Origin of the sequence: Agromyces ramosus (assembly GCF_030817175.1) — a bacterium.
Lineage (GTDB): Bacteria > Actinomycetota > Actinomycetes > Actinomycetales > Microbacteriaceae > Agromyces > Agromyces ramosus_A.
On record NZ_JAUSYY010000001.1, the window covers coordinates 901,177 to 1,356,408 of the forward strand.

At 70.1% G+C, this 455,232-nt stretch carries 389 protein-coding genes, 4 tRNA genes and 11 pseudogenes (1 of these 404 only partly in view); 179 read left to right on the top strand and 225 right to left on the bottom strand.

The genetic code is table 11. The features are described 5' to 3' along the window. Both QFZ26_RS04315 and QFZ26_RS04320 read left to right on the top strand, forming a co-directional pair. Positions 1–153: the final stretch of a serine hydrolase domain-containing protein gene (locus QFZ26_RS04315; RefSeq protein ID WP_307039589.1), read on the top strand. Its footprint begins 933 nt before the window's first position; 153 of the gene's 1,086 nt are visible here — the last part of the coding sequence; its start codon lies beyond the left edge, outside the window; its stop codon occupies positions 151–153. Next, positions 150–1,028, top strand: a complete 879-nt coding sequence (locus QFZ26_RS04320; RefSeq protein WP_307039591.1) for a MurR/RpiR family transcriptional regulator — start codon at positions 150–152, stop codon at positions 1,026–1,028. Before QFZ26_RS04315 ends, QFZ26_RS04320 begins: the two co-directional genes overlap by 4 nt. A 6-nt stretch (positions 1,029–1,034) precedes the next feature. On the opposite strand, the gene QFZ26_RS04325 is transcribed toward QFZ26_RS04320, so the two are convergent. Further along, a complete protein-coding gene (locus QFZ26_RS04325; protein WP_307039594.1) occupies positions 1,035–2,294 on the bottom strand; it encodes a hypothetical protein in 1,260 nt (419 codons plus the stop codon). A 100-nt stretch (positions 2,295–2,394) separates the two neighbouring features. Here QFZ26_RS04325 and QFZ26_RS04330 point away from each other — a divergent pair, with 100 nt between their 5' ends. The 5 genes and pseudogenes from QFZ26_RS04330 to QFZ26_RS04350 all read left to right on the top strand — a co-directional run bounded on the left by QFZ26_RS04330 (position 2,395) and on the right by QFZ26_RS04350 (position 7,475). After that, the gene (locus QFZ26_RS04330) at positions 2,395–2,925 is read left to right on the top strand and encodes a hypothetical protein (protein WP_307039596.1); all 531 of its coding nucleotides are present in this window, start codon (positions 2,395–2,397) and stop codon (positions 2,923–2,925) included. Further along, the gene (locus tag QFZ26_RS04335) at positions 2,922–3,551 is read left to right on the top strand and encodes a DUF1684 domain-containing protein (RefSeq protein ID WP_307039598.1); all 630 of its coding nucleotides are present in this window, start codon (positions 2,922–2,924) and stop codon (positions 3,549–3,551) included. The genes QFZ26_RS04330 and QFZ26_RS04335 overlap by 4 nt, the downstream gene beginning before the upstream one ends. A 252-nt stretch (positions 3,552–3,803) precedes the next feature. After that, positions 3,804–5,373: pseudogene (locus tag QFZ26_RS04340) on the top strand (DEAD/DEAH box helicase). 126 nt (positions 5,374–5,499) lie between these two features. Continuing rightward, the gene (locus tag QFZ26_RS04345; RefSeq protein ID WP_307039602.1) at positions 5,500–6,003 is read left to right on the top strand and encodes a GNAT family N-acetyltransferase; all 504 of its coding nucleotides are present in this window, start codon (positions 5,500–5,502) and stop codon (positions 6,001–6,003) included. Between the two features lie 107 nt (positions 6,004–6,110). Next, positions 6,111–7,475, top strand: coding sequence for an FAD-binding oxidoreductase (locus tag QFZ26_RS04350; protein WP_307039604.1), 1,365 nt, complete (start codon positions 6,111–6,113; stop codon positions 7,473–7,475). Between the two features lie 16 nt (positions 7,476–7,491). On the opposite strand, the gene QFZ26_RS04355 is transcribed toward QFZ26_RS04350, so the two are convergent. Beyond that, positions 7,492–8,073, bottom strand: a complete 582-nt coding sequence (locus tag QFZ26_RS04355; protein ID WP_307039606.1) for an NUDIX hydrolase family protein — start codon at positions 8,071–8,073, stop codon at positions 7,492–7,494. Between the two features lie 125 nt (positions 8,074–8,198). Between QFZ26_RS04355 and QFZ26_RS04360 the strand changes: the two genes are divergently transcribed. Next, complete coding sequence (locus QFZ26_RS04360; RefSeq protein ID WP_307039609.1) at positions 8,199–8,840, top strand: alpha/beta hydrolase; 642 nt, start codon at positions 8,199–8,201, stop codon at positions 8,838–8,840. 25 nt (positions 8,841–8,865) lie between these two features. Here the strand turns inward: QFZ26_RS04360 and QFZ26_RS04365 are convergent, their stop codons facing one another. Beyond that, positions 8,866–9,267, bottom strand: coding sequence for a DUF5997 family protein (locus QFZ26_RS04365; protein ID WP_307044923.1), 402 nt, complete (start codon positions 9,265–9,267; stop codon positions 8,866–8,868). Positions 9,268–9,362: 95 nt separating this feature from the next. Here QFZ26_RS04365 and QFZ26_RS04370 point away from each other — a divergent pair, with 95 nt between their 5' ends. Then, positions 9,363–10,100, top strand: coding sequence for a LysR family substrate-binding domain-containing protein (locus QFZ26_RS04370; RefSeq protein WP_307039611.1), 738 nt, complete (start codon positions 9,363–9,365; stop codon positions 10,098–10,100). Then, positions 10,097–10,837: a glutamine amidotransferase gene (locus tag QFZ26_RS04375; RefSeq protein WP_307039612.1), complete on the top strand. Its 741-nt coding sequence runs from the start codon at positions 10,097–10,099 to the stop codon at positions 10,835–10,837. The genes QFZ26_RS04370 and QFZ26_RS04375 overlap by 4 nt, the downstream gene beginning before the upstream one ends. 58 nt (positions 10,838–10,895) lie before the next feature. On the opposite strand, the gene QFZ26_RS04380 is transcribed toward QFZ26_RS04375, so the two are convergent. From QFZ26_RS04380 to QFZ26_RS04395, 4 genes are all read right to left on the bottom strand, one after another. Further along, positions 10,896–11,168 (bottom strand): GlsB/YeaQ/YmgE family stress response membrane protein, encoded by a 273-nt coding sequence (locus tag QFZ26_RS04380; RefSeq protein WP_307039614.1) that lies wholly within the window; start codon positions 11,166–11,168, stop codon positions 10,896–10,898. Positions 11,169–11,322: 154 nt separating this feature from the next. Then, positions 11,323–12,108: a YidC/Oxa1 family membrane protein insertase gene (locus QFZ26_RS04385; protein WP_307039615.1), complete on the bottom strand. Its 786-nt coding sequence runs from the start codon at positions 12,106–12,108 to the stop codon at positions 11,323–11,325. Positions 12,109–12,204: 96 nt separating this feature from the next. Next, the gene (locus tag QFZ26_RS04390) at positions 12,205–12,498 is read right to left on the bottom strand and encodes a DUF6412 domain-containing protein (RefSeq protein WP_307039617.1); all 294 of its coding nucleotides are present in this window, start codon (positions 12,496–12,498) and stop codon (positions 12,205–12,207) included. Between the two features lie 85 nt (positions 12,499–12,583). Continuing rightward, positions 12,584–40,816, bottom strand: a complete 28,233-nt coding sequence (locus tag QFZ26_RS04395; protein ID WP_307039619.1) for a hypothetical protein — start codon at positions 40,814–40,816, stop codon at positions 12,584–12,586. Between the two features lie 50 nt (positions 40,817–40,866). Between QFZ26_RS04395 and QFZ26_RS04400 the strand changes: the two genes are divergently transcribed. Both QFZ26_RS04400 and QFZ26_RS18825 read left to right on the top strand, forming a co-directional pair. Further along, positions 40,867–41,310, top strand: a complete 444-nt coding sequence (locus tag QFZ26_RS04400) for a hypothetical protein (RefSeq protein ID WP_307039620.1) — start codon at positions 40,867–40,869, stop codon at positions 41,308–41,310. A 667-nt stretch (positions 41,311–41,977) separates the two neighbouring features. After that, positions 41,978–42,100, top strand: coding sequence for a hypothetical protein (locus QFZ26_RS18825; RefSeq protein WP_373460679.1), 123 nt, complete (start codon positions 41,978–41,980; stop codon positions 42,098–42,100). Between the two features lie 6 nt (positions 42,101–42,106). Here QFZ26_RS18825 and QFZ26_RS04410 read toward each other — a convergent pair whose 3' ends face one another. Next, positions 42,107–43,045 (bottom strand): HAD family hydrolase, encoded by a 939-nt coding sequence (locus QFZ26_RS04410; protein ID WP_307039622.1) that lies wholly within the window; start codon positions 43,043–43,045, stop codon positions 42,107–42,109. Between the two features lie 101 nt (positions 43,046–43,146). Continuing rightward, positions 43,147–43,236 (bottom strand) — tRNA-Ser (locus tag QFZ26_RS04415). Between the two features lie 109 nt (positions 43,237–43,345). Here QFZ26_RS04415 and QFZ26_RS04420 point away from each other — a divergent pair. Then, positions 43,346–44,185, top strand: coding sequence for an SGNH/GDSL hydrolase family protein (locus tag QFZ26_RS04420; protein WP_307039625.1), 840 nt, complete (start codon positions 43,346–43,348; stop codon positions 44,183–44,185). A gap of 9 nt (positions 44,186–44,194) precedes the next feature. Further along, positions 44,195–45,562: a DNA repair protein RadA gene (gene radA, locus QFZ26_RS04425; protein ID WP_307039627.1), complete on the top strand. Its 1,368-nt coding sequence runs from the start codon at positions 44,195–44,197 to the stop codon at positions 45,560–45,562. Between the two features lie 15 nt (positions 45,563–45,577). On the opposite strand, the gene QFZ26_RS04430 is transcribed toward radA, so the two are convergent. Further along, on the bottom strand, positions 45,578–45,988 hold the full coding sequence (locus QFZ26_RS04430; protein WP_307039629.1) for a dehydrogenase: 411 nt from the start codon (positions 45,986–45,988) through the stop codon (positions 45,578–45,580). Positions 45,989–46,273: 285 nt separating this feature from the next. Between QFZ26_RS04430 and QFZ26_RS04435 the strand changes: the two genes are divergently transcribed. Beyond that, entirely contained in the window at positions 46,274–46,564 is a 291-nt protein-coding gene (locus QFZ26_RS04435) for a hypothetical protein (RefSeq protein ID WP_307039631.1), read from the top strand. A gap of 115 nt (positions 46,565–46,679) precedes the next feature. On the opposite strand, the gene QFZ26_RS04440 is transcribed toward QFZ26_RS04435, so the two are convergent. The 4 genes from QFZ26_RS04440 to QFZ26_RS04455 all read right to left on the bottom strand — a co-directional run bounded on the left by QFZ26_RS04440 (position 46,680) and on the right by QFZ26_RS04455 (position 50,977). Next, positions 46,680–47,021 carry a hypothetical protein gene (locus QFZ26_RS04440; protein ID WP_307039633.1) on the bottom strand — a complete coding sequence of 114 codons (342 nt, stop codon included), beginning with the start codon at positions 47,019–47,021 and terminating at the stop codon, positions 46,680–46,682. A 140-nt stretch (positions 47,022–47,161) separates the two neighbouring features. After that, positions 47,162–47,800 carry a hypothetical protein gene (locus tag QFZ26_RS04445; RefSeq protein WP_307039635.1) on the bottom strand — a complete coding sequence of 213 codons (639 nt, stop codon included), beginning with the start codon at positions 47,798–47,800 and terminating at the stop codon, positions 47,162–47,164. A 63-nt stretch (positions 47,801–47,863) separates the two neighbouring features. After that, positions 47,864–48,367 (bottom strand): amino-acid N-acetyltransferase, encoded by a 504-nt coding sequence (locus tag QFZ26_RS04450; RefSeq protein ID WP_307039637.1) that lies wholly within the window; start codon positions 48,365–48,367, stop codon positions 47,864–47,866. 81 nt (positions 48,368–48,448) lie between these two features. Continuing rightward, positions 48,449–50,977: an ATP-dependent Clp protease ATP-binding subunit gene (locus tag QFZ26_RS04455; protein ID WP_307039640.1), complete on the bottom strand. Its 2,529-nt coding sequence runs from the start codon at positions 50,975–50,977 to the stop codon at positions 48,449–48,451. A 223-nt stretch (positions 50,978–51,200) separates the two neighbouring features. Between QFZ26_RS04455 and QFZ26_RS04460 the strand changes: the two genes are divergently transcribed. Further along, positions 51,201–51,821 carry a hypothetical protein gene (locus QFZ26_RS04460; RefSeq protein WP_307039642.1) on the top strand — a complete coding sequence of 207 codons (621 nt, stop codon included), beginning with the start codon at positions 51,201–51,203 and terminating at the stop codon, positions 51,819–51,821. After that, positions 51,821–52,063, top strand: coding sequence for a helix-turn-helix domain-containing protein (locus QFZ26_RS04465; protein ID WP_307039643.1), 243 nt, complete (start codon positions 51,821–51,823; stop codon positions 52,061–52,063). The genes QFZ26_RS04460 and QFZ26_RS04465 overlap by 1 nt, the downstream gene beginning before the upstream one ends. Here the strand turns inward: QFZ26_RS04465 and QFZ26_RS04470 are convergent. Continuing rightward, a complete protein-coding gene (locus QFZ26_RS04470) occupies positions 52,056–52,514 on the bottom strand; it encodes a hypothetical protein (RefSeq protein WP_307039645.1) in 459 nt (152 codons plus the stop codon). The genes QFZ26_RS04465 and QFZ26_RS04470 overlap by 8 nt on opposite strands. 117 nt (positions 52,515–52,631) lie before the next feature. Between QFZ26_RS04470 and QFZ26_RS04475 the strand changes: the two genes are divergently transcribed. Continuing rightward, positions 52,632–53,642, top strand: a complete 1,011-nt coding sequence (locus QFZ26_RS04475; RefSeq protein ID WP_307039647.1) for a pirin family protein — start codon at positions 52,632–52,634, stop codon at positions 53,640–53,642. Positions 53,643–53,720: 78 nt separating this feature from the next. Here QFZ26_RS04475 and QFZ26_RS04480 read toward each other — a convergent pair whose 3' ends face one another. The 9 genes and pseudogenes from QFZ26_RS04480 to QFZ26_RS04520 form a co-directional block, all read right to left on the bottom strand. Further along, positions 53,721–56,303 (bottom strand): M14 family zinc carboxypeptidase, encoded by a 2,583-nt coding sequence (locus tag QFZ26_RS04480; protein ID WP_307039649.1) that lies wholly within the window; start codon positions 56,301–56,303, stop codon positions 53,721–53,723. 321 nt (positions 56,304–56,624) lie between these two features. Then, on the bottom strand, positions 56,625–58,094 hold the full coding sequence (gene cls / locus QFZ26_RS04485; protein WP_307039652.1) for a cardiolipin synthase: 1,470 nt from the start codon (positions 58,092–58,094) through the stop codon (positions 56,625–56,627). A 5-nt stretch (positions 58,095–58,099) separates the two neighbouring features. Then, positions 58,100–58,276 (bottom strand): hypothetical protein, encoded by a 177-nt coding sequence (locus QFZ26_RS04490; RefSeq protein ID WP_307039653.1) that lies wholly within the window; start codon positions 58,274–58,276, stop codon positions 58,100–58,102. Between the two features lie 124 nt (positions 58,277–58,400). Continuing rightward, positions 58,401–59,258, bottom strand: a complete 858-nt coding sequence (locus QFZ26_RS04495) for a hypothetical protein (protein ID WP_307039655.1) — start codon at positions 59,256–59,258, stop codon at positions 58,401–58,403. A gap of 252 nt (positions 59,259–59,510) precedes the next feature. Further along, on the bottom strand, positions 59,511–59,660 hold the full coding sequence (locus QFZ26_RS04500) for a hypothetical protein (protein WP_307039657.1): 150 nt from the start codon (positions 59,658–59,660) through the stop codon (positions 59,511–59,513). Positions 59,661–59,690: 30 nt separating this feature from the next. Beyond that, positions 59,691–61,218: pseudogene (lysS, locus tag QFZ26_RS04505) on the bottom strand (lysine--tRNA ligase). Between the two features lie 38 nt (positions 61,219–61,256). Continuing rightward, positions 61,257–62,159 (bottom strand): pantoate--beta-alanine ligase, encoded by a 903-nt coding sequence (panC, locus tag QFZ26_RS04510; RefSeq protein WP_307039659.1) that lies wholly within the window; start codon positions 62,157–62,159, stop codon positions 61,257–61,259. Next, positions 62,156–62,914, bottom strand: coding sequence for a Rossmann-like and DUF2520 domain-containing protein (locus tag QFZ26_RS04515; RefSeq protein WP_307039661.1), 759 nt, complete (start codon positions 62,912–62,914; stop codon positions 62,156–62,158). The genes panC and QFZ26_RS04515 overlap by 4 nt, the downstream gene beginning before the upstream one ends. Then, positions 62,904–63,779: a PH domain-containing protein gene (locus QFZ26_RS04520; RefSeq protein ID WP_307039663.1), complete on the bottom strand. Its 876-nt coding sequence runs from the start codon at positions 63,777–63,779 to the stop codon at positions 62,904–62,906. Before QFZ26_RS04520 ends, QFZ26_RS04515 begins: the two co-directional genes overlap by 11 nt. Here QFZ26_RS04520 and QFZ26_RS04525 point away from each other — a divergent pair. Beyond that, entirely contained in the window at positions 63,772–64,077 is a 306-nt protein-coding gene (locus QFZ26_RS04525; RefSeq protein WP_307039666.1) for a hypothetical protein, read from the top strand. The two genes, QFZ26_RS04520 and QFZ26_RS04525, sit on opposite strands and share 8 nt — an antisense overlap. Positions 64,078–64,155: 78 nt before the next feature. Here the strand turns inward: QFZ26_RS04525 and QFZ26_RS04530 are convergent. From QFZ26_RS04530 to tilS, 10 genes and pseudogenes are all read right to left on the bottom strand, one after another. Then, positions 64,156–64,320 (bottom strand): annotated as a pseudogene (locus QFZ26_RS04530) (PH domain-containing protein); the annotation flags it as partial. A gap of 335 nt (positions 64,321–64,655) precedes the next feature. After that, positions 64,656–65,267: a PH domain-containing protein gene (locus QFZ26_RS04535; protein WP_307039668.1), complete on the bottom strand. Its 612-nt coding sequence runs from the start codon at positions 65,265–65,267 to the stop codon at positions 64,656–64,658. Beyond that, positions 65,260–65,733 (bottom strand): DUF3180 domain-containing protein, encoded by a 474-nt coding sequence (locus QFZ26_RS04540; RefSeq protein ID WP_307039670.1) that lies wholly within the window; start codon positions 65,731–65,733, stop codon positions 65,260–65,262. Before QFZ26_RS04540 ends, QFZ26_RS04535 begins: the two co-directional genes overlap by 8 nt. Further along, entirely contained in the window at positions 65,730–66,215 is a 486-nt protein-coding gene (gene folK / locus QFZ26_RS04545; protein WP_307039672.1) for a 2-amino-4-hydroxy-6-hydroxymethyldihydropteridine diphosphokinase, read from the bottom strand. The genes QFZ26_RS04540 and folK overlap by 4 nt, the downstream gene beginning before the upstream one ends. Then, positions 66,212–66,583, bottom strand: a complete 372-nt coding sequence (gene folB, locus QFZ26_RS04550; protein ID WP_307039674.1) for a dihydroneopterin aldolase — start codon at positions 66,581–66,583, stop codon at positions 66,212–66,214. The genes folK and folB overlap by 4 nt, the downstream gene beginning before the upstream one ends. Continuing rightward, entirely contained in the window at positions 66,576–67,406 is an 831-nt protein-coding gene (gene folP, locus QFZ26_RS04555) for a dihydropteroate synthase (protein ID WP_307039676.1), read from the bottom strand. The genes folB and folP overlap by 8 nt, the downstream gene beginning before the upstream one ends. Then, a complete protein-coding gene (gene folE / locus QFZ26_RS04560) occupies positions 67,399–67,995 on the bottom strand; it encodes a GTP cyclohydrolase I (RefSeq protein WP_307039678.1) in 597 nt (198 codons plus the stop codon). The genes folP and folE overlap by 8 nt, the downstream gene beginning before the upstream one ends. A gap of 28 nt (positions 67,996–68,023) precedes the next feature. Then, positions 68,024–70,039, bottom strand: coding sequence for an ATP-dependent zinc metalloprotease FtsH (gene ftsH, locus QFZ26_RS04565; RefSeq protein WP_307039681.1), 2,016 nt, complete (start codon positions 70,037–70,039; stop codon positions 68,024–68,026). Positions 70,040–70,129: 90 nt separating this feature from the next. Continuing rightward, positions 70,130–70,681 (bottom strand): hypoxanthine phosphoribosyltransferase, encoded by a 552-nt coding sequence (hpt, locus tag QFZ26_RS04570; protein ID WP_307039683.1) that lies wholly within the window; start codon positions 70,679–70,681, stop codon positions 70,130–70,132. Positions 70,682–70,757: 76 nt separating this feature from the next. Then, positions 70,758–71,813, bottom strand: a complete 1,056-nt coding sequence (tilS, locus tag QFZ26_RS04575; RefSeq protein WP_307039685.1) for a tRNA lysidine(34) synthetase TilS — start codon at positions 71,811–71,813, stop codon at positions 70,758–70,760. 96 nt (positions 71,814–71,909) lie between these two features. Here tilS and ppa point away from each other — a divergent pair, with 96 nt between their 5' ends. Next, positions 71,910–72,395 (top strand): inorganic diphosphatase, encoded by a 486-nt coding sequence (ppa, locus tag QFZ26_RS04580; protein WP_307039687.1) that lies wholly within the window; start codon positions 71,910–71,912, stop codon positions 72,393–72,395. A 104-nt stretch (positions 72,396–72,499) separates the two neighbouring features. Here the strand turns inward: ppa and QFZ26_RS04585 are convergent, their stop codons facing one another. Together QFZ26_RS04585 and QFZ26_RS04590 are read right to left on the bottom strand one after the other, a co-directional pair. After that, a complete protein-coding gene (locus QFZ26_RS04585) occupies positions 72,500–73,795 on the bottom strand; it encodes a C40 family peptidase (RefSeq protein ID WP_307039689.1) in 1,296 nt (431 codons plus the stop codon). Further along, a complete protein-coding gene (locus tag QFZ26_RS04590) occupies positions 73,788–75,122 on the bottom strand; it encodes a M23 family metallopeptidase (protein ID WP_307039691.1) in 1,335 nt (444 codons plus the stop codon). Before QFZ26_RS04590 ends, QFZ26_RS04585 begins: the two co-directional genes overlap by 8 nt. A 223-nt stretch (positions 75,123–75,345) precedes the next feature. On the opposite strand from QFZ26_RS04590, the gene QFZ26_RS04595 reads away from it, so the two are divergent. The 3 genes from QFZ26_RS04595 to QFZ26_RS04605 all read left to right on the top strand — a co-directional run bounded on the left by QFZ26_RS04595 (position 75,346) and on the right by QFZ26_RS04605 (position 75,704). Continuing rightward, a tRNA-Glu gene (locus QFZ26_RS04595) sits at positions 75,346–75,418 on the top strand. A gap of 50 nt (positions 75,419–75,468) precedes the next feature. Further along, a tRNA-Asp gene (locus QFZ26_RS04600) sits at positions 75,469–75,542 on the top strand. An 89-nt stretch (positions 75,543–75,631) separates the two neighbouring features. Next, positions 75,632–75,704 (top strand) — tRNA-Phe (locus tag QFZ26_RS04605). 37 nt (positions 75,705–75,741) lie between these two features. On the opposite strand, the gene QFZ26_RS04610 is transcribed toward QFZ26_RS04605, so the two are convergent. After that, positions 75,742–75,996 carry a hypothetical protein gene (locus tag QFZ26_RS04610; RefSeq protein ID WP_307039693.1) on the bottom strand — a complete coding sequence of 85 codons (255 nt, stop codon included), beginning with the start codon at positions 75,994–75,996 and terminating at the stop codon, positions 75,742–75,744. A gap of 97 nt (positions 75,997–76,093) precedes the next feature. On the opposite strand from QFZ26_RS04610, the gene QFZ26_RS04615 reads away from it, so the two are divergent. Continuing rightward, positions 76,094–76,549 (top strand): DUF4279 domain-containing protein, encoded by a 456-nt coding sequence (locus tag QFZ26_RS04615; RefSeq protein WP_307039695.1) that lies wholly within the window; start codon positions 76,094–76,096, stop codon positions 76,547–76,549. A gap of 212 nt (positions 76,550–76,761) precedes the next feature. Here the strand turns inward: QFZ26_RS04615 and QFZ26_RS04620 are convergent, their stop codons facing one another. Beyond that, positions 76,762–77,091 (bottom strand): hypothetical protein, encoded by a 330-nt coding sequence (locus QFZ26_RS04620; RefSeq protein WP_307039697.1) that lies wholly within the window; start codon positions 77,089–77,091, stop codon positions 76,762–76,764. A 387-nt stretch (positions 77,092–77,478) separates the two neighbouring features. On the opposite strand from QFZ26_RS04620, the gene QFZ26_RS04625 reads away from it, so the two are divergent. Next, positions 77,479–78,471 (top strand): GIY-YIG nuclease family protein, encoded by a 993-nt coding sequence (locus tag QFZ26_RS04625; RefSeq protein WP_307039699.1) that lies wholly within the window; start codon positions 77,479–77,481, stop codon positions 78,469–78,471. A 16-nt stretch (positions 78,472–78,487) separates the two neighbouring features. Further along, positions 78,488–79,006 (top strand): DUF1643 domain-containing protein, encoded by a 519-nt coding sequence (locus tag QFZ26_RS04630; RefSeq protein WP_307039701.1) that lies wholly within the window; start codon positions 78,488–78,490, stop codon positions 79,004–79,006. 176 nt (positions 79,007–79,182) lie between these two features. Here the strand turns inward: QFZ26_RS04630 and QFZ26_RS04635 are convergent, their stop codons facing one another. Further along, positions 79,183–79,935 carry a DUF4839 domain-containing protein gene (locus QFZ26_RS04635; protein ID WP_307039703.1) on the bottom strand — a complete coding sequence of 251 codons (753 nt, stop codon included), beginning with the start codon at positions 79,933–79,935 and terminating at the stop codon, positions 79,183–79,185. 373 nt (positions 79,936–80,308) lie between these two features. Here QFZ26_RS04635 and QFZ26_RS04640 point away from each other — a divergent pair, with 373 nt between their 5' ends. The 4 genes from QFZ26_RS04640 to QFZ26_RS04655 all read left to right on the top strand — a co-directional run bounded on the left by QFZ26_RS04640 (position 80,309) and on the right by QFZ26_RS04655 (position 83,041). Further along, positions 80,309–80,782: a GNAT family N-acetyltransferase gene (locus QFZ26_RS04640; RefSeq protein WP_307039705.1), complete on the top strand. Its 474-nt coding sequence runs from the start codon at positions 80,309–80,311 to the stop codon at positions 80,780–80,782. A 21-nt stretch (positions 80,783–80,803) separates the two neighbouring features. Beyond that, a complete protein-coding gene (locus tag QFZ26_RS04645) occupies positions 80,804–81,205 on the top strand; it encodes an MmcQ/YjbR family DNA-binding protein (protein WP_307039706.1) in 402 nt (133 codons plus the stop codon). Between the two features lie 79 nt (positions 81,206–81,284). Continuing rightward, positions 81,285–82,718 (top strand): MFS transporter, encoded by a 1,434-nt coding sequence (locus QFZ26_RS04650; protein WP_307039708.1) that lies wholly within the window; start codon positions 81,285–81,287, stop codon positions 82,716–82,718. Positions 82,719–82,828: 110 nt separating this feature from the next. After that, positions 82,829–83,041 carry a hypothetical protein gene (locus tag QFZ26_RS04655; protein WP_307039709.1) on the top strand — a complete coding sequence of 71 codons (213 nt, stop codon included), beginning with the start codon at positions 82,829–82,831 and terminating at the stop codon, positions 83,039–83,041. 35 nt (positions 83,042–83,076) lie between these two features. Here QFZ26_RS04655 and QFZ26_RS04660 read toward each other — a convergent pair whose 3' ends face one another. The 3 genes from QFZ26_RS04660 to QFZ26_RS04670 form a co-directional block, all read right to left on the bottom strand. After that, a complete protein-coding gene (locus QFZ26_RS04660) occupies positions 83,077–83,382 on the bottom strand; it encodes a DUF7882 family protein (protein WP_307039711.1) in 306 nt (101 codons plus the stop codon). A gap of 92 nt (positions 83,383–83,474) precedes the next feature. After that, the gene (locus QFZ26_RS04665; protein ID WP_307039713.1) at positions 83,475–84,491 is read right to left on the bottom strand and encodes a PHP domain-containing protein; all 1,017 of its coding nucleotides are present in this window, start codon (positions 84,489–84,491) and stop codon (positions 83,475–83,477) included. A 49-nt stretch (positions 84,492–84,540) separates the two neighbouring features. Then, entirely contained in the window at positions 84,541–85,182 is a 642-nt protein-coding gene (locus tag QFZ26_RS04670) for a DUF2510 domain-containing protein (protein ID WP_307039715.1), read from the bottom strand. 94 nt (positions 85,183–85,276) lie between these two features. On the opposite strand from QFZ26_RS04670, the gene QFZ26_RS04675 reads away from it, so the two are divergent. Then, complete coding sequence (locus QFZ26_RS04675) at positions 85,277–86,242, top strand: LacI family DNA-binding transcriptional regulator (RefSeq protein ID WP_307039717.1); 966 nt, start codon at positions 85,277–85,279, stop codon at positions 86,240–86,242. 45 nt (positions 86,243–86,287) lie between these two features. Here the strand turns inward: QFZ26_RS04675 and QFZ26_RS04680 are convergent, their stop codons facing one another. The 4 genes from QFZ26_RS04680 to QFZ26_RS04695 all read right to left on the bottom strand — a co-directional run bounded on the left by QFZ26_RS04680 (position 86,288) and on the right by QFZ26_RS04695 (position 95,737). Further along, complete coding sequence (locus tag QFZ26_RS04680) at positions 86,288–88,183, bottom strand: adenylyl cyclase (protein ID WP_307039719.1); 1,896 nt, start codon at positions 88,181–88,183, stop codon at positions 86,288–86,290. Positions 88,184–88,351: 168 nt separating this feature from the next. Beyond that, positions 88,352–90,697 (bottom strand): DUF7507 domain-containing protein, encoded by a 2,346-nt coding sequence (locus QFZ26_RS04685; protein WP_307039721.1) that lies wholly within the window; start codon positions 90,695–90,697, stop codon positions 88,352–88,354. 112 nt (positions 90,698–90,809) lie between these two features. Beyond that, complete coding sequence (locus QFZ26_RS04690) at positions 90,810–94,481, bottom strand: DUF7507 domain-containing protein (RefSeq protein WP_307039723.1); 3,672 nt, start codon at positions 94,479–94,481, stop codon at positions 90,810–90,812. 212 nt (positions 94,482–94,693) lie between these two features. Next, complete coding sequence (locus QFZ26_RS04695) at positions 94,694–95,737, bottom strand: zinc-dependent alcohol dehydrogenase family protein (RefSeq protein WP_307039725.1); 1,044 nt, start codon at positions 95,735–95,737, stop codon at positions 94,694–94,696. A gap of 168 nt (positions 95,738–95,905) precedes the next feature. On the opposite strand from QFZ26_RS04695, the gene QFZ26_RS04700 reads away from it, so the two are divergent. Both QFZ26_RS04700 and QFZ26_RS04705 read left to right on the top strand, forming a co-directional pair. After that, positions 95,906–96,871: an EamA family transporter gene (locus QFZ26_RS04700; protein WP_307039727.1), complete on the top strand. Its 966-nt coding sequence runs from the start codon at positions 95,906–95,908 to the stop codon at positions 96,869–96,871. Positions 96,872–96,938: 67 nt separating this feature from the next. Then, positions 96,939–97,634, top strand: a complete 696-nt coding sequence (locus tag QFZ26_RS04705; RefSeq protein ID WP_307039728.1) for an alpha/beta fold hydrolase — start codon at positions 96,939–96,941, stop codon at positions 97,632–97,634. 326 nt (positions 97,635–97,960) lie between these two features. On the opposite strand, the gene ypfJ is transcribed toward QFZ26_RS04705, so the two are convergent. Then, the gene (gene ypfJ / locus QFZ26_RS04710; protein WP_307039730.1) at positions 97,961–98,836 is read right to left on the bottom strand and encodes a KPN_02809 family neutral zinc metallopeptidase; all 876 of its coding nucleotides are present in this window, start codon (positions 98,834–98,836) and stop codon (positions 97,961–97,963) included. 180 nt (positions 98,837–99,016) lie between these two features. Further along, positions 99,017–99,967 (bottom strand): annotated as a pseudogene (gene pip, locus QFZ26_RS04715) (prolyl aminopeptidase); the annotation flags it as partial. A 117-nt stretch (positions 99,968–100,084) separates the two neighbouring features. Between pip and QFZ26_RS04720 the strand changes: the two are divergent. Both QFZ26_RS04720 and QFZ26_RS04725 read left to right on the top strand, forming a co-directional pair. After that, the gene (locus QFZ26_RS04720; RefSeq protein WP_307039732.1) at positions 100,085–101,098 is read left to right on the top strand and encodes a malate dehydrogenase; all 1,014 of its coding nucleotides are present in this window, start codon (positions 100,085–100,087) and stop codon (positions 101,096–101,098) included. A gap of 44 nt (positions 101,099–101,142) precedes the next feature. Then, the gene (locus tag QFZ26_RS04725) at positions 101,143–101,313 is read left to right on the top strand and encodes an HPP family protein (protein ID WP_307039734.1); all 171 of its coding nucleotides are present in this window, start codon (positions 101,143–101,145) and stop codon (positions 101,311–101,313) included. 13 nt (positions 101,314–101,326) lie between these two features. Here QFZ26_RS04725 and QFZ26_RS04730 read toward each other — a convergent pair whose 3' ends face one another. Further along, complete coding sequence (locus QFZ26_RS04730; protein ID WP_307039735.1) at positions 101,327–102,109, bottom strand: TetR/AcrR family transcriptional regulator; 783 nt, start codon at positions 102,107–102,109, stop codon at positions 101,327–101,329. A gap of 221 nt (positions 102,110–102,330) precedes the next feature. On the opposite strand from QFZ26_RS04730, the gene QFZ26_RS04735 reads away from it, so the two are divergent. After that, a complete protein-coding gene (locus QFZ26_RS04735) occupies positions 102,331–103,272 on the top strand; it encodes an ATP-binding cassette domain-containing protein (protein WP_307039738.1) in 942 nt (313 codons plus the stop codon). Then, complete coding sequence (locus tag QFZ26_RS04740; protein ID WP_307039740.1) at positions 103,269–104,096, top strand: ABC transporter permease; 828 nt, start codon at positions 103,269–103,271, stop codon at positions 104,094–104,096. Before QFZ26_RS04735 ends, QFZ26_RS04740 begins: the two co-directional genes overlap by 4 nt. Positions 104,097–104,187: 91 nt before the next feature. Here QFZ26_RS04740 and QFZ26_RS04745 read toward each other — a convergent pair whose 3' ends face one another. From QFZ26_RS04745 to QFZ26_RS04765, 5 genes are all read right to left on the bottom strand, one after another. Then, positions 104,188–106,335, bottom strand: a complete 2,148-nt coding sequence (locus QFZ26_RS04745) for an acyl-CoA dehydrogenase family protein (RefSeq protein ID WP_307039741.1) — start codon at positions 106,333–106,335, stop codon at positions 104,188–104,190. Positions 106,336–106,626: 291 nt separating this feature from the next. After that, the gene (locus QFZ26_RS04750) at positions 106,627–107,046 is read right to left on the bottom strand and encodes a DUF7144 family membrane protein (protein WP_307039743.1); all 420 of its coding nucleotides are present in this window, start codon (positions 107,044–107,046) and stop codon (positions 106,627–106,629) included. After that, on the bottom strand, positions 107,046–107,447 hold the full coding sequence (locus QFZ26_RS04755) for a DUF7144 family membrane protein (RefSeq protein WP_307039745.1): 402 nt from the start codon (positions 107,445–107,447) through the stop codon (positions 107,046–107,048). The genes QFZ26_RS04750 and QFZ26_RS04755 overlap by 1 nt, the downstream gene beginning before the upstream one ends. Before the next feature lie 125 nt (positions 107,448–107,572). Next, positions 107,573–109,576, bottom strand: coding sequence for a DNA helicase RecQ (gene recQ / locus QFZ26_RS04760; RefSeq protein ID WP_307039747.1), 2,004 nt, complete (start codon positions 109,574–109,576; stop codon positions 107,573–107,575). Between the two features lie 172 nt (positions 109,577–109,748). Beyond that, positions 109,749–113,423 carry an ExeM/NucH family extracellular endonuclease gene (locus QFZ26_RS04765; RefSeq protein ID WP_307039749.1) on the bottom strand — a complete coding sequence of 1,225 codons (3,675 nt, stop codon included), beginning with the start codon at positions 113,421–113,423 and terminating at the stop codon, positions 109,749–109,751. Positions 113,424–113,654: 231 nt separating this feature from the next. Here QFZ26_RS04765 and QFZ26_RS04770 point away from each other — a divergent pair, with 231 nt between their 5' ends. Then, positions 113,655–114,638, top strand: coding sequence for an EamA family transporter (locus QFZ26_RS04770; RefSeq protein WP_307039751.1), 984 nt, complete (start codon positions 113,655–113,657; stop codon positions 114,636–114,638). 18 nt (positions 114,639–114,656) lie between these two features. On the opposite strand, the gene QFZ26_RS04775 is transcribed toward QFZ26_RS04770, so the two are convergent. The 3 genes from QFZ26_RS04775 to QFZ26_RS04785 form a co-directional block, all read right to left on the bottom strand. Continuing rightward, positions 114,657–117,194, bottom strand: a complete 2,538-nt coding sequence (locus QFZ26_RS04775) for a DEAD/DEAH box helicase (protein WP_307039753.1) — start codon at positions 117,192–117,194, stop codon at positions 114,657–114,659. Between the two features lie 68 nt (positions 117,195–117,262). After that, entirely contained in the window at positions 117,263–117,991 is a 729-nt protein-coding gene (locus tag QFZ26_RS04780) for an LGFP repeat-containing protein (RefSeq protein ID WP_307039755.1), read from the bottom strand. A gap of 192 nt (positions 117,992–118,183) precedes the next feature. Then, a complete protein-coding gene (locus QFZ26_RS04785) occupies positions 118,184–118,819 on the bottom strand; it encodes a TetR/AcrR family transcriptional regulator (RefSeq protein WP_307039756.1) in 636 nt (211 codons plus the stop codon). Between the two features lie 95 nt (positions 118,820–118,914). Between QFZ26_RS04785 and QFZ26_RS04790 the strand changes: the two genes are divergently transcribed. Both QFZ26_RS04790 and QFZ26_RS04795 read left to right on the top strand, forming a co-directional pair. Then, positions 118,915–119,235, top strand: a complete 321-nt coding sequence (locus QFZ26_RS04790; RefSeq protein ID WP_307039758.1) for a hypothetical protein — start codon at positions 118,915–118,917, stop codon at positions 119,233–119,235. A 1,242-nt stretch (positions 119,236–120,477) separates the two neighbouring features. Beyond that, the gene (locus QFZ26_RS04795; protein WP_307039760.1) at positions 120,478–121,377 is read left to right on the top strand and encodes a hypothetical protein; all 900 of its coding nucleotides are present in this window, start codon (positions 120,478–120,480) and stop codon (positions 121,375–121,377) included. A 3-nt stretch (positions 121,378–121,380) separates the two neighbouring features. Here the strand turns inward: QFZ26_RS04795 and QFZ26_RS04800 are convergent, their stop codons facing one another. Further along, positions 121,381–122,169 carry a DUF1353 domain-containing protein gene (locus QFZ26_RS04800; RefSeq protein WP_307039762.1) on the bottom strand — a complete coding sequence of 263 codons (789 nt, stop codon included), beginning with the start codon at positions 122,167–122,169 and terminating at the stop codon, positions 121,381–121,383. A gap of 221 nt (positions 122,170–122,390) precedes the next feature. On the opposite strand from QFZ26_RS04800, the pseudogene QFZ26_RS04805 reads away from it, so the two are divergent. Continuing rightward, a pseudogene (locus QFZ26_RS04805) lies at positions 122,391–124,839 on the top strand (phosphoketolase family protein). Positions 124,840–124,889: 50 nt separating this feature from the next. On the opposite strand, the gene QFZ26_RS04810 reads toward QFZ26_RS04805, so the two are convergent. The 7 genes from QFZ26_RS04810 to QFZ26_RS04840 all read right to left on the bottom strand — a co-directional run bounded on the left by QFZ26_RS04810 (position 124,890) and on the right by QFZ26_RS04840 (position 130,107). Beyond that, positions 124,890–125,690 (bottom strand): hypothetical protein, encoded by an 801-nt coding sequence (locus tag QFZ26_RS04810; protein ID WP_307039763.1) that lies wholly within the window; start codon positions 125,688–125,690, stop codon positions 124,890–124,892. Positions 125,691–125,936: 246 nt separating this feature from the next. After that, complete coding sequence (locus QFZ26_RS04815; RefSeq protein WP_307039765.1) at positions 125,937–126,926, bottom strand: aldo/keto reductase; 990 nt, start codon at positions 126,924–126,926, stop codon at positions 125,937–125,939. A gap of 101 nt (positions 126,927–127,027) precedes the next feature. Beyond that, positions 127,028–127,927, bottom strand: a complete 900-nt coding sequence (locus tag QFZ26_RS04820; protein WP_307039767.1) for a PhzF family phenazine biosynthesis protein — start codon at positions 127,925–127,927, stop codon at positions 127,028–127,030. Between the two features lie 77 nt (positions 127,928–128,004). Then, positions 128,005–128,607: a hypothetical protein gene (locus tag QFZ26_RS04825; protein ID WP_307039769.1), complete on the bottom strand. Its 603-nt coding sequence runs from the start codon at positions 128,605–128,607 to the stop codon at positions 128,005–128,007. Between the two features lie 118 nt (positions 128,608–128,725). Continuing rightward, positions 128,726–129,166 carry a VOC family protein gene (locus tag QFZ26_RS04830; protein WP_307039771.1) on the bottom strand — a complete coding sequence of 147 codons (441 nt, stop codon included), beginning with the start codon at positions 129,164–129,166 and terminating at the stop codon, positions 128,726–128,728. Positions 129,167–129,223: 57 nt separating this feature from the next. Beyond that, positions 129,224–129,697: an SRPBCC family protein gene (locus QFZ26_RS04835; RefSeq protein WP_307039773.1), complete on the bottom strand. Its 474-nt coding sequence runs from the start codon at positions 129,695–129,697 to the stop codon at positions 129,224–129,226. Beyond that, positions 129,694–130,107, bottom strand: a complete 414-nt coding sequence (locus QFZ26_RS04840) for an ArsR/SmtB family transcription factor (protein ID WP_307039775.1) — start codon at positions 130,105–130,107, stop codon at positions 129,694–129,696. Before QFZ26_RS04840 ends, QFZ26_RS04835 begins: the two co-directional genes overlap by 4 nt. A gap of 155 nt (positions 130,108–130,262) precedes the next feature. Between QFZ26_RS04840 and QFZ26_RS04845 the strand changes: the two genes are divergently transcribed. After that, a complete protein-coding gene (locus QFZ26_RS04845; protein WP_307044925.1) occupies positions 130,263–130,688 on the top strand; it encodes a VOC family protein in 426 nt (141 codons plus the stop codon). Positions 130,689–130,730: 42 nt separating this feature from the next. Here QFZ26_RS04845 and QFZ26_RS04850 read toward each other — a convergent pair whose 3' ends face one another. Then, positions 130,731–131,189 carry a MarR family winged helix-turn-helix transcriptional regulator gene (locus QFZ26_RS04850; RefSeq protein WP_307039777.1) on the bottom strand — a complete coding sequence of 153 codons (459 nt, stop codon included), beginning with the start codon at positions 131,187–131,189 and terminating at the stop codon, positions 130,731–130,733. A gap of 129 nt (positions 131,190–131,318) precedes the next feature. On the opposite strand from QFZ26_RS04850, the gene QFZ26_RS04855 reads away from it, so the two are divergent. From QFZ26_RS04855 to QFZ26_RS04870, 4 genes are all read left to right on the top strand, one after another. After that, positions 131,319–132,539 (top strand): MFS transporter, encoded by a 1,221-nt coding sequence (locus tag QFZ26_RS04855; protein WP_307039779.1) that lies wholly within the window; start codon positions 131,319–131,321, stop codon positions 132,537–132,539. Between the two features lie 36 nt (positions 132,540–132,575). Then, positions 132,576–133,274 (top strand): type 1 glutamine amidotransferase domain-containing protein, encoded by a 699-nt coding sequence (locus tag QFZ26_RS04860; RefSeq protein WP_307039782.1) that lies wholly within the window; start codon positions 132,576–132,578, stop codon positions 133,272–133,274. 202 nt (positions 133,275–133,476) lie between these two features. Further along, the gene (locus QFZ26_RS04865) at positions 133,477–135,621 is read left to right on the top strand and encodes an amylo-alpha-1,6-glucosidase (RefSeq protein ID WP_307039785.1); all 2,145 of its coding nucleotides are present in this window, start codon (positions 133,477–133,479) and stop codon (positions 135,619–135,621) included. Continuing rightward, positions 135,618–136,751, top strand: coding sequence for a glycosyltransferase family 4 protein (locus tag QFZ26_RS04870; protein WP_307039787.1), 1,134 nt, complete (start codon positions 135,618–135,620; stop codon positions 136,749–136,751). Before QFZ26_RS04865 ends, QFZ26_RS04870 begins: the two co-directional genes overlap by 4 nt. A gap of 16 nt (positions 136,752–136,767) precedes the next feature. Here QFZ26_RS04870 and QFZ26_RS04875 read toward each other — a convergent pair whose 3' ends face one another. From QFZ26_RS04875 to QFZ26_RS18835, 5 genes and pseudogenes are all read right to left on the bottom strand, one after another. After that, on the bottom strand, positions 136,768–137,100 hold the full coding sequence (locus QFZ26_RS04875; protein ID WP_307039789.1) for a TFIIB-type zinc ribbon-containing protein: 333 nt from the start codon (positions 137,098–137,100) through the stop codon (positions 136,768–136,770). 177 nt (positions 137,101–137,277) lie between these two features. Next, positions 137,278–137,484 (bottom strand): cold-shock protein, encoded by a 207-nt coding sequence (locus QFZ26_RS04880; protein WP_307039791.1) that lies wholly within the window; start codon positions 137,482–137,484, stop codon positions 137,278–137,280. Between the two features lie 142 nt (positions 137,485–137,626). Further along, positions 137,627–138,697 carry a fatty acid desaturase family protein gene (locus QFZ26_RS04885; RefSeq protein WP_307044927.1) on the bottom strand — a complete coding sequence of 357 codons (1,071 nt, stop codon included), beginning with the start codon at positions 138,695–138,697 and terminating at the stop codon, positions 137,627–137,629. A 223-nt stretch (positions 138,698–138,920) separates the two neighbouring features. Then, entirely contained in the window at positions 138,921–139,322 is a 402-nt protein-coding gene (locus QFZ26_RS18830; RefSeq protein ID WP_373460749.1) for a uracil-DNA glycosylase family protein, read from the bottom strand. Between the two features lie 61 nt (positions 139,323–139,383). Further along, positions 139,384–139,584, bottom strand: a pseudogene (locus tag QFZ26_RS18835) (UdgX family uracil-DNA binding protein); the annotation flags it as partial. Between the two features lie 86 nt (positions 139,585–139,670). Here QFZ26_RS18835 and QFZ26_RS04895 point away from each other — a divergent pair. Continuing rightward, positions 139,671–140,543 carry an NAD-dependent epimerase/dehydratase family protein gene (locus QFZ26_RS04895; protein ID WP_307039793.1) on the top strand — a complete coding sequence of 291 codons (873 nt, stop codon included), beginning with the start codon at positions 139,671–139,673 and terminating at the stop codon, positions 140,541–140,543. A gap of 75 nt (positions 140,544–140,618) precedes the next feature. On the opposite strand, the gene QFZ26_RS04900 is transcribed toward QFZ26_RS04895, so the two are convergent. Further along, positions 140,619–140,822, bottom strand: a complete 204-nt coding sequence (locus tag QFZ26_RS04900) for a cold-shock protein (protein WP_022893782.1) — start codon at positions 140,820–140,822, stop codon at positions 140,619–140,621. A gap of 375 nt (positions 140,823–141,197) precedes the next feature. On the opposite strand from QFZ26_RS04900, the gene QFZ26_RS04905 reads away from it, so the two are divergent. Beyond that, positions 141,198–141,725, top strand: coding sequence for a VanZ family protein (locus QFZ26_RS04905; protein WP_307039800.1), 528 nt, complete (start codon positions 141,198–141,200; stop codon positions 141,723–141,725). Between the two features lie 25 nt (positions 141,726–141,750). On the opposite strand, the gene QFZ26_RS04910 is transcribed toward QFZ26_RS04905, so the two are convergent. Together QFZ26_RS04910 and QFZ26_RS04915 are read right to left on the bottom strand one after the other, a co-directional pair. Further along, entirely contained in the window at positions 141,751–142,419 is a 669-nt protein-coding gene (locus QFZ26_RS04910; protein WP_307039802.1) for a GAP family protein, read from the bottom strand. A 63-nt stretch (positions 142,420–142,482) separates the two neighbouring features. Next, the gene (locus QFZ26_RS04915) at positions 142,483–142,716 is read right to left on the bottom strand and encodes a hypothetical protein (protein WP_307039804.1); all 234 of its coding nucleotides are present in this window, start codon (positions 142,714–142,716) and stop codon (positions 142,483–142,485) included. Positions 142,717–142,916: 200 nt separating this feature from the next. On the opposite strand from QFZ26_RS04915, the gene QFZ26_RS04920 reads away from it, so the two are divergent. Together QFZ26_RS04920 and QFZ26_RS04925 are read left to right on the top strand one after the other, a co-directional pair. Further along, complete coding sequence (locus QFZ26_RS04920; RefSeq protein ID WP_307039806.1) at positions 142,917–143,045, top strand: hypothetical protein; 129 nt, start codon at positions 142,917–142,919, stop codon at positions 143,043–143,045. 9 nt (positions 143,046–143,054) lie between these two features. Then, positions 143,055–143,870: an NINE protein gene (locus QFZ26_RS04925; protein WP_307039808.1), complete on the top strand. Its 816-nt coding sequence runs from the start codon at positions 143,055–143,057 to the stop codon at positions 143,868–143,870. A gap of 7 nt (positions 143,871–143,877) precedes the next feature. Here the strand turns inward: QFZ26_RS04925 and QFZ26_RS04930 are convergent, their stop codons facing one another. Genes QFZ26_RS04930 through QFZ26_RS04940 form a run of 3 tightly spaced genes read right to left on the bottom strand, consistent with a single transcriptional unit; the run spans position 143,878 to position 147,167 of the window. Continuing rightward, a complete protein-coding gene (locus QFZ26_RS04930) occupies positions 143,878–145,242 on the bottom strand; it encodes a hypothetical protein (RefSeq protein WP_307039810.1) in 1,365 nt (454 codons plus the stop codon). Between the two features lie 43 nt (positions 145,243–145,285). Continuing rightward, positions 145,286–146,116 carry a TIGR03943 family putative permease subunit gene (locus QFZ26_RS04935; protein ID WP_307039812.1) on the bottom strand — a complete coding sequence of 277 codons (831 nt, stop codon included), beginning with the start codon at positions 146,114–146,116 and terminating at the stop codon, positions 145,286–145,288. Beyond that, positions 146,109–147,167: a permease gene (locus tag QFZ26_RS04940; RefSeq protein ID WP_307039814.1), complete on the bottom strand. Its 1,059-nt coding sequence runs from the start codon at positions 147,165–147,167 to the stop codon at positions 146,109–146,111. The genes QFZ26_RS04935 and QFZ26_RS04940 overlap by 8 nt, the downstream gene beginning before the upstream one ends. Positions 147,168–147,233: 66 nt before the next feature. Here QFZ26_RS04940 and QFZ26_RS04945 point away from each other — a divergent pair, with 66 nt between their 5' ends. Next, positions 147,234–147,527 carry a DUF1905 domain-containing protein gene (locus QFZ26_RS04945; RefSeq protein WP_307039816.1) on the top strand — a complete coding sequence of 98 codons (294 nt, stop codon included), beginning with the start codon at positions 147,234–147,236 and terminating at the stop codon, positions 147,525–147,527. Between the two features lie 38 nt (positions 147,528–147,565). Here the strand turns inward: QFZ26_RS04945 and QFZ26_RS04950 are convergent, their stop codons facing one another. Next, positions 147,566–148,822, bottom strand: a complete 1,257-nt coding sequence (locus QFZ26_RS04950; RefSeq protein WP_307039818.1) for an RNA polymerase sigma factor — start codon at positions 148,820–148,822, stop codon at positions 147,566–147,568. 5 nt (positions 148,823–148,827) lie between these two features. Beyond that, positions 148,828–149,202 carry a YciI family protein gene (locus QFZ26_RS04955; protein WP_307039820.1) on the bottom strand — a complete coding sequence of 125 codons (375 nt, stop codon included), beginning with the start codon at positions 149,200–149,202 and terminating at the stop codon, positions 148,828–148,830. A gap of 182 nt (positions 149,203–149,384) precedes the next feature. On the opposite strand from QFZ26_RS04955, the gene QFZ26_RS04960 reads away from it, so the two are divergent. Beyond that, the gene (locus QFZ26_RS04960) at positions 149,385–150,497 is read left to right on the top strand and encodes a carboxylate-amine ligase (RefSeq protein WP_307039822.1); all 1,113 of its coding nucleotides are present in this window, start codon (positions 149,385–149,387) and stop codon (positions 150,495–150,497) included. Between the two features lie 82 nt (positions 150,498–150,579). Here QFZ26_RS04960 and QFZ26_RS04965 read toward each other — a convergent pair whose 3' ends face one another. From QFZ26_RS04965 to QFZ26_RS05015, 11 genes are all read right to left on the bottom strand, one after another. Continuing rightward, positions 150,580–150,882, bottom strand: a complete 303-nt coding sequence (locus QFZ26_RS04965; RefSeq protein ID WP_307039824.1) for a putative quinol monooxygenase — start codon at positions 150,880–150,882, stop codon at positions 150,580–150,582. A 39-nt stretch (positions 150,883–150,921) separates the two neighbouring features. Then, positions 150,922–151,395 carry a hypothetical protein gene (locus QFZ26_RS04970; protein ID WP_307039826.1) on the bottom strand — a complete coding sequence of 158 codons (474 nt, stop codon included), beginning with the start codon at positions 151,393–151,395 and terminating at the stop codon, positions 150,922–150,924. Between the two features lie 323 nt (positions 151,396–151,718). Continuing rightward, on the bottom strand, positions 151,719–152,309 hold the full coding sequence (locus QFZ26_RS04975) for a hypothetical protein (RefSeq protein WP_307039828.1): 591 nt from the start codon (positions 152,307–152,309) through the stop codon (positions 151,719–151,721). 74 nt (positions 152,310–152,383) lie between these two features. Further along, complete coding sequence (locus tag QFZ26_RS04980) at positions 152,384–152,584, bottom strand: hypothetical protein (protein WP_307039830.1); 201 nt, start codon at positions 152,582–152,584, stop codon at positions 152,384–152,386. 189 nt (positions 152,585–152,773) lie between these two features. After that, on the bottom strand, positions 152,774–153,685 hold the full coding sequence (locus tag QFZ26_RS04985) for a MurR/RpiR family transcriptional regulator (protein WP_307039832.1): 912 nt from the start codon (positions 153,683–153,685) through the stop codon (positions 152,774–152,776). Beyond that, positions 153,686–154,699, bottom strand: a complete 1,014-nt coding sequence (murQ, locus tag QFZ26_RS04990; protein WP_307039834.1) for an N-acetylmuramic acid 6-phosphate etherase — start codon at positions 154,697–154,699, stop codon at positions 153,686–153,688. Continuing rightward, the gene (locus QFZ26_RS04995; RefSeq protein ID WP_307039836.1) at positions 154,696–156,045 is read right to left on the bottom strand and encodes an anhydro-N-acetylmuramic acid kinase; all 1,350 of its coding nucleotides are present in this window, start codon (positions 156,043–156,045) and stop codon (positions 154,696–154,698) included. The genes murQ and QFZ26_RS04995 overlap by 4 nt, the downstream gene beginning before the upstream one ends. After that, on the bottom strand, positions 156,042–157,505 hold the full coding sequence (locus QFZ26_RS05000) for a glycoside hydrolase family 3 protein (protein WP_307039838.1): 1,464 nt from the start codon (positions 157,503–157,505) through the stop codon (positions 156,042–156,044). The genes QFZ26_RS04995 and QFZ26_RS05000 overlap by 4 nt, the downstream gene beginning before the upstream one ends. 23 nt (positions 157,506–157,528) lie before the next feature. Further along, on the bottom strand, positions 157,529–158,320 hold the full coding sequence (locus tag QFZ26_RS05005) for a carbohydrate ABC transporter permease (RefSeq protein WP_373460750.1): 792 nt from the start codon (positions 158,318–158,320) through the stop codon (positions 157,529–157,531). Positions 158,321–158,433: 113 nt separating this feature from the next. Continuing rightward, the gene (locus QFZ26_RS05010; protein WP_373460680.1) at positions 158,434–159,405 is read right to left on the bottom strand and encodes a carbohydrate ABC transporter permease; all 972 of its coding nucleotides are present in this window, start codon (positions 159,403–159,405) and stop codon (positions 158,434–158,436) included. A 4-nt stretch (positions 159,406–159,409) separates the two neighbouring features. Continuing rightward, a complete protein-coding gene (locus QFZ26_RS05015) occupies positions 159,410–160,705 on the bottom strand; it encodes a sugar ABC transporter substrate-binding protein (protein WP_307039840.1) in 1,296 nt (431 codons plus the stop codon). A gap of 92 nt (positions 160,706–160,797) precedes the next feature. On the opposite strand from QFZ26_RS05015, the gene QFZ26_RS05020 reads away from it, so the two are divergent. Continuing rightward, positions 160,798–161,778 carry a BadF/BadG/BcrA/BcrD ATPase family protein gene (locus QFZ26_RS05020; protein ID WP_307039842.1) on the top strand — a complete coding sequence of 327 codons (981 nt, stop codon included), beginning with the start codon at positions 160,798–160,800 and terminating at the stop codon, positions 161,776–161,778. 37 nt (positions 161,779–161,815) lie between these two features. On the opposite strand, the gene QFZ26_RS05025 is transcribed toward QFZ26_RS05020, so the two are convergent. The 5 genes from QFZ26_RS05025 to QFZ26_RS05045 all read right to left on the bottom strand — a co-directional run bounded on the left by QFZ26_RS05025 (position 161,816) and on the right by QFZ26_RS05045 (position 167,921). Beyond that, a complete protein-coding gene (locus QFZ26_RS05025; RefSeq protein WP_307039844.1) occupies positions 161,816–163,519 on the bottom strand; it encodes an acyl-CoA dehydrogenase family protein in 1,704 nt (567 codons plus the stop codon). A gap of 129 nt (positions 163,520–163,648) precedes the next feature. Beyond that, positions 163,649–164,665, bottom strand: coding sequence for a glycoside hydrolase family 43 protein (locus QFZ26_RS05030; RefSeq protein ID WP_307039845.1), 1,017 nt, complete (start codon positions 164,663–164,665; stop codon positions 163,649–163,651). 17 nt (positions 164,666–164,682) lie between these two features. Beyond that, entirely contained in the window at positions 164,683–165,591 is a 909-nt protein-coding gene (locus QFZ26_RS05035) for a carbohydrate ABC transporter permease (RefSeq protein WP_307039848.1), read from the bottom strand. Beyond that, on the bottom strand, positions 165,588–166,607 hold the full coding sequence (locus QFZ26_RS05040; RefSeq protein ID WP_307039850.1) for a carbohydrate ABC transporter permease: 1,020 nt from the start codon (positions 166,605–166,607) through the stop codon (positions 165,588–165,590). The genes QFZ26_RS05035 and QFZ26_RS05040 overlap by 4 nt, the downstream gene beginning before the upstream one ends. Positions 166,608–166,610: 3 nt before the next feature. Continuing rightward, positions 166,611–167,921 carry an ABC transporter substrate-binding protein gene (locus tag QFZ26_RS05045; RefSeq protein ID WP_307039852.1) on the bottom strand — a complete coding sequence of 437 codons (1,311 nt, stop codon included), beginning with the start codon at positions 167,919–167,921 and terminating at the stop codon, positions 166,611–166,613. A gap of 189 nt (positions 167,922–168,110) precedes the next feature. On the opposite strand from QFZ26_RS05045, the gene QFZ26_RS05050 reads away from it, so the two are divergent. The 5 genes from QFZ26_RS05050 (at position 168,111) to QFZ26_RS05070 (ending at position 176,574) form a co-directional block, all read left to right on the top strand. After that, complete coding sequence (locus QFZ26_RS05050) at positions 168,111–169,121, top strand: LacI family DNA-binding transcriptional regulator (RefSeq protein ID WP_307039856.1); 1,011 nt, start codon at positions 168,111–168,113, stop codon at positions 169,119–169,121. 81 nt (positions 169,122–169,202) lie between these two features. Then, positions 169,203–171,029 carry a glycoside hydrolase family 2 protein gene (locus QFZ26_RS05055; RefSeq protein WP_307039857.1) on the top strand — a complete coding sequence of 609 codons (1,827 nt, stop codon included), beginning with the start codon at positions 169,203–169,205 and terminating at the stop codon, positions 171,027–171,029. A gap of 224 nt (positions 171,030–171,253) precedes the next feature. Continuing rightward, the gene (locus tag QFZ26_RS05060; RefSeq protein WP_307039859.1) at positions 171,254–172,987 is read left to right on the top strand and encodes an ABC transporter ATP-binding protein; all 1,734 of its coding nucleotides are present in this window, start codon (positions 171,254–171,256) and stop codon (positions 172,985–172,987) included. After that, the gene (locus tag QFZ26_RS05065) at positions 172,984–175,104 is read left to right on the top strand and encodes an ABC transporter ATP-binding protein (RefSeq protein WP_373460681.1); all 2,121 of its coding nucleotides are present in this window, start codon (positions 172,984–172,986) and stop codon (positions 175,102–175,104) included. Before QFZ26_RS05060 ends, QFZ26_RS05065 begins: the two co-directional genes overlap by 4 nt. 138 nt (positions 175,105–175,242) lie before the next feature. Then, entirely contained in the window at positions 175,243–176,574 is a 1,332-nt protein-coding gene (locus tag QFZ26_RS05070; protein WP_307039861.1) for an MFS transporter, read from the top strand. A gap of 140 nt (positions 176,575–176,714) precedes the next feature. Here the strand turns inward: QFZ26_RS05070 and QFZ26_RS05075 are convergent, their stop codons facing one another. Together QFZ26_RS05075 and QFZ26_RS05080 are read right to left on the bottom strand one after the other, a co-directional pair. Next, positions 176,715–178,766, bottom strand: coding sequence for a hypothetical protein (locus QFZ26_RS05075; RefSeq protein ID WP_307039862.1), 2,052 nt, complete (start codon positions 178,764–178,766; stop codon positions 176,715–176,717). Positions 178,767–179,004: 238 nt separating this feature from the next. Next, entirely contained in the window at positions 179,005–182,871 is a 3,867-nt protein-coding gene (locus QFZ26_RS05080; RefSeq protein WP_307039863.1) for a S8 family peptidase, read from the bottom strand. Positions 182,872–183,004: 133 nt separating this feature from the next. Between QFZ26_RS05080 and QFZ26_RS05085 the strand changes: the two genes are divergently transcribed. Next, entirely contained in the window at positions 183,005–183,967 is a 963-nt protein-coding gene (locus QFZ26_RS05085) for a transcriptional regulator TrmB (RefSeq protein WP_307039864.1), read from the top strand. Positions 183,968–183,980: 13 nt separating this feature from the next. On the opposite strand, the gene QFZ26_RS05090 is transcribed toward QFZ26_RS05085, so the two are convergent. Both QFZ26_RS05090 and QFZ26_RS05095 read right to left on the bottom strand, forming a co-directional pair. Next, positions 183,981–184,724 (bottom strand): nucleoside/nucleotide kinase family protein, encoded by a 744-nt coding sequence (locus QFZ26_RS05090; protein ID WP_307039866.1) that lies wholly within the window; start codon positions 184,722–184,724, stop codon positions 183,981–183,983. A gap of 11 nt (positions 184,725–184,735) precedes the next feature. Then, entirely contained in the window at positions 184,736–185,110 is a 375-nt protein-coding gene (locus tag QFZ26_RS05095; protein ID WP_307039867.1) for a VOC family protein, read from the bottom strand. A gap of 149 nt (positions 185,111–185,259) precedes the next feature. On the opposite strand from QFZ26_RS05095, the gene QFZ26_RS05100 reads away from it, so the two are divergent. Next, complete coding sequence (locus tag QFZ26_RS05100; protein ID WP_307039869.1) at positions 185,260–185,844, top strand: dihydrofolate reductase family protein; 585 nt, start codon at positions 185,260–185,262, stop codon at positions 185,842–185,844. On the opposite strand, the gene QFZ26_RS05105 is transcribed toward QFZ26_RS05100, so the two are convergent. Together QFZ26_RS05105 and QFZ26_RS05110 are read right to left on the bottom strand one after the other, a co-directional pair. Next, positions 185,841–186,353: a methylated-DNA--[protein]-cysteine S-methyltransferase gene (locus QFZ26_RS05105; protein ID WP_307039870.1), complete on the bottom strand. Its 513-nt coding sequence runs from the start codon at positions 186,351–186,353 to the stop codon at positions 185,841–185,843. The genes QFZ26_RS05100 and QFZ26_RS05105 overlap by 4 nt on opposite strands. Before the next feature lie 98 nt (positions 186,354–186,451). After that, positions 186,452–187,162 carry a hemerythrin domain-containing protein gene (locus QFZ26_RS05110; RefSeq protein ID WP_307039872.1) on the bottom strand — a complete coding sequence of 237 codons (711 nt, stop codon included), beginning with the start codon at positions 187,160–187,162 and terminating at the stop codon, positions 186,452–186,454. A 117-nt stretch (positions 187,163–187,279) separates the two neighbouring features. Between QFZ26_RS05110 and QFZ26_RS05115 the strand changes: the two genes are divergently transcribed. From QFZ26_RS05115 to QFZ26_RS05145, 7 genes are read left to right on the top strand one after another with little or no spacing between them, the layout of a single operon-like run. Continuing rightward, positions 187,280–187,666 (top strand): hypothetical protein, encoded by a 387-nt coding sequence (locus tag QFZ26_RS05115; RefSeq protein ID WP_307039874.1) that lies wholly within the window; start codon positions 187,280–187,282, stop codon positions 187,664–187,666. 34 nt (positions 187,667–187,700) lie between these two features. Continuing rightward, a complete protein-coding gene (locus QFZ26_RS05120; RefSeq protein WP_307039876.1) occupies positions 187,701–188,774 on the top strand; it encodes a LacI family DNA-binding transcriptional regulator in 1,074 nt (357 codons plus the stop codon). A gap of 49 nt (positions 188,775–188,823) precedes the next feature. Further along, complete coding sequence (locus tag QFZ26_RS05125) at positions 188,824–190,104, top strand: extracellular solute-binding protein (RefSeq protein ID WP_307039878.1); 1,281 nt, start codon at positions 188,824–188,826, stop codon at positions 190,102–190,104. Positions 190,105–190,118: 14 nt separating this feature from the next. Then, positions 190,119–191,066: a carbohydrate ABC transporter permease gene (locus tag QFZ26_RS05130; RefSeq protein ID WP_307039880.1), complete on the top strand. Its 948-nt coding sequence runs from the start codon at positions 190,119–190,121 to the stop codon at positions 191,064–191,066. Further along, positions 191,063–191,896 carry a carbohydrate ABC transporter permease gene (locus tag QFZ26_RS05135; RefSeq protein WP_307039882.1) on the top strand — a complete coding sequence of 278 codons (834 nt, stop codon included), beginning with the start codon at positions 191,063–191,065 and terminating at the stop codon, positions 191,894–191,896. Before QFZ26_RS05130 ends, QFZ26_RS05135 begins: the two co-directional genes overlap by 4 nt. A 1-nt stretch (position 191,897) precedes the next feature. Further along, entirely contained in the window at positions 191,898–192,965 is a 1,068-nt protein-coding gene (locus tag QFZ26_RS05140) for a glycoside hydrolase family 130 protein (RefSeq protein ID WP_307039884.1), read from the top strand. Positions 192,966–193,001: 36 nt separating this feature from the next. Beyond that, entirely contained in the window at positions 193,002–195,041 is a 2,040-nt protein-coding gene (locus tag QFZ26_RS05145; protein WP_307039885.1) for a hypothetical protein, read from the top strand. 24 nt (positions 195,042–195,065) lie between these two features. Here QFZ26_RS05145 and QFZ26_RS05150 read toward each other — a convergent pair whose 3' ends face one another. Next, positions 195,066–195,458 carry a DUF1801 domain-containing protein gene (locus tag QFZ26_RS05150; RefSeq protein ID WP_307039887.1) on the bottom strand — a complete coding sequence of 131 codons (393 nt, stop codon included), beginning with the start codon at positions 195,456–195,458 and terminating at the stop codon, positions 195,066–195,068. 38 nt (positions 195,459–195,496) lie between these two features. Here QFZ26_RS05150 and QFZ26_RS05155 point away from each other — a divergent pair, with 38 nt between their 5' ends. Further along, entirely contained in the window at positions 195,497–195,784 is a 288-nt protein-coding gene (locus tag QFZ26_RS05155; protein ID WP_307039889.1) for a hypothetical protein, read from the top strand. A gap of 17 nt (positions 195,785–195,801) precedes the next feature. Here the strand turns inward: QFZ26_RS05155 and QFZ26_RS05160 are convergent, their stop codons facing one another. Further along, the gene (locus QFZ26_RS05160; RefSeq protein WP_307039890.1) at positions 195,802–197,073 is read right to left on the bottom strand and encodes a hypothetical protein; all 1,272 of its coding nucleotides are present in this window, start codon (positions 197,071–197,073) and stop codon (positions 195,802–195,804) included. Between the two features lie 353 nt (positions 197,074–197,426). Here QFZ26_RS05160 and QFZ26_RS05165 point away from each other — a divergent pair, with 353 nt between their 5' ends. Continuing rightward, positions 197,427–197,630 (top strand): hypothetical protein, encoded by a 204-nt coding sequence (locus QFZ26_RS05165; RefSeq protein WP_307039892.1) that lies wholly within the window; start codon positions 197,427–197,429, stop codon positions 197,628–197,630. A gap of 66 nt (positions 197,631–197,696) precedes the next feature. On the opposite strand, the gene QFZ26_RS05170 is transcribed toward QFZ26_RS05165, so the two are convergent. After that, entirely contained in the window at positions 197,697–201,488 is a 3,792-nt protein-coding gene (locus tag QFZ26_RS05170; RefSeq protein WP_307039894.1) for a rhamnogalacturonan lyase family protein, read from the bottom strand. 274 nt (positions 201,489–201,762) lie between these two features. On the opposite strand from QFZ26_RS05170, the gene QFZ26_RS05175 reads away from it, so the two are divergent. Next, positions 201,763–203,085, top strand: coding sequence for an NAD(P)/FAD-dependent oxidoreductase (locus QFZ26_RS05175; RefSeq protein WP_307039896.1), 1,323 nt, complete (start codon positions 201,763–201,765; stop codon positions 203,083–203,085). Between the two features lie 17 nt (positions 203,086–203,102). Here QFZ26_RS05175 and QFZ26_RS05180 read toward each other — a convergent pair whose 3' ends face one another. Continuing rightward, the gene (locus tag QFZ26_RS05180) at positions 203,103–203,321 is read right to left on the bottom strand and encodes a hypothetical protein (protein ID WP_307039898.1); all 219 of its coding nucleotides are present in this window, start codon (positions 203,319–203,321) and stop codon (positions 203,103–203,105) included. Positions 203,322–203,493: 172 nt separating this feature from the next. Further along, positions 203,494–204,294, bottom strand: a pseudogene (locus QFZ26_RS05185) (DUF222 domain-containing protein); the annotation flags it as partial. A 28-nt stretch (positions 204,295–204,322) separates the two neighbouring features. On the opposite strand from QFZ26_RS05185, the gene QFZ26_RS05190 reads away from it, so the two are divergent. Then, positions 204,323–204,526 (top strand): hypothetical protein, encoded by a 204-nt coding sequence (locus QFZ26_RS05190; protein WP_307045160.1) that lies wholly within the window; start codon positions 204,323–204,325, stop codon positions 204,524–204,526. A 587-nt stretch (positions 204,527–205,113) separates the two neighbouring features. Beyond that, complete coding sequence (locus tag QFZ26_RS05195; protein ID WP_307039900.1) at positions 205,114–205,491, top strand: YciI family protein; 378 nt, start codon at positions 205,114–205,116, stop codon at positions 205,489–205,491. A 110-nt stretch (positions 205,492–205,601) separates the two neighbouring features. Here QFZ26_RS05195 and QFZ26_RS05200 read toward each other — a convergent pair whose 3' ends face one another. Next, positions 205,602–206,381, bottom strand: a complete 780-nt coding sequence (locus QFZ26_RS05200; protein WP_307039902.1) for an alpha/beta fold hydrolase — start codon at positions 206,379–206,381, stop codon at positions 205,602–205,604. Between the two features lie 22 nt (positions 206,382–206,403). Further along, the gene (locus tag QFZ26_RS05205) at positions 206,404–206,904 is read right to left on the bottom strand and encodes a MarR family winged helix-turn-helix transcriptional regulator (RefSeq protein ID WP_307039904.1); all 501 of its coding nucleotides are present in this window, start codon (positions 206,902–206,904) and stop codon (positions 206,404–206,406) included. Positions 206,905–207,008: 104 nt separating this feature from the next. Here QFZ26_RS05205 and QFZ26_RS05210 point away from each other — a divergent pair, with 104 nt between their 5' ends. After that, complete coding sequence (locus QFZ26_RS05210) at positions 207,009–208,022, top strand: NADP-dependent oxidoreductase (RefSeq protein ID WP_307039906.1); 1,014 nt, start codon at positions 207,009–207,011, stop codon at positions 208,020–208,022. 93 nt (positions 208,023–208,115) lie between these two features. Next, positions 208,116–208,901, top strand: coding sequence for a FadR/GntR family transcriptional regulator (locus QFZ26_RS05215; RefSeq protein WP_307039908.1), 786 nt, complete (start codon positions 208,116–208,118; stop codon positions 208,899–208,901). Here the strand turns inward: QFZ26_RS05215 and QFZ26_RS05220 are convergent. The 5 genes and pseudogenes from QFZ26_RS05220 to QFZ26_RS05240 form a co-directional block, all read right to left on the bottom strand. Beyond that, on the bottom strand, positions 208,886–209,149 hold the full coding sequence (locus QFZ26_RS05220; RefSeq protein ID WP_307039910.1) for an amidohydrolase family protein: 264 nt from the start codon (positions 209,147–209,149) through the stop codon (positions 208,886–208,888). The two genes, QFZ26_RS05215 and QFZ26_RS05220, sit on opposite strands and share 16 nt — an antisense overlap. 98 nt (positions 209,150–209,247) lie before the next feature. Continuing rightward, positions 209,248–211,362, bottom strand: a complete 2,115-nt coding sequence (locus QFZ26_RS05225) for a beta-galactosidase (RefSeq protein ID WP_307039912.1) — start codon at positions 211,360–211,362, stop codon at positions 209,248–209,250. Positions 211,363–211,487: 125 nt separating this feature from the next. Next, complete coding sequence (locus QFZ26_RS05230; protein ID WP_307039914.1) at positions 211,488–213,362, bottom strand: right-handed parallel beta-helix repeat-containing protein; 1,875 nt, start codon at positions 213,360–213,362, stop codon at positions 211,488–211,490. A 639-nt stretch (positions 213,363–214,001) separates the two neighbouring features. After that, positions 214,002–214,865, bottom strand: a complete 864-nt coding sequence (locus tag QFZ26_RS05235) for a mandelate racemase/muconate lactonizing enzyme family protein (RefSeq protein WP_307039915.1) — start codon at positions 214,863–214,865, stop codon at positions 214,002–214,004. A 20-nt stretch (positions 214,866–214,885) separates the two neighbouring features. Next, positions 214,886–215,212 (bottom strand): annotated as a pseudogene (locus tag QFZ26_RS05240) (hypothetical protein); the annotation flags it as partial. A gap of 78 nt (positions 215,213–215,290) precedes the next feature. Here QFZ26_RS05240 and QFZ26_RS05245 point away from each other — a divergent pair. Further along, a complete protein-coding gene (locus QFZ26_RS05245; RefSeq protein ID WP_307039917.1) occupies positions 215,291–216,259 on the top strand; it encodes an aldo/keto reductase in 969 nt (322 codons plus the stop codon). Then, positions 216,256–217,134 (top strand): amidohydrolase family protein, encoded by an 879-nt coding sequence (locus QFZ26_RS05250; protein WP_307039919.1) that lies wholly within the window; start codon positions 216,256–216,258, stop codon positions 217,132–217,134. The genes QFZ26_RS05245 and QFZ26_RS05250 overlap by 4 nt, the downstream gene beginning before the upstream one ends. A gap of 20 nt (positions 217,135–217,154) precedes the next feature. Here the strand turns inward: QFZ26_RS05250 and QFZ26_RS05255 are convergent, their stop codons facing one another. From QFZ26_RS05255 to QFZ26_RS05270, 4 genes are read right to left on the bottom strand one after another with little or no spacing between them, the layout of a single operon-like run. Beyond that, positions 217,155–217,478 carry an L-rhamnose mutarotase gene (locus tag QFZ26_RS05255; RefSeq protein WP_307039921.1) on the bottom strand — a complete coding sequence of 108 codons (324 nt, stop codon included), beginning with the start codon at positions 217,476–217,478 and terminating at the stop codon, positions 217,155–217,157. Next, the gene (locus QFZ26_RS05260; RefSeq protein ID WP_307039923.1) at positions 217,478–218,404 is read right to left on the bottom strand and encodes a carbohydrate ABC transporter permease; all 927 of its coding nucleotides are present in this window, start codon (positions 218,402–218,404) and stop codon (positions 217,478–217,480) included. Before QFZ26_RS05260 ends, QFZ26_RS05255 begins: the two co-directional genes overlap by 1 nt. Then, entirely contained in the window at positions 218,379–219,341 is a 963-nt protein-coding gene (locus QFZ26_RS05265) for a carbohydrate ABC transporter permease (protein WP_307039925.1), read from the bottom strand. The genes QFZ26_RS05260 and QFZ26_RS05265 overlap by 26 nt, the downstream gene beginning before the upstream one ends. A gap of 11 nt (positions 219,342–219,352) precedes the next feature. Next, positions 219,353–220,726, bottom strand: coding sequence for an ABC transporter substrate-binding protein (locus QFZ26_RS05270; RefSeq protein WP_307039926.1), 1,374 nt, complete (start codon positions 220,724–220,726; stop codon positions 219,353–219,355). Between the two features lie 159 nt (positions 220,727–220,885). Between QFZ26_RS05270 and QFZ26_RS05275 the strand changes: the two genes are divergently transcribed. Next, positions 220,886–221,917, top strand: coding sequence for a zinc-dependent alcohol dehydrogenase (locus QFZ26_RS05275; protein WP_307039928.1), 1,032 nt, complete (start codon positions 220,886–220,888; stop codon positions 221,915–221,917). Further along, complete coding sequence (locus tag QFZ26_RS05280) at positions 221,914–222,669, top strand: SDR family oxidoreductase (protein WP_307039930.1); 756 nt, start codon at positions 221,914–221,916, stop codon at positions 222,667–222,669. Before QFZ26_RS05275 ends, QFZ26_RS05280 begins: the two co-directional genes overlap by 4 nt. Before the next feature lie 254 nt (positions 222,670–222,923). On the opposite strand, the gene QFZ26_RS05285 is transcribed toward QFZ26_RS05280, so the two are convergent. After that, positions 222,924–223,169: a hypothetical protein gene (locus tag QFZ26_RS05285; RefSeq protein WP_307039932.1), complete on the bottom strand. Its 246-nt coding sequence runs from the start codon at positions 223,167–223,169 to the stop codon at positions 222,924–222,926. A gap of 166 nt (positions 223,170–223,335) precedes the next feature. On the opposite strand from QFZ26_RS05285, the gene QFZ26_RS05290 reads away from it, so the two are divergent. Continuing rightward, entirely contained in the window at positions 223,336–226,227 is a 2,892-nt protein-coding gene (locus tag QFZ26_RS05290; protein WP_307039934.1) for an ATP-binding protein, read from the top strand. Between the two features lie 116 nt (positions 226,228–226,343). Next, positions 226,344–227,759: an FAD-binding oxidoreductase gene (locus QFZ26_RS05295; RefSeq protein WP_307039935.1), complete on the top strand. Its 1,416-nt coding sequence runs from the start codon at positions 226,344–226,346 to the stop codon at positions 227,757–227,759. A gap of 16 nt (positions 227,760–227,775) precedes the next feature. Here QFZ26_RS05295 and QFZ26_RS05300 read toward each other — a convergent pair whose 3' ends face one another. Then, complete coding sequence (locus tag QFZ26_RS05300) at positions 227,776–228,048, bottom strand: DUF4242 domain-containing protein (protein ID WP_307039937.1); 273 nt, start codon at positions 228,046–228,048, stop codon at positions 227,776–227,778. 73 nt (positions 228,049–228,121) lie between these two features. Next, positions 228,122–229,183: an NAD-dependent epimerase/dehydratase family protein gene (locus QFZ26_RS05305; protein ID WP_307039939.1), complete on the bottom strand. Its 1,062-nt coding sequence runs from the start codon at positions 229,181–229,183 to the stop codon at positions 228,122–228,124. A 132-nt stretch (positions 229,184–229,315) separates the two neighbouring features. On the opposite strand from QFZ26_RS05305, the gene QFZ26_RS05310 reads away from it, so the two are divergent. Both QFZ26_RS05310 and QFZ26_RS05315 read left to right on the top strand, forming a co-directional pair. After that, on the top strand, positions 229,316–230,704 hold the full coding sequence (locus QFZ26_RS05310; RefSeq protein ID WP_307039941.1) for an FAD-binding oxidoreductase: 1,389 nt from the start codon (positions 229,316–229,318) through the stop codon (positions 230,702–230,704). A 111-nt stretch (positions 230,705–230,815) separates the two neighbouring features. Further along, positions 230,816–231,085 carry a DUF1876 domain-containing protein gene (locus QFZ26_RS05315; protein ID WP_307039943.1) on the top strand — a complete coding sequence of 90 codons (270 nt, stop codon included), beginning with the start codon at positions 230,816–230,818 and terminating at the stop codon, positions 231,083–231,085. A 55-nt stretch (positions 231,086–231,140) separates the two neighbouring features. On the opposite strand, the gene QFZ26_RS05320 is transcribed toward QFZ26_RS05315, so the two are convergent. Both QFZ26_RS05320 and QFZ26_RS05325 read right to left on the bottom strand, forming a co-directional pair. Next, complete coding sequence (locus QFZ26_RS05320) at positions 231,141–232,679, bottom strand: DUF3482 domain-containing protein (protein WP_307039944.1); 1,539 nt, start codon at positions 232,677–232,679, stop codon at positions 231,141–231,143. Further along, positions 232,676–234,190 (bottom strand): DUF2868 domain-containing protein, encoded by a 1,515-nt coding sequence (locus QFZ26_RS05325; RefSeq protein ID WP_307039946.1) that lies wholly within the window; start codon positions 234,188–234,190, stop codon positions 232,676–232,678. The genes QFZ26_RS05320 and QFZ26_RS05325 overlap by 4 nt, the downstream gene beginning before the upstream one ends. Positions 234,191–234,275: 85 nt before the next feature. Here QFZ26_RS05325 and QFZ26_RS05330 point away from each other — a divergent pair, with 85 nt between their 5' ends. Continuing rightward, positions 234,276–234,851 (top strand): HNH endonuclease signature motif containing protein, encoded by a 576-nt coding sequence (locus tag QFZ26_RS05330; RefSeq protein ID WP_307039948.1) that lies wholly within the window; start codon positions 234,276–234,278, stop codon positions 234,849–234,851. A 39-nt stretch (positions 234,852–234,890) separates the two neighbouring features. Here the strand turns inward: QFZ26_RS05330 and QFZ26_RS05335 are convergent, their stop codons facing one another. Further along, positions 234,891–235,529, bottom strand: coding sequence for a G5 domain-containing protein (locus tag QFZ26_RS05335; RefSeq protein ID WP_307039949.1), 639 nt, complete (start codon positions 235,527–235,529; stop codon positions 234,891–234,893). 344 nt (positions 235,530–235,873) lie between these two features. Here QFZ26_RS05335 and QFZ26_RS05340 point away from each other — a divergent pair, with 344 nt between their 5' ends. After that, the gene (locus QFZ26_RS05340; protein WP_307039951.1) at positions 235,874–236,239 is read left to right on the top strand and encodes a nucleotidyltransferase family protein; all 366 of its coding nucleotides are present in this window, start codon (positions 235,874–235,876) and stop codon (positions 236,237–236,239) included. A gap of 51 nt (positions 236,240–236,290) precedes the next feature. Here the strand turns inward: QFZ26_RS05340 and QFZ26_RS05345 are convergent, their stop codons facing one another. Further along, the gene (locus QFZ26_RS05345; RefSeq protein ID WP_307044935.1) at positions 236,291–236,890 is read right to left on the bottom strand and encodes a response regulator transcription factor; all 600 of its coding nucleotides are present in this window, start codon (positions 236,888–236,890) and stop codon (positions 236,291–236,293) included. 74 nt (positions 236,891–236,964) lie between these two features. Then, a complete protein-coding gene (locus QFZ26_RS05350) occupies positions 236,965–238,167 on the bottom strand; it encodes a sensor histidine kinase (protein ID WP_307039953.1) in 1,203 nt (400 codons plus the stop codon). A 136-nt stretch (positions 238,168–238,303) separates the two neighbouring features. On the opposite strand from QFZ26_RS05350, the gene QFZ26_RS05355 reads away from it, so the two are divergent. After that, a complete protein-coding gene (locus QFZ26_RS05355) occupies positions 238,304–238,798 on the top strand; it encodes a hypothetical protein (RefSeq protein WP_307039956.1) in 495 nt (164 codons plus the stop codon). 106 nt (positions 238,799–238,904) lie between these two features. Here the strand turns inward: QFZ26_RS05355 and QFZ26_RS05360 are convergent, their stop codons facing one another. From QFZ26_RS05360 to QFZ26_RS05370, 3 genes are all read right to left on the bottom strand, one after another. After that, positions 238,905–239,063, bottom strand: a complete 159-nt coding sequence (locus QFZ26_RS05360; RefSeq protein WP_307039958.1) for a hypothetical protein — start codon at positions 239,061–239,063, stop codon at positions 238,905–238,907. Positions 239,064–239,450: 387 nt separating this feature from the next. Continuing rightward, on the bottom strand, positions 239,451–242,003 hold the full coding sequence (locus tag QFZ26_RS05365) for a DEAD/DEAH box helicase (protein ID WP_307039960.1): 2,553 nt from the start codon (positions 242,001–242,003) through the stop codon (positions 239,451–239,453). Positions 242,004–242,009: 6 nt separating this feature from the next. Next, positions 242,010–244,028, bottom strand: a complete 2,019-nt coding sequence (locus QFZ26_RS05370; protein ID WP_307039962.1) for a site-specific DNA-methyltransferase — start codon at positions 244,026–244,028, stop codon at positions 242,010–242,012. Positions 244,029–244,483: 455 nt separating this feature from the next. Between QFZ26_RS05370 and QFZ26_RS05375 the strand changes: the two genes are divergently transcribed. Both QFZ26_RS05375 and QFZ26_RS05380 read left to right on the top strand, forming a co-directional pair. Next, positions 244,484–245,758 (top strand): hypothetical protein, encoded by a 1,275-nt coding sequence (locus QFZ26_RS05375; protein ID WP_307039964.1) that lies wholly within the window; start codon positions 244,484–244,486, stop codon positions 245,756–245,758. Beyond that, positions 245,755–247,038, top strand: a complete 1,284-nt coding sequence (locus tag QFZ26_RS05380; RefSeq protein ID WP_307039966.1) for a hypothetical protein — start codon at positions 245,755–245,757, stop codon at positions 247,036–247,038. Before QFZ26_RS05375 ends, QFZ26_RS05380 begins: the two co-directional genes overlap by 4 nt. Before the next feature lie 277 nt (positions 247,039–247,315). Here QFZ26_RS05380 and QFZ26_RS05385 read toward each other — a convergent pair whose 3' ends face one another. After that, positions 247,316–248,059 carry an SDR family oxidoreductase gene (locus QFZ26_RS05385; protein ID WP_307039968.1) on the bottom strand — a complete coding sequence of 248 codons (744 nt, stop codon included), beginning with the start codon at positions 248,057–248,059 and terminating at the stop codon, positions 247,316–247,318. Between the two features lie 137 nt (positions 248,060–248,196). Between QFZ26_RS05385 and QFZ26_RS05390 the strand changes: the two genes are divergently transcribed. From QFZ26_RS05390 to QFZ26_RS05400, 3 genes are all read left to right on the top strand, one after another. Beyond that, positions 248,197–249,036, top strand: coding sequence for a helix-turn-helix transcriptional regulator (locus QFZ26_RS05390; protein ID WP_307039970.1), 840 nt, complete (start codon positions 248,197–248,199; stop codon positions 249,034–249,036). A gap of 131 nt (positions 249,037–249,167) precedes the next feature. Beyond that, positions 249,168–251,066, top strand: coding sequence for a hypothetical protein (locus tag QFZ26_RS05395; protein WP_307039972.1), 1,899 nt, complete (start codon positions 249,168–249,170; stop codon positions 251,064–251,066). Positions 251,067–251,206: 140 nt separating this feature from the next. After that, complete coding sequence (locus QFZ26_RS05400) at positions 251,207–252,007, top strand: nuclease-related domain-containing protein (protein WP_307039974.1); 801 nt, start codon at positions 251,207–251,209, stop codon at positions 252,005–252,007. Positions 252,008–252,154: 147 nt separating this feature from the next. On the opposite strand, the gene QFZ26_RS05405 is transcribed toward QFZ26_RS05400, so the two are convergent. The 8 genes from QFZ26_RS05405 to QFZ26_RS05440 form a co-directional block, all read right to left on the bottom strand. After that, positions 252,155–252,763, bottom strand: a complete 609-nt coding sequence (locus tag QFZ26_RS05405; RefSeq protein WP_307039976.1) for an ankyrin repeat domain-containing protein — start codon at positions 252,761–252,763, stop codon at positions 252,155–252,157. Next, the gene (locus QFZ26_RS05410) at positions 252,760–254,286 is read right to left on the bottom strand and encodes a chlorohydrolase family protein (RefSeq protein ID WP_307039978.1); all 1,527 of its coding nucleotides are present in this window, start codon (positions 254,284–254,286) and stop codon (positions 252,760–252,762) included. The genes QFZ26_RS05405 and QFZ26_RS05410 overlap by 4 nt, the downstream gene beginning before the upstream one ends. Positions 254,287–254,292: 6 nt before the next feature. Continuing rightward, positions 254,293–255,159: an ATP-binding cassette domain-containing protein gene (locus QFZ26_RS05415; protein ID WP_307039980.1), complete on the bottom strand. Its 867-nt coding sequence runs from the start codon at positions 255,157–255,159 to the stop codon at positions 254,293–254,295. Next, positions 255,156–256,007 (bottom strand): ABC transporter ATP-binding protein, encoded by an 852-nt coding sequence (locus QFZ26_RS05420; RefSeq protein WP_307039982.1) that lies wholly within the window; start codon positions 256,005–256,007, stop codon positions 255,156–255,158. The genes QFZ26_RS05415 and QFZ26_RS05420 overlap by 4 nt, the downstream gene beginning before the upstream one ends. Further along, on the bottom strand, positions 256,004–256,894 hold the full coding sequence (locus QFZ26_RS05425) for an ABC transporter permease (protein WP_307039984.1): 891 nt from the start codon (positions 256,892–256,894) through the stop codon (positions 256,004–256,006). The genes QFZ26_RS05420 and QFZ26_RS05425 overlap by 4 nt, the downstream gene beginning before the upstream one ends. Further along, complete coding sequence (locus tag QFZ26_RS05430) at positions 256,891–257,841, bottom strand: ABC transporter permease (RefSeq protein WP_307039986.1); 951 nt, start codon at positions 257,839–257,841, stop codon at positions 256,891–256,893. Before QFZ26_RS05430 ends, QFZ26_RS05425 begins: the two co-directional genes overlap by 4 nt. Before the next feature lie 4 nt (positions 257,842–257,845). Next, positions 257,846–259,480: an ABC transporter substrate-binding protein gene (locus QFZ26_RS05435; protein WP_307039988.1), complete on the bottom strand. Its 1,635-nt coding sequence runs from the start codon at positions 259,478–259,480 to the stop codon at positions 257,846–257,848. Positions 259,481–259,566: 86 nt separating this feature from the next. Beyond that, the gene (locus QFZ26_RS05440; protein ID WP_307039990.1) at positions 259,567–260,637 is read right to left on the bottom strand and encodes an amidohydrolase family protein; all 1,071 of its coding nucleotides are present in this window, start codon (positions 260,635–260,637) and stop codon (positions 259,567–259,569) included. 85 nt (positions 260,638–260,722) lie between these two features. Here QFZ26_RS05440 and QFZ26_RS05445 point away from each other — a divergent pair, with 85 nt between their 5' ends. Together QFZ26_RS05445 and QFZ26_RS05450 are read left to right on the top strand one after the other, a co-directional pair. Then, positions 260,723–261,406 carry a FadR/GntR family transcriptional regulator gene (locus QFZ26_RS05445; RefSeq protein ID WP_307039992.1) on the top strand — a complete coding sequence of 228 codons (684 nt, stop codon included), beginning with the start codon at positions 260,723–260,725 and terminating at the stop codon, positions 261,404–261,406. Further along, positions 261,390–262,625 carry an MFS transporter gene (locus tag QFZ26_RS05450; RefSeq protein WP_307039994.1) on the top strand — a complete coding sequence of 412 codons (1,236 nt, stop codon included), beginning with the start codon at positions 261,390–261,392 and terminating at the stop codon, positions 262,623–262,625. Before QFZ26_RS05445 ends, QFZ26_RS05450 begins: the two co-directional genes overlap by 17 nt. A gap of 13 nt (positions 262,626–262,638) precedes the next feature. On the opposite strand, the gene QFZ26_RS05455 is transcribed toward QFZ26_RS05450, so the two are convergent. Then, positions 262,639–263,982, bottom strand: a complete 1,344-nt coding sequence (locus tag QFZ26_RS05455) for an MFS transporter (RefSeq protein ID WP_307039995.1) — start codon at positions 263,980–263,982, stop codon at positions 262,639–262,641. Positions 263,983–264,050: 68 nt separating this feature from the next. Here QFZ26_RS05455 and QFZ26_RS05460 point away from each other — a divergent pair, with 68 nt between their 5' ends. The 3 genes from QFZ26_RS05460 to QFZ26_RS05470 all read left to right on the top strand — a co-directional run bounded on the left by QFZ26_RS05460 (position 264,051) and on the right by QFZ26_RS05470 (position 267,550). Next, entirely contained in the window at positions 264,051–264,440 is a 390-nt protein-coding gene (locus QFZ26_RS05460) for a MerR family transcriptional regulator (protein WP_307039997.1), read from the top strand. Between the two features lie 53 nt (positions 264,441–264,493). Then, entirely contained in the window at positions 264,494–265,609 is a 1,116-nt protein-coding gene (locus QFZ26_RS05465) for a DUF2510 domain-containing protein (protein WP_307039999.1), read from the top strand. Between the two features lie 144 nt (positions 265,610–265,753). After that, positions 265,754–267,550 (top strand): acyl-CoA dehydrogenase, encoded by a 1,797-nt coding sequence (locus QFZ26_RS05470; protein ID WP_307040001.1) that lies wholly within the window; start codon positions 265,754–265,756, stop codon positions 267,548–267,550. Positions 267,551–267,566: 16 nt separating this feature from the next. Here QFZ26_RS05470 and QFZ26_RS05475 read toward each other — a convergent pair whose 3' ends face one another. Continuing rightward, positions 267,567–268,847 (bottom strand): hypothetical protein, encoded by a 1,281-nt coding sequence (locus tag QFZ26_RS05475; RefSeq protein WP_307040002.1) that lies wholly within the window; start codon positions 268,845–268,847, stop codon positions 267,567–267,569. A 100-nt stretch (positions 268,848–268,947) separates the two neighbouring features. On the opposite strand from QFZ26_RS05475, the gene QFZ26_RS05480 reads away from it, so the two are divergent. Next, positions 268,948–269,436, top strand: a complete 489-nt coding sequence (locus QFZ26_RS05480) for a nuclear transport factor 2 family protein (RefSeq protein WP_307040004.1) — start codon at positions 268,948–268,950, stop codon at positions 269,434–269,436. Between the two features lie 38 nt (positions 269,437–269,474). Here QFZ26_RS05480 and QFZ26_RS05485 read toward each other — a convergent pair whose 3' ends face one another. Further along, entirely contained in the window at positions 269,475–271,211 is a 1,737-nt protein-coding gene (locus QFZ26_RS05485; protein WP_307040006.1) for a hypothetical protein, read from the bottom strand. A 553-nt stretch (positions 271,212–271,764) separates the two neighbouring features. On the opposite strand from QFZ26_RS05485, the gene QFZ26_RS05490 reads away from it, so the two are divergent. Further along, on the top strand, positions 271,765–273,210 hold the full coding sequence (locus tag QFZ26_RS05490) for a hypothetical protein (protein WP_307040008.1): 1,446 nt from the start codon (positions 271,765–271,767) through the stop codon (positions 273,208–273,210). Between the two features lie 26 nt (positions 273,211–273,236). Here QFZ26_RS05490 and QFZ26_RS05495 read toward each other — a convergent pair whose 3' ends face one another. The 13 genes and pseudogenes from QFZ26_RS05495 to QFZ26_RS05555 form a co-directional block, all read right to left on the bottom strand. Next, a complete protein-coding gene (locus QFZ26_RS05495; RefSeq protein WP_307040010.1) occupies positions 273,237–274,589 on the bottom strand; it encodes a hypothetical protein in 1,353 nt (450 codons plus the stop codon). Between the two features lie 75 nt (positions 274,590–274,664). Beyond that, positions 274,665–275,639: a carbohydrate kinase family protein gene (locus QFZ26_RS05500; RefSeq protein WP_307040012.1), complete on the bottom strand. Its 975-nt coding sequence runs from the start codon at positions 275,637–275,639 to the stop codon at positions 274,665–274,667. Then, complete coding sequence (locus QFZ26_RS05505; RefSeq protein ID WP_307040013.1) at positions 275,632–276,630, bottom strand: glycosyl hydrolase family 32; 999 nt, start codon at positions 276,628–276,630, stop codon at positions 275,632–275,634. The genes QFZ26_RS05500 and QFZ26_RS05505 overlap by 8 nt, the downstream gene beginning before the upstream one ends. A 51-nt stretch (positions 276,631–276,681) precedes the next feature. Then, the gene (locus tag QFZ26_RS05510) at positions 276,682–277,734 is read right to left on the bottom strand and encodes a LacI family DNA-binding transcriptional regulator (RefSeq protein WP_307040015.1); all 1,053 of its coding nucleotides are present in this window, start codon (positions 277,732–277,734) and stop codon (positions 276,682–276,684) included. A gap of 79 nt (positions 277,735–277,813) precedes the next feature. After that, positions 277,814–279,157, bottom strand: a complete 1,344-nt coding sequence (locus tag QFZ26_RS05515) for a NosD domain-containing protein (RefSeq protein ID WP_307040017.1) — start codon at positions 279,155–279,157, stop codon at positions 277,814–277,816. An 82-nt stretch (positions 279,158–279,239) separates the two neighbouring features. Further along, positions 279,240–280,079: a carbohydrate ABC transporter permease gene (locus tag QFZ26_RS05520; RefSeq protein WP_307040019.1), complete on the bottom strand. Its 840-nt coding sequence runs from the start codon at positions 280,077–280,079 to the stop codon at positions 279,240–279,242. Then, positions 280,076–280,960 (bottom strand): carbohydrate ABC transporter permease, encoded by an 885-nt coding sequence (locus QFZ26_RS05525; protein ID WP_307044937.1) that lies wholly within the window; start codon positions 280,958–280,960, stop codon positions 280,076–280,078. Before QFZ26_RS05525 ends, QFZ26_RS05520 begins: the two co-directional genes overlap by 4 nt. Before the next feature lie 124 nt (positions 280,961–281,084). After that, positions 281,085–282,404 carry an ABC transporter substrate-binding protein gene (locus QFZ26_RS05530; RefSeq protein ID WP_307040021.1) on the bottom strand — a complete coding sequence of 440 codons (1,320 nt, stop codon included), beginning with the start codon at positions 282,402–282,404 and terminating at the stop codon, positions 281,085–281,087. 254 nt (positions 282,405–282,658) lie between these two features. Then, complete coding sequence (locus QFZ26_RS05535; RefSeq protein WP_307040022.1) at positions 282,659–283,855, bottom strand: glycoside hydrolase family 2 TIM barrel-domain containing protein; 1,197 nt, start codon at positions 283,853–283,855, stop codon at positions 282,659–282,661. Positions 283,856–283,922: 67 nt separating this feature from the next. Then, positions 283,923–284,780 (bottom strand): annotated as a pseudogene (locus tag QFZ26_RS05540) (sugar-binding domain-containing protein); the annotation flags it as partial. Positions 284,781–284,827: 47 nt separating this feature from the next. Further along, a complete protein-coding gene (locus tag QFZ26_RS05545) occupies positions 284,828–285,796 on the bottom strand; it encodes a carbohydrate ABC transporter permease (protein ID WP_307040023.1) in 969 nt (322 codons plus the stop codon). Between the two features lie 3 nt (positions 285,797–285,799). Next, positions 285,800–286,732, bottom strand: a complete 933-nt coding sequence (locus QFZ26_RS05550) for a carbohydrate ABC transporter permease (RefSeq protein WP_307040024.1) — start codon at positions 286,730–286,732, stop codon at positions 285,800–285,802. Positions 286,733–286,799: 67 nt separating this feature from the next. Continuing rightward, entirely contained in the window at positions 286,800–288,176 is a 1,377-nt protein-coding gene (locus QFZ26_RS05555; protein ID WP_307040025.1) for an ABC transporter substrate-binding protein, read from the bottom strand. A 203-nt stretch (positions 288,177–288,379) separates the two neighbouring features. On the opposite strand from QFZ26_RS05555, the gene QFZ26_RS05560 reads away from it, so the two are divergent. After that, positions 288,380–289,402: a LacI family DNA-binding transcriptional regulator gene (locus QFZ26_RS05560; protein WP_307040027.1), complete on the top strand. Its 1,023-nt coding sequence runs from the start codon at positions 288,380–288,382 to the stop codon at positions 289,400–289,402. Between the two features lie 58 nt (positions 289,403–289,460). Here QFZ26_RS05560 and QFZ26_RS05565 read toward each other — a convergent pair whose 3' ends face one another. The 3 genes from QFZ26_RS05565 to QFZ26_RS05575 all read right to left on the bottom strand — a co-directional run bounded on the left by QFZ26_RS05565 (position 289,461) and on the right by QFZ26_RS05575 (position 298,452). Beyond that, entirely contained in the window at positions 289,461–290,798 is a 1,338-nt protein-coding gene (locus QFZ26_RS05565; protein ID WP_307040029.1) for an MFS transporter, read from the bottom strand. Positions 290,799–290,951: 153 nt separating this feature from the next. Next, on the bottom strand, positions 290,952–292,229 hold the full coding sequence (locus QFZ26_RS05570) for a DUF7927 domain-containing protein (RefSeq protein WP_307044940.1): 1,278 nt from the start codon (positions 292,227–292,229) through the stop codon (positions 290,952–290,954). A 370-nt stretch (positions 292,230–292,599) separates the two neighbouring features. Then, positions 292,600–298,452, bottom strand: a complete 5,853-nt coding sequence (locus QFZ26_RS05575; protein WP_307040031.1) for a beta strand repeat-containing protein — start codon at positions 298,450–298,452, stop codon at positions 292,600–292,602. A 267-nt stretch (positions 298,453–298,719) separates the two neighbouring features. On the opposite strand from QFZ26_RS05575, the gene QFZ26_RS05580 reads away from it, so the two are divergent. Then, positions 298,720–301,305, top strand: a complete 2,586-nt coding sequence (locus tag QFZ26_RS05580; protein ID WP_373460684.1) for a LuxR C-terminal-related transcriptional regulator — start codon at positions 298,720–298,722, stop codon at positions 301,303–301,305. A gap of 206 nt (positions 301,306–301,511) precedes the next feature. Here QFZ26_RS05580 and QFZ26_RS05585 read toward each other — a convergent pair whose 3' ends face one another. Continuing rightward, positions 301,512–302,255: a class I SAM-dependent DNA methyltransferase gene (locus QFZ26_RS05585; protein ID WP_307040035.1), complete on the bottom strand. Its 744-nt coding sequence runs from the start codon at positions 302,253–302,255 to the stop codon at positions 301,512–301,514. A 163-nt stretch (positions 302,256–302,418) separates the two neighbouring features. Here QFZ26_RS05585 and QFZ26_RS05590 point away from each other — a divergent pair, with 163 nt between their 5' ends. From QFZ26_RS05590 to QFZ26_RS05600, 3 genes are all read left to right on the top strand, one after another. Continuing rightward, positions 302,419–303,129, top strand: coding sequence for an alpha/beta fold hydrolase (locus tag QFZ26_RS05590; RefSeq protein ID WP_307040037.1), 711 nt, complete (start codon positions 302,419–302,421; stop codon positions 303,127–303,129). A 256-nt stretch (positions 303,130–303,385) separates the two neighbouring features. Then, entirely contained in the window at positions 303,386–303,946 is a 561-nt protein-coding gene (locus QFZ26_RS05595; RefSeq protein ID WP_307040039.1) for an RNA polymerase sigma factor, read from the top strand. Then, a complete protein-coding gene (locus QFZ26_RS05600; RefSeq protein ID WP_307040043.1) occupies positions 303,936–305,189 on the top strand; it encodes a hypothetical protein in 1,254 nt (417 codons plus the stop codon). Before QFZ26_RS05595 ends, QFZ26_RS05600 begins: the two co-directional genes overlap by 11 nt. A gap of 39 nt (positions 305,190–305,228) precedes the next feature. On the opposite strand, the gene QFZ26_RS05605 is transcribed toward QFZ26_RS05600, so the two are convergent. Continuing rightward, complete coding sequence (locus QFZ26_RS05605; RefSeq protein ID WP_307040045.1) at positions 305,229–305,804, bottom strand: alpha-ketoglutarate-dependent dioxygenase AlkB; 576 nt, start codon at positions 305,802–305,804, stop codon at positions 305,229–305,231. 148 nt (positions 305,805–305,952) lie between these two features. Here QFZ26_RS05605 and QFZ26_RS05610 point away from each other — a divergent pair, with 148 nt between their 5' ends. Next, positions 305,953–307,149 (top strand): serine hydrolase domain-containing protein, encoded by a 1,197-nt coding sequence (locus tag QFZ26_RS05610; RefSeq protein ID WP_307040047.1) that lies wholly within the window; start codon positions 305,953–305,955, stop codon positions 307,147–307,149. A gap of 10 nt (positions 307,150–307,159) precedes the next feature. Here the strand turns inward: QFZ26_RS05610 and QFZ26_RS05615 are convergent, their stop codons facing one another. The 3 genes from QFZ26_RS05615 to QFZ26_RS05625 form a co-directional block, all read right to left on the bottom strand. Next, positions 307,160–307,621 (bottom strand): pyridoxamine 5'-phosphate oxidase family protein, encoded by a 462-nt coding sequence (locus QFZ26_RS05615; protein WP_307040049.1) that lies wholly within the window; start codon positions 307,619–307,621, stop codon positions 307,160–307,162. 91 nt (positions 307,622–307,712) lie between these two features. After that, positions 307,713–309,050 (bottom strand): hypothetical protein, encoded by a 1,338-nt coding sequence (locus tag QFZ26_RS05620; RefSeq protein WP_307040051.1) that lies wholly within the window; start codon positions 309,048–309,050, stop codon positions 307,713–307,715. A 129-nt stretch (positions 309,051–309,179) separates the two neighbouring features. After that, on the bottom strand, positions 309,180–309,326 hold the full coding sequence (locus tag QFZ26_RS05625; RefSeq protein WP_307040053.1) for a hypothetical protein: 147 nt from the start codon (positions 309,324–309,326) through the stop codon (positions 309,180–309,182). Between the two features lie 204 nt (positions 309,327–309,530). Here QFZ26_RS05625 and QFZ26_RS05630 point away from each other — a divergent pair, with 204 nt between their 5' ends. Beyond that, positions 309,531–309,989 carry a hypothetical protein gene (locus QFZ26_RS05630; RefSeq protein WP_307040055.1) on the top strand — a complete coding sequence of 153 codons (459 nt, stop codon included), beginning with the start codon at positions 309,531–309,533 and terminating at the stop codon, positions 309,987–309,989. 28 nt (positions 309,990–310,017) lie between these two features. Here the strand turns inward: QFZ26_RS05630 and QFZ26_RS05635 are convergent, their stop codons facing one another. Then, positions 310,018–310,383, bottom strand: a complete 366-nt coding sequence (locus tag QFZ26_RS05635; protein ID WP_307040057.1) for a winged helix-turn-helix transcriptional regulator — start codon at positions 310,381–310,383, stop codon at positions 310,018–310,020. Between the two features lie 93 nt (positions 310,384–310,476). Between QFZ26_RS05635 and QFZ26_RS05640 the strand changes: the two genes are divergently transcribed. After that, positions 310,477–311,349: an NAD(P)H-binding protein gene (locus QFZ26_RS05640; protein ID WP_307040059.1), complete on the top strand. Its 873-nt coding sequence runs from the start codon at positions 310,477–310,479 to the stop codon at positions 311,347–311,349. A gap of 82 nt (positions 311,350–311,431) precedes the next feature. Beyond that, positions 311,432–311,893: a DUF4442 domain-containing protein gene (locus tag QFZ26_RS05645; RefSeq protein ID WP_307040061.1), complete on the top strand. Its 462-nt coding sequence runs from the start codon at positions 311,432–311,434 to the stop codon at positions 311,891–311,893. A 208-nt stretch (positions 311,894–312,101) separates the two neighbouring features. On the opposite strand, the gene QFZ26_RS05650 is transcribed toward QFZ26_RS05645, so the two are convergent. The 3 genes from QFZ26_RS05650 to QFZ26_RS05660 all read right to left on the bottom strand — a co-directional run bounded on the left by QFZ26_RS05650 (position 312,102) and on the right by QFZ26_RS05660 (position 315,248). Next, positions 312,102–313,199 (bottom strand): LacI family DNA-binding transcriptional regulator, encoded by a 1,098-nt coding sequence (locus tag QFZ26_RS05650; protein WP_307040063.1) that lies wholly within the window; start codon positions 313,197–313,199, stop codon positions 312,102–312,104. A 34-nt stretch (positions 313,200–313,233) separates the two neighbouring features. Then, on the bottom strand, positions 313,234–314,124 hold the full coding sequence (locus QFZ26_RS05655) for a PfkB family carbohydrate kinase (RefSeq protein ID WP_307040065.1): 891 nt from the start codon (positions 314,122–314,124) through the stop codon (positions 313,234–313,236). 107 nt (positions 314,125–314,231) lie between these two features. Continuing rightward, positions 314,232–315,248: an SIS domain-containing protein gene (locus QFZ26_RS05660; RefSeq protein WP_307040067.1), complete on the bottom strand. Its 1,017-nt coding sequence runs from the start codon at positions 315,246–315,248 to the stop codon at positions 314,232–314,234. A 228-nt stretch (positions 315,249–315,476) separates the two neighbouring features. Between QFZ26_RS05660 and QFZ26_RS05665 the strand changes: the two genes are divergently transcribed. Genes QFZ26_RS05665 through QFZ26_RS05690 form a run of 6 tightly spaced genes read left to right on the top strand, consistent with a single transcriptional unit; the run spans position 315,477 to position 321,342 of the window. Continuing rightward, positions 315,477–316,796: an ABC transporter substrate-binding protein gene (locus tag QFZ26_RS05665; RefSeq protein WP_307040075.1), complete on the top strand. Its 1,320-nt coding sequence runs from the start codon at positions 315,477–315,479 to the stop codon at positions 316,794–316,796. Beyond that, positions 316,774–317,742 carry a carbohydrate ABC transporter permease gene (locus tag QFZ26_RS05670; protein WP_307040076.1) on the top strand — a complete coding sequence of 323 codons (969 nt, stop codon included), beginning with the start codon at positions 316,774–316,776 and terminating at the stop codon, positions 317,740–317,742. The genes QFZ26_RS05665 and QFZ26_RS05670 overlap by 23 nt, the downstream gene beginning before the upstream one ends. Then, on the top strand, positions 317,736–318,572 hold the full coding sequence (locus tag QFZ26_RS05675) for a carbohydrate ABC transporter permease (RefSeq protein ID WP_307040078.1): 837 nt from the start codon (positions 317,736–317,738) through the stop codon (positions 318,570–318,572). Before QFZ26_RS05670 ends, QFZ26_RS05675 begins: the two co-directional genes overlap by 7 nt. Next, entirely contained in the window at positions 318,569–319,408 is an 840-nt protein-coding gene (locus QFZ26_RS05680) for a sugar phosphate isomerase/epimerase family protein (RefSeq protein ID WP_307040081.1), read from the top strand. The genes QFZ26_RS05675 and QFZ26_RS05680 overlap by 4 nt, the downstream gene beginning before the upstream one ends. 52 nt (positions 319,409–319,460) lie before the next feature. Further along, on the top strand, positions 319,461–320,474 hold the full coding sequence (locus QFZ26_RS05685; RefSeq protein ID WP_307040083.1) for an SIS domain-containing protein: 1,014 nt from the start codon (positions 319,461–319,463) through the stop codon (positions 320,472–320,474). Positions 320,475–320,481: 7 nt separating this feature from the next. Then, entirely contained in the window at positions 320,482–321,342 is an 861-nt protein-coding gene (locus QFZ26_RS05690) for a PfkB family carbohydrate kinase (protein ID WP_307040086.1), read from the top strand. Between the two features lie 136 nt (positions 321,343–321,478). Here QFZ26_RS05690 and QFZ26_RS05695 read toward each other — a convergent pair whose 3' ends face one another. From QFZ26_RS05695 to QFZ26_RS05715, 5 genes are all read right to left on the bottom strand, one after another. Next, a complete protein-coding gene (locus tag QFZ26_RS05695; protein WP_307040088.1) occupies positions 321,479–322,654 on the bottom strand; it encodes an NAD(P)/FAD-dependent oxidoreductase in 1,176 nt (391 codons plus the stop codon). 49 nt (positions 322,655–322,703) lie between these two features. Next, positions 322,704–323,756 (bottom strand): Gfo/Idh/MocA family protein, encoded by a 1,053-nt coding sequence (locus tag QFZ26_RS05700; RefSeq protein WP_307040089.1) that lies wholly within the window; start codon positions 323,754–323,756, stop codon positions 322,704–322,706. Further along, positions 323,756–324,526, bottom strand: a complete 771-nt coding sequence (locus tag QFZ26_RS05705; RefSeq protein ID WP_307040091.1) for an amino acid ABC transporter ATP-binding protein — start codon at positions 324,524–324,526, stop codon at positions 323,756–323,758. Before QFZ26_RS05705 ends, QFZ26_RS05700 begins: the two co-directional genes overlap by 1 nt. Beyond that, a complete protein-coding gene (locus tag QFZ26_RS05710; protein WP_307040093.1) occupies positions 324,523–325,311 on the bottom strand; it encodes an amino acid ABC transporter permease in 789 nt (262 codons plus the stop codon). Before QFZ26_RS05710 ends, QFZ26_RS05705 begins: the two co-directional genes overlap by 4 nt. A gap of 72 nt (positions 325,312–325,383) precedes the next feature. Next, entirely contained in the window at positions 325,384–326,262 is an 879-nt protein-coding gene (locus QFZ26_RS05715; protein ID WP_307044943.1) for an ABC transporter substrate-binding protein, read from the bottom strand. 213 nt (positions 326,263–326,475) lie between these two features. Here QFZ26_RS05715 and QFZ26_RS05720 point away from each other — a divergent pair, with 213 nt between their 5' ends. Then, complete coding sequence (locus QFZ26_RS05720) at positions 326,476–327,564, top strand: LacI family DNA-binding transcriptional regulator (protein ID WP_307040095.1); 1,089 nt, start codon at positions 326,476–326,478, stop codon at positions 327,562–327,564. A gap of 56 nt (positions 327,565–327,620) precedes the next feature. Here the strand turns inward: QFZ26_RS05720 and QFZ26_RS05725 are convergent, their stop codons facing one another. Beyond that, entirely contained in the window at positions 327,621–328,175 is a 555-nt protein-coding gene (locus QFZ26_RS05725) for a dihydrofolate reductase family protein (protein ID WP_307040096.1), read from the bottom strand. A gap of 125 nt (positions 328,176–328,300) precedes the next feature. On the opposite strand from QFZ26_RS05725, the gene QFZ26_RS05730 reads away from it, so the two are divergent. The 6 genes from QFZ26_RS05730 to QFZ26_RS05755 all read left to right on the top strand — a co-directional run bounded on the left by QFZ26_RS05730 (position 328,301) and on the right by QFZ26_RS05755 (position 335,485). Next, a complete protein-coding gene (locus QFZ26_RS05730) occupies positions 328,301–329,413 on the top strand; it encodes an epoxide hydrolase family protein (protein WP_307040099.1) in 1,113 nt (370 codons plus the stop codon). Between the two features lie 100 nt (positions 329,414–329,513). Next, positions 329,514–329,801, top strand: a complete 288-nt coding sequence (locus QFZ26_RS05735; RefSeq protein ID WP_307040100.1) for a hypothetical protein — start codon at positions 329,514–329,516, stop codon at positions 329,799–329,801. Between the two features lie 234 nt (positions 329,802–330,035). Continuing rightward, complete coding sequence (locus QFZ26_RS05740; protein WP_307040102.1) at positions 330,036–331,421, top strand: dicarboxylate/amino acid:cation symporter; 1,386 nt, start codon at positions 330,036–330,038, stop codon at positions 331,419–331,421. Positions 331,422–331,462: 41 nt separating this feature from the next. After that, positions 331,463–332,365: a fibronectin type III domain-containing protein gene (locus QFZ26_RS05745; RefSeq protein WP_307040104.1), complete on the top strand. Its 903-nt coding sequence runs from the start codon at positions 331,463–331,465 to the stop codon at positions 332,363–332,365. A 29-nt stretch (positions 332,366–332,394) separates the two neighbouring features. Further along, positions 332,395–334,320 carry a hypothetical protein gene (locus QFZ26_RS05750; RefSeq protein ID WP_307040106.1) on the top strand — a complete coding sequence of 642 codons (1,926 nt, stop codon included), beginning with the start codon at positions 332,395–332,397 and terminating at the stop codon, positions 334,318–334,320. Positions 334,321–334,417: 97 nt separating this feature from the next. Continuing rightward, positions 334,418–335,485, top strand: a complete 1,068-nt coding sequence (locus QFZ26_RS05755) for an NAD(P)H-dependent flavin oxidoreductase (RefSeq protein WP_307040108.1) — start codon at positions 334,418–334,420, stop codon at positions 335,483–335,485. Positions 335,486–335,511: 26 nt separating this feature from the next. Here QFZ26_RS05755 and QFZ26_RS05760 read toward each other — a convergent pair whose 3' ends face one another. Then, the gene (locus QFZ26_RS05760) at positions 335,512–336,441 is read right to left on the bottom strand and encodes a DMT family transporter (RefSeq protein ID WP_307040110.1); all 930 of its coding nucleotides are present in this window, start codon (positions 336,439–336,441) and stop codon (positions 335,512–335,514) included. A 123-nt stretch (positions 336,442–336,564) separates the two neighbouring features. Between QFZ26_RS05760 and QFZ26_RS05765 the strand changes: the two genes are divergently transcribed. Both QFZ26_RS05765 and QFZ26_RS05770 read left to right on the top strand, forming a co-directional pair. After that, entirely contained in the window at positions 336,565–338,181 is a 1,617-nt protein-coding gene (locus QFZ26_RS05765) for a helix-turn-helix transcriptional regulator (protein ID WP_307040112.1), read from the top strand. A gap of 82 nt (positions 338,182–338,263) precedes the next feature. After that, positions 338,264–339,361, top strand: coding sequence for a flavin-containing monooxygenase (locus tag QFZ26_RS05770; protein ID WP_307040115.1), 1,098 nt, complete (start codon positions 338,264–338,266; stop codon positions 339,359–339,361). A gap of 62 nt (positions 339,362–339,423) precedes the next feature. On the opposite strand, the gene gap is transcribed toward QFZ26_RS05770, so the two are convergent. The 3 genes from gap to QFZ26_RS05785 form a co-directional block, all read right to left on the bottom strand. Further along, the gene (gene gap / locus QFZ26_RS05775; RefSeq protein WP_307040118.1) at positions 339,424–340,422 is read right to left on the bottom strand and encodes a type I glyceraldehyde-3-phosphate dehydrogenase; all 999 of its coding nucleotides are present in this window, start codon (positions 340,420–340,422) and stop codon (positions 339,424–339,426) included. A gap of 288 nt (positions 340,423–340,710) precedes the next feature. Beyond that, positions 340,711–341,667, bottom strand: a complete 957-nt coding sequence (locus QFZ26_RS05780; protein ID WP_307040121.1) for a GlxA family transcriptional regulator — start codon at positions 341,665–341,667, stop codon at positions 340,711–340,713. A gap of 108 nt (positions 341,668–341,775) precedes the next feature. Then, a complete protein-coding gene (locus tag QFZ26_RS05785; protein ID WP_307040123.1) occupies positions 341,776–342,159 on the bottom strand; it encodes a ChaB family protein in 384 nt (127 codons plus the stop codon). Between the two features lie 257 nt (positions 342,160–342,416). Here QFZ26_RS05785 and QFZ26_RS05790 point away from each other — a divergent pair, with 257 nt between their 5' ends. The 5 genes from QFZ26_RS05790 to QFZ26_RS05810 all read left to right on the top strand — a co-directional run bounded on the left by QFZ26_RS05790 (position 342,417) and on the right by QFZ26_RS05810 (position 347,593). Further along, on the top strand, positions 342,417–344,708 hold the full coding sequence (locus QFZ26_RS05790) for an immune inhibitor A domain-containing protein (RefSeq protein WP_307040125.1): 2,292 nt from the start codon (positions 342,417–342,419) through the stop codon (positions 344,706–344,708). 118 nt (positions 344,709–344,826) lie between these two features. Beyond that, positions 344,827–345,873 (top strand): SDR family oxidoreductase, encoded by a 1,047-nt coding sequence (locus tag QFZ26_RS05795; RefSeq protein WP_307040127.1) that lies wholly within the window; start codon positions 344,827–344,829, stop codon positions 345,871–345,873. Next, the gene (locus QFZ26_RS05800; protein ID WP_307040129.1) at positions 345,870–346,265 is read left to right on the top strand and encodes a hypothetical protein; all 396 of its coding nucleotides are present in this window, start codon (positions 345,870–345,872) and stop codon (positions 346,263–346,265) included. The genes QFZ26_RS05795 and QFZ26_RS05800 overlap by 4 nt, the downstream gene beginning before the upstream one ends. Positions 346,266–346,335: 70 nt before the next feature. Then, positions 346,336–347,142, top strand: coding sequence for a class I SAM-dependent methyltransferase (locus tag QFZ26_RS05805; protein ID WP_307040131.1), 807 nt, complete (start codon positions 346,336–346,338; stop codon positions 347,140–347,142). A gap of 103 nt (positions 347,143–347,245) precedes the next feature. Then, on the top strand, positions 347,246–347,593 hold the full coding sequence (locus QFZ26_RS05810) for a hypothetical protein (protein WP_307040133.1): 348 nt from the start codon (positions 347,246–347,248) through the stop codon (positions 347,591–347,593). Between the two features lie 6 nt (positions 347,594–347,599). Here the strand turns inward: QFZ26_RS05810 and QFZ26_RS05815 are convergent, their stop codons facing one another. The 3 genes from QFZ26_RS05815 to QFZ26_RS05825 all read right to left on the bottom strand — a co-directional run bounded on the left by QFZ26_RS05815 (position 347,600) and on the right by QFZ26_RS05825 (position 350,836). Continuing rightward, positions 347,600–348,529, bottom strand: coding sequence for a 5'-3' exonuclease (locus tag QFZ26_RS05815; RefSeq protein WP_307040135.1), 930 nt, complete (start codon positions 348,527–348,529; stop codon positions 347,600–347,602). 69 nt (positions 348,530–348,598) lie between these two features. Continuing rightward, positions 348,599–350,260 carry a DUF885 family protein gene (locus tag QFZ26_RS05820; protein ID WP_307040136.1) on the bottom strand — a complete coding sequence of 554 codons (1,662 nt, stop codon included), beginning with the start codon at positions 350,258–350,260 and terminating at the stop codon, positions 348,599–348,601. Positions 350,261–350,389: 129 nt separating this feature from the next. Then, positions 350,390–350,836, bottom strand: a complete 447-nt coding sequence (locus QFZ26_RS05825; RefSeq protein WP_307040138.1) for an Hsp20/alpha crystallin family protein — start codon at positions 350,834–350,836, stop codon at positions 350,390–350,392. Between the two features lie 142 nt (positions 350,837–350,978). Between QFZ26_RS05825 and QFZ26_RS05830 the strand changes: the two genes are divergently transcribed. From QFZ26_RS05830 to QFZ26_RS05845, 4 genes are all read left to right on the top strand, one after another. Further along, on the top strand, positions 350,979–351,803 hold the full coding sequence (locus QFZ26_RS05830) for an LLM class flavin-dependent oxidoreductase (RefSeq protein WP_307040140.1): 825 nt from the start codon (positions 350,979–350,981) through the stop codon (positions 351,801–351,803). A gap of 39 nt (positions 351,804–351,842) precedes the next feature. Continuing rightward, positions 351,843–352,871: an FUSC family protein gene (locus QFZ26_RS05835; protein ID WP_307040142.1), complete on the top strand. Its 1,029-nt coding sequence runs from the start codon at positions 351,843–351,845 to the stop codon at positions 352,869–352,871. A gap of 136 nt (positions 352,872–353,007) precedes the next feature. Next, the gene (locus QFZ26_RS05840) at positions 353,008–354,108 is read left to right on the top strand and encodes a DUF2207 family protein (RefSeq protein WP_307040144.1); all 1,101 of its coding nucleotides are present in this window, start codon (positions 353,008–353,010) and stop codon (positions 354,106–354,108) included. A gap of 18 nt (positions 354,109–354,126) precedes the next feature. Continuing rightward, entirely contained in the window at positions 354,127–354,819 is a 693-nt protein-coding gene (locus tag QFZ26_RS05845) for an alpha/beta hydrolase family protein (RefSeq protein WP_307040146.1), read from the top strand. A gap of 29 nt (positions 354,820–354,848) precedes the next feature. Here QFZ26_RS05845 and QFZ26_RS05850 read toward each other — a convergent pair whose 3' ends face one another. Both QFZ26_RS05850 and QFZ26_RS05855 read right to left on the bottom strand, forming a co-directional pair. After that, the gene (locus tag QFZ26_RS05850) at positions 354,849–355,154 is read right to left on the bottom strand and encodes an HNH endonuclease (protein ID WP_307040148.1); all 306 of its coding nucleotides are present in this window, start codon (positions 355,152–355,154) and stop codon (positions 354,849–354,851) included. 89 nt (positions 355,155–355,243) lie between these two features. After that, positions 355,244–357,556 (bottom strand): excinuclease ABC subunit UvrA, encoded by a 2,313-nt coding sequence (locus tag QFZ26_RS05855; RefSeq protein ID WP_307040150.1) that lies wholly within the window; start codon positions 357,554–357,556, stop codon positions 355,244–355,246. A 154-nt stretch (positions 357,557–357,710) separates the two neighbouring features. Here QFZ26_RS05855 and QFZ26_RS05860 point away from each other — a divergent pair, with 154 nt between their 5' ends. Next, positions 357,711–359,288, top strand: coding sequence for a molybdopterin-dependent oxidoreductase (locus QFZ26_RS05860; RefSeq protein WP_307040152.1), 1,578 nt, complete (start codon positions 357,711–357,713; stop codon positions 359,286–359,288). A gap of 69 nt (positions 359,289–359,357) precedes the next feature. On the opposite strand, the gene QFZ26_RS05865 is transcribed toward QFZ26_RS05860, so the two are convergent. Next, the gene (locus QFZ26_RS05865; protein WP_307040154.1) at positions 359,358–362,480 is read right to left on the bottom strand and encodes a discoidin domain-containing protein; all 3,123 of its coding nucleotides are present in this window, start codon (positions 362,478–362,480) and stop codon (positions 359,358–359,360) included. 151 nt (positions 362,481–362,631) lie between these two features. On the opposite strand from QFZ26_RS05865, the gene QFZ26_RS05870 reads away from it, so the two are divergent. Next, entirely contained in the window at positions 362,632–363,915 is a 1,284-nt protein-coding gene (locus QFZ26_RS05870; protein ID WP_307040156.1) for an ROK family transcriptional regulator, read from the top strand. On the opposite strand, the gene QFZ26_RS05875 is transcribed toward QFZ26_RS05870, so the two are convergent. From QFZ26_RS05875 to QFZ26_RS05890, 4 genes are all read right to left on the bottom strand, one after another. Next, positions 363,900–364,655 carry an SDR family NAD(P)-dependent oxidoreductase gene (locus QFZ26_RS05875; protein ID WP_307040158.1) on the bottom strand — a complete coding sequence of 252 codons (756 nt, stop codon included), beginning with the start codon at positions 364,653–364,655 and terminating at the stop codon, positions 363,900–363,902. The genes QFZ26_RS05870 and QFZ26_RS05875 overlap by 16 nt on opposite strands. Positions 364,656–364,752: 97 nt before the next feature. Further along, positions 364,753–366,501, bottom strand: coding sequence for an amidase (locus QFZ26_RS05880; RefSeq protein WP_307040160.1), 1,749 nt, complete (start codon positions 366,499–366,501; stop codon positions 364,753–364,755). Continuing rightward, entirely contained in the window at positions 366,498–367,547 is a 1,050-nt protein-coding gene (locus tag QFZ26_RS05885; RefSeq protein ID WP_307040162.1) for an agmatine deiminase family protein, read from the bottom strand. Before QFZ26_RS05885 ends, QFZ26_RS05880 begins: the two co-directional genes overlap by 4 nt. Continuing rightward, complete coding sequence (locus QFZ26_RS05890; protein ID WP_307040164.1) at positions 367,544–369,124, bottom strand: purine-cytosine permease family protein; 1,581 nt, start codon at positions 369,122–369,124, stop codon at positions 367,544–367,546. Before QFZ26_RS05890 ends, QFZ26_RS05885 begins: the two co-directional genes overlap by 4 nt. Positions 369,125–369,215: 91 nt before the next feature. Here QFZ26_RS05890 and QFZ26_RS05895 point away from each other — a divergent pair, with 91 nt between their 5' ends. Next, entirely contained in the window at positions 369,216–369,947 is a 732-nt protein-coding gene (locus QFZ26_RS05895; RefSeq protein WP_307040166.1) for a TetR/AcrR family transcriptional regulator, read from the top strand. Between the two features lie 107 nt (positions 369,948–370,054). After that, a complete protein-coding gene (locus tag QFZ26_RS05900; protein ID WP_444876237.1) occupies positions 370,055–373,792 on the top strand; it encodes a TM0106 family RecB-like putative nuclease in 3,738 nt (1,245 codons plus the stop codon). Here QFZ26_RS05900 and QFZ26_RS05910 read toward each other — a convergent pair. Next, positions 373,685–374,122, bottom strand: coding sequence for a YdeI/OmpD-associated family protein (locus tag QFZ26_RS05910; RefSeq protein WP_307040167.1), 438 nt, complete (start codon positions 374,120–374,122; stop codon positions 373,685–373,687). The genes QFZ26_RS05900 and QFZ26_RS05910 overlap by 108 nt on opposite strands. A gap of 67 nt (positions 374,123–374,189) precedes the next feature. Here QFZ26_RS05910 and QFZ26_RS05915 point away from each other — a divergent pair, with 67 nt between their 5' ends. Both QFZ26_RS05915 and QFZ26_RS05920 read left to right on the top strand, forming a co-directional pair. Beyond that, a complete protein-coding gene (locus QFZ26_RS05915) occupies positions 374,190–374,468 on the top strand; it encodes a glutaredoxin family protein (protein WP_307040168.1) in 279 nt (92 codons plus the stop codon). Positions 374,469–374,683: 215 nt separating this feature from the next. Further along, the gene (locus QFZ26_RS05920; protein ID WP_307040169.1) at positions 374,684–375,193 is read left to right on the top strand and encodes a hypothetical protein; all 510 of its coding nucleotides are present in this window, start codon (positions 374,684–374,686) and stop codon (positions 375,191–375,193) included. Positions 375,194–375,412: 219 nt separating this feature from the next. Here the strand turns inward: QFZ26_RS05920 and QFZ26_RS05925 are convergent, their stop codons facing one another. Beyond that, positions 375,413–376,912, bottom strand: a complete 1,500-nt coding sequence (locus tag QFZ26_RS05925; RefSeq protein ID WP_307040171.1) for a DHA2 family efflux MFS transporter permease subunit — start codon at positions 376,910–376,912, stop codon at positions 375,413–375,415. A 117-nt stretch (positions 376,913–377,029) separates the two neighbouring features. Between QFZ26_RS05925 and QFZ26_RS05930 the strand changes: the two genes are divergently transcribed. Then, on the top strand, positions 377,030–377,623 hold the full coding sequence (locus tag QFZ26_RS05930; RefSeq protein ID WP_307040173.1) for a TetR/AcrR family transcriptional regulator: 594 nt from the start codon (positions 377,030–377,032) through the stop codon (positions 377,621–377,623). A gap of 66 nt (positions 377,624–377,689) precedes the next feature. Here QFZ26_RS05930 and QFZ26_RS05935 read toward each other — a convergent pair whose 3' ends face one another. Beyond that, the gene (locus QFZ26_RS05935; protein WP_307040174.1) at positions 377,690–378,688 is read right to left on the bottom strand and encodes an LLM class F420-dependent oxidoreductase; all 999 of its coding nucleotides are present in this window, start codon (positions 378,686–378,688) and stop codon (positions 377,690–377,692) included. A gap of 133 nt (positions 378,689–378,821) precedes the next feature. Here QFZ26_RS05935 and QFZ26_RS05940 point away from each other — a divergent pair, with 133 nt between their 5' ends. Next, positions 378,822–379,187, top strand: a complete 366-nt coding sequence (locus QFZ26_RS05940; RefSeq protein ID WP_307040176.1) for a hypothetical protein — start codon at positions 378,822–378,824, stop codon at positions 379,185–379,187. Between the two features lie 62 nt (positions 379,188–379,249). On the opposite strand, the gene QFZ26_RS05945 is transcribed toward QFZ26_RS05940, so the two are convergent. Both QFZ26_RS05945 and QFZ26_RS05950 read right to left on the bottom strand, forming a co-directional pair. After that, a complete protein-coding gene (locus tag QFZ26_RS05945) occupies positions 379,250–380,434 on the bottom strand; it encodes a baeRF3 domain-containing protein (protein WP_307040178.1) in 1,185 nt (394 codons plus the stop codon). A gap of 78 nt (positions 380,435–380,512) precedes the next feature. Next, positions 380,513–382,042: an FAD-binding oxidoreductase gene (locus QFZ26_RS05950; RefSeq protein WP_307040180.1), complete on the bottom strand. Its 1,530-nt coding sequence runs from the start codon at positions 382,040–382,042 to the stop codon at positions 380,513–380,515. 231 nt (positions 382,043–382,273) lie between these two features. On the opposite strand from QFZ26_RS05950, the gene QFZ26_RS05955 reads away from it, so the two are divergent. Then, positions 382,274–383,326 carry an LLM class flavin-dependent oxidoreductase gene (locus tag QFZ26_RS05955; RefSeq protein ID WP_307040182.1) on the top strand — a complete coding sequence of 351 codons (1,053 nt, stop codon included), beginning with the start codon at positions 382,274–382,276 and terminating at the stop codon, positions 383,324–383,326. Between the two features lies 1 nt (position 383,327). On the opposite strand, the gene QFZ26_RS05960 is transcribed toward QFZ26_RS05955, so the two are convergent. Then, the gene (locus QFZ26_RS05960; RefSeq protein WP_307040185.1) at positions 383,328–385,082 is read right to left on the bottom strand and encodes an alpha-glucosidase; all 1,755 of its coding nucleotides are present in this window, start codon (positions 385,080–385,082) and stop codon (positions 383,328–383,330) included. A gap of 62 nt (positions 385,083–385,144) precedes the next feature. On the opposite strand from QFZ26_RS05960, the gene QFZ26_RS05965 reads away from it, so the two are divergent. From QFZ26_RS05965 to QFZ26_RS06000, 8 genes are all read left to right on the top strand, one after another. Continuing rightward, the gene (locus tag QFZ26_RS05965) at positions 385,145–386,548 is read left to right on the top strand and encodes a hypothetical protein (RefSeq protein WP_307040187.1); all 1,404 of its coding nucleotides are present in this window, start codon (positions 385,145–385,147) and stop codon (positions 386,546–386,548) included. 83 nt (positions 386,549–386,631) lie between these two features. After that, positions 386,632–387,687: a hypothetical protein gene (locus tag QFZ26_RS05970; protein ID WP_307040190.1), complete on the top strand. Its 1,056-nt coding sequence runs from the start codon at positions 386,632–386,634 to the stop codon at positions 387,685–387,687. Beyond that, positions 387,684–388,091, top strand: coding sequence for a GntR family transcriptional regulator (locus tag QFZ26_RS05975; protein ID WP_307040192.1), 408 nt, complete (start codon positions 387,684–387,686; stop codon positions 388,089–388,091). Before QFZ26_RS05970 ends, QFZ26_RS05975 begins: the two co-directional genes overlap by 4 nt. A 41-nt stretch (positions 388,092–388,132) precedes the next feature. Beyond that, positions 388,133–388,801, top strand: coding sequence for a hypothetical protein (locus QFZ26_RS05980; RefSeq protein WP_307040194.1), 669 nt, complete (start codon positions 388,133–388,135; stop codon positions 388,799–388,801). Further along, entirely contained in the window at positions 388,798–389,322 is a 525-nt protein-coding gene (locus QFZ26_RS05985; RefSeq protein WP_307040196.1) for an RNA polymerase sigma factor, read from the top strand. Before QFZ26_RS05980 ends, QFZ26_RS05985 begins: the two co-directional genes overlap by 4 nt. A gap of 349 nt (positions 389,323–389,671) precedes the next feature. Next, complete coding sequence (locus tag QFZ26_RS05990) at positions 389,672–390,208, top strand: DUF2231 domain-containing protein (protein WP_307040198.1); 537 nt, start codon at positions 389,672–389,674, stop codon at positions 390,206–390,208. Then, positions 390,205–391,242 carry an SDR family oxidoreductase gene (locus QFZ26_RS05995; protein WP_307040200.1) on the top strand — a complete coding sequence of 346 codons (1,038 nt, stop codon included), beginning with the start codon at positions 390,205–390,207 and terminating at the stop codon, positions 391,240–391,242. Before QFZ26_RS05990 ends, QFZ26_RS05995 begins: the two co-directional genes overlap by 4 nt. 92 nt (positions 391,243–391,334) lie before the next feature. Then, a complete protein-coding gene (locus tag QFZ26_RS06000; protein ID WP_307040202.1) occupies positions 391,335–391,676 on the top strand; it encodes a YciI family protein in 342 nt (113 codons plus the stop codon). A gap of 86 nt (positions 391,677–391,762) precedes the next feature. On the opposite strand, the gene QFZ26_RS06005 is transcribed toward QFZ26_RS06000, so the two are convergent. Continuing rightward, on the bottom strand, positions 391,763–392,179 hold the full coding sequence (locus tag QFZ26_RS06005; protein ID WP_307040204.1) for a transferase: 417 nt from the start codon (positions 392,177–392,179) through the stop codon (positions 391,763–391,765). Between the two features lie 285 nt (positions 392,180–392,464). On the opposite strand from QFZ26_RS06005, the gene QFZ26_RS06010 reads away from it, so the two are divergent. The 3 genes from QFZ26_RS06010 to QFZ26_RS06020 all read left to right on the top strand — a co-directional run bounded on the left by QFZ26_RS06010 (position 392,465) and on the right by QFZ26_RS06020 (position 396,429). Then, positions 392,465–393,778 carry a glycosyltransferase gene (locus tag QFZ26_RS06010; RefSeq protein WP_307040205.1) on the top strand — a complete coding sequence of 438 codons (1,314 nt, stop codon included), beginning with the start codon at positions 392,465–392,467 and terminating at the stop codon, positions 393,776–393,778. Between the two features lie 99 nt (positions 393,779–393,877). Further along, complete coding sequence (locus QFZ26_RS06015) at positions 393,878–395,608, top strand: ABC transporter ATP-binding protein (RefSeq protein ID WP_307040207.1); 1,731 nt, start codon at positions 393,878–393,880, stop codon at positions 395,606–395,608. Next, positions 395,605–396,429 carry an energy-coupling factor transporter transmembrane component T gene (locus tag QFZ26_RS06020; protein WP_307040209.1) on the top strand — a complete coding sequence of 275 codons (825 nt, stop codon included), beginning with the start codon at positions 395,605–395,607 and terminating at the stop codon, positions 396,427–396,429. The genes QFZ26_RS06015 and QFZ26_RS06020 overlap by 4 nt, the downstream gene beginning before the upstream one ends. 87 nt (positions 396,430–396,516) lie before the next feature. Here QFZ26_RS06020 and QFZ26_RS06025 read toward each other — a convergent pair whose 3' ends face one another. Next, positions 396,517–397,476 carry an FKBP-type peptidyl-prolyl cis-trans isomerase gene (locus QFZ26_RS06025; RefSeq protein ID WP_307040211.1) on the bottom strand — a complete coding sequence of 320 codons (960 nt, stop codon included), beginning with the start codon at positions 397,474–397,476 and terminating at the stop codon, positions 396,517–396,519. A 110-nt stretch (positions 397,477–397,586) separates the two neighbouring features. Here QFZ26_RS06025 and QFZ26_RS06030 point away from each other — a divergent pair, with 110 nt between their 5' ends. Then, positions 397,587–398,399: a class I SAM-dependent methyltransferase gene (locus tag QFZ26_RS06030; protein ID WP_307040213.1), complete on the top strand. Its 813-nt coding sequence runs from the start codon at positions 397,587–397,589 to the stop codon at positions 398,397–398,399. A 64-nt stretch (positions 398,400–398,463) separates the two neighbouring features. On the opposite strand, the gene QFZ26_RS06035 is transcribed toward QFZ26_RS06030, so the two are convergent. After that, positions 398,464–399,315 carry a sulfurtransferase gene (locus tag QFZ26_RS06035; RefSeq protein ID WP_307040215.1) on the bottom strand — a complete coding sequence of 284 codons (852 nt, stop codon included), beginning with the start codon at positions 399,313–399,315 and terminating at the stop codon, positions 398,464–398,466. Between the two features lie 88 nt (positions 399,316–399,403). On the opposite strand from QFZ26_RS06035, the gene QFZ26_RS06040 reads away from it, so the two are divergent. Genes QFZ26_RS06040 through mnhG form a run of 6 tightly spaced genes read left to right on the top strand, consistent with a single transcriptional unit; the run spans position 399,404 to position 405,764 of the window. Next, entirely contained in the window at positions 399,404–402,424 is a 3,021-nt protein-coding gene (locus QFZ26_RS06040) for a Na+/H+ antiporter subunit A (RefSeq protein WP_307040217.1), read from the top strand. Further along, the gene (locus tag QFZ26_RS06045) at positions 402,421–402,951 is read left to right on the top strand and encodes a sodium:proton antiporter (RefSeq protein ID WP_307040219.1); all 531 of its coding nucleotides are present in this window, start codon (positions 402,421–402,423) and stop codon (positions 402,949–402,951) included. The genes QFZ26_RS06040 and QFZ26_RS06045 overlap by 4 nt, the downstream gene beginning before the upstream one ends. Further along, positions 402,948–404,534: a Na+/H+ antiporter subunit D gene (locus QFZ26_RS06050; RefSeq protein WP_307040221.1), complete on the top strand. Its 1,587-nt coding sequence runs from the start codon at positions 402,948–402,950 to the stop codon at positions 404,532–404,534. The genes QFZ26_RS06045 and QFZ26_RS06050 overlap by 4 nt, the downstream gene beginning before the upstream one ends. Next, on the top strand, positions 404,531–405,151 hold the full coding sequence (locus tag QFZ26_RS06055; RefSeq protein ID WP_307040223.1) for a Na+/H+ antiporter subunit E: 621 nt from the start codon (positions 404,531–404,533) through the stop codon (positions 405,149–405,151). The genes QFZ26_RS06050 and QFZ26_RS06055 overlap by 4 nt, the downstream gene beginning before the upstream one ends. Then, a complete protein-coding gene (locus tag QFZ26_RS06060; RefSeq protein ID WP_307040225.1) occupies positions 405,148–405,420 on the top strand; it encodes a monovalent cation/H+ antiporter complex subunit F in 273 nt (90 codons plus the stop codon). The genes QFZ26_RS06055 and QFZ26_RS06060 overlap by 4 nt, the downstream gene beginning before the upstream one ends. Further along, entirely contained in the window at positions 405,417–405,764 is a 348-nt protein-coding gene (gene mnhG, locus QFZ26_RS06065) for a monovalent cation/H(+) antiporter subunit G (RefSeq protein ID WP_307040227.1), read from the top strand. The genes QFZ26_RS06060 and mnhG overlap by 4 nt, the downstream gene beginning before the upstream one ends. Positions 405,765–405,800: 36 nt before the next feature. Here mnhG and QFZ26_RS06070 read toward each other — a convergent pair whose 3' ends face one another. From QFZ26_RS06070 to paaA, 6 genes are read right to left on the bottom strand one after another with little or no spacing between them, the layout of a single operon-like run. Continuing rightward, positions 405,801–406,574, bottom strand: coding sequence for an enoyl-CoA hydratase/isomerase family protein (locus QFZ26_RS06070; RefSeq protein ID WP_307040229.1), 774 nt, complete (start codon positions 406,572–406,574; stop codon positions 405,801–405,803). Between the two features lie 49 nt (positions 406,575–406,623). Next, positions 406,624–407,850 carry a 1,2-phenylacetyl-CoA epoxidase subunit PaaE gene (gene paaE / locus QFZ26_RS06075; RefSeq protein WP_307040231.1) on the bottom strand — a complete coding sequence of 409 codons (1,227 nt, stop codon included), beginning with the start codon at positions 407,848–407,850 and terminating at the stop codon, positions 406,624–406,626. Further along, entirely contained in the window at positions 407,850–408,413 is a 564-nt protein-coding gene (gene paaD, locus QFZ26_RS06080; protein ID WP_373460686.1) for a 1,2-phenylacetyl-CoA epoxidase subunit PaaD, read from the bottom strand. The genes paaE and paaD overlap by 1 nt, the downstream gene beginning before the upstream one ends. Continuing rightward, on the bottom strand, positions 408,407–409,270 hold the full coding sequence (paaC, locus tag QFZ26_RS06085) for a 1,2-phenylacetyl-CoA epoxidase subunit PaaC (RefSeq protein WP_307040233.1): 864 nt from the start codon (positions 409,268–409,270) through the stop codon (positions 408,407–408,409). Before paaC ends, paaD begins: the two co-directional genes overlap by 7 nt. After that, a complete protein-coding gene (paaB, locus tag QFZ26_RS06090; protein WP_307040235.1) occupies positions 409,267–409,572 on the bottom strand; it encodes a 1,2-phenylacetyl-CoA epoxidase subunit PaaB in 306 nt (101 codons plus the stop codon). Before paaB ends, paaC begins: the two co-directional genes overlap by 4 nt. Next, complete coding sequence (gene paaA, locus QFZ26_RS06095; RefSeq protein ID WP_307040236.1) at positions 409,572–410,561, bottom strand: 1,2-phenylacetyl-CoA epoxidase subunit PaaA; 990 nt, start codon at positions 410,559–410,561, stop codon at positions 409,572–409,574. The genes paaB and paaA overlap by 1 nt, the downstream gene beginning before the upstream one ends. A gap of 126 nt (positions 410,562–410,687) precedes the next feature. On the opposite strand from paaA, the gene paaI reads away from it, so the two are divergent. The 4 genes and pseudogenes from paaI to QFZ26_RS18840 form a co-directional block, all read left to right on the top strand. After that, the gene (paaI, locus tag QFZ26_RS06100; RefSeq protein WP_307040239.1) at positions 410,688–411,107 is read left to right on the top strand and encodes a hydroxyphenylacetyl-CoA thioesterase PaaI; all 420 of its coding nucleotides are present in this window, start codon (positions 410,688–410,690) and stop codon (positions 411,105–411,107) included. Positions 411,108–411,201: 94 nt separating this feature from the next. Next, positions 411,202–412,461, top strand: coding sequence for a phenylacetate--CoA ligase PaaK (gene paaK, locus QFZ26_RS06105; RefSeq protein ID WP_307044949.1), 1,260 nt, complete (start codon positions 411,202–411,204; stop codon positions 412,459–412,461). A 117-nt stretch (positions 412,462–412,578) separates the two neighbouring features. After that, positions 412,579–413,208 (top strand): TetR/AcrR family transcriptional regulator, encoded by a 630-nt coding sequence (locus QFZ26_RS06110; protein WP_307040242.1) that lies wholly within the window; start codon positions 412,579–412,581, stop codon positions 413,206–413,208. 11 nt (positions 413,209–413,219) lie between these two features. Further along, positions 413,220–413,525, top strand: a pseudogene (locus tag QFZ26_RS18840) (STAS/SEC14 domain-containing protein); the annotation flags it as partial. An 87-nt stretch (positions 413,526–413,612) separates the two neighbouring features. Here QFZ26_RS18840 and QFZ26_RS06115 read toward each other — a convergent pair. Then, positions 413,613–414,416, bottom strand: coding sequence for an SAM-dependent methyltransferase (locus QFZ26_RS06115; protein ID WP_307040244.1), 804 nt, complete (start codon positions 414,414–414,416; stop codon positions 413,613–413,615). Beyond that, positions 414,413–414,652 carry a hypothetical protein gene (locus QFZ26_RS06120; RefSeq protein WP_307040246.1) on the bottom strand — a complete coding sequence of 80 codons (240 nt, stop codon included), beginning with the start codon at positions 414,650–414,652 and terminating at the stop codon, positions 414,413–414,415. The genes QFZ26_RS06115 and QFZ26_RS06120 overlap by 4 nt, the downstream gene beginning before the upstream one ends. 118 nt (positions 414,653–414,770) lie before the next feature. On the opposite strand from QFZ26_RS06120, the gene QFZ26_RS06125 reads away from it, so the two are divergent. From QFZ26_RS06125 to QFZ26_RS06135, 3 genes are read left to right on the top strand one after another with little or no spacing between them, the layout of a single operon-like run. Further along, complete coding sequence (locus tag QFZ26_RS06125; protein WP_307040247.1) at positions 414,771–415,841, top strand: LLM class flavin-dependent oxidoreductase; 1,071 nt, start codon at positions 414,771–414,773, stop codon at positions 415,839–415,841. Between the two features lie 58 nt (positions 415,842–415,899). Next, positions 415,900–418,011: a RecQ family ATP-dependent DNA helicase gene (locus tag QFZ26_RS06130; RefSeq protein ID WP_307040249.1), complete on the top strand. Its 2,112-nt coding sequence runs from the start codon at positions 415,900–415,902 to the stop codon at positions 418,009–418,011. 19 nt (positions 418,012–418,030) lie between these two features. After that, the gene (locus QFZ26_RS06135) at positions 418,031–418,180 is read left to right on the top strand and encodes a hypothetical protein (RefSeq protein ID WP_307040251.1); all 150 of its coding nucleotides are present in this window, start codon (positions 418,031–418,033) and stop codon (positions 418,178–418,180) included. Positions 418,181–418,285: 105 nt separating this feature from the next. On the opposite strand, the gene QFZ26_RS06140 is transcribed toward QFZ26_RS06135, so the two are convergent. The 7 genes and pseudogenes from QFZ26_RS06140 to QFZ26_RS06170 form a co-directional block, all read right to left on the bottom strand. After that, positions 418,286–418,714 (bottom strand): cupin domain-containing protein, encoded by a 429-nt coding sequence (locus tag QFZ26_RS06140; RefSeq protein ID WP_307040253.1) that lies wholly within the window; start codon positions 418,712–418,714, stop codon positions 418,286–418,288. Continuing rightward, positions 418,711–420,802 (bottom strand): annotated as a pseudogene (gene paaZ, locus QFZ26_RS06145) (phenylacetic acid degradation bifunctional protein PaaZ). Before paaZ ends, QFZ26_RS06140 begins: the two are co-directional and overlap by 4 nt. A gap of 157 nt (positions 420,803–420,959) precedes the next feature. Beyond that, a complete protein-coding gene (locus tag QFZ26_RS06150; protein ID WP_307040255.1) occupies positions 420,960–421,829 on the bottom strand; it encodes a 3-hydroxyacyl-CoA dehydrogenase family protein in 870 nt (289 codons plus the stop codon). Beyond that, entirely contained in the window at positions 421,826–422,593 is a 768-nt protein-coding gene (locus QFZ26_RS06155) for an enoyl-CoA hydratase/isomerase family protein (protein WP_307040257.1), read from the bottom strand. The genes QFZ26_RS06150 and QFZ26_RS06155 overlap by 4 nt, the downstream gene beginning before the upstream one ends. Then, positions 422,593–423,789 (bottom strand): acetyl-CoA C-acyltransferase, encoded by a 1,197-nt coding sequence (locus QFZ26_RS06160; protein WP_307040258.1) that lies wholly within the window; start codon positions 423,787–423,789, stop codon positions 422,593–422,595. Before QFZ26_RS06160 ends, QFZ26_RS06155 begins: the two co-directional genes overlap by 1 nt. 146 nt (positions 423,790–423,935) lie before the next feature. Beyond that, on the bottom strand, positions 423,936–425,003 hold the full coding sequence (locus QFZ26_RS06165; RefSeq protein ID WP_307040260.1) for a hypothetical protein: 1,068 nt from the start codon (positions 425,001–425,003) through the stop codon (positions 423,936–423,938). Positions 425,004–425,118: 115 nt separating this feature from the next. Further along, a complete protein-coding gene (locus QFZ26_RS06170; protein WP_307040262.1) occupies positions 425,119–427,479 on the bottom strand; it encodes a DEAD/DEAH box helicase in 2,361 nt (786 codons plus the stop codon). 504 nt (positions 427,480–427,983) lie between these two features. Here QFZ26_RS06170 and QFZ26_RS06175 point away from each other — a divergent pair. From QFZ26_RS06175 to QFZ26_RS06205, 7 genes are all read left to right on the top strand, one after another. Next, positions 427,984–428,541 carry a GNAT family N-acetyltransferase gene (locus QFZ26_RS06175; RefSeq protein ID WP_307040263.1) on the top strand — a complete coding sequence of 186 codons (558 nt, stop codon included), beginning with the start codon at positions 427,984–427,986 and terminating at the stop codon, positions 428,539–428,541. 32 nt (positions 428,542–428,573) lie between these two features. After that, positions 428,574–429,587: an alpha/beta hydrolase gene (locus tag QFZ26_RS06180; RefSeq protein WP_307040266.1), complete on the top strand. Its 1,014-nt coding sequence runs from the start codon at positions 428,574–428,576 to the stop codon at positions 429,585–429,587. A gap of 111 nt (positions 429,588–429,698) precedes the next feature. Then, positions 429,699–430,733 carry a YihY/virulence factor BrkB family protein gene (locus QFZ26_RS06185; protein WP_307040268.1) on the top strand — a complete coding sequence of 345 codons (1,035 nt, stop codon included), beginning with the start codon at positions 429,699–429,701 and terminating at the stop codon, positions 430,731–430,733. Positions 430,734–430,837: 104 nt separating this feature from the next. Further along, positions 430,838–432,097, top strand: a complete 1,260-nt coding sequence (locus tag QFZ26_RS06190; protein WP_307040270.1) for a sensor histidine kinase — start codon at positions 430,838–430,840, stop codon at positions 432,095–432,097. Further along, complete coding sequence (locus QFZ26_RS06195; RefSeq protein WP_307040272.1) at positions 432,094–432,765, top strand: response regulator; 672 nt, start codon at positions 432,094–432,096, stop codon at positions 432,763–432,765. The genes QFZ26_RS06190 and QFZ26_RS06195 overlap by 4 nt, the downstream gene beginning before the upstream one ends. A 10-nt stretch (positions 432,766–432,775) precedes the next feature. After that, on the top strand, positions 432,776–433,186 hold the full coding sequence (locus tag QFZ26_RS06200) for a PGPGW domain-containing protein (RefSeq protein ID WP_307040274.1): 411 nt from the start codon (positions 432,776–432,778) through the stop codon (positions 433,184–433,186). Positions 433,187–433,303: 117 nt separating this feature from the next. After that, positions 433,304–434,686 carry an acyltransferase family protein gene (locus QFZ26_RS06205; RefSeq protein WP_307040275.1) on the top strand — a complete coding sequence of 461 codons (1,383 nt, stop codon included), beginning with the start codon at positions 433,304–433,306 and terminating at the stop codon, positions 434,684–434,686. Positions 434,687–434,795: 109 nt separating this feature from the next. Here the strand turns inward: QFZ26_RS06205 and QFZ26_RS06210 are convergent, their stop codons facing one another. Beyond that, a complete protein-coding gene (locus QFZ26_RS06210) occupies positions 434,796–435,593 on the bottom strand; it encodes an ABC transporter permease (RefSeq protein WP_307040278.1) in 798 nt (265 codons plus the stop codon). After that, positions 435,590–436,330 carry an ABC transporter ATP-binding protein gene (locus tag QFZ26_RS06215; RefSeq protein ID WP_307040280.1) on the bottom strand — a complete coding sequence of 247 codons (741 nt, stop codon included), beginning with the start codon at positions 436,328–436,330 and terminating at the stop codon, positions 435,590–435,592. Before QFZ26_RS06215 ends, QFZ26_RS06210 begins: the two co-directional genes overlap by 4 nt. A gap of 79 nt (positions 436,331–436,409) precedes the next feature. Here QFZ26_RS06215 and QFZ26_RS06220 point away from each other — a divergent pair, with 79 nt between their 5' ends. Beyond that, complete coding sequence (locus QFZ26_RS06220; RefSeq protein WP_307040282.1) at positions 436,410–436,952, top strand: helix-turn-helix domain-containing protein; 543 nt, start codon at positions 436,410–436,412, stop codon at positions 436,950–436,952. 16 nt (positions 436,953–436,968) lie between these two features. On the opposite strand, the gene QFZ26_RS06225 is transcribed toward QFZ26_RS06220, so the two are convergent. Next, entirely contained in the window at positions 436,969–437,559 is a 591-nt protein-coding gene (locus QFZ26_RS06225; protein WP_307040285.1) for a hypothetical protein, read from the bottom strand. 9 nt (positions 437,560–437,568) lie between these two features. Next, positions 437,569–437,976, bottom strand: a complete 408-nt coding sequence (locus tag QFZ26_RS06230; protein WP_307040287.1) for a DUF4383 domain-containing protein — start codon at positions 437,974–437,976, stop codon at positions 437,569–437,571. Positions 437,977–438,211: 235 nt separating this feature from the next. Between QFZ26_RS06230 and QFZ26_RS06235 the strand changes: the two genes are divergently transcribed. After that, complete coding sequence (locus QFZ26_RS06235; RefSeq protein WP_307040288.1) at positions 438,212–438,385, top strand: CsbD family protein; 174 nt, start codon at positions 438,212–438,214, stop codon at positions 438,383–438,385. A gap of 70 nt (positions 438,386–438,455) precedes the next feature. Here QFZ26_RS06235 and QFZ26_RS06240 read toward each other — a convergent pair whose 3' ends face one another. Then, on the bottom strand, positions 438,456–438,719 hold the full coding sequence (locus QFZ26_RS06240) for a hypothetical protein (protein WP_307040290.1): 264 nt from the start codon (positions 438,717–438,719) through the stop codon (positions 438,456–438,458). Between the two features lie 130 nt (positions 438,720–438,849). On the opposite strand from QFZ26_RS06240, the gene QFZ26_RS06245 reads away from it, so the two are divergent. After that, on the top strand, positions 438,850–439,437 hold the full coding sequence (locus tag QFZ26_RS06245; RefSeq protein WP_307040291.1) for an antibiotic biosynthesis monooxygenase: 588 nt from the start codon (positions 438,850–438,852) through the stop codon (positions 439,435–439,437). 33 nt (positions 439,438–439,470) lie between these two features. On the opposite strand, the gene QFZ26_RS06250 is transcribed toward QFZ26_RS06245, so the two are convergent. Continuing rightward, the gene (locus QFZ26_RS06250) at positions 439,471–440,235 is read right to left on the bottom strand and encodes an IclR family transcriptional regulator (RefSeq protein WP_307044951.1); all 765 of its coding nucleotides are present in this window, start codon (positions 440,233–440,235) and stop codon (positions 439,471–439,473) included. Positions 440,236–440,494: 259 nt separating this feature from the next. On the opposite strand from QFZ26_RS06250, the gene hutH reads away from it, so the two are divergent. The 4 genes from hutH (at position 440,495) to hutI (ending at position 446,818) form a co-directional block, all read left to right on the top strand. Then, on the top strand, positions 440,495–442,069 hold the full coding sequence (gene hutH, locus QFZ26_RS06255) for a histidine ammonia-lyase (protein WP_307040293.1): 1,575 nt from the start codon (positions 440,495–440,497) through the stop codon (positions 442,067–442,069). 121 nt (positions 442,070–442,190) lie between these two features. Next, a complete protein-coding gene (locus QFZ26_RS06260) occupies positions 442,191–443,759 on the top strand; it encodes a M23 family metallopeptidase (protein ID WP_307040295.1) in 1,569 nt (522 codons plus the stop codon). 126 nt (positions 443,760–443,885) lie between these two features. Then, positions 443,886–445,553 carry a urocanate hydratase gene (gene hutU, locus QFZ26_RS06265; protein ID WP_307040297.1) on the top strand — a complete coding sequence of 556 codons (1,668 nt, stop codon included), beginning with the start codon at positions 443,886–443,888 and terminating at the stop codon, positions 445,551–445,553. Next, complete coding sequence (gene hutI / locus QFZ26_RS06270; protein WP_373460687.1) at positions 445,550–446,818, top strand: imidazolonepropionase; 1,269 nt, start codon at positions 445,550–445,552, stop codon at positions 446,816–446,818. The genes hutU and hutI overlap by 4 nt, the downstream gene beginning before the upstream one ends. 15 nt (positions 446,819–446,833) lie before the next feature. Here hutI and QFZ26_RS06275 read toward each other — a convergent pair whose 3' ends face one another. From QFZ26_RS06275 to QFZ26_RS06315, 9 genes are all read right to left on the bottom strand, one after another. Further along, positions 446,834–447,130 carry a DUF503 domain-containing protein gene (locus tag QFZ26_RS06275; RefSeq protein WP_307040299.1) on the bottom strand — a complete coding sequence of 99 codons (297 nt, stop codon included), beginning with the start codon at positions 447,128–447,130 and terminating at the stop codon, positions 446,834–446,836. Between the two features lie 28 nt (positions 447,131–447,158). Then, complete coding sequence (locus QFZ26_RS06280; protein ID WP_307040301.1) at positions 447,159–447,416, bottom strand: DUF6510 family protein; 258 nt, start codon at positions 447,414–447,416, stop codon at positions 447,159–447,161. Next, entirely contained in the window at positions 447,416–448,240 is an 825-nt protein-coding gene (locus tag QFZ26_RS06285) for an FAD-binding oxidoreductase (protein WP_307040303.1), read from the bottom strand. The genes QFZ26_RS06280 and QFZ26_RS06285 overlap by 1 nt, the downstream gene beginning before the upstream one ends. After that, positions 448,237–448,827 (bottom strand): sulfite oxidase-like oxidoreductase, encoded by a 591-nt coding sequence (locus tag QFZ26_RS06290; protein ID WP_307040305.1) that lies wholly within the window; start codon positions 448,825–448,827, stop codon positions 448,237–448,239. Before QFZ26_RS06290 ends, QFZ26_RS06285 begins: the two co-directional genes overlap by 4 nt. Positions 448,828–448,890: 63 nt before the next feature. Next, positions 448,891–449,376, bottom strand: a complete 486-nt coding sequence (locus QFZ26_RS06295; protein ID WP_307040307.1) for a SixA phosphatase family protein — start codon at positions 449,374–449,376, stop codon at positions 448,891–448,893. A 47-nt stretch (positions 449,377–449,423) separates the two neighbouring features. Continuing rightward, on the bottom strand, positions 449,424–450,353 hold the full coding sequence (locus QFZ26_RS06300; protein ID WP_307040309.1) for an arginase family protein: 930 nt from the start codon (positions 450,351–450,353) through the stop codon (positions 449,424–449,426). Between the two features lie 73 nt (positions 450,354–450,426). Then, positions 450,427–450,990, bottom strand: coding sequence for a GNAT family N-acetyltransferase (locus QFZ26_RS06305; protein WP_307040311.1), 564 nt, complete (start codon positions 450,988–450,990; stop codon positions 450,427–450,429). Positions 450,991–451,059: 69 nt separating this feature from the next. After that, positions 451,060–452,046, bottom strand: coding sequence for an NAD-dependent epimerase/dehydratase family protein (locus tag QFZ26_RS06310; protein WP_307040313.1), 987 nt, complete (start codon positions 452,044–452,046; stop codon positions 451,060–451,062). Positions 452,047–452,053: 7 nt separating this feature from the next. Next, complete coding sequence (locus tag QFZ26_RS06315; RefSeq protein WP_307045162.1) at positions 452,054–452,413, bottom strand: hypothetical protein; 360 nt, start codon at positions 452,411–452,413, stop codon at positions 452,054–452,056. A gap of 12 nt (positions 452,414–452,425) precedes the next feature. On the opposite strand from QFZ26_RS06315, the gene QFZ26_RS06320 reads away from it, so the two are divergent. Continuing rightward, positions 452,426–454,519, top strand: coding sequence for a copper-translocating P-type ATPase (locus QFZ26_RS06320; RefSeq protein ID WP_373460688.1), 2,094 nt, complete (start codon positions 452,426–452,428; stop codon positions 454,517–454,519). Between the two features lie 246 nt (positions 454,520–454,765). Here the strand turns inward: QFZ26_RS06320 and QFZ26_RS06325 are convergent, their stop codons facing one another. Beyond that, entirely contained in the window at positions 454,766–455,197 is a 432-nt protein-coding gene (locus QFZ26_RS06325; RefSeq protein ID WP_307040314.1) for a DUF1801 domain-containing protein, read from the bottom strand. Between the last annotated feature and the right edge of the window lie 35 nt (positions 455,198–455,232).

Sequence of the window (455,232 nt, forward strand, 5' to 3'; positions counted from 1 at the left end):
TTCACGGGCACGAGCATGGCGACCCAGCCGGGCGGCCGCCGGTCGCTAGTATTCCTAGCCAACCGGGTCCACCCGTCGAGGACCTCGACCGAGATCTTCGCGATGCGCCGATCCGTCGCCGACGCCGTCTCCATCGAAAGGGGGCCAGCATGACGAGCGACGTGTTCGTGGCACTCCGACAACGCATGCCCGCGCTCAGCAAGTCCGAACGGCACATCGCCGAGATGGTCATCGACGACCCCTCGATCGTCGTCGAGTCGACGATCACCCAGCTCGCCGAGCTGTGCGGGACGTCGCAGGCGAGCGTCGCCCGGTTCTGCCGCGCCACGGGCTTCGGCGGCTACAAGGAGTTCCGAATGGCCATCGCCGCGGCGCAGAGCCGCGAGGAAGCCGCGCAGGAGTTGTTCCGCGTCTCCGATGCCGAGATCGACCCCAACGACAGCGCCCTCGAACTCGTGACGAAGGTGGCGTACCAGGAGGTGCGCGCGATCGAGGAGACCGCCAGGAGCCTCGACCTCGTCGCGCTCGACGCGGTCGTCGCGGCGATCCGCACGGCTCCCCGCATCGAGATCTTCGGCGCGGGCTCGAGCGGCCTCACCGGCGAGGACCTGCACCAGAAGCTGCACCGCGTGGGATTCACGAGCTATTGCTGGGCCGATGCCCATCTCGCCCTCACCTCGCTCGCCCTTGCGCGCCCGGGCTGGGTCGCGGTCGGAATCTCGCACTCGGGCCTCACCGTCGAGACGAACCAGATGCTCGAGCTCGCCCGCTCGGGCGGCGCCACGACGGTCGCGATCACGAACTTCCCCGATTCGCCGCTCGGTGCGAACGCCGACCTCGTGCTCGCCACGTCGGCCCGCGAGTCGCGGTACCGCACGGGCGCGATGTCGAGCCGCCTCGCCCAGATGGCGCTCGTCGACTTCCTCGTCGTGCGGTTGCTGCAGGGCGACTTCGATCGCGCGAGCGACTCGCTGCGGCGCACCTACGACGCGGTGCAGGCGCACCGGCTCTCGGGCCGCGGCACCTGAGCCGGCTCAGTGCCCGAGTGCGTCGTACATCGCGAGTGCCTCGGCGTCGCTCGCGCGTGCCGCCGCGCGCCGCGCCGCGTCGAGGGCGGCGACCGGGTCGGGCTCCTGTCGCGCCATCACGAGCTGCCGCTGCGCCTCGGCGAGCCGAGTGCGCGCATCGGCCCCGACGACACCGCGCCCGCGCTCGATCGCGGCCTCGGCCACCCTGAGCTGACTCTCCGCGATCGCGATGGCGCCGCCCAAAGCCCCCCGGGCACCGTCGAGACGCTGCTGGGCGTTGCGCGCAGCCGCCCGAGCGACCTCGAGGCGATCACGACCGGCACGCAGTCGATCACGATCGGCGAATGGGTCGCCCGCGACATCCGACCGCGATGCCATGACCGCGGAGGCATCGCCGATCGCGACGCCCAGCGCGCTCGCGGCGTCGGGGTCGTCCTGCCGATCGCGTTCACCGCGCGCCGCCACCAGTTCAGCATCGAGTGCGGCGGCTTCGGCGGCGGCCTCCGACTGGGCGCCGGCGAGCGCCAGCTCGAACCTCTCGACCTCGGCGAGATCGCGGTCGGCCCGTTCGAGACGATCGGCCGCGATGCCGAGCAGGTCGGCAACGGGCTCCGAACGCGCGAGCTGGGCCCCGGCCTCGGCGAGCGCGGCGGTGCCATCGGCGAGCGCGGCATCGACACGGGTGACCGCCCCGCGGGCGGACTCGAGCGCCGAGGGCGCGAAGCGGCTTGCGAGGCGGGCGAGCATCGTCTCGGCCTCGACACGACGACGGCCGAGTCGCTCGGACTGCGCGCGGAGCGCGGGCAGGTCGGAGTGCGCGCCGCGTTCGGCGTGCCTGCGGGTCGCGAGCGCCGCCTCCGCTTCGCCGATCGACGCGAGCGCGGATCCGCACAGGTCCTCGATGCGCCCGCTCCACGTCCGTCGTTCGGCGGCGGTGTCGTGCTCGGCGTCGTCGAGGCGCTGCTGCAGGATGAACGCCTCTCGAAGGCTGCCCCGGGCGGCGACGACGGCAGTGCGCAACGCCTCTGCGGCTTCGGGGCCGAACTGCGCGTCGGCGAACGCGACCTCCCGCTCGGCCTCGCGCACGGCGTTGTCGGCCTGCACGATGAGGCCCTTCGCGCGCACCTCCCCGGCGCGTCCCTGCTCGAGGGCGCTCCGCTCACGTCGAGCACCGAGGCGGCGGAGGCCGACGAGCCCGCCGACGAGGGCGACCGCAGCGGCGGCGAACACGACGAGCGAGGGCAACCACCACAGTCCGTCGGGCATGTGCGGGAGTCTAGGCCGTGCCGACCACCCGCACCCGGACCGCACCTGTGAATCCGGGTGAGGGCTTGGCAGGGGCATCCGGCCGCCATACTCTCGGCTCATGCGAGTGCTCCTGAAACTCACGCTTGATTGCACGCCGGATGCCGCGTGGCGGGCGCTGCGCAGCCCCGCCGTGCTGCGCGAGGTCGTGGCGCCGTGGCTCGACTTCTCGTCGCTCGAAGACGGCGGACTGCCGACGGTCTGGCCCGAGGGGCAGCACCGCGTGCGCGCGCTCGCGTTCCGCCGATTCCCGGCAGGCGACGAGCTCGTCGACGTGAGCTACCCCGGCGGCCTGCCGACCGGGGTGCGGATGCTCCGCGACGGGGGCGGAGCGCTCACCGGCCCGCTCGCACTGTTCGAACGGTGGGACCATCGCATGGCCGTCTCCGCGCTGCCCGACGGCCGCACGCTGTATCGCGACCAGCTGCTCGCCCGCGCCGGCGCGCTCGACCTCGTCGCCTGGTACCCGACGTGGGCGTTCTGGCAGTGGCGGGGGATGCGGCTCAAGCAGCTTGCGCCGGGCTGGTCCTACGACCCGCCCGGCACCGCCGACGCCGCGGCGGCAACCGCCGGCAGCGGAGCTGCCGCGTGAGCAACACGATCGGCGCCCTCCAGCTGGCCGACTGGCGCCGACGAGTGTTCGGACTGTACGCGGGCGTCAGGCAGCTCAGCGTGCACGACCCTGCCGCGGGGCACGAGCTCTGGAAGTCGGCGCGCGACGAGCTCTTCGCGGGTCATCCGCAGTCGCCGCTCCTGCCCGACGACCGCGCGAACTTCACGGGCCTCACCGTGCCGCGCTACGATCCCGATTGGCGGTTCGAGCTCGAGGTGCGCCGGCCCGACGAGCCGGCCCGACTGACCGTCGACAGCGCGACCGACGGGCTCATCCCCTTCGCGCTCGTGGGCACGGTGCGGATCCCCTACCTCGGGACGCTCGACGTGTGGCGTCTCACGGGTTACGGCGGCGGTCTCTTCGTGCCCGTGAAGGACAAGCTCGCCGGTGCGCCCGGCGGAACTTACGGCGGCGGGCGGTACCTTCTCGACACCGTGAAGGGCGCCGACCTCGGGCAGGGCGCCGACGGCGACTCCCTCGTCGTCGACTTCAACTTCGCGTACAACCCCTCGTGCGCCTACGACCCGTCGTGGTCGTGCCCGCTCGCGCAGCCGGGCAACACGGTGCGTGAAGAGGTGCCGGTGGGCGAGCGGATGCCGCGCTGACGCACCCGGTGATGCGTCAGGCGCACACGGTGCGTACAAGCCCGGAGGGCGCGGATCAGCCCACTCAGGGTGCGCGCAGGCTGCGTCCGCTACACTGGAGTCTGGCGAGCGCGATGATTGCGCCGCCTGCGTCGTAGAAACGCTTCCGGGCAGGGCCTCATCCGAGGGCGCCCGATGACTCTCATACGGCGAACGGATGCGCCGACCGGCGCCTTCGCCAAACACCCACTGCCGGGTCGACAACTCTCCGCCATGCGGAGCTCGAACCCAGCGGTGTGCTCTGCCCTGAAAGGCACCAGTGACCGACATCACCTTCAGCACGCTCGGCGTGCCCGCTCCCCTCGTCGCGGCCCTCGCCGCCGACGGGATCACCTCCCCGTTCCCGATCCAGGTCGACACCCTGCCCGACACGCTCGCCGGACGCGACGTGCTCGGCCGCGGCAAGACCGGCTCGGGCAAGACCCTCGCCTTCTCCATCCCGATGGCCGCTCGCCTCGGCGGTGCGCTCTCCGGCGGCAGGCGCCGCCCCGGCCGCCCGCTCGGCCTCGTGCTCGCACCGACCCGCGAGCTCGCCACCCAGATCGACGCGGTGCTCGCACCGCTCGCCGCCGCCTACGGCATGACGACCACCACGATCTTCGGCGGCATCAGCCAGAAGCGCCAGGTCGACGCGCTGCGCGCCGGCGTCGACATCGTCGTCGCCTGCCCGGGCCGTCTCGAAGACCTCATGAAGCAGGGCCACGTCACGCTCGACGCGATCGAGATCACCGTGCTCGACGAGGCCGACCACATGGCCGACCTGGGCTTCCTCCCCGTCGTCACCCGCATCATGGACAAGACGCCCTCCGGCGGCCAGCGCCTGCTCTTCTCGGCGACGCTCGACAACGGCGTCGACAAGCTTGTCAAGCGCTTCCTGCAGAACGAGGTGCTGCACTCGGTCGACGAGGCCACCTCGCACGTCGCCGCCATGACCCACCACGTGTTCGAGGTCGAGGACGTCGACCAGAAGAACGAGCTCATCCGCGTGCTCGCTTCCGGCACCGGCCGCCGCATCCTCTTCATGCGCACGAAGCACCACGCCAAGAAGCTCGCCAAGAAGCTGACCGACCAGGGCATCCCCTCGGTCGACCTGCACGGCAACCTGTCGCAGCCGCAGCGCGACCGCAACCTCGCCGCGTTCTCCGACGGCTCGGCTCGCGTGCTCGTGGCGACGGATGTCGCGGCGCGCGGCGTGCACGTCGACAACGTCGAGCTGGTCATCCACGTCGACCCGCCCATGGAGCACAAGGCGTACCTGCACCGCTCGGGCCGCACCGCTCGTGCCGGCAGCGAGGGCGACGTCGTGACGATCAGCCTGCCCGCCCAGAAGCAGGATCTGAAGACGCTCCTGCGCAGGGCCGCCATCGTGGTCACCCCGCAGCGCGTCACCGCCACGTCGACCGCGGTCACCGCGCTCGTCGGCGACGTCGCAGCCTACGTGAAGCCGCTCCCCCGGGCCGCGGTGCAGGAGCAGGGCGGTCGCTCGCAGGGCGGCGGCCGTTCGCAGGGCGCCAACGCGCAGCGCAAGCGCGCCGCTCGCGGCGAAGGCCGCGGATCGTCCGATGTCGGCACGGCGTCGCCTCGCCGCGACCGCTCCGGCCGCACCGCCGAGACGAAGGCGCATGCCCCCAAGCAGGGCGGCGGCCACAGCCGCGGCGCGCAGACGACGGGCGCCCAGCGCGGCACCTCGGCTCGCTCCGGCTCGGCCAAGCAGCCGATCCGGGTCGGCAGTCTCGTGTCGCCGTCGCGCAACGAGCGCGGCAACCGGCGCGCCCAGGGCTGAGCAAGCCTGAACTGACCTGCCGAACGGCCCCGACGAGTTCACTCGCCGGGGCCGTTCGCGTCGGGTGCGCCGCGTCGAGTGCGGTGCCGATTTCGTCGCTGGCGCTCGCTGGCTTAGTCTCTGGGCATGAGCACCGAAGTTGTTGCCGATGTCGTCGTCCGTCCCATTCGGGACTCGGATGTCGAGGCCCTGGGCCGTGTTCACGCCACCTGCTGGCACGAGACCTACGACCACCTGATCAGCGCAGCCGCCTTCGAGCACCTGTCGCCGCGCCGCATGGCCGAGCTGTGGAATCACTACGCCGAGCGAGGCGAGGAGTACTCCCAGTTCGCTGCGCTCGTCGACGGCGAGATCGTCGGCTTCGTCGGCTCGGGTCCCGCCCGCGACGACAACCCGCCCCGCGATCGCGAGCTCTACTTCATCTACCTCCTCGACGCCTATCACGGCACCGGCATCGGCCAGAAGCTCTTCGATGCGGCCGTCGGCACCGAGCCGGTGTACCTCTGGGTGGCATCCGACAACCCGCGTGCGCACCGCTTCTATGCCCGCAACGGCTTCATCGCCGACGGTGCCGACCAGCGGGTGCCGTTCCTCGGCGAGGAGATCCACGAGGTGCGGCTCGTCCGCTGAGCGTGCGCCCGTACGCTGACCGCGTACGTGGATTCCGGGCGTCGGCGGCGCTCGGTAGCGTGAGCCGGGTCGGCATGAGCCGACGGATGCCACGAGAGGATCGCTCGATGTCCGATTCCGCGCCCCGTCCCGCCCTCGACGCCCTCGCCGATCGCCTCGGCGAACGAGTCACCCGGCCCGGCCATCCACTCTGGGACGCCATGCGCTCCCCGTGGAACCTCGCCATCGACCAGCGCCCGGCCGCGGTCGCCGTGCCCGCCGACGTCGACGAGCTCCGCGCGGTGCTCGTCGCGGCGCGTTCCGACGGGCTCGGCATCGCGGTGCAGCCGTCGGGCCACGGGGCATCCGGCTCCCTCGAAGGAGCGGTGCTCGTGCGCACGAGCGCGTTCGACGAGATCGAGATCGACACCGCCGCCCGCATCGCGCGGGTCGGCGCAGGCGTGCGCTGGGGGCTGGTGCTCGAAGCGCTCGCCGGCTCCGGGCTCGTCCCCCTCGCCGGCTCGAGCCCGGTCGTGAACGCCACGGCATTCACCATCGGCGGCGGGCATTCGTGGTTCTCGCGAACGCACGGGCTCGGCTCCGGCGCACTGCGGGCCGTGCAGCTGCTCACCGCCGATGGGCGGCACCGCTGGATCCGCGACGCCGACGACCCCGAGCTCATGTGGGCGTTGCGGGGTGCGGGCGGCGCCTTCGGCGTCGTCACCGCGATCGAGATCGAGCTCTACCCCGCCCCCGAGCTCGTTGGCGGCCGCCTGGTGTTCGCACCCACCGATGCGGCCGCGGTGTTCCGCGCGGTCATCGCGGCAGGCCGGAGCGCCCCCGAGAGCCTCGCGCTCCACGCCGGGGCGATGCGCATCCCCGATGTTCCCGCAGCTCCACCCGAGCTGCGGGGCACCACGATCGTGAGCGTCGAGCTCGTCGAACTGGGCGCCTCCGCCGAGGCTCGCGACGCGATCGACGCCATCCGCGCGGCGGGCACGGTGCACGTCGACACGGTCGGCCGCTTCGAGGTCGAGCTGCTCGGCACCATCGCCGAGGAGCCCACCGACCCGTCGCCGGGATATGGCTGGTCGGTCTTCGCCGATCTCGACGATGACGTCGTCACCCGACTCGTCGAGGCGTGGGAGGAACCCGAAGGGCGGGCCGTCATGGCGATCTCGCTGCGCCTGCTCGGTGGAGCGCTCGCCGGCGCTCCGGCGCGCCCGAGCATCGCCGGAGCGATTCGACAGAACGCGGTGGTGAGCGGGCACGCGATCGGGTGGCCCGAGCTCGCCGACGCGGTGCGTGGCGGCTTCGCGCACCTGCGTGAGGCGCTCGGCCCCGCGGCATCCGATCGCACCCTCTGCACGTTCGCCGCGCCCGGCGTCGGGTACTCGGGTGCGTACGCCCAGGCCGACGTCGCCCGTGCTGCGCGGGTGAAGGCGACGGTCGATCCAGAGGCGCGGTTCGTGGGCAACCGGGAGTTCCGGTAGGCGCGAGCCGTGCGGGCTAGCGCAGCGCGCCCACCGACGCGAGGCCCTGGCGCACGAGCGAGCCGCGGCCGCCCTCCATCTCGGCGGCGACGGATTCGCTCGCGGCCTCGGCGGGCGTCATCCAGGTGACCTCGAGTGCGTCCTGACGAGGTTCGCACGTGCCCGTCACGGGCACGACATAGGCGAGCGACACCGCGTGCTGGCGCTCGTCGGTGAACTGGGAGATGCCCGGCATCGGGAAGTACTCGGCGACGGCGAACGGCACGGCGCTCGTCGGCAGCAGCGGAAACGCCATCGGCCCGAGGTCCTTCTCGAGGTGCCGGAACAGCGCGTCGCGCAGCGTCTCGCCGTACATGACCCGGCCAGAGACGAGCGTGCGCGTCATCTCACCCACCGCGTTCGCGCGCAGCAGCACGCCGACCTCGACGACCTGGCCGAGCCCGTCGACGCGCACGGGAACCGCCTCGACGTACAGGAGCGGCAGGCGCCCCCTCACCTCGGCGAGCTCGAGGTCGGTGAGCCACCCCGGATTGGCGGGCGGGCGAACGCCCGGTTCGTCATCCGGATTCCAGTCCGGGTCGGGGGTGCGCACGCTCATGCCTCGATTCTGCCCCACGCGGCGCCTGCTGCCCATGTCGACGGCCGGATCGGCGGCGGTGCGGCGGTACTGTCGAGGGCGAGACGGATGCGCCGGCGGCATCCGGGCACCCGACGGAGGCACGCATGACCGAGGTTCGCATCGACGACGAGGCGGTGATCTGGTCCGCCTCCGCGGCCGATCGTGAAGGACGGCCGCTCCTCCTGCTGCTGCACGGCTACAACTCCAACGAGGGCGACCTCTTCGGCCTCGCGCCGTACCTCCCCCTCGAGCCGGCGATCGCGTCGCTGCGCGCGCCGATCTTCACGGGGTACGGCAATGCGTGGTTCCACCTGCCGCCCGAGGACGCCGAGCTCTCCCTCGCGGGCGCCGATGCCGCGACCGAGGCGATCATCGACTGGCTCGACCGTGCGGCGCCGGGGTCGACGGCGATCGGCCTCCTCGGGTTCTCGCAGGGCGGCGCGATGGCGATCGAGCTCCTGCGCCGGGCGCCCGAACGGTTCGCGTTCGCCGTGAGCCTCGCCGGATTCGCGCTGCCCGGAGAACGCGACGGCGACCAGCGGATGTCGCGGCTCGCGCCGCCCGTGTTCTGGGGCCGAGGCACCATCGACGACGTGATCCCCGCGGCATCCGTCGCACGCACGCAGGCCTGGCTGCCAGCGCATGCAGACCTCGACGAGCGCATCTACGAGGGACTCGGGCACTCCGTGTCCGAACTCGAGCTCGCCGACGCGGCGGCGTTCCTCAAGGCGCGCTACGCGGCCTGACGCGCGGCGGCGTGTGCGTGGGGCGTCAGACGCCCGAGCCGCCTCCGCCGCCGCCGCTCTCGCGAGGGTTGCGCGCGGCGCGCTCCTTGTCGCGCTCGGCGACGCGGATCTTCTCGGCGCGCACGGCCGCCTGGGTGGCGCGTTCGGTGACGAGCCACTGCGGCGGCGCGACGAGGAGCTCCTTGATCTGGGCGGTCGTCAGCGGCTCGTCGATGCCGCCCCGCGTGAGACCGGAGTTCGAGATGCCGAGCTTCGCGGCGACCACGGGGCGGGGGTGCGGGCCCTCGCGGCGCAGCACCTGCAGCCACTCGGGCGGGTCGGCCAGGAGGGAGTTGAGCTCGTCGCGAGTGACGACCCCGGTGCGGAACTCCTCTGGGGCGGCCTCGAGGAGGATGCCGAGCTTCTTCGCTGCGGTCTCCGCCTTCATGGTCTGCGGGTTCTTCGACTGGGACTGGCTCACCCTCACACCGTAGCCGATACCCTGAACAGAGCGGCCTTCCGGCGGCGGGAACGGGGGCGGAGTTGACGCTGAGGCTGCGCTACGTCGCCGGGGTCACCCCCGCGCGATGGCTGCGTGTGTGGGACGAACTGCGCCCCGACCTCCCGCTCGAGGCGATCCGGGTCGACGAGGCCGACCAGCTCACCGCACTCGCGGCGGGCGAGGCCGACCTCGCGTTCGTGCGCCTGCCCGTCGACGGCACGGGCCTGCACACCGTGCAGCTGTGGGACGAGATCGCCGTCGCGGTGCTTCCCAAGGAGCATCCGCTCGCCGACGCCGAGTCGCTGGCGCTCGCCGACCTCGAGGGCGAGCCGATCGCGCCCCAGCAGCCCGACCCGGCCATGACGATCGAACTCGTCGCCGCCGGTACCGGCCACGCCGTGGTGCCGCACTCGATCGCCCGCCTGCACCGTCGCAAAGACGTCGTCGCGGTTCCCGTGACGGATGCCCCGCCGACGCGCATCGCGCTCGTGTGGCCGGTCGACCGCGACGACGCCGACATCCAGCAGTTCGTGGGCGTGGTGCGCGGTCGCGGCGCGAAGAGCTCCCGCACCGAGGGCGACGCCGAACCCGCGATCAAGCCCGCGAAGGCCGCGAAGCTGGCCGCCGCCGAGCGACGAGCCGCAGACGCCAAGGCAGGCACGGGCAAGGGCGCGAAGGGCGGCAAGGGAAAGGGCGCCGGCAAGAGCGCGAAGTCGGGGCGCACTGCACCGCGCACCGGCCAGGGCGCCAAGCAGCGCAATCGCCGGAGAGGTCGATGAGCGGGGCGAAACCCTTCCTGTTCCTCTCGGCCCGGCCCGAGGTCGAGGCGGTCGGCCCCGAATACGAGTCGGTGCGCCGCGCGACGGGACTCGACGCGGGCCGCCTCGACCATGTGCGCCTCGACGTCGACCCGCTCGGCGAGCTGCGCCTCGACGACTACGCCGGCGTCATCGTCGGCGGCAGCCCCTACAACGTGACGACGCCCGAGACGGGCAAGCACCCCGTGCAACTGCGCGTCGAAGCCGACCTCGCCCGCCTCGCCGAGGCCGCCCTGCTCGCCGACCACCCCGTGCTCTTCACGTGCTACGGCATCGGCGTGCTCACGCGCGTGCTCGGCGGCGCCGTCGGCACGCTGCACGGCGAGGACGCCGCCGCGGTCGAGGTCACCCTCACCGACGAGGGCGCAGCCGACTCGCTCGTGGGCGTGCTCCCCCACCGGTTCGACGCGCTCGTCGGCCACAAGGAGGCGACCGAACGCCTGCCTGCCGAGGCCGTGCTGCTCGCGGCATCCGCCGGGTGTCCCGTACAGATCTACCGCGTGGGCCGCCGCGTCTACGCGACGCAGTTCCATCCCGAGGTCTCGACCGACGACTTCGTCGCCCGCGCGCAGGTGTACCGCCACCACGGGTACTTTCCGGCGAGCGAACTGCGCGAGGTGAGCGAGCGGCTCGCCGCGGCATCCGTCGTCGAACCGCAGCGGATGCTCCGCCGGTTCGTGGAACTGGCCGCCGGTTGAGACACGTCGAGCGGATGCCTCAGTGCTGAGGCATCCGCTCGAATCGTGTGCGGCCGGATTACGCGGCGGTGTTGCGGCTTCCGCGCGTGATGAGGCCCCAGATCAGCAGCACGATGATCGCACCGCCGATGGCGAGAAGCCAGGTGCCGAGGTCCCAGAACTCTTCGAGGCCCACTCCGAAGATCAGGCTCCCGATCCAGCCGCCGAGCAAAGCTCCGACGACGCCGAGCAAGAGGGTGATGAACCATCCTCCGCCCTGCCTGCCTGGCAGGATCAGCTTGGCGATCGCGCCGGCGATGAGGCCGAGAATCAGAAACGCGAGGAAACTCATGTGATGCTCCTTCGGTCGGGGATGACCCAAGGAAACCACTGCGAGCGCTTTCGGGGCAACCCCTTGCGCGCGTGGCGCCGAAAACGCTATTGCTGGGTGCCCGCTGTACGGCGGCTCCGTGCTCGCTCCGCACGACGCCCTGATCACGGTCGGGTCAGGCGGTTCGCACCTCCGGCAGCGGGTAGACCCGCCGCAGCAGCACCCGCTGCGCGAGCGTCCACGCGACGGTCACGAGCAGGTACAGGGCGGCGGCGAGCGGCACGAACATCGCGATCACGGCCGTCGCGAACTGCAGGAACCCGAGCATCCGCAGCGTGTCGGGGTTCGAGAGTGGCGAGACGGGTGCCGAGGCCGCTCCGGCGGCCGCCGGGGGCGGCGTGGGTTGCGGTCGGAACACCCGGCGGGTCAACTCGCCGACGAGCGCGATCGCCAGCACGATCGTGCCGAACACCGCCAACGTCGCGGGCACGGCAATGCCGGTCACGACGGAGCCAGCGAGGCTCGACCCGAGCGGGACGCCGAACAGGGTCTGCGCGAGGAGCGCATTGGGGTGGCCGGCGATCGTGGGCAGGATGAACAGCGCGTAGATGATGCCCACCACGGGAGCCTGCAGCAGCATGGGGAGGCAGCCCGCGAACGGCGTGGTGCCCTCGGCCTCGTAGAGCGCCATGGTCTCGCGCTGAAGCCGCTCGGGGTCCTTGCCGTGCTTGCGCTGCAGTTCGGCGAGCTTCGGCGCGAGCCGGGCGCGGGTGCGCTCGGCCTTCGCCTGCGAGATGCCGACCGGAATGAGGGCGGCGCGCACGAGCAGCGTCAGGAGCACGACGGCGGCGGCGGCGCTCGAGGCGCCGGCGACCGGTTCGAGGAGGTCGGCGAGGCCCATGAGCACGGCGTAGGCGCCGTCGAGGAGGGCCGCGATGGGCGGGAAGGCATACAGGTCCATGATGGTTCCTTGCGGTCGGAGGGATGCGGGATCCGTCTGGCCGCGGTCGCCGAAGGCCTCGCTCAGCGAGGCGATGGGCGGTGCGATCGGATGTCGCTACGCGGCCGCGACCGCGCGTGCAGGTGCCCTGGGACGCGCGCGTCCGGGAGCGTCGGGGTCGCTCTGTGCGAGCAACCGCCACGGGTCGGCGGTCTGCCGGCACCGGGTCGAGGCCCGTGTCGGATCAGCCGCCACGAGGGCCGGTGAGACGGCGCACGCCGTGACGACGATCGCGACCGCCGCGACGCCGACGACCCCGAGGAGGAGCACCGTGACCTGCGCGTTCGACGCGAGGGCGATCTCGAGCGAGGACTGCGCGTACCGGAGGAGTGCGACGAGGAGTTCCATCATGTCGCCTCCGTTCACGATGCACGAGCCCGCGCTCACCCCGCGAGTGCCTCAACGGTAGCACCGGGTCCGGCGCAAGCCGCAGCGCTCAGGACACGGTGAAGACGATGGACTGCATGACCCTCGGGCGATTGATCTGCTTGGGGATCTCGAGCGTCGCCGTGCAGTCGCCGCTCGGCGGGTGGATCACCTGCGTCGTGCCGGTGCCGTCGGCGCCGATGACCAGCACGAGCACGGTGGAGTAGACCTCGGCTCCGCCCGCGGTGCAGACGATCCGCACCTGGTAGTGGTCGCGGTTGTTCGCCCCGGTCGCGGTGAAGCTCCAGCCGCCGTCCACGTTGTTCGCGGTGAACGGAGCTGCGTTCGCCGCCGCCGGCTCCGCCTGCTTCGCCGTGGCCTCCTCCGTGGCGGTGCTCTCGGCGCCCGGGGCATCCGGAGCCGTCGGCGAGGTCGCGGTCGCGCCCGTCGGTTCAGGTGTGGACGACGGCGCTGCAGTCGGTGCGGCAGTCGCCGCCGCGCCCTTCGGCTTCGCGTCGTCATTCGTGATCTTCACGAGGCCGTAGGCGTCTCGGAGGTTCACCTTGCCGTTCGGGAGGATGCGGATCACGAACGACTCGTCGTCCTCGTAGCTCGCGTCACCGTGCACCGTGAAGACGATGATCGCCGACGTGGAGCCCGCCGCGAAGGTCACCGTGCCGGCGTTCGGGCCCGAGAAGTCCTGGCCACGCGTGGCCCCGCTCCCGCCGGAAGCCTCGAGTTGCCAGTTCACCGTCAGCGGCGTCGTGCTCGGCGCGGAGAGACCCACGTTCACGCTCACGGTCTTCGACGAGCCTGCGCCGCCCTCGGTCACCGTGGCATCCCCGACGCTCAGCGTGGCGAGTGCCGGTGCCGCGGTGGCGAATCTCGCGTCGTCGGTGCGGAATCGGAACGAATCCACCGACTGCGCGGCAGTGCGGCCGAACACACCGGTGCGCCCGTCGGCGAGCGGTGAGTTGTACACGAAGGACGTCACCACCTGGCCGTTCAACGTGACGGTGACCACCGTGGCCTTCAGCACCACGTTCAGCGTGGAGTCGGCGCCTGCCGTGAGGACCTGCGCGATGACCCGGTCGACGATCCATCCGCCGCGCGTCGTGAAGTGGCCGATGAGGATCCGCTGGCCGGGAACGTCGAGCGCGACGAACTTGAAGTCGGTCGAGCTGTAGTAGTCGAACACGAAGCCGCTGATGCCGTTCGCCGCGAAGACGCTCTCGAGTTCGACGTAGCTCTGGGGGTCGAGCTTCGTGATGCCGGGCTCGCCCGAGGGGCCGTAGGAGACGAGGGAGGTCGCGACTCCGCCGGCGCCGGGCGTGCCGAGATAACGACCGAGAACCGACGACCACGTGCCGGACTCGGGCGTGAACGCCTCGGCGACGCCATCGTCGAAGTACTCGGTGCGGTCGAGCGTGATCTCGGGCGAGATCACGGTGAGCGCGATGTTGTCGAACAGCCCGCGCGCCTGCTGCGAGCCGAACCCGACCATGCCCTTGTTGAGGGCGACGGACTGTCCGTCGACCATGCGGGGCTCGAACTGGTGGCTGAACGCGTTCTTGCCATCGATCGTGACCGTGACCACGAGTCCGTTCACGATGACGTTCAGTGCGTAGTACTTGCCCGAGCGCACGCCGCCGGGCACCACGCCCTGCGCGTCGTACCACCAGCCGCTCGCGTTGCGGTGGCCGATCACCATCTTGTTGATCGACTCGTCGATGCCGGCGAACTTGAAGTCGGTCGGACCGAAGTAGTCGAAGATGATGAAGGCGTTGGCCTTCCATCCGCCGGTCGGCTTCTCCATCGAGATCTTCGCCGAGAGCTCGTAGTAGACGCTCTGGTAGGCGTCGGAGTACCAGACCGCCACGGCGTCCTGCGAGGCACCCGCCGCCGTGACCTTCAGGATGCCGCCCACGATGCTGAATGCACCCGAATCGGTGGCGAAGCCCTGCATCGTGCCGTCGTTGAAGTCCGCGCCGCGGAGGGTGTCGCGCCGGCCCCCTGGGATGTTGCCCGCCTGCGGGTCGGTCGGCCCGCCCGTCTGGGTCTGCCACTGACCGTGATCCTTCTGGGTGATGAGGCCGAGCTCGCCGTACGGCTCACCGTTGCGCGCCGGGTCTTCGCCGGTGTCGGTCGCCCGCGTCGGATCGGCACCCTGGCTGCGTGAGAGCGCGTAGAGGAACTCGGGCAGCTGGGGGTTCACCTGCCGGCTGACGGTCGCGATGCCGAATGGCGAGAACGGCACGAGGTAGGTGTTGAACTCGCCGACCCAGTCGATCAGCCGGTCGCCGCCCGTGTTGCCGATGAGGATGTCGAGGCCGGCGCCGCCGTACACGCGGTCCTGGTAGCTCGAGTTCACGCCGTCGGGCGCATCGTTCAGGCCGCCGTTGGTGGTGAGCACGTCGTCGGCGTTGGAGAGGTCGTTGCCCCAGCCCGGCCACAGCGTGTCCTTGCCGGTGCCGCCGACCGACCAGTCGTTGCCGAGGTCGCCGAAGATCGCGTCGTCTCCGTCGGAGGGCTGGTTGGTGATCGTGCCGATGCAGTCGCCCTGGTTGTTCACCGCGATGCACGCCGTGACCCAGTTGCCGGAGGTCGCGTCGTTGTTCAGGAAGAACGGCCGGTTCCACGGAGCCGCCCCGCCCTTCCAGACGCTGCCGTCGCCGTTGAAGAGGATGACCCGGCGCGGGTCGTACTCGTCGTAGAGCAGGAACTCGCCGAGGCGGATCTCGTTGTGGTTGTTCGAGTGCCAGGCGTTCGTGTCGGCGCCGAAGTGCAGCACGTCGCCCGGGTTCCACGGGTGGGCGAAGTCGAGGTACTCGAGGCCGATCGGGTCGCCGTCGCCGTCGAAGTGCTGCGCGTAGCCGACGGTGAGCGCCTCGGCACCCGAGATCGCGTCGTCGCCCGCGCCGCCATGGATCCAGTCGCCGCCCCAGCCGCCGAAGATGATGTCGTCGGAGTTGTTCGCGTCGAACGTGGGCTGGTTCGCCACGTGGTGCTGGCTCATGTTCTCGTTCGGGCCGAGGTTGTAGACCGTGAGGTCGGCGGCCTTCACGAGCTGGCCGGCCACGTTGATCGTCGCGGTCTGCACCTGGCCCGGGGTGTAGATGAACTCGTTCAGCACGTCGCCCTGGCTCGTCTTCGTGTCGGGGTCGATCGTGCGGAACCGCAGGATGCCGTACAGCGCCTCGGCGTACTCGTTGCAGACGGCGCTCGAGTTGGTGGAGCATCCGGTGTTCCGGCTCGTGAAGATGCGACCGTCGTCGCCGAGGATGCCGTCGGAGCCCGTGCCGCCTGAGATCCAGTCGTTGCCCCAACCGCCGATGAGGTCGTCGTTCTGCGCGTCGCCGTAGATGACGTCGTGGTCGGCGCCGGCGTACACCGTGTCGTCGCCGGTCTCGCCGTGGACCTCGTCGCGCCCGCCGATCTGCAGGTACTTCCAGGTGCCGGTCGCGGTGTCGAGGATCGAGGAGCAGGTCGGCTGGGTCGCCGAGCCGTTGCAGTCGGCGCCGATCGGGAGGCCGAAGTTCTGCGGCAGGAAGTCGGGGCCGCCGACCGTGTAGTCGAGCAGGTGCACGCCGCGGACCACGAGCTTCTGCGGGCCGTAGGTGTCGTAGTTGAACGTCACGTAGTTCGGCTGGCCCGCCTGCGTCTGGCCGATGCCAGACGGGTTCACGTCGGTGTGGTTGGTGCCGACGATGCGGATGATGCGGCCGTTGTCGGCGACGATCGTGTCGGCGTCGCGAGCGTGCATGTTCGCCGGGGTCGTGCCGTCGGCGAGGATGCCGCCGTCGAGGCCGGGAACGCTCGGTGAGCCGGACGTCTGGTTGTTGATGCCGATCTGCGTGCCCGCGCCGCCGAAGAGCAGGTCGGCGCCGCGGTCGTCGCCCGGCGCGTACCACGGGGCCGGCACCGGCACGCCGTCGGGGCGGAGGTCGGGGGTGATGAGGCTGAAGAAGTCGCTCGAGCCGCCGACGATGTCGTCCTGGCCGAGGTTGCCGAAGATGCGGTCGTTGCCGGCGTTGCCCTCGAGGTAGTCCTCGCCGTCGGTCGCGGCCTCGAACGAGGGCACGACCACGAGCACGCCCGTGGAGTCGCAGACCATGGCACCGGCGGCGCCCACGCAGCCGAGCGGAGTGCGGCTCGCACCGACGTGCCAGGTCTGCGCCGGGTCATCCGTCATTCTCGCGAAGGCGCTGTCGATGCCGCCATCGCCCTGGATGGTGTCGTTCCCGAGCTGGCCGAAGACCACGTCGTGCGCCTGGCCGCCCGCGAGGTAGTCGTTGCCGAAGCTGCCGGCGCCCGAGGTGCCCTCATCGAACGCGAAGGTGTGGAAGAGGTTCGTGACGTCGTACTCGGCCCACCACGGTGCCCCGTCGGGGTCGCGGTACGCGCGCGGCGTGCCATCGACGAGGAGGAGGCCCGAGTTGTCCTCGCCCACGACACCGCCGCAGGCGTTCACGCGGTCGGTGCGGCTGTAGAGGAGGGTGCCGCAGAGGGTCTGGAAGCGCGGGCTCGTCCAGTTGCCGGGGGTGCGGACGAAGATGACGTTGTCGCCGAAGACGATGTCGTCGGCCTCGTCGCCGTCGACCATGTCGTGGCCTGCGCCGCCGACGAGCACGTCGCGTCCGAGGCCGCCGAAGATGGTGTCGTCGGAGCCGCGCTGGAGGTTGCGGCTCTCGATCGAGCTGATCGTCGAGGTCGCGGTGGTCTGGATGCGCTGCAGGCGCAGGTCGGGGAGGTTCGGGTCGGCGGTGTTGTACGCCGCCGGGCCGTTCTGCACGACCTCGCCGTGGTCGCCGAAGGCGATGTCGTCGTAGACCGACTCGGGCCCGCCTGCGACCGTGCCGACGCCCTCGCCGAAGAGCAGGTCGCGACCGGCGACGAGGAGGTCGTCGCGCACCGGCGACGGGTACGGCTGGATCGTGGTGCCGTTGTTCAGGTATCCCGCACCGGTGACCGACGGCTTCGGCGAGCGATCGGTGACCGGGATGTCGAGCGCCCTCGTGAAGAGGTCGACGTTCATGCCCGAGTCGCCGTAGAGGTGGTCGACGCCCCGGAGGCCGCGGATCTCGTCGTCGCCCGAGCCACCCGCGAGGTGGTCGCCGGCCTGGCTGCCGATGATGAGGTCGTCGCCGAGTCCGCCGTAGGCCGAGAAGCCGACGGTCGGCAGGTTGTTCGCCGCGCGGTGGGCGAAGAGTCCGGATGCGTCGATGACGTCGTTGCCCGCGTGGTCGTACGGGTGCGCGAGTCCAAGCATCCACTCGTCATCCTCGTTCTCGGCGTCGGGGATGTGCGTGAACGGGTCGAACGGCTTCGGACCGAACTCCATGCCGAGCACGTCGTAGGGGTGGCCCGAGTACCAGACGCCGTCTTGCGAGGTGTCGCCGTAGACGACGAGGGGCGAGTTCGGGCCGGCGGTCTGCTCGAGGTCGCAGGTCACGCCGTCGATCGGGTTCACGAGGTTGCAGACCGTGATGGTGTCGCCGCCGATGCGGAGCCCGCCGTCGCGCGTCGGGTCGTAGCCGGTGACCGTGAAGAGCGGGGCGCTCCAGACCGCGACCCCGGCCGCATTCAGCGACACCGTCGGCTGGAACGCGACGTTCCAGAAGGTCATGGTCGAGGCGGTGAGGCTCTTGATCGTGTACGCACTCGGCATGCCCGAGATGCGCACCTGCATGCCGACCTTGAAGCCGTCGGCGATGAACGAGCCGCCGTCGGTACGGACGAGGGAGTCGGTGTGCACCCGGACCGGCGCGGTGACCGTGACCTCGACGGGCTTCGCCACGTGCACCGTCGTCGCGACCGTGCCGAGCGGGCCGGCGTAGACCGGGCCGGAGAGGTACATGACCGCGCCCTCGCCACAGTGCGGGAACGGGTCGGCGAAGGGGCACGGCGCATTGCCGAAGCCGAGGATCATGCGCGTGAAGCTCTCGCCCGCGAGCTGGATGTGCTGGGGGCCGTTGCCGTAGGGGTTGCCGACGAGGTAGCCGCTGCCCGCGAGGAACGGGGTGAGACCCCACGGCAGCCCGTCGAGGCGGGTGAGCACGAGCGCCGTGCCGGCCGGAGCGCCGGCACCCGGGAGCGACCGCACCATGTCGAAGGAGTTCTGCACGGGTGAGTTGCCGCCGCCGTGCACGACCGTGATGCCACCGTGCGGGCCGGGGACGAAGACCGTCGGCGAGCCCGCCACGGGGGCCGCGATGATGTCGCCTCGCTGGAGCGTGAGGGTCTTGCCATCGGCCGAGATGGCCATGAGCCGCCACTGACCGGTGAAGCCCTGGATCCTCACGAGCTGTCCGACCACGAATCCGTCGGCGAGCCAGCTGCCCGCAGTGCGGGTGACCGTGCCGCCGTCGTCCTGGATGTTCGGCGTGATGACGACCGGTGTGGTCGTCGTGATCGGGACATCCGTGCCGATGACGGTGCGCAGCGCCGTGCCGGTCGCCGCCGCGCCGCTCAGGAGCTGCAGGTACATCACCGTGTTGTCGGTCGTGTCGCCCGGGTCGTCGTCTCCGAAGCCGACGACCCTCCAGAGGCCCGTCATGCCGCTGATCGTCACGGGCATGCCCACGAGGAAGCCTTGCGCCTTCCAGTCGAACGGCGCCGGCCGGCTGAGGCGGTGGGTGGAGCCGAACTGGCCGCCGGATGCCGCGAGCACGACCGTGCCCGCGAGCTTCACCGCGTCGTCGGGCTGCAGCGTGCCCTGGATGTCGAGGCGGTCGTTGCCGACGCCGAGCAGCAGGTTGAAGATCTCGATCGAGGACTTCGCGCCGTTCGTCACGAACTGGCCGTCGATGAACTGGACGGTGCCGTAGCTGATGCCGCCGGGGAAGACCTGCGGCTCACCGAAGGTCTCGCCCTCGACACCCCCGTAGCCGGCCCCGAAGTCGAGGTTCTTCGCCATGCCGAAGCCGGTGAGCGACGTGCTGTTCATCACGCCGCGGCCGTGCGCCTGGCTGGAGTCGTTGTAGATGTTCAGCATGTCGATCTGCTTGGTCTCGGGCGCCTGCGTCGCGATCGCGAACAGCGGTCCGTCCTGCTCGCCGGGCAGCTTCAGCCCGAGTTCGAGCGAGCGGTCGGCACCGGTGACGCCGCCCTCGACGGCGAGCGGGCCACGGAGCTTGGAGACGAGGTGCGTCGAGGCCGGGAAGATCTTCACGCCCTGGCGCTGGATGGGCTGGTTGAACGCGACATCCGCCTCCAGCTCGATGTACTTCTCGAGCGCGTAGTCGTTGCCGGCGGCGACGAACGTGACGACCGCGGCGATGCGCACGACGCTGAACTGGCCACCCGAGAGGAACGCGGCGAGGGAGTCGCCGGAGAGTCCGAACGCCCGCAGCTCGAGCTTCTCGTCGTGGCCCGCGTTGTTGCCGCGGATCACCGCGATCTTCGCCCGGATGCAGGTTCCGCCCTGGCAGATCTCGACCCACTGGCCCTCGAGGAACCCGTCGGCGAGCCAGCTGCCCGAGAGCGGCCGCACGAGGCGCCAGGCGCCGTCGACGAACTCCGTGGTCGCGGTGCCGTCCCAGATGCCCGAGCGGGTGAGGAGGTTGATGCTCGCCCCGGCGCCGGATCCGCAGCCCGCCACCGAGGCGTTCAGCACGAGGCTCTTGCCGTCGGCGCCGACGCTCACGATCGTGTAGACGGTCACGCCGCACGAGGAGATGCGGATGCGCTGCCCGGCGACGAAGCCCTCGTCGATGAAGTTGCCGAGGTCGCTGCCGTTCGCGCGGGTGACGGTGTTGCCCGCGAAGCTCAGGTTGCCGAGGAAGCGGCGGCTCGGGATGTCGCCGCCGACGACCTGGTAGCCGGCCGGGGTGACCCCGACGCCGCCGACCGAGACCACGTCGACGAGGCCGTCGGTGATGAGGGCGATCGTCACCGTGCCGTTGGGCGCCTTCGTGAGCCGGATCGTGTAGCCGTCGGTGCCGCCCGGGATCGTGCACGCCGCGTCGCCGCACTTGATGATGACGGTGTCGGTGCCGGTCGGGATCGACACGACGTTCGGCGTCTCGTCGTCGTAGACGAGCACGTCGGTGCGCTGCGGCCCGCTGCGGAGGTTCGGGAACGGGTAGGCGGCGGCCGCGGCCGGCGTCGTGAGCAGCGTGTCGAGCTGGTAGTTGATGACCGCGGTGAGCGGGTCGCCCGGGTCGGAGTTGTTGCGGGCGTGCACGATGATGCGGAGCGGGATGTTCCAGTTCATCCAGTTGAAGCTCACCGCGTAGTAGGTGCCGCCGTTGCCGTCGGAGAACTGCTGCCACCGGCCTGCGGGCACGGCCGAGAAGTCGAGCGTGATGAGGCGCTGGCTGTCGGCATCCATCCAGATCCTCACCCAGATGGTGTCGCCGACCGCGGGCTGCTTCGCGAGCGAGAGCAGGATGTCGTCGGTGCGCTCGGTCGCGGGGCTGCCCTCGATGACGATCGTGCGGCCGTCGGGTGTGCTGCCGCCGGGGGCGACCGGCACGGCGTAGACGCCGGGGGTGTCGTTGTCGTAGACGAGCGCGTTCACCTGGCGCACCGCTGCACCGTGGAAGCGGAGGTCTGCACTGATCACCGAGTGCTGGATGACGACGATGCGGTCGCCCTCGGCGCGCGGGTCGTCGACCGCCCACAGGTAGACGCGCTGCGGGGTCTTCCAGTTGTCTCCGACGGTCGTGAAGGTGAGCACCACCGCACGCCCGGCCTCGTCGACGACGACGCCGTTCACGATCTTGTGGCGCTGGAACTCGCTCGCCTCGTCGCAGTCGCTGTCGCTCGTGCCGATGCAGAGCCAGACGGTGTCGCCCATGCCGTCGGCGAGCGGGGCGGGGTTCAGGTCGGCGCCGTCGGCCTCCTGCGACGGTGACCACGCGGCCGAGACCGTGACGTAGACGTTCGCGGTGGGCTTCACGGCGAGCTCGACCGTGTAGTGGTGGTAGCTCTTGATGACGTCGGTGCCGAGCCCGCCCTCGCGCACGACGGTGCCGCCGGTGGCCTCGCGGATGACGACGATGCCGCCCTGGCCGGTGGCGACGTTGTACGGCACGCCGTCGGTCGGCAGTCCGTCATAGCCCGGGTCGTTCGGGGCGGTCACGATGTGGTCGACCGCGCCCGAGAGGCCCTCGAGCTCGCGGGTCACGATGTCGGCCGTGACGTCGCCCGTGACGCTGATCAGGTCGGAGCCGAGCCCGCCGATGATCCGGTAGGCCACCCCGTACGCCGTGGACTGCACGAAGAACTGGTCGTCGCCCTCGAGCCCGTCGACCTCGACGATCTCGATCGTCGTGTACTTCACGTTGAGGCCGCCGCCGTAGATGGCCCTATCGGTGATCGCGAAGTCGTCGGCGAACTCGGTGCCGAGGATCACGAGCTTGTCGAAGCCCGTGCCGCCGTCGACGTTCACGGGGGCGTTGATGTTGTACTGCACCTCGTCTTCGCCGCCGCCGGCGCGGATGTCGAGCGGACGCGAGGTGGAGAAGCCGAGGCCGATCACGGGCACCGCGACGCCGTTGGCGTCGAGCGGAATGACGTCGTCCTGCCACATGGCGTGGTCGAGGTCGACGTTCGAGCCCGGGAGGTGGTTGAAGGTGATGTGCGCGTCGGCGTTGTTGCAGACGTTGTCGTTGTTGTTGTCGAAGCGGATGTAGCCGCCGGCGAGGACGCACTTGCCGTCATCGGCACCGTCGGCGGCATCCGTCGGGAAGACGCCGTTCGCCGGGCGGTAGTCGACGTCGGTGAGCCCGCAGCCGCCGATGTTGTCGGCGTTCGTGTCGCAGACGGCGGCGATCGCGAAGGCCCGCACGATGAACAGGTCGTTGTGGTCGTCGCCGTTCAGCTGGATCTCGGCCTGGTTCGAGTAGACCGTGAACCGGTCGTTGCCGGTGCCGCCGGTGGCCAGGAGCGGCGCGTGGGCGCCCGGGCTCAGCCAGCCGCGGGTCGTCGGCACGAGCGACGGGAACGTGTCGCCGGGCAGGAGCGCTCCGCCATCGGGTGCCAGCTCGCCGTCGCGCTGCGTGCCGAAGATCTGGCCGATCTGGAAGGTGTCGTTGCCGGCCCCGCCGTCGAGCGTGATCGTCGCGGTCGTGTCGTCGACGTAGAACGCGTCGTTGCCGCCCTGCCCGAAGACCGAGATGCGGCCGTTGATCGCGGTGTCGTAGTTGATGCGCTGCACGAGCGAGCTCGGCTCGTTGCCCGCGATGCGGTCGCGGTAGCTGCCGATGCCGCCGTCTGCCGCTCCGGAGCCGGCCAGGAGTGCGATGAACGCCGGGTTGTTCGCGATCTCGGTCGGGGTGAGGCATCCGCTCGGCACGCCCGCGCTCAGCGCGAACGGGCTCTCGTTGTCGATGCACTTCAGCGCCCGCAGCAGGAAGATGTCGTCGGCCGCGGCGTTCGTCGTGGTGCCGGGCAGGTAGCCGTTGTAGGCCGCGGCGAGGTTGTCGTAGCCGTAGATCGCCAGCTCGTCGACGCCTGCGTTCGGCGCGCCGGTGTCGAGCACGTTGATCACGTAGTTGCGGATGTTGCCGTGGCTGCCGTTCGTGTACACGGCGTAGTAGTCGCTCTCGCCCTGGCCGTCGAGGTTCAGGGTGTGGCCCGCGCCCGTGCCCGACTGCAGCCCGGTCGGGCTCGTGATGACATTCATCGTCTGCAGGTACCAGACCGTGATGCGGTCCTCGCCGTCGGTCGTGAGGGAGTTCAGCGTCGCGTTGCCGTGGATGGTGGTCTTCGAGCCGAAGAAGATGTAGCCGGCGTCGCCGAGCTGCTCCTTGTTGAGCGCCGGGTTCGTGGTCTGCGCGAGGTCGAGGCCGCTCGGGTCGCCGAGCTGGATGAGGTCGACGTCGCTGCCGCCCCAGACGTGGGTCTGGCGACCGGCGACGGGGTTCCCGGTCGACGGGGCGCAGATGCCGACCGGGAAGCCGTACGTGCCGCCGAGCGTGACGACGCAATCGGCGATGATGCGGCCGCGGAGGATCATGCTCGAGCCGTGCTCGGGGTCGGGCACGGCGAGCGTGCCGCCCGTGTCGGCATTGCCGAAGTCGCCGCGGATGTCGATCGACAGGTCGGCGAGGATCTGCGAGTTCTGGTGCAGCGTCACGTCGTCGCCGACGCGGAGTTCGACGCTCCCCTGCTCGGCGAACACCGTGCCGTTCGGGACGTCGCGCAGGTGGTCGGGGTTGTTGCCCGGCACGGTCGAGTCGTCTTCGGCGAAGTTCGCGCTGCCGTTGCGGATCAGGTGGAGGTCCTCGTCGAGCTCCGCCGATTCGCGCACCGTGATGCGGATGTTGCCGCCGGTCGCGTGTGCGAGCAGCAGGCGCAGGTAGCCGTCGGTCTCGGTGAGGAAGATGCCGGCGGATGCCTCGAGCGCCACGTCGTCGGCGACGGCGGCGAGACCGGCATCCGACGTGCCGTTCGCGTTGTTCGCGCAATTGGCGTTCGTGCAGGCGAACGGCGAGTCGACGAGCGAGTCGATCTCGAGGTCGTTCGCGGCGAGACCGATGGAGCCGCCGTGGGCGTCGATGTCGATCGTCTGGCCGATGACGTCGGCGGCCGCGTCGTTCTGCGCGTCGAGGATGCTGCCGGCGCGGCTGCGGAGGCTCACGTTGCCCGTCGCGAGCGAGTCATCGCCTGCGGTGTGCACGATGCCGATCTGGAGGTCGCCGGCCACCTGGTCGAGGTAGATGCCCGCGGTCTTGTCGTCGTCGGCTGCGGTGTCGTAGGCGTCGAGGTCGCCGAGCGGCCCGCCGACGGCGTTGACCTGGATCTCGAGGAAGTTGCCCGGCAGCCCGATGCCGCCGACGCCCGACACGCTGCCCGGCTCGCCCAGGAGGTTGTCGCCCGCGAAGAGGTTGATGTTCCGGCCGGTGACGTCGACGCCGTTCGGGGTGCCGGCGGTGCAGTCGAGGTCGTACGCGTCGACGCACGTGCGGTCGTCGTCGGTGTCGATGACGCCGGCGTCGAGCTCGGCGTCGACGATCATGCGCGGCGAGCGGAGCGTGACATCCGCCGCGATCGTACCGGTGGTGCAGGCCTTCGGGTTCGCGCCCGTGCAGAGGCCGGTCGCGTGGATGTGGCCGACCCGGAGGTCGCCCTTCGCGCTCTGCTCCACGACGATGATCGAGCCGTTCGTCAGCACGTCGATCTTGCCCGAGCCGTTCGTGACGCCGTGGCTGGCGCCTGTCTCGTCGTCGGTCCAGGTCGCGTCGACGTCGGTGTAGGCGGTGACGGTGATCTCGGTCGCCGATGAGGGGTGGAAGATCGCGATGTTGTGCCCGGCACGGATGTCGGTGAACGTGTAGTTCGCGCGGATCGGGGTGAGGTCGGTGCCGAACGCGACGACCACGACGGGTCCGCCCACGATCACGGGCGCATCGGCACCGCCGGAGCACGCGATGCCGTCGGGCCGGAAGTAGCAGGTCGTGGGCACGCTCCCGATGGTGCTGCCCGCGCCGTACGGGGCCGGCTTGTCGTTCGGTGCGTAGATGTCGACGTTCACGTCGCCGACGACCGGGCCGTTGATGCCCTCGGCGCTGTCGCGGAGGATGACGACCGCGTCGACCCCGGCGCGGATCGGCCCGATGACCGGGTTGATCGGGGCGACATTCGCGGAGAGCGAGTCGCGGCGGATCACCGTCAGGTCGAGGTAGAGACTCACGCCGGCCTCGGCGTCGAGTGCGACGGGCTTCAGCACCGCCGGGACGCCGACTTCGCCGGTGTGGAAGATCTGGTGGAGCACGAGCACGATCGGGTTCGGAACGGTGCCGATGGAGCCCGCCTCGGAGTCGAGGCTCACGGTGTTGCTGTAGATCGTCTCGGTGCCGGCATCCGTGCCGCGGAGGATGGAGCCGCGGTCGTTCGTGATGCGGGTGCTGCCGATGGTGTTGCGGATGTCACCGTCGAAGGTGATGTCGTGACCGGTGGTCGTCGCGGCACGGAGGCTCTCGATGACGACGTCGGTGGCGGGGAAGATGTGCTGCAGGTGCCAGAACCATTGCGTGGCCGGGGGTGCGTGCGGGCCGTTGTCGACGGAGACGCTGATGATCGCCGACGGGGTGGTGCTCAGGTGCGAGCTCAGGGTGTTGATCGAGACGCTCTGCGGGTCGGCCGTGCCCTTCAGCACGATCGCCTTGTCGGAGCTGTTGCGGATGAGCACCGAGTTCCACGTCTGCTGCATGTAGAAGATGCCGGCAGAGCCGTGGATGAGGCCGCTGCAGTCGAGGTCGCACGAGCCGCCGGCCGAGTTCGCCTCGAAGAGCGCCGCGGGCAGCTCGTCGTAGAGGATCGGGTCGATCCAGATGGTGTCGCCCGAGACCAGGTCGCCGATGCCGAGCGCCGCGCCGAACTGCGAGCTGCGCACGGTGACGTTCGCGGTCTTCGCGATGATGCGGCCGCTGGAGTCGATGATGAGCACGGGGTTCGGCTCGCCGAGCAGGTACACCGTCGACTCCCAGAGGATGTCGCGCTTCGGCTGGTACTGCACGTCGCTCGAGGCGCTGCCGATGTCGAAGAAGCCGCCGGAGCGGTGTGCGTAGGCGTACAGCTTGTCGAAGCTCGTCAGCGCCGACACGACGAGCTCGGAGGTGCGGATGAGGGACTCGTCGACGCCCTTGACGAGCGAGTCGCCGACGAAGGTCACGTGCGAACGGGCATCGGTGTCGCCGCCGCCGCAGCCGCAGTTCGCGTTCGCGATGCTCTGCAGGTTGAGGTTCTTGTGCACGGCGCGGATCCAAACCTCGTCGCCCTCGGTGGACGAGCCGTTCGCGAGTGTGACCGTGACCGTGTCGTCGACGTGGACGTAGGCTCCGGCGTCGGAGTCGGCGCCGAGCGCGTACGCGTCGGCGTCGGACCGGGCGATCGCGCGTGCGTCCTCGTTGATCTCCTGGCGTGCGCCGTTCGCGAAGTCGACGGTCCAGCGCACGCCGACACCCGCGGAGACCTGCACGAGTGCGCCGCGGAGATCCGCGTCGCCCGTGATGGTCGTGTCGACGGATGCCGCGTGCTCGCGTCCCACGCCCACACCCTGCTGGTCGTCGTCGTTGGCGTCGGAGTTGGTGCCGAGGCCGCCGGAGCCGGAGGAGGCCCGGGCATTGCCGTTGAAGGCCGCCGCAGCGTCGATGAGCAGCGTGCGGTTCGCGTAGATGGTGCCCGCGACCTCGGTGTCGACGTTGAAGCCGATCTCGATGTCGACGTCGGTGTCGGCGCCGGCGATGAGTCCGCCGGTGCGGTTGACCGCCTCGCCGTTGGCCCGCGTGTCCGCGAAGGCCGTGACCTGCACGTCGGTGCTCGAGAAGATGTTCGCGGCGCTGCCGACCTTCACGGTGACGGTGTTCGTGACATCCGCGAATGCGTTCGAGGCGCCGAACCCGAGGAAGCCGCCACCCTTTCCGACCGAGCTGACCGCGGCCTGCGCGTAGGAGCGGCCGTCGATGAGGACGCCGCCTCCGCGGAGCGTGCCGCCCTGCACGTCGACTGTGAGCTGCGGCTTCACGGTGACCTCGGAGAAGACGTCGCTGAAACGGAAGAGTCCGCCGCCGACGCCGGTGGAGGTGGCGCTCACGACGCCGTTCACGGTGCCGCCGACCTGTCCGCCGGGGCCGCCGACGCCGATCAGCACGTGCGGCGACTGCGCCGGCATCGTGCCGAGGTCGATGTAGAGCTGCTGCGTGCCCGTGCCGCCGCTGACCACGGCGATGCCCTGGTCGCGGAGGAAGTGCGTGCCGAACTTGTCGGTGAGGCCTCCGACGAGGTTGCCGTTCGCGTCGCGGAGCTGGAGGTGCGTGCCGTCGAGCACGTCGATGTAGTAGACGTTGCCCTCGACGAGGCCGATCGACTCGTATCCGACGCGGCGGAGGTTGTGGCTCGCGAGGATCGACGGGAAGTAGTCGGGGTCGTTGATGTTCAGCTCGGTGAAGATCGAGATGACCTGGATCACGTCGGAGCAGTCGTTGCCGGTGCCGCCGTCGCCCGGCACGGTGTCGTACTCGCCGATGCCGGCGCGGCACGCGTTGACCGCGAGGCGGATCATGTGCGGTCCTGCCGCACCGACGCCGAAGAGTCCGTCGGGGTCGCCGAGGAAGACGTAGTAGATCTGGTTGTGGTTCAGCCCGCCGATGGCAGGGCCGCCCGAGACCGTGTAGCGCACCGCGTCGCCGGTCGACCAGCCGTGGCTCGGCGCGTAGATGGTGTTCCACGAGGTATTGCGGTCGATCTGGCCGTTCTCGTCGTCGTCGAGCAGTTGGCCGCTGCCCGTGACGTCGATGTCGATCAGGGTGTTCTTGAAGGTCACGGTGGCGGGTGCGGTGTACACGACGGCGCGTCCGTCGAGACCCGCGGTGCTGCCGACCTGGATGGTCGTCGGGTTCGTGACGGTCGTGAAGCTGACCACGATGTTGCCGTCGGCGTCGAGCTGGCTCGTCGAGAGCCGGATGCGGTTCTCGTCGACCACGAAGATGTAGTACGAGGCGCCGCAGATGAGGCCGGCGACCGGCAGGGTGCCGAGCGCGCCGCCGCCGTTGCAGTTGTAGATGACGCGGTCACCGGTCTGGAAGTTGTGGCCGGCGGGGAAGACGATGCTGCCGGTGGGCACGTCGACCCGGCCGGGTGAGGCCGCGTCGAACTCGACGCCGAGCCGGAGCGTCGTGTTGTCGACCTTGATGACGCCGTAGGTGCGTCCGTCGCCGAGCCCGCCGATCGCGAAGGGGTTCGGAGTCGAGCCGTTGTCGACCGCGGGGATCCCGGTCGCCGGGGCGGAGTAGCTGACGTTCGCGCCGGTGTTGATGCCGTGCGGAGCCGAGAAGCAGATGGTGTCGGCGCCGTTGCAGTTCACGGCCTGGATCGTGCCGTCGGAGACGGTTCCGGGCGGGTTGCCGTGCATGGCCGTGATCGAGAGCAGTCCGCCGGCCTGCACGAAGCCGCCGGTGACCGTGGCCGAGATCTTCGGTTCGGCGAACGACGCGGCGGTGAAACCGGCCTGGATGTCGATGAGGCCGCCGGAGGTCGCGTCGGCGAAGGAGTCGGCGTCGGTGAAGGCGTGGGCGAACAGCTTCACTGTGCCTGAGGCGGTGATCTCGCCGCCGCCGAACCGCGCGTGCACCTCGTTGTCGGTGCGGGCTTCGGCAGTGGAGGCCGAGACGGCGACGAGCCCGATGCTCAGGCTGTCGACGCTCGCCTTGGTCGCGTCGTCGCCGATGGCCCTGACCTCGATCTCGGCGGCGCCCGGGATGCCCACCGTGCCGACGGCCGGGTCGACGTAGGTGGTGCCGACGTCGCCGTTCAGCTCGGCCTTGGTGATGGCGTGGCTCGAGGCGTTCGGGAACATCACGCCGATGCTCACGGCGCCGATGCCCTTGCCGCTCGCGATGGCGGTGGCCCGGTTGACCGCGTGTGCGTACACGAAGAGCTTGCCGGTGAGGCCGCCGATCTCCGCGGGGTCGCCGATGACGGCCGAGGTGACGGTCGCGGAGGTGATGGTCGCCTTGCCCTCGGCACCGTTCACGCCGAGGACGCCGGTGGAGAGGACCTTCGCGGTCGCGTGTGCGGTGTTCTTCGCATCCGCTTCGACGGTGAGGTCGTGTCCGGCGGTCACGGTGCCACTCCAGTCGGCGCCGGTCGCGGCGCCGATCTCGGCCACTGGGGCGCTCACGGCGATGCCGCCGAGGAATCCGCCGGTGATCACGTTCGAGTACGCGGTCGCCGCGTTGACCGAAGTCGCGGTGATGTCGACGTCGGCGCCGGTGGCGGTGATGCTGCCGGATCCGGTGGCGCGCGTCTCACCGGTCACCTTCGCGTGCGCCACGCCGATCGCGAGGCTGACGAGGGCGACGGCGGCGGTGAGCACGCGCGCCTCCGCCGTGTTCGTCGCGGTCGCGGTGACCTCGACGTCGGATGCCTGGGTGATCACGCCGTTCATCGTGGCGCGCACCTCGTTGTCGACGTACGCCAGGCCGATCATCGCCTTCAGGTCGATGAGGCCGCCCGAGATCGCGTCGACGATGCTCTTGGCGAGGTTGCCGTCGCCGTGGGTCTTCGCGGTCACGCGGATCGCGCCGGTCGAGGAGAGGGTGCCGCTCGAGACGAGCGCGCGGATCCAGGCATCCGAGGTGATCTCGGTGCTGGCCCAGGCGCCGCTGATGCCGATGAGGGCGATCGCGCCCATGAAGGTGTCGGCCGTTGCGCGGTTCTCGGCGTCAGCCTCGACGGTGATGCCCGAGGCGTTCGCCACGCTGCCCGCGATCTCGGCGAGCGTGTGGCCCGAGAGCACCGCGAACACGACCTGGATCTGGACACTGACACCGCCGCCGCCTCCGCCCGGGGCGACCACGGCCGCCTCGTTGTCGGCGGTGGCCCGCACGGTGACGGGGCCGGTCGTCGTGGTGGCGCCGCGGAGCACCGATTCGAGGTGGCGCGAGGAGTTCGACCGGGCGACGGTCACGCCGAGGGCGAATGCGCCGACGGTCACGTTCAGCGTCTTCACCGTGACGGTGCGCGTGCCGTCGGCGGTGACAGAGACGCCACCCGTGCCGATGGTGCCGACCGGGGCCGCCGAGGCCTTCGCGGTGCCCGAGAGGTCGACGAAGGTGATCACGCCGCCGATGCCGATCGCGCCGCCGGCGAGCGAGATGCCGAGGGCGTCGATGGTGACGTTGTCGGTGACCTTCGCGATGTAGCGGCCGACGGTGCCGGTGCCGCCCACGGCCACGGTGCCGGAGGCGGTCTCGGCCCGGTTGTCGCCGGCCACGCTCACGTAGGCGATGGCGAAGCCGACTGCTCCCGCGCCGACCGCGACGCCGATCGAGTAGACGTTCAGGGTACGGTTCGCGCTCGACTCGACGAGGATGCCGAGTCCGGCTCGACGGAGCTCGGAGCCGCCGTCGATGTGGGCCCGCTGGGTGCCGGTGTCCTTGATGACGGCGACCTGGCCGCCGATGCCGACGAACCCGCCGCCGGCGGCGAGGCCGAAGGCCAGCGAGTCCTCGACCATGATCGCGCGAACGCTGATCTCGTCGGACGCCCCGCCGCCGGCCGTGATGACCGCCGTCGATCCGATGCCGGCATCCGTGCGGCTCCTGATGTTGAGCACGAGCACCGAGCCGCCGCCGCCGACGAAGCCGCCGCCGATGGCTCCCGCGATGCCGAGGACCTGGAGGTCGTCGATCGCCCAGACCCGCACCGAGCGCCCCGCCGTCACGAGCCCGTCGATGCTCGCCGTGGTGCCGTCGCTGGGCGGGGTGCCGAGGGCGCTCGCGGTGAGCCCCGTCGTCGGTGCGGCGCCGGCGATGCCGGCGTTGGCACCTGAGATGGCCGACGCGACACGGTCGTTGGTCTTCTCCTCGCCGTCGACCATGACCCACTCGTCGGGTGTCGCCTCGGGGTTCGCGCCGATCGTCGTCGCATGCACCTTTGCGCGGTACTTGTGCCCGTTGAAGGTCACGTACGAGTTCGCGTCGTCCATGTCGTAGGAGGTCGCGGGGTTCCACGCGGCGAACGTGCGGGTGCTCGTGGTGCCGCCGAGGGCGTCCTTGTAGCCGCCGTCGCCCTTGGCGATCTCGTCGGCCTCGTCGGTGTTGTCCTTGGCGGTGGGGGCGGCATCCGTCTCGCCCTGCCATTCGCCGTCGGTGCCGGGCGCGCTGTTCGCGTGATGCACGGTGGCGGCCCAGCGCCTGCCGTTGTAGGTGACGACGTCGCCCTCGCGGTAGTAGAGATTCACGTCGTTCGCGGTGGTCGCCGAGTACTCGCCGCGGAAGGGTCCGCCGTCGGCCTCGTGGTAGGTGCCCGACTGCTGGGTGCCGATCGCCCAGATCGAGAGCGAGATGGCGAGGCCCACCGCGCCGCCGGCGATGCTCACGGCGATGGAGCTGACGTCCTTGATCGAGAGGGCGAACACCTCGACGTCGTCGTTGGCCTTGACGGTCGCGCCCGCTGCGATGGCGGCCTGCACGCTCGTGTCGGCGACGCCGATGTCGATGCCGCCCGCGACGCCGACGAAGCCGCCGGCCGCGCCGCCCGCGATCGTGAGCGACTTGAACCGGTCGACCGCCGAGACGTTGACGCTCTGGGAAGCGGATGCCCCGGCCGCGAGGTTGACCTGCGAGCCGCCGCCGATGAACGCCTTCACGACCACGTGGAGCAGTGTCACTGCGATGCCGCCGGCGACGCCGACGAAGCCGCCGCCGATGGCGGGCACGAGCCCGAAGATGTCTTCAGACGAGTACGCCTGCACCGCCACGCCGTGGAACGGGGCGCCGGCGCCGTAGCGGCCGAAGCCGTTGCCGACGATGGTGCCGCTGTAGACGTCGGGGAGCCCGGTGCCGGTGGCGAGCGCATCGACGACCGACCCCGCGCCGAGGAAGGCCTGCGTGTTCTTGTCGAGGAGGGCGATGCCGACGGCCGCGCCCACGCCGACCATGCCGCCGGCGATCGCCGCGGTGATGAGGATCGCCTTGCTGTCGTCGCCCGCCAGCACGAGCACGTTGTTGCCGGCCTTCAGGGTCGCGCCGCCGGTGGTGCACGCGGCGCCGTCGCCGGCCGGGTCGCCGGTGCAGGCGAAGGTGCGGGTGTTCAGGATGCTCACGGCGAGGGTCGCGGCGACGCCCACGGTGCCGCCGCCCGCGCCGACCACGACGGAGACGACCGCGTCGGTCGCGGTGGCGATGATGGCGATGTCATTGCGTGCCCGCACGATCGCGGCGTTGCCGACGTGGGCCCGGGTGTTCAGGTTCACGACCCGCACCCCGATCGGGATGGCCACGCCCGCGGTGCCGGCGACCGAGAGGGCACCGGCGATGCCGAGGTGGTAGAACTGGCTGGCCGCGGCGACCCGCACCGACTGACCCGCGTTCGACCCGGCGGCCACGTCGGTGCAGCCGGCGTTGCAGTTGATCTTCGCGTTCGCGCCGATCCAGGCGTAGGTGTGGATGTTGTCGACGTTGACCGCGCCGGCGAGGTTCACGGCGGCGGTGCCGGCGACGCCGGCCGAGATGCCGACCATGGCGATGTCGTCGCTGCTGTTCGCGGTGACCGCGACGCCGCGGAAGGTGTCGGTGCCGGCGGTGATGACGCGGGGGCCGTACGCCGCCGCGTCGCCGCCGGGGGTGACGCCGCTCTTCACGATGCTGTGACTGCGACCCGTCGTCGAGGTGACGTTCAGCCCGGTGATGATCACGCCGCCCTTGTCCTCGGGCTTGTTGCGCAGCTTCAGCTGGTTCGGGCCGAGGCCGCTGGTCTCGGCGTAATAGGTGGCGCCGTCGATGAGTCCGCCGATCGGCACGCCGCCGCCGGAGCTGTAGACGATCGTGTCGCCGTCGGCGAAGCCGTGGTTGTACGGCAGGGTGATCAGGTCGCCGCCCGTGACGGCGCCGCCCTTCAGCGGGTTGAACCGGAGCGACTCGTCCTGACGCACGCCGGCCTGGTCGGTGGGGATGAGCCGGTGGCTCTCGCCGGTGCCGCCCGAGACGTTGATCGCGGCATCCGAGAGGTTCTGCACCTTGTGCAGCTTCACCCGGAACGCATCGACGACCTCGACGTAGTAGACCTGCTGCGGGGTGACCTCGTCGCCGGGGGTGTCGCTCAGGCCGGCGATGTTCGCGCCGTAGCCCGAGTCGTAGATGACCTCGTCGCCGTTCTGGAAGCCGTGGGCGAAGCCGAGGTTGATGACGCCGCCACCCTCGAGGGCGATCGATGCGTCGAAGCGGGTGTCCTGCGTCGTGACCGTGTAGCCGCCGGTCGCCACGGCGAGCGCCGTGCCGTTGCCGAGGCCGACCACCACGGAGAATGCGCCGATGTACGACCGCGTGTGCTTGTTCACGACCGGTACCGCCACGGCGGCGCCGACCGCGGCGGTGCCGCCGCCCGAGATGTTTCCAGCGATGACGTTGAGGCGCAGGCGGTCATCGGCCGACACCCGCACGCTGCCCGAGACCTGCAGATCGGCGCGATCCGCGGCTGACGTGCCGTCCTGGATGTACGCCGTGGTGTTCACCGTGATGACCGAGACGCCGGCGTTGACGTTGACCGCGGCGGTGCCGCCGAAGCCGCCGCCGACGGAGATCGAGTCGATGCCCTCGGTGGAGCGCGCGTCGACCGTGAGGTTGCCGCTCGCGCGGACGACGGATCCCTTGCCGATCCACGCCTCGGTGGTCTTGTGGAGGACCTCGACGTCGACACCCGCTCCGACGCCGGCGGTACCGCCGTAGGTCAGCTGCCCGGCGAGGGAGAGCACCGTCGTGTCGTCCGACGCGAGCACGGCGACGTTCGTCGTCGGCTGGCTGACGTTGCCGAGGATGCTCGCCCGCGTGACATCCGTCGTCGTGTTCACGACGACCGAGCCCGCCACACCGGCGGTGCCGCCGCCCGAGCCGCCGACGGCGAGGAGGAGGACGTCGCCCGACTGCACCGCCGAGACGGTGAGGCCCGCGCCGCCCGCCTGGATGCCCGCGCCGGCGGCGACCTGCGCCTCGACCGTGCTCCCGCGAACGACGACGACCGCGGATGCCCCCACACCCGCTGAGCCGCCGCCGATCGCAAGGTTTCCCGCAGCCACGTCCGCGTCCATCTCGCGGCTCGCGGTGACGCTGACCGCGCCGAGTGCATGGACGTCGGTGCCGGCGCCGATGTGGGCGCGCACCTTGGGGCTCGATCCGCCCTGGTTGAAGACGAAGACGATCACGGCGCCGGTGACCGCGACCGAGTTGAGGCTCACGCCGCCCGCGATCGCGAGGAGGAACCAGTCCTCGGTGGCGCCCGCGCCGACCGTGACCGAGCCGCCGGCCCGCACGTCGGCGGAGTCGCCGATGAACGCGCGCACGTTGGAGTTGGCGACGACGACGATCACCGTGATGCCGACACTGGCCGAGCTCTGGCTGAGGGAGAGCGTGCCGCCGACGTCGTCGACGGTGATGCTGTCCTGCGCGCGCACGGTGACCGACTGGCCGCCGCCGCCGATCGCGCCCTCCTGGTTGACCTGCGCGCCGTTGCCGATCCACGCCTGCGTGTCGAAGTTGAAGATCTCGATGATGAACGCGCCCGAGACCGCAGCGCCGCCCGAGCTCGCTCCGCCGGCGATCGCCACGGAGGTGAGCGTGAGCCAGTCGATCTTGCCCTTCAGCGGCGCGGGAACGTCGGGCACGAGGGGCACCAGGGTCGACTTCGCCGTGACCGAGATCGCGCCCGAGGCATCCGCCTTCGTGACGCTGCCGGCGCCGGTCGCCGAGTCGATGGCCGCCTTCGTGACGACCTCGAGGTAGTTGACCGAGAAGGCCGCACCGATCGCGGCGTCGTTGCCGGTCGAGAGCGCCCCGGCGATGGCCAGGTTCTGGAGGCCCATGAGCTGCTCGGCACGAACGGTGATGCCGCCCGCCGCCGCGTCGAGCTCGGCGCCCTGGCCGACGAGCGCCTCGGTTGAGAGGAGGAGGATCTGCACGGCGGCACTGCCGGCGACGGAGGTGGACTTGCCGCCGCCGGCCGCGAAGCCCCAGACGATGAACTCATTGCGCTGCGGCACGCCGGCGACCGACGGCGTCGTCGCCTCCACGATGATGCCGGCCTGGCCCTTCACGACGGCGTCGGTGCCGATCGTCGCCCGGTTCGTGAGGACCTGCACGTTGAGGCCGATCGCCGCGCCGACGCGGGTCCCGCTCGACTCGAGGTCGATGGCCGAGCCCATCGCGAGGGCCTTGGCGTGCGCCCAGAGCGTCGAGCGCACGGTGACCGCGCCGGTCGTGGCCGTCACGTGGGCGTTCGCCGCGATGCGGGCGGTGCTGACGGCGACGGTCCAGTTCACCGCGACGGCTGCGGCGATCGCGGTCGTGCCGCTGCTCGTTCCCGACTGGCTGCCCGACTGGCTGCTCGCGCCGCCCGCGCCGTTCGAACCGTTGGTGCCGCCGTTCGACGAGGGCATCGACCCCGTGTTCGACGAGGTCCCCTGCGTGTTCGGGTTGCTGCCGTTGACCTGCTCGTTCGCCTTCTGGTCGCCGCTCGAGTCCGACTCCTCGGCGCCCTTGGCGCTCGCGATCGCCTTCGCCTCGGTGCGAAGGTCGGACACGGCCAGCACACTGACGGAGGTGCCCGTGGTGTTGCGCGCGATCTCGGCGAGCGTGTCCCAGCCGACCACGACATTGATCGAGAGGTCGGCACCGACGGCGGTGCTCTTGCCGGCCGCCTCGGCGTTGCCCTCGGTGATGACGCGAGTGAGGTGGGTCGCGGTCACCGACACGGGGCCGCTTCCGACGTAGGCGGTGCCCGAGGTGCCGAGCCGGGCCGTGACGTCGTCGTCGACGCTCACGACGAGCGCGACCACCGGGGTGACCGCCGTGCCGCCCGCGGTGCCGCCCTCTGCGGTGGTGAGGAGCTCGCGGAACCCGAACGCGTCGATCGTGAGCGACGATCCGCCAGTGAGTGCCGCGCCGTTCTCGACCTCGGCCCGCACGTCGCTGCCGTCGATGACCTGCAGGGCGACGGATGCCCCGACGCCGGTCGCCGATCCGACCTCGGCCTTGCTCGTGGCCTTCGCGAGGTCGCGCTCGTTGCTCTGCGCCGAGATCGTGATCGCGCCGCTCGTGAGCGTGGCCGATGCCCCGGGCTGGAGGAGCGCCTCGGTCGTGTTGTCGAGGATGTTGATGGCGAGTGCGCCGGCGATGCCGACGTCGTCCGACTTGCTCGCGCCCGCGCGTGCGGTCGCGGTCACCTCGTGCTCCCAGAGGCGGAACAGCTGGTCGGCCGCCGGGCTCGCCGGGAAGCGATCGCCGTCGGTGACGGTGGCGCCGGCCTGGAGGATCCACTCGTGCGATCCGTTGCGCTTGTAGAAGCCGGGGGCCTTCGAGCCGTCCTGCGCCGTGAGCCGGAACCAGTCGCCCTCGGAGGTCTTGTCCTTCGGCAGCTCCGACTTCTCGTTGTAGACGTCGGCGGTGATCCACTGCCAGGCGCTGCCGTCGTACTTCCAGACGCTCTTCGCGGGCTTGCCGTCACGGGCGCTCGTGAGGAGGAAGTAGTCGCCGTTCGCCGGCGAGCCGGGCAGTGCCGCGCCGCTCGCGATCGTGGTGTCGGTGTCGAGCACCCAGTCGGACCCGTTGAACTTGTAGATGCCGTCGTTGCCGCCGGTGCCGCCGTTGGTCTTGACGTAGGCGAGGTCGTCCTTCGACGGTCCGGGCAGTTCCTTGCCCTCTTCGACGATCTTCCACTCGGTTCCGGTCCAGCGGCGGATGACGTCGTTGGTGTCGCCACCCGCCAGCCCTGCGGTGAGCACGAGTCCGGTACCGGTGATGGTCGCCGTTCCCGTGACCGCCCGGTTGATGATGCGCACGTCGTTCACGGCGACGCCGGCGCCGATGCCCACCGACCCGTCGGTGGCCGAGTCGCCCTTGGCGCTGGCCGAGACATCCGTGTTCGCGAGCGACTTCAGCGTCACCACGCCGCCCGACGAGATGACGACGCCGTTGCCGAACCAGGTCCGCGAGGTCGAGACGACGACGTTGATGGCGATGGCGCCGGCGATCGAGACCGAGGTGCCGCCGTTCTCGTTGGAGGCGGCCTTCGGGGTGGAGCTCGTCGACGTCTGGCCGCCGTTCGTGTTGCGCGTCTGGTTCGCCTGGCCGAGGTTGGCGTCGGCCTTCTGGTTGACGTCCTTGCCGCCCCCGCCCGAGCCCTCGGAGGGAGATGCACCCTTCGTGGATGCCTCGGCGAGCGTGGTGGCCTCGACGGCCTGCGTCGCGTTGAAGGCGACGGCGCCGGTGGCGGTGATGCTGCGAGCACTGCCCGAGTCGACGACGACGTTGTCGAGGACGGCGAGTGCGAGCGAGACGCCGATGCCGGCGGTGGACCCTGCCTTGGTGTCGCCCTTGGCGGTGGTGCCGGCCTTCACGGTCTGGGTGGCCTGGGCGATGACGCTCGAGGCGGTGAGGGTCGTGCCGCTCGCGCCGACCGAAGCGCTGGTGCGGATGGTGGCCAGGGTGATCGCGATGGCCGGGACGATGGTGACGGTGCCGCTCTTTCCTCCGGCTTCCGCTTCCGTGGTGAACGTGATGTTCTCGGTGGCGGTGATGGTGAGTGCGCCGGCACCGGTGAGCGGGGGTCCGCGGGTCGGGTCGGCCACCTGGTCGATGCCCGCGTAGACGGTGGAGGTCACGAGGTTCAAGCCGAAGGCGGCGCCGATTCCGGCGGTGCCGGTGCCCGACTGGCTCGCCTTGGCCGAGGCCTTGTTGCTGCTCTGCGACGCCGCCGTGAGGGCCACTGCTCCGCCGCCGGTGATGGCGATGCCGGGGTCGGCCGACGGGTCGGCGCCGGGCGTCTGGTCGCCGTGGATCACGCCGAGCGTGGTCGCCTCGACGAGGTTGAGCGCGAACGCGCCGGCGATGCCGAGCGTGCCGCTGCCGTCGGTGGCGCCGGCCTTGGCGATCGCCTCGAAGGTGTGCGTGGAGTCGGCTGCCACGGGTCGCATCGTCGCGCTGAGGGTGAGTCCGTTGGCGGTGACCGCCGAGGCGACGCCGATGCTCGCCTCGTTCAGGAGCTTCACGCGGTTCACGGCCAGCCCCGCGCCGATGCCCACCGAGGTGGCGCCGGTGGACGTGCCGTCGGCGGTGGCCGAGGCATCCGTGTTGTTCCGGGTCGTGAACGACACCGGACCGGTCGCCGTGAGGGAGACCGCCGGGCCGAGCTTCGAGGTCGTCGTCGAGTCGACGAGGTTGAAGGCGATCGCGGCGGCGACGGTCACCGAGGTGCCGTCCTCGTTCTTCGCGTCGGGCGTGGTCGAGTCGCCGCCGCCGGACGAGCGGCTCGAGGCGTTGCCGAGCTTGTCGTTCGACTTCTGATTGGCGTTCTTGCCGGTGGAGTCGGAGTTCTGGTCGGGGGCGGCCGCAGCGCTGGCGGTCGCGCTCGTCGACGTGACCGAGGTGCCGTCGGCGGCCATGCTCACGCCGCCGCCGGCGTTGACGTTGCGGAAGATCGAGGAGTCGACGACGTGGTCGGCCGAGGTCAGTGCGAACGAGATCGTGGCCGCGAGGCTCGCGCCGCTGCCCGCGGTGGTCGCGCCCTTCGCGCTCGTGGTCGCCTTCGCGGTCTGGTCTGCCTTCGCGCTGATCGAGCTGCTCGTCGCGAGCGCGGCGCCGGCGAGGATGGATGCCGCGGTGCGGACGTTGTGCACGGCGATGCTCGCGACGCCCGTGAGCGAGGCGCTCGACCCGCCGCCGGCGCCGCCCTCGGTCTCGGTCTTCGTGTCGTCGAGGGTGGTGGCGTCGATCGTCAGGCCCTTGACCCCGGTGATGGCGGATGCCGCGGCGAGCCCGGCCCTCACGACGACGTTGACGAGGCTGATGGCGACCGAGGCGCCGACGCCGACCGAGCCGCCGTCCTGCTTCGAGGTGGCCTTGGCCGCGTTCTTGTGGTTGCCGGTCGCCGTGAGGTTGAGGTTCGCGTTGTTCAGGGAGTTGCCTGCGCCGCGCACCTCGGCGGCGGTCGCGGCGGTCACCGAGTTGACCGCGAGCGAGCCGGCGATCGACACGCTGCCGCCCGACTTCTTGCCCGAGACCGAGGTCGCCGTGAAACTCGAGTCGCCGGTCGCCGGGCCGGAGGCCTCGACGAAGACGCTCGTCGCCTGGAGCACCGCGCCGGCGCCGATGAACGCCTCGGTGACGAGATCGATGATGTTGATCGCGACGCCGATCGCGAGGCCGAAGCCGCTTCCGCCGCCGTTGCCGTCAGTGGTGCCGGCGTCGCCGGTCGTGACCACGGTGTTCTTCGCCGTCGCCTTCACGCTCTGCGCACCGGTCGTGGTGACGCGTGCGCCGATGATGTGCGCCGTCGTGAACGCGTCGAGCACCGACACGGCGAGTGCGCCCGCCACGTCGATCGCGCCGTCGGAGGTCGAGGACTGGCCGTTGCCGCGGCTCGGGGCGTTGGCGCTCTGGTTGTTCTGGGTGGCGCCGCCCTTGCCGGCGTTCGCGGAGGCGATGAGCGAGGCGACCTGCTCGGCGAGCATCGTGAGCGAGGCGGCCGTCGTCGCCGTCGCGTTCGTCGTGTCGATCGCGGCCTCGGTGGTCTGGTCCAGGTGCACGACCGCGATGCCGGCGCCGGCCGTGGCATCCTTCGCGTCGGCGACGCCGTTGAGGGTCGCGTGGTTCGTCGCGAGCACCTCGAGGGCTCCGGTCACGGCCAGGCGAGCCGTGTTGGTGACCTTGCTGATCGCGCTGGCGGTGACGGTGATGACGGCGACCGCCGCATCGAAGCTCGCGTTGCCGTCGGATCCTGCGGTGCCCTCGTCCTTCGCGGCGTCCGATCCGGGGGTCGCGCCGACGTCGACCGTGGAGGTCGAGGCGAGGGTGACCTTGCCGGTCGCCGTGACCACGGCCGAGCCGCCGACGGTGACGGATGCGTCGGAGAAGACGATCGCGGCATCGCCGTACTTCTTCGTGAGGGTGACGGGCCCGACCGTCGAGCTCGCGGTGAGCACGGCGTCGCCCGCGGTCGCATTCACGACGGATGCCCCGGTGACGTTCACGACGGCGCTGGAGTCCACGATGACCGCATAGGCGGTCGCGTGGCTCGCGTCGGGCACGACGCTCGCCGCGGCGTTCAGCGTGATCTTCTCGGCGGTCAGCGTCGCGCCGTCGACCGTGACCGAGACGTCGGCGCAGTGCGTCGCCGGCGTGAGCAGGCAATCGGGGTCGAGCGCCGGACCGCCGGTCGTCGCCTGCTCGGCGTTCAGCACGATCTCCTTGGCGGTGATCGCGGCGCCAGACGAGACGAGGATCTCCTCGACGTTGATCACGAGCTTCGCGCCGATGAGCTCGAGCGAGCCGATGATCGTGATCTTGTCGCGACCGTCGCCGCCGTTGATCGTGAGCGAGACCGTCGGCGACGAGAAGATCGTCGTCTCGAAGGTCGAGCCGCTCAGCTGCAGGTTGCCCCCGACGACGGTGAGCGTCGCGTCGTCGTCGCTCCCGCTCAGCGTGAAGACGATGTCGCTCGCGGTACCCGTGTTCGTGATCGGCTCGATGTTCGCGTAGACGACCGTCGTCGCGCCGAGGTGCAGCACGCCCGAGTGCGCGTCGGCCGGGAGCGAGAGCACGTTGCCGTTGCCGACGGTGACGAGCGTGTCGAAGCCGGCGGCGCCGTCGAACGCGACGGTGATGGCCGCGTCGAGCGCTGAGCGGTCGAGCGTGAAGACGTCGTCGCCGCTGGTGCCGATGACCCGGATCTCGGTGAGTCCCGCGAGGCTTCGCGTCTCGGTCCCGAAGGTCACGGTGCCATCGGCGTTGAAGACGAGGGTGGCTGAGGTACCCGACATCGCGAGCTGCCACACGGCGGGGTCGGCGACCGGCGGGCCGGACACGGGGCGCGGATGCCGCGGCCTCAGCGGCGTTCTCGGAGGCATCCGCCGTCGTGGTCGCAGCGGTCGTGGTGGTGGTCGTCGTGGCTACGGGGTCGCCCGCTGCGGCAGGCGTGGTCGCGGGGTCCGTCGGCGTAGCGGCAGCATCGGGTGCCGGTGCGGCAGGGCCAGGGGCCGGAGCGAGGGGCTCGGGCGCCGGGGCCGGTGCGGGCTCGGGCGCCGGTGCGGGCTCGGGCGCCGGTGCGGGCTCCGGCGGGTACATCCGGTCGTCGCTGTTCCAGCGCTGCTCGCCCGGGCCGAGCACGCGGCTCATCAGGTCCGAGCCGCCTTCGATGTCGCCGAAGCCGGCGACATGGCCGAACTCGTGGGCGAGCACCGTGACGAGGTCCATCGCGCCGCCGTACGCCGACCAGCCCCAGCCGGCGGCATCCGGGTCGACGGCGACGCTGTTGCCCGAGGTGACCGCGAGGGTCGCGCCCGGAAGGTCTTCGAGGTAGAGCGCTGCCGAGCCGACGTCCCAGCCGGGCCATTGAGCCGCGGCAGTGCCGGCGGCCGCCCAGAGGTCGCCATCGGTGATGACGCCGGTGCCGGGTGCGGACCCGATGTCGGGAGCGTCCTGGTGCTCACCGTTCTCGAGCAGTTCGATGAGCTGCTCGGTCGTGAGCGTGATGGGTACGGCGACCTCGCTCGCGGCCGGATCGGCCATCGCGACCGCCGCGGCGGGGCCCGTGGCCGGAAGACCCACGGCGAGCGCGGTGAACAGCGCGACGGCGGCGGTTCCAGCCCGCTTCGTCATGCTCCCCAGCGCGTGCGATCGCATTGCATCTTCCTGTGAGTCCGATGGTGCCCAGTGTGCGCGAGCGCTTCCCATGGGGGATACCGACGGATCAGGGTGCGATCAGCGGGTCAGGTGAGAAGTCCCAGCCGCGACAGTACGCCGGGCCGAGCGCGAGCGTCAATGGCGATTCGGAACCAGAACGGCATACGTCTCGCCCCAGTTCGGGGGCCATCCCGCAATCGGCACGCGTGATGCACGACGCGGCATCCCCACATGTCGGAAACGCCATATGGATCGCGTTGGGGCGATCGAGACGTGCCGGCCACTTGCCGAATCGACGTCTTCCGCGACGATTCCCTCAGCGGGGTCGCCAAAGCCCTCTGGGGGTGTTCCTCGTGTTCGTTCCGTTCCTCTCCGCCGTCGTGTACCTCATCGCTCGCCACGGGAGCATGGCGGAGCGCCGTGCACGCGGCGACGAGTACGTCAGCGAGTCGAACAGCCTGATCTGACCGGAGTCAGCCGGCGGCCGGGTCGGGGAAGACCGCGCTCCAGTCGCTCTTCACGCTCACGACGGTGAAGTCGTGATCGGATGCCGCGGCGAGCGCCTGCTCGACGCCCGTGTCGTACGGGGCGTCGCCCCGGCCCGTGTCGTCGTCATGGTGGATCAGCAGGCTCAGGCTCCGCGGATGCCCCTGCACGAAGCGCAGCATCGGCACGTCGCCGTTGCTGTTGCCCGCGGCGAGGATCGGACGCCGGCCGATCCGGCTCCAGATGCGCACCGGCTTCTCTGGACCGTCGTCGAGGAGCGCGAACGCCGTGCCGTACCGCACGTGCCCGGTCTCGTCGTCGTAGCTGAGGCCGAGCGCCGATCCGATGACCCGCTCGGGCGGGATGCCGTAGGCCTCCATCGTCATCGCTCGCATGAAGTCGCGGTCGCCGCCCGAGACGATGTAGTTCGTGAAGCCGTGCGCCTCGAGGTAGCGCAGCAACTCGACCATCGGGAGGTACACCGTCTCGGCATACGGGCGGCCGAGGGTCGGGTGCGATGCCCCCTGGAAGAACGCGGCGACGGATGCCGCATAGTCCTCGACGTTCGCCTGGCCGGTCACCTCGGCGATGGCGCCGAAGAGGATCGGAACGTCGGAGTCGTCCCCGGCGTAGTGCTTGTCGACCGCCTCGCCGAGCCACGAGTAGTCGCCCGTCACGGCAGCCGTGTACGGCTGCCGTTCGGCGAGCGACGGCTCGGCAGCGGCGGCGCGCGCCCACTCGCCGAGCACGAAGTGCAGCTGCGTGGGCATCGGCTTCTCGGTCCAGAGCGTGCCGTCGTTGTCGAACACCGCGACCCGCTCTTCGACGGGAACGGCTCGGGGTCCTGTCGCGACGGACTCGACGAATCCGATGACGGCGTCGCGACTCGGACCGTCGACCCACGAGGGCAGCACTCGATCAGCCATGTCGACAGTCTGCTCGACCCGACCGTCTGAGGCTAGGGAGGGATCCCCTCGACGATGCAACGAAGAAGCCCCCGCATCCGAAGATGCGGGGGCTGTTCACGTGGCGGTACCGGTGGGATTTGAACCCACGGTGGGCTTTCACCCACACAACTTTTCGAGAGTTGCACCTTCGGCCGCTCGGACACGGTACCGAGGACGATCTTAGACGACGTCGACGCCCTCGCCAAAACGAGCGGATGCCCCAGCCGACGCACAGCCGGTGTGCAGCGTCCTCGAAGTCAGGAGGTCTAGCTTCGCCTCGTGACCACGTCGACCGCACCCGCCCGCACCGCTCCCGCGGTGCCGTTGGACGCGCCGGCACCCGGAATCGCGGCGGGCGCCCGGCTCGCGGCATCCACCGTGCTCGGAAGCCTCGGGCTGCGCCCGTTCCGGGAGCGCGTGCTGGAGCGCCGGTCGACGCTCAACGAGACCCTGCCCGTGCACTCGAAGTGGTGGCGCGACCACGCGGCTGCCCAGGGCGAGCTGCTGTACGTCGCGATCGGCGACAGCGCCGCGCAGGGCATCGGCGCGTCGGCACCCGATCGCAGCTACGTGGGCGTACTGGCAGACGGCCTGCGCGCCTCGACCGGGCGAAGCGTGCGGGTCGTGAACCTCAGCGTCTCGGGCGCGACGACCGCCCTCGCGGTGCGCGACCAGCTCCCCCGCTTCCGGCGCCTCGAACCCGACATCGTCACGGTCTCCATCGGAGCCAACGACATCGCCGACTGGGACCCGGCCGGGTTCGACCGCAACATCCGCGCGATCTTCAGCGAGCTGCCGGCGCACGCCGTCGTCGCCGACCTGCCATGCTTCCACCTGCCGCACAACGAACGCAAGGTGGCCGAGGCGAATCGGATGCTCCGTGCCGCCGCCCGGGAGCACGGACTGACGGTGGCGCCGCTGCACGCGACGACCCGCCGGCAGGGACTGCGCGGCATCCTGACCCAGTTCGCACACGACATGTTCCACCCGAACGACCGTGGCTACGCGGTGTGGGCAGAGGCGTTCCGGCCGGCCGTGACGGAGCGGGCCGCGGAGCTGTCGGCCGCCGAATCCGCGGTCCTCGGCGCGGACGTCGTCGCTGTCGGAGGCCGCCGCTAGTCTCGGGGCATGGCCCGACCCGTCTCCACCTTCCGCTGCACCGAGTGCGGGTGGAGCACCGTCAAGTGGGTCGGCCGGTGCAGCGAGTGCCAGCAATGGGGCACGGTCGTCGACGTGGCTGCGGCCACCGGCATCGTGCGCGCGGTCCAGGCCGTGCAGCTCGGCGAGGCTCGCACGGCGAAGCCGATCACCCAGGTCGTCGAGAACAGCGACGCGGCGCACCGCCCGACCGGCATCGGCGAGTTCGACCGCGTGCTCGGCGGCGGCATCGTCGCGGGCGCGGCCATCCTCCTCTCCGGCGAGCCGGGCGTCGGCAAGTCGACGCTGCTGCTCGAGGTCGCGGCGCGCGTCGCGGCCACCGGCCGTCGGGTGCTCTACGTCACCGCCGAAGAGTCCGTCGCCCAGGTGCGGCTGCGAGCCGGCCGCACGGGCGCGCTCCACGGCGAGCTCTACCTCGCCGCCGAGACCGACCTCGCCACCATCCTCGGGCAGGTCGACGCGATCTCCCCCGAGCTCCTGATCGTCGACTCCGTGCAGACCGTGTCGTCGTCGCTGTCCGACGGGCTGCCCGGCCAGCCGAGCCAGGTGCGCGAGGTCGCGTCGACGCTCATCCGGGTCGCGAAAGAGCGTGAGCTGCCGGTGCTCCTCGTCGGGCACGTCACGAAAGACGGCTCGATCGCCGGTCCCCGGCTGCTCGAACACCTCGTCGACGTCGTCTGCCAGTTCGAGGGCGACCGGCAGACCGCACTCCGCTTCGTGCGCGCACTCAAGAATCGCTTCGGCCCCACCGACGAGGTCGGATGCTTCGAGATGACCGGCGACGGCATCGCCGAGGTGCCCGACCCTTCGGGCCTCTTCCTCTCGAGCGGCCGCAGCGAGGTGAGCGGCACGTGCGTCACCGTCGCCCTCGAGGGCCGTCGCGCTCTCCCCGTCGAGGTGCAGGCGCTCGTCGTCGCCACGAAGGCACCCCAGCCGCGCCGCGTCGTCAACGGCGTCGACCCCTCGCGGGTCGCCATGATCATCGCCGTGCTCGAGCGGCGCGCGGGTCTCCGCCAGCTCGGCGAGCACGACGTCTACGTGTCGACCGTCGGCGGCGTGCGTCTCGCCGAACCCGGGGCCGACCTCGCCATCGCCGTGGCCATCGCCTCGGCCATGCGCGACCGGGCGGTGCCGCACGAGCTGGCCGCGTTCGGCGAGATCAGCCTCGCGGGCGAAGTGCGCCCCGTCACCTCGGCGAAGCAGCGCGGGGCCGAAGCGCGGCGGCTCGGCTACACGACGATCCTCGACGTCGCCGCCGGCAGCGTCCGCTCGGCGGTCGAGCAGGCGATGCTCATGTCATCCGGCGCTCGCGAGCGCGAACTCGACGCCGCATTCTGAGGTGGGGGGCCCGCGCTACGCCTCGAGTGCGCGGAGCAACTCGCCGGGCGGCGCCTGCATCGGGTGCGGCCCGGCGATGTCGAGGAACACCGTCGTGATCGTCGACTCGTATCGCTTGAGGAACGACCGCAGCCATGCCGGACTCTGCAGGCCCACCGCGGGCGGCAGGTTGGCGGGTTTGTTCGCGGCATCGCTGAAGAGCAGCAGCGCGACCTCACCGGTCTTGGGATCGCGGTACGTCCACACCTCGCCTCCATCGAGTGGCGCGTCGCGCGGGCCGGGCTTCACGAGCGGCACGACGGTGTTGCCGTGCCGCAGCGCGAGCGCGACGGCCGCGATGTCCTGACGCTCGAGCGCCTCCGCGAGCGCCTGCGAGCGGAACTCCACGGGTTCGGGAGCCTGCTTCCGTCGTGCCTTGCCTGCCATGCCTCAAGGGTACCGAGCGGATGCCCCGTGGCCGGCGGCATCCGCTCCCGGCGAACCCGCCCGTCGGTGGTGCGGAACCCTGCCGAAAGGGACCTAAGCTGTCCTGAGCCGGACCGTGAGGGTCCGAGGTGTCGACGAAGACGACGGCGTTCTCGTTGACCCCACGGCGCCGGCTCACTCCTCGTCATCTCTTCCCGATCGGCACGCAGGGTCGTGTCGGCGGGGTCCTCGTAGAATCGATGCATACCCGCGCGGGCCGGCGCGCTCCCTTCGAAGGAGCACCCGTTGACCAGCAGTCATCTTCCGAAGCCGATCAGGTACGACGGCGACACGTGGCTGTGCATGCGCAATGACCCGGCCGTGCCGAAGGCCATCATCCGACGGTTTCGCGACGTCAAGCGCGGCGCCGTCTTCCTCGTCATCCGCTGGGCGCTCGACCCCGCCGAGCAACAGCTCATGGCGTCGGCGCCGTCACTCGAGCGCGCCAACGAGCTCGTGCGCTTCGACCCGCCGAAGGGCACCGCCCCCGCATTCGCCGGCTACCCGCACTCGAGCACCGCGCCGAGGGCAGGCTGACCCGTGTCATCCAGGGCGTCGCTCGCCTCGACAACGGGACAACGCTTCGCCCACCGCCAGAGGCGATGGGCGAAGCGCGGCGCAGTACAGCCTCATCGAGGCCCAGTGTCGAACATCAGTTCTGGATGAGGTCCACCGTCTGTTCGCCGGTCTCGCAGACCGTCGTGGTCTCACCCGAACGGTCGACCGTTCGTGCGAGCACAGCGATCGGGCCGACCTTCAGCCCACAGACGTTCGCCGCGATCTGGGCAGCAACGCCGATGTTGACGTCTTCCAGAATCGTGACATCTCCGATTGCGACATTCACAAGGCCGTCCTGCACCTGAGGTTGGGCGTTTGCCGGAGCGGCCAGCCCGACACTGAGGAGCAGCGCTCCTGCGAGTGCGGTTGCCGCGGCTGCGTTCGTCCGGGTACTCATGATCATTACCTCCTTGTGTGGGGCGACCGGGTTGATCACCCCTGTCGGCGACCGGATGTATCGCCAGGTGCCACGAAACGCCGGCCCACTCGGAGCGACAAGGGGGTGGCGACATCGAGAACCGGCCGTTACCATGCGTGGCCCGCGCGCGACGTCGTACCCGAACTCGCACCGGCTCGCTAGTAGAGCTGGAACTGCTTCGAAGTCGCGGATTCGAAGCCGTCGACCGACACGTCGAGGTGATACGACGCGCCGCCCGCCGGAACCGTCTCGCGCGGCCCGCTGCACGTCTCCGGGCTCGAACGGGTGCGGTCCCAGACGATCGGCACGCTCGAGCTGATCGGCGTGCCTGGAGTGAGCGACACCTCCGCGTCGATCGGGTCGAGCTGGCAGTCGGTCGACGTCCAGTAGAGTTCCTCGCCGCTCGTGATCGTGAAGACCTGCTGTGCGGTTCCGGCATTCAGCACGCAGACGTTCTTGCCGGTGTTGGTGATCGTCACCGAGAGCTGCGGCTGCTCGGCGGCCTCGTACGCGGACTTGTCGGTGACAGCCTCGACGAGGATCTTCTCGGGCGAACACGGGTCGCCGTCGACGGCCGTGGTTTCGGTCGGAATCGTCGTCGGGTCGGGGGTGGCCGTCGCGGGGTTCGGCGAGGGCGAGGTGCTCGCACCGCTCTCGTCGCCCTGGCTCGCACCGGGGCGCACGATGATGAGGACGACGGCCACGATGACGGCGACGAGTCCGATCAACACCACCAGCCGACGACGCCGGTACACCTGCGGCGACTGCCGCCCGGCCGGTGTGGGGTTCGTCGACATGCTCACAGGGTACGACCGGGATGCCGCCGCCCCGGGCATCGGCGCGGCGCGCCGAGCGAGCGTTCAGAGAAGCTTCAGCATGCGGGTGTTGCCGAGCGTGTTCTGCTTGACCCTCGCGAGGTCGAGGAACTCGGCGACGCCCTCGTCGTGCGATCGCACGAGCTCCGCGTACACCGCGGGATCGACCGTCTCGTGGCCCATGTCCTCGAAGCCGTGCCGGTCGAAGAAGGCGACCTCGAACGTGAGGCAGAACAGCCGCGAGAGGCCGAGCTCACGCGCCTCGTGCTCGAGCGCCTCGAGCAGCGCGTGACCGACGCCGTGTCCGAGCCACGCCTCGTCGACGGCGAGCGTGCGCACTTCGCCGAGATCCTCCCACATCACGTGCAACGCGCCCGCGCCGATGAGGCGGCCGTCGGGGGTCTCCGCGACGCGGAACTCCTGCACCGAGCCGTAGAGGTCGACGCGCTCCTTGCCGAGCAGGATGCGTCGCTGCACGAGCGGCTCCACGAGCTCGACGATCCTCGGCACATCGCTCGTGCGGGCCCGTCGCACGGAGAACTCGGTCATCCGTTCATCGTATGGGAACGACCGAGGGGCGGATGCCGCAGCATCCGCCCCTCGGTTCGTGAGGTACTCGTGGTCGTCAGGTCACTCGCCCGAGGCCGCAGCGAGGTCGGGGCTCACCGGACCGGTGCCGATCGCCGCGTTCGTGTTCACGCCGACGCCGACGGGCAGCGCCCGCTGAGTCGTGGTGAAGAAGAACTCGCCGTCGCGGAAGTCGACGTGCACGTGGTCGCCCGAGTTGAGCTCGCCGTGCAGGATCTTCTCCGAGAGGCGGTCTTCGACCTCGTGCTGCACCGCACGGCGCAGCGGCCGGGCGCCGAGCGCCGGGTCGAAGCCGACCTCGATGAGGCGCTCCTTCGCCGACTGCGTGAGCTCGACCGTCATGTCGCGGTCGAGCATGCGCTCGCTCAGTCGCTTGATGAAGAGGTCGACGATCTGCAGCAGCTCGGGCTTCGAGAGCTGCGGGAACACGATGATCTCGTCGACACGGTTCAGGAACTCGGGCTTGAAGTGCTTCTTCAGCTCCTCGTTCACCTTGCCCCGCATGAGGTCGTAGCCCGTGCGGGGGTCACCCTCGAGCTGGAAGCCGACGGGGCCGCCCGAGATGTCTTTGGTGCCGAGGTTGGTCGTCATGATGATGACCGTGTTCTTGAAGTCGACCACGCGACCCTGGCCATCGGTCAACCGGCCCTCTTCCAGGATCTGGAGGAGCGAGTTGAAGATGTCGGGGTGCGCCTTCTCGATCTCGTCGAAGAGCACGACGCTGAACGGCTTGCGACGAACCTTCTCGGTGAGCTGGCCGCCCTCTTCGAAGCCGACGAACCCGGGAGGGGCGCCGAAGAGTCGCGAGACCGTGTGCTTCTCGCCGTACTCCGACATGTCGAGCGAGATCATCGCGGCCTCGTCGTCGAAGAGGAACTCCGCGAGGGCCTTGGCGAGCTCGGTCTTGCCGACGCCGGTGGGGCCGGCGAAGATGAACGAGCCCGAGGGGCGCTTCGGGTCCTTCAGGCCGGCGCGCGTGCGGCGGATCGTCTTGGCGAGGGCCGAGATGGCCTCCTCCTGGCCGATGACGCGCTCGTGCAGGGCCTTCTCCATGAAGACGAGTCGCGACGACTCCTCTTCGGTGAGCTTGAAGACGGGAATGCCGGTGGCCTGTGCGAGCACCTCGGCGATCAGGCCCTCGTCGACGACCGCGGTCGTCTTCACGTCGCCCGACTTCCACTGCTTCTCGAGGCGCAGGCGCTCGCCGAGCAGCTGCTTCTCCTCGTCGCGGAGCGAAGCGGCCTTCTCGAAGTCCTGCTCTTCGATCGCGGTTTCCTTCGCGGCGCGCACGACGGCGATCTTCTCGTCGAACTCGCGCAGCTCGGGCGGGCTCGAGAGGATCGAGAGGCGCAGGCGTGCGCCGGCCTCGTCGATCAGGTCGATCGCCTTGTCGGGCAGGAACCGGTCGGAGACGTAGCGATCGGCGAGGTTCGCCGCGGCCACGAGCGCACCGTCGGTGATGGACACCTTGTGGTGCGCCTCGTAGCGGTCGCGCAGCCCCTTCAGGATGTTGATCGTGTGGGGCAGGCTCGGCTCGGCGACCTGGATCGGCTGGAAGCGGCGCTCGAGCGCGGCATCCTTCTCGAAGTGCTTGCGGTACTCGTCGAGCGTGGTCGCACCGATCGTCTGCAGCTCACCACGGGCGAGGAGCGGCTTCAGGATCGAGGCCGCGTCGATGGCACCCTCTGCGGCTCCGGCACCGACGAGGGTGTGGATCTCGTCGATGAAGACGATGATGTCTCCGCGGGTGCGGATCTCCTTCGTGACCTTCTTCAGGCGCTCCTCGAAGTCACCGCGGTAGCGCGAGCCGGCGATGAGCGAGCCGAGGTCGAGCGAGTAGAGCTGCTTGTCTTTGAGCGTCTCGGGAACCTCGCCCTTGACGATCGCCTGCGCGAGGCCCTCGACGACGGCCGTCTTGCCGACGCCCGGCTCGCCGATCAGCACGGGGTTGTTCTTGGAACGGCGCGAGAGGATCTGCATGACCCGCTCGATCTCCTTCTCGCGCCCGATCACCGGGTCGAGCTTCGACTCGCGAGCGGCCTGCGTGAGGTTGCGGCCGAACTGGTCGAGGATCTGCGAGCCGCCCTGGGGCTGGGCCTGGTCGTTCGCGCCGACCTGCACCTGCTCCTTGCCCTGGTACCCGGAGAGGAGCTGGATGACCTGCTGGCGCACGCGGTTGAGGTCGGCGCCGAGCTTCACGAGCACCTGCGCGGCCACGCCCTCACCCTCGCGGATGAGCCCGAGCAAGATGTGCTCGGTGCCGATGTAGTTGTGGCCGAGCTGCAGCGCCTCGCGGAGCGAGAGCTCGAGCACCTTCTTGGCGCGCGGCGTGAACGGGATGTGTCCCGTCGGCTGCTGCTGGCCCTGGCCGATGATGTCCTGCACCTGCTCGCGCACGGCATCGAGCGAGATACCCAGCGACTCGAGCGCCTTGGCGGCGACGCCCTCACCCTCGTGGATGAGACCGAGCAGGATGTGCTCGGTGCCGATGTAGTTGTGGTTGAGCATCTTGGCCTCTTCTTGGGCCAGGACGACGACACGACGGGCTCGGTCGGTGAATCTCTCGAACATGCTCTACTCCTCACGCTCCACTGGGTTGGGGGCGTCGATACATCGAGCGTAAACAACGCAGATGCGAGATGGGCCCCTGTTCGCCGTGGGCGCAGCGCGAGGAGTGGGGATTGACGGATGCCTCCGGGCGGGAGTTCTTGCGCCGGGCCCCGCTTGACCAGGCCACGCGATCGACCTACCATATCGATATTCGTTGTTATCGATATTCGTTATGGAGTACGCAATGACCACCACCACACCGCTGTACCGACCGAGCCGGAGCGACCTCGCCGCCATGTGGACCTTCCTCGCCGCCGGAGCGGTCATCGCCGTCGCGGCGGTCGTGTCCGCCGTGCTGCGCATCGTCGAGGTCCTGCCGAACCGTGACGTGCAGGTACTCGCGGAGTTCTCCGGCACCGCCGCCGAGGCGCCCATCGGACCCGGCGGAGCCCCGCTGCCGGTGATCCTCGACCGCGCCTCGATCACCGCCGAGACGCTCCCGACCTTCTCCCTCGTCTCGCTCGTCGCAGAGCAGGTCGTCGCCGCCACCACCGTCATCGTGGTCATCACCTGCCTCGTGAGGCTCGGCTGGTCGGTCATGCGCGGCGAGGTCTTCAGCCGCCGCAGCACCCGGCTCGTGACGACCGCGGGCTTCACCGGCCTCTTCGGCTACGCCGCGGTGCCGTTCCTCGCCAACATGGCCGCCAACGGCGCGTTCGCCGAGATCAGCGACAACACGTTCGACAACGTGGTGATGGCCGTCGAGCTCGCACCGTTCCTCCTCCTCGCGTTCATCGCGGCGCTCGCCACCGTCGTGTTCACGATCGGCGAGCGGATGCGACGCGACACCGAGGGGCTCGTCTGATGGCACCGGCCGAGCCCGACGAGGCATCCGACCTGCACTGCCGCCTCGACGAGCTCCTCGAGGCGCGGGGCATGACCCTCACGCGGCTCGCCGAGCTCGTCGGCGTGAGCGTCGTGAACCTCAGCGTGCTGAAGAACGACCGCGCGCGGGCCATCCGCTTCTCGACCCTGCAGGCCATCTGCGATGCGCTCGAGTGCGAGGTCGGCGACCTGCTCGTCGTTCGCCGCTCTCGGTCTACTTGATCGGGACCTCGACGGTGGTGCCGGCGACCTCGACCATCAGCGGCTTCGTGGTCGTGACGTCTTGCGGGGTCCAGAACACGGTGGTGTGGGGCACGAGATCCATGGTGCAGACCTCGTCTTCAGGACGCTCGACGAGGTCGATGGCGACCGCATTGCCCTCGTGGGCGGGCTCGAGCACGCGGATGTCGCGGCCGACCTGCGGGCACGTCGAGCTGCCCCAGATGGTCACCGCGAGCTTGCCGCCGTCTTCGAGCCAGGCCGCGACCGGCTCGCCCTCCTCGTTCTCGTGCTCCTCTTCGGCTGCGGTGCCGTCGGGCTCGTGCTCGGGCGCCGGCATGCCCGGGTAGTTGTCGACGGGACTCGTGCCGGGCGCGCACCCGGCCAGGAGGAAGACGGAGGCCAGGGCCGCAGCCACGAGGCCGGCACGGCGGAAGCGCACGGAGGAAACCATGCCGCAATGCTAGCGGCTCGGCCCCGATCGGCACGCTGCTCCGCACCGCCCGGGTCGCGCGGATCAGCCGTGCGTTCGAGACGCTCCAGCGACGGAATCCGCGACTAGGCTGCCGACATGAGCAACCTGGAACGCGACCCGGTCGAGCTGCTCTGCCCGCCCGAGATTCCCTCCGGCCCGGTCGTGCACGTGCTCGCCCCGCGCGACGTCCCCCTCGGCGGCCCGCGCGCGATGAACGTGCGCCGCACCCTCCCCCAGCGCGGCCGAACCACGATCGGCGCCTGGTGCTTCGCCGACCACTACGGTCCCGACGATGTCGCGGAGTCGGGCGGCATGGTCGTGCCCCCGCACCCCCATACCGGCCTCCAGACGGTGAGCTGGCTCTTCGAAGGCGAGATCGAGCACCGCGACAGCGCCGGCAGCCATGCGCTCGTGCGTCCCGGCGCGGTCAACCTCATGACCGCGGGGCGCGGCATCTCGCACTCCGAGGTGTCGACTCCGGGAACCACGCGGCTGCACGGCGTCCAGCTCTGGGTGGCACTGCCCGAGGCCTCGAGGCACGTCGGTCCGTTCTTCGAGCACGCCGACACGACGCCGGTCGGCATCGGCGGCGCGACCGTGCGCGTGTTCGTCGGCGCGCTCGCGGGCGGCGTGGCGCCCGAGTCATCCGTCACCGTGTTCTCACCACTCCTCGGCGCGCAACTCGACCTGCCCGCGGGCGCATCGGTCGACCTCGAGCTCGATCCCGCGTTCGAGCACGGCGTGCTCGTCGACACCGGGGCCCTCACGGTCGCGGCAGACTCCGACGGCACGGATGCCGCGACGGCCGTCGGCTGGTCGGAACTCGCGTACCTCGAGGCCGGCCGGCACCGGCTCACGCTTCGCGCGGGAGACGCGCCGACCCGCGTCGTGCTCCTCGGCGGCGTGCCGTTCGGCGAGGAGCTCGTGATGTGGTGGAACTTCATCGGCCGCAGCCACGACGAGATCGTGGAGTTCCGCCGGCAGTGGCAGGCCGACGTCATCGGACGTGACAACCCCGACGGCCGCTTCGGCACGGTCGAGGGGTACGACGGCGCGCCGCTCCCGGCGCCCGAGCTGCCGACGGTGCGACTGAAGCCGCGCGCGTAGCCGCGGAGCAACCCCGCACGCGACGACGGCGCCGAACCCGGATGCTCCGGGGCCGGCGCCGTCGAGGCATCCGCTCGCTTACGGCACGGGCACCTCTGCGCCCTCGGTGCCCGCCCAGAACAGGCCGCGCGCGACCTGGCTGAACGTGCCGACCGGGTGGGTGCGGAAGTTCACCGAGGTGCCGAACATGAGCACCCGGTTGCCCGCCGTGGTCTCGGCCGAGACGACCGAGGCCTTGCCCGCGGCATCCGCGATCGTGCGTCCGGCCTGCGTCGAGGCCCAGTGGCCCGAGATGAACGGATCCCCCGCGGCGTACTGCTGCTCGACGACCGCGTTCGCGCCGAGGCCGGTGTACCAGACCGCCGGGTAGACGAACGCCGTGTCCTGCGCGTAGGTCGAGAGCAGACCGCCGTCGGCGTCGGTCACCGACACGATGCCGTTCGACCCGCTCGTGCCCTGTGTCGCCGTCGAGGTGACGAGCCCGAACGCGTTCGCGAACGCCGCGATCGCGGTGCCCTTGCCCGCCACGCCCCTGCCGGCGGCGAGGTACGCGGCGACCGCATCGCGACCCGCGGCCTGTGCGGCGTTGAACGAGAGGTTCGCACCGACCCACAGCACGTCGACGTCGGCGAGGCTCACCGTGCCGCTCGTCAGGTTCGCGGACGTGACCTGCACGAGGTCGTCGAACCCGAGCTTGCCGAGCGTGACCCGCTCGTCCTGGCTGCCCGAGTAGGCGACGCGGAGCTCGTCGAGCCCCGTGCTCTCCTCAGCGGCGAGCCGCGACCCGTCGGACGCCGTGAACGTCACGCCGAACTCCTCGGCTGCTGCCGCCGCCGCCGCGTAGCTCGCGGCATCCGGACCGAGGATGACCGAGCCGTCGTCGAACGCCGAGACGGCGACGCCCGCGTCGAGCAGGGCGTTCACCGCCTGGTACTCGGCCACGCCCGCCGTCGCGAGCTCGAGGTACGAGCCCTCGGCCGGCACGCCGCCCGTGGGCAACGCCTCGTCGATCGGCTCGAGCTCCACGGCGAGCGCGGGGTCGGTGGTCGACCCGACCGCCTCGACGTCGGCACCCCAGAGGAGCGCGAGACTCCACGCCGAGATGTCGTACATGTCGGGCACCCGAGCGGAGATGTCCGAGCCGTCGGCGAGCAGCACGTTCGCCATGCCCCGGAGCGGCTGGTGCATGTCCACGACATACGACCCCTCGGCGTACTCGACGCCGTCAGCCGTGAACGGCGCTTCGGCCCGGTCGACCTCGACGCCGTTCGCGATGAGATGGTCGACGAGGGTCGCGGCATCCGTCACCGAACGCTGCGTCTCGTCGACCGGGATCACGTACGCACGCGGGAACTCGGCCGTGTAGATGTCGGTCTCGTCCCAGATCTCGGCCCACTCGTTCGGCTCCGGCACGCTCGCCGGGTCGACGTCGGCCGGAACGGTCACGAGCGGCTCGCCCGCCGTGCCGCGACGGAAGATCTCGATCTGGTTCTTCAGCAGCGCCTCGGCGTTGCCGGCCACGTACTCGACCGCGGTCTCGATCACGACGTCGGCGACCTCGATGTTGACCTTCGAGTTGGCCTGGTTCGTGGCGGGGTTGTTCGTGCGCCCCAGGGGCAGCTCGACCGTGTTGGTGATCGCACCCTGGTAGGCGACGTACTGCGGCGTGAAGATCGGGGGCCAGTCGTCCCAGCCGGAGCGGATGTCGCGGTACGGGATCTTGATGCTGCCGGTGTTCTCCAGCGTCGCACTGCCGTCAGGGGCCAGGTACGTGTTGCCGGGGATGTTCGCCTCGACGACGGCCTGCTCGATCTCGAGGGCGGCGGCGTAGGCGTGCGGGAGGAAGAGGTCGTACTCGTAGTTCTCGCCGTGGGGCGGACCGCACGGCTCGATCTGCAGCACGCTCGTGTAGCCGTGCAGGTCGATGAAGAACGTGGGCTGGATCACGCTCGAGAGATCGCGGATGATGCGCGACTCGGGCGTCGCGCCCGTGATCATGTCGCGGTTGATGTCGAAGCCGTCGGCGTTGGCGCGCTGTCCGAGCGCACGGCCATCGGGGTTGTTCGTCACCGTGAAGTAGAAGCGGTAGTCCTGCAGCAGGTCGCGCACCTCGGGCCACGGGGCGGTCGCGAGGTACTCGATGTAGTTGAGGATGCCGTCGGTCCCCTCCCACTCGTTGCCGTGGATGTTGCCGTTGAACCAGATCGGCACCTTGTACTGGTTCATGAGCGGCCGGTTCTCGGCCGCGGCATCCGGGTCGGCCTTGATCTGCTCGCGCCAGGCGGCCTGCTTCGCCGTCTGGCCGGGCGACTCCTTCGCCGTCAGCGTGACGAGGTGGATGTCACGGCCGAGCGTCGACTGCCCCACCACCTGGGCGGAGATGCGGTCGCTCTGCGCCATCAGGCTGTTCAGGATCGGCGCGATCTCGTCGTACGGCGTGACGCCGCGGGCGATCGATGCGTCGGTGGGGTCATCGGGCACGGTCGGCAGCAGCGGCTGCGACGGGTAGCTCGTGGGCGGGTCGACGAGCGAGGTGATCGGCGCGGCGACCGGCGAGGCCCTGAGGCGTTCGACGGCGGTCGCGGGCGCCGCGCCGGCCACGAGGGTCGCGGCTGCGAGGGCCGTGATGCCCGCACCGGCGATGAGGCGATGGAACGACATGGTGCTCCGTTTCTGCGGTTTCGGATGGACGAACCGGTCGAGCGCACTCGCGGGTCTGCGCGGCGGACGAGGTCGGGTGGAGTGACGTTGGGGGAGTCCTGCGTCATGAGGCGGTACCGACCACTCTGGCAGGCATGTAAAGCGCATTCCAGCGCGAATGATTGCGTCCGCATCAAGATTGTTGCGAGTTTCGTGCTCGGCCGGCGCGCGGCCGCAGCACGACATGGCGCTCGAGGGGATCGGGTCCGCACCGTCGGCGCCGTTGCCAGCAGGGTACGCGTCGCGCGTTACGGCCGCATGTCGGCAGAACCGCCGACCGGGCTACTGCAGCGCGGAGGTGAGCCGCGCGAGGTTGTCGAGCACCGTCGACCCGAGTGGCTGGCGCATCCACTCGTCGAGGGTCAGCTCGCGGCTGTCGCGGCGGTAGCCGGCTTCGACGGCGCGCATCTCGCGAACGAACGAGGCCCCGCGCACGAGGAGGGAGATCTCCATGTTCAGCTCGAACGAGCGGATGTCCATGTTGCTCGAGCCGATGACGGCGACGTCGTCGTCGATCGTGAAGTGCTTGGCGTGCAGGATGTACGGCGCCTTGTACATGTAGATCTTCACGCCGGCGCGGAGCAGCGCCTCGTAGTACGACCGCTGCGCGTGGTACACGAGCGCCTGGTCGCCGATCTCGGAGACGAAGAGCTCGACGTGGATGCCGCGCTGCGTTGCGCTGCTGATCGCGTAGAGCATCGCCTCGTCGGGCACGAAGTACGGGCTCGTGATGATGATCTGCTCCTGCGCCGCGTAGAGCAGCGCGAGGAAGAGCTTCAGGTTGTTCTCGTTGCGGTACCCGGGCCCGCTCGGCACGACCTGGCAGTCGAGGTCCTGTGCCTCACCCGGCTGGTCGAGCGCCTCGACGAGGTCTCGCCTCGGGGTCTCGCCGGTCTCGAGATACCAGTCGCTCGCGAAGATCGCGTCGAGACCCGTGACGATGGGCCCTTCGACGCGCGTCACGAGCTCCTTCCACTTCAATCCGCGACGGATGTTGCTGCGCTTGTTGTAGCTGCGGTCGATGATGTTCTGGGAGCCCATGAACCCGACCTCGCCGTCGACGACGAGGAGCTTGCGGTGGTTGCGCAGGTCGGGGCGCTGGTACTTGCCCTTGAACGGCTGCACGGGCAGCATCAGCTGCCACTCGGCGCCCATCGTCCTCAGCTGCTTGAGCGTCGCACGGTACCCCTTCACCCGGTACGACGCGACGTGGTCGAGGAGCACCCGCACCTCGATGCCCCGTGCCACCGCGTCGGCGAGCGCATCGAAGAACGGGGCGGTGGTGCGGTCGTACGCGAAGATGTAGAACTCGACGTGGACGTGGCGCTTCGCATCGCGGATCGCGGCGGTCATCGCATCGAGCGAGCCCTGGTAATCGCCGATGAGGCTCGCACTGTTCGAGCCGATCAGCGGCATCGACCCCAGGTTGCGGTTCAGCCGCACGATGCCCTCGAACCACGCGGGCCACTGCGTGCTGTCGCTCACGCGCTCGACACCGTGGGTCGACTCCCGGATGTAGCGATCGACCTCGGCCTGCTTCTCGCGACGGTGCTTGGGCAGCTTCGGATTGCCGATGAGGAGGAAGAAGAACACGCCGAGGAAGGGCAGGAAGAAGATCGCGAGGAGCCACGCCATGCCTGCGGTGGGCCGACGGTTGCGCGGCACGACGATGACCGCGACGATGCGCACGACGAGATCGATGGCGAGCGCGACCCCCGCGACGATCAGCGCCGTGCGTTCCGCGTCGCTCATGCCGGCTAGTTCGCCGGTCGTTCGCGTCCGAGTTTCGCGCGCTCCTCGGCCTCGATGCGGGCGTAGGCCTTCCGCTCATTGCGGTCGGCGCGGATGATCGCGCGCATCACGAACCAGAAGATGAGGCCGATGAGCACCGTCGGTGCCAGCGACCAGATCGCGTTCGCCCAGAAGTCGTCCATAGGCCTTCCAGAATACGGGGGTTTCCTCGGATCCCCTCATCGTGCGGTCTCGCGAACAGGCCGATCTTGGCGCAGCATGCGCCAGACAGGCCTATTCGCTGGCCGGAGCGCGCGATCGGCCTGTTCAGGCAAAGCGCGCGCGGGGCGGCCCCCCGTCGATCAGGGCGCGGATGACCTCGACGCATCCGGCGAGGTCGTACATGACCTGCTCGTAGCCGAAGCGGTGCCACCGGTACCCGCGCAGGACCAGCGCGCCATTCCGCGCTCGATCCCGCCGGGTCGCCTCACCGCTGTCGTGCCAACGCGATCCGTCGGCCTCGATGACGAGCCATCCGTCGATGAGGAGGTCGACCCGCCCGACTCCATCGACCGCGACCTGGATCTCGACGTGCCAGCCTTCGCGTTCGCAGGCGAGGCGAAGCAGCGACTCCAGCCCGGACTCCGCACGTCCGTCGATGGCACGGCGGAGCCGGCGACAGCGCCGGGGCAACCGCGCGAACAGCCGGTCGAGATCGCTTCGTGCGAGTAACCGTCGATTGAATGCGCTGTCGATCGTCGCGACGACGTGATCGGGATCGACGAGCGTGGGGATGTATTGCGCAAGCGCGTCCTCGACGGTGGCGCGCCACGCGATGGCGCCACGCGGCGAGAGGGTTCTGCACCACACTCGATGCTCGCCCGGCCCGAGCGCAGGCAGCCGGCTCGCGGAATGCGGCGTCGCGATGCACAGACCGGTCGACCTCGTCACCCATACGCCAGAGGTCTCGAGGGCGCTCGCGCCACCCAGCACACCTCGGCGGGACACTGCGCGCACCGCGGCCGGAGGCGCATCGTCGACGGCGATCCAGTCGCGGCCGACCGCGGCGACATGACCGCCCGCGATCGCCGCACGGATCGAGTACGACGTGTGGCCCAGGCCACGGACTTGGGCCCGGGTCGCGAGACCGCCGAAACGCCCGAGATCGGAAGGGAGATCACGCATCGCTCGAGTGTGCCGTCGTTCGAGGTCGAGTGGCCGCCCGCTCCGGCGACTGTGGATGGTCACGGGAACGGCCGATCTGGGGAGGACCGCGCCGACGACAGGCCGATGCGCAGCGCCGGCCGACAGATCGGCCTGTCTGGACGCAGATGCATACCGATCGCCCTGCCTCGCCTCGCGCCGCAGGCGGGCGGTGCAGCGAGACGGTCAGTTGCGCGGGACGGATGTCGCGGCATCCGCTGCGGCGAGGTCGGCTCAGCCGGCGGTGACGATGCCCCAGATGCCCGAGCCGAGCAGGTAGAGGCCGATCGCGCCCACGATGATCCAGATCGCGAGGCGCGCGTTCGACGGACGCTTCGGGTCGCGGTCGGGCTCGAGCTCGTTCTTGGGAAGGTAGTCGTTCATCGGGGGGCTCGATTCATCAGGGAGATCCGCTCACTTGACCAGGGGGAAGAGGATCGTCTCGCGAATGCCGAGACCCGTGAGGGCCATCAGCAGCCGGTCGATGCCCATGCCCATGCCGCCCGACGGGGGCATGCCGAACTCGAGTGCCCGGAGGAACTCCCTCGTCGAGACGCATCGCCTCGGGGTCGCCGCCCGCCGCGAGCTTCGCCTGCTCGACGAACCGCTCGCGCTGCACGACCGGGTCGACGAGCTCGGAGTAGCCGGTGGCGAGCTCGAAGCCGCGCACGTAGAGGTCCCACTTCTCGACGACGCCCGGGATAGAACGGTGCGCACGCACGAGCGGCGAGGTGTCGAGCGGGAAGTCCATGACGAAGGTCGGGCGCACGAGGCCCGGCTTCACGTGGTGCTCCCAGAGCTCTTCGACGTACTTGCCGGGCAGCGGGTGGTCGACCTCGATGCCGACCGCGTCGGCGAGCTGTCGCAGGCGCTCGATGGGGGTCGAAGCAGTGATCTCGGCACCCACCGCCTCCGACAGCGAGTCGTACATCGAGATGCGTGCCCAGTCGCCACCGAGGTCGAACTCGGTGCCGTCGGCCCACGTCACGACGTGCGCGCCCGAGACGGCGAGCGCGGCGTCTTGGATGAGCTGCTGGGTGAGGTCGGCGATCGTGGTGTAGTCGCCGTAGGCCTCGTAGGCCTCGAGCATCGCGAACTCGGGGCTGTGCGTCGAGTCGGCGCCCTCGTTGCGGAAGTTGCGGTTGATCTCGTAGACCCGCTCGATGCCGCCGACGACGGCACGCTTCAGGTAGAGCTCGGGCGCGATGCGCAGGTAGAGCTCGGTGTCGAACGCGTTCGAGGTGGTGACGAACGGGCGAGCGGATGCCCCGCCGTGCATCACCTGCAGCATGGGGGTCTCGACCTCGATGAAGCCGAGCCCGTCGAACGTGCGACGGAGGCTCGCGTTGACCTTCGCGCGATCGATCACGTTCTTGCGCGCCTGGTCGCGCGCGATGAGGTCGAGGTAGCGGCTGCGCACGCGCGTCTCTTCGGAGAGCTCGTGGTGCAGGTTCGGCAGCGGCAGGATCGCCTTCGAGGCGATGCGCCACTCGTCGACCATGATCGACAGCTCGCCGCGGCGACTCGTGATGACCTGACCGGCAACGAAGACGTGGTCGCCGAGGTCGACGAGCTCCTTCCACTCGGCGAGCGACGCCTCACCCACCTCGGCGAGCGACACCATCGCCTGGATGCGGCTGCCATCACCCGACTGCAGGGTGGCGAAGCAGAGCTTGCCCGTGTTGCGGGAGTGCACGACCCGGCCGGCGACACCGACCCGCTCACCACTCGCCTCGTCGACGCCGAGACCCACGAAGCGGTCGCGCACCTCGGGGATCGTGGCCGTGATCGGCACGCGCACCGGGTAGGCGCCCAGCCCGAGGTCGTCGGATGCCGCGATCAGCCGCTCGCGCTTCGCGAGCCGGACGGACTTCTGCTCCGAGATCTCCTCGGCGGTCGGCTCGATCGGCTCGGCTGCGGCATCCGTCTGGTTCTGGGCCATCGTTCTCTCTCGTCACGCGAAAAGGTGCGGGCAACAGCCTACTTGGGCTGGCCTCTGCGACCGGTGGGGCCGGTGGGGCCGAGCGTGATGGTGGCGTTGTCGATGAGGCGCGTGGCGCCGACCCGCGCGGCGACGAGTACGACGGCGTCGCCGCGGGCGTCGTCGTTCACCGGGAGGAACGTGCGCGGGTCGACCACGACGAGGTAGTCGAGGGTGACGTCATCGTGGTCGCCGAACGCGGCGGCCCCCTCGGCGAGTACCTCTGCGAGACCGTCGGATGCCGCGGCATCCGCTGCCCGCAGCGACTCGGAGAGCGTGAGCGCGGCCGCCCGCTCGGCGTCGTGGAGGTATCGGTTGCGGCTCGAGAGGGCGAGGCCGTCGGCTTCGCGCACCGTGGGCACGACCTCGATGGCGGCGGGCACATCGAGCTCGCGCACCATGCGGCGCACGAGGAAGACCTGCTGCGCGTCCTTCTGGCCGAAGAGGGCGACATCAGGCGTCGCGATGTTCAGCAGCTTGCTGACGACGGTGAGCATGCCGTCGAAGTGGCCGGGCCGCGAGGCGCCCTCATAGAGCGACCCGACGTGGCCGGCGGTCACCCGGGTGCCGGTCTCGCCGTCGGGGTACATCTCGGCGACCGTCGGCGCGAAGACCACCTCGACCCCGAGTCCCGACAACGACGCGACATCGGCGTCGAGCGTGCGGGGGTAGCGGTCGAGGTCTTCGCCCGGCCCGAACTGCAGCGGGTTCACGAAGATCGACACCACGACGACATCGGCGAGTTCGCGCGCACGGCGCACGAGCGCGAGATGACCGTCGTGCAGGGCTCCCATCGTGGGCACGAGGGCGACGGATGCCCCGGCACGACGCCGCTCGGCGAGCAGCTCACGCAACCCGGCGATGGTCGTGACCGTGCGGGCGCGCACTTCGGCCTGCGTCACTCGGAACCTCCTGGCGGCCCCTCGAAACCGGCCTCGTCGATCGTACCGGCACCCTCGGGGAACGGGCCGCTGTCGTGGCGCGAGAGCGCGTTCTCGACGGCGCTGCGCACGAGCGGGGCGAGCACCGCGCCGGGCCTCGCGATGCCGATGCCGTCGAGCAGCCCGCTCGCCTGGTCGACGATCGCGCTCGAGAAGGAGACGGCGGTGTCGATCGCCTCGCCGTAGGCCGCACGGTCGCGCTCGGCGACGACGAACGGCTCGCCGCCCATCTCGACCACGAGCGCCTGCCCGATGGGCAGCACCGGGGCGGGCGCGGTCACCGCGAACCAGGTGCCGGGGAGCCGCGCGAGGTCGATGCTCGTGCCGGTGAAGGTCATCGCCGGATGCACCGCGAGCGGGATGGCTCCCGCACGGCGCGCCGGCTCGAGCACCTCGGTGCCGAACCGCGCCGCCGTGTGCAGGACGAGCTGGCCGGGTTGCCAGACGCCCGCATCGGCGAGGCCTGCGACGAGCGAGCCCAGCTCGTCGGCGGGCACGGCGAGCAGCACGAGCTCGCTGCGCTCGATGATCTCGGGGATCGCCAGCACCGGCACCGCGGGCAGCATCGCCGCGGCACGTTCACGGCTCGACGCCGAGACCGCCGCGATGCCGGTCAGCGCGTGTCCTGCGCCGGCAAGTGCCGAGGCGAGCACGGCGCCGACCCGACCGGCCCCGATGGTGCCGACGCCGAGCCGGCCGGCGCGTTCAGCGGGCATCGCCGGGCTCCGTCGTCGATGCGGGGTCCGCGGATGCCCCGGATGCCCCGCGTGCGTCGACCGCCGCGGGCACCGCACCCCAGTGGTGCGAGGTGTCGGCGGTAGCGCGCTCGACGGCATCGTGGGCGATTCGCTCGAACAGCGCCTCGGCCTCGGCCTGTTCGATGATCGGCAACCCCGCACTCACCGGTCCGGTGACCGTGTGGATGCGCACGGACGCGAGGCGGAGCATCCGCTCGATCGGTCCGACCGTGCGAGCCACCGACTGCATGCGGGCGAGCGGCACGAGCGTGAGGCTGCGAACGACGGCGCCCCGGCGGAGCAGGGCCACGCCGTCGGCGCTCGCCCAGCCGATGCGGCGCCACGAGAACGGCCTGAGCCACGCGCCGCGCTTCGGGGCGCGCGAGAAGCCGCCCGCCCCGTTGCGGCCGGTGAGACCGGCGTCGATCACGGGCTCGAGGGCGGATGCGGAGTCGGGCAGGAGCAGGGCGATGACCCGGTGGACATCGGCAACCGTGCCGACCGGCAGCACGATCGTGCGTGCCGTCGCCTCGTTCGACGCGGAGACCGACTGCCCGGCGACGTTGATGCGGATCGACCACCAGCCGAACGGCCGCCAGAACACCCACTGCGTCGCCTCGACGGCGTGGACGCGACCGGGCGGGATGGTCTGGTTGCCGGTCGAGAGCAGGCCGTGGCCGATGCGCACGCCGTCGGGGGTGCCGGCGATCGAGTAGCGGAGCGACCTCGTGATGCGCGACCACACGTAGCTGACGAGACCGATCGCCGCCGGCACGAAGGTGAAGAACACCCACGGCTGGCCCGTCGTGATGCCCACGACGACGACCGCGACGAGGATGATCATCCAGACCGTCGATCCGCCGAGGAGCGTCGAGCCGATGACCGCGGCCGAGCGGGAGGTGCACGACCGATTCGGGCGGCGCGAGCGACGGGTCGAGCTCGGGGGCGAGGAACTCCTCGACGCGCTGCCCGACGATCGCGCCGGCTCGGCCGCGGCGTCCCGCAGCGGATGCCGCGGCGGCGCTTGGCGTCACCGAGACGTCGGACCGGCCGCCGGCGACGGCGCCCGCCTCGCCCGCCTCGCCCGCGTCGATGGGCGCTGCGCCCGTCGCGGTGCGCGCCCGCTCGGCGCGGGCGCCTGATGCGAGACGGAGGATGTCGGCGCGCAGCGCGTCGGCGAGCGCCGAGCCGAGGTAGGAGAGCTGCACGTTCGCCGACTGGCCGGCCACCGAGACCTCGAGCTTGGCGGTGCCGAAGAGGCGGGCGAACAGCGGACGGTTCACGTTGATGCCCTGCACCCGGTCGAGCCTGGCACTGCGGTGGGAGCGGAACACGATGCCGCTGCGCACCTCGACCGCCTCGTCGGTGACCCGGAAGGTGTGCATGCGCCACGACAGCCAGAAGCCGGCGATGACGAGCAGGATGACGACCACGACGCCCACGAGCGCCCAGCCGACGAGGCCGCGCGAGACGATGCCGCCGATCGGGTCGTTCGCCCACTCGCCCTGCCACTGGCCGTACTCGGCGTCGAGGCCCTCGCCGACGTCGGGCGCGAAGATCGAGAGGAAGATCTCGACAACGCGCTCGCGGAGGTTCGCGATGATGAACCCGAGCACCGCGAGGAACACCAGGCCGCCGCGCAGGAGGGGGCTCGCGGGGTGCAGCCGATGCCACTCGCCGTCGGCGAGATGCGTGACGGGCTGCGAGGCGACCGGAGCGGTCACAGCCCCGCCCGTCGGGTCTCGGCGAGCGCGACGAGCTCGTCGCGGAGCCGGTCGGCCTCCTCCATCGGCAGGCCGGGCACGGTGACGGCGGTGGATGCCGCCGCGGTCACGAACTTCAGGTCGGCGAGTCCGAGCGCACGCGCGACCGGACCGCGAGTGATGTCGACGAGCTGCATGCGACCGTAGGGCACCGCCACCTGCCGCTGGTACATGATGCCGCGCTTGAAGAGCAGGTCGTCTTCGCGCAGGCGGTAGGCGATGGAGCGCACCCGGCGGGGCTCGAACGCGATGCCCAGGAGCGAGATGACGCCCAGCGCGATCGCACCCCAGAGCGCCCACGGCCACTGCCACAGGAAGTAGGCGAGGAGCAGCCCCCCGACGAAGACGATCATGCCGATGATCGAGCCGATGATCTCGACCACGAGGTACTTGGGCGACACGCGCAGCCAGCCGGTGTCGGCCGGGGCGACGGCGGGCAGGGCGGCGGCCTCGGGTGCACCGGTTGCGGCGGCATGCGTCACGGGCGCAGCGGATGCCGCGGCATCCGTCACATCGCCATCGTCTCGCCCTGGCGCCTGCTCGATGCCGTCGTCGCGGGTGTCAGGCATGTGCGTGCTCTTCCTTCTCGGCTTCGGGGTCGTCGGGGGGAAGTGTGCAGAACGCCTCGGCGATGAGGCCGCCCGCCATCAGGAGCCCGGCGCCGACCGCGGTGGCGAGCGCGAGCCAGACGGTCTCGGCCGAGGGCACGACGCTTCTCGTGAGCAGGAAGAGCGTGATGCCGAGCCCGAAGCCGAACAGGAGCGCGCCGCTCAGGCTGCACGCCTTCGCGAGCACCGCGGTGCGCATCGCACGGAACGGATCGAGGTGCTTGGTGGCCTTGCCCTTCACCGCCCGGCGGATGGGCCAGGCGAGCGCGACGACGATGACCGCGACGCCGACGAGCGTGACGGGCAGCGAGATCGGCGGCACGATGGCCTTCGAACCGCTCGAGACGGTGGCCAGGTCGGCGAGGTAGCCGACGACGAGGCCGCCCAGGGCGAAGGCGATGAGCGCGGACGCGTGCGTGCGCTTCATCGGCGCACCACCTCGTCGGGTGCCGCATCGCGGAGCGCGGTGATCGGGCCGCGGCCGGGCAGCACGGCGAAGGGCTCGACGTCGAGCCACGGTTGCAGCACGAACGCGCGCTCGGCGGCGCGCGGGTGAGGCAGCACGAGTCGGTCGTCGGCGATCTCGGCGCCGTCGACGTCGATGAGGTCGAGGTCGAGCGTGCGGTCGCCCCAGCGCTCGGCACGCACCCGGCCGTGACGCTGTTCGATGCCCTGCAGCACGGTGAGGAGCGCGTGCGGCTCGAGTGTGGTGTCGACGATGAGCACGCCGTTCAGGTAACGGGGCGCCTCGCGGTCGACGCCCGCGACCTTGATGGCAGGGGTCTCGTAGATCGGCGACACGGCCCGCAGCTCGACGCCCTCGGTGTCGGCGAGCTCACGGGTCGCCGTCGCGATCGTCGCCTCGCGATCGCCGAGGTTCGCCCCGAAGGCGATGACGGCGCGCGTCATGCCCGGCCCCGCACGATGGTGACCGAGACATCCGCGAACGGGACGGTGATGGGCGCCTCGGGCTTGTGCACCGTGACCTCGACCTCTTCGACCGCGGCGAATCCGAGGGCGACGGCGGCCACGCGCTCGGCGACCGTCTCGATGAGGTCGACCGGGTCGCGCTCGACGGCGGCGACGACGGCTTCGGCGAGCTCGCCGTAGTGCACCGTGCGGTCGAGGGCGTCGGCGGATGCCGCGGCGGCGAGATCGACCGCGACCGACACGTCGATCACGAAGTCCTGCCCCTCAGCACGCTCGAAGTCGAAGACGCCGTGGTGCGCGCGGACGCGCACGCCCGTGAGCGTGATGCGGTCGCGAGTCTCAGCCACGTCGTCCACTCTGCCACGCCCCGAGCACGTCGAGTGCGCGCCGGGTGGCACGAACGTCGTGCACGCGTACGCCCCAGGCGCCCGCCTGGGCGGAGAGCACGCTCACCACCGCGGTGGGGAGGTCGCGGTGCTCGACCGGCGCATCGTCGGGCAGGAGCGCGCCGAGGAAGCGCTTGCGCGACGCGCCGACGAGGATCGGCAGCCCGAGGCCGGCCAGCACGTCGAGGCGCCCGAGCAGCTGCCAGTTCTGCTCGCCGCGCTTGGAGAACCCCAGCCCGGGGTCGAGGATCAGGCGCTCGGGCGCGACGCCTGCGGCGAGGAGCGCGTCGACGCGGGCCGCGAGCTCGTCGCGCACCTCGACGGCGACGTCGGCGTAGTCGGCGAGCGAGTCCATGCGATCGGAGTGTCCGCGCCAGTGCATCGCGACGTACTGGGCGCCCGTCTCGGCGGCGATGCGTGCCATCGCCTCGTCGGCGAGGCCGGCCGAGACGTCGTTGATGATCTCGGCGCCCACCTCGACGGCGGCGAGGGCGGTCGCGGCCCGCATGGTGTCGACGCTGACCCGGATGCCGCGAGCGGCGAGTTCGCGGATCACGGGGACCACGCGGCGTAGCTCCTCGTCGGGCTCGACCCGCGCGGCACCGGGACGCGTGGACTCGCCGCCGACATCGACGAGGTCAGCTCCCTCGGCGACGAGTTCGAGCCCGTGCGCGATCGCGGCGTCGGCGTCGAACCAGCGCCCGCCGTCGCTGAAAGAGTCGGGCGTGACGTTGACGACGCCCATCACGAGCATGGAACTGCGAGGCGTCTCGCGTTCAGGCATCGGTGCGCGACCCGATCAGGGCGATGATCTCGGCGCGCGCCGCCGGCTCGGCGAGGGTGCCGCGACTCGCGATCGTCACCGTGGAACTGCGTTCCTGGCGGGCGCCGCGCGTGGTCACGCAGCGGTGCTGCGCGTCGAGCACGACGAGCACGCCCTTCGGGTCGAGGCCCGCCTGGAGGGCGTCGGCGATCTCCTCGGCGAGGCGTTCCTGCAGTTGCGGCCGGCGTGCGAGCGTGTCGACGACCGCGGGGATGCGGCCGAGACCGACGACGCGGTCACCCGGAAGGTAGGCGATGTGGGCCGTGCCGACGAAGGGCAGGAGGTGGTGCTCGCAGACCGAACGGAACGAGAGGTCGCGCAGGATCACCGCGTCGCTCGTGGCGGGCACCCCCGCCTCGGTCGCGCCGATCGGCACGGTGTCGGCGAGGTGGATCATCGGGTCGACGTCGAGCCCGCCGAAGAAGTCGGCGTACGCCTCGGCCACTCGCTGCGGCGTACGTTCGAGGCCCGGACGCGACGGGTCTTCGCCGATCGCGAGCAGGATCTCGAGCACCGCGCGCTCGATGCGCTCGGCGTCCACTCCGGCCATGGGTTCCCCTCTTCGGGTCGACGGAAGGTTACGCCGTCGCTGGGCGCGGGTTGCTGCGCGGCGCGCGGGAGGCCGCCGGCTCCTCGGGGAGCTCACCGGAGTCGACGCCGCCGTCGACCGCACCCTGGTCGATGGGCGCCTTCGCGGTCGGGAAGGAGATCGGCGGGATGTCGGAGACCGGCCGGTTGTCGCTCGAGAGCCAGAGCGGGCGCTCGGGCAGCTTCTTCACGTGCGTGAAGATCTCGGCGATCTGCTTGTGGTCGAGTGTCTCGTTCTCGATCAGTTCGGCCGCGAGCTTGTCGAGGATGTCGCGGTTGTCGTTCAGCACCTGCCACGCCTCATCGTGCGCCTGCTCGATCAGGCTGCGCACCTCGGCGTCGACGCGCTCGGCGATGCGCTCGGAGTAGTCGCGCTGGTGGCCCATGTCGCGACCGAGGAAGACCTCGCCCTGCGACTGGCCGAGCTTGACCGCACCGACGTTGGCGCTCATGCCGAACTCGGTGACCATCTTGCGAGCCGTCGACGTGGCCTTCTCGATGTCGTTGGAGGCACCGGTGGAGGGATCGTGGAACACGATCTCTTCGGCGACGCGCCCACCCATCGCGTAGGTCAGCTGGTCGAGCAGCTCGTTGCGGGAGACCGAGTACTTGTCTTCGAGCGGTAGCACCATCGTGTAGCCCAGCGCACGGCCGCGCGGCAGGATGGTGATCTTCGTGACGGGGTCGGTGTAGTTCATCGCCGCCGCCGCGAGTGCGTGTCCGCCCTCGTGGTAGGCCGTGATGAGCTTCTCCTTGTCTTTCATCACGCGCGAGCGGCGCTGCGGACCGGCGATGACGCGGTCGACCGCCTCGTCGAGGGCGCGGTTGTCGATGAGCTGTGCGTTGGATCGCGCGGTGAGGAGCGCGGCCTCGTTGAGCACGTTCGCGAGGTCGGCGCCGGTGAAGCCGGGCGTCTTGCGCGCGAGGACCTCGAGATCGACGCCCTTCGCGAGCGGCTTGCCCTTCGAGTGCACCTCGAGGATCTTCTGACGGCCCTTGAGGTCGGGCGCGTCGACGCCGATCTGGCGGTCGAAGCGACCGGGACGCAGGAGGGCCGGGTCGAGGATGTCGGGACGGTTCGTGGCCGCGATGAGGATGACGTTGGTCTTCGGGTCGAAGCCGTCCATCTCGACGAGCAGCTGGTTGAGCGTCTGCTCGCGCTCGTCGTGCCCGCCGCCGAGGCCTGCACCACGGTGCCGGCCGACGGCGTCGATCTCGTCGACGAAGATGATGGCCGGGGCGTTCTGCTTGGCCTGGTCGAAGAGGTCGCGCACGCGGCTCGCGCCGACGCCGACGAACATCTCGACGAAGTCGGAGCCCGAGATCGAGTAGAAGGGCACGCCCGCCTCGCCGGCGACGGCGCGCGCGAGAAGCGTCTTGCCGGTTCCGGGAGGGCCATAGAGCAGCACGCCCTTGGGGATGCGGGCGCCCACCGCCTGGAACTTCGCCGGCTCCTTCAGGAACTCCTTGATCTCGTGGAGCTCCTCGATCGCCTCGTCGGCGCCGGCGACGTCGTCGAAGGTGACCTTCGGGCTCTCCTTCGAGACCAGCTTCGCCTTCGACTTGCCGAACTGCATGACGCGGTTGCCGCCGCCCTGCATGCCCGAGAGCATGATCCAGAAGAAGAGGCCGATGAGCACGAGCGGCAGGAGGATGCCGAGCATGGAGAGGAACCAGTTCGGCTGCGGTACCTCGTCGTTGTAGCCGTCGGCGGGGTTCGCATCGTCGACGGCGGCGACGATGTCGGCACCACGCGGCGTCACGTAGTAGAACTGCACCTGCTTGCCGAGCTTGTCGTCCTCCTCGGCGAGGGTGAGATCGACGCGGTTCTCGCCGTCGACGATCTTGACCGAGGCCACCTTGCCGTCGTTCAGGAGTTCGAGGCCCTCTTGCGTGGAGACCTCGCGGAACCCCGACGCGGTGATGAGGCTCGATCCGATCCACACGGCGACGATCGCGAGCAGAATATAGATGATCGGCCCGCGCAGGATCTTCTTCATGTTCATGATCTTGCAAGGCTACATTGCAGTCACTGCGCGCCGGCCGAGTGTTCGCTGTGGGCTGTGCCGTCGCCGCGGCCGGGCCGACGGCCCGCCTCAGGAGTAGACGTGCGGTGCGAGGATCGCCACGTCGCGGAGGTTGCGGTAGCGCTCGGCGTAGTCGAGCCCGTAGCCGACGACGAACTGGTTCGGGATGTCGAAGCCGAGGTACTTGACGCCGACGTCGACCTTCGCGGCGTCGGGCTTGCGCAGCAGCGCGCAGATCTCGATCGACTCGGCACCGCGTGACTCGAGGTTGCCGAGCAGCCAGCTGAGCGTGAGGCCCGAGTCGATGATGTCCTCGACGATGAGCACGTGCCGCCCGGTGAGGTCGGAGTCGAGGTCTTTCACGATGCGTACCACGCCGCTCGACTGGGTGCCAGCGCCGTACGACGACACCGCCATCCAGTCCATGTTCACGTGCGGACGCATCTCGCGCGCGAGGTCGGCCATCACCATGACCGCGCCCTTCAGCACGCCCACGAGCAGCAGGTCCTTGCCCTCGTAGTCGGCCTCGATGCGCCGGGCGAGCTCCGCGAGCTTCGCCTGGATCTCGGCTTCGGTGACGAGTACCTCGGTGAGGTCCGCCTCGATCTCGCGCGCATACATCCCGGTCTGCTCCCTCTGTCGCTCGGCGAACGGATGCCACGAGCCTACCGCCGGGGGACGGCCGGGCACGGCGGCGTCAGTGGTCGTGCGGCAGCACCTCGGTCGATCCGGTGGTGCTGAACACGACCCGCGTGCCGGCACGCGTCGCCTGGAGCCCCGGCAGGTCGATCGGGCCCTGGCCGTGCCAGCGGGTCACGAGCCGGGCGACCTCGAGCGTCTGCGTGCGCGTGAGCGAGACGCCGAACTCGGCGGCGACGACATGGCGGATGAGCCGTTGCCGCAGGGCAGCCGGGTTCGCCGCGAGCGCGGCGACGGAGACGGCGATGCCCGCCTCGGCCGGTTCGCAGATCTCCTCGATGAGCTCGTCGATCTGCTGGTCGAAGGCCGCCTCGTCTTCTCGCAGCTGCTCGGCGGTGCGCACGAGCGCCTCGGCGATGCCGGGGCCGAGCTCGGCCTCGAGCACGGGGAGCACCCGCTCGCGCACCCGCACGCGCGCATACCCGTGGTCGGCGTTGTGCGGGTCGTCCCATGGCGTGAGCGCCGCATCGAGGCACGCCTGGCGCGTGGTCGCGCGCCGGATGCCGAGCAGGGGGCGCGCGTAGCGACCCGACCGGGCGGGCATGCCGGCGAGGCTGGCGGCTCCCGATCCGCGGGCGAGCCCGAGCAGCACGGTCTCGGCCTGGTCGTCGAGCGTGTGGCCGAGCAGGATCATCGTGGCGCCGGTCTCGTCGGCCACCGCATCGAGCGCGGAATAGCGGGCCGAGCGAGCGGATGCCTCGGGACCGCCTTCGCCCGAGACCTCGACGCGGCGCACCACCACGGGCTCGAGCCCGAGTTCGCGCGCGGTCGCCGCCGCAGCCGCCGCCACCTCGGCCGACGCGGCCTGCAGCCCGTGGTCGACGATCACCGCGCCGGCGCGCAGCCCCGCTCGTGGTGCCTCGAACGCCGTGGCCGCCGCGAGCGCGAGCGAGTCGGCGCCCCCCGACAACGCGACGAGCACGAACGGTGCGGCGGCCACGGAGCCCGGCGCATCGGGCAGCGCCGCGCGCACCGCGCGACGCACGTCGGCGATCGGCGGGGTCAGCCGTGGGCGACGCCCGCTCGGGGCATCCGTCGGCTGGTCAGAAGGCATCAAGTAACCTTATTCCGCCGATCGCACCCGATTCCGAACGGGACTGCCGCGGCCGAAGCTTCCGACACAGTGCTTCCACCAACAAGGAGAACCAGCATGGGCGAATACGCCGCCATCATCGAGATCCCGAAGGGGAGCCGCAACAAGTACGAGGTCGATCACGAGACCGGCCGGGTGTTCCTCGACCGCGTGCTCTACACGACCTTCGTGTATCCCACCGACTACGGCTTCTTCGAGAACACGCTCGGTGACGACGGCGACCCGCTCGACGTGCTCGTGCTGCTCGACTACCCGCTCTTCCCGGGCGTGGGCGTGAAGGTGCGCCCGGTCGGCGTGTTCCACATGACCGACGACGGCGGCGGCGACGCCAAGGTCATCGCGGTGCCCGCCGGCGACCCGCGCTGGAACCACATCCAAGACGTGAACGACATCCCCGAGTTCACGCGCAAGGAGATCGAGCACTTCTTCGAGCACTACAAGGACCTCGAGCCCGGCAAGTGGGTCAAGACCGAAGGCTGGGCCGACGCCGCCGAGGCCGAGTCGCTCATCGCCAAGGCGATCGAGAAGTTCCCCGGTCACTGACCAGGGCATGAACTGAGCGGATGCCGCGGGCTCGCGACTTCCGGAACCGCAGAAGGGGCGGGCCTCGCGGCCCGCCCCTTCTCGCGTCTGCTCAGGTCTGCCGGTCAGCCGGCGGGGCGGGCCGCCGCCGAGGGGCTGCCCCAGATGAAGTACTCGCGCACCGGCACGCCCTCGCGCGGCGCCTCGAGGATGCGGCCGCCGCCGAGGTAGATGGCGACGTGGTAGTAGTCGCCGCCACCGCCCCAGAACAGGAGGTCGCCACGCTGCGCCTGCGAGACCGGAACGGCGAGCCCGCGTCCGGCGAGCGTGCGGTACTGGTTGGTGGCGGAGTGCGTGCCGATCGAGATGCCGGCGTTCGCGTACGCCACCTTGGTGAGCCCCGAGCAGTCCCAGACATTCGGGCCGGCGCCGCCCAGGCGGTACGGCTCACCCAGCTGCTGGCTCGCGAACCAGATGGCCGTCTCGACGGCACCCGTGTTCGGCGGCGGCGGCGTGGGGGTCGGCGCGGAAGACCCGCCACCGGTCGATCCCCCACCGGGCGCCGGCGCCGGGGCAGCGGGCTGCGCCGCAGCGGCAGCGGCGGCAGCAGCAGCGGCGGCCGCAGCAGCAGCAGCGGCGGCGGCCGCCTCCTCGCGAGCCTGCCCCTCGACGCGGAGTCGCTCGAGCTCGGCCGTCGTGTCCTTCAGGCTCGCGAGCTGCGCGTAGAGGTCGGCCGAGCGCGCCTCCTGCACCGCCACGGCCGCGTTGGCGGCATCCGCGGCATCACGTGCCTCGTCGGCCCTGGTCTCCGCAAGCGATGCCAGCCGCGCACGTTCGGCGGCGGCATCCGCTGCCTGCTCCCGCAGGGCATCCGCGGTGTTGCCGTCGGCGACGGCCTGCGTGTACACGGCATTCGACTGCTCGCCGAGCTTCGACGCCATGCCGAGCTGTTCGAGCAGGCCCCGGGCGTCTTCACCCGAGAAGACGAGCTCGGTCGTGAGGTCGTTGCCGGCGGTCTTCGCGAGGTGCGCCGCGAGCAGTCCCGCGCGCATCTTCGAGATCTCGGCGACCGCGTCGGCCTCATCGGCCTGCCGCCCGAGGGTGCGCTCGCGCTCCGCGGCCTGGTCGCGCTGGTCGACGGCGACCCGCCACCCCTCGTCGGCCATCATCGACGCCTGCACCGCGGCATCCGCTGCCTGCTGGAGCCCCGCGAGCAACTCGGTGACCCTGCCGATCTCAGCCTGCTTCGTGGCCTCGTTCTGCTTCGCCTGCTCGATCTCGCTCCACGAGGGATAGTCGGGCTCGGCTGCCGCGGGCCCGCCCGCGAGCCCCACCGTCGCGGTCACGGCACCGACCGCGACGGTCGAGAAGACCGTCGCGGGCTTCACCCGCGACACCGGCCGGGTGCGGTGCTCAGCCAAAGTAGATGCCTCGGTCGGCCATGAAGGGCACGGGGTCGATGCGGTTGCCGCCCGCATAGACCTCGAAATGCAGGTGGCAACCGGTGGAGGCGCCGGTCGACCCGCTCGAGGCGATGTTCTGGCCCGCGCCGACCCACTCACCGGTGCCGACGAACCTGCCGCCGTCACGGATATGGGCGTAGCCGGTCGAGATGCCGCCGCCGTGGTCGATCTTGATGAAGTTGCCGTACGTTCCCGAGGAACCCGAGAAGGTCACGACGCCGCTGTTCGCGGCGTAGATGGGCGCGGAACATCCGGTGCCCAGATCGACCGCATAGTGGAAGCTGCCCGAGCAGCCGCCGCTGCAGATCGGCGCGCGCGGGCCGTACGTGCCCGTGATGCGCCCGCCCGCGGGCTTCGCCCAGCCCGACGCCGCCGGGGTGCCCACCGCGCCGTTGCGAATCGCCTCCTGCCTGCGGCGTTCCTCCTCCTGCCGGAGGCGCTCCTCCTCCGCCTTGCGGATGCGCTCGCCCTCCTCGTAGGCGGCGGTGGTCTTCGCCTCGGCGTCACGGAGGAAGGCCAGCTGCGCCTCGAGCTCGAGCTTCTTCGCCTGCGACTCGGCGAGCGCCGCCTCGGCGGCGGCCTGCGCCTCCTGCGCGGCCACGAGCGCCGCCTCGGCGGCGATGCGGAGCTTCTCGCGCTCGCCCTGGGCGACGACCGCCTGGGCGCCCAGCGCGCTCGCGGTGTTCTGCTTCTCCTGCGCGCGGTCGTAGATGCTGGAGGTGCGCTCGACCATCTTCTCCATGTTGCCGAGCTTGGAGAGCAGCGCCTCGGTCGCCGCGGAGTTGCCCGCGTCGAGGAAGAGGTTCACGCCGATGTCACCCCCGCCCGAGCGATAGAGCTGCGCCGCGACCTGGCCTGCGTTCTGCTCGGCGGCCTGTGCCTCGGCTGCCGATGCGTCGGCCTGCGCCTGGATCTGCGCGGCGCGGAGCACTGCCTCGTCATACTTCTGCTGCGCCACGAAGAGCTCGTCGGTTCGCCGCTCGGCTTCGGCACGCGTCGCCTCGACGTTCGCCGCGAGCTGCGCGATCAACGCCACGATCTGCGTGACGGCGGCCGCGCCGGCAGCGGTGTTCGCCTTGGCCGCCTGCACCTCGTCCCACGACGGATAGTCGGCGGCGAACGCGGGCTGCGGCGCAGCGGCGACGGGCCCCGCGAGGGCGGCCGCGACGATCGCAAGGGTCGCGACGAGACGGCGACCCCGGAACCCGGCCAGACCGCGCCTCGCTCCGCGAGCAGGGCGCGTCCGGGCTCCGGTGGTCTGCGGTCGGTCTGCGGTGCGGTGCATGGCTCCCCGTCCACGCGGGCCTCGGGACCCCGCGCTCCTCGCTCTCGTTCAGGCACTGGCAGCCTTCACGATAGGTGCGGTTCGCGCGGGATCCGGGCATTTCCGGCGCGTGTGGCGGATCGCGCACCTGGAGGCGCGAGGCATCCGGCCTCGTCGTTTTGCGATCTCGCGATTCGACCCGTATGCTTGGCTGTCGGCGGTCGTGCCCCAGGCAAGACCACCCGGCCCCATCGTTTAGTGGCCTAGGACACCGCCCTTTCACGGCGGCAGCACGGGTTCGAATCCCGTTGGGGTCACTGCACGACAAGCACATACAATTGAATACCGGTGTTGCGAAACACCACGAGGCCCTGTAGCGCAGTTGGTTAGCGTGCCGCCCTGTCACGGCGGAGGTCGCGGGTTCAAGTCCCGTCAGGGTCGCTCAGGCGACAAGCCCTTTCCCTTACGAGAGAAGGGGCTTTCTCCTTATTCGAGGCAATTCCTCTGGTTTCGATCGGCGGATGCCCCGAGGCTCTGTAGCTCAGTTGGTAGAGCGTTCGACTGAAAATCGAAAGGTCACCGGATCGATGCCGGTCGGAGCCACATCGAAAGCCCCCGGGAAACCGGGGGTTTTCTCGTGTCAGCGGGTGATCCCGCCGGTGTCGCGGCGAGGCTGTGCCATTAATGTGCCATTAAGGTCGACGGGGGCCCGCCTCCTGGTTCGATTCGGTGGTTCGCCGGCTGCGCTCTTGAGCGCGTCGTTCAGTGCTGCGCCGGCACGGAGCGCGACGCCCTCGCGGGCGCGCGAGTAGACGCCGTCGGGCACGAGGTCGAGCAGCGTTCGAATCTGGTCGAGGGTGAGCGCACGCGAGACAGGCGAGATGGACTCGCGCATGCTCGGCCGCTTGACCTCGCGCCGGAATCCCGCGCTTGGACTTGACCTCGCAACGAGCACGATCGGTTGTACGCGACGAGAGTTCTACACTCGGCTCATGATTCAGTCCGGCCGAGCCACACTGACCGTCTCGTCGTCGGAGACTGATCCGAGCGTCGTCACGGATCTCCTCGGGCTTGAGCCCACCCGCGTCACCAAGGCGGGCACACTCCGAAAGTCTGGCCGCGTCGCTGATCACCACACTTGGAGCGTGGACACCGGCGAGCTCAGCAACACGATCGACGACCAGACGGGCTCTCATGCCCTTCGAGCGCTTGTCGCCCTGATCCAGCCGGCGCTCGGGCGGCTACCGTATCTTCCGCCCGACTGCGAACCTCGCATTTGGTGGTCGGCGTACTCGGATTCAGTTCAGGGCGGATTCGTGTTGCCTGCCGACCTCGCGGCTTCGATCGGAACGCTCGGCGTGGACGTGTACGGCACGGTGCACCTGGACGACCCAGAAGATCCCATGTCGGATGCCGCTGCGGGGACATCAGGTGGCTCCGACGGCTGAGGTCGACCCGCTCGAGGTGCAGCATGGCAGATGGCCGTCGGCCGAGTCGCGTCGTCGTCCACGGTACAGATGGTCTCGATTCCGGCGGTGAGATCAGATCGTCACTCACCGCCGTGAGCCTAGGGCCTCGAACTTCCGCGCCTGCAGTCATCCTTCTCGCGCATTCAATTTGGCCGTGCCTGATCCTCGTATCGGATGCGTACCGGGAGCGGTCACGGCTGTGGTTCGGCGGGCGATGCTAGAACGCCATCCCAGCAGGCGCCACCGCCGAACTCATAGAGATCCCGAACGGCGCAGTCGCCATCGCCGACGTTGGACTCCAGATACGTCGCAAGGTCGGTGACCGCCGGGTTGTAGCCGACATAGACGCCCGGAGCGAGCGCGACCGCCTGCGGTGTCTTGATCCAGTTCACGAGGCGTTCATCCAGTTGGGCCGTATCGACGACGAGGGGGTAGCCCTCGACGACTGGCGCCCCGGACGCGTAGCGCAGCTGCTTCGACCGGGACGGATCCTGCGGGAAGTCGTCGAGCAGGTCGATCAAACCATCTGCATCGGCGTCAGGCGGTGGAGTGCGCGTCGGCTCAGGCGTCGGCGTCTCGGTCACTGCGGGCGCGGGCGACGGGGACGTGATGGCGGAACCCGATTGGCTGGCCGCACAGCCAGAGGTGATCAGCGCTCCGAGCAGGACAATTGAGGGGACGAGCCGTGCTTCACGCGGTTCATACCAACCGAGCGTACAAACGCGGCCGGGCGCGACAGGCGGCTACGCCGCCCCAGTTCGAGGGGTGCGACTGGGTGGCCAGTGCTCGGGGCTTAAAATCTGCCCGCAGATGGCTTGAACCGATGCTGGATTTGCAGAGCGCCTAACGAGTCCCCGTAAGCCCCGGTAGTTTGGCCGTGTGACCCTCGCCAACCGACGCTCCCATCGATGAAGCCCACGGTGGCACAGTTGCCCGATGTGCATTTCGGTGTACCTCTAAGTCGCCGAACGGAGCAGAAGTTGTCTCGCGCTACTTTTGGGCTACCGCGGCGCAATCCCAAGCAACGGCCCCGCCGTGAGTACTTTCCCGAGTCGATGTGGGAGCGCATGCGCTGGATGTTCCGCGACGAAGAGTACCGAGAGCTCTCCGACGCCTTCCTGCTAACGAACCGCGACCAAGCTCTGCGCAACTATGACCTATCCATGGCCTACTTCGACGCGCTCGATCGCGACGATTTTGAGGCATCGCTTGAGCAGGTGCGCGATCACGGCAATCTGCGGACTGTCGAGCAGCTCTCCGATTGGGCAGGCGCCGAAGGCGTCTACGTCCTGGTGTTCGACGAACTCAAGCAGTTCTACGTCGGGAAAGCTACCGACATCCGCGCTCGCGTTAAGCAGCATTGGGGAGCCCGAAAACCGTTTGATCGCTTGCTCTTCGGAACCGTTTACAGCTCGGTGTTCCCTCTGGATGAGCTGCGAGCTCTCGACAATACGAGGATCTTTGCTGTGCGTAGCCGAGATCCGTTCGGGCTGGAACAGAGCATCGAAGCGCTGGCCGATAGTCGCTTCTCGTTGAACCGAATGGGAGGCGGCGAAGCAGGCCCCATGATGCTCGCCCTCACGGCCATGTCCCCTCGGGCGAGACCTCTTGGCTCAGCCGAGCGAATGGCATCGTGGGACGCCGTTGAGAACGCAGAAGGCGACATCGATCGGCTGTGCGCGGAAGCCAGGGCCGGCACTCGCAACGATGTAGCGGAACAGCTCGCCATCATGGACATGACGGTCTTCGTGAGCGCCCGCAAAGACGGATCGACCGCAGTTTGGTCGCGGCGAGATCTCATCAACGAAGCGGCCAGGGATGGCAAGCTAACCGTCTCGGAGTTCGAGCATTTCCTGACCCTGATAGGCGAGACAGTCGTCTGGCCCAACGATCAGCGATGATGCGATAGGGAGCAGAGTGACTGACATCTACGAGAACAGCGCTGACAACTCAGCGCGCTTCGTTTTGGGCGTCGTTGGTGAGAATCCACTCGTGTGTGTGGGCGTGAATCCCAGTACTGCGATTCCAGGGAAGCCCGACCGCACTGTCAGCGCGGTGATGGGTTTCGCCTCCCGCAATGGCTTCGATAGCTGGGGGATGTTGAACCTCTATCCGCAAAGATCAACCAACCCTCGTGGAATGCACTTGACCAGTGCCTCTGAGCTCAAAGCCGAGAATGAGCGGCACATCGCCGAGTTCATCAACGGCCGCCAGCTGACGCTGCTCGCCGCGTGGGGTGAGCTGATCGAAACGCGGCCCTACTTGTCGGAGATGCTCAAGGGGATCGTCTCGGTGACCGACGCGTCGGCATGTGAATGGGTGTCGATCGGCGACCTACTCAGGAGCGGGCATCCGCGTCACCCGTCCCGGGCAAGACACGATTGGCCGTTGAAGAGCTTTGACATGCGGAAGTACCTGCGCGCAATCGAGGTCTGAACCGCAGAGCTAGCGTGAGCACCGGAACAGAACTCAAGCGCGCACGAGCCGTTGATCCGTCCCGTCTAGGGGTACAACGGTGGTGACACCGGTGACGAGCTAACTGAACAGCTCTCTCACGTGTTCAATGCATTGGTCAGGCAGTCACGTCCACGGATGCGCGACGCGGACGCGGATCAGCGGTACGTCGTCTCGACCGGCTCGATGAGGAACAAGCACGAGCCGGGCTCGTACTCCCCTACCTCAGCGGTTACGTTGAGGTTGTCACCAACGCCGAGGGTGTCTGGCACGTCGCCGACATAGTGCAGGTCATTGACGAGGTTTACATCGCGGAACTGAAAGGCCGGCCCCGGTTGCGAGGTTTCGCTGTAGTCGCCCGCTCCGATCAGGATGTCGTATCGGGTGGTAGCACCGTCATGGTTGTTGACCGCACCGACATTCCCGTCGAAGACGATCGTTTGTCCGCGGTACTTCTCCGCAAAGACGGGTATCGAGTCGTCGCAGTAGTCCCCAAGAGCCAGCAGCGCCGCGAAGTCCGGGTTGTTCGCCGTCGTGATCACGATGTCCTCGGGTTCTGCCGGCTCGGAGGGCTCGACGGACTCAGACGGTTCAGTCTCTGAGGAAGACACTTCGCCGGCACCGGCCGATGGAGTCGCGTCCGCTTCAGCGGCGGGAGCATTCCGATCGCTGATGACTCCGATGGTGATAACCGTGGCGAGCACGATCGCGAGCGCTCCAGCGCCAATCGCGTAGAGGAGCACGCGCGACTTCGGCTTGGGCCGGCGAATCACAATCTCGGTCTGCAGCTTTCCCGTCGTCTGAGAGACAACTTCCCAACCTTGGTTCTCCCACTTCGCGACGGTCCGTGCTTCCATCCCGCGGATAGCTCGCACAGACGTCGTTTCGTACGTGATGCCCTCGTCAACCATGCAACTCCCCGACCATTAAGTAGCCGAGCCTCGCGCCAGCCTGGACGAGCCTATCGATGCCACGCTCGAGTAGTTCGCCTCCTAGAACCCCCCGTTGGGGTGATGACTCCGACTCCCGTCGGACAAAATCTGTGCCATTAAATGCGCGAAAACGAACTGAAACCAACTGAGACCATTCAGAAGAATCCCTGATCAGCGCGATATCATGTTCACAAGAATGGAGCAAAAACCGCCCAGGCTCACTGAAAATCGAAAGGTCACCGGATCGATGCCGGTCGGAGCCACATCGAAACCCCCGGCTCACCGGGGGTTTTCTCGTTCCGCGCCGGTCACGCCTTCGGCAGTCGAGCTCGCCGCGGTTAGTCTTGCGGTCATGTCGGACCATTCCGCAGACCTTGATGCTCGACGTGCCGGGACAGACGATGCCGAAACGCTGGCGCGCATGCTCCACGATTTCAACACCGAATTCGACACCCCCAGCCCCGGGCCGGCCGTTCTGGTGGGACGTCTGCAGTCACTGCTCGCCGGACCCAGCACCATCGCGTACCTGGCCGGCGATCCTGCGGCGGGATTCGCGCTCGTGACGCTGCGAAGCAACGTCTGGTACGACGGGCCGGTGGCCCTCCTCGACGAACTCTATGTCGCGCCGGATCGACGGGGTCATGGCCTTGGCACGGCGATGATCCACCTCTTGATCGCAGACGCCAAGGAGCAGGGCGTCTCGGCGATCGAGATCAACGTCGACGCGGGGGATGTCGACGCGCAGCGCTTCTATGAGCGCCATGGGTTCAACGGCGTGAACCCCGACACCGGCGAGCGCGCGTTCTACTACTCGCTCGAACTGTAGCCACGACCATAGGCTCATACCGTGGCCACTCTCGACGACCTGCGGCGCGCCACCGTCGGGCTGCCCGGCAGCGAAGAACGCGCGACCACGGGCGGTGCCGCCTGGTTCGTTCGCGGCAAGTTGTTCGCGTGGGAGTGCCATCCATGGCCGAGCATCCCCGAAGAAATCCGCGAGATCATCGCGGCCGAACTGGTCGTCGGGGTGAAGGTCGCCGACCCGGTGGACGCGCTGGCCCTTCGCGCAATGGCGCCCGACGTGTTCTTGGGCACGACGACCAGGTGGGGTGAGCCGAAGGTGGCGTTCCGCATGGCCGGCATCGACGAGGACCATCTCGCCGAGCTGGTGACGGAGGCGTGGCGCGTACAGGCTCCGAAGTACCTGCGGCGCGAGCTCGACGACGCCACCGAGACGATCGTCGACTGACGCGCGGTTCGCGGAATACCTCTTGACGGGATGAGTTATACCCCCTAGGGGTATCCGTCCCGGAAAGAGAGAACCGATCATGTCAACAACAACCAGAGCGCCGGCCCGACGCCGGTGGCTCGGGCTCACGCTCATCGCCACGGCCCAGTTCATCGTCATCATGGACACGTCGATCATCGGCGTCGCCCTCCCCCGCATGCAGGCGGAACTCGGCTTCACGCCCGAGTCGTTGTCATGGGTGTTCAACGCCTATGTCGTGGCCTTCGGCGGCCTCCTCCTCCTGGGTGGCCGGCTCTCCGACCTCCTCGGCGCACGCCGGGTGTTCATCAGCGGCTGGCTCATCCTGGCTGCCGGGTCCGTGCTGGCCGGAGCCGCCGGCACTGTCGGGATCGAGATCCTCGGCCGTGCCGTCCAGGGCGCCGGCGCGGCGCTCATCGCCCCAGCAGCGCTCAGCCTGCTGGTGGCGCTGTTCGGCGGCACGAAAGAGCTTCCCCGTGCGTTCGCCGTGTACGGTGCGGCCGCACCGATCGGCGGCACCGCCGGAGTGTTCCTCGGCGGAGTGCTCACGGAGTACGCAAGCTGGCCGTGGGTGTTCTACATCACGGTCCCCATCGCCGCGCTCGTCATCCTGCTCACGCCGGTCGCCCTTCCCGTCGTCGCACGCCAGCGCGGGTCGGTCGACGTCATCGGCGCCATCACCGGAACCGTCGGCCTCGCCGCGCTCGTCTACGGTGTGGTCCGCGCTCCCGAGGTCGGTTGGGCCACAGCCGAGACCCTCATCGCCGTCGGTGTCGGCGCCGTTCTGCTCGCCGTGTTCTTCATCGTCCAGGCGCGCTCGCGACAGCCACTGCTGCGGCTCGGCATCTTCCGCACCCCGCAGCTCGGAGCTGCGAACCTCGCTCAGCTCCTGCTCGGGGCTGCATGGGTGCCGATGTGGTTCTTCCTGAACCTCTACCTGCAGCAGGTCCTCGGCGCCGGCGCATTCGCAGCCGGGGCGGCATTGCTCCCGATGACCGTGCTCATCGTGCTCGGCATGACCCTGGTCGCTCCGCGGCTGCTGGCACGGTTCGGCGCCAAGCCGCTCATCGTGGCCGGCTTCACATTCCTCGCGGCGGGGCTCGTGTGGCTCTCGTTCGCGCGTCCCGACGGAATGTACGCCGTCGACGTGCTGCCGGCTTCGCTCGTCGCGGCATTCGGCATGGCGCTCGCATTCGTTCCGTCGCTCGGCACGGCCATCGGTGCCGCCCGACCCGAGGAGACCGGCGTCGCATCGGGGCTCGTGAACACGAGCTACCAGATCGGTTCGGCCGTCGGCCTGGCGGCCCTGACCGTGCTGAGCTCCGCCGTCACGGCCACCGGCACCAGCGCTACGGATCTCACCGGTGGGTACGCGGCAGCGCTCAAGGGTGCGGCGCTCGTCGCCGCACTCGGTGCGATCCTCGCGATGGCGACACTGGGGCGCCGGCAACGCGCCGGCACCCCAGACGCCGAACGCGAGACGGTCGACGCCTGACGCACGGGGGCCTCGTACGCGTCCCACTTGTCGCCGAACCCGGGGACGCCGTTCGGGGACGCGTGTCAAGGGGCCGCGAACGCGGCACGCCGCATGGCACGCTTGGGCTCATGAATGTGCAGGATGGCCCCATTGAAGACGGATCCGCCGACGCGAGCATCGACGAGAAGATCAGTGGCATCGCCGAGCAGATGCGCGGCGATGCCGACCTCGGACACGTCGATGAGCTCCGTACCATGGCGCGCCAGCGCCTCGAAGACGCCGCCCTCCCGGCCGACGACGACACGGTCGATGCCGTGCTGCGCGCCGTGAGGTCGGTCTAATTCGCAAATCCGGGGAATCTGCCGGCGAGGGCGCGCTACGTTTCGAGGGTCGCGTCAGGCGGTGGCTCAGGGAGCGTATGCAGGCCTCCCGTGGAGTTCGCCGAGTCGGCGAGGAGTTCGAGCCAGGCGCGGTTCAGCGACGGGGGCCGATTGCCGGAGTAGATGAACTGGAGCGCCACGCTCGGATGCACCCAGATGGAGACGAGTCCGCGCGGTTCCTCCCATGAGAACGCGAAGCTCTCGCGGCGTCGGAGCTTGTTGAGCATGACGACCTGCAGGTGGGCGAGCACCCGATCATCGAACTGCGCCCCGCGCGTATCGTCATAGATGAACTGCGCCACGACGCCTCCTTCACCATGCCTCGGCATGCCTCGGCCCAGGCATGCAGCCGTCACCGTCAAGGCTACTCTCGCGGCATGGCCGGAGACGAGGGTCAATGCGCCGCGGCCCACTCGAGCAGGCGATCGGCCGGCCACGTCGTGATGACGCGTTCGGCAGGCACCCCATTGGCCTCGGCTCGCTCCGCCCCGAGGTCGAGGAAGGAGAAGTGCCCCGGCGAGTGCGCGTCGCTGTCGATGCTGAAGAGGCACCCGGCGTCGAGCGCGAGCTGGATGAGCTCGTCGGGCGGGTCCTGTCGCTCGGGTCGCGAGTTGATCTCGACGGCGACGTCGTGCTCGGCGCACGCCGCGAAGACGGCACGCGCGTCGAACGTCGACTGCGGGCGGGTGCCGCGCGAGCCCTCGACGAGGCGGCCCGTGCAGTGGCCGAGCACGTTCATCGACGGATGCTCGATCGCACGGAGCATCCGTGCCGTCATCTCGCGCGACTCCATGCGCAGCTTCGAGTGCACGCTCGCGACGACGATGTCGAGGCGGTCGAACATGTCGGGCGTCTGGTCGAGCGCACCGTCGATGAGGATGTCGACCTCGATGCCGGTGAGCAGACGGATGCCGCCTGGCCGGCCGTTGAGGCCTTCGATGACCTGCAACTGCTCGAGCAATCGCTCGGAGCTGAGCCCGTTCGCGACCCTGAGGCTCGGGGAGTGGTCGCTGACGACGAGATACTCGAGGCCGGCCTGCTTCGCGGCCCTGGCCATCACCTCGATGCGGGTCGTGCCATCCGACCACTCGGTGTGGCTGTGCAGGTCGCCCTTCAGCTGCGAGCGGAGGCCGTCGCTCGGCGCACTCGCGGCCGGTCCGCTGCGCACCCGCAATTCGGCGAGGTAGCCCGGCACGTCCCCGCCGACCGCCTCGGCGATGACCGTGTAGGTGGTGTCACCGATGCCCTTCGTGCGCTTCAGTCGGCCATCGGCCACGCGAGCGGCGAGCTCATCGGCCGAGTACTCGCCGACGACGTCGGCTGCGCGACGGAACGCCTTCGACTTGAACGACGAGGCGCGATCGCGCTCGAGCAGGAACGCGATCTCCTCGAGCGCCTCGACGGGGTCCATCCCCTCATTGTCGCGTCCAGCCCGGAAAAGCGCGACGTCTGGGGTCTCGCTACACGCCGGGATACTGGGTCACGACCGCACCCAGGACGTTCGCGGTCGCGACCCCGACCCATATGAACAGGGCGATCATCATGGCGACGTTGAGCGCGATCGCGACCCACATCGGTGCCGCGCCGCGCCCGGCCTGCTTCTTGACCACGACGGATCGGCCGATCACGTAGACGAGCGACGAGAGGAACGCCCAGGCCCAGTGGAATCGCCTCGCGTAGCCGAGTCGCTCGAGCGCCACGCGATCGAGGTACGCGAACCAGACCGAGACGCCGTACAGGAGCCAGCCGAGCACCACGCTCGTGAGGTACATCGGGTCGAGGTACATGCGCAGCTGCGCCGTGGGGTCGGGGTCGGTCATCGACGTGAGCATGTAGCCCTCGAAGTCCCAGAGGAACAGCGGGATGACGGCCAGGAGCGGCGCGGCCACGATGAGCCAGATCCACACCGTGTCGACGGGCGTGCCCGCGGGTACGCGGCGCTCGGCCCCACCCTCGTAGGGTGCGTACTGCCCGGCTGCGGGCGTCGGCGCGGCGAGCGGCGTCGCGTACTCCGTCCACCGGCTGCCATCCCACCATCGCTGCCCTTCGGCTCCGCTCGGTTCGGGATACCAGCCGGCCGGCGCCGCGTGGGACTCGATCATCCATGCCTCCTGTGGGGTCGGAGCAATGCTAGGGGTCGCCCCGCTGCCTGCACCAGCGAATAGGGTGCACTCGAGGATTGTTTCAGGAGGATGCGTGGCCGGAGTGACGAGTGCGGATGTCGCGCGCGCGAGCGGGGTGTCGCGCACGACCGTCAGCTACGTGCTGAACGGCACCGAGGGCACGTCGATCTCGGATGCCACGAGGCGACGTGTGCTCGAGACCGCCGCGCGGCTCGGCTACGCGCCCTCGGCAGCGGCTCGCACGCTGCGGAGCGGGCGCAGCGACCTCGTGCTGTGCGTGCTGCCCGACTGGCCCGTCGGCCCCGTCATCGAGACCATGCTCGATCATCTGGCCGACGAGCTCGCCGAGCGCGGGCTGTCCGTGCTCGTGCATCACGTGCGCGGTGACCGCCCGCTGTCCGAGCTGTGGCGCGCCGTCACGCCTCGCACGGTGGTCGGCCTGACGGAGTTCGAGCCCGATGAGGTGCTGGCGATGCGGCAGGCCGGCATCCAGGTGGTCGACACGGGCGACGCCGGCCCCGATGCCGAGAACCCTCAGCCGCACATCGGGCGACTGCAGGTGGAGCGGCTCGTCGCCCGAAGCCGCGCGCGCATCGGATACGCCACGACCGACGACCCGCGCGTCGTGGACTTCGCCGACCAGCGCCTGGCGGGGGTGCGCGCGGTGTGCGCCGAGCGCGGACTCCCGGCACCCGTCGTCATCCCCGTCGGCGTCGAGGCCCGCTCCGGCTCCGCGGCGGTCGCCACCTGGCGGCAGGCCGGCGTCACGGGCGTCGCGGCCTACAACGACGAGGTCGCGTTCGCCGTGCTCGCCGGCGCTCGCGCGGCCGGGCTCGACGTGCCCGGCGACCTCGCCGTCATCGGGGTCGACGACGTGCCGCTCGCCGCGCTCGCCTCGCCGCCGCTCACGACCGTGACGCAGCACATCGAGCGCGAGGCGTCGTACCTCGCGGCGTGCGTGCTCGCCGCCCTCGACGGCGACGACCCGCCGCCCCGTCCGCACGAGGCACCGGCGCTCGTCGAGCGCGACTCGGCCTGATCACGGACCGAGCCGCGCCCGGCGCGCGGGTCGCTGGTCAGGCCGTCACGGCAGCGGGTAGTCCGTGAGGTAGATCGGCGCCCCGATCACCGTGGTGTCGGCGGCGGCCCCGATGCCGTTCACGACGTGCAGGATCGTGCCGGCGCTCAGGTTCACCGTCATGATGTGGTGCAGGCGGATGCCGTCACCCTCGGGCGCCTCGAACCCGTTCTCCGTCACGATCGACGGGTTGTTCTGGTTGAAGACGTACACGCCGCCGCCGTAGAGCGTGTGCTCGGCGACGCCGTCGGCGACCTTGTAACCGGCATAGCCGAGCGTGCCGTCGGGGCGGGTCCAGTCGGCCTGGGTCGGCGGATCGTAGGGCAGCTCGTTCTGGTACAGCACGGTGGTGCCGCGCTCTCCGTTCCAGACGGTGTTGAACTGCTGGAAGTGCTCCACGAACAGCCCCGTGGCGGTGACGTCGTCGCCGTTCACCACGACACCGGTTCGACCGGTGTTCGTGTTCCAGCGGTCGGTGTCGCCGTTGATCCCCTCGGTGAAGCCCTCGACGCCGTGGTCGCCTCGCCACACCCAGGTGTGGTCGATGAGCACGTGGTCGCTGTTCACCTCGAGTGCCGTGTCGGCCTTGCCGACGTGCGGACCCCCGACGCGGAAGTACACGTCGGAGAGGGTGATCGGGTTCGCCGGATCGACCTTCTTCGCGTGGCCGTTGCCGGGCTTGCCGACCTGGAGCAGGATCGGCGACTCGATCGTGCCGGCGTCGATCGTGACGCCGGCGACGACGATGCCCGGGGCATCCGCGACCCTGATCGGCACCGCGCCGTCGACCGCGGTCAGCGTGGCGTGACCCATGCCGAGCACGACCGTGTCGGCGCGCTTCACGTGGATGCTGCTGTCGACGCCGTAGACGCCGGGCGTGAGCAGCAGGTGCTTGCCCTTCGCGAGCTTCGAGTTGATGAACCCGATCGAGTCGCCGGGGCGGGCGATCACGAAGTCCGTGATCGGGATCGTGCGTCCGGGGGTCTCGCCGTCGGCCCACGTGATGCCGCGGGTGCCGGTCTGCGCCTCGGGCACCCGAACGGCATAGCGTCCGTCGGCGTCGACGAAGAGGTACGGCTTCTCGCGGCTGACCGGCGTCTCGTCGAGGGTCGTGTACGGCGGGTTCGGGAACGCCGCGTCATCCGGCGCCCCTTCGACACCCGAGAACACCTGGTTCCACACCGCGTTCGACCAGCCGGCCACCACGCTGTTGCGCGTCAGCCATTGCTGCTGGGACCCGTTGACCACGAACGGCAGACGGGAGTCGGCGATGAATCCTCCGCTCGCGTACTGCGGGCCCGCGGTGCAGTAGTCCATGAGCGAAAGGTTGCCGCCCGACACGTCGAGGCGACGCATCGACACCGCTTGCGACACCGCCCAGAAGTTCGCCGAGCCGCGGCATCCGTCCTGGCCTGCGCCGTTCACCTCGAGCGAGAGGTTCGAGATCGTGCGCCAGAAGTTCACGAGGGCGAGGCAATTCGCCGTGCCGCCACCCTCGAGGCAGCGGTTGTAGACCTCGATCTTGCCGGTGATGTCGACGTCCTGCGGCGAAGCGCCGAGGCCGGCGACCTCGGTGTAGTAGCCGACCCGGGCCTGCAGCGGATCGGCCGCCGTGCCGTACGCGCCGGGGAGGAAGAGCACGCTGTGCCGTGCGGTCGACATCTCGGCGTCGACCTGCGCGTCGGCGAGCTCGTCGAGGATCGCCTGCACCTCCTCGAGTGGCGTTGCGGAATCGACGATCGTGACGTTCGGCCCGAAGTCGGGCGCGAACGGGTCGACCTCATGCATCGGGGCGGCCTGCGCGGCGCCCGCCGCGCTCGTGACGGTGATGAGTGCGGCCGCGACGGCGAGAGCCGGCGCCACTCGGCGCCGGCTTCGTGCGGGCAGGGGATGGATGCTCATTCGGTCCTCCTCATTGAGGGCGTGGGCGCTCCCGGGTGCAACCGACCGTGTCGTCACCCCCGATAGTGACTCGTGTCACCAAGGCGTCGCGCTCAGATTAGGGAACACGCCGCGATCCCGCAAGAGGAAGCGTGGTGAGCGGACGCCGGGGCCCGAGTTCCTCGACCGTCAACCTCGAATCGTGCGCCGTCTGACGAGTGAGAACATCGCGCCGGCCGAGATCAGGAGCAGCCCCGTCGCGATCCAGGGCGTGAGGTCGACACCCGTCTTCGAGAGCGCGCCGGCCGGCGGTTGCGAGGCCGGCGGTTGCGTCGGTGTCGGCTCGACGACCACATCGGCCGTGTCCTCGGAGCTGACCGACGGGCCGACGATCTCCTCACCGTCGACGATGCGGAACGGGACGGCGGTCACGCTCGCTTCATTCGTCTTGTCGACGGTCGCCGGTTCGGTGCAGGTGTACGTCCAGGTGTCATCCTGCGCGAGCACCCCGATGTCCACTCCCGGGCCTGTCGGATCACTCAACGTGCCCGTGCAGTCGGTATCGGTGACGACGACGTCGCGAAGGTCCTGGTCGCCGTCGTTGAGCACCAGGATGGTCCAGGTGATGGTCTCACCGACCTCTGCCACCGGGATGTCCACGGTCTTCGTCAGGGTGACGTGCGCCGTCGGCCCGTTGACAGTGACCACCGCGTCGTCCGACGAGGTCACCTGGGAGCCCGTCACTTCCTCGTTCCCGACCGTGGCGAACGAGTCGGCCACGACGGTGGCGGTGTTGGTCGTGTCACTGTTGACCGGCTCCGAGCAGGTGTAGGTCCAGGAGTCCCCTTGGGCCAGGACATCAGGCGCACCCGGGCCCGTCGGAGCACCGAGCGTGCAGTTGGGATCGGTCACCACCAGGTTCCGCAACGGTGTGCCGCCGTCGTTGAGGACCACGACCGTCCAGACGACCGACGTGCCCGGGTCGACGACCGGCTGATCCACGGACTTCGTCAACGTCGCATGGGGGATGAACACTTCGCTCGTGTCCGAGTCGGTGACCGGAGTTCCCTGAGGGTCGGTCGCTGTGACCGAGGCCGTATTGGTGTAGTTCGCGTCGCCTTCGGCCACGACGGGCCCCTCGCAGAGCACCGTCAACTCCGCCCCTGCGGCCACGGTGCCCACGGCGAAGTCGTCGCCGGTCTGCACCAGCGGCGCCCCGTCCAACGTGCACGCCACCGCGTTCGCGTCGGTCACGACGGCGTTCAAGAGCTCCACCGAAGAATCGTTGTTGATCACGATGCGGAACTCCGGTGCCTCGCCCACGGCGGTGACCTGCCCGTCGGCAGTGCCGGTAGCGGGCAGCTTCGTCACCCGCACCTGTGCGACCGGGATCGACATCGACACCGAATGGGCGAAGAAGCCGTCAGTGGCCGGCGGACTGTTGAACCGGAAGTCCACCGAGGTCGATCCGACGGGCAGGTTGGCCGACGTGGTCTTGTACGTGTCGAAATTGCCGTTGTGGAAGGTCGCGTCGGGAATCGCCGGCACGAACGAGTTGGCACCGGGCATGAACGAGTTGAAGGCGTTGTTGAGTGCACCGGTCGGGTTCGGCAGCACGTCGGAGCCGCCGGGCCAGACGGCCGTCGTCGTGTCGCCGGCGGGCGCCTCGCCATCGGACGCCGTGATCAGGAACGTCGCCCCCTGCGCGTTCGTCTCGAACCCGTCGAAGGTGACGGTGCGAGTCGTGCCGACGACCACTGCACTGCCGAAGCTGGTGGAAACCGCTCGCAATGCCGAGTCGGGGTTGCCCGGGACGAACGCCCCGTAGTCGTAGGCCACGTGCAGCGACCAGCCGACCGAACAGCCACCGCCCTGCGAGCCGAGGATGTTGCCCACGGTGATCTGATGCGCACCGCCGCCCAACGCCGAGAGCTCGGCCGTGACATCCGTCGCCGCGTTGATCACCGAGCCGAGAGGCCCGCCGATGGGCACCATCGAGGTGTAGTCGGCCAAGCCCACGTTCTGGTAGGCCGCGCCATTGACCGACAGCACCGGCGTGTTCGCCCGCACCTCAGCCTCGGTCGCCTGGACGACGATGTCAGTGGTGAGGCACGCCCCGGCCATCGCGTCCCACATCAACCAGGCGTGCGCGACGGTCGCGCCCGCCGGTATCGTCAACGTGCCCGTCGTGCTGTTGAACGTCGATGGGTCGGAATCCGTGTCGACGTTCCCCATGACGACGGTGTTGTTCGTACCCGTGCCCTGATGCAGTGCGGTGCAAGCCGGTGTCGTCGTGACGCACGACAGCAGACCGTTTCCGGTCGACGTGAGGTCGCCATTGATGATCAACCCGGACGTGATCGACTGGAAGGTGCCGCTCGGCACCTCTTCCGCCGCGACCGGTGACGCCGGACCGACGACGAGCGCCGCGAGCACCGCGGCGGCGACCGCGAGGAAGGTGCTCGCCCGCGAGCTTCTTCTCCCCCTGGCGGTACCCGAGTCACGGAATTCCGGACGCGGCGTCTTCGTCATCATGGCCCCCCGACCGTCACGACTACTGAGGATGCTTCATCGCAGCATACCGTCACGTACCTCTTCGGATGCAATGAACTTCTGGAACGGACTACTGCGGCCCGAGAGCGGCTGATCACGGCCGCCTCGCCGCGTGTCGTCTGGTGGCGAGGGCACCGATGACGATGAGGAGCGCCCCGAGGATGATCCAAGGGGCCGGTTCGGTGCCGGAAGCCGAGAGGGAGCCGCTGCCGCCGCCGGCCGGGACGGCGGGCACGGGCACGGGTGCCGGGTCGACCTCGACGACGGCCGTGCCCTCGGCGATGAGCGGGTCGCCGACGATCTCGACGCCGTCGACGAAGCGGAACGGGGTCGCACTCACGTCGGCGGTGTTCGTCTTGTCGGCGGTGGCCGGTTCACTGCAGGTGTAGATCCACGTGTCGCCCTGGGCGAGCACGCCGGTGTCCGTTCCCGGGCCGGTCGGCGCGCCGACCGTGCCGGTGCAGTTCGTGTCGGTGACGACGACGTCGCGCACATCCTGGTCGCCGTCGTTCATGACGGTGATCGTCCAGGTGATCTCCTCGCCGGCGACTGCGACGGGGTCGTCCACGGTCTTCGTCACGCTGAGGTGCGCGACCGGTGCGGTGACCTCCACCGTCGCCTCACCCTCAGCGTCGATCGGGGGTGCGGGAACGTCGGTGCCGGTGTTCGAGGTACGGAACGGGATGGCGTCGACGGTTGCGGTGTTGGTCGTGTTCGTGTCGACGGGTTCGGCACACGTGTAGGTCCAGGAGTCGCCGTGACTGAGGACGCCAGTGTCGGCGCCGGGCCCGGCCGGGCCGTTCAGCGTGCCGCTGCAGTTCGTGTCGGTCACGACGACCTCGCGGAGGTCCAGCTCGCCGTCGTTGGCGACGATGATGGTCCACGTCACGGTGTCACCCTCGACAACGACGGGCTGGTCGGCCGTCTTCGTGAGGGTGACGCTCGACACCGGGGTGGTCACGGTGACGGTCGCCTCGCCCTCGGCGCCGACCTCGGGCATGTCGGTGTCGACCCCGTCGATACTGCGGAACGGGGTGACGGTGACGCTCGCGGTGTTGGTCTTGTCGGCGGTGACGGGCTCGGCGCAGGTGTAGGTCCACGAATCGCCCGCGGCGAGCGTGCCGGTCGCAGCGCCGGGACCGGCTGGGGCGCTGAGCGTGCCGGCGCAGTCGGTGTCGGTGACGACCACGTTCCGCACCGAGGTCTCGCCGTCGTTGAGCGCCACGATGGTCCAGTTGACGGTGTCGCCGTCGAGCAGGGTCGGCTCGTCGGCGGTCTTCGTCAGCGTCACGTGCGGCACTGGCACCGGCGCGACGTCGACGAACTCGTCGTCGGTGTCGCTGACCGGGGGGCTTTCGACCTCTTCGCCATCCACGGTGCGGAAGGGCGTTGCGACCACGGTCGCGGCATTCGTCTTGTCGGCCGTCACCACCTCCGAACAGGTGTAGGTCCACGCGTCGCCCTGGGCGAGGACGCCGACGTCGACCCCGGGCCCGACCGGCGTGCTGACCGTTCCGGTGCAGCCCACGTCGGACAGGGTGACATCCCGAAGATCCTGGGCACCGTCGTTGAGGACGACCATCGTCCATGTCACCGTCTCACCGGAAGACACCGCGGGACGATCCACCGACTTCGTCACCGACACGCTCGGCACCGGCGCGGTCACTGCGACCGATGCTTCACCCTCATCGGAGACCTGGTCGTCCTCGACGTCGACCCCGTTCACCACCCGGAACGGCGTCGCCGTCACGGAAGCGGTGTTCGTCTTGGCGACCTGGACCGCCTCCGCACAGGTGTACGTCCACGAGTCGCCGACCGCCAACACCGTCGGCGCACCCGGCCCCGCCGGCGCGCTCAGTGTGCCCGTGCAGTCAGCGTCGGTGACGACCACGTCGCGCAGGTCCTGCTGGCCATCGTTGAGCACCACGATCGTCCAGGTCACCGTCCCACCCTCGACCACGACCGGCGGGTTGGCAGTCTTCGTCAGCGTCGCACTCGCCGGCGGCGCCGGCGTCACCGTCACGACCGCATCGTCCGACGCCGACACCGGCGCGCCCACGACCTCGTCGTCGCCCACCTTGACGAAGGTGTCGGCGGTCACGGTGGCGGTGTTCGTCGTGTCAGCGCGCACCACCGCTGTGCAGGTGTACGTCCAGGAATCCCCCGGAGCCAACAGGTTGGGTGCACCATTTCCGGTCGGCGCCGAGAGCGTGCAGTTGTCATCGGTCGCGACCACGTTCCGCATCGACGTGGTGCCGTCGTTCAGCGCGACGACCGTCCACGTGACGGTCTCGCCCTCCTGCACGGCAGGGGGATTCACCGACTTCGTCACGATCAGTTGCGGGATGAGGACGATGCTGGTGTCGGTGTCGGACACCGGGCCACCCTGGGGGTCGACCGCGTTGATCGTCGCGGTGTTGACGTAGCCCGCATCGCCGTCGACCACGACGGGCCCCGTGCAGAGCACGGTGACGTCCGCCCCGGCTGCCACCGTGCCGAGCGCGAAGTCATCGCCGGTCTGAACGAGTGGCACGCCGTTGAGCGAGCAGGCGACGGCGTTCGCGTCGGTCACCGTGGCACCCGTCAGTTCGACCGAGGAGTCGTTGTGCACCACGATCCGGAACTGCGGCGCCACTCCGGGTGCAGCGATCTGGGTGTCAGTCGTGCCGGTGGCCGGCAGCTTCTCGACCCGCACCTGGGCCGCCGGAATCGACATCGACACCGAGTGCGCGTAGAAGCCGTCGGTCGCCTGGGGACTGTTGAACCGGAAGTCCACCGACGTCGAACCGCTGGGCAGGTTGGAGGCCGTGGTCTTGTATGTGTCCATGCTGCCGTTGCGGAACGTCGCGTCGGGAATCGCGGGCACGAACGAGTCCGCACCCGGCATGAACGAATTGAAGGCGTTGTTGAGGACACCGCTCGGGTTCGGGAGCACCTGGGAGCCGCCCGGCCAGATCGCCGTCGTGGAGTCTCCGGCCGGGGCCTCGCCGTCGGTCGCCGTGATCAGGAATGTCGCACCCTGCGCGTTCGTCTGGAACCCCGAGAAGGTGACCGTGCGGTTGGTGTCGACCACGACCGCACTGCCGAACCCGGTGTACGCCAAGCGGAGTGCCGAGTCGGGGTTGCCCGGGATGAACGCCCCGTAGTCGTAGGCGACATGGAGCGACCAGCCGGCCACGCAGCCGAGGCCCTGCGTGCCGACCAGGTTCGCCATGGTGATGAGATGGCTCCCGCCACTCAACCCGGAAAGCTCAGTCGTGACATCCGTGGCCGCATTGAGCACCGGAGCCACCCTCGACGTGAAGTCCGCCAGTCCGACGTTCTGGTAGGCCCCGCCGTTCACTGAAAGCAACGGGGTGTTGGCGCGGACGGCCTCCTCGGTCGCCTGGATCCAACCCGACCCGGCGCCCAGACAGGTGCCCGACATCGCCTCCCACATCAACCACGCATGCGCGAGCGTCGCACCGGCGGGGATCGTCAGCGTCGCCGAGGAGCTGTTGAAGGTCGACGGGTCGGCATCCACGTCGACGTAGTTCATGCTGACGGTGTTGTTCGTACCGCCGCCCTGATGCAAGGCGGTGCACGCCGTCGACGTCGGGCACGTCAAGAGGCCGTTCCCGGTCGACGTCAAGTCGCCGTTGATCGCCAGTCCGGACGAGATCGTCTGGAACGTGCCACTGGGCACCTCGACCGCGGCAGCGGGCGCGAGCGGGCCGACGACGAGCGTTGCAAGCACTGCGGCGACCGCCGCGACGAACGCGATCAACCGCGATCGCGATCGACCCCCTGCGCCTCCGGAATCGTTCACGCGCGCAGCCAGCATCTTCGCCATCGGCGGCCCCCCACCCGTACGGCATCCTGAGGATGTCTCGGGTTCAGCATACCGCCGGGCCCATACCCCACCGCAAGAGAGCCCGCTCCCCCGCTTCGGGGCTCACACCGGGCGCCGGCATCGCGACGAGTGCGCTGAGACGCCGTCTAGAGCTCGACGACCGTCATGCCGGAGCCCGCACCACCGGCCTTGCCCATCGACGCGAGCGCCTTCGGCACCTGGTCGAGCGTGATGCGACGGCCGACGAGCTCGATGGGCCGGAAGTCGCCGGAGGCGACCGCACTCAGCATGAAGGGATACTCGTGCGCGGCCATGCCATGGCTGCCGAGAATCTCGAGCTCCCCCGCGATCACCGCGTCCATCGGCATCGCGGCGAGCGCCGAGTCGCCGACCATGAGGCCGACCTGCACGTGCCGCCCGCGCTTCTTCAGGCTGCGCACCGAGGAGAACGACGTCTCGGTGCTGCCGAACGCGTCGATCGAGACATCCACACCGCCACCGGATGCCTCGAGGATGCGCTCCGCCGCGCCCTCGCCGCCGCGCACGGGGACGGCGCCGAGCTTCTCGGCCGCTGCGAGCGCCCCGTCGGAGACGTCGACCCCGTAGACCTTCACCCCGGCGGCGACGGCGATCATGATCGCCGAGAGGCCGACGCCGCCGCATCCGTGCACCGCGATCTGCTCACCGGTCGCCAGGCGGCTTCGCGACATGATGGCGCGGTAGGCCGTCGCGAAGCGGCAGCCGAGCGACGCAGCCTCGACGAACCCGAGCGAGTCGGGCAGGCGGATGAGGTTCAGCTCCGCCTCGTCGATGGCCACGTACTCGGCGAACGAGCCCCAGTGCGTGAAGCCCGGCTGCGACTGCTCGTCGCAGACCTGCTCGTTGCCAGAGCGGCACTCGTCGCAGCGACCGCACGCGCAGATGAACGGAGCGGTGACGCGATCGCCGACGCCCCAGCCCGAGTCGGCGCCCACCTCGGAGCCGATCGCCGCGATCTCGCCGGCGAACTCGTGGCCAGGCACGTGCGGCAGCGAGACGGTGTCGTCGTGACCCATCCAGGCGTGCCAGTCGCTGCGGCACACCCCGGTCGCCCGCACCCGGATGACGGCGCCGCGCGGCGGACACTCGGGCTCCGGCACCTCCACGAGTTCGGGTGTCTCACCGAAGGCGTTGAAGAGCACGGCGCGCACAGGAGTCCTTCCGTTTCGGGTCACGGATGTCGCGTGGCGGGCGGCATCGTTGCCGCACCGCGCCCGGGACATCCGCGAGCCTACCGGCCTCGGGCGGGTCGTCGGCGCGAGCGAGGCAGCCCTCAGGTCACCGGACCCGGCAGTCGATGGATTGTGTAACAATATGGCATGCGTTTCGTGGTCGCCGTGCTCCTCGCCGCCGTGTGCTTCGGCACCACCGGCACGGCGCAGGCGCTCGGCCCCGAGGCGAGTGCCGCCTCGGTCGGCTCGGCACGCATCGTCATCGGCGGCGGTGCGCTTGCGCTCGTCGCCGTGCTCCTCCACTTCGCCGGGCGCCGGCGCGATGCGACCGGGACATCCGTCGCACCGGCGTCCGGCGTCGCCACGCGGCATCCGCTGCCGGCCTGGCTCCTCGTCGCCCTCGGCGCTGCCGGCGTGCTCGCGTACCAGCCGACCTTCTTCGCCGGCACCGCCGCGAATGGCGTGGCGGCGGGCACGGTTGTCGCCCTCGGGTCGGCGCCCGTGATCACCGGCGGCCTCGACTGGGCGCTGCAGCGGCGATATCCGGGTCACCGGTGGGCCGTCGCCACCGCGGTCGCAACCGTCGGGGTTGCGATCCTCGCGGCGGCGAGCGGTGCGGGCGCCGTGGACGCAGCGGGCGGCGTGGGTGGCTCGTCTCCCGACCCGCTCGGACTGCTCGCCTCGCTCGGCGCGGGCGCGTCGTACGCCGTCTACACGCTCGCGGCGAAGGCCCTGCTCGACCGCGGGTGGACTTCGACCAGCAGCATGGGCGCGCTCTTCGGCACGGCCGCCGTGGTGAGCGTGCCCGTGCTCGCGATGACGGATGCCTCGTGGCTCACCACTCCCGAGGGCCTCGCGATGGCGCTCTGGCTCGGCCTCGTCACCACGACGCTCGCGTATGTGCTCTTCGGTGCGGGGCTCGCGGGCCTCGCACCGGCCACGGTCTCGACCCTGACCCTGGCGGAGCCGCTCACCGCCGGGATCCTCGGCGTGGCGCTGCTCGGCGAGACACTCTCGGCCGGGTCGATCGCGGGACTCGCGGTGCTCGCGGCCGGCATCGTCGTGCTCGCGACCGCGGGGACGCGCCGCACCCCACGGCCCGTGGCCGCCTGAGGGGATCTGCCCGGCCGACCACCGCCGCGCCGCTCCCGGTGTCGGCGGCCATCGATACCGTCGGAGCATGGACGTCATCCTCATCCCCGGTTTCTGGCTCGACGCGACCTCGTGGCAGCAGGTGACACCCGAGCTCGAGGCGGCCGGGCACACCGTCCACGCACTGACCCTTCCCGGGCTCGAGTCGGTCGACGCCGACCGATCCGGCATCGGCCTGCGCGACCACATCGCCGCGGTGGTCGCCGTGGTCGACTCGCTGCCCGGCCGGCCCGTGCTCGTCGGCCACTCGGGTGGCGGCGCCATCGCCCACGGGGTGGCCGACGCTCGACCCGATCGCATTGCACGCGTCGTCTATGTCGACGCCGGGCCGCTCGCCGAGGGCGACTCCATCAACGACGAGCTTCCCACCGAGGGTGAAGAGATCCCGCTGCCCGCATGGGAGCTGTTCACCGACGAAGATCTCGTCGATCTCGACGAAGCACTGCGCTCGGCGTTCCGCGCCCGGGCGATCCCCGAGCCCGCCGGCGTGGCATACGACCAGATGACGCTCACCGACGAGCGACGCTACGACGTGCCGGTCACGGTCATCGCGTGCGAGTTCCCGAGTGCGCTGCTCACCGAGTGGATCTCAGCCGGCAGCCCGTTCACGCGAGAGCTCGCGAAGGTCAAGAACGTCGAGTACGTCGACCTGCCCACGGGTCACTGGCCGCAGTTCACGAAGCCTGTGCAGCTGGGCCAGGCGATCGTCGCCGCGATCGGCTGAGCGAACTGACGATGGCGGTCGTGCCGGCGGCGATGCCGTCGATGGCGCCGCCGGTGGCGACCTCGGGCGACGCAGGGTCGTTCGAGAGGTGGTCAGATGCGCGCATCGGCTCGCCGTACCAGTGATCGGCCCCACGCCTGCACGTGCAGGCAAGCACGACCGTCTCGTCGATCGTCACCGCGTGAAAGAACTCACGATGGGCAATAAACGTCTCGCGTCGTCGCATCTCGGGTCTCCCGTCGCACCTCCGGGCGCCGGGTTCGAGCGCCTTCATTGAAGAGACGCACGTGAGGCTCGATCATGACGCGCGTTCGCCGACGAACTGCTCAGAGGTTCTCGGCCGGGATGTTCAGGGTGTCGCACGCGTCGGCGCCCTGCTCGTACCCGACCTTGAACCAGGCGGTGCGCTGCTCGCTCGTTCCGTGCGTGAACGAGTGCGGGTCGACCTGGCCCTGGGTGGCCTCCTGGATGCGGTCGTCGCCGACCGATGCCGCTGCACTCAGCGCATCGCGGTACTGCGCCTCGGTGATCGGTTGGAGGAACGGCACCCCGCTCTCGTCGGGCACCTGCGACGCATTCGCCGTCCAGGCGCCGGCGAAGCAGTCGGCCTGCAGTTCGACCCGCACGGCGTTCGACGCCGGTCCCGTCTGGCCGTCCTGCGTCGACTCGAGGATGCCGAGCACGCTCTGCACGTGATGTCCCCACTCGTGCGCGATCACGTACATCTCGGCGAGCGGGCCTCCCGACGAGCCGAACCGTCCGCGCAGCTCATCGTAGAAGCTCACGTCGATGTAGATCGTCTGGTCGGGCGGGCAGTAGAACGGACCCGTGGCCGATGAGGCGTTGCCGCAGCCGGTGGTCGTGGCCTGGTCGAAGAGGATGAGGTCGTTCGGGCCGACGTAGTCGAACCCGAGTTCGGTCGACTCGGCCGCCCAGTATCGTTCGAGCGAGGCTGAGGCGCCCTTCATGCGGCACTCGACATTCTCGTTCGCGTCTGCACCGGTGCGACACTGCTCGAGCGACGAGTCGCTCGCGGCCGGCTGCTGCCCGCCGCCGACGAGGCCGGTCAGGTCGACGCCGAGGAACTGCGACAGCAGGAAGAGCGCGAGCACGCCCACACCGCCGCCGACGGCGATGCCGGTGTTGCGACCGCGCTTGGATGCCTTGCCACCACTGATGTTCGCGTTCGGGTTGAACGTCATGCGACGACGCTACTCCGCCTCGTGAGACGGCGTCTGGGCATCGACGTCGTCGTCGTCGCTGTGGTAATGCTCGTCACCGCCCCGTTCACCGGGGGCATCCGGGTCTTCGGTGTTCTCCGGCTCTTGGCGCGCTTCGGGCTCATTCCGCGGTTCCGGCTCTTCCCGCGGATCAGGCGCGCGCGCGAACCGATCGGTCGCATCGATGAGCGCATCGAGGATCCCCGGCTCGTCGAACGCGTGCCCGGCATCGCCGATGATCCGCAGGTCGGCCTCGGGCCACGCTCGGTGCAGGTCCCACGCGGTCATCACCGGTGTGCACATGTCGTAGCGCCCCTGCACGATGACGGCGGGAATACCGCGGAGGCGGCTGGCGTCGCGGATGAGCTGCCCGTCGTCCCACCAGCCGCCGTGGCGGAAGTAGTGGTTCTCGATGCGCGCGAACGCCGTCGCGTACTCGGGCTCCGTGAAGCGCGCGATGGTGTCCGCCTGCGGCAGCAGCGTGATCGTCGACGACTCCCAGCGCGACCACGCGATGGCTGCGCTCTGGTGCACCTCGGGGTTCGGGTCCGCGAGCAGCCGCCCGTATGCCTCGATGAGGTGGGCCCGGTCGAGCAGTGGGATCGGCGCGATGAAGTCCTCCCAGAGGTCGGGGTAGATCGCCGCGGCACCGCCCTCGTAGAACCAGTCGAGCTCCTGTCGGCGCAGGGTGAAGATTCCGCGCAGCACGAGCTCGGTCACGCGCTCGGGGTGCGTCTCGGCGTAGGCGAGGCCGAGCGCACTCCCCCACGAGCCGCCGAACACGAGCCAGCGGTCGATGCTGAGATGCTCGCGCAGCCGCTCCATGTCGGCGACGAGATGCCACGAGGTGTTCGCCGAGAGGTCAGCACCGGGCTCGCTCGCGTGCGGGATCGAGAGTCCGCAGCCTCGCTGGTCGAACAGCACGATGCGGTAGTGCTCGGGATCGAAGAGACGCCGGTGCACCGACGACGTGGCACCGCCCGGGCCGCCGTGCAGGAACACCGCAGGCTTGCCCTCGAGATTGCCCGAGATCTCCCAGTAGATGTGCTGCCCGTCGCCGACGTCGAGCATGCCGGTCTCGAGCGGCTCGATCTCGGGATACAGGTCTCTCATGGACCCACGGTAGCGAGTCCGCGGATGCCGGGCGCCCGCGCCACGCGCACGGTTGCCCCAGTCACGTGCGCCGAGGCATCCGCCCCACGTGTTCCCGACGGCGATTAGGCTCGAGATATGGCCGCGAAGAAGCCGATCACCGTCACGCTCACGGGCGCCGGCGGCCAGATCGGATACGCCCTCCTGTTCCGCATCGCCTCGGGCGCCATGCTCGGGCCCGACGCGCCGATGCGTCTGAACCTGCTCGAGATCCCACAGGGCGTTCGCGCCGCCGAGGGTGCGGCGCTCGAGCTGCAGGACTCCGCATTCCCGCTGCTCTCGCACGTCGAGGTCTACGACGATCCGAAGGCCGCCTTCGCCGGGGCGAACGTCGCGCTGCTCGTCGGCGCGCGGCCCCGCACGGCGGGCATGGAGCGCGGCGATCTGCTCGCCGCGAACGGCGGCATCTTCGGCCCGCAGGGCGAGGCCATCAACGCGGGCGCCGCCGACGACGTCCGCGTCGTCGTGGTCGGCAACCCGGCGAACACGAACGCGCTCATCGCGGCTGCGCACGCTCCGGATGTCCCGTCCGATCGATTCACCGCGCTCACCCGCCTCGACCACAACCGAGCGCTCGGGCAGCTGGCCATGGCGGTCGACACCCCCGTGGGCGACCTCCGCGGCGTCACGATCTGGGGCAACCACTCGGCGACGCAGTTCCCCGACGTCGCGCACGCCACGGCGGCCGGTGACCCCGTGCCCGCGCTGCTCGCGGCGCGCTTCGGCGGCGTCGACGGCGCGCGCGAATGGCTCGTCGACGACTTCATCCCTCGGGTCGCCAAGCGTGGCGCCGAGATCATCGAGGTCCGCGGGTCGTCCTCGGTCGCCTCGGCGGCGAGCGCGACGATCGACCACGTGCGCGACTGGGTCGCCGGAACACCCGAGGGCTGGACCAGCGCCGCGGTCGTCTCCGACGGCTCGTATGGCGTGCCGGAGGGGCTCGTCTGCTCATTCCCGGTCGAGTCGACCGGTGGCGCCTGGCACATCAGGCAGGGGCTCGAGGTCGATGCGTTCGCCGCGGAACGCATTGCGGCGTCCGTCGCCGAGCTCGAGGAGGAGCGCGAAGCGGTTCGCGCACTCGGCCTGCTGTGAGCCCGTGGCGCGCCGCGCGCAAGGCATCGATCTAGGCTGGTCGCATGGCTGAACCGATGTCCCCCGCACGACGCAAGCAACTGATCGTCGGTCTCGTCATGGGCGTGCTCGTGGGCGTCGGCATCAGCCTGTGGACCGGGTTCTGGTTGTGGCTGGCGGCGGGCGTCGCGGTGGGCCTCGCTGCGGGCGCCCTCATGAAGCCGCCGGCGGAGTAGCCGGCTTCGTCGGTCAGTCGGCGCGATCGGCAGCCGCGGTGGCGACGTACGCCGTGATGCCGTCGATGACGCGTTCGAGCCCGAACTCGAAGGCATCGGCGGGATTGCCCGGCGCCTGATACGCCTCGCCGGCGGCCTGGCCCACGCGGCCCGAGACGGGGTACCGCTGGCCGTCCATGATCTGCTCGAGGAGCGGGGCGTTTCGATCCCACCACTCGACGTCGGACTCCTCGGTGGAGGCTCGCAACCGCTCGGCGTCGACGTAGGCGCGCGCCGGACCCGACACGAAGCCGAGCAGGAGCGTGATGATGCGATCCATGTCGAGGTCGGCGAGCCCGAGGCCGTCGATCGCGCGCAGACACCACTCCCAGTGATCGGAGACGTTCGGCCCGAGGGGCGGCCTGCTCGTGTCGATCGAGAGCAGCCACGGATGCCGCAGGTACTCCTGCCACTGCAGGCGGGCGATGCCCGACAGCCGCTCGCGCAGCGACCCCTCGAGCGGGGGCAGCTCCACCTCGCCCGCCACCTGGTCGACCATGAGGTCGATGAGCTCGGCCTTGCCCGGCACGTAGGTGTAGACCGACATCGGCTTCAGGCCGAGCCGGTCGGCGATGCGCCGCATCGAGAGGGCGTCGACGCCCTCTTCATCGGCGAGCTGGATCGCGGCGTTCACCACTTCGTCGACGCTCGAGCGCTGCTTCGGTCCGCGGGAACCGGTCAGCTCGCCGAGCCGCGCGCGCCACAGGAGCCTGAGCGTGCGATCGGGCTCGCCGCGCCCGGTGGATTCTCCCGCCATGCGCGCTAGCCTACATTCTCCGTATGGTGTACGGTAAGCAGGAATAATTCCGTACAGAGTACGTTGAAGGAGAGCGATGACTCCCGCCACCACCCCATCCCGACCGTCCCGACCATCCCGCACACCCGGCACCGCGGCGCTCCGCGCGGCCGGCCTTCGCAAGCGCTACGGCCGCGCCGACGCGCTCGCCGGATTCGATCTCGAGATCGCACCCCGGCGCCGTGCACGGTCTCCTCGGCCCGAACGGCGCCGGCAAGACCACCGCCGTCCGCTGCCTCACCACCCTCACGGCGATCGACGACGGCAGCGCGATGATCGACGGCATCGATGTGCGCCGCCACCCGGCCGCCGTTCGCGAGCGCATCGGCCTCGTCGGCCAGTTCCACGCCGTCGACGAGGCCCTGACCGCCACGCAGAACCTCGTGCTCTTCGCTCGCCTCAGCGGACTGTCGAAGTCGAGCGCGCGGCGCCGGGCAGGTGAGCTCATCGAGGCATTCGAGCTCACGGATGCCGCCGACCGCGCTGTCTCCGGATTCTCGGGTGGCATGCGGCGGCGCCTCGACATCGCCGCGAGCCTCGTGCTCACGCCGGCCATCCTGTTCCTCGACGAGCCGACCACCGGCCTCGACCCGCGCGGGCGCGCCACCGTCTGGCAGGCCGTGCGCGAGATCGCCGCCGCCGGCACGACCGTGCTGCTCACCACCCAATACCTCGACGAGGCCGACCAGCTCGCCGACCGCATCTCGGTCATGGAGCACGGCCGTGTCATCGCCGAGGGTACCCCCGCCATGCTGAAGCGCCGGCTCGGCGGCGACCGGGTCGACGCGGTCATCGCCGATGCAGCGCAGCTCTCCGAGGCCGCACGGGTCATCGGGCGGGCGGCGCGCGCCGAGGCATCCGCCGATCACGACACCCGCACGATCACCGTCGAGGTGCCCGACGGCGCGAAGGCGCTCGCGCCGATCGTGCGCGAGCTCGATGCCGCCGGCATCAACGTCGACGACTTGGCCCTGCGGCGCCCGTCGCTCGACGAGGTGTTCCTGCACCTCACCGGGCGGGCGACAGCGGAGGCTGCAACCTCCGTCGCAACGACCGAGCCCATCGGCGCACCAACCGGCCAGACCGAACCCACGGCACCCACCGCACCACAGGAGGCACGATGACCACGCCCACGATCACCTCGACGACGAGCCTCCGCGATCGCCGGCCGAACGCCCTCCGCGAGGGATGGCTCATTGCGGGGCGCGACGCGCTGCACTGGGTGCGCGAGCCCTGGGGCATCATCTTCGGACTCGCGTTCAACATCATGCTGATCCTGCTGTTCGGCTTCCTGTTCGGCGGCGCGATCGACGTGCCCGGCGGGGGCGACTACATCGCCTACCTGCTCCCGGGCATGTTCGCGCTCACGATGCTGTTCGGACTCGAGACGACGATGACCGCGATGGCAGAGGACGCGAAGCGGGGCATCACCGACCGATTCCGTTCACTCCCCATCGCGAGCGCGTCCGTGGCCCTCGGCCGGGCGATCGCCGACCTCGCGTCGTCGGCGCTGAGCCTCGCCGTGCTGATGCTCGGCGGCCTGCTCATCGGCTGGCGCCCCACCACGGGCCCCGCCGAGATCGCGCTCGCCATCGTGCTGCTGCTCTGGCTCCGCTTCGCGATGCTCTGGCTCGGCATCTTCCTCGGCCTGCGATTCAGCGGCCCCGGGGCGACCACCGCCGTACAGGTGCTCGTGTGGCCGGTCGGGTTCCTCTCGACGGTCTTCGTCTCGGCCGAGACGATGCCCGGATGGCTCGGGGCCATCGCCGAGTGGAACCCCGTCTCCGCCACCGCGACGGCGGCGCGCGAGCTGTTCGGCAATCCCACGGGCACGACGAGTGGATGGCTCGCCGAGAACGCGGTGCTCGCGGCATCCGTCTGGCCGCTCGTGCTCACCGCGGTGTTCCTGCCGCTCGCGACCGCCGCCTATCGGCGCCTGCGGCGCTGACCGCGGCCCGGGCCACGAGGACGGACGCTGCGACGACGAAGGCCGGGCACCCCAGCAGCTGCCCGGCCTTCGTGCGCTCGGATGCGAGCGCCTACTTTTTCGACTTCTCGGGCACGGGCAGCGTGCCGGCCGCGCGCTGGGCCGCGTAGTACGCACGTGCCTCGTCTTGGCGCTGCTGCTCGGCACCCGACGCGATCTTCGCGCGAAGGTGCTCGGGAGCGTAGCCGAACGCGTCGACGAGATCCTGCGCGTGCGGGCGGAGCCGCTCGACCAGGCGGTCGATGTACGCCGACACCGCCTGTGCGCGCTGGGGCGAGAGTCGTCCGTGGATGAGGTACCAGGCGAGGTGCTTCTCAAGCAGGCCCAGACCGAAGAGGTCACGCATCCAGGTGAGCACCTGCTTCGTGCCCGGGTCGGACGTGTTCGCCAGACCGCGCGTGAACGCCTCCCACTGCAGCAGCTCGGCGTGCGCACGAGCCGCTTCGATGAGCTCGTTCTGGTTGCGGTTGAACACCGCGGCGGCTTCGGCCTTCGGCAACTTGCGAGCCTCGCGGAGGCGGCCGGCGATCTCGGCGATCATCTCCTCGACCCGGTCGGTGAGCAGCTCGCGCTGCGTGTTCTCATCGCGAAGCGAGGTCACCGACCGCGCGGTCGAGCCGAAGTCGGCGATCGTCTGGGCGACCCGACGCAGGCCCGTGCCGTGGTACGCACGGTCGGCCGTCTGCTGCACGACGTAGCGGGCCATGACGCCGGCGCCGGCCTTCGCGAACTGCTTGGAGTAGTCGGTGAGCAGGCGCTTGGCAACGAGCTGCAGCAGCACGTTGTTGTCGCCCTCGAAGGTGACGTAGATGTCGAGGTCTTGGCGGAGGCCGACCATTCGGTTCTCGGCGAGGAAGCCCGCGCCGCCGCTCGCCTCGCGTGCCTCCTGCAGCGTCTCGAGGGCGTGCCACGTCGAGAGCGGCTTCAGCGCGGCTGCCATGGTCTCGAGGTCCTGGCGGTCGTCGTCGGTGTCGCTCTCGCCCGAGAACACGGCGTCGAACTTCACGAGGAACTCGTCGTGGGCGAAGATCTGCGCGTAGGTCGTGGCGAGCTTGGGCAGCAGCCGGCGCTGGTGACGCTGGTAGTCGAGCAGCACCTCTTCGTCGGTGTCGCTGCCTGCGTTGAACTGACGGCGCTGGTTGCCGTAGGTGATCGCGATGGCGAGGGCCATCGCGGCCGCATTCGTCGCAGCGCCATCGAGAGAGACGCGGCCCTGCACGAGTGTGCCGAGCATCGTGAAGAAGCGGCGGCCGGGGCTTGCGATGGGGCTCGAGTACGTGCCGTCTTCGGCGACCGAGCCGTAGCGGTTCAGCAGGTTCGCGCGCGGCACGCGCACATTCGTGAAGTGGAGACGCCCGTTGTCGATGCCGTTCAGGCCGCCCTTCAGCCCGTCGTCTTCGCCGCCGATGCCCTTCAGGAACCCGCCCTTGGTGTTGCGGAGCGGCACGTAGAACGCGTGGACGCCGTGGTTCACGCCCTTGGTGATGAGCTGCGCGAAGACCACGGCGGCCGTGCCGTGCACCGCGGCGTTGCCGAGGTAGTCCTTCCACGCTCCGCGGAACGGGGTGTTGATGACGAACTGCTGCTTGGCCTCGTCGTAGGTCGCGGTCGTGCCGATGGCCGCGACATCCGAGCCGTGACCTGTCTCGGTCATCGCGAACGCGCCCGGCACCTTGAGCGACATGATGTCGGGGAGGAAGGTCGTGTGGTGGTACTCGGTGCCGAGGTGCAGCACCGCCGCACCGAAGAGGCCCCACTGCACGCCCGCCTTGATCTGCAGGCTCGGATCGGCGAGGACGAGCTCCTCGAACCCGGCGATGTTGCCGCCGTGGTCGTCATGACCGCCGAGCGACGACGGGAAGGCCCGGTGCACGGCGCCGTCGCCGACCAGGAGCTTGAGCTGGCCGAGCACGCGCTCGCGGTGCTCCTCCATCGACTGGCCATCGATGCGCTGCAGCTCGGGGTTCGCGGCGCGCTTGCGCGCGGCGATGCGGATGTCGGCCCAGGTGCCGAGCAGCTGGCGCCCGAGCGCAGCGATATCGACCCTCGAGCCGTTCGCTCCGGTGAGGTCGCGATCGCGGTTCGCGACGGGGGCGGGGGCGGATGCCGCGGTGCGGGTCTGCTTCGGAGTCGTCGTCTCTGCCGAACGCTCGCGCGCGTGGCTCTGCTTCGCAGTCGTGCGTGATGCCGTGTCAACCATCGTCGGTGTCTCGTCCTTCGTGTGCGGTGTGCGCGTCATTCCAACGTAAGACGCCCCACCGTCGCCCGGAAATGAGGCGTTCAGGGCCTACAAACCGGCGCGCGGCGGGTCACGAGCGTGTGTCGCTACCCTACAAACCCGGCTCGCACAACGTTGGACTGTCCACAACACGGGCGAGGCGGTCGATGGCGCGCGGACTGCCGTCTCGGGAGGTTCCTCCTCGATGGGCGCGGGCGGCGGGGGCGGGCTCGGCGGCGTCATCCGCGCGCGCCCCCCATGCGTCGCGCCGGCTCAGCGCCGGAAGAACGCGTTCGCCCGCCCGCTCCAGAGCAGCGCGATGATGACGAGGGCGAACGCGATGCCGATGTACTCCCCGATCGCGCCCGCCGGATAGGCGATCGCGAGGAACACGCCGCTGACGATCGAGAGCACCTGGAAGACGGTGACCACCACGCGTGCGGTCGGACTTCCCCGCAGCAGTCCACCCGCGATCGCGAGGACCACGACGCCGACGGCGATCGTGAAGATCGCCGAGGCGATCAGCTGGCTCGCGCCGCCGAACTGCTCGACGGTCGCAGCGACGCTCGTCTGGAAGAGCAGGATCGTGCCGCCGAGCACGTCGAGCAGACCGGAGATCCAGGTGAGCACGGCGACGAGCGTCACGCCGCCTGGGCGGGTCGCACGCATGCGCTGCTCCGGTTGCGAGGTCATCAGCTGTTGAAGAACGCGCTGGCGCGGCGCGTCCAGAGGAGGAGCAGCACGATGAGGGACACCACGATGCCCGCCCATTCGCCGACTGCCGAACCGAGATAGGCGAACGCGAGGAAGAGCGAGCCGATGATCGACAGCACCTCGACGACCGTCACGATCATGCGGGCCGCCGTGTTGCCGCGGAGCAGGCCGAACGCGACCACGACGATGACGATGCCGATGATGATCGATCCGATCGCGGCGGCCCACAACCCACCGGAGCCACCGAACGCCGCGGCGACGGATTCGTCGCCGGCTTGGAAGAGCAGGATGATGCCGCCGAGGATCTCGAGTGCTCCCGAGATCCACGCCACCACGGCCACGACCGTGACTCCGGCCGGCCGAACTGAAACTTCAGACATGAGATGCCCCCCGCATCTTCGCCGCGCCGTGCGGCGACTTCAAGGCTGATGCTAGCGGCCGGAGGGCGGATTGCGCGCGTATCTCGCGCACGAAGCATCCGAACCGGGTTCGACCCGCTCGCGGATCAGGCCGCGGCGACGACCGCGAGCAGCGCCTCACCATAGGCTTCGAGCTTCTTCGCGCCGATGCCGGTAATGCCGTCGAGGTCGGCGAGGCTCGCCGGACGCGCGACTGCGACGGCGCGCAGCGTCGCATCGCCGAACACGATGTAGGCCGGCACGCCCTGTTCGCGCGCCTCGCCGGCGCGCCAGGCGCGCAGCTGCTCGAAGAGCTCGGCCTGGACCGGCTCGAGGTCGGCCGCGACGGACGCCGCCTTCGCTCCGCGCGATCGGCCAACGCGCTCGGGTTCGGTGCGCAGCATGACGCTGCGGGCGCCCGAGAGCACGGCGGATGCCTCGTCGGTGACGGTGAGGGTGCCGTACTCGCCGTGCGTGGCGAGCAGTCCCTGCGCGAGCAGCTGGCGCACGACGCCCCGCCATTGCTGCTCGCTGAGGTCGCCGCCGATCGACCACGTGGCGAGTGCATCATGGTCGTACTGGCGGACGCGGGGCGTCTCTTTGCCGCGGAGGATGTCGATCAGGTGCCCGGCACCGAACTTCTGCCGGCGCTCGCGCTGCAGGCGCACGATCGTCGACATGAGCTTCTGCGCGGGAACGGTGCCGTCCCAGGAGGCCGGTGGCTCGAGGCACGTGTCGCAGTTGCCGCACGGTTCGCTCGGCTGCCCGAAGTAGCCGAGGAGGTTCTGCCGCCGGCACTGCACCGTCTCGCAGAGCGCGAGCATCGCGTCGAGATGCTGCGCGAGGCGACGGCGGTGCGCGAGGTCGCCGGGGCTCTCGTCGATCATGCGACGCTGTTGCACGACATCTTGCAGGCCGTACGCGAGCCACGCTGTCGCCGGCGCGCCGTCACGGCCCGCGCGGCCGGTCTCCTGGTAGTAGCCCTCGACCGACTTCGGAAGGTCGACGTGGGCGACGAACCGCACATCGGGCTTGTCGATGCCCATGCCGAACGCGATCGTCGCGACGATGACGACGCCGTCTTCGCGGAGGAACCGCTCTTGCGTGCGTCGACGGAGTCCCGCATCGAGCCCGGCGTGGTACGGCAGCGCGTTCACGCCGTTGGCAGCGAGGAATGCGGCGAGCTTCTCGGTGCTCGCGCGGGACAGCGCGTAGACGATGCCCGAGACCGGCGTACCCGCAGCGTCGACGCCCTCGCTGCGCACGAAGTCGAGGAGCTGTTTGCGCACCTCGATCTTGGGTGCGATGCGGTACTGGATGTTCGGCCGGTCGAAGCTCGACACGAAGTGCTTCGCGCCTTCGAGCGAGAGTCGCGACGTGATCTCACGGTGGGTGGCATCGGTGGCGGTCGCTGTGAGCGCGATGCGCGGCACGTCGGGCCAGCGGTCGGCGAGGTCGGAGAGCGCGAGGTAGTCGGGGCGGAAGTCATGGCCCCACTGGGCGACGCAGTGCGCCTCGTCGATGGCGAAGAGCGCCACGCGACCACCCTCGAGGAATCGCTTGACCGGCTCGGAGTTGAGGCGCTCGGGGGCGATGTAGAGCAGGTCGAGCTCGCCCGCGAGGTAGGCGCGCTCGACCGCGGCACGCTCGGTCGGCTGCTGGCTCGAGTTGAGGTACGCGGCGCGCACGCCGTTGCGCACGAGCGCATCGACCTGGTCGTGCATGAGCGCGATGAGCGGCGACACGACGACGCCCGTGCCCTCGCGAAGGAGTGAGGGGATCTGGTAGCAGAGGCTCTTGCCGCCGCCGGTGGGCATGAGCACCACGGCGTCGCCACCGCCGACGACCTGGTCGATGATCTCGGCCTGCTCACCACGGAAGCTGTCGTAGCCGAAGACCGTGTGGAGCGCCTCGGCTGCCGTGGCGAAACGCGGCGCGGCGGGGATGCCTCGGACCGGAGCTTGCGACGGCGCTGCGCCCGCCCCGACCGGTGCCGGCGCCGTCCATTCGGCGGGCGCCGGCGGTGCGAACTCGTCGTCAGGCGGCGGTGCGAACTCGTCGGGGTCCCAAGGGACCTCCTCGGTCCATTCGGGTTCGGCGCTCCAGCTCACCCGTCGAGTGTAACGAGCGCATCCGACCGCTTGCCCGGCCGACGGGATGATCGGGCGCGGTCATCCAATGGCGGGGATGTGGAGGACGGGTTGCCACGATCCATCCGGCGAGGCGCCGGCACGGCGACGAGGCCGGGCTGTCCCCTGCCCGGCCTCGTCGCGTGCCTCGGCCTCAGCCGATGTTCAGCACGAACGAACTCGTCGTTCCGGTCGAGGGAACCGTGATGTCGAACCTCGTCGGCCCCGTTGCGCCGGCCGGGACCGTGAACTCCACGGTCGCCTTGCCGATCTCGTCGACCGTCGGCGTGTAGGCCCGATCGACCGGGGAGGTGTCGAGCTGGACTCCACCGAGCGACACCACGACCGTGCCGGCGGCCGGCTCGGTGCGGCTGAAGTCGAGCGACGACAGGTTGACCGTCACGAGCTCGCCCGGCGCGTAGGTGCCGTCGCCGACGACCTGCACGCCGACAGCGCGCTGCGCGGTGTCGGGCGAGATCGTGTTCGACGGCTGCGCGGCGAAGTAGTCGACCATCGACTCGAGGTCGATCTTGCCGCTGTCGGCCTTGTTCGTGCCCGCTCCGAGGGTGAAGAAGTTGTCTCCACCCGACGCGAGGAACGAGTTCGCACCCACAAGGTAGGTTGCGGCCGGATCGATCGGGACCCCGTTGAGCAGGATCTCCGTGATGCGGTTGCCCGCGGCGCCGGCCGGGTTGTAGGTGTACTCGAGCTCCTTGTTCACGCCGAGCTTGAGGAACGGACGCGAGGCACCCGCAGGCTGCCACTGCTCTTCAAGCACCTGCTTGACCTGCGCGCCGGTGAGGTTCAGCGTCACCAGCGTGTTGGCGAACGGCTGCACGTCGGCCGCCTCACGATAGGTGACCTCACCCGACGCCAGGTCGGCTCGCAGGCCTCCGGGATTCATGAACGCGATGGCCACCTGGTTGGCCGCCGGCCGATCCTGGTTCAGCGACCAGAGTTGCACGTCGGCCACGAGGTTGCCCAGGGTCGACTCTCCGCCGCGGTTCTCAGGGAACGACGGGGCGCCGACGGGGTTCGACGCAACGGCCCGACCGAAGTCCGCCGTTGCGGTGCCGAGCACCTGGCTGCCGAGCACGTTGGCGACGGCGACCGCCTCGTCGACGATCGGCTGAACCGCCGGGTCGTTCGGGTAGAGCGGCGTCGTGCCGTCCATCAGGTTGAAGATCTCGTTCTTCATCGTGAAGGTCTTGCTGGACTTGTCGTACTGGATGTCCATGCGGGAGAACCGCTCGCCGTACTGGCCGCTCGAGATCACCGGGCGACCGTCGATCACGTGGTTGTAGGCGAGGTGGGTGTGACCCGAGACGATCGCGTCGACGTTGTCGTTGGCGCCGAGCACGATCTTGCCGAAGCGCGAAGCCGGATCGGTGGCCGACGCGATGTCGGTCGTCGCCGCACCCTCGTGCACGAGCAGCACGACGATGTCGGCCTCACCGTTCGCCTTCTTGCCGTCGCTCAGCTGGTTCGCCACGCGGTTCGCCGCCTCGGTGGGGTCGCCGATCGTCAGGTCGGCGATACCGGCCGGGCTGACCAGCGACGGAAGCTCGTCGGTGACCGCACCGATGAAGCCGATGGTCACGCCGTCGAACGTCTGCGTGAAGTACTCGGGCAGGGCCGGCGTGGTCGTGCCCTTCTCATAGACGTTCGCACCGAGGTACTCCCAGAGCGCGAGCGGCATCACCCGATCGGTGAGGTCGGCGAAGCCCTGGTCGAACTCGTGGTTGCCCACGGCGCTGACGTCGAGTCCGGCCGCGTTCAGCGCTTCGATCGTCGGCACGTCGTTCTGGATGAAGGACGTGAACGTCGACGCGCCGATCATGTCGCCCGCCGCCGCGAACACCGTGTTCGGGTTCTCGGCGCGGATCTGCTTCACCGCGCTCGAGAGCGCCGCGATGCCGCCCGACGGGGCCGACTGCTCGATGCGACCGTGGAAGTCGTTCACGGTCACGAGGTCGATGTCGACGGTGCCAGGCACCCCTTCGGTGCCGACGCCCACGACGATCGGGTCGTGGTCGCTCGAGCGGAAGGGCGTTCCGGCCTCGGCGGCAGGACCCCAGTACTCGCGACCCGACCACTCGGGCGAGTTGATCGGCCACACGGCGGCCTTCGTCACCTTGTCGGTCGCGGCCGGCGACGCGATCACGTGGTCGAGCGAGCCGAGCTCGCCGTCGAACGTGTACGTGTACTGTCCGCGGGCCTTCGTGAAGAGGAGGTCGCTCCAGCCGGCATCGGTGAACACCTTGATGGGGTCCTCCTTGGCGTAGGAGTTGAAGTCGCCGACGAGGTAGACCGAGTTCTTGCGTCCCTCGGAGAGGCCGTTCGCGAAGGTCAGGAGCGACTGCGCCTGGGCGACCCGATCCTGGTTGAACGCGTCTTGGCCGGGCTGCTGGTTCGGGTCGGGCGGCGTCTTCGACTTGAAGTGGTTCGCGACCACGGTCACGAACTGCTTGCCGAACTTGAACGTCTGGGCGATCGGCTCGCGAGCGTTGTCCCACACGGTCTCGTCGATGATGGTCTGCGCCTCGCCGGAGCGCTTCACGACCGCCGGCTTGAAGATGATCGCGTTCGTGATGAAGTCGGTGATGGCGGCGTCGTGCAGCGCGGCGGGCGTGCGCACGTAGTCCCACACCTTGGAACCGGCGGCGGAGTTCAGGCCCGCCACCAGGTCGGCGAGCGCCTCGTCGGGCGCCTCGCCGAGCTTCACCGAGTTCTCGATCTCCTGCAGCGCGACGATGTCGGCGTCGAGGCCGTTGATGGCGGCGACGATCTTCGACTTCTGGATGGCGAACTCTTCAGCGTTCTCGGCGCCGCGGGCCTGCGGGTTGTCGTCGGAGAACGTCGTGAAGTAGTTGAGCACGTTGAAGGCTGCGACGGTGATGTCGCCGCCGACGGCGGGAGCCGTCGTGGCGGGACGCGGGTTGCCGATCGTGAACGTGGGCTTCAGTGCGGCCGGGCTCGCGTCGGTGACGGGAACCGGCGGCTGCAGGCGCCAATTGCCGAAGTCGAAGCTGAGCAGGGATCCGCCGGCCGGGAAGTTCACCGCGTCGCCGTTGCGGACCACGACGTCTTTCGTGAAGTACGGCTGATCGCCGGGGTGGCCGGCGTTGTCGACGCGGATGCTGTAGCCGTCGTCGAGGATCAGCCGGGCGTTGTTGTTGGCGGTCGTGATGGAGTTCGCGGCCGTCGTGCCGGGAGCCTGCGTCTCGAATGCCTCGACGGGCATCGCGGAGCCGGCGCTGGTCCACAGCTCGCCGAAGTTCTGCAGGTTGTGGCTGGAGACGAGGCGGTAGGTACCGGTGGGCCGCACGAGCATGCCCTCGAACGCCTCACGGGCGCTGCCGAGCACGGTCGCGGGCAGTGGAGTCACGGCGGGCACGCCGACGCCGGCTTGCACGAGCTCGACGGCCCCCGCCGCGGACCCGTTGATCTGCGTCACGCCGTTGAACTCGCTCGCACGGCCGGTGACGCGCACCTTGTCGCCGATGGCGACGGCCGGGTTGCTGTTGGCGAGGAAGATGAAGATGCCGTCGGAACGGCCGGGCGTGGCATCCGTCGCACCGCCTGACCCTGCGGTCTGCAGATAGATGCCCCGATAGCCGCCGGTGCGGTGATCGCCGGTGACGATGCCCTCGACGGTGACGACCTGCGCCGACGGGATCGGCGTGGCGGCGCCGGAGCCCTGCACGTCGGCGATCGAGTGGGTGGGCTCGGCCGCGAAGGCCGGTGGAGCGGTCATGAGTCCGACCACGATGGTGCCGGCCGCGGCGACCGCCACGGCTGACAGGCGATGGATGGTGCGACGTCGCATGACTCTCCTCTGAATTCACCTTGGAGGCCACGCACTGGACGAACGTTCGGGTCGGGCTCGCAAGGGGTGCTGCACCGTAGCCTAAGAGCGACCTCCAGCACTGCCAAGAGCGATTTGCCGTTTGACACGCTGATTTCGCGCGTTCTTCACGGTTCCTGCGCAGATGAGCACCAACGGGCGATCTACCTGCGCCGATGAGCACGATCACCACCCCAGTACGCTGGGACGACCATGCTCACCGCCGTCTTCTCGCTCACCGGTGCACTGGTCTTCGGAGCTGCCGACTTCCTCGGCGGGCTCGCCGCGAAACGCGTGAGCTCGATCCTCGCGACCGCCGTCGCCGCCCTCTCGGGCCTGATCGTGCTCCTCGCCGCCTACCCGGTGCTCGGCGGCGCCTGGAGCCCTCACGACATGTGGTGGGGCGTGCTCTCGGGCCTCATCGGCGCCGTCGCGATCTCGCTGCTCTACGCGTGCCTGGCGATCGGGCCGATGAGCATCCTCTCGCCGCTCACCGCCGTGGTGTCGGCGGTGGTGCCGATGCTCTGGGGACTCCTCGTCGCGGGCGAACGCCTCGCCGTGCTGGGATACTGGGCGCTGGGCGTCGCGCTCGTCGCGGTGGTACTCGTCGGCTTCGTGCCCGAGAAGGGCGCCGTGCGGCCGAGCCCGCGCGGCGTCCTCATGGCGGTCGGTTCGGGCGTCGCGATCGGCGGCTTCTTCATCACGATCGACCAGACCTCCGACGAGAGCGGCGTCGTGCCGCTCATCCTGAACCGCGGCGTGACCGCCACGATCATGTTCACCGTGCTCGGCGTGCTCGCGCTGGCGGCCGTCGCGCGTGCCCGGGCGAGATCCCGGCAGCGCACGGGCGAGCCGACCGTCGCGATGGCCCACGGCGAGCGGATGCCGCATCCCGCTCCCGCTCCCGACACGCTCGCGATGCCCCCGGCCCCGGACCCGGACCCGCGCCGAATCTCCGACACCGCCGCCGGCGTGCGCCTCGCGATCGCGTGCGGCGTCGTCGACGTCGTGGCGAACACGCTGCTGCTCCTCGGCATCCGCGCAGGCGACCTCTCGGTGGCCGCGGTGCTCGGCGCGATGTATCCGGCGGGCACGATCCTGCTGGCGGCGCTCGTGCTGAAGGAGCGCATCGCGCCCGTGCAGTACGTGGGCCTCGTGCTCGCGCTCGCCGCGGCGGGAATGCTCGCCGTCGCCTGAGCCGTCTTCGAGCCCGAGCTACAGCTGTACGACCTCGGTGACGCGCACGACCGCGGCGCCCTCCTCGGCCGAGGCGTCGAGGTCGACCTCGGCGCGGATGCGCCAGTCGTGGTCGCCCGCCGGGTCGTCGAGGGTCTGCTCGACGCGCCAGGTGCCCGCCGCGGCATCCGTCTCGTCGATCGTGATGAGCCGCGGTGATCGCGCGGCGCCGCCCGTGCCGATCGTGTCGTGCTCGTCGTAGTAGCGGTCGAGCGCGCCGGGCCAGTCGACGTCGGGGTCGAGCTCGGCCAGCTCGTCGTCGCGCTGAAGTGCCGCGAGCTGCACGCGGCGGAAGAGCTCGTTGCGCACGAGCACCATGAACGCCCGCCGGTTCGTGACGACGCTCGGCGGTGCCGGGGGCACGACCGCGGTCTCGTCTTCGGGCAGGTGGCTCGTGGGGTCGACGAGCTCGTTCCACTCGTCCACGAGGCTCGAGTCGACCTGGCGCACGAGCTCGCCGAGCCACTCGATGATGTCGAGCAGCTCCTCGTTCTTCGCCTCGGTGGGCACCGTCTGGCGAATGGCGCGGAACGCGTCGGAGAGGTAGCGCAGTACGAGTCCCTCGCTCCGGGCGAGCTGGTAGAACCCGACATATTCCCCGAACGACATGGAGCGCTCGAACATGTCGCGCACGACCGACTTCGGCGAGAGCTCGAAATCGCGCACCCACGGCTGGCTCGACGCGAACACCTCGAACGACTGCCCGAGCAGCTCGTCGAGCGGCTTCGGCCACGTCACCTGCTCGACCAGTTCCATGCGCTCGTCGTATTCGATTCCCTCTTGCTTCATGCGGCCGATCGCCTCGCCACGGGCCTTGAACTGCTGCTGCGAGAGGATCGGGCGCGGGTCGTCGAGGGTCGCCTCGATGACGCTCACGACATCGAGCGCGTAGTGGCCGGTGCCGACGCCCGACTCGGCGGTGGCCTCTGGGTCGAGCAGCTCGATGGCCGCGAGGGCGAACGGCGAGAGCGGCTGGTTCAGTGCGAAGTTCGGCTGCAGGTCGACGGTGAGGCGCACGATCGGCACGCCCGTGCCGTCGGCGGCGGGCAGCAGCTCGACGACGCCGGCGTCGCGGAGGGTGCGGAAGATCTCGAGTGCACGCCGGGCGAGCTCGAACTGGCGCGGCCTTGGTTCGTGGTTGTCGAAGACGAGCGATCGGATGTCGCCGATCACGTCTCCGCCGCGACCGATGACGTTGATCAGCATCGCGGCGGTGAGCTTCAGCTGCGGCGTGAGCGGCTCGGGCTCGGCGGCGACGAGGCGCTCGAAGGAGCCTTCGCCCCACATCACGAAGCCCGCGGGCGCCTTCTTGCGCACGACCTTCTTGAGCTTCTTGGGGTCGTCGCCCGCCTTGCGGATCGAGACCTCGTTCTCGATCTCGTGGTCGGGTGCGAGCACCACGACGGTGCCGGCCGTGTCGTAGCCGGCCCGGCCGGCGCGACCGGCGACCTGGTGGAACTCGCGCGCCGAGATCTGCCGCATGCGCTGCCCGTCGAACTTGGCGAGCGCGGTGAGCAGCACGGTGCGGATGGGCACGTTGATGCCGACGCCGAGCGTGTCGGTGCCGCAGATGACGCGGAGGAGCCCGCGCTGGGCGAGCGTCTCGACGAGGCGACGGTAGCGCGGCAGCATGCCGGCGTGGTGCACGCCGATTCCCGAGCGCACGAGCCGTGAGAGCGTCTTGCCGAAGGCCGTGTTGAAGCGGAATCCGCCGATCGCCTCGGCGATCTCGTCGCGCTGCTCGCGCGTGATGACGCGGATCGACGAGAGGGCCTGCGCCCGCTCCATGGCGGCCGCCTGGGAGAAGTGCACGATGTAGACGGGCGCCTGGCGGGTCTCGAGCAGCTCCTCGACGGTCTCCTGCACGGGGGTCTTCGCGTAGGAGAAGTGCAGCGGCACGGGCCGGTCGACCCCCGTGACGCGGGCGGTGTCGCGGCCGGTTCGCCGCGCGAGGTCGTCGGCGATCGCGGTCACGTCGCCGAGCGTCGCCGACATCAGGATGAACTGCGCGCGATGCAGCGTGAGCAGCGGCACCTGCCACGCCCACCCGCGATCGGGATCGCCGTAATAGTGGAACTCGTCCATCACCACCTGGTCGACCTCGGCGTCAGGTCCGTGCCTGAGGGCGAGGTTCGCGAGGATCTCAGCGGTGCAGCAGATGATCGGAGCATCGGGATTCACCGAGCTGTCACCGGTGACCATGCCGACGTTCACGGCTCCGAAGATGTCGACGAGCTGGAAGAACTTCTCGCTCACGAGCGCCTTGATGGGCGCCGTGTAGTAGGAGCGGCCGCCGCGGGCGATGGATGCCGCGTGCGCGGCGACCGCGACGAGCGACTTGCCCGTGCCCGTCGGCGTCGAGAGGATCACGTTCGCGCCCGAGACGATCTCGATGACCGCTTCGTCTTGCGCGGGGTAGAGCGTGAGCGCGCGGTCGTCGGCCCAGTCGACGAACGCGTCGTACATCGCGTCGGCGTCGTACGGGCGCGGGGCGCGGTCGAGGAGCGGCTGGGTCATCCGTCAGAGTCTGTCACGGCTGGCCACGCGACGGCGGGCGCAGCGCTCGGCGCCGCCGAGGGCCCGGTTCAGCCGCGCGGGGCGAAGTCCGTGTGCAGGCGCCCGAGCACTCCGTGCCCGGGCGACGTGTCGAGGTCGACGGATGCCGCCGGCGCGGTGATCGCGATCTCGTGCCCGCCGGCTGGCGACCAGGCGATGGTGCCGTGCTCGAAGCATCCGCTCAGCACGCCCGTCTCGGCGTCGTATCGCACGTCGCCGACCGGCATGCCGAGTGCCGACCGCTCCCAGCCGAGCAGCGCCCAGATGTCGCGCACCATGCCGTGCACGATCGCGGCGCCGTGCCTCGCCGACCAGAAGATCGACCCGCCCTCGAAGTGGGCGAACCCTGCGGTCGCGGCGCCGGCCTCGTCGACCGCGCCGGCGATGCGCTGCTCGTCGGTGGTCGGCAGCCCGAGGAACGACGCCTCGCCGCCGACCGACTGCCAGCGCTCGGCGATCGCGCCGTGCGCCTCGTGGGCACCGGTGCGCTCGGACCAGTACACCGAGCCACGCTCGTACTCGCGGCGGTAGACGTGGGCCTCACCGACCCGAGCGTGCAGCGTCACGGCCTCACCGAGCCACGGGTGCTCGGCGCGCTTGGCGCTGATCGCCGGCACGGCGACGAGCAACCGGTTCGCCGGGTCGTAGCGCACGGCCGCGCGGAAGTCCGACCAGCTCACGGTGCGTTCGAGGCGCTTCGGGGGCACACCGCCCGCCGCTGCCGCGTGCGACTGCGAGAACCGCGTCGATCGCGTCATCCGGTCTTCCATTTGTTGCTCCACTCGTCGGGCCCGGAAGCCCGGGAGAACGGGGGAAGCCGGCCGGCACTCCGTTCGGGGAGGTGCTGACCGGCTACCCGATCGCCGGGTGCGGTGACAGTTCCCCCTGCGGTCCGCACTCCGTCGATCGTGTTCAACGCTATGAGCGGCGCGAGGGTCGACGAATCAGGGCTATCCCTGATTCTCGTGGGCGACGACCTGATTCTCGGATGCCCCGGCCTCGGCGCTCGCGAGCGCGGCCGCCGCGATGGCTGTGGCCACGTCGACGACCGCTCGCCGCCGGGCATCAGCCCTGGCGTTCGAGGTGCCCGCGAGGAACCGGTCGAGCTGGCTGAGCACCGGCCAGGCGTTCACGAGGGTGACGATCGTGAGGAGCAGCTCGCCCGCGGCAGCACGCCCGATGCCGGGGAGGAGCTCTTGGAAGCGCGCGACCTTCTCGTCGTGGTAGCTCGCCCGTGCGGCGTCGGCGACGGTGGCATCGGCACGCTCGAGGCCCTCCCAGAAGACGAGCCTGGGGATCACACCGTCGGCGAGGTGATGGTCGAAGAGGCGGCCGGCGTAGTCGCCGACGGCCTCTGGGCCCGTGCCGCGCATCGGCACGTCGTCCATCGATGCGCGGAGCCGGGCGGCGAGCACGGCGGCGAAGAGGTCGTCTTTCTTGCCGAAGTACTGGTAGATGCGCTCCTTGTTGACGCCGGCGGTCGTGGCGATGCGGTCGACACGGGCGCCGGCGAGGCCGTGCTCGCTGAATTCGGCGGTTGCCGCGTCGAGAAGGAGGCGCTTGGTGCGCTCGGTGTCCCAGGCCATGTTGCCAGTCTAGCAATTTTCCAACTGGATAGTTGTGGAATTGTCCGCGGCGTGGTTCAATAGCAACCAATCAGTTGGAATTACGAAGGAGACACATGAACCCCAACGCCACCCCTGCCGACGTCCGCGATGGCCTTGCCCAGGCCGCTCCCGCGGCGCCCACCGCTCAGGTCGCTCCGGCCGGCCCGCCCTCCGTGCACGTGCGCGCCGTCATCACCTGGCTCGCGATCTTCCCGCTCGTGGCCATCGGCATGCTCGTCATCGCGCCGTTCTCCGAGTCGTGGCATCCGGTGCTCCGCGCGTTCGTGCTCACGCTCGTGGTCGTGCCCGTCGCGGTCTACCTGGTCGTGCCGCGGCTCATGCGCGCGTACGGCGCTCTTCGCCGCCGTGCCCCTCGTTCTGGGGCGAGCGCTTGATGCGCTCGCCCACCGCGGACTAACGTTCGCACAGGCCGACGCATTCTGGCGCGCCACCGACGCAGGAGGACCCCATGCTGATCGCCCAGAAGGCGGGCACCGAATCGGCGACCGAACCCGAGTCCGGCACCTTCGACGTCGCACTCGTGGTGGTGCACGGCATGGGCAACGCGTACCGGAGCCAGATCCTCCTCGAGTGGGCCGAGCCCATCCTCGAGCGCATCGACTGGCTCGCCCGCGACCGGGTGATCGGTGCCGATGAGCACCACGGCGTGACGATCCACGACTCCGACCTCTCCGGCGCCGTGCCGATGGTGACGGCCACGGTGCGGTTCCCGAAGCGTCGCGATGCGGGTGCCCCGGATGCCCCGGTCGAGACCGTCGAGCGCAAGATCGCGATCCTCGAGGCACGCTGGTCGGAGTCGTTCGTGCCGATGACGAGGGCACAGGTCTTCCGCTGGGCGGTGCCGTTCCTCTGGCGAGCCATCACCCGCACGCTCGACCTGTTCCGCAACACCATGGTGCTGCTGCCCTGGCTCACGCTCGTGCATCACCTCGGCCTGCCGCGCGAGCTCCGGCTCCTCCCCCGCTGGGTCATCTTCATCGTCGACCTCGTGCGGGTCGCGATCAGCACCGCCGCGTTCATCGTGACGTGGGTGTTCCTCGTGCTCGTGGGGATCATCCTCACGCCGATCCTCCCGCTGCTCAGTCCGTTGCTCCTGATCCCGTGGTTCAAGGACATCGCGCAGGGCGTGCTCGACGGGCTCGTGGAGTCGATCGGCGACGTCGCGTCGTGGAAGGAACGTCCGGTGCGCGCCTCGGCGATGCGCCTCGTCGTGCGCGATGCGCTCGCACGGGCCAAAGAGCTCGTCGGCGACGGCGACGTGCACCTCTTCGCCCACTCGCAGGGCGCGGCGGTCTCGACGTTCACCCTCTTCGAGGAGCTCGAGCCCAGCGAGTTCCACGTGCGCCGCCTCACGACCGTCGGCGCGGCCGTCGTGCTCCTCGGCCGCGAGAGCTGGCGCGGCCGGAAGGACTCGTATACCCCCGTCGAGACGTGGATCGAGAAGAACCGCAACGCGGCGGCCCGCCGACCGGGTCGCCTGGGACAACCACTGGGCGATCTGGGACCCGTTCTCGGCGGGGCCCATCGCCGACACCGCGAGCGCCGCCCGCAAGCGCTGGCGCGCCGCCTACTTCCCGTCGTCCGAGACGGTCGCCCTCGGCCCCGAAGAGCACGCCGTGCACAACACGAGCCAGCCGTTCCTCGACCACGGCATGTACTTCGCGAACACCGTGCAGGTCGTCGAGCCCACGGCGCGGCACCTGCTCGGACCCGACTTCCCGACGCCGCCCGCCCCGGTCGAGTACATCCGCAACCGCCTCGTCGTCATCGACAAGAAGTCGCTCGGACTCAGCATGATCGCCGCGGTCGTGATCGCCGCGATCCTCCCCGGGCTGCCCGCCGCATCGGCGTTCTTCGCATGGCTCGTGACCGCGGTCGCGAGCGTGATCGGCGCGGTCATCGCGTTCTTCACCGGCGCCGAGGCATCCGTCGCCGTCGATTCGGTCTCGTTCCTCCTCGACGAGAGCAGCGGGGCGCTCTCGACCCTCGGGTGGGTCGTCGCCTCGGCGCTGCTCCTCGCGCTCCTGTTCTGGCTGAACCAGCTCATGCAGAAGCAGACCGAGCGATCGATCGTGTGGGACCGCTGCCCGCTCGACGTACGCACGTGGCTCGTGCTCACCGCCATTCCGCGCGCGCTCTACGTGATCGCTGCGGCCGTCGTCGTCTGGTTCGCGATCCTCGCCTGGAACGATCCGACCCCGTCGACGACGTGGCTCGTGATCGCAGCCGTCGGCCTCGTGATCGTCGCGGCCTTCGTCGTCGCGGAGCCGCGCTTCTCCCCCGCACCGGTCGTCGTGCCGGCACGGTCGACGCTCGACGACGCGCCGACGGTGGTGCCCGCACCGGCACCGATGCGCCTCGGCGTGGCCATGACGAGCGCCGAGTACCGCGACGAACTCACCACCCGCCGCTCGCAGCTGGCCCCCGAGGGCCCCTGGGCGACATGGTGGGCGAAGCGATTCCACGGGTGGCGACCGCCGCAGGCGCCACCGGCGTCCGAGTTGACGTCGCGCTGACGTTCAGTCGTCGTCGGACGTGCGCGCGGTCGACCGCGGCGCGAGGGTCGGTCGCACGACGTCGCGAGGGTCGCCCCCGGCGAACACCTCGACGACCGCCTCCACGAGCCGGAACGGCACGAGCGCCGCGAGGTGCACGAGCAGCAACGGCGCAAGTACCGCGAGCGATCCCGTCAGCATGAGCACGAGCGGCGCGAGCGACCGCCACGGCAGTGCGGCCAGCGTCACGACGGGCAGCGAGAGCAGCCACCAGGGCTGCCAGAACGCCGCGACGGATGCCGCGAGCACGAGGATCGCACCGAGTACCGCCTGCACGACCAGCAGTGCCCCGGCCGGGCCGCCGAACTCGCGCTCCCGGTCGGCGGAGACCCACGCCCACATGAGCCACGACCGGAGCACCGGGACCCGCTGCTCGCGGAGCGCCGTTCGGAAGACGCGGTCGTCCTCGAGCCGCTGTGCGCGCGCCGCCCGCGGATCGCCGAGTCTCGCGGCATCGACCGATCGTTCATCGTGGAGCACGGCAGGTGCCGACTGTCGCCCGTAGCTCGCGATGAAGCTCCACAGCCACATCGGCACCGACGCGAGATCGGTGATGCCGTGGATGCGCGGCTCGCGCTCGTCGGGTGCCGGGTCGGGCGCGCCGGGCGGGCGCGCGCTGATGCGGTAGCGCCGGCCCGTCACGGGGTCCTCGTACGCGAACGGGGCGCGCACGTGGAAGCGGTAGCCGTCGGCGGGCCGCTGGGCGAGCAGGAGCTCGTCGAGGGGGCGTCCGTCGTCGGTGCGGAACGGCATGCGGTCTCCTTCGCTCGGGACCATCCTGCCGCGCGGACCCACGCGAGCAGCAGCGCCACTGCGAGCATGACGGGTACTGATCCGATCGTCGTGAGGAACACCGTGTCGCGCGCGACGACCTCGGCGGGCATCAGGATGACCTTCCTGCCGGCCCGCTGGCCCGCGGCGTCCGCCCGACCTAGGCTCGAGAGTGCACGCCGAGTCGAACGGTTGGGGAGACGATGGCCGGAGCAGTCGAGCAGGGTTCGGAGCAGGGCGCGAATTCGGAGCAGGACGCGGCGGCGGCATCCGTGCCCCTCGAAACGGTCGACGCGTGGTGGCGCGCGGCGAACTTCCTGAGCGTCGCGCAGATCTACCTCCTGCGCAACGCGCTGCTGACGCGACCTCTCGAGATCGACGACGTCAAGCCGCGGCTACTCGGCCACTGGGGCACGTCCCCCGGGCTGAACCTCGTCTACGCGCACCTCAACCGGGCCATCGTCGAGCGCGGCACGCCGATCGTCTACGTGTGCGGCCCCGGGCATGGCGGCCCCGCGATGGTCGCGAACACGTGGCTCGACGGCACGTACTCCGAGCTGTTCCCCGCGGTCACCGCCGACGCGGCGGGCCTCGAGCGCCTCGTGCGGCAGTTCTCGTTCCCGGGCGGCATCCCGTCGCATGCGGCCCCCGAGACGCCGGGATCGATCAACGAGGGCGGCGAGCTCGGCTACTCGCTCATGCACGCCTTCGGCGCGGCGCTCGACAACCCCGGGCTCGTCGTCGCGTGCGTCATCGGCGACGGCGAGGCCGAGACCGGTCCACTCGCGGGGAGCTGGCGCGGGCATTCGTTCCTGAACCCGGTCCACGACGGGGCCGTGCTGCCGATCCTGCACCTCAACGGCTACAAGATCGCGAACCCCACCCTCCTCGCCCGCATCCCCGAGGCTGAACTCGTCGAGTTCTTCCGCGGCAATGGCTACGAGCCGCTGCTCGTCACCGGCGGCTTCGACAGCGAGGAGCCGACGGCGGTGCACGCGCGCATGGCCGACGCGATCGACGTGGCGTTCGATCGCCTCGCCGACATCCGGTCGGATGCCGCAGCCGGCGCCTTCGCAGCCGCGGCACCGCGGTGGCCCGCCATCGTGCTGCGCACCCCGAAGGGGTGGACGGGCCCGCGCGTCGTCGACGGCGTGCAGGTCGAGGGGACGTTCCACGCGCACCAGGTGCCGCTCGCCGGCGTGCGCGAGAACGCCGAGCACCTCGCGCTGCTCGAGACGTGGCTGCGTTCGTACCGGCCCGAGGAGCTCTTCGACGACGACGGGCGCACCGTCGCCGAGCTCGATGCGCTGCGCCCTCGCGGCGAGCTGCGCATGAGCGCCAGCCCGCATGCGAACGGCGGCATCGTGCGCGCCCTCGCGCTGCCGCCGACCGAGTCGTTCTCGCTCGAGGTCGCGCCCACGGCGCGCGGCACGAGCGGCGAGGCCACCCGGGTGCTCGGCACCTGGCTCGCCGAGGTGATTCGCGAGAATCCCGACGACTTCCGCCTCTTCGGACCCGACGAGGTCGAGTCGAACCGGCTCGGCGCGGTGTTCGAGGTCACCGACCGGGCGTGGGCCGAGGCGCTGCATCCGCTCGACGAGCACCTCGCCCGTCACGGCCGCGTCATCGAGGCCGCTCAGCGAGCACCTCATGCAGGGAATGCTCGAGGGATACCTGCTCACCGGCCGGCACGGCCTCATCACGAGCTACGAGGCGTTCATCCACATCGTGGACTCGATGTTCAACCAGCACGCCAAGTGGCTCGAGTCCGCGAACCAGGTGCCGTGGCGCGGCGACGTCGCGAGCCTCACCTACCTGCTCTCGTCGCACGTCTGGCGGCAGGACCACAACGGCTTCTCGCACCAGGACCCGGGCTTCCTGAACGTCGTCGTCAACAAGCAGGCCGAGGTCGTGCGGGTCTACCTGCCGCCCGACGCGAACACGCTCCTCGTCACGATGCGCCATGCCTTCGACACCCAGAACCGCGTCAACGTCGTCGTCGCCGGCAAGCAGCCCCAGCAGCAGTGGCTCTCGCACGAGGAGGCCGAGGCGCATGTCGAGGCGGGGCTCGGCGTGTGGGAGTGGGCGGGCAACGAGCCCGGCTTCGAGGCGACGGATGCCGCGGCATCCGTGCCCGACGTGGTCATCGCGTGTGCGGGCGACGTGCCCACGGTCGAAGCGGTCGCGGCCGCGCAGCTGCTGCGCGGCCGCCTGCCCGAACTGCGGGTGCGGCTCGTCAACGTCGTCGACCTCATGCGCCTGCAGGATCCGTCGCATCACCCGCACGGCCTGCCCGGCACGGCGTTCGATGCGATCTTCACGCGGGAGTCGCCCGTGATCTTCGCCTTCCACGGGTACGCCTCCCTCGTGCACCAGCTCGCGTACCGCCGTACGAACCACGCGAACCTGCACGTCCGCGGCTTTATCGAGCGCGGCACGACCACGACCCCGTTCGACATGCTGCACCTGAACGACCTCGACCGGTATCGCCTCGCGCTCGACGTGCTGCACCGCGTCCCCGGCCTCGCCGGGCGCACGGGCGTCGCCGAGATCGCCGACGAGTGGCATGCGGCGCGCGCGGCCGCTCGCGAGTACGCGTACGAGCACGGCGAGGACCCCGAGTCCATCACCGGCTGGCGGTTCACCCGGTAGACGGCGACGGGCGCCCGGCATGGCCGGGCGCCCGTCGTGCGTTCGACCGACTACGCGCTGCAGCCCCAGGTGTACTTCCCGTTGTAGAGCACGGGATACATGGGCTTGCCGAGGCAGGGGCCGCAGTCCTCGTCGCGAGGAGCCGGCGGGAGCCCCGGGTAGAACTCGGCGGTGTAGGGATTCACGGTCCCGGCCGCTGCGCCCGAGTCGGCGGGGGCTGCGGCGGCGGTGCCGGCGTCGGCGTCGGAGCTCCATTCGGCTTCGTCGGCCGCGACGTCACTCGCCTCAGCTGCGGCGGCCGCAGCTTCCGCGGCGGCGATGCGTGCAGCCTCCGCTTCGGCAGCGAGCCGAGCGGCCTCGGCTGCGCGATGCGCCGCGAGCGCCGTCGACGTCGCCAGCTGTTCGGCCCGGAGCGCGTCGGCGCCCGCGACGAGTGCTGCGGCATCGTCGCCGAAACGGATCATCGTGAGCACGTCGCCGCGGAGCGCCGTCAGGTTCGAGACACCGTCGGCACCGAGCGCCGCGCCGGCCTCATCGATCACCGACTGCGCCTCAGCCACCGCCGATGCGGCGAGACTCGACGCTGCACCACTCCGGAGGGCGGCGATGTCGAGACCTGCGGCGCCGACGCCGACGCGGTTGCCGACCTCCGCGACCGCGAGTTCCTTCGCCTGGGTGAGGTGCGCTGCCGCCTGTGCGCTCTGAGCCTGGTTCACGCCGAGCGCGACCACGATCAGTGCGACCGCGGCGAGTCCGAGCATCCGCGTCGCCTGGCGGCGTGCTGCCGGGCCATGAGGTCGGAGGATCGCCGATCCTCCGTTGTCCAGCGTCGTGTCCCGTCGAGTGGTCATCGGCTTCCTTCCGTCGATACGAACGTGGCGGATCTACCGGGCCGCTGTGCAGCGGCCCGGAGGAGGAAACGTGCCAACCCCTGTGTGTACCGAGTACCCCGTCGCGAACCCGAATCCCGACCGTGCACCCGATGTCGTCCCCCCGGCAACATCACACACGTGCAGCGTATCGACCCACGGCCCCCCTTCGCGCGTCAATTTTCAGGCGCGGTGCCCGATCGCGGGTCGCGAGCGGCCCGAGCAGGGCTACCAGCGCTCGTGCACGGACGCCCGGATGTCGCGATCGTAGAGCTCGCGCACGGCCGCGCCGAAGCCGTCGGGCAGCTCGAGGGCACCGGCCGCGGCGTTCGCGCGCGCCTGTTCGGCGCTGCGCGCGCCGGGGATCACCGAGCTGACGCCCGGCTGCGCCGCGACCCAGGCGAGGGCGACCTGCGCGGCCGTGGCGCCGGGCGCCGCGTCGCGCGCGAGCTCGGTGAACTCCGCTGCCGCACGCACGCCCGTCTCGTAGTCGACGCCCGAGAACGTCTCGCCGACGTCGAAGGACTCGCCGTGCCGGTTGAAGTTGCGGTGGTCGTTCGCCGCGAACACGGTGTCGTTCGTATACCGCCCCGAGAGCAGCCCGCTTGCGAGCGGCACCCTGGCGATGATGCCGACTCCCGCGGCGGCCGCGGCGGGCAGCACCTCGTCGAGGGGCTTCAACCGGAACGCGTTGAGGATGATCTGCACGGATGCCACGTGCGGCCGTGCAATCGCCGCGAGGGCCTCCTCGACCCGCTCGACGCTGACGCCGTAGGCCGCGATCGCGCCCTCGTCGACGAGGGTGTCGAGTGCGTCGTAGACGTGGTCGTCGGAGTACACCGAGGTTGGCGGGCAGTGCAGTTGCACGAGGTCGAGCGTGTCGACGCCGAGGTTGGCGCGGGATCGGTCGGTCCAGGCCCGGAAGTGCTCGAGCGAGTAGTTCTCGTGCTCCTGCGGCATCCGTCGCCCCATCTTCGTGGCGACCGTGACACCTGAACCGGCGTTCGCCCGCAGCCAGGTGCCGATGAGCGTCTCGCTGCGGCCGTCGCCGTAGACGTCGGCGGTGTCGAAGAACGTGACGCCGGCTTCATGCGCGGCGTCGAGCACCGCGAGCGCGTCGGATTCGTCGACCTCGCCCCAGTCGGCGCCGAGCTGCCAGGTGCCGAGGCCGATCACGGAGACGGTGCGGCCGGTACGGCCGAGTGTGCGGGTCTGCATGGTGCTCCTGGGGTTCGGATGTCGTCGGCGGCCGCGCAGACCGCCGAACCGAGCCTAGCCGCGCCTCCGGGCGCCCAGGCGCTGCGGCGGGCGCCCGCGGCTCAGGTGATCGGCACCGCGCGACCGCTCACGACGATGCCGCCATGCTCGGGGATATCGGTCGTGAGCTCACCCGGCCGCCCGACGTGGCGGCCCTGCTCGATCACGACGCGGGCGGGCGGGTTCACGAGGCCGAGTGCTCGGAGGTAGCCGCCCACGGCGGCTGCGGCGGCACCGGTTGCGGGGTCCTCGGTGATGCGGCCCACCGGGAGGAGGTTGCGCGCCTCGAAGCGCGCGGGCTGTGCGGTGTCGCTCCCGCTGCCTCCGTCGCCGTCGCCGTCGCCGAGCGGATGCAGCACGGTGATCGTCGCCTTCCAGTCCTGCGTGTCCATGAACGCACGAACCGCGCCGGGGTCGGCGCTGAAGCCGTCGAACGCCTCGAGTGCGGCCACCACGAGCACCGGATGCCAGTTGCCGGCGAACGCGAGCCGCGGCGGGAACCGCTCGTCGAGCTCGGTTCGGTCGAGGCCGAGCAGCACGAGCAGGCCCTCGAGCACGAACTCGGGGATCGGCTCGACCGCGGGCTCGACGCTCGTGAATGCGGCCCGGAGCTCGTTCGGCCGGTCTGGCGCCGCGGTCGTCTCGATGACGATCTCACCGACCGGGGTCTCGAACCGGAGGGTGCCCGGACCCTCGCGCTCGGCGATGGCGATAGCCGTCGCCACGGTCGCATGGCCGGAGAACGGCACTTCGGCGATCGGCGAGAAGTACCGCACCCGTCGCGCTCCATCGTCGGCCATGCCGGTGATGAACGCGGTCTCGGCGTCGTCGGCCTCGGCGGCGATGCGCTGCATGGTCTCGTCATCGAGCCCGGCGGCGTCGAGCACGACGCCCGCGGGATTGCCGCCGCTCGCGTCGTCGGCGAAGGCGGCGTACCTCAGGATCTCGGGGGCGTCGGTCATCGTTCGATCGTCGCACGGACGAGCGGATGCCGCATCCGCTCGCCCAACCGTCCGGCCGGCAACAGCAGCGGGGCTGCTCAGGCGCCCTTCAGCGGCGAATATCGCGTCGCCGACCACGTGCCGCCGATCGCGCTCACCTTCGTATCGCGGAAGCCGGCCGCGCGCATCACGGCACGAACGGCGTTGTCGCCGGGAGCCGTGCTCGCCCTGCCCTTGCCATGCACGATCCAGACCGGCGCGACGACCCCGCATTCGCGCAGCCAGTCGGGCAGCGAGTCGAGCTCCGCCTCGGTGCGGACGACGGCCACCACGACCGATGCCTCCCAGGGCACGACCCGGGCGGACTCGGCCAGCGCCTCCATGAGCTCCGACACGGGCAGCTCACCGCGCACCGCGACGGTCTCGCCGTGTGCCACGCCGAGCTTCTCGGCGAGCGTCGGCGCGGGCGTCGCGAGCGCTTTCGCCCACGCGGATGCCGCTGCACCGAGCTCGAACCGGAACGAGTCGCCGCCGGCCTCGAACACCATCACGCCATCGACCGCATCGATGCGGCGACACTGCGACCGTGACACCTTCGCCCTGCGACCGCCGCGCACCTCGAGCGCATCGGACTCGAGGTGCAGCGTCACCGCTGTTCGCTGCCCGGCCTCGATCCAGAACGCCTTCGCCTGTCTCCCCATGCATTCTCCCCCCGGCTCATGATGGCGGCCCGTCAATGCGGGCGCAACTGCCGACTGGAGACAGACGGATGCCGCGGCCGGCGCCCTCGATCGGGGGCCGGCCGCGGCATCCGCCGGTTCACGCCTCCTGTTCGGCCCCGAAGCGCTGCCGAGCCTCGACGGGGATGAGCGGCTGCGCAGCCCTGGCCTTGATCTGCTGCACGGCCCAGGTGTTGCCGTCGGGGTCGGCGAAGCCGAAGAAGGTGCCGCCGTCGCGTTCGTCGAAGACGGTGATCTCGCTCGCCTCGATGCCGCGGGACACGAGCTCGTCGCGGGCGGCGGCCGCGTCGGCGACGACGAGCTGGAGCCCGCGCATCGAGCCGGGCGCCATCTCGGTCTGCGACGGCAGGTTGCCGACCACGATCGAGCAGCCCGAGCCGCGCGGCGTCAGCTGTGCGATGTGCATCTGCTCGTTGCGGGTGTCGTGGTCGAGCACGAACCCGACCTGGTCGCGGTAGAACGCGATGGCGCGGTCGATGTCGGTGACCGGGAGGAGGACGACCTCGAGTGTCCAGTCCATGGTGCTGCTCCGTTTCGTTTCGATTCGGTTCTCGATGCGAGCGTGTTGCGGGAGAGGTCAGGCGGCGAGGACGCCGTCGAGACGCTCGTAGCCCTCGCGCACGCCGAGCTCCATGTTCGACTGCACCATGCCGTCGCGAGCCTCGACGGTGGGGTAGGTGGAGTGGATGCGGAGCCGCGTGCGCCCGCCGCCGAGGTCTTCGAATGCGATCGACTCGATGGCCACGACATCGGGGAAGCCCTCGAACTCGAAGGTCTGGATCGCGAACTCGTTCTCGCGCACCGAGTGGAACGTGCCGTTGAACGCGTAGGCCTCGCCGTCGGTGCCGGTGTGCACGTAGCGGTACCCGCCCTGGGGCACGAAGTCCCAGCGCTCGATGTCCATCTCGTAGCCCTGCGGGCCGAGCCACTGCTTGACGAGCTCCGGGTCGCGGTGCGCGTTGAACACGGCGGCGACCGGGGCGTCGAACTCGCGCTCGATGTCGATGAAGGGAAGTCCCTCGGGGGCGGTGATGGTGACAGGGTTCGTCATTGTCCTGCTTCTTCCTGTGTGGTGGTGTTGGTGGTGCCGGCGGTCGGGCCGGCATCGGATGCTGCGGCATTCGTGCCGCGGTCGGTGGCGAGCAGCGCATCGAGCGAACGGAATTGCTGCTCGTGAATCAGCCGGTAGCGGTCGATCCACGCGGTGAGGGCCTCGAGTTGCGCGGCGTCGAGGTGCACGGGCCGGCGTTGCGCGTCACGCGATCTCGTGACGAGGCCCGCCTGCTCGAGTACCTGGATGTGCTTCGAGACCGCCTGCTTGGTGATCTGGAACGGTTCGGCGAGCTCGTTGACCGTGGCAGGCCCGCGGCTCAGTCGGGCGATGATGCGGCGGCGCACCGGGTCGGCCAGCGCCATGAAGGCGCGGTCGAGGCGGTCGTCTGCGCTCGGATCCACGATCATCTCTCCCTCTTTCAACCGTTTCATTGATCAATCATTTGATTGATTACAGAGTACGAAGCTTCGGATGCCGCTGTCAAGTGTTCGGCGAAACTCCCTTGCCGCCGACTCCGCAAGCGACGAGGATCGCCCTGTCAGACGGCGAATCGAAAGGGCACATCATGGTCACGCTGAACCCGTACCTCAACTTCCGCGACAACGCGAAGGAGGCGATGGAGTTCTACCACTCGGTGTTCGGAGGCGAGCTGACGTCGAGCACCTTCGCCGAGTTCGGGGCATCCGAAGACCCCGCCGACGCCGACAAGATCATGCACAGCCAACTCGAGGCCGACGGCGGCCTCGTGCTGATGGGCGCCGACACGCCGAGCTCGATGCCCGACCCGGGCAACGGCGGGCCGATCTCGGTCTCGCTCTCAGGCACCGCCGACGACGACGCCACGCTGCGCGGCTACTGGCAGAAGCTCGTCGACAGCGGGTCGGAGATCGTGCCGCTCGAGGTGGCGCCGTGGGGCGACGCGTTCGGCATGTGCACCGACCGCTACGGCATCACCTGGCTGGTGAACATCAGCGCCGCGGGCGCCTAGGTCCGGCGAAGGCCTCGGTCACCCGCCGCGTCATCGAAGCGCTCAGCCCGTGGCAACGGGCAGCGCGACCCCGTGCAGCGCCGCGACGACCGGCGCCAGCTCGGGTTGACCGGCCGCCTCGGCGAGCACGCGCTCGAGTGTCTCGTCGTGGATGGGCCTGGCCCGTTGGTAGAGCGCGCGCCCGGCGGCGGTGAGCTCGGTGTAGATGCCGCGCCGGTCGTCGGCGCAGAGCACGCGCGTGAGCAGTGCCCGGTCTTCGAGGCGGTTCACGAGTCGCGTCGTCGCGCTCGGGCTGAGCGCGGCGGCGCGCGCGAGCTGCTGCATGCGCATGTGCCAGCCGTCTTGCCGGTTGAGCGCGTCGAGCACGGTGTACTCGACGACCGAGAGATCGGCGGATGCCGCGAGCGAGCGCTCGAGCTCGGCTTCGATGAGTCCGTGCAGGGCGGCGAGCGTGCGCCACCCCTGTGCGCGAACCTCGACGGCGTCGTCGGCGATGCCCATGGCTGCTCCTCGGTCAGGTCTCCCAGAGTTAGTTGCTTGCGCTTTCTATTTGCGCGTGCAAGTATTAACCTCGCTTGCGCAATAGCGCGCGTCTGCAACTATCCCCGACAGTGTAACAGGAGACTGCGCATGCCCCTCGGACTCATCGCCCTCGCCATCGGCGGCTTCGGCATCGGCCTCACGGAGTTCGTCATCATGGGCCTGCTGCCCGAGGTGGCCGCCGACTTCGGCGTCACCGAGGCCGCGGCCGGATGGTTCATCTCGGGCTATGCCCTCGCGGTCGTCGTCGGCGCCCTCGGTCTCACGGCGGCGACGACCCGGCTCCCCCGCAAGCCGGTGCTCATGGGACTGCTCGTGCTCTTCATCGCGGGCAACGCCATCTCGGCCCTGGCCCCCACCTACGAGCTCATGATGACCGGCCGCATCATCGCGGCCCTCTGTCATGGCGCCTTCTTCGGCATCGGCTCGGTCGTCGCCGCCGGCCTCGTCTCCCCCGAGAAAGCCGCCGGCGCCATCGCGATCATGTTCACCGGCCTCACCGTGGCGAACGTGCTCGGCGTGCCGTTCGGGACATTCCTCGGCCAGGAGTTCGGCTGGCGGTCGACGTTCTGGGCCATCTCGGCGATCGGCGTGCTCGCCCTCGTCGGCATCGCCCTGCTCGTGCCCAACCCTCGCACCGATGGCACCGCCCCGAGCCTTCGCCGCGAGCTCACCGCATTCCGCTCGGGACAAGTGTGGCTCTCGCTCACGGTGACGGTGCTCGGCTTCGGCGGCATGTTCGGCGCCTTCACCTACATCGCCTACACGCTCACCGAGGTGAGCGGATTCGCCTCGAGCGCCGTGCCGTGGCTCCTCGTGCTGTTCGGGGCGGGCCTCGTCGTCGGCAATTGGATCGGCGGGCGCCTCGCCGACCGCTCGATCGATGGCACGCTGCTCGGCTTCATCGCCGCGCTCCTCGTCGTGCTCACGCTCTTCGCGTGGCTCGCCCCGAGCCCGGCCGCCACGATCGTGCTGCTCACCCTCATGGGCGGCTTCGGCTTCGGCACGGTGCCCGCACTGCAGAGCCGAGTCATGCGGTACGCCGACCACGCACCGACGCTCGCCTCGGGCGCGAACATCGCCGCGTTCAACCTCGGCAACGCGCTCGGCGCCTGGGCGGGCGGCGCCACGATCGCGGCCGGACTCGGCTACACCTCGCCGATCTGGGTCGGCGCGATCATCACGGCGGCCGCCCTGCTCGTCATGGTCGTCGCGCGGGCTGCCGCACGCCGTACGCGTGTCGCCGACCGAGCGGATGCCCCGGCGCCCGAGCACCTCGATGACGCCCGCGCCGCGGCATCCGTCGCCTGATCTCCCCACCCCACCACCCCTCGAAAGGAACAGGCAATGAGCAACATCCTCATGATCGTCACCGGCGCAACCGCCCTGACGATGAAGGACGGGTCGCAGCACCCGACCGGCTTCTGGGCCGAAGAGCTCGTGACCGCCCATCGCGACCTCGTCGCGGCCGGTCACACCGTGACCATCGCGACGCCCGGCGGAGTCACCCCGATCGTCGATGCGGGCAGCCTCGAGCCCTCGCAGACGGGCGGCGAGGCGCAGGCACGCGAGCTCGCCGAGTACCTCGACTCCATCACCGGCCAACTCGAGGCAGCGGTTCCGATCGCCGACGTCGAGCCAGCCGACTACGCCGCCATCGTGCTGCCCGGTGGCCACGGGCCGATGGCCGACCTCGCGTTCGACGCGAACGTGGGCCGCGTACTCGTCGCGGCGAACGAGGCCGGCACCGTCATCGCCCCGTTCTGCCACGGGCCGGCCGCGCTGCTCTCGGCGAAGCTCGCCGACGGCTCGAACGCGTTCGCCGGTCGCCGCCTCGCCGTCTTCACCGACGAGGAGGAGCGCACCGGGGGCACCGGCGAGAACACGCCCTGGTGGGTCGAGTCGGCGCTTCGCGACGCGGGCGCCGTCATCGACCCGGCCTCCCCTTGGAGCGACCATGTCGTCGTCGACGGCAACCTCATCACCGGCCAGAACCCCCAGTCGAGCGCCTCGGTCGCCCGCCGCGTCATCGAAGCGCTCAGCTGAGCGGCCTTCCGGCGCCGCCGGGCGCCGGAAGCCGGGTGGCGGGAGCCGGGTGGCGGGAGGCGGGTGCCCGGATATCACCAAGGATTCGGGGCGGTCAATCCCCTGCCCGCCGGAGGGCAGCCGTGCCTAACGTGAGCGCAAACCCGAGATGGCGCGCGCTGCGCATCGCGCGCCACTCGCCGAGTGCGGAGGTCAAGGGTTCATGGCCGGTTGGAACGCCGATACGCTCGCGCCACCCGTGGGCGCCGGGGCGGTCACGATTCTCGAGGGTGCCTCGTTCTGCGCCTCGAGCGCGAACGGCGACATCGTGCCCGAGCTGCCGTACGGCCTGTTCTTCCGTGACACGCGCATCGTGTCCCGGTGGACGCTGCTCATCGACGGGGCCCCGGTCGAAGCACTGTCATCGCTCACGCCCGAGCCGTATCACGGGGTGTTCGTCGGCCGCGCCGGGCACCTGCCCGGCCGGGCGGACACGCCGCTGACGGTCGAACGCGATCGGCACGTCGACGGCGGACTGCGCGAGCGCATCACCATCCGCAGCTACTCCCGGGAGCCGATGACCTACCGGGTCGAGGTGCTGCTCGAGGCCGACTTCGCCGACATCTTCGAGGTCAAGGAGGGCCGGGCACGCGGCGTCCCGCGCCCGACGAGGCGCGACAGCTCGGGCCGGTTCCGGGTCGAGTCGGTGGGCACGGTCGACCCTCTCGGACTGGTCGTGACGGCACCCGAGGGGGCCGTCGCGGGCGACCGTGTCGCCTTCCGCGTCGTGCTCCCGCCCCGCGGAACATGGAGCCAGGAGCTCGTCGTCTGCCCGACCGTGAACGGCGAGGAAGTGGCGCTGGGGCCCCCGGCCGAAGGCCCCACCCACGAGTCGGAGCCGGTCCGCCGGCTCCTCGCGTGGCAGTCGCGGGTGCCGGTCGCGTCGATGGAGGACGACTCGCTCGAACGGGTCATCCGCCAGAGCCAACGCGACCTCGGCTCCCTCCGGATCTTCGACCCGAAGCACGCCGATCGCGCGGTCGTCGCCGCCGGCGTGCCCTGGTTCATGGCGCTGTTCGGACGGGACTCGCTGCTCACCGCGTGCATGGCACTCCCCCTCGACCCCACGCTCGCGCTCGGCACGCTCAGGACGCTCGCCGACCTGCAGGGCACGAAGCTCGACCCGGCGTCGGAGGAGCAGCCCGGCCGCATCCTGCACGAGGTGCGGCTCGGTGCGACGACGAACCTCGCCCTGGGCGGCGAGTCGGTCTACTACGGCACGGTCGATGCCACGCCGCTCTTCGTAGTGGTCCTGGGCGAGCTCGCACGGTGGGGCGGGCTTCCGGATGACGCGGACGAACTGCTGGCCGCGGCGGATCGGGCACTCGAGTGGATCGAGCGCGACGGCGACCGCGACGGCGACGGCTTCGTGGAATACGCGCGCCTCAACGACTTCGGGCTCATCAACCAGGGCTGGAAGGACTCGTGGGATGGCATCAACTTCGCCGACGGCGCGCTCGCCGAGCCGCCCATCGCGTTGTGCGAGGTGCAGGGCTACGTGTACGCGGCCTATCTCGCCCGAGCACTGCTCGCCGGGATCCGGGGCGACGCCGCGGGAGCTCAACGGTGGACCGAGAAGGCGGAAGACCTGAAGACGAGGTTCAACGAGCGATTCTGGATCCCCGACCGCAAGTGCTTCGCGATCGCCCTCGACCGGGAGAAGCGCCAGGTCGACGCGTGCGCCTCGAACATGGGCCACTGCCTCTGGAGCGGCATCGTCGACGACGACAAGGCGCCCTTCGTCGCCGAGGCACTCCTGTCGGAGCGCATGTTCACGGGCTGGGGCGTGCGCACGCTCGCCACCGACATGGGCGCCTACAACCCCGCGAGCTACCACAACGGCTCGGTCTGGCCGCACGACAATGCGATCGTCGCCGCAGGACTCATGCGCTACGGCTTCGTCGAGGAGGCGCAGCGCATCGCCGTCGGGCTGTTCGAGGCGGCGAACCGGTACGGCGGCCGGCTGCCCGAGCTGTTCTGCGGGTTCGACCAGGGGGAATACCCCGAGCCGGTCGTCTACCCTGCGTCATGCTCGCCGCAGGCGTGGGCGGCCGCGACCCCGCTCTCGCTCCTGCGCACCGTGCTGCGCTTCGATCCGTCGGTGCCCACCGGTGAGGTCTGGATGGCGCCGGTGCTCCCGCCGGAGTTCGGGGACATCCACCTCAGGAACGTGCCGCTGGCCGGCTCACGCATCTCGGTGGACGTCGCCAAGCGCGGCACCTCGGTCGCCGGACTCCCCGCCCACCTCACCCTGCACCAGAAGCCGCTCGGCGCCGCGATGGTGCACACCCGAAGGGAAGCACCATGAGAATCGGCATCATCGCTCCCCCCTGGATCCCCATCCCGCCGCCCGCGTACGGCGGGATCGAGTGCTTCATCGACGTGCTGGCGCTCGAACTCGCCGCCGCGGGCCACGAGGTCGTGCTGGCGGCATCCGGAGACAGCACCTGCCCGGTTGAACGACTGCCGGGCTTCCCACCGTCGGACCAGGACAAGATCGGCATGACGACGCACGAGTTGCGTCACCTCATCCGCGCATACGCCGGCCTCACCGACGTCGATGTGATCGTCGACAACACCCTCGGAGGACCCGTGCTCGCCCAGAGCGCTGCGAGGCGCCCCGTCGTCACCATCGTGCACAGTCCCTTCGAGGAGGTCGTGCTCGAGCTCTACGGCGCCACCTCGCCAGACATGACGTTCGTCGCGATCTCGCGGCATCAGGCGTCGACTTCGCGGCACGTGCGCGTCGCCGAGGTCATCCACCACGGCATCCGGACCGAGGACGTTCCCGTCGGGCCCGGCGGGCCGGACGCGTGCTTCCTGGGCCGGATGCATCCGGACAAGGGCCTCATGGAGGCCATCGAGGTGGCGGAGCTCGCCGGCATTCACCTGCGAATCGCCGCGAAGATGCGTGAGTCGCTCGAATGCGAGTACTTCGAGGAGGTCGTGCGCCCGGCGCTCGGCTCGAACGCGGAGTACGTGGGCGAGCTCTCGACCGACGAGAAGTACGAGCTCATGGGCTCCTCGTGCGCGTTGCTCAACCCGATCCAATGGGACGAGCCGTTCGGCCTGGTGATGATCGAGGCGCTCGCCACGGCGACGCCGGTCGTCGCCACGCCGCGCGGATCGGTACCCGAGATCGTGCAGGACGGCGGCACCGGGTTCATCGGCGCGGACGTCGAGGACCTCGTCGATGGACTGCGCCGGGCGAGCTCGCTCGATCGTGGCGCATGCCGTGCCAGTGTCGAGGAGCGCTTCACCGCGGCGCAGATGGCACAGCACTACGTGGCACTGTTCGAACGGCTGCTGCAGCAGGAGCGCCAGCGCCGCGGCGAGGGCACGCGCGCGGCGGTGCCGCTCCCGACCGAGCGCGCCCGGGCGGCGGCCACGGTCGCCTCCGCCTCGGCGGTGGGCGACGAGCGGCCGCAGACCGCGTAGCGGGATCGCTGGAGGCTCAGTCGAAGAGCTCGGAGAGCCAGCTCTCCTTCTTCTTCTTGCGATAGCCCTGGTCACCGTACCCGCGATTGTCGTAACCGCGATTGTCGTAGGGCTGCTGGTACGCGGGCTGCCCGTAGGCGGGCTGCTGCGGCGGGGCCGGGGCAGCGGGTGCTGCAGGAGCGGCGGGGGCCGACTGCTCGGGGCCGGCATACTCGCGTGAGCCGCGCTCGATGATCTTGTCGAGCTCACCTCGGTCGAGCCACACCCCCCGACACGTCGGGCAGTAGTCGATCTCGATGCCGCTGCGCTCGCTCATCACGAGCACGGTTCCGTCACTGGGGCACTGCATAGGGCTCCTCCTTCAGGGTCTCTCGTGAGCCTATGGAGGGAAGCTGTGGACAAGCTCTGACGAGCCGGGCCCGGAAACGCGAACGAGCGGATGCCGCGGCGCACACCTCACGAAGAGGCGGCAACCGTGACATCCGCTCGTCGACCGGCGCGAAGCGCCGATCAGTCGGGGCGAGAACTACGCGATGACGCGGATGTTCTCGGCCTGCAGACCCTTGGGTCCACGGGCGGTCTCGAACTCGACCTTCTGGTTCTCCTCGAGCGAACGGTATCCGTCGGACGCGATCGCGCTGAAGTGCGCGAAGACGTCGGCAGAGCCGTCATCCGGGGCGATGAAGCCGAAGCCCTTGTCGGCGTTGAACCACTTGACGGTTCCGGTAGCCATAATCTTTTCCTTCTGTAAAAAGCCGAGCCGCCGAAACGACTGCGACGTGCACGACCCTAGGGCCGTGCGGGGTTCCGGCGGCGACGTCCGCCGCCGGAAGTGTGTGGTGCGATGACTCGCACGATTCGATTCTGCATCGTGATCAGGCCCGTCGGAACTGGTTGACCATGGGGCAGTCGAATGGATCGCGGGCTGCGAGGCCCACGCGGTTCAGGTACGCGACGACGATGCCGTAGGACTGCATGAGGGTCGTCTCGGTGTAGGGCACGTCGAGCGTGCGGCAGTGCTCGCGAACGATCTCGCGCGCCTTCGCGAGGTGCGGTCGCGGCATGTTCGGGAAGAGGTGGTGCTCGACCTGGTAGTTGAGGCCGCCGAGGAGGGCGCTCGCCCAGATTCCGCCGGAGACGTTACGCGAGGTGAGCACCTGCTTCGAGAAGAAGTCGAGCTTCACGTCGGCCGGGATGATCGGCATGCCCTTGTGGTTCGGCGCGAACGACGCCCCCATGTAGACGCCGAAGACCGCGAGCTGCACGCCGATGAAGGCGAAGGCCATGCCGAGGGGGAGCATCGCGAAGATCGCGCCGAAGTAGACCGCGAATCGAAGTGCGATGAGGCTGAGCTCGAGGCCGCGACCCTTGACGGGCTGGCGCTCGAAGAGGGTGCGGATCGAGATGATGTGCAGGTTCAGGCCCTCGAGCGTGAGCAGCGGGAAGAACAGGTAGCCCTGCTTGCGCGTGATGAGGGCCATGAGGAACCCGCGCGGCTTCGCTGCCGACTCCTCGGTGAACGAGATGGTGTCGAACTCGATGTCGGGATCTTTGCCGACCTTGTTCGGGTTGGCGTGGTGCCTCGTGTGCTTCGTCATCCACCAGGCGTAGCTGATGCCGACGACGCCGGCGGCGATCGCGCGACCGGCACGGTCGTTGGCCGGGCCGGATTCGAACACCTGACGGTGGGATGCCTCGTGGGCGAGGAACGCGAACTGCGTGAAGATCAGGCCGAGCGCGCCCGCGATGAGGAGCTGGAACCAGGAATCGCCGAGGAGGATGAACCCGGTGATGGCACCGCCGAGGGCGATGAGGAGGACACCCATGAGCATCAGGTAGAACCAGCGCGTGCGGTTCAGAAGGCCGGACTCGCGGACCACCAGTGAAAGAGCGCTGTAACTCCGCGTGATATCAGCGGAGCCGGTGCGGGGCTTCGTCGCCCGGATCGCACCGAGGGTTTCGGTGTGAGAGATGTGTACGTCCCAGCTGGTAATCGACTTCCCAGCCGTGTCTCGCGAGTAACCACTCGCTTGCAGATGCTCTGACTCTACCGGGTTCGCATGGGAAGGCGCTGAGAAATCTCGGGCGGACTCTGATGACATATCGCGAGCGTAGGCTCAGCGGGTGGCGGGGCGAACCCGTTGCACCGGCAACTCTGCGCGTGTTATGTCAGCCATCGCCGGCTGCGCGGGCCGCCGTGCGCAGATCGTCGACGAGGTGGTCGAACGCCGCGGCCCGATCCGCCGCGTCGTCGATGCGGAGCAGGGCCGACGGATGCGTCGTCACGAGCACCGGTGCCGGCAGCGCGGATGCTCCCGCCGAGGCATCCGGCGGCAGCACCCGCCCGCGCACCTCGCCGATGCGCACCGTGCGCCCGAGCACCGCGCGCGCTGCCGTGGCGCCGAGGGCCACCACGATCTCGGGCTGCACCGCGTCGAACTCCGCCTCGAGCCAGGGGCGGCACGCGACGATGTGGCCGACCGCCGGCTTCTCGTGGATGCGGCGCTTGCCGCGGCGTTCGAAGCGGAAGTGCTTGACCGCGTTCGTCAGGTAGACGCCCTCGCGCGGGATTGCCGGCCGCGTCGACGGCTTCGGCGAGCAGGCGACCGGCCGGTCCCACGAACGGCTCCCCCTCGAGGTCCTCCCGGTCGCCGGGCTGCTCGCCGACGAACATCATCGTGGCGCCCTCGCGGCCCCGCGAGAACACCACCTGCGTGGCCTCGCGCCAGAGCTCGCACCCGCGACACTCCTCGGCGGCGCGGCGCAACTCGTCGACACCGGCATCCGGCGGCACCCACTCGTCGGCGCCCGGACGCTGCGGATCCTCGGCCATGCGCCGAGCGTAGGGCGACGGATGCCCCGGCGGCAGGGGGTTGCGCAGCCGCCGCCGTCCTCTCCCCGCGGTGCCAGACTGGACGCATGCGCATCGTCGTCACCGGAGGGTCGGGCAAGCTCGGCCGCACTGTCGTCCGCACGCTCCGCGAAGAGGGCAACGAGGTGCTGAACCTCGATCGCTTCGGCGAGCGCGGCACCTCCACGCACGTCGACCTCACCGACTACGGGCAGGTCATCGACGCGATCGCCGGCGTCGACGACCGGCACACCGGGGCCGACGCGATCGTGCACCTCGCAGCCATCCCGGCGCCTGGCCTCGCGAGCGACGTCGCGACGTTCCACAACAACATGCTGTCGACGTTCAACGTGTTCCAGGCGGCGCGGCGACTCGGCATCACGCGCATCGTCTACGCCTCGAGCGAGACGGTGCTCGGCTTGCCGTTCGACGTGCCGCCGCCGTACATCCCGGTCGACGAGGAGTACGCCGCCCGCCCCGAGAGCACGTACTCCCTCGTGAAGCACCTCGAGGAGCAACTCGCGATCGAGCTCGTGCGCTGGAACCCCGAGCTCTCGATCACCGCCCTGCGGTTCTCGAACGTCATGGACCCCGCCGACTACGCGGACTTCCCCTCCTTCGACGCCGACGCGACCCTCCGCAAGTGGAACCTCTGGGGCTACATCGACGGACGCGACGGCGCGCACGCCGTCAGCCTCGCGCTCGCGAAGGCCCCGCCGGGGTTCGAGCGCTTCATCATCGCCGCGGCCGACACCGTGATGTCACGTTTGAACGCGGAGCTCGTGGCCGAGGTGTTCCCGGGGGTGCCGGTGCACGGCGAGCTCGGCGAGCACGACACCATGCTGTCGATCGACAAGGCCCGTCGGCTGCTCGGGTTCGAGCCCCGGCACTCCTGGCGCGACGAGGTGACGGATGCCGCGGCATCCGTTCGCCCGAGCTGACCGCCGCCCGCGCCGAACGAAGACGAACGCCCCCGCAGCAGTGCTGCGGGGGCGTTCGCGTGGTGCGTGCGCCGCTTAGAGGCCGCGGATGTTCTCAGCCTGCAGACCCTTGGGGCCCTGCGCGACCTCGAACTCGACCTTCTGGCCCTCTTCGAGCGAACGGTAGCCGTTGCCCGAGATGGCGCTGAAGTGCGCGAAGACGTCGGCACTGCCGTCGTCGGGAGCGATGAAGCCGAAGCCCTTTTCGGCGTTGAACCACTTGACGGTTCCGGTTGCCATACTGCTGTCCTTCTGTCGTGTGGGCACCGCTGATGCGAGCCCGTTGCGATCGACGGTCGATCGCGGCCCCGGTGGCGGGGGTGCCGCCGGGACGAGGGGCGAGGGGCGGGTATGCGCTCAGGCATCCGCCGTCTCGTATCAGGTCATGCCACGCGGATCGGTCCGCCTCCGGGCAATCAGATGGAGGCACGGGCGGCCGCCCGCTTGATGGAGGAATCTTGAGGAGACCCTGACGGGTAACGCTCAGGTTCACACTGTACGCGAACGAAAGCTGGCACGGGAAGACCCGATCGCATCGAGTTCGGAAATGTGACCGAACCGGGACATGCGACGAAATGCAGCCCGCTCAAAGGTTCGGAGGAGGAGAATCGCGGGATGGATCGCCGCGCCCTCCTGCTCATCGCCGCTGCCTACGCAGCGGCCGTGCTGTGGGTGACGATCGGGCCGGCTCCCGGCAGCACGAGCGGCAACCAGCTCGACGGCGGCATCCTGAACCCCGCAGCATGGACCGCGCCCGTCACGTGGACGACCGGTCGCCTGTCCGAGATCGTCTTCAACGTCGCGATGTTCATCCCGGTCGGGGTGCTCGCGGCGCTCCTGATCCCACGGCGACGGTGGCCACTCGCATTCCTCGCCGGGCTCGGCTTCTCCGTGCTCATCGAGCTCGTGCAGGTGCCCGTGCTCGATCGGATCTCCGACCCGCGCGATCTCGTGATGAACACGGCGGGAGCGGTGCTCGGCGTCGTCGTCGTGCTCGCGGCACGATTCGTGCACCGCGCCGGCCGGGTCGCGGTGGTCCCGGTGATCGTGCCGTTCGCCGAGTTGGTCGACCCCGCCGAGCTCGTGGACCCCGCCGACGTCGAGCCCGTGCTCGCCGCGGCATCCGCTCAGCGCGCCGCGTAGCGCTCGGCGACCCAGCGCTCAGGCGTCAGAGCCGCCCGACGCCCGTTCCGATGATGACGGCGCCGATGAGGATGAGGATGAGCGCCGTCACCACGCCGCTATTGCGACCGATCCACTCCTTCGCGGAGAGGAGACGCGGCTCCATGCGCTCGGGGTTCGCGAGCGTGACGATGATCGGAATCGCGACCGTCGAGCAGCCGATCACGGTGTAGATGAGGATCGCCACCGCCGACTCGGTCAGGGAGAGGTCCTCGGCGCGGATGACGAGCCCGGCCGCCACCGCGAGGAGCAACCCCTTGGGTCGCACGTTGAGCGCGAAGGCCACGCCGAACGCCGCCCACGGACCGAACGTGCCGACCGCGTTCAGCCACTTCGGCATCGCATCGGTCGGGTTGCGCCGCGCCCGCCGCCACGCGATGACGGCGATCACCACGAGCGCCACGCCGATCAGGATCTCGATGGTGCCGATCGTGGTCTCCGCCCGTCGCGGCGACCGCGCCGTCGGAACCACCTGGGCGAAGAGCGCGGAGAGCGAGACCACGACGAGGATGCCGAGCACCCATCCGATGAGGAACGGCACGGCCGACTGCCTCCGCCGAGGCGAGAGCAGGATGAGGATGGTCGCCATGATCGGCACCGAGCTGATGGCCACCGCGAGCGCGAGCGGAAGGAGTTGCCCGATCGCCGACAGCATCCGTTGCTCTCCTTCGCAGTTCGACTCGATCGTGGTCAGTCGGCGGGCGTGTTCACCGTCGCATCAGTCGTAGTACTGCCACTCCGGTCGCGGGAACACGCGCTCCTGGCCGCCGATCGACAACGTCCATGTGTCGTGCTCGCGGGAGACGAGCGCTCCGGCCACCTTCTCGGACACCCACCCGTCGGCATTCTGCGACCAGCGCACCAGGTGGATCACCCGCCCCACGGGCAGGATGCCATCGAATGGCACCGGCGCGGGTCGGTGTCGGTCCCCAGTTTCTCTCGCCTGCGTCATCCGTACCCCTTCGCGCGCGGCCCAAGACACTTGCCACCTTGCCACCAGCCCCGGGGCAATCCGGATCGACACGCCCCACGGATCGCGAGATTCGTCGGACGTTCGCCCTGCGACGCGCCGCTACAGTTGGCGAGTGACTTCCGCTCCACCCGACGCCACCGCGCGCGCCTCGTGGATGCGGCTCGCCGCCGGTGAGCGGCATGATCACGAACCTGCGAAGCGGCGTGGTCGACCTGCGCGCCAGGCTCATCGCGGGCATCGCCGCGACGGTCGCCTCGTCGCCATCGCCGTGCAGCCGTCGGTTCGCGCCGTACGATCTCAGCAAGTGAGGAGCGCCCATGTCACCTGAGTCCCCCCGCCCGGCCGGCTGGTACGACGATGAAGCGGATGCCTCGCGCCTCCGGTACTGGGACGGCAGCGACTGGAGCCCGCACACCACCCCGCGGCCATCGGATGCCCCGGCGTCACCCGTCCCGCCCACCGTCGCCCCGGCGGCATCCGCGTCGCCGCCCGCTCCCATCGCACCGGCCGCGCCGGCCGCCTTCCCGGTCCCGCCGTCGGCCTTCCCGGGCGCACCCGCGTTCGACGCGATCGACGAGGCCACCACAGCCCGACCCGCGCGTGCCACGCCCGCGGCGTCCGAACCGCCGACCGCCACGATGCCGGCCCCGCCCGAGCGCGGCATCGACGAGCACACGACGGTCCCCGACCACGGTGCCACGGCCACGCCCCCGACCCCGCCCCCGCATGGCGCGGTCGGCGGGTTCGGCACGCCCGTGCCTCCTCCGCCGCCGTACGGAGACCACGCGGCATCCGCCCCCGCGTTCTCGTACGCGCCGTACCAGGCTGCCGGCCGCACGTTCCTCGCGGCGTGGCTCTTCGCACTGTTCCTCGGGTTCTGGGGCGCCGACCGCTTCTATCTCGGCAAGATCGGCACCGCGATCGCGAAGCTCCTGACCCTCGGCGGGCTCGGCGTGTGGGTGCTCGTCGACCTGGTGCTCGTGCTCACCGGCGCGCAGCGCGACCGCGACGGCCGCGCGCTCGAGGGGTACGAGGAGCACCGCAAGGTCGCGTGGATCGTATCGGGCTCGCTCATCGCGTTCGGCCTGCTCTCGGGCATCATCTCGAACGTCATCGCGTTCTCGCTCCGTTGACGCGGTCTCAGCCGGTGCACCAGTCGGAGAACCCGCCGGCGAGGTTCAGCGCGATTCGGGCCGTGGCGATCTCGACGACGGACGTCAGCGTCTCGGTGTAGCCGGGCTTGTTCGAGTAGCCGTCGGGGTGACCGCCCTCGGCCGACGCCGACACGGCGACGTACTCGCCGTTCGGCGAGACACAGTACTCGCGGATGAGGCTCGTCTCGGCCGCCGGCGCGAACACCTGGGTGAGCTCGCCCTCGGGGCCGACCTCGGCGAGCACCGAGGTGCGCACGTTCCGGCCATCCTCGACCTTCGACGCGACGAGCGAGATGAGGTAGTGCGACTCGTCGAGCATCGTGATGCGGCCGGGGTAGACGTTGCCGCCCAGGTCGGCGGACGCCAGCTCGAGCGTGGTCGTCGTGCCGTCGGTGAGGTCGATGAGCGCACCCCGGTCGGGGTCGGCGACCACGAGGTCGGCCGTGCCCGGAAGGAAGCCGCGGATCTCGGTGTGCACGCCGAGCGGCGCCACCGGCTGTCGCCCGAGCACGTCGACGAGGAAGACCGACTGCTCGAAGTCCTGCACCACGACCGAGGCCGTGCCCGGCACGAACGCCCAGGTCGCCACCCGCAGCGGCGACCCGTCGAGCCCGAGCACCGGCTCGGGCTCGGCCGCTGCGGCACCCGACACGTCAATCGTCATCAGCGCGGACTCGTACTGCTTGACGCCGTCGACGGCGGGGGTGTCGAGCACGAAGCCGATGAGCGGATTGGTCGTCGAGGCCGCGAGCTCGCGGATCGAGGCATCCATCGGCAGCGCGAGCTCGAGCGGCTGCGCCTGACCGCCCTGCGAGAGGAGCAGCTCGTTGTGGTCGTCGTCGTCGATCGTGACCACCGCGAGGATGTCGTCGAAGCGCGCGAACTCCTGGATGCGCGGTGCACTCAAGACCACCTCGCTCTCGGGGTTCGCGATGGACGTGCGCTGCACGACGTCGGCCTCCCCGCGATCACTGCGGCGGTGCAGGCTGTAGACCTCCTCGTCGGGCGTCTCGAATCGGTACTCGAGGGTCGACTCGGTGCCCTGGTAGGTGCCGACGACGCCCGGCACGCGAACCGTGTACTCCGCCGCGGAGTCGAGCGGCGCCTCGAAGGTGACGGTGATGCTGCGGTCGTTCGCCTCGGCGGTGACGGATGCCTCGGGCTCGACCTCAACGTCGGCGGCATCGAACTCGGCCACCGGCTGGTTCACCGTGAGCGTCAGCGTCTGGCCCGCGAGTCGCGTCGCACGCGCGGCGTCGATCTGCCCGGCCTCGAGGCGCGGCCCCTGCACGACGCTCGCGAACGCGAAGCCGCCGGTGACGATCGCGAGCACGACGACGGTGCCAAGCAAACGACGGCGGAACGCGCCGCGATCACGTTCTGCTGGGCGCAACTCAGAAGACATACGGCTGGTCCGGCTGTTCGATGACGGTCAGGTCAGTGGGCTCCATCAGCAGCGGCAACGCGCTCGAGCCCGCGGGGTTCGGCACGATGGCTCCGGATGCCGCGACCCACTCGTCGGGCTCGAACCGTTCGGCCCAGCCCGGAAGGTAGACCGGCACGCCGACCGGCTGTGCGTCGACCGCGCAGCACGTCACGACGAACCGCGCCACGTAGAAGACGTTGTCAGGGTCATCCGGCGACTCGGTCACGAACCCGGTGACCTGGATCGCCTGGTCGGCGAAGTACTCGGCGTCGGGGTTCTGGCGCAGCAGCAGCGCCCAGTCCTTCACGGTGAACTGCGAGGTGTCGCCGCCGACGAGCGCCGGACCCGACTGCTCGAGCGTCGCCCCCGAGCTGTTGATGCTGCGCTGCGAGGCGGTGGCGGAGGTCAGTGTTGCGGGCGGGAGCACGAGGAGGGAGGCGGCCGCACCCACGAGGATCGTCGCGGCGAGCGCGACGCGGAGGGATCCGCGCACCGGCGAGCGGGGTGCCTCGTCGTGGGCGTGGTCGTGGGCATGCTCGTGGTCGTGGTCGTCGGGCTGCCCGCGTTCGGCGGGCGCCGCGGCATCCGTCGCCTCATCGGCCGGCTCCCGGAGCGGCGTCATCGCGAACGCCACGACGACGAACACCGCCGCGATCGCGGCCATGATCACCGTGAACCAGAAGTACCGCGGGTGGATGTACAGGCCGAGCCGGTCGGTGGCCGCGAGCCAGACGGTGGCGACGATGCCGATGAGGGCGAGCAGGATGCCCTGCCACCTGGCGATGAGGCGCTCAAGCAATGGTGTTCACCGCCAATCCGAGGGCGGCGCTCGCCAGGCCCACGATGACGGTCAGCTGCACGAGTGTTCGCGCGGTGAACGTCGTGCGCATGAGCGCGAGCATCTTCACGTCGATCATCGGCCCGAACACGAGGAACGCGACGATCGCCCCCGGCATGAACGTGGACCCGAACGCGAGGATGAAGAACGCGTCGACGTTCGAGCAGATCGAGATGACGAACGCGAGCGCCATGAGCGCGAAGACCGAGAGCACCGGGTTCTGCCCGAGCGTGACCAGCAGGTCGCGCGAGACGCCGACCTGGATGAGGCCGGCGATGGCAGAGCCGACGAAGAGCGCCGGCAGCATCGCCGCGGTCTCAGCCGTGAACATGTCGACGCTGCGCCGCGTCCGTGTGGTGCGCACCTCGTCGTGGGCATGGGCGCAGCTCGCCTGGAACTTCGGGGTGAGCAGGCTCATCGGGCTGGAGTGGCGGCTGTAGATCCAGCCGATGAGGTTCGCGATGACGAAGCCGCCGAGGATGCGCGCGACGAGGATGCCGTCGGACCAGCCGAAGGCCTGGTACGTCGTGATGATCGTGACGGGGTTCAGGATCGGCGCCGCGAGCAGGAACGTCAGGGACTCGCCCACGGTGAGTCCGCGCAGGATCAGCCCGCGAGCGAGCGGCACGTTGCCGCACTCGCACACCGGGAGCAGCACGCCGAGCAGCGAGATGGTGACCCGGCGCGCCACCACGTTCCTCGGCAGGTGGCGGAGCAGGAACCCCTCGGGCAGCCACACCTGCACCACGATCGAGAGCAGGATGCCGAGGAAGACGAACGGCAGGCTCTCGATGACGACGCTGATCGAGAGGGTGAAGAAGTCCTGCACGGAGTTCGAGAGCACGTCGCCGACGGATTCGGGCGCGAACATCCGGATGCCCGCGAAGAGCAGCACGAGCGCGACGCCGAGCGACAGGCCGAGGGCCGGGCGCTGACGGGTCGAGCGTGGGCTTCGTGGTCGGGTCGGCGGTCGGGGCGGCGCGGAGTGCGCCGGGGCGAGGGTCCGGCTCATGCGTTCAAGGGTACGTGCCGCGGATGCCGCGCCACTCGTGTCGGCGGCGGGGCGTAGCATCCGACCATGCGATTCCGGTTCACCGCACCCCTGTGGGAATGGAGCGCCCAGGGTGGCTGGTTCTTCGTCACCGTGCCCGAGCAGTACGGCGACGACATCCGCGAGGTGCCGCGCATGCCGCGTGGTTTCGGCTCGGTCCGTGTGCGCGTGACCATCGGTGGCTCGACGTGGTCGACGTCGGTGTTCCCCGACTCGAAGCGCGGCAGCTACGTGCTTCCCGTGAAGAAGGCCGTGCGCACCGCCGAGGGCATCGGCGAGGGCGACGACGTCGACGTCGCGCTCGAGGTGCTCGACCTCTGAGGCTGTGGCTCCCGCTGCCGCGCTCAGCGGGCGGGCACTCAGCGAGCGGCGCGCAGCGCCTCGGCCTTCGCGGCGAGGAAGCGCTGCTCGGGGCCGTTCAGGGTGCGGCGAGCGGCCTCGACGAACGCGAGCGAGGCGGCATCCGTCGACCCCGCCCGCTCGAGGAGGTGGGCACGCACCGCCCACGTGCGGTGGTGCTCGGCGAGCGTGGTGCCGGCGCTGGACCCCCCGCTGGACCCGGATGCCTCGGCCCCCTCGAGCGCCACGAGCCCGGCCTCGGGCCCCTCGACCATCGCGAGCGCGACGATGCGGCCGAGGGTCACCATGGGCCCGGGCGACATCCGCTCGAGCAGGTCGTAGAGCCCGAGGATCTCGACCCAGTCGGTCTCGTGGGTCGACGGCGCCTCATCGTGCACGGCCGCGATCGCCGCCTGCAACTGGTACGGGCCGATCGCGGCACGGTCGAGCACCTCGGTGACGAGGACGATGCCCTCGTCGATCATGCGGCGGTCCCAGCGGGAGCGGTCCTGCTCGTCGAGCGGCACGAGGGCGCCGGCCGCATCGGTGCGGGCGGCACGGCGGGCATCGGTGAGGAGCATGAGCGCGAGGAGCCCGGTGGTCTCGCCCGAGGCGTCGGGCGACGACGCGCGCAGCTGCCGCGTGAGCCGGATCGCCTCGGCCGAGAGGTCCACCCGCGCGAGCGCATCGCCCGAGCTCGCCGTATGGCCCTCGGTGAACATCAGGTAGAGCACGTGGCGGAGGGCGACGAGTCGGCTTTCGAGCTCGGCCGGCTCCGGCATCCGGAAGCCCTCGCCGCTCGCCCTCATGCGCGCCTTCGCTCGCGAGATGCGCTGCGCGATCGTCGCCTCGGGCAGGAGCAGCGCGCGGCCGATCTCCGCCGTCGTGAGCCCGCCGACGGCGCGCAGCGTGAGCGCGAGCTGTGCCGGCCGGCCGAGCGCCGGGTGACAGCAGAGCAGGAACAGCGTGAGCGTGTCATCGACCGACGGCACCGGCGCGGGCGGCGACGTCGGCTCGAGCTCCACGGCGAGGGACTCGCGGCGACGGCGCGCGACATCCGACCGCACCTCGTCGATGTAGCGGCGCGACGCGACCCGCACGAGCCAGGCACGCGGACTGTCGGGCACGCCCTCGATCGGCCACTGGGCGGATGCCGCGATGAGCGCCTCCTGCATGGCGTCCTCGCACGCCGCGAAGTCGCCGTAGCGACGCACGAGCACCGCGAGCGCCGACGGTGCGGCGTCTCGCAGTGCCCGGACGGCGTCGGCGTCAGGCATCCGAGTCACACGTCGGTGCCCGCTGCCATCTCGAGCACCGGGCGCACCTCGACGAGGCCGTACGCCGCCTCGGGGAAGCGCCCGGCGATCTCGACGGCTCGCGCCTCGGACTCGCAGTCGACGAGGTAGAAGCCCGCGAGCAACTCCTTCGTCTCGGCGAAGGGGCCATCGCTCGCGACCGTGCCACTGTCGCTGTGCGTGACGCGCTTGGCGAGCGAGATGTCGGCGAGCGCCTCGGTCGCGATGAGTTCACCGCTCGCGGCGAGCTCGCTGCTGATGCCCTGGTAGAAGCCGTAGCCCTCGGCCTGCTGTTCGGGCGTGAAGCCCTCCCACACGGCTCGCGAGGCGGGGTTGCTGTAGATCTGGATCAGGTACTTCATCGGAATCGCTCCTTCGATGTGGGGAGGCCGAACCGCGCTCCCATCAGTATGTCGAGGCTGATGGTGAATTCTCGACCGGCAGCCCGTGCGCGCGTCGCTAGGGCTTGACACGACGGGCGCGGTTGAGCAGAGTTCGAGCAGCGGCAGCGATCGGGCGGCGATCTGGCGACGGGGGGCGTTCGATGACGACGTTCGGCATCGAGGAAGAGTTCATCTTCCTCGACCGTGAGGCCTTGCGACCCGTGGATGTCGCGGGCCGGGTGTTCCGCCGGCTGGCTGCGACTCCCGATTGGGGCGCCGTCACCCACCAGGAGTTCCTCGCAGCGCAGGTCGAGCACGCCTCGGCGGTGTTCAGCGACCTCGAGGGCGCGCACGATGCCCTCGTCGGCTTCCGTCGCGAGGTCGCCGCCGACGCGACACGCCTCGGCGTCGTGGCCGCGAGCGTCGGCGTGCCTCCCGACGCGCTGCCGTTCCCGACCATCACCGACGAGGACCGATACCAGCGCATCGTGCGCGACATGGCCGGCGTCATCGCCGACCACCAGATCTGCGGGCTGCACGTGCACGTCGGGATTCCCGACCGCGACACCGGCATCCGGGCGCTCAACGCGTCGCGGAGCTGGTTGCCGCTGCTCTCGGCGATGTCGGGCAACTCCCCCATCTGGCGCGGCTACGACACGGGATATGAGAGTTGGCGCAATGTCGAGCAGCGCCGGTGGACGACCACCGGCTGCCCGCCCGTCTTCGAGGACGCCGCCGACTACGACCGCCGCCTCCAACGCCTCATCGGCATCGGCGGCATGAAGGACCGCGCGATCATCATGTGGATGGCGCGCCTCTCGTCGCACGTGCCGACGATCGAGGTCCGCATCGCCGACGCCCAGCTCGAAGCATGGTCGACCGTCTTCTTCGCCGCATTCTGGCGGGCGCTCGTGGTCGGACTCATGGATGACGACCTCGGCATCAGCGACCGGCTGCAGCCGACCCGCGACGCCGCACCCGGGCCGGAGCTGCTGAACGCCGCCCTGCTGCACTCGGCGCACTCGGGCATGAGTGAAGACGTCGTCGACCCGGTGCTCGGCGAGCTGCGGCCGGCCGCAGACGTGCTGCGCACCTGCATCGACCTGCTCGAGCCGGCGCTCGAGGCGACCGGCGACCTCGCTGCGGTGCGGGAGGGCGCCGACCGCCTGCTGCGCGAGGGGACTGGCGGGGCGCGGCAGCGCGAGGCGTTCGCGCGCGGCGGGATGGCCGCGTTGCGGGAGCTGTACGAGGAGACGTTCACCAAGGGCGCCTAGCGGCTGCCCGTGTGGCGGCGCCTGCGCGGTCGGGCTTCGGGCTTCGGGCTTCGGGCTTCGGGCGTCGGGCGTCGGGCGTCGCCTACACGCGCAGCGGCGAGCCGATGACGTCGAAGCGGTAGCCGTCGAACTCGCCGCTGAACAGCGGTCGCGCCTCTGCGATCGCGGCGCGGACGCTGTCGAGCTGCAGCGACGCGGCATGCGCTTCGGCCGACTCCCAGAGCTCGCTCACGAACACGGCGTCGGGCTGCTCCTCGTTCACGCCGACCTCATAGAGGAGGCACCCGTGCATGCTCATCTCGGTGCTCGGTCGGGTGAGGATCTCGATCAGCTGGTCGCGGGCGCCGGGCTTGACGCCCAGCCGGCCGACGTTCGCGAAGGTCATGACCTCATGTTGGTCGGCCTGCACCCGGGCCGGCAAGGGTCAGCAGCCGGGGCCGGACGGATGGGTGTTGCAATCGCCCTGCGTGAGGACCGTGTCGAACTCGCCGACGAGCACCCGCTGCGGATCGCCCGCCACCTCGAGTGTTCCGGCGATCGAGCGCCACCCGGATCCGGCGAAGCGGTACTCGGCGCGCAGCACGACGTCGAGTGCGACGGTGTACTCCCCCGACTCCGCGTACGCGTGGCTCGTGCCGGTGGGGCTGAACTCGCGCACCCCGAGGGCCTCCCACGTCGCACCCGGATCGCTGCCCTCGACGACCGCGCCGTCACTGTGCGACCACCGATACGCGACCGGGGTGAACCGCACCTCGGCGGGCTGGCCCAGCAGCGTGCCGGCGACGACTTCGACGGATGCCGCAGCGACGAAGTTCGCCGCGAGGTCCTCGATCGCCCAGCCGCCAGGCTCCATCCCATTCCCCGGCTTCGCCGGCCGGAACGACGCGATGTCCCGCATCGTCACCACCACCGCCGGGGCTGCCTCGGGCGCGGGCTCGACCGCGGGATCGCCGGCACACGTCGACCGATCCTCGGGGCGACAGTCGTCGGGTCGCAGCCCCAAAGCAACGTCGATGACATTGGTGGTGTTGTCCCCTGGGGGATCCGCTTCAGCACCGGGCGGAGGCTCGACATCAGTAACCGGCTCCACCCGTCCGGGCCGCTCGACCTCAAGCTCAGTGTGGTTGTCATCGTTCTGCGCGGCCACCCAGTCAACTTCATTTGCGGCGGCGGGTGATGCGCATAGGAGGGCTAGGAAGAGCGCCACTCCTGCCGCGGCGCTCAGCAGAAGTCGTCGCCGGACCATGACTCGGAACCAGAAGGTAGCAATTCTTCCGACCCAACGGCTGCGGACTCGAAGAATGCTTGAAGGGCACGCCGCTCATCGCGACCCTCGGGAGTGGCGTCCGCACCGTTCGCATCGAGGACTCGTACGCCTGTTACGTCGAGACAGACATACACAGTTACTCTGGCGACGCCATCATCTTCGTGTCGCTCCAAGACCTCCATGCTGTCGTACGCCGTGGTTCCGGAGGTGCGATTTCCGCTTTCACGCAGGCTTTTGAGCGAATCGAGAAGCTCTTCGACGTAGCCATCGGCAACGGCATCTCGGATCCGGTCAGGATCCTGCCCGCCGTCCTGCGTGAGTTGGTCGACGGTTGCAAGATACCGCTCGTACGCAGCCTTAGCCGCGGCGAGCGCCTCCTCGTCGGACGCGAAGATCGGCTCGGCCGCACTCGCCGAGGGCTCGGGCGACGGGGTCGGTGCCGGGGTGCCCCCGCAGCCGACGAGCACGAGCGCGAGCACGCCGGCAGCGGCGAGCGCGGCAGCGGCACGACGTGCGCGCGGGCCGGTCGGAAGAGCAGTGGGCATGCCGAATACCCTAGGCGAGCGAGCCCGGCGCTCGGCCGGTTATCCACAGCTCCCGGGCGCGCAGGCGGCGCCCCCTAGCGCATGAGGTCGCGCACCAGCTCGCCCCATTCGAAGCCGCACTCGCGGCAATCGAAGAGCGGCTCGCTCGGGGCATCCGCCGCACTGAACGACGCGAACTCGAAACCCGCGACCACGCGCACGGCTCTGGACGTGCACCGCGGGCACGGCTCGTCGAGCACGTCGTGCTCAAGGATCTGCTGCACCTGCTTCGTCATGCCGCCCACGGTACGCCGGGCATCCGACATCGGCCGGAGCACACGCGGCGACGGCGCAGAGCACGCCGGGATCGGCCGAAGCACCGCTCACGCAGGAGAAGAGGCGATGGACCACTCCCAGGGAGGGTGTGAAGCCGAATCTCCTGCACTAGCGCGCAGGAGCAAGAAGAGCAGCACCCGAACGCGACCTCAGTCGGCTGCAGGCCCGCGGTCGTCGGCTGGAGGCCGCCGCCTCGAGGGGATGCGGTGGCTCGCCGTCACCTCGTAGGTGCGGCGGAGGGGCGCCGCAACGTCGTCGTGGCGCCGCTGCGCGACCCGCACGAAGAGGAAGTCGACGAGCGCGAGCTGCGCGATACGGCTCGACATCGCGCCCATGCGGTACGTCGACTCCCGCGCGCGAGTGGGCAGCACGAACTCGGCGAGCTCGGCGATCGGCGACTCCGGCGAGTTCGTGATCACGATCGTGGTGGCGCCCGCGTCGCGGGCGACCTCGAGGGCGTGGTTCGTCTCGGCGGTGAGGCCCGAGTGGGAGATGGCGATCGCGACATCCGTCGGCTTCCGAAGCGCCGCCGAGACCAGGGCGAGGTGGATGTCGACCGAGCAGAACGCCGAGATGCCGATGCGGCTGAGCTTCTGCTGCAGGTCCTGTGCGGTGAGGCCACTCGCGCCGAAGCCGTAGAGGTCGATGTGCGCGGCGCCGACGATCGCGCCGACGGCGCCGTCGAGCACGGCGGTGTCGAGTCCGTCGACGGTCTGCTCGATCGCGAGCACCTCGTGGAATGCGATCTTCGCCACGACGTCGGCGGCGGCGTCATCCGTGTTGATGTGCGAGTCGGCGAGTCCGAACCGGTCGCGGCCTGCGGCCTCACGGCTGATGGCGGTGGCGACCTCCATGCGGAACTCGCGGTAGCCGCTGTACCCGAGGGTCTGGCAGAAGCGCGCGACCGTCGAGAGCGAGGTGCCGCAGACCCGCGCGAGGTCGGTGATCGTGAGGTCGACCACGAGCGTCGGATCGGCGATGATCGCCTCCGCGACGCGCGCCTCCGACGAGCTGAGGCGCGGCAGCGCCTGTTGCACCTCGGAGAGCACGTTCGTGGTCATCTACAGGGTCCTCGTCTCGTGCTGCCGGCCGTCGGCGTGCGCCTCGGAATCGCGCACGCTGGAAAGAGCATTGCGCAGCACTCCATCCTCGGCGGCGAGGCGCGCGAGCGCGACCTCGGGCGCCACCCCAGTGAGGGTCACGAGGATCGCCGCCTTCACCTGCCCGTCGACCGATTCGAGGGCAGCGGATGCCGCGGCGGCATCCGACCCGGTCGCCTGCATGACGATGCGTTCCGCACGCGCCCGCAGCTTGGCATTGGTGGCTCGCACGTCGACCATGAGGTTGCCGTGCACCTTGCCGAGGCGCACCATCGCGATCGTCGAGATCGAGTTGAGCACGAGCTTCTGCGCCGTGCCGCCCTTGAGCCGGGTGGATCCGGCGACGATCTCGGGTCCCACCACCGTCTCGATGGCGAGGTCGGCGGCGGTGCCGATCGCGGAGTTCTCGTTGCAGGCGAAGCCGACCGTGAGGGCGCCGACGCTGCGCGCGTACTCGATCGCGCCGACGACGTACGGCGTGCGTCCGGACGCCGAGATGCCGACGAGCGCATCGGCCGCGGTGAGCCCGATGGCGGCGAGGTCGGCGGCTCCCAGTGCGGGATCGTCCTCCGCGTCCTCGACGGCGGAGTGCAGCGCCGCCTCACCGCCGGCGATGACGCCGACGACCTGGGCGGGGTCGGTGCCGAAGGTGGGCGGGATCTCGCTCGCGTCGAGCACGCCCATGCGTCCGGCGGTGCCGGCGCCCAGGTACACGAGCCGTCCGCCGCCGCGCAGCCGGGCGACGATCGCGTCGATCGCTGCGGCGATCTGCGGCGCCGCTTCGGTCACGGCTGCGACGGCCGCGGCGCTCTCGTCCTGCATGGCGGCGAGCTGGTCCTCGGTGGCCATCAGGTCGAAGCCGGCGTGCTGCTCGTTGACGCGTTCGGTCGACAGCTCGCCGAGGAGCTCGCGCAGCGCGCGGTGCTCGGCCGACTGTCGGTGCTCGGCGGACTGATGGAGTGCTGGCCCGGTCATCGTGGTTCTCCCCCGGTGGTGCGTGCGATGGTGCGTTCGGCGCGGTGCTCAGCGCGGTCGGTGCGTTCGGTGCGGTCGGTGCGGTCGGTGCGGTCGGTGCGCCCAGAATGATCAATGCGTTCGGCGCTCGGCTCGACGGTGACGGATGCCACGCCGGCGAGCGGCGCGGGAACCTGCAGCGGCACGCGGCCGGGCGTGAGCCGGCCGAGCACGCGCGGCGGGGCCGAGTCGGCGCGGGCAGTCTGCAGCGCGACCGGCACTCCGTGCCAGCTGCAGAAGCCGAGGAGCGCGAACATGAGCGACTCCTTGAAGGCCGGATCGATGCCGCGCGCCGCGCTCGACTCGACGGCGATGCCGCGGGCGCTCGCGAGGGCCTCGAGCCGTTCGAGCAGCACCGGGTTCAGCGCGCCGCCGCCCGAGCAGACGAGGGCGGCAGGGGCATCCGGTGCCGCATCGGCCAGCGCCTCGACGACGGTGCGCGCCGTGAACTCGGTGAGGGTCGCGACGAGGTCGTCGATCGAGAGATCGAAGGCGCCGGATGCCACGACCGCACGATCGACGACGTCGAGGCCGAACGTCTCACGGCCCGTCGATTTCGGGGCCGGCGCGGCGAGGTACGGATGCCGCAGCAGCTCGTCGAGCAGCGCCTTGTGCACCCGGCCCGCCGCGGCCAGCCGCCCGTCTTCGTCGTAGCCGTGCTCGCCGCCCGAGTGACGGTCGACGACGGCGTCGATGAGGCAGTTGCCCGGCCCGCTGTCGAACGCGGAGACCTCGCCGTCTGCGCCCACGAGCTGCACGTTCGCGATGCCGCCGAGGTTCACGGTCGCGACCGCGCGGCGCGAAGCGCGCGCCGCCGCGCCCAGCCAGGCTCGGTCGAAGAACGCCATGAGCGGGGCGCCCTCGCCGCCCGCCGCGATGTCGGCGGCGCGCAGGTCGGAGAGCACGGGCACGCCGGTGCGCTCGGCGATCCACGCGGGCTCGCCGAGTTGCAGCGTGCCGCGCGCGTGCGCCCCCTCGACCCAGTGGAACACGGTCTGGCCGTGCGAGACGATCAGGTCGGGGGTCGTGCCCGATTCGCGGATGCCCCGCGCGGCGGCATCCGCGAACGCCTGGCCGATGCCCGTGGTGAGCCTGGTCCACTCGCCGGCCGCCTGCGGTTCGCCCGCGGCGACGGCGAGGATCTGCGCGCGGAGTTCCGGCGCCCACGCGACCGTCGTGGCGAATCGGGGCGTCATCCGCACGTCGGGCCGCGAGTGCTCGCGCGAACCGGTGGAGCGCACGAGGTCGACGACGGCGACGTCGATGCCGTCGGCCGAGGTGCCCGACTGCAGCGAGAGCACGATCATGCCGGCACCCCCGCATCGAGCAGCGCGGCCGCGGCGTCGGCGGCGAGTCGGCTCGCGGCGCGCGCGTGCAGCGCGGGCAGCGGCAGGCGCGCGCTCGACCCGTTGTCGCTCGGCATGCCCACGTTCACGACGACGGCGTCGGCGCGCACGGCCGCCACGCGCTCGAGCGCGTCACGCTGCCCGCCCGCGCCGGCGCCGATGCGGTCGACGAGCACGACGAGCGGCACATCGGGCGGCAGGGCGGCGACCGCCGCCTCCGAGCTGTCGACGCCAACGACCCGTCCTCCGGCGGCGAGGGCCTCTGCGACGAAGTCGGTGCTGCCGTCGACGGCGAGGGTCGACCGTCCGCGCAGGTCGACGACGGTGCGCGGGCGGGGCAGCGCCGGGAACGAGCCGTCGGCCGTGACCGCCGCACGTGCGATGGCGGCCGCGTCGAGGGGCATCCGCTCACCTGCCGTGCCTTCGGCGAGGGATGCCGCGAGCGCGCGCACCCGCCCGGCGGCGCGTTCGAGCACGGCCACCGGGAGCGTGCCGTCGTCGACCGCGGCGACGATCGCCTGCTGCACCTCGCGGAAGTCGCGCTCGTCCTGATCGGGTGCGGCCGCGGCGCCGAGGTTGCGCGGATTGCCGACGCAGAGCAGGTCGGCCCCCGCGAGGAGCGCCTGCACGGCGCCCGGGCCCGCGCCGACCGACTCGCGCACGGCCGCCATGTCGAGCGCGTCGGTGATGATGACGCCGGCGAAGCCCATGGCCCGCACGCGTCCGAGCGCGACGGGGTTCAGCGTCGCAGGTTGCTCGCCCCACGCCGGCACGATGACGTGCGCCGACATGACCGCGGCGACGCCCGCGTCGATCGCCGCCTGGAACGGCGGGAGGTGCACTCGCTCGAGCTCGTCGAGCCCGATCGTGAGCGACGGCAGCGCGTGGTGCGAGTCGAGGTGGGTGTCGCCGTGGCCCGGGAAGTGCTTCACGCACGCAGCCGCCCCGGCGCCCTGGATGCCGCGGAGCGCGGCCACGGTGTGCCGCGACACGAGCTCGGGCGTCTCGCCGAACGAGCGCACGCCGATGACCGGATTGCGCGGGTCGGTGTTGACGTCGGCCACGGGTGCGAGCACGAGGTTCGCGCCGACCGCGAGCGAGCGCGCGGCGAGTTCCTGCCCGACCGCCTCGGTGGCGGCGAGGTCGTCGACCGCGCCGAGCTGCGCCGCCCCCGGCAGCGTCGAGCCGGCCTCGACCTCGAGCCTCGTGACGTTGCCGCCCTCCTCGTCGATGCCCACGAGGAGCGGTCGGCCGACACCACGGAGCTCGGCGGCGAGAGACATCCGCTCGCCTTCATCGCCCAGGTTGTGCGAGAACAGCACGACGCCCGCGAGACCGCCGCCGGAGAGCTCGCGGCGAAGCCAGTCGGGGACGCCCCGGCCGAGGAACCCCGGCCAGAGCACCCCGCCCACCAACCTCATGACGGTGGGATCGTCGGCGCCGGTCACCCCTTCACCGCGCCGGCCACGAGGCCGCTCGACAAGCGACGCTGGACGATGACGAAGAAGATCATCACCGGGATCGTGATGATGGTCGAGGCGGCCATGATGTAGCCCCACTCGTTCGAGTGCTCGCCGAAGAACTGCTTGAGGCCGATCGCGACCGTGTAGTTCGCGGTCGCGCCCCCCAGCAGGGTCATCGCGAAGATGAACTCGTTCCACGCGGTGATGAACGAGAACACGCTCGTCGCGACGAGCCCCGGCATCACGAGCGGGAGCAGCACCGACCGGAACATGCGCCCCCACGTGGCGCCGTCGATGTATGCGGCCTCCTCGAGCTCGACGGGCACGGCCGCGACGAACCCGCGGAGCATCCAGATGCCGAACGGGAGCGAGAGCGCGACGTAGACGACCATGAGGCCGAGCAGCGTGTTGAGGAGCTGCAGGTCGCGCACCTGCACGAAGAGCGGGATGACGAGCGCCTCGAGCGGCACCATCTGCACGATCAGGATCATGAGCAGCATCGCCGTGCGGAACTTGAAGCGGAACCGTGCGACCGCCACCGAGGCGAGCAGCGCGAGGACCGCGCTCGCGAGCACCGTCACGACGGCGACGATCGCCGAGTTGCGGAGGAAGACGTCGAAGCCGCCCTCGGTCAGCACGTAGGCGAAGTTGTCGAAGGTGAACTCGCGCGGCAGGAGCTGCTGGCCGCCGCTGCCGGCTTGCGCGTCGAACGCGCTCGAGAGCATCCAGAACGCGGGGAAGAGCGTGAAGCCGAGCAGCAGGAGCACGAGCACGGCCTTGCCCGCCGCGGCGCGGGTCTTGCGGGCCGAGCGGCGCGTGCTGCGGATGGGACGGTCGGCGGCGTCGGCACGATCGGTGGCGCGGTCGGTGCCGGTGGTGGGGACGCTCACAGCTCCTCCTCCTTCAGCATGGTGCGCACGTAGACGACGGTGATGCCGAGCAGCACGAGGGTGAGCAGCACGGCGATCGCCGAGCCGAAGCCGTAACGGTTCTGGCCGAACGACTCCACGTACGACCACACCCCGAGGTTCAGCGCCTCGCGGTTCGATCCCGCGCCTCCTGGCATGAGGTAGACCTGCGCGAAGACCTTGAAGTCCCAGATGGTGGAGAGGATGATCACGACCGCGAAGACCTGCTTGAGGTTCGGCACGATGATGCGCCAGAACCGGCCCCACGCGTTCGCGCCGTCCATCTCAGCCGCCTCGAGCATCTCCTTCGGCACGCCGAGCAGGCCCGCGAGGATCGTGATGGCCACGAACGGGAAGCCGTGGTGGATGACGTTCAGCAGCACGATCGCGTAGAAGCTGTAGCGGTTCGTGAACCAGTTGACGGGTTCGTCCTGCAGGCCGAGTGCCTGGAGGGTCTCGTTGAAGATGCCGCGGTCGGCGTCGAAGATCCACACCCAGACGTAGGTGCCCGTGACCGCGGGCATCGCCCAGGCGATCATGATGGCGCTGCCCACGACCGTGCGCCACACGGGGCCGAGCGAGGCCATGAGCACGGCGACCCCGGTGCCCAGGGCGACCGTGCCGGCAACGGCGAGCACCGCGAAGCCGACGGTGTTCGGCAGCACGATGGTCCAGAGGGTCGGGTCGGTGAAGATCTCGCCGTAGTTGGCGAGGCCGATGAAGTTGAAGTCGCCGGTGACGATCTCGCGCAGTCCGTAGTCCTGCAGGGAGAAGAGGAACACGCGCACGAGCGGCCAGAGCAGCAGGATCGCGAGTACCGCGAGCGCCGGCCCGAGCAGCAGCCAGGGGCGGGTGCGGGCCAGGATGCTCCGCTTCCGGCCGGGCCCGCCGGCCGTGCGGGGAGCGGATGCCCCCTGCACGACCGGCGGAGCCTGAAGGGTGTTGCTCACTGAATCAGTTGCCGTTCATGATCTCGTCCATCTCCGCGGCTGCGTCGGTCGTCGCCTGCTCGACCGTCTTCTGCCCGGAGAGGATCGCCTGGATGGCGGTGTTCGTGGTCTTCTTCGCCTGCACGGCGCCGAACTTCGGCGTGACGGGCACGGTGCCGCCGCCGTCGACGAGCTGCGTGGCGAAGGGCGCCACGAGCGGGTCGTCCGACTCCATGGTCTCGGCGAGGAGCGATGCCTGGCCCGGGAAGTAGCCCGACTGCTCGCCCCACTGCTCGGCGAACTCACCGGTCGTCATGAGCTTGATGAACTCCCAGGCGAGGTCCTTGTTCTCTGCCGTCTCGAACATCGAGAGGTGCGAGCCGCCGAGCACCGACGGCGAGATGCCGCCGTCCTTGCCGGGGATCGGGGTGGCGGCGAACTTGCCCTCGAGCTCGGCGTTCTTCTCGACGATGGCCGCGGGGGTCCACGAGCCCATGAGGGCCATGGCCACGTTGCCCTGCGAGAAGTTGTCGAGCACGTCGGTCTCCTTCCAGGTCGTGGCACCGGCCGACGAGAAGCCGTGCTTCAGCGCGAGGTCGGTGTAGAACTGGATGCCCTCCTGCGACTCGGGGCTCGCGAGCTGCGACTCCCATGCGTCGCCATCTTCGACGGCGACCTCGCCGCCGGCACCCCAGACCCACGGGTACACGCCGAACTCGGCGTCGCCGGGCACGGCGAACGCGATCATCTCGGGGTGCGCGGCCTTCACGGCCTCGCCCGCGGCGACGATCTCGTCCCAGCTGGTCGGGGCCTCGAGGCCGAGCTCCTCGAAGATGTCGGCACGGTAGACGAGCGAGCGCACACCGGCGTACCAGGGCATGCCGTACAGCTCGTCGTCGTAGGTGCCCGAGGTGACGAGTCCTTCGACGAGGTCGCCGCCGAGGTCTTCGGACTCGACGTACTCGCCGATCGGGGCGAGCGCGCCGGCGTCGGCGAACTCGGCGGTCCACGTCGTGCCGGTCTCGGCGACGTCGGGCGTCGTGCCACCGGCGATGGAGGTGACGAAGCGGTCGTGGGCGTCGGCCCACTGCACGTACTCGACGTTGAGCTCGGCACCGGTCTCTTCGGTGAAGGCGGCGCCGACCTCGTCGAAGAAGGCCTCGGAGTCGGGATTGGTGCCTTCCATGATCCAGACGTCGAGCGTCTGGCCCTCGGCGTTGACGTCTTCGCCGCCTCCGCCGTCTGCGGGGGCGGAGCAGGCCGACATGCCGAGCGCGGCCGTGAGGCCCAGCGCGGCGATCGGGAGGAAGCGTTTCTTCATAGCGTGGTCTCCTCGTTGAAACTGGAATGTGGGCGCGAGTGCCCGGGGACTGCGAAACTGGACAGTAGTGACTCTGGAAGTATTATTCGTGAATGGCGGCGATTGTGCAAGAAACTTCCGGACCGGCATTCGTGCTCGGCATCGACATCGGCGGCACCGGCAGCCGAGCCGCCCTCGAACCGCTTGCCCGGCCCGTCTCGAGTGACCGCCGCCTGCTCGAGGGCCCGGCGGTGCGGGTGTCGCCCGACGGCAGTGACGCCCTCGATGTTGCCGCCGACCTCGTCGCTCGCGCACGGCACGAATGGCCGGATGCCCCGCTCGCGGGCGTCGGCATCGGCGCCACCGGCCTCGCCTCGCTGGTCGCGACGCCCGCCACGGCACTCATGCCCGTCGTCATCACCGCCGACGGTGCGCCGGTCGCGCTCGCGATCGACGCGGTGACGGCGCACCTCGGAGCACTCGGCGGCGACGCCGGCGCCGTCGTCGCGGTCGGCACGGGCGCCATCGCGATCGGCACCGACCTGCACGAGGTGTGGCGCCGGGTCGGCGGTTGGGGCCACCTCTACGACGATCGCGGCTCGGGCGCCTGGATCGGCATCGAGGGACTGAAGGCCGCCATCCAGACCCACGACCGCGTGACGACGGATGCCGCGGCCCTCCTCTCCGCCGCCGAATCGCGCTTCGGGCCGGCGCCCACGTGGCCGTCGCAGCTCTACACGCGCGACGACCGCGGAGCGATCCTCGCGGGCTTCGCGGCGGATGTCGCGGGCCTCGCCTCGATCGGCGACCCGGTGTCGACCGGCATCATGTCGACGGCCGGCCGCCTCGTCGCGGCGACCCTCGCCGCCGCCCTCGAACCGGCGCTCCCCCGCCGCGCATCGGGTACGGGCGGCGTGTTCGCCGCGGGCGGCGCCTTCACCGAGTCCTTCGCCGCCGAGTTCGGGCGACTCGCGCCCGATGCCTCCCTCGTGCCGGCCGCGGGCGGGCCCCTCGACGGGGCCGTGCACCTCGCGCGGCTCGCGGCTCGCGGCGACGTGCCGTCGGGACATCCGCCGTTCCTCTGGGTCTCCTAGCCGCCCGCACGCGTCGACGACGGCGTCACGACCTGCCTCAGGCGCGCGCGAGGATCACCGCCGTGTCGACGCCGCGGGGAAGCACGCCGTACTGCCGGCCGCCCTCAGCGCCGAGGCGGGTGCGCACGAAGGCATCGGCGACCGGGCCCGGCGCATGCTCGAGCATGAGCGCGCCCTGCAGCACGAGTGCGAGGCGTTCGGTGAGCTCCCGGGCGCGGGCGGCGGCGGTCGGGGCATCCGCCGCCGCGAGCTCACGCACGAGCGCCGTCGACTCGGCGAGCGCGGTGTCGAAGGCGGCACTCTCGCCGGACGCCGCACCGACGCGGTCGAAGAACGTCTCGAACGCCTCGGGCTCGCGGGCGAGCACGCGCAGCACGTCGAGCGCGATCACGTTGCCCGATCCCTCCCAGATCGCGAGCAGCGGCTGCTCGCGATACCGGCGCGCGAGCGGGAACGCCTCGGTGTAGCCGTTGCCGCCGAGGCACTCGAGCGCCTCGTACGCGTGACCGGGGCCGCGCTTGCACACCCAGTACTTCGACACGGCCGTGGCGAGGCGGCGGAACGCCTGCTCTGAGCCGTTCGCATCGTCGTCGTAGGCCCGCGCGAGCCGCATCGCCGTGAGCGTCGCCGCCTCCGACTCGAGCGCGAGGTCGGCGACGACCGCCGTCATCGCCGGCTGGTCGACGAGGAGCGAGCCGAAGGCGCTGCGGTGCCGCACGTGCCACGCCGCCTCGGCCACCGACTGCCGCATGCCCGCAGCCGAGCCGATGACGCAGTCGAGCCGGGTGCGGGTCACCATCTGGACGATCGTGGCGACGCCGCGACCCTCTTCACCGACGAGCCACGCCGTCGTGCCGTCGAGCTCGATCTCGCTCGAGGCGTTGGAGCGGTTGCCGAGCTTGTCCTTCAGGCGCTGGATGCGGAACACGTTGCGCGAGCCGTCGGGAAGCACCCGCGGCACGAAGAAGCAGCTGAGCCCGCCCGGCGCCTGCGCGAGCACGAGGAACGCGTCGCTCATCGGCGCGCTGCAGAACCACTTGTGGCCGGTGAGCGCGAACTCGCGACCGCGCGCGTCATCGACACCGGTCGGAACGGCGCGAGTCGTGTTCGCGCGCACGTCGGAGCCGCCCTGCTTCTCGGTCATCGCCATGCCGACGAGCGCCGAGCGCTTGCCGTCGGCACCGCCGAGCTCGGGGTCGTAGTCGCGGCTCAGCAGCCGCGGCATCCATTCGTCTCGGAGACCGGATGCCGCGAGCGCGAGCGTCGGCACCGCCGCATGCGTCATCGACACCGGGCACGCATGGCCGGGTTCGACCTGCGCGAAGAGGAAGAACGCCGCAGCGCGGTCGACGTTCGCACCCGGTCGGGGGTCGGCCGCCGCCGACGTGTGCGCCCCCGCAGCGACGGCCGCCGCGATGATGCGGTGGTACGCGTCGTCGTACTCGACCTCGTCGACGCGGTTGCCCCACCGGTCGTGCGAGTGCAGCACGGGCTGGTGCGTGTTCGCGCGCTCGGCGTCGCGCTGGAACGCCGCCGACCCCACGAGCGTGCCGACCTCGTGCAGCGGAAGCTGACCGGATGCCCCGTGGCCGCCGCCTGAGGCATCCGCTCGCTCGCCGACCACCGCTCGGCCGGCGCGCCCCCATCGGGCGACCGCCTCGGCGAGCGGCAGGTTGGCGCCGAACTCGTCGATGCCCTCGCGTGGCGGTGCCTGGTTCTCGACCTCGTGCGTGCTGATCATCGTCGACCTCCGCGGCCCATTCTCGCTGCTCGGGGCGGGCGGCGCCGGTTCGGCGCACGTTCGTCGCGGTGGCGGCACGACGTCGGTGCGCCCACGCGATGAACGTGCGCCGAGCCGGCGGTGCAGCGGTCACCGCTCCACGACGACCCGTGGCACCCCGCCCTCCCACACGAGCGGCAACGTGAAGACCTTGCGGGCGAGGAACAGCGGATCCCACGCGTGGAAGACGAACACGTCGTCGCCCGCGGCATCCGTCACGATGTCCTGCCCACCCGGACCGAGCAGCGCCCCGTCGGTCGACGCCGTGGAGAAGAACGGTTCCTCGTCCTTCGTCCATGGTCCGGCGAGTGCCGGCGCGGTCGCGTGGCCGACGGCGTAGGACTCGTCACCGTAGAAGCTCGCGGAGTAGAAGAGGTGGTAGACGCCGTCGCGCTGCACGAGGGTCGGCGCCTCGACGAGGTCGCCCTCCCACTCGAGGGTCTGCATGACCAGCGGCTGCGACGGCCCGGCGAGCGCCACCCCGTCGGAGGTCAGCGGGGCCATCTGCAGCCACGTGTCGAGCCCACAGCAGTTGCCGTCGTTCTTCCAGAGCAGGTGCAGGCCGCCGCTCTCGTCGCGGAAGGTCGATGCGTCGATCGCCCCGCCCTCGTCTTCGGGGCAGATCAGCATCGCCTCCCCCACGATCTCGAACGGCCCGGTCGGTGAGTCGGACGTGGCCACGGCGATGCACTGCAGCGCGGGGTCGAAGTTCGTGGTCGTCGTGTACATGACGAACCGGCCCGGCGACACCTCGGTCACCTCGGGCGCCCACGTCTTGCCCGGGATCACCCAATCAGGCAGCACCGGCAGGGCGTCGTCGTCGAGCACCTCCCACTCGCTGAGATCGTCGGTCACGGCGACCTGGACGTTGCGGCGCGAGTCGTTCGTCGCGTACAGGTAGTACCGGCCACCGGTCTCGAGCACGTCGGGATCGGGGAAGTCGCGATCGATGACGGGAGCCGGCCCGGCCTCCGACCCGCCTGAGGCGGAGGGCGCAGCCGAACCCGAGGCATCCGGACCGCTCGGGCCCGCGGCACAACCCGCCGCCGCGAGCGCGAGCACCCCCGCGACGACGACGCCGACGGCGCGACGTACGCCCTGCGGCATCGGCTGCACCGCCCCGCTCACCCCTTCAACCCGGACCGCGACACGCCCTCGATGATGAACCGCTGCAGGAACACGAACAGCAGCAGCACCGGCACGCTCGCGATCACGGCGCCCGCCATCAGCAGGTCGTACCGCACCGCGTTCGCCGACTGCAGCGTGCCGAGACCCGATGGCAGGGTCTGCACGTCGGCGCTGAACAGCACGTACACCGGCCACAGGAAATCGTTCCAGTTGGTGAGGAACGCCAGCAGCGCGAGCGTCGCCAACGCCGGCTTCGACAGCGGCAGGATGACGCGCAGGAAGATCTGCCAGCGGTTCGCGCCATCGAGCAGCGCCGCCTCCTCGAGCTCGGTCGGCAGGCTGAGGAAGAACTGCCGCATGAAGAACACGCCGAACGCGGATGCCGCGGTCGGGATGATGATCGCGATGAGCGAGTTCAGCCAGCCGAGGTTTCCGACGATGAGGTAGTTCGGGATGATGAGGATCACCGGTGGGATCAGGAGGGTCGCGATCACGACGCTGAACACCACTCCGCGACCGCGGAACGTCATGCGCGCGAGCGGGTAGGCCGCGAGCGACGCGGTCACGACCACGAGCAGCGAGTGCAGCACCGCGGCGATGAGGCTGTTCGAGAACCAGATCAGCACCGGCGTGCCGCTCGCGGTGAGGATCGTCTCGTACGCCTGCGTCGTGAAGGGGTCGGGAATCCAGGTCGGCGGGATGCCCGCGGCATCGGCTCGCGTCTTGAACGACGTCACGATCATGAACAGCACGGGGCTGATGTAGAGGAGCGCGAGCACGCCGAGCAGGATGTACCGGATCACCTGCACCCAGGTGCGGCGGCGGCCGCCGGCGCGCGCGTCGCTCGGCCGGCCGGTGGCCACGGCGGTGTCGGCTTCGGTCGCGAGCCCGGTGAGCGCGGTCATTTCGTTCCTCCCGAAGTGAGGGGCTTCTCTTTCTTCTCCCGGAAGAGCCAGAACACGATCACGCTGATCATCATGAGGAAGAGGGTGAGCACGTAGCTCATCGCCGCCGCGTCGCCCATCTGGAAGTTGCGGAGGCCCGTCTCGGCGATCTGGTAGATCGCCGTCCGGGTCTCGCGACCCGGCGCCCCCTGCGTGATGATGTACGACTGTCCGAACATGTTGGCCGACGCGATGAGCGTGTTGATCGTCACGAACGTCAGGATCGGGCGGAGTCCGGGCAGCGTGACGTGTCGGAACTGCTGCCACGAATTCGCGCCGTCGACCGCAGCCGCCTCGTAGAGCTCTGCCGGGATGTCCTGCAGGGCGGCGAGGTAGATCACGGAGTTGAACCCGAGGGTCCACCACACCGTGACGCCGACGAGCGCCACCCATGCCGCTGGCAGCGAGGTGGTCCACGCGGTTTCGTCGGGCAGGCCGAAGACGCCGAGGTAGAAGTTGACCAGGCCGATGTTGTTGTCGAGCAGGTAGCGCCACATGAGGCCGACGACCGCGACGCCGAGCACGTACGGCGCGAAGTACACGGCGCGGAAGAAGTTGCGCCCCGGGAACCTGCGGTTCATGAGCAGGGCCACGAGCAGCGGAAGCACGAGCAGCAGCGGCACGCTGAACAGGGTGAAGATGCCGGTCGCCCGCATCGAGGTCCAGAAGGACCCAGCGTTCACCGACCCGGGGTCGAAGAGGTCGGTGTAGTTCTCCGCGCCGACGAAGGGCTTGTTCGGCAGCGTGTAGTCCCACTCGTGGAGGCTGATCCAGATGCCGAACACCGAGGGCACGATCACGAACACCGTGAACAGCAGGAGGTACGGCAGGAGGAACAGCCACGGCGTGAACCGCTTCGGCCGGGTCGGCGACTGGCCGGGCCGGTGCGAGGACCGGGCGACGGATGCCGCGGTGGGCGCCTCCACGACGGAGGCGCCCACGCGCGTCTCAGAGCCCACCGGCGTCTGGGAGCTCACGATTTACTCGCCGAACTTCTCGAGGTTCTCTTCCATGAGCTGGGTCGCGCGGTCGGCTTCCCGGGTGAGCGCCTCTTCGGTTGGCGCCTTGCCGAGGACGCCGTCGGCGACCGCGACCTCGAGGGTCTCGGCCTGCACCGCACCGAGGCCGGGGACTGCCGGGAGGAACCGCATCGAGCCGATCTGCTCGGCGATCGGCTGCTGCACGGTGCCGTCGAGCACGCCGCTGTCGCGAACCGACTCGCGGGCGGGGATCATGCCCGCCTTCGCCCACTCGCCCGAGTTCTCGCTCATCCACGCGATGAAGACCTTCGCCGCGTTCGCCTTGTTCGCGTCGGCCGCAGCCTGGCGAGCGAGGAAGAAGTTGTGCGAGTTCGCCCAGACCGCCGAGTCGGAGCCGATCGTCGGCACCGGGGCCGCCGCGAACGGGATGCCCGACTCCGTGAGGTCGTTGATCTGCCAGATGCCGTCCCAGGTGATCGACGTCTCGCCGTTCTTGAAGGCGACGTACTGAGAGTCGGCCGCGACGTCGGCGGGGCTGTAGCCCTCGTCGACCATCGAGCGCATCCAGGTGAGTGCCTCGACGCCCTCGGGCGAGTCGAACGTCGCCTCGGCGCCGTCTTCGGAGTACGGCTCGCCGCCGTTCTGCCAGATGAGCGAGAGGTCCATGAGGTGTGCAGGCCAGAGCGCCGGCATCCAGAACGGGTTCTCGAATCCCGCCGCCTTGAGCTTCGCGAGGGCGTCGGCGAACGACGCGGCGTCGGTCGGCGGCTCGGTGATGCCGGCCGCCGCGAAGTGATCGGTGTTGTAGTACATCGCGAGCGAGTGGACGTCGAGCGGGATGCCGTAGCGGGCGTCGTGGTAGACCCCCGCGTCCCACACCTCTTCGGTGAAGTCGTCGGCGCTGAGCTCGAGCTCGTCGGCCAGGTCGTCGACGGGCACGATGACGTTGCGAGCCGCCATCGTCGCCAGCTGGTCGAGGTGCATGACACCGACATCGGGGCCCTCGCCGGCGGTGACCGCGGCGGGGAGCTTCTGGTAGAAGTCGCTCCACTCCTGCGTCGTCGACTCGATCTTGATGTTCTCGTGCTCGGCCATGAACTCGTCGACCATCTGTTCCATGAACGGACCGTCGCCGCCGGTGAAACCGTTCCAGTACTGCAACGTCACCTCTGGCCCGTCGTACTCACCGGTGAAGTCGCCACCGGCCGTCTCCCCGCCCGGTTGGCCGCTGCAGCCGGCCAGGGCGAGCGCGCCGACGGCAGCGATGGCCGCCCCCTGCATGAACCGTGTGAACCGAAGCCTCTTGCCCACTGGTCGTCCTCCTCGTTGAAAACGGCGTCGCGCCCGGTCGGCGCTGACGTCGCCGCCGAATTGCTCCGACGGCTCTTCGCACAATGTACAGCGCTGTAAAGCCGCTGTCGAGTGGAGGTGGCAAACCGATACGGACTCGCCGTCGCCGAGCGGGCCGCCCCTAGAATCGAGGCGACGCGAGGAGGGGCGATGGCACGAGTGAGGCTCATCGATGTCGCCGAGCGGGCACAGGTGTCGATGAAGACGGTTTCCAACGTCGTCAACGGCTACGCGCACGTGCAACCCGACATGCGCGCGAGGGTGCAGGCCGCGATCGACGAGCTCGGCTACCGGCCGAACCTGACCGCGCGGCGACTGGCGACCGGCAAGACGGGCATGATCGCGCTCGCGATGCCCGAGATCGACCATCCGTACTTCGGCGAGATGGCGAGCCACCTCGCCGACATCGCCATGCAGCGGGGCTATCGCGTCATCATCGAGCAGACGCTGAGCGACCCCGAGGCCGAGAAGGCCGTGCTGCAGGACCGTGAGGCCGGCCTCGTCGATGGCGTCATCTTCCAGCCCACCCGCATGGCCACGCTCGACATCGCCCGCCTGCACGACGACCTCCCGCTCGTGCTGCTCGGCGAGGTCGACGCCCCCGTCACGACCGACCACGTGATGATCGACAACGTCGCGGCGGCGCGCGACGGCGCCGCGCACCTCCTCGCACTCGGTCGTCGCCGGGTCGCCTTCCTCGGTCTCGTCGACGGCGACATCACGATGACGAACCGCCGCCGACTCCTCGGCTACCAGGAAGCGCTCGTGGGCAGCGGCATCCGGCCCGACCCCGCGCTCGTGCTCACCACGCGGGGATTCGAGAGTCACGACGCCGAGACGGCGATCACCCTCGCGCTCGAGGGCGGCGTCGAACTCGACGCGATCCTCTGCCGCGACGACCGGTTCGCCGCCGGCGCGCTCACGGCGATCAGGGCCCGGGGGCTCCGGGTGCCCGACGACATCGCCGTGATCGGTTGGGACGACTCCGCGATCACCGGCTACACGACGCCCACGCTCACGTCGATAGCCCCCGACAAGCGGCAGCTCGCGGCGAACGCGTTCGACCTGCTGCACGAGCGGATGCAGGGTCACCACGGTCCCGGCCGACATGTGATCGTGCCGCATGCCGTCGCGGTGCGGGCGAGCGCCCCGCGCGCCTGAAGCCCCTCCACACCACCGAGGGCAGACGAGGCTCGGGGCACGCGCTTTACAGCGCTGTAGAGATGCGACATGATTTCCTCCATGCGTGAAACCTCGACCATGCGGGCCAGTGAGCAAGACGGCAGCTACCCGCGACCACAGCTCGTGCGCCACCGCTGGGCCGACCTGTGCGGAGAGTGGGAGTTCGCGTACGACGACGAGGTGACCGGGCTGAGCGACGGCTGGCACGAGGGCACGACTCCACTCGGCCGCCGCATCACCGTGCCGTTCCCGCCCGAGTCGCCCGCGTCGGGCATCGGCGACACCTCGTTCCACCCGGTGGTCTGGTATCGGCGTCTCATCACGCCGGGCGAGCTCGACGAGGCCGGGCGCTCGGAAGACGCTCCGACCGTGATGCTGCACTTCGGTGCCGTCGACTTCCGCGCGACGGTGTGGGCGAACGGCCGTCTCCTCGGCTCTCACGAAGGCGGGCAGACGCCGTTCTCGTTCGAGCTCCCTGCCGAGGCGCTCGGCGACGGCCCGCTCACCATCGTGGTGCGTGCCGAAGACGACCCGGCGGATGTCTCGCAGCCGCGCGGCAAGCAGGACTGGCTCGAGCAGCCGCACGTCATCTGGTACCACCGAACCACGGGCATCTGGCAGCCGGTCTGGCTCGAGGCCGTGGGTGACGATCGCGTCACCCGGCTGAACTGGGTGCCCGACGTCACGAACGCCCAGGTGTCGCTGCAGCTCCGCCTGCAGGGCCGCCCCCGGCGGCCGCTGTGGCTCGACGCCGAGATCGAGCACGACGGCGTCGAGCTCGCGTCGCTCCGGGTGAAGCTGACCGAGCCCGAGCATCGGTTCTCGCTGTCGCTGCCGACGCAGGGCAACGGGCAGGGGTACGAGCAGCTGCTCTGGTCGCCCGACCGGCCGACCCTCCTCGACGCGCGGCTCCGCATCACCGACGAGGCCGGCGTCGTCGTCGACGAGGTGTTCTCCTACCTCGGGCTCCGCAGCATCGAGGAGGCGGGCGGGCGCTTCCTGCTGAACGACCGTCCCTGCTACGTGCGTTCGGTGCTCGAGCAGGGCTACTGGCCGGAGTCGCACCTCGCCGCTCCGAGCGCCGACGCCCTGCGCGCCGAGGTGCAGCTCATCAAGGACCTCGGATTCAACGCCGTGCGCCTGCACGAGAAGGTCGAAGACCCCCGCCTGCTGTTCTGGACCGACAAGCTGGGACTCCTCGTCTGGGGTGAGATCGGCAGCGCGTTCGAGTTCTCGCCGCGCGCGATCGAGCGCACGGTGCGCGAGTGGATGGACGTCCTGGCGCGAGATGCGGCGCATCCGTCACTCGTCACCTGGGTGCCCGTCAACGAGAGCTGGGGCGTGCAGCACATCTCGCGCGACCCCGCGCAGCTCCACTACGTCCAAGCGCTGTTCCACCTCACGAAGGCGCTCGACCCGTCGCGGCCCGTCGTGTCGAACGACGGTTGGGAGCACGCGGCATCCGACCTCCTCACCATCCACGACTACGCCACCACCGGCGAGGCGCTCGGCGCGAGCTATGCGGATGCCGCCGCCGTCGACGCGCTCCGCGACGGCATCGGCCCCGCCGGCCGACGTCTCGTGGCGCTGCCCGGCGGAACGAACGGCAAGCCGGTCATGGTCACCGAATTCGGCGGCATCTCATTCGCCCCGGGCGCCCCCGACGACACCTGGGGCTACTCCGTGGCAACGTCGGCCGACGACTTCGAGGGTCGGCTGCGCGCGCTCGTCTCGGCGCTGCGCATGTCTCCGGTGCTCTCCGGATTCTGCTACACCCAACTCACCGACACCCGCCAAGAGGCGAACGGACTGACCGACGAGCACCGCGTGCCGAAGCTCCCGGTCGCGACCATCCGCGACATCATCGCCGGAGGCTCCGGCGCCTGAGGCTCGTGGCGTCACGCTCTGAGCGAAATCCGCGCCCATCAGGGGCATCCGCCCACGGGCTCGCTTGACGCACCCCATCGCTCATGCAAGTGTCGAATGCTGCGTTGTCGCATGGGGGTGCGACACTGTAGGCCCACCGTCGGGTCGCCGCTCTTTCGCACGCATGCACGCGTCGCAGGGGCATCCGTCGAGCTCCCTTTCCACCCCTCCGAACCGGAGACCTCATGCTCGGAAAACTCCTCCTTCGTTATCTGAAGCCCTATCGCTGGCTGTTGCTCGGCGTGCTGGTCTTCCAAATCATCTCGGCCGCCGCGAGCCTCTACCTGCCGAAGCTCAACGCCGCCATCATCGACGACGGCGTCTCCACCGGCGACACCGAGTACATCTGGTCGACCGGGCTGTTCATGCTCGCCATCTCGCTCGGGCAGATCGCCGCGGCGATCATCGCGACCTACTTCGCCGCCAAGGCCGCGATGAAGCTCGGCCGCGACATCCGCAACGACGTCTTCGACAAGGTCAGCGCGTTCTCCGAGCGCGAGGTCTCGAAGTTCGGGCCGGGCTCGCTCATCACCCGCAACACCAACGACGTGCAGCAGGTGCAGATGCTCGCGATGATGGGCGCGACGATGCTCGTCAGCGCGCCGCTCCTCGCGATCGGCGGCATCTGGATGGCGGTGTCCCAGGATGTCGGCCTCAGCTGGCTCATCGGTGCGTCGGTGCTCGTCATCCTCCTCGTCGCGATCATCGTGATCAGCCGCATGGTGCCGCTGTTCCGCAGCCTCCAGGTGAAGCTCGACACCGTGAACCGCATCATGCGCGAGCAGCTCACGGGCATCCGCGTGGTTCGCGCGTTCGTACGCGAGCGCATCGAAGAGGAGCGGTTCCGCGGTGCGAACGACGACATCATGGACGTCGGACGCCGAGTGGGCACGCTGTTCGTGACGCTCTTCCCGTTCTTCATGCTCGTCATCAACGTGACGGTCATCGGCGTCATCTGGTTCGGCGCGTTCGAGGTCAACGACGGCGACGTGCAGATCGGCACGCTCTTCGCGTTCATGCAGTACGTCGCCATCATCCTCAGCGGTGTGCTCATGGCCGCCTTCACGACGATCATGATCCCGCGTGCCGCGGTGTCGGCCGAGCGCATCAGCGAGGTGCTGGCGAGCGAGTCGACCCTCACTCGCGCGGCGAACCCGGTGACCGAGTTCGGCTCGGTGGGCTCCGTCGAGTTCGACGACGCCGCATTCGCCTACCCCGGTGCCGAGCACGCCGTGCTCGAAGGCATCACCTTCCGGGCAGAGCCCGGCGAGACCGTCGCCATCGTGGGCTCCACCGGCGCAGGAAAGACGACGCTCATCTCGCTCATCCCCCGCCTGTTCGACGCGACCGGCGGATCGGTGCGCGTCAACGGCGTCGATGTTCGCGAAGCCGACCTCGACCGGCTGTGGAAGACGATCGGCCTCGTGCCGCAGCGTCCGTTCCTGTTCGCCGGCACCGTGGCATCCAACCTGCGGTTCGGCCGTGAAGAGGCCACCGACGCCGAGCTCTGGCATGCACTCGAGATCGCGCAGGGCCGTGACTTCGTCGCCGACATGGAGGGCGGTCTCGACGCCCGCATCGCGCAGGGCGGCACGAACGTCTCGGGCGGCCAGCGCCAGCGGCTCGCGATCGCCCGGGCGATCGTGCACAACCCCGACATCCTCGTGTTCGACGACTCGTTCTCGGCGCTCGACCTCACCACCGACGCGAGGCTGCGGCAGGCGCTCTGGCGCGAGTTGCCGCACGTCACGAAGATCGTCGTCGCGCAGCGCGTCTCGACCATCACCGACGCCGACCGCATCGTCGTGCTCGACGACGGCGGCATGGTGGGCATCGGCACGCACGAGCAATTGCTCGAGACATCCGAGACCTACCGCCAGATCGTCGAATCCCAGCTCGGAGTGGAGGCCACGGCATGAGCACCGAAACCAACAAGACCAACGGCCGCGGTCGTGGCCGCCAGGCCGAACCGAAGCCGATGACCGAAGAAGAGCGCATCGAGCACGAGCTCGCCGAGGAGGCGCGCATCAACTCGGGCTCCTGGGACAGCGTCGCGCCCGGAAAGGCGCAGGACTTCGGCGCGAGCTTCCGCCGCATGATCGGGCTGCTGGCACCGCACAAGTGGGCGTTCGCGTTCGCGTCGCTGCTCGGTTCGATCGGCGTCGTGCTCGCCGTCATCGCGCCGAAGGTGCTCGCCGAGGCGACGAACATCATCTTCGAGGGCTGGATCTCACTGCAGCTCCCTGCCGGAGTGACGCAGGAGCAGGCCGTCGAGGGACTCCGCGCCGCAGGTCAAGAGGACCTCGCGAACATCATCGAGGCGGCAACGCTCACGCCGGGCGCCGGCATCGACTTCGTCGCACTCAGCCAGGTCGTCATCATCGTGCTGTTCCTCTACATCGGCGCATCCGTGCTGTCGTGGATCCAGGGCTACGTGATCAACGTCATCATGGTGCGGGCGATGTGGCGCATGCGCGAAGACGTCGAGGCGAAGGTGCACCGCCTGCCGCTCAGCTACTTCGACAAGGTGCAGCGCGGTGAGCTGATCTCGCGAGTGACGAACGACATCGACAACATCACGCAGACGATGCAGCAGTCGCTGTCGAGCGCACTCACGAGCGTGCTCACCGTCGTCGGCGTCATGATCATGATGTTCTCGATCTCGTGGCAGCTCACGCTCATCACCCTCATCTCACTCCCGCTCATGGGCGTGATCTTCGGCATCATCGGCCCGAAGTCGCAGGCGGCGTTCGGCATCCAGTGGCGCAAGGTCGGCCGACTGAACGCCCGAGTCGAGGAGTCGTTCTCGGGTCACGCCCTCGTGAAGGTGTTCGGCCGTGAGCGCGACGCGAGCGACAAGTTCCGTGCCGAGAACGAAGAGCTCTACGAGGCCGCGTTCAAGGCGCAGTTCCTGTCGGGCATGATCATGCCCGGCATGATGTTCATCGGAAACCTCACCTACGTCGGCATCGCGGTGCTCGGCGGGCTGATGGTCGCGAGCGGCCAGCTGCGACTCGGTGACGTGCAGGCGTTCATCCAGTACTCGCAGCAGTTCACGCAGCCCCTCTCGCAGCTCGGCGGCATGGCCGCCGTGGTGCAGTCGGGCACCGCCTCGGCCGAGCGCGTGTTCGAACTGCTCGATGCCGACGAGCAGGAGCCCGACACCGCCGACGCACCGGCGCCGGTCGACGGCGACGGCACGATCGAGTTCGAGCACGTGTCGTTCTCGTACACGCCCGAGCGTCCGTTGATCCGCGACCTGTCGTTCCGGGTCGAACCTGGGCAGACGGTCGCGATCGTCGGCCCGACCGGTGCCGGCAAGACGACGCTCGTGAACCTCATCATGCGGTTCTACGAGCTCGACGGCGGGCGCATCCTCCTCGACGGGCAGGACATCGCAGACCTCACCCGTCACGATGTGCGCGCCCGCACGGGAATGGTGCTCCAAGATCCGTGGCTGTTCGCGGGCTCCATCCGCGAGAACATCCGCTACGGCCGCCAGTCGGCGACCGACGACGAGATCCTCGAGGCGGCTCGCGCCACCTACGTCGACCGCTTCGTGCACTCGCTGCCCGACGGCTACGACACGGTGCTCGACGAAGAGGCGTCGAACGTCTCCGCAGGTGAGAAGCAGCTCATCACGATCGCGCGCGCCTTCGTGGCGCAGCCCTCGGTGCTGATCCTCGACGAGGCCACCTCGTCGGTCGACACCCGCACCGAGCTGCTGCTGCAGCACGCGATGGCGGCGCTCCGCGAGGGTCGCACCTCGTTCGTGATCGCGCACCGTCTCTCGACGATCCGCGATGCCGACCTCATCCTCGTGATGGAGCACGGTGACATCGTCGAGAAGGGCACCCACGACGAGCTCATCGCCGCGAAGGGCGCGTACTACCGCCTCTACAACTCGCAGTTCGAGCAGGCGGCGACCGACCTCGACGCCGAGCTTGCGGCCGAGCAGGGCGAGGTCGTGCCCCCGTCGGGCCCGACCCCGCTCGAGGTCATGGCCGAGAACGCGGCCGAGACCGCCGAGCTCTAGCCGAGTCGCGCGACGCGCATCGAACGAGCGGATGTCCCAGCCGGGGCATCCGCTCGTTCGCGTTTCGGGCCTCGGTAGGCTGGAATCTCCGAGGCGGTCGCCGGATGCCGCCGCCGACCGATCCCCCGTGAAGGCCCCGTGACGACTGCACTTCCGCCCGCGCGCCCCTGGCGCCTGTGGCTGGTGTGGAGCGTCGGCGTCGCCGCCTACGTGCTCTCGGTCACGAACCGCACGTCGCTCTCGGCGGTCGGGGTCGACGCCGCAGTCCGGTTCGACGCGGATGCCTCGACGCTGTCGCTCTTCGCGGTCATCCAGCTCTTCGTCTACGGCGCGATGCAGATCCCGGTGGGGTTGTTGCTCGACCGGTTCGGCGCCCGGCCGATGATCACGATCGGCATGTTCCTGATGGCGATCGGCCAGCTCGTGATGGCGTTCGCGCCCGACGTGGGCACGGCCATCCTCGCGCGGATGCTCGTGGGCGCAGGCGATGCGGCGATCTTCCCGAGCGTGCTGCGCGTGGTGGCCGTGTGGTTCCCCGAGCGACAGGCGCCGCTGCTCGTGCAGACGACTGGAATCATCGGCCAGACCGGCCAGCTGCTCGCGATCCTGCCGATGGCCGCGCTGCTGCACGCGACGAGCTGGAGCGTCGCGTTCGGGAGCCTCGCCGGGCTCGGCGTGCTCTTCACCGTGCTCACGTTCGCGGTCATCCGCAACCGCCCACCCGATCGCACTGCGGATGTCTCGGTCGACACCGAGACGGGCGCGATGCACGCCGTGACCTCATCGGCCGACCTGCGGGAGGGCTTCCGCGAGTCGTGGGCGCACCCCGCCACGCGCCTCGCGTTCTGGTCGCACTTCACGACGCCGTTCTCGGGCACCGCGTTCATCCTGCTCTGGGGCTTCCCGTTCCTCACCGTGGGCGAGGGACTCTCCCCCGCGATGGCGTCGCTCATCTTCAGCGTGTACGTCGTCTTCGGCATGGTCGTCGGGCCGGCCATCGGCGCCCTCTCGAGCCGGCATCCGATGCGGCGGTCGCGCCTGCTCGTGCTGCCGATCATCGGCATCCAGGCTGCGGCGTGGCTCGCGGTCATCCTCTGGCCCGGACCCTCGCCGCTCTGGCTCCTCTTCGTGCTCGCCTTCGCGCTCAGCACGGGCGGACCGGCCTCGATGATCGGCTTCGACCACGCGCGCACCTACAACCCGAAGCATCGCCTCAGCACCGCGACCGGCATCGTGAACGTGGGCGGGTTCCTCGCCGCGCTCCTCGCGATCCTGTTCATCGGCATCGCGATGGACGCGCAGGGCGCCGGCACTCCCGAGACCTACACCCTCGATGCGTTCCGCATGGCGTTCCTCACGCAGGTTCCCCTATGGGTGCTCGGCGCCGGGTTCATCGTGTGGGAGCGCAAGCGCACGCGCGTGCACCTCGGCCTCGACGAGCCGCGCTCCCGCCGCCGGGATCGTCGCTAGCGGTCGCGCTCGCGCCGTGCCAGCGCCCGATGCCGACTGGGCGCACCGTGCTCGCGGCGGCGCATCGACGTCGTGGCGCCCGCGCGACGAACGTGCGCCGAACGGGCGCTGCGCGGCCGCGGCGCGCCGCGGGCGCCGCGCTACCGCGGCGGCCGCAGCAGTACGCCGCCGATGTAGCCGAGCACCGCGCCGAGCCAGATCAGCGGCAGTCCGAAGCTGAGTGGGGGCATCCCGAAGCGGAGCGAAAGGTAGACGAGGAACCCGGCGGTGAGCAGCACGAGCAGCAACGCCGACCTCCGGGTGAGCCCGCCGGCCTTGCCGTTCAGTCCGAAGGCCATCGCGAGCGCCGTCAGCACGAGCAGCAGCCGCAGCGGCGGCTCGACCCACTCGATCTCTGCGAACGATGCGGGCGAGCTCACGAGGATCATGATCCAGTCGCCGAGCGGCAGCAGCGGAGAGAACCCGTCGAACCATGGCGAGAGCGCGCCGATGATCGCGAAGAGCGTGCCGAGGATGACGAGCCACCTGCTCGTCGGCCTGCGCCGATTCGGCGCCGATTGCATGAGCTCGGCGTTCGTGGTCACCGTGTGCGCGCCATCCGTCGCCGTGATCTCGAGGCGGTGCACGCTCACCTGGTTCGCGGGCGGATGCGGGCTGTTCACGCTCAGTTGCGAGCGGCCCACGCCGCCGGGGGCCACGATGAGTTCCTGGGGCGAGAACTGCGCGCGCACCTGGCCGTCGTCGGAGCTGGCCGAGAGCCACACGTGCAGCTGCTCGGTCCCGCGACGGTTGTCGACCTGCACGGCGTAGGTTCCGTCGCGGCGCGTGCCGACATTGAGGTTGCGGGGCTCAGCGCGAAGCTCGGCGACGGTGATCGACGCCGGGGTCGATGTCATCTCGAGCAGGGCGGATGCCTCGACATCCGTCGTCCCATCGGAGGCCACCACCGTGAACGGGAAGGTGTCGCTCGACCCTCGGGGCGGCGGCACGCCGCGGACGCGGCCGAGCGCTCGAGTGACCTTGCCCGGGAACGCCGTGAACGTCACCGGCGTGAACGCGAACGCGAGCCGGCTCTCGGGGTCACGGCCGGTGAGGGTGACCGTGACGCCCGAGTGCCCGCCGCGGTTGTCGACGAGCACCTCGAAGTCGGCGTCGCGGGCGTCGACGAGGCTGAACGTGCTCGGCTGGACCAGCACGCTGATCGGCTCGTCGACGGGCAGCGCCGTGGTGTGCTGCACGAGGCTCACGGTCGCGGTGATCGGTCCCTCGTCGTTCACCGCGGTGATCGTCAGCTGACGGTTCAGCTGCTGTCCGGGCGCGGGCGCGGGCGCGTTGAACGCGACCTTCGCCTCGACGACCTGGCCGGGCGGCACCTCCACGACCTGTGGGGTGAACGCCAGCTGCACGGTCCCCTCGGGATCACTCCCCGACAGGCCGACGGTCTGCGGGTAGTTCGCGGCACGGTTGTCGAGCCGCAACCAGAACACGCCGGCGTTGACGTCTTCGAGGCGGATGAGGGTGGGACGCGCCTCGAGGGACACCCTTGGGCCACGGGGCGGGACGGTCACGACGACGCGAACGATCGCCTGGCGCTGCGGATCGTGCTTCGAGCGCACGGCGAACTCGACGGCGTGGCGCTGTGCGAGCACCATGAGGCCCGGCTGCATGCCCAGCGCGAGCGCCACCGTGGCGGTCTCGCCCGGCATGAGGTGCGTGTCGGGGTGGGCGAGCTGGAGCCACTCCGGCAGGCCGATGCCCTCGATGGCGTAACCGTCGACGATGTCGGTCGGGTTCTCGATCGAGAGCTCGACCTGCGCCGGGGCATCCGACGTGATCGTCGCCTCGGGCGTCAGCACCGTCACGTTCGGGGGCTCGTGGGGTTTGGATGAGTCGAGTGGTTCGGGGAGATCCGGTGGTTCGGATGCCGGCCCGGCGTCCGCGCCCGCACCGCCCGGGGACGCGACGTCGGGCTCGGCGGCGTCGCCGGTGGCGCCCGGGCTCGCGGCATCCGTCGGGACGCTCTCGCCCTGCACGGGAACCGACGCCACGACCTTCGGGATCGTGCCCGTCAGGGCGTCGCCGCCGAGGCTCGTGTGCCCGTGGTCCCAGCCGAGGTAGGCGTCGCATTTCGCACAGAATCGCGCGGTGACGTCGTTCCTGGCGCCGCACGTCTCACAGGTGCGTTCGGCCATCTCCGCTCCTCTGGCCGCGGTGACTCGCTTCGGGATGCGATACCGCCGATCGTACGGAAGCCTACGCCGCACGAGCCAGTGTTGTGCCTGAAGAGGCACCGATCCCTGCCTCTGCTGAGGTGTCCCGTGCCCGGAATCGGACCCGACCCGGTGCCGCTCCGGGAACGACAGAGCCCGCCGGATCCCCTGGGGTCCGGCGGGCAGTGCCGTCAGTGGCGAGTACGCCTGGAGTCGGGGACTACCCGGCTACGTGACCGCCGCGGCCCCCGTGCGAGCCACCCTTCTTTGCGGCCGAAACCTCGAAGGCGCGCTCGATCTCCTGAGAGAACGTGTTGCCTGCGGCGTCTTGCCCGGTGACCCGCAGGTCGATCCATGCACCACTGTCTGGCACGCGGAGCTTCGCGGTGTACGCCTCGACGAAGGCACGATCTTCGACGAAGTCGTCGCCGTCGGGCTCCCCGGCGGCACCGTCGTCGGTGTACGTCGCATCGGCGAGTTCGACGACCTTCCAGTCACCGCCTGCGACCCGAATCTCGAGCGTGGCGCCAGTCAGTTCGGCGGAGCCGGCCGCGCCGCCCAGGTGACCGAGCTCGAGCCGGAGCCCGACGGGTTCACCGGCGCGTCGCCCGACACCGGCGAGACCCGAGGGGTCGAACTCAGCGTCGTAGTACGCCTGGATCATCGGCAGGATCTGCTCGGTGTAGTCGTCGGAGGTGCCCGTCGATCGGAACGTCCACTCGGTCACCGTCGAGGTCGACGAAGAGAGGTAGGTGCCGTCATGGGTGGCGGTGTTGCGAACCCGCCAGTCGCTCTCGCCGTCAGGCAGCTCCCAGACGACGGCCGACTGCCACGGCGACGCGGCCTTCTGTTCTCCGTCGACCCACACCTCGGTGAGCTGCGCACGATCGGGCATGCCCGAGAAGATGTCCATCGCGCCCGTGTGGCGAGCGCTGCCACCGTCGGCCCACGACGGCACATTGACCTGTGCGTAGTGGCCGGTGCGGTTCGGCGCCCAGTAGCCGGGTCCGACGAACGGACGAACGATCGGGCCGAAATAACTCGTCTCGAGCTCTTCGCCGGGTTCGTAGGCGCGCTGCATGTCGCGGATCTCCCACCTCGCGTCGATCTCAGTCGCGACCTGGTTCCACTCGACCTCGCCGGTGTTGACCCACTCGGTGCGCTCGATGCCCTGGCTCGTGCGGAGGAGGATGCCCGCGACGTAGTCGACCCCGGGTGCGTAGTCCCATCGGAACTCACCGACGAGCGTGTCGGTTTCGCCGTAGTACCTCGTGTCGATGCGTGCGAGGTCGGTGGGACGGAAGTCGAGCTCTTCGGGGATCGCGCCGTCGTCGTTCCGCGCGATGTCGTACACCTCGGTGGCGGTCGGAATGCCGAGTCCGGTCACGGTGACCTTCTTCGCGGCGAGCGACTCGAGAAGTCGCGCACCCTGCACGCCGCTCACCGAGGCGACGGGGACGCCGACCTCAGTCATGTAGTCGTCACCGCCGACCCACTCGCTGAGCTCGCCCGGCTGGTCGTTCACGACGAGAAGGAGCTTGGCTCCCGCGGCGAGCGCGTTGGCGGCACGCTCGTGTGCCGACAGTTCGTTCGACCGGGTGACGACCGCGACCTTGCCGCGCACGTCGACCGCCGCGAACTCGGCGACGCTACCCGTGCCGGCGTCGACCGCGCTGGCCTTGAGCTTGCCGTCGAACAACGCGGAGCCGGCCTGCGTGATGAGGTCGAGTTGCTCCTTGCCGGCGGTGAGCGCGAGCGTCGGCTGCTGCAGACGCCAGCGTGCGCTGAACGAGAAGGTCTCGGCCTCGGGCGCCTCGAGCGGCTGGGCGTAGAACTCGTCGTTCGTGACGGTGGCCATGTAGCTGCCGGTGAACCCGTCGACCGAGTAGTCCATGCGCCCGAAGACCTGCTCCAGGTCGTCGTCGCCGACGTCGACGGTGACCTCCTCGGTGGCGCGAGCATCGAACGCGACCGTCGACGACTCGTCGAGCACGAGGTCGGGGTCGCCGACCAGCGCCGTGACGCGAGTGTCGGCGTCGCGGTCGAGCTCGAGGAAGGACATCACCGAGTAGTGGCCGGCCGGCAGCCGCATGGTGATCTCACCCGAGACGTTGAACGGGGTGACGATGCTCGTCGCCGGATCCCAGATGACACCGAACGCGTCGATGGGCTCGCCGTCGAAGCCGGTCGCGGTGACCGTGAGGTCGTAGCGCTCATGCTCGGCGACGATGCCGAGCGCCGTGCGGGCGACGGGCTGGCCCGCGACCGACGCCACGAGGGCTCCGGAGTACTGCGTGCCGCCCGGCACCGCGGCGGGGTCGGCCGTCATCGTGACCGTGCGGGACTCGCCCGCGGGGATCGTCAGCTGCTCGGCGTCGATTGCGAGCACGTCGTCGGATGCCCCGTCGAGTGCCGCGCTGAGGTCGAGCACGACCTCTTCGCTTCCGTGGTTCGTGTACTCGATCGGGCGCACGACCGCCTCGACGGCCTCACCCCAGGCGAGCATGCCGAAGTCGCCGGAGCCGCTGGCGACGATCGAGGCGTCGATCGCGGCCTGCACGTCGACGACACCGGCGCCGGCCTGGTACGACGACAGTCCGACATCGGTCGCAGTGCTCGTGAGGGCGGCCCGCAGCTGCTCGCCCGTGTACTCGGGGTGACGCTGCAGCAGGATCGCCGCCGCGCCGGCCACGTGCGGCGTGGCCATCGAGGTGCCGCTCAGGCTTCGGTACGCGCCTTCGCCGCCGCTGTCGGACGAGCGCGCCGCCGTGACGTCGCTGCCGGGACCGGCGATCTCGGGCTTCATGTCGCCCGACAGTGCGAGCGGACCCTGGCTCGAGAAGTAGGAGAGGCTCCCGGTGGGGTCTTCGACCGAGCCGACGGTGAGTGCCCGCTCAGCCGAGCCGGGCGAACCGATGGTCTCGGGCGCGCCGGAGTTGCCGGCCGCGACCACGAAGAGCGCGCCGGTCTCTTCGGCGATGCTGTTTAGCGCCTCCGACATGGGATCGTTGCCGTCGTCTGCCTGTGACGAGCCGAGGCTCATCGAGACGATGTCGGCTCGCTCGCCGGCCCACTGCATGGCCTCGATGATCCACGAGTCCTGGCCGGAGCCCTCGGGGCCCCCGAGCACCTTGCCGACGAGGAGGTCGGCGCCGTCGGCGACGCCGCGGTGCGCTCCGCCGCTCGCGGCACCGGTTCCCGCGATCGTCGAGGCGACGTGCGTGCCGTGGCCGTTGGGGTCGGAGTCGACCTCTTCGCCGGGCACGAAGCTCGTCGAGTCGGGCAGCACGCGACCGGCGAGGTCGGGGTGGGTGTCGTCGTAGCCGGTGTCGAGCACGGCGACGGTGACGCCCTCGCCGGTGTAGCCCTGGGCCCACGCCTCGGGAGCACCGATGTAGGGCACGCTCGAGTCGAGCGTGGCCTGCACCTTGCCGTCGAGGTGGATCGCCTCGATGCCGCCGCCGAGCGAGACCTCGGAGCTGAAGGGACGAGGTCCGGATGCCTCGGTGAGGGCACTCCACGTCGACGCGGCACTCGCGTGGTCGGCGGTCGCGGCGGCGCCGCCGATGCTCTCGAGCGGGGTGCCGATCTCGACGCCGGGAACCGGCGCCGAGCGGGTGGCCGGTCCGTCGGCGAATTCGACGATGAGCGGCGTCGCGGCGACGCTGGCGTCGTCGTAGCCGAACTCGATGAGCTGTGTGACGTTGAAGAGATCTTGGTCGAGCAGTCCTGCAGCGAGGTAGGGCATAGCCGACTGGGGCAGCACGAAGAGGTCGCCGGCGACCTCGGCCGTCTGCACGGCCGATTCGGGGTCGGCGGGCTCGATGTCGACGGCGTGAGTGCCACCGGCGAGCTCGGTGACGTGCACGCGATCGCCCGTGATGAGCGTCACGGTGTGCGAGCCGTCGGCTGAGGCGGTGACGGCGGGGCTACCGCCGGTGCCGCCCGGGCCACCGGCCTCACCCGGTCCGGCAGCAGCGGCGGGGAGCGTGGTGATTCCGACGCCCGTCGCGCCGAGGGCGAGCCCGCCGATCGCCGCGACGATGGCGCGCCGTCGGCGTCGTCGGGAAGTGGAACGGTTGTGCATCACGGCAGACCTCTGACCATCTCGTGGGTGTGGATTGATATGAAACCTCTCACGCGGAGTTCGTTATCGTTGTGGCGGAGACATGCCATGACCGCGATCCGCCATGATCGCGTGTGGTCGTCGGGAGGTGCGCATGCTCGAGGCGATCGGACTCGACGACGAACACACGGCCGTCTATCGGGTGGTGCTCTCGACGCCGTCGGCGAGCGTCGACGAGATCGCGACCGCAGTCGGGTTGACGAAGCTGCGCGTACGACAGATCGCCGATCAGCTCGAGCATCTCGGGTTGCTCGCGCACCAGGCATCCGCCCCCGACCGGGTCGTGGCCTCACCGCCCTCGCTCGCACTGCGCCCGATGCTGCTCGAGCGCGAGCGCAGGCTGACCCTCGCACACGAGGCGCTCGTGCAGCTGAGCGAGCTCTACCGCGAGGGAGCGGCGCAGCGCGAAGCGGCCGACGTGGTCGACATGGTGTTCGGCGCCGATGCCGTGCGCCAGCGCTTCCTGCAACTGCAGGCGGCGGCCGTTCGCAAGATCGACGTGTTCATGCTGAGCGACATCGCCGTGCTCGAGCCCGAGGAGAACCCCGAAGAGGCTCGGGCGATCGCTCGGGGGGTGCGGTTCCGGATCGTCGTCGAGACGCCGCTGCTCGAGCGTCCCGGGTTCGTCGCCGACGTCCGCGCGTCGACTCCGCTCGGCGTCGGCGTGCGAGTGCTCCCGACCCTGCCGACGCGGCTGCTCATCACCGACGACGAGCTCGCGCTGCTGCCCATGCGGTCGCACGGCGAAGAGCGCGCCTCGGGCGCGCTGCTCCTGCATCCGAGCGGCCTGCTCGACCTCGTCATCGCGAGCTTCGAGGAGTTCTGGGCGCGGGCCACCGAGTTCGGCGCCGACGACGAGCTGCCGGGTGACCACGACGCGGTCGACCGCGACCTGCTGAAGCTGTTGCTGCTGGGGCTGACGGATGCCGCGGCCGGCGCGCAACTCGGCATCAGCCTCCGCACGGTGCAGCGCCGCGTGTCGGAGCTCATCGAGACGGCGGGCGTCACGACCCGCATCCAGCTCGGGGCTGAAGCCGTGCGTCGCGGCTGGGTGTGAGCCGGTCCTGCGGCTACGCGCCGTCGGCGATGAGCTGCCAGGTGTCGCCCGAGACGACGAGGTCGGCGCGCTCGCGCGTGGGTTCGATGCGCAGGGCGTTCGCGCCGTCGACGTCGGTCGCCCAGGCGCGGGCAGCATCGGGCGAGCGGCCCGACGCGGTGTGACGGCGCACCAGGCGGAGCATCCGCTCGCTCTCGTCGGTGTCGCAGAACCACGCCTCGGCGAGCAGGTCGTGCACGCGCCGCCACGGCTCGAGGTCGCTCAGCAGGTAGTTGCCCTCGACGACCACGATGCGCGTCGACGGCTCGATCGCGATGGCACCCGCGACCGGCTCGTCGAGCTGTCGCTCGAACTCGGGCGCATAGACGGGGTGCTCGGTCTCGCGGAGCACCCGCTCGAGCAGCGCGACGAAGCCACGGCCGTCGAACGTCTCGATCGCGCCCTTGCGCTGGCGCAGGCCGAGCCGGTCGAGGGTCGCGTTCGCGAGATGGAACCCGTCCATCGGCAGGTGCACTGCCGTGGGCTCTGCAGGACGGACGCCGTTGTTCAGCCCGGCGACGAGCGCCCGCGCGAGCGTGGTCTTGCCTGCGCCGGGGCTCCCGGTGATACCGATGAGGATGCGGGGCCCGGCCACGGCGGACGCCGCCGCACCCGGCGCCGCCGCACCCGACGCCTCGGCACCCAGCCGCCGCACCCGGTCGACGAGCCGTTCGAGCGCCGCGACCGCGACCGGCGGCGTGGGAGGCGGTGTCGACATGCGCGCCGGTGCTACCGCTCGGCCCAGACGCCGAGCTCGTTGCCGCTCGGGTCGAGGAAGTGGAAGCGCCGCCCGCCAGGGAACTCGTAGGGCCCGTTGACGACCTGCCCACCGGCGTCGGTCACCGCGGTGACGGTGGCATCGAGGTCGTCGCTGTAGAGCAGCACGAGCGGCCCGCCGCGCGTGACCGCGTCGGTGAGGGCGAGCCCGCCGGCCTCGTCGTCGCCCGCTTCAGCGGCGGTGCGGATGCCCGCGTAGGCATCGCCGTAGGGGGTGAACTGCCAGCCGAATGCCACGCCGTAGAACGCGGTGGCTGCGGCCATGTCGGTGACGGGAATCTCGATGTAGTCGAGGCTCATCGGAATGCGGTGTCGGTGCGATGACATGGCCACACGTTCCCACCACCCGCCGACACTTGTATCGTGGCGGCATGTCGATCGGCCTGTGCGCAGGGATGCCCGCCGTCGAGAATCGGCACGCAGCTTCGACCTCTCTGTGAATGCGACTCCAGGGCCACCGACGAAGGGCACGAACCATGCGCAACATCTCCGTGACGAACAACCTCACGCTCGACGGCGTGATGCAGGCGCCGATGTCCGCCGAGGAGGACACCCGTGGCGGCTTCACGCACGGCGGCTGGGCGCTCGGGGCGAACAGCGATCCCGAGCTCGGTGCCGAGATGGCCAAGGGCATGGCCGGCACGGGCGCCATGCTCTTCGGTCACCGCACCTACGAACACATGGCCGCGTTCTGGCCGCACCAGACCGATGGCAACCCGTTCACCGAGCACCTCGACAACACCGAGAAGTTCGTGGTGACGCGTGACCCGTCGCTCGAGCTCGACTGGCAGAACTCGACGGTCGTCGCCGGCGAGGCGGTCGAGACGATCGCCGAGCTGAAGGCGACGGATGGCGGTGACCTCGCCATCCTCGGCAGCGGCGAGCTCGTGCGGGCGCTCGCCTCCGCGGGCCTCATCGACGAGTACGTGCTGATCATCCACCCGCTCGTGCTCGGCACGGGCCGGCGCATGTTCGAGGGCGTGCACCAGCGGTTGCGGCTCGTCGGCAGCATGACGACCGCCACGGGGATCACCCTCGCGCGATACGTGCCCGCGCGCTAGAACAGGCGCGCCTGCGCCACCACCGGCGCACCCTCGAGCTCGAGCAGGAACCGCTTGCGCTCGAGGCCGCCGGCGTATCCCGTGAGCGATCCGTCGGCGCCGACGACGCGGTGGCACGGCACGAGGATGCTCAGCGGGTTGCGTCCGACCGCGTTGCCGACCCGCCGGGCCAGGTTGCGATCGCCGAGGCGCACGGCGAGCTCGCCGTAGCTCGTCGTCGAGCCGCACGGGATGTCGCGGAGCATCGCCCACACCGCGTGCTGGAACTCGTCGCCGGTGGGCGCCATCGACAGGTCGAACGCGGTGCGCCGGCCATCGAGGTACTCGGCGAGCTGCTCGCCGAGGCGCGTGAAGAGCTCGTCGCCGCGCGCGTCGACCTCGACGCCGATGGTCTCGGCGGCCGGCGGGTGCCAGTGGCCCGGAAAGTAGATGCCGCTCAGCGCCTCGCCGTCGGCGCCGACGAGGAGATCGCCGAGCGCCGTCGGCAGCATCGCATGTCGGCGGGTCATGACTCCATCTTCGCGCCGTTCGGCGAGCGGACGGCCGAATCCGACAGCGGGATTCGGACCTCATCGCCGACGGTCACGAACGGTCCGTCACCGGCGGGTCACGGCCGCACGTCGCCGACGAGCTCGGACCGATTCGCCTCGTACTTGGGCCTTCCGACCAGGCGCCAGATGAGCCGCACGGGTGCGGGCAGGTGCTTGCGCTGCCATGCCTCGCCGCCGTCGGGTTGGGCGGCGAGGATCGCGCCGAGCTGCTGGAACGTCTTGCCCTTCGGGGTCGCCTTGCGCCCGTGCTCGCCGAGCGCGTCGACCTCCTTCGGCGTGAGCGTCACCTCCATGACGGGCACGATCACGTGCTCCTCGTCGGGCAGGTGCATCGCGAGCGCGGCATTGATGCCGCCGAGGGCAGCGGTGACGCCCGCGGCATCCGTCGACCGACCGCTCGCGCGCCACGCCGGCAGCGCCGCGTCGAGCGCACCGAGGTGCACGAGCATCTGGGCGTGCTGCGCCTTCATGCGCTCGACGTGCCCGGTGCATGAGGGCGCGCGGCTCTCGAGGGTCTCCCAGAGCATCGTGTCTTCGCCCTCGTGGTGCGCGTGCAGGCCGGCCGAGAGCAACGCGAGGTGGTCGCCCACGACATCGGCGTGCGCGGTATCACCTTCGGCCACCCCGTCGACGAGTGCCGGACCCTCGCCGAATCCAGCCCGGAACATCCGGTGGATCTCGGCCATGCCGCTCGCGTCGCAGGTCTTCACCGCTCGGGGTTCGCGCGCGGGCTGGTCACCGCTGGCGGGAAGCGCGGTCGCAGGCATAACGGCTCCGATCGGTCGAGTGCGTGGCTGCTCGTGACGTTACGGGCTCACGGATGTCAGGACAAGACCCTTCCGGAGGCACAGCGGATGCCCCGCCAGAGGGGCTATCGTTCGGGCATGACCGATCTGAACTCCGCTGGCGCCCCGGTGTCGGAGGCGACTCGCGCGCAGCTGCTCAACGCCGAGGTGGCGAAGTACGTCAAGCGAGGCTGGACCGTGGAGACGAACGTGGGCGGCCAGGCCGTGCTGTCGAAGAACAAGCGCATCGGGTGGTTCTGGAACCTGATCCTCGTGCTCCTCACGGGCGGCCTCTGGCTGATCTACGTCGTCTACCGGGCCCTGAACCGCAAGAAGCTCACCGCGATCATCAGGTCGACGAGCACGGACGGGTGCGCGCCGCGGGCTGAGCGCGGCAGCGGCTCAGCGCGGCAGCGGGCCGTCCGCACTCGACCCTTGTGGCGGCACCGACACACCGCTATGGTGTCTCTAAACCGGTTTAGTTGAACCGGTTTAGAGACCACCGGCGCAGGAGGCCCTGATGAGCGACGACGCTTCGCAGGCCGCGGCACGCCCGACGATCACCGATGTCGCGCGTCATGCCGGAGTCAGCAAGGGTCTCGTCTCGTTCGCCTTGAACGACCGCCCCGGCGTCAGTGCCGAGACCCGCGATCGCATCCTCGCCTCCGCCGAGGAGCTCGGCTGGACGCCGAGCCTTCGCGCCCGGTCGCTCAGCGTCGACCGCTCCTACGCGCTCGGCCTCGTCATCGGCCGCAGTGTCGACGTGATCGCGGCCGACCCCTTCTTCCATGCCTTCATCGCGGGCGTCGAGAGCGAGTTCTCGGCGGCAGGCCAGGTGCTGGTGCTCACCCGCGCCACGCCGGGACGCGAGGAGGCGGCGACCTACCGCGGGCTCGCCGCCGACAAGCGCGTCGACGGCGTCTTCCTCACCGACCTTCGCTCGGGCGACGACCGCATCGCGCTCGTGCACGAACTGGGGCTCGCCGCCGTGACACTCGGGCACCCCGACGTGGACTCGCCGTTCCCCGCGGTCTCGGTCGACGACGGTCGAGGCATCCGGACCGCCGTCGAGCACCTCGTCGAGCTCGGGCACCGCCGCATCGCGCACGTCGCCGGCCCCTCGAACATGCTGCACGCCAGCCGCCGCGCCGATGCCTTCATCGCCGCCGCCACCGCCGGCGGTGCCGACCCCATCGTCGTCGAGACCGACTTCAGCGCGGTCGACGGCGCCCGCGCCACGCGCGAACTGCTCGCGAAGGGAACCGACCGGCCGACCGCCATCGTCTACTCGAACGATCACATGGCGCTCGCGGGGCTCAGCGTCGCGCAGCGTGCCGGCCTGCGCGTACCGCTCGACCTCTCCATCACAGGCTTCGACAACACGGAGCTCGCGGAGCACACCTTCCCCTCGATCACGAGCGTGGCGACGGATGCCGCCGACTGGGGCGCGCGATCAGCCCGCCTCCTGCTGGCGGCGATCGCGAGGCAACCGGTCGAGGACGTCGATCTCTCCGAGCCACGGCTCGTCGTCCGCGAGTCGACGGCGGCCGCACCAGACGCACCCCACGCACCCCACGCACCAGCCCGCACCTGAACGCGTATCCGCGCGGCACCGACGCCGCACCCCTTGAAAGGAACTGGCCATGCGCAGACGAATGATGATGACCGCAGTCGCAGCGACGGGGCTCCTCGCCCTCACCGCGTGCACCGGTGGAGGCGGTGACGACGGCGGTGAAGAGGGCCGTGGCGATATCACCATCTGGTACTCCAACAACGCGGCCGAGATCGCCTGGGGCGAGCAGATGGTCGAGGCGTGGAACGCCGAGCACCCCGACGAGCAGATCAAGGCGCAGGAGATTCCCGCAGGAGCCTCGAGCGAAGAGGTGATCGGCGCGGCGATCACGGCGGGCAACGCGCCATGCCTCGTCTACAACACCTCGCCGGCTGCGGTGCCGCAGTTCCAGAAGCAGGGCGGACTCGTGAACCTCTCCGAGTTCGACGACGGCGACGGCTACATCACCGAGCGCAGCGGCGACGTCGCCGACCAGTACCGCTCCGCTGACGGCGACTTCTACCAGATGCCGTGGAAGTCGAACCCCGTGATGATCTTCTACAACAAGGCGATGTTCGCCCAGGCGGGCCTCGACCCCGAGAACCCGCCGCTCGCGACGTACGACGAGTTCCTCGAGACGGCGCGCACGCTCGTCTCCTCGGGTGCCTCGCAGTTCGCCATCAACCCCGCGCCCACGAGCGAGTTCTTCCAGAGCTGGTTCGACTTCTACCCGCTCTACGCGGCGCAGTCCGACGGCACGCTGCTCGTCGAAGACGGCGCTGCGACGTTCGACGATGAGAACGGCACGGCCGTCGCCGAGTTCTGGGCGACGCTCTACTCCGAGGGTCTCGCCGGCAAGGAGCAGTACCAGGGCGACGCCTTCGCCGATGGGGTCTCCGCCATGTCCATCGTCGGCCCGTGGGCCATCTCGGTGTACGGCGACGACGTCGACTGGGGCGCCGTCCCGGTGCCCACCCAAGACGGCACGGCGCCTGAGGAGACCTACACGTTCAGCGATGCCAAGAACATCGGCATGTTCACCGCGTGCGAGAACCAGGCCACGGCCTGGGACGTGCTGAAGTTCTCGACGAGCGAGGAGCAGGACGGAGTCTGGCTCGAGGAGACCGGGCAGATGCCGCTGCGGCAGAACCTGACCGACGCGTACGCCGAGTACTTCGAGGCGAACCCGGCCTACCAGCAGTTCGGCGACCAGGCCGCTCGCACCGTCGAGGTGCCGAACGTGCCGAACTCGATCGAGATCTGGCAGACGTTCCGTGACGGCTACTCGAACTCGGTGATCTTCGGCGAGGAGCCGGTTGCGGACTTCCTCACCGACGCCGCCACCGAGATCGACGAACTCGCCCAGGGCTGATCGGGGATCCGATCATGACCACCGTCGCGGCACCGCCGAGCACGACGACGGAACCTGAGGAGACGCCCCCGAGCCGCCGCCGCAAGCGGTGGCTCGGGGAGCATCCGCTCGGCCTGCTGCTCAGCACGCCGTACCTGCTGTTCATCGGGCTGATCTTCGCGTACCCCATCGTCTTCTCCGTGTGGATGTCGTTCCAGGACTACTTCTTCGCCGCTCCGGGCGCCGTGGTCGAGCGGCCGTTCGTCGGCTTCGACAACTACGTCGCCATCGTGCAGGACCCCGCCGTCTGGCGTTCGTTCGGCAACGTCGGCATCTTCCTGCTCATCAACGTGCCGCTGACCGTCGGGCTCTCGCTCCTGCTCGCGACCGCGCTCGACCGGGTCGTGCACGCGCGCACGTTCTTCCGGGTGAGCTACTACGTGCCGTACGTGACCGCCTCGGTCGCGGTCGTCGCGGTCTGGCTCTTCCTGTTCAGCCAGAACGGGCTCGTGAACCAGCTGCTCGGCCCGCTCGAGCCCGAGCCGTCGTGGCTCGTCAACTCGGCCCTCGCGATGCCCACGATCGCGCTGTTCGTCACGTGGAAGGGGCTCGGGTTCTACATCCTGCTCTACCTCGCGGCCCTGCAGAACGTGGGCAAGGAGCTCTACGAGTCGGCGTCGGTCGACGGTGCGGGGGCGGTGCGCAAGTTCTTCTCGGTGACGGTTCCCGGCGTGCGCCCGGCCACGGTGCTCGTGTTCCTGCTCGCCACGATCACGGGCGCGAACCTCTTCACCGAGCCGTACCTCCTTACGGGAGGTGGGGGACCGAACGGCGCGTCGACCTCGCCCGTGCTGCTCATGTACCAGAAGGGCATCGAGCAGGGGAATCCGGATGTCGCGTCAGCGCTCGGCGTCATCCTGATCATCTTCGTGCTGATCATCTCGTGGGTGCAGTACCGCTTCCTGGGAGGTCGGGAGTCATGACGCGCCTCGGCACCATCACGCGCTACGTGCTGCTCGCGCTCGGCGCAGTGGCATTCCTCTTCCCCTTCTACTACATGATCGTCGGCTCGCTGCAGACGGCTCCCGACACGACGTTGGCGGGCGCGTTCCCCGACCCGGCGAACATCACGGGCGAGAACTACGTCAACATCAACGAGCGGGTGAACCTCTTCCAGGGGCTCGCCAACTCGGGGATCTTCACCGGCGGGGTGCTGCTCGGCACGGTGATCTTCGGCACGATCGCGGGCTATGCCCTGTCCGTGCTGAAGTGGCGCGGTCGCGGCGCGACCCTCGTGCTCGTGCTGCTCGTGCAGGTCGTCCCGTTCCAGCTGCTGATGATCCCGCTCTACGTCATGATCGCCCGTGACTACGGACTCTCCGACAGCTACCTGGGCATGATCCTGCCGTTCCTGATCAACTCCACGGCGGTGCTCATCTTCCGCCAGTACTTCCTGCAGCTGCCGAAGGAGCTGTTCGACGCGGCCCGCATCGACGGTGCCGGGGAGTTCCGGATCCTCTGGTCGGTGGCGCTGCCGCTCGTGCGGCCGGCGCTGCTGACCGCGGTGCTGCTCACCTTCATCGGACCGTGGAACGAGTTCCTCTGGCCGTTCCTCATCACGAAGGAGGCGGCACTCCAACCCCTCGCCGTGTCGCTCGCGAACTTCATCTCGAACGTCGCGGCGTCGACCTCCAACCCGTTCGGGGCGATGATGGCCGGCGCGGTCGTCCTCGCCGGCCCGGCGGTTGCCCTGTTCATCATCTTCCAGCGCTATTTCGTCTCGAACGATCTCGGCTCCGGAGTGAAAGGCTGACATGTCCATCACCACCGTTCCCTACACCCTCACCCGCATCGGGGTCGTCATGCGGCCCGACCCCGGCGAACCGAACGAAGCCGAGGGCGTGCTCAATCCGGCGTCGGGCCGCGCGCCCGACGGCACGCTGTACCTGCTGCCCAGGCTCGTCGCCGACGGCAACGTGTCGCGCGTCGGGCTCGCGCGCGTCGAGATCGAGGACGGCGTGCCGGTCGGCGTCGTGCGCGAGGGCGTCGTGCTCGAGCCCGATCGCGGCTGGGAACGCGGCGCCGCCAACGCCGGCGTCGAGGACCCTCGGGTCACCCGCATCGACGCCCTCGACTGCTGGGTCATGACGTATGTCGCCTTCGGTCCGCTCGGGCCGCGCACGGCCATCGCCGTGTCGACCGACCTGCGCGAGTGGCGCCGCCTCGGACCGGCGCTCTTCGCCTACGACGACGCGCTCGACATGGACCTCAACCTGTTCCACAACAAGGACACGACGTTCTTCCCCGAGCCGGTCACCGCGCCCGACGGCACCCCGAGCCTCGCGGTGCTGCACCGTCCGATGTGGAATCTCGGCGAGACGAAGCCGGGCCAGGGCGTGCGAGTGCCCGCGGGCATCACCGACGACCGCCAGTCGATCTGGATCGCGTTCGTTCCGCTCGAAGCGGCGCTCAGCGACATCCGTGCGATCACCCTCTGGCAGCAGTCGCGCATGCTCGCGGGGCCGGAGTTCGCGTACGAGGCGCTGAAGATCGGCGGGGGCCCGCCGCCGCTGCGGGTGCCGGAGGGCTGGCTGCTCATCCACCACGGCGTCACCGGAACGATCGACAGCGCGTTCTCGCAGCAGCAGAACGTCAACTACGCGGCGGGGGCGATGCTGCTCGACGCCGACGACCCCACGATCGTGCTCGCGCGCACCGCCGAGCCGCTGCTCGCACCCGAGACCGAGGAGGAGCGCAGCGGCATCGTGCCGAACGTCGTCTTCCCGACCGCCATCGAGGAGATCGACGGCGAGCACTACGTGTTCTACGGCATGGCCGACTCGCAGATCGGGGTCGCGCGGCTCGATCGCGTGACCGACTGAGTCGACCTCTCCGCCTGACTGAACGAAAGGCACAGAATGAACATCACGGATGCCCGTCGCCCCCGCTCGTGGGCGACGGTCGCGCTCGGCACCGCCGCCGCGCTCGCGCTCACGGGTGCGCTCACGTCGCCGACGGTGGCGACTCCCGCGTCGGCGGCCGAGCCGAACCAGCTCACCAACACCGCGCACCTCGACTTCCTGCTCGACACCGCGACGCCGCCGGACCAGCAGGGGCACACCACCTACCGTCTCGCCGAGGAGCCGGAGCTCGTGCTCCCGTGGACCTATGCCGATGCTCGCCCCGGCGGCACCTTCGAGCGCGTCGGCGGCGGTCCGTTCGACCCCGCCACCGGTGACTGGGGGCAGGGCGCCTACAACGCCGACGACGTCTCACGCGCCGCCGTGGTCTACCTGCGGCACTGGCAGCAGACCGGCGACGACGCGAGCCGCGCGAGCGCCTACGAGCTGCTGCGCTCGCTCGCCTACTTGCAGACCGCCGAGGGCGAGCACGCCGGCAACGTGGTGCTGTGGATGCAGCCCGATGGCGAGCTCAATCCGAGCGCTGAGCCGGTCGAGCTGCCCGACCCGTCGGACTCCGACGCGAGCTACTGGCTCGCCCGCACGATCTGGGCGTTCGGCGAGGGCTACGCAGCCTTCGCCGAGACCGATGCCGAGTTCGCGGCGTTCCTCGGCGAGCGGCTCGGTCTGGCGCGCGAGGCCGTCGATCGCCAGGCGCTCGACCGCTACGGCGAGTTCGAGGTCTCCGATGGCATGCGGGTACCCGCATGGCTCATCGTCGACGGCGCCGACGCGACGGCTGAGGCCGTGCTCGGCCTGTCGGCCTATGTCGAGGCGGCGCCCGGTGACGATGCCGCCCGCACGACGCTCGCTCGGCTCGCCGAAGGGATCGCCGCGATGGGGGCCGGCGACACCGACTCGTGGCCGTACGGCGCCATCCTGCCGTGGGCGCAGTCGCGCTCGATGTGGCATGCCTGGGGCTCGCAGATGCCGGCGGCGCTCGCCGAGGCATCCGTCGCCCTGGGTGATGCGGCACTGCTCGAGCCGGCGATCACCGACTCGAGCGGGTTCACGACGACGCTGCTCACCGCGGGCGGCCCCGACAACGGCTGGTTCCCCACGCCGTCGGATCGGGTGCAGATCGCCTACGGCGCCGACTCGCGCGTGCAGTCGCTGCTGTCGGTGGCGGATGCTTCGGGCAGCACCGGGTTCGCTGAGCTCGCGGCGCTGCAGGCGGCGTGGTTCTTCGGCGCCAACCGCGCCGGCGAGCCGATGTACGACCCCGCGACGGGCGTCACGTTCGACGGCATCCAGCCCGACGGCTCGATCAACCGCAACAGCGGCGCCGAGAGCACGATCCATGGGCTGCTGTCGATGATCGCGCTCGACGCGCATCCCGCTGTGGCGTCGCGTGCGACGACGGTGACGGATGTCGCTGAGCTCGACGGCCTTCGCGTCGTCGAGGCCGAGTCGGCGACGTCGACGACCGGCTCGGTCGAGACGCCCGCGTCGGCGTGGACCGGGGAGTCGCTGTACCGCGGTGACGTGCTCGTGCTCGACCGCGGCGAGGCGGCGACGTTCGACATCGGCACCGACGACGTGGCGCGTTCGATCGAGCCGGTCGCGTGGTTGCCGGAGGACGCCCGAGCGCGTTCGATCTGGAAGAGCGACGGTGGGCCTGTCGGCTCGCTCGACGGACGCGGCGAACCCCAGGGCATCAGCCCCGTGCCGGGCGTGCTGCTGCCGCGCACGCTGCAGTTGCCGGTCGACGGGTCGGCGAGTTCGTTGACGGCGTCGGTGAAGACCGGCACGGTCACGCTCGACGCCCTGCTGGTGCGTCCGGCGATCTCCAGGCTCGTGTTCGACGGCTCGGGTGGCGCGACGGAGCTCGTGCACTCGACCTCGAAGTCACGGCATACGGCTGGGGTCGGATTCGACGGCGCCGCTTCGACCGTGCGGGTCTACGACGACCGGGGCGAGCTCGTGAGCGAGCGCGCCCTCGACGGGCGCGGCGAGGTGCTGCTCCCGCCGGGCGGTTTCGCGGTGATCACGCGATAGCGCGTTCGCCGGCGATCATCGCCGTCACCGTTCGGCCAGCCAGGCCCGGATGACGGCGATGATCGCGTCGCGCTGCCCGGCGAGCTTCGCCCGCTCCGGCAGGGCGAGACTGGCCCGGATGTCGGAGTGCCAGGTGAGCAGCCCGTCGGGGTCGCCCGCGAACGTCGGCGCGGCGCCCCTGTCTTCGGCGCGCTCGGTGCCGAAGTGCAGGATGAGCCGCACCGGCCCCTTGCCCGCCGCGTTGACCGTGAGCCGGTCGACGCCGTCGAGCGTGTAGTCGGGCGAGTTCCACTTGACGATCTCGGTGAGCGACGGCTCGGCCTCGTGCACGAGCACACGCAGGGTCTCGACGTCGGCGCGCCGCTGCGGCTCCTGGGCGGCAAGGAACTCGTCGACACTCGCGAAGCGTTCAGGCATGAGGCGAGGCTACTGCAGCGACCCCGCCCTTGTGCGGCATGCGACCGCAGAGGCTCGTGTCGGGTGAACTGCTCGACCCGGCCATGCAGGCTGAGCGCATGGAGTTCGTGACGAGCGGCGCCCTGCCCTACGGGCTCGGCATCTCGGACTTCAACGGGCTCGTCGGCCACAACGGCCAGATCAGCGGCTACCAGACGCAGGCGACCGTGCGGGCTGCTGATGGCACCGTCATCGTCGTGCTCACGAACGTGACGCAGGCGCCCGACCTGCAGTACCCGGCGACCACGCTGTCAGAGCTGATCTCGCGGGCGATCCCGGCGGAGTAGGCGGGCAGCGGTCAGCGTCAGCCTCCACCGCCGTCGCCTCCGCCACCACCGTCGAAACCGCCCCCACCGAAGCTGCCGTCGCCCTCGAAGCCGCCGACACCACCGTCACCGTAGGCACCGCCATAGCCGCCGCCGTAGCCGAGGTAGCCGCCGCCCCAGCCCTGGTTGTCGGCGATGAGCGGCACGCCGAACCGCGAGTCATCCTTCAGCCACACCGCCCGGCCGCCCACCCGGATCGGTTGCGACAGCTCGCTCGAGAGCACCGCGATGCACGACACGAGTCGATCGGCCGAGAATCCCGCCGGCGAGCGGTACCACGCCGGCGCCGCGCCCGAGCGCGCGGCGACCTCGGCCACGCGCCGAATGGTGGATGCCTCGTCGAACAACACGGCCCACGGGAGCAGCTGCTCGCCGGCGGCGAGGCTCGCAACCCTCGCGCTTGCCACGTCTTCCCGGAATTCGTTCGCCCGCTCGCGGAGCCGGATGCCGGCGCCGTTCAGGGGGATCCAGCGCGGCAGGAGCACACGGAGGCCCAAGGACACCGCGCCGATGACGATCGCGCTCCAGGCGATGCTGTCGGAGGTGCGGTCCCCGAAGCCGAGCGAGATGAACCCCAGGGCGAGGGCGAGTCCGCCGCCGATGGAGGCGGCCCTGAGGCGGCCGGCCGGGCGCCGCTCCCGGTAGGCACCCGCCGCATCGGTGAACGCGACGCTCGTCACCGCGGCGAGTCGCGGGTTCGACATGACGACGCGGTCGACGTCGACCGTCGAGCCGTGCACCGGTCGCGCCGTCTCCCCCACGAGCCCCGGCGAGAGCACCGCACCGACGATGGCGAGTTCCGTGGCACTCCCCTCCGAGCCCGCATCGATCACGAGCGGGTTCGCCGCGACGAACACGAGACGCACGTCCCTGGGGCGCACCGTCGAAGAGTCCTCGAGGTCGCGCCGATCGTGGATCGCGATGACGCCATCGCACGCGAGCTGCATCACGGTCGCCGGCAGCCACCGCGCGGCCGCGGACCCCGACACGAATCCGACGGCCAGAAGACCCGCTGCTCTCGGCTCGGTCACCCCGAAGGTGCCCTCGACGCCGGGTTTCTGCAGCCAGACCACGATCAGCCACCCGACGGCGATCGCGGCGGTCAATGCACCGGCGAGCGCGATGACGGGCAGCAGGGCGGCGCCGAGGCCGACGCCCCCAGCGGATGCCGCGAGCGCCACGGTGCCGACACCGGCCTCCACCAGATCGGCGCTGGCCTGTTGCAGCGCCGCCACGAACGTTGGTCCCATGACCGGAGGCTACCCGCCCGCTCCCCGGAGGACCAGAGCGGCGGTCGGCGCAGACCGCACGGGTTCTCGGGCGGCATTCGGCCGCTGTCCTCGCCAACGTGATGTCCTGATTCCGGTATGCCAGTTCCGCCTCATCGTTGAGGGGGAACTGGCATGCGCCAAAGGAAAGGTCGCACCTGCGTCTGCGAGGGCAGCCGGGTGGAATACGAGGTCAGCCGGGCGGATGCCTCGGCGGCGCGCCGCCGCTGTCAACCCCTTTCCCGGCGACGAGGGCGGACGGAAAGCTGGCAGCACGTGGCCCGCCGAGGCCACATTCCGACTCGACGAAGGCCGATTCGAAGAAGGAGCATCCGATGACCGACTCCACCACGCCCGAGGGCGCCAACCCGCCCATCGACGAGCCCGACCAGGCCGACGAGACGACCCGGCGCGAGGGCCGCACCGACGACCCCACCCGCGACGGCGAAGAGCTGCCCAATTCGACCACCGAGGCTGCCCCGCTCAGCGACTCCACCGACGGCGGCCTCGACGGCGGCGACCCGGGCGTCGAAGAGTAGTCGACGCTGTGAGACGCCGAGGGGCCGGGCGCACACGCCCGGCCCCTCGTGCAGCGACTGGCGCCGCTACTTCACCGTCACCTTCACGGGCTTCGACGCCGTCTCGCCCTTGGCGTTCCCGAAGACCGCGACGAGCGTGTGCTCACCGGGCGCCACACCCGTCAGCTGCACCGAAGCGACCTGCGCGCCCGGCGTTGCCGCGGCCAGCGAGCCCGAGCCGACGACCACTCCGTCGAGCTCGAACCGGTACGAGGTCGCGTTCGTTCCCCACCACAGGTTCGCCGTGGCGGTGAACGAGCCGGCGCCCTTGCGCTGGTCGGTGCTGACGACCGGCTTGCCCGGCGCGGCATCCGTCACCTTGACTGTCGTCGAGGTCGTCGCTGTCGAGCCCTGCGAGTTGATGAGCTCGCCGGTGTAGACGTACGTGCCGTTCGGCTTGCCCGCGAACGTCACGCCCGTGGTCTGCGACATGCCGGCGGTGTCGCCGAGCACGCGCGTCGACACGAGCATGCCGTTCTCGTAGAGGCGGAAGATGCTGCCCGGCGTGCCGTGCCACAGGTTCATCACCACGTCGTAGTTGCCGTCGTGCAGTCCGTACTCCCAGCCGCTCGTGTTCGAGAGCGTGCCGCGACCCGGCTTCGAGGCAGCAGAATCGGCCGGCACGACGAGCAGCGTGCTCGTCGCCTCCGAGGCGAGTCCGGCGTGGTTGGTCGCCGTCACGACGACCGCCACCTCACCAGCCAGCCCGAGCTCGGTCAGGTCGACGGATGCATCGGCCGCGACCTCCTCGCCGCCGAGCGTGACCGACAGGGAACGGATGCCGCTCTCGGGGTCGTCGGCGGTGATCGCGAGCTGCAGCGGAGCGTCGGCGACCACGGTGCCCGAGGGCAGGCCCGCGATGACGGGCGCCGTGGCATCCGCTTCGGGTGCATTCGCGTACGCGATGGACGGCACCGGCGCCTCAGCCATGCCCGCGCCGAGGAAGTACGACGGGTGCGGCGGCTGGTTGTAGGCGGTGTTCTGCCACGCGACGGCCTGCCGGTACTGCGGGTCGTGCATGAGCGTCGGGATGCGGTGCTCGGTGACATCCGTCGTCGTGTAGATGCGCAGCGCATCACCCGTCGCGTGCCGCACGACGAGCTCTTCGCGCCAGTCGCCGAACAGGTCGGCCTGCACCATCGGGTTTCCCTTGGTGCCGTTGTTCGTCAGCATGCCGTCGGCACGCAGCAACGGCACCGCGGTCCCGGTGGACGGGTCCCACTTCGAGATCGTGGGCACGCCCGTCTGCGTGGCATCCGAGAAGTCGTGGTCGGTGATCTCACGCGTGAGGTCGCCGTCCCACCAGGTGACGAAGTTCGCGGCGGGAATCGTCGTGCCGATCACGGTGCCATCGGCAGCGTTCATGGTGCCGACGCGGGAGTTCCATGCGGCATCCCCGCCGACGTTCCAGGCTTCGGCTCCCGGATGCCCCGGGTCGATGTCGGCCGCGACGCCACGACCCGTGTCGCGGCTGCCGGGATTCGACCACAGCACCTCGCCGGTCTCGGCGTCGCGCATCGACGCGATGACGCCGCCGTTGCCGCTCGGGGTCTCGTGCACCGCGTACACCTCGAGGCCCGGGCGGTCGACGACGTGGTCGCTGACGTGCTCGGCGTCACCGTGGCCGAGCCGCGTGTTGTAGAGCGGCGTGCCATCGTCGTCGATCGTCATCGAGCCGAACACGATCTCGTCGAGGCCGTCGCGGTCGACGTCGGCCGTCGTGAGCTGGTGGTTGCCCTGCCCCTCGTAGGCCGAGCCGTAGGCGGGGTCGGCCGAGTCGAAGGTCCAGCGCGGAGTGAGCTGCCCGTCGCGGAAGTCCCACGCCGCGATCACCGTGCGCGTGTAGTAGCCGCGCGAGAAGATCAGGCTCGGGTGCTCGCCGTCGAGGTAGGCCGTGCCGGCGAGGAACCGGTCGACGCGATTGCCGTAGGTGTCGCCCCACGAGCCCACGTTGCCACGCCCGGGCACGTAGTCGACGGTGTCGAGCGCCGCGCCGGTCTGGCCGTCGAACACCGTGAGGTACTCGGGGCCGGTGAGGATGTAGCCCGTCGCGTTGCGGTGGTCGGCGGTGGCGTTGCCGATCGCGTTGCCGACGCCGTCGATCGTGCCGTCGGCGGTCTTGAACGACACCTCGGCGCGTCCGTCACCGTCGAGGTCGTACACCTGGAACTGCGTGTAGTGGGCGCCGGCACGGATGTTGACGCCGAGGTCCATGCGCCACAGCCGCGTGCCGTCGAGCTCGACCGCGTCGAGGTAGACGTTGCCCGTGTAGCCCGACCGCGAGTTGTCCTGCGCGTTCGAGGGGTACCACTGGAAGACGAGCTCGTAGTCGCCGTCGCCGTCGAGGTCGCCGACGCTCGCGTCGCCCGGGTGGTAGGTGTACGCCTGGCCGCTCGGCGTCACGCCGTCGGCGGGCTTGTCGAGCGGCACGTCGAGGAACTGCTCGCTCCACACGCCGAACTCGTCGGTGACGCTCACGTCGCGGTCGGCGATGCGCGCGGTGACGAGGTAGGTGCTGGCCGAGCTGCCGTCGGGGTCGACGAGGTTCGTCGCGCCCGTGATGGGCTCGTCGGTGATCTTCTCGCCGTCGCGGTACACGTCGAACGCGAGGTCGCGGGCGTCGAGGCCGAGCAGGCGCCAGCCGAGGTACACGCCGTCGGCCGTCTGCACGGCGACCGGTGCGCGGTCGAGGTACTCGGCCTGGCGCACGAGCGTCGTCGCGACCGCGGTGGCGTAGGTTCCGGAGGTCGCCGAGGTGCCGCCCGCGTTCAGCGCGACGAGCTGGTAGAGGTACGGCCGCGTCGTGAGCACGTCGGTGTCGGTGAACGTGGGCTCGGTCGTCGTGCCGATCTGCTCGAACGCGAGGTCGGCACGGGTGCTTCGGAACACCTTCCACTGCACCGCATCGCCCGGGTCGGCCCACCTGAGCGTGAGCTCGTTGCGGTCGATCGCGGCGGTCTCGATGCCGGTCGGCGCGGCGGGCGCCGCGACGTCGGGGTCGATGACGGATGCCTCGACGCGCTCGCTCGGCCGCGAGGTGCGGTCGCCCTTCACGGTGGCCACGGCGTACTCGTAGGTCTCGCCGAGGGCGACCGTGTCATCGGTGAACGTCGTGGTCGCGGCATCCGTGATGCGCGCGATCTCGGTCAGCTCGCCGCCGGGCGCCGAGCGGAACACGGCGTAGCCGGTGGCATCCGTCACCGGCTGCCAACCGAGCGTGATGGTCTCGTTCACGGCATCGATGTCGGATGCCTCGAGCCCGGCCGGTGCGGCCAGCGGTGTCTGCACACGCAGGCCGTTGACGCGGCCGTCGCCGCCCGTGACGCGCACGTTCAGTTGCCCGTCGGCCACCTGGATCGCCGGGAAGTACTGCTCGTGCACGACCCCCGTGCTCGTGCGCGGGCCGGCGAACGCCGTGCCCTCGATGTTGAAGCTCGTGGCGTTGCCCGCGATGAGGTCGCCGGCCCACGTGGTGACCTCGTACGCGCCATTCGGCACGTCGACCGCGAACGCCTGCGTGTTGCTGATGGTGAAGTCGCGCTTGAGCAGGTCATCGCCGCCGCGGTCGCGGAAGCCGTTGGACGCGGGCGCGGTCGTGAACCCGTAGCCGCGCGCGGCGTCGTAGGTGGCGCCGGGATTCACTCCGAGCCAGCCGGGGGCGACCGGGGTGGCGGGCCCACCGAAGTCGAAGCTGTAGTCGATCTCGCCTTCGGCGGCCGCAGCCGGCGATGCGGTCAGGGCGGCGCCCGCGACCAGTGCGGCGCCGGTGAGCGCGGCGATGATCGGCCGGGCGCGGCCGTGTCGGACGTTCGGACCCACGTGGATCTCCTTCGATCGTGTGTCGTGCTCGGTGCAGCAGCGTCCGTGCTCGCCGCATCGATGTTCCGAGGTATTGAGGTTCGGGAAAGCGATTTCCCGATGAATCGTCTCAATCCTCACCCACCCGGCGCGATGCGTCAAGAGAGGCCGTAGGGAGCGACTCTCTCGACATCGTGACAATCTCTCTCGACGTCGTGACATCACAGCTGAGCGTGGGCACAACCGGCCGTTCAGATCGGTTAAAGCCAGTGAAGGATCGATTGGAGAGCAGCACATGCGCAGGATCGTGATCGTGGGCGGCGGATACGCCGGTTTCTACACGGCTTGGAAGCTCGAGAAGCGACTCAAGCCGCGTGAAGCCGAGCTGGTGATCATCGACCCCCGGCCGTATATGACCTATCAGCCGTTTCTGCCGGAGGTCGCCGCGGGATCCATCGAGGCTCGCCATGCGGCGATCTCGCTCCGGTCGCACCTCAAGCGCACCCGCATCATCGCCGGCGGCGCGACGATGATCCGGCACGCCGACAAGACCGTGACGGTGCGCCCGGCCGACGGCCCCGACTTCGTGGTCGACTACGACATCATCGTGGTCACCGCCGGCGCAGTCACCCGCGTGCTCCCCATCCCGGGTGCCGAGGAGGTGGCGATCGGCATGAAGCACGTGGAGGAGGCCGTCGCAATCCGCGACCGGCTGCTGACGGCGTTCGACCGAGCCTCGGTGATGGAGCCCGGACCCGACCGCAGTCGTCTGCTCACCTTCGCGTACGTCGGCGGGGGATTCTCGGGTGTCGAGGGCTTCGGCGAGCTGCTCTCGCTCGCGACCTCCCTGCTGAAGCGGTATCCCGAGATCCGGTTCTCGGAGCTCGCGTTCCACCTCGTCGAGGCGAACAGCCGCATCCTGCCGGAGGTGACGGATGCCCCGGGGCGCTGGGTCGTGGAGTCGCTGCGAACCCGTGGCGGGCACGTGCACCTGGACGCGCGGGTCGTCTCGGCCGTCGACGGGCATGTCGTGCTCTCGAACGGTGAGGAGTTCGACGCCAACCTGATCGTCTGGACCGCGGGCAACGCCGCGCATCCCGTGATCGCCAAGCACACCGACCTGCCGACCGACGAGCGTGGCCGGCTCATCGTTCGCGCCGACCTCCGGGTCGGGACGCCAGACGCACCCGTGCTCGACGCATGGGCCGCCGGCGACAACGCCGCCGTCCCCGATCTGGCGCTGCCGACGCCCGGCGCCCTCACCGTGCCGAACGCGCAGCACGCCGTGCGCCAGGGCAAGCGCCTCGCGGCGAACATCGCGGCGACGCTGCACGGCGAACTGCCGCGTGATTACCGGCACCACTCGCTCGGCGTCGTGGCGACGCTCGGCCTCGGCCGTGGCATCTTCCAGTACAAGCGCCTGGTTATCACCGGTCCGCTCGCCTGGCTGATGCACCGCGGGTACCACGTGCTCGCCATCCCGACGTGGGAGCGCAAGATCCGCGTGCTCGTCGTGTGGCTCACCGCGTTCGTGCTCGGCCGCGACATCGTGTCGCTGCTCTCCGTGCAAGACCCCCGCGGCGCGTTCGTGTCGGGTGGCCTTCCCCATGCCCGTTGACCGACGAGCACCAAGCGTCAGTCGCGCGGCGTTCGGTGCCCGCCCCCGGTGTCGAGGTCATCGCCGGCCTCGAGGTCGGGGCCGTCGCTCTCAGTGATGTTCGCCCCCTCGAAGAAGGGATCGACGCCGAGCTCACGTCCGTGCTCGACGCGCAGCCGCGCCTGCTCGTTCGCGTCGTCGGCGAAGTCGCGGTCGTCGGGCAGGTCGCGGTCGTCGCGGCCCGTGGTGTCGCTCATGGTCGTCCTCCTCGGTCGGTGGCGTCAGATTCGGTCGATGCGATCAGGGTAGCTCGCCGGATGCCGCACCGCACCGGGGACGAAGCCGCTGCCGTCGACTGGGCCCAACCGGGCGCGCCACGGTCGCATGCTCCAGCCGTGCGACATCGCCGGTCGTCACGTGGCACTGCGGTCAGGCCGCGGGGTTCTCCGATCGCTCGCGCCGCTCGTGCCGGTCGGCGAGCCGCGTCGGCGACTTCGTGACTGCTCGCCAACCACCACCCGGGTCGAGCCACGCGGGCGGGCGGATCTGCGGCACCCCGCGCAGCATGCGGATGCCCCAACCCGACGTGTCGATCGTGCGGTGATGGAACCAGCACAGCATCACCCCGTTGCCGGGGTCCGTAGGCCCGCCCTCGGCGGCGGGAGCGACGTGGTGGATCTCGCACCAGGCGGCGGGCACGGAGCATCCGGGGATGAGGCATCCGCCGTCGCGAAGCGTGATCGCCCGGCGCTGGTGCGGCGTGAAGCACCGCTCGGGCGAGCCGAGCGCCATGATGCGACCGTCGTCGTCGAAGGTCACCGTCTGGGTGCCGCCGGTGCAGATCATGTGCCGGGCTGCCCGGAGTGAGATGGGAACGTCGACGCCGTCGGCGTGGGCGACGCCGCGGCCCGCTACGAGATCAGCCGCGCGAACGCTGACGAGCACCGTCGGCGCGGCGCGGCCGATGGTCGGGTGCTCGCCCGAGCGCGCGGCCGTGTCGATGGCGGCGGCGAGCACGTCGTGGCGCTGTTGGTCGGCGCTGCGTGTCTCGCCGGAGTCGGCACTGCTCGCCCGTTCCGCCTCGGTCATGAAGCCGGTGCCCGAACGTGGCGAGAGGTGTGCGTCGAAGAGGCGCGTGAGCTTCGCGGCGACCTCGGGCATGAGCTCGCCGGTGAGCGGCACGAGTCCGTCTCGCGCTCGCCCCAGCCGAAGCCCTCGGCGCCGCATCGCGCGCTCGTCGTCGGGTTCGCGGCCGTTCTTGGTCGAGGAAGGTCGACCAGGCCTGGGCCTGAACCCGCAACTCGTCGGCGGTGCAGCGCACCGGCGCGCCGTCGCCCCGCCCGGTCGCCTCGTCGACGAGGGCCTGCTCGGCGGCCGAAAGCGCGAGCGGGTCGGCGACGGTACGGGTGCGGTCGAGTTCGCGGATGATCGTGCCCGCGACATCCGCCCCCAGGTCGCCTGAGGCAAGCGCCGCCGCAACGACCGGGAACACCGCCTCGATGGGCTCACCGCTGAACCCGGAGCGCGCACGGGTGGCGGACCCGAGCGCGATGCGTCGGCGCGCCTCGAACGCCGACGCCTGGGTGACCCGCTCGACCAGTTCGACCGCGGACCGGCACCCCGTGCGGGTCGACAACCGCTGCTCGCCGAGCTCTGCGCGCGACCGCTCGGCCACCTCGCCGGCATAGGCCGCGCGATGCGCGTCGACCACCCGGCCGAGCGCCTCGAGTGCGCCCATCGTCGGGAGCAACTCATCGTCGGAGCATCGGGATGCCGAATCGAACCGAAGCACGTCGGCAAGCATCGAGCGGAGCTGCTCGAGCACATCGACGGGGTGGGTCATAGGTAGATTCTCGCGGCACCGACCGACATCCGACGACGGCGAAAAGGCCCGGTCAGGCTGTGGAAAACCGCGCTCGGAGCCCACCTGTGGAGGACAAGTGCCGCCGCGGCATCCGAGCGAATTCCGTTTCCGTGTCGATCCGAGCCGCACGTGTTCGACGCATGAGTGAAGGCGACACCAACGGCGCCCTGACGAAAGGTAGACCGATGACGCAGTACTTCCTCACCGTGCCCCACGACTCCGCCACCGAGCCGACGATGGCGTCGATGCAGGAGTTCGACCCCGCCGAGCTCGCCGCCGTGCTGGCCGCAGTCGACGAGTTCAACACCGCGCTCAAGGAGTCGGGAGCGTTCCTGTTCGCCGGCGGCCTGAACCCGCCATCGACCGCGAAGACCGTCGACGTCTCGTCGGGCGAGACCCGAGTGCTCGACGAGCCGTTCGTCGAGGCGCCGGCGTACGTCGGCGGATTCTGGGTGATCGAGGCGGCAGACGAAGCCGCGGCCGTCGACTGGGCGACCAAGGCATCGGCGGCGCTGCAGGGCCGCATCGAGGTGCGCGCCCTGCAGGAGGCGCCCCCGGCGTAGCGGCACGCACAGCATGCAGTAGCACGCAGCAGCACGCGCGATGCAACGACGCACGACGCACGACGTGCCGGGGCCGGGCGGCACGAGAGCCCGGCCCCGAACTGCGCCCGTCACGAAACGCGCGGCGCCCGCCTGATCGGTATCGACGTCTCAGGTGGCTCAGGGCCCTGAAGGAACTCCGTGATGATCGCCGCGACGAGCCGGGGGTGCTCGAGCACCACCGCATGCGAGGCGCCCGGGATGACGCAGAGTCGCCCCGCCGGCAGTGCCTCGTAGAGCGCAACCGTGTGGTCGAGGCGCACGACGTCGTCGTCGCCCACGAGCACCAGGGTCGGATGCCCCAGCCGCGCGACCTCGGCGGTCGTCAGCGTCGGCTCGGTGGCGAAGACCGTCATCAACTTCTCGACCACGACGGGGAAGTGATCGGCACCATCTGGCGATCGGGCGGCGTAGCCCTCGAATATCGGGCCAGCGCTCACCGATTCGTCGCTCATCTCGGGCGCGAGAATGCCCTCGAAGTGGAAGTTGGTGCCGATGAGCACGAGCCGATCGACGAGGTCGGGCCGGTGAAGCCCGACGAGCATGGCCACGATTCCGCCATCGCTCCACCCCACCACGTGCACCTTCGAGGATGCACCGAGGTGCTCGAGCACCTTGATGGCATGCGCCGCCATGTCGTCGTAGTGGAACGGCGCATCGGTATCCGGCGTGTACCCGTGCCCGCGCCGGTCGAAGCCGACGACGCGGAACTCCTGCTCGAAATGCGTGCCGATCGAGTCGAAAAGCTGGTCGCTGTAGCCGAGGCCGCCGTGCAGGAGAACGACGGTGCGCTCACCGCTGCCGCGAGTTTCGATCCAGGTGTCCAAGCCGTCGATCTCGATGCGTGCCACGTGGCCCCCTCCGTTTCATCCCTTAGGCGTTGCGTGCGGCGCGGCTCGCAGAGCGCGGTGGCCGCGACCGCATGTGCTGCACAACGCGGCCGAGCAGGCGCGTGAGCTCGTCGCGCTCGGCGTCATCGAGCGCGTCGACGAGCACGTCGCGCACCACCTCGAGGTGACCCGGAAGCACGCGCTGAAGCACGGTTGAGCCCTTCGGCGAGAGCGTCACGTTCACGCCGCGCTCGTCCTGCGGTGACGGCACGCGCGCGACGAGGCCCCGTGCCTCGAGCCGGTCGACCTGGTAGGTGAGACCGCTCTTGCTGTGCACGAGCCGGTCGGCCAGGTCGGTCATGCTACGCGGGCTTGAGGGATCTTCGCCGCAGATCGCGAGGATCTGGAACTGCACGAAGCTGAGCCCTCCGTCGCGCCGCAACTGACCCTCGACGCCGTGCTGGACGAGCGCGCTCACCTCGAGCAGTGCGAAGTACACGCCGAACTCCGGCGGGAGGGCCGGCGGAACCGCGTGGTCGGACATGTCTCGAAGCCTATCCAACGAGTTGGTTCGAATTGGAAATAGATGCGGGATGGTGCGTGTTGTCGAGGAGTGAAGGTAGTTCGAATTCGAAGGAGTTAGCTGGAATGACCACTTCAGACACCACCGACACCACCACCACCACGACCACGACCACGACCCCCACGAAGGGAACCACCACCATGCGCGCCATCCAGTTCACCCACTACGGCCAGCCGACCGTGCTCGAGACCGTCGAGCTCCCCCGCCCCGAGGCCGGCCCCGGCGAGACGCTCGTCCGCGTCGCCGGCACGACCTTCAACCAGGTCGACGCCACCATCCGTGCCGGTTACCTCGCGGAGGTGTTCCCCGTCGACCTGCCGCACGTGCCGGGCATCGACGTCAGCGGCACCGTGGTCGCCGTCGGCGAGGGCGTGTCTGCCGAGCTCGTGGGGCAGGACGTCGTCGCGTTCCTGCCGATGACCGGGCCCGGGGCATCCGCCGAGTTCGCGATCGTGCCGGCCGAGCTGCTCACCCGAGCGCCGAAGACCATTGCGTCGACGGATGCCGCGGCGCTGGCCTCGAGCGGACTCACCGCCTGGCAGGCGATCGTCGAGCACGCCCAGGTGCGCCCCGGACAGCGGGTGCTCGTGAACGGCGCGGGCGGCGGAGTCGGCGGCTTCGCCGTGCAGCTCGCCGCCGCGGCCGGCGCGACCGTGATCGCCACGGCGAGCACCCGAAGCCGTGACGCGGTTGCCGCGCAGGGCGCCTCGCAGGTCATCGACTACACGACGATGCCCGTGGTCGACGCCCTGACCGAGCCGGTCGATGTCGTGCTGAACCTCGTGCGCACGTCGCCCGAGGAGACCGCCGCGCTCGTGTCGCTCGTGAAGCCCGGCGGCGTCTTCGTCTCGACGACGACGCCCGGCGTGGTGCCGCCCGGCGTCGACGTCCGTACGGTGAGCGTGTTCGTGCGCAGCGATGCCGCCCAGCTCGCGCACCTGGTGCAGCTCGTCGACGCCGGTGAGCTGGCGGTCGACGTGAGCGCGTACTACCCGCTCGATGACCTCGCCACGGTGCACGCCCTCGCGGAGGCCGGCGAGTTGCGCGGCAAGGTCGTGCTCACGCCGACCTCCCGGTAGCGGCGAGCTGCCGCGAGAGGCCGGCCTGCGGCGTGGCGGCGACCCCATCGCGTCAGCTGTACGAAAGGGAGACCCCCCGGTAAGGTCATATGTATGGTGCTTCAACCTTCGCCCGCGTCGCAGCTGATTCCTCCGCGACTCCCGGCGGAGCGCCTCGGGGTCGCCGTGGTCGCCGAATTGGTGGAACTCATCGTCACCGGGCAACTCGAAGAAGGCGCCCTCCTCCCGCCGGAGGGTCCGCTCAGCGAGCGATTCGGGGTGAGCCGCACCGTGCTGCGGGAGTCGGTGAAACGCCTGGAAGAGAAGGGCCTCGTGATCGTCTCGCAAGGGCGAGGCACCCAGGTGCTCGCTCCCGGATACTGGAACATGCTCGACCCGGTAGTGCTCTCGGCCCTCATCGACAACGACCAGAGCCTCGGCGTGCTCGACCAGCTGACGGTGGTGCGGGCCAGCCTGGAATCCGCGATGGCCGGCTCCGTGGCCGCGCGGCGCTCCCCCGAGGAGCTGCGGCGTCTGGAGAACGCGCTCACCGCCATGCGGCAGAGCGAGTCGGAGACCGATTCCTTCCGGCAGGCCGATGTGATGTTCCACTTCGCGCTGATGGAGATCTCGATGAACCGGCTCGCCGAGAACATCGCCAAGCACCTCTACAAGCGCGCGGTCGAGTCCAGCCGCTACCAGGGCATCAACCCCCCGGATGCGGTCTCCCGCACGTTGCAGGAGCACGCCGACATCGTCGACGCAATCACGCGAGGCGACGTCGCCGGCGCCGAGAAGGCGATGCACGACCACATCCACATCTCTTGGGAACGGCGTCGGCTTCCCGACCATGCCCCGCGCGGGCGAGGTGGGTCGGGGGCGGCTCAACCGAGCGAGTAGACCTCGGCCGCCGTGTCGCCGAAGATGCGGCGGCGGTCGTCGTCGGATGCGCCGCGCAGGAGGTCCTCGAGGGCGAGCTTCCAGCGCCCGGCCCCGCCGCCCAGCTCGGCGAGAGGCCAGTCCGACCCGTAGAGCAGCCGGCCGGGGCCGAAGGCGTCGAGCGCCGTCTCGACCACGGGCCGGAAATCGCCGGGCAGCCACATGCTCGGGTTCAGACCCGACGCGAGACCGGACAGCTTCGCCGCCACGTTCGGGCAGCGTAGGCCACCGGACTCACGGGCAGGTCGTGACCGTGCGCCAGCGTCGCCACCCGCAGGAAGTGCGTGATGCCCCTGCGCCCTCGCTTCTACTCCAGAAGCACGCGGACGTCCCACGGCCCCAACTCGACCAGCGCATCGGCCTCCAGAGGCTCGGAGGAGAGGAGATCCGTGACGCCGGTCGGCAACCGCATCGAGCAAGCCTCCCATGACCAGTTGTGCAGGACTCGCAGCCGACGACCTGCGGCCGTCGTCGCTGAGGTCGTCGTGACCGAACCGGTCGTCAGAGAGCTCCAGGCGTCCCTGTCAGCTGGCACCGCCCAGGACACCAACGCAGCCGACAGTTCGGCGTTGGGCACGGTACCGACGACGGTGACGCGCCCCAGCCCCGCCTCAGCGGTGGTGATCGCCGGGTACAGGCCGAACGCGGGGTGCTGATATCGGGCGAGGATCTGGACCGAGCTGTCCGTGACCTGCAAGTAGTCGACCCATGCTGCGCCGGCGGCGGCGTCGGGCAGCTCCAGTGCGCCGTCGGAGCCCGTCACGCGCACCGGTGTCGCCAGATTGCTGAACTCCTGGTAACTGACGCCGGCGGTGGCGGCGAGCCGCGCCGGCTTGACCTCCGCGCGCGCTCGGGCTTCGGTGTCCGCATATCCAGTGCGCGGTCCGAGCACCAGGTGTCCGCCCGCCTCAGCGTAGTCGCGCAACCAGTCGAGCAGCGCGTCGCTGGCAACGTAGAGCGCCGGCGCCAGCAGGACCGGCAGCTCGGCGGCGACCTCGGCCGGTTCGCGGAGCCGCGTGCCTTCGCCCTGTTCGACCAGCTGGACGTCGTGGACGATTCGCACCGGCGCACCGGCGTCGAACGCTCCCCGGTAGAAGGCGTGCAATATCCGCTGGTAGCTGTCTGGGTCCGCGGAGCCGTCGTCGTGGGCGAGCGCCGGCTGACCTTCGAGGCCCCACATCGACTCGTTGGACCACAGCAGCCCCACGGTGGCGTCCGGGACGAGTCCGCTCAGGTGGTCCTCTGCAGACTTGATCTCTGCACCCAGCGCGGCCAGCTGCTCGTAGACCCGCCCGGGCCGCTGGTCGTGAGGGAGAATTCCGATCCAGAACGTCTCGGTACCGAAGTGCAATGTGTGCCAGTGCCAGTACTCGATCATTCGTGCGCCCCGGGCGATCATTGCCCAGGCGGCCTGTCGCCACTGGCCATCGAACGCGGGCGCGTTCATGGCCGGGCCGCCGATGGCCCCGGCATTCGTCTCGGTGACGAGGAACCGCGCCTGCTTCGATGAGTACATCCGGTCTGCGCTGTGGAATATCGCCCAGGTCCCGCTCGTAGTCCAGCCCGGCGTGAGGTGTTCTGTGGCTGGGAGAGCGAGACCGTCCTGCATCGCGTAGTAGGGATTGCCCGCGGTCACATCCAGCGCTGCCGTCAGCTCCGGGTCCTGCACTCCTGGCCTGTCGTAAGCGATGCAGGTGGTCACGAACTTCTCGGCGCCAGCGATCTCCCGGACGATCTCGGCCTGCCAGCCGATGAACTCGGTGACCATCCGGGCCTGGAACTTCCGCCAGGCGAGGTCGTACTGTGGTTGGGCGTTGTTGTCCGGTCGCCAGAGATCCGCCCAGGTAGTGAGCCGATGCGACCAGTAGACGAGTCCCCACTCCCGGTTCAGGGTCTCCACGTCGCCATAGGTGCGGCGCAGGTCGTCGACGAAAGCCTGGAACACACCCTCGTTGTGCAGCAGCTCGAGACCGGGTTCGTTGTCCACCTGGAATCCGACCACTGCGGGATGGTCGTGGTAGCGCCCGACGACGGCACGGATCACGCGCTCGGCGTGGAAGCGGTAGGCGGCGTGCGTCAGGTCCATTTCTTGACGGGCCCCCCAACCGATGCGCTCTCCGGTGCGTCGCTCTCCGGCGATCTCGGGATACTTGCGCGTCAACCACGGGGGTACGGCGTAGGTGGGCGTACCCAGCACGACGGCGATCCCTCGCGAATGCGCGCCGTCCAGGACTGGCTGCAGCCAGTCAAGGTCGAACACTCCGTCCTCTGGCTCCCAGGTGGCCCACGTGGACTCGCCCACCCGGATCACGGTGAACCCAGCTTCCTGCATGAGGTCGAGGTCCTCGTCGAGCCGGGGGGAGGGTTGGTACTCGTGGTAGTACGCGGCGCCGAAGAGCACGCGGTTGTCAATGTCTGTCAAGGCAACGAGGTCCTAATCTTGAGGGGTAGGTGAGACGGGCGACGGCGCCGATCGTGGGCCGGCAGCGAGGCGCCCCGCGCCAGGGATGTCGCGGGGGCGCCTCGCCGGCGGTGCCGGTAGCTGCGTTACCGGGTCTCGGCCGCGGCGACAGTCTCGCACCGCGGGTCGATACCGCCGAGGTTGGCGTTGAGCTCCGTGCGGTACTCGGGGGCGACGCCCGCCGCGCAGATGACCTCCCACGCAGCGCTGGGCCAGTTGCTCCCGCTGACCCGGACGTTGTCGATCAGCCGGTTGTTGCGCGCCTCGGCGTTCGGCATCTGGGCACCGCCGGAGTTGTACCAGTTCTCCTGCAGCGTGTTGTCGTTCGTGCCGTTGCCGGCGCTGTACGCGTTGGTGAACACCCACGGGTTCGCGCCGCTCAGGACGTTGTGCCGGGAGAGGATGTAGCGGCTGCCCTCGTCCAGATAGATGCCGACGCCGGAGACCTTGTACAGGTAGTTCTCCTCGATGACAGTCCCCGGGCTGGCCGAGAGGTTGTAGATGTTGCCGGAGTCGGCGAAGTCGCGCTTGATGTCGTGCACGAGGTTGCCCGCGATCAGGTTGTCCTTCAGTGTCGTCGGCGTCTGGTAGATCGGGTTGTACTTGTAGTACCCGCGGTTGAGGTACTCCTGGGAGCCGCCCGGGTCGTTGATCCCCCAGCCGTAACCGGTGTCGATTGCGTAGGCGAGGTCCCTCACCTCGTTGTGGACGATCTGCGCCCTGGTCACGTAGGTGCTCAGGATGCCGGAGGTGTCCTGGTACTCCATGGCGACGTGGCTGATGGTGTTGTTGTCGATGAGGATGTCCTGGTTCGTCATCCGGGGGTCGCTGGGGTGGTGCGCGTCCGCCCGGATCCCGCCCACGAACAGGGCGTGGCCACCGACCTGGGTGAACACGTTGCCGGTCACGGCGATGTTGCTGGCGCCGAGCCCGATCCCGGTGAGCACCGCGTTGTCGTCGTTGCCGATGCCGAGGCCAGAGGACCCGAGGTTGCGGAAGGTGTTCCGCGCGAAGGTGATGTGGTCGGCGGCGGACACCTGCACGGCGGAAGGCATCTGGAACCAGGTGTTGCGCGTCCGCTCGTACGGCTCGCAGCCGCGGCTGCAGTTGGCCAAGGCGTCGGCGGGGCGGTAGTCGTACACGCCCTTCAGGTAGCCCCCGTTCTGCTGGCTGACGTACCCCTCGGCCGAGGAGGGGCCGAGCCAGGAGGTCCCGGTGAAGGTGAGACCGCTGAACTCCAGGTGGGAGACGGGGGCGTCATAGGTGCCGCCGACGCTGATGAGGGTCTCCACCCGCGGGAGCTCGATGTCGAGGTCCTGTGGGTTCACGCCGTCCGCGGGCTTGTAGTACAGCTTCCCCGCGTCGGGGTCGACGTACCACTCCCCCGCCTGGTCCAGGAAGCTGAGTGAGTTCGCCAGGAACCACGTCGACTCGGCGAGCAGCGAGTTCTGCACCGTGTCCCAGCCCCACGTGTTGTTGTCCCACGCGGGCTGGGCCATCGTGATCGTGCTGCCCACGATGCTCTGCACCGGGGAGTAGCGGTCGGTGAAGTCGCCGAGCGACTCGAACTCGATCCGGTCCTGGTCCGGCAGGTCCGCCAGGTAGGCGAGCGCCGGATTGTTGATTGTCATCCCCGTGGCGGTGAGCGTCAGGTCGGTAAGCGCCAGCTTGGTAGCGGCCCGCGGCGCGGCGACGCCGTCGACGTAGAGCTGCCGGGTCTCGAAACCGGCCGGCGTGTCCGCCACGTAGATGTTCGCGGCCTCGTCATGCTTCTCCCAGCCCGAGAGCTGGGTCGAGCCCGAGATCTCGGGGTGCGCGCCCTCAGCAGCCGTCCAGCGCACGGTGTGCCCGTCCCGGCCGCTGTCCTCCGCACGGAACTCGAGCGGGCTGTCGATGCGGTAGGTGCCGTCGGCGAGTACGACGGTGACATCGCCCTTCCCCTTGGCGGCCTCGTGTCGCACGACGCCCTGCACATGCTCCAGCGAGCACGGGTGCTGCTCCTGGCACTGCCCTTCGTCGCGACCGTCGGGTGACGCGTAGTAGACACTGTCCTTCTCCGGTGGTGCCGCCTGGGCGACCGATGTGCCCAGACCGCTCAGGAGCAGGGCTGCCGCGGCGGCAGATCCGGCAGCCGCTGGCCACCAGCCCTTCCTTCGGACAGAGACTTCCCGCGTATGTGACATCAATGTCATGGCTCTTCGCTTCCGTGATGTTGAGCAGGGCTGCTTTGCCCCGCGTCTACGAAATCATACGTGTGACGTATGCGCAAGGGGCGCCGGGCGGAAGTCAGCGCTGGCGCAGCAGGCCTACGTGGCGTTGTGGGACCTGAAGGCCAACATGGCTGAGGAGCCGCTCTGGGGCGTGACGGGACCGCGTGCCCGGGCTCCCAGGGTCACAAGGGATCACCGAAGATAACGGCAGGGATGTAGCCGAAGAGTCCGGCTCAGGAGGCCGCCGGGTGACGAGCTGTCGCGCTTGGTCGGCAGCCGACGGTGCGGCCAGGAGTCGATGATGTGAGCCTTCATCGCGGACTCTGCGGCCGCGGCGTCTCCGGCCGTCGTGCGCTCAGCCCACCCACGCGTGCGCCGCCGCATCCGGCCTCACAGCGCGCGTTCCGCACGGTCGTCTTCTGCGATGAGTCGCAGTCCCGCCCGATGCGGACGCACGTGAGGCCCCGCGGGCACGAGCCAGCTCGCAGACCGCTGGCTCGCCAGGATCGCCTCTTCGTCGACACTCACCCCGTGACCCGGCGCATCGCCCAGCACGATGCCCCCGTCCACGATTTCCTGGTCGATCGTCACGCCGAACGGCGCGCCCAGATCCTGCACCTCGGTCACCATGTGGTTCGGGACTGCGGTAGCGGCATGCGCGACCGCCTGATTGGAGGTCAGCCCGACGGGACTGATCGGAAGGTCATGAGCATGAGCGAGGTGCGCAACCCGAAGGAAGTGGGTGACACCCCAGACGCAGCCAACCTGCACGATGTCGACGCCGCCGGCATCCAGCAACGGGCGGAACTGCTCGAGTCCTGTCAAGTTTTCGCCCGTGGCGACCGCGGCTCTCACCGCATTGGACAATCTTGCGTGACCCGGAGCATCCCACCTTCGCAGCGGCTCCTCGACCCAGGTCAGATCGGTGTCCCTCTCGAGCGCCGTCACATATCGCACCGCCTGCTTGAGGTTCCAGGACTCGTTCGCGTCGAGCATGAGAGCGGGGTGACGGGTGTTCGAGCGGAGTTCATCTCCGATGATCTGCAGCCGGCGCCGGTCGGAATCGAGATCGCGGCCACCTTTGAGTTTGGCGCTCGTGAACCCCAACTCGGCCATGGTCTTGTAGAAGGCGGCGAGTTCTTCGTCGTCCAGGGCGATGTCGAGCCCCGAGGCGTACCCGCTGACGAATCTGTCTCTGCCACCCAGAACCCGCGCCAGAGCGGCTCGCCGGCGATCTTCGCTTTCAGGTCCCACAGCGCCATGTCCAGCGCGCCGATCCCCCCGAAGGTCGCGCCCGCGTGCCCGGCCTTGAAGACGCGTGCCAGCATCCGGTCGTACAAAGCTGCGACCGCACGCGGATCTTCGCCTTCGAGTGCCGGGAACAGCCGGTCGATGTCCTGGTCCGAGCCGGTACCGATGCCGGTGATGCCGGCGTCCGTCTCCAGAATCACGATAGGTACTTCGGTCAGCCCGTTGTCGATGTACCCGTTCACGTCACCGATCGGGCGCCCCCAGTCACGGAACGTGCGGATGCATCGGTAACCAGTGATCTTCATTTCGCCCTTGACTTTCCGTTGCCCTAAACTAGAAACAGCATACATCACATGTTCAATCTGCCCAGATGACCGGGGCGCCCGGTTGAATAAAGCAGCGGGCCCCCCGCCGCTGGAGGAGCATCCATGAAGTCCCGACAGATCGACCGCGGCCTTTCCCTGACAGAGATCGGCTTCGGTGCCGCGCAACTCGGCAACCTGAATCGCGTTATCTCGGACGACGATGCTCGCGCGGCCGTCGACACCGCATGGGATGCCGGCATCCGGTACTTCGACACCGCGCCGCACTACGGCCTGGGCCTGTCCGAAAGGCGCCTCGGCGCCGCGCTTCGCTCGCGCGACCGCGACGCATATGTGCTCTCCACCAAGGTCGGACGCCTGCTCGAACCCCATCCGGCGGGAGCGAGCAGCCTGGACGACGGCGGCTTCCTCGTCGAGGCGCTGACGAAGCGCGTGTGGGACTTCTCGCGCGACGGCATCCTGCGCTCCGTCGAGGACAGCCTCGACCGCCTGGGGCTTGACCGCATCGACATCGCGTACCTGCACGACCCGGACGATCACTGGCAGGCCGCCTCGACGACGGGGGTCTCGGCTCTCATCGAGCTTCGCGACCAGGGCGTTATCCGCGCGGTCGGAGCGGGTATGAACCAAGCGGCGATGCTGGCGGAATTCATCCGCCGCTGCGACGTCGACGTCATGATGGTCGCCGGCAGATACACACTTCTCGACCAGTCGGCGGCGGACGAGCTGCTGCCACTGGCGGAGGAGCGCCACGTCGCGCTCGTCGCCGCGGCCGTGTACAACTCCGGTCTGCTCAGCACGGACCGACCTGCCCACGGTGGGCGCTTCGATTATCGCGAGGCCGACGAGCAGACGCTCGCCCGCGCACGGCAGATCGCCGATCTGTGCGATCTGCACGGCGTCACGCTGCCCGCCGCCGCGATTGCCTTCCCCCTGCTTCGACCGCAGATCGCGTCGGCCGTCGTCGGCATGCGCAGCGCCGCCCAGGTCTCCTCCACACTCGAGCGCTACCGGGCGCACATCCCGCCGGCGCTGTGGCAGCAGCTGCGTGACCGGGGGATCCTGCACGCATGAACCGCATCGTCGACGCCCATCACCACATCTGGGATCTCGCGGCAGCCCACTATCCGTGGCTCGGCCCGGAAGCAGGCCCGCTCTTTCGCTCTTTCCACGTCGACGAGACCGCTCCGGCGAGGCAGAGCCGGGGAATCGACGCCGTCATTCTCGTACAGGCGGCGGACAACGACGAGGACACGGCGCATCTGCTTTCGGTGGCCCGCGCGCAGCCCGATGTCGCGGGGGTCATCGCGTGGACGCCTCTGGACGATGCCGAAGGCACGCACAGACGCCTGAGCAAGTGGGCGGACCAGGATGCTCCCGTGGTCGGCATCCGAAGTCTGCTCCACGAGCGGCAGGACACCCGATGGATTCTGAGTCCGGCGGTCGAAGACGGGCTCCGAGCGATCGCCGACGCGGGAATGCCGCTCGATTACGTGACCGCCGACCACAAGGCGCTCGCCCACCTGCCGGAACTGACGGCGCGGCATCCCGATCTCGTCGTCGTCGTCGATCACCTGGGCAAGCCGCCCATCGGCGGGGACCGGGACTCGTTCGACGACTGGCGACGCTTGCTGCTCGCCGCGGCGCGCTCCCCTCTTGTGCGCGCCAAGCTCTCGGGCCTCTACCCCGCCGACGGTCCCCTGGATAGGTGGCGGGCAGACGATATCCACCCCTTCGTCGACACGGCGATCGAGATCCTCGGCCCGTCCCGTCTTCTGATGGGAAGCGACTGGCCGATCGCAGAACTCGCGGGAGGGTATCAGCGCACCTGGGATGCGCTCGCCTCGACAGTCGCATCCCTGAGCGACGGCGAGCGGCGCGATGTGATGGGTGGCACTGCCGACCGGGTCTATGCACTCCAGGGCGTTACGCGAGGCGCCCACGACTGACGCCGGCGGGTCGCCGGCAATCAGTCGAGGTGCCACACCTCCTCCAGCGGCTGCCAGTTCGGCACGTCCGCATCCGCCGTGAACGGCACCTGGCACGGCGCAGTGCGCGCCCACCACTCCTGTGTCACGGGATCAGCCGCCATCCGACGCTGGTCGGCGTCGAAGTCGTCGCCGATGTACTCGTAGTAGCCGAAGAGGACGTCCTCGATCACGTAGATCGAGAAGTTCCTGATGCCGCACTGCGTGATCGTCGCCTCCACGCCCTGCCAGGCATCGCGATGCAGAGCAAGATATTCCTCGCGCTTGTCCGGTCGCACGCGGCAGACCATGGCATAGCGCTGCATCAGCCTTTCGTTCCGCCTGCGGTCATGCCGGTGACCAGGAATCGCTGCGAGAACAGGAAGATGATCAACACCGGTGCCACCGAGATGATCGTCGCCAGCGCGAGCGTCGGCACCTCGATGTTCACCGTACCGGCCGACGTGGGATTGAACAGCGGAACGTTCGAGAGCAGCTCGGCTAGTCCCACCTGAATCGGCGCCTTCCTGCCGGGCACCATCACGAAGGGCAGGAAGTAGTTGTTCCAGTTGCCGACGAAGTTGAAGAAGCCGACCAGGGCGATGACGGGGGTTGCCAGGGGCATCGCGACTCGCCAGAAGACCCGGAACTCACTGGCTCCGTCGATGCGGGCGGCATCCAGAAGGTCTCGGGAGACGCTGGTGGAGAAGTAGATATAGGTGAGGTAGACCCCGAACGGGAAGAACGAGAACGGCAGGATGACCGACAACGGGTTGCCGATCAGCCGCACGGCGCTCAGCTCGAGGAAGATCGGCAGCACCAGGGCGGTGTTGGGAATGAGCATCACGACCAATGTCGTGACCAGGAGCGCGCGACGTAGGCGGAAGTCGGTCAGCGCGAGGGCGTAGCCTGCCGGGATGCTGACGACGAGCGTGAGGACGAGCGCCGCTCCGGAGTAGAAGGCGGCGTTTCCCAACCATGTCCAGATGATGCCGTTCTGGAACGCCGACAGGCTCTGCCAGTTCTCGACGAGCGTGCCGAAGCCCCCGAACATGAACGGGTTCTCGGTCAGCAGCTGCAAAGGCGTCTTCGTAGGCGCCAGCAGAAGCCAGATCAATGGCAGCACGAAGAACACCACGAAAACCAGCGCAACGACAATCGCGAGAGCGCGACCGAGCCAGCCGCGTGGCGACCTCGCCGTTCGGCGATCGCGGGTCAGTACTGCGTCAGTCGCGCTCAAAGAGACCTCCACGGAAGACGAAGAACGCGGCCAGTCCGAGTGCGACCACGAGAAGGATGAGGGAGATCGCCGCAGAGCCGTTGAAGTCGTTCTGTCGGAACGCGTACAGGTAGGCGAGCTGGTTCAGTGAATAGTCGCCGGGCACAACGCCCTTGCTGGCTTGAGAGAGGATGCGCGGCTCGACGAAGAGCTGCGTTCCCGCCGCAAGCGTCATGATTCCCATGTACGAGATCCATTTGCGCAGCAGTGGCAGTTGGATGTACCAGGCCGTCTTGACCGCACCGGCGCCATCGACGCGCGCCGCCTCCATGACTTCCTGACTGATGTTGTTGAGCGCTCCGTACATGATGACGATCCACCCACCGGCGCCGGTCCAGAAGGCGATGATCGTGAAGATGACCGGAAGATTCTCGATCGAGACGGTTTCGACGAAGCTGTCCATGCCGAGAGCGCGCAGGATGCCGGAGACCGGGCTGACGGAAGGGTCGAGGAGGAACAGCCACAGCATCACGCTGGACGCGCCGGCCAGTGCGCCAGGGATGTAGTACACGAACCGCGTCGACATCGACATCCACCGAGCGCGGAACGCGTGAACGATCAGGGCAAGGAGGACGACGAAGATCGTCTGGAAGGTCAACCAGATGACCAGGTACACCGCGACGTGCTGCACGGCAGGCCAGAATCGGTAGTCGTTGAACACCCTCACGAAGTTGTCGAGGCCGACGAAGGCGCCTTCGTGGGTGAATGCCAGGAAGATGGCGTACAGGGTAGGGAGCAGGCCGAACAGGACCAGCAGGATGCCGTATCCCGCGCTGAAGGTGTAACCCATTCGCGCCTGTGCGCGGTTCGGGTTCTTGCGTCTGGTGCGCGGCTCCCGCCGCCGGCCATCCAGCTGGCCGACGGCGGGAGCCGTCATGTTAGAGATTGCGATGAGCTTCTTCTTTCCCACATGAGCGATCGTTACTGGGCGACGGTGTAACCCTGGACCTGCGCCTCGTTCTCCATCTCCTGCTGCCACTCGGGCGCGACCGACTCGATCGTGTCACCGGCAGCGAGCGCGGGCAGGACGATCTTCGAATACGCGGTCTCGGCGCTGAAGCTCGGGTAGCCCCAGCCGCTCCACACCTGGCTCGCAGCATCCACCACCGTCTGCTCGAAGTCTCCGACGAAGTATCCGCCATTGGCCTGTTTCGCGATCCACTTCTCAGCGGCGTCGGCGTAGGCGGGGTAGCCGCCTGTCAGTTCCACCTGGTACTCGTCCGAACTCGTTACGAACTCCATCATGGTCTTGACCGCGTCGAGGTTCTTCGTGTGGCTGGATGCGAACCACGTGCCGCCGCCCACGTTGCCGGTTGCGATCTCCTCACCCTCCCAGTGCAGAGGCGCGCCGGCGCCGATCTGACCTGCGGGAACGTTGAGGCTGTCGGGGTTCTGGAAGAGGGCGCCGGTGAACCAGACCGGTCCCGGCATGCCCAGCGCCTTGCCCTGGTACTTCTGCACGAAGTCCGAGCTGAACACGCTGTCCTTGGTCAGCGTGCCGTTCGCGACCATGTGGTCGAGCAGTTCAGTCATCTTCTGTGAGTTCTCAGCCGAGACGTCGCTACTGAACGTGTCGCCGTCGAGTTGGAAAACGGGAGCCTGTGCACCCCAGTAGTAGACGAGCATGCCGAGGAACGCGTCGCCCACCGAGCCGAGGATGTAGCCCGGGTGCTCGGCAGCGAGCTTGTCGCTCAGCTGCTCATATTCCTCCCAGGTCGTTGGGATCTCGTAACCGAACTGGTCGAACAGCGCCTGGTCGTACCAGAACACCGATTGCGCCAGATCGTTGCGCAGACCGTAAACGGTTCCGTCGACCGTGAGCGGGTCGAGCGATCCCGGCGTGAAGCCGTCGAGGAAGTCTTGATCGAACCACCCCTTGTTGACGGGGGCCGCGAAGGCCTGAACGCCGTTGGTCTCCTTGGAAGCCCACGACGCGTCGTTGTTCTGTGTGGAGAAGACGACATCGGGCCACCCCTCGCCTGCCTGGTCGAAGAGCGCGATCTTGGTCTGGAAGCTCCCCGAGCCGCTGGCGTTCCCGTCGTACGTCTCTACATTCACGTCGATGTCGGGATACTTCGCCTGGAAGGCTTCAATCGCCGGTTCGCGGGATGCATCCACCCACACGGTTATGGGGCTGTCCTTGACCTGCTCGGCGGGGGTGAATCCGAGATCAGAGCCGTCTCCGCCGCCGCCGCCGCCGCTGCTGCACGCGGAAAGAGCGATGATCGCAGTGGCTGACGCCGCAACAGCGATGGTCCGGGCGAATCGAGTGAAGCGGCGTTGCTGTGAAGCCATTTCAGGTTCCTTGTCTGGTCGACGACGTTGACGACGAGCCGCAGTCAGCGACCCGCACGCCATTAGATCATACATGTGACCTATGTACAATGACGTGCCTCGTGCGCTGCCGCGAACGGCAGTGTTATTGTCATATGACGTCATACCAATGGAGAATTCATGCGCGCACTGCAGTACCTCTCCGCACAGCAGGTCGCTGTTGCGGACGTACCCGAACATCCGCCCGGCCGAGGCGAGGTGCAGATCTCGGTGGCCTTCGCCGGTCTGTGCGGTACTGATCTGCACATCTATCACGGCCATATGGATGCGCGAGTGGCAGCCCCCCTGACGTTCGGCCACGAGATGAGCGGCGTGATCACTGCCGTGGGCGACGGCGTCGAAAACTGGACCGAGGGGGACCGTGTCACGGTCATGCCGCTCTCCTGGGACGGCACGTGCCCGGCCTGTCTCGCGGGCAACGAGCACATCTGCCAGAACCTCGACTTCATCGGGATCGACTCCCCCGGAGCGCTGCAGGAACGCTGGAACGTTCCTCAGGAGACTCTGGTGCGCCTGCCGACCTCGCTCGCCCTCGATGAGGCAGCGCTCGTCGAACCGGTGGCCGTCGCCGTGCACGACGTCCGGCGGTCTGAGCTCATCCCGGGCGACCGGGTGGTGGTGCTCGGCGGCGGGCCGATCGGAGTGCTCATCGCCACGGTGGCCCGCCACGAGGGTGCCGAGGTCGTCGTCGTTGAACTCGACGAGCGCCGCCGCGCGCAGATCGCCGACCTGGGCATTCGCACGCTCGATCCCGCAGCGCAGGACCTCACTCAGGCTGTCAACGAGTGGACCGCAGATGCCGGCGCCGATGTGGTGTTCGAGGTCTCCGGCGCTGCCGCCGCGGTGGCCAGCGCCACGTCGCTGCCGAAGGTGCGCGGCACGCTGGTGGTCGTCGCCATCCACCCGCAGCCGCGCGCCGTCGACCTGCAGCGGGTGTTCTGGCGGGAACTGCGCATCCTGGGGGCGCGCGTATACACGCGCGCAGACTTCGAGAGGGCAGTCGAATTGGTCGCCGGCGGAGTCATCCCCACCAGCGCGCTGATCAGCCGCGTCGTCGACCTGGCGCAGACCGGCGAGGCTTTCGCTGCACTCGAGTCGGGGGAAGCTATGAAGGTGCTGGTGGATGTCTCCGGCACGGGCGCCGTCCGATGACGACGCTGTTCGATCTGACGGGAACGACTGCCGTCGTCACCGGCGCCAGCCGGGGCATCGGGCGCGCGATGTCGGAGGCGCTCGCCTCAGCGGGCGCCCATATCGTCGGGGTGAGCGCGACGCTCGCCTCGGGCAGCGAGGTCGAACGCGCGATCACCTCGGCGGGCGGCTCGTTCGAGTCGGTCTCGTGCGACTTCGCGGACCCGGATGCCGTTCGCTCGCTCGCGGAGGACCTCTCCCCCCGGCGCGTGGACATCCTCGTCAACAACGCGGGAACCATCGAGCGCGCGCCCGCCGCGGACCACCCGATCTCGTCATGGGACCGCGTGCTGCAGGTGAACCTCACGAGCCAGTTCCAGCTCACACAGCAGGTCGGCCGAGGAATGCTCGAACGCGGACGCGGCAAGATCATCTTCACCGCTTCCCTGCTGAGCTTCCAGGGGGGCATCAACGTGCCCGGCTACACGGCAGCGAAGTCGGGCATCGCGGGTCTGACCAAGGCGCTCGCCAACGAATGGGCGTCCGGCGGCGTGAACGTCAACGCGATCGCGCCCGGCTACATCGCGACCGACAACACCGCGGCATTGCGCTCCGACCCGGACCGCTCGCGCAGCATCCTGGAGCGAATCCCCGCAGGTCGCTGGGGCGAACCGGGGGATCTCGCTGGAGCGACGGTCTTCTTGGCATCCCGCGCATCGGACTACGTCTCGGGCATCGTGCTCCCGGTCGACGGAGGGTGGCTCGGCAGATGAGTGCAGTGATCGGCCCAACCCTCGCATCGTTGCTGCAGAACGCCCAGTTCACCCGCACCGCGCGAGTCCTCAAGTCAGAAGGTTGGCTCGACTGGCACCTGCTCATCGCCATAGTCAATATCGATGAACTCCGATTCCACCTGGCGGCGCTGCAGGGCCGCATCGAGGTGCGCGCCTGCAGGAGGAGTCCGAGGCGTAGCAGCACCCACGACGTGACGGGGCCGAGCGCACCAGCGCCCGGCCCCTCCCGCGGTTCAGCGGTCACCCTGCAGTGGCGAGAGGTCGTCGTCGACCGGCGTCTCGCTGGTGCCAGAGCAGAGGCCGTCGGGCAGCCGATCGCGGATCCACGCGGATGACTGGCACACCTCGCTCGAAGGCAGCCGGACGTGATTGGATCCGGATCCCTTGCCGTTGTCGGATCCCCCGTCGGTCAGGCCGCACCCGGCCAGCACGGCCACGGCCACAGCGGCCGGGAGGACGAGGAACGCGCGTGCGTTCATGATGATGTTCCTTCCTTCGGTGCGAGCTCCGGCTGGAGCATCGCTGACCTCACGGTAGGAAGGCAGCGACGGCGCCACATGACGAGGGCCGACCATCTTCGGCCGCACGCGGGAGTAGTCAATTCGGATCATCGCCGCAGCCACCACAGCGCACTATCGTGAGCAGATGCGGGAATGGTCCGCCCCGGCACTCCCGGCGGGCTGGACGACATCCGGGCAGCCGCCGTTCATCGCTCGACACGAAGAGGTCGCAGCGCTCGAGTCGGCGTGGGCCGACGCAGTCGGCGGTGCCGGCCGCGCGGTCTTCGTGAGCGGCGAGCCCGGCTCGGGAAAGTCGCGGCTCGTGAGCGAGGTCTGCATTCGGCTCCGCGAAAGCGGCGCTGCGGTGCTGGCCGGGTCGTGCATCCAGGAGCTCGGCACACCGTTCGAACCCTTCGACGAGCCGCTCCGAGTGCTGCTTCCGGCGTACCGGGCGCAGGCAGTGAACCCGTCCGACGTGGAATCGGGCGAGCTGCTGGAGCGGGTACTCGAGCGAACCGGGCAGGATGCCGCCGACCGGTCGATGGGTCAGGAGCGCGTGTTCGCCGCGGTGATCGACGTGCTGCGCGCCGCGGCAATGTCGCGCCCTCTGGTGTTGGCTCTCGACGACCTGCACTGGGCGGGGCCGGCGGCGATTCAGCTGCTCAGCCGGGTGGTCGAGGGCGCCGCCGACGCCAAGGTGCTGCTCCTCGGCACCCTTCGGAACGCGCCGCCGGACCGGTCGGACGCACTGGCCGACACGCTCGCGTCGCTCTCCCGGCTGCGCGGTGTGCTGCGCCTCGACCTCGATCCCTTCACCGTCGAGGAGATCACCGACTACGTCGCGATCCGCGCCGGCCTCTCGCGCGCCGGTGCTCGCGAGTCGGCCGAACTGCTCCGCGAGCTCACGGGCGGCAATCCGTTCCTCCTCCGAGCCATGTGGCGTCCGGTCGTCGAGGCGGAGCGTCAGGGCGACCAACGCGTGATCGAACTTCCCGACTCTGTCAGCGACATCGTGCGGTCTCGCATCGCGACGCTCGACCTCGCCCAGCGCTCGGTGCTCGGGCTCGCCGCGGTGCTCGGTGAAGAAGTCGATCTGGGCGAGGTGATCGGCATCAGCGCGACATCCGTCGAAGTCACACTCGAGGCGATGGATGCGGCAGTGCGCACCCGCCTGATCGAGCCACCGCGTGTGCCGGGCGACCGCTACCGGTTCGCGCACGCCATCGCACGACAGGCGGTCATCGATCTCATGCCGGGCACCGATGTGCTACGCACCCACGCGCGCATCGCGCAGGTGCTCGAGGCGGAATTCCCCGCAGCGCCACGGCTCATCCAGCGCCTGGCCCACCACTACTCGGCCGCACGTGCACTCGGGTTCGGAGACCGTGCGGTCACCTACCTCGTTCGAGCCGCACAACTCGCACAGGACCGAGTCGCCTACGAGGATGCGGGCCGGTTGTTCGAGCGCGCGTCGGAGATCACGCCCGACGCCGACGAGCGCGCCGAGTTGCTCCTACGGTCGGCGGCGAGCTGGCACATGGCGGCGGACACTCCGCAGGCACGGAGGCTCTACGAGCGGGTGACTGTGGAGTCGGGCAACCCGCGGCTGCGGGTCCGGGCGGCGATCGGGTACGAGGACGCGTCATGGCGGCCGGGCCTGCCCGGACATCGTGCACTCGAGCTGCTGTCGAGGGCGCTGGCCTCGGTCCCTCCCGACGAGACGGACTCGCTGTACATCGAGGCGCTCGGGTCCGTCGCACGGGCGACGGCGTTCACCGGCGCGATCGACGAGGCCGAGCTGATCGGCGATCGGGCAGTCGAGCTCGCGCGGACCCGCGACGATCCGCACGTGCTGATCGCCGTGCTGCGCTCGACGAGCTCGATGACCCTCCGACCGAGCAGCGTCGCGAAGCGACAGGACCGGGTGAGGGAATTGCTGCCACTGGTGCGGCCGACGGGAACGGAGTGGATCGGGGCGGCCGCGGTACAGTTCGGAGGGAACGCCTACCTCCTCGGCGACCGTGCCGGCATGGACCAAGCAGAGCGCGACTGCGTGGAGCTGGGTCGGCGGTGGAGCCGCCACCACTGGGACTACTGGGTCGGTTGCGTGCGTTTTCTCCGCGCCCTCATCGCCGGCCGCCTTGACGATGCGGCGACCGCCTGCCAGAACGTGCAGCGCCATGAGAGCTCGTTCCGGTCCGACGCCACCGCGAGCGCGACGGCACTGCAGAGCTACATGGTGCGCCGTGAGTCGGGTCGGGTCGAGCGCGTGCGGCCGCTCATCTCCGGCACTGAGTCGGCGGCCGAACACTGGGCCCCGGGGCTGCTGGCGATCTACACGGAACTGGGGCTCAGCGAGCCCGCCAGCCGGACGCTCGACTGGATGCTCGAGCAGGTCGGGCCGGATGCTGGGAACTCGAGCGACTGGCCGGGGCGCCTCGCGTTCATGACCGAGGCCGCGATCTGGCTCGAGGATGTCCGTGCTGCCGAACGCCTCCACCCGTGGCTGTCGGACTACACGGGCCTCAACCTCATGTCGGGACTCTTCGTCGCTCCGTTCGGACCCGCCGACCTCTATCTCGGCAGGCTCGAGTCGCTCCTCGGCATCGGCTCGCCGGGCGTGCGCTTCGAACGCGCCCTCGAACTCGCCGAGCGGAGTGACGCCGCACTCCACTTCGCCCGTACGCTCGGCGCGACCGCTGAGCACCTGCGCCGCACGGACCCGAGCTCAGAGGAGGCGTCGGCTTTCGCGGCCCGCGCCCGAGCGATTGCCGAGCCCGCCGGAATGGTCAAGGTGCTGCGTGAGCTCGACGTGGGCACCGCGGCATCCGCCCCCGAGGCAGCGGGCGGACTCACCGCGCGTGAATGCGAAGTCATCGCGCTCATCGCCCAGGGCAGGAGCAATCGCGACATCGCCGCACAGCTCGTGATCAGCGAGCACACTGCGGCGAATCACGTGCGCAACATCCTGACGAAGATCGGCGCGGTAAACCGCACCCAGGCGGCGATGTTCGCGCGCGAGCGCGGCCTGACCTGAGGCGGCTCGACTCGACCCCTCGCCCGGCCTTGACAGCGCACGTGGGCGGTGGAAACGTCACCCCTAGATGCGCGCTCCGGCACGTTCCGCGGCATCAATGATCAGGAGGCATCCTCATGCAGAACTCAGCCCCGAGGGCAAGTGCGACGCTCGAGATCGGACCGGCCTTCCAAGGCCAGCAGTTCAGCCCGGGAGACGACGGCTACGACGCCGCTCGTGCCGTCTACAACGGGATGGTCGACAAACGCCCTGCGTTGATCGCGCGCTGCACCGGAACGGCCGACGTCGTCGACGCCGTCGCACTCGCTCGCGAGGGGAAGCTGCCGTTGGCCGTGCGCTGCGGCGGTCACAGCGTGGCCGGCAACGGTGTCAGCGACGGGGGCGTCCTGATCGACCTGTCGGGGATGAAAGGCGTTCACGTCGATCCCGACGCGCGCGTCGCGCGTGCGAACGGAGGGGTGCTCTGGGGCGAGTTCGACCGCGAGACCCAGTTGTTCGGCCTCGCGACGCCGGGCGGCCGAGTCACGACCACCGGCGTGGGAGGCTTCACACTCGGCGGTGGCTACGGCTGGCTCTCTACCAAGTGGGGCCTCGCGTGCGACAACCTCATCTCGGCACAGGTCGTGACTGCCGATGGCCGCGTGGTCACGGCGAGCGCCGACGAGAACGCCGACCTGCTGTGGGGCCTGCGTGGCGGTGGGGGCAACTTCGGTGTGGTGACGTCGTACGAGTTCCAGCTGCACGAACTGGACCCGACCGTCATGGCGGGGCTGGTGGTGCATCCGCTCGACGACGCCGTCGAGATCGGCCGCGCCTGGCGCGACTGGGTCGAGGCCGCACCGCCCGAGGTGGGCAGCTCGCTCGTCGTCTTCATCGCGCCGCCCGAGCCGTTCATTCCCGCTGAACTGCAGGGGAAGCCGGCGCTCATGATTCTGGCCATGTTCGCGGGCGACGCCGACGAGGGCGAGGCGGTGCTCCGGCCGCTCAAGGAGCAGATCGGCCCGCCGGCGGTCGACGCGATCGACCGCATGCCGTACACCGCCTTCCAGACGATCGTCGACGGGTTCTCCCCGAAGGGCTGGTTGAACTACCACCGTGGCGAGCATCTCGTGGCGCTGAGCGACGACGCCATTGCCGCCCACGTCGAGCACGGCCGGCGAGTCAAGAGCCCCATGAGTTACTCCGTCGTGTTCCACCATGGCGGCGCGATCAGCGCGGTCGACGAGGAGGCCACGGCCTCCAGTGATCGGGATGCGCCGTACATGTGGCATCCGATCGCCGCGTGGACCGACCCGGCCGACTCCGAGCGTGAGATCAACTGGGTCCGCGAATCCTCGGCGGCGATGGCACCGTTCACGACGGGCGGCGTCTACCTCAACTTCGAGCCCGACGTCGGCGAAGCGCAGGTACGCGCCGGCTTCAGCGCGGAGTCGTACGACCGGCTCGTGGCGCTCAAGGACCGCTGGGATCCCGAGAACCTGTTCCACATCAACCCGAACATCCCCCCGTCCCGCCAGCCTGCAAACACCTGACGGGCGGCCGGACCGACTAGACGACGCCGGCGAGCGTGCCGCTCGGCATCATGCGGCCGTCGACCTCGGTGATGACGTCGGCGGGGATTCCCGCGCGCACTGCCGCCGCCCGGATCGCCTCGATCGACGGCGCCTCGTACAGGCAGTAGCTCCTGCGGCGATCGACGGAGAGAAACGAGTAGAGCCACCGCACGTCTTCCTCGTCGTTGATGAGGTTGAGGCCTGGAGCGGCTTCGAGTGGAACGGGAACGTCTTCGGCGTAGTTCCGTTCGATGATGAAATACGGCATATGCGATCCCCTTTGACGCATCTACCAGACAGGGTACGCCCGATCCAGTGATGCGGCACCGGCGCGGAGACGCTCAGCGCGACAACGGCGGCGACGCCGCCACCCGCGCGCCCTCGCCCATCCCATCGAGCAGCTCCCGCAGCGCCGAGGTCGAGCTGCGGCGCGGCTCCCACCCGAGCACCGAGCGGGCGCGCGCGGTCGACATCACCGGCACGTTCGTCGCGATGTCGATCCAGCCCGGGTCGGATGCCTGCAGGCGGAGCATCCACGTCACTGACACGATCGCCCGCAGCACCGCGCGCCGCAGCGGCACGACCCGTCGCGCCCCGAAGACCTCGCCGAGCGCCACGGGATCGAGCACCGGCTCGCCCGCAACATTGAACGCCCCGCCGGCACGTTGTTCGATGATGCGCGCGAACGCGTCGGCGAGGTCATCGGCGTGCACCGCCTGCGACACCACCTGCACCGGAACGGCCAGCATCGGCAGCCGCACCCGCCCGAGCCAGCGTTTCGGCACGAGCCCGCCGATGAACAGCCGCCCGACCGAGCTCGCCGCGTCGTGTTGGAACACGAGCCCCGGGCGCACGCGAGCGACCAAGATCTGCGGATGCCGTGCCTCGAACTCGTCCATCGCCCGCTCGTTCGCGGCCTTGTGCCGGCTGTAGTGCGAGGTGTGCACGCCGCCGGTCGGCCAGTCCTCGCCGACGCGCGAGCCCTTCGGCCCGCGACTGTACGCACCCACCGATGACGAGACGATCACGTGCGGCACCCCGGCGGATGCCGCGGCGGCCAGCAGGTTGCGTTGCCCGACGACGTTCGTCGCCCACAGCTCCCGCTCCCGGTGGTTCGGCTGCAGCAGCCAGGCCAGGTGCACGACCGCATCGGCGCCGGCGAGGATGGCGGTGAGCCGCTCGACCGCGTCGGGCGCGGCGACATCCGCTCGGTGCCATTCGACGCCGGAGTACGGGGCGACCGTCGCATCGGGCAGGCGGCGGGCGACGCCGACGAGCTCGTGAGTGTCGGCAGCCGCCGCAGGGCCGGCGGTGTCGCGGTCCGGGCGATCGCCGCCTCCGTGCAGTCGGCGCAGTATCGCGGTGCCGATGTTGCCGGTCGCTCCAACGATGACGATGCGCATGGATGCCTCCGCTCGCGTAGTGGGCACGCTACGTCACGATGGCGCCGGCGTCCGCGGGGTTGACGCGTCGGCGCGCAGCGGTCATCGACCGTAACGCTGGTGGGCACGGGACCCGAGGAGTAGCTTGGCGGGATGGCCGTGGCGGTCGATGCAGCCGCGTACAGGGAACTCGAATCCGGGTTCACTGGTGAGCTGGTGCGGCCGACCGACGCCTCCTTCGAGAGGCTCCGGAAGGTCTGGAACGGCTCGATCGATCGCCATCCTGCCCTGATCGCTCGGTGCGCCGGAGCTGACGACATCGCAGCTGCGACGCAGTTCGCACGCCGCACTGGCCTCCCCATCGCCGTTCGCGGCGGCGGTCACAGCTTTCCCGGGCTCTCGGTGTGCGACGACGGAATCGTGATCGACCTCGCGCCGATGAAGGGCACCACCGTCGATCCCGAGGCGCGCACGGTACGCGTGCAGGCCGGGGCGCTGCTCGGCGAGCTCGATCGTGCGACGCAACCCTTCGGGCTCGCGGTGCCGAGCGGCATCGTCACGCACACCGGCGTGGCCGGCCTCACGCTCGGCGGCGGCATCGGGTGGGTCATGCGAAAGCACGGCCTGAGCATCGACCAGCTGTCGTCGGTCGAGCTCATCACCGCCGAAGGCGAGCGCGTCATCGCGAGCGAGGCCGAGAACGACGATCTCTTCTGGGGAGTGCGCGGTGGCGGAGGCAACTTCGGCATCGTCACCGCGTTCGACTTCAACCTCTGCGAGGTCGGCCCGACCGTCGTCGCCGGGCCCATCTTCTGGCCCATCGAGCAGTCGCCGCAGGTTCTCCGCTTCTATCGCGATTGGATCGCCGACGCGCCTGACGAGCTGATGACCATCGTGATGCATCGCAAGGCGCCGCCGCTCCCGTTCGTTCCCCCCGAGCTGCACGGCAAGCTCATCGTCGGTGTGGTCTGCTGCTACACGGGGCCGGTCGAGGAGGGCGAGCGCGTCGTGCGCCCCATCAAGGACTTCGGTTCACCGGTGCTCGACCTCTGCGTGCCGAAGCCCTTCGTCGACCATCAGGCGATGTTCGACCCCTCCTTCCCGCCCGGTCGCTGGTACTACTTCCGCTCTTGCGACGTAGCCGAGCTGACCGACGAGGTCATCGACATCACTGTCGAACACACGAGGCGCATCCAGTCGCCGCTGACGAGCTTCCCCATCTGGCAGCTCGGCGGCGCGGTGGCGAGGGTCGGCGATGGCGAGACCGCGTTCAACGGCCGCGGCGGCGGGCACACCTTCAACATCAACGCGGCAACAGAGACGGCCGAAGGCTTCGATGTCGAACGCGAATGGGTCCGCGATTTCTGGTCGGCCCTGAAGCCCTTCCACACGAGCGTCTACACGAACTTCCTCATGGAGGAGGGCGAGGAACGCATCCGCCAGGCCTACGGGCCGGAGAAGTACGACCGCCTCAAGGCGCTCAAGCGCAAGTACGACCCCGGCAACCTCTTCCGGCTCAACCAGAACATCCCGCCGGACTGAGGTCTGGGGCCGACTGCATGGGCAGTCATGCGGCGCTTCCTCACCCTCGCCGCACCCACGGCAGGTCGGTACCCTGAACGTGGAACCAGACCGGAGAGGGTGGTGAGTTCCATGGATGCGACGAAGCACTGGAGCATCACTGTCGACATCGACGAAGAAGACGACACCACGCTGGCGAACGTCAGCCTGCGCACGCCCGCGGGTCGGGATGTGACCGGCGTCGGCCAAGCGCAGCGCAACCCGCACGATCCGAGCGTGCCCGAGATCGGCGACGAGCTCGCGGTGGCACGCGCGTTGCGCAACCTCGCCGAGCGACTGCTGCACACGACGGAGAAGGACATCAAAGGCGCCACCGGGGAGTCGGCGCACCTGCACCGATAATGCCGAGCGGCCCGGCCGATTGCAACGCCGGATGCCGCAGCAACCGATGACTCACTCACATCGTGGTCGTGTCCGAGCCACGGTCATCGTCGAGCGCGCCCGGGTAGAGCGCATCGAGCAGCTCGAGCGGAAGATCACCGAGCACCTCCTCGAGCTCGAGCCGAAGCGGCTCATCGCCCTCGCCGCGTCGGCCCCAGATCACCGCGAGCCGATCCCGCTCGGCGACGACCGCCTCGACGACCATCGGCCGCCAGTGCGGCGGGTACTCGCCCTCGCGCCACGCGCCGCGCCCGCGCCCGTAGTGCGCGACGGCGAGGTAGCGCAGCAGCGCCGAGGTCACGAGCCCGTCGAGGAACGCCTCCTCCCAGCGCAGGCTCGACTCGCTCCGTCCGCGCACGACGTTGACGCCCTGCGCCACGCCCGCGCCGCCGAGCGCACCGAGGATGGCGCCGGCGACCATGCCTGCACCGAAGGTGAGACCGCCGGCCATCAGGTCGGCGCCGAGGCCGGTGAGCGCGCCCGAGACCACGCCGCCCAGCGCGGCCGTGCGGGTCGCGTCGAGCGGCTCGTCGACGTGGATGTCGCCGGCGACGCGCTCGAGCACCTCGTCGGCGGCCCGCCCCTCGAGGCGGTGGATCGCGATGAGCCGCTCCATGCCCTGCCGCAGGTCGGCCTGCAGGCGGGCGCTCAGCTGCTCCGCGGCATCCGTTCGCGCCTGGGATCGTGCCGGGCTCGGCAGTCCCAGCGACCCGCCGACCCGCTTCGCGAGCGATTCCGACGACGACGGAGGGGTCAGCGTCACGCGATCGGCGGCGGCGCGCGCGATCGGTCCGGCGAGCGCGGACATCGCCGCGTCGAACTCGCCCATGCGCAGGTCGCGCCAGGCGGCTGAGAGCCGTGCGAAGGCCGACCGCGAGGCATCCGGAACCAGCGGTTCGATCGCGTCGAACAGCGTGAACTCCTGCACCCAGCAGCGCGCGAAGGCGTCGAAGGCGAGCACGTCGCGCACGTTGGTCGAGGGGCCGAGCGCGGCACGCCAGCGCGCGGCATCCGCCTCTTCGGCCGCCCGCTCGCGCGGCGGCCCGGTCTGGTTGAGCAGCACAAGCACGGGCTTGCCGATCCACTCGAGCACCTCGAGCTCGGGGGCGAGGTAGCCGGCGTCGGCTGGCGCCTCGGCCGCGTTCACGAGGTAGAGCACGACGTCGGCCTGCTCGGCGACGTTGCGCACCGCGAGCTGGCTGAGCCAGAGCGCGCGGTCTTGGTAGCGGTCCCACACCTGCGACAGGAACCAGCCGATGGGGTTACGGTCCTGCCGCAGCCGGCGCGCGAGCCGCACGCTGTCGCCGAAGCCGGGGGTGTCCCACAGCGTGAGCAGGTCGCCCTCGGTCGTCTGCACGAGCGGGAACGGCGTCGACTCGGCGGTCACGTGCGGGGCGTCGCGCACCTCGCCGACGTCGCGTCCGAGCAGCGTGCGCGCGAGCGTCGTCTTGCCCGCGTTGGTGTGCGAGATGAGGGAGAGCGAGACAGCGCCAGCGTCGAGGCCGGGCACGTCGGGCGCGCGATCGGGCCCAGCGGATGCCGCGTCGTCGCTCATGTCCGCCCCCTCGCGTCGGGCGTGGCGCCGCTGCCGCCGTCGTGACCGGATGCCGCGGCGGCGAGCTCCGCCTCGGCCGCGGCCAGGTCGGGCTCGTCGAGATCGACGAACACCGGAACGCTGCCGTGCGCCTCGAGCAGCTCGCGCCACGCCGCGCGGCGTTCGTCGCGTCGCCGGGCGTCATCGCCCCAGCGCGCGAGGAACGCCGACTCGTCGACGAGCACGACAGTGGTTCCGGATGCCGCAGCACGGCCGGCCCCGCCGCCGGCACCGAGCGCCGTGAGGAACGCCCCGTGCGCATCCTCCTCGGGCGTGGCCGTGAGGCTGAACAGCGGCAGGCGGATCTCGCCAGCCGCCGCGAACTCCGTGCCCGCGGCATCCATCGCCTGGCTCTGCTCGACGTCATCACCCCACGCGAGGGGCGCATCGATCGTCGGGGCAGCGTTTCCGTACGCCCGGGCGAGCACGGCCTCGAGCCCTGCCCGCGCCTCGGGCGTGAGGGTGTAGCTGTACGGGATGACGCGCACCCGCGCCGGCTCGCCCACCCACGCCGCGACGAGGCGGCGGTAGTACGGCTCGTCGAGCGGCAGCGCCACGCGCTTCGCCCGGCGCCGCTCGACGAGCCCCGCGACGAGCGCGAGCACAAGCCGCGGCACGATGACGACGAGCGCGACCGTGGCGGCCATGAGATGCATCCACATCGCGGCGTTCTCGCTCTCGGGCGCGCGGATCGCCTCGATCGCCGCCACATCGGGCACGGGGATGCCGGTGACCCACGACCCCGGCGCGAACGTCACGGCGAGCAGCGCGCGCACCTGCTCGGCGCCGAGGAACGTGCTCTCCCACGACGCGCGGTACTCGAACGCGATGCCGCGCAGGTAGAGGCCGGCGATCACGCCGAGCGCGGTCGCCGCGGCCGCGAGGTGCAGCACGCGGGCGGCGCGCGCTCCGTAAAGCGGTGCGGCGACGCGCGCCCAGTCGCGGGGCAGCGCGGCGAGCACGGTGCGCCGGGCAGCGGTCGGGGCATCCGATCGGCTGGTGTCACCGGATGCCCGCACCGACGCGACCCGGATGACCAGCCCCCGCACCGGGCCGGCCGCCCCGCGCCCGAGTACCACCGGGCGCACGAGCAGCCAGAGGTACACGAGCAGATTCCACGCGACGAGCGCGAACACCGGCGGCGCCAGCAGGTTGATGCTCGACCCGCCCCCGATGCGGTCGATGAGCAGGCCGAACAGGAACGCGGCCACCACCGTCACGACGCCCACCCACGGCCGCCACCGGATGCCGCGTACCGTGCGCGTCACGGCAGGCTGGCGCGTGCCGATGCGCTCGAGCACGAGCTGCGCGCGCCGGCTCAGGAACTCGTCGGCGCTCGCCCGCTCCCCCACGATGGACGCCGCCGCACGGCTCGCCCACTCGCGGTCGGCGTCGGACCACAGCACGCGATCGCGGTCGGCCGTCTCAACGGCGCGCGCCGCGGTCGTCTCGAGGGCGCCCGACTCGTCCATATCGCGGAGTCTATGCCGGGCGCTGGGCATCAGGCCGGGAGGAGTGCGAAGTTCTTCGATCGCCGGTGAACGTATGCTCATCCCTGTGACCGACCCCGCAGTGTTCCGATTCGCCATGCCGAAGCCGGTCCGGATCACCGGCCGCTCATCAAGCATCACGAACTCGTTCGTGAACGGAATCATTCCAGTCGTGATTCCCACCGCTGACCAGATCGACGAGGCGTTGCGGATCCTTGGAATGCAGGATGCGGTGAGGTGCGCGTACTGCGGGGATACGGCGAGCGAATGGGATCATCTTCGCCCCCTTGTCATGGGGAAGCAACCAACCGGCTACATCTCGGAGATACACAACCTCGTGCCTGCTTGCGGCAAGTGCAATCAGAGCAAAGGCAACAAGCCATGGCGCGAGTGGATGTTCAGCTCGGCTCGCCTGTCGCCCGCTACCCGCGGAGTCAGGGGGCTGGCAGAACGCGCGGAGCGCCTTGATGCGTACGAACAGTGGCAAACTCCTACCCGCATCGATTTCGGATCGGTTGTGGGTGACGAGTTGTGGGCTCAGCATTGGCGCAATCACGCTGCCATCCTGCAAGCCATGCGGGACGCCGAGATCACGGTGGAGTTGATCCGCAAGCGAGTCGCGGGCGCAAGCACTGGCCAATAGTCACAACACCCGATGGAGTCGGACCCCTCGGGCTCTCATTCAGTCGCAGGCGATGCCGTCGCCGTCGCGGTCGAGGTCATAGGGGTCGTCACCGATGATCTGCACAGGCCCGCTCACATAGGCGGGACCATCGCCGCTGCCACCTGCGCAATCCACGTCGAACGCCACCGGCACGCACGGGCCGCTGTAATTGGGGTCGCATCCTCCCGCTGGCACGGGCGGCGGGGGCGGGGGTGGCACCCGACTGCCTTCCGCTCGAATCTCCTGCACCGGTGCCACGCTCACCACATCGCTGACAACCGTGCGCCCGACTTCTCGGCCCTCTTCGTAGACGACTTCGTAGGTGATCACCCGTTCGCCGTCCTGGCCAGGCGTCGCGACCACGAGAGTGCCGATGTCGAGGCTCGGCTCTGCGATCGTCGTCGACGTGAACGGAACGGCCTCTCGCGTTTCCTCTTGCTTCACTGTTCTCATTGAGGTGGGCGTGGGCTCAGAAGTCGCGGACTTGGTGCGGCCGCCCGCGTCGTCTTGATCGGCAGCGACGCAACCTGCGAGCAGGGCAACGGACACCACCATCGCGACCAGAGCCGCCCCGACCCGCACCGGACCGCCTTGCTTGCGAACACGCCCCGCTCCCGGCATGCGCTGCTTCGGACGATTCTCATCGAGGATGCCCATGGTCCGCTCGCCCCACTTCACTAGCGGATGCACGGGAGCGTTAGGCTCCGGCGGCGCTCCGTCTATGACGACCAGTGTCCCGCCGAAGTCGGGCGAGCACTTCAGTGCAGTCCCGGATCGTCGACGCACCTTCCCCTTCAAGCGGGGGCTCCGATATGTACATATTTGTGTACATGCCAAGTATCCTTGCTCCCATGAGCAAGATCGCGCCGATCAACGCCTACGTGGTTCCTGTGGCAGAGGCCCGCGCTGCGCTCTCGAGCATGCTTCGCGACTTCCGCGATCGCGGGCCGGATGCCGCTTCGGTGGTCATCGGGTCGCACCGACGCCCAGAGGCGGTGCTCGTGCCCTATGAGCGCTTCGTCGCAAGCCAAGTCGCGGGCGAGCGCGTCCCGCCGGCCGGGCGTCAGCGAACGGCCAGCCACCTGCTCGACGAGCTCCGCCGTCGCCGCGCGCTCATCGAACGCCTCGCGCGCGCCAACCGCATCGCGTCGGTCCAGGTCTTCGGCTCGGTCGCGCGTGGCGACGAGACGCCGTCGAGCGATATCGATTTTCTGGTGGAGCCACAGGATGACGCGTCCCACTTCGATCTCGCCCAGTTCGAACTCGACATGGAGTCGCTGTTCGAACGACCTGTCGACGTGGTCTCGCGCCGCGCACTGCACGCCGATCGCGATCGATCGGTTCTTGACGAGGCGATCGATCTTTGACGCCCACCGATTGCGCCGAGCGAAGCTGCACCAGCTCGTGGAACGCGTCGCCTAGATCCAGCCCTGCTCCCACGCCCGCTCGGCGGCTTCGTGCCGCGACGCCGCGCCGAGCTTCGTCATCGCCGATGAGAGGTAGTTGCGCACGGTGCCCGACGCCAGGTGCAGCCGGTCGGCGATCTGCTGCACGCTCATCGTCGACCGGCTGTAGCGCAGCGCGTCGAGCTCCCGGTCGGTGAGCGGGCAGCGCTCGGCGGTGAGCGCGGTCGCCGCGATCTCGGGGTCGACGTACCTGCGGCCCGCGGCGACGTCACGGATGACGTGCGCGAGGTCTTCGGCAGGCGTCGACTTCGGCACGAACCCCGAGACCTTCGACGCGAGCGCGCGGCGCAGCACCCCAGGCCGCGCGTGCCGGGTCACGATGACGACGCGGGTCGGCACGGCCGCGAGGATGCGCGTCGCGGCCTCGAGCCCGTCGGCCTCGGGCATCTCGAGGTCGAGCAGGCACACGTCAGGCCGGGTCGCGATCGCCTGCTCGACGGCGATGACGCCGTTCTCGGCGGTCGCCACCACCTCGATGTCGGGCTCCAGGCCGAGCAGCGCCACGAGCGCCCCGCGAATCAGGTGCTCGTCGTCGGCGATGAGCAGCCGGATGCGTCGCTCGCCCGCTTCCCCGCCCGACAGGCCGTCCGCGCCACCGGCTCCGGCACGGCCCCTGCCCGGCCCCCTCACGCAGTGACCTCGGCGGCCACGGGCACCGACACCCGAAGCTCGAAGCGGGCGCTCGAGGCATCCGTCGACGTCTCGATCGTTCCGCCGACGGCCGCGAGCCGCTCGCGCAGGCCGGCGAGCCCGGATGCCGCAGCGCCCGACCCCCGCACGGCCTCGGCCGATGCACCGTCGTTCGCGATGACGAGCTCGCAGCGTCCGGCACCCGTCCCGCGCGACAGCACGATCGACACCCGCGTCGCCGCGCTGTGCCGCAGGATGTTCGTCGTCGCCTCGCGCACGACCGACGCGAGGGCACTGCGCGTCGTGGCATCCGTCGGCAACTCGCCGAGCCGCAGCTCGCACTCGGCGCCCGCGGCCGTGAGCACCTCGCGGGCGTTCTCGAGCTCGTCGGCGAGCGACACCTGGCGGTACCCGGCGACGAGCGAGCGCGTCGCTTCGAGGGCCTCCTTCGCGATGAGCCGCACCTCGTGGATGTGCTCGCGAGCCGCGACAGGATCGCGCTCGAGGAGGCGCTCGGCGAGCTCGGACTTCAGCGATATGACCTGCAGGTGGTGCCCCTGGATGTCGTGCAGGTCTGACGCGAACCGCAGCCGCTCCTGCGTCACCGCGAGCTCGGCGGCGCTGCGACGGTGGCGATCGAGCTCGACGACGATCTCCCACCACCACAGGCTCGACAGCAGCATGAACGGCAGGGTCAGCGCGTAGATGCTGATGGCCCACGCGGAGCCGCCGGTCGCATACGGGAAGGGAGCGTCGAGCGCGACGGTTGCGATCACGGGGTGGGCGACGAAGACGATGGCGGATGCCCCGAGCGCGGGCCAGCGCCAGGGCTTCGGCATCAGGCACACGACGAGGCAGCACGCCGCCCACAGCGAGGTCGCTGCGATGAGCTCGTAGCCCGGCGAGAAGAGCCCCAGCACCCAGGCCGTTACAGCGGGAACGAAGAGCGCGATCGTCCATGCGGCGCCGGGGAGTCCGCCGCCACGACCCACCTGCAGGAACCAGCAGAACCGGATCAGCGCCGCACCCGCGACCAGCTGCAGCACGATGAGCGCAGCTCCGAGGGCGCTCGGCGCGTTCGAGTAGGCCTCGAGCATGATGAGGGCCACGAAGCCCACGAAGAAGCCGACGAAGAACACGACCGACGAGAGCGTGTACAGCCACGTGGTGTGCACGCTGCGGGAGTGCTCGGATGGCATGCGTTCGAGCCTAGACCCGTGACATCTGTCACGGTCTGGCGTGCGGATTCGAACGTGATCTGGTGAGACGGCGGCACTGCCGCGCGCCCGGCGGCTCTCGAAGGATGGAGGTACCGCTCAACCGAAAGGACTTGTCATGATCGACGTACTCCAGGACTTCACCGCCTCCATGCCCGACTTCCTCCAGTGGGTCGGGGTGATGATCGCGGCCGCGGTCCCGTTCGTCGATTCGTACTTCGGCGCGGTCATCGGCGTCGTCATCGGACTGCCGACGGCGCTCGCGATCGGCGCGGCCGTGATCGGCAACGTGGTCTCGATGCTCGTGTTCGTGTTCACCGCGCACGGCGTGCGGTCGAAGGTCGTCGCCAGCAAGGCGGGTGCTGCCGGCGAGACGACGCCTGCGTCGCCATCTCCTCGTCAGGAGAAGGTGCGCCGCGCCTTCGACAAGTACGGTGTCGCCGGCGTGAGCCTCGTCGGCCCGGCCATCCTGCCCAGCCAGTTCACGTCAGCCGCGATGGTCTCGTTCGGCGCCAACCGCAACCTTGTGATCCTGTGGCAGATCATCTCGATCACCCTCTGGGGCGTCGTCTTCGGCGTGCTCGCGACGCTCGGGGTGTCGCTGGCGCGGTGACGCGTGCAAGTGAGGGGGTCGGGCGCGCCAACGTCGGGCCCCTTCCGCGGTTTCTACCGTGGCGTAAATTCCATCAGCGCCAACGGCGGGCCGGCCGCCTCGCGCCTCAGCAGGAGCGGGCGCACGAGCAGCCAGAGGTAACGAGCAGGTTCCACACGACGAGCGCGAACACCGGCGGCGCGAGCAGATTGATGCTCGACTCACCGCCGATGCGATCGATGAGCAGCCCGAAGAGGAACGCGGCCGCCACCGTCACGACGCGCACCCACGGACGCCACCGGATGCCGCGCGGATGACGCGTCCCACTTCGATCTCGCCCAGTTCGAACTCGACGTGGACTCGCGCCGCGCACTGCACGCCGATCGCGATCGCGCGGTTCTCGACGAGGCGATCAATCTGTGAAGTCAGCCGATCGCGGCGACTAGTGAATCGAGGACTTGAGCGCGACGCTCGACCGCGGCCGAGCTGGTCGCAGTAGGTCCCGACGAACTCGACCGCGACCCGGCACCACCCTTTGCCTTCGAGAGGCTCCAAGCGGGTGGGCGGGGCGCCTCGCGAAGCGCCTGACCGCTGCTGACCCGCACGTCTCGAAGACACGCTCTGGTCGCAGTCAGCCGCACCCGCGACGTCATCGTGTACCACTGCGAGCGCGCTATAGGGGTACACCCTCGGCCGAGAAAACATGCCCAGATGATTCGCCGGCGTCCAGCCGCTTCAGAACCCGCTCGCGGATCTTCGCAACATGCAATGGCAACGCGAGAACTTCAACGCCGATGCGATCAACGGCAAGAATGCTTCGATAGGCGCCTCCGTGCAACTCTGCGTATTGGATGAGTCCTCGCAGCTTCGGATCCGAGTCGTCAAAATGAGTTCCGTGCGGGTCGATGATCGAGACCGTCATCTGCCCGTCTACCTCTCGAAAAACGAGGAAGTCAGGATGCAACCCAGCGTGCTGCCCGATCGCGAGTTGATATGGGATTGTGAGCGAGCGCCGCCCGGCTGGAGGATTTCGGTACCAGAGGTCGCCATCCGAAATTTCCGCGGCGAGAACGTCTCGTTCGAGCTTGTTCAGAGCCGCGGCGTAATACATTCCGTCGTCGTCGACATACAGGTGCTGAGGGAACCGGTGCCCACTGTCACTCCTCGCGAAAGCAATAGCCGCCGCCTCGTTCTCGGCCTGCTCCGGTGCCACCCTAAGGTTCTCATCGACGACATCCGGTGTGGCGACCGTGCTCAGTTCTGGATCCTTCGCTTCCGATCGGATCGTGTCGTACACGCCGCGGCGCCCCTCTGAGAGTTCGCTTACGGCCTTGCCATGCTTCTTTAGCCAAGTCGATGTGACCAAGTTGGCGTACGTTTGAACGTCATTCACGGCAGTCTGGAGCGTGCCGAGCGCGGCAACGGTGACTTTGTGTGCAACGACATCGGTCGGGTCCTTGTCGACTAGATAGTTCCAGTAGTCCTCGGCGAGACCATCCTTTAGCGCCCGGGATGCGGTTCGAAAGGTGTCGTCAATGTTATTTCGGTCTCGCTTGAGCGGCATCAGAGCCGCGCCGGAGCTGATCAGGTCGCCGGTCGTGGAAACTTCGTTCTCGTGGAGCTTGACGTGCTCGATCTCCGCACGACGATTCATGACATCCGTCTCGAGTCGTGCGGCAATTGCGTCCATCTCGATATTGAGAAGTCGCTTGGCCTCGTCGGGTGCTTCCGGATCAATGTTGTCGTGAGCGAGCTCGGCCGCCAGCCGGTGAAGACGGCGGGTGCCAGGCGCTCTCAACCGACTGGGGATCTGGTACGAAGGAAGCGCGCCAAGCAGCTGGAATGCGGCGTCGGTGCCGTCCGCCTTACCGTAGGTGAGCGTTGCGCGAACAATATCGACGGGGAGACTGTCGTCGCCCTCATTCCTGAACTGCTCAATGACGGCATTGACGCCGGTCACGTCGAAGCGAGGCAAGTAACAATGGACCTTGTTCAGTGTTTCGTCCGCTTCGATTCGGCGTGCGAGGGGCTGGCGGATCGTTCGACCTATGAGCTGCGCGATGTACGTGTGGTCTTTCGCTGTACGTAGGGACACCAACACCTCCGCTCGCGGGCAGTCCCAGCCAGTAGTAATCGCATTCTTCGCCAGAATTACGCGCACATAAGTCTGATCCTGAATGTGATGCGGCTGCATGTACTTGATCACCCGGCCCGCTCCGAGGTCGAGGTGTTGGTGCTCTGCAAACGTGTTAACGATGTTCCGGACGGAGAGGCCGGGCCACTCGTCAAGGACTGCATCTACAACTTCACGCAGCGCGTCGTCAGTGGGCTTGTCCTGCAGTTGAACGACAAGGGCTGGGAGCACGAGGTTTTCACCCTCGGCAGAACAGTACAAAGCCCACGACGATTCCGCCGCGAGACTTTGCTTGACGCCTGCCCGAATAAGGGTTGTATCGGCTGCGAAGGTACCAGCCGCCGATGCCACGGGATTGTGGAGGACGATACGGTCTTTGATAATGCCCGAGGCCTGCACGTCAGAGACGGGAACAGTCACGTTGCGTGGGGTTCTGGGTTCACCCGCGATCGCCGTCGCGATTGACTTGTGAAACTTGTCGGCCGTCGCCGAGATGCCGACGACGACCGGAACCGGTTTGGGGCCGTTGACCAACCTATTGACGATTGTCGACTGATCCTTGTCGGGCTTTTGCTCCACGCCGCGGTGAGCTTCATCTATGAAGACAATGAAATTCGACCCGTACTTCACAACGCTGTTCGCGATGGTGTCCCAGATGCTGAACTGTTGCGAGTCCGTTCGCTTGTCGATCACCGAGCCTCGTCGCGCTGCCTGGGTGTTGAGGAACGTGACGGTACCGGGGTCGAATACTTCCTGATTGATCGATTGCCCGGCAGTAACTGTGCGAAAGCGACCAAGGTTGCCGAGGCGATCGGAGGCGCTTTCCATCTTCTGCAGCGTCTGGGCATTCAAGGTCGGGTCGCTCGTCACCCACAGGAGGGTCGTGTCGGGATGCGGTGCGGCGATGACATCGCCGCCCTCGAGGAGCTGCTCGATAACAGCAGTCGCGATGACCGTCTTGCCAGCACCGGTCACGGCTGACAGCACAACCGCGGAGTACTCCTCATTCTCGTATGCCGCCTGGCTCGAGAGTATGCGTTTTAGGACTTTGTCTACGGCAACAGCCTGGTACTCGGTTAACGTAATGCGCACGAGCGCTCAGTCCTTCCCATTGATCTGGAACGAGCGCAGGTAGTCGTCATAGAGCCTTGTCGAACTAAACGATGACGATTGGGGCGGCAGCTCACGGGCGATTTGTTGGTACGCAGACTCCTGGTTGGTCACGATAAAGGCGTGACGGACCGTGCCCACGTGGTCACGGACGTTTTCGATGAACCCGGCAGAGTAGGCGGCATCGAAAAGGACGGCGTAGGAGCAATCCGAGTTGAGAGCCCAGCCGGCCGGATCAACGTCACTGATCACGGAACCGGTACCCCCAGCTTTGAGCCATAACAGTGGCGCAATAGCGGCAAACCTGCGACCCAATGCAACCATATTCTCGTCCTCAAAAGTGAGCTCAAAGAACTCCACGTTCTCGTTGAAACCGCCTGAGTAGGTCGAGCCATCCCGTCGGAACCCGGTCACGACCGCTTCAATCCGTGGCCTCGTGACCTTCTGGAAGATTCCGGCCGCCTCCCACTCCGCGTCGCCGGCAAGGTGGCCAGCCTTCTTGAGCGCTCTTGCCGTCTGCGATGCGAGCTCGTTGTTGGTGACGACGATCGATTGACGACGACCGCCGTCCTGAGCGTTCATGCGCATGACTGCTTCGGTCGTGGTGCCGGTACCAACGAAGAAGTCGACAACGACGGCCTCTGGGTTGTACCCCGAAACGATATTGATCCAACGTGCGACGACATCAGTGTTCTTTGGAAACGGGAACTCCCTTGAGCCGATGATGTCCTCGAGGTGCTTCCCAGCCGAACGTCGGTCTTCGCGGAACGAAGGGACCACGGTCTGGACCGAGACTTCCCGAAGGTAGACCTTCTTTAGAGGAAGAGTTGTCTCGTCCTTACCGAAGTGAATCCGACCGTCCCGGATCATCTCCTTCATTGACTCGGGTGCGTAGCGCCAGCCGTTCACTGGCGTCTTGAAAGGACGTCCCGTCTGGGGGTGAGCAAGCTCGTAGACAAGGTTCTTCCGAAAGTTCGGGCTCATGAGTGGGCTTCCAAAGTACGGCTCACCTTCGCGCACATCATCAACGTGGGCATAGTGCTTGCTAGCAAGAACGGGGCTGCCCTTCGGCTGCAAGGACCACCACTTCTTCAGCGCACGGCTGGCCTTCGTTGAGTCTCCACCAGACTCCCGCCACGCGCGCGAGGCCGCGTCGAAGACTTTGTCCACGTCAGGCTTCAGCTCTCTCCATGTTGCGCCATGCTCTATGAGGGCCTCGCGGGATCGGGCAAAAACGAGCATGTAATCAATGCCGTCGCCCGAGAACCGGGCGTCATTCTTTACGTTGCCTTGCCAGACAATGTTCGCCAGAAAGTTCTGTTCTCCGAATACGTCATCGCACAGAAGCTTCAACCGTGCCTGTTCAGTGTCGTCGATGGCGAGAATGATGACGCCGGTCGGCTTCAGCAGGCGCTTGGCGTGCTCCAGTCTCCGCTTCATAAACGCGAGCCACTTCGAGTGGCGGTACGCATCCTGGCCGTCGACGTACCGGTCGTTGTAAATCCAATCCGAGGAGCCAGTGTTGTACGGCGGGTCGATGTAGATCACGTCCGCCTTACCTTGGTGCGTGTAGAGCAAGGTCTCGAGGGCGTAGTAGTTCTCACCCTGAATGACAGCGTGGAACGGCTTATCCCCGCCCCGCTGGATCCGGCCGACCGACTTCAGACCTGCGTAGATCGGCTCCCCAAAATTCTTCACGACGGTGAGCTTCGACGTATGGACTTCCGCCAACTCACCAACCACCTCGCCTGTGCCGCTCACCTCAACGACGCCAGCCACACCGTTCCTTAGAAACTTGACGAGGAAGTTCGTCTCTGCGTCGTCCCCGCGCAGCCGAACTATGTCGTCGCGACGCGGTGGGAGTCCTGGGACTTCGATCGCCTCAGGCATATGGTCTTGGAAGACCAGTCCGAACTGTTTGCGCTCAGTGAGAAGCTTCACTTGCTCAACAAGGCGTCCTCGAAGCGGCTCCGGGACTTGTGCGATCAGGTCGTCAATGGCTGCCACTCTTGAGTTGCTCCAATCGGCTCGGTCGACTTGGCCAGACTATCCGGGCACACACAGGGGCCATCGCTCACCTCTCCTGCCTTCTCACTCAAGGCGCTTCCTGGCGCGCCCGCACCTGCCTTCGCGGTCGCATGCTGCATCCCAGCCCGCCCTTCGGATGCGTTGCTGGCCAGACTTGGATCATCGAAGCGTGCATCACGATGTCGTGCATGGTTGCGCAAAGGGCAGCGCTCCAGGGCCACCCGTGCAAACGGGACTGAGAGTGGGTCGATGAAGCCACTGAGGATTCCACACCCCGTGCCGTCAGAAGGCGTGCAACCACTGGGCCACGCAGCACATATACCGAAGCACCTCCCAGTGGCCCAGAACGGGGGCTGCCGCCGACTCGCCCTCCGGGGGTACGTTTCGTGAGCTCGTGGTAGAGACTGAGACGCGCGACAGGAAAGGCGGTTCAGGTGGATTCATTCGACGAGGGTCTTCGTTGCCAGGATGTCAACGCTGGCCTGCGGAATATCGACCAGAGTTCGGCCATCCTCGGGAATCTCGCCGAGACGCAGCGTGTAGGCATGTCGGCTGGCGTGGCAGCGTTGATTCGTGGTCGGGATGTTATTGAGGACGCCCAGAATCTCCAGGCGATCGCAGCCGACCAGCTGGACGTAAACGCGTTCGCGTTCAACAGTGTGATTGAAACGCTGGAAGAGGCCGGTCTCATCGCTGACGTCAGACGCAGTGGGCGCAAGGTTGTGTCCTTTACCGAGAACGTCCCGTACTACTCGGACCTCTATGGGCGGCTGGGGGCGAGCTGGCGGAACGCTGGCCCCACGGAGTTGGAACAGCAAGTTGTAATGCTCGTTGATCGCCTTGCGCGTTCACCAGTCGAGCAAAATCAGGTAGTGAAAGAGCTCGGGCTTGATAGCTCCGAGTTTCCCGAGATACTCGAAGTGTCTGAACGCTCGAACTTGATCAAGTCAATCGACCTCGGTGGGGATAAGGTCCTCTACTCGCCATTCCTTGGCTTCGAGAAGCCACAGTTGATTGCTGACGTGATTCGAGCGCACGGGAGCGATGAACTCGCAAACGCGTTTGAGACCGTCCGCGGAGAGCAGGGCCTCCCTGTTTCTATTGCGGGCCCAGTGATTGAGGATGCCGTCGCGCGAGGCCTATTGATGGCTCCCTCGGTGGAGCTGCCTACGGGCAAGTTCGAGGCGTTCGCGACACTTCCGTACACGATTGACCAGCAGATGCTCCGCAATGAAAAGCCTGTAATGGAAAAAGCACTAGCGGTCATCGCTTGCCTCCGTACCGGCCAACACTTTGGTGGGTTTTCCAGCTTGAGCAGGTCGGCCCTCGTTGCGGCGATCGATAAGCTCCTTGCGGTGGGCAGTCTAAATCCGCATAGTTCGTCCGAGCGCCAGTACCGTCTTCTGAATCGTGTCGGCGTCATCCAGCTCGCGCCTGACGTCGTCTCGTGGGGCACCTGGAGGGTCCCAACGCTCATTGATACAGAGGACAATCGCGCCGCGCTCATTCTCGCGAAGGAGCTGCTTACCTATGGCGAGTCGGTCAGCTCTCGAATGCCCAATCAAAGCGAGATCGGGCAACTTCTTGACAATAGTGACCCCTACGGCGCTCCGATGAAGACCGTCGCACGTTACCGCGACAAACAACGAATGAATGACAAGAAGTGGCAGAAGGCGATCGACACTCTGATGGGTCACGCAAGCGCATGACCGAACTCGACCTGGGCTTGAAAGCGATTTCGCGACGACTCTTGTGGCGGATGGGGTTCTCAACTCGCATCGATGTCGTCCTTCGCGCATTGCGCGTAACGGCTCCCCCGACAAGCCGCACCGCCCGCGCCCAACTCCGCGGCGCTGCACCTGAAGCCTTCACGGATCTCGACGTGCTCGGCATAGCCGTCACGTCAAGCGCTGGCGTGCGAAGCTCCATCGTCGACTGCAAGACGGGTGGAAGTAGCATCATTTCGCGGATGTTCTGGCTCCGCGGCCTGGCGGACTTTTTTGAAGCCGATGACGCGTACATGGTGCGCGACCGCGCGATAAGCAAGGACGCACGGCAGCTCGCCTCTCGGCTGCACCTGAAAGCATTGACAGAATCCGAAGTCACGAGCCTGGAGAAAGTCCACCAGCAAACACTGCCGCTCGAGTCAGCACCGCTATCGCTGCTTTTTGATCCCGACTACATCGCGCGGGTCATTGCTCGTACATCCAAGCTGGATCGCCGGCTGGACCCCCTTCTTGACTACAGACAATTCGACTATTGGGTCTACCCCGAACATCGAAATCTGATTGAGATGGTCGAAGTGCTGAATGGCGCCAAGGGAGCACTCGACGGTAACAGCCCCATTCACACTGGCATCCTTATCGACTGTGCGTGGCTGTATGTCCTGTCCGCGGCCCATTGCCTCTCCTATCTGCGCGCTGTCCACATTTCGGATCTCAGCTATGGGCTTAGCGAGTATCTTGCGGGAGGAACGGCGCAGCTCAATCAGAAGCGCGACTTGGCAAACTTGCTCGAACAGCTCAGGGACACGAAGCAGATTCCCGAGAAGGTGAAGGTGAGCGTCAATCCTCGCTATTTTGCGGAATTGCTCGAGCTGTTGATACGACTCCTGCGGCGCACCGAGGCGCTAACCGATGTCCTTCGTGTCCTCGAGTTTCAGTCGACGATGTCTATCGGGGGCGACAAGGTCCCGGCCGAACGCGCCTTCGGCAACCAGTACAACCGTGTGGCAGCAAAGCTCGCAGTTGATGTGGTCGCGTTTCTCGTTGCGGCGGCTGACCTGGACCCGACGTTCACCAGCACCACTAGGGAACTACTTATCGGCACTGACCCAGAAGCACTGGCCCAGACCGAGGCGTTGACACCTAAAGCGGCTGCCCCTTCGCAAAGCAACGGCGGTTCTACTGTTGCGGACAACCCCGCTATCCGCGCGTCTGGCAATGAGGCCTCCATCGCGTTGGAGTTGGGGATCGATGACGACACGTAGAGCTCCGGCGCGCACGGTGGCTAACGCGGCCGCTGAGCGGCAACGGTCGTCGACGGCTCAGTCCTCCTTCGTGGGGTGTGGAGACTCAATGCTTCCGATCACAGCTGCCGCTATCGTTTGGGCATGCCTGCCGATATCTTGCACATGCCGCCGACCTTCAATGAGCAATGGTGGTCTACTGAGCCCCAGTTGCATAGCTGGGAAGTCAAGGAAGCGCCAGAGCGTCGTGGTTAGTGACGCTGCACGACCCAACTCGCGGCGCGGGGTGTGACATCCCTCAATGCGCGTTCACCATCGCGATCGCCTGCGCGTACGTCCCGTTGACCTCGGAGAAGCGCAGCGGCTTGACTCGCTCGACGAGGATCTCGGTGGCGTCCGGCTGGCTGGCCAGGAGCGACATGGTCTCGTCGATGTAGTCCTCGAGCGGGAGGAACGACTCGATCTGCGACCCGCCGGGCATGAGCTCGGTGCGAACAGCCGGCGGAACGAGCTCGATGACCTGCACAGAGGTGCCGGCGAGTTGCAGCCGGATGCTCTCGCTGAACTGGTGGATGAACGCCTTCGAGGCGTTGTAGCTCGGCGTCATGCGACGCGGGGTGTGGGCGAGGCCCGACGAGACCGTCATGATCGTGGCATCCGGTCGGGTCTGCAGGTGCTCGATGAAGGCGGCGACGAGACGCACGGGTCCGAGCACGTTGGTGTCGATCGTGCGCTCGGCGGTGTCGAGGAAGCCGGCCGTCGTGACATCCTCGGCGACCATGATGCCGGCCATCGCGATGAGCACGTTCAGGTCGGGGTGGGCGGCGAGCACCGCATCGCGGGCGCTCAGCACCGGGGCCGGATCGCTGACGTCGATCGTGACGGTGTCGAAGCCGTGCTCGGCGGCGAGCCGATCGAGCACGTCGGTGCGGCGACCGCCGATGATGACGGTGTTGCGGGCGTCCTGCAGGCGAAGCGCGAGGGCGAGGCCGATGCCCGAGGTGGCACCGGGGATGAAGATGGTGTTGCCGGAGATCTGCATGGTGTTCCTTTCGGTGACCCGCCGGTCGACGGGGCACCAACCACGATGCGCCGCGCCGCGCTGCTGCACGAGAGACCCGGTTGTCGTAGGATTCCCGATCCCTCCCTGCCGGCGCCGAGGCAGCGCATGATGGAGGAATGGACCGCGAACAGCTCGCCGACTTCCTCCGCCACCGGCGCGAGAGCCTGCGCCCCGAAGATGTCGGCCTGCGCACCGGCGCTCGCAGGCGGGTCGCCGGGTTGCGCCGCGGCGAGGTCGCCGAACTCACCGGCATGTCGGCCGACTACTACACCCGCCTCGAACAGGGTCGCGGCCCCCAGCCGTCGGCGCAGATGCTCGCCGCGCTCGCCCGGGCGCTGCGGCTCACGACCGACGAGCGCGACCACCTCTACCGCATCAGCGGTCACCACGCGCCGACGCGCACACGCCTCGACCCGCACGTCGCTCCGGCGCTGCAGCGAGTGCTCGACCGGCTCGACGACACTCCCGCCATGGTGCTCTCGAGTCTCGCCGAGACACTCGTGCAGAACCGGCTGGCGGCGGCGATCTTCGGCGATCACTCCCGCTTCACCGGCATGGCGCGATCGGCGATCTATCGATGGTTCACGGATGCCTCTGAGCGCGACGTGTACCCGGTCGCCGACCAGCCTCGGCAGGGCCGCGCTCACGTGGCGAACCTTCGCGTGGCCTACGGCCTCGGCGGACCCGCATCGCGCGCCGGGCAACTCGTGCGTGCCCTGCAGAAGGAGAGCGCCGAGTTCGCCGAGCTGTGGGAGCGGCACGAGGTCGCCAGCCGCTTCGAGGACCACAAGACCTTGCTCCACCCCGAGGTCGGCGCGATCGAGGTCGACTGCCAGGCGCTGCTCACTGAAGACCAGTCGCAGGCGCTACTGATCCTCACCGCCGCTCCACGCTCCGAAGCCGCCGACAAGCTCGCACTGCTTCGGGTGCTCGGCCAGGAGCAGTTCACCTCGTAGGGCGCGCGGCGCACCCAGCGCTTGGCTGCGCCATCGGGCAGGTCTTGCTGCCCCCAGGCACACTCGAACGGCCCTTGACCGGCACGACCGCCCAGCGAAGATCATGAGGTGGACAGAGGGAGGTTGACCTGATGCAACCTCGGTTCGGCGACCTGACAGGTACGTCGGAACGGCGCACCCTGCCCGCGTCGGATCGGTCGAACAGTCCGACACCGCGGCCGGGTCGCCCGGAAGCGCCCGTCCTGCTCCGGCTGCAGCGCTCGGCCGGAAACCGCGCCACCGCGTCCCTGCTGGCCACCCGCCCCCCACCCGTCATTCAACGTGACGACAAGGTCGGTGGAGTGTGCGCACCCGCCGCCGAGCCCAATTCGACTCCGGCGGCCGCACCCGAGCGGGCGGCCTGCGAGGAGCAACTGCATGTGCTGACCTATCAGGGCACTCAGTACGCCATCCCGGAGAGCAAGTGGCCCACATTCAAGGCCGGTCTGAAGAGAACATTCCGCAGCGAAGTGCTGCGGCCGATCGATTCCCGGATGAACATGGCGCGCGGCCACTACGACTCGATGGAGGCGCTCAACAAGGACCAGAAGGTGGTGGCATGGTTCCTCGAGGCAGTACGAACGGGTATCAACCTCGACGAGGTCGCACCGATGATCACGGCGGGCGAGCAAGCGCTACAGAGTCTCAAAGCCCTCGCCGAGGGTGATGACTTTCCCGCGACGGAGGCTGCGACACGGACAGCGCAAGAGAAGGTCGACACCGCCTACCGGGGCATCCAGGAGTACCGCGAGCGGCAGATCGGCGCCGGCGAAACCACGGTCATCGCCCTCCAGGTGGTCGAGACGGCGGCCTTCACGATATTCGCGATCGCCGGCGGTGCGTTGTTGGCAGCCCCGATCGCGGCCGGTGGCCTTGGGCTCGGAGTCGTCTCCAGCGGCGCGATCATCGGCGGGGGTACGGCGTTGCTGTCGAGTGCCGCGGGCGTCGGCGCGAAGGTGGTCTACGGAGGCGACGTCGGTGCGGCGGATCTCAAGAACGTCACCATCGACACGGTGGTCGGCGCAGTGGGCGGCGCGGCTGGGGGCGCGGTGGCTTCCAAGTTGGCGCCCTACCTTGCGCCCGCGCTGACCAGATCGCTGATCGCAAACGGAATGTTCACCAACGTCACCGAAGAGGCGCTCTCAAAGGCCGTCGCATCGGTCGTCGCGGGGTCGTCGGGTGGCGTCGTGCAGGGCGCCATCAGCGACGGCGTGCGGGTAGTCCGAGGCCAGGGCACGATGGAGCAACTGCTGCGCAACGTCGTGACCAACCTGATCGTGGGCGGCATCGCCGGTCTGGTGGGCCACGCGCTGACCTCGTCCGGCGCCATCTCCCAGCCACCGGTGACCACCACGCCGCAGACCCGGAATGTGCGGGTCGCGAACCCTGAGCTCGTCGCCCGATACGAACAGGCCGCGAACGAGCGCTTGCCCAACATCATCGATGCCACCATCGCCGCGGAGCGCGTCACCCCGGGACGGACTCGGCTCAACCAGCTCGGCACCGAGTTCGATGCCATTCGTACTCAGGTCGGGGACGCCCAAGCCCTCACTCCGCAGCAGCGCGCGCGATCCGTCGAAATCCTCCGCGAGGCCCGGAGTCTGGCCCGTGACGACTTCGGCAACCTGCAAGGCAAGGTGATGAAGCGGCTCCGGGCAGACCCCGCTCTGCAGACGATCGAGACCCAACTGGTCACGGCCGGCGATGCCCAACTGAACCCGACTGGCACACTTCGGATCAAGGTCGTGAAGGCCGACGGCACTGAGGGGTTCGAACCGTTCAACCTCGAGCACCGGATCCGCCTGTCGGACAACCCGTGGATGGCCAAGGGCAGCCGCAACGTCATCCTGACCGACGCCCCCCAGAATCAGCAGTACCTCGAGGCGCTGCGGCAACAGGGGTCGGTCTGGCCGACGGACGCGGTCGAACGGTTCGTCGTGCGCTTCCAACTCAACGACGAAGGCATCGACTTCGCTCCAGGCACGCGCTGATCGAGCCAGACGTTCAGCCGGTCTGGGGCTCCTCAGGGCGCGGGACCGTGCGGCGCGGCGACCCCCCATTGGGGACTCCCGTCGCATCGGCGTTGTTGCGAGGATCAAAGCTCCACTCCCGCCGACCCGGAGGCGAAGCCATGAACGAGAACGTCGTCGCCGAGTCCCTCGGGCTGCGCCGGCCCGCGACATCCGTCATCGCCGAATGCCTGCGCGTGCAGGCGACAGTGCCGCCGAACTCCGCGGTGCAGCGGTTCTTCGGCGTCTCGCCGCTCGGGCGCGAAGCAGAACCCTGGTACACCGGCGCACTCGGTGAGCTGGATGTCGCGCGGCGGCTCGGGGGGCTCGGGCCGGGATGGTTCGTGCTGCACTCGGTACCGATCGGTGCCGGGTCGAGCGATCTCGACCATGTCGTGATCGGGCCCGCCGGGGTCTTCACCATCAACACCAAGCATCACCGCGGCCAGAACGTGTGGATCGGCGGGCGCCGCATCCTCGTCAACGGGCAGCGCACCGACCACCTGCGCAACGCGAAGCACGAGGCGAAACGCACGTCGCAACTGCTCTCAGTCGCAGCCCGCGAGCTGGTCGACGTGACGCCGATCATCGCAATCGTCGGGGCGGGCGGGATGACGGTGCGCGAGCGCCCGCACGACATCGTCGTGCTGTGCGAGTCCGAGCTCGTCAGGTGGCTGCAGCGGCATCCGGTCACCCTCGCGCCGGCGCAGGCGCAGCAGCTCGCGGCGCTCGCGGCACTACCTGTCACCTGGCGACGGATGCCCGAGACCGACATCGTCGATCACTCGGCATTCGAACGGCTGCGCGCCGCGGTCGATCGCGCCCGCCGCAAGCGGCGCGGGTGGGCGTTCGCCGTGATCGCGGCGATCCCGGTGGCGTTCCTGCTTGCGTGGTCGGCGCTGCTCGGGGTGCTGCTGCGCTGAGTCGCGATCGCCTGCGCGGAGAAGTAGCCGGTCGTGCAGCATCCTGTGCGACCGAGTTCTCAGCTCCGACGCCAGCCGCCGACATGCTCGTGCTCCTTCGCGTGCCCGGCCAGGAACAGTTCACCTCGTAGGGCGAGCACCGCTCGGTCACTCGAGCAGGCGGGCGATCTCCGTGTAGCCGCGTGAGCGGGCGTGCTCGAGCGGGGTCACGCCGTCGTGGTCGGCGATCGCCGGGTCGGCGCCGGCCTCGAGCAGCACACGCACCGTGTCTTGGTGGCGTGCCCCACCGTCGCCGAGGATGACGGCCTCGAGCAGCGCCGTCCAGCCGAGGTCGTTCACGTGATTCACGTCGATGTCGGTCTGCAGCACGCGCTGCAGGTACTCGACGTGGCCGCGCTCCGCCGCCGGGATGATCGAGATACCGCCGTAGCGGTTGCGGATTGTGAGATCGGGATGCGCCGGCAGCAGCACCTCGGCCATCGCAACGCTGCCCGTGACGCCGGTGACGAGCCACGGCGTATCGCTGCGGTCATCGAGCGCGTCAGGGTCCGCGCCTGCAGCAACGAGCACCCGCGCCGCGCCGACGTGGTCGCCAGTGGCCGCGAGCAGCAGCGCCGTGCGCCGGTGGTCATCGCGCGCCTCGACGTCGGCGCCCGCACGCACGGCGAGGTCGACCGTCGCGGCGTCGCCGGTCGCCGCAGCGGTGAGCAGGGTTCCGTCGGGGTTGGCCAGTCGGGGCGCGGCGGTCTCGGTCACGTGGTCATCCTCGGCACTCGGGTGCTCGCGACCGGGAACACCGGCGGGAAGAGCTCGCCCGCCGCGCCCGCGCCGGCGGCCGCAGGGGCCGCGCGGTAGTCGCGCTCGCGATACGCCGCCCGCAACTTCTCGAAGATGCGTTGGCCCTCGCGGCGCAACGCGTCGACGTCGACCCCCGGGATGGCACCGTCGCGCATGACGACGCGGCCGCCGACCATGCTGAAGTGCGCGTCCCGCCCAGTGCCGGTGAGCACGAGGGTGCGCAGCGGATCCTCGACCGGGCCGAGGCGCAGGTCGTCGAGGGCGAAGGCGACGAGGTCGGCGGTCGCGCCCGGGGCGATGCGACCGAGGTCTGGTCGGTGCAGCGCACGGGCGCCGCCGAGCGTGGCAGCCTCGACATATTCGGCGAGCAACCCGCGCGAGAGGTCGCCGTGCTGCTGCTTGGCGAGCTGCACGCCCGCGTCGATGCCGCGGATCAGGTCGGGCGGGAACGAGTCGGTGCCGAGGCTCACGTTCACGCCGGCGTCGAGGTAGCGCGAGAGCCGCTCGAGCAGGAACGCGTAGCGGTTGTTGGTGAGCGGGCAATGGATGATCGACACGCCGGCCGCGGCGAGCGCCGCAAGGTCGCCGCGGTCTTCGCCGTCGACCTCCGAGTGCAGGTCGAGGTAGACGGCGTGGGCGATGATCGTGCGGTCGTTCAACAGCCCGACGCGGTCGAGCAATCCCATGGGGGTGGTGCCGCGGTCGGCCATGATCAGCGCTCGCTCGTCGAGGCCCTGCAGCGCATGCACGCGCACGAGCACGCCTCGCGCCGCCGACTCGCGCGCCGTCGCGGCGAGCAGCTCTTCACGCACCGTCTCGACACGGCACGGGGCGAGCACGCCCGTGATGAGCGGGTCGTCGAGCGCGGCGACCGTGTCGAGGAACCGCAGCGCCTCGGCGAAGCCGCGTCGCCCCTCCTCGTCGTCCCACGCCACCGAGACGGCGCCGTCATCGCCGGCGACGTGCACGCCCGAACGATACGAGGGGCCGAGGAAGGCGCGGAGGCCGAGCTCGCTCGCGATGCGCGCGACATCCGCCAGATCGTCATGGGTCTCGGCCCAGGCCGAATGCACCTCCGAGGCGATGGGCATGAGCGAGGTGATGCCGTGCAGGGCGAGTTGCGTGAGCGCGTAGCGCCGCATCGTGCTGCGCTCGGCGGGGTCGAGCACGTCGTGGCGACCGTCGGCGAAGTACGCCGCCGACCATTCGAGCCGCGCCGACTCAGGGGCATCCGACCAGGAATCGAGGATGAGGTGGTCGATGTCGGCGAGCGCGTCGAGGTCGATGAGGCCGGGCATCAGCAGGCTCTCGCCGAGTGCGACGTGCTCGTCGACCTCGCCCGCCCACTCACTCGCGAGCTCGTCCGCGGATCCGACCGCGGCGATGCGCCCGTCGACGACGAGCACCGCGCCGTCGCGCAGTTCGACGTGACCCGAGCCGTCGTGTGCGAGCACGTGGTCGGCGGTGATCAGGGTGCGCATGCCGCCCTACGCCGCCGGCGACTCGGACGACGGCGACGCCACGGCGAGGCGTTCACGGCGCAACGGCTTCCAGCCCGGTCGCGGCACGGCGGCGCGCAGCGAACGAGTGTACGGATGCACCGGATTCGCCAGCAGCTCGGCGGTGGCACCGGCGTCGACCACGACGCCGCGTTCCATCACAATCATGCGCTCGGAGACCTGGTTCACGACGGCGAGGTCGTGCGAGATGAACAGGTAGCTCACCTCGCGCTCGGCGCGGATGTCGGTGAGCAGGTTCAGGATCTGCGCCTGGATCGACACGTCGAGCGCCGCGACGGCCTCGTCGAGCACGATCACCGCCGGGTTCGCGGCGAGCGCACGTGCGATCGCCACGCGCTGGCGCTGCCCGCCCGAGAGCTGGTGCGGGAACTTCTCGGCGAACTGCGAGCCGAGCCCCACGCTGTCGAGGATGTCGCGCGCCGTGTTGCGGGCCTCGCGCTTGCCGGGCGTGCCTCGCGTGTGCAGCGCGACGCTCGACTCGACGATGTCGCCGATGCGCTGGCGCCCGTTGAGCGAGGAGTACGGGTCTTGGAAGACGTACTGCACCTCGCGGGCCCAGCGGCGCCGGTCGGCGAGGTGCTTCACCCCCTTGGCGCGCGACTCGCCGCGCACGGTGAGCTCGCCCGCCGTCACCGTCTCGAGGCCCACGAGCATGCGGGCGACCGTGGTCTTGCCCGAACCCGACTCGCCGACGATCGCGAGGCACTCGTTCGGGTGGAGCTCGAACGAGACGTCGTCGACCGCGACGATCGGTTCGCCCTTCGAGCCGCGTGGGGCCGGGAACACCTTCTGCAGGTTGCGTGCGACGACGATCGCCTCGCTCGGATTGCTCATGCCTGTGCCTTCAACATCTCGTGGGTCTCGCGGTTGTAGCGCAGCACCGGCAGCCGGGCGTGACGCTCGTCGATGCTCGGGCGGGCGCCCATGAGCTCGACCGTGTAGGGGTGGGTCGGCGCGTCGTAGACGTGCGTGCCCTGCTCGACGATCTCGCCCGCATACATGACCGCGAGCCGGTCGCAGCACGCGGCCGCCAGCTCGAGGTCGTGGGTGATGAACAGGAGCGCGAGGCCGCGGGCGCGGCGCTGCTCGTCGAGGATCGCCATGACGTCGGACTGCGCGGTCACGTCGAGCGCGGTGGTCGGCTCGTCGGCGAGGATGAGACGCGGCTCGGCGAGCAGCACGCTCGCGATCATGACGCGCTGCAGGAGGCCGCCCGAGAGCTCGTGCGGGTACTGGCGCAGGCGTTGCTCGGCGTTGCGCACGCCGACCTCGTCGAGCAGCACGACCGCACGTCGCTCGGCCTCGTCGCGGCGCACGCCCCTCGTGTGCACGAGCGCCTCGGTGAGGAAGTCGCCGACGGTGTGCACGGGGTTCACGTGCGCGCGCGGGTCCTGGAAGATCATGCCGACATCGCCGACCCGGTAGCGGCGCAGCTGCGCGGCGTTCATGCCGAGCACGGACGTGCCATCGAACGTGATCTCGCCCGAGACCCGGAACCCCGGATCGAGCATGCGGGTGATCGCCCTCGTGGTGAGCGACTTGCCCGAGCCCGACTCGCCGACGAGGCCGAGCGCCTCGCCCGCTTCGATCGTGAACGAGACGCCGTTCAGCAGCACCTGCTCGGTGCCGCGCAGCTGCAGGGTCGCCCGCACGTCGTCGAGACGCAACAGGGGTTCGGTCATCGGATGCTCCTTGCACTCGAGGTGAGCCGGTCGCCGATGATCGTGACGCAGCAGACGATCACGACGATGAGGCTGCCCGCCGCGATCGCCTCGATCGGCTGGCCGCGCAGCACCGAGTCGAAGCCGCTCTTGACCATGAGGCCGAGGTCGGCCGTCGGCGGCTGCACCCCGAGGCCGAGGAACGACAACGCGGCGAGGTCGATCACGGCGAAGCCCAGCGACGACACGGCCTGGGCGACCACGATCGGCTGCACGTTCGGCAGCACCTGCGTGAAGCTGATGCTGGTGCCGGAATGGCCCTGCAGCCACGCCGCCGAGACGTACGGCATGTTGCGCTCGCGCAGCGCCGCCCCGCGCACGACGCGGGCCACGTACGGCACGTAGGCGATGGCCAGGCCGCCGACCACCGTGGCGAGGCTCGGCCCCCAGATCGCGACCGCGATGAGTCCGAACACGATGCCGGGCACCGAGAAGAGCACGTCGAGGAACCAGGAGATCGCCGTGTCGGTGCGTCCGCCTCGCCAGGCGGCGAGCAGTGCGAGCAGCGTGCCGGCGACGGTCGCGATGAGGATGACGAGACCCGGCCCGGCGAGCGTGATGCGAGAGCCCCAGATCAGTCGCGACAGGATGTCACGGCCGAGCGCGTCGGCGCCGAGCAGGTGCGCGGGCGACGGACCGCTGAGCGACGCGAGCAGGTCGGGGAAGTCGGGGTCGTAGGGGGCGACGATGGGCGCGAAGATCGCCGCGAGCGCGATGAGGAGCAGGATGCCGGCGGCGGTGCAGCCCGAGATGCCGAGGCGACCGGTGGTGACCCGGGCGAGGCCTGGTGCGCGTCGTTCGCGCGCGACGCGGGCGACGGCGAGGCTCGTGGTGGATGGGGTGGTCATTGCCGGCTCCCGAGCGCGATGCGCGGATCGATGAAGGTGTAGAGGAAGTCGACGATCGCGTTGACCACGACGAAGGCGACCACGAGCACGAGGATCACGGCCTGCACGACGGCGAAGTCGCGCTGCAGGATCGCCCGCACGAGCAGCGAGCCGAGACCGTCGAGCGCGAACACGTTCTCGATCACGACGGCACCCGCGATGAGGGTCGCGATCGTCAGGCCGAGCACCGTGACGATGGGGATGAGCGAATTGCGCAGCACGTGGTGGCGCACGATGCGCCCCGGTGCGAGACCTCGAACCGTCGCCGTCTGCACGTGCTCGCGGCCGCTCTCCTCGAGCACCGCGGCCCGCGTGATGCGGGCGAGGTAGGCCGCGCTCGCGACCGAGAGCGCCACCGCGGGCAGGGTCAGGTGCCAGAGGGTGTCGACCCCGCTGGTTCCCGACCCGAAGGTCGGGAACCAGCCAAGGCCGACGGCGAAGACGCTAATGAGCGCCACGCCGATGACGAACGACGGCGTCGACAGGCCGACCGCCGCGAGGGCCGAGGTGAGCTGGTCGCCCCAGCCCCCGCGCAACGCCGCGAAGGTGCCGGCCCCGATGCCGACCACCGTGATGATGATCGCGGCCATCGAGACGAGCGCCAGTGTCGTGCCGACCCGCCCGGAGATGAGCGCCGAGACATCCTGCCGGTAGACGATCGAATAGCCGAGATCACCCCTCAGGATGTCGCCGAGCCATGCCGCGTATCTCACGAAGAACGGATCGTTCAGGTGGTACTGCTCGGTCACCATGGCAATCTGCTCGGGCGTGCCACCGCGCGGCCCGAGGATGAAGGCGAGCGGGCTGCCGGGTGCCAGGTACAGCAACCCGAACACGAGGAACGAGGTCACGAGCAGCACGAGCAACAGCCCGCCCGACCGCCGCAGCGCGTAGGTGCCGAGAGACATCCGCTTACTTCACCCCACCGATCGTCGCCGCCCACGGCGCGTACAGGTAGGCGAACGAGGCCGTCGCACCCGAGATGCGCGTGTTCTGCACGAGCGTCACCGGCTCGTAGGCGAGCGGGATCCACGAGAGCCCCTTGGTGATGTGCTCCTGAGCCTCGATCACGAGCTCAGCGCGCTCGGCCGGGTCGGTCGTGCGGCGGGCTGCCGCGAGCTGCTCATCGGCCCCGTCCCAGCCGGAGTAGTTGTGGCTGTCGGCGGTGTGGAACATCGTGTAGACGTCGAGCGGGTCGGCGAAGTTGCCGTAGTTGGTCGTGAAGAAGCCGTCGAGTCCCTCACGGGCGTTCTCGTCGAAGTAGAGGTTGCCGAACTGCTCGACCGGGATGACCTTCGACTCGATCTTGAGGCCGATCGCCTGACCCGCGGCCTGGATGAGGTTCGCGGTCTGTTCGTGCACGGCCGAGCTGCCCTGCACGGCGAGCACGATCGGCTCGGCAGGAGCGCCGGCCTCGGCGACGAGCTGCTTGGCCTGCTCAAGGTCGGCGTCGGCCGAGAACTCCTCGAATGCCGTCGCGAAGGCATCGGTCTCGTAGCCCCAGTAGCCGGGGCCGGCGAGGGTCGTGGCCGGCACGGCAGCCCCCTGGAAGACGACCTTCGCGAGCCCCTTTCGGTCGATCGCGAGCGAGAGCGCCTGGCGGATGCGCTCGTCGGCGAGGCCGCCGGTGAGGTTGGTCGTGATCATCGTCCAGAACACGAGTGACTCGCCGTACGTGGTCGTGACCTCGTCGCCGTTCTCGAGCTGCGACAGACCCGCAGGCGGAAGGTAGAAGAACTGGCCGTCGACGTCGCCCGTGCGGAGCGCGTTCACCGCGGTCGACTCATCGGCGATGAAGCTGAAGCTGAGTCGCTGCACCTTCGGCGCGAGCGTGGCATCCCAGTAGCCCGGGTTCGCCGCGAGCTGGATGCTCCGCCCCGAGTTCCACGCCTCGAGGGAGAACGGGCCGGTGCACTGCAGCCCGCCGTCGGGGGTGCCGAACGCCTCGCCCGCCGCTTCGGCCGCCGCCTTCTCCACGATCGCTCCAGCGGCCGTGCCCATCGCCTGGGCGAAGAGCACGTCGGGCTGCTTCAGCTTGACCGTCACCTCGCTCGGGCCCGTCACCTCGACCGAGTCGACGTTCACGAAGTAGCTCGCGAAGTAGCTCGTCGCCGTCTCGCCGACCTGGCGCTGCAGGGAGTACGCCACGTCTTCCGCGGTGAGCGGGTTGCCGTTCCAGAAGGTGACCCCGTCGCGGATCGTGTAGACGAGCGTGGTGTCGTCGGGCTGGGCCACGTTCGTGGCGAGCCCCGGTTCGGTCGAAAGGTCGGGTTTCATGCGCACGAGGCTCTCGCACAGGTTGGCAGTGACCGTGTTCTCGGCGTAGTTGAAGCCGAAGATGGGGTCGAGCGACATCGGTTCGTACGGCAGGTTCCATTTCACCTCGTCGACCGGTTCGGTGCCGGGCGTCGTGGTGGTGGCGAGGTTCTCGAGGTCGAGGCTGAGCCCCGACTGCGTGTCGGTCGTGTCATCGGCAGTGCATGCCGTCAAGAGCAGGGCGGCGGTCGCGATGGATGCCGCGGCGAACATCGTCTTCGGGGTGAACACGGGAACTCCTTTGTTGCTGTGTCGTGGTGCTGATGTCGGATTCGGGATGTGCAGTCGCATTCGGTCGCCTTCGTGGGGCGAGCGAGCTACGGCGTTCGGTGATGCACCTCTCGCCCGGCGCGGATGACGCGGCTCGGCTCGGGGCGATCGACGACGAGTTGTGCGATGGACTCGGCAACGAACTCGAGGCGGGTGTCACTGGAGGACCCCGACCAGTCGGCGATGTCAGGTATCCCGAGCATGCGCCCGCCCTCGGTCGAGGCGAGGCGATAGCAATGCTCGAGCTCGGCGTCGGTGATCGCGCCGGTGCGGTACGCGAGCAGGTGGGTGCGGTCGACCATGCTGCCGGTGCCGAACGGCGACCACGAGTCGCGCACGCCGTCGGAGCCGACCGCGAGCTGCACCCCGTGCTCGGCGAGCAGGGCGAGGTCGGGCACCGGGTCGGGCCCGAGCGCGCACGTGGTGATCCAGAGGCGAGCCGCGGCGACCCGGTCGAGGGTGTCGAGCAAGGTGGGGGCGGATGCCTCCGCAAGCGCGAAGGCGTGGCTGACGGTGACGCGCCCCTGCATGCCCGCGGCGACGGTTCGCGCGGCGATCTCGCCAATCTGCGCGAGGCCCGGTTCGCCTCCGTCATGCAGGTGGATATCGAGGTCGCGGCCCGCGCGCTCGGCCAGGCCGAAGACGGCGTCGAGGTGCCCGGCGACGTCGCCCTCGAGCCCGAGCGGGTCGATGCCCCCGACGAGGTCGGCGCCGGCGTCGAGCGATGCTGCCATGGCCTCGATCGTGCCCGGGTTGGTCAGCAACCCGAACTGCGGAAAGGCGACGATCTGCACGGTGAGAGCGGGGGCGAGGCGCTCTGCTGCGGCGCGGACACCCTCGACGTTGGCGGTGCCGAGCTCGCTCGAGACGTCGACATGCGCCCGCATGGCGAGCGTGCCGCTGCGAAGCGCCGCGCTCAGCAGCGCGAAGGCACGTTCCTCGAGGCTGCGCCCGTAGCCCCGCTGCGTGGCAAGGTCGTTGGCGATGAGCGCGGGAAGCGAGTCCGCGGGAAGTCGCGACATCCACGGCCCGCCCCATGAGGTCTTGTCGGGGTGGATGTGCGCATCGACGAGGGGCGCGACGACGAGCGCGGGTGGGGCGGAACGAGAGTTGGACACCGATACCTGCTTCTTCGGAGATGGTGATTGTCCGTGCGACTTGCCAGACGTATGATAACCATACGTTTCGTAGATAAGGAAGTGTATGAAGCAGATCGCACGGGTCTCCCTGGTCGACACGGTCGTCGAGCAGCTGCGAAGCGAGATCGTCACGGGCGCCTGGCCGGTCGGCTCGCGCATCCCCTCCGAGGCCGAACTCGTCGAGGCGCTCGGCGTGAGCCGCCCCTCGGTGCGCGAGGGTGTTCGCGCCCTCGTGCAGGTGGGCCTCCTCGAGACCCGGCAGGGCGACGGCACCTACGTCGTCGCCGACAACGAGACAGCCGTCGCGCTCAAGCACGCGCTCCACATCGCCGATGTGCGCGAGGTACTCACCGTTCGACGAGCACTTGATGTCGTCGCGGCCCGCGAAGCGGCGTCACGGCGAACCGACGACGACCTGCAGCGCCTGCGCGCGGCACTCGAAGGCCGGCGCGCTGCGGTCGCCCATGAAGACGTCGACGCCTTCATCGACCACGACGTCGCCTTCCACATCGGCATCGCCCGCGCCTCGCAGAACGCGCTGCTCTTCGAGCTCTACCGCAGCTTCGAGGACTCTCTCCGCGACTCCGTGAGCCGCACGAACTGCTTCGTCAACGGCACCTCCGATCACGACGACTTCCACTCGGCGATCCTCACCGCGATCGAGTCAGGTGACGGCGCCGCCGCGACCCTCGCGACGCTCAGCGTGCTCGACGATCAAGAGCAGTCGCTGAATGACGTCGCACCCTGATCGTCGCGCGGGCCTGATGGCCGCGGCCCTCATCGTGCTGATCGGGCTGAACCTGCGCGACCCCATCACGAGCGTCTCCGCGGCGCTCGCCCCCATCAGTGACACGTTCGGCCTCTCCCCGATCAGCGCGGCGACGCTCTCGAGCCTCCCGGTGCTCATGCTCGCCCTCGGCGCACCGCTCGCGCCCGTGCTCGAGCGGCACCTCGGCCTGCACGGCGCGACGCTCGCGCTCACCGCCCTGCTCACCGTCTCGCTCGCGCTTCGCCCCCTCGACACCACCACGATGTTCGTCGGCACCGTGCTGGCCGGGCTCGGCATCTGCGGGCTCAGCGTGCTGACGCCGCAACTCATCCGCGCGTACCTCGCGAGCCACGCCGGCCTGTGGTCGGGGCTCTTCTCGACGAGCTTCGGGGTGAGCGCGGCGCTCGGCGCGAGCCTCACCATTCCGCTCATGCTCGCGACCGACTCGGTGCGGGCCACGCTCGCGCTGTGGGCCGTGCCGGCCGCCGTCGCCACGGCGTGCGCCGCCATCGCGTTCGCGCGGGCAAGGTCGACGCGGCTGCGCGTCTCGCTCGTGCCGGCGACGACCACCCGACGGCGCGTCCGGCTCGATGCGACCGCCCTGTCGGTCACCGCGTTCTTCGGCAGCCAGGCCCTCAGCTTCTTCGCGATGACCGCCTGGCTCCCCACGATCTTCGCGAGCCGCGGCATGCATCCGGCCGAGGCGGGCTGGTTGCTCGCGTGGATGAGCGTCGCCGGCCTGCCGGCCTCGCTCATCACCGCGGTCGTCGCCGGACGGCGGCCGTCGCAATCGGTGGTCGTGGTCGTCGTCAGCGTGCTCTCGGCGATCGGCCTGGCCGGAGTGGCGTGGGCGCCCGCTGCACTCGCCGGCCTCTTCGTCGCCGTGCTCGGCTTCGCGCAAGGCGCCGCGTTCGGCCTCGCCGTGATGCTCATCGTGCTCAAAGCGCCGCCGCACGGCTCGATCGCCGGGTTCTCGGCGTTCGCCCAGGGCATCGGCTACGCGTTCGCCGCCCTCGGTCCGCTCACGCTCGGCGTGCTGCATGCGGCGGGCCTCGCTTGGCCGGTCGTCGTCTCGCTGCTGATCCCGGTGATCGGCATCCAGGCGGTCATGGGCTGGATCGCGGGCCGACCGCGCCCTGCGGCATCCGTCACTCCGGTCGCGGCCGAGGCGGCAGCCGGCAACGCGACACACGGCTGACGTACCGCGAAACTCACGCGTGCCCTCGACGAGGTACGCGAGGTCGCCCAGATCGGTCCACCACCTCCGGGCGAGCTCCTGCGCGACCCGGCGCCCGCGTGCCCACGAACAACCCGACGACCGCCACCCCGATCACCGCGGCAGCGAGCGGCGGCAGCGCCGCGAGACCCGCCTGCGCGACGACGAGCGAGGCGAGTGCGGCGCCGACGGCGATGCCGAGGTTGAACAGCACCGGGATGAGCGCGCCGGCGAAGCGTCGGTGCTCGGTTCCGGCGAGCCGCAGTATCAGCGTCTGCGCGAGGGCCGGAAGGGCACCGGAGGCGACCGCCCACGCGACCACCACTGCGATGCCGACCGCGGGGTGCACGTCGACGAGCACCAGCGCGAGCACCGACGCACCCGTGACGATCGCGCTCACGAGCAGGGCACGCACGGTGCGCTCGCCGAAGCGTCCGGCGAGCACGACGCCGAAAGCCGAGGCGAGACCGAAGACGAACAGCATCCCGCCCACTCCGCCCGGCACGACGCCGGCCGGCGACTCCACGAGGCGCGTGATGAACGTGTAGGTGCCGAAATGGCCGACGAGCAGCAGCGCGACGAGCAGCGTCACGATCATCAGGGGCCGGATGCCGCGGCGAGCCCCCGGCCCGGTGGGCGCCGGCGCGGCGGCATCCGTCACCGTCGTTGCTGCCGTCTGGAGATCGCCGCCTGCAGGCGCACGCACGACGAGGCGCACCAGCAGCGCGGCGACGAGGGCGAGCACCGCGAGCCCGCCGAAGGCCGCCCGCCAGCCGATCGCCTCGGCGACGATGCTTCCGGCCGGGGTGCCGAGCACCGTGCCGAGCGTGGCGCCGCCGAGCACCACGGCCACGGCGCGGGCGAGGTTGCGGTCGGAGACGAGGTCGGCGGTGAACGCGTTCGTCGTCGCCCAGAGCAGCCCCACGGCGAGCGCCCCGAGCAGTCGCGCCGCCACGGCAGCTGCATAGCCGGGCGCGATCGCCGTCAGCGTCGCCGACACGGCGAGCAGCACGAGGCTCCAGGCGATGACGGCGCGGCGGTCCACTCGCCTCGTGAGCCGCACGAGCGGAAAGCTGCCGATGACGACGACCGCCGCCCAGACCGAGACGAGCAGCCCGATCTGCGGTTCGCTCACGCCGAGGCCGGCGCTCATCTGCGGCAGCACGGCGGCCGGAAGCATCTCGGTCGTGACGACCACGAACATGGCGGCGCCGAGCACGACGAGGGAGGGCCACGGGAGCCGATCGCTCGGCTCGAGGGCAGGGCCGCGACCGGGGCCGGGGCCGGGGCCGGCGGTCGCGGGTCCGGAGTTCGTCGTTCGAGTCCTTGTGTCGCTCATGACACGACGCTAAACTTTGACATTGATGTCAATGTCAAGCTTTTGGTGGACGGATGTCGCAACAAGCCATGAAGATCGGTGAACTTGCCCACCGGGCGGGCGTCTCGACCCGGCTGGTGCGGTACTACGAGCAGCAGAACCTGCTCGCGCCGAGCCGGCAGGCGAACGGGTACCGCAGCTACGACGAACAGCACGTCGAGCGCGTCCGGCGTATCGCCGGACTCGTGCAGTCGGGCCTGCCGACCCGCCTTGTGAGGGAACTGCTCGACCTCGAAGACGCCGCCGCCGAGCAGCGCCCGAGCTGCCCGCGCACGGTCGCCGACATGCTCGCCCACGAGCTCGACGGCATCGAAGAACGCATCGGCTGCCTCACCCGGAGCCGCGAGACCATTCGCGATTACCTCGCCCGCACCGAGCACGCCGCCGTGCTCTCCGAGCGAGACGCGGCGCGCGCCTGATTCGGAGGTGATCGACCGGTGCAACGGCGCGCCGGCTCTGTCACCATCGAAGTATGAGCGACCCGATGAGGGCGCCCGCCGGGTGGTACGAAGACGGGTCCGGCGGACGGCGGTACTGGGACGGCGACGTCTGGACGAAATACGTGGCGCCGGGGTCCGAGAACGCGCCGCCATCGCAGGCCGGGACGGATCAGGCGGCCACCGCAGTGTTGCCGGCGGCCGACGACGGTCCGACGATTCCGTTCGTCTGGGGATCGCAAGAGTCGCAGGGCTCGCGGGGGTCGGATGCCGCGGCGACGGTGCCGTACGCGGCCGTCAACGTGAACGCCGATTCGGCGACGACGACGGCGAGCTACGGCGCACCCGCCACGACGGTGCTGCCGGGGCATCCGTTCACCGAGCCGTCGAACCCCGGGCCGAACGTGGTGGGCATCATCGCACTCGTGGTCGCGGTCGTGGGGCTCGTGTTCGTGTTCATTCCAGCCGTGAGCGGATTCGCGTGGGTGGTGGTGCCCATCGCGTTCGTGCTCTCGATCATCGGCCTGTCGCTGCGCGGTGCGAAGTGGCCGGCGGTCACGGGGCTCGTCGTGTCGATCATCGCCGCGGTCGTCGGCATCGTGATGTTCGTCACGTTCCTCATCGGGTCGCTCGGCAACGTGTTCGACGAGATCGAGGATTCGATCCCTGAGGTACCGGTGTTTCCGCAGCCGGGGCCGGATGACCCGGGTGCCGACCCCGATCCCCAGCAACCGGAGGCGCCCGTCGCGGGCGACCTCGCATTCGGCGAGACGATGACCTGGGACGACGGCGTCTCGCTCACGGTCTCTGCGCCCGAGCCGTACACGCCGAGCGACTTCGCGGCCGGGGCTACGCACGCGAGCAACGTCGTCTTCACGCTGACGATCACCAACAACTCGACGGCGGACCTGCAGCCTCTGCCGCTCCCCACGCTCTCGTCGGGCGATCAGGACGTGAGCCAGATCTTCGACATCGGCAATGATGTCTTCGGGCCCGGCGACGACGTCGGCTTCCCTCCGGTCGACACCATCGAGCCGGGCGGGTCGGTCAGCTGGAGGGCCGCCTGGTCGCTGGACGACTCGAGTTCGCTCACGCTGCAGGTGGCGCCGAGCTTCCTCTATCCGAGCGCGACCTTCACCAACGTGCCGTAGCGGCAGCAGCATGCTGCAACTCGCGACGCCGATCGAGACGCCGCGTTGTGGGATGCTGCCAAAGCAGCCAGCCGCCCGATGACGTGCATCGTGGAACCCGCAGAGATCACGACCCTCCCGCGAAAGCGGCGTTACGCTGCGGGCATGAGTGCATTCCGACCCCCGACAGCCGATATCGCCTTCATCCTCGAGCACGTGGTGGATTACGACGCGGTCGCGCTGCTCCCCGGGTATGAGCACGCCGATCTCGAGACGGTCTCCGAGATCCTCGACGAGGCCGGCAACTTCATGGGCGAGGTGGTGGCACCCACCAACCGTGCCGGCGACCTCGAGGGATCGCGGCTGAACCCCGACGGCACCGTCACCACGGCGACCGGCTTCAAGGAGGCCTACTCGGCCTACGTCGGCGCCGGCTGGGGCTCGGTGCCCCTGCCCGAGGAGTTCGGCGGCGGCGGATTTCCGCGCACGGTCGGACTCGCCCTCCAGGAGCTCATGGCGACCGCGAACATGGCGTTCGCGCTTGCGCCGCTGCTCACGCAGGGCGCGATCGAGGCGCTCCTGCACTACGGCAGCGACGAGCAGAAGCAGCAGTGGCTGCCGAAGATGGTCACCGGCGAGTGGGCCGGCACCATGAACCTCACCGAACCGCACGCCGGCACCGATGTCGGCGCCCTCACCACGAAGGCGGTGAAGCGCGCCGACGGCAGCTACGGCATCACCGGCCAGAAGATCTTCATCACCTTCGGCGACCACGACCTCAGCGAGCAGATCGTGCACCTCGTGCTCGCTCGAACCCCCGACGCGCCGGCCGGCACGAAGGGCATCTCGATCTTCATCGTGCCGAAGTTCCTCATGAACGACGACGGCTCGCTCGGCGAGCGCAACGGGGTGCACACCGTCGGCGTCGAGCACAAGATGGGCATCCACGGTTCGCCCACGTGCGTGCTCTCGTACGAAGACGCGACCGGCTACCTCGTCGGTGAAGAGAACATCGGCATGCGCATCATGTTCGTCATGATGAACAGCGCCCGCCTCTCGGTCGGCATGCAGGGCCTCGCCGTGTCGGAGCGCGCCTACCAGCAGTCGCTCGACTACGCGCGGGAGCGCATCCAGGGCCGCGCGATCGGCGCGACTCAAGACTCCCCCATCATCGACTTCCCCGACGTGCGCCGCATGCTCATGACGCAGAAGGCCTACATCGCCGCGATGCGCCGCATGATGCTGCTCACCGCGACCTACACCGACGTGTCGACGCACCACCCCGACGCCGCCGTGCGCGCCCGGGCGAACGAGATCGTCGGCCTGCTCACGCCCATCAACAAGTCGTTCGGCACCGACCTCGGCAACGAGCTCACCTCGCTCGCGCTGCAGATCCACGGCGGCATGGGCTTCATCGAGGAGACCGGCGCAGCCCAGCACTACCGTGACGTGCGCATCGCCGCGATCTACGAGGGCACGAACGGCGTGCAGGCCGCCGACCTCGTTGGCCGCAAGCTCCCGGTTCGCGACGGGGCATCCGCGCTCGAATTCATCGCCTCGATGCGCGAGCTCGACGGTGAACTCGCCGCGGCCGGAGACGAGTTCGCCTCGATCCGCTCGCAGCTGAACGCGCAGCTCGACACCCTCGAGCAGACGACGATGTGGATGCTCCGCACCGGCGCCACCGACCCCAACGCCGTGTTGTCGGGGTCGGCCCCGTACCAGCGCATCTGGGGGCTCGTGCTGGGTGGCTGGCTCATGGCGAAGTCGGCGCTCGCCGCCCGCGGACTCGACGCCGACGGCCTCGCGGAGTCGCAGCTGCCGCTGGCCCGGTTCTACGCCGAGCAGCTGCTGCCGCAAGCGGCCGGCCTCGCCGGCGCCGCCACGGCCGGCTCGCGCGACCTGTTCGCCCTCGACGCCGACGCGCTCGGCGACGGCGTGCGCCGTGGGGCGCGCGTCTGAGTTCGTTCGACGACGTTCACGAACGTGCTGTCGCGGCGGCAGCGTGCTCCCAATCACCAGGCCGCCGTTGAACGCCGCCCCGGGACGCATCGAGGTCGCGCCGCGCCTGGAGCAGGGACTCTTTCGCGAGGGACGCGACACGGTCGGCCAGCGCGATCACCCGCTCGCGGTCATCGTGGTCAGTGACTCTGCTCGTCGCCGCGGAGCTGCCGAGGTAGTGGCCGAGGTCGATCCGGATGCGCTCGGATTCGGCCAGGCGCGCCATGGCCTCGGCGCCGATCGAGCCCGGGTGGGCGGCGATGGTGTCGCGGGCGACGTCGAGCTGACGGTCTGCGGCCTCGATCGCCTGATGCACGTGGCGCACGGGCGGGATCGGACGCGTTGCGCGCTCGCGAACCGCCGCGACCGCGACATCCAGCGCCGCGTGCGCCGCGCCTAGTCGACGCAAGTGGGCGAATGGATCGGTGTTGACGCCCGCCGTCGGAAGGGCGGCGAGAGCCGCCTGCAACTCGGCGATCGCGTTCGCGACACCACGAGAGTGCGGCTCCTCGAGCGCGACGGCGAGATCCCGACGCGACTGCGCGACGAGCGCAGCCAGCATGGCCTCGGCTTGCAACGCCTCGACCTCGAAGGCCTCCACCCCATCGAGCAGCCCCTCTGCTCGGCGCACTGATTGAGCGGATGCCTCGACCGCGAGGTCGACCTGACCGCGCTGCCCGGCCGCACGCCGCCGCTCGGCCACGCCCAGGCTGTGCTCGGCGAACCCGAGCAGCTGCTCGACCCCCGCAGCGTCGGCCTCGACGTGGACGAGCGCCTCTCGTGCGTAGCGGGCCGAGAGCCGTTCGATGGTCTCGCGAGCGTGCGGCAGGCGAGCTCGCAGACGCTCGGCGTCGGCTCGCACGCCGGCGATGATCTCCGGTGCACGCCGCGCCAGGGCGATGCGGTCGGCGAGCGCGGAGGCCTGCTCGTCGAGGTCGTGAACGACCGATTCGCACAGTTCTACGATCTGCACGTAGCGAGCCCGCACCTCGTCGGCCGTGCCGGGGGTCGCGTCGTGATTGAGCCGGTTCAACCGGAACGCGTCGCCCAGGCGTCTGCGCGCCGCGACGAGCGCCGCGCTCGCCGTCGCCGTGGATTCCGAACCCAGCTCCGCCTCGGCGAAGCCGAGCTCGTCGGCGGTGTCGCGGATGCGCTCGTCGGCCGCGAGCAGGGCAACTCCAGCCCGCTTCGCCAGGTCGGCGTCGTGGACTTCCAGTTCGTGCGCACCCCGTCGGCGCCTGACCTTGAACCCGGCCATGCTCCGATCATAAGGACGCCGCTCGACCCCCGCTACGGACCGCCGGAAACCGCCACGTCGGAGGGTCGGACGTCACATCGCACCTGCTAGCGTGTGCCGCATGCCAGCACCGGTGCAGCACCTCGTCGAGTCGATGTTCGCGGGGGTCCAGGACCTCGATGTCGATGCCGCGACCGCGTCGATGCACGACGACGTCGTGCTCTACGACCCGCACTACCCGTATCCCGACATGGTCGGCATCGCCGCCGTGCGCGAGGGCCTCACGTGGGCGTTCACCCAGATGAAGAGCATGCGATTCGACATCGACCGGTGGTTCTTCGATGACGCCGGCGCCTCGGTCGTCGTCGAGACATCCACCCATCACGTGCTGCGGATGGGTGGCAAGCGGCTCGACTTCCCCCAGGTGTTCGTCATCGACACCGACGGTGAGCGCATCACCGGGATGCGCGCCTACGAGCCCTACGGTCCGCACGGCTCGACGGGCTTCGGGCTGAAGATCGGACACGCCGTGTACCGGCTCTCGCATCGACGACCGTCGAGCGCCCAACCGTCGCCCGGCCAGGCGTCGCCCGCCCAGCCGTCGCGCTGACGGCACATCCGCTCGGTAGCTCGCCACCGGCCAGTCGCTCAGAACGCGAGGTCGAGGTGGAAGTGGTTCACGAGCGGGCCGTGCCAGTTGATGTTGGTGATGTCGCCTGTGCGGTTGCGGCTCGTGTTGGCGACCTCGATGATGCGGCGCTGCCCGAGCCGTTCGTTCACCGCCCGCGCGACTGAGAAGTCGTCGTAGATCACCCGCCACTCGACGCCGACGGCTGACGCGGCCCGGTCGATTGCGAGCGCGAACGCGATCGCCTGAGCGGCGTCGAAGAACCCGTCGGCGCGGCGCTGCGGGATCGTCAGGTCGAGCGAGCGTCCGCGGCCGGCGAAGCTGCCGCCGCCGTGATCGCCGTAGTTGCTCGCCGTGAAGCGAGTGCCGTACGCGTCGATGAGCAACAGCACGAAGATGGCCGTCGTCGTCATGACCCCGAGGCTGCCGCGATTCCAGACCGGCCCCCAGGCGGGCCGGCTGTTGGCATCGAGCTCGTGCACGTCGACCCAGTCGCGCTCCTCGATGTCGATCGCCGCCGCGCGCACCGCGACATCGACCGCGGTCTGTCCACCGAACTTGCGGGTCTCAGCGGCGACGATCGCCTGCTCCTGCCCGGCCGCGTCGAGCGTCGCCTTCGGGTCGCGAGTGCGCCGCCGCAGCGCCGACTCGGCCGCGGAGATCGCTCGGGCGCGTTCGGCGTCGGTGAGCGATCGATTGCCTGCGGCGAGCCGCCCCCGAACGAGGGCGACGGCATCGACGTTCGGGAGCGCGCCGGGGGCGAAGCCGCGAAGATCGCGCACGCCGCGCTGGGTGGTCGTGACGAAGTCGAGGTGCTCGCGTCGCTCGGTCATCCAGCCCCAGGCGCCCTCGGTGAGGTGCGACACGATGCGGTCGACGAGGAACTGCCGGAACACGACGAGACCGGCCTCGACGTGCGCGTCGCGCTCAGCCGGTGTGAGGGCACGCCGCCTGCCGTTCTCGACGACCCTCTTGCGCCCGACCTCGCGCACGAGCCGCCGGCGCTCGGCGTTCAATTGGGCGAGTGCCCTCCCCTCGACGCCCGACCAGGGCACGCTGAAGCTGCTGCGTGCGAACCAGCCCTGCATCGTCTCATCGAAGTCGGTGACGAAGGAGGCCCGCGTCGCGGCGACGTCGATCGTCTGACCTTGGGCGGCACGTCGCGTGCGCCATCCGTCGACGAGGACGTCGGCGTACTGCGCGACCCCGGCCACCCCCCAGAACTCGACCGTCGTGTCGATGCCGTGCACGGGCGCGGTCTCGTCGGCCGGTGGTGCGGCGCCCGGCACGACGACGGGAGTGCCGCGCGTGACCTGGATGCTGGGCCGCGCGGGCGGATAGGCCACGTCGGTCGTGTCGACATCGAGCGGTGCCGCCGCCTGCGCCGGCTGCGGCACGCCCTGCGCGGGCTGTGGGCCGGTGGCCTGCGCCGGCTGCTGGGCCGGCTGCTGCGCCGGTGTCTGCGCGGGTTGCTGCGCCGGCTGCGCCTGCGCGTCGGCCGGGGCATCCGCGTCGACCCCCGCATCGACCGGCTGGCGCTGCAGGTGCACGATGCCGCCCGAGACGGCATCGGAGGCGACGAGGCCGGCGGCCGCGCGGTTGCCTGCCACCCGCTGCACGTCGGCGAGGGTCATCGGCGCGTGCTCGTGGGCCGGGTCACCAGCGACCGCGGGCACCGCCGCAACTGCCGGCCGGCTGTGCCCGATGCGCTGCCCGGCCTCGTCGGGCTCTTCGTCGCCGACCTTGCGATGCCGCATCCTCACGCCGTCGGGTCGACCATCGGCGACCCGTCAGCCCTCCTCGATACGACGCTAGCCGCGCACCGCGTCCCGAACGCGGCGTGTGCACGATCGGGCACGGAACTCTGCACGCATCCGCAGCCGACGGCGACGTGCCGCCGGCACCGTGCTACGAAGACGCCATCTTCACGAACCTGCGATAACCAGCCAGACGAGCGCGCAACACATCGAAGCCATCCCGCTGTCACCGGCGCGCCGAGACGTCCACACGGGCAGCTGGCATCCAGTATGCAGAGAGAAGGCGCCAGTGCTCGGGGGCACATAGGCCGAGCGCCGAGGGGGAAGGTGACCAAAGCTTGTCCGCTGTGCTCATTCTCGCAAGTCGGCACTTCTTGTCACGATGAAGGGTTTCGACACGAGCCGAAGTGAACCCGGAGCGCTCAGCCGACGGGCGCTGCTCGGCGGATTCGCGGGTATCGCCGGAGTCGGTGCCATCGGAGCAAGTCTTCTCCCGACCGCACCCGCCTTCGCCGGTGACGGCGAGATCTACAACCCATTCGCCCGATGGAAGGTGTCGTTCACCTGGCTTGACCACCTCAGCTACTCGCTGGGCGGGACCGACTATCCACTTGGCTATGGAACCGCATTGCCCGCACCTGCAGCGGGCACTCTTCGGACGAGCGGTGGATCGGGCGAATGGGCGGCGGGGTGGGTCGGGAGTGCCGGCCGTCGAGCCATCCTCACGCTCGACGTGCCCGTTTCACGACAGATCGCTGGCCAAACGGGAGAGGGCGCGGGAGATCTCGTCGCGATCGTCTTCCAACATCTCTCGGCGTTCTCGAGTGATGGGCATTACAGCACCGGTCAGACCATCGGCAAGTCAGGGGCGTCGGCGAACGGGGCCGACTACGGCGGCGACATCCACCTCCACATTCATGGCCTCACGGCGAAGGGTGCCCGAGTCGACTTCACGAAGTTCATCACTCCGGTGCCGATTGCACCTGTGGCGCTGATTCTCAGCAACGGGGTGATCGCGCTCTACCAAGTCCGTGGCGGGGCGCTGTACGGCACCAATCAGGTGTCACTGGGCGGGCCCTTCGCCGCCTGGTCGCAGATCGGTTCCGGCGCCGCCGCGATCGTAGGAACACCTTCAGTGATCCAGATACCGAGTGGGCAGCTCGCCGCCTACGCGCTGCAGGGCGGCACGGTGGTGGGCGCCGGCCAGTCCGTACCCGGCGCCGGATTCGGCGCTTGGGGGCCGATGGGGGTCGGTGGCACCGGCATCGTCGGGAGACCCGCCGTCGTCGTCTCGGCAAGCGGCCGCATCACGATCTTCGCCGCGTTGGACAACGGAAATCTCGGCATCACCACCCAGGTCGCCCCGCTCTCCTCGTTCAACGCATGGTCGCCTGTGGGGACCGGCACCCTCGGAGCAGTGGGAAAGCCGGCGATCCTGAAGCATCCCGACGGCCTGTTGCAGGTCTTCACGCGAACCAGAGACGGCGTGATGAAGACGACCAGGCAGACTGCCGTCGATGGCCCGTTCGGAGCATGGTCGGTCGTTGGTACCGGTGCCGCGTTGGAGGGCGATCCCTCCGTGGTCCTTTCGTCCACCGGCATCGCGACCGTGGTATCCGGAACCTCCGACAACAACGTGGCGTTCGCAACCCAGACGGCAGTCGGGGCCGCATTCGGCGGGTGGGCCACCGTGGGCGAGAAGCGCGGCGATCTCGTCGGATCGCCCGCCGTTCTCATCACTCCCAACGACCTCGTGGTGGTCTACAGCCGCACGCTGGGAGCACTCACCATCGGTACCAACCAGGCGATCCCGGGCGGTGGCTTCGCGTCGTGGCTGACCATCGGAACCGGCGGGGCCGGTGCCCTCTCCGATCCTGCTGCGGTGAGAACCCCCTCGGGACTCATTGCGGTGTACATGGCCAGCGCACGGAATGCGATCTCCGGCGTGGGGCAGTCCACGCCCGGTGGCAACTTCGGCCGGTGGGGCGTCATGGGCTGACCGTCCGGCTCGGGGCGGTGACCGTTTCAGTCGAAGATGCCGTCGAGGACACTGCCGATGACCAGGCCCCCGAGGATTCCGCCCATCATGTCGCCCCCGCCGCCGCGTCGGCCGCCGCCCCAACCCGGGCCCGGACCGCCCCACTGACCAGGATCCTGCGGTCGCGACGCGTCGATATCGCGTTGCGCGAGCTGCAGCGCCTCGGCCGCGAGATACGCGACACGACGGGCCATCACCATCGCCTCTTCCCGGTGTTCCTCATCGATGACGGCAACGGCCGCCGCGGGCGTGCCGAGCGTGCGGTCGAGATCGATCCGGATGCGCTCGGACTCGGCGAGCCGGGTGCGAGCGTCGGCGCCGATCCAGCCGCGGTGGCCGGCGATCACGTCGCGAGCGACCGCGAGCTGCCGGTCGGCGTCGTCGATGGCGTGGTGCACATGCTCCAGCGGTGGAATCGGACGCGCTGCGCGCTCGCGGGCCGCCGCGATCGCGGCATCGAGCCCGGCATTCGCCTCGCGCAGGTGATTCAGCTGGGCGAACGGGTCGGTGTTGACGCCGGCCGGCGGCAGGGCGGCGAGCGCAGCCTGCAGCTTGACGATCGCTTCCGTGACACCGACGGTCTGGGGTTCCTTGCGCGCGACGACGAGGTCACCGCGGGAGTCCTCGACGATGGCCCCCAGAGTGGCCTCGGCGCGCAGCGCCTCCACCTCGAACGTCTCGACCGCGTCGAGGAGCGTCGCCGCCCGACGCACCGATTCCGTCGACGCCTCGAGCGCGAGGTTGGCCTGCTCGCGCTGCCCGGCATCGCGGCGTCGCTCGGCGACGGCGGCACTGTGCTCGGCGAATCCGAGCAGCTGCTCGGCCTGGCCCGGGTTGGACTCCACCTGGGCGAGAGCCTCGGGCGCATAGCGCGCGGCGAGCCGATCGACGGTGTCGCGGGCATGCGGAATGCGGTCACGGAGGCGTGCGGCATCCGCTCGAACGCCGGCGATGATCTCGGGAGCCCGGCGCGCACGCGCGATCTTCTCGGCGAGGGCGGAGGTGTGATCGTCGAGCACGTCTTCGGCCCAATCGCACAGCTGCACGATGCGTGCGTTGCGGGAGCGCAGCTCTTCAGCGGTGTCGGGAACCTCGTCGAAATTCAGCTGGTTCAACCGGAACGCCTCGCCCAAGTGCTGCCGCACCGCGGCGAGCGCCACGCTCAGCTCGGTGGTCGCGTCGTGCCCGAGCTCAGCCTCGGCGAAGGCGAGCTCGTCGGCGGTGACGCGGATGCGCTCGTCGGCGGCGACCAGAGCCGTACCGGCCCGCTTCGCCAGGTCGGCATCCTGGGCTTGGAGCTCGTCGACTTCGCGTTTGCGCTTGCCCCAGAATCCGGCCATGCCTTCGATCCTATGGCCGCCGCTGGGAGGCTGCTGAGGGGCGCGGATGACGCGCGGCCACGGCGATTCGGTCACCTACCAGACGACGGTACCGATCGACCCCGTGGTGCAGCGCTCGATCGCCGCGGTACGGCGCAGCAGCGCGATGTCGGCGTCAGACGGAAGATCGGCGCCGACGCGGCCGACCGTGACGGCAGCAGCCGCGGCAGCGAAGGTGCCGATGCGTTCGAGGTCGGCCTCGTCGACCGCATCGACCGGGGTATCCGAACGCAGGAGCCCGGCGAGCAGCGCCGCCATGAAACTGTCACCCGCACCGACCGTGTCGCGCACGTCGACGGGCAACGACTCGACGACGACTCGGTTCATCGGAGTCGCGATCACTGCACCCTCACGACCCCGGGTCAGTGCGGCCATGCTGACGCCGGCACCCAGGAGGCGGTCGAGCACCGACTCAGGCGCCTCGCCGGGATACAGCCACGCCGCATCCTCGTCGCTGAGCTTCACCACGTCGGCGAGCTCGACGTATCGGTCGAACGCGAGGCGCGCGTCGGCACGATCCCCGATGATCGCCGGACGCACGTTCGGGTCGATCGAGACCAGGACGCCGGCGGGCCGGGTGCTCAGCGCAGCGGTGACGTGCGCGGCGCCGGGTTGCAGGAAGAGGGCGATCGAGCCGGCATGCACCACCCGCGCGGACCCGGTCGCGATCGGCTCGGTCACCCGCCACTCGACGTCGAAGGCGTAGCGGGCGGCGCCGTGGCTGTCGAGTTCGGCGAGCGCCGTCGAGGTGCGCGGCAGGCTGATCGAGGCGGGGTCGACCAGGACTCCGGATGCCTCGAGTCGATCGAGGACCACCCGGCCGTCGTCATCCGCGGCGAGCGCCGTGCGCACCCGGGTACGCACACCGAGCCGCGCCAGGCCGAGCGCGACATTCACCGGCGACCCACCCGGAGAACGCGTGATCTCGCCTCGCGAGCTCACCAGGTCCATCACCGCCTCGCCGATGACGAGCACCTCTTCGCCGGCTGACGGCGGCGCGTGCTCAGCCATGGGCGGTCGCGCCGAGTGCCGAGAGCTCGGGCGTCAACCCTGCGACATCCGCCGGGATCGTCAGACGCCCATCGAGCCACGAGACGGGCACGGGATCGGTGATCTCGCCGATCCACTCGCCCCCGAGCGTCGTGTTGCGGAACGCGAGCAGCTGCCACGCCCCCGCGCGGTCGCGCACGAGCCGCCCGACGTAGAGTGTTTCGTCGGCGACGCGGTAGGCCCGGGCGATGTCGTACGGACCGGCCGGGTCGTCGACGTTCACGGCCCAGATGCCGCCGCGCTCGCCGGCGGCCTTGCGCTCGCTCGAGAGCTCGGACCCCAGGCACGAGAACAGCAGCACCCAACGCCCGTCGACCTGCTCGAGCTGCAGCACCTCCAGCTGCCCGAAGCCCGACCCGACCACCGAGCGCGGCGGCTCGACCCGCCACGTCTCGAGATCGGCCGACCACGCGGTGCCGACGACGCCCCGCGACGACGGGTCGCCGAGATTGGCGCGGGCGGTCAGGAGCATCCGCCACCCCTCTCCCGAAGGGTCGCGGAACACCCACGGGTCGCGCCACGCCTCGTCGGGCCAGGCACCATCGGCGAGCCGTTCGTACCATCGCGAGTCGGGGGCGACGAGCGCACGACCCGTCGTCGACCAGTTCACGAGATCAGCGGATGCCGCGGAGCCGACCCGCTGCACCAGTCCGCCGTGCCCGCGGTCGACGCCCGTGTAGAACATGCGCCACGTGCCGTCGTCGGCGCGCACCACGGAACCCGTCCACGTGGCGAGGTCGTCGAACGCCGGGGCATCCGAGGGAACGATCGCGTCGGCGACCTCGGTCCACTCGATGAGGTCGGTGGAGACGGCGTGGCCGATGGTTGCACGCCAGTGCCGGCGGTCGGGATCGTGCAGCGCACGTGAGGCCTTGAGGAAGAAGAGGTGGAACTGATCGCCGTCGTCGGCGAACCAGAAGTCCCACACCCAGGATGCGGCGAGTCGAAGCATTTGGCCTTCGTTCAGATCGGTGAAGCAGGTGGTCGGATGGTGGCGGCTGAGTCAGCGCGAAGGGTCTGCGACCGACGCCCGTTCCACGATCGGACAGTCGAGCAGGATGGGGTGGGCGCCGAGCAGCCGGTGCTCGTCATGACCGTCGATGAGCGAGGCGAGCGTCTCGACGGCCCACGCGCCCATCTCGTAGTGGGGCAGCGCCACGGTGGTGAGCGGCGGGTACAGGCTCGAGGCGATCGGGTCCTGGTCGTCGAAGCCCACGATCGACACGTCGGCAGGGATCACCAGGCCGAGCTCCGCCACGGCCCGGTAGGCGCCCATCGCCATGCGGTCGTTGTAGCAGAACACCGCGGTGGGGCGCGTCGCCGGGTCGGCTCCGTGGTCGAGCAGGCGCATGGTGGCCTCGTAGCCGCCGATCGCCTCCGACTCGGCCTCCGCGACGAACCGGTCGGGGTCGAGGCCGGCCGCCATCATGCCGTCGCGGTAGCCCTGCAGACGACCGCGGGTCGCGGGCACGTCGACCGAGCTCGCCGCGAACGCGATGCGCCGGTGCCCGCGGCGAACGAGCAGGTCGACGACGGATGCCGCGCCGGCCCGCTCGTCGGGCAGCACCGACGGGATCTCACCGTCGCGGTCGCGCGCGCCGATCAGCACCGCCGGAACCGCGTGCAGTTCGTCGGGCGGCACGACCTCGTCGTGGTAGACGGTGGCATAGATGATGCCGTCGGCCTGCCGGTCGATGAACGCCTGGATCTGCGAGGACTCGACGTCGACGCTCGTGCTGAGCCGGGAGTTGATGATCGCGAGGGTGAGGTTGTTGCGGCTCGCCTCCTCCTGCGCTCCCAGGATGATGCGACCGGCGTGCGGGGTGGTGGCGATCTCCTCGGTGAGCAGTCCCACCATCCCCGACGCCTGCGTGCGAAGGCCGCGCGCGAGCCGGTTGGGCTGGTAGCCGAGCTCGGCCGCGGACTCGCGCACACGCGCCTTCGTCTCGTCGCTCGTGCGGGTGTGCGGGGTGTCGTTGAGCACGTGCGAGACGGTCGTCACCGAGACGCCTGCCGCCGCCGCGACGTCGCGTATGCCGACCTGTTTGTGAGGCATCCGTCTCCCTGTTCTCATCTCACCGTCTCACCTTCGTGCCACTCCGTACCCGACCCTGCGCCCGGCGCGTCGCCATTGCCTAGCCGGAGGCGATCGCAGGCGTGGCCCTGAACGCGTTCGCAGCCCGGTCGACGACGACTTGGGCGTCGGTTCCGGAATCCAGGATCGTGTTCCGCGCTGAATCGGGGTCGACCCGGACGGCCGTGACGGCGAGGCTGTCCGAAGCCTCGGTCGTCAGCAAGGCGTCCACCTGGGCTGAGAAGCAGGAGTCGCTCGACGTGGCATGCACGTCCATCGCGACGACGTGGTTGCTGGAGACGTAGTTGCCGCTTCCCGCCACGAGTCGGATGATGACGGGGCTCGCGCCGGTCGGACGTATGGTCTCCGCGTCGACCACCTCGGAGAAGTGGTTGCCGATCACGGAATTGTTGCTGCCGTCGACGCGGAGGAGTCCGGCGAGGTCGTCCAGTCCATTCCCGACGCCCAGGAACGGGGTCCACGGCTCTTGGTCGCGCAGGAAGTGGTTCGTGGCCACGAGGTTCTCCGAGCTGTTCGCCGCGAGGACCACCATGCCCGGATAGAACGAGTGCAGACGGTTGCCCGTGATACTCGAACGTGTGACGCCGTCGAGATGGACGCTGCTCGCGCCACGGGGGAAGACGTTGTTGGCGGTGATCAGCAGCCCGCCGTGGTTCTCGGCATAGATCGAGTGTCCCCTGAAGCCGGCTCCGATCAGGTTGTCGGTGATCTTCGACGCCTGTCCCCACCCACGCAGCTCGATGCAACTCCCGCATTCGGCGATGAAGTTGTCGTGGACGGAGAGCGCGTCGGCGTTGTAGATCGTCAGAGCGTGCTCGAGGTACACGAACCCCATGCCGGTGATGCGGAACGAGTCGTTGGCGCTGCCGACGTAGATGCCCGTCTTGCCGTTGACGTAGGTGTTCTCCGGGTGGCGCTCCGAGCCGTCTCCGTCGAAGTGCATCCCGTCGATGCAGAAGTTCGCGAATTCGACCGAGCTGATCCGGGGGCTTCCGCTTCGCTCGATTGAGAAGGCGGCGCCCTTGGACTCGTCCACCTCTCCCGCGATGGGAAGGTCCACGACAATACGGCTGCCCCCGGGCCACAGCTCGTGCAGATCGGGCCACTCGTCTTCAGGGACGTTGAACCGGATGCTCGACGAGGTGAAGCCATGTCCCGAGCCCTCGATCCTGAGGAAGCTGACGTCGATCACCACCTGCGTACGAAGGTGGTAGTCGCCTGGCGGTACGTAGATCACCGCGCCGGGCTTGCCACCGTGGTGCTCATCGGTGGCCGTCTGTCGCGCCTTGATGTCGGCGATGATGCTGTTGATGACCTCGCCGATGTCCTCGGCCGCATCGCCGACCGGCCACGTCGTCACGTCGTAGCAGTTGACGCTTGGCATGGCTTGATCGCCCTTCGTGTCGTGATTTCTTCGGTCTTGACCGCGCATGTGCGACCTACTCGCGCCATTCATGTGCCGTCGCTCAGCCCTTGACGGCGCCGAGGGTGAGCCCGGCGACGATGTGCCGCTGGAGGAGGAGGGTGAGGAGGATGACGGGCACGGAGTAGACGGCGGCGAGCGCCGTCATCCCCGCCCAGTCGAGGCCGAACTGGGTCTGGAAGTTCGCGATGACGATCGGCGTCGTCTGCGCCCGCACGCTCGTGAGCAGGAGGGCGAAGAGGAACTCGTTCCACGATGCGAGGAACGCGAAGATCGCCGTGACGGCCAGGCCTCCCGTGACGACGGGCAGCACGACCCGCCACAGGGCCTGCAGCCTGGAGCATCCGTCGACCTTCGCCGCTTCGTCGAGCTCGTCGGGCACCGCTTCGAAGAAGCTCGCCATGAGCCAGATCGAGAGCGGCAGCGAGATCGTCGTATGCGCCAGCGCGAGGCCGAACGAGGTGTCGGTGAGGCCGAGGTTCCGCATCACCTCGATGAGCGGCGCGCCGACCGCGATCGTCGGCACCATTCGTGTCACGAGGGCGGCGACGATGAACACCCGACCGCTCGGGGTTCGGAATCGCGTGATGGCGTACGCCGCCGGCACCGCCAGCACGAGCGACAGCACGGTCGAGATCACGGCGGTGACGACGCTGTTCACGAGCGCCGCCGGCACGCCGGCCCGACTGAGCGCCGACACGTAGTTCTCGAGGGTCCACACCTCGGGGAACACCGACGGCGGCACGGCGATCGCGTCGAGCGGTGTCTTGAACGACGTGAGCAGCAGGTAGAGGAACGGGAATCCGTACAGTACGAGCGCGAACGCGAGCAGCACCCAGAGGATGAGCCGGCTCGTGCGGCCGCGGGTTTCGAGGGGGTTCATCGGGCATTGCCTCCCGGTCGCCAGATCAGTGCGATGGCAGCGATCGAGACGGCGAGCATCGCGAGGAGGTACACGGTGCCCATCGCACTCGCGAGGCCCGGGTCGCCGAACCGCGTCATCGTGCGGTAGATGAGCAGGCTGAGCGTCGTCGTGCTGCCCTGCGGACCGCCGTCGGTCTGGATGAGGATGATGTCGAACGCGCGTGCCGCGTCGATGCCGCGGACGATCAGCGCCACGGCGATGACGGGTCGCAGCAGCGGGATGATGATGCTGAACAACAGTCGCCAGAAGTTCGCGCCGTCGATGCGCGCGGCCTCGACGACGTCACCCGGGACGTTCTGGAGTCCCGCGAAGAGCACGAGCGTGATGAACGAGGTCGTCAGCCAGATGTCGGGGATCGCGACCGACAAGAGCGCGATGCTCGGATCGCTCAGCCACTGGATCTGGTCGGGGCTCGCGATCACGCCCCATTCGAAGAGCAGCTGATTCACGATGCCGAAGTTGTCGATCAGCAGGAATCGCCACAGGAGGCCGGCGACGACCGGCGCGATCATGAGCGGGTACATGAAGAGCGTGCGGAAGCCGTTCGAGCGACGGCCGAGCGCCGTGAAGAGCAGCGCCACGGCCAGACCGAGCACGAACTCCGCGGTGACGACGATGGCGGTGTAGAGGATGGTGCGAACGGAAGCGCCCTGGAACGCCTCCGAGGCGAACGCCGCCGCGTAGTTGTCGAAGCCGACGAACTCGCGGGGGCCGCCCGCGATGGGCGAGATCTCGAAGAAGCTGTCGGCGACGAACTTCACGAGCGGCCAGGCGACGAACACGGCCAGGAAGATCGCGGCCGGGAGCATGAGCATGAGCGCGAAGCGGCGGTCGCTCATGCTGCGGCGGGGCGGGCGCAGCCGATGCGGCGGGCGCAGCCGATGCGGCGGGGTGCCGCCACCGGCCGGGGCGACGGTCGTCGCCGCCCCGGCGGGTGCAGTGCTGGTGGAGGTGGGCATCGGTCTACTCGACGATCGCCTCGATCTGCGCCTTCGCGTCGGCGAGGAGTGCGGCGTTGTCGGCCCCGGGCTCCACCGCCTTCTGCAGCAACGGCACGAGCACGGAGTCGACGATCTCCTGCCACTGCGGCGTCGCCGGCCGGGCGAGCGTCTGCGGGGCGTTGAGCGTTTCGAGCAGCGCCTCGTAGTGCTCATTGCCCTCCCCGACCTTCGACTCGAACGCCGAGACGCGGGCCGCGAGGCCGAGCGACGTGTCGAGCGAGAGCTCGTTGTGCTCGTACGCGAAGCTGATGAATTCCTTCGCCTCGTCCTGCTTGTCGGATGCCGCGGGCACCGACAGGTACCAGGCGCCGGGCACGCCGGCGACGCCACCGGGTCCGGCGATCATGGGCGCGGCGCCGATCGAGTCCTTCACGACCGAGTCCTCGGGCGTGGAGGCGTAGGCGTGGCCCCAGAACCGCATCATCGCGAGCTGCCCCTGGTAGAAGAGGTTCTGCGAGCCGCCCCAGTCGATCTGCGCGGCGCCCGAGGGCGCGTAGGGGAGGAGGCTCGTGTAGAAGTCGAGCGCCGCGAGGTGCTCGGCGTCGTCGATCGTGACCTCGCCGCTCCCGGCGTCGAGCACCATGTGCTCCTCGCCGGCCTGCGAGACCGTCGCGAGCCATTCGGTCTCGACCGCGCCCTTCACATCGGTGCCGTAGAGGTCGGTCTGGCCGTCGCCGTCGGTGTCGCGCGTGAAGAACTCCGCGACATCCGTGTACTCCTCCCAGGTGGCCGGCGGAGCGAGCTCGTAACCGTACTTCGCTTCGAAGTCGGCCTGCTCCTGCGGGTCCTCGAAGAGATCGGTGCGGTAGAAGAGGATCTCGGAGTTCGTCCAGACCGGCATGCCGACGAACGTGCCGTCGACCTGCGCCTCGCTGACCAGCCCCGGGAACAGGTCGCCTTCCACCTCGTCGGTGAAGAGGTCGTCGAGGGGGACGACGCCGTCGGCGAACGCGCTCAGCCAGATCGCGTCGAGTGCGGCGATGTCGAACGACACCTGCCCCGACGAGAGCTCTGAGGAGATGCGGTCGTAGAGGCCCGCGTACGGCAGTTCGACGAGCGTCACGGTGGTGCCGGTCTCCTCCTTGTAGGCGTCGGCGACCGGCTGGAGTTCGGCGAGCCCGCCGCCTTCGACGAGCACGGTCAGTTCGTCGGATCCGGCGCTCGCCTCGCCGCCGCCGACGCCGCAGCCCGACAAGGCCAGCGCGGATGCCCCGAGGGCGGCGATCGTCATGGTGAGGCGGGTGCGCGTGGCGAACGCCGTCTTGCGTGTGCGAAGCTCCATTACTTCGACTCCATTCGTGTGTGGTGTCAGGGTGCGTGAGGGGGTGGCGAAACGTTTTGCCAAAACGATTCGGCATGAGCCTATGTCGCCACTGACAACGTGGTCAATAGCTCTCGAATGCCAAAATGCCGAGTCGCGATTTTGGCAGGCGCGGCGCCTGGCAGCACCACGGCAGCCACTCGACACTGCATGCGTCGCGACCTCCGAAGTGGCGCGCGCCACGTTGGCTGGAGGCGCGCGCCACGTCGGTGACGCTAGGCGCTGCGGGCGCCGCGTCGGTTCGGGGGCTCGATCGGTGCGGCATCGACGAAGGTGCGAGCGAGCACCTCGCCGCCGTCGCCCACGAGCTGGAGGTGGAGCCGTGCGGGTCGGCCACCCGGAGCCGGCGGGATGCGGAGCACCGCGGCATCCGTCACCTCGAAGGGCCGCGCCTCGGGGGCGGGCACCTCAGCGGCGACGGCCACAGCACCAGCCACCGGGGTCCCAGCCGCCGCCCACGTCGCGACCACACGCCCGCGCACCGGCGCCCGCCCGTGGTGCGACACCCGCACGCCGAGGTCGAACGGCGAGGTCGGCACCTCGATGTCAGCGCCCGCGTGCTTCGGCACGAGGTCGACGATGAGCACGGTGTCGGCGTTCGCGGATGCGGGATCGAGGCCGCCCCAGTCCTTCGGCCGGCGGTCGGTCGTGAGGAGCCCCGCCATCTCGTGCTCCACGTCGGCGAGCTCGGTGTAGACGTACCCGGCGAAGCGATCGTGCCGGCGCAGCTCCTGCGTCTGCCAGCGCACGTGCCAGGCACGCTCGAGGCTCGTGAAGCCGGCGCCGTACTCGCTGTTCACGATCGGCCGCCCCTCGACCGAGAACGACGGCGACCCGGCGAGCGCCTTGTCGACCACGAAGTCGGGGCCGAGCTTCACCGGCCAGTCGCCACGCCTGCCCGACGCCAGGTCGGCGACGTTCGCCGCCCATGCGGCCGGATCCTCGTCGTAGTAGTGCCAGTCCACGAGATCGGTGCGCACGTGCGACCAGCCCGAGTTCTCGACGATCGGGCGCGAGTCGTCGAGCGTGCGCAGCGCGTCGTACGCCTGCACTGCGGCATCCGCACGCTCGTCGCTGCCCGGGATGTCCCAGTCGAGACCCCACTCCTCGTTGTACAGGCCCCAGATCACGATCGACGGATGGTTCCCATCACGCTCGACCATCGGCGCGAGCTGCGCTTCGAACCCGGCGGCTGCCTCGGCGCTGAAACGGCTCGGGCACGGCGGCTCCGCCCACACGAGCAGGCCCATGCGGTCGGCCTGATGGAGCCAGCGCGGCTCCTCGAACTTGAGGTGCTTGCGCACGAGCGTGAAGCCGAGATCCCGTGCGAGGTCGAGATCGGCGAGGAGCGCGGCATCCGTCGGCGCGGTGAGTCCGGTTGTCGGGCCAGTAGCCCTGGTCGAGCACGCCACGGAAGTACATGCGCTCGCCGTTCAGCAGCACGTGCTCGCCGCGGGTCTCGATCGAGCGGAGCCCGGTCGTCACGACGACCCGGTCGGCGGCAGCGGATGCCCCGTCGCCGGTCGTGAACTCGACGGCATAGAGGTGCGGGTCGGCGGGCGACCAGAGCCGCGGATGCCGCAGCGGCAGCTCTCCGCGCACCGAGCCGTCCGCCTCGGCGACGAGCTCGATCGACTCCCCCGTGTCGGAGCCCTCGACGACCCGGGCGACCACGCGAGCGCCGGCCGGCGAGTCGCCCACGAGTCGCCCGGTGATGGCGATCGACGAGAGCGAGTCACCGCGCAGCGCGACCGATTCGAGGTAGGTGCGGCCGCGAGCCTCGAGCCACACGCTCTGCCAGATGCCCGAGGACGGGGTGAACGAGACGCCGTCGTAGTCGTCACGCGGGATGGAGCGCTGCTTGCCGTGCGGGATCGCCCGCTTGTCGGCCGGCGCCTCGACCTCGACCCGGAGCTCGACGGTCGAACCCGCGGGTGCGGCATCCGTGACATCGAACTCGAACGAGGTCGTGCCGCCGACGTGCTCGCCGACGACGACGCCGCCGATGCTCACGACGGCACGGTGGTGCACCGCGCCGAAGCACAGCACGACCCGAGCATCGGCCCACTCGACCGGCACGGACACGTCACGCCGGTACGTCGCCTGCTCGAGCCACGTGCGGGCGATGCCCGACGCGGCCGTCTCCCACGCGAACGGCACGGTGATCTCGGCGTCGCCGTCGATCGAGCTGAACCGCCACGGCCCGTTGAGTGTCATCCAGCGGTCGGAGCGATCACGATCGGGCCGCGGGTACTCGGGTTTCGGGACCGCGACGCCGGTCGCTGACGCATCGGGTGCGGCGGGCGCGAGCTCGGCACGGTCGAGGGTGTCGGTCATGGAGGTGGTGCCTTTCAGGAGTGGGAGGAGCGACGATGCGGGGGCGCCTAGCCCTTGACACTGCCGGCGAGGATTCCGTTGATGAAGTGCTTCTGCAGCACGATGAAGATGATGAGGAGCGGCACCAGCGCGACCGAGCTCGCGGCGAGCAGCTCGCCCGTGATGGTCGCGTAGTCGGCGCCGATCGTGTTGCCGCTGATGTTCTGGGCGAGTGTCGACAGCACCACCTGCAGGGTCTGCATGGTGTCGCTCGTCGTCACGACGACCGGCCACACGAAGTCGTTGTAGATGTTCATGACCGTGAGCACTGCGAGTCCTGCGAGCCCCGGCCGGATCACCGGAACGACGATGCGCCAGAAGATGCCGAACTCGCCGCATCCGTCGACGCGTGCCGCGTCGAGCAGCTCGTCGGGCACGGCGGAGATCACCTGCCGCATCCAGAAGATCGCGAAGGCGTCGATCGCCCCGGGCAGGATGAGCGCCTGGTACGTGTTCACCCACCCGAACTCCTTCATCTCCAGCAGCAGCGGGATGATGAGCACGATCGTCGGCAGCATCAGCGTCAGGAGCACCGTGCCGAACAGCACGTTCTTGCCCGGGAAGTCGTACTTCGCGAACGCATAGCCCGCGAGCGGCGCGAAGAACATGGTGATCGCGCCCTTCAGCACGAGCACGACCGCCGTGTTCAGGAAGCCGGATGCCAGGGGCACATCGCCGAACATGGCGACGAAGTTGTCGACGGTGAACTGCGAGGGGTCGAACCCGAGCGGGTCGCGGATGATCTCCACCGCCGGCTTGAACGCCGACACGACCGCCCACGCCACGGGCGCGAGGAACGCGATCGTGAGCAGCATGAGGAACACCTGCGATCCGACCTGCGACGACTCGCGGCGCGAGCGACGACGGCGAGCGGATGCCGCGGGCAGGTAGGTCTGGGAACCGCTCGCGGTGTCCCGCAACGCGGCGCCCGAGGCATCCGTCTCCTCGACCTGCGATCCGTGCATGGCAGTGGTCATCGATCAGTCCTTCGCTCGCAGGAGCCGCACGAACAGCAGCGACAACGCCATCACGAGGATGACGAGCAGGAACGAGTTCGCAGCTCCCGTGCCGAGGTCGGCGCGGGTGATGTGGTTGTAGAGGTAGAGGCCGGCGGTGGTCGTCGACGAGTACGGGCCGCCCTTCGTCACCACGTACGGCTCGGCGAACATCTGGAACACCGCGAGCGTCTGCAGCACGACGAGGAACATGAGCGTGCGCCGCACGAGCGGCACCGTGATGCTCCAGAGTTGGCGGCGTCGGCTCGCGCCGTCGAGCTCGGCCGCCTCGTAGAGCGACGCGTCGATCGACTGGAGTCCGGACAGCAGGATGATGATCGCGAACCCCGTGGTCTTCCAGAGGAAGAGCAGCGCGAGGGTCGGCTTCGCCCATTCGCTCGTGGTGAGCCAGCCGATGCCGGGCAGGCCGAGCGCCCCGAGGAGGTCGTTGACCGGGCCGTAGTTCTGGTCGAACACGACGATCCAGATCTGCGCGATCGCCACCAGCGGCGTCACGAACGGCACGATGAACGCGGTGCGGTAGAAGCCGCGCATCTTCAGCTTCGCGTTGTTCAGCAGCACGGCCGCGAGGAGCCCGATCACGAGTTGCGCGGGCACGATGAGCAGCCACATCACGGCCGAATTGCCGAGCGACGACCAGAACGCCTGGTTCGTGAGGAGGTAGGCGTAGTTGTCGAGGCCGACCCACGTCGCCGCCCCTGTGCCGCGCCAGTCGGTGAAGCTCAGGCGCAGCGTGAAGATCATCGGGTAGACGCTGAACAGGGCGAAGATCGCGATGAACGGCAGGATGAACACGTACGGCGCGAGTCGCCGGCGCAGCGCTGCCCAGGTCAGCCGTCGACGACGTGGCGCGCGCGTGGGCGGCACCCTCGTCTCGAGTACGGTGCTGGCGGTCATCGGTTCACTTTCGGTCGGGTGTCGAGCGGATGCCGCGGCCACGCGAGTCGCGGCATCCGCTCGGGGTTCACTGGCGGTCGACGAGGTTCGACTGGATGTCAGCGGTGGACTGCTCGATCACCTGCTGCGGGGTGAGGTCACCGTCGAGCATCCGCTGCACGTTGTTGCCGAGGTAGTCGACGGCACCGGCCCACCACGTGGGGATCGGTGCGCCGCCGGGGATCTCGGCACCGGCATCGACGGCGGTCTTCCAGAGGTCCTGCCCGCCGAGCGCGTCGACCGGGCCGAACAGCGGCTCGTCGGGGTTCGCGGCCGGCGTGTAGCTCGGGATGGACGTGTTGAGGCCGTTCGGGTACACGTCGTTGGGGCCGTAGACGGCGGAGTAGCCGGCCTCGTCGAAGACCAGGAACTCGTAGAACAACCAGGCGAGCTCGGGGTTCTCGGCATCCTTCGGGATCACGAAGCTCGATCCGCCCATGGCTCCGGAGCGAGCGCCGCCGTCTTCCCACGCGGGGAGCGGCATCGCGCGCCAGTCACCGGAGGTCTCGGGCAGCAGCTGCTGGGGCGCGAAGTCGAACCAGATCGCCCACGGGTAGAACACCTGCTTGGACGCTTCGAGCGTCTCGATGTCGGTCGGAGCCAGGTACTCGGCTCGCGTGCCGAGGCCCTCCTGCTGCACGGTGTCGAGGAACGTCAGGATCTGCTCGTACTCAGGAGAGTCGAGGCGCAGCTCGCCGTCGGCGTCGGCGAGGCTCGTGCCGAGCTGGCTCGCGTACATCTCGAGCTGGAGCTGGCCGAGGAAGGCGCTCTGCTCGAGGTGGATCGGACCGGCGTCGGGCACCGCCTGCTTGTACTGGCGAGCCGCGTCGAGCAGGTCGTCGTAGGTCTCGATCGACTCGGCATCGACGCCCGCCGCCTCGAGCGCGGTCGCGTTGTAGAAGAGCAGGCCCGGGTCGAGGTCCCACGGAACTCCGTAGGTTCCGCCATCGAGCGTGTTCACGTCGAGCTTCTGCTGCGCGATGTCGCCGGCGTACGGCTCGAGCACGCCGGACAGGTCCCACAGCGAGTCCGCGAACCCCGCCACCTTGGCGTCGTCGAGGAACACGCCGTCTGGGACATCCGTGCCCGTGATGAGGGTGTTCTGGAGCTTCGCGTCGATGTCGACGGCCTGGTGGTCGACCGTGATGTCGGGGTACTTCTCGTTGAAGTCCGCGATGACGCCCTCGAAGACCTCGAAGAGATCGCCTGAGCGGTCCCAGATCGTGATCGTGCCCTTCGGCGATTCGGCGGTCGGAGCCTGGAGCACGCTCGAGTCGGCAGTGCCCTCGCCGTCCGAGATCGACGGGCCGCAGGCGGTGAAGCCGATGGTGGCGAGCGCGGCCGCACCGAGGGCGGCGACTCGGCGGACGGCTCGGGGGCCGGTCCGCGGTTGGTGCTGGTGCATGACACTCCTTTGTGGTGTGAGATTCCGGTGCTCGTGGGCAGGTCGGGTTTCGTGCCGAGGAGCGGAGAACCGGATCTCCTCCGTTTGCCAACGTGTGCAAAACACTAACCCAAGTTTGCGCACGTTGCAAACGTTGTGGTGTGATGACTTCACCATGGCTGGCGTGGATGCTCGACGCCTCGACGAACGAAGGAGGTCCGGTGATGCCGGCAACTCTGCGCGACGTCGCCGACCGCGCGAACGTTTCGATGCGCACCGTCTCCAACGTCATGAGCGGGTACGAGCACGTGAGCGAGAAGATGCGCTCGCGCGTACTCGCGGCGATCGCCGACCTCGACTATCGTCCCAACCTCGTTGCGCGCACCCTCCGCACCGGTCGCACCGGGATGCTCGCGCTCATCGTTCCCGAGATCGACGTGCCCTACTTCTCGGAGCTCGCCCGCGACGTCATCAATGCGGCCGCCGAAGTGGGCTACCGCGTGATGATCGACCAGACCGGCCACGACCACGAGCGCGAGCGCCAGCTCCTCACCGGCGACGACCGCACCATGCTGTTCGACGGCATCCTCTTCAGCCCGCTCGTCACGCGCGATGAGCTCCGCGAGATGAACACCGCCACGAGCATGCCGCTCGTGCTCCTCGGCGAGCACGAGTTCGACGGCCACTACGACCACGTCGCCATCGACAACGTCAGGGCTGCGCGGGATGCCACGGCCCACCTGATCTCGCTCGGCCGCACGCGCATCGCGGCGATCGGGGCCCAGCCGGCCGAGAGCTACGCGACCCCGCAACAGCGCACGGCCGGCTACGAGGCAGCCCTCCGCGACGCCGGACTCGAGCTCGACGCCGCGCTCCTGCATCCTGCCGCGCACTATAGCCGTGCCGACGGGTATGCCGCCGCACAAGAACTGCTCGCGGCATCCGACCCGCCAGACGCGATCTTCTGCTACTCCGACCTGCTCGCGATGGGCGCGATGCGCGCCGTCTTCGACGCCGGCCTCCGGGTGCCCGAGGACGTCGCGGTCATCGGCATCGACGACATCGAGGAGGGCCGATACTCGCGGCCCACCCTGAGCACCGTGTCGCTCGACACCCCGTTCATCGCGCGGAGCGCGGTGGCGCGCATCACCGCCCGCATCGAGGATCCCGACGCCCCGGCCGAGGAGGTCGTAGCGCCGCACGCAGTGATCCCGCGTGAGAGCACGGGATCCGGCACACCGGGCTGACGCCGGAACGGCTGCCGCTCACGCCAGATGCGAAGCGGCGACCGGGAAGACATGCGCTTCAGGCTACGGATGCCGCGAGCTCGGGTGCCGACGAGCGGGAGGGCTCCGCGACCTCCGTCGACTCGTCGCTCATGTCGAGCGGGTGCGCGATCTCGTCGCGGGTCATCCGTGCCGCGATGATCGCGACGATGCCGATCACGAGGGGCGCGGCACCCGCGATCAGGAACACGGTCGTCAGCCCGAGCGCCTCGCCCGCCGGGCCAGCGAAGGCCATCGACACGGGCATGAACGCGAGCGAGACGAAGAAGTCGAGGCTCGAGACGCGGCCGAGCATGGCCGGCGGAACCCGCCGTTGCAGCAGCGTGCCCCAGATCACGACGCCTCCGTTGAAGGCCGCGCCCACCAGGAACGCCGCGATCGCCATGATCCAGATCTGGTCGGTCATTCCGAACACCGCGAGCGGGAGGCATCCGAATGCCCACAGCAGGTTCATCACGGTCAGGTAGCGCTTCGGCAGGCGAAGGGATGCCACGGCCATCGAGCCGACCGCGCCGCCGATGCCGAACGCGGCGAGAATCAGGGCGTGGTCTTCGGGGCCGCCGCCGGCGACGTCCTTGATCACGAACGGCACGAGCACCTCGAACGGCCCCATGATCAGCAGGATCAGCAGCGACGCGAACACCAGGGTGCCGAACAGCCACGGCGTGCGCACCATGTAGGTGAAGCCTTCGCGCACGTCGACGAGCAGGGCGACGGCCGCGTGCCGCGTGGGGCCGTCGCCTGCCTCTGTGCGCTCGCCGCGCAGCGGCGTCTCGGGGACCTTCAGGATGCACACCGCCGCCACGACGCCCGTCAGCGCGGCCACGGCCAACGCCGCACCGGGCGACGAGATGGCGATGAGCGCGCTCGCGAGCGCGGGTCCGCCGGCCTGCATGAGGATCGGCCGGGCCATGCCCTCGAAGCCGTTGGCCGCGAGCAGCTGGTCTTCGGGCAGCACGCTCGGCAGCAGCGCCGAGTAGGCGGGATAGTACAGGCCGGCCATGACGCCGCCGACGAACGCGACCGCCGCGAGCTGCCAGGCGGCGAGCCCCCCGGTCAGCGAGAGCAGCGCGACGACGCCGACGCTGGCCGCCCGCACGACCTCGACGACGAGCAGGATGCGCCGCTGCGGAATGCGATCGGCCAGCGCGCCGCCGAGCAGCGTCGTCAGGAGCATCCCGACCGCCGATGCGCCGGCGACGAGCGAGAGCTCGGCCGCGCCGCCGCCGACCGCGACGATCTGCCAGACCAGCGCGACCATCCAGATGCCGGCGCCGATCATCGACGCCACGAGTGCCGCCGCGAGCCACCGATAGGCCGGGTTGCGCAGGGGCCGAAGAGCCCGGGGTGTTGACATGATCTTCTCCTTGATGAGCGAGCGGATGCCTCGAATGCTGCTGAAGCGGATGCTTCTACTCATGCGTCGAACTGGCACAGTCGAAATCGACAGCTCGCACGGAGATTCTCATGGGCCTCGGCGGTGTGGCCTCCTACCGCGGGTTGTTCCGCCCTAGCAGGCGGCCTTGCCCTGTCTGCGCCGCAGGATCATCAGGACCGCACCCCCCGAGAGCAGGAGCAGCGCGAACAGCACAGCCGTCCACACAATGCCGGTACCGGTGTCGGCGAGGAGCTGCACCGTCGACGTGGTCGTGACGACACGGTCGGCCGCACCGCCGTCGAGACCGACGGCCCCGAGTGTCGGGTCGGACACCGCCGCATTCACGAGGGTCGCCCCGGAGACCGCGTCGGCGTTGACGGTCACCGAGTAGGTGATCGTCGCGGACTCGCCGATCGCGAGGCCCCCGGTCCAGGTGAGGACGGTGCCGCTGACTTCTACGGAACCGGTGTCGGATGTCGCGTTGCCGTCGTAGCTCGCATCGTCGAGCACGTCGGAGAGGTCATCCGTCACGGTCACCCCCTCGGTCTCGGGGATGTCGACACCGCCGGTGTTGGTCACGGTCACCGCGTAGTGCACCTTCGAGCCCGGGGCGACGATCGTGGCATCCACGGTCTTCGCCACCTCGAGGGCCGCGAGTGGTGTCTCGGTCGCCGCGCAGAGGGGTGCCACGCAGTCGGCCGGATCCGGCACCGTCGGCTCGGTCACGTCGGGGGCGCCGACGAAGGCGACGTTGACGAGGTTCGCGTTGCCGTCGGCGGTGATGGTCACCGTGTACGAGAGCGTCGTGCTGCCGCCCGAGGCGAGCGCACCGGCCCAGCGGTAGCCGTCATCGCTCGCGGTGACCGCACCGGCGTCGGGTGTGGCGATCGGGGCGGCCTCGACCGACGCATCGTCGAGCACGTCGCCCAAGGCATCCAACACCACTGCCGGGTAGAGCGCGGTGAAGTCACCCTCCCCCACGTTTTCGACCGTGATCTCGTAGTCGACCGTGTCACCGACCCGCAGGAATGGCACCGAGGGCGTAGCCGCCTTGGTGATCTCGAGGGCCGGGATCAGGATGTCCGCAGTCGCCGTCGCCTCGGTGGCGATCACACCGCCGACGCCGGACTCGACCGTCGCCGAGTTGCCCCAGCCGCCGTCGGTGCTGCCCTGGTCCTCGGGCAGCAGCGCACGCACGGTCACGTCGAACACGTGGACCGCGTTCGGCGGGAGCGGCGTGCCGTCGGCGACGAGCTGCAACTCGGATTCCCCGTCCCAATCGGACTCCACCGCAGGCGAGCCGGCGCGGCCCGCAGCCGTCTCGACCGTCACGACCGTGCCCGCCGGGAAGTCGAGCTCATCGACGAGCCCGTAGCTCAGCCTGATGGCCGAGGGGTTGGTCACGGTCATCGTGTAGCTGAGCAGCCACCAGCCGTCGGCCTGCTGCGCCGGCTGACCGGCGAGCTCCTTGGTCACGCCCGGGTCCCAGGCGCGGGCGCAGGCCTCGGCGTCAGCCGTGACGACGCCCGAACCGATGGTAGCGGTGTTGCCGAACCCGGTGGCCGTCTCGCCGTCGTCGAGCGTGCAGTCACCGGCCGGGTCATCCCCGGTCACGGCGCCCGCATCGATCACCGCGCGCACCGTGTAGGTGTGCGAGCCGGCCGCCGGGAGCAGGATGTCCTCCGCGATCGTCGTCGCGCCGTCACCGTCCCAGCTCGGCTCGACCGACACGCCGGCGGGCTGCGCCACGATCGTCGGCGGCGAGTCGAGCGTAATGCCGTCACCGAGGGCGAAATTGTCGTCCAGCGTGTATTCGCTCGCCGAGGTGCCGGAGGGGTTCGCCACGGTGATCCGGTAGAGCACGCGCCACGTGCCGTCGGCCTCCTGCTCCTGGGAGAGCACCGACTTGCTCAGCGAGGGCAGTGGCACGTGTGGCAGGTCGGCGCAGCCCACCGAGCCGGAGGTGCGCGCACCCACGACCACCTCGACCTCGTTGCGCAGGCCGGCCGGGTCCTTGGGCCGGGTCGCATTGCACGCCGGCCGTGATGCCGGCCGGCACCGTGAACTGCACGGTCACCGTGTAGACCTGAGTGGCCGGTGTCGACTCGTCGGCTGCGGCGCCGATCGCGCCAGAGCCGAGTTCGGTGTCGGCCTGGCCGTCGAAGTCGGCGTTCACGGCGCCGCCCTCGGGTGCCGTCGCCGTGACATCCACGATCTGCACGTCGGCAGGAAATCCGAGCTCATCCTCGAGGGCGTACGGGATGGTGCCCGTCGTCGACGTGGACCGATTGCTGACGGTCACATCGTAACTGAGCGTCCAGATCCCGGTCGAGGGATCCTGCACCGGAGCACCGGTCGTCGTCTTCACGACGCTCGGGTCGGTGAACGGCTCGCAGGCGTCATCGAACGCAGACTTCACACCGGCCAGGACGGTGGCGGTGTTTCGGAATCCGGTACCGGTCTCGCCGCCGTCGATCCGGCAGTCAGCCGCCGCAGACTCGGCATCGAGCGCGCCCGGATCCGCGACCACCGTCAGCTGGTAGCTGTGCGTCTCGCCCGGGGTGAGGGGCACGTCCTGCGCGAGCAGCGTCGTGCCGGCACCGTTCCAGCCGGCGTTCGGCGTCACCGTCAGCGGGTTGTCGGAGATGGATGCCGAGATCACCGAGACGCCCGACGCGAAGCCGAGCTCGTCATCCAGGTCGTAGAAGGTAGAGAAGGTGGGGTCGGGGTTCTGCACGTCGATGCGGTAGACGAGGGTCCAGTCCCCGTTCTCGTCGACCGCCGAGGAAACCACGCTCTTGGTGATGGTCGGCAGGGGCGCGACGGTGATCGGCGCACACGCGGAGACCGTCGCGAGACTCGTTCCGCCGGTGCCGGCGAACAGGGTCGCGGTGTTCGCGTAGCCGCCGCCGCTCGCACCGCAAAGCAGGTCGGCGGGTGCCACGGCACCGACGGGGGCGTCGGCGTTCACCGTGACGGTGTAGACCCGGGTGGTCGACGTCTGTGTGCCGCTCGGTGCGGGGATGCGGCCGACGCCCTCCAGCAGCGCCTGATCACCGGCCCCGTCGAAGGTGGCGCTCGTGCCCGGGCCGCTGACCTGCACCGAGTTCACGACGGTGCCGACCGGGAAGTCGATCGCGTCCTGCACCGTGTAGGCGAGGTCCGCCGGCGCCGCGTTGCTGTTGCGCACGGTCACCGTGTAGGTGACGTTCCAGCTGCCGTCGGGCTGCTGCGTGGGCGCGGCGACCGTCTTCTGGATCGTCGGCTTGACCGGCGTCGCACACGCCTGGGCGGTCGCGTTCGGGATGCCCGTGAGGCTGATCGTCGCCTGGTTGCCGAAGCCACCGGCGGCACCCGCAACACACGCGGCCGCGGACGTGCCGGCCACCTGGTTCGCGTTCGCCTGCACGGTCAGCAGGTAGGTGTGCTGCGCTCCGCCCGGGATGCTCACGCCGGTCGCCACCGCGCCGTTGCCCGACCACGCCGGAATCGCCGCGGTCACGCCCGCCGGCGTGGCCGCCGTCGCCGAGAGCACCTGGATGCCCGCGCCGAACCGCAGCGTGTCGCTGAGGTTGTACGTGCTGGTGCCGATGGGGCTCGGATTCGTCACGTCGATCGCGTACAGGATCGCCCAGGTGCCGTCGTCGTTCTGCGTGAAGGACTGGATTCGCTTACCGATGAGCGGCGCGAAGATGGACTGCACGCTTGCGCAGGAGATGCCGTCCTGGTCTTCGCCGTTGATGCACGAGGTGCCGGCCGCACCCGAGGCATACGCGGTGTTGGTCACGACCTTGTCGGCGCCGGCGCCGATCGTGACGCTGTAGACGATCGTCGTGGTGGCGCCCGCCGCGAGCTGCCCGGACCAGACGAGCTGGTTCGAGGCGTTCGGCGATATCGGGGTGGGCGAACCGCCGTCGACGACGACGGTGCCACTCGCGTAGCTCGCGTCATCGAGCACGCCGCCGAGGTTGTCGAGCACGGTCGCCGGGTTGCCCGCGGTGTAGTCGTTGGTGCCGTCGTTGGTGAGGATGACCGTGTAGGTCACCGTGTCACCGGTGCGCACACCGGCGGCCGGCGCGTTGCTGGCCTTGCTCACGCTGAGGCGCTGCAGGCGGTCGGTGTCGCTGTTCGACGCGGTCAGCGGGGCAGCGGTCACCGGGTCGACGGCGGCCGCCGTGACGTTGTTGAGCACGTCGCCGGTGGCCTTGTTCGCCACGCGCACGGTCACCGTGAAGGTGGCGGAGTTGCCCGCGTTCGAGGTGCCGTCATCGCCGGTGGCCGTGGACGTGCCTCCTGCGGTGAGGTTTACGGGAGCGAACGTCACCGTGCCGCCCAGCCCGTCGGCGTCCTGACCGGAGATGGTGCCGCCGGAGACCCACTCGACGTTCGCGGGAAGCTGGTCGGTCACGACCACCCCACTCACCGCCTGGTCGACGATCTCGTTCCGCGCGGTGATGGTGTAGGTCAGGGTCTGACCGGGGCTTGCCACGGTGACGCCGTCGGTCTTGACCACCGAGAGCAGGGAGGCGGCGTCGAACACCGTGGAGCACACGCTCGCACTGTCGTTGCTCGTAATCGGGTCGTTCATGATTCCCGCGATCGAGGCGTCGATGCAGACCTGGGCGCCGGAGACGCTCGCGTCCGGTGTCACCGTCAACGGAATGGTTTCCGGGGTGTTCAGCTGCAGCTGGCGCGTGAGTCCGTTGGCGTCCACCGGATCGCAGGTCACCGTCACGGGGCCCGTCAACGAGGGCGCCGTGCACAACCAGCCCGCGATCGTGAGGCTCGAGATGGTGAGGCCGGCGGGCACGGCGAGAGTCACGGTCCCGGTGGCCAGCTGCGATCCGCCGCCGTTGTTGACGACGAACGGCACGGTGCCGACGCGACCGACCTGCAGCGGGAAACGCGAGCCGGCGGTGACGCTGAGGTCCGCCTCCTGGGTCGTCGCACACACCGCGGCGGGCTCAACGGCAGTCAGCGACGTGGCGATGCCGGCGACCGAGTTGCAGGCGATCTTGTCGGCCGAGCCGCCGACGAGCGAGGCATCGTAGGTGAAGCTGCGGGATGCCCCGGCTGCCAGCGACGCGATCGTGGCACGAATCGCGCTGGCGCCGGATGCCGGTGCCGTCCAGTCACCGGAGGTAGCGCCACTGAAGACGCCCGGCCTCGGCGGGCTGGTCGACGTCGAGTAGGCCAGGGTGACGTCTCCCGGCACGCCGCTCATGGAGCTCAGGGCTTCCTTCACGGTGCTGCCGCGCGGAGTACCCGCGGTCGCATCGCTCGTCCCGGTGTCGCCGATGTAGGGCAGCACGTCGTAGGCGATGATGTTGTTCGCCTGGGCGTTGCCAGAGTTCGTGATGGTGATGCGGTACTTGATCGAGCTCGCGGTCGGGGGCACGCCCACGATCACGTTGGAGTTGGCGATCCAGGTGCAGTTGTTCTGGGCATCCGGCTTGCAGATCTCCTTGAGCACGCTCAGCGCGGGAGTGCCGGTGACTGTCACGTTCACGGTGCGCGCGGCGTACTTGTCGCCGGTGTTGCCGTCGCCGGCGAGGTCGGCCGTCTCGGTGTAGGTGGCCGGGTAGTAGCCGGCCACGCCGCGAGCGGCATCGCCCATCAGGAAGGTGGCGGTATTCGTGCCCGCGGGCGCCGCGCCGGTCGGCGTCGTCGAAACGTACAGTTGCGGCAGCACACCCGAGTTGCCCGTCGCGTTGATCGAGAGCGGCGCGGGCCAGGTGGCCACGACGACGCTCATGAGCTGACCGCCGATGGTGACCTGTCGCTGTTCGACGGTCGTGCCGGCCGGCGGTGGCGTGGCCCAGCTGGTGCCGGTGACGTTCCAGCCGAACGGCGCGGTGAAGACGTACTGCGGGATGATCGAGCCATTGTTCGGTGCGTTCGTGACCTGTCCGAAGACGCCCCAGCCGACCGAGCTGCCGGTGACGATGTTGCCACCGCCGACGACCGAGGGGCCGTTGGTGGTGACCTGAAGCGTGGGGGGCGAGGCAGGCGTTGCCTGGAGGGTTACGGTTCTCGATGCCTGCGCGCTGAGCGGTGCCAAGGCGTAGCCGGGGTAGCTCATCGTGACGGTCGCGGTGTTGGTGCGGGGCCCAGGAGTAGTCCCAGGTGATACGGCGTAGTTGAACCAGAGGGTCACCGGGGTGTTCTTGGATTTGTCGGTCGAGACCACGTTGGGCCCGATGAGCGGCGCGGAGGTCGCCGTGGCGGCGACGATGCGTCGTCCGGTCGGCGCCGTGAAACTGCCGCCCGCCGCGACGGTGGTCGTTCCCGTCGTCACGGCGTTGGCAGCGTCTTTGAGGGTGTAGTCGACTGTGAATGCGACCGACGAAGGATTGGTGATCCCGTAGACCGGCATCTCCGGCTGATCGAGATCGGAGTCCGAGATCGTCACGACGCCGGCGACGTTCGCGGTGTTGCCCGCCGTGATGATCCAGCTCCGGGCGAACGCGGGCTGACCGGCCGCCGGGATGTAGACGATCGGTGCGGAGGAGTTTCCGGCGGAGAGCGAGGACGTCTTGACCGGCGCCGTCATACCGCTGAACGGATCGCAGTTCTGCGCCTGGACGGTGGCGGTCTTCGCCGCCGGATCCTGCACGGTGCCGTCGAGCAGCACGAGGTGGAGGTTCGAGGTGAAGGTCGTCGATGCCACGCAGGCCGCACCCGTGGTCGGCATCCCCGCGCTCGGGTAGGTCACCTGGAACGACCGGCCGAGCGGTCCGCGGGCGTTGGTCGTCGCCGAAGTGGTGTCCCCACCGTTCCAGGTGATGGTGTGCGTCGCCGGGTCGTAGACGCCGGCGCCGTTCGCGCTGCCCGCGACATACTGCGCCTCGGCAGGCAATTGCGTGGTCACCGTGTAGGACTTGGCACACTGGTAGACCTCGGTGCCCAGGTTGTACTGCGACACGTAGTTGCAGGCCGCGTACGCCCCAACGTTGACCACGATCGGTGTGTCGGTGCGCGTGCTCGTCGGTGCCGACATCGCGAAGGTCGGGGTGCCGGTACGTGAGACCCAGGTCGCGCTCGCGGTCGCGGTCGCGGGCCCCGTGGCCGTGTCGGAGTTGATGGTTGCCTGCGAAGGGATGACGAAGCCGTTGGGGAAGAACGACCCCGGCGACCCGGGTGCCGGGAGGCCCGGACGGTTCTGGAAGGTGTAGTTCAGCTGGAACACACCGTTCTGACCGGCCGTGAGGTTGCCGAGATTGACGGTGATGCCGGCAGCCGGCGACCCGGTCGATGTCGCTCCCACGAACGGCGGCGTGAAGGTGTAGCCGGCCGACTCCAGAATGAACTGGTTGTAGTAGGGGTCCTTGACGTTGGGCGCGATCGTGACCGTCGTGTTCGAACAGTCGGCCACGCTGCAGGCGAAGCCCACGTCGATGCGGTATCGGCCGCCGAGCGAGGAGTCCGTCGGGTCGACCGTCGTGATCGGGACGCCGGTCGTGGTGTTCACGAACGTCTCGGTTATCGAGACGACGCCGGGGCCTGCGGCGAACGCCGGGGTCGCCGGCAATACCCCGAAGACCAAAGCAACCGTCGCAACCGGAGCGAGCCACCGCCGCCCCCTGATGCCCCAGCCGCTCGTTCCAGTGCCGCTCGTGATGCGTCGTCCCATGACGATTCTCCCCCGTAGTGCGTCAGCACACCCGAATCCGATCGCGGGATCGCGTTCACGACCTCCCCGTGAGCGCGCGCGACCTCACGCATGCTCGGGATGCCCGGCCAGTCTGTCGCGAGGCCGTTCGCCCCGGGGATGAGGGCGGGGTGATGTTCGCGGGATCAGAACCCCCCATACAGGGGACACGCCGATCGGGCCCGCCCGGTGGAGCAGACGAGCGGGCATACGATCGACCGTACGGTTCGCGATTCTGGGGGAGGTCCGATGCCCGCTGGCGGCCCTTCCGGGATCGCGTTCGTCCCGCGGCTACCGGCGGAGCTCATCGAGCGGGATGAACTCGTCCAGCAGGTAGAGCGGGCGGCCGGACATCCCCTGATGATCGTTCGTGGCGCCGCGGGCGGCGGCAAGTCCACGCTGCTCGCCAGCTGGGCGAAGAGGCACCCGCGCAGCGGCGTGTGGATCGGGCTCGATCGCTCGGCGAGCGACCGACTCGGCTTCTGGCGACGGGTCGTCGACGGCGTTCTGGACGCTCGGCTCGTCCCGGACAGCTCGGTGCTGCACGAGCTCGTGGTGTCCATGGAGGTCGACGGCCGGTTGCGCACGCTGCTGGGGCGCGGACTGTCCTCGGCGACCGAGCCCATCACGGTGGTGCTCGATGACTTTCACGAGGTGTCCGACGAGTCGGTCCACGAGGACATCCACTGGCTGCTCGAGTCGGGCGTGACGGTGCAGTTCGTGATCGCGACGCGCACGGTGAGCCTACTCGAACGTCCCGATCGGATGGCTCGCGTCGATACCGCACTCATACGCCCCTCTGCCCTCGCGTTCCGTCGCGATGAGGTCACAGCCGCTGCCCAGCTGTTCCAGGCCAAGGAAGCCGCGGAGGAGGTCCATCGCGCCTTCGCGGGATGGCCGCTGCCGACCCGCGCCGCACTCATTCAGTTGCGGGACGGCACCGCCGCGACCGTGGAAGAGGCGATCGAGCGCGTTCGTGATGTCGGCGGCAGCTTCGTCGTCGATCTGGTCGACGACACGGGGTACGGCAACTTCCTGCTGCGCACCTCCGTCGCCCGCCGGCTCAGCAGGGAGCTCACCATCGAGGTGGGCGGACCGGATGCCGAGGCACATCTCGCCCGTGCCGAACACGAGGGGCTCGGCAGCTGGTCGGAGGGCACGAGCCGCGGCGAGTTCATGCTGCACCCCTACCTGCGGGAGCGGCTGGAACAGAAGTTCGTGGTCCGCCTGCCCGAGCAGGTCGCCGACGTGCGCCGCGCATACGCCCGCGAACGTGCCGAGCGCGGTGACGCCCTGGAGGCCGCGCGCCAATACGTGGCGATCGGCGACATCGCCGCACTCGTGCGCCTCGTGCGCAAGAACTACGCGGAGCTGGTCCGAGCGCGCGACGCCTTCTCGGCGATCCTCGATTCAGTCGACGAGAGCGAGCTCCGACGACATCCCGAGCTCCTCGTCTACCAGTTGGTCTCCTCCCACTCCGACGCCAGAGTCCGACGGCCGGGACTGGCGCGGATGGTGAGCCTGACGACCGCCACGCTCTACGCGCGCCTGGGCGGCGGCGAGCCCGCGGACCGCGTCAGCCTGCTCCTGGCCCTCCTCGCGGTCCAGCGCATGGGTGGCCACTTCGAACAAGCCACCAAGACGGCCGAGCGACTGGTCTCCGCGCTCGGGCTGCTCGATGAGGGGAACCGCGAGGAGCTGCGGGGGGTGATCCCCTGGGCGTGGACTCAACTCGCGACCACGTTCATCTACGACGAACAGCTCGCTCGCGCCGAGGAGTGTCTGCAGATCGCCCTGGATGTCGCCGACGGACCTTGGGCTCGCGTACACACCGAAAGCCTGCAGGGTCTCATCACCGCCATGCGCGGCGATCTCACCACACTGCAGCCGCGGCTCGCTGCCGCACGCCACCGCCGGGGCCCGGCCGGTTGGCGGGGAACCTTCACGGCGGCGGGCTACCACCTGGCGGAGGCGTACGAGGCTCTGGAGCGCTTCGACGGTGGCGCGGCCAGGCAGCAGCTCGACGAACTCGCGCCGCACGAGCCCACCATCGAGCTGTGGCCGCTCATCGCGCGAATGCGCGGCCTGGCCGCGCTCGTCGATGGTGTCCCCTATCTCGGGCTCCAGACGCTCGCCGCCGACATCGCGGCTCACGCCGACCGACCGTCCATCAGTCGCGCAATGACGACGCTCTTGGCAACTACTCGAGCAGAGTTGCTCCTCGCCGACGGCCAGGCGCATCGGGCAGCCGAGGTGCTGCGCCCTCTTCGGCGAATGCCCACTGCGGACCTGATGCGTGCGCGGGTCCACCTGGTCCTCGGTGATGATGGCGCAGCGCTGGGGTACGCGGCGCCGGTGGCTTGGTCGGAGGAGAACATCCCCCGGGCGAAGGCCGAGGCGCTGCTGGTCGTCGCCGCGGCATCCCACCGCTTGAATCAGACCGCGGATGCCCGCGATGCCGCCGAGCGCGCGGTCGCCCTGCTCGGCAGGTTCTCATTGCACCGACCCCTGATGACGCTGCCGCGGCGGGATCTCGTCGCGGTACTTGATGCCGCAGGCATCGCGCACGAGCATCTGCTCGAAGGCGTGCCGAATATCTTCCCGCCCTCGAGACGGGACTGGTCGCTGACCGCGGCGGAGTTGCGGGTGCTGGCGATGCTCGAGGGCACCAGCCGAATCGATGAGCTCGCCGCCCAGCTGGGGGTCTCGGCCAACACGGTCAAGAGCCACCTTCGGCAGATCTATCGCAAGCTCGGTGTCCGGTCCAGGAACGAGGCCCTGGGCGTGGCGGGACTCCACGGCATGACCGCGGATCGCGACCAGCCGTCGGACTGAGAGACCAGCGCGTCGAGGCATCCGCCAGAGCGACAGGTCGGCGAGGAATGTTTCGGACGACCTGTGACCTTTTCGTTGAAGCGATGAGCGCAGTCGGTCCTCCCGGCGAACTCCTCGTGCCGGACGTCGCCGCGAACGACGAGGCAACAGCCACCGCGCTCGCCGAAGCAGTGCTCGTGCAGCTCGCCTCGTAGCTCGCCATGCGGTCACGCCGAATTCGCCGGCTTCCGCCACACCGAGACGTGCTTCGTCGAGTCGTCGGTGAACGGGCTGCCGTCCCAATCGGCGACGCGCTGCTCGAGCTCGAGTCCCGCGATGCGGGCCATGAGGTCGAGCTCGGCCGGCCAGGCGTAGCGGTGGCGGGAGCGCCCTGGGCGGTAGGAATCGCCATCGCGGGTGAAGTGGTGGGAGGTCAGGATCTGCTCGGCGAGCTCGAAGGTGTCGAAGCCGAGGTGGTCGTCTGACACGTCGAACGGCACGGCGACCTGGCCGGGCGGGAGCCACCGCAGCGGCGGCACGCCGAGCTCGATGACGAACCGGCCGCCGGGCGCGAGGTGCCGGGCGGCGTTGCGGAAGCACTCGACCTGCTCCTCTTGGGTGAGCAGGTTCGAGATCGTGTTGTAGACGAGGTAGACGAGGCTGAACTCGCCGTCGACCCGCGTGGTCGCCATATCGCCGATCGCGACCGGCAGCGTCGCCTCGTCGACCTTGCGGCGCAGCACGTCGACCATCGGTTCCGACAATTCGATGCCGACGACCGCCACGCCGCGCTCGCGAAGCGGCACGCCGACTCGGCCCGTGCCGATGGCGAACTCGAGCGCGCGCCCGTCGCCGGCGAGCGCGGCGAGAAACTCGACGGTCGGCCCGAGCACGGCCGGCGACGTCATCTCGTTCTCTTCGGCGTCGTACCGCTCGGCCGTCGTTCGGGTCCACAGTTCGCTGCTCGTCATGATTCCCACTCTCTCATCGGCACGCGGCTGAACTCTTGCCGCCGTCCCGCCCACGGGCCAGACTTGCAGACGCGCGCGCCGAGGGGCGGGCCCCGCCGCATCGGTGTGTGACACACATCGATACGAGCCGTGTGATCAGCCCGGCCCAGAAGGGAACCCCATCATGGCCACCATCATCCTCGTCCACGGCGCGTTCGCCGACGCATCCGGCTGGACGGACGTCGTCACGAACCTGCAGCGCGACGGCCACACCGTCTACGCCCCCGCCAATCCGCTCCGTGGGCTCAGCACGGATGCCGCGTACGTCCGCGCGTTCCTCGAGACCCTCGAAGGACCGGTCGTGCTCGTCGCCCACTCCTACGGCGGGGCTGTCATCACGAACGCCGCCACCGGGCTCGAGCAAGTGAAGGCGCTCGTCTACATCGCCGGGTTCGCCCTCGACGAAGGCGAGACCGTCGACGCGGCCACCAGACTCGCCGGCGAACCGCCGGACCTGCTCAGCGTCGTCGTCATCCGACCCTTCCCCGGCGCCGGCGAGGGCAACGGCGACGCATACCTGAATCCCGACGTGTTCCCCGAGGTGTTCTGCCAGGATCTTCCGACGGAGGTCGGGGCGGCGATGGGCGCGACGCAGCGTCCCGCGGCGCTCGCCACGCTCGTTGAGCCATCCGGCGCGCCCGCGTGGCGCGACATCCCGAGCTGGTACCTCGTCGCCTCATCCGACCGTGTCATCCCGCCCGGGGCCGAGCGCGTCATGGCGCAGCGTGCCAATGCCACCACCATCGAGATCGAGAGCTCGCACGTCGCGATGATCAGCCATCCCGACGAGGTGACGTCGCTCATTCGGGACGCGGTGGCGGCGACAGCGGGCTGACCCGCGGCTGGCACTGCGGCGCGGACGAGAAACCGGCACCCAGCTTTCGTCCTCGTCGAGAACCCACACCTGAGGCGCGGCCCCGCGATACAGGCGGAACTGCGCGGCGCCCGTGACATCCGATTCGGCCCACGAAGCGGATGCTTCGAGTCATGCGTCGAACTGGCACAGTCAGATCGGCAACGCACGGAGAAGAGTCTCGGGCAATCTGTGACCTTTTCGCGTGCGGCGACATTTCTCAGATAAGGAGGTGCACGTGGACGAGAGCGAAGGCACCGACGCCGATCTCCTCAGGAGGTTGGCGGGCGGCGACCAGACAGCACTGTCGATCGTGTTCGATCGGCACGCGGCTGCAGTGACACGGTATGCATGGGCGATCGCCGCGAGCCGAATGGACGTCGAAGAGATCGTTCAAGACACCTTCGTCACCGTGTGGCGCAAGGCTGCGGAGATCACGATCGCCGAAGCTTCGCTGCTGCCCTGGCTCCTCGTCACCTGCCGGTACCTCGCGCTGAACGTCGTCCGCAAGGCAGCCCGCAATCAAGCAGACGCCCTTGACGAGAACCTCTCGGGCGGCTCGAACGCCGTACGCGACCATCACGCCGCCGAAGCCGCGAATGAGGAACTGCGCTGGGTCCTCGACGAGATCGAGCGACTCGATCCGATCGACCGCCAGGTTTGCGAGCTCTGCCTCGTGCAGGGCATGGCCTACGCCGAAGCCGCGCAGCAACTCGGCATCAGCGTCGGCGCCGTGAAACAACGCGTATCCCGAAGCCGGGCCCGATTGAAGAAGGCGGTGACCCTCGATGAGGTCTGAACCACCGACCGGAGACGAACTGACCCGCCTCCTCGTCACGATGAAGGGCAACGTGCTCGCGCAGGTCGCGCAGGAAGCGACATCCGCCAAGCGCTCCACTCTGACCGACCGCGTCATCGCAATCGCCCTCGGAGTGGCGCTCCTCCTCGGAATCGGAGCTGGGGCGGCGTTCGCATTCGGCATCGTGCCGCCGCTCGCGGCTCCGCCGACCGCCACGTCCGCTGCCGCCCCGACGCCGACCCCGACGCCTAAGCCGACACCGACGCTCACCCCGACGCCCACGCAGGCTCCGCTGGTCACCGTCGTGGAGTCAGGCCCGCCGCCGTCGCGATACGGGCTGGAGTGCGAGACGCTGGTCGATGAGTCACTGGTCTTCGATCTCTTCAACGCCGAAGTCGGGCCCACCGATCCGCTTGTCACCGCCTCGGGCGTCGGCACGACAATTCCGAGGCACACCTCGATCCTGTCGGAGGGCGGCACGGTGTGCGAATGGTCGAACGGAGCTCCGTACCACGACCACTACGGGTGGAGCCCCGATTACGTCGGAGTGACCGTCTCGATCCTGCCGCGACCCGCGGAGGGTTGGAGTGAGCGCGCCACCGCATACGGCGAACCGCGCAACGACACCGGCTGCAACGACACGGTCTGTTCGGCGAGCGCTGCGGTGGGCGACGCTTGGGTGACGGTCGAGGCACTGGGTGGTGAATCGAACGCAATGAATGCGGCCTCCTGGCAGCCGTTGGTCGACTCGATCATCGGGGTGATGAGTGCGAGCGGGCCTGCCACGGAACTCGTCGTGCCTGAGCGGGCAAGCAGCCCGTTCCCGCTCGACTGCGACGTCGTCATCCCCCTCGAGACGGTGAGGTCCCTCACGGCGACACCCGATGCTGATTCGCGGGGGCACGGTGGCGGCGGCTGGAGCCTGTGGGCCGAAGCACGCATTCTCGCCGAGAACGACGGATGCATGTGGGGACCGGCGCAATCCGATTCGGTGGTGGCAAGCCTGAGCGGGATCCAGAACGGAGCCTGGGCGTACGAACGGATACTCCATGCTGGTACAACAGCTCCAGTGGAATTGGCGGGCCTGGGTCCGAACGACTCGGCGACGCTTCGATGCGCTGCTGAGTATTCAAGTTGCGCGGTCGATCTCCGGGTGGGCCAAGACTGGTTCAACATCGCCGCGAACGACGAGGCCACGGCGATCGCGCTCGCTGAAGCGGCGCTCGCGCAGCTCGGCCGGTAGTCGATCACGTTCAGCCGCGATTCGAAAGGGGCTCGCCGGTCAGCGGGCCCCTTTCCGCTCCGCGAGCTGGCGGAACGTGACCGACCAGCGCTCTTCGGCGACCGGCGGGATCGAGTGCTGCCAGGTCCAGCGTGCCGCGCCGCTGAGCACGTAGGCCGACCGGGGCGCGAGCGGCTGCTCGAAGACGCGGCGCTCGCCCCCGGCGGCCGTTCGCTGGAAGCGGATGACACAGGCGGAGCCGAGTGACACTCCGACCACGACGCCGCCGAACGCGAGCACGTCCTTGTGCCAGCCGATCGTGGCACCGGGCGGATAGCACGAGACCAGCGCCTCGACGAAGCTCTCGGGGGCGACACCGCTGAACTCGGCCGCCCGCGCGCGGAGATCGAGGAGGTATTCGGGCAGCGGCTCCGCCTCAGCGGTGCCGCGCGTGTCGAAGTCGTAGCCGACCCCGAAGTGACGAGTGAGCCGGCGCGACGGCACACCATGCATGACCAGCGGGGTCACCTCGAGCCGCGCGAACCGCTCGAGCAGCGCCGCCTCCTCGCCGGCCGAGATGAGGTCGTCACGATAGGAGAGGCCCGCTGGCTGCTCCACGACTCCGCGCATCGCCATGCGCACCAGTATCGAGCGTGCACGCGGCTGTGCGAACGGGTTGACGACCGGGCATACGACCGCCCCGAACTGGGACTGACCACCGATCGGGCACACAGGTAGCATCGGTCGAGTTCGGCTTGCGGGGGCCGGCAGACCGGAGTAGGTCATGGGGGCAGCACCGGGAACACGAGACCGGCGAGCGCGCACGCGCACACGCATCGGCGCAGGGGCATCCGTCGTCGCCGTCGTCGTCGCGCTCGTGGCTGGCTGCGCCGACACCGCCACCGACGCGCCGACCGCCGCGCCCATCGCGGCGCCGACGGCCGGCACATCCCTCGAATCGATCGTGCTGCCGGTGCTCACCGAGCAGATGGAGGAGCTGCAGGTTCCGGGCCTGGTCGCGATCGTGGAGGCGCCCGGCGGCGAAAGGTACGAGGTGGCGCTCGGCGTCGCCGACGTGGAGACCGGGGAGCCGATGGAGGTCACCGACCACCTCCGCGTCGGGAGCATCATGAAGACCATGACGGCCACGGTCATCCTGCAGCTCGCGGAAGAGGGAAAGCTGGGCCTCGACGACCAGCTGTCGCTGCACTTTCCAGACCTCGATACGAACGGTGCGACCATCAGGCAGGCCCTGAACATGACCAGCGGGATTCCCACCTACACCGACGATGTGTTCATGGAGGGGCAGGCGGCCGATCCGCACCGCGTCTGGACCCCGGAGGAGGTGCTCGCGATCGTCGCCGGCCGGCCGGCGACGTTCGCCCCCGGCGAAGGGTGGGAGTACTCGAACACGAACTACACGATGCTCGGCCTGATCGCCGAGCGGGCCGGCGGCGCGCCACTGGGCGAGCTCATCGACGAGCGCATCTTCACGCCGCTCGGGATGTCAGGATGCTCGGCCCCCGCGCAGGACACCACGATGCCCGACCCGCGGTCGCACGGCTACCAATGGGGCGCGTTCTGGAACGGCGAGGGCGCGGCACCGCCGATCGTGGACGTCACCGACTGGAACGTGTCGTGGGGCTTCGGCGCCGGCGAGGCGATCTGCACCGCTCCCGACATGCTCATCTGGGCGCACGCGCTGTTCTCGGGCGAACTGCTCGAAGCGGCCATGCAGGCCGACCGGCTGGAGTGGGTGTCGACCGGCCACCCATCGCTCGAGTACGGGCTCGGCATCGCCGACCTGAGCGGCGTCATCGGGCACAACGGTGCGACCCCGGGCTTCCAGTCGCAGGCGGGCGTGCGGCAATCCGACGGCACCGCCATCATCGTGCTCACGAACCTGGCACTGTCGCCCGAAGTCCGCCCGCCGGCGTCGACGATCTCGAACGCGATCTCGGAGGCGCTGCCGCCCCAGTGAAGGTGCCGACTCAGAACACCGGCACCCGGTTCTCGTACTCGTCGAGCACCCACACCTGCGACGCCATGGCTCGATACAGTCGGTGCGGCGCGTCACCGCTGACCTTCTCCTCGCCCCACCTCGGGAGTCCGGATGCCTCGGACTTCGCGTTGAACACGGCGAGCGCGTCGCCCAGCTCCTCATCGGGCACCTGTGTCGCGACCGCGTCGACGTAGACCGCGGTCGCAGAGCCGACGGGTGTCGTGGAGTCGAACACGACGAGCGCGACCTCGCGACGCTGCGCGACATTGCGCGAGTGCCGTCGCTCGAGCCGCGAGACCCAGACGAACTCCCGCAGCTCGCGCTCGGCGAACCACACCGGCGTCGCCCACGGCCCGCCATCGGCGTCGGCGGTGGCGAGGGTGAGGTACGAGTTCGCGTCGACGATGCGCCGCGCGAGGTTCGCCGGGGAGTCGTCTGCAGTGGCGGCCATGTTCATGGCTACCAGACCCGCTGGGGGCGGGTCGAGTCGGGCGGGTCGGGTCGGGCGGGTCGAGTCAGCGGGTCGAGCCTGGCGGGTCGAGTCAGCTGGCGCCGAGCACCTCGCGTGCGTGGCGGTACTTCTCGGCGAGGCGCACCTGCGTGTCGTAGTCGAGGCGGCGCACGCGCCACGGTGCCGTGTTGTCGTCGAGGTCGGCGAGCTTCACGCGGAGGGCGATCGGGTGGCGACGGATTCGCGCGTAGTACTCGTCATCGGCGACATCCGCAGTGCGCGTGAGCACCTGCACGAGCTCGACGACCTCGGGCAGCACGCCCGCCTCGAGCATCTCATGGGCGGTGACCGCGGTGTCCTCGAGCACGTCGTGCAGCCACGCCACGGCGGTGGGAACGGGCTCGGTCAGCGGGTCGAACCGCTCGGCGACGCGACCGGGGTGATCGATGTACTCGGCGCCGATCCGGTCGAGCTGGCCGCGGTGCGCGACGAACGCGATGCCCTTCGCAAGCGACACCTGCGCCGCGGCGTCGACGGCGGGCGTCGCCTCGTCGGCGGCGGACGGGTGGGTGGGCGGCGGCTCGGCGGGCGCCGCATGGGCCGGACCGTCGACCGGCGCAGTCGCCGACACCGCAGCAACGGCGAACGGGGGCACGGATGCCGCGGGCTCGACCCCCTCGAACACGCTCGTTCCCATCACCACGTCGGTCTCCTCGATCGTCTCTTCGTCGTCATCGTTCTCGTTCTCGTTCTCGTCTTCATCGTTGTCGTTCTCGACCGCGGGTTGCTCGACGGTGGAGTCGTCCGGGGCCTGCGGCGGGGGCGGGATGTGCGCCGGCACAGCAGCGACCGGCATCGGGTCGGTCGGCGGTTGCATGGCGGCGACCGGTGGGGGCACCGGCGCAATCCCCGGCTCCGGCACATCCGCGACATCCGTCGCCTGCGAAGCGTCGGCAGCCGCCTCGGCCGCAGCAGCCTCAGCCGCCACAGCCGCCACCTCCGCCAGCGGATCCCGCCCGAGCACCGGGCGCACGAAGTTCAGTTCGGCCTGCAGCTCGGCCATCTCGCGGGCGTCGAGCTCGAGCAGCGAGCGGGCGTTGCCCTCGCCTCGGCCCACGAAGTAGTCCTCGTCGACCTCGGTCAGGCGCTCGCCGTCGCTCGTGGCGAAGTAGCGGCGCCGCCCGTTGTCGGTGACCGGGATGATGACCTCGACGAACTCACCGCTCGGCTCCTCGCTGCACAGGTAGTAGCGCTGCACATCGCGCGGCGACGGATGCCTCCCCCACTCGGGTGCCGGAACCCGGCGGGGCCGCAGGGTGCCACCGTGAGTGCCACCGTGGTCGGCGCTGCGACGCCCCGCCGGCGGGGCGCCGACGTCACCCGACGTGCCGAACCCGAACAGCGGCTGGTCGTCGGCGTGGGTCGTCACTCGGGCTCCTCGAGTCGCGGCGCCGGAAGTCGGGGGTTCGACGGCGAGGTCGGGTGGGGTCCGGAGCGCTCCTCCGATGCTAGGCCGACACGGCCTCTCGCGCATGTCGATTCCACCGCCGTCGCCGGATCAACGACCGAGTCGGTGCCGTTCCTGTCCGATCAGCGACTGCAGATACGTCACTCGGTTGAACACGTCGAGGCGCTGCGCCTCGTTGGCCACGGGGATGTTCTCGACAGACGACTGGCCATCGGTGCCCCACACTGTGATCGTCATGAATCCCGAGATGCGGCTCTCGCGGGCGAGCAGGAAACAGCAGGCTGAGCAGGAAGAACCAGAGCGCCATGAGCGAGCGTCACGGTCACGAGAGTACTGGGAGCTCGCCCGATACGCGTCAGGGGGCGTTGCCGCAAGGAAGCGCTCGGAGTAGATTCCGCACCGACTGGGGGCGACGCTGTGTAGGCCAAGGGAGTGATCGAAATGGCTGAAGGAGAAACCGGTCTCGAGCCGACGATCGAGATCAGTGCCATCGACTACCCGGAGATCGCCCGGATCATCGCGTCCGGTGGTGATGTCGGCCGCTATCTCGAAAGCGCCGGTGTCGAGCCGGATGTCTTCGCTGACGACGTGGACAGGGCGATGGCGCTCTGCGCGGGAGAGAGAACGGCGCTCGGCGGTTCCCTCGCCTACGTGGTGGAGGCGGTCGGCGAGGTCAACGGAGCGCAGGGGACGGCCGAGACGATCATCGTGCCGCTGGCGGCCGCCGCGTCGCTGCTCGGGTCGTTGGCCCAGGTGAACAATGACGGCCTGCGACTGGCCGAATGCCTCGAACAGCGCCGTCCGGAGGCCGCGGTTCGAATCCGGGAGGCCTTCGAGCTCCTCAGCCTCGATGATGACCGACTCCTGCGAGCCGTCGACGAACTGTCGGCCGGCGCCTGAGCCGCATCGGCTCCGGAACCCGGGAGGGTCAGCTGACCGGGATGACCCGCCCCGCGTTCGCCGCCACCCACTGCACGAGCGGCAGCATCCGCTCCATGAGTTCGCGGCCAAGGTCGGTCAGCGCGTACTCGACGCGCGGCGGCACCTCGGGGTAGGAAGTGCGGTCGACGAGTCCGTCGGCTTCGAGCGTGCGCAGCGTCGAGGCGAGCATCTTCTCGCTGATGCCCTCGACCTCGCGGCGCAGCTCGCCCCAGCGGTGCGTGCCGTCGGTCAGCGCGAGGAGCACGAGCACGCCCCACTTGCTCATGATGTGGTCGAGGACGACGCGCGTGGGGCATCCCTCGGTGAAGACTTCGCCCGCGGTCTGCCGGATCTGCGCAAGACTTACCACCATGTAGGTACCTTACTTCAAAGTGGGTACCACCGCTAGGGAAGGCTAGGGCGCAGCATCCGGTTGCTGAAGATGACCGCAATCGGAAGGAACACCATGACCATCCTCGTCACCGCCGCGTCGGGCCAGCTGGGCCGTCTCGTCGTCGAATCGCTGCTCGCCCGCGGCGCCGCCCCCGACACGATCGTCGCCACCGCCCGCGACACGTCGAAGCTCGCCGAGCTCGCGGCACGCGGCATCCGCACCGCCGAACTCGACTACGCACGCACCGAGACCATCGCCCCGGCGCTCGAAGGCGTCGACGCCGTGCTGCTCGTCTCCGCATCGGAACCCGGCAACCGCGTCGCGCTGCACCAGAACGTGATCGACGCCGCTGCGGCGGCCGGCGTCGCCAAGCTCGTCTACACGAGCGCGCCGAAGGCCACCACCGCCGACTTCGTGCTCGCCCCCGAGCACAAGGCCACCGAAGAGGCCATCGCCGCCTCAGGTGTCCCCGCGGTGATCCTGCGCAACAACTGGTACACCGAGAACTACGCGGCGGATGTCTCGCGCGCCGCCTCGACCGGCGTCATCGCGGCATCCGTGGCCGACGGCCGCGTGGCGAGCGCCACGCGTGCCGACTACGCCGACGCCGCCGCCGTGGTGCTGCTCGAAGACGGCCACCTCGGCCAGGTGTACGAACTCGCCGGCGACCTCGCGTGGGACTACTCGGAGCTTGCGGCAGCCGCCTCCGAGGTCGTCGGGCGCGAGGTGACGTTCCAGCCACTCTCGACGTCGGAGCACATCGCAGCCCTTGAGGGGTTCGGGCTCGACGCGGGCACGGCCGGGTTCGTCGCCGCGATCGACACGGGCATTCGCGACGGCGTGCTCGGCGACTCCGATGGCACCCTGTCGCGGCTCATCGGTCGCCCGTCGACGCCGCTCGTCGAGGGGCTGCGCGCAGCCGTCGACGACCGCGTCGCCGCATAAGCCCAATGCCATCTCGTCTTCGATTGTCGGCGAGCGACAAGCGAGTGGCCACGGTGACGTGCATCGCGGCACAATCGGGCGTATGCGCATGACTCCCCGACGCCTGGCCATCGTCATGAGCCTGTGGGCCCCGAACCTGTTCAGCGGCATCCGGGTGAAGCGGTTCGCCCCCGACTGGACGAGCGCGACGGTCGAACTGCACACCAATGTCATCACCCGCAACTACGTGAAGACCGCGTTCGGCGGCTCGATGTCGGCGATGACGGACCCGTACTTCTTCATGCTCGTGATGCACCAGCTCGGACGCGACTACCTCGTGTGGGACACCCGCGGCGAGATCGAGTTCGTGAAGCCCGGTCGCGGCGTGCTGACCGCGCACTTCGAGGTGCCGCCGTCGAAGGTGGAGGAGCTGCGTGAGCGGGCGCGCGGCGGCGCCAAGGTGCTCGAGTGGTTCGAGACCGAGATCACCGACCGTGAGGGTGACATCGTCGCGCGCGTGCGGCGCGAGGTCTACGTGCGCGAGAAGCGTCGGATGGCGGTATGACAGTTCCCCCTCGTCGATGAGGGGGAACTGGCATACGCGGATGCGATGCCGACTCCCTACCGAGGTACTACGGCGGATGCGTCGCGAATCGGCCCACCGCGCGATCGCGTGGGCACGCGAGGGCCTCGATCGGCGTGCGACCGTGCTCCCCGCAAGTGGTCAGTTCCCGTTTCCTGACCCGTTCGCGGCCGTCGCAGTTCGCGTCGCGTCAGGTCACAGGCGGCGGGGCCACCGACGCGCGCGATACGAGCCGCGTCTCGAGCGTGTGCCGCGAACGCGGCGTCGTCTCACCGTCGATGAGCGCGAGCAGCGTGGCCGCCGCCTGGGCGCCGAGCGCATGCATGGGCTGCGCGATCATCGTGAGCGGCGGGTCCATGACAGCTGCCCACGAGCTGTCGTCGAATCCGATCAGGGAGACGTCGGCCGGGTAGGCGAGGCCCGCCGCGCGCACCGCACGGAGCGAGCCGGTCATCGCGTCGGTCTCGGTGCAGAAGATCGCGGTCGCCCGGTCGGGCAGGGCCAGCATGCGGGCCACCTCGTCGGTCGCGCGCGACTCCGTCTTCTCGCCCACCATCACGAGGTCGGGGTCGAACCGGATTCCAGCGTCGTCGAGCGCGTCGAGGTAGCCGCGCAGTCGCTCGGCGTCGGTCCACAGATTCTTCGAGGCGGCCGCGAGCAGCTCACGACGAGTCGTCGGCCGCTCGTCGGCCGACGGCCCCCACACAAAGCCGATGCGGGTGTGACCCGCGTCGATCAGGGTGTCGACCGCCCCGCGTGCGGCTTCGCGGTTGTCGATCACCACCGCGTCGAGATCGAGGTGCGACACTTCACGGTCGACGAGCACCACGGGAATGCTGTGATCGATCGCGGCGGTGAGGTGCGCGACATCCGCTCGCTCGACCGCGGCCGAGGCGACGATGACGCCGTCGACGCGCTTGTCGATGAGCACGTTCATCGCCGCGATCTCTTCGTCGAGGTCTTCATGCGTGCTGAGCACGATGGTGTCGAAGCCACGCTCGCGCGAGGTGTCGGAGATGCCGCGCACGACGCCCGCGAAGAAGGGGTTGCCGATGTCGGCGACGATCACGCCGAGCGTGTGCGTCACGCCGGTCGACATGCTGCGCGCGAGCGCGTTCGTGCGGTAGCCGATCTGCTCGGCCGCGGCGAGCACCCGCTCGCGAAGCTCGGGGCTCACATAGCCGTAGCCGCCGAGCGTTCGCGCGGCGGTGGCCCGGCCGACGCCGGCGGCGGTCGCCACCTCTGAGATGGTGGGCGGGCTCGAGGCCCGCTCGCGTTCAGCCGCCATACCGCCGCGCCGACCTTTCACCTGTGCCCCCGACTCACCACATGCTAGCGGCGACGGCTTCGCCCGACGGGCGGCCACGACCGAACGCGCCCTCGACGAAGCACTGCGCGTGCGCGGCATCCGCCCCCGCCCCCAATGCCGCGGCGAAGGCATCGCGGTCGGGTCGTCGCGTGCGGCTCCAGCCCGAACCGAGCAGCGACACGATGAACCCCGCGAGGAAGGCGTCGCCGCAGCCCATCGTGTCCACGATGGTCGACGCATCCTCGACGAGGTGCGCGTCGGCCTCGATCGTGACGGTGCCATCGGTGACGATCGCGCCGTCGGTGCCCCGGGTGCCGAGCGCGACGGATGCCCCGCGGCCGATGGCGTCGGCGAGCAGGCCGCGAGTCTGCTCGGCATCGAGGTGCGAGCACGAGAGCAGCACGAGATCGGACGACGGGCAGATGCGATCGAGGTAGGCGGGAGAGCGGAACTCGTCTTCACTCGAGAGATCGAACGAGACGAGTGCGCGCCCACCCGCGAGCTTCGGAAGCTCGGCCTCACTGCGCGAGTAGACGCTCGAATGCACGAGGTCGAAGCCCGCGGCGTACTCGAGCAGGTCATCGTCGAGGTCGAGCGGCGAGCGCACGGTGACGCCGCCGCCGTTCCAGCCGAGGAACGTGCGCTCGCCTCCCTCCACGCGCAGGGTCGAGACCCCACTCTCCCCCTCGCGGACCCGGCTGCGCGACACGTCGACGCCCTCGGCGGCGATCGCCGCTTGCAGGTAGGCTCCCGCGTCATCGTCGCCGAAGACGCCGAGGTACCCGGCCTCAGCGCCCAGGCGCCGCGCGAACACCGCGACGTTCACGCAGTTGCCGCCCGGGTAATCGAGGCCCCGGTCGAGGAAGCGGTCGACGATGTTGTCGCCGAAGCCGAGTATTCGCATGGCTTGAGTCTCCTGGAAATGGTCGCGGATGCCCCGCCCCGGCGCAGGGCCGAGGCGGGGCATCCACTCGAACGGATCAAGACGGACGACAGATCAGCACCGACTGATCAGTACTCGACGACGCGGTAGTACCGGCGGAGGTCGAGCGAGTGGTTGCGCACCCGCTCGAGGTGCTTCGAGACCCGACCCATGACCGTGTCGAGCACGATCGGTGCGAGCAGGCCCCGGAACTCGGGACTGAAGCCCTCGAGCGGGTAGTCCTTCGTGTCGAAGACCGTGACGTCGTTCGAGACCTTCTTCACGAAGCGCTCGACGCGGTCGGTGAGCGCGCGCGTCTCGTCCTCGCCCTGGAACACGATGACGCTCGTGTCCTCCTCGAGCAGCTCGAGCGAGCCGTGGAAGAACTCGGCACTGTGCACGCGCGTGGTGCGCAGCCACTGCATCTCCTCGAGGATGCACATCGAGTAGAGGTAGGTGAAGCCCCACAGATTGCCGCCCCCGACCAGGAAGTGGTAGTCGGCGTCGGCGTGCGACTCGGCGAAGTCGGATGCCACGGGCTCGGCCTGCTCGGCGACCGCGACGAGCACGTCGGGCAGCGCCGCGAGCTCGTCGGCGAACTTCTCGTAGCCGTCGAACTCGCCGCGCAGCGACAGCAGGCGCGTCATGAAGAGGAGCAGCTGCATGTCGAACGGCCAGGTCTTCGGCTCGGAGACGAGCGCGATGTCGACGGCCTTCGCGATCGGCGAGTCGCCGTAGCCGGTGAAGGCGATGGTGGTGACGCCGTGCGCCTTGCAGTACTCGATGGCGCGCAGGCTGTCGTCGGTCGTGCCGGACACCGACGTGAAGATGGCGACCGAGTCGTCGCCCAGGGTGGCGTCGCCCGACTCGATGAGCTCGGCGGCGATGACGCTGCGCACGGGCAGCGTCGAGCTGCGGCGGCCGAGGTGCTCGTAGGGCCACATTGCGGCATACGTGCCGCCGGCCCCGATGAGGAAGAGGTTGGCGAACCCCTCGGCGTGGAGGCGGTCGACGACCTCCTCGATCTCCGGGCGCAACGCGACGGCGCTGGCCGTCTGGCTGCGGAAGGTGGTCTCGTCGAAGCCGAGCAGGGTGGTCGCGAGCATGGTGGTCCTTTCGAAGCGGGAGCCGGTCCATTATTCGAGATGTGGTACCGGTATCAGGTGGCCCTCATGCTGACACAGGACGGATTTGCGGTCAACTCTGGTACCGGTATCAGATTCTGTGTAGAGTCGGTGCCCACCACCCAGTACGTGTCACAGAGATCCGATGGCGGATCCCCCGGAGCTTCCCCCTCCGGCTGGTCCGGCCTTCATCCGAGACAGAGGAAGACCATGCACGCACAGAGAATCACCGCACTCACCGCGCTCGGCGCGGCATCCGCGCTCCTGTTGGCCGGATGCGCCGGGGCCAGCGCCGCCCCCGCGGCCGACGTCACCGCCGAGCCCGAGTACTCGGGCACGCTGAGCATCCTCACCAAGTTCGGCGGCGACCCCCTCGGGCCCTACTTCGAGACGCTCGCCGCCGAGTACGAGGAGCTGCATCCCGAGGTCACCGTCGAGCTCATCCAGGAGACCGACCAGAGCGTCAAGGACAAGACGAAGACGCTCACCGCCTCGGGCGCACTGCCCGACATCTACTTCACCTGGACCGGCAACTGGGCGCAGAACTTCATCGACGGCGGACTCGCAGCCGACCTCACCGAGGTGATCGGCCCCGACACCGAGTGGGGCAAGACCTTCGGCGAGGCCTCGCTGAGCGCGTTCGAGGTCGACGGCAGCTACTACGGCATCCCGCTCTACAACAACGGCAAGTTCATGGGCTACAACACGGCGATCTTCGACGAGGTCGGCATCGAGGTGCCCACCACCTTCGAAGAGCTCATCGAGAGCTGCGGGCCCATCCGCGCCGCGGGCTACGAGCCCATCGCGTTCGGCAACAAGGACGGCTGGCCGGCGTTGCACTACCTGCAGCAGCTGTTCGCCTACAACGTGCCGAGCGACGTGCTGCACGACGACTTCTCGCCTTCGACCGCCACCCTCGACGACTCGGGCTACGTCGAGTCGCTCGAGCAGTTCAAGACGCTCGTCGACGAGTGCACCGACAGTGGCAACGGCACGAACGGCGTGCTGTACACGACGGCACAGGAGGCCCTCGCGGGCGGCCGCGCCGCGATGTACTACCAGGAGATCCTCGAGTTCGACACGGTGACCGCCGAGGGCAATGCCCTCACGCCCGAGCACTTCGGCATCTTCCCGTTGCCCGTACCCGAAGGAGCGGCGGGCGAGCCGGGCAGCATCGAAGGAGCCCCCGAGGGCTACCTCATCAACGCGAAGTCGCCGCGTGCGGCGCTCGCCGTCGACTTCATGAAGTTCGCGACGACGCTCGAGAACGCCACGATCCTCTCGTCGCCTCCGTACGGCCAGCCGAGCACGGTCATCGACGCGGTCACGCCCGAGACCTCGAGCGTCGCCGTCTACGAGGGCATCACCAAGGTGAACGAGGCATCCGGCCTGGTCATCTGGCTCGACACGGTCACGGTGCCCGAGGTGGCCGACGCCTGGCTGGCGGGCGGCGAGGCACTGATCAGCGGTGGCTCCACGCCCGAAGAAGTGCTCGAGAGCGTGCGGAATGCTTCTGACGCAGCAGAGTGAGCTCCTCGACCGGGTGCCGGCGGTGCAGACCGCCGGCCCCCGGCCCCCGAGGCGGTCCTCGCGATCCACCGCCAGGCGACTGCTCGCGCTCGGCTGGATCCTTCCAGCCGTCGTCGTGCTCGCCGTGTTCGTCTACTTGCCGCTCGCGCAGAACCTCGGGTTCTCGACGCTCGAATGGGACATCTACAGCGGCAGCCAGGAGTTCATCGGCGCCGAGAACTACCAGCGACTGGTGGCCGACCCGATCTTCTGGTCGTCGCTCTGGAACAACGTGCTGTACGCGGTCGTGTCACTGGCGTTCCAGGTGTTCGGAGCGATCGTGCTCGCCGCGATCATCGAGAGCATCCGCCAGGATCGGTGGCGGCGAGGGCTGCGCGCGATCTACTTCGTGCCGTCGGCCATCTCGCTCACCGTCGCAGGCCTGCTCTTCTACTTCATCTACGAACCGAACCTCGGCATGCTGAACCACGCGCTCGAGGCCGTGGGTCTCGGGGCGTGGGCGCAGCCATGGCTCGGCCAGGAGTCGACCGCGATGATCTCGATCATCGCGATGAGCCAGTGGCAGGGCTTCGGCTACTCGACGCTGCTGTTCGCCGTGGCGATCCAGCGCATCCCGTCGGAGCTCTACGAGGCCGCCGCGATCGACGGCATCGGTGCGGTCCGCCGGTTCTTCACGATCACGCTCCCCCTGGTTCGGGAGATGACCGGCCTCATGATCATCGTCACGATCTCGGGAGCCTTCCAGGTGTTCAACGAGGTCATGGTGATGACCTCGGGCGGCCCGAACAACTCCACGCAGGTGCTCGGCACCTGGCTCTACCGCAACGGCTTCGTACGGAACGACTTCGGGTACGCGGCCGCCATCGCGACGGTGATCTTCGTGATCACGCTCGGCATCGCGCTCGTGCAGCTCTGGATCAACCGTCGCAGAAGGGTGGAATGGTGACCCGACTCACCTTCGCCGGCGTCATCGCCCGCGTGTTCATGTGGACGTTCCTGCTCTGCCTCGCAGTGGTGGTCGTCTACCCGCTCACCTGGATGGTGCTGAACGGCTTCAAGACCAATGCCGAGCTCTTCGGCAACCCGTTCGCGCTGCCCCTGCAGTGGGGCTGGGAGAACTACTCGGCCGCGTGGAATCGCGGCGTCAGCAACTACCTCACGACGAGCATCCTCGTGACGGTCACCTCGACGATCGCGACGGTCTTCATCAGCGCGTGGGCCGCGTACGGCCTCGCGCGGGTCGAGATCCCGTTCTCGCGCACCTGGGCCACCGTCATCCTCGGGGGGCTCATGCTCGCGCCGACCGTCGCGCTCGTGCCCCTCGTGAAGATGTTCCAGTCGATGGGCCTCTACAACACCTTCTGGGCGCTGCTCATCCTCTATACCGCCTTCCGCATCCCGTTCACCACGTTCCTCATCCGGGCGTACATGATCGACCTGCCGCGCGAGGTCGACGAAGCGGCCGAGGTCGATGGGGCGAGCCGGTGGACGGCCTTCTGGCGCATCATCCTGCCGATGTGCCGGCCGATCATCATCTCGGTGATCATCCTGCACATCCTCTTCGCCTGGAACGAGTACCTGTTCGCGATGGTGTTCACGAGCGGCACCGACGTGCAGACGCTGCCGGTCGGACTCACGAGCCTCATGAGCAGGCACGGCACCGACTATCCCGTCGTCTTCGCCGGCATGGTCATCGCGGCACTGCCCGTCGTCGTCCTCTTCTTCGCGTGCCAGCGCTACTTCGTCAAGGGCCTCGCCGACGGGATCGGCAAATGAGCGGCATCCGGCTCGAGCAGTTCACGGGATCGAACTTCTCCTACCAGCACCTCCCCTTCGACCGCTTCCTCGACGACACGGTCGCGCTCGGGCGCGAACGGGTCGAGCTCTGGGGCATCGCGCCGCAGCTGCACGTGCCGCAACTGAGCAATGAAGACGCCCGCGGCATCCGCCGTCGCATCACCGAGCGCGGTCTCGCGGTGCACTGCCTCACCCCCGAGCAGGTGATCTACCCGGTGAACGTCGCATCTCCGTCGCGATGGCTGCGCGAGTCGAGCATCGCCATGTTCCGTCGCGCGGCCGAACTCTGCGTCGAGCTCGAGTCGCCGCTGCTGTTCCTGACCGCCGGGCGGGGCTTCGAAGATGAGCCGATGGATGCCGCGTGGCGCCGATCGGTCGACGCGATCGGCGAGATCGCGGCGTACGCCGGCACGCTCGGTGTCGACTGCGTACTCGAGCCCCTGCAGCGCATCGAGTCGAACCTCGTGAATGACGCGGCGACACTCGCCCGGATGCTCGACGAGATCGCCGCTCCGAACCTCGGCGCCGCCCTTGACACCGTCGCGATGGCGACCGCCGGTGACACCATCGACGGCTATTTCGCCGCCCTCGGCGGTCGCATCCGCCATGTGCACCTCATCGACGGCAAGCCGAATGGTCATCTCGCGTGGGGCGACGGCGAGCTGCCGCTCGGCGAGTACCTCGAGGCGCTCGGCCGTCAGGGATACGACGGATGCCTCACCTTCGAGCTCTTCGGCGATGGCACCTATGCCTTCGACCCGCGGCCCGCACTCGACCGGTGCTTCGCCGCCGTCGGGCGCGAGCTCGCGGCATGACGGCATATCACCTTCCTCCCGCTTCACGCACTCCACCCACGAAAGGACTCCCATGCTGAACTTCGACGAGCAGCGCTTCCTCGACATCCAGGCGGGTGCGGTCGCGCTCGCCGCGCCCATCGACGCATTCGTGGCCGAACGCCTCGCGGCCGGCGCCTCGAACGTCTTCTTCGTCGGATCGGGCGGTGCCGGCATCCTCATGGAGCCCGCAGTGCGCCTGCTGCAGACGCGATCCGCGTTCCCGACGTTCCACGAGATGCCCGCCGAGCTCGTCGAGACGGGCTCGGTGCATCTCGGCGCCGACTCGATAGTGGTGATCCCGTCGCTGTCGGGGACGACGCTCGAGAGCATCCGCGCGCTCGAGTACGCGCAGGAGCGCGGCGCGACCGTGCTCACGCTCACGGGTCACGCCGACGCCCCGCTCGCCCGGGCAGCCGACCTCAACCTCACGACGTTCGCCGCCGACGACACGTCGAGCGAGACGTTCTCGGTGCAGTCGCTGCTCATCGCACTGTCGATCATGCGGGCACGGGGCGAGTTCGACGGCTACGACGAGGTGCTCGCGCAACTGAAGACGCTGCCCGACGCCCTTCTCGGCGTGAAGCGCGCTTTCGAAGGCCGTGCCGCCGAGCTCGCCCGCATGATCGCGGACTCCGACTACCACGTGATCACGGGCGCGGGCGCGAGCTGGTCCGAGGCCTTCTACTACGGAATGTGCATCCTCGAGGAGATGCAGTGGATCCGCACGCGGCCCGTGCACGCGTCCGACTTCTTCCATGGCACGCTCGAGCTGCTCGAACCCGGCGTGAGCGTCATCGCGTTGAAGGGCGAGGATGCCGGCCGCACGCTGGTCGAGCGGGTCGAGGCGTTCGTGCCGCGCATCACCGACACCCTGACCGTCATCGACACGGCCGACTTCGAGCTGCTCGGCTTCACCCCCGAGGTGCGCGCGCTGCTCGCGCCCGTCCTCTTGGCGACGGCGCTCGAACGGGTGAGCGCGCACCTCGAGGTGCTGCGCGACCACCCGCTGACCACACGCCGGTACTACCGGCAGCTGCAGTACTGAGGCGCGCATGAATGGCGGTGCTGGGCAGCACGACGGAAACGCCGGGTTCGTGATCGCGACTATCGGCGACAACACGATCGACCGGTACATCGGCGACGAGTCCGCGCGATACGCCGGCGGCAACGCCTACAACGTCGCTGCCCAGCTCGCCGGTCGCGGCCGCGCGGTCGCGTACTTCGGCGCGGTCGGCGCCGATGCGAACTCGCGCACCATCGCGCGCGGCCTGCACCGCGCCGGCATCGAACCCGTGGGCCTCGTCACCATGGCGGGGCCAACGGCCGCCACGACGATTCGCGTCGACGGCGGCGAGCGCGTCTTCGAGAGGGAGGAGTTCGGCGTGACCGCCGACTACTTCCCCAGCGACGCCGACCTCGAACTGCTGGCGAAGGCATCCTGGGTGCACATCGGCATGCTGCCCCGCGCCGGGGAACTGCGTGCCCGGCTCGCCTCGCTCGGACGCCGCGCCGGCGCCGCGAACCGCCCGGTCGTGAGCCAGGACTGCGCCGTCGCGTCGGGCTTCACCGAACTGGACGTCGCGTTCGGCTCCGTCGGCGAGCGTGGCGATGCCCGCGCATGGGCGATCTCGGCGCTCGGGGCGGGCGCTCGCTCAGCCGTCGTGACCCGCGGCGCCGCCGGGGCAGTCGCGACGGACGGCGCAGACTGGTTCGAGCAGCGGGCGGTCCCGGTCGACGTAGTCGACACCACCGGCGCGGGCGACGCGTTCATCGCCGGCTTCATCGCTGCGCGCCTCGACGGCGCCGAGATCCCGTCGGCCCTCGAGCGCGGAGCGCACTGGGCCGCGGCGGCGTGCAGCCACCGTGGCGGCTGGCCGCTCGCCCGCGCGGACACGTCGAGGGCTCGAACCTGAGCCCGCCACGAGCCTGGCGCGCGAGCAGGCGGGCTCATGGCACGCGCGCGCCCAGCACTCGGCCATCACGACCGAGCGGATGCCGCCCCCCAATGACACGGCATCCGCGGTGGTCGTAGCGACCGGAACCGAACGGCTACCGCTGCGGCACCGGTGCCCACGCACCGGTCGGGACGTCCTCCGGCGCGGCGTCGACCTGGAACCGGTCGAGACGGAACGCCCTGGTCACCGGCGACGGCGAACCCGTGAGGATCTCCTCGGCGAGCAGCTCGCCGAGCACGAGGCCGAGAGTCGCGCCGGAGTGGGTGAACAGCGTGTACAGGCCAGCGATCGAGGGCACCGCTCCCACGACCGGCTCGCCGTCGCCGGGGATCGGCTTCAACCCCGCGCCGATTCGCTGGGCGGTCAGCCGCGGGTTGCCGGCGAGGACCTTCGACGCCTCGTCGAGCAGGCCCTGCACGGACTCCTCGGGAACGGAGATCGACCCGTCGTCGCCGACGACGATCGACTTCTCCGCCCAGTCCGCGTCGAGCACGAGCCGGCCGTCGGGCGTCGGGCGAACAGCGACCCGCGGCGTGTTCAGCACCGTCGTCACCTCGATGTCAACGGGATCGGTGAACAGCACGAAGGCGACGGGCGTGGCATCCGGAACCGTCACACCCAGGGCGGCGAGGTGGGCCGGAACCGCGGGACCCGTCGCGAGCACCACCTGGTCGGCGGGCACGCGCGCACCGTCGCCCAGGATCACGCCGGTCACAGCGCCGTCCTGCATGTCGACGTGCGCGTCGCCGGCGTCTTCGATGATGCGGGCGCCGTCGGCCACGGCCTCGTCGACCAGCGCCGCGATGAGGTCGGGCAGGCTCACCCAGCCCTCACCGGGGTTGAAGATCGCACCCTCGTCGGCCACCGCCTCAGGATTCACGTCAGGCGCGACCTCGGCCACGTCGGCACGGTCGACCCAGACGGCGTCGTAGCCGCAGGCGCGCTCGAACCCGAACGTCTCGGCGAAGCTCTCCTCCGTGCCGGCCCACTTGAGCGCGCCGTCGAAGCGCAGGTACGCCTGGCTCTCGGGATGACGCACGCTCCACGTGCGGTAGCGGTCGAGCGCGAGGAGACGCAGGTAGTGGTACTCGGCCGAGCGATCGCCAGACGAGTTCAGCCAGGCGATCGAACGACCGGATGCCCCGTCCGCGAGCGACCCGGCGGTGACGAGCGTCACCTGCGCTCCGCCGCGTGCGAGGTGCGCGGCAGTCGACGCGCCGAGGATTCCCCCGCCGATGACGACGACGCGGGTGGACTGGGTGGTGGTCATGCTGATGGTTCTCTTCCTTGTCATGATGCGAAAGCGCGGTGATGGGGTCTCAGGCGGTGACGGATACCGCGGCGTGCGCGTGTTCGATGATCTCGAGCACGGAGACGGCGTCGGCCGGGTCCACCGGCAGCGGACCGCCGCCTCGGAGCGCGACGGCGAGCAGCCGGTAGAACTCGCCGTAGTCGCCGCGCCGCGTCGGCACGGCGGTGGTGTCCCGGTCGGCTCCGAGCATTCCCCAGCGGGCCTCGGGAACCTCCCCGAAGCCCGGGTCGTTCGGCAGCGCGCCCGCGATGAGCGCCGGTTCCTGGGGGTCGAGGCCCCAGCTCGCGTACCCGGCAGTGGAGCCGAGCACATGGAACCGCGGGCCGAAGAGCGGCGCGACGGCGCTCATCCAGAGGTGCGAGATGACGTCGGAATCGTGAGCCAGTGCCAGGAACACGTCGTCGTCCGCCGCTGTGGACGACCGCCGCCGGGCGATCTCGGCGTGCACGTCGGCGACCGGCCCGAACAGCTGCACGGCCTGGTCGATGAGGTGGGTGCCGAGGTCGTACAGGATGCCGCCGCCCTCAGCCGGCGCGGCCTCGGTCTTCCACGAAGTGGAGGGCTCGGGCTGCCACCACTCGAACCGCGACTCGAAACGGCGGACCTCTCCGAGCCTCCCGTCGTCGACGAGCTGCTGCAGGGTGAGGAAGTCGCCGTCCCAGCGACGGTTCTGGAACACCGTGATCCGCCGGCCGAGCTGCTCGGCCTTCGCGATGAGCGCTCGGCCCTCGTCGGCGGTGACGGCGAACGGCTTGTCCACCACGACATCGAGTCCCGCCTCCAGCGCGGCATCGGCGAGCCCGGCGTGGGTGCCGCTCGGCGAGCCGATGACCACGAGGTCGAGCGCCGCGGCATCCGCCCACACGTCCTCGGGGGTGGCGACGATCCGGGCGTTCGGATGCCGCACCTCGGCCGCGGCGCGCCGGGACGGGTCCCGTGTCACGATGACGTCGAGCGAGAAGTCGGAGTCGGCTTCGAGGAACGGCGCGTGGAAGATGCGGCCGGAGGCGCCGAACCCGATGACCGCGGTGCGGATCGGGCTCGCCGCGGCATCCGTCATCACAGCACCTCCGAGAGGAAGCGCTGCAGGCGCGGGCTCTGCGGGCGGTCGAAGAGGTCGCCGGGCTTGCCCGATTCGACGACCCGGCCCTCGTCCATGAAGACGACCTGGTCGGCGACCTTGTGCGCGAAGCCCATCTCGTGCGTGACGACGAGCATGGTCATGCCGCGCTGCGCGAGGCCGGCCATGAGGTTCAGCACGCCCTTCACGAGCTCGGGGTCGAGCGCGCTCGTGACCTCGTCGAAGAGCATCACCTCGGGCTCCATCGCGAGCGCACGGGCGATCGCGACGCGCTGCTGCTGGCCGCCGGAGAGGTCGCGGGGCCGGTGGTCGGCACGCTCGGCGAGTCCGACTTCGGCGAGGCGCTCGCGGGCGATGCGCAGCGACTCCGCCTTGGACAGGCCCTTCACGTTGCGCAGCGCGAGCGCCACGTTCTGTTCCGCCGTGTGATCTGGGAACAGGTTGAAGTGCTGGAAGACGAGGCCGATGCGCTTGCGCACCGAGTCGGGCTTCTGCGTCAGCACGCTCTCGCCCGCGAGCCGCACATCGCCCGACTTCGGCTCGTGCAGGCGATTCACGCCGCGGAGCAGGGTCGACTTGCCCGAGCCCGAGGGCCCGATGATGCACGTCGTCGTGCCGGGCGCCACCGTGAGGCTCACATCCCTGAGCACATCGATGTCGCCGTACGCCATGGAGAGGTCGATGAGCTCGAGGCTTGAGCCCTCGTAGAAGTGGCCGTCGGTGACGGGCACGGGGGACGTAAAGGTCATGAGTTCTCTCCGTAGGTGAGGGTCGGAGTCGGATTCTGCTCCTCGACCTCGTCGAGCCCGCTCTTCGGCGGCGCCGCTTTGTGCCGTCCGGTGCGGAAGCGGTTGTCGAAGTAGTTCACGAGGTGCGTGAGCGGAACCGTGATGATGAGGTAGAAGAGGCCGGCCATGACGAGCGGCGACAGGTTGCCCGTCAGCACCGCGGCATCCTGACCGACCCGGAAGAGTTCGCGCTCGGAGACCAGCAGGCCGAGGAAGTACACGAGGCTCGAGTCCTTCACGATCGCGATGAACTGGTTGACGAGCGCCGGGAGCACTCGGCGGACGCCCTGCGGCACGACGACGAGCCGCATCGCCTTTCCGTAGCTCATGCCGAGCGCGCGGCAGGCCTCGAGCTGGCCCCGGTCGACGCTCTGGATGCCGGCGCGGAAGATCTCGCCGATGTAGGCGCTCGCGATGAGGCTCAGCGCCAGGATGCCGAGCGGGTATGGCGAGGGTCCGAACAGCTGCTGGCTGAAGCGGGCGAAGCCCTGTCCGATGAGCAGGATGGTGAGGATCGCCGGGAGCCCGCGGAAGATGTCGGTGTAGATGCGCGAGGGGATGCGCAGCCAGCGCGAGGGCGAGATGCCCATGATGGCCACGATCATGCCGAGGACGATGCCGATGACGGTCGCCCAGATCGAGATGACCAGCGTGTTGACGAGTCCGACGCCGAGCAGCTGCGGGAACACTTGCCACATGGCCTCGAAGTCGAAGAAGGTCGTGATGATGTTGTCGAGCCAGTCCATGGTTCGCTTTCGTTCAGAGGAACGGTGGGGCGGTGCGGGCCGACGGGTCGACGACCCGCACCGCGGGTCCGGCTACTGGGCCGGGGCTTCCGACTCGGTCGGAGCCGAGGTCTGCTCGGCCTTCGGGAGGTACTGCTCGGGCATCGGCGAGCCCGGGAACCACTTCTGGTAGAGCTCCTTCCAGGTGCCGTCCTCCATGGCGGCGGCGAGCGCCTCGTCGAGCGCCGCCTTGAACTCGGCGTTCCCCTTCGCGATGGCGAACCCGGCGGGCGCGTCGAAGGAGGGGATGTCGATGGCGTTCTCGAGGCCGTATTGGGCGGAATACTCCTTCGCCGCCTCATAGTCGAGGAAGTGCGCGTCGACCGAACCGCTGTTGACCGCGGAGATGGCCGCGTTGTTGTCGGGGAAGCGGACCAGCTCGGTTTCGGTGAAGTTCTTCACCGCGTAGGCCTCCTGCAGGGTGCCCTGCACCACACCGAGGCGCTTGCCCGCGAGGTCGCCCTCATCGGCGATGTTCGCGTCGGGGCTCGACATGACGGTGAGATAGCCCGCGAGGTAGCCCTCCGAGAAGTCGACCGTCTGCTTGCGCTCATCGGTGATGCCGATCGCGGCGACGCCCACGTCGAACTGCCCGTTGGCAACGGCCGCGAGCAGGCCGGAGAAGTCCTGACCGGTGAACACGACGTCGTCCATGCCGATGCGCTCGGCGACATCCGAGAACAGCTCGACGTCGAAACCGGTGAACTCGCCGCTCTCGTCGGTGAACGTGTAGGGCTTGGCGTCGCCGAGGCTCGCGACCCGGATCTGGCCCGGGGTGATCAGGTTGTAGGGGTTCTCCTCGGCGGTCGAGCCGCTCGTCGACGCGCCGGCCGATGAGCAGGCGGCGAGCGCGAGGGCGGCGGCGGCGGCCACGGCGGCGATGCCGGCTCGGCGGAAGGTGGTGCGGTTGATCACGATGATCCTCTCGTTGCAGTGATTGTGATGCGGTGGTGCGGGGGCGGGTATCCCGTTGCGGCCTCGTGGTTCGCGTGCTCCGTCGAAGCCCAGCGGTACATGTTCTTGTTGAGACCGGTCTCAGTCCGGTATGTTGAGACCGGTCTCAATGCGTTTTCTGGGACAGTACGCGACGATCCGCGTCGCGTCAACAACTTTTTCGGAGGAGCAGTGAGCGAACCAGCCGCTGGGCACGGCAATGGCAACGGCCGCCGCGAAGTGACGGTCACAGACGTCGCGGCCGCCGCCAAGGTGTCGAAGGCCACCGCGGCGCGCGCCCTCGGCGACTACGGCGCCGTCAGCGAGGCCGTGCGCGACCGGGTGCAGGCCGCTGCCGAGCAGCTCGGCTACCGCCCCAATGCCCTCGCCCGCACCATGAGCACCGGCCGCTCGAACACGCTCGGAATCGTCGTCGGCGACATCGAGAACCCCTTCTTCGCCCAGGCCACGCGAGGGGCGGCGGATGTCGCGAACGCGGCCGGATTCGACCTGATCCTCTCGAACTCCGATGAAGAGGCCGAGACCGAGCAGAAGGCCATCGGCGTGCAGCTGGCCAAGCGCGTCGACGGGCTGCTCGTCGCGCCCGCGTCATCCGTCGATACCGCGAACCTGCGTACCATCATCGACGCCGGGCGTCCCCTGGTGCTCTTCGACCGCGCCGTACCCGAGCTCGAGGTCGACACCGTCACCGCCGACAACCGCCGCGGAGCCGAGCAACTCACCCGCCTCCTCACGGGGAACGGACACCGGCGGATCGCGTTCATCTCGACGATCCGCCACTCCGATGGCTACCGTCGCGGCGATACCCTCGGCTCCTCATCGGTCGCCGATCGTGTGCAGGGGTTCGTGGAGACACTCGAGGGGGCCGGGGTACCCGATCCGGCGGCGTTCGTGCACCTGAACGCGCGGGAGGAGGGTGTCGAGCAGCTGGCCCGGCGCCTGCTCGAAGACGAAGACCACGGCATCACCGCGGTCGTCGCCTCCGACAGCCTCATCGCCCTGGGCGTGTTCCGGGCGGCCCGGGCGCTCGGCCTGAGCATCCCGGGAGATCTCTCGCTCGTCGCGTTCGATGATGCCGACTGGACCGGCGTCACGACGCCCGCCGTCACCGTCATCGCACAGCCGATCCACGAGATCGGCGCCGAAGCCGCACGGCTCCTGATCCGCAGAATCGGCGGCGACGGCGCGCCTCCCGTGACCCACGTGCTCGAACAGCACCTGATCGAGCGGGAGTCGGTGGCGCGGCCGGCGCGCGGCTGAGCGGGAGCCGCGGCATCCGCTCACCGCTCACCGCTCACCGCGGAGGGCTCACCCGCTCACCGCTTGACGTCGAAGACCGCCTTCACGACGCCGTTGGAGTACGCCTCGTGCTCGACGAGGTCGAGTCGCGTGTAGGGGTCGCCGCCGCCGAAGAGGCGCTTGCCGTCGCCGAGCAGGATCGGGAACACGAGCAGGTGGTAGCGGTCGACGAGACCGGCGTCAGCGAGGCCCTTCGCGAGCGTGCCGCTGCCGTGCACGAGGATGTTGCCGCCCTCGCCCTCCTTGAGCTTCGCGACCTCGTCGAGCGAGCGCAGCACCTGGGTGTTGTTCCACTCGGGGTCGCTGAGGGTGCTCGACACGACGTACTTCGGCATCGCGTTGTACTCGGCGAACTCGTCCATCGTCGGCCAGACCGGTGCGAACTCGTCGTAGCTCACGCGGCCCAGCAGCAGTGCGCCGGCTTCGTCCTGCTCGCGGCCCTTGATCTCATAGGCCTCCTCGACGAACGGCACGTCCTTGAAGGTCCAGCCGGCCCGCGGGTGCGGTCCGCCGCCGGGCGAGTCGATCACTCCGTCGAGGCTGATGAACTCGGTGACGATGAGGGTGCGCATGATGGTGATTCCTTCCAGAGGCGGTATCTCCGTCTCATTCTGGACGTCGAACGGGAGCCGGTCGAGATCGACATCGTGCGTGAAAATCCTCCGACGATGTCTGCGGCAGGGCGTACCGTCGCGTCATGAGCGAGGTACGGCCCTTCGAACTCCACGTCTCCGACCAGGTGCTCGACGACCTGCGGGCCCGCCTCGCGCGCAGCAGGATTCCGGATGACTCGCCGCGGCGTCCGGCGTCGGGCATGACGGCCTCGTACCTGCGCGAGCTGGTCGGCGAGTGGATCGACTGGGACTGGCGGGCGCGCGAAGCGTGGCTCAACCGGCATCCTCAGTTCATCGCCGACATCGGCGACGCCGCGATGCACTTCGTGCACCTGCGATCAGAGCGAGCGGATGCCCCGGCACTCCTCGTGATGCACGGCTGGCCGCATACATTCGCGCTGCAGCTCGACTTCGCCGAGCTGTTGCCCGACTTCGACGTCGTGGTCGCGAGCCTGCCGGGGTTCGCATTCTCCTCGCCGTACGCGATCGGCGAGATGTCCGAGCAGCGGCTCGCCGCCACGATGCATGCGCTCATGACCGAGGTGCTCGGCTACGAGCGCTACATCACCTACGGCGAAGACGTCACGGCGAACGTCAGCGACCTCATCGCGGCGCGCTATCCCGAGCAGGTCGCGGGTATCGTCGCGACGCACGCGCACTTCCCCAACTCCGACGAGCGCACCGCCCTCACCGACCCGGCCGAGCGCGCCTTCTTCGAGGCGATCGCCGTGAAGCACGAGACCGACGGCGCCTACGGGCACGTGCAGGCCACCCGGCCCGACACGCTCGCCTTCGCACTCAACGACTCCCCCGCCGGCCTGCTCGGGTGGCTCGCCGAGAAGCTCGTCGAGTGGAGCGACACCCCGTCCGGCGATCCGCGCGCGGTCGAGCGACGCATCTCGAGAGAGCGCATCCTCACCGAGGCGATGATCTACTGGGTCACCCAGACGATCGGCTCGTCGTTCCGCCCGTACTACGAGGGCGCCGACCGGCCCGACGCGATCCCGCCGACGTCGGTGCCCGCGGCGGTCTTCATCCAGCGGCATGAAGCGACCTACCCCGAGTCGCTCGTGCGCCGGCACTACCTCGACGTCCGTGAGTTCGGCCGACTCGACGAGGGCGGGCACTTCACGGTCGCCGAGGTGCCGGAGCAAATGGCGGTGCGGGTGCGGGCGTTCGCGGCCTCACTGGGCTGAGCCCGAGCCGCTCCCGGCCCGTTCTGTCTCGAGATGTCAATCCCGTGCGCCCTCACACCTCGACTGCGAGGGTGAGATCAGGCCGACGAGGGGAGTGACCATGAACGACAAGAACGACGGCACCGACGAGGAGCGCACTGGTGGCGGCATCCCCACTGAGACGCGGGGCGACGGCGGCGTGGGCAGCGTCGGCGGAGTGTCCGGCGTCGGAATCGTCGGAACGACCTTCGGCGTGGCGGGCAACATCCCCGAGCCGCCCGGCGTCGAGGAGGAGCCGCTCGTGATCGAGAACGAGGACGATCCCGACGCGATCGCGCACCGCGGCGAGACCGACGACGACCCGGGCCGCGGAACGGGTGTCGGACCCGAGGTGCGACCCCCGAGCTGACCACGGGGAGTATCCCCGGCGACTCCGTGACGTGATGTTTCGCCAGCCGACGACGTCAAGCGCGTCATCCCGCGTCACGAAGTCATGCGCCGGCGGGGCATCCGTCGCCTGAGACCGTCACGAGTGGTAACGCGGATTCACGTCGGGAAACACGTCGGATTCCGGCGAGGGCCGCCGATACCGTCGGCCGCATGCACTCCATCAACAACGCCCTCGTGACGAACCGGGCGCGCCGTGGCTGACGTCGACTGGCTCGCCGTCGCGGCCCTCGCGCTCACCGCCGTGCTCTTCGCCGGCCTCTTTCTGCTGCGTCGCATCGGCGCGAAGTTCACCCTGCTGACGGTCGTGGCGCTCGTCGTCGGCGTCGGCGTGGGCGTCGTCTTCCAAGGGCACCTCGACTACGTCGCCCCGATCGGCGACATCTACGTCAACGTCATCACCGCGGTCGTCGCACCGCTGATCATCGTGTCGGTGCTCGCGAGCGTGACCTCACTCGGCAGCATCGCGAAGCTGCGCACCATCGGCCTCAGCTCGGTGTTCTGGCTGCTGCTCACGAACCTCATCGCGATCCTGCTGACGCTCGGCCTCGCATTGGCGACCGGCATCGGCACGGGCGCGAACCTCGAGCTCGAGGGCGTCGACGGCTCCGGCCTCACCGGCCTGCTCGCCCCGCTCGACGAGGTGATCGTGGGACTCTTCCCCGCGAACGTCGTCGGCGACATCGCGTCGAACAACATCATCGGCATCATCCTGTTCACGCTGCTCATCGCCGTGTCGTACCTGCTCGTCGCCGACAAGAAGCCCGAGACGGTGCGCCCGTTCAAGGAGTTCGTGGACGCCACGCGCCGCATCCTGTTCAAGGCCGTCGGCTTCATCATCGCCCTCACGCCGTATGCCGTGCTCGCGCTCGTCGCCGTCACCACGTCAACGGCGGTCACCCGCATCGAGACCGCCCTCTCGCTGGTGGGGGTGCTCGTGATCGCGTTCGTGGCGTGCTTCGTCGACGCCTACCTCGTCAACGGTGTGCTCCTGCGCGTGTTCGCCGACGTGAACCCGCTGCGGTTCTTCCGCTACCTCACGCCGGCGCAGTACACGGCATTCGCGACGCAGAGCAGCATCGGCACCCTTCCGCTCACGATCAGCGCCCTCACCCGCAAGGTCGGCGTCTCGGCGGAGGTGGCGGGCTTCACCGCGCCGATCGGCACGACGATCGGCATGCCCGGATGCGCCGGCATCTGGCCGACGCTCGTCGCGGTGTTCAGCGTGAACGCGCTCGGCATCGAGTACACGCCGCTCGACTACATCGTGCTGGTCGTGCTCGGGCTGCTCGTCTCGCTGGGCACCGCCGGCGTGCCGGGCACGGCCATCGTCACGGCGACCGCCGTGCTCACCGCCGTCGGCCTTCCGGTCGAAGTGCTCGTGCTGCTGATACCGATCAGCGCCATCGCCGGCACGGCCAGCACCATGGCGAACGTCACGGCCGCCGCCGCGAGCGCGGCCATCGTCGCCCGCCGCGCCGACGCGCTCGACGACGCGATCTTCGAGGGTCGCAGTGCCTACCCCGACGACGCGAACGACTCCAAATCCACCCCGGCCGCCGAACTCGCCGAGCCTCGCTGACGCGAGCGGCAGGAACCGAAACCGAACCGAAGGAACCCATCATGACAACCCAACGACGCCGCTTGCGCGGCTTCGCGGCGACCGTCGCCCTCGCGATCTCCCTGCCCACCTTCACGCTCGTCTGGAGCGCGCCGGCCCAGGCCGCCGGCGACGTCTGCGACCTCTGCTCGATCAACTTCGACCTCGGCGCCTGCGAGGACCTCGGCGGCTACCCGTACGACAGCACCCAGGAGGACCCGCCCCCCGCGATCAGCGGCGGCGGCGCACCCGCTCCGGCTCCGGCTCCGGCTCCGGCTCCGGATCCCGAGCCCGCACCGGCCCCCGCACCGGCTCCGGCGCCTTCAGGCGGCTCGACCTCGACGGGCCAGACCACGGGAGGCAGCACGTCGACCGGGACGACGCCGGGATCGACGGATGCCGCCGCCACCGCCGGTCAGCCGGCGGCGGCCGTGCTGACCGCCCCGCAGGCACCGGCCGCACCCAAGCTCAGCGTGAAGGGCACCGCCCTCACCGTCTCGTGGGCGGCACCCGTCGACGGCGGTTCGCCCGTGACGGGATACCGGCTCTCCCTCAACCGCGGCACCGCCATCCCGCTCGCGGCCGGAGCGACGACGTACACGTTCAAGGTGCTCGGCGCGGGCGACTACACCGCGACGATCGTCGCCACCAACGCGCTCGGCGACTCACCCGCCTCGGCGGCATCCGCCACCGCGAAGATCACGGCGCCGGACTCGGCCGAGTCCGCGAGCACGGCAGCCGTCGATGCCACTGCGGCGACGACCGTCGTCGGCGCGCCCACGTGGCTTGCCGGCGCGGGAATCCTCGTCGCCCTCGTCGCCGTCGGCGGGCTCGCGGTCCTCGGGCACCGGCTGCTCCGTCGCCGCAAGACGGTCGCGCCCGACGGCCCCGACAGCCCCGCCGACTCGGGCGTCACCACTGCCTGACCCGAGCACCCCGCCCCAGACCACTCCGCATGACCCCGAACGACCCCACGAAAGGACTCCCCGTGCCAGACCACCGTCACCGCCACCGCCACCGCCACCGAGGCGTGGCGCTCGCCACCACCCTCGCGATCGCCGGAGCATCCGTGCTCGGCGCGACCACCTTCGTCGCACCGGCCGCTCCGGCCGCGGCCGAACCCAGCGGCGCCGCGATTGACACCGTCGACTACCTCGGCGACACGTACGGCATCGCCGACGGTGTCATCGAGACGGTGACCTTCGAGCGCTTCGAGTACCTGCTCGGCCAGGAGGGGCGCTTCGCCTTCCTGATCGGCGGGCCCGGCGACGCCCGCACCACTGCGACGATCGGCGCCATCGACGAGGTCGCCACGGCCGCCGGCGTCGACCGGGTGTACACGTTCGATCCGAAGCTCGACGGCGCCACGCTCGACATCCGCACGACGACGAACCCCGATGTCGCACCGCTGTGGACACGCCTCGTCACCGACGCGCTCGGCAAGGACACCCAGACGCCGTTCGACGGCACCGACGACCCCTACCTCTTCGTCTACGACAAGGCGCACACCGAGGGCGGCGTCGAAGACCGGATCGTCAGCGCGCTCACCGCACCGGTGACGGCCGGGCAGCTCGCCGATCCGGCGGCGCTCGCGGCCTACAAGGCCGACGTCGCCGGCGTGCTGGCGGCCGGCGGTGAGCTGGGCGCGATCAGCCAGTTCCAGTTCTACGAGGACGTCGTGAACTTCAAGCACAACCGCGACTACCAGGGTGCCGACGCCTACGGCGGCGCCACCATCCTCGACGACGGCGACAGTGACTGGCGGGTGCAGAACATCACCTACCCCGAGCTCGTGCACCTCCTCGAGGTCGACGGCGACGTCGTGCTGTTCCTCGGGGGCACCTGGTGCCACAACACCCGTGCCGTGCTGAAGGAGCTCAACGCCCAAGCGGTCGCGAACGGCGTGGAGAAGGTGTACTTCTTCGACCTGCGTCTCGACGGGGCATCCGGCAACGACCTGCACATTCGCGACACGAACTCGGAGTTCGCGAACTTCTACGGCGACCTCGTCGCCGAGCACCTGCCGAACCTCGTCACCCAGTACGTGCCGGGTGTCTCGGGCCAGGTCGACTACCACCCCCGCGGCGACCGGTCGCAGGCGCTCGCAACGGCGAAGAAGCTCCAGGTGCCGTACGTCTTCGAGTACCAGCGCGACCGGACGGTCGACGGCCAGCCGGCGCCGGTCGTGCGCCAGTGGATCCACGACAACGGCGACGGCACCTACCGCGAGTACATGACCGAGTGGTGGTACGTCATCGACAAGCCCGGGCGCTACGCGACGCGCCCCGACCCCGCAGCACTCGTCGCGCAGCTCGCGTTCGCCGACGAGGCGATCGCCGCACTCGGCACGTTCTTCGCCGACCTCGGCGAGGACCCCACCGAGGAGCCCGAGCCGACCGAGCCTCCCTCGACCGAACCGCCGGCCACCGAGCCGCCTGCGACGGAGTCCCCCTCGACCGGCACCGATCCCACCACCGTGAAGGGCTCCGTCACCGTGTCGGGCGACGTCGTCCCCGGCGGCACCATCACGGTGCGCGGCAGCGGACTGGCACCGAGCACGGGCGACTTCTCGGTGGAGCTGCACTCGACGCCGCAGGTGCTCGGCGCCGCATCGACGAACGCGGACGGCGGGTTCACGTTCACCGGCACGATCCCGGCCTCGACGCCGGCCGGATCCCACGCCGTCGTCGTCACCATCGGCGGGGTGCAGGTCGCCAGCGTCTCGGTGACCGTCGCCGCCGAGGATGCCGACGCCGCGGGCCTCGCCGCCACCGGCACGGCGCTCGTCGACGTGCTGGCCTGGATCGCCGTCGCACTCATCGCGCTGGGAGCCGCTGCCTTCGCGTTCGTGCGCCTGCGTGCGCGTCGCGTCGTCGGCTAGTCCGACCGGTTCCGGGGGACGGGGCGGGTGTTGGTCGTCATCCGCCCCCTCCACGTTCGGCGCGTATCGTGAATCCACGGACCGATGGAGGACTGACATGGCGAACGGCGCGAGGCGACTCACCGAGCTCCTGGGCATCGATGACCCGATCGTGCTCGGGCCCTTCGGCGGGCTCTCATCGGTCGAACTCACGACTGCGGTGAGCGAGCTCGGCGGGCTCGGCTCCTTCGGACTGTACGGCTACGACGGCGACCGCATCGCCGAGACGGCCGCCGCGATCCGCGCCGCCACCGGTCGCCCGTTCAACCTCAACGTCTGGTTGCCGCTGACGGATGACGCGACGGATGCCCCGCTCGCACCCGGCGCCTTCGAGGCCTCCGTCGACGCCCTCCGCCCGTTCTACGACGAGGTCGGACTGCCGGTGCCCGAGGAACCGCCGGCTGCCTACCTCCCGTCATTCGAGGAGCAATGGCACGCGGTACTCGAGGCGCGGCCCGCCGTCGCGAGCTTCGTGTTCGGAGTGCCGCCCGAGAAGGTCGTCGAGAGCGCGCGGGCGCGCGGCATCCGCCTCATCGGAACGGCGACCTCGGTCGACGAGGCCGTCGCCCTCTACGCGGCCGGCATCGACGCGATCGTCGCGACGGGGCTCGAGGCCGGCGGGCACCGCGTGTCGTTCCTGCGGCAGCCCGAGCAGTCGCTCATCGGCTCGATCTCGCTCATCCCGCAAGTCGTCGACGCGGTCGGGGTGCCGGTCATCGCCGCCGGCGGCATCGCCGACCGGCGAGGGGTCGCCGCCGCGCTGGCGCTCGGCGCGAGCGGCGTGCAGGTCGGCACGGCGTTCCTGCGCACCCGGCAATCGGCGACGACCGATGCGCACCGGGAGGCGATCGGCGCGACCGCGGCACACGAGACGGTGCTCACGCGGGCGATGAGCGGACGGCTGGCGCGCGGCGCCCGCAATCGCGCGCTGCGCGACATCGAGGCGGGCGGCGTGATCGCGCCGTTCCCGGTGCAGAACTGGCTGACCGGGAAGTTCCGCGCCGAGGCGGTGCGCGCGGGTCGGGGCGAGCTCCAGTCGCTCTGGATGGGCCAGTCGGCGTCGCTCACGCGCCATGAGGACGCGCGCGACGTGTACGCGGAGCTCGCGGCCGGCCTCTCGGCCTGAAGCAGAGGCCTTCCGCCGCCTCCCGCCTACGGGACCCCCGACGGCGCGCCGTCGCGCTCGGCCGACGCGCCTTCCGGCCCGACCGCCGCGACCGTCTCGCGCCGGCGACGGGTGACGAGGTAGGAGCCGGCGAGCACGAGCACGAAGCCGACGATCGTCCATACGGTGACCCGCTCACCCAGCACCACGACGCCCGCGATGATCGCGACCGCGGGATTGACGTAGGTGATCGTGGTCGCCTTGACCGGCCCGATCTCGGTGATCAGGCCGAGCATGAGCAGGAACGCGAGTGCGCTGCACACCACGGCCAGCACGACGATCGAGACGATGACCGCCGTCGACGGCCACATCCCCGGCCAGCTTCCCGCGAACAGCACGACGGGCACGTAGACGACGGCCGTGGCGGCGAGCGACACGGCGACCACGCCGACGCCCGGGAGGTCGGACATCCACCGCGCGAGGATCGCCGGGCCCAGTGCGTAGCCGACCACCACGATCGCCATCTCCCCGACGGCGATCAGGTCCGACGCGCCGATCTCGAGACCGACGAGCGCCGCGACACCCAGCATGCCGAGTGCGATGCCGAGCCAGTTCAGGCGGGAGAGCCGCTCGGGCCGGCCCATCGCGAACGCGATCGCCACGCCCGCGAGCGGCACGGTGGCGAGCAGAAGCCCCGCGGTGGAGCTCGGGATGCGCTGCTCGGCCGAGCTCAGGAAGTACCACGGCAGGATGATCTCGACGATCGTGTAGGCCAGCATCGGCTTCCACCGCCGCACCACCGACGCCACCTCGCGCCGGAAGAATGCGAGCGGCAGCAGCAGAATCGCTGCGAGGGCCGACCGCGAGAGCACCACCATCGCGGGGTCGAGCTCGCTCACCGCCACCTTGATGAACAGGTACGGGATGCCCCAGGCGATGCCGAGCGCGATGAAGAGGATCAGCCCACGACGAGTCACCAGCTCATTCTGGTGCGCCGGGAGCGGAGGGGCGACAGGTTCGCTGCCGACTGCACGCGATATCCAGCCAAGTGCGAACGGCGCTGACTTGTGACGCTCCGGCGGCCGCGCCATACTGGCGCCATGCCCGCGGCCGGCACGGAGAAGAAGGTCATCGACTGGGTCGCACGCTACGACGAGCTCGCGGCCCGCCGACCCGCGCTCACGGCGGAGGAACTCGACGACCTGGGTCTCGCGGCGTGGTTCCTCGGTCGTACGGCCGAGTGCGAACGCGCGTGGGATGGCGCCCACCGCGCCTACCTCGATGCGGGCGAGGCGGATGCCGCCGTCCGCTGCGCGTTCTGGCAGGGATTCACCCTCGCCGATCGCGGTGAGACGGTGCGAGCCGGCGCGTGGATGGCGCGGCTGTTCGAGCTCGTCGAGGCGGCCGAGCCGAGCCCCCGCACCGAGGCGCTGGCGGCGGTCGCCCGGGCGGTGGGGGCGTTCGCGGCGGGCGAGTTCGAGGCATCCGCCGGCCTCGGCGAACGCGCGGTCGCACTCGCCGACGCCGCCCACGACCCCGACACCGAGGTGCTCGCGACCATGGGACTCGGGCGCGCACTCGTGCGCAGCGGGCGCGTCATCGAGGGATTCGCCTGCATGGACCGCGTCATGCTCGCCATCTCGTCGGGGCGGGTGAGCGATCGCGCCGCCGGCCCCGCATACTGCGCGGTCATCGCGAGCTGCCTCGACCGGTGGGACGTCGATCGAGCTCGCGTCTGGACGCGCGAGCTCAGCGACTGGTGCGACGCGCAGCGCGGGCTCGAGCCGTTCCGCGGCGAGTGCTCGGTGCACCGCGCCACCGTGCTGCAACTGCTGGGCGAGTGGGACGAGGCCACCGAGACCTTCAGCGAGGTGTGCGCCCGCGAACGCCGCGTCGAGACGCTCGAGAACGCGTTCTACGGGCTCGGCGAGCTCTGCCGACTCGTCGGCCGCCGCGACGACGCCGAGACCGCGTACCGCAATGCGGCGGAGCTCGGACGCGAGGTGCAGCCCGGTCTCGCCCTACTGCGCCGCGACGAGGGGCGCATGTCGGCGGCCCGGTCGGGCATCGCGCGTGCGCTCGAGGCGTCGCCGACACCTCGCGCGCGCGCCGAGCTGCTCGCGGCCCAGGTCGAGCTCGAGGTCGAGCACGGCGAATGGGAGGTCGCCGCACGGGCGGCGGCCGAGCTGCGCGCGATGGCCGACACGTTCGGCACGGTCTTCCTCGAGGCACAGGCCGACCGGGCCGAGGCGCGGCTCCTGATCGGCACGGATGCCCCCGAGGCGGCGCTCTCCCTGCTCCGTCGTTCGTGGTCGGTGTGGCGCCGGCTCGAGGCCACGTACGAGGCTGCCGTCACGCGGGTGCTGATGGGCCGCGCGAACCGCGCCGTCGGCGACGAGGAAGCGGCACAGCTCGAGTTCGACGCAGCGCGCACGGTGCTGAGCGGGCTCGGTGCGGTCGCCGACCTCGACCGGCTCGAGCGCGTTGCCGCCGAGCCCGACCGGCCCGCGGCATCCGCTGGTCTCACGCGACGCGAGCTCGAGGTGCTGCGCCTCATCGCCGGCGGTCGCTCGAACCGACAGATCGCGAACGAGCTCTTCCTCAGCGAGCGCACGGTCGCGCGGCACGTCAGCAACATCCTCGGCAAGCTCGGCCTCGCGAACCGCTCCGGCGCGACGGCGTTCGCGTTCGAGCACGGGCTGACCGCGCCGGCCTGAACGCGGAATTGGTCATTTCTGCCGACGCGGCCGCGACGGCGGCATCCGTAACCTCGCTGGCAAAGCCAACCAGGAGGCCATCATGTCCACCACCGTTCTCGACACCGCCGTCATCGGCGCCGGCGCCGCCGGCCTGTTCGTCGGCAAGGAACTCGCCGATCGCGGCATCGAATTCGAGATGTTCGACGAGCGCGCACGCGTCGGCGACACCTGGCGCGAGCGGTATCGCTCACTGCGCCTGTTCAGCCCGCGACCGTTCCTCAGCCTGCCGGGCCTGCGACCCGACGTCGGCCGGTTCGACTACCCGACCGGCGAGCAGATGGGCGACTACCTCGAGCGGTATGCACGGCACTTCAGCCTGCCGGTGCGCCTGTCGACGAGGGTCGCCGCGCTGACGCGACGCGCCGACGGGCTCTTCCGACTCGAACTCGGCAGCGGCGAGGAGGTGCTCGCCGAGCGCGTGATCGTGACGGCGGGCGCGCACAGCCTGCCGATCGTGCCGGAGTTCGCCAGGGAGCTCGACCCGTCGATCCGCCAGCTGGACTCCATCCACTACGAGGGGCCGGAGCAGTTCGCCGACGGCCCGGTGCTCGTGATCGGTGCGGGCAACTCGGGCACCGACATCGCGATCGAGGCGGCGCGCAGCGGCCACGCCGTGACGCTGGCCGGCCGGCATCCGGGCCACGTTCCCGTCGACATCGACAAGCCGATCGGCAACCTCCTGACCGGGGTCTTCATCCGGATGCTCCGCAACACCACGATCGACAGCACCAAGGGTCGCGCCATGAGGGAGGCTGCCCGCCACCACGGGCTCATGCTGATCCGCAACAAGGTCGCCGACCTCGAGCGCGCCGGCGTCGTGCAGGTCGGCCGCATCGATCGCATCGAGGCGGGGAGAGCCGTGACCGCCGACGGCACCCCGATCGACGCGGCGACGGTCGTCTGGTGCACGGGCTCACGCCCCGACCTCGGCTGGATCGACATCGACGGCGTGACCGATGCCGACGGCTACCCCGACGAGTACCGGGGCATCGCGAACGGATGCCCCGGCCTCGCCTTCGTCGGCATGCCGTTCCAGTACTCGGCGGTCTCGGTCACGCTCATGGGAATGGGCCGCGACGCCGAGTACGTCGTCGAGACCCTGAGCGCAGCCCGGACGGCGGCGCCGGCCGCGGTGTGAGCCGTCGCGGCGAGTCGCCGGGGCAGTCGCCTGGGGCCAGCGCCAGGGCGCTCTCGAGCGCGCTAGTCGGCGATGAGCCCCAGCGTGTCGACGACGCGGTTCGAGAAGCCCCACTCGTTGTCGTACCAGGCGACGACCTTCACGTGCGTGCCGTGCACGCGGGTGAGCGCGGCGTCGAAGATCGCCGACGCCGGCTCGCCCGTGATGTCGGACGACACGAGCGGGTCCGCGGCGTAGTCGAGGATGCCGGCGAGCTTGCCGTCGGCGGCGGCGCGATACGCCGCGAGCACCTCGTCGAGCGACACCTCGCGCGAGACGGTCGTATTGAGCTCGACGATCGAGCCGACCGGCACGGGCACGCGGATCGAGTCGCCCGAGAGCTTCCCGTCGAGCTGCGGCAGCACGAGGCCGATCGCCTTCGCGGCGCCCGTCGTCGTCGGCACGATGTTCACGCCGGCCGCACGGGCGCGCCGCAGGTCGCGGTGCGGGCCGTCCTGCAGGTTCTGCTCCTGCGTGTACGCGTGCACCGTCGTCATGAAGCCGTGCTCGATGCCGGCGAGCTCGTCGAGCACCGCCGCGAGCGGGGCCAGCGCGTTCGTCGTGCACGACGCGTTCGAGATGATCGTGTGGGCAGCCGGGTCGTAGTCGTCGGTGTTCACGCCGAAGGCGATCGTCACGTCGGCGTCGGTCGCGGGCGCGCTCACGAGCACCCGCTTCGCACCCGCCGTGATGTGGCCGCGAGCGGCATTCGCTGCCGTGAACCGTCCGGTCGACTCGAGCACCAGCTCGACGTCGAGCTCAGCCCACGGCAAGGCCGACGGCTCGCGCTCGGCGAGCACCCTGATGCGCCGGCCGTCGACCACGAGCGTGTCGCCGTCGACCTCGACCGGGCGTCCGAGGCGCCCCAGGGAGCTGTCGTACTTCAGCAGGTGCGCGAGGGTCGCAGGCTCGGTGAGGTCGTTGATCGCGACGACCTCGAGGCCGGTGTCGCGCTCGAGCAGGGCGCGCAGCACGTTGCGGCCGATGCGTCCGAATCCGTTGATGGCAATGCGGGTGGTCATGCGGTGGTTCCTTTCGTCGCTTCCAGCCTCGCTCGGCCGTCGGGCCGGCGGGAGGGGGACGGCAGACAGTGCGCGCAAGGTTCGCGCCAGCGGGCGGATGCCTCAGGTCGTCGGATGCCCCGTGCCGGAGATGCGCGCCGGGGTGGGGGCATCCGCTCGCTGCGCTGCGGAACGGCCGCACTACCGCACGACCGCACTCCCGCAGGAAATACGCACCGAGAGGCGGCATACGCAGGTGTATCGCGGTATTTCCTGCGGTGCAGGCGCCGGCGTGGAACAGGCGCCTGGTCAGGCGGCGTGCCGCACGAAGGTGCGGCGGTACTCGCTCGGCGACGTGCCGAGGATGCGCTGGAAGTGCAGCCGCAGGTTCGCGCCGGTGCCGAGGCCGACCCGGTCGGCGACCTGCTCGACCCCGAGGTCGCTGCGCTCGAGCAGCTCGCGCGCGACATCGATGCGAGCCCGCAGGATCCATTGCATCGGCGTGTACCCGGTGTCCTCCACGAAGCGTCGCGAGAACGTACGCGGCGAGACCCGCGCGTGGCGGGCGAGGTCGGCGACGGTGAGCGGCTCGTCGATTCGGGTGAGAGCCCACTGGCGGGTCGCGGCGAACTGGTCTCCGAGCGGCTCGGGCACGCTGCGCGGCACGTACTGCGCCTGCCCGCCGCTGCGGTACGGGGCGGCGACGAGCCGGCGGGCCACCTGGTTCGAGAGGGCCACGCCGTGGTCGCGGCGCACGAGGTGCAGGCAGAGATCGACGCCGGATGCCGCGCCCGCCGAGGTGAGCACGTCGCCCTCGTCGACGAAGAGCACGTTCTCGTCGACGGAGATGAGCGGATGCTTCGCCGCGAGCGCGTGCGTGTAGTGCCAGTGCGTCGTGGCCCGCTTGCCGTCGAGCAGCCCCGTCGCGGCGAGCGCGAACGCGCCCGTCGAGATCGCGGCGAGCCTGGCGCCACGGGCGTGTGCGGCACGAAGCGCCTCGACGACCGCGGCTGGCGGGTCTTCACGCGCCGGCTCGCGGTAGCCCGGCACGAAGATCGTGTCGGCGGTCTCGAGCGCCTCGAGCCCCTCCGCGACGTGGAACGAGAGGCCGTCGCCGCCCGTGACGAGCCCTGGCGCGGCGCCGGCCACGCGCAGCTCGTAGGGCATGCTCGCCCGCTTCGTGAACACCTGCGCCGGGATGCCGACGTCGAGCGGCTTCGCCCCCTCGAGCACGAGCACCACGACGCGATGCGGCGTGAGCGTCATCCGATCTCCTCCTTGCACACCGTTGACATCATGCCGACTCGTGAACGAAGCCGCGAGTGGCGTGAATGCCATGTTGCGCAAGGATACGGCCAGCGGCTGAACGTCGACTCAGCGTCGGCGGGCCGTCGCCCGATCGTTCGCACGCTGCAGCGCCTCGACGAGCTCGTCCTTCGACATGCTCGACCGGCCCGGCACGTCGAGTCGCTGCGCGAGTTCGTACAGGTGCGCCTTCGACGCGTTCGCATCGACGCCCCCGGCCGTGTCACCGCTGCGATCCATGGCGCCCTTGTCGCTCGGGCCCGGTTCGGCCTTCGGCTCCCAGTGATCGCCGACCTTCTCGAACTGGTGCTTCAACGCGGCGAACGCCGTGCGGTGTGCCCGTTCGCCCTCGCCGTACGTCTCGACGGCCCCGTCGTGCGCGGCAGCCCAGACCTCTTGGGCGTGCTTCGGTGAACGCCGGATCGTCGACGGCATCTCCTCTGATGCGGGCATCGGTGCCTCCTTGCTCCTCGAACCCCGAGAAGCCCACGCTAGATCGGCGTCGCGGCGTCCGGAACGGGGTGGACATCGCGCCGACCTCGATTCCTTGCGTCGGGGATGCCTGTCCCTGCGCCGACACGGCCGGCATGACGATTCGGCGCGTTGCGAACCATGAGCCCGGTCGACCTCTTCCATCGCTCGAACGCCGGTGTTAGGTTTTCCGCACCGTGCCCGGCGATCCCGGGCGCTTTTTCTATGGAGGAGAACTCGTGAAACGACGCACGCGCGGCATGTTCGCCATCGCCGCAGCGGGAGCAACGGTGCTTGCCGGTGCGGCTTTCGGGCCCGCCGCGATCGCCTCGCCGCCCGACAGCCCCACGTCGGAGACCGCCGCACCGCAGCGCCTCGACAACCGTCCGGGCCCGCTGACCGAGCGGCAGAATGAGCGGCGGAAGGCCGCCCAGAAGCTCATCCTCTCGGGCCAGGCCTCGCCGAACGAAGACGGCGTCGTCGCACTCACCGCCGAGGGCGACAAGTACTACGAGGCATCCGTCACCGGCACCGGTCGGCTGTTCACGATCCTCTCCGAGTTCGGCGACCAGGGCTCCGGCAAGCTCGGCACGGTTCCCGGACCGCTGCACAACGAGATCCCCGAGCCCGACCGCGCGCTGAACAACAGCACGCACTGGATCGAGGACTTCTCGTCAGCTCACTACGACGAACTGTTCTTCGGCGAAGGCGAATCGTTCGCCGACTTCTACACGAAGCAGTCGTCAGGCCAGTACTCCGTCGAGGGCGAAGTGAGCGACTGGGTGAAGGTGCCCGGCAACGCGTCCACCTACGGCGACAACAGCGTCGAGGACTTCGGCGGTGCGTGGCAGTTCATCGAGGACACCGGCAACGCCTGGTATGACGCGCGGGTCACCGCCGGCAAGACCACCGACGAGATCAAGGCCGAGCTCGCCACGTTCGACGTGTGGGACCGCTACGACGCCGACTCCGACGGCGACTTCGACGAGCCCGACGGCTACCTCGACCACTTCCAGGCCGTGCACGCCGGTGAAGGCGAAGACTCGGGCGGCGGGCTCCAGGGCGAAGATGCCATCTGGTCGCACCGCTGGTACGTCAACTCCACCGACTACGGCACCACCGGCCCTGCGGGCGCGAAGTTCGGCGGCACCCAGATCGGTGACACCGGCTACTGGATCGGCGACTACACGGTCGAGCCCGAGAACGGCGGCCTCGGCGTGTTCGCGCACGAGTACGCCCACGATCTCGGCCTGCCCGACTTCTACGACACCGCGGGCGGCGAGAACAGCACGGCCTTCTGGACCCTCATGTCGAGCGGTTCGTGGCTCAACCACGGCGGCGACGACATCGGCACGACGCCCAACTACATGGGCCCGTGGGAGAAGCTCCAGCTCGGATGGCTCGACTACTCGATCGTCGGCGCAGGTGAGGGCGGCGCGTACACGCTGAGCCCGGCCGCACGTCAGGTCGAGGGCCAGGAGCAGGCGCTCGTCATCGACGTGCCCGACCAAGAGGTCGAGACGGTCTACACGGCACCGGCCTCCGGCACGCACGCGTGGTGGACCTCCAGCGCCGACGACCTGAACACGACCCTGACCCGCACGCTCGACCTCACGGGCGTCCGGTCGGCGACCCTGACGGCGAAGGCCTGGTACGACATCGAGGCCGGCTACGACTACCTCTACGCCGAATACCGCACCGCGGGCGGCGCTTGGACCCAGATCGGCGCGCCGACCGACGGTTCGACGAACGGCAAGTGGTCGACGCTGCGCTACACGGTCCCCGGCGGCGGCCCGGTCGAGTTCCGGTTCCGCTACCAGAGCGACGGCGGCGTGCACCTCGCGGGCGCGTTCATCGACGACATCGTCGTGAAGAGCGGCGGAACGACGCTGCTCACCGACAACGTCGACGGCGGCGACAACGGGTGGGTCGCCGAGGGCGGCTTCACGCGCAGCACCGGCACCGAGGTCTCCTCGGGCGACCGCTACTACCTCGCTGAGAACCGCACGTACGTCGACTACGACGCGACGCTCGAGGTGGGTCCGTACCAGTTCAGCGAGGGCCTGACGCGGCCCGACTGGGTGGAGCACTTCCCCTTCCAGGACGGCCTGCTCGTGTGGGCGATCGACGAGACCTACACCGACAACAACACCATCGAGCACGAGGGCCACGGCCTCGCGCTCCCGGTCGATGCCCGTCCGGCGAAGTTCGCCTTCCCCGACGGCACGGCGCCGAGCAACCGTCGCCAGCCGTTCGACGCGACCTTCGGGCTGCAGCAGGCCGACGTGGTCTCGCTGCACAAGCAGGTCGTCGTCGGCAAGGGCAAGACCCAGTCGATCGAGTCGGTCTCGGCCGATGCCCCGACCGGCCTGCAGACGACGACGTTCACCGATCTCGACCCGAACGCGTTCTTCCACTCGAGCAACCCGCTCGGCGGAGTGATCGTCGCGGGCCACGGCGTGACCGTGACGGTGACGAGCCAGACGACCGGCGGCATCATGACCGTCGACGTCGCCAACCCGCTCGGCTGAGCGCACAACAGTACTGAGTGAGTGGGCCCGCCTCGAAGGAGGCGGGCTCACCCGCGTGTCCGGATGCCGACGCCCGGATGCCGGTGCCCGGAGGTAGAGTCCGACGGAGGAGGCTGACATGAGCGGCGAACTCGTTGTGGTGACCGGTGGCACGGGCTTCGTCGGGGCGCACTGCATCGTGCGGCTCCTCGAGGCGGGCCATCGCGTGCGCACGACCGTGCGATCGATGGCACGTGCCGACGAGGTGCTGCAGCTCGTGCGGGCGGGCGGCCCGCGAGCTGCGGCGTCGGCCGACGGCGTCGAGGTCATCGCGGCCGACCTCCTGCACGACGACGGATGGCCCGAGGCGGTCGCCGGTGCGAGCTACGTGCTGCACGTGGCATCCCCGTTCCCGATGCGCCAGCCGGCCGATGAGAACGAGCTGATCGCGCCCGCTCGCGATGGCGTGCTGCGGGTGCTGCGGGCTGCACGTGATGCGGGCGTGCGGCGGGTCGTGCAGACCTCGTCGTTCGCGGCGGTCGGCTACGGGCACGCGGCCGACCCCGGCCGGCCGTACACCGAGGAGGACTGGACCGACCCCGACGGCCGCAACGTCACGCCCTACGTGAAGTCGAAGACGATCGCCGAGCTGGCCGCGTGGGGCTTCATCGATCGTGAGGGCGGCGATCTCGAGCTCGCGGTCGTGAACCCCGTCGGCATCTTCGGACCGGCGCTCGGGCAGCAGCTCTCGACGTCGGTCGAGCTGCTGCTGGGCCTCCTGAACGGCCGAGCGCCGGCCGTTCCGCCCGGAACGACGACGGGGGTCGACGTGCGCGACGTCGCCGACCTGCACCTGCGTGCGATGACACATCCGGATGCCGCGGGCGAGCGGTTCCTCGCCGTGGCGGGCGACCCCATCACCTTCCACGAGCTCGCGATCCTCCTTCGTGAGCAGCTCGGGCGCGACGCCAAGCACGTGCCCACGCGAGTGCTCCCCCGATGGCTGGTGCGGGTCGGCGCACTGGTCAACCCCGAGCTGCGCGCGGTGCTGCCACAGTTGCGGCGGTCGCAGGGCGCCTCGCACGAGAAGGCGACGCGGGTGCTCGGCTGGCAGCCGCGCTCGACCGATGATGCGATCGTCGCGTCCGCCGAGAGCCTCGTGCGGCTCGGCCGGGTGAAGCCGTGAGCGACCCGACGCGACCCTGGTGGACCGGCGACGACGACATCGGCGGCATCGGCTTCGCTCGCTTCTTCGCATGGACCGGCTTCCTGATGGCGCTCGCGTCGCTCGGGCTCGCCGTCGCTGCGCCCCTCGAGGGCGATGCCCTGCGCACCGTCTGGATCACCGGCACCGCCGCGGTGTCGATGTGGATCGCGTTCATGGCGGTGCCCCGATACCGGGCGCTCGGCGTGCGCCTCTCGTTCGCCGTGCCGGCCGCGATGGCGTTCGGCGGGCTCACGATCGCGATCATGGTCTACGCCTTCATCGTGATCTGGCTCGCGTCGGCGGGCATCACGCTGCCGGCGCCGTCGTACTGGTCCGGCACGCCGTCGGGCCCGATCGGCGTCGCGGCCTGAGCCTGCGGCGCCGCAGCACCGCACCCTGCGATCGCTTGCGCCACGGTCGCGCTGCGCGTAGAACGTGAGAATGCAGGTCAGCGACCGTTGGGAACAGGGCGATGCGTATGAGCGCTATGTCGGGCGGTGGAGCCGCCCGATCGCGGGGCAGTTCCTAAGGTGGCTCGACGTGCCCCGGGGCATCCGCTGGCTCGATGTCGGATGCGGCACGGGTGCGCTCACCGAGGCGATCCTCGACGGCTGCGACCCGGCGTCGGTCGTGGGCGTCGAGCCGTCGGCCGGGTTCCTCGAGACGGCGCGAGCCCGGCTCGGCGACCGTGCGACGTTGCTGCCCGGCGACGCGGCGCACCTGCCGGTGCCCGATGCCTCGGCTGACGTGCTCGTGTCGGGCCTCGTGCTGAACTTCGTGCCCGACGCCGAGGCCGCGCTCACCGAGTTCGTGCGAGTGACGGCGCCCGGCGGACTCGTCGCCGCATACGTCTGGGACTACGCCGAGGGCATGCGCATGATGCGCGAGTTCTGGGACGTCGCCGTCGAGCTCGATCCGGATGACGCGGCGCTCGACGAGTCCGCCAGGTTCCCCCTGTGTCGTCCCGACGCACTCGCCGAGGCGTTCTCGCGGGCGACGGGCGACGAGGCCGTGGTCGTGCCGCTCGACGCGAACGCCGTGTTCGCCGACTTCGACGACTACTGGGAGCCGTTCCTCGGCGGCCAGGGCGCCGCACCCGCATACGTGATGGCACTCGACGAGACCCACCGAGCGGCCTTACGCGAACGCCTGCGCGAACGGCTGCCGGCCCGACGCGACGGCACGATCGAGCTCGCAACGCGTGCGTGGGCGGTGCGGGCGCGCGTCGCCGACCTCGAGGTGGCGTAGCCCGCGGCGGGGCGGAACGCCGCCCACCCGCTGTCAACCCCGCGCCGCGGGCCACGGTCGCGTGTGATCGTGGATCGTGGATGCACACGCGAGGAGGACGATCATGAGCGACACCGCAGGCAACCCCGGCGACGGCACGAAGAAGGAGGGCGGCCTCGGCAGCGACGGCACGATTCCGAGCGAGCCCGGCACTGTGGGCATCGGCGCGGGCGAGCCCACGACGTTCGAGCCCGAAGAGGATCCGGATGCCGCGGCTCAGCGCGACCCCGAGGCACCGGAGGGGACTGATGCCACTGCCGCGCCCGACGCATCCGACGCTCCCGACGCCAGGCCCGACGGCGGCTTGGGCGCCGGCCCTCGCCCGAGCGGCCGGAGCAGTGAGAGCGGAACCGCGCAGCCATCGCCCGACGCGGCTCGCGATCGCGAGCGCGACGTCGACGCGTCGAGCTGACCCGACTCAGCCGACGGCGTCGAGCGCGGCGAGCACGCGCGGCATCGAGCCGCCGAGGTTCCACTCGGCCGCGAACGCCTCGGCCGCGGCACGCCGGTCGCCCTGCACCGGACGCAGCTTCGCGTCGAAGTCGCCGAGCTCGAGATCGCGGACGACCTCGACGACCGTCGGGGCGACGGCGAGGTAGGGAGCAGCGGCCGCGAACTTCGCGCGCATGGTGGCGGACATCGGCGCCGAGGCATCGGCCGCGGCCTCGATGATGCCGTCGAGATCGATGAACTGCTGCAGCAGCGACGCCGCCGTCTTCTCGCCGACGCCTGCGACGCCCGGCAGCCCGTCGGAGGCGTCGCCGCGCATCACCGAGAAGTCGACGTACTGCTGGGGCAGCACGCCGTACTTCGACACGACCACCGAATCGGTCAGCACCTCGAGTCGGCTCATGCCGCGCGCGGTGTAGATGACCCGCACGGATGCCTCGTCGTCGACGAGCTGGAACAGGTCGCGGTCGCCCGTCACGACGTCGACGGGCATGCTCGCCCCGGTCGCGAGCGTGCCGATGACGTCGTCGGCCTCGTGCTGCGCCGCACCCACCCTGGCGATGCCGAGCAGCTCGAGGGCCTCGCGGATGAGCGGGATCTGCGCCTCGAGCGGATCGGGCGTCTCTTCGATGTCTGGGCCACCGGGCACCACCGCTTCGACGCGGTGCGCCTTGTAGCTCGGAATGAGGTCGACCCGCCACTGGGGCCGCCAGTCGTCGTCCCAGCAGGCGACGAGGTGGGTGGGCTCGAACTCGGTGACGAGCCGGGCAATGATGTCGAGCAGGCCGCGCACCGCGTTCACCGGCATGCCGTTCGGTGCCTTGAGACTGTCGGGCACACCGTAGAACGCGCGGAAGTAGAGCGAAGCGGTGTCGAGGAGCATCAATCGGTCGGCCACACCGCGATCTTGGCACGGCCCGCCGTCAGTGCGAAGCGTCGGCGCGCCCCGCTGCGGTGCACTCCGCGTTCAGGGAAGCGACTCGAACCACGGCCCGGCGGTGTCGAGCGCGTCGACGTCGGACCGGTCGCCGAGCAGCTCCCAGCGCTGCAGTGACAGCGGCACGTTGCCGTTGCGCCACACGAAGTCGTGGAACTCGCGCAGCGAGAACGCCTCGCCCTTCGCCACCACCGCGTCGGCGAGGAGGCGCTGCACCTCTTGCTTGCCGACGTGGTACGACATCGCGAGTCCGGGCGTCGCGACGTAGATCGCGGTCTCTTCGGTGGCCGTCTCGACGTCCATCGGCACGAGCCGCACGAAGAAGTCGACGGCTTCGTCGAGGCTGAAGACGCCGGTCGCGAGGTTGACGTCGACGACGACGCGGAGTGCCCGCAGCCGGATGAAGTTGAACACCGTCGTCTGCGAGTGCGGGGCGTCGGCGAAGAGGCCGGCCGTGAGCATCAGCTCTTCGTTGTAGTGCGCGATGCCCTCGTTGGCGACCGAGTCGGTGTAACGGCGGCGGATCGCACTCGGGTGCGCCCAGGCCAGCGCGAGCTGCTGGCTGTGGGCGCCCTCGTGGATGATGCCGAGGCGAGGGTCGCGCGCGTTCGCCGCGTCGAAGTACGGCAGGTCGGGAACCGGTTCGCGCACATATGAGACGGCATCGCGCTCACGGCGCGTGTCCCCCGTGAGGTCGTCGGTGACGCCGAGGAAGGCGAGCGGGGCGAGGTAGGGCGGATACGCCGCGAAGAAGTAGTGGCGCAGCGAATCGGGCTGGCTCAGCAGGCCCTCGCCGTCGTAGAACGCGCGCACGCCTGCTTCGGCCGCCGACTCGTCGGCGACGAGCGCGTCGATGTCGGCGGCGAGCGGGGCGGGCGGCACGTCGCGGTGACGGTTGCGGGTCACGGTCTCGCCGACGACACTGCGACGGTAGTCGTGCAGCGCAGCGCGCACGAGCTCTTCGGGGTCGGCGGTCACGAGCGCGACGTGCCGCAGGAACCACACGAACGCCTCGCGACCGACGATGACGTCGGGCCCGAGCCGGCCGGCGCCAGCAGCCTCGACGAGCCAGTCGCGGTAGCGGGTGAGCGACGCACTCGCGGCCGGCTGCGCCTCGGCGAGCGCGGACCCCGTTGCCGTGTCGACGAACGACGCGAGGGCCTCGACCGATTCGGCCAGACGCGGCCCGATGCCCTCGAGCGACGCGGCGGCGACCCGTGCGAGCGTCGCGACTCCCGCTCGCTCGAGGTTCGCGATCGCCTGGTCGACGGCGGCCGGCATGGCCGCGAGCACGTGCACGAGGCCGGCCTGACGCCCGGCATCGAACGGCGGGGGCGCGAGCAGCAGGTCGAACCACGGCCCGAGGATCTGCGAAGTGAGGAACACCGCGTCGCGTTGCCAGTTGCGGAGCACGTCGAGCTCCCAGTGCACGCGCGCGAGGGCGGACCCGAGGAGGCGGTGATCGATCTGCGCCCCGATCGGCGAGCTCGACGCATCGGTCGCCCGCCATCGTTCGATGAAGCCGTCGAGCTCGCGCCGCTGCGCCGCCACACCGTCGGGATCGAACCGCGGCAGCCAGTCGGCGGGCCGTTCGATGCGCGGGATGTCGTCGGCGGAGCGGAACGAGTTCACGGCTCGCCAGGCCCAGAACTCGGTGCCGAGGCGTTCGAGGTCAGCAGTGGTCGGCGTCATGGCCCCACGATATGCCCGGGCACCGACAGGCCATGAGCCTGCGGGAGCCCGCACGACGAGCCCCGCCCCGCCGTCGGCGGAGCGGGCTGGGTCGTGCCGTTCATGAGCGCCGCGGGCGCGCCGCTCCGGTCAGCTCGTCTCGGAGCCGGCCTTCGCGGTGACCTCGCGGTCGGCGTGCTGCGCGCTCTGGACCTCGACCTTGCGGGGCTTGGCCTGCTCGCTCACCGGGATCACGACGCTCAGCACGCCGTTCTCGTAGTGGGCGCTGATCGAGCCGGTGTCGAGTCCGTCGCCGAGCGCGATCTGCCGTAGGAACGAGCCACTCGGCCGCTCGCGCACGAGCCACTGCGTGCCCTCTTCGGAACGCATGGTGCGCTCCGCGCGGATGGTGAGCAGCTGCCCGTCGATGTCGACGTCGACCGAGCCCGGGTCGACGCCCGGCAGATCGGCGGAGAGCACGTAGTGGTCGCCGTCGCGATGCAGGTCGATCGGCATCACCCGGGGGCCCTGCCTCGAGTCGAGCATGCTCGCAGCGAGGCGGTCGAGCTCACGGAACGGGTCCCAGTACATGGCCATGACTACTCCTCTCTGTGGCCGCGGTGCGGCCGAACCCAAGACTTGAGCGACATCCGCTCAAGTACTTAAAAATTAGCACTCTCATGGGGAGAGTGCCAAGTCCAGGATGACGGATGTCCCGGGCTGCTGCTTCACTGGACGGATGCAGACCGACCTCGTGCTCGCACCCCTCGGCGCCGACCTCCCCGAACTGCTCGACGCCGCCCGAGCGGCAGACACGGGAGGGTTCGACACCGTGTGGACGTACGACCACTTCAGCGGACTCGTCGACCGCAAGCCGTGGTCGCGCGACCCGTTCGTGACCCTCGGGGCGATCGCCGCGACGACGTCACGAGTGAATCTCGGCCTGCTCGTCGCCAACCCGGCGAACCGGCATCCGGTGCAGCTCGCCTGCGCGATCAACTCGCTGCAGTCGCTCGCGCCCGGGCGCATCAGGCTCGGCATCGGTTCGGGCAGCTCGCCGAAGAGCCAGTGGTCGGCCGAGCACGCCGCGCTCGGTCGGCCGCTCCCCGGCGCGGCCGTGCGCCGTGCGATGCTCACCGAGACCGTCGCCGTGCTGCGCGCCGTCTGGCGCGGCGAGGCCTTCGACGGTGAGCACTTCTCGGCCGCGGCGGCGATGGCGGTCACCGACGGCGCCGAGCTGCCACCCATCGTGATCGGCGGCCGCACGGCCGAGACCATCGAGTACGCGTGCGATCACGCCGACGGCATGAACCTGCTCGCCGCCGATCTCGTCGCCGACGGGCAGCTCGACGATCGCGTCGCCGAGATCCGATCGCGCGCGCCCGAGGGGTTCGAGGTGAGCGTCTTCGCACCACTCGAGCTCGACCACCCGCTCGGCGGCGACCCCGAGCACTTCGCGACGCTCGGCATCGACCGGCGCACGCTCTGGGTGCAATCCCCCATCGATGCCGGGCAGATCGCCGCGATCGCCGCGAACCTCGCCACGAACCTCGCCACGGCCTGAGCACGCAGCCCGCTGAGCGCGCGGCGCTAGCCTGAGCACATGGCGATCACCGGCACCTTCCGGGCCTCGAAGCGGGTTCCGATCCTCCAGGTCGCGAAGGCCGCGATCGCGACGATCGCCGCGTGGCTCATCGCCGGTTGGCTGATCCCCGGGCCGCTTCCCGTCTTCGCCGCGATCGCGGCGCTCCTCGTCGTGCAGCCGAGCGTGAACCAGTCGTTCGGCAAGGCCATCGAGCGCAGCATCGGCGTGATCCTCGGCGTGGTCATCGCGACCGGCATCTCACTCGTGTTCGGGCAGAGCAGCTGGATCATCCTCGTGGCCATCGTGATCGCGATGCTGGTCGCGTGGGCGCTGAAGATGACGCCGGGCACCTCGAACCAGGTCGCGATCAGCGCGATGCTCGTGCTGGCCCTCGGCGCCTCCTCACCCGAGTACGCCCTCGACCGGGTGCTCGAGACCCTCATCGGCGCGGCGATCGGCATCGTCGTGAACGCCCTCGTCGTGCCTCCGGTCGCCCTCGCCCCTGCACGTCGCGACCTCGCGCTGCTCGGCGGTGAGCTCGCGGCATCCCTCGACCGACTCGCGAGCGCCCTCGAGACACCGCAGTCGTCTGCCGGACTCCAGCAGCTCATGCTCGAGGCGCGGCTCATGCGCCCCATGCGCGACGCGGCCGACGCCTCGATCGCCGACGGCGAGGAGTCGCTCACCCTGAACCCGCGACGCTCTGCGCACCGCACCGAGCTCACGGAGCTGCGGACCCTCCTCGACCGCCTCAGCCCGATCGTCACGCAGGTGATCGGGATGACGCGGGCCTTCTTCGACCACTACGACGCGGCACTCGCGGCCGAGCCGACCGTGGTGGCCATCGCCGAGCAGCTGCGCCGCGCCGCCCACGACGTGCGGCTCGCCGTGCACCTCGCCGACGTCGATCCCGAGCCGATGACGTCGGCGCTGCCGGCCCTCACGTCGCCGCTCGTGGTGTCGCCGCCGAAGTCCGAGCACTGGATCCTCATCGGCTCGCTCATGGAGGACCTGCGGCGAATCCGCGCCGAGCTCGTCGAGGAGTGACGGAGCGTCACGATCGTGGTTGACGGCGCGGTCGGCCTCCTCGGCGCACGGCGACCCGGGTCGGAACTCGCAGTACATGACGTGGACCGCATCCCATGGTTCCCGGCGACCGACGGCGGCTCCCTAGACTGGGCGCGTGCTCACCCCCGTCATCGTGCTTGCGATCGTCCCGGCGGTCCTCATCCTCGTGCTGGGGCTCATCGCGCGCGTCGTCGCCGCGCAACGGGTGACGCCGCGGGTCGTGCAGTACTCGCCCGAGCGCGGTTCGACGGTGCTGCGCGACGCGCTGCTCATCGATGCCGACCGGCGCGGGGCATCCGCCGCGCTCATCGATCTCGCCGTGAAGCGCAAGGTGCGCCTGATCGCCGGCACGGGCAAGCGCGAGCCGATCGGCGTCGAGCTCATGCCGAATGCGGTGCTCACGCTCGAAGAGGCCGCGCTGCTCGAGGTGCTCTTCGGTCCCGAGCACACGCCCGGGCGCGTGCGTCGCTTCTCGGCCGACCGCCGGGCGCTCGCCGGGCGCATCAAGAGCCTGCTCCTGAACACCGAGCACAGCCTCGCGCGCGACGGCCTCATCGCCGATCGCCGCGTCACCTGGCCAGGCGTGACGCTCACGGTGCTCGCGTACCTCGGCATGCTCGTCGAGGCGCTGTTCATCGTCATGACCCTGGTCGCCGCCGACTGGCCGGCACTCGTCGCCACGCTCATCGCGCTCGCCGCCACCATCGCGACGATCTTCGTCACCCCGTCGTCATGGCGGCGGTTCCTGCCGCCGGCGCAAGCGAAGCGCGAGCACCTCGCGGGCCTGAGGCAGTACCTCGTGCTCGCCGAGGTCGATCGGCTGCGGATGCTGCAGTCGCCGAGCGGCGCCGAACTGCGGGCGGCGCATGCCGCAGCTGCCGCGGTCGCCGGGTCGCCCGATGCGGTCGCTGCTCCCATCGAGCGCTTCCACCTGCACGAGCGCCTTCTCCCGTACGCCGTGCTCTTCGGACTCGAGCGGGAATGGCTCGCGAAGCTGAAGCTCGAGCACGACGAGCTCGCCCGCACGAATCTCGGCACGCTCGGCGATCTCGTCAGCTCGACCGGCGACGTCGTCGACGCGACCGCCGATCTCCTGCTGGCGATCGACGCGGCGGGCGGGGCAGTCGAGCTCGTGGCCGCGGTCGGCGACCTCATCGACGGCAGCGGCGCCGTGGTCGAGGGCGTCGGCGGATTCTTCGAGATCTTCAACGTCTAGTCCGGGGAGCAGTGAGGCATGACGACGCCCGAGCAGTCCATCGCGATCGAGATCGACGGCAGCCCGGTGTCTGGCGTGTACACGCGCCCCGACGCAGCCACGGCCACGATCGTCGTCGCGCACGGGGCGGGCGCGGGCTTGGAGCATCCGTTCATGTCGGGCTTCACGCGGGCGATGACCGGCCTCGGGTTCGCGACGCTCCGGTTCAACTTCCCCTACCGCGAGGCGGGTCGGCGCTTCCCCGACCGGCCGCCCGTCGCCATCGCGACCTGGCGCGCGGTGACGGATGCCGCCGCCGCGCGCGCTGCGGCCGCCGGAAGCCCGGGTGAGCCGATCTGGGCGTCGGGCAAGTCGTTCGGCGGGCGCATGGCGTCGATGGCCGTCGCCGACGGGATGCCGGCCGCCGGCCTCGTGTACCTCGGCTACCCGCTGCACCCGCCCGGCAGCCCCGAGAAGGCCCGCGACGAGCACCTTCCGGGCATCACCGTTCCGATTCTGTTCCTGCAGGGTCGCAACGACCCCTTCGCGATCCCGAACGAGCAGCTCGACGAGGTCGTGGCCCGCATCGGTCCCACGGCGACCCTGCAGTGGATCGAGAATGCGAATCACTCGTTCGAGGTGAAAGGGGCGAAACGCCCCGCCGCCGAGATCGGCGGAGGGCTCGCGATGCGCGTCGCGGAGTTCATCGGGGCCTACTCGCCGATCGAGTAGGGCGGCAGGGGCGGTGCAGAGACGCCGCCTCAGACCGCCTCGCCCGTGCCGCCGAACCGCAACGCCAGGGCGGCGCCGATCTGCCGGTGGCGGAGGAGGAAGGCGCGCTCGTCGAGCTTCTTGCGCCGGAGCCACGAGGTGACCTCGTCGTTGCACTTGCTGGCATTGCACGACCCGCAGGCCGGCGCGATGTTGTCGAGGGTGTAGCGCCCGCCGCGCGAGATCGGCAGGATGCAGTCGCGCTGCAGCGGCTTGTCGGCCACGCCGCAATACGCGCAGCCGTTCCATTCCGCCTTGAGCGCGGCCCACTGCTCGTCGCTCAGGTCGTGGGTCATCCGCGCCATCCGACGCGTGCGTCGTCGTGCGTAGGTGGCCTTGCGGCTCCGTTTGACCGCCATGGCGCCAGACTAGCGGCGCGCTTCGCTCACTTGCCGGCGTACGCGCCGACGCGTTCGCCGGCGCCGACGTAGGCGGCGAGGTGGGTCGCGGTGAGGGTCGCGGCATCGGTCGCCGCCGACGCGACGAGATCGGCGGGCGTGCCCTCGAACACGATGCGGCCGCCGTCGTGGCCGGCGCCGGGGCCGAGGTCGACGATCCAGTCGGCGTGCGCCATGACGGCCTGGTGGTGCTCGATGACGATGACGGTGTTGCCGTCGTCGACGAGCCGGTCGAGCAGTGCGAGCAGCTTGTCGACGTCGGCCAGGTGCAGGCCCGACGTCGGCTCGTCGAGCACGTAGATCGAGCCCTTCTTCGCCATGTTGATCGCGAGCTTCAGGCGCTGGCGCTCGCCGCCCGAGAGCGTGTTGAGCGATTGGCCGAGTCCGAGGTAGCCGATGCCGACATCGCTGAGCCGCTGCAGCACGGCACGCGCGGGCTTCTCCTCGAAGAACTCGAGGGCCGCGTCGACGGGCATGTCGAGCACCTCGCTGATGTTCTTGCCGCGCAGCGTGTACTCGAGCACCTCGGCCGTGTAGCGCTTGCCGCCGCACTCCTCGCAGACGCTCGCGACACCCGCCATCATGGCGAGGTCGGTGAAGACGAGGCCGATGCCCTTGCAGTTCGGGCAGGCACCCGCCGAGTTCGCGCTGAAGAGGGCCGGCTTCACGCCGTTCGCCTTCGCGAACGCGGTGCGGATCGTGTCGAGGAGCCCGGTGTACGTCGCCGGGTTCGAGCGACGCGAGCCGCGGATCGGCGCCTGGTCGACGACCACGACGTTGTCGTGCTGGGGCACGTTGCCGTGGATGAGGGAGGACTTGCCGGAGCCCGCGACCCCCGTGACGACGGTGAGCACGCCGAGCGGCAGGTCGACGTCGACGCCCGTCAGGTTGTGCTGGCGGGCATCGCGGATGGACAGGTGGCCGGATGCCTCGCGCACGGTGTCGCGCAGCGCGGCACGGTGATCGAGGTGACGCCCGGTGAGCGTGTCGGAGGCGCGCAGCCCGGCGACGTCGCCTTCGAAGCAGATGGTGCCGCCGGCACGCCCGGCGCCCGGCCCCAGGTCGACGATGTGGTCTGCGATCTCGATGACCTCGGGCTTGTGCTCGACGACGAGCACGGTGTTGCCCTTGTCGCGCAGGCGCACGAGCAGTTCGTTCATGCGCTGGATGTCGTGCGGGTGCAGGCCGACGGTGGGCTCGTCGAACACGTAGGTGATGTCGGTCAGGCTCGACCCGAGGTGACGGATCATCTTCACGCGCTGCCCCTCACCGCCCGAGAGGGTGCCCGACGTGCGGTCGAGGCTGAGGTAGCCGAGTCCGATCTCGACGAACGAGTCGATCGTCTCCTTCAGCGACGCGACGAGCGGGCCGATGGCGGGGTCGTGCAGGTCTTCGAGCCACACGGCGAGGTCGGAGATCTGCATGGCCGAGGCATCCGCGATGTTGATGCCCTTGATCTTCGACGACAGTGCCTCTTGGTTGAGGCGCGAGCCGCCGCACTCGGGGCAGGCCGTGAAGGTCACGGCCCGGTCGACGAACGCGCGGATGTGCGGCTGCATCGCGTCGCGGTCTTTGGAGAGCAGGCTCTTCTGCACCTTCGACACGAGCCCCTCGTAGCTCATGTTGATGCCCTGCACCTTGACCTTGACGCCCTCTTTGTAGAGGAAGTCGTGCAGTTCTTGCTCGGTGTAGTCGCGGATCTTCTTGTCGGGGTCGAGGAACCCGGACTCGCTGTAGATGCGCACCATCCAGCCGTCGGCCGTGTAGCCGGGAATCGTGATGGCACCCTCGGCGAGCGACTTGTCGCGGTCGAAGAGCTCGTCGAGGTCGATGTCGTTGACCTCGCCCATGCCCTCGCAACGCGGGCACATGCCCGCGGGCAGGTTGAAGCTGAAGTGGAAGCTCGGACCGATGTAGGGCTGGCCGAGGCGCGAGAAGATGATGCGCAGCATCGCGGCAGCGTCGGTCGCCGTGCCGACGGTCGAGCGGGAGTTCGCGCCCATGCGCTCTTGGTCGACGATGATCGCGGCCGAGATGTTGCGCAGGCTGTCGACCTCGGGCCGTGACGGCGAGGCCATGAACGTCTGCAGGAACGCCGAGTACGTCTCGTTGATGAGCCGCTGCGACTCGGCCGCGATCGTGCCGAAGACGAGCGACGACTTGCCCGAGCCGGACACGCCCGTGAACACGGTGAGCCGGCGCTTCGGGATGTCGAGCGAGACGTCTTTCAGGTTGTTCTCACGGGCGCCGCGCACCTCGATGAGGTCGTGGGTGTCGGCGATGTGCTCGGTCGCGGTCATTCGGCTGCTCCCCTTCTTCGCGAGCCGGCGTTGCCCGCAACTCATGATTCTTGCACCCACGGGCGACATCGAGGAGAGAGCGGATGCCCCGTGCTCGGCGTTCCCCCGCGGGATTCTCGGGCCGCATCCCGGCGTGCGCGCGTACGCTGTGCGCATGCACGAGACGCGCCGGCGCACGCGGCGGTGGCTGCTGCCCTCGGCGGCCGGCGTGGCATCCGTCGCCTTCGGTGCCGGGGTCGGCCAACTCGCGGCCGCCGTGCTCGCGCCCGCGGCGAGTCCGTTCGTCGTCGTCGGGGCCTCGCTCATCGACCTGGCACCGCCGTGGGCCAAGGACGCCGCGATCGCCCTGTTCGGGACCGCCGACAAGGCCGCCCTCCTCATCGGCATCGGGCTCGTGCTGCTCGCCCTGGCCGGCGCGGCCGGGGTGCTCGAGGTGCGCCGTCCGCCCCTCGGACGCGTGCTCATCGGACTCTTCGGCGTCGTCGGGGCGGTCGCGGCGTCGACTCGTGCGAATGCGTCGATGCTGTCGCCGGCGCCCTCGGCGATCGCGGCGATCGCGGGCGTGCTGGCCTTGATGTTCCTCGTGCGGCGGCTGCCGGCGGCGGACGCCCCGGCCGACGAGACCCCTCCGGTGACCGATGCTGCGAGCGACCGTCCTCCAGGAGGCGTCGACCGGCGGCGCTTCCTCGCCTGGGCGGGCGGCGCGACGGCACTCGGCGTGCTCGCCGCGCTCGGCGGCTCTGCCCTGCAGGCCGGAGCCCGAGCCGTCACGGCAGTGCGCGAGGCGATCACCCTGCCGAAGCCGACCACGACGGCTGCGGTGCCCGCGGGCGCCGAGCTCGGCATCGACGGGCTCGCCCCGGTCGTCACGCCGAACGGCGAGTTCTACCGCATCGACACCGCCCTCGCGGTGCCCGCCGTCGACCCGGGGACATGGAGCCTGCGCATCCACGGCATGGTCGACCGCGAGGTGACGCTCACATGGGACGAGCTGCTCGCCCTCCCCCTCGCCGAGAGCATCACCACGCTCGCATGCGTGTCGAACGAGGTCGGCGGCGGACTCATCGGCAACGCGGTGTGGCTCGGGTACCCGATCCGCGAGTTGCTCGCACGCGCGGGGCCGGCCGCCGACGCCGACATGGTGCTCTCCCGCAGCGCCGACGGCTTCACGGCGGGCACTCCGATCGACGCGCTCACCGACGATCGCGACTCGATCCTCGCGGTGGGCATGAACGGCGAGCCGCTGCCCGTCGAGCACGGGTTCCCCGTGCGCATGGTCGTGCCCGGCCTCTACGGGTACGTGTCGGCGACGAAGTGGGTGGTCGACCTCGAGGTGACCCGGTTCGACGAGGCATCCGCCTACTGGACCGACCGCGGCTGGAGCGAACGGGGCCCCGTGAAGCTCTCGTCTCGCATCGACGTGCCGCGCTCGGGCCAATCGCTCGCGGCCGGCCCGATCGTGGTCGCCGGCGTCGCGTGGCACCAGCACGTGGGCGTCAAGGGCGTCGAGGTGCAGGTCGACGACGGGCAGTGGCAGGACGCGACGCTCGCGACCGCCATCTCCGACGACACGTGGGTGCAGTGGCGCTTCGAGTGGGACGCGACATCCGGCGATCACACCCTGCGCGTGCGCGCGACCGGGGCCGACGGCGACGTGCAGACGTCGAAGCGCCAGGGCGTCGTGCCCGACGGCGCGACGGGCCTGCACGAGCGCACCGTCTCGGTCGATTGAGCGGATGCCGCGGCGCGACCCGTGCTCGTCGGCGCCACGCTCTCACATGACGCCGACGAGCGCCGTCGCTCAGTGCTTGGGCGGCTTGGGCCCGTTGGTCGCCGTGAGCGCCGTTCGCAGCTCGCGCTCCGCGCCGGCGGTGTCCGTCACGAGCACGACGAGTTCGTAGTCGCCGGCCCTCGTCTTCGCCGGCAGCGTCGCCGTGATGGTCGCCGTGCCGTCCGCCTCGGCTGACGTCGCGCCCAGATGGATCAACGTCGAGCCCGAGGCGAGTTCGGCGCGAACCTCGGCGCCCGGCTGCGCGCCGGTGACCTGGAGTTCGAATGCACGCCCCTTGCGCACGAACGACGGCGCGTCGCCATCGATCGTGACGCCGAGCTCGGTGATCGCGACCTCGGTCGTGACGACGTCGCTCACGTGCCCGAGCCGGTCGACGCCGCGTGCCTGGATGACGTGCTCTCCGGGCTCGGCGATGACGAGCGATTCGCCGTTCCAGGCCGCCCACACGCCGTCGTCGACGCGGTACTCGACACGTTCGACGCCGATTCCGGCATCGGATGTCTCGAACCGCACCTCGACGGGCTCAGCGGGTGTGCCGCCGGCGAGGGCGACGATCTCGACCTCGGGTGCGAGCGTGTCGACCCGCAGGATCCCGTATCCCTTGACGGAAACGTCGCCCACCTTCGCCCGGTAGTCGATGCGCACCTCCCCCTGTTCCTCGATCGACACGGCGCCGCCGTCGGGGAGCTCGGTCCACGGGCCGTCGTTCAACCGGTACTCGCCGCCATCGGCCGTTCCCGCCGTGCCATGCGCGGTGATCGTGACGGCCGGCGCGGTCACGTACCAGCCATCGGCACCGTCGGGCGCGGCCGGCTCCGCGCGCGCGGTCAGTGCCGCGCGTGGCTCCGCGATGGATGGAATCGTCAGCTCGAACAGGCTGAGGTACGGGCTGAGATTCTTCGCGGTGACCGTGACCCGCACGTGGCGTGCCGTGACGGGTTCGAACGTGACCGAATCGGTGCGAGCCCCGGCTGGAAGGTTCTGGCGGGTCGCAACGGTCTGCCAGCTCGTGCCATCGAGCGAGGTCTCGACGGTGAACGACTTCGCCGAGGCGGCCTCCCACGCGAGTTCGATCGTGTCGAAGGGCTCGGCCGCGCCGAGGTCGACCGCGATCCAGGGCGCGGCGCTGTAGTCGGCCGACCATCGGGTCGCGTCGTTGCCGTCGATCGCGAGACTCGGCGGGAACGACGGCGCCTCGGTGCCCGAGGCGGTCGCGGTGGCCGAGGCCGTCAACGGCAGCGGGGAGAACACGGCCGCCCGCCATGCGGAGAGGTCCGCGCCATCCGCGCTCCGGATGTCGGTGACGGCGACGAGACGCGCGGTCGCCGCGCCGAGTTGCACGCTCGTCGTGTCGCCGTCGACGTCGTCGGCGATGCGCTGCCAGAAGGTGCCGTCCTCCGAGACCTCGACGTCGAAGCTCGCCGGTGCCGGTGCCGCCCAGTCGACCTCGATGCGGCCGGCCGGTTGCGCCGTGCCGAGATCCAGTGAGAACCGTGCGGTGTCCTCCGAGGTCGCCCAGCGCGTGAGTTCACGCCCGTCGACGAGCGCACCCGCTGGGGTGCCGTCGTTGCTCGCAGTTGCCGTCACCGCGGATCCCAGGCTGATCTCGCCGGCGGCCGGGACGCCGCTCGACTGTTCGATCACCGTGAGGTCGGGTCCGCGGCCGATCTGCGCGAGGACGTCGGTGAACGCCGCGTAGGAGGCGGTCGGGGGCGCGGAGTTCCAGGTCTTCTGCGCGATCACCGGGAACGAGTCACGCATGAGCCCGTGCACGTCGAGCTCGGTGTAGTCCTGGTGCACGAGGTCGTTCCAGACCGCGAACATCGCGCCCTCGGGCGCGCCGGCGGGCACGACCTCGGTCGAGCCCAGCTTGTTCGGCAACCACGAGTTGTAGAGTCCCTGATTGTTCAGGCCGTGCCCGTGGTAATAGCCCGCGAACGGCACGACGTAGAGATCGCCGTCGTTGGTGTTGATGTAGTCGTAGCCATCGGCCTCGGCCGTCGCCATGCCGTACCAGCCGTTGTTCCAGCTGTTGATGGTGACATCCTGGTCGTAGCCCTCGGCCGAGCCGTGCATCACCGACATGCTGCCCCACGCGCGGGGGTGCTTTCCGTGCGACCGCACGTGCGCCGCCATGTCGTTGAAGAAGGTGCGGTAGTCGTCGGCGAGGTGCCGCGGGTACTCGTCGGCTCCGAAGTGCACGTCGGGTCCCTCGAACCACGGGATGAACTCGTCGAAGACCGCCTTGATGGTCGCGGTGGTCTCCGGCTCGGAGAGGTCGAGGTGGTCGGAGTCGCCACCGTTGAACCCGAGTTCCGGCTTCCAGCGGATGAAGGAACGCGAATGGGCCGGCACGTCGATCTCGGGGATCATCTGCACGGCATGCGAGGACGCCGTGTCCTCGAAGCTCTGCCAGTCATCGCGATCGTAGGCGCCGTCCTCCGACGCGAGTCCGGCGAACGCCGGATTCTCCGTCTGCAGGCGGAACCCGTCGTACGCGTCGACCCAGCCGCCCGCGGGGCGTTGGATCTCATTGTCGTTCAGGTGGATCTGGAACTGGTTGAGCTTGTACCAGCTCATCATCGTGATGTAGTCACGAACGAACGCGGGCGTGAAGAAGCGGCGGCCGACGTCGAGCATGAAGCCGCGCACCTCGTGGCTCGGCCAGTCGAACGACTCGCCGACCGGCACGGTGTCGCGACCGGGTGACTGCATCAGCGCCTGCAGCACGGTACGGGTGCCGTAGAACGCGCCGTCGCTCGTGGGTGCGCTGACGTCGAGCCCCTCCGCGGTGACCTCCAGCAGGTAGCCCTCTTCGTCGAAGCGCACCCCGCCGGCCTCGTGGGCGAGGTCGGGGTCGAGCTCGAGCACGAGATCGCCGGGCCCGGCATCCGCGCCGATGAGGACCTCGGCGCGCAGGCCGGTGATCGAGGCGAGGTCGGCCGCGAACTGGTCGGCGACCTCTTCGAGCTCGGCATCGGCGACGATGCGGCTCGAGGTGCTCAGCGCGAACGTGCCGTCGCCCCCGGTCCACGATTGCAAGGCGGGAATGATCGTGGGAGCCGGGTTGGCAGCGGCATGGGCCGCTGGTGGGGGCGCGGCCGTGAGTGCTGCGGCTACGCTGATCGCCATGAGGGCTCCGGCCCAACGTGTGCGGCGGTCGACTGAGAGTGGTGCGGACATGGCTCTCCTCGTTGAGATGTACGTTGGCGCTCCGTCGAGCTGAGTCAGACCAGCACACGACTATAGTGAGTGACTATACAAAGATCGGAACGGGAGAGCAATGGCTGGACGCGTGGAGGTTCCCGGCGCCGACCGCCCGCGCCCCCCGGCCGCCGGGGCTCGCGGTCGAACCTGGCTCGCGCGCGGCGGCCAGTTCGAGACGCAGGCCGCGGTGCGCCAGGAGAACCTGCAGCGCGTGCTGCAGCACGTGCTCCGCGACACCGGGGCGGTGACGAGGGCCTCCATAGCCAGGGCGACCGGCCTCACCTCTGCCACGATCTCATCACTCGTCTCGGAGCTCATCGAGCTGGGCCTGGTGGCCGACGGCGACCACGCGGAGAGCACCGGCGGCAAGCGAGCGACGATCCTCCACGTCGACCGTTCGGCGTACGCCGTCGTCGCGGTCGTGGTGCGCGCACGCTCGCTCCGAGTGGGCCTGCTCGATCTCACGGGGGCGACGGTCGCCGAGACGACGAGGTCGTTCGCGCAGGCGCCGTCGGTCGACGACGTCGTGCAGGGCGTTCGCGAACTCGCCGCCGGTGCGCAGCGGCGACTCATCGCCATCGGCGTCCAGGTGCCCGGCACGTCCGATCAGGGTGTGGTCATCGAGAGCGTCCAGCTCGGCTGGCACGGCGTCCGCGTCGCGGAGCTCATCGAAGCGGCCCTCGACGTTCCCGCCTTCGTGCTGAACGATGCCGACGCCGAAGCGCTGGCCGAGGCCGCCCTCGAGCGCGAGCCCGTAGCCGAGCGCCTCCTCGTCCACCTCGGCGAGGGCGTCGGCTCGGCCCTGACCATCGGTGGGGTGCTCGTGCAGGGCTACTCGGGTCGCGCCGGCGAGATCGGCCACGTGCGGGTCGTCTTCGAGGGCAGCCGCGACTTCTGCCGGTGCGGATTGAGCGGCTGCCTCGAGTCGACGGCGTCGATGACGGCGATGCTCGGCGACGCGTTCCACGACGAACTCGACGACGCGTCGATCCAGCTGTTGGCTGCGGCGCGGGGGTCCTCCGATCGCATGGCCCTCGGCGCCCGGGCGCTCTCGCGCGCGCTCCGCATGCTGTCCGCCATGCTCGACCCCGAGGAGATCCTCATCGGCGGCGCGGCCCCGGCCCTCGGCGGGGTGTACCTGTCGATGCTCCACGACGAGTTCGAGATGTACCCCGCCATCGGCACCCGGCCCGTCCGCATCCGGTACACCCGTACCGGCCGGATCCCGTTCATCGGCGCCGCGCAGTTCGCGCTCCGTTCCGAGCTCGGCGTCTCCTGGAGCGCCCCCGAGGCGCTGCAGCCCGCGGTGATCGAGAACTCGACTCCGCACGCGTCGGCGCCGGGTCAGCGCGCGGTGTAGCCGCCGTCGACGAGGTGGTAGCTGCCGGTGATGAAGCTCGCCGCGTCGCTCGCGAGGAACGCCACGAGGTGGGCGACCTCATCGGCCTCGCCGAGGCGCCCGAGCGGATGCATGCCCACGAGGAAGGCCTGCGCATCGGCGTCGAGGTTCTCGTCGATGAGCGGGGTCTTGATGAAGCCCGGTCCGACCGAATTCACGCGTACGCCGTGCTCGGCGTACTCGAGCGCCGCGTTCTTCGTGAGGCCGACCACGCCGTGCTTGGCCGTGACGTACGCGGCGGAGTTCGCGAATCCGACGCTGCCGAGAATCGATGCGACGTTCACGATCGCACCGCCGCCGTTCGCCGCGATCGCGGGCAGCTGCAGCTTCATTCCTCGGTAGATCGAGTTGAGGTTCACATCGATGACCTTGGCCCAGCTGTCCTCGGGGTACTCGCCGATGGGCGCGGAGACGCCGCTGATGCCGGCGTTGTTCACGGCGATCCGCAGCGGGGCGAGGGCGTTGGCGGCCCGCACCGATGCGTCGATCCAGGCCTCGTCGGTGACGTCGCCGACGGATGCCTCGGCCCGGCCTCCGGCATCGGTGATCTCTGTGACGACGGATGCCGCATGGTCGCCGTTCAGGTCGTTGACGACGACGACGGCGCCGCTCTCGGCGAGCCGCACCGCGATCGCCCGCCCGATGCCGCTGCCGGCTCCCGTGACGATGGCCGACCGGTCGGCGACGTCGTACACAGCCATGATGGATCCCCTCTCGTCGTCGAGTCGCGTCCCGTGACGCGGCAACGATCGATTCCACGGTACGCCGGGGTTTCGCACCGCACGGCCCGGGTTGACGTCAGAGCCGTGGCGTGCGTGGCGGCGGGGTGCGGCGCGAGCCCGTCGCCTCGAACGCCGCGGCGAGCACGAGCAGGTCCGCGTCGTCGTAGGCGCGTCCGGCGAAGGTGAGGCCCACCGGCATCCGGATGTCGCGCATCGTGCCCATGGGCACCGTGACGGTCGGGATGCCGAGGTGCCGCGGCACGAGGTTGCCGTTCGCGACCCACACGCCGTTGCGCCAGCCGAGATCCGCGGATGCCTCGTCGACGTCCATGTCGGCGGGGCCGACGTCGGCGACGGCGGGGAAGACGACGGCGTCGAGACCGAGCCCGTCCATCCACTCCTCGAGGTCGACGACCCGGGTCTCCTCGAGGCCGAGGATGCCCTCCTCGAGTTCGGGGATGTCGATGAGCGCGGTGAGCGGGTGCGAGCGCGCCCATTCGGGGTACTCGGCGATGTCGTCGTCGAACCCGGTGTAGCGGTCGGGGAGCGCGCCCTCGGGGTGCGGGAAGATGCGCGACCCGTCGACGTCGGCGAGCGCATGCAGGGCGGGGTCGCCGTTCGCGTCGAGGAAGTCGTTCCACGCCCACGCCGACAGGTCGAAGATCTCGTGGTGCAGGTACTCGGGGCTCACGATTCCGCGTGTCGCGATCGTGGGCGCGCCGGGGCGGTCTCCCTCGTAGTTCGAGACGACCGGGAAGTCGACCTCGACCACCTCGGCACCGGCGGCCTCGAGATCGCGGCGCGCGGCGTCCCAGAGGTCGATGACGGATGCCCGGGTGTCGATGCGCTGCCCGGTCGATCCCCCGATGCCGGGGGTGCGGCCGGGCTCGGCGGTGCCGGCTTCGGGATCGGCGTTGATGTACATGCGCGGGACGCCGAAGCGCTTGCCCGCGAGCGCGGCGGCCGGCGTCGCGGAGGCCTTGCCCCTGAGGAGCTCGACGTACGACCGGGGCCGCACCTCCGACGCAGGAGGGATCGACACCCACGGCTGCACGCGCCAGAAGTCGCCGCGGGTCTCGTCGTCGTCGGCGACGATGACGTCGAGCACCTCGAGCAGGTCGGCCATGCTCCGGGTGTGCGGCACCACGACGTCCATCGTGGGAACCAGGGGCCAGTTGCCGCGCACCGAGATCACGCCGCGCGACGGGGTGTATGCGCAGAGCGCGTTGTTCGAGGCCGGCGCGCGGCCCGACGACCACGTCTCCTCGCCGAGGCCGAACGCCGCGAAGCTCGCCGCGGTCGCGGTGCCCGAGCCGTTCGACGAGCCCGAGCCGAACGCGGCCGTGAGGTACTCGGCGTTGTACGGGCTCTCGGCGCGGCCGTAGACGCCGCGCTGCATGCCGCCGTTCGCCATGGGCGGCATGTTCGTGAGCCCGAGGAGCACGGCGCCTGCTCCGCGCAACCGCTCGATCGTGAACGCGTCGCGCTGGGCGACGAGGTGCTCGAACGCGGGCGATCCGGCGGCGGCGGTGAGGCCGCGGGCGAGGTAACTGTCTTTGGCGGTGTAAGGGATTCCGTCGAGCGGAGAGAGGGTCTCGCCCCGTGCCCGCCGCTCGTCGGACCCGCGCGCATCGGCGAGCGCCTCGGGGTTCATCACGACGAGCGCGTTCAGCGCGGTCGGCGTGCCGGGCCGGTCGTACGCCTCGATGCGGGCGAGGTACGCCTCGACGAGCTCGACGCTCGTGACCCGGCCCGACTCGAGCGCCGCACGCAGCTCGGCGATCGACGCCTCGACGACGTCGAACCGCGGGCGGTCGCCGCTCATCGCGCGCCCGCCGCCGGTGCGAGCAGCGGCTGCTGCTGCGTGATGCAGTGGATGCCGCCGCCGCGCGCGAAGATCGGACGAGCGTCGACGGTGACGACCCGTCGACCCGGGTAGGCCGCTGCGAGGATCTCGCGCGCCGCGGCATCCGCTCGCTCCTCGCCGAAGCCGCACGCGATCACGCCGTCGTTGACGACGAGGTGGTTGACGTAGCTCCAGTCGACGAATCCCTCGTGGTCGCGGAGCGTCTCGGGCGCGGGCAGGTCGACGATGTCCCATGGCCGGCCCGCGGCATCCGTCGTCTCCGCAAGCAACGCGCGGAGCTCGCGCGTCACCTCGAAGTCGGGGTGCTCGGGGTTGCCCTGCGCGTGCAGCAGCAACCGCCCGGGCGACGGGATCGTCGCGACGATGTCGACGTGCCCGTTCGTGCCGAAGTCGTCGTAGTCGCGGGTGAGGCCGCGTGGCAGCCACACCGCATGCGTCGAGCCGATCGTGCGGGCGAGCTCGGCCTCGACACGCGCGCGGTCGGCGTAGGGGTTGCGGTTCGGGTCGAGCTGCACGGTCTCGGTGAGGAGCACCGTGCCCTCGCCGTCGACGTGGATGCCGCCGCCCTCGTTCACGAGCACCGAGTTCACGAGCTCTGCGCCGACGCGCGCCGCCACGAACCGGGCGATCTCGGCCGCCTTGCGCCATTCCGCCCAGGCCGGCGCGCCCCAGCCGTTGAAGATCCAGTCGACCGCGCCGAGCACGCCGGGCCGCTCGTCGTCGACGACGAAGGTCGGGCCGAAGTCGCGCATCCAGAACTCGTCGAGCGGTGCTTCGACGAGCTCGATCTCGGAGCCCAGCATGCGGCGCGCTCGCTCGAGCTCGCTCGGGTCGACCACCATCGTGAGCGGCTCGAACGCGGCGACGGCGTGGGCGACGGCGGTCCAGGCGGCGTAGCCCTCCTCGCGCTCGGCGGCCTCGGTGCCGAGGGTCAGCCCCTCACGCGGGAACGCCATCCAGGTGCGCTCGTGCGGTGCGGTCTCGGCGGGCATGCGCCAGCTCATGCGGGAACCTCCAGGTCGCGGTGAGCGGATGCCGCGGCATCCGTCGTCTCATCATGGCCCTCGGATGCCGCGGAGTCACCGACGGCGACCGATGCGGCGGAATGGGGGCCGACGCCTGTCGCGGCATCCGTCGCCGCTGGACGCGCGGCCGGGTCGCGGTACGGGCGCGTCGTGAGCCAGAGCCCCGCGTAGAGACCGCCCGCGACGAGCGGGCCCACGATGGCCGAGAGGTCGGCGCCGCCGAGCGCCGCGGCGATGGGACCGACGTAGAGGGTCGTGTTGGCCGAGAGCGCCGCGACCGTCGTCGCGACGAGCATCGCGATGACGCCGGGCCAGAACGCCCCGCCGTGGTACCAGAACGGGCTGCCGCGACGCTCGTCGGTGAGCGCCCGGCCGTCGTAGCGGTTGCGCCGCAGCAGGATGTCGACGGCGTAGACCGCGACCAGGGGCCCGAGCACGGTGACGGCGAGCTCGAGCGAGGCGTTCAGCGTGTCGAGGAAGCTCGGCGCGATGAACACGAACCAGCCGGCGGCGGCGGTGGCGACGACGCCAGTGATGATGACCGTCGCCGCACGCGAGACGCGGAATCCGAGGCCCTGTGCGTAGAGGCCGGTCGAGTACGCGACGAGCACGTTGTTCGTGATGCTCGACAGCACGATCATCGCGAGGAAGATCGGCGTGAACCATCCGGGCACGATCTCCGCGATCGTGAGCTGCGGGTCGGTCATGTCGATCGCGGTGCCCGCGACGACGCCGAGGGTGCCGATGACGATCGCGGGGACGAACCCGCCGAGGGCGGTCCACCAGGCGACGGCGCGCTTCGAGACATCCGCCGGCAGGTAGCGGGCGTAGTCGGCGCCCGTGCCCCACGACAGCGGGCTCGACGCGACGATCGCGAAGCCGAGCAGGAGCATCGCCCAGTGCTCGGCGGGCGCCATCGGCACCGGCGCGTAGCTGAAGTCGGCCGCGCCGAACACGAACACGGCGAGCACGATGAAGACGACGGCGAGCGCGGCGGAGAAGTACGGTGCGAGCTTCAGGATCGTCGCGTGCCCGTAGACACCGATGACGAAGCTGAGCCCGGCGACGACGACGAGCACCGCCCACTCCGCTCCCGCCGGAAGCTCGATGCCGAATCCGGCGAGGAGCGCGAGCGCGGCGAGGGTGGCGAAGGCGATGTTGATGATCTCGTAGAAGATGCCGATCGCGACCCCGAGGCCGGCACCGAAGACGCGGCTGCCTCGAACGCCGAACATGGCACGCATGACCGCGACGCTCGGCGTGCCCGAGGCCGGGCCGCTGATCGCGAGGAGGCCCACGACCGCCCACCAGAGGTTGCCGAGCACGGTGATGAGCAGCGCCTCCCAGAGCGAGAGGCCGAGGAGCATGAGCACCCCGCCGATGACGAAGTAGAGGTAGATGACGTTCGCCGACATCCACACCCAGAAGAGCTCGCGCGGGCGGCCGTGGCGCTCGGAGGCGGGGATGTGGTCGGCGCCGTGGGTCTCGACGTGGCCGGCGCGGTCGGTGCCGGGGCTCGCATCGGTGGCCTGGCGGTCGATGGCTTCGTTGCGCATGAGTGGACTCTCTCGACATGATCGGGGACTCGATCTACTATTGATCACACGATCAATAAGATGGAGCGACGTTACCTACACTGAGGTCACCATGTCAAGACCCACGCGCAAGAAGGCCGCCCGCAAATCCCCCGCGCAGCGTGCCGTCGAGATCGCGGATGCCGCGAGCTCCCTCGCGCTCGAGCAAGGTCTCACCGCCGTCACGCTCCGGGCGATCGCCGCTCGCATCGACGTCGCGCCCGCCCTCGTGGCCCACTACGAGCCCAACATGGACTCGCTCGTCGCAACGACCTTCGCGAGGATCGTGGCCTCCGAGATCGAGGAGGTCGACGACCTGCTCGCCGAACTGCCGACGCCGACCGCTCGCATGGCCGCCCTCATCGACACCCTCCTCGACGGCACACGTGACGACGTCACCGTCGTGTGGGTCGAGGCATGGGGACTCGGACGCCGCAACGACGCACTCGCGGCATCCGTCCGTGAACAGATGGACGCGTGGCAGGCGATCGTGCAGGGCGTCGTCGAGGAGGGAATCGCGAGCGGCGAGTTCGAGACGCCGGATGCCGCGACCGTCGCATGGCAGCTCCTCGGAATGATCGACGGGCTCAATGCGCAGGCGCTCGTGCGCTGGGGTGACGCGAGCGCACGCGGCTCCCTCATCGGACACGCGCTCGAGGGCATGCTGGGGCTCGCGCGCGGGAGCCTCGAGCGGGACGAACTCGCTCACGGGGGCGCTCGGCCGAACGCCCCGCGTAACTCAGGAGAAGAGGAGGCACACCCTCGCCACAGCGAGGCTGCATCCTCTTCTCCTGCGTCAGGCTGACCACGCCGGCGTTGCGCTTCGTATCGGCGCGATGGCGGCGCGATGTCGGCGGCGCGATGTCGGCGGCGCCCGCTACGGTGAACACGGATCGACGGAAGGGAGCCACGATGTACCTGGTCGACGGTTCCGTCGTCACGAGCGCGAGCGACCTGAAGAAGGCGTCGGAGTGCGAGTTCGCCTTCCTGCGCGCGCTCGACGCGAAGCTCGGCCGCATCGATCCGGTGCCCGACCCCGAAGACGCGATGCTCGAGCGTTCGGGCCGCCTCGGCGACCAGCACGAGCTCCGGGTGCTCGACGTCTACCGCGAGGCGCTCGGCGACGGGGTCGTCGAGATCGCGCGACCCGACGTGCGCGACCAGGGCGCCGTCGCCGCCGCCGTCGAGGCCACGCAGGCCGCCTTCGCGGCCGGTGCGCCGGTGGTCTTCCAGGCCACGTTCGCCGACGAGGGCTTCATCGGCTTCGCCGACTTCATCGTGCGCCAGCCCGACGGCCGCTACCTCGTGCAAGACTCCAAGCTCGCGCGGCGGGCCCGGGTCACCGCACTCCTGCAGCTCGCCGCATACGCCCAGCAGCTCGAGCGCACGGGCGTGCCGTGCGCCGAGACCGTCGAGCTGCTCCTCGGCGACGGCACCACGAGCGTGCACCGCCTCGCCGACATCGCCCCCGTCTACCGCCTTCGCCGCGCCCGTCTCGAGCAGATCGTCGCCGAGCGCCTGGCTGAAGACGGGCCCGTCGCGTGGGGCGACCCCCGCTACGAGCTCGACGGCCGCTGCCCCACGTGCGACCTCGAGGTGCAGGCGCATCGCGACGTGCTGCTCGTGGCCGGGCTCCGCGTCACCCAGCGCATCGCGCTGTTCGAGGCCGGCATCACGACGATCGACGCGCTCGCGGCATCCGAGGGCCCGATTCCCGGCATCCTCGACGCGACCGTCGAAGGGCTCCGCCTCCAGGCCCGACTGCAGCTCGAGGCCGAGGCCAGTGAAGCCGTCGAGATCGCCCTCGCCGAGTCGGGATTGAGCACGCGCTCCCCCGATGACCCGCCGCTCCCGCCGCCGGTGGTCGTGCGCGACGCCGCCTCGCTCGCCGCGATCCCCGAGCCCGACGCCGGCGACCTCTTCTTCGACTTCGAGGGCGATCCGCTCTACACCGAGGGCGCGGCATCCGACTGGGGGCTCGACTACCTGTTCGGCATGGTCGACACCGCCGAACAGTTCACGCCGCTGTGGGCGCATTCCTTCGCCGAAGAGCGCGTGGCGCTCGAGCAGTTCCTCGAGCTCGTCGCGCTGCGGCGTGCGGCGCACCCGAACATGCACATCTACCACTACGCGAGCTACGAGCGCACCCACCTGCTGACCATGGCCGCCCGGCACGGCGTCGGCGAGGCCGCGGTCGACCAGCTGCTCGCCGATGGCGTCTTCGTCGACCTCTACCCCGTCGTGAAGCGCGCGGTGCGCGTCGGCAGCCGCTCATACTCGATCAAGAAGCTCGAGCCGCTCTACATGGGCACCGAGCTGCGCGAGGCCGAGGTGAAATCGGGCGGCGACTCGATCCTCGAATACGTGCGGGCGCGCGAGCTCGCGGCCACCGGCGAGGTCGACCCAGCGACCGGGCTCGCGGGTGCGGCCGCCGCCCAGCACGTGCTCGACGACCTCGCCGACTACAACCGCTACGACTGCGTCTCGACGCTTCGGCTACGCGACTGGCTGCTCGGCCTCGCCCGCGACGCGGGCGTCGAGCCGGTGCCCGAGTCGCTCCTCGTCGAGGCGGCCAAGGCCGCCGGCAAGGTCTACGAGCCGTCGCCGCTCGCACTGCACCTGCAGGCGATCGCCGGGCCGCCCGACGATCCCGACCGTGACGCCGACCACACCGCACTCGCACTCGCCGCTGCCGCCATCGACTACCACGATCGCGAGGCGAAGAGCTTCTGGTGGTCGCACTTCTTCCGCATCGAGCAGCCCCTCGAGGCCTGGGAAGACCACCGCGACGTGCTCGTCGTCGACCCCGCCGCATCCGTCGTCGTACAGCGCTGGTACCGCGAAGACCAGCACCGGGTCGACCGGCGCCACCTCATGCTGCGGGGGCGGGTCGCACCGGGGTCGCGATTCAGCGTCGGCAGCGAGCTCTTCCTCCTCTACGAGCCGCCCGCGCCGTTCCCCCGGCAGGGCCTGCGGCCGGGCTCGCGCACCCAGAACTCCGCGCGCGTGCTCGAGGTGCTCGCCGACGGCGTGATCGTCGAAGAGCGCAGTGTGGCGGGCGTCACCTGGAGCGAGTTGCCGATGGCGGTCGTGCCCGGCACGCCGCCACCAGCCGGCCGCCAGCACGACGCCATCCTCGAATGGGCGCAAGGCCTCGCGAACACGTTCCCCGCGGCGTGGCCGGCGAACCCCGCGGTCGACGTGCTGCGACGGGTGCCGCCACGCACGACGAGCGGCGCCGGCCTTGCCGCGCTCACCGCTGAGCACGACTACGTCGGCGCCGTCATCGCGTCGCTGCGGTCGCTCGACGACTCCTACCTCGCGGTGCAGGGGCCGCCCGGCACCGGCAAGACCTACGTGGCCTCGCGCGTCATCGCCGAGCTCGTCGGCCGGCATGCGTGGAAGATCGGCGTCGTGGCGCAATCCCACGCCGTCGTCGAGAACGTGCTCGACGCCGTGGTCGCTGCCGGCCTCCACCCCGACCTCGTGGCGAAGGCGCCGAAAGACGCCCGCGAGCCGGGCCACCACGCGTACACGGCCATCGACAAGAACGGCGTCGCCGACTACACCTCCGCGCACGCGGCATCCGGATTCGTCGTCGGCGGCACCGCCTGGGACTTCTCCAACACCGACCGCCTGCCCCGCGGCTCGCTCGACCTCCTCGTCATCGACGAGGCCGGCCAGTTCTCGCTGGCGTCGACCATCGCGAGTTCTGTGGCCGCGCGCAACCTGCTGCTGCTCGGCGACCCGCAGCAGCTGCCGCAAGTGAGCCAGGGCAACCACCCCGAGCCCATCGACACCTCCGCCCTCGGCTGGATCGCCGACGGCCACGACGTGCTGCCCGCCGAGTTCGGGTACTTCCTCGCCGAGAGCCGGCGCATGCACCCCGCCGTGGCCGGGCCCGTCTCGCACCTGTCGTACGAGGGCGAGCTGCGCTCGCATCCCGTCGCGGCGCAGCGCTCGCTCGACGGGGTCGCGCCCGGACTCACCGCCGTGCCGGTCGAGCACGCCGGCAACACGACGGCCTCGGCCGAAGAGGCGCTCGCCGTCGTCGAGCTGGCCACGTCGCTGCTCGGCCGCGACTGGGTCGAGGCGGTCGATCCGAGCGGGGCGACGGATGCCGCCGCATCCAGCCGGCCCCGGCCGCTCGGGCAACGCGACCTCATCGTCGTGACTCCCTTACAACGCGCAACTCACGGTCGTGCGCGCCGCGCTCGACGCCGCCAGGCTCACCGAGGTGCCGGTGGGCACCGTCGACAAGTTCCAAGGTCAAGAGGCCGTCGTGGCCATCGTGTCGCTCGCCGCGTCGTCGGCCGCCGCGGCGCCGCGCGGCGTGGAGTTCCTCCTGCTGAAGAACCGGCTCAACGTCGCGATCTCCCGCGCCAAGTGGGCCGCGTACCTCATCTACTCCCCCGGCCTGCTCGACACCCTGCCCCGCACGCCCGAGGGCGTCGCGCAGCTGAGCGCGTTCATCCGGCTCGTCGGCGGCGAGGCACGCGTCGCCGTTCCCGCGTCGGTGGAGTAGCGCCCCGGTGCAGCGCGTCAGGCGTCGGCGAGCTTCGCCACGATGCCGTCGATGCGTCGCTGGCGGGTCTCGGCGGCCTTCGCGCCCTCGACGGCGGTGACGTGCGCCTTGCGTGCGCTCGGTGACAACGCGTCGAACGCGGTGCGGGCGCCCGGCGACCCGTCGAGCGCCGCCCCGAGGTCGGCGGGCACCTCGACGGTGCGCGGCGCCGTGTCGAGCTCCACGTCGACCACGATCGGGTCGCCGCCGCCGATGCCCGTCGCGGCACGCTTGTCGGAACTGAACGAGATCATGTACTTGCCGCCCATCACCGCGACGGTGTTGCGGTACTCGAAGCCGTTCACGTTGACGACGACCGGCGGCTTCCTGCCCGCGCCGAGTGCCTCGATCACCTCGGGCGGCACCTCGATGCCCGTGTTGTTGCCGACCTGGGACATCGTCGTCTCGAATCGCATCGCTCGAGTCTGCCACTCCACACCCATGCTGGGAATACCACACAGGGTCTCTACGTACGTTAGGGGTATGACTTCCCCCGCAGCATCCGACCGCTACCCTGCCCGCATCACGATGTACGGCGCCGCTTGGTGCAGCGACTGCCGTCGTTCGAAGGCGCTGCTCGACCGGCGCGACATCGACTACGACTACGTCGACCTCGAGGCGGTCATCGACGGCGCCGACCGCGCCAAGGCGATCAGCGGTCGCACGCAGATCCCAGTGGTGGTGTTCCCCGACGGCACGCACTTCACCGAGCCGACCGATGCCGAGCTCGCCGCCAAGCTCGACGAGGCCGTCGCCGCGTAGCCCGCGAGCGAGGTGACCGGCGTCCCGCACCGCCCGGCGGCGGGCGGCCGCGGCCGGCGGTCTGTCGGGCGGCGTAACAATCGTGCGCCGTGGCCTCGCCCGGCGTAGAACTGAGGCATGCCCTCGACTCGCGCTGCGAAGCACGGCGTACGCCGCTCCGCGAGACGCGGCATGCCCCAGGCAGCCCGGGCCTCCGCCCGCACGCAGGGTCTCCGATGACGCTCACCCGCCTGCTGCCGACGCTCCGGCGCTCGATCCCCGATCCGATCGACGCCGACCTCTGGCCGCACGCGAGCGTCCCCACCACGACCGACGTGCGGGTCGACGGCGTGTCACTCGTGCGCCTCGCCGACGTGTTCGGCACGCCCGCGGTGCACGTCGGACGCGCCGCCGAACCGGGCACGCACGGTCGCACCGCATCGGATGCCGCGCACGCGGGCGTCGTCGTGGTGCGCGTCGTCGAGGCATCCGTCGGCGCCCGCGGCCGCTCGGTCACGATCGATGCCGAGCTCGACGAACTCGCCCCCGCCTGGCAGGAGGCCCGGCTCATCGGACGCGCATCGGTCGCCCGTCCGGCTTCGACCATGCTGGTCACCACGAGCGGACGCACCGCGCCCGCCTCGCTCGACCTGCCCGCCGATCTCGGCGAAGGCGACCTGCTCGCGTTGCCCTACCCGGTCGCGGCGATCACGGATGCTCCGGAGCCCGCCGTCACCGGCCGCTGACTCGCCTCACGCGTTGACGACGTCTCCGTCGCCGCACTCCGCTCGCCCTCTACTGGTCAGCAGAGCGCCTTTCGGGTGCCCCAGAAGGCGCTCGACTGACCAGCGGATGCCGGTGCGGCGCCGACGGCGCCGCCACGCCGCGGCGCGCAGAAGCGGGGCGGGCTCCGGAAGCCTCGGAACCCGCCCCGCCGGCGCCCACCCCTCGAGGGCGCCCCCGCCTCAGTCGGCGGGCGCGAACGCGAGCACGGGCTCGCGAGCGTCGCCGAGCTCGAGCGTGTCGCTCGGTGCATCAGCCGAGGCGGCATCCGTCGACTGCGCGGCCGGCGCGCGGCGACCCCACACTGCGAACAGCACGAGCGCGATCGTCAGGAACGCCGTGCCGCCGAGCAGCGCCGCGGCGATGCCACGCGCCTCGCCGCCGCTCACGGTCACGGCGGCGAACACCGTCGTGAGGCCCGCGACGCCGATCGAGCCGCCGAGTTGCTGCATGCCCTGGAGGAGGCTCGAGGCCTGCCCCGTCTCGTCGGAGGGCGCCTGCGCCATCACGATCGACGTGATCGGCGCGAAGGTGAGGCCCGCGCCGAAGCCGAGCACGATCGCCGGGGCGAGGATGCCGGTGAGGAACGTGCTCGCGGTGCCGAGCTGCGCCATCCAGAGCATGCCGCCGGCGAGCAGCGTGAGTCCCGTCAGGGCGACGACCCGCTCGCCGAGGCGTGCGACGAAGCGCGGCGTGAACTGGTTCACGATGAGCATGCTGCCCACGAACGGCAGGAGCGCGAGTCCGGTGCCGAGCGGGTCGTAGCCGAGCACGTTCTGCGTGAAGAGCGTCGCGAAGTAGAAGAACCCGAACATGCCGGCGGGCACGAAGAGCATCGTCCAGAACGGCACTGCCGTGCGCGGCGCCCGGAAGTAGCGGAGCTGCACGACCGGGCTCGCGTGGCGCCGCTCGATGAGCACGAGGGCGACGAGCGAGACGGCGGCGATCGCGAACGCGGCGATCGTGTGGGGGTCGAGCCATCCGGATTCCGCGGCGACCGTGAACCCGTAGACGAGCGCGACCATCGCGAGCGTCGACGTCAGCGCGCCGCCGAAGTCGAGACGGGCGCTGCTCCGCTTCGTCTCGCGGAGGAACGCGAACGCGCCGGCCACGATGACGAGGCCGATCGGCACGTTGACGAACATCACCCATTCCCAGCCGAGGCTCGTGGTGAGCACACCGCCGAGGATCAGTCCGATGGCACCGCCCGAGCCGGCGGCGAGCACGAAGAGCGACATCGCGCGATTGCGCTGCGGCCCGGGCACCGTGTTCGCCATGAGCAGCACGAGGGTCGACGGGGCGGCGAGCGCGGCGCCGATGCCCTGCAGCACGCGTGCGGTGACGAGCATCTCGGGGTTCACGGCGAAGCCGCCGAGCGCGGATGCCGCGATGAAGACGACCGTGCCGATGATGAGCGCTCGCCGCGCCCCGATCATCGAGCCGATGCGGCCGCTGAGGAGGATGAGGCCGGCGAACGCGAGCGCGTAGGACGTGACGACCCACGAGAGATTCGTGGCGGTGAAGCCGAGCTCGGCCTGGATGTGGGGGAGCGCGACGTTCACGATGCTGGCGTCGACGACGAGCATGAGCTGGGTGACGAACACGACGATGAGGCCGAGCAGGGTGCGGCCCGTGAGCCTGGTGGAGAGTGGTGCGATGTCGATGGGTGGGGCTGCGCTCATTGAGTGGTGCTCCTGGTCTCGCTGAGATAGTGTGGATATCCGGAGAGAGTCTCCCCTTGTCGAATGACAATACGGAGACAGTCTCCGCTTTGTCAACACCTGGTCGAGAATCGACCCGTGGGAGGAACAGTGAGCGTCGAAGCCGCCGCACCGTCGCGGCCCATGCGCGCCGACGCACGGCGCAACTACGAGGCCATCGTGCGAGTCGCCGGCGAGGCGTTCGCCGAGCACGGCACGCACGCCTCACTCGATGACATCGCGTGTCGCGCGGGCGTCGGCCCCGGCACGCTCTACCGCCACTTCCCCAACCGCGACTGCCTGCTCGAGGCGGCGCTCGTCGAGAGCCGCTACAAGCTGCAGGAGCTCGGCGCCCGCCTGCTCGAGGCGGATGACGCCGGCGCAGCCCTCGACGAGTGGATGCTCGCCCTCGCCCGTCACGCGAACACCTGGGACGGCCTCGCCGACTCGATCGCGCAGTCGCTCAGCAACGAGAAGTCGCCCCTCGGAGCCTCGTGCGGCACGCTCGTCGACGCCACCGCCCGCCTGCTCGAGCAGGCGAGGCACCAGGGCGCAGTGACGGCGGATGTCACGGCGCGCGACCTCTTCGTCATGTCGGGCTCGCTCGCCTGGGCGGCCGACCGCGCCGCGCGCGGCAGCGGCGAAGACGAGCTGCCGCGGCTGCTCGCCCTGCTCATGCGCGGCATCCGCTAGCGAGCCACCAGCCGTCACACCCGCGCCGGCTCAGGGTCACCTCGCCACCGGATGTACCCGGCGGACCTACCGCAGCGCGGGCGCGACCTCGGCGGCGAAGAGCTCGAGCCCCGAGCGATCGTAGGCTGCCTCGGGGAAGTAGTGGATCGAGTACCCCAGCCCGAGCTCGCGGCGCTCGGCGAGCTTCGCCGCCACCTGCGACGGGGTGCCGACGGCCGCGGTCGGCCCATGCAGATCCGCCATGTACCTCGCCATCTTCTCCGCGCCGAGGAAGGGCGCGAGTCGCGCCTCGATCGCGTCGAGGCGGCGCGCGACATCCGCGTCATCCGTGCCGATCACGGTGTTGAAGTTCGACGACCGCGTGATCGAGGAGAAGTCGCGGCCGAGTCGCTCGCAGTGGCCGCGCAGCACCTCGCTCTTGTGGGCGAACTCCTCGGTGGTGCCGGTGAAGTTCGTGTACGACGCGTACTTCGCGGCGATGTTGAGGGTGACCTTCTCGCCGCCGCCGGCGATCCAGAAGGGGATGCCGCCGGGCTGCAGCGGCTGCGGCTGCACGATCGCGCCGTCGACCTGGTAGTGCTCGCCGTCGAGCGTCGCGGCACCCGTCGTCCACGCCTGGTGCATGATCTCGACGCCTTCACGGAGGCGGCCGAGACGCTCGGGAATCGGCGGGAACCCGTATCCGTAGGCGCGCCACTCGTGCTCGTACCAGCCACCGCCGATGCCCATCTCGACGCGCCCGCCCGAGATGACGTCGACCGTCGCGGCGACCTTCGCGAGGTAGGCGGGGTTGCGGTAGCTCATGCACGTGCACATCTGGCCGATGCGCACCCGCGAGGTCGAGGCGGCGTAGGCGGCCATGAGCGACCATGCCTCGTGGGTCGCCTCGGTCGCGCTCGGCACCGGCGTGGTGTGGAAGTGGTCGTAGACCCAGATCGACTCGAATGGGGAATCGGGGGCGTCGGCGTGCGCGGCGAGGCCGTTCATCACCGCCCAATGCTCCGACGGGTCGATGCCGACGAGGTCGTGACGCCAGCCTTGGGGGACGAACATTCCGAATCGCATGCGAGCAAGCCTACGTGCCGCGGCATCCGCTCGGAAAGCGCTTCCTGACGTGACACCCGAGACCTGAGCAAGGCTCGGGATCTCAGCGCCAGCCCTGAGGCCGCCGCGCCGCCTGCGGCGTAGCGTCGGCGCCATGAACGGTCAGCACTGCGTCTACACGGCCGCCTCGTTCGAGGCGACCGTCATCCAGACCATTGATACCCGCCTGATCCACGTCACCGGCGAGGGCGTCTGCCCCACACCCGGTTGGCGTCTCGAGCTCGTCGCCGCCAACCCGGGCGTCGTCCCGCACCCCGAGAGCCTGTGGCTCGAAGTGCGCGAGGTCCCGCCGGCGAACCCGCGCGCCCGGGTGCTCTTCGAGACCTCGGTCGAGGCCATGATCGAGGACGCCCACGCCGAAGAGGTCGTCATCCGCTTCCGCTGGCGCGAGGGCTTCGTGTTGCCGCTGCGCGAGCGCGCCACATCGGTGCGCGGCATCCGGACGCTGTCGGGCCGATAGCAGGCGAACCGATCGACGGATGCCCCGGCGCTGCGCCGCGGCATCCGTCGCGTTCCTGCCGACTATCCGAGCGCGAACCGCAGTTCGGCCATGGCCGGACCCGACCACACCGTGCCGTCGAGGTCGTCGCTGCGCACGGTCACGACCTTGCCGCCCTTCGACATGACGAGCAGCGCGAGCTGCGGCAGCAGGTCGCCGGCGTGCGTGCCGTCGCCGAGGTTCTCGCCGGTGCCGTTGCCGGTGGCGAACTCGATGGCGCCGGACTCGTGGTCGAGCGTGCCGTTCACCGACGTGGTGAAGTCGAACCAGAGGGTCTCGACGGCACCGTCGGCGGCGAGCCGACCGATCGCGGCGAGATCACGTTCGACGCGCCCCGCGCTGCCCTCGCTCAGTCCGTGCAGGGCCGACTCGGCCTCGCTGATGTTGAGCCTCGAGAGCTGCGCACGCAGGGTCTCGTCGATCTCGGCGGCGCCGAGGCGGTCGGGGGCTCCGGGCACCGGCGCGATGCGTCGGTGGTTGCGCGCGCGCTCGAGGAACTGGCTGAGCGTCGGCTCGGCCGCGAACACGAAGAGCGGCACGCGCTCGTCGGGGTCGTGCACCTGCAGCACCTGCCGCACGGCGTCGGCGACGCGCTTCGCGTAGATGTCGATCGCGCCGGAGCGGCGGTCGTCTTCGCTCATGCCACGGTCGCCGTGACCGCCGACGCGCCGGTTGCCGACGTCGCCCGGTTCGCGGTTGGAAGCCTCGTCGGCGTTCTTCGGCAGCGACGGGTCGACTTCCATCTGGGTGGCACGGTCGGTCGGCGTGGCGTGCCAGAGCGACCACTCGTTGGCGGAGATGGCGACCGCGTAGGCCTCCTGGTCTTGGCTCGGCGCCCGCAGGAGCTGACCGAGCGTGAAGTGCGACCCGACGTGCAGCGCGTCGTCGAGCTGGTTCGGCAGCACGAAGACCTCGCTGAATCCCGGTGAGACGAAGATCGCCATCGACCGGGCGAGCGAACCCCACAACTGCTGGTCGCCGAGGATCCGCGCGCGTTCGGCGCGGACGGCCGCGAGGTCGGTGCCCGAGGCATCCGATGCCTTCAATTGCTCGATCGCCTCATCGAAGGAGCTCTTCACGGCGACCTCGGCGCGTTCGCGCTCGCTCACCACCGGCGACGTCGACGCGTAGATGGTGATCGCCGGATAGCGTGGACCCGCGAGCGCCGCGAAATCGGACGTGGTGGGCAATTCGTAGTGAACTGTCATACGTTCCTCCCCCGGAGTCGGGCGACAGCCGTGCCGCTCGAACCCAGCCTATGAAGGCATGGGCTCGAGCGACACCCCTCAGCGGCGCACCGGATGGTTCGAGCGGATGACGCCCGTGGGGTCGACGGCGTCCTTCACCGCACGAAGCCGCGGAAGTCGGTCGCCGAAGAGGCGTTCGGCGGGGCGTTCGTGCTCAGCGAAATTGAGGTAGTCGACCTCGGCGCGCCACGGTTCGATGCGAGACAGCAGCCGGCCGAGGGATGCCGCGAGCGCGTCCTCCCCGCCCGGCATCGGGATGCCCACCCCGAAGACGAGGTAGCCGGCGTCGAATCCGGCGACCACGCCCGGCTCGGGGGCGCCGCGATCCGGGGCCGAGGCGTGGGCCGCGTGCGGGGTGACGCCGCCGCCGAGGTGACGGATCTCGGCGGAGAGCAGCGTGGTCGGGGCATCCGGCCCCACCGCGGCGATGAAGGCGCGAACCGCGGCGGGGGACAGGTCGGTGAGGAGCATGCCGTCGCCGTTGCCGGGCACGGGGGCGGGCGGGTCCATGTGCAGCTGCAGGAGCTCGGCGGTGGGCTGCGGATGCACCGAGTCCATGTCTGGCGCGAGGGCGCGAAGCGGCGCGAGCAACTCGTCGGCGCGCGCGGGCTCCTCCTGGATCGCCGCCTCGACGACGACGAACGACTTTCCCGAGAGGAACGGGGGAAGCTCGGGCATCGGCGGGAAGCGCAGGACGCGACCGACCGAGGTGACGCTGTCGGGCACGCCGGCGGTCCAGGCGGCCCAGGCCTGGAGCACCTCCTCGGCGCGCTCGATCGGCCAGAACAGGGTGCCCGCGACGATCTCGGCGATGGGGAACACGCGGAACTCGAGCGCCGTCACGACGCCGAAGTCTCCGCCGCCGCCGCGGAGGGCCCAGAACAGCTCGGGGTCGTGCGCCGCGTCGACGCGGCGACGCACGCCATCGGCGGTGACGAGCTCGATCGCGAGCACCTGGTTCGCGGCGAGGCCGTGCGAGCGGGCGAGCCAGCTCAGGCCGCCCCCGAGCGTGTAGCCGACGACGCCCACGTCGTGCGACGAGCCGGCGAGCGCCGTGAGCCCATGCGGCGCGACGGCCGCGACGACGTCCCCCCAGAGCGCGCCCGGCTCGATGCGGGCGACACGCGCGCCGGGGTCGACCTCGACACCACGCAGCTCGGAGGTGCGCAGGAGGATCGCGTCCGCGAGCCCATTGCGGGCAGCGAGCGGGCCGGCGTTGTGCCCCGTCGCCTGCGGGGCCACCGCGAGGCCGAGGCCCTTCGCGGTGCGCACGGTGTGCGCGATGTCGGCGACGCTCTTCGCGACGACGACCGCGACCGGCCGCTGGTCGACGGCGAGGTTCCACGCGGAGCGCGCCTCGTCCCAGGCGGGGTCGCCGGGGATCACGACACTGCCGGCCAGGCGCGCGCCGAGGAGCTCGAGGGCATCGCGGAGCGCGAGCGCCGCGTCGGCGTCCGCGTGGGGCGGACGGGCCTCCGTGATGTCGGTGACGGGGGCGAGTTGCGCAGAGGGGTGGTCGGCGCGGGACGCAGCGCTCGATCGCGCGCTGAGGGGCACAGGGGTGTTCACGAGTCTTCCTTTCGGGTATCGCGCCGCGGGCCCAGTCGCTCCCGGAGGAGTCGGACGGCCGCGGGATCTTCCCAGCGGCACGCGCGTCGCATCACACATCCAATGCCCGGGGGATCCTCGCCGCGTCAGGGGTGCCCCTCCACCCGTCTCAGGGTTCTCCCGCTGCCTGCGGCGGCGTGCGGGCGGCGTGCGGGCGGAATACCGTGCGGGACGTCGGGGTTGCGATGAGGGATGACTGCCTCCCTCCGACTCTCCGTGCTCGACCTCGTTCCCGTTCGCAGCGGCCAGTCGAGTGCCGGTGCCGTCGCGGCATCCGTGCGCCTCGCGCAGCTCGCCGACCGGCTCGGCTTCACCCGCTACTGGTTCGCCGAGCACCACAACATGCCGTCGGTGGCATCGACGACGCCGCCCGTGCTCGTCGCGTCGATCGCGGCGCGCACCGAGCGAATCCGCGTCGGCTCGGGCGGCGTGATGCTGCCGAACCACGCGCCGCTCGTCGTGGCCGAGCAGTTCGCGGCGCTCGAGGCGCTCGCGCCCGGCCGCATCGACCTCGGCATCGGCCGCGCACCGGGCAGCGACCCCGTCATCACGCAGCTGCTGCGCATCTCGGGCCCCACCGCCGACGTCGACCGGTTCCCCGAGCACGTCGCCGACATCCTCTCACTCCTCTCGCCCGACGGAGCGTCGCTGCGCCTTACGAGCGGCCGGGAGTACGCGATCACGGCGACGCCGGCGGCGACGGATGTCCCCACGCTCTGGCTGCTCGGATCGAGCGACTACTCGGCGAAGCTCGCCGCGTCGCTCGGCCTCCCGTACGTGTTCGCGAACCACTTCTCGGGCGAGGGCCTCGAGCGTGCCCTCGAGCTGTACCGCACCGAGTACCAGCCGAGCGAGGCGCATCCGGTGCCCGAGACGTTCCTCACCGTCAACGCGTCGGTGGCGCCCACCCTCGAAGAGGCCAGGGCGCGTGCGCTGCCCCAGCTGCACTCGATGGCCCGCCTGCGCACGAACCGCCCGATGCGCGCGCTCGAGACCGTCGAGGAGGCCGCCGCGGCGCCACTCGACTCGATCGGCGATGAGCTCATCGCCGGCATGGAGAAGCGCTGGATCATCGCGGATGCCGCGGGCGCGGCGTCCGAGCTGCGGACCCTCGCCGCCCGCCACGGCATCGACGAGGTCATGGTCTCGCCGATCGGCGGCTCGTACGACGCCGAGCCGGCCGACGCCACGCCCGGGCGCGAGCAGACGCTCGAGCTGCTCGCCGGCGAGCTGCTCGCCGGCTGAGTCAGGACAAGCTGGCGTAGACGGCGGCCTCCCAGGGGCCGAGCAGCGCGCCAGGCGCGGGCGCAGGGGCATCCGTCACCGAGTTCGTCAACAGGAGCTCGGCGTCGTGCCAGCGCTCGGTGAAGCCGGGCGCGAACGCCACCGCGTGCTCGGCGCCCGAGAGGTTCACCACCACCAGGAGGCGGTCGGCCCCGAGCAGGCGCTCGAACGCGAAGATCGCCGGGTGCCCGGCATCCGCTCGCTCAAAGCTGCCGTGGGCGACGACCGGCAACTCGTGCCGCAGGGCGATGAGCCGGCGGTAGTACTCGAAGACCGAGTCGGGATGGTCGTACTGGGCGGCCGCGTTGATGCGATCGTGGTTCGGGTTGATGCCGATCCACGGGCTGCCGGTCGTGAAGCCGGCGTTCGGCGAGTCGTTCCACTGCACCGGGGTGCGGGCGTGATCACGGCTCATCGCGCGGAGCCCGGCGATCGCGTCGGCCATCGCGGTGCCGCTGGACACGTCTTCGGCGTAGGCGTTGAGCGACTCGACGTCGCGGTATTCCTCGATCGTGGCGAACGGCGCGTTCGTCATGCCGAGCTCCTCGCCCTGGTAGACGTAGGGGGTACCCCGCTGCAGGTGCAGCATCGTCGCGAGCGCCGTCGCCGACTGTCGCCAGAAGTCGCCGTCGTCGCCGAATCGGCTCACCGAGCGCGCCTGGTCGTGGTTCGAGAGGTAAAGGCTGTTCCAGCCGATCTCGGCGAGGCCCTCCTGCCAGCGGGTGAGCGAGGCCGCGAGCTCCCCCGGCGCGAGCACGCGCGGGCGGAACTTCGACACTCCATGGTCGAGGCCCACATGCTCGAATTGGAATACCATGTCGACCTCGCGCCGCGCCGGGTCGGTGAACAGTTGGGCCTCCTCGACGGTGACACCCGGCGTCTCGCCCACGGTGATGAGCCCGTCGCGCCCGTCGAAGACCTCGCGGTGCATCTCCTGCATGAACTCGTGCAGGCGCGGCCCGCCCGCGTAGTAGGCGAATCCGTCGCCGTACCGGCGCCCCTCGCGCACGGGTCCGTCGGGCAGCTCCGGATGCTTCGAGATCAGGTTGATGACGTCCATGCGGAACCCGTCGACGCCGCGGTCGAGCCACCAGCGCATCATCTCGTAGACGGCGGCGCGCACCTCGGAGTTCTCCCAATTGAGGTCGGGCTGCTTCACGTCGAAGAGGTGCAGGTAGAACTCGCCGGATGCCTCGTCGAACTGCCAGGCCGGACCGCTGAAGAACGACTCCCAGTTGGTGGGCTCGGCTCCCGGTGCGCCGGGCGCCATCCCGTCGCGGGCCGGCCGCCACCAGTACCAGTCGCGCTTCGGGTTGTCGCGGCTCGAGCGCGACTCGACGAACCACGGATGCTCGTCGGACGTGTGGTTCACCACGAGGTCCATGACGAGTTTCATGCCGCGCGCGTGCATCGCAGCGCACAGCTCATCGAACTCGGCGAGCGTTCCGAACACCGGGTCTATGTCCTGGTAGTCGCTGATGTCATAGCCGTTGTCGGCCTGCGGCGAGCGGTAGATCGGTGAGAGCCACACGACGTCGACGCCGAGCCGCTCGAGGTGATCGAGCCGGTTCAGGATGCCGCGGAGATCGCCGATCCCGTCGCCGTCGGAGTCCTGGAAGCTCCGCGGGTAGACCTGGTAGACGACGGCCGACTTCCACCAGTCGGGGGCGGTGCTGTCGGTCGCGGTGGTCGTCTCGGTCGCTGCTGGAGTCGACATGGGTTCCAGCGTATGGCCGGGCGGCATTGTGTGCGAGCCACACGACGCCGTACGGTCGTCTCGTGCCGACCGGGACCCGACGAAGCGTGACCGCTGCCCTTGCCGTGTTGTTGCTGCTCTCAGGTTGCGCGGGTGGCACGGGCGGCACCACCGGTCGGGAGGCGGACGTCGACCTGGTGGGCTGCGATGAGCTGGTGCCGTCCGACGACCTCGTCGCCGCCGCACTCACCGACGTCGCCGGCGTGGAGCCCAGCCCCGTGCCGGCGATGCCACCGCTCGAGTTCGACCCGTTCCCGATGCTCCTGCCGGCCGCCGGCGGTCTCCGCTGTTCGTGGAACGCCGGCGCGCCCGCCGTCGACTTCACGAGCGATTGGGGCTACCTCTCGGTCGAGGCGATTCCGTACGACGGTGATGCCGTGAACGTGCGAGACGCCGACGGCGAGCCGATCGCCTCGTCGACGTCGATCCGGGGCCACGACGCGGTCGCGGCATGCCGGGGCTGGGCATTCGAGTGCGTGGTCGCCGCCTCGGTCGAGGGCGTGTGGATGCAGGTGAGGCTGCAGTGGCCTGCGTTCAACAGCGTGTCGCGATTCGCAGCGGTCAACGACGAGCTCGTGCTCGACCGGCTCGCCGCGGTCGCCGAACCCGCCTTCGCGGCGGTCGCTGAGGCCGGTCCTGAGCGACTCGACTGGCCGGCGGTCACCGGCGAAGCCGACTGCAACGGTATTGCACCGACTGCACCACCCGGCGGGATGCCCGCAGACGCGCTGCCCGAGTTCTCACGGTTGATCGTCGAGGGCGCTGGAGTGGTGGCGTGCGCGCTCGAAGGCGGACGGCTCTACATCGTGCCCGGAGCGGGCGACCTGATGGAGGGGATGCTCCGCGAGCCCGATTTCGACGGGGCACTCGAGCCGCTCGACGATCGCATCGGGTATCCGGCGCTCGGCCGGGCGTCAGGCCCCGGCGGCATGCTCGTCATCCTGACGATCGCGGAGGACGCGTATGTCATCGACGCGGGCGACGCCGTGGCCTACGCGCGCGACATCCTCACCGCTCGCGTCGCCGACTATGCCGGCCCGCAGCGCGACGAGTCGCTGCGGGCCCCGGACATCGCCACCGCCGAGGCGGAGGGGCTCGCGCTGGTCGAGGGCACTGCGGCGGAGCTCGGGCTCACGATCGCCACGACCTATCCACCCGAACGCCGCCGGTGCGAGCATCCCGACGGCTTCCCCGGCGTCGTGTCGGAGGTCGTGGTGACCACTGCTGCGTCGTCGACGCCCGACGAGGAGCTCTTCGAGCTCGTCGACCGGTACTGGTCTTCACGTTCGCTCACGGTGTACCACCCCGACAACGGCATCGCCGCCGAGGGTACTGCCGGTGGTCTCATCAGCACGGTGTACCTGACCGCGTCGGAGTTCGGCGGTGGGCCGAGCATCCGCGTGCAGTTGCCCTGCGCACTCGAGTAGCCGTCGCCGCCACGAGGCTTGTACTCATCGGATGTCACAAGTTGTGTTATACATATGACACAACAAAGCGAGACGGAGCCGATATGTGGCAGCACTTCATCACCTCGATCACCGCGATCACCTTGTCCGACCTTGTGGCCATCGCCTTCACGCTTCCGCTGTTCTCTCTGGTGGTCGCCTCGCTCATCGTCGCGGGCACGCTCCTCGTGGCACGGCTGCGCAGCGAGCGCGGTCGCACCGCACCGCACAACGTTGCTGCGGAACCCGCGGTCGCAGCGCGATACCTGCCCGAGCACCGCACACTCGGCGTCGGCGCCATCGCTGTCATCGTGGTGTTCGCCGTCGAGAACGTCGTACGCGGCTACGTGTTGAACCTCTCGGACATCGTCGAGTGGTGGCAGTACGCCACGCCGTTGTTCGCCGCCGCCCTCTGCCTGACCGTGGTGCTAGGCCTCATCCTCTTCAGGGGAACCACCCCGCCCGAGCAGCCGGTGGTGTCGGCGGCGCGTCGCACGTGGACGAGTTTCGGGTCGGAGGCGGGCCTCCTCGGCGCGGCCGCCGCCTTCGTCGCCTTGCTCGTGACGACCATCGCTGCCGGGCTGGCATCTTCGGCCGATGGGCGCGGCCGGTTCATCCACCTCGAACTCCGCGTGCCGAACGAGGTGATCGACCCGATCCGCCCGTGGTTCTACGGGTGGGACTTCGGCGTGCCGGTCATCGTCTGCCTCGCCGCACTCGCCGTGGCGACCTGGGCGACCCTCCGCAGCAACGCGGTACGCCCATTCATCCGGCCCGACACCGTCGGGGCCGAGCAGGCAGCGCGCGCCGAGGTCGCGTCCGCGGTTGTGCGCATCGCAACGGCCGGCGTGCTGCTCGCACTCGCCGGCGCGTGGCGGTTCATCGCCCGCGCGGGCTCGCTCTCGCAGCTGGTGATCGTCGACGACGGGCGCCGAGACTCCTACGACATGACCTGGCGATACGCGGAGTTCGCGGTCGCTGTCGGCTGGCTCGCTCCCGCCGTCGAGATCACCGCGTTCGCGCTGCTCCTGCTCGTCGCGAGCCGGCCGCGTCGCGTGCGGGTTCTCGCGTCCTCGACCGTGCGAACCGAGCGAACGACGCATCCGGAGACCGCGCGATGACCGCCCAGCCGATCCTGCCGCCGACCGACGAGGCGAGCCCGGCACTCGACATCTACCGCCAGTTCCGGGGCCTCATCGTCTCGGGTCAACTCGGCGCGGGCGAACGACTGCCGACTGTCCGGCAGACGGCGAGCGACCTCGGCGTGGCACCGGGCACTGCGGCCAAGGCATACAAGCTGCTCGAGCGAGACGGGCTCGTCATCACCCGCACCGCTGCCGGCACGCGCGTCGCCGAGTCGGCGGCCGCGCTCCCCCGGTCGGTCGTTCGGCGCATTCGCGACCTCGTGACCGATTCGAAATCGGCTGGGATCGGAGTCGACGACGTCATCGACGTGCTGCGGGCCGTCTGGCAGGCGGAATCAGGCGCCGCAGCCCAGCCGGACGAAACGGGCCCGACGAGTTAAGAACCACCCCATTCCGGACATGTCCTTCATGAGGGCACTCCATGAAGGGATCACTGATGGATTGGGTGGATGAGGTGGTGCGGAATGCTGCACCGCCGCCGCTCGGGGACGACTCGGCAGTTGCGGAGCAGGCTGCGGCCGTCGCGCGAGCCGTGGTCGCGGCGCAGACACGCGAGCGCGCACGGATCTCGCGCCTCCGAGGGTTCCTCGGGGGCACGGCCCTCGGGATCGGCGTTCTCGGCCTCGGCGTCACCGCTGCGACGGCGGGGCCGGCGGTGTTCGCGTGGTTGGGCTGGACGCCAGACGTCGTCGCCCAGCGCAGCTTCGAGCTTGGAGACGGATCCGAACCCGGCCTGTGCGAGGTCTTCATTCGGGTGATTCCCGAGTACCACGACATTTCGAACGAGGAGGCGGATCGGCGAACCGAAGAGGCGCGGAAGTTTCTGACCGGGCACGACTGGGAACCGCTCATCGCATCCATCACAGAGAGCGAGATCCAGACCGCGTTCGCAGAGGAGGTTGCTCGACGCTCGGCGGCCTTGGCGGGCAGCACCACGCCACCACCAGCCACACTGTCCGGTGCCGCGACCGACGTGATGTTCGACCGATTCTCCGCCGAGTTCGAACGTGCCGGCCATCTGCAGCACGGAGTTTCGCTGGAAGCGGCGGCAGGCCCGTGCGGCGACACGAGCGACGGCCCCACGCAATGAAGCGTCGAAAGCGCTCGGCCGCAGCGGCGCACCTGGAGCGCGCGTACCTGGCGAATGCCGCAGACCTGCTCAGTTACTTCGGCAGGCGAGTGCGGGTGGCGGCCGACGCTGCCGATCTGCTCAGTGAGACGTTCGTAGTCGCCTGGCGGCGAGGAGATCGCATGCCCGCAGACCCAGAACAGGCCCGCATGTGGCTGTTCGGCGTCGCGAGGCGAGTGCTCGCCAACGCCGCCCGTGGCGAGGGCCGCCACGCCGACCTCACCGGGAAGTTGCGCGCGCACCTCGAGACAGTCCCGACCGAGCAGGTCGACGGGCAGGTGCTCGATGTACGCGCAGCACTCGACGCCATCCCTGCAGACCAATCCGAACTGGTGCGACTCGTCCTCTGGGATGGCTTCACCGTGCTCGAGGCGGCCACGATCCTCGGGATCAGCGAGTCCACCGCTCGCGGTCGCTTCCAACGAGCCCGCATCCGGCTCCGCGAACTCCTCCGGGAACACCAGTACGAAGGGAACGCATGATGAACGCCCAACCCATCGACCCGGCCGCGATCACATTGCCGCCGACCCAGTCGATCGATATCACGGCCCACTTCCTCAACACCGACCACGAACCCGTCGCGTGACGAGCGATCGCCCGCCGCTACCGGTCGCCATCTTCGTCGTCCTCGGCTGCTGCTCGCGAGCGGCCTTGCGGCGTACGCCCTCGCGGCGCCGAGCGCAGTCTCCCTGGTGGGCGCCTTCGTGCTGCTCGCTCGTATAGCCCATGTCAAGGGGCTCCCCTGCCCGCAGGGCCGCGCGTTAGAACGGAAACGAGTGACACGCACGCTCTTCTCGGCGCCACGATGGCGTTCGGACCGAAGGAGGAATCGTGGACAGCAACACTCCGCTCCAGCGAGCCAAGCAGCCGCGCACCGCGCTCGCAGGGCCATACGGCCACCCGTTCCATCCGATCCTCGTGACCATCCCGATCGGCACGTGGGTGGCGAGCCTCATCTTCGACTTGATGGGCCTCGGCGCCGCAGACCCGACGCCGTTCGCGCTGGGCGCGCAGGTGCTGATCGCGATCGGCATCATCGGCGCGCTCCTCGCGGCGATCTTCGGCTTCATCGACTTCACGGGCATCGCCTCCGGCACTCCTGCGAAGCGGACGGCCCTGATCCACATGTCGCTGAACCTCGGCGTCGTGGTGCTCTTCGCGGTGAACTACTTCGTGCGCGCGGCATCCGATCACGACGAAGTGAACATCACGGGACTCGTGCTGACCATCATCGGACTCGCGGCGCTCGGTGTCTCGGGCTGGCTGGGCGGCAAGCTCGCCTATCACTACGGCGTGCGGGTCGCCGACGAGGGCACCCAGGCGGAGGGTTTCCGCCCCGCCGCAGGTGAAGGTTCCCGGCAACGATGATGACGCAGCAGGCTCCCGACCTCCGGCCGAAGGACCTCGCCCGGCACGTCGTCGTGATCACGGGCGCTTCATCAGGAATCGGGCGGGCGACCGCCCTCGAGTTCGGCCGCCGTAGAGCGAGCGTGGTCGCCGCGGCGCGCAATCAGGCGGCACTGCAGTCGGTAGCCGATGAGATCGACCGGCTCGGCGGCAACGCGATTCCGGTCGTGACCGATGTCAGCGACTTCGAGCAGGTCGCCGACTTGGCATCGCGCGCGGCGGAGCGGTTCGGGCACATCAACACCTGGGTGAACAACGCCGCGGTCTCGACCTACGGCACGGTCGAGCAGATGGACGCTGCCGAGCTCCATCGCGTGGTGGAGGTCAACCTGATGGGCGAGATCTACGGCATGAAGGCGGCGCTGCCCTACCTCCGGGAGTCGGGCGGTTCGATCATCAACGTCTCCTCGGCACTCGGCGAGCGCGCCATCTCGCTGCAGGCCGCATACTGCGCGGCCAAGCACGGGGTGGTCGGCTTCGGCGAGGCGCTCCGGCTCGAGCTGAAGGCCGCGGGTTCACCCGTGCAGGTGGTCGACGTGCTGCCGTCGTCGATGAACACGCCGCTGTTCAACCACGCCCGTTCGAAGCTGGGCGTGAAGCCCAAGCCGGTCGGACGCATCTACGAGCCGCAGGTCGCAGCCGAGGCGATCGTGGCTGCGGCCCAGCGCCCCGTGCGGCAGGTCTACGTGGGATTCGCGGGTCGGCTCCTCGCCGTTCTCCAGCGGATCAGCCCCCGCCTCACCGACTGGTACATGGCCGGCCCGGGAGACGCCGTGGCGGGCCAGCGGACAGACCGGCCGGACGACGGCGTCGACAACCTGTTCACGGCGAGCACGGGGCCCGGCAGGACGACGGGCGATTTCGGCGAACGATCCAAGTCCACCAGCATCTACACGAGGGCGCTCGCGCCCCATCCGGCGATCGTCAGAACGGCGATGCTGACCGTCGCCGCCATGGGGGTGATGGCGCTTCGCCGCGGCCGCGGCCGGACATGAACCAGCAAGCTCCACGCACACGTGTCGAATTCAGAGGTTGCCGTTCGTCGGCTTGGTGACGGATGATTCGGCACATCGATTGGAGCTCACCGATGAAGTACCTGCTGTTGATCTACGGCAATGACGACGCGTGGAACGAGATGTCCTCGCACGGCAGGGGTGCACTGGATGCCGCCCACCGCGAGTTGCTCGCCGACCTCACCGCTTCCGGCGAGCTCGTGCTCTCGAACGAGCTGAGTACGGAAGATGCGAAGGTGGTGCGACGCGCCGACGACCGTCTGCTCGTCACGGATGGGCCCTTCACCGAGTCGAAGGAATGGGTCGGCGGGTTCTACCTCGTCGAGGTCGAGGGCGTGGATCGAGCGGTCGAGATCGCCGGCAGGCTCGAAGAGACGACGTTCTCGGCCGTGGAGGTCCGTGCCCTGCTGCACTGAACGGACGGACCACGAACACAGCGATGCCCCGGGCAGCAGCCCGGGGCATCCGTCATATTCTTGGTGTGGCGCGGTCGGTGCGCCGCTCAGGCGGCGAGGCCGAGCCGGCGCAGGTCGTCGCTCGAGGCGCGCCACTCGTCGCCGTCGGCGATCGTGACCTCGCGCGGGACGCGTGCACCGTTCTGCACCTTGGCGTCGGTCCCGATGCTCGCGTAGGGGCCGATGACCGCGTTGCGGCCGACGACGGCGCGGCGGCCGACGTGCGCGTTCACGCCCACGACGGCGCGCTCGGCGACGATGGCGTCGCCCTCGACCCAGCCGCCCGGGCCGATCTGCGCGCCGCGCTGCACCTCTGCGCCAGGGTCGACGTAGGCCGTCGGGTCGACGAAGGCGGTCGGGTCGACCTTCGCGGTCGTGGCGACGAGGCCACGGCCGTTCACGTGCTTGCGGTAGCGACGCAGGACCCCGGCTTCGTCTTCGAACTCGACATAGCTGATGCCCACGTTCTCCTCCTTCCGGCGTGGTGGCTCCACGTCCGAACACTGGTACAACACCCCAAACGATCCGCGCATTCCCTAGCGAGATGCGACAACGCGAGCGCCGACGCGGGGGTGGCCCTGCACCGATCTCGGTGTCAGCCCTGAAATGCGAACGGGCCAGCACCGAATCAGGGCAGAATCACTTGTTGAGGCATCCTCGACACCGATAGCTTCGCTCCTCGTGCACGACTCCCGATCGAGCACGGCTCCCCGGCGTGCGGGGCGGCCACCTTCACCCGGAAGACCACCATGTCGAACTACCTCCTCTGCTCGAGCCCGATCCAGGGGCACGTCGCGCCGATGATCGCCATCGCCCGCGACCTCGTCGGCCGCGGCCACACCGTGACCGTGCTCACGGGCTCCCGATTCCGCGCCGCCGTCGAGGCCGTCGGCGCCGCGCACCGCTCGTTCGCGGGCATCGCCGACTTCGACGATCGCGTCATCCAGGAGCACCTTCCCGAGCGCGATCACCACCGTGGCATCGGCAGACTGCAGTACGACATCCAGACCATCTTCGTGAAGACCGTCCCCGAGCAGACCCGGGCACTGGAGCGCGCGGTCGCCCGGCTCGCGCCCGACGCGATCCTGGTCGAATCCGCGTTCGCGGGCGTCGTGCCGCTCCTGCTCGACGGCCCCTCGTCGCGGCCGCCGGTGCTGGCCGCCGGCGTGGTGCCGTTGAGCCAGTCGAGCGCGGATGTCGCGCCCTACGGGCTCGGACTCCGCCCGAGTGCGTCGTTCTTCGGCCGCCTGCGCAACCGGGCGCTCAACCTGCTCGTGCAGCGTGTGCTGTTCCGCGACACGCAGCGGCTCGCCAACCGCGTGATGCACGAAGTCGGCCGACCCGACCTCAGCAGCTTCGTGCTCGACCAGTCGCGCCTGTTCGACCGCTTCCTCCAGCTCTCCCCAGCCGAGTTCGAGTATCCCCGCCGCGACCTCTCGCCGAACGTGAGCTTCGTCGGCACGGTGCTGCCGCCCGCCCCCAGCGCCGGACCGCTGCCCGAGTGGTGGCACGAGCTCGACGGCGACCGCCCGGTCGTGCACGTGAGCCAGGGCACCATCGACAACAAGGACTTCGTCCGGCTCGTGCGTCCGACCCTCGACGCGCTCGCCGATCGCGACGTGCTCGTCGTCGTGGCGACCGGCGGCAGGCCGGTGTCCGAGCTCGGCGAACTGCCCGCGAACGCGCGCGCCGCCGAGTTCCTGCCGTACGACCTGCTGCTGCCGAAGACCGACGTGTTCGTCACGAACGCCGGGTTCGGCGGCGTGCAGTACGCGCTGAGCCACGGCGTGCCCCTCGTCGCCGCCGGCGACACGGAGGACAAGCCCGAGGTGTCGATGCGTGCCGATTGGATCGGCGTCGGGGTGAGCCTGAAGACGGGCACCCCAACGGCGCGTGCGATTCGCGCCGCCGTCGATCGCGTGCTCACAGACCCGACGTTCCGCAAGCGCGCCGCCGCACTCGCGGCCCGCATCGACGAGTACGACACGTTCGGTCTCATCGAGAGCGAGCTCGAAGCCGCCGCGATCTCCGCTCGCCGACGGTTCGATTCGCCGGTCGGCTGAGCCGCGGCAACCGTCGCGAGGCCGGTGGTTAGGCTTTCGGGAGAACCACGGATGCCGCGACGCGGCCCCTCCGCCGACCGACACCACTTGGCCGCGCCCATGCACCCTGCACCGCTTCTCGAGCTCGACCGCGTGAGCATCCGCCATGCGGGCGCCACGCGATCGACCCCGGTCGACGTGTCGTTCTCGGTGGCGCGCGGCGAGGTGGTGCTGCTGCTCGGACCGAGCGGTTGCGGCAAGTCGACGCTCACGCTCGCACTCGACGGACTCGTGCCGCATGCGGTGCCGGCCGAGCTCGAGGGCACGGTGCGCGTCGTGGGACTCGACAGTCGCGAGCACCCGGTCGGCGTGCTGAGCGAACACGTGGCGATGGTCTTCCAGGATCCCGACGCGCAGATCGTCACGGGCACGGTGCTCGACGAGGTGTGCTTCGCTCCCGAGAACCAGCTCGCGCCGGTCGCCGAGGTGCTCGCGCGTGCCGAGCGTGCGCTGAAGCTCGTGGGCCTCTGGGACCGGCGGGCCGACAACCCCGATCGCCTCTCGGGCGGCGGGCGGCAGCGGCTCGCGATCGCCTGCGCCCTCGCGATGGCGGCCCCCGTGCTCGTGCTCGACGAGCCGACCGCGAACCTCGATCCGGCCGGCATCGACGAGGTGTACGCGGTGCTGCGCGAGCTGGCCGACGAGCGCGAGCATGCCGTCGTGCTCGTGGAGCACAACCTCGACGCCGCCGTCGACCTCGTCGACCGGGTCATCGTGCTCGACGCCGACGGGCGGCTGATCATCGACGGGCCCGCCCGCGAGACCCTGAGCGAACACGCCGACGAGCTCCTCGCCCTCGGCGTGTGGCTGCCCGTGTCGACGCTCGCCGCATTGCGCCTGCGCAATGCCGGGGTGCGCCTCGACCCGTTGCCGCTCACGCCGTCGGAGCTCGGGGCGGCCCTCGACGCCCAGCCTGCACTGCCCGCGCCGAGTACCGGTCGCCCGCGCGACTCGCGAGCGCACGCAGAGGCCGCCGGGGCCATCCGCGCCCGCAACCTCTCCGTGCGCCGCGGCGGACGACGCGGACCCGTCGTCGTGCACGAGGTCGACCTCGACGTGGCATCCGGCGACTTCCTCGCGATCGTCGGCACGAACGGCGCGGGCAAGACGTCGCTGCTGCAGGCGCTCGCCGGCGTGATTCCCGCACCGGCGGGCACCGTCGAGGTGCTCGGCATCGACCCGTGGCGAGCCGACACGCGCGAACGTGCCCGACGCATCGGCTTCGTGTTCCAGAACCCCGAGCACCAGTTCATCGCGCCGACCGTGCGCGAGGAGCTCGCGCACGGGCTCGGCCTGCAGGGTGCCGACGCCGCGACGGCCGATGCTGCGGTCGAGCGGATGCTCCGCCGCTTCGGTCTCGACGAGCTCCGCGACCAGCACCCGTTCCTGCTCTCGGGCGGACAGAAGCGGCGTCTCTCGGTCGGCACGGCGCTGATCGCGGGTGCCCCGGTGCTCGCACTCGACGAGCCGACCTTCGGGCAGGATCGGGCGCGGGCATCCGAGCTGCTCGACATGCTCCGCGCCCTCAACGACGAGGGCACGACCGTGATCGTCGTCACGCACGACCTGCAGCTCGTCGCCGAGTACGCCAGCCACATCGCGGTGCTCCAGGGCGGACGACTCCTCGGAGTCGGCACTGCCGCCGAGACGCTCGCGGGGCCGCTCGTCGAGCAGGCGGGCCTCCGGCATCCGCCGCTCGCGCGTGCGACGCGCGGCCTCGAGCACCACCCCGCTTGGCATGGGGTCACACGGATGTCCCAGCTGCCCGTCACCTCGGGAGCCGCCACGTGACCGCGGCATCCGTCGCCGTCGACCCGTTCGCCGAGCGGCCGCCGGGCCGCCGCGGGCTCCTCGCGGCGCTCAACCCGCTCGCGAAGCTCGCCGCCCCCGTGCCCGTCATGCTGCTCGTCGTGTTCAGCCGGGGCATCGTCCTGCCGCTCGCGATCGCCGTGTTCGCGATGGTCGTGCTGCTCGCCGGGTCACGCCTCCCGGGGCGGGTGGTCGCGGCGCTCCTCCTCGGCATCCCTCTCGTCGCACTGCTGCTCGGCGTGAGCTTCGGCGTGTGGGTCGACCCGGCGAGCGTCGCGGGCACCGACGCGGCATCCGTCACCCTCTTCTCGATCGGCGAGTGGCAGTTCACACTCGCCGCCTACCTCGTCGGCCTCGCCACCTCACTGCGCATCGTCGCGATCCTGCTGCTCTCGCTCATCGCCGGCGTCACGACGACCGGCCCCGAACTCGTGCGGGCGATGGTGCAGAACCTGCGCGTGCCCTACCGCATCGGCTACACCGCGCTCGCGGCGCTACGGTTCGTGCCGCGATTCGGCCACGAGCTCGAGATCATCCGGGCGGCGCATCGCGTACGCGGAACGGATGCCGGGCGCGGCCCGATCGCGTCGCTGCGACGCATGGTCGGCACCGCGGTGCCACTGCTCGCGTCGGCGATCCGCCACGCCGAGCGGGTCGCACTCGCGATGGACGCGCGGGCGTTCGGCGCGCACCCCACCCGCACCGAGCGGCAGCTCTCGCCGTGGCGGGCGCGCGACACCGCGTTCGTGGCGGCGTTCCTCGTGGCGAGCGCCCTCATCGTGTGGTGGGCCTCGGGCCGCTGACGCGTTCACGCTCGCCCCACCTGGCAGCTGCCCCGCACGCGACGAAGGGCCGGGCGACACGTCGCCCGGCCCTTCTTCATGTGTCCGCTACGCGGCGGGCTCGGTGCCCTCGATCTCGACGAGGAACACGAGCGTCTGGCCGCCGAGGTCGGCCGCCGCGGGATCCGTGCCGTATGCGTACTCCGGCGGGATGGTCACGATGAGCTTCGTGCCGACCTTCTGGCCGACGAGCGCCGAGCCGAAGCCCTGGATGACCTCGTCGGTTGCGAACGCGGCTGGCTCGCCGCCGTAGCTCTGGTCGAAGATCTCACCGGTGTCCCAGCTCGTGCCCTGGTAGTGCAGGGTCACGGTGTCGCCGGCACCGACCGTGTCGCCATCGCCCTCTTCGAGCACCTTCAGCTGGTACTCGGCGGGCGGCGGGGTGGCGGGCAGCGTCACCGTGGGAGCTTCGCCATCGGCGCCGAACTCCACCTCGGGCACGTTCTCGGTCCACTCGGCGGGGGTCAGCGGCTTCTGCACCTCGACGACGTCGACGACGATGACGACGGTCTCGCCGGGTGCGACGCCGATGGTCTCGTTGCCCTCTTCGCCGTAGAGCGTCGAGGCGGGCGCGACGGTCACGGTGCGCGAGCCGACCGGGACGCAGTCGATGCCCGCGAGGAAGGATTCGAACACCTGCGGGTCGCCGACGGTCATCGTGGTGGGCTGCGAGAACAGCTTCGTGCCGGTCGTGCCGGAGAACGCGGAGACGACGACATTCATCGGGTCGCCTGCGACGGTCTCGTCGCCATCGCCCTCGATGGCGACGGTGCGCTCGATCTCGTCGGCCTCGAGCGGCATTGCGAACGTGGCGGTCGGTGACCCGGCGAATTCGCCCTCGACGGTGACGCCATCGCTCAGCGAGCCGGACTCGACCTCCATGCAGGCCGCGGCCTCGGGAGTCTCGGTCGGCTCGGGCGCGGGATCGCCGCTACAGCCGGCGAGGAGCAGGGCTGCTGCGGCGGCGGCGAGCGCGACGGGCGCGAAGCGGCGCAGTGCACGGTTCATGATGGGGGATTCTCGTTTCGATCGAAAGACAAGTCCCACCAGTCTGCACGGTTCTGCTTTCGATTGCCTGAATCCCCGCGATCAGGGCCGATCAGCGCCACAATGGGCGAATGGGGGACACGACGAGGGAGCCAGATTTCGCCGGGGGGTTCGCCGCTGCGGCGGCGTCCTTCGCGGCGCTCGACGATCCATTGTGGGATCCGATCTCGACCGCGGCGGTGTTGCGGGCGCATCCCCGGTTCGATGAGCTCGTGCTCGATGCGTGCTCGGGCGACGGGGCATCCGCCATCCCCACCGCCGAGCTCGTGGGTGTCGGCGGGGTGGTGGACGCGGTCGACTTCGCCGAGCCGCTCGTCGACCTCGCACGCGAGCGGGCCGGTGAGCGGATGCCGCAGCTGCGGTTCCACGTCGCCGACGTGACGAGCTGGGAACCGACGGGCTACGACCTCGTCCAGTGCGTGCTCGGCGTATTCTTCTTCGACGACATGGATGCCGGTACGCGCCACCTGATCGAGCGGGCGCACCCCGGGGGGCGGGTGGCGATCACGGTGTGGGCCGAGGGAGCTCTCGAGCCGTTGCCCGAGCTGCTGGTGTCGGCGCTGCCCGAGGATGCGGCATCCGAGCTCGGCGATCTCACGTCGCCCGCGATCGATACCGCGGGCACGCCCGGCAGCCTCGCGCAGTGGCTCACCGGACTCGGGCTCGTGCAGGTGCGCGCCGAGGCGGTGCAGCGCCACCTCGACCTGACGCCGGAGCTCGCGTGGGCGCTCGTGCTCGGCACGGGACTGCGCCTCGTGCTCGGCGAGCTCGACGAGGAGGCCGTTTCCGGGGTGCGCGAGCGCTACGTCGCGGCCCTCGAGGAGCGCGGCGTCACGTCGATCGACATCACGACGCTCATCGCGGTCGGCCGTCGTCGGGGCTGACCACTCCGCTGGTCAGTGGTGCAGGGAATGCGACGCCCATTCGCTGCACAACTGACCAGCAGCCTCACGGTCCGGTGGCGACCGGACGCGTGCGGTCGCTCGACCACTGGCTGAACGAGCCCGGGTACAGCACGGCGTCGTCGATGCCGGCGATCGCGAGGGCAGCGACCTCGTGCGCCGCGGTGACGCCCGACCCGCAGTAGGCGGCGACGGGCTCGCCGGGGCGCACGCCGGCTGCGGCGAAGCGCTCGCGCATGGCGGCGGGCGGGAGGAACCGGCCATCGGCATCGAGGTTGTCGCCGCTCGGCGCCGACACCGCACCGGGAATGTGCCCGGCGCGGGGGTCGATCGGCTCGACCTCGCCGCGATACCGCTCGGCGGCCCGCGCGTCGAGCAGCACGCCGGTCGCGGGGAACGCCGCGGCACGGTCGATGTCGATCACCGGCATGTGGCCGTAGTGCGCCGTCGCGTCGCCCGGTTCGGGCATGACCTCGCCCGTCTCGAGCGGATGCCCCGCCGCCCGCCACGCGGAGAGAGCGCCGTCGAGCATCCGCACGTCGGCGACTCCCGCGTGCCGCAGCAGCCACCAGGCCCGCGCCGCCGACTGGTTGCCCACGTCGTCCGTGACGACCACGGTGTCGCCGTCGCGCAGTCCCCAGCGCCGCATCGCGGTCGTGAAGGCGGCTTCGGAGGGCAGCGGATGCCTCCCCTCGCCCTCGACGTCATGGTCGGCGAGCTCGCGGTCGAGGTCCACGTACACCGCACCCGGAATGTGACCGGCGGCGAACGCGGCGCTCCCGTCCGGCTGTGCGAGGGTCCAGCGCACGTCGAGCACGACGGTGCGTCGGGTCGAGGCTCCCGCGCGCTCGACGGCGAGGCGGTCGGCGAGCTCGTCGGGCTGGATCAGGATCGGCATCCCTCCATCCTGCCGGTGGATCACCACCGCAGGACCTCATGATCGCGCCGAATAGACTTGAAGCTCGGTGCGAGCGCGAGGAGGGTGAATGATCGCCTGCCTCGCCGCGTTCGCGGCCGTCGCGCTCCTGACGCCGCTCGCCGCGAGGCTCCTCGGTCGGCGCGTCTTCGCGGTCATCGCCCTGCTGCCCGCCGCCGTATTCGTGCTCCTGCTCACCTGGCTGCCCGGCGTGCTGGCCGGCAATCCGGTCGTCGAGGTCGTGCCGTGGATCCCGACGCTCGACATCTCGCTGAGCTTCCGCCTCGACGCCCTCGCGTTGCTGCTCGCCCTCATCGTCACGGGCATCGGCGCACTCGTCCTGCTCTACTGCGTGCACTACTTCGCCGACGACGAGCCGGCGCTCGGCCGGTTCGCGGCGCTCCTCCTCGCATTCACGGGCGTGATGTTCGGGCTCGTCACCGCCGACGACGTGTTCGTCCTCTTCACGTTCTGGGAGGCGACGAGCGTGCTGTCGTACCTCCTGATCGGCCACTACACGGGCCGCAAAGAGAGCCGTGGCGCCGCTCTTCAGGCGCTCACGGTGACCACGTTCGGCGGCCTCTCGATGCTCGTCGGACTCGTCATCCTGGCCGTCGCCGGCGGCACCACCTCACTGTCGGAGCTCGTCGAGCACCCCGTGACGGGCGCCGCGGGCGAATGGGCGATCGCGCTCGTGCTCCTCGGCGCGATCTCGAAGAGCGCGCTCGTGCCGTTCCACTTCTGGCTCCCGGCGGCGATGGCCGCGCCCACGCCGGTGAGCGCGTACCTGCACGCGGCGGCGATGGTGAAGGCCGGCGTGTACCTCGTGGCCCGGCTCGCGCCCGGCTACGCCGAGCTCGAGGTGTGGCATCCGGTCGTCGTCGTGCTCGGCGTGCTGACCATGCTCGCGGGTGGCTGGCGAGCGCTGCGCCAGTACGACGTGAAGCTCCTGCTCGCGTACGGCACCGTGAGCCAGCTCGGCTTCCTCGTGCTCGTCACGGGCTTCGGCACGCGCGATGCGGCCCTCGCGGGCGTCACGCTGCTGCTCGCCCATGCGCTCTTCAAGGCGGCCCTCTTCCTCGTCGTCGGCATCGTCGACCATGCGGCGGGCACTCGCGACTGGCGCAAGCTCTCGGGCCTCGGGCGACGGATGCCGGTGATCGCGACGATCGCGTTCGTCGCCGCCGCTTCCATGGCCGGTGTGCCGCCGCTGCTCGGCTTCGTGGCGAAGGAGGCCGTGTTCACCGCGTTCCTCGGGGCGGTCGCCGCGGGCGACGCGTGGGCCTGGGTGGCGCTCATCGGCGCGTTCCTCGGCTCGGTGCTCACGGTGGCGTACTCGGTGCGCTTCCTCTGGGGCGCCTTCTTCACGAAGCCCGCCCTCGCGCCCACGGCCCTGCACGCCGAGAGTCGCGCCATGGGCATCGCGCCGGGGCTCCTCGCCGCGGCGAGTCTCGTGGCCGCATTCACGCTGCCGTGGATCGAACCGCTCCTCGCCGCCTACGCCCACGAACTGCCCGGCAGCGACGAGTACCACCTGGCGCTCTGGCACGGCTTCGGGCCGGCGCTCGCGATCTCGGCGGTCGTCTTCGCGCTCGGTGCGCTCCTCGTGTGGCGGCGGCGCCGGGTCGCCCGCCTGCAGGCCTCGGTGGCGCCGGTGATCGACTCGGCGCGCGGCTACCTCGGCATCGTCTCGGTCGTCGACCGGGTGGCGGCGGCGATCACGACCGCGATCCAGCACCGCGGGCTGCCCGGCTACCTCGCGATCATCGTGGTGGTGTTCATCGGCGGCGTCGGCGCCACCTCGATCGTGAACACGGCGTGGCCGAGCGGCATCCGCCTCTGGGACTTCCCGGCGCAGCCGTTCCTAGCGCTCGTGATGGGCGTCGCCGGTGTCGCCGCGGCCACCGTGCGCCAGCGCATGACCGCGGTGCTGCTCGTCAGCGTCACCGGCTACGGACTCGTACTCCTCTTCGGCATGTCGGGCGCACCCGACCTCGCACTCACGCAGGCACTCGTCGAGACGATCGTGATCGTCGTGTTCGTGCTCGTGCTGCGTCGGCTGCCGAAGCAGATCGCGCAGCGCAATCCGCCCGTGCACAAGACGGCGCGGCTCATCATCGGCGCGATCGCCGGGCTCGTCATGGCGGTCGTCGGCCTCGTCGCGCTCGGCGCGCGCATCCGGCCGACCATTGCCGAGGGCCTCCCCGCGCTCGCCCTCGAGGCGCACGGCAAGAACATCGTGAACGTCATGCTCGTCGACATCCGCGCGTGGGACACGCTCGGCGAGATCTCGGTGCTCGTCGCGGTCGCGACGGGTGTCGCGAGCCTCATCTTCGTGTCGGGCCGCACCGGCGGTGCCCCGCGTCTCGACGACGCCCACGTGGGCGTCGACCGCCGCGACCGCCTTCGTCCGGTGCCCGAGCCGGCCTGGAGCATCCGCGCCCCTCGCACGAGCCTCGCCGACACCGATGGCGAGTCGGATGCCGCCGGCGAGGCCGCCGAGACGCGGCAGACGTGGCTGCTCGCGGGCCGCACGATCTCACCGCGCAACCGCTCGATCCTCATCGAGGTGCTCGTGCGGTTGCTGTTCCACCCGGCCATCGTCGTGTCGGTCTTCCTGCTCTTCGTCGGCCACAATGCCCCAGGCGGCGGCTTCGCCGGCGGACTGCTCGCGGGCCTCGCCCTCGTCGCGCGGTACCTCGCCGGGGGCCGGTACGAGCTCGGCGAGGCCGCCCCCGTCGACGCCGGGCGCCTGCTCGGCTCGGGGCTGCTGCTCGCCGCGGGCACCGCCACCGGCTCGCTCCTCTTCGGTGGACCGGTCTTCGAGTCGGCCTGGTTCGAGGCCGGGGTGCCGATCCTCGGCACGATCTCGATCGGCACCTCCACGCTCTTCGACATCGGCGTCTACCTCGTGGTCGTCGGCCTCGTGCTCGACGTGCTGCGCTCGCTCGGCGGCGAGGTCGACCGCCAGCAGGAGCAGTCGGGCGACGACGAGGGCGATCCCGGCGACGAGAGCGGCCGCGACCTCGAGCAGGGCGAGGGCCCCGAGCTCGCCCACGGCGCCGAGTACGAGCGGGTGACCGGCCGATGACCGCTTCGCTCACCCTCGTGGTGCTCATGGCCGTGCTCTTCGGCGCCGGCATCTCGATCATGCTCGAACGCAGCCTCACGCGCGTGCTCATCGGGTTCCTGCTCGTCGGCAACGCCGTGAACATCCTCATCTACCTCATGAGCGGTGCGCCCGGCCTCGCACCCATCCTCGACGACGGCGTCGATGCCGACGAGATCGCCGACCCGCTCCCCCAGGTGTTCGTGCTCACCGCGATCGTCATCAACCTCGGCATCACCGCGTTCATGCTCGCCCTGATCTACCGTTCCTGGTGGCTCGCGCAGCTCGGCGACGAGGGCGACCTCGTCGGCGACGAGGCGGAGCTCGTCGAAGACGCCGAGGAGGCGGCCGACCTCCTCCGCAGCTCGGCGGCCGACGACCAGGCGATCAAGGAGCTCGTCGAGGCGAGCGACGAGGAGCCGGGCGACCGGCTCCGGCTCGACGAGGAGCTCGAGCTCGAGCTCGAGGCATCCGCCCGCGACCGAGGCGACGGGGAGGGCCGCCCGTGACCGCCGTGCTCGTGCCCCTCGTGGTGCTGCTGCCGCTGCTCGGTGCGGCGACCGCGCTGATCCTCGGGCGCCATCGGCGAGCGCAGATGGCGGTCAGCGTCAGCGTGCTCGCGGTGGTGGCGGCGATCGCGGCCGTGCTGCTCGTCGCGGTCGACACGAGCGGCCCGGCCGTCGTGTACGTCGGCGGGTGGGATGCCCCGTGGGGCATCACCCTCGTCGTCGACCGGCTCTCGGCGATCATGCTCGTGATCTCGTCGATCGTGCTGCTCGTCGTGCTCGTGTACGCCGTGGGGCAGGGCATCGCCGACCAGCACCGCGAGACCCCGGTGTCGATCTTCCATCCGAGCTACCTCATCCTGTCGGCCGGTGTGTTCAACGCGTTCATCGCGGGCGACCTGTTCAACCTCTACGTCGGCTTCGAGATCCTGCTATCGGCGAGCTACGTGCTGCTCACCCTGGGCGGCACGGGCGAGCGCATCCGCGCGGGCGTGACGTACATCGTCGTGAGCCTCGTGTCGTCGCTGTTCTTCCTGAGCGCGATCGCCCTGATCTACGGGGCGACCGGCACGGTGAACATCGCCCAGCTCTCGGTGCGCCTCGCCGAGCTGCCCGACAGCGTGCAGCTCATGCTGCACCTGCTGCTGCTCATCGCGTTCGGCATCAAGGCGGCGATCTTCCCGCTGTCGTTCTGGCTGCCCGACTCGTATCCGACGGCGCCGGCACCGGTCACGGCAGTGTTCGCCGGCTTGCTCACGAAGGTCGGCGTGTACGCCATCATCCGCACCGAGACGGTGATCTTCAGCGAGAGCGACCTGTCGGTGCTCCTCATGGTGATCGGCGGGCTCACGATGATCATCGGCATCCTCGGCGCGCTCACCCAGGCCGACATCAAGCGCCTGCTCTCGTTCACGCTCGTGAGCCACATCGGCTACATGATCTTCGGCATCTCGCTCGCGAGCCAGCTCGGCCTCGCGGCGACGATCTACTACGTCGTCCACCACATCACCGTGCAGACGACCCTGTTCCTCACGACGGGCCTCATCGAGCGTTTCGGCGGCGCCACGTCGATCAACGGGTTGGCCGGCCTCCTGAAGGCGTCGCCCCTGCTCGCCGTGCTGTTCTTCATCCCCGCGCTGAACCTGGGCGGCATTCCGCCGTTCTCCGGCTTCCTCGGCAAGACCGGGCTCTTCCTCGCCGGAGCCGAGGGCGCGTCGACGGATGCCCCGGGTGCAGCGCCGTGGCTCATCTGGGTGGTGATCGCGGCGGGCGCCGCGACCTCCCTCGTGACGCTCTACGCCCTCACCCGGTTCTGGAACATGGCGTTCTGGCGCGGACGCTCCGAGCTCGAGGGCTACGAGTCGGTGCTGCTCGGATCGGTGCTCGAGGCGCCCGAGGGCGCCACCGTAACAGCCACCCGCAGCACGCCGGTGCTCATGGTCGTCGCGACGACGGCCCTCGTGGTGGTCACCGTCGGCCTCACCGTGTTCGCCGGCCCGCTGTTCGAGCTGTCCAGCCGGGCCGCCGCCGATCTCACGGATGCCGCAACCTACGTGTCGATCGTCTTCCCGGGGGGCATCCGATGACGCACCCCTCGGCGGAGTTCTCGCGCTGGCGTTCGGTCTGGCGCCAGTTGCCGCTGCTCGCCGCGCTCGTGCTCCTGTGGGTGTTCCTCTGGGACCAGGTCACCGTGCTCACGGTCGTCAGCGGCATGGTCCTCGCCATCGCCGTGACCCGCGCACTGTACCTGCCGCCGGTGCTCCTCAGCGGCCGGTTCAACCCGTGGCGGGCACTGCTGCTGGGCCTCCGCATGATGTTCGACGTGACCGTCGCCTCGCTGCAGGTCGCCGTGCTCGCGATCGACCCGAGGTGGCAGCCGATGAACTCGATCATCGCCGTGCAGCTGCTCACCCGCTCCGACCTCGTGACGACCCTCACGGCGGAGGCCATCACGGTGGTGCCGGGCACCGTCGTCGTCGACATCGACCGCGAGCGCGGCCTCCTCTACCTGCACGCGCTCGGCACCCGCACGGAAGCCGACCTCCACCGGGTGCGGCGTGACGTGCTCGGCACCGAAGAGCGCATCGTGCTCGCCATGGGCACGCGCGAGCAGGCGGCATCCGTGCGCGAGGCCCGCCGTGAGCGCCGGGCCCGCGCGAGGTCGGGCGCCCCGATCGAGCACCAGGACGGAGGACGACCATGACCTTCCTCGCCGTCGTCAGCGTCATCGCCGGAATCATGTTCGGCGTCGGCGCGATCGCCGCGGTCTACCGCATCATCCGGGGCCCGTCGATCCTCGATCGCGCCCTCGCGACCGACGTGCTCCTCGCCATCGCGATCTGCGGACTCGGTGCCGAGATGGCGATCAACAAGCACATCGACACGCTCGTCGTGATGCTCGTGCTCGCGATGTTCGCGGTCGTCGGCTCGATCTCGATCGCACGCTTCATGGCGAAGGAGGATGCCTCGTGAGCGCCGCCGAGATCGCCGTCGGGCTGCTCATCCTCGTGAGCGCCTTCCTCTCGATGGCCGCGGGCATCGGCATCGTGCGGTTCCCCGACGTGCTCACGCGCCTGCACGCCGCGACGAAGCCGCAGGTGCTCGGCCTCGCAGCGGTGCTCGTGGCGATCATCGTGCAGGTACCGACGTGGGGCGTGCTCACGACGGCGGTGCTCGTGATGACGTTCCAGCTGCTGACCCAGCCGATGACGGCGCACATGCTCGGACGCGCCGCCTACCGCACCGACCACGTGCGCCGCGACCTGCTCATCGAGGACGACCTCGACCGCGACATCGCCGAGCACGACCAGCAGTGACCTGCACTGGCCTGCAGTGACCTGCAGCGTTCGGCGTCAGCCGCGCCCGACGAAGACCGGCTTGCGCTTCGCCTGGAAGGCGGCGAAGCCCTCGCGGTAGTCGGCGGTGTCGCAGAGCGCGGCCTGGGCGCGGTTCTCCTCATCCATCGCCTGCCACAGCCCGAGCCGTTCGTCGCGGAGCGCGGCGACGAGCGACTTCGAGGCGATGAAGGCCTGGGTGGCACCGGATGCCGCGGCCGCAGCGGCCCGGCGCGTGGCATCCGTCACCTCGTCGGCGGGGAACACCTGCGAGAACAGGCCCGACGTCACCGCCTCGGTGCCCGACATGAGCCGGCCGGTGACGATGAGGTCCATGGTCTTGTGCGCGCCGAGGCGCTCGAAGAAGAGTGCATGACCGCCCGAGTCGAGCGTCGCGCCGAGGTTCGCGAACGGCGAGCCGATCTTCGCGGTGTCGGCGACGTAGACGATGTCGCTCGCGATGAGCAGGCCGAGGCCGACGCCGAGGCACGCGCCGTGGGCGACCGCGAAGGTGGGCGCGGGGAACGAGGCCATGCGCTCGAGCAGGGGTTGCACGAGTCCGCCGAGATAGCCGAGCACGTCGTCGTCGCGGGGGTCGACGCCCGAGATGTCACGGCCGGCGCAGAACGCACGGCCCTCGCCGCGCAGCACGAGCGCGCGGACATCCGCTCGCTCGGCCTCGCCGTACGCGTCGGAGAGCTCCGCGATCGCGGCCGGATCGAGCGCGTTGAGCTTCTCGGGGGCGTTCAGCACGACCTCGGCGACGCCGTCGGTCACGGTCAGTTCGATCATGATGCTCCGTTCAACGGGTCGCCATCGACCCGTTCGCAGGGTACCGGGGTCAGACGTCGTAGTCGACGACGACGCGGTCGGACTTCGGGTGCGACTGGCACGTGAGCACATAGCCGCGCTCGAGCTCGTCGGGTTCGAGCGCGTAGTTCTCGGTCATCGCGACATCGCCCTCGACGAGGCGGGCACGACAGGTGCCGCACACGCCGCCGGCGCACGCGAACGGCACGTCGGGCCGCACGCGCAGCGCCGCGTTGAGGATCGACTCGTTCGCCGAGACCGGGCTCTCGACGGTCGACGACTGCCCGTCGAGCGTGAACTCGATCGCGATGGTCTGCTCGCCGCGCTCGACGACGACGGGCCGGCCGCGCTCGCCCTCGACGCGGTCGGCGGTGTCGGTCGTGAAGAGCTCGTAGCGCACGTGCTTCACGGGGACGGATGCCGCGGCGAGCGTGTCGCGAGCGAGCTGCACGAGCTCGAACGGGCCGCACAGGAACCACTCGTCGACCGTGTCGGGCGGGATCAGCACGTCGAGCATGCGCTGCAGCTTCTCGGCGTCGATGCGGCCCGAGAGGAGCGGTGCGGTGCGCTGCTCGCGGGAGAGCACGTGGTGCAGGGCGAGGCGCGCCGGGTAGCGGTCCTTCAGCTCGGCGAGCTCCTCGAGGAACATCACGTCGCGCGTCGACCGGTTCGTGTAGACGAGCGTGAAGCGCGCCGTCTCGGAGCGGGCGAGCACCGTGTGCGCGAGGGCCATGAGCGGCGTGATGCCGGAGCCGGCCGCGATGCCCACGACGTGCTTGCCGTCGAGCTCGTCGAGGGTGGAGGTGAACGTGCCCTCGGGGCTCATCACGTCGAGCGTGTCGCCCGGCTCGAGCTCGGAGTTCGCCCACGTCGAGAAGCGCCCGCCGAGGTCGCGCTTGATCGCGACCGAGATGCTGCCGCGCGTCGGCGGCCGGCAGATCGAGTAGCTTCGCCGCAGCTCCCTGCCGTCGAGGGTGGCCCGGATCGCGACGTACTGGCCGGGCAGGTACGAGTAGTCGTCGGCGAGCTCGTCGGGCACGTCGAACGTGACCTCGATCGCGTCGTCGGTGAGCCGGCGCACCTCGGCGACCGTCAGCTCGTGGAACCGGGCGCGACGCCGCTTCGTGACGTGCTCGCCGCCGACGGCGCTCTGCAGGAACGCTCCGGCGACGGATGCCGCGCCGGCCAGCTCCGTCGGTGATCCGCTCGCACTCGTTCCGGGCCGCGCCGTGGTCGACCCCAGGTTGCGCGCCGCCATCAGAGCACCTTGAAGTAGTCGAAGGGCTCGAGGCAGTCGCGGCACTCGTAGAGCGCCTTGCACGACGTCGAGCCGAAGCGCGCGAGCTCGCGCGTATTCAGCGAGTCGCACCGCGGGCACTTCACCGCGAGCTGCACCCGCACCGGGCCGGAGCCCGCACCGCGCACCGCCGCATGCCCGGTCGGCGCCTGGATGCCGTAGCGGCGCAGCTTCTGCTTGCTCGCATCGCTCATCCAGTCGGTCGTCCACGCGGGGGCGAGCACGAGGTCGACGCGGACGTCGGCGTAGCCGGCATGCGTGAGCGCGAGCAGCACGTCGTCGCGCATGGCGTCGAGCGCGGGGCATCCGCTGTACGTCGGCGTCAACTGCACGCGCACGGCACCGGCCCGGTCGATCTCGACCGAGCGGAGCACGCCGAGGTCTTCGATCGTGAGCACCGGGATCTCGGGGTCGGTCACGGTCGCCGCGACGTCCCACGCGCGGCGTGCAGCCGCATCGCGGGGCACTGGGCGGGCGACGGATGCCTCGCGCACCGCGCCGTCGGTCATCGTCGCGTTCACCATGACGCCCCCGGGTGCGCGCGGGCGAGCACCTGCATCTCCGCGAGGAGCGGACCGAGGTGCTCGGTGTGGCGGCCGTGGCGGCCCCCGCCCGAGGCGACGAATGCGGCACGGCCGGTGGGCAGCTCGAGCTCGGCCTCGGCGAGCACCGCCGCGATGATCTCGTCGAAGGGCTCGCGCAGGGTCGACGGCAGCACGGCGACGCCGTCGGCTGAGAGGCGTCCGACGAGCTCGTCGTCGTGGAACAGCTCGTCGACGTACGGCCACGTGTCGTTGATCGCGAGGATCATGCGCCGGCGCGACTCCTCGGTGCCGCCCGCCAGGCGGAGCACCCACTGGGTCGCGTGGTCGCGGTGGTAGTCGACCTCCTTCACCGACTTCGCGGCGATCGCTGCGAGCGTCGGGTCGGTCGACTCGGTGAGCGCGCCGTAGAGCTCGGAGAGGTAGACCGACACCGCGAGCTGCCGCGCGATCGTGTGCGCGAAGTCGCCGTTCGGCTGCTCGAACAGCCAGGCGTTGCGCCACTCGGGCTCGTCGCGCCAGTAGGCGAGGTCGTCTTCGCTGCGCCCGGTCGCGGTGCCCGCGTAGTGCAGCAGCGAGCGGGCATGGCCGATGAGGTCGAGGGCGATGTTGCCGAGGGCGACGTCCTCTTCGAGCTCAGGAGCGCGGGCGATCCACATGCCGAGCTGCTGGGCGAGCACGAGGGCGTCGTCGCCGAGCCGCAGCGCGTACTCCGCGGCATCCGCCGACGCCGTCTGCCCTTCGCCGCCGGCCTGCGCGCCGGTGAACTCCTCGGCGAGGTTCAGCTCGTCGACGGAGACGTGACCGTGGGCGTCGCCCGCGTCGTGCTCGCCACTCACAGGTGCTTCACCCCTTCGCTCTTCGTGTAGTACACGGCGTGCCGGTAGTTCTTGCCCGCGGGGCTCTCGAAGAACGCGCCCTTCGCGTCGGGGTCGCTCGTGGTGATCGCGTCGGCGGGCACGACCCAGATCGACACGCCCTCGTTGCGGCGCGTGTAGAGGTCGCGCGCATTGCGCACGGCCATGTCGGGGTCGGGCGCGTGCAGTGAACCCACGTGCACGTGCGAGAGTCCGCGGTTCGCGCGCACGAAGACCTCCCAGAGGGGCCAGGCCTCGGTGCCGGTCTCACCCGGAGTCGACATCACGCCACCGCCCCGGATGCCGCGAGTGCACGCTCGGCCTGCTTGCGGGCGTACTCGGCAGCAGCCTCACGCACCCACGCGCCCTCTTCGTGCGCCTCGCGGCGGCGCCGCAGTCGCTCGGCGTTCGCAGGACCGCGGCCGGCGAGCACCTCGTTGAACTCGGTCCAGTCGATCTCGCTCATGTCGTACTGCTTCGTCTCCTCGTTCCACCGCAGCTCGGGGTCGGGCAGCGTCACACCGAGCACCGCTGCCTGCGGCACGAGCATGCCGACGAAGCGCTGGCGCAGCTCGTCGTTCGAGAAGCGCTTGATGTTCCACGCCATCGACTGCGCCGAGTTCGGCGACTGGTCGTCGGGCGGGCCGAACATCATGAGCGACGGCCAATACCAGCGGTTCACGGCGTCCTGCGCCATCTCGCGCTGCGCCTCGGTGCCCTGCATGAGCTCGAGGAGGATCTCGAAGCCCTGCCGCTGGTGGAAGGACTCCTCCTTGCAGATGCGCACCATCGCGCGCCCGTACGGGCCGTACGAGGCACGGCACAGCGGCACCTGGTTGCAGATCGCGGCGCCGTCGACGAGCCAGCCGATGGCGCCCATGTCGGCCCAAGTGGGGGTGAGGTAGTTGAAGATCGAGGAGTAGCGGGCGCGGCCGGTGATGAGCTGGTCCATCATCTCCTCGCGCGAGATGCCGAGCGTCTGGGCCGCGGAGTAGAGGTAGAGACCGTGGCCGGCTTCGTCTTGCACCTTCGCCATGAGGATGGCCTTGCGCTTCAGGCTGGGTGCGCGCGTGATCCAGTTGGACTCGGGCTGCATGCCGATGATCTCGGAGTGGGCGTGCTGCGAGATCTGGCGGATGAGCGTCTTGCGGTAGGCGTCTGGCATCCAGTCGCGCGGCTCGATGCGCGAGTCCTTGGCGATGAGCTCGTTGAACTGCTCCTCTTCTGGCGTGAGGTCACGCTCCACCACGCTGAGGTCTGCGGGAGAGGTCATCGTCGACTCCTGTGTGTTCGCGGCATTACTAACCGATCGTTCAGTTAGTATATAGTCATCCCCAGCACCGCGGCAACGCCGCGCGAACCGGCCGCGAACTCGCGTGAACTCGATGAGGAGCTTCAGATGACCGACGCCCCGACCACCGCCGATGCACCGGGTCGCGCCATGATGCAGCGCGATCTCGCCTCCGCCGCCCTCGGCATGGTCGTCGAGCGCGACGACCCCGGCATCGCCGTCGTCTCGATGCGCGTGCGCGACGACATGACCAACGGGTTCCGCATCACCCACGGCGGCCTCGTGTTCACCCTCGCCGACACGGCCTTCGCCATCGCCTGCAACGAAGACGACAACGTCACCGTCGCGGCGGGCGCCGACATCACCTTCCTGAAGTCCACGGTCGCGGGCCAGACGCTCACGGCGACCGCGGTCCGCCGCACCCGGAGCGGACGCACCGGGCTCTACGACGTGTCGGTCGTCGACGAGCACGGCGACGCGGTCGCCGAGTTCCGCGGCCGTTCGATCTCCACCAACCGCAGCATCTGACCCCACCGGAGCCCACGTGTCGACGACGACCACCTCCCCCACCGTCTCGGGCCTCGAGCCCGTCACCCCCGGCGAACTCGACCCCGAGGAGCGGATGTCCCGCCCCGAGATCGAGGCGCTGCAGCTCCAGCGGCTGCAACAGACCGTGCAGCACGCCTACGCGAACGTGCCGCTGTACACGCGCAAGTTCGACGAAGCCGGCGTGCACCCCCGAGACATCCGGTCGCTGTCGGATGTCGCGAAGCTGCCGTTCACGACGAAAGCCGACCTGCGCGAGACCTACCCGTTCGGCATGTTCGCCGTGCCGATGGCGCAGGTCGCGCGCATCCACGCATCGAGCGGCACGACGGGGCGACCGACCGTCGTCGGGTACACGACGGGTGATCTCGATCGCTGGGCGACGCTCGTGGCGCGGTCACTGCGGGCGAGCGGCATCAGACCAGGCATGAAGGTGCACAACGCCTACGGCTACGGCCTCTTCACGGGTGGGCTCGGCGCACACGCCGGCATCGAGAAGCTCGGCGCGACCGTCATCCCCATGTCGGGCGGGCAGACCGCTCGGCAGGTGCAGCTCATCATCGACTTCGAACCCGACGCCATCCTCTGCACGCCGAGCTACCTCCTGACGATCGCCGACTGCATGGCCGAGCAGGGCATCGACCCGCGCTCGACCTCGCTGAAGGTCGCCGTGCTCGGCGCCGAGCCGTGGACCAACGAGATGCGCCACGAGCTCGAGCAGCGCCTCGGCATCGACGCGCTCGACATCTACGGCCTCTCCGAGGTCATGGGTCCGGGCGTCGGCAACGAGTGCCTCGAGACGAAAGACGGGCCGCACCTCTGGGAGGACCACTTCCTGCCCGAGATCATCGACGGTGAGTCCGGCGCGCAGCTGCCCGACGGCGAGATGGGCGAGCTCGTCTTCACGTCGCTCACGAAAGAGGCGTTCCCCGTCATCCGGTACCGCACCCGCGACCTCACGCGGCTGCTGCCCGGCACGGCGCGGCCCGGCATGCGCCGCATGGAGAAGATCACCGGTCGCAACGACGACATGATCATCCTGCGCGGCGTGAACCTGTTCCCGACGCAGATCGAGGAGCTCGTGCTCGGCATCGAGCAGCTGACGCCGCACTTCATCCTCGAGCTCACCCGCACCGGCACCATGGACGACCTCACGGTGCGCATCGAACGGCACCCCGACCTCGAGGTCGAGGTGTGCGAGGTCGCCACCGTCGTGCTCGCAAAGCGCATCAAGGAGCACATCGGGTCATCCGTCGCCGTTCGCCTCGAGGAGCCGGGCACGCTGCCGCGCAGCGAGGGCAAGTACCAGCGCGTCTACGACCTGCGAACGAAGTGAGCGGATGCCGCGTGGTCGCCCTCTCGGCGACGCCCAGAGTGCGCGAACGGTCGGAATCCCGGCCCCGAAACGACAACACGAGCACTCTCGATGCACGTGAGTGGGAGACTGAGGGCGATGTCTGACAACGGATCACTTCGACGGGGCCGACCCGGCTACGACCAGCGCGGCATCCTCGACGTCGCCGTGTCCGCGTTCATCGAGTACGGCTACGACGCGACGTCCATGGGCGTGCTCGCCGACCGCCTCGGCCTCTCGAAGTCGGCGATCTACCACCACTTCGCCTCGAAGGACGAGATCCTCGAGCGCGCGCTCGACGAAGCGCTCAACTCCCTCGAGGGGGTGCTCGAGGGCACGGATGCCTCGACCGGCCGTGCCGCCGATCGCCTCGATCTCGTGCTGCGAGGTGCCGTGCACGTGCTCGTCGACAAGCTCTCGTACGTGACGCTGCTGCTCCGCGTGCGGGGCAACACCGAGGTGGAGCGTCAGGCGCTCGCCCGCCGGCGCGCGTTCGACCGCAGGGTCACCGCACTCGTCGAGGAAGCACAGGCGGAGGGCACGGTTCGCAGCGACATCGACGCGAGCGTCGTCTCGCGCCTGCTCTTCGGCATGATCAACTCGATCGTCGAGTGGTACCGCGCGGGTGGTCGTGAAGACGCCGACAAGCTCGCCGACGACGTCATCGCGGTCGCCCTCGACGGCCTGCGCATGCCGACCTCGAACCGCGTCGACGAGCTGCTCGGCTGAAGGGAGCCATCGTGATCGAGCCGATCGAGAACCTGCCCGCCGGCGTCATCGGATTCCGCGCCAGCGGAACCCTCGAGACATCCGACTACCGTGACAACCTCGTGCCGGCGATCGAGAAGGCCCTCGACGAGCACGGGAAGGTCAACGTCGTCGCCGTGCTCGGCGACGACTTCGATCACCTGTCGATCGGCGCCACCTGGGAGGACGCGAAGCTCGTCGGCCTGCCGCTCTCGAGCTGGGGTCGCGCTGCGGTCGTGACCGATCACCACGTGCTCGCCGACCTGGCGACGGCGTTCGGCGGGCTCGTTCCCGGCGGCTTCCGGGTGTTCCGCTCGCTGAGGAGCGTGCGGCGGTCGACTGGGTCGCCGAGGCCGTCGAACGACCGGCGGCCGAGTAGCGCGAGGTCACGCTGGCTTCGTGCCCGCCACCAGCGCGAACGTGAGGAGCTCGCCGGCGTCGGCCTCGAGCATCCGGATCACCGCGTCGGAATCGGCGGAGCCCGATGCCGTGAACCGCGTCCAGCGGAGCCAATCGGCCGCGGCGCCCTCTTGCTCGCGCGCCACCACGTCGGTGAGGCCCGTCTGCTCCCACAGGAACCGCCACGAATCGGCGGTCGGCCAGGCGAGCGCCTCCCAGCCGACGACCTCTCGAATGTGCGACGGTATGCCGCCGAGCTCGCGAAGCTCGCGGCGGATGCTCGGCGTCGCGACCCCGATGCGGCCGCCCGGCGCCAAGACCCGCAGGAGTGCGGGAAGCGCGCGCACGTCCGTGCCGAAGTACTCGTAGGAGTCGATGCAGACGATCGCGTCGAACGCGTCGTCGTCGAACGGGAGCGCGCGGGCGTCGGCCTGCACCGCGTGGACGCGGTCGTCGAGGCCGCGCTCGGCGAATCGGCGGGCGTTCTCGTCTGCGTCGATCCAGAGGTCGACCGCCCAGACCTCGACGCCCAGCTGCTCGGCGAGGAACGCCGAGGTGGCACCGCGACCGCAGCCGAGGTCGAGGACTCGCATGCCGGGGCGGAGCGGGACATCCGCCAGCAGGTCCTCGAGCATCCACAGCGGATTCGGGCCCATGTCGAGCTCGCGGAGCCAGCCGGCGTCGTACTGATTCGCGAGGGGGAAGCGGGGGTGGGTCAGCGCGCCGGCACTCCCGCCGACCGCGGCGCCCTCCTCACCACTCGGACTGGACGCATCTCGGGATTCACTCACGCCTTCAGCGTGGACGCCCAGGTGCTGCCGGTCAACTCGTCGCCGCCGCGCTGCCGTGCCGCGGAAGCTGCGCGGCGTGCCTGCTTCGAGCTCCGGCTCGAGTGGGCGGTCGTCGCCTCGCCCGCGCGCTCGCTGTCGAGGCGCTCGTTCACCACGCGACGACGCTCGAGCTCACGGGTGAGCTGCGCCTCGCGCTCGGCCTGCAGGTGGGGGAAGGTGATCTCTGAGATGAACATGTCGACTCCTGTGTGTGTATACGTCGAGATTCCTCGCTAAGGCGGGGACGAGGCATCCGCTGATCGCCCTATTCCTGCGACGACCTCCGGGCGGGCGTCTGAGGTAGGGAATGAGCGGATGCCCCGCGGCGCTGTAATTGAGGTGAAGCAACGCATCGGGTTCCTCTCGTTCGGCCACTGGCATCCGTCGCCCCAGTCGGGTACCCGCACCGGACGGGACGCGCTCGTGCAGTCGATCGAGCTCGCCGTGGCGGCCGAGGAGCTCGGCATCGACGGTGCGTTCTTCCGCGTGCACCACTTCGCACGGCAGCTCGCGTCGCCGTTCCCGATGCTCGCCGCGATCGGCGCGCGCACGAGCCGCATCGAGATCGGCACGGGCGTCATCGACATGCGCTACGAGAATCCCCTCTACATGGCCGAGGAGGCGGCGGCGGCCGACCTCATCAGCGCGCACGCCGGCGGCGAGGGACGCCTGCAGCTCGGCGTGAGCCGCGGGTCACCCGAGACGGCGCTGAACGGCGCGCACTCGTTCGGCTTCGTGCCGCCCGAGGGCGAGACCGACGCCGATCTCGCCCGCGCGAAGACCGAGCTGTTCCGCGCGGCGATCGCCGGCGCCGGGGTCGCGCCGGCGAACCCGCAGATGACCGGCTCGACGGGGCTGCTGCCCATCCAGCCGCAGTCGCCGGGGCTTCCCGACCGCATCTGGTGGGGCAGTGGCACGCGGGCCACCGCGAAGTGGACCGCCGAGCAGGGCATGAACCTCATGAGCTCGACGCTGCTGACCGAAGACACCGGGGTGCCCTTCGACGAGCTGCAGGCCGAGCAGATCCAGATCTTCCGCAATGCGTGGGCGGATGCCGGATGGGAGCGCACCCCGCGCGTCTCGGTGTCGCGCAGCATCCTGCCGATCCTGACCGACGAAGACCGCATGTACTTCGGCGAGCGCGAGGCGTCCGACGGTCAAGACCAGGTCGGGTTCCTCGACGGCGGCATCGCCCGCTTCGGCAAGAGCTATATCGGCGAGCCCGACAGGATCGCCGCCGAGCTCGCGCAGGATGCCGCGGTCGCGGCATCCGACACCCTGCTCGTCACCGTGCCGAACCAGCTGGGCGTCGAGTACAACACGCGGTTGCTCGCAGCGATCGCCGAGCACATCGCGCCGGCGATCGGGTGGACGCCCGCCGACTGACACAGGTGGTTGCGCCGGCTGACAGGTGGTTGTCGGCCGCATCGGCCAAAGTGGGGTCATGACCCTCGCCGCACCGCCCGCCGACACCGCCGACACGCGGGTCGCCGCACTTGAAGCGCTGCGCGAGCTCGTCGGCCGCGACGACGCCGACTTCCACGACGGGCAGTTCGAGGCGATCGCGGCCCTCGTCGAGGGCCGGCGGCGCGCCCTGGTGGTGCAGCGCACCGGCTGGGGCAAGTCGGCGGTCTACTTCGTCGCGACCTTGCTGCTGCGCCGGCAGGGCGCCGGGCCGACCGTGCTCGTCTCTCCCCTGCTCGCGCTCATGCGCGACCAGATCGCCGCCGCCGAGCGCGCCGGCGTGCGTGCCGTGGCCATCAACTCGACGAACGCGCACGAGTGGCGCGACGTGCTCGCACAGCTCGACCGCGACGAGGTCGACGTGCTGCTCGTCTCGCCCGAACGGCTCAACAACCCGTCGTTCCGTGAAGAGCAGCTGCCCGCGCTCGTACGGCGCATCGGCATGCTCGTCGTCGACGAGGCGCACTGCATCAGCGACTGGGGCCACGACTTCCGGCCCGACTACCGGCGGCTGCGCGACCTCATCTCGCAGATGCCGCCCGAGGTGCCGGTGCTCGCGACGACCGCGACGGCCAACAGCCGAGTGGTGGCGGATGTCGCGGAGCAGCTCGGTTCCGCCGGCGACGTGCTGACGATCCGCGGGCCGCTCGCCCGCGCGTCGCTGCGGCTCGGCGTGCTGCGCCTGCCCGACTCGCCGAGCCGCCTCGCGTGGCTGCTCAGCCACCTCGACGACCTGCCCGGCTCCGGCATCATCTACACGCTGACGGTGGCGGCGGCTGTTGATACGGCCCGACTGCTCCGCGATCGCGGGCACGACGTGCGCGCCTACACGGGGCAGACCGACACCGACGAGCGCACCGAGTCCGAGGGCATGCTGAAGCGCAACGAGGTGAAGGCGCTCGTCGCCACGAGCGCGCTCGGCATGGGCTTCGACAAGCCCGACCTCGGCTTCGTGCTGCACCTCGGCGCACCCTCGTCGCCGGTGGCGTACTACCAGCAGGTGGGGCGCGCGGGCCGCGCGAGCGAGAGCGCCGACGTGCTGCTGCTGCCCGGCACCGAAGACGGCGCCATCTGGCACTATTTCGCGACCGCTTCGATGCCCGACCAGGAGCGTGCCGAGCGGGTCATCGCGGCGCTCGGCGATGCGCCGGTGTCGACGCCCGCCCTCGAGGCGATGGTCGACATCCGCCGCTCGCCGCTCGAGCTGCTCCTCAAGGTGCTCGACGTCGACGGCGCGGTGCGCCGGGTGCAGGGCGGCTGGGTGGCGACCGGGGTTCCGTGGGTCTACGACGCCGAGCGCTACAGCCGCATCGCCGCCGAGCGCGAGGCCGAGCAGCAGCACATGATCGAGTACGAGCAGACCGACGCATGCCGCATGGAGTTCCTCCAGCGCTCGCTCGACGACGAGACGGCGGCGCCGTGCGGTCGCTGCGACAACTGTGCGGGCGTCTGGTTCCCTCGCGAGATCGAGGCATCCGCGAGCGCCTCGGCCGCCGAATCGCTCGACCGCGTCGGCGTGCCCGTCGAGCCGCGGCGCGCCTGGCCCACCGGCGCCGACCGGCTCGGCGTTCCCGTGAAGGGCCGCATCGCGCCCGCCGAGCAGGCGAGCGAGGGGCGGGCGCTCGCCCGTCTCACCGACCTCGGCTGGGGCGGCACGCTGCGCGAGCTCTTCGCGGCCGGCGCGCCCGACGCGCCGGTCTCGCCGCAGGTGCTCGCGGCGTGCGTGCGCGTGCTCGCCGACTGGGGCTGGGCTGAGCGCCCGGTCGCCGTCGTCGCAATGCCCTCGCGCTCACGGCCGTTGCTCGTCGACTCGCTCGCCCGCGGCCTCGCCGAGGTCGGGCGCCTGCCGTACCTCGGTGCACTCGGTCACGCCGGCGGCGGGCCGACCGGACAACCCGGCGGCAACAGCGCCTTCCGCCTCGCGGGCCTCTGGGATCGCTTCACCGCCGATGGCCTCGATGTGCCCTCGGGCGGCGTGCTGCTCGTCGACGACCAGGCCGACAGTCGCTGGACCCTCACCATCGCGGCTCGCACCCTCCGCCAGGCGGGCACCACCGAGGTGTTGCCGTTCGTGCTCGCGCTGCGCGGCTGACGCGTGCGTGAGTGGCAACATGACCAGAAGAAGATGGGTCGTCGCGATCGTGACGGTCGTGCTCATCGCTGCGCTGATCGTGCTCTACTCGCTCGGACTCCTCGGGAACACGCCCGTCGCGGCTCCCGCCCCGGCGAGTCGCTGGCTCTCGAGCGGCGCATCACGCTGACACCCGGCCAGGGCTTCAAGATCTCGAAGGATCAGTCGAGATCGCATCCCGACCGCAGCCCCCAGAGCTGAAGCGCGAGACCACTCGGCCGTTGGTAGCCGATGGTCACCAAGGCGACGGGCGGTCGTTGTCGCGCTCGCCATCGTCGGGGAAGTGCGGCAACTCGGAGCCACCCGCGCGGACGCACAGCCACCGCAGTTGCTCCGGGCTGTCGGGGGCGCAGCGCCAGGTGCGCCACACGCCCTGGCCGACGCGCACGACGCTGCCGGCACCGACGTCGACGACCTCATCGTCGAGGCCCATCTGCCCCCGTCCGCCGAGGAACACGTACACCTCTTCGATGCGGGCGTGCGTGTGCCAATAGCCCGCCTCCTCGCCCGCCTCGAGCGCGTTCGCCGACATGCCGATGTACTGCATCGTCAGGTCATGGTCGACGATCCGCCGGCCATCGCGCGAGCTCTCGGGGCGGAAGCCGCCGTAGTGGGCCCGCCACTCGTCGAGCCCGCCCATCTCCAGAACTTCGTAGTCACTCACGACGTCAGGCTACCGGCCGGCGCGAGCTCCTTCGCCACGAGGGTGAGCACGTCGTACGACGCCACGAGCTCGTCGTTCTGGTTGCGCAGCACCGCGTCCCAGCGCACCTCGCCGTACTCGTCGGTCTCGCGCGGCGTGATCTGCTTCGCGGTGAGCTCCACGCGGATCGAGTCGCCCGGCGACACCGGCGTCACGAACTTGAGGTTCTCGAGGCCGGAGTTCGCGAGCACCGGCCCGGGCGCGGCATCGACGAAGAGTCCGGCGGCCCACGACACGAGCAGATAGCCATGCGCGACGCGGCCCGGGAAGAACGGATTCGCGGATGCCGCTTCCTCGTCCATGTGGGCGTAGAACGTGTCGCCCGTGAACGCCGCGAACGTCTCGATGTCTTCCAGGGTCACCGTGCGCGACTCCGAGACGATCTGGTCGCCGATGCGAAGCTCGGCGAGCGACTTGCGGAACGGATGCTCCCCGCCGGGCTGCGAGGCCGCGCCCGCGTGCCACACGCCCGTGAGCGCCGTGAGCATCTCGGGCGAACCCTGCACCGCGGTGCGCTGCATGTGGTGCAGCACCGCGCGGATGCCGCCGAGCTCCTCGCCGCCGCCGGCCCCGACCGGGTCCGCCGTGCACGAGGTTCGGCAGTGGCGAGCCGTGACCGGTCGACGAGCGGGCGTCGTCTCGGTCGAGGAACAGCACGCGCCCGTTGTACGCCGCGATTCCACCCGCGAGCGCGACGGCGACCGCGGGGTCGTGCGTCGCGACGCTCGTCACGAGCGATCCGCCGCCCCGTGCGACGAGCGCGACGGCTTCGTCGAGGGAGCCGTAGCCGATGATCGATGCGACCGGGCCGAACGCCTCGACCTCGTGCAGCGCCGGGCTCGCGGCATCCGTGAACCGAAGCAGCATGGGCTCGACGAAGGCGCCGTCGGATGCCACGCCCGTGACGCCCTCGGCGAGCGTGACGCCCGGGGCATCCGTCGAGCCGATCACGAGTTCGCCGCCCGCCGCCTGGAGCTTTCCCACCTGGCGCAGCACCTCGTCGCGCTGGGTGAGCGAGGCGAGCGGGCCCATGGTGACGCCCTCGGCGCGCGGGTCGCCGACCACGACGCGCTCGGCGATGCGGGCGCGCACGGCATCGACGACCGAGTCGACGGATGCCTCGGGCACGATCGCCCGGCGAATGGCCGTGCACTTCTGGCCCGCCTTCGACGTCATCTCGACCACGAGCTGCTTCACGTACGCGTCGAACTCGGGAGTTCCCGCGACGGCGTCGGTGCCGAGCACCGAGGCGTTGATCGAGTCCGTCTCGACGGTGAACCGCACGCCGCCCGTCTGCACCGACGGGTGCTGCCGCAGCTTCTCGGCGGTCGACGCCGAACCCGTGAACGCGACGAGGTCGCCGAGCCGCAGGTGGTCGAAGAGGTCGGGCACACTGCCCGAGACGAGTTGCAGCGAACCCTCGGGCAGCAGCCCCGACTCGTCGAGGATGCGCACGAACGCCTCGGCGAGGTAGCCGGTGGGCGTCGCGGGCTTCACGAGCGTCGGCACGCCCGCGAGGAATGCGGGGGCGAACTTCTCGAGCGAACCCCACACCGGGAAGTTGAACGCGTTGATCTGCACGGCCACTCCGGGCAGGCGGGTGTAGATATGCCGTCCGAGGAATGAGCCGTCCTTCGAGAGGTTCTCGACCGCCCCGTCGATGTAGACCATCGAGTTCGGCATCTCGCGGCGGCCCTTCGACGAGTAGGTGAAGAGCACGCCGATGCCGCCGTCGACATCGACCCAGGAGTCCTGCTTCGTCGCACCGGTGCGCGCCGAGATCTCGTAGAGCTCCGCCTTCCGCTCGGTCAGGGCGAGCGCCATCTGCTTGAGCGTCACGGCGCGCTGGTGGAACGTGAGCTTCCCGAGTGAGGCCTGCCCCACGGTGCGGGCGTACTCGAGCGCGGCGCCGAGGTCGAGTCCCTCGGTCGACACTCTGGCCACGAGGTCGCCGGTCGACGCATCGCGCACCTCGGTCGCGGATGCGGCAGCGGCGGCATCCGGTGTCCACCACTCGCCGTTCACGTAGCTCGGCAGGATCTCGTTCATCGTTCGTTCCTTCTCGTCGTCGTGATGTCGCGCGTCATCCCGCTGGTCAGCGTCGCCAGGTCAGCGAGTGGGCGAAGTCGGCTGGGCCAACTGCCGCCCGACCGCCAAGATCGCCCACTCGCGAACTCGCGTGGCGTCGGATGCCGCAATGACACGCTCACGGAGCATCCCACAGGTAGAAGCCCTCACCGGTCTTGCGCCCGAGCTTGCCCTCGGCGACCATGCGGCGCAGCAGCGAGGGCGGGGCGAAGCGCTCGCCGAGCGTGTTCGAGAGGTACTCGGCGATGCCGAGTCGCACGTCGAGGCCGACGATGTCGGTGAGACGCAACGGCCCCACCGGATGCTTGTATCCGAGCGTCATGGCCGCGTCGATGTCCTCCGCCGAGGCGACCCCCTGCTCGAGCATGCGGATCGCCTCGAGCCCGAGCACGACGCCGAGCCGCGACGACGCGAAGCCCGGGGCATCAGCGACGACGATCGGGGTCTTGCCGATCGCGTGCACCCACTCCCGCGCCTCGATCATGAGCGACCCCTCGGTGCCGTCGCCGCGAACGAGCTCGACGAGCGTCGACGCCGGCACCGGGTTGAAGAAGTGCATGCCGAGGAAGCGGCCGGGCCGATCGAGCAGTGCGGCGAGCTGGTCGATCGAGATCGACGAGGTGTTCGACGCAAGCGCGGCGCCGGGTGCGAGCACCGATTCCACGCGGGTGAGCGCGTCGATCTTGAGCTCGAGGTCTTCGGGCACCGCCTCGACGACGAGGTCGCAGCGGGCGAAGTCGCCGACGTCGGTGCTCGTGGCGAACCGTGCACCGATGGCGGCGGCATCTTCGTCGGCGGTGCCGCGGGCGACGGATGTCTCGACGGACTCGAGCACACGCGACGACGCCGCTCCCGCGGCATCCGCGTCGCGCTCGACGACCGTCACGCGAGAGCCGGCGAGCAGGAACGCATGCGCGATGCCCGCACCCATGCGCCCACCCCCGAGCACGCCGACGTCGGCGGGCGCGCCTGTTGCCGTGTTGCTCACTTGTGCTTCCTCTCGAGGAACTCGGTCATGCGCCGGAACTTCTCGGGGCTCTCGAACAGCTCGGCCTGCGCCTCGAGGTCGATCGCGGGGTGCGCCTCGCGCGGGGCGCGGAACACCCGCTTCGTCGCAATGGTCGCGGCCTTGTCGTTGCGGCTCACGCTGTCGGCGATCGCGTGGGCGGCGGGCAGCAGCTCATCGGCGGGATGCAGCGCGCTCACGAGTCCGATCTCGAGCGCCTCGGCGGCGGCGACGGTTCGGCCCGTGAGCAGCAGCTCGATCGCGCGGGCGTCGCCGACGATCTCCTTCAGGCGCCAGCTCGCGCCCGCGGCGGCGATGATGCCCAGGCCGGTCTCGGGGTTGCCGATCTTCAGCGACGGAGTCGCGATGCGGATGTCGGCCGCGTACGCGAGCTCGGCGCCGCCGCCGAGCGCGTATCCGTCGAGCGCGGCGATGACGGGCATCGGCAGCAGTGCGATGCGAACGAACGCGTTGGCGTTGATGCCCTCGCGCGCGTCTGCGGCTCGGCGCTCTCGCAGTTCGGCGATGTCGGCGCCCGAGGCGAACACTCCGCCCGCACCGGTCAGGATGAGCGTGCGTGGGATCGCCTCGAGCTCGGCGCACAGCAGGTGCAGCGCGTCGATCGTGGCCTGGTCGATGGCGTTGCGCACTGCGGGGCGGTTGAGGGTCACGATGACCCGGTCGTCGCGCCGCTCGACGAGCAGCGCCGAGTCCGTGGCATCCGTCACGCTTGCTCGTTCGATCATCAGACGCGCTCCACGATGAGCGCGGTGCCCTGGCCGACGCCGACGCACATCGTCGCGAGCCCGTAGCGCGACTGCTCGCGCTCCATGCGGCCGAGCAGCGTCACCACGAGGCGGGCCCCCGACGAGCCGAGCGGATGTCCCAGCGCGATCGCCCCGCCGTCGGCATTGACGCGCGACTCGTCGAGCCCGAGCCGCCGCATCACCGCGATCGACTGGGTCGCGAACGCCTCGTTGAGTTCGATCGAACCGATCTCGTCGAGGTCGATGCCGGCGCGTTCGAGCGCCTTCTCGGTGGCGGGCACGGGCCCGAGCCCCATGATCTCGGGCGCGATGCCCGAGCTGGTGCCCACGACGACGCGGGCCCGCGGCGTGAGCCCGTAGCGCTCCACCGCGGCACCGCTCGCCACCAGGATCGCGGATGCCCCGTCGTTCAGCGCGCTCGAATTGCCCGCCGTCACGACCGAGCCGCCGGGCACGACCGGTCGCAGCCCGGCGAGCACCTCGAGGGTGGTCTCGGGGCGCGGCCCCTCGTCGACGAGCACCTCGCCGCGCGCGGTGGGCACGCCGACGATCTCGTCGTCGAAGCGCCCGGCCGCGATGGCCGCTGCCGCCCGCTGTTGCGAGCGCAGCGCGAATGCGTCGGCCTCTTCACGCGTGATGCCGTCGACGCGGGCGACCTCTTCGGCTGTCTCGGGCATCGAGTAGGTCGCCTTGTCGCGCGCGAGCAGCTCGGGGTTCGGGAACCGCCAGCCGATCGACGTGTCGTGCGTGGCTCCGGGCCGCCCCCAGGCCTTCTCGGGCTTCGCCTGCACCCACGGCGCGCGCGTCATGGACTCGACGCCGCCCGCGACGATGAGATCGGCGTCTCCCGCGCGAATCGCCTGGGCGGCCATCGTGATCGCCGACATGCCGGAGGCGCACAGGCGGTTGACCGTGATGCCGGGGATCTCGTCGGGAAGCCCGGCGAGCAGCACCGCCATGCGCGCGACGTTGCGGTTGTCTTCGCCCGCTTGGTTCGCGGCGCCGAGGATGACCTCGTCGATCGCACCGAGCTCGCCTGCGAGGTCGAGCTCAGCACGCCGCACGAGCTCACCGACGACGAGCGCCGCGAGGTCGTCGGGCCGCACGCTCGCAAGGGCACCGCCGTAGCGGCCGACCGGCGTGCGTACGCCGCCGACGAGATAGGCCTCCGCCATGGTTCACTCCTGACCGCACTGTCTGTGGTGGAACGCTGCACCCAGCGTAGGCGGGGGCTCGCGGCATCCGTACGATCGGAATTCCTGACCGACCGTTCAGGTAGTAATTATGGCAAACGGATGCCCCGTGCGCCACCCGACACGGCTCAGCGGGCTCGCGCGACGATCGCCTCGGCGATCTCGGTCGCGTGCGATCCGTCTGACACCTGCACCGCGTCATCGCCGACCGCGAGGATCACCGTGCACCACCCGCCGTTCGGGGAGCACCATTCGAGCGCGGTGGAACCGCCGATCGTGGCGACGGTACCGCCGACGGGCACCTCGCGGCTCGCGGCGAACTCAGCCACGAGCCACGCCGCGCCCGGTGCGACGACGACCGACGTCGGCGGGCCTTCGGGCGCCATGGCGTTGCAGTTCAGGAACCCCGCACGCGCCTGGGCGAACGACCGGAGGAAGGCGAGCTCGCGCTCGGTCAGCGCGGGTACCTCCCACGCGGCCGGGTTTCCGGTCAGCTCGGCGAGGTCGGCCGCGGGAAGCACGGCTTCGCAACTCGTGGGCGCCGCGGACGCCGCGACCACGTGCGACCACGCGAGACGCTCGGGCTCGGCGGTCGTGAGCGCCGAGAATGCCGCCGCCGCCGCCACGTCGAGGCCGGCAAGCGTCTGCTCGTCGGTCAGGTCGGCGAACCGCGTGCCGTCGCTTCGGAAGCCATCGGCGCGCGACCCGTCGGTGCGGAGGCGGACGATCGTCCACGTGCCGGCGACCGGCGCGGAGATCGTGCAGCCCGCCTGGCCGCACGCCGCCGCCGCCGCGACCCCGGCGACGGTGCGGTTCGGCTCGATCGTTCCGTCGCCGTAGTCGTGACCGTGCCACGCATCGGCGGCGTCGGGCAGCACGTCGACCACGAGATACGTCGCCGAATCGCCCACCCGCCAGCTGCAGCTCACTCCGCCCGCCGCCATCACCGCCCACTCGTACAGGTTCCACAGCGGCATCGACGACTCGGTCGCTGGTGCGGGGGGCTCGCTGGCCGAGAGTGCCGCCGCCACCTCCGACGGCGGCACGAGTTCGTTGCACGACAATGGTGCCGGTGCGGCCGCTTCGACGGGCGCCGCCGTCGGCGTCGGTGCCGCGGTCGGTGCCGGCGCGGGCGCGGTGCATCCGCTGAGCAGGACGAGAAGGGCCGCGGCGATGCCGCCGGTCACGAGACGCATGGCGCGATCATAGTGGGCCCGCCTGCCGCAGGAACTCAGGGCGCACACGGTGGACGACGAAGGCCCGCGTCCGTGAGGACGCGGGCCTTCGTCGCGTTCAATGCGAGCGGATGCCTCAGGCGGCAGGCGACTCGTCGGCGGCGGCCTCGGCCGCTTCGACGACCTCGTCCACCGTCATCTCGACGACCTCGACGGTCTCGACCTCGGCGACGAACTCCACCGACTCGCCCCAGACGTCGTCGCCGAGCGCGACGCGCTCGAAGTCGACGTCGATCTCGGCGCGGCCGAGCAGGTCGGTCATGCGGCGCTGGCGGTTGCCGGGGATGAGCGTGACGACGCGTCCCTCCTTGCCGGCGCGGCCGGTGCGGCCCGAGCGGTGCAGGTACGTCTTGTACTCGTCGGGTGCGTCGGCCTGGATCACGAGGTCGATGTCATCGACGTGGATGCCGCGGGCTGCGACATCCGTCGCCACCAGCACGTTCACCCGGCCCGAGGTCAGCTGCTGCAGGTTGCGCGTGCGGCGCGACTGGTTCAGGTCACCGTGGAGAGCGACGGCACGGATGCCGTAGTCCTCGAGGTGCCCGGTGAGGTCTTCGGCGAACGCCCTGGTGCGGGAGAAGACGAGGGTCTTGCCCTCGCGGTTCGCGAGCTGGGCGACGATGTCGCGCTTCTCGCGGTTCTCGATGACGAACACGCGGTGCTCGATCGTCGACGATGCCTGGTCTTCGCCGGCGACCTCGTGCACGGCCGGCTCGACGAGGAACTCGTTGACGAGCGTCGCGACGCCCTGGTCGAGCGTCGCCGAGAAGAGGAGCTTCTGGCCGCCGTCGGCGGTGCGGCGGAGGATGCGCTGCACCGGCTCGAGGAAGCCCAGGTCGCACATGTGGTCGGCTTCGTCGATGACGGTGATGACGACCTCGGAGAGGTCGAGTCGACGCTGCTCGATGAGGTCTTCGATGCGACCCGGCGTGCCGATCACGATGTCGACGCCGCGCTGGAGCGCGCCGACCTGGCGAGCCTGGGGCACGCCGCCGTAGATCTGCGTGGTGAAGAGGCCGACGCTCTGCGCGATGGGCTGCACCGTGCGGTCGATCTGCAGGGCGAGCTCGCGTGTCGGCGCGAGGATGAGGGCGCGGGGCTTGCGGCCCATCTGGCGCTTGCCGCCGGCCTTGCCGGACTCCGCCCAGAGGGTCATGAGGCGCTCGACGGTGGGGGCACCGAAGGCGATGGTCTTGCCGGAGCCGGTCTTGCCGCGGCCGAGCACGTCGCGACCCTCGAGCACGGCCGGGATGGTCGCCGCCTGGATCGGGAACGGCGACTCGGCGCCGAGCTCCTTGAGCACGCGAACGACGTTGCCGCCGAGCCCGAGGTCGGCGAAGCTCACGCCATCGACCTCGGTCGCCTGGATGGCGTCGGCTTCGAGGCGCTCGAGCACGACGTCGTCGTTCGGCGAGAAGCGGTGGCCCTGCTCCTTGGCCGGGTAGAAGTCGGACTCGCGGCGGCCGGAGTCCTTGAAGCCGGGGCGATCGACGTCACGGCGGGGCGCGCGGTCGTCACGGTCGTACGAACGGGGTGCGCGGTCGTCACGGTCGTACGAACGGGGTGCGCGGTCGCTGCGGTCGAACGAACGCGCGGGGCGCTCGTTGCGGTCGAAGGTGCGAGCCGGGCGCTCGGTGCGGTCGTAGGAACGGGCCGGACGGTCGCCCTGGTCGGCGCGACGGGGTGCACGGTCGTCACGGTCGAAGGAACGAGCCGGACGCTCGGTGCGATCGTTGCGGTCGTACGAACGCACGGGGCGCTCGGTGCGGTCGTTGCGGTCGAACGAACGAGCAGGACGCTCGGTGCGGTCGTACGAACGCGCCGGGCGCTCGTTGCGGTCATTGCGGTCGTACGAACGCGCCGGGCGCTCGTTGCGGTCACCGGTGCGGGGCGCACGATCGTCGCGATCGGAGGAACGTGCGGGGCGCTCGTTGCGGTCACCGGTACGGGGAGCACGGTCATCGCGATCGTGAGAGCGCGCCGGGCGGTCGTTGCGGTCGTACGAACGCGCGGGGCGGTCGTTGCGGTCACCGGCGCGAGGCGCACGGTCATCACGGTCATACGAACGCGCCGGGCGGTCGTTGCGGTCGTACGAACGCGCGGGGCGGTCGTTGCGGTCGTACGAACGCGCGGGGCGGTCGTTGCGGTCGTTGCGGTCGTACGAACGCGCGGGGCGCTCGCTCGACTGGCCGGCGTCGCGTCCGTCGCGGTCGCCGCGGTGTGCAGTACGACCGGCTGCGACACGCTCGTCGGCCGACCAGCGCACCTTGCGCGGGCCGTCGGCGGGCTCGGGGCGGTAGCCGCGGTGGCCCTCGCTGCGCGAGCCGGGCTTGGACGATCCGGCACGTGCCGGGCCGCCCTTCGAGCCGCCCTTCGCGTACGAGGGATCGAAGTTCTTCGCCGGGCGTCCGCCGGCGGGCTTCTTGTTCTTGGGCATGGTCGTGCTTCCTGGGTTACTTCAAGTACATGGCAGCACCACTGCTGGCGCAGCACACTGAGAACCCGGAACATCGTCGACCGGGGCCGTTCACATACAGTGACTATCCGAGGCAGTTCGCCCCGAAACCGGCCCTTTGGACTCACAAACCCATCCGCGCACAGCGCGGTGTCCAGAACCGACTCGGCAACACTACCGGAATTCGGCTGGGAAAGCGCCCTACGGATGCCTCGGATGCAACCCTGAGACGGGAGCGAGTCGAAAGCGTAGCGTCGAATGCGAGCAAAGGAGCAGCAATGACCGATCCGAACCTTCCGAACCCTGACCCCACCATGCCACCGGCAGACCCGACGACGCCGCAGCCCGCTGAACCCGGGCCGGCAGGACCCGGGGAGCCGCTCGCGCCCAATCCGACGGAGCCGCCCGCCCCGCACCCGGAGGAGCCCTCCTTCCGCGACCGGGGGGTGTAACACTCGCGAAACGCCCGCGACGTACGCTCACGGGGTGAACCACGAGCACGAGCCCATCACGATCGCCGTCGAGCCGCCCCGCCAGCCAGAGGTCGAGCTCCTGCTCGACGGCAGCAGCGCCTACGCGCAGAGCCTCTACCCGCCCGAGAGCAACTTCCTGCTCGACATCGCCACGCTCGAGCGCCCCGAGGTGACCTTCTACGTCGCCCGTGACGACGGTCGGGCGGTCGGCATCGCGGCCCTCGTGGCCGACAACACGACCACGGCGACGGATGCCCCTGCGCCCGCGCGCGGCGAACTCAAGCGCATGTTCGTCGACCCGTCGGCACGTGGCCGCGGAGTCGCGGGCGCGTTGCTGGCCCGCATCGAGGCCGACGCGTCGGCGCGCGGCATCCGTGAGATCGTGCTCGAGACCGGTGACCTGCACGACGCCGCCCAGGCCCTCTACACGCGCCACGGCTACCGCGAGATCCCGCAGTTCGGCCAGTACGTCGGGGAGCCGCACTCGGTCTGCTTCGCGAAGCCGCTCGTGGCCGAGCCCTCGCAGGCGCTGAGCTCCGACTCGAGTTCACATCGCGCAAAGGTGAGGTAGCATCACTGCAGCCCTGAACCCGGAAGCCCTTCGTGACCAAGACCCGAATCTCCGGCGGTCACGGAGGTCGGCGCCGCCGGCCCGTGCTGATCGCCGCGGCCGTCGCAGCCGCCCTCGCGACCAGCGCTGCGCTCTCCGCGTTCCACGTGCCCTTGAACGAGATCGACCCGGTCGGTGCCGACGCCGCGAGCGAGCTCGCCGGCACGGGGATCATCGGCATCCGCACGTTCACGCCGCCCGCCGGCATCCGCGTCGAAGCCGATCTCGAGTACGGCACCCGCGAAGACGGCACGCTGCTCACCCTCGACATCTGCGCGCCCGCGCCCGACCCGCTCGTGACGGTGCGTCCGGCGGTCGTCTCGATCCACGGCGGCAGCTGGGCACGCGGCGACAAGGCGAACGCCGACTGGCGCAACGTCTGCCTGTGGCTCGCGAGCGAAGGGTTCGTCGCGGCATCCGTCAACTACCGGCTCGTGCCCCACGTGCGCTTCCCGGCTGCGATCGACGACGTGGCGCTCGCGGTCGAATGGCTGCGCGCACCCGAGCAGGTCGAGCAGTTCGGCATCGACTCAGACCGCATCGGCGCCTTCGGCGGCTCGGCGGGCGGCAACCTCGCGGCACTCCTCGGCACGAGCGGCGACGGGCCACTCGACGAGGGCTCCCGCGTGGCGGCGGTCGCCGAGTTCTCGGGCCCGGTGGGCTTGACCGCGTCCGAGCTGGGCGCCGACGGGGCATCCGCGTGGCTTCGCACCATCGTCGACGAGTACCTCGACTGCGAACCGGGCATCGACGATGCGGCGTGCCCCCAGGCGATCGAGGCGTCACCTGGAACCACGGTCGATGCGAGCGACCCTCCCTTCTTCATCGGGCACTCCGACAGTGAGGCCGTGCCGCTCGGTCAATCGCAACGATTCGCGGCGACGCTCGCCGGGGCCGGCGTGCCGGTCGAGCTCGCCGTCGTGCCTGGCGTCGCGCACTCCATCGGCATCCTCGACGAGGCACTGCGCGCCCGCGTCGCGGCGTTCCTGCACACGCACCTCGGCTAAGCGCGGCCTCGCTCCTCCGCAACCCCTGTGCCCCGCGGCACGACGGGTCCTAGGCTCAGCCGCAGGCGGTCTGCGCACGCGCGCACGCCCGTCGACGCGAGCGGAGGAATGATGCCCGACCACGACTCACCCGCGCAGCTCTCGGAGAGCGACTGGCGGATCATCTTCACCCGCACCGTGCACGAGTACCGCATCAACCAGGTGCAGGACATCGCCGCGGCGCTCACCTTCTACACCGTGCTCGCCTCGCTGCCCGCCCTGCTCGCGGCGTTCGCGATGCTCGGCATCTTCGGCAGTGCCGAGGCGGTCGTCAGCGGAGCGTTCGACGTGCTCGAGGAGCTCGGCGCCGGCACGGCCGTCGACGCGCTGAGCGAGCCGATCGACCAACTCGTGAACGCCTCCCATGCGGGATGGGCCTTCGTCACCGGCCTCGCCGGCACGCTCTGGGCGGCCTCGGGCTTCGTCGGTTCCTTCGGCCGTGGCATGAACCGCATCTACGGTGTGGAGGAGGGGCGCCCCTTCTGGGAGATGCGCCCCGCGATGCTGGGCGTGTCCGCCGTGCTCGTCGTACTCGCCTCGATCGCCGCGGTCTGCCTGCTGCTGACGGGGCCCGTCGCCGAAGCGGCCGCGCGAGTGCTGGGCCTCGATGAGGGCGTCGTCTTCTGGTGGGATCTCGGCAAGCTCCCAGTGCTCGCCGCCATCGGCATCTTCGTGATGGCGCTGCTGTACTGGGCGGCGCCCAACGTCAAGCGGCGCAACCTCCGTTGGTTCAGCGTCGGGGCCGTCGGCGCCCTGCTCGTCTGGATTCTCACCACCACGCTCTTCGGCCTGTACGTGCTGGGCTTCGGCACCTACACGCGGGTGTACGGCGTGCTCGGCATGGTGATCGCGTTCCTCCTCTGGATCTGGCTCTCACACCTCGCGATGATCTTCGGTGCGGTGCTCGACACCGAGGTCGAGCGCGCCCGGCAGCTGCGGGCGGGCATGAACTCCGAGGAACGCGTGCACCTCCCGCTCCGCGACACCCGCAACATCGAGAAGAACCTGACGCAACGGGCGACGGATGTCCGTGCGTCGCTCGCCATGCGCGCCGACACAGCGGTCGGCGGCGTCACGCCCGCGGCCGGGCGCCGTCCGCACGGCTGAGAGCCGGGGCATCCGGATGCCCCATCCCCTACCGCGGTACTGCCCGGGAATCGCTCGGCGGAGGGATGTCCTCGCCTGGGCCGCGTGACAGAGTGACTGGCATCATGGACGATTTCCAGCAGCCCACTCACCGGCCCGCGAGCAGCGAGGCACCGCCCGCGCCCGCACCCCCGGCGCCGCTGCTGCAGCTCTCGCGCACGATCGATGAGCGCCAGTTCCGCGCCTGGCTGTGGGTCACGACCTCCCTGCTCGCGTTCGTGCTCTTCGCCGTCTCGGTGCCGCTGGCCGCGACCATCTACGGCGTGCACCTGTTGGCGGCGTTCGCCACGAGCCTCGCGATGGCCGGCGCCCTGCCGCTGACCGTGCGGTGGCCGTGGTTCGGCGCCGGGCTCGCGACCCTCGGACTGCTCGCCTTCGCGCTGCTGTCGGCCGGTTCCGATGGCGCGCCGTGGCCGTGGCCGGTGACCGCCATCGTGGGCGAGGCCGTGCTCCTCATCGTGCTCGGCGTGATGCGCGAATCGTGGGTCGGTCTCGCCGCCTGGGGGGCGGCCGTCGCGGTCACCGCACCGTTCGCGTTCGTCGACGCGGGGGCTGCCGCGAACGTCGTCACCGCCGCAGCGGTGACCGCCCTGGTCCTCGCCGTCGCGCTCCTCCTCGCACAGCGGCGCGTCATCGGTGCCGAGCTCTTCCGGGAGCGCGAGCTCTCGGCGTCGGAGCAGCAGCGTCGCGTGCTCGTCGAGGAACGCAACCGCATCGCCCGCGAGCTGCACGACGTCGTCGCGCACGGCCTCTCGATCATCCACGTGCAGGCGACGAGCGCACCCTACCGAGTCGAGGGTTTGAGCGACGGCGCACGCAACGAGTTCGCCGAGATCGCGGCGTCGGCTCGCACGGCGATGACCGAGATGCGGCAGCTCCTGGGCGTGCTCCGGAGCTCGGAGGCCGCGCCCGAGATGGCACCGCAGCCCGGGCTGCACGACCTGCCCGTGCTCGTGGCATCCGTCGACCGCGCCGGCGTGCCCGTCACGCTCGTGCTGGGCGAGCGCCTGCCCGCGACCGGACTGGCGTCGACCTCGGCGTACCGCATCGTGCAGGAGGCCCTCAGCAATGTCGTGCGCCACGCGCCCGGCGCCGCGACGCACGTGTCGGTCGAAGTGCTCGCCGGAGACCTGGTGGTGGGCGTCGAGAACGAGGCGGCGACGGATGACCCTGCCCCCGACTCGAAGGGCGGCGGCCACGGTCTCGTCGGCATCGCCGAGCGCGCGGCGCTCCTCGGCGGGCGTGCCGAGTACGGGCCGCGGCCCGGCGGCGGCTACCGTGTACTCGCAACCCTGCCCCTCGGATCGGACGGAGACCCGGCGTGACGATCTCGGTGCTCATCGCCGACGACCAGGCGATGGTGCGCGCCGGATTCGCGGCCGTGCTCGCCGCCCAGCCCGGCATCGAGGTGGTCGGGCAGGCCGCCGATGGCGTCGAAGCCGTCGCGCTCGCGCACTCGCTGCGACCCGACGTCGTCGTGATGGACGTGCGGATGCCGCAGCAGAACGGCATCGAGGCGACCCGTGCTCTGCAGATCCCGCCACGCAGCTCCGACTACGTGCCGCGCGTGCTCATGCTCACGACCTTCGACATCGACGAGTACGTCTACGACGCACTGCGGGCGGGGGCGAGCGGATTCCTGCTGAAGGATGCCACGCCCGAAGAGCTCGTCGCGGCCGTGCGCATCGTGGCGGGCGGCGACGCGCTGCTCGCGCCGAGCGTGACGCGGCGGCTCATCGAGGACTTCGCGCGCTCGGTTCCGCCGCCGCGCCCGTCGAGCACCCGGCTCGCCGAACTCACCGACCGCGAGCGCGAGGTGCTGACGCTCGTGGGCCGTGGCATGTCGAACACCGAGATCGCGGCCGCACTCTTCATCGCCGAGCAGACCGTGAAGACGCACGTCTCCAAGATCCTGCAGAAGCTGGGGCTGCGCGACCGTGTGCACGCCGTGGTGCTCGCGTACGACACAGGACTCGTCCAGCCGGGTTCGTGAGGCTGGACGCATGAGCACGTCTCCCGCCGATCTGCCGACCGTGCAGCCTGCGCCGACCATCGGCAGGCGCGTCGGCTCGACGCTCGGGCGCGCGGCGTCGGCCGCCGCGCACAGCACGCGCGAGACGATCCGCCGTCACCCGACGGCCGACAGGGTCTACCGCACCGGCGTCGGCGTGGTCGGTGGCGGCACGGTCGCGCTCGGCGTCGTGCTCATGCCGCTGCCCGGCCCGGGTGCGCTGATCGCACTCGGCGGCCTCGGCATTCTCTCGACCGAGTTCGACGGCGCGAAGAAGGTCAGCACGAAGGCGAACGCGGCCGCGAAGAAGGCCGTCGCCGCGGCGAAGGATGCCAGGGCGCGCCGGAAGGCCGCGGCCGCGAGCGCCGCTTCGACCGACTCGACCGACTCCTCGGGTAGCTGAGCCCGCGCCCCCCTACCCCCGTAGGGTGCGGAACGGCTCCGCTGGGTGATGTCCCGGCAGGAACCGCGTTCCTAACCTGCCTGCGTGGGCGGATGGGCCGCCCGGATGGGGCCGGCCATGACCGACACGCTCGCACCTCGCGCCGCCGGCGCCGCTCCCGCTCGCCGCGCGGCATCCGACCACGGGGCATCCGCTCAGCACGGCGCATCCGCTCGCGATGTCAGCATCGACGCGATCCGCGTGGTGCTCCTCGTCGCAGTGTTCGTGCTGCACGCGATGATGGTCGGCGTCAGCCTCGGCGCCGACGGACCGGTGCTCGAGAACGCACTCGAGGACCAGGCCTGGTTCGGGCCGGTCAGCTGGGTCGTGCAGATCATGCCGCTGTTCTTCATCGCGGGCGGGTTCTCGAGCTTCCACCACTGGCGGGCGATGCGCGCCCGGGGCGCCGGCCCGACCGACTACGTGCGCGCACGCCTCGAGCGGCTCGTACGTCCGGCCGTCGCGCTCGTGGTCGTCGTGGCCGGTGGGCTCGTGGCGCTGTCGCTCGCGGGGCTGCCGCCCGAGCAGGTGGCGACCGCCGGATTCCGCATCGGGCAGCCGCTCTGGTTCCTCGGCGTGTACCTCGCCACCTCGGCACTCGTGCCGCTGATGATGCGGGCGCACGAACGGGCCCGCGTCCTCACGCCGGTCACCCTGCTCGCGGCAGTCGTCACCGTCGACGTCGTGCGCTTCTCGACGGTCATCGACGGCATCGGATTCCTCAACCTCCTGCTCGTCTGGCTCCTCGTGCAGCAGCTCGGCTTCCACCTCGCCGACGGCGGGGTCGACCGGCTCGCACGTCGCACGCTGTGGGGCATCGCCGGCGGGTCGCTCGCGTTCCTCGCCGTGCTCACGACCGCCGGGCCGTATCCGGTCGACATGCTCGTGAACCTCAACCCGCCGACCGTCTGCCTCGTCGTGCTCGGCATCGCGCAGCTCGCGCTGTTCCAGCTGGCACGTCCCGCGATCCGTGCGTGGGTCGAGCGAGCGGATGCCTCGCGGCTCATCTCTGCCATCGGCGCACGCGCCATGACGGTGTACCTCTGGCACCTGCCGGTGCTCATCCTGCTCGCGGGTCTCAGCCTCGCCGCGAACGCGACCTTCGGCCTGCCGCTGCCCGAGCCGTTGAGCCTCGAGTGGTGGGCGAGCCGGCCGCTCTGGCTTGTCGTCGCGGCGGCGGCCGTCGTGCCGGTCACGCTCGCGTTCGCGCGGTTCGAGCGCGGCGGCGGTGCGGGCGCCTCGATCGCCGCGCCGGCTGCCCGCTCCACCGCGATCGACGCGGTGTGCGGGGTCGCCGGGGTGGCCGCGCTGCTCGTGTTCGGCTTCGCGCCGCTGCCGGCCGTGATCGCGCTGCTGCTCCTCGTGGTGTCGCTTCGCGGAAGCGCAACGCCGCTGCGGGGCATCCGCGGCATCCGCCAACTCCGCCCCAGCCAGCCCGCCCAGCCCTCTACTAGGCAGTAGAGCGCCCTTCGGATGCCGCAGAAGACGCTGAACCGACCAGCAGACCGGGCGTGGGAGCTGGGGGCTGGTGAGTGGGCTGAGGGAGGGAGGGCGGGCGGCGGGCGCCGCCTCAGCGCAGGTCGCGCCGCAACGGCACCGCGATCGCCACGCACGACGCGATGGCCGCGTAGGCCAGCAGCACGAGCGCACCGATCGCCGGCGAGGTCGTGCCCGAGGCCGCGATGGGCAACTGCTCGGCGATCGCGTCGCTGAGGAACGTGAAGTCGGTCAACGCCGCCGTCGCCCCGCCGGGGAGGAAGGGGTGGATCACGTTCACGCCGGGGATGATCATGAGCACGTGCTCGAGGAAGTAGAAGTACCCCAGCACGATGCCGACCGCGAGCAGCTGGTGGCGGGCGAGTGCGCCGATCGCCACGCCCAGGATCATGTACACGGCGGCCGCGAGCGAGAGCCGCGCAAGCAGCGCGACGAGCGCCGCGACCGGAACTCCGAGCTCGACGCCCTGCAACGCTGCCCCGGCCACCACCGCGACGCCGGCGAACAGCGACGCGACGAGTCCGTAGGCGACCCCGAGCGCGCCGAACACGAGCAGCTTCGCCGCGAGGACGCGGCCCCGTCGCGGCACGGCGAGGAACGTGGTGCCGATCGTGTGGTGCCGGTACTCGCCGGTGACGGCGATGGTGCCGATGAGGGCCGGCACGAAGAGCAGCAGGCCGCTCATCCCCACGACGATGCCGACGCCCTCGGCGGTGTCGAGCCCCGGCAGCGGCGGCGTCGCGTTCTCGGGGCCGACCAGCGCGAGCAGGCCGGTGAGGCCGCCGCCGCAGCATGCCGCGAGGATGAGCGACCACAGGGGGAGGCGGGTGGCGAAGAGCTTGGTGAACTCGCCTCGGATCAGCCGGCTCATGCGCGGGCTCCTTCGATGTCGGATGCTGCAGCAGACGTGAGCTCGAGGAAGGCCTGCTCGAGGCTCATGCCCCGCTCGGTGAGCTCGGCGAGCGAGCCCGCCCACGTGACTCGCCCTCGGTCGATGAGCACGAGGTCGTCGACGCCGTGTTGGAGCTCGGTGAGCAGGTGGCTCGAGAGCAGCACGGTGCGACCGCCCGACGCGAACTCGCGGAGGAAGGTGCGCAGCCACACGATGCCGGCCGGATCGAGTCCGTTCGAGGGTTCGTCGAGCACGAGCACGGCCGGGTCGCCGAGCAGTGCCGTCGCGAGCGAGAGGCGCTGGCGCATTCCAGTGGAGAACGTGCCGACGCGGCGGTCGAGGTATTCCGAGATGCCGGTGAGCTCGGCGACCCGCGCCACACGCTCCGTGCGATGACCGCCGAGCGCGCAGCAGCTCCGCAGGTGCCCGCGCGCCGTCATCGTGGGGTGCGCCGCGGCGATGTCGAGCACCGCGCCGACGGTGCCGGTGGGGTCTGCGAGGTCTCGGTAGCGGATGCCGCCGATGAGCGCGGCACCCGCGTCGGATCGAGTGAGGCCCAGGAGCATCCGGAGCGTCGTGGACTTGCCCGCGCCGTTCGGGCCGAGGAATCCGGTCACCCGGCCCGGGCGCGCGACGAAGCCGACGTCGCGGACGGCGTCGACGCCGCCGAAGCATTTGGCGAGGCCGGTGACCTCGATTGCGGTGCCGTTTCTCATGGCGGGTCCCTTCGGTGGCATACTCATGGTGAGAACGTTGAGAACGTTCTCACCATGAGAATAGTCATCCGGAGGAACGATGCGCAAACCGTCGCCGATCGCCGACGTCGTCATGCACCCGGTGCGGTTGCGCATCATCCAGCACCTCGGCACGCGCCAGGTCACGACCGCCGACCTTCGTGCCGCCCTGCCCGACATCCCGCAGGCCACGCTCTATCGCCACGTCGCCGCGCTCGTCGACGCCGACATCCTCACCATCGTCGAAGAGCGCCGCGTGCGCGGTGCGGTCGAGCGCACGTTCGCCCTCGGCAACCGCATGGCCCACGTCGACCACGACGAGCTGCGCGACATGGGAGCCCGAGAACTGCAGCAGGCGTTCCTCACCTTTCTCGCGCACCTCGGCGAGACCTTCGACCGCGCGAGCGCCGCCGGCGACCCTGGATTCCGCGACTTCCTCGGCTTCGGCGAGGTGCAGTTGCACGTCACGACCGACGACCTCGCGGTGATCCAGGCCGGCCTCGGCGAGCTGCTCGCGCCGTACCTCGCCGACGACGGCGGCGATCGTCGCACGGTGACGCTCGCGACCGCGCTCATTCCCGGCGACCGCGCCGCTCGAGGCTGAGCGGTCGCGCCACCCGTCAGTGCACGTGGTCGCCGGGAGTCTCGTGACCGGTCGTCTGCTCGTCGAGTTGGTGAGGCTCGTGCGTTCCGTGCGGCTCCGCCCGCTCACCGGCCTCGGTCGCGGCGAGCGCAGGGGTCGCGAGCGCCGCGACGAGCGCGGCCCCGGCGAACATGCCGAGCAGCGCCGGCATCGAGTCGGATGCCCCGGGTGCCGCGCCCGCGCCCGCGCGCGAAGCGTCGTCGTCGCTCGAGGCGCGCGCCCGCCTGCCTCGCATGGCCAGCCCTGCGGCGAACGCCACGACCACGATGAACACGGATGCCGCGGCGAGCGGCCCCGGCGAGACATCCGTCATCGCGGCGGTGCCCGTCGCGACCGCCGCCGCCATCCCCATGAGCGAGACGGCGGCCACGACGAGCACGGTGGACGGGGCGAGCACTCGCCCCGCGCGGAGCGCGAGAACGCCCCAACCGAGCGCGGCGACGCCGAGCACGAGGAGTGCCGGCTGCACCGCTCCCCCGGCACCGGCGGCGAGCGCGAGCAGCACGAGCCCGGCGCCGAGGGCGGCGAGCATCGGCCAGCTGCGCGTGGCCGCCGCCAGTGCCTGCATGGCCGGCCCCTACGCCGTCGCCAGGCGTCCGGCGCGCTCGAAGCCGAGCGCCACTCCGAGCAGCACGATCGCGCTCGCGAGGTGCAGGAAGTGGTCGGCGGTGTTCAGCGCGAGGATGTTCGCGGCGGTACCCGCGAGGAAGAACCCCACGATGCCGAGCAACAGGTAGGCGGCGCCGACCGTGGCATTCACGGCCTTCGCTGCGGCGACGGACGCGAAGCCCCCGAGGAGCAGGGCCGCGCCGATGAGGATGTGGGCCACGTTGTGCAGCGGATTCACCTCGAAGACGCCGAGGAGCAGTCCGCCCTCGGTGGCGATGAAGCCGACGCCGCCGGTGACGGCGAATCCGAGCAGCCCGACGAGTACGTAGACCGCGCCGAAGACGGTTGCGACGATGCGGTTCGGGGAATGACGCATGGGTTTCCTCCTTTGTCCAGAGCGCGGCGGTGCCGTGCTGATCGGAGTTCGGAGCGGTCGCGGTGCCGGATTGGCCTCCGCCGCAACACGAGTCAGGACGGGTCGCACCTCGGTGTAGCGGGGTCATCCGGTTGTCGCAACCCCCTCCCCGTATCGAGGCGTCCGACGTTCAATGGGAGTAGCGCGACACCGCGCCGGCAAGCGCGAGATTCGCGCGAGACGGAAGGAGCACTTGATGGGCGTCGGAGACAAGATGGAGAACGCTGCCGAGGAATTCGGCGGCAAGGCCAAGGAGGCCACCGGCAAGATGACCAACGACGACGAGAAGGTCGCCGAGGGCAAAGCCGACCAGGCCAAGGCCAACGTGAAGCAGGCGGGCGAGAACGTGAAGGACGCATTCAAGGAGTGACCGCCCGTCGAACGGGGTGCGTTCCTACGGGAACGCACCCCGTTTTCATGCCGAGGCGGGGCCCGAGTGCCTACCCGCGCTCGTCGATCTCGCCCAGCTGGACGTCACCGGGATCGACCTCGATGTCACCCGGATCGTCGGGGCCGCCCGTTCCGGGCGCGACCTTCACCCGGTCGGCGGCTTCCGGCTCGATGGTCTCCGGCACCGGGTCGTCCTGCTTCGCCTGGGTCTCGGCCTCGCTTGCGGGGCTGTAGCTCGTGTCCTTCTCGGTCAGTTCCTGATCGCTCAGTCCGCCGCCGTTCGTCTCATCGTGGTTCGTGTCTCCGTGCGTCATGCGACGAAGCTATGCCCGCGTCGCCGGAGCGGGAAGACCCTTGCATTTCCGCGCCCGATGAGGATCCACGGTCCGGCGCGCCGGACGCATCCGTTATCGCTGCGTGCTCGCGATGCGGTGGGATGGGGTCATGGCTGGCGAACCGATCACCGTCTCGATCCGGCGCGAGGTCGACCCCGCGCACATCTCAGAGGCGACGGCGTGGGTGCAGACCGGCGTGAACCTCGCGCACAAGTACCCCGGCTTCCTCGGTTCCGGCTGGGTGCGGGCGGGAGAGGCATCCCAGGTCTGGCACATGCTCTATCGCTTCGCGAACGAGGAGACGCTCTCGGCCTGGGAGCAGTCGCCCGAACGCAGCTGGTGGCTCTCGATGGGCCAGGGCTTCGTGAAGTCCGAGCGAAGCAAGCGCCGCACCGGCATCGAGGGCTGGTTCGACGAGCCGGCGACCGGGTCGATTCCGGTGTCGGATGCCGCGGCCCCCGACGTCGACCTGCCGCCCGCGCCGCCGCGCTGGAAGCAGGCGGTCGCGATCTGGCTCGGATTCTTCCCGGTGAACGTGCTCTTCTCCTACCTGGTGTCGCCGGTGCCGGGCTGGGGCGAGCTGCCGCTCTGGACGCGCGTGCTCGCCACGACCCTGGTGCTGACGCCGATCATGGCGTACTGGGTGCTGCCGTTGGTGACGCGGATGCTCCGGCGGTGGCTCGCGCCGAAGCGCTGACATCGTGCGCGGTGAACGCGCGCGTGGCGAGCGTCAGCGCGTGCCGCCGATGCGGCGGGAGAGTGTCGCCGCCGCCTCGTGCACGGCCGGCACGACCCGATCGCGCAACGCGGGCTCAGCGTCATCCGGATACGTGATCGCGATCGCCGCGGCCGGCCAGCCCAGGTGGTCGACGACCGCGACTCCGACCGAGGCGAGTCCGGGCGTCACCTCGCCGTGCTCGCCTGCCCAGCCGTGCTCCCGCGCCTCGGCGAGCACGCGCTTCAGCCGGCCGTAGCTCCACTCCGCGGCATCCGTGTCGGGTGACGGATGCCGCCACGCGAACGCCGCACGGTCGGGGTAGAGGGCGCGCAGTTGCGCGGGCGGCAGCTCGGCGAGCATCGCGCGGCCCGTCGCCGTGAGGTGGGCGGGAAGGCGCACGCCGACATCGGTCACGAGCGACGGGCGTCGAGGAGCGCGCTCCTCGACGAGGTAGAGCACGTCGCGCCCGTGCAGCACCGCAAGGTGGCCGCTCTCACCGAGTCGGTCGACGAGACTCGCGACGAGCGGACGCCCGAGGCGCGCGAGCGGCTGCTGCCGCGAGAATCCGCTCGAGAGCTCGAACGCGGCGACGCCGAGGCCGTAACGGCGCTCTTCGGGCAGGTGCACCACGAATCCGCGCTCCTGCATGACCGCGAGCAGGTGGTACACCGTGGAGCGGGGAACGCCGAGAGCATGGGCGATCGTCGCCGCCGGCACGGGGCCGCGCTGTGCCGCCAGGTGCGAGAGGATCGCGAGGGTCTGGTCGGCGGCCGGCACCTTCGGCCCAGCGCCCGCGCCCGCGCCGCCCGCACCCGCGCCGCCCGCGCCCGCGCCGCGCGACACGCGGCCGCCGGCGTCGAGTGGTCGCGAATCGTCGCTTCGCGGGGTGGATACCGACAACTCGTGTCCTCTCGGTGCCGGCGCGCGGCGGGTCGGCGCGTCGGCGACGCCCAGCCTACGCTCGCGTCTGGGATTCCGGACAACGGCCGCGGTGCGGGCGTTCCCGCGCGCACGAGAGCGGTGTGGAATCGGATGCATGAGCACCATCGCGCCCGCAACAGCACACGCCGCCGCGGCATCCGTCACCGTCGGCACCGGTCCCGTCAGCATCGACGACGTGGTGGCGGTGGCCCGGCACGACGCAACCGTCGCCCTCGACCCCTCTGCCCTCGAGGGCGTCGCCGCGAGCCGCGCGATCATCGAGGGACTCGCCGCCGACCCCGAGCCGCACTACGGCATCTCGACCGGCTTCGGCGCGCTCGCGACCACGTTCATCGCCGACGATCGCCGCGCCCAGCTGCAGGCGAGCCTCGTGCGCTCGCACGCTGCCGGCTCGGGCGCAGAGGTCGAGCGCGAGGTCGTGCGCGCCCTCATGCTGCTTCGCCTCTCGACGCTCATGACCGGCCGCACGGGCGTGCGGCGCGAGACCGCCGAGACCTACGCGGCGATCCTCAACGCGGGCATCACGCCCGTGGTGCGCGAGTACGGGTCACTCGGCTGCTCGGGCGACCTCGCCCCGCTCGCGCACTGCGCGCTCGTCGCCATGGGCGAGGGCGAGGTGCGAACCGCCGACGGTGTGCCGACGGATGCCGCGAGCGCCCTCGCCGCCGCCGGCATCACGCCGCTCCGCCTGGGCGAGAAGGAGGGCCTCGCCCTCATCAACGGCACCGACGGCATGCTCGGCATGCTCGCCCTCGCGATCGACGACCTCCGGATGCTCCTGACGACCGCCGACATCGCCGCCGCCATGAGCATCGAGGGGCTCATGGGCACCGACGCGGTCTTCGCCGCCGACCTGCACGCCCTTCGCCCGCAACGCGGGCAGGCGGCATCCGCGGCGAACCTGCGACGCCTGCTCGCCGGCTCACCGATCGTCGCGAGCCACAAGGGTCCCGAGTGCACGCGCGTGCAGGACGCGTACTCGCTGCGCTGCGCCCCGCAGGTGCACGGCGCGGCCCGCGACACCCTCGCGCACGCGGCCTCCGTCGCCGAGGCCGAGCTCGCGAGCGCGGTCGACAACCCGGTGCTGACCCTCGACGGGCGCGTCGAGTCGAACGGCAACTTCCACGGGGCGCCCGTCGGGTACGTGCTCGACTTCCTGGCCATCGCGGTGGCGGACGTCGCGTCGATGAGCGAGCGGCGCACCGACCGCTTCCTCGACCGCGGCCGAAACCAGGGCCTGCCACCGTTCCTCGCCCACGAAGTGGGCGTCGACTCGGGACTCATGATCGCGCAGTACACCGCCGCGGGAATCGTGTCCGAGTTGAAGCGACTCGCGGTGCCGGCATCCGTCGACTCCATCCCCTCGTCGGCCATGCAGGAGGACCACGTGTCGATGGGGTGGGCCGCCGCGCGCAAGCTGCGCCGGTCGATCGACGGGCTCACCCGGGTGCTCGCGATCGAGGTCATGACGGCGGCGCGGGGCCTCGCGCTCCGGGCGCCCCTCGAGCCCGGCGCAGCGACCGGCGACGTCGTGTCACTCGTGGCCGAGGTCGGCGCGGTGCCCGGGCCCGACCGCTTCCTGTCGCCCGAGATCGAGGCGGTCACTGGCCTCGTGGGCTCCGGCGCCGTCGTGGCGCAGGCGGCTGCGGCGGCCGGTGCGCTCGACTGAGGTACGCAGATGTCACCCGAACAGGGTTCCAATGATGCCCCTTGGGGTGTTGTGCCTCTATTGCACCGATGACAGACTGGGGGAGCCGATCCCCGAAACCGGCGCCCCCGAACGGAACCCTATGTCGCCGAAACGCAACTTCTACGGCCAGGCCGACCCCTTCCGGGCGCGCCGCGCCCGGCCGAGTGGGTTGAGCCTTGCGGCCGCTGCGTCGGTGATCATCCTCGGACTCTCCGGCGTGAGCCTCGCGCAGGCCGATGAACTCGCGCCAGTGGCGACGGATGCCCCGGCCGATTCGTTTGCGACGCAGACGGCCGAGCCCGGCGACACCGGCGGCGAAGGCGACACCGGCGGCGAAGGCGACACCGGCACCGGCACCGGCACCGGCGAAAGCGACACCGGCGGCGACGACACCGGCGAGGGGGACACCGGCGGCGACACCGGCGAAGGCGACGGCACCGGCGAGGGCGACACCGGCGAAGGCGGAGACGGGGGCACCGGCGGCGAGACTCCGACGCCAACGCCCACCCCAACGCCGACGCCAACGCCCACCCCAACGCCCACGCCCACCCCAACGCCGACGCCAACGCCCACTCCCACGCCCTCACCCACCACCGAGACGACCGCTCCTCCCCCGGCCGCACCCAATGGCGTCTCGTCGACCGGCAAGCAGATCACGCTCATCGGCGACGGACCGGTCGCCCGCTTCGCGTCCACGTCCAATCCGCAGGTGAGCGCACTCCTCGGCGCGCGCACCGCCGTCGCCCGCGCGCTCACCGCACTCCGCGCCGCTGAGGCCGAACTCGAGGCCGCGCGCTCGACCCGCGAGGTCGCCCGGTCCCTCGCGACGCGGCTGCAGACGCTCGCCGACGACGCACGCACCGACGCCGACGCCGCGGCCCGAGTCTTCTTCGCCGCGTCGCAGGGCGACGGCGCCACGGCCTCCTCGATGGACGCCGTCTTCGGCGCCGGCAGCGACCTCCTCGCCGGGCTCGGCGGAGTCGCCCGCGTCTCCCAGATCGCCGGCGACGCCGAAGCACTCGAGAAGGTCGCCGCGAAGCGCGCAGCCGAAGCCGACGCCGCAGCGGAGCGCGCAGCGGCCGCCTGGGAGGCGGTCGATGCCGTACCCGTCGAAGACCGTGAAGCCGACGTCGACCGTGCCGAGCGCGCGCTGTCCGCCGCCCGTGAGGAGCAGTCCGGACTGCAGACCAGGGTCGCTGCGGCGAGCGTCGAGCTCGTCGAGTCGCTCCCGCACGACGCCGGCCAGCTCAGCGAGCAGGGCTGGGCGTCTCCCGTCACCGGCCGCCTCACCGACGGCTACGGCCCGCGCCCGAACAAGCCGGTCGCCGGGGTCAACGAATTCCACCGCGGCACGGATGTCGCCGCCAGCTGTCGCGCACCGGTGTATGCCGCCACGGCCGGCATCGTGCGCACGGCCGGGCCGAACGGCAGCTACGGCAACTGGATCCTGATCGAGCACGGCGCTGGCGTGTCGACCGGTTACGCGCACCTCATCGACGGCGGCGTGCTCGTCGCTCCAGGTGAGTCCGTCGCAGCCGGGCAGCTGATCGGCGCTGTGGGCAGCACCGGCGCCTCGACCGGCTGCCACCTGCACCTCGAAGTGCGCCTCGACGGCGTTGCGGTCGACGCGATCCCGTTCATGGCGGCGCGCGGCATCTCCATCGGCTGAGCGGACGACGAGCGTGCGCGGTAACGCGACATTCGCGCGTGCACCACGACCGGCCCGTCTGGGATCCCAGACGCCTCGCCTGCGGCATCCGTTGTCGGCCGCCCGCCCGTGGTGTGTGATCGGAGCATGACCGACGCACCCACCACCCGGCGCACCGTGCGCGCCGCCCGCGGCACCGAGCTCACCGCCAAGAGCTGGCAGACCGAGGCGCCGCTGCGCATGCTCATGAACAACCTCGACCCCGAGGTGGCCGAGCGCCCCGAAGACCTCATCGTCTACGGCGGCACCGGCAAGGCCGCTCGCAACTGGGAGTCGTTCGACGCGATCGTGCGCACGCTCGAGGGCCTCGAGGCCGACGAGACACTGCTCGTGCAGTCGGGCAAGCCCGTCGGCGTGTTCCGTACCCACGAGTGGGCGCCGCGCGTGCTGATCGCCAACTCGAACCTCGTGGGCGACTGGGCGACGTGGCCCGAGTTCCGCCGACTCGAGCAGTTGGGCCTCACGATGTACGGGCAGATGACCGCGGGCTCGTGGATCTACATCGGCACGCAGGGCATCCTCCAGGGCACGTACGAGACCTTCGGCGCCATCGCGCGCGCCTCGTTCGACGGCACGCTCGCCGGCACGCTCACCCTCACCGGCGGGTGCGGCGGCATGGGCGGCGCGCAGCCGCTCGCCGTCACGATGAACGAGGGCGTCGTGCTCATCGTCGACGTCGACGAGACCCGGCTCGCCCGGCGCGTCGAGCACGGCTATCTCGACGAGTACACGGCCGACCTCGACGACGCCGTCGAGCGGGTGCTCGCAGCGAAGGCGGCACGCACGCCGCTCAGCGTCGGCCTCGTCGGCAACGCGGCGACCGTGTTCCCCGAGCTGCTCGCACGCGGCGTCGCGATCGACATCGTCACCGACCAGACGAGCGCGCACGACCCGCTGTCGTACCTGCCCGAGGGCGTCTCGCTCGACGAGTGGCACGAGCTCGCTGCATCCGACCCCGAACGCTTCACCGAGCGGGCCCGTGCCAGCATGGCGAAGCAGGTCGAGGCGATGGTGGGCTTCAAGGACGCCGGCGCCGAGGTCTTCGACTACGGCAACTCGATCCGCCGCGAGGCCCAGCTCGGCGGGTACGACCGCGCGTTCGAGTTCCCGGGCTTCGTGCCCGCGTACATCCGTCCGCTCTTCGCCGAGGGCAAGGGGCCGTTCCGATGGGCGGCGCTCTCGGGCGACCCGGCTGACATCGCCGCGACCGACCGCGCCATCCTCGAGCTCTTCCCCGACGACGAGCACCTGCGGCGCTGGATCACCAAGGCCGGCGAGAAGGTGCACTTCGAGGGCCTGCCGGCCCGCATCTGCTGGCTCGGCTACCAGGAGCGGCACCTGGCTGGGCTGAAGTTCAACGAGATGGTCGCCTCGGGAGAGCTGAGCGCGCCGGTCGTGATCGGCCGCGACCACCTCGACTCCGGCTCGGTCGCCTCGCCCTACCGCGAGACGGAGGCGATGGCCGACGGCTCCGACGCGATCGCCGACTGGCCGCTGCTCAACGCGCTGCTCAACACGGCGTCGGGCGCGACGTGGGTGTCGATCCACCACGGCGGCGGCGTCGGCATCGGCCGCTCGATCCACGCCGGCCAGGTCATCGTCGCCGACGGCACGCCGCTCGCCGCCGAGAAGATCGCCCGCGTGCTCGTCAACGACCCCGGCACGGGCGTCATGCGGCACGTCGACGCCGGCTACGACCGTGCCGTCGAGGTCGCCCGCGAGCGCGGCCTGCGCGTCCCTATGCTCGAAGCATGAGCGACGGCGGTGCGGTGCAGCGGATGCTCCTGACGAACATCGGCGAACTGGTCACGAACGACCCGACCGACGATCGCGACGGGGGGCCGCTCGGCATCCTCCGCGATGCCGCCGTGCTCGTCGAAGACGGCCGCATCAGCTGGGTCGGGCACGCCGCGCATGCCGCCGAGGGGGTCGCCGCGCGAGCCGAGCGCGACACCCGACGCGAGGCCGACGAGCACCGCGCGACCTGGGACGCCGAGGTCGACGTCGTCGACGCCGGCGGCCGCGCCGTCATGCCCGGGTTCGTCGACTCGCACACCCACCTCGTGTTCGGCGGCGACCGCGCCGACGAGTTCGCGGCACGCATGGCCGGACGCCGCTACGAGGCGGGCGGCATCCGCTCGACCGTCGCAGCGACCCGGGCCGCGACCGATGACGAGCTGCGCGCACGCCTCGCCGGGTTCGTCGCCGAGCTGCACGCCCAGGGCACGACGACGTTCGAGATCAAGTCGGGCTACGGCCTCTCAGTCGAGGCCGAGGAGCGACTCGTGCGCCTCGCCCGCGAGGTCACCGACGAGGTCACCTTCCTCGGCGCCCACGTCGTGCCGGCCGACTACGCCGACCGCCCCGACGCCTACGTCGATCTCGTCATCGGCGAGATGCTCACGGCGTGCGCCCCCCACTCGCGCTGGATCGACGCGTTCTGCGAGCGCGGCGCGTTCACGCCCGAGCAGTCGCGCCGCGTGCTCGAGGCGGGCCGTGCCGTCGGGCTCGGGGTGCGCGTGCACGGGAACCAGCTCGGCGAGGGCGGCGGCGTTCGCCTCGCGGTCGAGCTCGGCGCGGCATCCGTCGACCACTGCACCTACCTGAGCGATGCGGATGTCGCGGCGCTCGCGGCATCCGACACCGTCGCGACCCTCCTGCCGGGCGTGGAGTTCTCGACGCGCCAGCTCTACCCCGACGCGCGCCGCCTCATCGACGCCGGCGTCGCCGTCGCCCTCGCGAGCGACTGCAACCCGGGGTCGAGCTTCACGAGCTCGATGCCGTTCTGCATCGCCGTGGCGGTGCGTGACATGGGCATGACCCCGGCCGAGGCCGTGTGGGCGTCGACCGCGGGCGGTGCGGCGGCGTTGCAGCGAACGGATGTCGGGGCCATCCGTCCCGGCGCGTGCGCCGACCTGGTGCTGCTCGATGCGCCCAGCCACGTGCACCTCGCGTACCGTCCCGGCGTGCCGCTGGTCGCGTGCGTCTGGAAGGACGGCGCGGTCGTCGCCGAGGCGTGACGCCGCGGCATCCGCTCAGTCGTCGTCGCTCTGCCGGATGCGCCGCCGTGCCGAAAGCAGGGTGATGTCGGGGCGGGCGGCGACGAGTCGCTCAGCGCGGTCGAGCACGTCCGTCACCCGGTCGGCCCCGGATGCCACGACGCCGACGCCGATCTCGGCCCGGCGGTGCAGCTCCTGGTCGCCGACCTCGGCGACGCTCGCCTCGGTGGTGCGCCGCAGGTCGGCGAGGATCGGCCGGATGACGGCGCGCTTGCCCTTGAGCGAGTGCACGTCGCCGAGCAGGACATCGAACTCGATCCAGCCGATCCACATGGGCTCACACCTCCGACGGCGGGCCGGGTCAGCTCCGGCGCACCTCGATCGCGCTCACGCCGCTGAAGCCGATCCACGCGCGGTCGCCCGCCTCGACGAGGGTCGCGAGCACGTGGTCGCACGAGTCGCAGCGCACGACCGTGCCAGCATCGCTGCGGTAGACCATCGCGCGTGCGAGCTCTGAGACGTTGCCGCACCCGTTGCAGCGCGCGTTGGTGGTCGTGATGTCGAACGCGAAGAAGTCGGCGAGCGGGCCCGCGAGGGAGTTGCCGTCGAAGTGCTGCATCAGGTGCCTCCGAATCGCTCGGTGCGGATCGACTGCGCATCGTGTCCGAGCTCGATGAGCCACGATGCGACCTGCTCGACGAACCCGGTCGAGCCGCACACGTAGACCAGTGGCCGGTCGGCGGCGGGGATCACGGCCGCGGCGAGCGCCTCGCGCATGATGCGCCCCGGCGGGGTCGGCCAGCCGTCGGGCGTGCGCCGCGTGTAGACCAGGTCGAGCCGGAACGCGTCGGATGCCGCGGCGAGCGCCATGAGCTCGTCGGCGAAGTACACGTCGTCGGGTGTGCGCACCGAGTAGAGCATGCGAAACGGCGTGAGGTCGTCGGCGGCGGCATGGGCCTGGGCCATCGCGAAGAGCGGCACGACCCCGGACCCGCCCGCGACGAGCTGCACGGGCCGCACTCGACCTGCCGGGCTGAGCGATCGCCGCCCGTCGGGCTCCCACACGAAGAACGCACCGAGCGGGCCGTGCACCTCGAGCAGGTCGCCCGTGCGCACCTCGTCGACGAGGAACGGCGACACCTCGCCGTCGGGCAGCTTGTCGACGGCGAGCACGACCCGGCTGCTCGGCCCCGACGACGCGATCGAGTACGAGCGGGTCGCCGTGTATCCGTCGGGCGCCGTCAGCCGCACGTCGAGGTGCTGGCCCGCCGCGTTGCCGGGCCACCCGTCGACGTCGAGCTCGAGGCGCGACGCGGTCGGGGTCTCCCGGTGCACGGCGACGACGGTGGCCGTGTGCCATCCGGCTCGCGGCACGGTTCGCACCGGGGCGGCGGGCGTCGCCGCCTCCGAGGCATCCGTCGCGAGGCTCGACGCGTCGCTCACCAGTAGCGCTCTTCCTTCCACGGGTCGCCGTGGAGGTGGTAGCCGTTCTGCTCCCAGAACCCGGGTTCGTCCTGGTCCATCATCACGAGGCCGCGCACCCACTTCGCGCTCTTCCAGAAGTAGAGATGCGGCACGAGCAGTCGCGCCGGGCCGCCGTGCTCGGGGTCGAGCGGTTCACCGTCGAACTCGAATGCCACCCACGCCTTGCCGTCGAGCAGCTCATCGAGCGGCACGTTCGTCGTGTAGCCGCCGTAGCTGTGCGCCATGACGTACTCCTGCTCGGTCTCGACCTCTTCGAAGAGCGTGTCGAGTGAGACTCCACGCCAGCTGGTGCCGAGCTTGGACCAGTGCGTGACGCAGTGGATGTCGGTGTCGACGTCGTCGATCTTGAGCGCCATGAACTCGTCCCAGTTCCAGCGGTGCACCCCCGTCTCGGTGCGGATCGTGAACTCCCACTCGGCGGTGTCGATCTCGGGCGTCGGCCCCGCCGACAGCACCGGAAAGTCGTGCACGAGCGTCTGGCCCGGCGGAAGCCGATCGTCTCGCTCGCGGCTGCGCCCGCTGAACCCTCTGGTGATGAACGACATGGCTTCCCTCCCGTTGGGATCGAGACTAGTGTCGCGGGCCCGCGCTGTCACCGGGCTGGCCGCCTACGAGCGCGGCGTGTCCAGCCGAACCGAGGTGGGTGCGACCTCGCCGAGCTCATCCCAAGCGTCGACGTCGAAGGTGAACTCCGCGACGGCACCGGTGGGCAGGTCGCGGATCTCCCCCGCGAACCGGTGCGCGAGCGACTCGGTCTCGGGATTGTGGCCGACCACGATCGCGCACGAGTCGTCGTCGGCGAGCTCGCGGATGACCGCCAGGACCTCGTCGACGGATGCCCCGTAGAGCCGCTCGTCGGCGGTGATGCGAGCCTGGTCGAAGCCGAGCGCGTCGGCGATGAGCGCTGCCGTCGAGCGAGCACGCACCGCCGTGCTCGTGAGCAGCACGTCGGGAGCGACCCCGCGTTCGGCGAGACGCCGGCCCATGTCGGGGGCATCTCGCCGTCCACGGTGATTGAGCGGGCGCTCGTGATCGGAGACACCGGTCTGTTCCCAGCTCGACTTGGCGTGGCGCACGAGCAGCAGGGTCTTCATCCCACGAGTCTGTCACCGTTGCGGCGAGCGCGCGTCCGGCTCCGGTTTCAGCGGGCCGCGATCCCCGCTGCGAACTCGAGCACGCAGAGCGCGGCGAGCCGTACCGTGCGTTCGTCGGCGGCATCCGTCGTCGCATCGATCTCGACGAGGTCGGCGCTGCGCACCCGGCGATCGGATGCCGCGGCCCGCACGAGCGCCCGCAGCTCCCACGCCGCGAGGCCGCCGGGCACCGACGCGGGGCATGCCGGCGCTACCGAGCGGTCGCACGCGTCGACGTCGGCGTCGAGATGCACGGGTCCGCCGCCGGCGCCGGCGATCTCGAGTGCCTCGGCCATGACCTCGGCGGGCCGCCGGCCGTGCAGCTCGTCGCGGTGGATGACGGTGATGCCGAGCTCGGCGGCCCGGCGCGCGTACGCCGCGGAGTTGGCGAAGTCGGCGATGCCGATCTGCACGATGCGGTGCCCGTCGAGGCCCGCCTCCACGAGGCGGCGCACGGGCGATCCGTTCGAGACGCCGTCGCGCAGGTCGTAGTGCGCGTCGATCGTCACGAGGCCGGCGCGGCCGAGGTCGTCGCCCCAGGCGCCGAGCGCCGTCGCGACGGTGACCGAGTTGTCACCGCCGAGCGCGACGAGCGCCGACGAACGATCGAGCGCGGTCGCGACCGCGGCGATCGTGCGCGCCTCACCCTCGGGTCCGTCGGGTTCGTCGATGTCACCGGCGTCCGCGAATCGCAGCTCGCCGAGGTCGCGCGGCGCTTGCCCCGCCTGCGAGCGGTCGGGCATGAGGGCGGGGCTGTAGCGCTGCAGCGCCGCCCGGATCGCCGCGGGCGTCGCGTGCGCGTTCGTGGGCGAGAGCGAGGTGCGCCACGCGGGAACGCCGAGGATCGTGAGATCGACGGATGCACCGGGCTCGAGCTCCGCGAGCGCGGGCCAGGCACCGGCGCGGGGCCACAGGGGGTCGTGCGAGAGCGTCGCCATGCCATGACGCTAGCAATGCCGGATGCCGCCGGCCGAGGCATCCGGAACCGATCGCGTCTGCGATCCCGGACGCTCAGGCCGCAGCGTGCCAGGGCCGAGGGTCGGTGCGGACCAGCCCGTAGAGCTCGACGTCGTGATTGCGTCCGGCGTTGAAGAACGCGCCGCGCACGAGCCCCTCGTAGATGAACCCGCATTTCTCGGCGACGCGCTTGCTCGCGAGGTTGCCTGGGACGATGACGAGCTGGATGCGGTGCTTCTTCTTCGTGTCGAAGAGGTAGTCGACGAGCAGTTGCACCGCCTCGGTCGTATAGCCGCGACCCGCGTGCGCGTCGTCGTACAGCTGGTACGACAGCTCGAACGCATCCCAGTAGCCGACCGGCGGGAAGAACTCGATGTGGCCGACCATCTGCCCGTCGCGGTTGCGGATCAGGAGAGTGCCCTCGTCGCGCTCCCAGAACCCGGTCTGCGCGAATTGCGACTTCATCGCGGACTCCGAGAGCACGCCGAGCGGGAAGTACGCACCGCGCGTGCGAATGGCGGTGTGCGCCTCGTAGAAGGCAGGCAGATCCGCCTCGCGCACCGGCGTGAGCTCGACGCGTTCGCCGGTCAGCACGGGATCGCTCCCGGATGCCGCCACTGGCCCATGCCCCGCATGGTACTCCGACCGGATGGCGGCGGGACGAGTGATCTCAGGCGGCGAGCGGCGTCAGGCGCGGAGGGCCGCCAGCAGCTCTCGCTCGCGCTCGGCGCTGAGCCCCGCCCCGCGCTCGCGGTCGAGGCCCTGTTCGCGTTCCCACTCGAGCAGCTCGGTCAACAGCTGGTCGAGGGGTCGGAGCTGCAGGCCGGCCGCCTTGGCCGCCTCGTTCGACCGGTCGAGGAACGCGTTCCACTCGGGGTCGATGATCCAGAGCGGCAGCGACTCTGGTCCCGACCACTCGGCGACGCCCTGCTCGGCGAGCCACTCGGGCGATGCCGCGACAACCTCGCCCTGGTGCCCGCCGATCATCCGAGAGCGCTCGAGCCACTCGCCGAACGTCGTGCGATCGCCCACGGCGTTGAACGCGCCGGTCAGCCGTCGCTCGATCGAGTCGAGGGCGAACCGCACGAGGTCGTCGACGTGGATGGCCTGCACCGCCGCGTCGAGGATGTCGGGCGCGAGCATCGGCTCGTCGTCGCGAGCCGCACGCGCCACCCAGTAGCCGCTGCGGCCCGACGCATCGCCGGGGCCGGCGATGAGCCCCGGGCGAATCACGAGCAGGCGGTCGCCGAGCGCTTCGCGGTAGGCCCGCTCGATCGCCGACTTCGCCTCGCCGTAGGTCTCGGGCGTGGACTCATCGGACTCGAGCGGCGGCATGAGCTCGGCCGACTCGTCGGCGCCGGGCTCGTTCTGGGCTGCGTAGACGTTGCCCGAGGAGATGAACGTCCAGTGCACGGCGCTGTCGGCGAGCGCCGCGGCGGCCCCGCGTGCGAAGCCCGGCTGGCGGGTCACGTCGATGACGGCGTCCCACTGCGACTCGGCGACGAGGTCGTAGGCGCCGGGCTGCGACCGGTCGCCGGCGACGAACGCCGAGCCGTCGGCGACCGCGCCGGCCTCGCCGCGCGCGAGCGAGGTGACGCGGTGGCCGCGCCGGATCGCCTCCTTCGCGAGTTCGCGCCCGAGCCACTGCGTTCCGCCGAGTATGAGGATGTCCATTCCGTCATCACAGCATGAGCGGATGCCGCGCGCTCGGATGTTCTCGCTCCGCGAACCCGTGGCGACCGACGCACTCGGGAACATCTTCGCCGTTCGCGTCGTTGCAGAGGGTGTACGGAGTACCCCCTGGGGGTATAAGCTCGCATCCAGCGGCAACGACGGAGGAAGATCGATGAGTATGACTCGCGACGACGAACAGCACGAGCATCACCACGGCCACGCCGGTCACGACATGGGCGGGCATGGCGGTCACGACATGGGCGGGCACGCCGACCACGCCGGTCATGAAGCGGGCGCACACGTGAACCACGCCGGTCATGAAGCGGGCGCACACGTGAGTCACGCCGGTCACGACATGGCGAATCACGGCTCTCACGACATGAACGCCCACGCCGGGCACAACGCACACGGCGGACACTCCGGCCACGGCGGCCACGGCGACCACGTCGGCCAGTTCCGCCGCCTCTTCTGGATCATGCTCGTGTTCGCGGTGCCGACGATCGCGTTCAGCCCGATGTTCGCGGCGATCCTCGGCTACCAGCTGCCCGACAACGCGCTCGTCCCGTGGATCTCCCCCGTGCTCGGCACGGTCATGTTCTTCTGGGGCGGCCGCCCGTTCCTCACGGGTGCGTGGTCGGAGCTCAAGGCACGCCAGCCGGGCATGATGCTCCTCATCGGCCTCGCGATCACGGTCGCGTACTTCGCGTCGCTCGGCGCGAGCCTCGGCCTCCTCAGCCACGAGCTCGACTTCTGGTGGGAGCTCGCCCTCCTGATCGTGATCATGCTCCTCGGCCACTGGATCGAGATGCGTTCGATCATGCAGGCGTCATCGGCGCTCGATGCGCTCGCCGCCCTGCTCCCCGACGAGGCAGAGCGGGTGACGGATGCCGCAGACGGGACATCCGTCGTCGAAATCGTCTCGCCCGCCGACCTGACACTCGGCGACATCGTGATCGTGCGCCCGGGTGGCCGGGTGCCCGCCGACGGCGTGGTGATCGACGGCACCGCCGCGGTCGACGAGTCGATGATCACGGGCGAGTCCATCGCGGTCGGCCGCGGCCCGGGCGACCACGTCGTGGCCGGCACGGTCGCGACCGACACGGCGATCCGCGTGCGCATCGACGCCGTCGGCGACGACACGGCACTCGCGGGAATCCAGCGCCTCGTCGCGAAGGCGCAGGCCTCGAGCTCGCACGCCCAGCGCCTCGCCGACCGCGCCGCCGGCTGGCTGTTCTGGTTCGCGCTCGGCGCGGCCGTCATCACGGCCATCGCCTGGACGCTCCTCGGCAACCCCGACGACGCCGTGATCCGCACGATCACCGTGCTCGTCATCGCCTGCCCGCACGCCCTCGGCCTGGCGATCCCGCTCGTCGTCTCGATCGCGACCGAGCGCGCGGCCCGCGGCGGCGTGCTCGTGACCGACCGCCTCGCCCTCGAGACCATGCGCACCGTGCAGGCGGTGCTCTTCGACAAGACCGGCACCCTCACCAAGGGCGAGCCCGCCGTCGTGGAGGTCGCCGCCGCACCGGGCTTCACGATCGACGAGGTGTTCGCTCAGGCCGGCGCCGCCGAGACCGATTCGGAGCACCCGCTCGCGAAGGCGATCGTCGCCGAGGCGCACCGGCGCGTCGACCACGTGCACCCCGCGTCCGACTTCACCGCATCGCCCGCGCTCGGCGTGCGTGCCATCGCGCACGGCCGCGTGGTCGAGGTCGGCGGCCCCGCGCTGCTCGCGCGGGACGGGATCGAGCCGCTCCCGGCATCCGTCGCCTGGAGCGAGGCCGGCCAGACCGTGCTGCACGTGCTCGTCGACGGCACCGTCATCGGTGCCCTCGCGCTCGCCGACGAGGTGCGGCCCGAGTCGAAGGAGGCCGTCGACTCGCTGCACGCGCTCGGCGTGCAGGTCGTGATGATCACCGGCGACGCCGAGCCCGTGGCCCGCACGGTCGCAGCGAAGCTCGGCATCGACCGGGTGTACGCCGGCGTGCGTCCCGGAGACAAGGCTGCCAAAGTGCAGGAGCTGCAGTCCGAGGGCCTCTCGGTCGCGATGGTCGGCGACGGCGTGAACGACGCCCCTGCGCTCGCCCAGGCCGACGTCGGCATCGCGATCGGCGCGGGCACGGATGTCGCGATCGCCTCGGCCGGCGTCATCCTCGCCTCGTCCGACCCCCGCTCGGTGATCTCGGTGATCGAGCTGTCGCGGGCGGGCTACCGCAAGATGCAGCAGAACCTGTGGTGGGCCGCCGGCTACAACCTCATCTCGGTGCCGCTCGCCGCGGGCGTGCTCGCCCCCATCGGCTTCGTGATGCCGATGTCGGTCGGCGCGATCCTGATGTCGCTCTCGACGGTCATCGTCGCCGCGAACGCGCAGCTGCTGCGCCGGCTCGACCTGCGCCCCGAGGCGTCGACGCGAGCGGTGCTCGGGCGTGCGCCCGAGGCCGCGACGCGTGTGGAGCTGGAGCCGGCACGCTGAGCCCACGCGGATGCCTCGGCCCGCCGATCGCGGAGGCCGGGGCATCCGCGATGCGCCATCGCAGGAGAATGGTCGCCCGACCGCTGCCAGGAGGCACGCACAGCCCATTCTCCTGAGCTGCACGGGAGGACCCCGCAGCGCACCCGCGCTCGTGGCCGTCGACCTCGAATCCCGCACTCGTCGCATGCGCACCCACGGGCCGAACCTCGCAGCCGGCGAACGCGAGGGCCAGGGCAGTGTCGAGCGTCAGCGCGCGTCGGGCGTCAGCTCGCGAGCGCGCCGCAGCATCGACCGGAACGCCGCCTCGTCGAGCGCGGTGAGCGACGTGAAGGTGATCGCGGCCGAGCCGACCTTGACGGTGCCGAGCTCGGCTGCTCGCCGCTTCACGAGGTACTCGCCGTCTTCGGCGGCGTTCACGTAGACGCTCAGGTGCTGCTGCTGGTCGGCGAGGCCGACGAGGAACCACTCGATGGATGCCCCACGCGACCGCGGCTGCGTGATGCCGCCGTACCCGACGATGCGCTGCTCGGTGCCGCCCCACATCGGGCCGTGCCACAACACGCGCTCGAGGCCGGCGAGCTCCTCGGCGATGATGCGGTCGAGCGTGCGCAGGTCGTCGCCGCGCGGTCCCTCGACGCCCGCGAGGAACTCGTCGACGTCGGTGTCGGTGCGTTCCATGGGTGCCTCCCGGGTTCGGTCCCTCGCCTGCCGCG

Bases quoted from the DNA above. Each gene is read 5' to 3' on its own strand.
- QFZ26_RS04320 (WP_307039591.1), top strand. From the start codon at position 150: ATGACGAGCGACGTGTTCGTGGCACTCCGACAACGCATGCCCGCGCTC.
- QFZ26_RS04325 (WP_307039594.1), bottom strand. From the start codon at position 2,294: ATGCCCGACGGACTGTGGTGGTTGCCCTCGCTCGTCGTGTTCGCCGCC.
- QFZ26_RS04330 (WP_307039596.1), top strand. From the start codon at position 2,395: ATGCGAGTGCTCCTGAAACTCACGCTTGATTGCACGCCGGATGCCGCG.
- QFZ26_RS04345 (WP_307039602.1), top strand. From the start codon at position 5,500: ATGAGCACCGAAGTTGTTGCCGATGTCGTCGTCCGTCCCATTCGGGAC.
- QFZ26_RS04350 (WP_307039604.1), top strand. From the start codon at position 6,111: ATGTCCGATTCCGCGCCCCGTCCCGCCCTCGACGCCCTCGCCGATCGC.
- QFZ26_RS04355 (WP_307039606.1), bottom strand. From the start codon at position 8,073: ATGAGCGTGCGCACCCCCGACCCGGACTGGAATCCGGATGACGAACCG.
- QFZ26_RS04360 (WP_307039609.1), top strand. From the start codon at position 8,199: ATGACCGAGGTTCGCATCGACGACGAGGCGGTGATCTGGTCCGCCTCC.
- QFZ26_RS04365 (WP_307044923.1), bottom strand. From the start codon at position 9,267: ATGAAGGCGGAGACCGCAGCGAAGAAGCTCGGCATCCTCCTCGAGGCC.
- QFZ26_RS04375 (WP_307039612.1), top strand. From the start codon at position 10,097: ATGAGCGGGGCGAAACCCTTCCTGTTCCTCTCGGCCCGGCCCGAGGTC.
- QFZ26_RS04380 (WP_307039614.1), bottom strand. From the start codon at position 11,168: ATGAGTTTCCTCGCGTTTCTGATTCTCGGCCTCATCGCCGGCGCGATC.
- QFZ26_RS04385 (WP_307039615.1), bottom strand. From the start codon at position 12,108: ATGGACCTGTATGCCTTCCCGCCCATCGCGGCCCTCCTCGACGGCGCC.
- QFZ26_RS04390 (WP_307039617.1), bottom strand. From the start codon at position 12,498: ATGATGGAACTCCTCGTCGCACTCCTCCGGTACGCGCAGTCCTCGCTC.
- QFZ26_RS04410 (WP_307039622.1), bottom strand. From the start codon at position 43,045: ATGGCTGATCGAGTGCTGCCCTCGTGGGTCGACGGTCCGAGTCGCGAC.
- radA (WP_307039627.1), top strand. From the start codon at position 44,195: ATGGCCCGACCCGTCTCCACCTTCCGCTGCACCGAGTGCGGGTGGAGC.
- QFZ26_RS04430 (WP_307039629.1), bottom strand. From the start codon at position 45,988: ATGGCAGGCAAGGCACGACGGAAGCAGGCTCCCGAACCCGTGGAGTTC.
- QFZ26_RS04445 (WP_307039635.1), bottom strand. From the start codon at position 47,800: ATGTCGACGAACCCCACACCGGCCGGGCGGCAGTCGCCGCAGGTGTAC.
- QFZ26_RS04450 (WP_307039637.1), bottom strand. From the start codon at position 48,367: ATGACCGAGTTCTCCGTGCGACGGGCCCGCACGAGCGATGTGCCGAGG.
- QFZ26_RS04455 (WP_307039640.1), bottom strand. From the start codon at position 50,977: ATGTTCGAGAGATTCACCGACCGAGCCCGTCGTGTCGTCGTCCTGGCC.
- QFZ26_RS04460 (WP_307039642.1), top strand. From the start codon at position 51,201: ATGACCACCACCACACCGCTGTACCGACCGAGCCGGAGCGACCTCGCC.
- QFZ26_RS04465 (WP_307039643.1), top strand. From the start codon at position 51,821: ATGGCACCGGCCGAGCCCGACGAGGCATCCGACCTGCACTGCCGCCTC.
- QFZ26_RS04470 (WP_307039645.1), bottom strand. From the start codon at position 52,514: ATGGTTTCCTCCGTGCGCTTCCGCCGTGCCGGCCTCGTGGCTGCGGCC.
- QFZ26_RS04475 (WP_307039647.1), top strand. From the start codon at position 52,632: ATGAGCAACCTGGAACGCGACCCGGTCGAGCTGCTCTGCCCGCCCGAG.
- QFZ26_RS04480 (WP_307039649.1), bottom strand. From the start codon at position 56,303: ATGTCGTTCCATCGCCTCATCGCCGGTGCGGGCATCACGGCCCTCGCA.
- cls (WP_307039652.1), bottom strand. From the start codon at position 58,094: ATGAGCGACGCGGAACGCACGGCGCTGATCGTCGCGGGGGTCGCGCTC.
- QFZ26_RS04490 (WP_307039653.1), bottom strand. From the start codon at position 58,276: ATGGACGACTTCTGGGCGAACGCGATCTGGTCGCTGGCACCGACGGTG.
- QFZ26_RS04495 (WP_307039655.1), bottom strand. From the start codon at position 59,258: ATGCGTGATCTCCCTTCCGATCTCGGGCGTTTCGGCGGTCTCGCGACC.
- QFZ26_RS04500 (WP_307039657.1), bottom strand. From the start codon at position 59,660: ATGAACGACTACCTTCCCAAGAACGAGCTCGAGCCCGACCGCGACCCG.
- QFZ26_RS04515 (WP_307039661.1), bottom strand. From the start codon at position 62,914: ATGCCCGCTGAACGCGCCGGCCGGCTCGGCGTCGGCACCATCGGGGCC.
- QFZ26_RS04525 (WP_307039666.1), top strand. From the start codon at position 63,772: ATGATCATCCAGACCGTCGATCCGCCGAGGAGCGTCGAGCCGATGACC.
- QFZ26_RS04520 (WP_307039663.1), bottom strand. From the start codon at position 63,779: ATGATCATCCTCGTCGCGGTCGTCGTCGTGGGCATCACGACGGGCCAG.
- QFZ26_RS04535 (WP_307039668.1), bottom strand. From the start codon at position 65,267: ATGCCTGACACCCGCGACGACGGCATCGAGCAGGCGCCAGGGCGAGAC.
- QFZ26_RS04540 (WP_307039670.1), bottom strand. From the start codon at position 65,733: ATGAAGCGCACGCACGCGTCCGCGCTCATCGCCTTCGCCCTGGGCGGC.
- folK (WP_307039672.1), bottom strand. From the start codon at position 66,215: ATGACGCGCGCCGTCATCGCCTTCGGGGCGAACCTCGGCGATCGCGAG.
- folP (WP_307039676.1), bottom strand. From the start codon at position 67,406: ATGCCTGAACGCGAGACGCCTCGCAGTTCCATGCTCGTGATGGGCGTC.
- folE (WP_307039678.1), bottom strand. From the start codon at position 67,995: ATGGCCGGAGTGGACGCCGAGCGCATCGAGCGCGCGGTGCTCGAGATC.
- ftsH (WP_307039681.1), bottom strand. From the start codon at position 70,039: ATGAACATGAAGAAGATCCTGCGCGGGCCGATCATCTATATTCTGCTC.
- hpt (WP_307039683.1), bottom strand. From the start codon at position 70,681: ATGTATGCGCGCGAGATCGAGGCGGACCTCACCGAGGTACTCGTCACC.
- tilS (WP_307039685.1), bottom strand. From the start codon at position 71,813: ATGCCTTCTGACCAGCCGACGGATGCCCCGAGCGGGCGTCGCCCACGG.
- ppa (WP_307039687.1), top strand. From the start codon at position 71,910: ATGGGCGAATACGCCGCCATCATCGAGATCCCGAAGGGGAGCCGCAAC.
- QFZ26_RS04590 (WP_307039691.1), bottom strand. From the start codon at position 75,122: ATGCACCGCACCGCAGACCGACCGCAGACCACCGGAGCCCGGACGCGC.
- QFZ26_RS04610 (WP_307039693.1), bottom strand. From the start codon at position 75,996: ATGCGCGAGTCCATCTCGCCTGTCTCGCGTGCGCTCACCCTCGACCAG.
- QFZ26_RS04615 (WP_307039695.1), top strand. From the start codon at position 76,094: ATGATTCAGTCCGGCCGAGCCACACTGACCGTCTCGTCGTCGGAGACT.
- QFZ26_RS04625 (WP_307039699.1), top strand. From the start codon at position 77,479: ATGAAGCCCACGGTGGCACAGTTGCCCGATGTGCATTTCGGTGTACCT.
- QFZ26_RS04635 (WP_307039703.1), bottom strand. From the start codon at position 79,935: ATGGTTGACGAGGGCATCACGTACGAAACGACGTCTGTGCGAGCTATC.
- QFZ26_RS04640 (WP_307039705.1), top strand. From the start codon at position 80,309: ATGTCGGACCATTCCGCAGACCTTGATGCTCGACGTGCCGGGACAGAC.
- QFZ26_RS04650 (WP_307039708.1), top strand. From the start codon at position 81,285: ATGTCAACAACAACCAGAGCGCCGGCCCGACGCCGGTGGCTCGGGCTC.
- QFZ26_RS04655 (WP_307039709.1), top strand. From the start codon at position 82,829: ATGAATGTGCAGGATGGCCCCATTGAAGACGGATCCGCCGACGCGAGC.
- QFZ26_RS04665 (WP_307039713.1), bottom strand. From the start codon at position 84,491: ATGGACCCCGTCGAGGCGCTCGAGGAGATCGCGTTCCTGCTCGAGCGC.
- QFZ26_RS04670 (WP_307039715.1), bottom strand. From the start codon at position 85,182: ATGATCGAGTCCCACGCGGCGCCGGCCGGCTGGTATCCCGAACCGAGC.
- QFZ26_RS04680 (WP_307039719.1), bottom strand. From the start codon at position 88,183: ATGAGCATCCATCCCCTGCCCGCACGAAGCCGGCGCCGAGTGGCGCCG.
- QFZ26_RS04685 (WP_307039721.1), bottom strand. From the start codon at position 90,697: ATGATGACGAAGACGCCGCGTCCGGAATTCCGTGACTCGGGTACCGCC.
- QFZ26_RS04700 (WP_307039727.1), top strand. From the start codon at position 95,906: ATGCGTTTCGTGGTCGCCGTGCTCCTCGCCGCCGTGTGCTTCGGCACC.
- QFZ26_RS04705 (WP_307039728.1), top strand. From the start codon at position 96,939: ATGGACGTCATCCTCATCCCCGGTTTCTGGCTCGACGCGACCTCGTGG.
- ypfJ (WP_307039730.1), bottom strand. From the start codon at position 98,836: ATGACGTTCAACCCGAACGCGAACATCAGTGGTGGCAAGGCATCCAAG.
- QFZ26_RS04720 (WP_307039732.1), top strand. From the start codon at position 100,085: ATGGCCGCGAAGAAGCCGATCACCGTCACGCTCACGGGCGCCGGCGGC.
- QFZ26_RS04725 (WP_307039734.1), top strand. From the start codon at position 101,143: ATGGCTGAACCGATGTCCCCCGCACGACGCAAGCAACTGATCGTCGGT.
- QFZ26_RS04730 (WP_307039735.1), bottom strand. From the start codon at position 102,109: ATGGCGGGAGAATCCACCGGGCGCGGCGAGCCCGATCGCACGCTCAGG.
- QFZ26_RS04740 (WP_307039740.1), top strand. From the start codon at position 103,269: ATGACCACGCCCACGATCACCTCGACGACGAGCCTCCGCGATCGCCGG.
- QFZ26_RS04745 (WP_307039741.1), bottom strand. From the start codon at position 106,335: ATGGTTGACACGGCATCACGCACGACTGCGAAGCAGAGCCACGCGCGC.
- QFZ26_RS04750 (WP_307039743.1), bottom strand. From the start codon at position 107,046: ATGACCTCGCAACCGGAGCAGCGCATGCGTGCGACCCGCCCAGGCGGC.
- QFZ26_RS04755 (WP_307039745.1), bottom strand. From the start codon at position 107,447: ATGTCTGAAGTTTCAGTTCGGCCGGCCGGAGTCACGGTCGTGGCCGTG.
- QFZ26_RS04765 (WP_307039749.1), bottom strand. From the start codon at position 113,423: ATGCGACGTCGCACCATCCATCGCCTGTCAGCCGTGGCGGTCGCCGCG.
- QFZ26_RS04770 (WP_307039751.1), top strand. From the start codon at position 113,655: ATGCTCACCGCCGTCTTCTCGCTCACCGGTGCACTGGTCTTCGGAGCT.
- QFZ26_RS04775 (WP_307039753.1), bottom strand. From the start codon at position 117,194: ATGACCCAGCCGCTCCTCGACCGCGCCCCGCGCCCGTACGACGCCGAC.
- QFZ26_RS04780 (WP_307039755.1), bottom strand. From the start codon at position 117,991: ATGACGCGATCGACGCGGTTCTCGCAGTCGCACGCGGCAGCGGCGGGC.
- QFZ26_RS04785 (WP_307039756.1), bottom strand. From the start codon at position 118,819: ATGGCCTGGGACACCGAGCGCACCAAGCGCCTCCTTCTCGACGCGGCA.
- QFZ26_RS04790 (WP_307039758.1), top strand. From the start codon at position 118,915: ATGAACCCCAACGCCACCCCTGCCGACGTCCGCGATGGCCTTGCCCAG.
- QFZ26_RS04800 (WP_307039762.1), bottom strand. From the start codon at position 122,169: ATGCCGTTCCGCACCGACGACGGACGCCCCCTCGACGAGCTCCTGCTC.
- QFZ26_RS04810 (WP_307039763.1), bottom strand. From the start codon at position 125,690: ATGACCACTCGACGGGACACGACGCTGGACAACGGAGGATCGGCGATC.
- QFZ26_RS04815 (WP_307039765.1), bottom strand. From the start codon at position 126,926: ATGCAGACCCGCACACTCGGCCGTACCGGCCGCACCGTCTCCGTGATC.
- QFZ26_RS04820 (WP_307039767.1), bottom strand. From the start codon at position 127,927: ATGACCGACGCCCCCGAGATCCTGAGGTACGCCGCCTTCGCCGACGAC.
- QFZ26_RS04825 (WP_307039769.1), bottom strand. From the start codon at position 128,607: ATGGGGAGACAGGCGAAGGCGTTCTGGATCGAGGCCGGGCAGCGAACA.
- QFZ26_RS04830 (WP_307039771.1), bottom strand. From the start codon at position 129,166: ATGGACTGGACACTCGAGGTCGTCCTCCTCCCGGTCACCGACATCGAC.
- QFZ26_RS04835 (WP_307039773.1), bottom strand. From the start codon at position 129,697: ATGACGAACCCTGTCACCATCACCGCCCCCGAGGGACTTCCCTTCATC.
- QFZ26_RS04840 (WP_307039775.1), bottom strand. From the start codon at position 130,107: ATGATCGTGGATCCGAGCGCAGACGACCGCCTCGACCGCGCCTTCATG.
- QFZ26_RS04850 (WP_307039777.1), bottom strand. From the start codon at position 131,189: ATGGGCATCGCCGACGACGCCGTCGAGGTTCGCGCACAGGGGTGGCGC.
- QFZ26_RS04855 (WP_307039779.1), top strand. From the start codon at position 131,319: ATGCCCCTCGGACTCATCGCCCTCGCCATCGGCGGCTTCGGCATCGGC.
- QFZ26_RS04860 (WP_307039782.1), top strand. From the start codon at position 132,576: ATGAGCAACATCCTCATGATCGTCACCGGCGCAACCGCCCTGACGATG.
- QFZ26_RS04865 (WP_307039785.1), top strand. From the start codon at position 133,477: ATGGCCGGTTGGAACGCCGATACGCTCGCGCCACCCGTGGGCGCCGGG.
- QFZ26_RS04870 (WP_307039787.1), top strand. From the start codon at position 135,618: ATGAGAATCGGCATCATCGCTCCCCCCTGGATCCCCATCCCGCCGCCC.
- QFZ26_RS04875 (WP_307039789.1), bottom strand. From the start codon at position 137,100: ATGCAGTGCCCCAGTGACGGAACCGTGCTCGTGATGAGCGAGCGCAGC.
- QFZ26_RS04880 (WP_307039791.1), bottom strand. From the start codon at position 137,484: ATGGCTACCGGAACCGTCAAGTGGTTCAACGCCGACAAGGGCTTCGGC.
- QFZ26_RS04895 (WP_307039793.1), top strand. From the start codon at position 139,671: ATGCGCATCGTCGTCACCGGAGGGTCGGGCAAGCTCGGCCGCACTGTC.
- QFZ26_RS04900 (WP_022893782.1), bottom strand. From the start codon at position 140,822: ATGGCAACCGGAACCGTCAAGTGGTTCAACGCCGAAAAGGGCTTCGGC.
- QFZ26_RS04905 (WP_307039800.1), top strand. From the start codon at position 141,198: ATGGATCGCCGCGCCCTCCTGCTCATCGCCGCTGCCTACGCAGCGGCC.
- QFZ26_RS04910 (WP_307039802.1), bottom strand. From the start codon at position 142,419: ATGCTGTCGGCGATCGGGCAACTCCTTCCGCTCGCGCTCGCGGTGGCC.
- QFZ26_RS04915 (WP_307039804.1), bottom strand. From the start codon at position 142,716: ATGACGCAGGCGAGAGAAACTGGGGACCGACACCGACCCGCGCCGGTG.
- QFZ26_RS04920 (WP_307039806.1), top strand. From the start codon at position 142,917: ATGATCACGAACCTGCGAAGCGGCGTGGTCGACCTGCGCGCCAGGCTC.
- QFZ26_RS04925 (WP_307039808.1), top strand. From the start codon at position 143,055: ATGTCACCTGAGTCCCCCCGCCCGGCCGGCTGGTACGACGATGAAGCG.
- QFZ26_RS04940 (WP_307039814.1), bottom strand. From the start codon at position 147,167: ATGAGCCGGACCCTCGCCCCGGCGCACTCCGCGCCGCCCCGACCGCCG.
- QFZ26_RS04945 (WP_307039816.1), top strand. From the start codon at position 147,234: ATGCGATTCCGGTTCACCGCACCCCTGTGGGAATGGAGCGCCCAGGGT.
- QFZ26_RS04950 (WP_307039818.1), bottom strand. From the start codon at position 148,822: ATGCCTGACGCCGACGCCGTCCGGGCACTGCGAGACGCCGCACCGTCG.
- QFZ26_RS04955 (WP_307039820.1), bottom strand. From the start codon at position 149,202: ATGAAGTACCTGATCCAGATCTACAGCAACCCCGCCTCGCGAGCCGTG.
- QFZ26_RS04960 (WP_307039822.1), top strand. From the start codon at position 149,385: ATGACGACGTTCGGCATCGAGGAAGAGTTCATCTTCCTCGACCGTGAG.
- QFZ26_RS04965 (WP_307039824.1), bottom strand. From the start codon at position 150,882: ATGACCTTCGCGAACGTCGGCCGGCTGGGCGTCAAGCCCGGCGCCCGC.
- QFZ26_RS04970 (WP_307039826.1), bottom strand. From the start codon at position 151,395: ATGCGGGACATCGCGTCGTTCCGGCCGGCGAAGCCGGGGAATGGGATG.
- QFZ26_RS04975 (WP_307039828.1), bottom strand. From the start codon at position 152,309: ATGCCCACTGCTCTTCCGACCGGCCCGCGCGCACGTCGTGCCGCTGCC.
- QFZ26_RS04980 (WP_307039830.1), bottom strand. From the start codon at position 152,584: ATGACGAAGCAGGTGCAGCAGATCCTTGAGCACGACGTGCTCGACGAG.
- QFZ26_RS04985 (WP_307039832.1), bottom strand. From the start codon at position 153,685: ATGACCACGAACGTGCTCTCCGAGGTGCAACAGGCGCTGCCGCGCCTC.
- murQ (WP_307039834.1), bottom strand. From the start codon at position 154,699: ATGACCGGGCCAGCACTCCATCAGTCCGCCGAGCACCGACAGTCGGCC.
- QFZ26_RS04995 (WP_307039836.1), bottom strand. From the start codon at position 156,045: ATGATCGTGCTCTCGCTGCAGTCGGGCACCTCGGCCGACGGCATCGAC.
- QFZ26_RS05000 (WP_307039838.1), bottom strand. From the start codon at position 157,505: ATGAGGTTGGTGGGCGGGGTGCTCTGGCCGGGGTTCCTCGGCCGGGGC.
- QFZ26_RS05015 (WP_307039840.1), bottom strand. From the start codon at position 160,705: ATGAAGAAACGCTTCCTCCCGATCGCCGCGCTGGGCCTCACGGCCGCG.
- QFZ26_RS05020 (WP_307039842.1), top strand. From the start codon at position 160,798: ATGGCGGCGATTGTGCAAGAAACTTCCGGACCGGCATTCGTGCTCGGC.
- QFZ26_RS05025 (WP_307039844.1), bottom strand. From the start codon at position 163,519: ATGATCAGCACGCACGAGGTCGAGAACCAGGCACCGCCACGCGAGGGC.
- QFZ26_RS05030 (WP_307039845.1), bottom strand. From the start codon at position 164,665: ATGCCGCAGGGCGTACGTCGCGCCGTCGGCGTCGTCGTCGCGGGGGTG.
- QFZ26_RS05035 (WP_307039848.1), bottom strand. From the start codon at position 165,591: ATGACCGCGCTCACCGGGCTCGCGACCGAAGCCGACACCGCCGTGGCC.
- QFZ26_RS05050 (WP_307039856.1), top strand. From the start codon at position 168,111: ATGGCACGAGTGAGGCTCATCGATGTCGCCGAGCGGGCACAGGTGTCG.
- QFZ26_RS05055 (WP_307039857.1), top strand. From the start codon at position 169,203: ATGCGTGAAACCTCGACCATGCGGGCCAGTGAGCAAGACGGCAGCTAC.
- QFZ26_RS05060 (WP_307039859.1), top strand. From the start codon at position 171,254: ATGCTCGGAAAACTCCTCCTTCGTTATCTGAAGCCCTATCGCTGGCTG.
- QFZ26_RS05065 (WP_373460681.1), top strand. From the start codon at position 172,984: ATGAGCACCGAAACCAACAAGACCAACGGCCGCGGTCGTGGCCGCCAG.
- QFZ26_RS05075 (WP_307039862.1), bottom strand. From the start codon at position 178,766: ATGGCCGAACGCACCTGTGAGACGTGCGGCGCCAGGAACGACGTCACC.
- QFZ26_RS05080 (WP_307039863.1), bottom strand. From the start codon at position 182,871: ATGCACAACCGTTCCACTTCCCGACGACGCCGACGGCGCGCCATCGTC.
- QFZ26_RS05085 (WP_307039864.1), top strand. From the start codon at position 183,005: ATGCTCGAGGCGATCGGACTCGACGACGAACACACGGCCGTCTATCGG.
- QFZ26_RS05090 (WP_307039866.1), bottom strand. From the start codon at position 184,724: ATGTCGACACCGCCTCCCACGCCGCCGGTCGCGGTCGCGGCGCTCGAA.
- QFZ26_RS05095 (WP_307039867.1), bottom strand. From the start codon at position 185,110: ATGTCATCGCACCGACACCGCATTCCGATGAGCCTCGACTACATCGAG.
- QFZ26_RS05100 (WP_307039869.1), top strand. From the start codon at position 185,260: ATGCGCAACATCTCCGTGACGAACAACCTCACGCTCGACGGCGTGATG.
- QFZ26_RS05105 (WP_307039870.1), bottom strand. From the start codon at position 186,353: ATGACCCGCCGACATGCGATGCTGCCGACGGCGCTCGGCGATCTCCTC.
- QFZ26_RS05110 (WP_307039872.1), bottom strand. From the start codon at position 187,162: ATGCCTGCGACCGCGCTTCCCGCCAGCGGTGACCAGCCCGCGCGCGAA.
- QFZ26_RS05115 (WP_307039874.1), top strand. From the start codon at position 187,280: ATGACCGATCTGAACTCCGCTGGCGCCCCGGTGTCGGAGGCGACTCGC.
- QFZ26_RS05120 (WP_307039876.1), top strand. From the start codon at position 187,701: ATGAGCGACGACGCTTCGCAGGCCGCGGCACGCCCGACGATCACCGAT.
- QFZ26_RS05125 (WP_307039878.1), top strand. From the start codon at position 188,824: ATGCGCAGACGAATGATGATGACCGCAGTCGCAGCGACGGGGCTCCTC.
- QFZ26_RS05130 (WP_307039880.1), top strand. From the start codon at position 190,119: ATGACCACCGTCGCGGCACCGCCGAGCACGACGACGGAACCTGAGGAG.
- QFZ26_RS05135 (WP_307039882.1), top strand. From the start codon at position 191,063: ATGACGCGCCTCGGCACCATCACGCGCTACGTGCTGCTCGCGCTCGGC.
- QFZ26_RS05140 (WP_307039884.1), top strand. From the start codon at position 191,898: ATGTCCATCACCACCGTTCCCTACACCCTCACCCGCATCGGGGTCGTC.
- QFZ26_RS05145 (WP_307039885.1), top strand. From the start codon at position 193,002: ATGAACATCACGGATGCCCGTCGCCCCCGCTCGTGGGCGACGGTCGCG.
- QFZ26_RS05150 (WP_307039887.1), bottom strand. From the start codon at position 195,458: ATGCCTGAACGCTTCGCGAGTGTCGACGAGTTCCTTGCCGCCCAGGAG.
- QFZ26_RS05155 (WP_307039889.1), top strand. From the start codon at position 195,497: ATGCGACCGCAGAGGCTCGTGTCGGGTGAACTGCTCGACCCGGCCATG.
- QFZ26_RS05160 (WP_307039890.1), bottom strand. From the start codon at position 197,073: ATGGGACCAACGTTCGTGGCGGCGCTGCAACAGGCCAGCGCCGATCTG.
- QFZ26_RS05165 (WP_307039892.1), top strand. From the start codon at position 197,427: ATGACCGACTCCACCACGCCCGAGGGCGCCAACCCGCCCATCGACGAG.
- QFZ26_RS05175 (WP_307039896.1), top strand. From the start codon at position 201,763: ATGCGCAGGATCGTGATCGTGGGCGGCGGATACGCCGGTTTCTACACG.
- QFZ26_RS05180 (WP_307039898.1), bottom strand. From the start codon at position 203,321: ATGAGCGACACCACGGGCCGCGACGACCGCGACCTGCCCGACGACCGC.
- QFZ26_RS05195 (WP_307039900.1), top strand. From the start codon at position 205,114: ATGACGCAGTACTTCCTCACCGTGCCCCACGACTCCGCCACCGAGCCG.
- QFZ26_RS05205 (WP_307039904.1), bottom strand. From the start codon at position 206,904: ATGTCCGACCACGCGGTTCCGCCGGCCCTCCCGCCGGAGTTCGGCGTG.
- QFZ26_RS05210 (WP_307039906.1), top strand. From the start codon at position 207,009: ATGACCACTTCAGACACCACCGACACCACCACCACCACGACCACGACC.
- QFZ26_RS05215 (WP_307039908.1), top strand. From the start codon at position 208,116: ATGGTGCTTCAACCTTCGCCCGCGTCGCAGCTGATTCCTCCGCGACTC.
- QFZ26_RS05245 (WP_307039917.1), top strand. From the start codon at position 215,291: ATGAAGTCCCGACAGATCGACCGCGGCCTTTCCCTGACAGAGATCGGC.
- QFZ26_RS05250 (WP_307039919.1), top strand. From the start codon at position 216,256: ATGAACCGCATCGTCGACGCCCATCACCACATCTGGGATCTCGCGGCA.
- QFZ26_RS05255 (WP_307039921.1), bottom strand. From the start codon at position 217,478: ATGCAGCGCTATGCCATGGTCTGCCGCGTGCGACCGGACAAGCGCGAG.
- QFZ26_RS05270 (WP_307039926.1), bottom strand. From the start codon at position 220,726: ATGGCTTCACAGCAACGCCGCTTCACTCGATTCGCCCGGACCATCGCT.
- QFZ26_RS05275 (WP_307039928.1), top strand. From the start codon at position 220,886: ATGCGCGCACTGCAGTACCTCTCCGCACAGCAGGTCGCTGTTGCGGAC.
- QFZ26_RS05280 (WP_307039930.1), top strand. From the start codon at position 221,914: ATGACGACGCTGTTCGATCTGACGGGAACGACTGCCGTCGTCACCGGC.
- QFZ26_RS05285 (WP_307039932.1), bottom strand. From the start codon at position 223,169: ATGAACGCACGCGCGTTCCTCGTCCTCCCGGCCGCTGTGGCCGTGGCC.
- QFZ26_RS05290 (WP_307039934.1), top strand. From the start codon at position 223,336: ATGCGGGAATGGTCCGCCCCGGCACTCCCGGCGGGCTGGACGACATCC.
- QFZ26_RS05295 (WP_307039935.1), top strand. From the start codon at position 226,344: ATGCAGAACTCAGCCCCGAGGGCAAGTGCGACGCTCGAGATCGGACCG.
- QFZ26_RS05300 (WP_307039937.1), bottom strand. From the start codon at position 228,048: ATGCCGTATTTCATCATCGAACGGAACTACGCCGAAGACGTTCCCGTT.
- QFZ26_RS05305 (WP_307039939.1), bottom strand. From the start codon at position 229,183: ATGCGCATCGTCATCGTTGGAGCGACCGGCAACATCGGCACCGCGATA.
- QFZ26_RS05310 (WP_307039941.1), top strand. From the start codon at position 229,316: ATGGCCGTGGCGGTCGATGCAGCCGCGTACAGGGAACTCGAATCCGGG.
- QFZ26_RS05315 (WP_307039943.1), top strand. From the start codon at position 230,816: ATGGATGCGACGAAGCACTGGAGCATCACTGTCGACATCGACGAAGAA.
- QFZ26_RS05320 (WP_307039944.1), bottom strand. From the start codon at position 232,679: ATGAGCGACGACGCGGCATCCGCTGGGCCCGATCGCGCGCCCGACGTG.
- QFZ26_RS05325 (WP_307039946.1), bottom strand. From the start codon at position 234,190: ATGGACGAGTCGGGCGCCCTCGAGACGACCGCGGCGCGCGCCGTTGAG.
- QFZ26_RS05335 (WP_307039949.1), bottom strand. From the start codon at position 235,529: ATGGGCATCCTCGATGAGAATCGTCCGAAGCAGCGCATGCCGGGAGCG.
- QFZ26_RS05350 (WP_307039953.1), bottom strand. From the start codon at position 238,167: ATGCCATCCGAGCACTCCCGCAGCGTGCACACCACGTGGCTGTACACG.
- QFZ26_RS05355 (WP_307039956.1), top strand. From the start codon at position 238,304: ATGATCGACGTACTCCAGGACTTCACCGCCTCCATGCCCGACTTCCTC.
- QFZ26_RS05380 (WP_307039966.1), top strand. From the start codon at position 245,755: ATGACCGAACTCGACCTGGGCTTGAAAGCGATTTCGCGACGACTCTTG.
- QFZ26_RS05385 (WP_307039968.1), bottom strand. From the start codon at position 248,059: ATGCAGATCTCCGGCAACACCATCTTCATCCCCGGTGCCACCTCGGGC.
- QFZ26_RS05390 (WP_307039970.1), top strand. From the start codon at position 248,197: ATGGACCGCGAACAGCTCGCCGACTTCCTCCGCCACCGGCGCGAGAGC.
- QFZ26_RS05395 (WP_307039972.1), top strand. From the start codon at position 249,168: ATGCAACCTCGGTTCGGCGACCTGACAGGTACGTCGGAACGGCGCACC.
- QFZ26_RS05400 (WP_307039974.1), top strand. From the start codon at position 251,207: ATGAACGAGAACGTCGTCGCCGAGTCCCTCGGGCTGCGCCGGCCCGCG.
- QFZ26_RS05410 (WP_307039978.1), bottom strand. From the start codon at position 254,286: ATGCGCACCCTGATCACCGCCGACCACGTGCTCGCACACGACGGCTCG.
- QFZ26_RS05415 (WP_307039980.1), bottom strand. From the start codon at position 255,159: ATGAGCAATCCGAGCGAGGCGATCGTCGTCGCACGCAACCTGCAGAAG.
- QFZ26_RS05420 (WP_307039982.1), bottom strand. From the start codon at position 256,007: ATGACCGAACCCCTGTTGCGTCTCGACGACGTGCGGGCGACCCTGCAG.
- QFZ26_RS05425 (WP_307039984.1), bottom strand. From the start codon at position 256,894: ATGACCACCCCATCCACCACGAGCCTCGCCGTCGCCCGCGTCGCGCGC.
- QFZ26_RS05430 (WP_307039986.1), bottom strand. From the start codon at position 257,841: ATGTCTCTCGGCACCTACGCGCTGCGGCGGTCGGGCGGGCTGTTGCTC.
- QFZ26_RS05445 (WP_307039992.1), top strand. From the start codon at position 260,723: ATGAAGCAGATCGCACGGGTCTCCCTGGTCGACACGGTCGTCGAGCAG.
- QFZ26_RS05450 (WP_307039994.1), top strand. From the start codon at position 261,390: ATGACGTCGCACCCTGATCGTCGCGCGGGCCTGATGGCCGCGGCCCTC.
- QFZ26_RS05455 (WP_307039995.1), bottom strand. From the start codon at position 263,982: ATGAGCGACACAAGGACTCGAACGACGAACTCCGGACCCGCGACCGCC.
- QFZ26_RS05460 (WP_307039997.1), top strand. From the start codon at position 264,051: ATGAAGATCGGTGAACTTGCCCACCGGGCGGGCGTCTCGACCCGGCTG.
- QFZ26_RS05465 (WP_307039999.1), top strand. From the start codon at position 264,494: ATGAGCGACCCGATGAGGGCGCCCGCCGGGTGGTACGAAGACGGGTCC.
- QFZ26_RS05470 (WP_307040001.1), top strand. From the start codon at position 265,754: ATGAGTGCATTCCGACCCCCGACAGCCGATATCGCCTTCATCCTCGAG.
- QFZ26_RS05475 (WP_307040002.1), bottom strand. From the start codon at position 268,847: ATGGCCGGGTTCAAGGTCAGGCGCCGACGGGGTGCGCACGAACTGGAA.
- QFZ26_RS05480 (WP_307040004.1), top strand. From the start codon at position 268,948: ATGCCAGCACCGGTGCAGCACCTCGTCGAGTCGATGTTCGCGGGGGTC.
- QFZ26_RS05485 (WP_307040006.1), bottom strand. From the start codon at position 271,211: ATGCGGCATCGCAAGGTCGGCGACGAAGAGCCCGACGAGGCCGGGCAG.
- QFZ26_RS05495 (WP_307040010.1), bottom strand. From the start codon at position 274,589: ATGGCCGGATTCTGGGGCAAGCGCAAACGCGAAGTCGACGAGCTCCAA.
- QFZ26_RS05500 (WP_307040012.1), bottom strand. From the start codon at position 275,639: ATGGCTGAGCACGCGCCGCCGTCAGCCGGCGAAGAGGTGCTCGTCATC.
- QFZ26_RS05505 (WP_307040013.1), bottom strand. From the start codon at position 276,630: ATGCTTCGACTCGCCGCATCCTGGGTGTGGGACTTCTGGTTCGCCGAC.
- QFZ26_RS05510 (WP_307040015.1), bottom strand. From the start codon at position 277,734: ATGCCTCACAAACAGGTCGGCATACGCGACGTCGCGGCGGCGGCAGGC.
- QFZ26_RS05515 (WP_307040017.1), bottom strand. From the start codon at position 279,157: ATGCCAAGCGTCAACTGCTACGACGTGACGACGTGGCCGGTCGGCGAT.
- QFZ26_RS05520 (WP_307040019.1), bottom strand. From the start codon at position 280,079: ATGAACCCCCTCGAAACCCGCGGCCGCACGAGCCGGCTCATCCTCTGG.
- QFZ26_RS05525 (WP_307044937.1), bottom strand. From the start codon at position 280,960: ATGAGCGACCGCCGCTTCGCGCTCATGCTCATGCTCCCGGCCGCGATC.
- QFZ26_RS05530 (WP_307040021.1), bottom strand. From the start codon at position 282,404: ATGGAGCTTCGCACACGCAAGACGGCGTTCGCCACGCGCACCCGCCTC.
- QFZ26_RS05545 (WP_307040023.1), bottom strand. From the start codon at position 285,796: ATGACCACTGCCATGCACGGATCGCAGGTCGAGGAGACGGATGCCTCG.
- QFZ26_RS05550 (WP_307040024.1), bottom strand. From the start codon at position 286,732: ATGACCGCCAGCACCGTACTCGAGACGAGGGTGCCGCCCACGCGCGCG.
- QFZ26_RS05555 (WP_307040025.1), bottom strand. From the start codon at position 288,176: ATGCACCAGCACCAACCGCGGACCGGCCCCCGAGCCGTCCGCCGAGTC.
- QFZ26_RS05560 (WP_307040027.1), top strand. From the start codon at position 288,380: ATGCCGGCAACTCTGCGCGACGTCGCCGACCGCGCGAACGTTTCGATG.
- QFZ26_RS05565 (WP_307040029.1), bottom strand. From the start codon at position 290,798: ATGTCAACACCCCGGGCTCTTCGGCCCCTGCGCAACCCGGCCTATCGG.
- QFZ26_RS05570 (WP_307044940.1), bottom strand. From the start codon at position 292,229: ATGACCGTGACCAACCCCTCGGCCATCAGGCTGAGCTACGGGCTCGTC.
- QFZ26_RS05575 (WP_307040031.1), bottom strand. From the start codon at position 298,452: ATGGGACGACGCATCACGAGCGGCACTGGAACGAGCGGCTGGGGCATC.
- QFZ26_RS05580 (WP_373460684.1), top strand. From the start codon at position 298,720: ATGCCCGCTGGCGGCCCTTCCGGGATCGCGTTCGTCCCGCGGCTACCG.
- QFZ26_RS05585 (WP_307040035.1), bottom strand. From the start codon at position 302,255: ATGACGAGCAGCGAACTGTGGACCCGAACGACGGCCGAGCGGTACGAC.
- QFZ26_RS05590 (WP_307040037.1), top strand. From the start codon at position 302,419: ATGGCCACCATCATCCTCGTCCACGGCGCGTTCGCCGACGCATCCGGC.
- QFZ26_RS05600 (WP_307040043.1), top strand. From the start codon at position 303,936: ATGAGGTCTGAACCACCGACCGGAGACGAACTGACCCGCCTCCTCGTC.
- QFZ26_RS05605 (WP_307040045.1), bottom strand. From the start codon at position 305,804: ATGGCGATGCGCGGAGTCGTGGAGCAGCCAGCGGGCCTCTCCTATCGT.
- QFZ26_RS05610 (WP_307040047.1), top strand. From the start codon at position 305,953: ATGGGGGCAGCACCGGGAACACGAGACCGGCGAGCGCGCACGCGCACA.
- QFZ26_RS05615 (WP_307040049.1), bottom strand. From the start codon at position 307,621: ATGGCCGCCACTGCAGACGACTCCCCGGCGAACCTCGCGCGGCGCATC.
- QFZ26_RS05625 (WP_307040053.1), bottom strand. From the start codon at position 309,326: ATGACGATCACAGTGTGGGGCACCGATGGCCAGTCGTCTGTCGAGAAC.
- QFZ26_RS05630 (WP_307040055.1), top strand. From the start codon at position 309,531: ATGGCTGAAGGAGAAACCGGTCTCGAGCCGACGATCGAGATCAGTGCC.
- QFZ26_RS05635 (WP_307040057.1), bottom strand. From the start codon at position 310,383: ATGGTGGTAAGTCTTGCGCAGATCCGGCAGACCGCGGGCGAAGTCTTC.
- QFZ26_RS05640 (WP_307040059.1), top strand. From the start codon at position 310,477: ATGACCATCCTCGTCACCGCCGCGTCGGGCCAGCTGGGCCGTCTCGTC.
- QFZ26_RS05645 (WP_307040061.1), top strand. From the start codon at position 311,432: ATGCGCATGACTCCCCGACGCCTGGCCATCGTCATGAGCCTGTGGGCC.
- QFZ26_RS05650 (WP_307040063.1), bottom strand. From the start codon at position 313,199: ATGGCGGCTGAACGCGAGCGGGCCTCGAGCCCGCCCACCATCTCAGAG.
- QFZ26_RS05655 (WP_307040065.1), bottom strand. From the start codon at position 314,124: ATGCGAATACTCGGCTTCGGCGACAACATCGTCGACCGCTTCCTCGAC.
- QFZ26_RS05660 (WP_307040067.1), bottom strand. From the start codon at position 315,248: ATGCTCGCGACCACCCTGCTCGGCTTCGACGAGACCACCTTCCGCAGC.
- QFZ26_RS05665 (WP_307040075.1), top strand. From the start codon at position 315,477: ATGCACGCACAGAGAATCACCGCACTCACCGCGCTCGGCGCGGCATCC.
- QFZ26_RS05670 (WP_307040076.1), top strand. From the start codon at position 316,774: ATGCTTCTGACGCAGCAGAGTGAGCTCCTCGACCGGGTGCCGGCGGTG.
- QFZ26_RS05675 (WP_307040078.1), top strand. From the start codon at position 317,736: ATGGTGACCCGACTCACCTTCGCCGGCGTCATCGCCCGCGTGTTCATG.
- QFZ26_RS05680 (WP_307040081.1), top strand. From the start codon at position 318,569: ATGAGCGGCATCCGGCTCGAGCAGTTCACGGGATCGAACTTCTCCTAC.
- QFZ26_RS05685 (WP_307040083.1), top strand. From the start codon at position 319,461: ATGCTGAACTTCGACGAGCAGCGCTTCCTCGACATCCAGGCGGGTGCG.
- QFZ26_RS05690 (WP_307040086.1), top strand. From the start codon at position 320,482: ATGAATGGCGGTGCTGGGCAGCACGACGGAAACGCCGGGTTCGTGATC.
- QFZ26_RS05695 (WP_307040088.1), bottom strand. From the start codon at position 322,654: ATGACCACCACCCAGTCCACCCGCGTCGTCGTCATCGGCGGGGGAATC.
- QFZ26_RS05700 (WP_307040089.1), bottom strand. From the start codon at position 323,756: ATGACGGATGCCGCGGCGAGCCCGATCCGCACCGCGGTCATCGGGTTC.
- QFZ26_RS05705 (WP_307040091.1), bottom strand. From the start codon at position 324,526: ATGACCTTTACGTCCCCCGTGCCCGTCACCGACGGCCACTTCTACGAG.
- QFZ26_RS05710 (WP_307040093.1), bottom strand. From the start codon at position 325,311: ATGGACTGGCTCGACAACATCATCACGACCTTCTTCGACTTCGAGGCC.
- QFZ26_RS05725 (WP_307040096.1), bottom strand. From the start codon at position 328,175: ATGCGCACCCTCATCGTCACCGAGTTCATCAGCCTCGACGGAGTGATC.
- QFZ26_RS05730 (WP_307040099.1), top strand. From the start codon at position 328,301: ATGAGCGAGGTACGGCCCTTCGAACTCCACGTCTCCGACCAGGTGCTC.
- QFZ26_RS05735 (WP_307040100.1), top strand. From the start codon at position 329,514: ATGAACGACAAGAACGACGGCACCGACGAGGAGCGCACTGGTGGCGGC.
- QFZ26_RS05745 (WP_307040104.1), top strand. From the start codon at position 331,463: ATGACAACCCAACGACGCCGCTTGCGCGGCTTCGCGGCGACCGTCGCC.
- QFZ26_RS05750 (WP_307040106.1), top strand. From the start codon at position 332,395: ATGACCCCGAACGACCCCACGAAAGGACTCCCCGTGCCAGACCACCGT.
- QFZ26_RS05755 (WP_307040108.1), top strand. From the start codon at position 334,418: ATGGCGAACGGCGCGAGGCGACTCACCGAGCTCCTGGGCATCGATGAC.
- QFZ26_RS05765 (WP_307040112.1), top strand. From the start codon at position 336,565: ATGCCCGCGGCCGGCACGGAGAAGAAGGTCATCGACTGGGTCGCACGC.
- QFZ26_RS05770 (WP_307040115.1), top strand. From the start codon at position 338,264: ATGTCCACCACCGTTCTCGACACCGCCGTCATCGGCGCCGGCGCCGCC.
- gap (WP_307040118.1), bottom strand. From the start codon at position 340,422: ATGACCACCCGCATTGCCATCAACGGATTCGGACGCATCGGCCGCAAC.
- QFZ26_RS05780 (WP_307040121.1), bottom strand. From the start codon at position 341,667: ATGACGCTCACGCCGCATCGCGTCGTGGTGCTCGTGCTCGAGGGGGCG.
- QFZ26_RS05785 (WP_307040123.1), bottom strand. From the start codon at position 342,159: ATGCCCGCATCAGAGGAGATGCCGTCGACGATCCGGCGTTCACCGAAG.
- QFZ26_RS05795 (WP_307040127.1), top strand. From the start codon at position 344,827: ATGAGCGGCGAACTCGTTGTGGTGACCGGTGGCACGGGCTTCGTCGGG.
- QFZ26_RS05805 (WP_307040131.1), top strand. From the start codon at position 346,336: ATGCAGGTCAGCGACCGTTGGGAACAGGGCGATGCGTATGAGCGCTAT.
- QFZ26_RS05810 (WP_307040133.1), top strand. From the start codon at position 347,246: ATGAGCGACACCGCAGGCAACCCCGGCGACGGCACGAAGAAGGAGGGC.
- QFZ26_RS05820 (WP_307040136.1), bottom strand. From the start codon at position 350,260: ATGACGCCGACCACTGCTGACCTCGAACGCCTCGGCACCGAGTTCTGG.
- QFZ26_RS05825 (WP_307040138.1), bottom strand. From the start codon at position 350,836: ATGGCCATGTACTGGGACCCGTTCCGTGAGCTCGACCGCCTCGCTGCG.
- QFZ26_RS05830 (WP_307040140.1), top strand. From the start codon at position 350,979: ATGCAGACCGACCTCGTGCTCGCACCCCTCGGCGCCGACCTCCCCGAA.
- QFZ26_RS05835 (WP_307040142.1), top strand. From the start codon at position 351,843: ATGGCGATCACCGGCACCTTCCGGGCCTCGAAGCGGGTTCCGATCCTC.
- QFZ26_RS05845 (WP_307040146.1), top strand. From the start codon at position 354,127: ATGACGACGCCCGAGCAGTCCATCGCGATCGAGATCGACGGCAGCCCG.
- QFZ26_RS05850 (WP_307040148.1), bottom strand. From the start codon at position 355,154: ATGACCCACGACCTGAGCGACGAGCAGTGGGCCGCGCTCAAGGCGGAA.
- QFZ26_RS05855 (WP_307040150.1), bottom strand. From the start codon at position 357,556: ATGACCGCGACCGAGCACATCGCCGACACCCACGACCTCATCGAGGTG.
- QFZ26_RS05860 (WP_307040152.1), top strand. From the start codon at position 357,711: ATGCACGAGACGCGCCGGCGCACGCGGCGGTGGCTGCTGCCCTCGGCG.
- QFZ26_RS05865 (WP_307040154.1), bottom strand. From the start codon at position 362,480: ATGGCGATCAGCGTAGCCGCAGCACTCACGGCCGCGCCCCCACCAGCG.
- QFZ26_RS05870 (WP_307040156.1), top strand. From the start codon at position 362,632: ATGGCTGGACGCGTGGAGGTTCCCGGCGCCGACCGCCCGCGCCCCCCG.
- QFZ26_RS05875 (WP_307040158.1), bottom strand. From the start codon at position 364,655: ATGGCTGTGTACGACGTCGCCGACCGGTCGGCCATCGTCACGGGAGCC.
- QFZ26_RS05880 (WP_307040160.1), bottom strand. From the start codon at position 366,501: ATGAGCGGCGACCGCCCGCGGTTCGACGTCGTCGAGGCGTCGATCGCC.
- QFZ26_RS05885 (WP_307040162.1), bottom strand. From the start codon at position 367,547: ATGAGCTGGCGCATGCCCGCCGAGACCGCACCGCACGAGCGCACCTGG.
- QFZ26_RS05890 (WP_307040164.1), bottom strand. From the start codon at position 369,124: ATGCGCAACGAAGCCATCGACCGCCAGGCCACCGATGCGAGCCCCGGC.
- QFZ26_RS05895 (WP_307040166.1), top strand. From the start codon at position 369,216: ATGTCAAGACCCACGCGCAAGAAGGCCGCCCGCAAATCCCCCGCGCAG.
- QFZ26_RS05900 (WP_444876237.1), top strand. From the start codon at position 370,055: ATGTACCTGGTCGACGGTTCCGTCGTCACGAGCGCGAGCGACCTGAAG.
- QFZ26_RS05910 (WP_307040167.1), bottom strand. From the start codon at position 374,122: ATGCGATTCGAGACGACGATGTCCCAGGTCGGCAACAACACGGGCATC.
- QFZ26_RS05915 (WP_307040168.1), top strand. From the start codon at position 374,190: ATGACTTCCCCCGCAGCATCCGACCGCTACCCTGCCCGCATCACGATG.
- QFZ26_RS05920 (WP_307040169.1), top strand. From the start codon at position 374,684: ATGACGCTCACCCGCCTGCTGCCGACGCTCCGGCGCTCGATCCCCGAT.
- QFZ26_RS05925 (WP_307040171.1), bottom strand. From the start codon at position 376,912: ATGAGCGCAGCCCCACCCATCGACATCGCACCACTCTCCACCAGGCTC.
- QFZ26_RS05935 (WP_307040174.1), bottom strand. From the start codon at position 378,688: ATGCGATTCGGAATGTTCGTCCCCCAAGGCTGGCGTCACGACCTCGTC.
- QFZ26_RS05940 (WP_307040176.1), top strand. From the start codon at position 378,822: ATGAACGGTCAGCACTGCGTCTACACGGCCGCCTCGTTCGAGGCGACC.
- QFZ26_RS05945 (WP_307040178.1), bottom strand. From the start codon at position 380,434: ATGACAGTTCACTACGAATTGCCCACCACGTCCGATTTCGCGGCGCTC.
- QFZ26_RS05955 (WP_307040182.1), top strand. From the start codon at position 382,274: ATGACTGCCTCCCTCCGACTCTCCGTGCTCGACCTCGTTCCCGTTCGC.
- QFZ26_RS05960 (WP_307040185.1), bottom strand. From the start codon at position 385,082: ATGTCGACTCCAGCAGCGACCGAGACGACCACCGCGACCGACAGCACC.
- QFZ26_RS05970 (WP_307040190.1), top strand. From the start codon at position 386,632: ATGTGGCAGCACTTCATCACCTCGATCACCGCGATCACCTTGTCCGAC.
- QFZ26_RS05975 (WP_307040192.1), top strand. From the start codon at position 387,684: ATGACCGCCCAGCCGATCCTGCCGCCGACCGACGAGGCGAGCCCGGCA.
- QFZ26_RS05980 (WP_307040194.1), top strand. From the start codon at position 388,133: ATGAAGGGATCACTGATGGATTGGGTGGATGAGGTGGTGCGGAATGCT.
- QFZ26_RS05985 (WP_307040196.1), top strand. From the start codon at position 388,798: ATGAAGCGTCGAAAGCGCTCGGCCGCAGCGGCGCACCTGGAGCGCGCG.
- QFZ26_RS05995 (WP_307040200.1), top strand. From the start codon at position 390,205: ATGATGACGCAGCAGGCTCCCGACCTCCGGCCGAAGGACCTCGCCCGG.
- QFZ26_RS06000 (WP_307040202.1), top strand. From the start codon at position 391,335: ATGAAGTACCTGCTGTTGATCTACGGCAATGACGACGCGTGGAACGAG.
- QFZ26_RS06010 (WP_307040205.1), top strand. From the start codon at position 392,465: ATGTCGAACTACCTCCTCTGCTCGAGCCCGATCCAGGGGCACGTCGCG.
- QFZ26_RS06015 (WP_307040207.1), top strand. From the start codon at position 393,878: ATGCACCCTGCACCGCTTCTCGAGCTCGACCGCGTGAGCATCCGCCAT.
- QFZ26_RS06025 (WP_307040211.1), bottom strand. From the start codon at position 397,476: ATGAACCGTGCACTGCGCCGCTTCGCGCCCGTCGCGCTCGCCGCCGCC.
- QFZ26_RS06030 (WP_307040213.1), top strand. From the start codon at position 397,587: ATGGGGGACACGACGAGGGAGCCAGATTTCGCCGGGGGGTTCGCCGCT.
- QFZ26_RS06035 (WP_307040215.1), bottom strand. From the start codon at position 399,315: ATGCCGATCCTGATCCAGCCCGACGAGCTCGCCGACCGCCTCGCCGTC.
- QFZ26_RS06040 (WP_307040217.1), top strand. From the start codon at position 399,404: ATGATCGCCTGCCTCGCCGCGTTCGCGGCCGTCGCGCTCCTGACGCCG.
- QFZ26_RS06045 (WP_307040219.1), top strand. From the start codon at position 402,421: ATGACCGCTTCGCTCACCCTCGTGGTGCTCATGGCCGTGCTCTTCGGC.
- QFZ26_RS06055 (WP_307040223.1), top strand. From the start codon at position 404,531: ATGACGCACCCCTCGGCGGAGTTCTCGCGCTGGCGTTCGGTCTGGCGC.
- QFZ26_RS06060 (WP_307040225.1), top strand. From the start codon at position 405,148: ATGACCTTCCTCGCCGTCGTCAGCGTCATCGCCGGAATCATGTTCGGC.
- QFZ26_RS06070 (WP_307040229.1), bottom strand. From the start codon at position 406,574: ATGATCGAACTGACCGTGACCGACGGCGTCGCCGAGGTCGTGCTGAAC.
- paaE (WP_307040231.1), bottom strand. From the start codon at position 407,850: ATGGCGGCGCGCAACCTGGGGTCGACCACGGCGCGGCCCGGAACGAGT.
- paaD (WP_373460686.1), bottom strand. From the start codon at position 408,413: ATGGTGAACGCGACGATGACCGACGGCGCGGTGCGCGAGGCATCCGTC.
- paaB (WP_307040235.1), bottom strand. From the start codon at position 409,572: ATGTCGACTCCGGGTGAGACCGGCACCGAGGCCTGGCCCCTCTGGGAG.
- paaA (WP_307040236.1), bottom strand. From the start codon at position 410,561: ATGACCTCTCCCGCAGACCTCAGCGTGGTGGAGCGTGACCTCACGCCA.
- paaI (WP_307040239.1), top strand. From the start codon at position 410,688: ATGACCGACGCCCCGACCACCGCCGATGCACCGGGTCGCGCCATGATG.
- paaK (WP_307044949.1), top strand. From the start codon at position 411,202: ATGTCCCGCCCCGAGATCGAGGCGCTGCAGCTCCAGCGGCTGCAACAG.
- QFZ26_RS06110 (WP_307040242.1), top strand. From the start codon at position 412,579: ATGTCTGACAACGGATCACTTCGACGGGGCCGACCCGGCTACGACCAG.
- QFZ26_RS06120 (WP_307040246.1), bottom strand. From the start codon at position 414,652: ATGTTCATCTCAGAGATCACCTTCCCCCACCTGCAGGCCGAGCGCGAG.
- QFZ26_RS06125 (WP_307040247.1), top strand. From the start codon at position 414,771: ATGCCCCGCGGCGCTGTAATTGAGGTGAAGCAACGCATCGGGTTCCTC.
- QFZ26_RS06130 (WP_307040249.1), top strand. From the start codon at position 415,900: ATGACCCTCGCCGCACCGCCCGCCGACACCGCCGACACGCGGGTCGCC.
- QFZ26_RS06135 (WP_307040251.1), top strand. From the start codon at position 418,031: ATGACCAGAAGAAGATGGGTCGTCGCGATCGTGACGGTCGTGCTCATC.
- QFZ26_RS06155 (WP_307040257.1), bottom strand. From the start codon at position 422,593: ATGATCGAACGAGCAAGCGTGACGGATGCCACGGACTCGGCGCTGCTC.
- QFZ26_RS06160 (WP_307040258.1), bottom strand. From the start codon at position 423,789: ATGGCGGAGGCCTATCTCGTCGGCGGCGTACGCACGCCGGTCGGCCGC.
- QFZ26_RS06165 (WP_307040260.1), bottom strand. From the start codon at position 425,003: ATGCGTCTCGTGACCGGCGGCATCGCCGCGGCCCTTCTCGTCCTGCTC.
- QFZ26_RS06170 (WP_307040262.1), bottom strand. From the start codon at position 427,479: ATGCCCAAGAACAAGAAGCCCGCCGGCGGACGCCCGGCGAAGAACTTC.
- QFZ26_RS06185 (WP_307040268.1), top strand. From the start codon at position 429,699: ATGCCCGACCACGACTCACCCGCGCAGCTCTCGGAGAGCGACTGGCGG.
- QFZ26_RS06190 (WP_307040270.1), top strand. From the start codon at position 430,838: ATGGACGATTTCCAGCAGCCCACTCACCGGCCCGCGAGCAGCGAGGCA.
- QFZ26_RS06200 (WP_307040274.1), top strand. From the start codon at position 432,776: ATGAGCACGTCTCCCGCCGATCTGCCGACCGTGCAGCCTGCGCCGACC.
- QFZ26_RS06205 (WP_307040275.1), top strand. From the start codon at position 433,304: ATGACCGACACGCTCGCACCTCGCGCCGCCGGCGCCGCTCCCGCTCGC.
- QFZ26_RS06210 (WP_307040278.1), bottom strand. From the start codon at position 435,593: ATGAGCCGGCTGATCCGAGGCGAGTTCACCAAGCTCTTCGCCACCCGC.
- QFZ26_RS06215 (WP_307040280.1), bottom strand. From the start codon at position 436,330: ATGAGAAACGGCACCGCAATCGAGGTCACCGGCCTCGCCAAATGCTTC.
- QFZ26_RS06220 (WP_307040282.1), top strand. From the start codon at position 436,410: ATGCGCAAACCGTCGCCGATCGCCGACGTCGTCATGCACCCGGTGCGG.
- QFZ26_RS06225 (WP_307040285.1), bottom strand. From the start codon at position 437,559: ATGCAGGCACTGGCGGCGGCCACGCGCAGCTGGCCGATGCTCGCCGCC.
- QFZ26_RS06230 (WP_307040287.1), bottom strand. From the start codon at position 437,976: ATGCGTCATTCCCCGAACCGCATCGTCGCAACCGTCTTCGGCGCGGTC.
- QFZ26_RS06235 (WP_307040288.1), top strand. From the start codon at position 438,212: ATGGGCGTCGGAGACAAGATGGAGAACGCTGCCGAGGAATTCGGCGGC.
- QFZ26_RS06240 (WP_307040290.1), bottom strand. From the start codon at position 438,719: ATGACGCACGGAGACACGAACCACGATGAGACGAACGGCGGCGGACTG.
- QFZ26_RS06245 (WP_307040291.1), top strand. From the start codon at position 438,850: ATGGCTGGCGAACCGATCACCGTCTCGATCCGGCGCGAGGTCGACCCC.
- hutH (WP_307040293.1), top strand. From the start codon at position 440,495: ATGAGCACCATCGCGCCCGCAACAGCACACGCCGCCGCGGCATCCGTC.
- QFZ26_RS06260 (WP_307040295.1), top strand. From the start codon at position 442,191: ATGTCGCCGAAACGCAACTTCTACGGCCAGGCCGACCCCTTCCGGGCG.
- hutU (WP_307040297.1), top strand. From the start codon at position 443,886: ATGACCGACGCACCCACCACCCGGCGCACCGTGCGCGCCGCCCGCGGC.
- hutI (WP_373460687.1), top strand. From the start codon at position 445,550: ATGAGCGACGGCGGTGCGGTGCAGCGGATGCTCCTGACGAACATCGGC.
- QFZ26_RS06275 (WP_307040299.1), bottom strand. From the start codon at position 447,130: ATGTGGATCGGCTGGATCGAGTTCGATGTCCTGCTCGGCGACGTGCAC.
- QFZ26_RS06280 (WP_307040301.1), bottom strand. From the start codon at position 447,416: ATGCAGCACTTCGACGGCAACTCCCTCGCGGGCCCGCTCGCCGACTTC.
- QFZ26_RS06290 (WP_307040305.1), bottom strand. From the start codon at position 448,827: ATGTCGTTCATCACCAGAGGGTTCAGCGGGCGCAGCCGCGAGCGAGAC.
- QFZ26_RS06295 (WP_307040307.1), bottom strand. From the start codon at position 449,376: ATGAAGACCCTGCTGCTCGTGCGCCACGCCAAGTCGAGCTGGGAACAG.
- QFZ26_RS06300 (WP_307040309.1), bottom strand. From the start codon at position 450,353: ATGGCGACGCTCTCGCACGACCCCCTGTGGCCCCGCGCCGGTGCCTGG.
- QFZ26_RS06310 (WP_307040313.1), bottom strand. From the start codon at position 452,046: ATGGACATCCTCATACTCGGCGGAACGCAGTGGCTCGGGCGCGAACTC.
- QFZ26_RS06320 (WP_373460688.1), top strand. From the start codon at position 452,426: ATGAACGCCCACGCCGGGCACAACGCACACGGCGGACACTCCGGCCAC.
- QFZ26_RS06325 (WP_307040314.1), bottom strand. From the start codon at position 455,197: ATGGAACGCACCGACACCGACGTCGACGAGTTCCTCGCGGGCGTCGAG.